The sequence below is a fragment of the Massilia mucilaginosa genome, from assembly GCF_011682145.1.
Taxonomy (GTDB): Bacteria; Pseudomonadota; Gammaproteobacteria; order Burkholderiales; family Burkholderiaceae_D; genus Telluria_A; species Telluria_A mucilaginosa.
In genome coordinates this window covers 171,698-542,973 of the sequence record NZ_WHJH01000001.1, presented here as the reverse complement: position 1 = coordinate 542,973, position 371,276 = coordinate 171,698, and the positions used below count along the sequence as shown (strand labels likewise).

Below are 371,276 nucleotides of genomic sequence, written 5' to 3'. Positions count from 1 at the left end.
TTGAAATCGCCAAGGCCGCTCTCGAAGCGAAGTGCCAGCCTACCGACATCAGCTTTGTGCTGGCACTGCGCACGATCCAATATGAGTTGTTCATCGCGGCAGCAACTCAGGCCCAAGGAAAACTCCCAGCCACCTTAAGCCGACTACGGGAAAGGCTGGTACTCGATCTGAAGACTTACCGACCTGATCGGACGTTCGACCGGGTCGTAAAAGCGAAAGCGCAGAGATATCCGGTAACCAGATTGAAGTCAAGCGCTTAACTTAACGGCATTAGGGTCTGACCTCGGTTAAGAAAAAATTGCTTAGTTTGCAATTTAATCGATGGGGGAATTAACAATGTTTCGAGTCAGAGCTCTGACCCCGGTTGTAAGAGCTTTGACCCCGGTTGTAGGAGGTTTTACCGGAAAGCTAGCCGGGGAGGGGGGCGGGGAAACAGGCGCTACAGTTCGTCGCGGCGCGTGCCTTTGTAGATCAGGGTGCGGATCGCGATTTCGGAGGGGACGTTCATGGCGGCCAGGAATTCCGCCGCTTGCTGCACACCCACGCTCGGGATCGCGGCGATCGCCTGGTTGACCACGTCGCGCGTGCGGAAATCGGTGCGCGGGCTGGGCGCTTCGCTGCCTTGCGGATCGGTCCGCTGGCGCTGAAAGTCTTCACTCATGGGTGTCGCTTGGCTAAAAATGGCTGTCAGTCGACGATGATAGTCTATTTTTGAACAAAGATGTCGATCTGACTACTAAACCACACCACTTTACGCTTCCACCCGCTCCGCGTGCGCCGCCGTCACCGACAGCGGCAGGCTTTTGCGCTGGCGTAGCAGTTCTTCGAAGGCGGGCGCGGCCAGCGGCCGGCTGAAGTAGTAGCCCTGCATTTCGTCGCAGCCGTGGCGGCGCAGGTAGTCGAGCTGCTCGGCCGTCTCTACCCCTTCGGCAATCACCGACAGCTTCAGGTTGTGCGCCAGTGCGATGATCGAGGCGACGATCGCGGCGTCGTTTGCGTCGCGCGTGATGTCGGAGACGAACGAGCGGTCGATCTTGAGCACGTCGATCGGAAAGCGCGACAGGTACGACAGGCTCGAATAGCCGGTGCCGAAGTCGTCGATCGACAGATTCACGCCGAGCGACTTCATGCTGTGCAGCAGTTCAACCGCCAGGGTGACGTCGCTCATGAACAGGCTTTCGGTCAGTTCGATCTCGAGCAGCGAGGGCGCCAGCCCGGTCTGGGCCAGCACGTCGCTGATGTCGGCCAGCAGGTTGGTGGCGCCGAACTGGCGCGCCGACAGGTTCACCGCCACCCGCAGCATGCCCAGCCCGGCGTCCTGCCAGGCTTTGTTCTGGGCGCAGGCGGTACGCATGACCCAGGCGCCGATCGGGACGATCAGGCCGGTCTCTTCGGCCACCGAAATGAAGCGGTCGGGCGCGACCACGCCCAGTTCGGGATGCTGCCAGCGGATCAGCGCTTCCATGCCGACCACCTGGCCGCTCGCCAGATTGACCTGCGGCTGGTAGTGCAGCACGAATTCGTCGCGTTCGAGCGCGCTGCGCAGGGCGCTTTCGATGCGCACCCGTTCCTGCGCTTCGTCGTTCATGGCCGGCGTGTAGAACTGGAAGTTGTTGCGGCCCAGTTTCTTGGCGCGGTACATGGCGATGTCGGCATGCTCGATCAGGCTGTCGGCCGGGGTGTTGTCGGTCGGGTAGACGGCCACGCCGATGCTGCAAGTGACGAAGAATTCTTTGGTTCCGAGCGGCACCGGCTGCGCCACCGCGTCCATCAGGCGCTGCACCACGTCGGCCTGCAGCCGTTCTTCGGCGTGCTCGGTGAGGATGACGACGAATTCGTCGCCCGACAGGCGTGCCACGGTGTCAGTTTCGCGCAGGGCCGCGCGCAGGCGCGCCGCCACCGTCATCAGCACCACGTCGCCGGCCTTGTGGCCCATGCTGTCGTTGACGAACTTGAAGCGATCGAGGTCGATCAGCAGCACCCACACCGGCCGCGCGCAGCGCTGCGAGTAGGCCACGGCCTGGCCCAGGCGGTCCTGCAGCAGGCTGCGGTTGGGCAGGCCGGTGAGCACGTCGTGCTGGGCGATGTGGTGGATGCGCTGCTCGGTGTGTTTGCGGGCGGTGATGTCGGTGCCGGTGCCGCGGTAGCCGCGGAAGACGCCGTCGGCGTCGAACACCGGTTCGCCGTTGACGCTGAACCAGCGCGCCTCGCCCTGATCGTCCACGGTTTCGTATTCGAGGTCGGCGAACGGCGCGCGCGCGGCCAGTTGCGCCATGTGGGCCTTGCCCCAGTCGGTCTCCTGCATGCCGGCCACGGTTTCCCAGCGCGTGCGCCCGATCAGGCGCCCCGCCGCCGCCCCGCCTTTTTCTCCCACGCCGCCGGTGATGTCGACAAAGCGCAGGTCGGCGTCCTGTTCCCAGTACCAGTCGGACGACATGGTCACCAGTTGGCGGAAGCGCTGCTCGCTTTCCTGCAGGGCCGCTTCGGTGCGGCGCCGCGCCAGCACGTCGTCGAGCAGGCGCTGGTTGGACAGTTTCAGGTCGGCCGTGCGCTCGTTGACCAGCAACTGCACCCGGCGCGAGCGCTGCACCAGGGTTTGCACGAAGGCGGTGATCAGGAGCGTAAACAGAAAGCCACCGGCCAGGGTCGAGACCGAGCCGGGATGGTTGTGCAGGAACGGGCGCGGCGCGCTGCTGACCACCACTTGCCAGCGTTGCCCGGCCACATCGAGCGCGGCGCCGAGGCGTTCGCGGTGGCCCGACGTGGTCCATTGGCGCAGCGGGCCGAGCGCCGCGCGCTGGCGGGCGGCCGCTTCCAGCCCGGCGCTGGCGTAGACCAGTTGCGCCGGCTCCGCGCTGGCGCTGGCGTACACCGCCAGCAGCACGCCGTGGTCGAGGTGCAGGTCGGAGCCGCGCAGGATTTTTTCGACCAGTTCGCGCGCGCGGATGATGGCGGCGGTGTCGCCGATCAGGGCGGCGCGCCGCTGCTCGGCGCTACCCAGCGCGGCGCCGGGGCGGTACACCGGCATGATGACTTCGAAGCCGCCTTGCGGACGCTGGTCCTGCGCCAGGCTGAGTAAGCCGGTGGCGGCGGCGCGCCCGCTCACGGTGGCCTGTTCGAGCGCGTTCATGACCTGGGTGTTGATGCCGACGCTCAGGCCGAAGGCGGCTTCGTTGCCCTTCATCGGTTCGAGGTAGTCGACCACGCTGTACTGCGCGCGCGGCGGCGCCAGGTGGCGGCCCTGCGGGCCCATTTCGGTGATGCGCGTGCCCGGCACGACTTGCTGCAGTTCGGCTTCCATCGCCGCGCGCTCGTCGCCGCCGACCACCCGGTGGTAGTTGAAGGCCTGGATGAAGGGGTAGCGCCGCAGCAGCGGTTGGGTGAAGTCATGGAACTGGCGGCGCGTGACCGGGTGCACGGTGGCGAACAGCTGGTTGGTGACGGTCAGTACTTCGACCGCTTCTTCGAGCCCCTGGCGGATGGCGGCCACGCGCACGGTGGCGCGCTGCTGGAAGGCGAGCGCGAGTTTGTCGTCTTCGAGCCGGGCCACAGCTACGGCGAGCAGGACGGTGGCGGCCAGGCCAGCCCCGAGAGTGAGCGCCGCCGCGACGGTGAGCGAGAACGGCAAGCGACGACGCAACATTTCCTGATTCCTAGAGTAGAGCGCGAGAAATATGAGGGCGAAAAGTGGGCGACAACAGGGCGGCGCGCCTGTGCGCAGCGCCCGATGCGTCGTAAGTTTGTCACAAAATGATGAATATTGGTAAAATGATTGATGTGCAGCAACTAAAAAACCACGCAGGCGTTGTCATTTGGAACGTTTGAAGCGGTGTTGCAGCCAGGCCACGACGGCGCGCGCCAGCAGGCGGTTGAGCGCGATGCTGCCCAGGCCGCGCCGTCGCGCCACCCAGCGCTGCACCCGCAAGGCGCGCGCCAGCGGCCGCGCCGGATCGAGCCGGGCCGGGGCCTTGACCGCGAACAGGATGTGGTTGTTGCCGGCCATGCGCTCGAACCAGCACACGCGGTCGTTGAACATCAGGCGCAGGCGCGCCAGCATGCCGGCATAGCGCGGGTCGTAGCTGAAGATGTTCGCCACCAGCACCCCGCCGTCGCGCAGGGCGGCGCGGCAGTCGCCGTAGAAGCGCGCCGTGCCCAGCGCCGGCGGCAGGCCGGCGCTGTCGAAGCCGTCGACCACGAGCACGTCGGCGCAGGCCGGGGCCCCGGCCAGCCAGTCGGCCGCGTCGGCATGGACCACCGTAAAGCGCTCGTCGTCGGGCGGCACGCAGAACTGCTCGCGCAGGGCGATCACGTCGGCGCGCAGTTCGATCACGGTGATGCGCGCCTGCGGAAAATGGCGGTAGCAGAATTTGGCCAGCGAGCCGCCGCCCAGCCCCACCATGACGATGGCGCGCGGGCGCGGCACGAACAGGGCGAAGCACATGATGGCGCGGCAGTAGGCCAGCACCAGCGCTTGCGGGCGCGAGAGGCGCATTTCGGACTGCACGTCGCCGGGCATGAATTCGAGCGTGCGGCGGTCGCCCCGGGTCTGCACCAGCGGCGCGGCGGGGGAGGGCGTGGGCGGGCGCGAAGGCTCGGTCGGTGGCGGCATGGCGGTGGTGGACGGTGACGGGCGAGGTAGGCGCCAGTATAACGGCTGGCGCCCCACGCGCCCCTGTTGCGCCCCTGCGGTTTCTGATAAGCTGATCGTTGCCCCGGCTGTGTGTGGCCGGCTTCAAGCGGTGCGCCAGCGGCGCGGCCAACCCGGAGAGAATATGTTTTTAGACCACCCCACCATCACCGCCACCAACAGTTTCACCGAGCCCGATCGGATCGAGCGCCTGACCCGGGTCTATGGTTATGTGGTGGCGCTGGCCGACCTTGCCGGCGTCGAGGGCTTCATCGAAAAGTTCACCCAGATCCACGACCACAAGGGCACCCTGATCGTGTTCTGGAACGACGCCCCCAGCGAGCTGGAAAAGCAGTTCTTCGCGCAAGCCTGGGCCAGCAAGATCGGTGACGGCAGCAGCAACGTCGAACACGAAGTCTGAGCTCCCATAGCGCGGCCATGGACATCACGACGATGTTGTTCGCGCTCGCGCTGGGCAACCTGAGCCTGGCCGCGGCGCTGTTCTTTTATGAGTACGAGCGCGGCAAGTCGCTGAGCTGGTCGACCTGGGCCATCGCCAAGCAATGCCAGGCGGTGGCCTGGCTGCTGTTGTATTTTAACGGCAGCGGCGTGGTGCCCGACGCGGTCTCGATCCCGCTTGGCTATGCCGTGCTGTTCGTCGGCGTGGGCCTGGAGGCGGGCGCGCTGTGGGAGTCGGTCGGACGCCTGGCCTGGCGCCGCATCGCCTATCCGGTCATGGGCGTGTCGGTGGCGCTGTTCCTGGCCTGCTACGCGATCGACGAAGCCGGCATGCGGGTGGTGGCCGGCGCGCTCATTCTCGGCGGCCTGCACCTGGCCAGCGCGGCGGCCCTGGCGCGCGGCTGGCGCGGCGGCAGCATGCTGCACCGCTTCCTGGTCATCTCGATCACCCTGCTGGCCCTGCTGGTGGCCGCGCGCGGCATCCTGGTGCTGACCATGCCCGAAGGCTGGGGGTGGCTGAGCAAGGGCTTGCTGCAGGTCCTGGCCTCGGCCGCGCTGTACCTGCTGATGCTGCTCAACGGCTTCGGCTACCTGCTGCTGGCGCGCGAACACCAGCGCGTGGAACTCGATCGCCTGGCGCTGGTCGATCCGCTGACCGACCTGCCCAACCGGCGCAGCTTTTTCGCGGCGCTGGCGCCCTGGATGGCGCTGGCGCGCCGGCCCGGCCAGCCCAGTTCACTGGTGATGCTCGACTTCGACCAGTTCAAGCGCGTCAACGACAGTTACGGCCATCCGGCCGGCGACACGGTCTTGCGCTGCGTGGCTGAGGTGTGCAAGCGCCAGTTGCGCGACAGCGACCAGCTGGGGCGCCTGGTGGGCGTGGAGTTCGCGCTGCTGCTGCCGCGCACCGGCATCGATGAAGCCATGCTGGTGGCCGAGCGGATCCGGGCCGCGGTCGAGGCCAGCCCGGTCAAGACCGAGCGCGCCATGATTTCGATGACGGCCAGTTTCGGCGTGACCGTGATCCGCCCGGACGACAGCACGGTGAGCCTGTTCAAGCGCGCCGACGAAGCCCTGCGCGCGGCCAAGCAGGGCGGGCGCAACAAGGTGGTGGCGGCGCCGGGCGGCACCGCGCCGCCGCTGTAACTCGCACAACTGCCAGGGCGCCGGTCATGACGGCGTCATATTACTTTGCTACTGTGATTGGTTTTGCAGCAGGAGAGCCTTGATGACAACAATACAGAAAGAGGCTTCGATGTACGCTGCCGTAGATTTAGGTTCCAACAGTTTTCGCCTGCATATCGGCAAGCACGACGGCGATGCGATCCGGGTATTGAAAAGCGTGCGCGAGCCGATCCGGCTGGCCGCCGGCCTCGATGCCAAGGGCAACCTGACCGAGGCGGCCATGCAGTCGGCGCTGGCCTGCCTGCGCAATTTCCAGGCGGTGCTGTCAAGCTACCGGCTCGACGCCGTGCGCGTGGTGGCCACCTCCACCCTGCGCGTGGCGCGCAACGGCGCGGCCTTCCTGCCGGCCGCCGAACAGGCCATCGGCCATCCGATCGAGATCATCTCGGGCGAGGAAGAAGGGCGCCTGATCTACATGGGCGTGGCCAGCGCGCTGGCCGAGCCGTCCGAGCGGCGCCTGGTGATCGACATCGGCGGCGGCTCCACCGAAATCATTCTCGGGCGCGGCGCCGACATCGAGCGGGTCGAGTCGTTCAGCATCGGCACGGTCAAGCAAAGCCTGTCGTTTTTTGTCGGCGGACGGGTCGACGCGGTCTCGTTCGAGGCGGCCATCCTGTCGGCGCGCAGCCATTTCGAAGATGCCGCGCCGCCCTACCATCCGCAGTTCTGGAAGCAGGCCTACGGTTCCTCGGGCACGATCCGGGCGATCGCCGACATCATCGCCAAGAACAACCTGGGCGACGGCAAGCTCAGTGCGGCCGGACTCGATGCGCTCAAGCTGCGCTTCATCGACTTCGGCCAGGTGGCGCTGATCGACATGCCGGGCCTGCGCCCGGACCGGGCCGGCACCATCATCGGCGGGCTGGCGATCCTGATCGCGCTGGTGCGCGAGCTCGATATCGAGGTCATGCAGCCGGTCGAAGCGGGCCTGCGCCTGGGCGTGATGTGGGACCTGTACCTGCGCTCGATGCAGCGCGACCGGCGCGAGGAGTCGGTGGCGGCGCTGGCGCTCAAATTCCACGTCGACGGCGAACGCGCGGCCCGCGTGGCGCAGCTGGCCGGCGAGATGTACGCGCAGCTGAAACCGGCCGGCGACGGCTGCGCCAAGCTGCTGCGCTGGAGCGCGCTGCTGCACGAGATGGGCATGGTGGTGTCGCAGACCGGCTACCATAAACATGCGGCCTACATGATCGAGAACGCCGACATGCCCGGCTTCACCACGCGCGAGCAGCGCATCATGAGCAAGTTGATCCTGGCGCAGAAGGGCAACCTGCGCAAGGTGGCCGAGGCGCTGGCCGATACCGACTTCGCCAAGGCGGTGCTGGCGCTGCGCGTGGCGATCCTGCTGATGCACGCGCGCATCGACGCCGACGCCGGGGAACTCAAGCTGCGCATGAAGAACCGGATCGACCTCGAGATCCGGCGCGAGTGGGTGGGCAGCCATCCGACCGTGTCGTACTGGATCGAAAAAGAGCAGGAATGGTGGGATGAAGTCGGGGTCGATTTCAGCGTGCGCAGCGTGGCGTAGTCCCCACGAAGGCACTAGCTAGCCGGGATTTTTGTATGAAACGCCCATCGGTGGTGGCATAATCGTCAACGCCTGATCGGAGAACGGCGTTTGTACGACAAAAACAAGAGGTGACCTTGACCCAGGCCCCGCACGGATACACCGTGATCGACACCTTGCGCGCGGATCCGCAATCGGTCCTGCTGCGCGCGCTGCGCGACGCCGACCGCCTGCCGGTACTGCTGGCGGTGCGCGCCGCAGCGCACCCTGATGCACCCTGCATGGAACACGAATACGCCCTGCGCGAAGTGCTCGACAGCGCCTGGGCCGCAACCCCGCTGGCGCTGCTGCACCGGGCCGATGGCGCCAGCGTCACCCTGGTGCTGGCCGACAGCGGCGGCGCGCCGCTCGCTCTGCCTTCCAGTCCGCTCGACCTGCCCGATTTCCTGGCGCTGGCGGCCGCCATCACGCTGGCGGTGTCGCATGCGCACCACAGCCGCCTGGTCCACCACGACCTGGACGCCTCCCGCATCCTGTTCGATCCGGCCACGGCGAGCGTGCGCCTGACCGGCTTCGGCCGCGCCACGCAGCTCGACGGCCCGGGCGATCCGCAGGCCGACCTGGTGCGGCTCGGCCAGGTGCTGTATCACTTGCTGAGCGGCGAGCCGGCACCCGCCGCCGGCGCCGGCGAGGCCGAGGCGGGCGCGCGGGAGCAGGAGCAGCCCCGGCGCCGTCCGGGCGTCGACCGCATCTGTTCCTCGATCGTGGCGCGCCTGCTCGCTCCCGATCCCGGACAGCGCTACCAGAGCGCGGCCGGGCTGTACGCCGACCTGCAGCACTGCCGCTCGATGCTCGAAGCGCAGGGCCGGGTCGAACCGTTCGTGCTGGGCTGCCACGACGGCGCGCTGCGCGTGCGCATTCCGGCGGTGCTGGTCGGGCGCGCCCAACAACTGGCGCTGCTGGACGAGGCGCACCGGCGCGCGGCGGCCGGGGCCGCGCCGCAACTGGTGCTGGTATCGGGCCGCGCCGGCACCGGCAAGTCGGCGCTGGTGGCGGCCCTGCGCCATTCCGATGCGGCGCTCGAGGCCACCGTCATTGCCGGCAAATTCGACCAGCGCCAGCGCGACATTCCGTACGCCACCCTGGCCCAGGCCTTCCAGTCGCTGGTGCGCAAGCGCCTGGACGAGGGCGAGGCCGCGCTGGCGCCGTGGCGCAGCGCGCTGGCGGCGGCGCTCGGCCCCAACGCGCGCCTGATGCTCGACCTGATTCCCGAGCTGGCGCTGGTGATCGGCACCCATCCGGGCCCGCCGCCGCTGGCGCCGCCGGAAGCGCAGAGCCGCTTCGACAGCGTGTTCCGGCGCTTCCTGCAAGCCTGCCGGCGCCCCGGCACGGCACTGCTGCTGTGCCTCGACGACGTGCAGTGGATCGATCAGGCCAGCCTGAAGCTGCTCTCGCACCTGCTCACCCATCCCGGCATGGACCATGTGCTGGTCATCTGCGCCTGGCGCACGCGCGAGGAGGGTGGCGGGCACCCGATGGCGCTGGCGCACGACGCCATGCTGGCCGCGGGCGCCGGGGTGCGCGCCGACGTCAACGAGATCGTGCTCGAAGCGCTGGACCGCGCGCAGGCCTGCGAACTGGTGGCCGCGGCGCTCGATTGCGATGTCGCGGAGGCCGCTCCGCTGGCGGCGCTGGTGTTCCCCAAGACGGCCGGCAATCCGTTCTTCACCCTGCAGTTCCTGACCCGCCTGGGCGAAAACCGCCTGCTGCGGTTTAACGACGAGGACGAGCGCTGGGAGTGGGATGCGCAGGCGATTGCCGCGCGCTCCTTCTCCGACAACGTGATCGACCTGATGGTGGCGCGCCTGGGCCAGCTGCCCGCCTGCACGCTCGACCTGGTCAAGCTGCTGGCCTGCCTCGGCCCCGACGCGGGCCTCGACACCATCGCGCTGGTGTCGGGCATGTCGCTGCTCGAGACCGACGAAACCCTGTGGCCGGCGGCGCGCCTGGGATTGATCGTGCGCGAGCCGGGCAATTACCGCTTCGCCCACGACCGCGTGCGGGAGGGAGCGTACTCGATGATCGCGCCGTCGTCGCTGCCCGAGCGGCACTTGCATATCGGGCGCCTGCTGCGCGAGAACGTGGCGCTTGACGCACTCGATCAGCACGTGTTCGACATCGTGCATCACCTGAACCGGGCGCGCGCCGCAATGAGCGCGCCGCGCGAGCTGCGCGAACTGGCGCACCTGAACGCGCTGGCCGGAGCCAAGGCACGCAACGCCATCGCCTACGATTCGGCGCGCAATTACTTCAGCCTGGCGGCCGGCCTGACGCCCTCGCGCGCCTGGAAAGATGACCTGGACGGCACCTATGCCATGTACGCCGCGCTGGCCGAATGCGAATACCTGTGCGGCCACCTGGAGCGCGCCGGGCGCCTGTTCGAGCTGCTGGTGGAGCAGGCGCGCTCGCGCATCGACCTGGCCCGGGTGGCGCTGCTGCGCCTGGCCGTGTACCAGTTGCGCGGGCGCTTCGACCAGGCGGTAGCGGTGGCGCTCGACGCGCTGGCGCTGTTCGGCGTGCGCTTTCCGTCGGCGCGCGCCGAAATCGACTGGGCCCTGCGCGAAGAACGCGCCGCGATTGCGCAGCGCATGGACGGGCGCGGCATCGCCAGCCTGGGCGCGCTGCCGGCCAGCACCGATCCGGAAGTGGCGATCGTGGCCGAGCTGTTGTCCGATGTCGGCTCGCCCGTGTTTTCGGCGCGTCCGGAGCTGTACTTCCTGCTGGCGGCCAAGGCGCTCAACTACACGCTCACGCACGGGCGCACCGAATCGTCCTGCATGATCTATTCGCGCTACGCGATCCTGCTGGTGTCGCTGGGCGCGATCGAGGAGGCCTTCGCGTTTTCGGCGCTGGCCATCGAACAGGTGCAGTTCAACGCGCCGCCGTCCAAGCGCAGCGGGCGCCTGCGCTTCGTGCATGCGGCCTACATCCACTCCTGGCGCGACCCGATCGCCACCAGCGTCGAGCCGCTGCGCGATGCCTTTGCCAGCTGCGAGCGCGCGGGCGACCTGCCGCACGCCGGCTACGCGGCCCACGTGGCGACCTGGAATGCGTTCGAGGCCGGCCTGCCGCTGGCGGCCGTGCGCCAGATGGCGGCGCATTATCAGGGCTTTGCGCGGCGCCACGGCAACCACGCGCTGCTGCGCCTTTTGCGCGGCTACGAACAGCTGGCCGCGACCTTCATCGGCGAGGACGGCGCCGTCGATGCCGGCGGTGCCATCGCCGACTTCGGCCAGGGCAGTTTCGGCGCGGCGCGCGCGCGCTACCTGCTGATGCAGCAGGTGGTGGCCTATGCCTTCGGCCGCTACGAGGAAGCGCTGGCGGCGGCCGAAGCGGCGGCGGCCAACCTGCATTTCTTCCTGGCCTCGCTCAACGAAACCACCCATCACTTTTATCATGCACTGGCGATGACGGCGCTGTACCGGGCGGCTTCGCCTGCGCGCCGGCGCCGCCTGTTTGACGCGGTGTGCGACAAGCACGCGCTGCTGGCCGGGTGGGCGGCTTCGTGCCCCGTCAATTTCGCCAACCGCTATCTGCTGGTGGGCGCCGAACTGGCGCGCATCGACGGCAATCCGGCCGCCGCGATGGAAGGCTACGAGGCGGCGATCGCATCGGCCACGGCGGGCGGCTTCGTGCAGAACGCGGCGCTGGCCTGCGAGCTGGCGGCGGCCTGCTGCCGCGAACGCGGCGACGATGACGGCGCCATCGGGTACGGCCGGCGCGCGCTGCGGGCCTGGGGTGCCTGGGGTGCGCTGGCCAAGGCGAGCGATTTGCTGCGCCGCTATCCGGAGTTGGCGGAATCGCACAAGCAGTGACGCAATCCTGCAAATATTTCTTTGTGGAATGTGATCCAGGTCAATATTCGGGGCAGCGAGGGTTGCACCGTGCGGCATTTTGCGGCGAGTTGCCGTAATGTTGCATGAACTCAAAAAAAGTGCTGCGCGTCGGCAATTGAGTAAATGATATATACTGTTTAAATCGATATCGAACGGAGTCGCTCAATGACCAAGACAGCAAGCGCCAAGACCAATGGACACACCATCCCCGACCTGAAAGAGGTCGCACCGGCGGCACGCGCCGCCAGGACCACGCCGAAAAAAGCCGGCGCCACGCCAGCTGCCTCGAAAGCGGTGGCCAAGCCGGCCGCGAAAGCCGCGGCCAAGGCGCCGGCCAGGGCCAGCACCAAAGCAGCGCTCAAAGCTGACGTAAAGACGCCGCTCGCCAAAGCGGCCCAGGTCAAGCCGGCGGCGGACAAGAAGATGGCGGCCAAGCCGGCAGCGGCCAAGCCGATCGCAGCGAAGTCTATTGCAGCCAAGCCGGTTGCAGCCAGGACGGCGCCAGTCAAGCCGGCAGCGGCCAAGCCGGCAAGCAAGCCGGCGGCAGTCAAGTCCGAGGCGGCCAAGCCAGCCCCGAAACGCAGCGCGGCCACGCCGGCGAAGGCTGCGCCAAAGCAGGCCGCACCGGCGGCCGAGGGCGACGTCGGCGCGCGCGACAAGGCGCGCAAGGCCAAGCTGGTACGCGACAGCTTCACCATGCCGGAGCAGGAGTACGCGGTGCTCGGCCAGGTCAAGAAAGCCTGCCTGAAGGCCGGCTTCGAGATCAAAAAGAGCGAACTGCTGCGCATCGGCGTGGCCCTGATCAGCGACCTCGATATCGCGACCCTGCAAAAAGTGCTGTCGAGCCTTCCGCAGCTCAAGACCGGCCGCCCGAAAAGCGAGTAAGCCTGCGCTGCGCCGCGTGTCATCAAGGTGACACGCGGCTGTCACTGTCATGACAAATTAGCCGGTTAGTCTGTGCTTCGTTGCTACTCAAAAGGACGAAGCATGCAAAACCTCCATCCCGCCCCAGAGACAAAGTCGCACGCCCCACGGCTGATCCTGAGCCTGGCATCGACGCCCGCCGAAGTGCGCGAGGTACAGCGCCTGCGCTACAAGGTTTTCATCGAGACGATGGGGCTGGCCGCGCTGGTCAACCCCGAGCGGCTCGACCGCGATGAATTCGACGAGCACTGCGACCACCTGATCGTGCGCGACGCCTCCACCCTGAAGGTGGTGGGCACCTACCGCGTGCTCAGTCCCGCCAAGGCACGCCTGGTCGGCCGCCTGTACGCCGAAAACGAATTCGACCTCGGGCGCCTGAACCACCTGCGCAACCGCATCATCGAAGCGGGACGCGCCTGCATCCATCCCAAATACCGGGGCGGCAGCGTGATCATGCTGCTGTGGGCGGGCCTGGCCGACTACATGCGGCGCGAGCGCTGCGATTTCCTGGCCGGTTGCGCCAGCATGAGCGTGGCAGACGGCGGCCACAATGCGGTGGCGGTATACCAGTCGCTGATCTACAAGCACGCCGCGCCGGCCGAATACCGGGTCACGCCGCACTTGCCGTTTCCGATCCGCGCGCTGGAAGCCGCAGCCCGGGCGCAGGTGCCGGCGCTGATCAAGGGCTATGTGCGATCGGGCGCGTGGCTGTGCGGCGAGCCGGCCTGGGATCCTGATTTCGAGAGTGCGGATGTGTTCTTGCTGCTGCCGCTGGCGAACCTGGACAGCCGCTACGCGAGGCATTACGGAGTGGAGTAGCTGGCGTCCGCACGGGGGTTCGGTGTGGATGCAGCAGGGACTGCGAAGAGATGAAGCCTTGCTATGTGCCGCTACAACGGGCGCCGGACAATGCGCTGCCGGCGCCAGGCAGCATGCTTTGCCGCCTAGTGCATTGACGCGTTGGACAAGTCCTTCAAGTCGCGGATGCTCATATCCGACTTTTCGTGCATGCGCAGTAAAATCGTCGCACCCACGGCCAGTTTTCGGTGACGGATCTTGCTGATGATTGGCGGCTGCACTTCCAGCACGCGGCACAACTCCGCATCGTTCTTGAGGTTCATCTTTTCGATCAAGGTGTCGAGCAGCTTGTTCGGCACAAAGCTCGATGGTTCGAGCGCTCGAGCGCGGTTCATCGCCTCGATCATTTCCAGTTTCTTTTGCCGTACGTTCATCGTACTCCTCCAAAGATTATTTTTTCATTGATGGGGGACTGATCGACTGTTGGTCAACTTCAACCCGTTTGTTACATTCGGATATATTTCATGCATCGCGGGTTTGGTTCGATAATACTACCGAAAGAATATACTCGCAGCAAAGTTGATAAATTAAACGATGGAAATGCGGCTTTTAACGCACATCTTGCACAATTTGCAATCCTGAGCGGGTCAAAATGAGGGTTTTGTCGGCTTGCGCGGCGGCGGCGTGAGAATGTGTGACCATGATGGCGGAAGCGCCGCTGGCTTTGACTTCGTCGCGAAGCAGCGCCAGAATGCTGTCGGCGGTCTCGGGATCGAGGTTTCCGGTTGGTTCGTCGGCCAGCACCAAAGCGGGCCGGTGCACCAGCGCGCGCGCGATGGCCACGCGCTGCATTTCGCCGCCCGACAGCTGGCGCGGAAAATCGCCGCCGCGTCCTTTCAACCCGACCGCGGCCAGCATGGCGGCGGCGCGTTCCTGGCTTTGGCCGTTGAGCAGCAGCGGCAGGGCCACATTCTGTTCCAGGGTCAGGTGCGGCAGCACGTGGAAGGCCTGGAAGATGAAACCCATGCGGGTGCGGCGCAAGCTTGTCGCGGCATTGTCGTCGAGGGCCGACATGGACTGGCCGTCGATCACGATGTCGCCGCTGTCGGGCGCGTCGAGCCCGGCGATGAGGTTCAGCAGGGTCGACTTGCCGACCCCGGACTCGCCCATGATGGCGACGAATTCGCCGGCCTTGAAGTGATGCGAGAGGCGGTTCAGGACAGGGCGGCCGTTGTAGGTCTTGGCGAGATCGCGCAGTTCGAGCATGGGTGGGTAGCCTGGTGGATGCGGTGAGCGGTTAGCGGGTTATGGCGCGGCGCAGTGCGAAGCTGGCCGCGTCGACCAGCGCCACCAGCAGCAGCATGGCGATGATGACGGTGGCCGCGCTTTGCATCTGGAACAGCGACAGGTGAAATTTGAGCATCTGGCCAAGGCCGCCGGCGCCGACCACGCCCAGCACGGCGGCGGCGCGGATATTGTTCTCCCAGCGGTACAAGGTATACGACAGCATCTGGGGCAGCGTTTGCGGCAGGGTGGCGTAGCAGAACGCGGCGCCCGGCGAGGCGCCGTTGGCGACCAGCGAGCGTTGCGGGTGCGGGTCGGTGTTTTCGAGCGCGTCGGCGAACAGGCGTCCGAGCACGCCGCTGGTATGCGCGGCCAGCGCCAGGGTGCCGGCGAACGGACCCAGGCCGGCGGCCACCAGCAGCAGCGAGGCCCACACCAGTTCCGGGATCGAGCGCAGCACGTTAAGCACGGCGCGCGCAACGATGCGCTGCACGCGCTTGACGCGCCCGGAGGCCGGCAGCGACAGCGCCAGGCCGCCGCCCACCGCCAGCAGGGTGCCGATGGCCGACATCGACAGCGTCTCCAGCGCGGCCAGCGCAGTCTTGCGCAAAAAGGCCGGCGCGGTCTCGGGCGGGGCGAAGCCGGCCAGGAATTCCATCGTCACCGTGGCCGCGTCGGGCGAGAAAAAGGCCGACCATTGCAGCGGCAGCGAGGCGAAGCTGGCCACCACCAGCGCCACCAGGCCCGCGCCCAGCAGCCAGGTCGAGAACTGGCGCGGCGGCGCGGCGGGCAGGCGGCGCGTCATCCGAGCCTCCGGCGCAGCATCCTGGAGACCGCATCGGCCACCGCCACCAGCAGCACGAACATGATCAGCATGGTGCACACTTCGCCGCCGGCCATCATGCGGGTCGATTCATCCATGCGCTGACCGAGTCCGCCGGCGCCCACAAAACCGATCACCGCCGAACCGCGGATGGCGCACTCCCAGCGGTAGACCGTGTACGAGACCAGTTCGGCGCTGGAATCGGGCAGCGCGCCGTACAGCAGCGCGGACAGGCGCGAGGCGCCGTTGGCCAGCAGCGTTTCGGTGGCGTGGGCGTCGGACGATTCGAGGATTTCGGCGTACACCTTGCCCAGCATGCCGCAATAGGTCAGGGCGATTGCCAGCACGCCGGCGGTCGGGCCCAGGCCCACCACGCGCACGAACAGGATCGCCCAGACCAGTTCGGGCACGCTGCGCAGCAGCACCAGCACCCAGCGCACTACCTGGCGCAGCAGGCCGGCGGCCCAGTGCATGCGCCCGCTGCCCAGGCGCGATACCGACAGGCGCTCGGTGACGATCAGGGTGGCGGGGATGGCGCCGAGCAGCGCCAGGGTCAGGCCGGCGGTGGCGATGGCCACCGTTTGCCAGGTTTCGCGCAGCACCATCCACAAGAACTCAGGCGAATGCGCCGGCGTGAGGAAGCCAACCAGGAACTCGCCGGCTGCCTTCAGGCTTTGCAGGTCGAACAGGATCCAGGGCTTGAATTCGCTGAACACCATGGCGGGCCACAGCAGCGCGGCGCCGATGGCGAGCATGGCCACGCGCGCGCGCCATGCCGGGTCCGGATGCCGTTGGAGGGACACGGGCATGCGCTTAGAAGCAGGCGCCGATGGCCAGGCGCTCCGGTGTCTCGTGCGCTTGCGCCGGATGCGGCGCGACCGCTTCGTTCTGGTACAGGGCGGCGATCATGGCGTCGCTGACGTCGTCGCGCGCGCAATCGAAGACGATGCGGCCGTCGCGCAGGCCGACGATGCGGTCAAAATTGGCGCGCGCCATCTCCACCTGGTGCAGGCTGCAGATCAGGGTGGCGTTGCGGCTGGCCGCTTCCCGCTGCAGGGCCGACAGGGTCAGTTGCGACAGGGCCGGGTCTAGCGCGGAGAGCGGCTCGTCGACCAGGAACACCTTGGCCGACGACAGCAGCAGGCGCGCCAGGCCGCAGCGCTGGCGCTCGCCGCCCGACAGGCGGTCGACCCGCGCATACAGTTTGTCGCCAAGGCCGAAGCGGGCCAGCGCATCGTAGGCGGCATCCGGATCGACTGGCTTGAACAGGGAGGACAGGGCCTGGGACAGGCTCCAGTGCGGCAGGCGCGCCGCCAGCACCGCGCTGACCACGCGCTGGCGCGGCGGCAGGGGCGGCGTTTGCGGCGCCAGGAACAGCTTGGCGCGCAAGGCGTGGCGCGCCTTGCCGCTCAAGGCCCACGGCTCCCGGCCGAAGGCCTGGAACAAACCGCCGGCCGGCGCGTGGGCGCAGGCCAGGGTGTGCAGCAAGGTGGTCTTGCCGGCACCCGAAGGGCCGATCACGGCCAGCTGCTCGCCCTGCGCCACCACCAGGTCGATCTCGCGCAGGGCCGGCGCGCGCGCGCCGGCCTGGTGATGCACGGTGAGTTGTTCGAGCCGGTAGGTGGTCATGCGCGCGCCGCTTTCGCTTGCCAGGTCGCTTACTTGAGCAGCTTGGCGCTGCGCGCGGCCGCTTCGATCGACTTGTAATTGTCGGGCGTGGTCGGCACGAACTTGGTCGCTTTTTGCAGTTCCAGGATTTCCTTGCCTTCCGGGGTGGACTTGTCGAGCGCGAGGAAGGCGTCGGTCAGCTTCTTCTTCATCGCGGCCGGCATGTCGGAACGCACGGTCCAGTTGTAGTCGAAGTAGCCCGGGGTGGTGTAGAACACGCGCACGGCGGCCGCATCGACCTTCTTCTCGGCGACCAGTTTTTCCCAGACCGAGATATTGAGTGCGCCCGCATCGACCTTGCCGCCGGCGACAGCGGCCACGGTGGCGTCGTGCGCGCCGGAGTAGGCCACGCGTTTGAGGTCGGCGTCCGGATCGATCCTGGCGGCCAGCAGGTAAGAACGCGGCATCAGGTGGCCCGAGGTGGACGACTCGGAACCGAAGCTCAAGGTCTTGCCCTTGAGGTCTTCGAGCTTGTTGATGTCGGCCTTGGTGGTGACGAACACCGAGCGGAAGGCGGTATCTTCCTGGCGCTGCACCAGCGGCGTGACCTGGCCCTTGCTGCGCACATTGGCCTGCACGAAGGTAAAGCCGCCGAACCAGACCAGGTCGAGGCGCTTGTTGACCAGGCCTTCGACGGCGGCCGGATAATCGGTAACCGGGGTGAATTCGACTTTCAGGCCGGTGGCCTTGGCCAGGTAGTCGCCCAGCGGCTTGAACTTGCGCTGCAATTCGGTCGGCGCTTCGTCGGGAATGGCCGACACGCGCAGCACGCCCGGGGTGACCTGGGCGATCGCGCTGGCGCCGGCCAGCAGCAGGGTGGCGCCGATTGATGCAGCCAGCATGGTGTTGAGGGTGCGCCGGGTGGAGAAAATGGTCATGGTTGCCTGTCCTGGGAAGGTCGATGGGGGAGCCGGCAAGCGAGCACGCTTGAACGCCGGGCAGACCGTGAAATACGGGATATTCAGCTATGATAACAAAAACACCCATGCAGCGATTTCGATTGACCAATAAAACTATGCCGACCTCCAGCCAGCCCGACGCGCGCGACGAGCGCCCCAGCGCCGCCATCGCTTCCGAACTGCGTGCCGGCCTGCTCGGCCGCGAGGCGGCGATTTCGCCCAAATTCCTCTACGACGCGCTCGGCTCGCGCCTGTTCGAGGCCATTTGCGAGCTGCCCGAATACTATCCGACCCGCACCGAAGCGGCCATCGCGGTGCGCCACGGTGCCGAAATCGCGCGCGCGGCCGGTCCCGGCGCCACCCTGATCGACCTGGGAGCGGGCAGTTGCGTGAAGGCGGCGCGCCTGTTCCCGCTGCTGCATCCGGCCCAGTATGTGGCTATCGACATCTCGTACGATTTCCTGCGCGAGTCGATCGAACGGCTGCAGCAGCGTTTTCCGCATATCGAGATGACCGGGCTGGGGCTCGATTTTTCGGAGCGGCTCGAATTGCCGGGGGTGGTGCGCACCGAAAAGCGGCTGTTCCTGTATCCCGGTTCGTCGATCGGCAACTACACGCCGGAGCAGGCGCGCGCTTTCCTGGGCCGTCTGCGCGGCCAGTGCGACGACGACGGCGCGCTGCTGATCGGGATCGACCTGGTGAAGGACTCCGCCACGCTGGACGCCGCCTACGACGACGCCATCGGCGTCACGGCGGCCTTCAACCTGAACATCCTGCGCCATGTGAACCAGCTGATGGGCGCCGATTTCAACGTGGCGCAGTGGCGCCACCGCGGCTTTTTCAATCGCGACGAGAGCCGGGTCGAGATGCACCTGGAAGCGCGCGAAGCGCTCACCGTGCGCTGGCCGGGCGGCGAGCGCTTGTTTGCGGCGGGCGAGCGGATTCATACCGAGAACAGCTACAAGTACCGTCAGAGCGCGGCGGTCGGCTTGCTCGAGCAGGGTGGATTTCGCAGCGTGCATGTGTGGACCGATCCCGATCAGTGGTTCGCCGTCATTTACGCGCGTGCCATACCGCGATGAGCATGCGCGACCTTTACGACGGCGTGCGCAAACGCTCGCTGATGCTGGCCGAGCCGCTCTCGGACGAAGACTGCGGCGCGCAGTCGATGCCGGACGCCAGCCCGGTCAAATGGCACCTGGCGCATACCACCTGGTTTTTCGAGACGTTTGTACTGGAGCGCTTCGAAGAAGGCTTCGCGCCGTTTCATCCGGCCTTCCGGGTGCTGTTCAACTCCTATTACAACGGCATCGGCGAACGCCATCCGCGCGCCCAGCGCTCCTTGCTGACGCGCCCCGCCATGCGCGAGGTGCGCGCCTACCGCGCCAATGTGGATGCGCGCGTGGCGCGCTTGCTGGCGGCGCAGCCGGGCGACGACCTGCTGCACCTCCTGGCACTCGGTTTGCAGCACGAGCAGCAGCACCAGGAACTGATCCTCACCGATGTGAAGCACATGCTGGCGCAGAACGCCATGTGGCCGGCCTACATGGATAGCGCGCTGCCAAGGGCGCCGTCGGCCGCGCCGCTGGCGTGGATCGCTTTTGACGGCGGCCTGGCCGATATCGGGCATGCGGCTACCGGCTTTTGCTTCGATAACGAACTTCCGCGCCACCGCCAGTATGTGGCGCCGTTCGCGCTGGCGTCGCGCCTGGTCACCAATGGCGAGTACCTGGCCTTCATCGAGGCCGGCGGCTACCGCGAGCCGGCGCTGTGGTTGTCCGAGGGCTGGGACCGTGTGTGCGAGCTGAAACTGGCGCACCCGCTGTACTGGCAGCGCGACGCGCACGGGCAGTGGCACGAATTTACCCTGCATGGCTTGCAGCCGCTCGATGCGGCGCGGCCGGCCACGCACTTGTCGCTGTATGAAGCCGACGCCTTTGCGCACTGGATGGACGCGCGCCTGCCGACCGAGGCGGAGTGGGAAGTCGCTTGCGCCGGCAGCGGCACGGCCACGGGCGGCCTGCATCCGGCTTGCGCGCCGCAGGGCGAGGGCTTGCAGCAGATGTTCGGCGAGTGCTGGCAGTGGACCAGCAGCAGCTACGCGCCGTATCCGGGCTACGCCTGCGCGCCCGGCGCGCTGGGCGAATACAACGGCAAATTCATGCTCAACCAGTATGTGCTGCGCGGCTCCTCGTGCGCCACGCCGCCGGGCCACGCGCGCGCCAGCTACCGCAATTTCTTCCCGGCCGGGGCGCGCTGGCAGTTCACCGGCGTCAGGCTGGCCCGATGAAGGTGTCGAAAGGGCTGCGCCTGCGTATTCTGAACCGCCGCGCGAACGCCTACGTGCTGGCCCATCCGCTCGAATTCACGTGGCAGACGCTCAAGGGCTTCAAGGCCAACCAGGGCTTGCTGCTGGCCGGCGCGGTGGCCTATTACGCGCTGCTGTCGATCGTGCCGTTCCTGATGCTGGTGGTGGTGGCGCTGTCGCACTTCATCGACCAGGCCGAGTTGCTGTCCACCCTGGGGCGTTATCTGGAGTGGCTGGTGCCGGGGCAGTCGAAAGCCATCGTGGGCGAACTGGCGCATTTCATGGAAGACCGCGACCTGGTGACCTGGGTGCTGTTTGCCAGCATGCTGTTTTTCAGCTCGCTGGCGTTCACCGCGCTGGAAAACGCGATGAGCGTGATCTTCCATCACCGGGTGGCGATCCGGCGCAGGCGCTTCCTGATCTCGGCGATCCTGCCTTACTGTTATATCCTGGCGCTTGGCGCCGGCATCATGATCGTCACCCTGGTGGCGGGCACCTTGCAGGTGATGGGCGAGGAGAGCGTGCACTTCCTCGGCTACGAATGGTCGCTCGGCGGCGTGTCGGGCGTGCTGCTGTACTGCCTGGGGCTGAGCGGGGAAATCCTGGTGCTCAGTTCCATCTACCTGGTGATGCCGGTCGGGCGGTTGTCGCTGTCGCACGCGCTCATTGGCGGGGTGACGGCGGCGCTGCTGTGGGAAATCGCGCGCCATGTGCTGGTCTGGTACTTTTCGACCTTGTCGCAGGTGAACATGGTGTATGGGTCGATGACGACCGCGATCGTGGTCATGTTCAGCCTGGAGATCGGGGCAACTTTACTGCTGTTCGGCGCGCAGGTGATTTCGGAATACGAGCGGGCGGGGCGCAACGAGCAGCACAAGGAACCGATACCGATGACGACCCGGCCGGCGAAATGATGCGAAATGATGCGAAATGATGCGAAATGATGCGATAGAGTTTGCTGCATCGCACAATCCTGTGCTACACTGCGTTCAGTGGTGAGGTTCAAACGAACCGAAACCCTATCCGGAGCCTGCACCGCCGCGCAATATGTGTAATGTCGCAAAGGTAGAAGGTCGCAACCGCCTGGATTTGTAATTCCGAATACGGTAGTCGATTTACACGTCAGGGCACCACGCAGATAGCATGGGCGCCTGGGACACGATTAAAGCATTGGTAATACATTGGATTAGAGCTCGCTTCGGCGGGCTTTTTTTTCGTCCGGGTTTTCGGTTCTTCTTCAGGGATCGCGGCAACCGTCACTGTGCCTCGATGCGCTATGCGGGCGATCTGTGAAATTGATCGTTGGTGCTGGCATAGCGGAGCAAGCCGGGTGCTCCAGGCTGAGGACACGTGCTCGACCAGGAGCGCTTCCCCGCGTGCCCCGGCTTTTCCCGGGTTCAGGCGGAGTAGGTCGCCCGTCCCTGCGTCAAGCCGAACAGCGGGTTGGCATTCTGGATCGGCAGGTCGAACTGTTCGAACGGAATGTCGCTCATGAAGGTCCACCAGGCCGCCTGCACCGCCCGGGTGTCGCTGACGGGATCGTCAACGGGCACGCGCTCCATTTCAAACGCGCAGTCGATACTGCAGTCGCAATTGGCGGCCGCCGTCAGGCCGCTCCAGTCGGCCGGCGGCGTCATCTTGTTCAGATGCGCCGATACGCCGACCATGCGGGCACGCAGCCCGGTGGCGGCGGTCCAGTCGATGTCGCAGGTGCTCAGCCAGGCGTGATACACCTGCGCCGTTCCCAGTTCCTTGCGCAGCGACGCCATCTCCTGTTCGCTCAGGAAACCGTCTTGCTTGAGTGCCCAGAAGGTGCCGGTTTCTTTCCAGTAAGCGATGGCTTTGAGGGTCTCGCTGCCGCTGCGCCGGCCCAGTGCGCGGGTGACTGCGGCTTGCAGTTCGGACTTGCTGGAATAGTCTGGCATTACTTCCTCCGTATCGACGTTATCTTGCTCGGTTACTGCTGTCGTCAGGGCGATCGGGACGGCGCCGATCGGCGAATGCCGAACGCAACGTCACCAGAGTCAAACGCATGCAGGTAGATGATCCATATCAAGTTTCGTGCCAGGGCCGCCGCGCCAGGATTGGGTGATTATCCGGGGCGAAGAGGGTCAATACGGCGCGGCGACTGTGTCAAAAACAGCGTTTTACACGCAACCATTTACATGTCAGTGTAAATATGCGGCTTGGCAAAGGGCGTTGTCAATTGAAGCGGGGTAGCCCATGATGTTGGTTTTTTGTCTCCGCAAGAACGCCAATGAACGGGATAGCCGGTGTACCCATGACGACAGAACCCTGCGCCGATAACGATCTGGTGCGGGAGGTCGCATGCCGCCGATGCTCCCGAACGGCCTCGCTACGGCTTGGCTATGGGGGGCGCACTGGCATCTTGCGCAGTGATGAAGCGTTCCGTTGCCTCCATTGCGGTTTGATCCGGGAGTCGGACGACACCGGATTTCTTCAGCCGGAACCGCGCGCCCGCATGCTGGCGGCATTCGGCACGTGGACGGTCCGGATGGGCCGTGCGCAATCGGCATTCAATGCCGTCAAGGTCCTGCGCAGCGCCCTCGACCTTGAGCTGATCGCCGCCTATGCCTTGCTCAAGCATGAAGCGGGGATTGTTTTCACCGGAACAAAACAAGAATGCGAGTGGCTCAAGGGATTGCTGGAAAAGGCCGGTGAAAGCCCGGCGATGAGCGCGATGACGCTGGCGTGAAAGGGGAGGCAAGCAACAATATGCAGATGAAATTCGAAAAAACCACGTACGATTTTCTGAGAAAAATGCGATGGACCGACCATCGCGCGGTCGATCCGGCGCCTTTCCTCGCCTGTCTTGTCGCGGACGGCTACACACTGTTCCCGCAGACAAAGCGATTTTCCCAGCGTTTCGGCGGACTTGGCGGCGACATGCCGGCGTATCGGGTCGCGGGCGTGTGCGACCGCATCGACTTCGATCCGGCGCAGGCGATCTACTACACCAGCCGCGCGACGGTCATCGACTATGAAAGCGCGCGTGCACGAAAAACTGATCGTTATCGGCATGGCGTACAACCGCTACATGACGCTGATGTTGTCCGAATCGGGCCGCATGCTGGGCGGCTACGACGATTTTTTGTGCCTCATCGGGACCGATGTACAGGACGGCATGAGCAATCTGTTCGACCGGCGCCAGATGCCGGAACTGCCATAGCCTCCAAATCCGCTCGCGCCCAGGCCCGCCAATACAACAGCGCGCGCCCCGCAGACAGGAAGTTCTCCTCGAAAATGGTACATTGGCTGTAACGACAGAGGAGGGCGCCCATGCAAAAAATCCACGCGATTATCTTCGACCTGTACGGCACCCTGTACGATGTGCACTCGGTGTCCCAAGCCTGCGAGCAAGCCTACCCCGGCCACGGCGAGGCCATCGCCCGCCTGTGGCGCCAGACCCAGATGGAGTACACCTGGCTGCGCAGCCTGATGGAGCGCTACGCCGACTTCGAGACCGTCACCGAAGACGCGCTGCGCTTTACCTGCGCCAAGCTGGGCCTGCCGCTACTGGAGGGCACCGTGCGCCAGCTCAGCGACCAGTACCTGCGCCTCGATCCCCATTCCGACATGCCCTCGACCCTGCGCCGCCTGCGCGACGCCGGCGTGCCGATGCTGATCGCCTCGAACGGTTCGCGCAACACCATCAGCCAGGTGGTGGCGAACTCGGGCATGAAATGGGCCTTCGACCAGTTCGTCAGCGTCGACGAGGCCGAGGTATTCAAGCCGCACCGCAAGATTTACCTGCTGGCCGAGCAGCGCGCCGGCTATCCGCGCGAGAACATCCTGTATGTCTCCGCCAATGGCTGGGATGCGAGTGCGGCCAGTTTGTTCGGCTTTCCGGTATGCTGGGTCAATCGCGATGGCGGCCCGCTCGAAGAGCTCGGCGCCACGCCCGCCATCGTCGTGCCCGAACTGGCCGCCATGGCCGACTGGTTGCTCGCCCTGCGCTGACGCCCGCATCGGCCAACTAACTGGAAGGCGGCGCGAAACTTGCGTATGATGCGGATTCGGTTTCGCGCCACCATGTCGCGTCATCATTTTTTATTTACTTCATACAACACGCCATGCGCGAAAGCCTGCTTACTCCGTCGCTCTCGCCCTCCGCGGCGCCCGCCGCCAACCTGTATTCGGTGCAATCGTCCTTTGTGCTCGCGTTTTTCGGCGGGCCGTTTGCGATCATCCTGTATTCGGCGCTCAATTCCTGGAAACTCCGGCGGCCGCTCGACGCGCTGCTGTATGTGGCCGGGCTGGCGCTGGCTGTGTCCTACCTGGTCGCCTTCATGACCGGCTATGCGCCGCTGGCGCGGCTGATCGATCTCATCGGCGGGAGCGCGGCGGACGCCTTGTGGCGCGCACTGGCGCTGGCGCTGATGGGAATCGTATATCTCATGCACCGCAAGCAACACCGTTCCGCCGCCTTGTTCGCCAGCACCACGCCGTCGCCCTGGATTCCGGCGATCGCCTGCGCACTGCTGGCGTACGGCATGAAGAAGGCGCTGGAGTTTTACATCCTGGCAGGCCTCTCATGAACGATCATGGTGTGTTTTCGGCGCACGACTACAGCCGGCGCGTGCGCGGCCTGATCGAGCGCAACCGCCATGTGCAAGCCCGCGACGAGCTGGCCGAGGCGCTGGGCCAGTATCCCGACGACAGCGACCTGCTGTACCACGCGGCGCTGCTCGATTACCTGACCGGCCAGCCGGACGCCGCGCGCAGCGCCTTGCTGCGCGTGCTCAGCCGCGAGCCCGACCACTACGCGGGCCGCTCGCTGCTCGCCACCCTGTACCAGGAAAGCGGCGAACTGCCGGCCGCCGAAACGGTGCTGATCGACTTGCTCAGGGACTATCCCGAGTCCGGCCATCATTACGCGCGCTACGCCATGCTGATGTACCGCACCAGGCATCTCGACAAGGCCAAGGCGCTGGCGCACGAAGCGCTGCGCCTCGATCCGGACGATGAACTGGCCCTGATCGCCTGCATGATGGGCGACCTGATCGACGGCCGCAAAGGCGCCGAGCAGGAACGCCTGGCGGCCTTGATGAGCCGCCATCCCGAAAGCGCCGGCACGGCGCACATGCTGATCACCCATCTGGTGCATCGTGGCAAATACCGGGCAGCCAAGCGGATTGCCATCGAACTGCTGAAACTCAATCCGGGCTCGCGCGAGATCCTCGGGCTGGTGGTCGAACTCGATGCCCTGAGCCACTGGAGCATGCTGCCGCTGTGGCCATTCAACCGCTGGGGCTGGGCGGCATCGGTGGTCCTGTGGGTGACGATGGTGGCCGTGTTCAGTGGCGCCGGCAAGATTGCCCCGCACATCCTCGGGCCGCTCAATATCTTCCTGATCGGGTATTGTGCGTACTCCTGGATTTTCCCCTCTTTGCTCAAGCGCTGGCTGAAACGCCGCGCAGGAATTTGATGACCATGACTATGTCGCGTGAACAATATGAAGCGTCGCTGGTAAGCGATCCGTTCAACACTGCCAACCGGCTCGCCTACGCCCGCCTGCTGCTCGACGAACACGATGCCGGCGCCGCGCTGGTGCAGTTCGAGCTGGCCGAACGGCAGTCGCCGGGGGCGGCCGCCTCGAGCGGCAAGGCGCAGGCGCTGCTGGCGCTTGGCAGCAACAGCGATGCGCTGGCCGCCTACGGCCGCGCGCGCCAGCAGGATGGCTTCGTGCCGGTGCCGGCGCTGGAACAGTTGCAGCAGAGTGCGCGTCCGGCCTCGGGTCCGGCGCTGTCGCTGGTGGGGCAGGCCGCCAATGTGGTGCCGCTCAAGCCGCAAGCGCCGGACGCGGTGCGCTTTGCCGACGTGGGCGGGATGGAAGACTTGAAGAAGATGCTGCGCCTGCACATCATCGAGCCGTTTTTGCGTCCCTCGCTGTTTGCCAAGTTCAAGAAGCAGGGCGGCGGCGGGATTTTGCTGTACGGCCCGCCGGGCTGCGGCAAGACCATGATCGCGCGCGCCATTGCGAACGAGTGCAATGCCTCGTTCGTGTCGGTCGGCATCAGCGAAGTGTTGAATATGTGGATGGGCGAGAGCGAGCGCAACCTGGCGCAACTGTTCGAAAAGGCGCGCGCGCAAAAGCCGTGCGTGCTGTTTTTCGACGAGCTCGATGCGCTGGCGTTTTCGCGTTCCAAGGCGCAGAGCGAGCACAGCCGCACTATCGTGAATGAGTTCCTGTCGCAGCTCGACGGTTTCGAGCGCGACAACCGCGACGTGCTGTTCCTGGCGGCGACCAATATGCCGTGGGATGTGGACCAGGCGATGAAACGCACCGGGCGCTTTGCGCGCCAGCTGTTCGTGCCGCCGCCGGACGCCGAAGCGCGCAAGCACATCATCAACATCAAGCTGCGCGAAGTGCCGGTGGAAGGCGTGGATGTCGATGCGCTGGTGGCGGCGACACCGCATTTTTCAGGCGCGGATATCGATGGCGTGATCGACCTGGCCAAGGAGAGCGCGATTCACGATATTTTGGCGGGCAATCCGGAGCGGCCGATCGGGCCGGGCGATATTGCGTACGCGCTCGATGCAATGCAGCCGTCCACCGTGGAGTGGCTGAAAACGGCGCGCAATCTGGTGCGCTACGCGGGCAGCGATGACAGTTATCGCGATGTGGAAAAGTACTTGAAGAAGACCAAGTTCATTTGATCTTGCGCCGTCCCCGCGCCGATGGGCGGGGACGGCGACCGGTTTAGCCCGCTACCGCCAGCTCTTTCTCCGCCCGCAGCAACTGGCGGTTCACCGCACTGAGCACCGCCTTGAACGAGGCCGTCACGATATTGCTGTCGATCCCCGCGCCGAACATGGTCGGACCATTCTCCAGGCGCAATTCCACATAACACGCCGCCTTGGCATTCGCACCCGAGCCGATCGCGTGCTCGTGGTAATCCATCAGCTTGATATCGAGCCCCAGCGCGTTGACGAAGGCGTCGATCGGCCCGTTGCCGCCACCCTGCAAACTCAGGCTGGCCTGGCGGTGCGCCAGGGTGATATCGATCTGCACCGGCTCGTCGCTGCTGCTGTCTTCCACCATCTTGTGCGCGCTGTAGGCGTACGGGCTGGCCTGGTCAAAATACTCGCTGCAGAAGATGGCATGAATTTCCTTGGCCGCAATCTCGCGTCCGCTGGCGTCGGCCACCGCCTGTACCGCCCGGCTGAACTCGATCTGCAAGCGGCGCGGCAGGCTCAAGCCGAATTCCTGTTCCAGCAGATACGCCATCCCGCCCTTGCCGGACTGGCTGTTGACGCGAATCACCGCGTCGTAATTGCGCCCCATATCGGCCGGATCGATCGGCAAATATGGCACTTCCCACAAGGTATTCGGCTTTTGCTGGGCAAAGCCTTTCTTGATCGCATCCTGATGCGAACCGGAGAATGCGGTGAACACCAGATCGCCCGCATACGGATGACGCGGATGCACCGGCAACTGGTTGCATTCTTCCACCACCTGGCGCACGGCATCGATATCGGAGAAATCGAGTCCCGGATGCACGCCCTGGGTGTACAGATTCATCGCCAGGGTGACCAGGTCGACATTGCCGGTGCGCTCGCCGTTGCCGAACAGGCAGCCTTCGACCCGGTCGGCGCCCGCCATGATGGCCAGCTCGGCCGATGCCACCGCCGTGCCGCGGTCGTTGTGCGGATGGACGCTGATGATCAGCGAATCGCGCCGCGCCAGCTTGCGCGACATCCACTCGATCTGGTCCGCGTACACGTTCGGCGTGCTGCATTCCACGGTGGAAGGCAGGTTGACGATCATCTTGTTGTGCGGAGTCGGCTGCCAGATATCGCTGACGGCGTCGCAGATGTGCTTGGAGAAATCGAGTTCCGTGGTCGAAAACGATTCCGGCGTGTATTCGAAGCCCCAGTCGGTCTGCGGATGCTGCTTGACCAGTTCCTTGACCAGCTTGGTGCCGCTGACGGCGATCCCGGTGATCTGCTCGCGCGTCATGCCGAACACGACCTTGCGGAACACCGGCGCCACCGAGTTATACAAGTGCACGATGGCACGGCGCGCGCCCACGGCGGAGTCGACCGTGCGGCGGATCAGTTCTTCGCGCGACTGGGTCAGCACGATGATGGTCACGTCCTCGGGAATGCGGTCTTCATCGATCAGCTTGCGCACGAAATCGAAGTCGGTCTGGGAGGCGGACGGAAAACCGACTTCGATTTCCTTGAGGCCGATCTTGACCAGCATCTCGAAGAAACGCAGTTTTTTCTCCGGGCTCATCGGCTCGATCAGAGCCTGGTTGCCGTCGCGCAGGTCGGTGCTCATCCAGATCGGCGGACGGGTGATGGCCTTATCCGGCCACTGGCGGGCGGACAAATTGACTGGAGGGAAGGCGCGGTATTTGGACGACGGATTCTGCAACATCATGGGGTACTCCTGTTTGGCGAAAGCGGATAAGGGCCGGGCGGCGGTGTGGCGACAGGCTGCCGGGCGGCCACGGATTCGCTAGGCCAGGCAACCGATCGGTAGCTTTAGCAGTAGGAACTGCGTGATGGAGACGGATGCGAACATGGGTCGAGCTTTCCTGGGGTTTTACAACATCGCCGGCGGGGAGCCGGGCGGCGCACTGCGGAGTAATTACGCGCGTGCAGCTAGTAGCGTCGCTAGCGATAGCGCGCCAGCGAGCAGGGGGAAAGACGACAGATGCAGGGAGGAAGACATAAGTTCACTGTACGTCAGGCCGCGCCGGCTTGTCAAGCGCTGATGTGCAACGCGTGCAAACCGCCGCCGCCAGGCCGCCGATGCTACAGGTCGAGAAACATGTCGAAGCCGCCGTAGATCATGCGCTTGCCGTCGAAGGGCATGTCGGTGCCTTTCATGAAGTCGGCCATGCGCGGGTCTTTCATGACCTTGTCGTTGACTTCGTCGCGGTGGGCGCGCGATGCGTACACGATCCAGGAAAACACCACGGTTTCGCCCGGCTGCAGGTTGACGCTTTGGGGAAAGGAGGTCAGTTTGCCGGGCTTGACGTCATCGGCGATGCATTCGCGGTACTGCAGCGCGCCGTGTTCGCGCCAGATCGCGCCGCAGGTGGTCGCCATGGCGCGGTAGCTTTCGAGATTGCTGGTGGGGAGGGGAAGGACGAAACCATCGACATAAGCCATCATGTTCTCCTGTCGCTGCACAAGGTGGGTACGTACAAACGATCATACCCGTCCCGCATCCACGGCTGCGCACCATACCCAAATTAAATTGCCAATGTTGCATTTCGCCCTCCATAGCGCGCGCCTGGCGAATTGCATTGCCTTTTTGTTGCTAGCGGTGCAGTAAATAGCTTGTCGATTGAATAAATTCGTGTGGAAATATTGTAATATTGCACTATATTTACCGGCGTCCCTCCATGTGCCGCAGGGGGGGCGAGGGCTGGCACGGCGGCGCTTCAACCAATTCAAGGGATTTTCATGCGTTTTGTAAAAGCAGCAATGGCCTTATCGATGGCGGGCATGTTCGCCTGCGCCGCAGCGGCGAATGCCGCCCCGGCCGTGTCCGGTCAAAACCTGATCGTCAACGGCAATGCCGAAGCCGGCGCAGGGTCGAACGATGGCGGCACGGTCACGGTGCCGGGCTGGACTGTCAGCGGTGGCCTGACGTCGGTCAACTACGGCGCAAGCGGCGGTTTCCCGGGGCCTGCCGACGCCGGTCCGCAAAACCGCGGCAAGAACTTTTTCGCTGGCGGCGTCAACACGCCGGCATCGCGTGCGGTCCAGGTGATCGACCTGGGCGGCTACAGCGACGCCATCAAGGGCGGACAGTCGCAGTTCGACCTGTCCGGCTGGCTGGGCGGCTACGCTACGCAAAGCGATAGCGCCACCCTGACCGCCGTGTTCCGCGACAAGAGCGGCAATACCTTGTTCAGCAAGAGCCTGGCGCCGGTCAGCGTCAGCGATCGTGGCGGACTGAACAACCTGGTATATCGCGAGAGCCATGGCTTCATTCCCGTCGGCAGCGCGCTGGTCGACATCGTGCTCGACATGAACCGGGCCGAGGGCAGCTACAACGATGGCTACGCCGACAACCTGTCGTTCTCGGTCACGGCCGTGCCCGAGCCAAGCAGCTGGGCCATGCTCGGCGCCGGCCTGGCCATGCTGGGCTTCGCAGCGCGCAAGCGTCGCCAGTCCGTCTGACGCGCCCCGCCGCTGCCCGGGCCGCGCCCGGGCAGCCTTACGCCGCGACCTGGACGCGCGGCGCGCCCTGCGTCATCTCGCCGATCACGGCGGCGCTCTCGAAGCCTTCGCGCGCGAACAGCGCCAGTACCTCGTCGACGCTGCCAGGATCGCACGACACCAGCAGTCCGCCCGAGGTTTGCGGGTCGGTCAGCAGGTTATGCTGCGCCGCGCTGATGCTCGGCGAGAGCGTCACGTCCTTGCCGTAGGCCTCCCAGTTGCGCCCCGACGCGCCGGTAAAGTAGCCATCGTGCGCCAGTTGCTCCACGCCCGGCAGTAGCGGAATCTGCGACATGCTCAGTTGCGCCGTCAGTTGCGCCCCGCGCGCCAGTTCCAGCAGGTGGCCCAAGAGGCCAAAGCCGGTGACGTCGGTCAGCGCATGCACCCCTTCCATCTCCGAGAGCGCCTTGCCCGGTTTATTGAGCTTGGTGGTATTGGCGATCATGGCGGCGTAGCCTTCCGGTCCCAGCACGTCTTTCTTGAGCGCCGCCGAGAGCACGCCCACGCCCAGCGGTTTGCCGAGAATGAGCACGTCGCCGGCGCGCGCGTCGGCGTTGCGCTTGACCTTGGACGGATGCACCAGGCCCAGCACCACCAGGCCGTAGATCGGTTCGACCGAGTCGATGGTGTGGCCGCCGGCGATCGGAATGCCCGCTTCGGCGCACATGACCTGGCCGCCGCGAATGATCTCGCCGATGGTCTCGAGCGGCAGTTTATTGATCGGCATGCCGACCAGCGCCAGCGCCATGATCGGCGTCCCGCCCATCGCGTACACGTCGGAGATGGCGTTGGTGGCGGCGATGCGGCCGAAATCGAACGGGTCGTCGACGATCGGCATGAAGAAATCGGTGGTGGCGATCAGCGCCTGTTCGTCATTGAGCTTGTAGACGGCGGCGTCGTCGGCCGTCTCGATACCGACCATCAGTTCTTTCGGCAGCGGGAAGCCGCCCGAGTTTTTCAGGATTTCGGACAGCACGCCGGGCGCGATTTTGCAGCCGCAGCCGCCGCCATGCGAAAACGCGGTGAGTTTGATGGGGGTGTCTGGGGCAGTGCTCATGATCGGTGTCCATTTCGGTAAAAGGCGGGTCAGACCAGATTATCCACCAAGTCGAGCACACTGGCGCGCTCATGGCTTGGGGCGAACAAGGCGGCGCGCGCGTCGCACTGGCGCCGCAGCAGTGCGTGGAAGGCGTCGTCGCCGATGCAGCGCTCGATCAGGCGCGCCAGCGCGGGGGCGTCGCCCGGCGCGAAATAGCCCGCGTAGTCCTCGCCCAGCATGCCGCGGTTGCCGCTGATATCGCTGGCCAGCACCGGCACCGCGCTGGTGACGGCTTCGATGATGACGTTGGCGCCGCCTTCCATGTGCGAGGCGATCACCATCGCGTGGCAGCGCTTGAGGCGCTGGCGCGCCTCGGCGTGCGCCAGGTTGCCGAGCCACCGGTAGCGCGGATTGGCCGCCGCCGTGGCGCGCGCCGCCTCGCCCAGCGCGGCATCGAGCGCGCCGCCGATGTGCAGCAGGCGCGCGCGCGGGCTGGTGACCAGGGCGCTGGCGCGCATGAAGGTCAGCGGATCTTTTTCGGCGCGCAGGTGGCCGATCATGCAGATGTCGGCATGGCGCCGTGCGGGCGCGTGGCGGTGCGGCGCCAGCGCCGGCGCCGACTGGTAAATCACGCGCGTCTTCGCATGCAGGGCGGGCGGCAGCAGGGCCAGGCCGGCGCTTTGCAGCAGCACCAGGGCGCTGGCGTGCTGCAGCGAAGCCCGGGCCTCGGCGCAGGTGGCAATGTCGCGATACAGGTCGGTCCCGGTCAGCACCAGCACCGAGGGCCGCTGCGGGCAGGCCAGCGCATACGCGGCCAGCGCCCCGGCCGAGCGGCGCGCGTGCAGGGCGATGAGCAGGTCGGGCGCGCCGTCCGACGGCTGCCATCCGGGGGCGATGGCGACCCGGTAGCGCGCGCGCAGGAAGTGCGCCCAGCGGCGGGCGGTCTGCCAGTTGCCGTTGTTTTCCTTCGCCGAGGCGGGACTGACAATGAGTAGCTGTTTCTTCACGCAGCGCTGCCTTTGAAAAAGTCGTTACAATCGACGCCATGAACTCAACCACCGCATCGATCCCGGCATCCTTCCGGCACGCCAGGGGGCAGCAACTGGCCGAGGCGCTCCAGGGTGCCCGAAATTATACGCTTGGCCTGTTCGACTGCTTCGCCGCCACCGGCTACGACAGCCTGGCGCGCGTGCCGCACATCGCCACCATCAATCCGCCGCTGTGGGAACTGGGGCACACGGCGTGGTTTGCCGAGTGGTTCATCCTGCGCGAGGCGGCATCGAGCCACCCGGCCGACGCCCAGCGCCATTCGCTGCTCACGCGCGGCGACGACTGGTTCGATTCGAACACCGTGCCGCACCGCTCGCGCTGGACGCTCGACCTGCCCAGCCCCGGCGCGCTCAAGACCTACTGCCATGAAGTGCTCGACCGCACGCTCGACAAGCTCTCGCGCGAGGCCGGCGTCGATCAGGCATTGTATCCGTACCGGCTGGCGCTGGCGCACGAAGACATGCACGGCGAGGCCTATCTGTACACCTTGCAGACCCTGGGCGTGCAGGTGCCGGACCAGCTGCTGCGCGCGTCCTTGCTGGCCGCGCCCTCGTCCGAGATCGCCTATCCGGGCGGGACCTTGCTGCTGGGCGGCGTGCAGGAGGGTGGCTTCGCGTTCGATAACGAGCGCCAGGCGCACCCGGTGTACGTGGCGCCGTTTCGCATCGATGCGGGCCTGGTGACGAATGCCCAGTTCGCCGATTTTGTCGCCGATGGCGGCTACCAGAACCGCCAGTACTGGAGCGCGGCCGGCAGCGCGTGGCTGATGGGACAGGAGCGTTCCTCGCCGCGCTACTGGCAGCGCGACGGCGACCAGTGGCGCAGCATGCGCTTCGGGCGCATGTCAACCCTGGCGCCGGCCGAGCCGGTGCGCCATGTGTGCCTGTTCGAGGCGCAGGCGTATTGCGCGTGGGCAGGGCGCCGTTTGCCGGGTGAGGCGGAGTGGGAGTATGCGGCGATGTCGGGGCAGGCCGGGTTCCGCTGGGGCCAGCTGTGGGAGTGGACCAGCAGCGCGTTCGAACCGTATCCGGGCTTCGTGGCGGACCGCTACCGCGAGTATTCGGCGCCATGGTTCATGACGCACCAGGTGCTGCGGGGAGCGTCCTTCGCCACGCCCTCGCGCTTTGCGTCGGCGCGCTTCCGCAATTTTTTCAAGCCGGAGCGCGACGATATCTTTTGCGGCTTCCGCACCTGCGCACTCTGATCAGAACGATCCCGCCAGGGTGCCGAGCGTGACCACGACGGCCAGTGCGGCGAGGGGGCCGGCGACGGCCACCATGAAAATGTCGCCGTAGGCGCGGCGGTGATCGAGCTTGCAGATCGACAGCAAGGTGATGACGGCGCCATTGTGGGGGAGCGAATCGAGCCCGCCCGTGGCGATGGTGGTGACCCGGTGCAGCAGCTCGGGCGCGATGCCGGCGCTGCGTGCCAGCGCCAGATAGTCCGGGCCGAGCGTCTCGAGGGCGATACTCATCCCGCCCGAGGCCGAACCGGTGATCCCGGCCAGCAGGTTGACGGCAATGGCCAGTGAAATGAGCGGCTGCCCGGGAGCGATGCCGAGCACCGCGTCGCGCAGCATGGCAAAGGCGGCGAGCGACGCGATGACCGCCCCAAAACCGACCAGCGACGCCGTATTAAAGATCGGCAGCAGGGCGGCATTGGCGCCCTCGTCGAGGATCCGGCGCAGGCCATCGAGGCGCCGGTAGTTGAACGCCACCAGCGCCAGGATCGAGAGCGCCAGCGCGCACAGGATGGACCAGATGCCGATCACCTGCGCCAGGGTGGCCGGCGCGTAGGGCGCCAGGGCAAGGTAAGACGTATCGAGCGCAACGAAGACATGGGCGGAGAACACATAGTTGAGCGCCACCACCAGCACGATCGGCAGCAGCGCCGCCCAGGCTGGGGGTGTGCCGGCGGCGCTGGCGCCGCACGGGCCGCCATCGCCCTGGCCCGGCGGGCGCGGTGCCGGAGCCTGGACCGGGCCAGCGGCGGCGTGCGCACAGGGATCGGCCCGGCCGCGCAGGCGGCGCGCGCGCCAGTTCAGCCAGGCCATGCCCAGTCCCAGCATGACAAGGCCGGCCAGGATGCCCAGGCCGGGGGCGGCGAACGGGGTGGTCTGGAAGTAGGGCATCGGGATCGCATTCTGGATCGCCGGCGTGCCGGGCAGCGCGGTCATGGTGAAGGTGAAGGCGCCCAGCGCGATGGTCGCCGGTATCAGGCGTGCCGGCAGGCGCGCGCGCTCGAACAGGGCGGCGGCGATCGGATGCACCGCGAATGCGACCACGAACAGCGACACGCCGCCATAGGTGAGAATGGCGCAGGCAAGCACAATGGACAAGATGGCGCGCTGCGCACCGAGGCACGCGCCGATCCAGTCGGCCACGGCGGCGGCGGCGCCGCAGGCCTGCATCAGCTTGCCGAAGATGGCGCCCAGCAGGAATAACGGAAAATACAGGGCGATGAAGCCGCCCAGGGCCTTCATGAAAACCTGCGTATAGCTGGCCAGCAGCGGGGCGTCGGCGCTCAACAGCGCGGCCAGCATGGCCAGCAGCGGCGCCAGCAGCAGCACGCTGACGCCGCGGTAAGCGAGCCACACCAGCAGCACCAGGGCCAGCGCGATGCCGGCGATGCCGCTCATGCGGGCCGGCCGGCGTCGGCGCGCGCCCTCATTTGACCAGCGTTACCGGCACATCGACAGTTTGCAGCACGCGCGTGGCGACCGAGCCGATCAGGATGGCGGCAAGTGGCCCCATGCCGCGCGTGCCCATGACGACCGCATCGCATCCGGCTTCGTGGATATACTGCGCGATCTCGGAGGCGGAGGCGCCGGCGCGGCAGTGCAGTTCGACGCTCACGCCGGCGCTCTCGAATACCTGGACGGCGGGCGCCATCAAGGCGGCGGCTGCGGCGCCGTAGCGGCTTTCGACCTCGTGCCGCACCAGGGCGCCGTGCGGGGCCAGGGTGACCGGATCGAACACGTGCAGCAGGCTGACGCGCAGGCCGGGGATCAGGGCCGCCAGCTCGGCGGCGTGGCGGGCGGCGCGGGTGGCGCTGGGGGAGCCGTCGAACGGCAGCAAAAGATGTTTCATCGGATTTCCTGGAGAGCGCAGTTTGGCGGTAAAGCAGAGGCTACCGATTGCCCCCGACATTTCCCTTGACCTGCATCAAAAACATGCGCTTCGCCGATGCTATGCGCGTAGCGCCCGCGGATGCCATCGCCGCGTATTTTCGATGCGTGAAAACGCGCCAGGCGAAAAAAACGGCCGCCGAAGCAGCCGTTCTTTAGTCGGTCGTTACAGCGAACGATTAACGGTCGCCGTACGAGGTACGGGTGCGCTCGGAGGCCGGACGCGGGTTCGAACCCTTGTAGCCGCCGCCCGCCGCGCCTTCCTTGCGCGGAGCGCCCGGTTTGCTGAACGTACGCTGGCCTGGCTTGGCGCCGCCGCGGTTGTCGCCTGGTTTCCAGGTGCCTGGACGGGCAGCCGAGCGTGGCGCCGACGCGGTTTTCTTCGGCTCGAAGCCTTCGATCACGTTGACCGGAATGAGCTGCTTGGTGAAGCGCTCGATGCGCTTGACGTTCATGCCTTCGGCATGGTTCACCAGCGAGATCGCCAGGCCATTGCGGCCGGCACGGCCGGTACGGCCGATACGGTGCACATAGTCTTCAGGGAACTTCGGCAGGTCATAGTTGAACACGTGGGTGATGTTCGGGACATCGATACCACGGGCTGCAACGTCGGTCGCCACCAGCACGCGAACCTGGCCGCGGCGCAGGCCGTCGAGCGTACGGTTACGCGCGCCCTGGTGCATGTCGCCATGCAGTGCGGCAGCCGAGAAACCGGCGATGTTCAGGCGGTCGGCGATGGTGTCGGCGTCACGCTTGGTGGCGGTGAAGACCACGGCCTGGTCCAGCGTTTCGTCGCGCAGCAGATGGTCGAGCAGGCGGTTCTTGTGCGACAGGTCGTCGACGAAGTGAACGCGCTGCACGATGTTTTCGTGCTTCGATGCCGAACCGGTGATCTGGATGGTCATCGGGTCGGTCGTGATGCGGCGCGCCATGTTGCCAACCATGCCGTCGAGCGTTGCCGAGAACAGCATCGTCTGGCGGTTGGCAGGCGTCGCGGCGATGATTTTTTCGATGTCGTCGATGAAGCCCATGTCGAGCATGCGGTCAGCTTCGTCCAGCACCAGGATTTCGAGTTCCGAGAAATCGATCTTGCCCGATTCCATATGGTCGATCAGACGGCCAGGGGTGGCGACCAGGATTTCCGGGTTGCGCGCCAGCAGTTGCATCTGTTTAGGATAAGGCATGCCGCCCAGGATCGACACGGCCTTGATACGGCGGATCTGGGTGCCGTATTTTTCGGTGGCGCTGGTCACTTGCAGGGCCAGTTCGCGGGTCGGGGTCAGCACCAGCATTTTAGGCTGTGCAGCTTTGAAACGTGGACGCTCGCCGCGGGCACGCGCATTTTGCGCTTCCTGGGCTGCGTTCTTGGACGCCTGCGATTGCTCGGCAACGGCGAATTTGTGGAGTGCTGGCAGCATGAATGCTGCGGTCTTGCCGGAACCGGTCTGCGACGATACCAGCAGGTCGCGGCCGCTGATGGCGGCAGGAACAGCTTGCTCCTGGACTGGGGTCGGCACGGTGTAACCGGCATCGGTTACTGCTTTTACGATAGACGCGTGGAGGCCTAATGCTTCAAAACTCATTATGTTTTTTTCTTTCGGTATAGATCAGCGCCCGAGCACATGCTCCGAGCGCAAAATAGCAACGCCAACCAACACAACGAAATGACTCAGGATGAAAGAAATTTCGGCACAAAAGCTTTGCGCCGGGACGGTGTCAGGTGCGACACACAAGGCGGGAGGGCTTTATTGAGGGTATCCGTGGGATACGCCTAGGCTTGCGAAGCTGCTAGTTTTACTTCTTTGTTACTGCTAAGGGCCATCGCTTCAGTCTGATTGCGAGAAACGTATTGCAGCGCACAAACAACACTATACAGTAGTTTCACTGTACTTGTACAGGTAAATCCGAATAGTGTGTATGCAAGGACTGGATTTACTGAAGAAGTCTTGGTAGATAAACGGGGATGCGACGGGTGCGGCCGACGCACCCGCCACCGGGCATCAGCCGCCGCGCCGCTTGTAGCGCGGGGACTCGCTGGCTGCCGTCTTGGCGCCGCGTGCGGACACGCGGGTTTTGAGCGCGGCGACCTTGCCTTTGATGCGTTCGGCATTGGTCTGCTTTTCGGCCCGGCCGCCGCGACGGCCGGCGCGTTCGGCTTCGAAGGCCATCACCGCGTTGTCGACGACGTGCTCGGCGATATCGGAATGGACCGAACTGGAGATTTTCGGCACCAGGATGGTGGAGCCGGCCTTCAGGCGCGTTGCTGCCGGAATATTGTTAGCCTGGCGAATCACTTCCGGGGTGGTGCCGAAGCGCGACGCCAGCGACGCAATGCTGTCTTTCGCGCCGGTAATCTTGTGCGTGGTCCAGGTCGACAGGGAACGGCCCCATTGCGCCAGGTTCAGGTGGAACTTTTCGGCATTTTCCTGGGGCAGCAAAATCTTGGTCTGTTCGCCGCCGGTGATGACCGGGCGGTTGAACTGCGGATTGAGCGCCTTGAACTCTTCGACCGATAATTCGGCCAGCTGGGCCGCGATGGTCAGGTCGATGTCGCTGGTCTTGTCGATCGCGGTGAAATACGGCGAATTGTCGATCACCGGCAGCGAGACGTGGTACTGGGCCGGGTTGGCGATGATGTTCTTGACCGCTTGCAGCTTCGGCACGTACTCGCGCGTTTCGGCCGGCATGTGCTCGTACAGGCTTTCGTAGTCGGTCGGCTTGCCGAGCGCCTGGTTCTTCTTGATGGCGCGCTGGACATTGCCTTCGCCCCAGTTGTAGGCGGCCAGGGCCAGCGGCCAGTCGCCGAACATGCCGTACAGGCGCTGCAGGTAGGTCAGCGCGGCATCGGTCGAGGCCAGCACGCCGCGGCGCTCGTCCTTGAACATGTTTTGCTTGAGATTGAAATCCTTGCCGGTGCCGGGCACGAACTGCCACATGCCGGCGGCGTTGGCCTTGGAATAGGCTTGCGGATTGAAGGCCGATTCGATAATCGGCAGCAAAGCCAGCTCGGTCGGCATGTTGCGCTTTTCGAGTTCCTGGACCACGTGGAACAGGTAACGCGAGGCCCGCGCCGAGGTGCGGGCAATATAGTCGGGACGGGTGCTGTACCACTTGACGTGCTTGGCAACAAGCTCGTTCTCGATATCGGGAATCGCGTAACCGGTGCGGATACGGCCCCAGACATCGGCTTCCTTGTATTCATCGGCCTTGACGGCGGGGAAGGCCTGGAGCGGGGCTGGTGCTGGCTTGACAGTCGGGGCGAGCGGCGCGACGTTGGTCGAGACGGAGTCGACCGCGTGGCTGAGCGCTGGCGCGAGCATCAGAACGAGGACTGCAAGTGAAGTGGTATTGCGTGTCGTTTTTTGCATAGCGTTCCATTGTTGGGTCCGAAAACTGCCGGACAGACGAATAGATAAGCTCGGAGTGTACGTACCACTTCCGCTTTGAGTCAAGTCAAATAAGTGTGTGCGAAGCAAATATTTTGACAACACTTCCGACCAATATTGTTGCATCGGAAAAGACCAATTGCCGGGAGTATGCCTTAAAAATGCCAGGATGCCATCAGTGTATGGACGGGAACGCTTCAGATACTCCCGGGGGGTATGCATGATTTTCTCCTATGGCAAAGATGAGCCGGAGAGCGCTGCGCGGGGCTGTCGGGGCCGGGCACGGTACGCCGGGGAATAATACCAAAACCGCCGCGCCGCCGGGGTGGGGCGGATCGGTCGACGGGTCCTAAAGTACCCCGAAACGCGGGGGTGCCTATGAGGTGGCGCAAAGAGTGCGTACAATTTGGGTTTGCGGCCTCCGCTTGCGGCGCCCGCTTGCGGCGTGCGCTTGCGCCGCGCGTACTTCTTCTTATATCAGTGAAAGCATCACCATGAGCACCCCCAATCTGAACGCCGACGATGAGCAGATCATTGCCGCTACCCAACAATGGCTGGAAAAAGCCGTCATCGGACTCAATTTGTGTCCGTTCGCCAAAGCCGTTCATGTGAAAAAGCAGGTGCGGTACGTCGTGTCCAGCGCCACCACGCCGGAAGTCTTGCTCGAAACCCTGATGAATGAGCTGCAACTGCTGTCCGATACCGATCCGGAAAAGATCGACACCACCTTGCTGATCCATCCCTTCGTCCTGACCGACTTCCTGGACTACAACGAATTCCTCGACGTGGCCGATGCGGCGCTGGAAGACATGCAGCTCGACGGCGAACTGCAGGTGGCCAGTTTCCACCCGCAATACCAGTTCGCGGACACCGCTATCAACGATATCAGCAACTTCACCAACCGCGCCCCGTACCCGATCCTGCACCTGCTGCGCGAAGACAGCATCGAACGCGCGGTCGAGGCCTTCCCGGAAGCGTCCGAGATTTTCGACAAGAATATTGAAACGATGGAAAAGCTCGGCCATGACGGCTGGGACGCGCTCGATGTCGGCCCCGCCAAGTGAGGGCGGCGTGAAGCCGCCTGAGCGGCCGGACACGCCCTGTGTCGCAGTCTGCTCGACCACGTTCGACGAAATCTGCCGCGGCTGCGGGCGCAGCGTGGTGGAAGTGGCGCACTGGGTCTCGATGAGCGAGGCCGAAAAGGAAGTGGTCTGGGTGCGCATCCTCGCGCAAGGCTACCCGCGCCGCAATACCTGAATGCTTGCTCGGGAGGCGCACCGGGCTCGTTCGGTCTTCACTGCGTCTCCACCTCGCGGGGCGAGCCGGGATGGACCCGCTGCCCGATGTCCGTGAGCCGCGCCAGCTGGTCGAGCATGGCGGGCGCCTCGTCGAGGCTGCACACGAAGGTCCACAGGTAGGTCATGACGGCATAAATATGGCCGGCCGAGGCCGCATCGCGCATCGCCAGGCGGATGATGGCAAGCGCAAACAGGGTTGCCGCCAGCATGCCGATGCACAGAAAAGCGATCGCCTCCCGATCGGACAAACCGATGCGCAGCCTTGAGAGGAAGCGGTAGTGACGCGTGAGCGTGTGCGCTCCCACGTCTTGTACCAGCCCGATTTCCTTTTCCAGCTGGTCGTTCAGGCGCTGGTGCAGCATCTGGTTGCGCCGGGCGAAACGCGGCATCAGGCCCGCGCACAGCAGCAGCGCCGTCAGGCAGGCGAGGCCAATCCAGCGCTCGATCAGCACCAGCATCACCGACGCGCCGACGATCGACACCAGCGCGGTCGCGATGGCCGGCACATGCTTCTCGAAGAAATCGACAAACTCGCGCGCCAGCACCACGCGTGCGGCCGCCGTGGAGGTGCTTTGCTTGTGCAAGCGCTGGTTCAGGATGACCGGGACAGCCAGGTCGGCATAAATCCGGGTGAAAATGCGCGTGTCGAGCGCACGGCGCACGGCGCGCGGCGCCGATCAGCCAGAACGCCAGCACCACGGCCGCGTACAACATGGCACTGGCGGCGTCTTTGCGCAAGATGGCGTCGACGGCAAACCCGGCGAACAAAGGATATGCCAGCAGCAAGGCGTTTTCCAGGGCCACCAGCAGCATGGTCAGGGAGAGTTTGCCAGCATAGGTGCGCGCCAGCACCCTGAGGGTGGCGTTGGCCGATGGCTGGGCTGGCGCGGTAGCGGCCGGGAGGGAAGTGGGGCGTGTCATGACTGGCGTGAAACCTGAGATAGCGCTAGAATTGAGCGAGTGCTCAAGTCTACTTGAGCACTCGCTCAAACGCAACCGTTCACTGGAATCCCCCCATGCCCGCCATCGACCGTAAAAGCCAGATCCTCGCCAGCGCGCTGGAAATGTTTCTTCAAAAAGGCTTCGCGAATGTCTCAACGCGCGATGTAACCCGGCATGCCGGCTTGTCGAACAGTCATCTTTATCACTATTTCGGGGACTGGGAATGCCTGCGCCGCGAGGCTTTCCTGCGCTTTGCCAATTTACAGCTTGAGCAGATTATCGCGCTGACGCGCTCGGGAAGTCCCGCTGACGCGCTGCGCAGCTTCCTGCGCGAGTGCCTGCCGGCGACCGCCGATCCGGTCTGGAGGCTGTGGTTCGACGTGTGGGACGAGGCGATGCACGACGCCGCCCTGGCCGCCACCTATCGGGAGATCAATACCAATTGGCATGAAGCGCTGGGGCGGCTCATCGAACGCGGGCTTGCCGGTGGTGATTTTCGCTGTCGCTCGACCGAGCGCGCGGGACGGCAGATCTTTGCGTTGACAATGGGGTATGCGGACGAGTTGCTTTTGTCGCCGTCGGATGCGGCGGCGCAGCGCGCGTTCAGCGAAGTATGGGAGCTTGTTTCCATGGTGCTCGGTATGCCGGTCGCGCCATGCGATGCGTAAATGAGCCGCCGCGCCCCGATGCGCGATCGGGGCGGGCAGGGGAGCCGGGCAGCTCCCCTCACTATATAGTGTGTGTGGGCCGCTTAAAACGAGCCGATGAAGTCTTTCTTGCCCACTTCAACGCCGTTATGGCGCAGGATCGCGTACGCGGTGGTGGCGTGGAAATAGAAGTGCGGCAGCGCGTAATGCGCCAGATACACCTGGCCCTTGAACTGCTTGGCGTTGGCGCCGCTGCTGGTGCTGATGTCGCGCTGGGCACTCGCTTCGATGCCATCCTGCGGCAAGCCGTTGATGAAATCGAGCGTCTTGGCGATGCGGTCTTTCAGTTCGGCGAAAGTCTGCTCGGTATCGTCATAGCGCGGCACGTCCACGCCAGCCAGGCGGGCGCAGCAGCCCTTGGCGAAGTCGGCCGCTACCTGGACCTGGCGCAGGAAAGGGAACATGTCCGGATACAGACGCGCCTGCAGCAGGGCCGCCGGTTCGATCTTCTTGTCGGTGGCGTGGGCTTCGGCCTTGTCGATGACGGCCGACAGGCTGGTCAGGATTTGCTTGAAAACGGGCACCGAAGCGTCGTACATGGAAAAAGTCATGGGGAGTCCCTGTTAGAAAAGTGCTGCGATGATAGCAAGTCGGCGCGATTCGCGCTGAGGCGCCTGCCGTTTGCCACTCGTCGCCACCCATCGCCGGGTTCAGGGGCGCCATCTCCCTGTGCTTGCTGCGCGAACCACCCTGAGGTCCTCAGGCGCTGGTATCGATCCCGATCGTCCTGCCCTGGTTTTGCCGCAGGATGTCCATGGCCGATTCGAGCATCTTGCGCGTTAGCTGATCGTTGCGCGCGATGGCGCCGTCTATGCCGCTGCGCAACTTCTGGCTAGAGTCGATGCGTTCGCCATCGCCCTCGGCGGGCACCTCCGCGCCCCCGCCGGCCGGGATCTTCATGGTCATGGCCATGAACGGGCGGCCGTCGTCGAGCGACATTTGCCCGCTGCGGATCTGGCCGTTGGCCCAGTCGCGCATGTCCTGGCGCGTCATGCTGGTAAAGTCGGCTTGCCTGACGCCGGCGGCTTCCCGCGTGGCGTTGCCGGACGCCGCCGTCGATCGTGCGGCCTGGAACGGCGCCGGGGCTGTTGTCCGGGCTGAAAACAGCGGGGTGGTAGCGGGATCGATTTTCATGGAGGACCTCTGGTTTCGTCGTCAGGCATGGCTGGATGCTGGATTTTGAACGGAGTGGATCAATCTACCATCGATTGTTGCCGCTGCAAGCCTCGAAAAGAATGATTCTCATCCACGGTGGGATTGTGACCTGGATAGCGCACCCCGGTGCAAGCAATACGTCAACTGTTTTCCCCTCCGTCAGTAAAACGCCTCATCCTTCCGTGCTGTTGATGACTTGGCGGGTGCTTCCGTGCATAATTCCGCATAGAAAACTTTTATTGTCCAAATTATCATTCCGACATCCTCGCGTATGCTTTCCGACTCGCTGCATGCTTAGCACGGCCTACCAACGTTTCCGTACCAAGCTGGGCAAGCTGTACGGGCTGTCGATCTACGGCGCGCTGATGCTGGTCGTCTTCGGCGGACTGGTCATTCCCGCCATGATCGGCAGCTATGTGCTGATCGGCGTGCAGGAGCAGACGGCGGCCAAGGCGGTGCTGGGCGAGTCGCTGCGCCGCAACGTCGACATCCTCGCCCTCGGCATGCAGGAGTCGCTCTGGAACATGAACGCCGAATCGGCCCAGTCGCTGGTCGAATCGGTGATGCGCGATCCGTCGGTGCTGCATATCCAGGTGATCGGCCAGGCCGACGCCCAGTTCATCAACATCCATTCGGCCCAGCGCCCGGTCGGGAGAATCTACCGCGCCGAACGCGACATCCTGGTGCGCGGCGAGCGCATCGGCGTGGTCGTGGTCGAGATGGACGACGCCCGCAGCCAGCAGGAATTGCGCGGCAAGCAGTCCAACTACGCCTTCGTGCTGGCGTTCCAGCTGACCGTGTCGCTGGTGCTGATCGTGCTGTTCCTGAACAAGCGCTTGCTGGTGCCGCTGCGCCAGCTGATGAAGTTTTCCGACCGCCTCTCGCACGGCGACTTCGAAACGCGCCTCGAACTCGAAGGCAGCGATGAACTGGGCCGCCTGGCCAAGCAGATGGAGCAGATGCGGGTCGCCATCAAGCACCTGTTCGAAGACATCGGCCGGCGCGAGGAGCGCTTCCGCACCATCGTCACCCAGGTGCCGGGCGCGGTGTTCCGCGTGCGTCCGGGCGGCTCCATCGATTTTGTCAGCGACGCCATCGAAGACATTTCCGGCTACGCCGCCGCGCTGTTCATGCGCAGCACCACCGACGCCTGGTCGGACCTGATCTGCCCCGAAGACCGGCGCATGCAAAGCCGCACCGTGCGCGAGGCGATGAGCAGCGGGCGTCCGTACCAGATCGAGTACCGCATCATCGATTCGACCGGCACCGAGCGCTGGGTCTCCGAGAACGGCCAGCCGCAGGCCGCCGACAAGCTTGAGAATTCGTGGGTCGACGGGATCATCGCCGACATCAGCGAACGCAAACACAACGAAATGCGCATCGAGGCGCTGCTGACCGAGCAAAGCGCGATTCTCGACAATGTCATGTTCGGCGTGATGTTCGTGCGCGAACGGCGCATCGTGTCGGTCAACCGGCGCTGCGAAGACCTGTTCGGCTACGCCAGCGGCGAGATGACCGGCAAGCTGGCCGACATCATGTATCCGAGCCACGACGAATTCCTGCGCGCGGGCGAGCGCCAGTACGCGGCCCTGGCCGACGGCAAGGACTACAACGAGGAGCGCCAGTACATGAAGGAAGACGGCACCGTGTTCTGGTGCCGCGTGAGCGGCTGCGCGCTCGACCCGGAACGCCCCAACGGCGGCAGCATCTGGGTCTATGCCGACGTCACCGAGCGGCGCGAGGCCGAGGAAAAGCTGCGCCTGTCGGCCACGGTGCTCGAACATATCGCCGATGCCGTGATGGTGATCGACGTCGATCTCGTGATCGTGGCGGTCAACCCGGCGTTCACCCAGATCACCGGCTTCACCGACATCGAAGCGGTCGGCAAGGATGTGCGCCTGACCCGTTCTTCCACCGAAAGTCCGGCCATGTACCAGCAGATGTGGGCCGAACTGGAAGAAAACGGCTTCTGGCGCGGCGAGCGCTGGGACACGCGCAAGAACGGCGAAACCTATCTGCAGTGGCTGACCGTCTCCGCGGTGCGCGACGACCACGGCGCGACCACGCACTATGTGGCGGTGTTCAGCGATATCACCAAGGTCAAGGAATCGCAGGAGCAGCTCGACCACATGGCGCACCACGATTCGCTCACCGCGCTGCCCAACCGCCTGCTGTTCCACGACCGCCTGCAACACGCGCTGGCGCGCGCCTCGCGCGACGGCCAGCAGCTGGCGGTGATGTTCATCGACCTCGATCGCTTCAAGAACGTCAACGACACGCTCGGCCACCATGTGGGCGACGAATTGCTCAAACAGGTAGCGGCGGCCCTGCAGGGCAAGCTGCGCGAAGGCGACACGCTGGCGCGCCTGGGCGGCGACGAATTCATCGTCCTGCTCGAAAATGTGGGCGGCCAGGTCGGCGCCGGCCTGGTGGCCGAAAAACTGATGGCCATGTTCGAACAGCCTTTCATCATTTCCGATTACGAGCTGTTCGTCACCGGCAGTGTCGGCATCAGCGTGTTCCCGGACGATGCGGCCGACCTGACCATGCTGATCCGCAATGCCGACGTGGCCATGTACCAGGCCAAGGCGCGCGGGCGCAACGGCTATCGGTTCTATGCGCCGTCGATGACCGGCGAAGGCGTCGAGCGCCTGCGCCTGGAAGCGATGCTGCGCCGCTCGATCGACAAGAACGAGATTTTCCTGAACTACCAGCCGCAGGTCGAAATCGACACGGGCCGCCTGATCGGGGTCGAGGCGCTGGTGCGCTGGCACAATCCGGAGCTGGGCAATGTGACGCCGGTGCGCTTCATCCCGCTGGCCGAAGATACGGGCTTCATCAACCAGCTCGGCAAGTGGGTGCTGGAAGAGGCCTGCCGCCAGATGATCCGCTGGGAAGCGGCCGGCCTGCATGTGCCGAAGATCGCGGTCAACCTGTCGGTCAAGCAGTTCGAACGCGGCAGCATCGTCAACATGGTGGCCGACATCCTCCAGGAAACCGGCCTGGCGCCGCAGCGCCTGCAGCTGGAAGTGACCGAGTCGGTGATCATGAATACCGGCGACGCGCTGGTCTTCATCAACGACCTGCATTCGATCGGCGTGGGCCTGGCGATCGACGATTTCGGCACCGGCTACTCGTCGCTGGCCTACCTCAAGCAACTGCCGGTGCAGACCTTGAAAATCGACCGCAGCTTCATCAAGGATATCTCGACCGACGTCAACGACGAGGCGATCGCGATCGCCATCATCCAGCTTGGCAAGAGCATGAACCTGTCGGTCATCGCGGAAGGGGTCGAGACCGACGAGCAGGCCGCCTTCTTGCTGCGCCACGGCTGCAACCAGGCGCAGGGCTACCTGTACAGCCGCCCGGAGCTGCCGGACGCGATCCTGGCGCGCTGGAACCGGCTCGCGCCCCTGTAACTCGCGCCCCTGTAACTCGCGCCCCCCCCTTAGGTCGTACTGTCGCCGCGCGGCGCGCATGCTACAGTGCCACTCCCCACGCACGCCATGAGACTGCAATGAGCCAGAACGCACCGAAGAACAAGACCCGCCGCCGTTTCCTGCTGGGCGGCCTGGCCGCCGGCGGCGCGCTGGTGGTGGGCTGGGGCGTGCAGCCGCCGCGCCAGCGCCTGCACAGCGCGCAGCCGCTGGTGCTGGGCGGCGGCGCGGTGGCCCTGAACGGCTGGGTGGCGATCGCGCCCGACGGCACCGTGTCGGTGGTGGTGCCGCGCTGTGAGATGGGGCAGGGCGTCAACACCGCGCTGCCGATGCTGCTGGCCGAGGAGCTCGACGTGCCGCTGGCGCAGGTGCGCATCAGCCAGGCGCCGATCGACAAGATCTTCAGCAACCTGGAAGTGCTGCGCGAGACGCTGCCCTTCCATCCCGACGACCGCGGCAGCGTCAAGGAAGGCGCGCAGTGGATGCTCGCCAAAGTGGCGCGCGAGATGGGCATCATGATGACGGGCGGATCGAGCAGCGTCAAGGATGCCTGGCTGCCGATGCGCGAAGCCGGCGCCGTGGCGCGCGCCATGCTCATTGCCGCCGCCGCGCAGGAGTGGGGCGTGCCGGCCGCGCAGTGCAAGGGCAGCGCCGGCTTCGTGGTGCACCCGGGCGGCAAGCGCGCCTCGTACGGCAGCCTGGCGGCGAAAGCGGCGGCGGCGGGGCTCGACATCGGACCTGGCGACGTGCGCCTCAAGGAGCCGGCCGAGTTCACCCTGATCGGCACCCCGCAGGCGCGCCGCGATTCGCCGGCCAAGGTCAATGGCAGCGCCCTGTTCGGGATCGACGCGCGCCCGCCCGGCATGCTGTATGCGGCGCTGACGATGTCGCCGGTGGTGGGCGGCAAAGTCGCGTCGTTCGACGCCGCCGCCGCCAAAGCCATGCCGGGCGTGGTGGCGGTGGTCGGGCTGGCGCCTCCGGCGAGCCACCGGACCGGCGCCGGCGCCGGGGTGGCGGTGATTGCCGATTCTTACTGGCGCGCGCGCCAGGCGCTCGGCGCGCTGGCCGTCAAGTGGGACGAGGGCGCCAACGCCGGCCTGTCGAGCGCCGCTATTTTCAAGCAGTTCGCCAGCGCGCTCGATAACGAATCGGGCTTCACCTACTACGAGACGGGCGACGTGGCCGCGGCCACCGGGGCGGTGAAGGCAGGGGGCAAGACCATCCGCGCCGAATACCGCGCGCCGTTCCTCGCGCATGCCACCATGGAGCCGGTCAACTGCACCGCGCAGGTCGCGCACGGCAAGGTCAGGCTGTGGGCCTCGACCCAGGTGCCGAGCATGTGCGTCGACATGGCGGCCAAGGTGGCGGGCGTGGCGCGCGCCGACGTGTCGGTCGAGGTGATGCTGCTCGGCGGCGGCTTCGGGCGCCGGCTGGAAGTGGACATGGTGGGGCAGGCGGTGGCGCTGGCCATGGCGGCCGGCGGCAAGCCGGTGCAGCTGGTCTGGTCGCGCGAGGACGATATGACGCACGATGTGTACCGGCCGGCCGCGCTGGCGCGCTTTAGCGGCAGCGTGGACGCGCAGGGCCGTATCGTCGCCTACGACAACAAGTCGGCCAGCGGCTCGATCGGGCACCAGTATTTTCCGCGCAACCTGGGCCTGCCCGGCGTCGGCCCGGACAAGACCACGGCCGAAGGCGAATACGACATGCAGTACGAGATCGACAACCAGCGCGTGGTGCACGTGATCGTCGACAGCGCCGTGCCGCTCGGTTACTGGCGCTCGGTCGGGCACTCGCACAATGCCTTTTTCAAGGAAAGCTTCATCGACGAACTGGCGCATGCGGCCGGGCAGGATGGGGCGCCGTTCCGGCGCGCGCTGCTGGCGCGCCATCCGCGCCACCTGGCGGTGCTCGACGCGGCGCTGGCCAAAGCCGGCACGGCGCCGGCCGGACGCGCGCATGGCGTGGCCCTGCACCAGTCGTTCGGCAGCATCGTGGCGCAAGTGGCCGAGGTGTCGGTGACGGGCAAGCAAATCCGCGTGCACCGCGTGGTGTGCGCCATCGATTGCGGGCTGGCGGTCAACCCGAACATCATCGCGCAGCAGATGGAGTCGGCGGTGGTGTTCGGCCTGTCGGCCGCGCTGGGAGGCGAGATCACCGTGAAAAACGGGCGCATCGAGCAGGGCAATTTTGGCGATTACCCGGTGCTGCGGATCGACAGCGCGCCCGAGGTCGAGACGGTGATCATCAAGAGCGCCGAGCCGCCCGAGGGAGTCGGGGAGCCCGGCACGCCGCCGATCGCGCCGGCGCTGGCCAACGCGCTGTTCAAACTGACCGGGCAGCGCTTGCGCAGCTTGCCGCTGCGCCTGGCCTGACGGCCTATTTTTTGTCCATCGCTTTCATCAGTTCCGGCACCATCACCGGGAAGACGGTCTCCTGCAGATAGGTGTTCATACGCTCCTGCATCGCGGCCTCGGCCTTTTTGGCCTTGATCAGCTGGGCGCGGCGGGCCGGCTTCTTGTTGTCTTCGATAACGGCGCTGAGGTCGGCTTCGCTCAGGTCGTTGCCGATCGCGCGCGCTTTCAGGGCGACGATTTCTTCGAACGTCACCTGTTCCTTGAACAGGGTGGCGAGGCGCCTGGTCTCGGCTTCCATGCCCGTGGCGCTGTCCTCACCGACGAGGACGGCCACGCTTTCCATCATGCGCTCGCTCATCGTCGCCATCATCGCCGTGAATTCTTCGCGCGCGCCGGGCATCTCGAGCATCAGGGTGCGCGCCAGCGCTTCCTTCCGGTTCGCTGGCGGCGCGGGCGGCAGCGGCGCCGGTGCCGGGGCGCCGGGCTTTTGCGCACTGAGCGCCTCGACGCGTTCCTCCAGATACTTGCCCACCTCCGGCAACTGCTTGATGATGGCAGGCGTCATCTTGTTGGTGATGATCTGGCCGACCGGGCTTTGCGCATGGACGATCATCTCCTGCACATCGGCTTCTTCCAGCTCCTTCTGGTAAGTCTCGATGGCGATCGGTTCGAGCGCGGACCATTTGACGTATTTGCGGATAATCTTGTTGGTCTGGTCGTACATGGCCTTCTTTTTGGCCTTTTCCTTCGGCTTGGTTTCTTCCTTCCATTCCTTGGCCTTGACCGCCGACATGGTGTCGACGACATTGTCGGTCAGGCTGGAGATCTTGGAAACCTCGAAATAGCGGTGCAGGGTTTCCTTGGTAGCAGGGGCGGCGTGGGCTTGCGCCATGGCCAGGGTGAAGACGAATGCGGTGGCGGCGTAGCGCCCGGCGCTGATGAGGGATGCGTGCATGGTGGCTTTCGGCAGGGTGGTAAAAAATCAGTGCGCTGGCGGCGCTGCGCTTACATGGTGTTGATCATGCGCCGCTGGAATTGCTGCTCGGCTTTGCGCAGCTTGCGCAGTTGCTCGCGGCGCTGCGGGCGCCGGTTGTCGTCGATCAGCAGGGCCAGTTCAGCGTCGCTCAGGACGCCGCTCAGCAGGCGCGCCTTGAGCAGGGTGACCTGGTCGAACGAGAGCTGCGCTTTCAGCTCGGCCAGGGTGCGCGCGAGCAGTGTCTCGCCGGCGGCGTCGCCGCCGGCGTCGATCGACAAGCCCATCAGGTCTTCCATCGCCGCCATGTTTTCCTCGAAATCTTCTTTCTCGCCCGGAATGGTGCGCAGATAGGTGAGCAACAGGGCCTGGTCCGGTCCCGCCGGCGCCAGCGCGGCTGCGGGCGCCGCCGGCGCTGGCTTGGCGGCGACCTGGGAAAGCACGCTCAGCAAGTATTTCTGGACGGCCGGCAACTGCTTGAGCATGGCCGGGTTTAGTTTGTGGTAACGCAATTGTCCGGCAGGCGTACGGGCATGCGCGAGCAGGGCCTTGACATCGCTTTCGCTCAGATGCGCCTGGTAGCTGGCCAGCGCGAGCGGCTCGACCTTGCTCCAGACCATGCGGGTGCGCATGCGCGCATTGAAGTCGTCCAGCACGCCTTTTTGCGCGGCCTTTCTCACGGGGTCGCTTTCGGCCTGCCATTCGTCTTGCTGGGCTTGTGCGATCGCTTGCATGGAGGTGCTCATCTGGCGCGCCATGCCGGTGGCCTCGAAGTACGCGCGCAGGCTGGCCTTGGTGGCCGGGGCCGCCTGCGCGGCCTGGGTCAGCGCCAGGAGTGCGAGGCTGGCCTGGGCCAGCAGGCGCCACAGGAAGGCTGAACGGGTTTGCATGGCCTGGTTCCGTTGCACGGTCGGGAGCTGATTACTTGTTGCGCGCCAGCGTTACCGCGCGTATCCACGCGCTGGACGCGGGCACGAACAGCAGGATCGTCCCGGCCAGCGAGAGCAGCTGGCTGAGCGAGAGCAGCGCGCCGTAGGTGGGCGAGATGACAAACGCCATTTTCAGGGCCGCGTAGGCGTTCAGAAAGCCGAGCACGGCCATCGCGGTCCAGATCCAGCGCGCCACATTCGAGCCGCGCGCGATGTAGTAGAGCATGATCACCATCAGGATGATGCCGAATGCAATGCCGCCGTAGGCCAGGTTTTTCATCATCCCTTCGCCCAGCACGGCGTTCTGGGTGGCGAACACGTCGGGCAGGTACAGCACGGTCAGGACCATGCCGAGCAGCGCGTTGAGCACGAACAGCGCAAGGGCCAGCGAGATGGTGCGCGGGCGCGGCGGGATCGCCACCGGCGCTGCGGGGCCGGCCGGCATGCCGCCCGGCGGCGCGTAGGGATGGTAGGGTTGGCCGTCGGCCGGGGTGGCAAGCTGGCCGGGAGCCGGGCTGGCGCCGCCCGCCGCCGGACGCAGGCGCGGGTTGTTGCGGATCTCCTTGATCTGGCGGAACCACGCATTGCTCGACGGCGAGAATAGCATGCACGAGAGCACGAACAGGACCAGGTACACGGCGCACTTGAACATGGCCGCTTCCGGTGCGTAGCCGAACATCAGCACGACCGTGCCGAGCGCGACCAGCAAACCGACCAGCATGCACAGGCTCAGCCAGACCCAGCGCGCCCAATTGTGCCCGAAGGCGATCAGGGCCAGCACGCCGGCCATGAAGGCCGCGATGAACAGCGAGCTGTTGAGCTGGCTGCTGCGCAGGGCGTCGACCGGGAGCTTCGTGCCATCCAGCGAACTGGTCAGGGAGGCAATCCGCGCCGACATGGTCGCCAGGTCGATTGCGGTCAGCACCACGATGCAGGCGGCGATGAGCAGCAGCACGACCAGCAGCAGGCCGGGGCGCGGCGCGGCGACGCCGTACGCGGCGGCGCTCTGGACGAAGCCGCCGGAAGAGTGGGCGTCTGGGGAGGACTGTGGCGTCATGGGTTTCTTTTCAAGAGTGGTGGTTGAGCGGCGTCGACGCCGGTGGCCCGCATGCCCGGGATGCCGGGCGACGTCGGGCCGGTCGCCCGGATTACTTCAGGAACGTCGCCAGCGGCAGCCTGGTGTCGCAGGCCAGCTTGGCCGCCTTGGCCTTGTCCAGCCACGCGGCCGACTCGTCGGCATTGGCGCTGACGCCTTCGCCGTGGCGCAGCACCCGGGCGTAGCGGCACTGGCCGGGGGCGTGCGCCGCCTCGGCCGCCTGCTTGTAGAGCGCCACCGCCTTTTCGCGCTCGGCCGGGGCGGCGCGTGTCATGAACAGCATGTCGCCCAGGTTCACGGTGGCGTCGAAGTTGCCGGCAGCATGGGCGCGTTCGAAATACTCGCGCGCCTTCTTGACGTCTTTCGGCAGGTTCTTGCCGTTCTTGTAGAAGGTGGCCAGGTTGTTGAGCGAGGCCGGATTGCCCTGGCGCGCGGCGCGTTCGTACCACGCGACGGCGCGCCGCATGTCGGCCGGGCCGCCGCGGCCGAACTGATGCATCACGCCCAGGTGGTGCTGGGCCTGGCTGTCTTCGCCGGCCGCGGCCAGCGCCAGCCACTGGCGCGCCTTGGCGTAGTCGCGCGCCACGCCATCTTCGCCGGTCAGGTAAATCATGCCGAGGATCGACTGGGCGCGCACGCTCGGCGTATCGGCCTGGGCCGCCTGGAGCAGCAGTTTCAGGCCGCCGGGGCCGTCGCGCGGCACGTCCAGCCCGAAGAACAGGGCCTGGCCGGCATAGAAGGCGCTGTCGGCGTCGCCCAGGCCGGCGCCGTGGCGCCACAGGCGCAGCGCCTCAAGCGGGTCTTTGGCCACGCCGCTGCCATTGGCGTAGCGCACGCCCAGCGCCAGGTAGGCGTCGGGATAACTGGCGGCGGCCGCCTTGCGCGTCCAGTCGAGCGATCTGGCGGCGTCGGCCGTGACGCCGAGGCCGTCGCGCAGCATCAGGCCGATGTTGAATTGCGATTCGGCGTGGCCTTGCTCGGCCAGCGGCAGCCACTGGGTGTAGGCGGCGGCATGGCGCCCGGCGGTCGAATGCTCGAGTCCGAGGTCGCGCCGCAGTTCGCCTTCTTCGGTCAGCTTGCCGTTCGATACCAGGATGCCGTGCTGGGCCGATGCCTTGGCGGCGGGATCCGTGGCCGGCAGGGCGCCGCAGCCGGACAGGATGAGGGCGGCAGCCACGCTGGCGAAAAGGGGGCGGAGGGCGATGGTCATGGGATGGATGCTTGGCTGTAAGGGTAAATGATTTATTTGCTGAGGCTATCGGCGGCGACGCGGTCGAGCTTGCGCAGGCGGAGCAGGGCCTTGCGCCGCGCCGGCTGGTCCTGGCGCAGGCTGTGCAGCACGACCAGGCTGGTCCAGGCGTTGGCCGACTTGGGATCGAGCGCGACGGCCTTGTTCAGGGCGATCAGCGCCTTGGCGAAATTGCGCTTTTGCAGGTAGCGCACGCCCAGTCCGTGCCAGGCGGCGGCGTAGGCCGGATCGAGCCGGATCGCGCGCCGGCTGGCGTTGACGGCGTCGTCGATGCGCCCGATCGAGGCCATCGAATTGCTCATGCCGTGCCAGACGGCCGGATCGTCGGCGCGCTGCCGCACGGCGTTGCGGTAGACCTGCAGCGCGTAGGCGTACTTGCCTTGCGCGTGGAGCAGGGTGGCCAGTGCGACGGCGGTGTTTTCGCGGGCCGGGGCCAGTTCCAGCGCCTTGCGGTAATCTTGTTCCGCTTCGCTCATCTGTCCCAGTTTTTCGTGCACCGTGCCCAGGGTGTGCCAGGCGAAGCTGCTGGACGGATCGAGTTCGATGGCGTTCAGCAGGGCGCTGCGGGCCGGCTGGTACTTGCCGGACGCGGCCAGCACCGCGCCGAGGTTTTCGGACACGGCCGGCAGGCTCGGGTCGGCCTTGTAGGCGCGCTCGTAGTAGCCGATGGCGGCCTCGCGCTTGTCGCGGCTGCTGGCGATGTTGCCCAGCTCATTCAAGGTCTGGGCATCGTCCGGCGCCAGGCCCAGCGAACGCTTGAGCGAGACTTCGGCCTCGGCCGTTTTGTCGAGGTGGTGCTGGGCCTTGCCGAGGTAATACCAGGCGCGCGCCGAGCCGGGATTGCTGCGCGTCCAGGCGCGTGCCAGCGGCAGTACGTCGGTCCAGCGCTGCTCGACCACGAGGGCGGCGATGGTGCTGTCGCCCAGGCTGTCGATCTGGGCGCGTACGGTCCCGTCTGCGGGCGGCTTGGGCTCGGCGCCGTGGGCGCCGAGCGACAAGGCCAGGCAGGCGGCGGCGATCGAGGTTTTCAACAGGGCGGTGCGGGCGGAAAGATGCATGGTGTCAGCGGGCGTCGGATGAGTGGAAAGACAGGTTGATGCCTGGCCTGGTGTTTTTCTTGGGAAGCTTGAAGTCTTTCCTGAAACTCAGGTAAGCCGGCGTTTTCATGATCTTGGCAAACTCGGGATCCTCGTCCAGCGCCAGTTTGCGCAGGTCGGCGCGGGCCAGGGTGTCGAACAATTGCGGCTGGTATTTGTTTTTGGTGGCGGCGTTGGCCTTCAGGTAGACCGTGGCGCGCGTTTCGTAGAAATTGTCGAGCACCGAGTCGTCTTCGATCGGCGAGACGGTGTCGAAGCACTGCTCGATCTGGGAGATGGCTTCTTCGTGCTGGGGCACGGTGGTGGCGACCGCGCTCTGTTCGTAGGCCAGCATGTTGTGGCAGGCGCGGCGCGCGGCGCGCACCACGTTGAATTCGGCCAGGTAAGGCCAGTCGTTGGAGGCGAGCACCTTGACGGTGCGGCGGCAACTCTCGACGGCCGCTTCCTGCTCGCCCATTTCGTACAGGGAGAAGCGCTTGAAGTCGAGCACGTAGGCCCATTGCGATTTTTCGCCGTAGTCGGGGTCGGCGCGGGTCAGCGCCTTTTCCAGCTCCAGCACCTTTTCCTTGACGCTGGCGTAGCGCTTCTCGCTCATGGCCTTCTGGGCCGCCTTCATCTGGGTGTCGAAATAGTCGTCGAATTTGTCGTCGCCAGCGGCCAGCACGGGGCCGGTCAGGGTGGCGGTCAGGATCAGGCTCAAGAGTCGGTTAGCGTTCATTCGGGCGCGGAAGTGATCCAATCCGGCAGCGGTTGTGCGCGCCAGCAGGCTGTTGCCGGCGTCGCTCCCGATGTCGTTTTAGAAGAGTTTCAATAATTACACGGAGGGTCGACAGAATACCAGTAAATGGTGCTCTAAGGACAATCTTCGTGCAAGTGCAAGGTTGCGGCGGGTGCTGCAAGGGGCAGGATCAGGCGTTCGGGCGTAAGAAATCCCCGGCTGGCGGGGATCGCTCAGGCTGGTGCGGCGGCAACTGCCTAGGCGATCAATTTCGCGGCGGCGAAGGACAGTCCGGACAGCGTGACGGCAGTGCCGATAAACCACTTGATGATGGTGGTCTCGAATGTGGCAAGCGAGGCTTGCAGCGCCAACAGGTCGGCTTTGGTGGCGTAGTTGGCGCTTGCCGCTTCCAGCTTCGCTTGCAGCGCCAGCAGGTCCGTTTTGCTGGCGGCGTTGGCACTTGCCGCTTCCAGCTTCGCTTCCAGCGCCAGCAGGTCCGTTTTGCTGGCGGCGTTGGCGCTTGCCGCTTCCAGCTTCGCTTCCAGCGCCAGTAGATCCGCTTTGCTGGCGGCGTTGGCGCTTGCCGCTTCCAGTTTCGCTTCAAGCTTCGCTTCCAGCTTCGCTTGCAGTCCCAGCAGGTCCGCTTTGGTGGCGTAGTTGGAGCGGATGACGGCGACGTCACGTTCCAGGGACGTCAGACGTTCGAGAATCTTTTCTATCACCATCTCAAGTTTAACGATGCGGGCTTCCATGATATCCATTATCTGCGCTTCCCCAAAAGTGTTCAACCACGATATCCCATCGTCGGCTATCCGTTTTCGGGTGCTGTTGACTTGGCTCAAACGCATTCATGGTCGGCCAGTGTCAGGCGCGCCGCAGCAGCGTGCGCAGGTTGCATTGCTCCTGCCACAGGCGGCGCTCCTCGCTGCTGCGTGCCTGGAGCGCCAGTTCCTGGTCCGATTGCGCGACCTGGGCCTGGATCAACCGTTCGGCCAGCGCCGGGTCGGGCAGCATGGTGCCGAAGAAGGTCACCATCTCATGGCGCTGGATCAGCAGGGTGGGAAAATTGTCGACATCGAGGTCGCCCACCACCTCGGCCTGGTCTTCGATATCGATCCAGATGAAGTGCTTGTCGGGATGGCGCGCGGCCAGGCCGTCGAAGGCGGCGCGGTAGGAGGCGCAGGTGCCGCACCAGGCCGCGCACAGGCAAGCGACGATCCAGCGGTCGTCGCCCAGCGCTTGCGCAATGCTGTCGCGGTTGTCGGAGTCGAGTGTGTGGCTGTGCATGAGCGGCATTCTACATCGGGCGACGAAGCCCTGCTTGCCAAAGCGCCAAGGCGACGCTTGGCCGGGTTAAAATACGGGATGTCTATTATTCTCGCTATTGAAACCTCGTCCGAGATGGCGTCCTGCGCCTTGCTGCGCGGCGACACCGTCTTCGCCCGTGAATCGTCCGGGGTCCGCACCCACTCGCAATCGATCCTGCCGATGGTGCAGGAACTGCTGGCCGAGGCCGGCATCGCCCTGAAGGAGTGCGGCGCCATCGCCTTCGGCGCCGGTCCCGGATCGTTTACCGGCGTGCGCACCGCCTGCGGCATCGCCCAGGGCCTGGCCTACGGCGCCGGCTTGCCGGTGCTGCCCCTGATCACGCTCGAAGCAATGGCCGTGGCCTGCCGCCAGCAGCATGGCGCCACCAATGTGGTGGCCGTGCTCGACGCGCGCATGGGCGAGGTCTACTGGGCCCAGTACCGCTACGACAGCGCCGCCGGCCTGTGGCGCGAACTGCTTGCGCCGGTCCTGTGCGCGCCCGGCGCCGTGGCGCCCGTGCCGGTGGATGGCCCTCTGGCCGCCTGCGGCAACGGCCTGGCCGCCTATCCCGACGCTTTCCCTGGGCAGGCGTTCGCGGCCACCTATCCGGAAATCATGCCGCACGCCGCCCAGCTGGCGCCGCTCGGGCGCGCGGCGCTGGCGGCGGGCAAGGCGGTCGGCGCGGCGGCCGCCCAGCCGCTGTACCTGCGCAACAAGATCGCCTACACCAGCGCGGAACGCAGCGTCATCAACGCCGCCAAGGCTGCCGCATGAGCGCGCTGCGCGACGATGACCACCTGGTGTATGCACCGATGGTGGCGGCCGATGTCGACGACGTGTTCGCGCTGGAACAGCAGGTCTACCCGCATCCCTGGACTCGCGGCAACTTCACCGATTCGCTCGGCAGCGGCTACAACGCCTGGGTGCTGCGCGAGCGCGGCGGGGCGCTGCTCGGCTATTTTTTGCTGATGCCGATCGTCGACGAAGCGCACCTGCTCAATGTGGCCGTGGCCGCCGAACGCCAGGGAGAGGGTCTGGGCCGCTACCTGCTCGACAAGGTCGCCGCCTGCGCGCGCGGGCTGTCGATGGACTCGATCCTGCTCGAAGTGCGCCCGTCCAACGTGCGCGCGCTGGCCGTCTACCAGCAGTACGGCTATACCGAAATCGGCCGCCGCCGCGGCTACTATCCCGCCCATGACGGCAAGCGCGAGGATGCCATCGTGATGAGGTTCGTCTTATGAGTATTAGCGCGCGCGACAGCGCCTTTTTGCAGGAGATGGGCATCGGTCCGCTGTGGACCTTGCGCGATGCCGCCGCTGGCGCGGCCGACGAGGCCGATCCCGGCGAGCTTGCGCAGAGCGCCCAGGAAGCCGCGCCTGCGCCTGCCGCCATGTCCGCGCCCGCACCCGCGCCTGCGCCTGTCGCCGCGCCGGTCGTCATGCCGGCGTCGCCGGCAGTGGTGGCCAGGGCCGCGCCGCCGGCTGTCAGCCCAGCTCCCGGCCCCGCCGCCGATTCGGCCTGGGGCGAGGAGCCGCCCGCGCCGCCGCCCACCGACGATGACATCGCCGCCATGGACTGGGTCCAGCTCAGGAGCGCCATCGGCAGTTGCACCCGCTGTGGCCTGTGCAAGGGCGGACGCAAGCCGGTCTACGGCAACGGCGCGCAGCAGGCAATCTGGTTCGTGGCGGCCGGGGCCTCCACCGCGTCCGACGAAAAAGAGCGCCAGCCGCTGTCGGGCGAACCGGGCAAGCTGCTGGTCAACATGCTGGCAGCGGTCGATCTCGCGCGCGAGAGCAATGTCTACGTCACCAACCTGATCAAATGCCGCCCCACCAGTGCCAACGGCGGCGACCGCGCCCCGAGCGCCGAGGAAGCGCTGGCCTGCCGGCCCTACCTCGACCGCGAACTGGCGCTCTCCGGCGCGTCGATGGTGCTCACGCTCGGCCAGATCGCCGCCAATGCCCTGCAGGGCAAGCCCTTGCAGGAAGCGCTGGCCGGTTCGCGCGGCCAGGTGCACGAGATCGCCGGGGTCAAGCTGGTGGCCACCCTGCATCCGGGCGAGCTGCTGCGGCGCGGCGCCGACAAGGCGCTGGCCTGGGCCGACCTGTGCCTTGCGCGCGAGCACGATGACCGGCGCGCCTGACAACTACCAGGCCGCCTTCGCGCGCCGCTGGGGACAGCTGGCGCAGCCGCACGTGCGCGCGCTGGCCTGGCTGCTGCACGCGCCCGACCTGCTCGATCCGGCCGACCCGCACTGGGAAGGCCGCATCGCCAGCCTGGGCGTGCTGCCGGCGGCGGTGGGCGACTGGCTGATGCGCCTCGACGCCGATCCCGCGCCCCTGCTCGATGTACTCGGCACGCGCAACTATACGCGCCTGGGCCTGTACGCCGAAAAGCTGATGGCTTTCTATTTCCAGGAACACGGCCAGCTGGTGGCGCACGGTTTGCAGGTGCGCGCCAGCCGCAACGATACGGTCGGCGAGTTCGATTTCCTGCTCGATCACGGCGACGGCGGTTTGGAGCACATCGAGTTCGCCACCAAGTTTTATCTGCTGGAAGGCGCGGCCGCATCGCGCTTCGACACCTTTGTCGGCCCCAACCTGGCCGACAGCCTGGGCGCCAAGATGCGCAAGATCTTCGACCGGCAACTGGCGCTGGGCGCGCATCCGGCTGCCCAGGCTGTGCTGCCGCGCCCCGTCACGCGGGCGCGGGCGCTGGTCAAGGGCTGGCTGTTCTATCCGGGTGGGGCGGGGCAGGCGATGGACGGCATCTCCGGCCAGCACTGCCGCGGCTTCTGGTGCGCCCTCGACGAGGTGGCGGCACTGGCGCCGGATGCCTGGGTGATCTTGCCGCGCCTGCAATGGCTGGCGCCGTTCCGCGCGCCGGACCAGGCCGGATTGCTCACTCGGGAACAGTTGCAGGCCACCCTGGCGGAGAAATTCGGCACGGTGCCGATGCCGGTGCTGGTGGCCGCCGTGCGCGTGGAGCAAGGCGGCCTGCTTGAAACCCAGCGCGGTTTCATCGTGCCCAACGACTGGCGCGTGCGCGCCGCCTTCCGCCAGAAAATGATCGGCTCGGAAACAGGCGGCCAGCCCGCCTGATCAGTGCTTGTGCTCGCCGATCAGGGCGAGCGAATCGTGCTCGGCCTGGTTCATCTTGTGCTTGCGCATGATCAGGAACATGATGCCGGCCACCGACATGCCGAAGCCGATGATCACGATGTTCAAGTCCACTTTCAAGGTGATCAGGATGGCGTAGATGGCCAGCATGGTCAGGATCGACAGGTTCTCATTGAAATTCTGCACGGCGATCGAGTGGCCGGCGCTCATCAGGACGTGGCCGCGGTGCTGCAGCAGCGCATTCATCGGCACCACGAAGAAGCCCGACAGCACGCCGATCAGCAGCAGCAGCGGATAGGCGATCAGGACCGAATGGACCATGGTCATGCAGACCACGACCACGCCCATGGCAATGCCAAGCGGAATCACGGTCAGCGATTTCTTGAGAGGAATCATCTTGGCCGAGGTGGCGGCGCCCACGGCCACGCCGAGCGCGACGATGCCGATCAGGGTGGTGGCTTTGTCGAGCGGCATGTGCAGCGATTTCTCGGCCCACTTGAGCACGATGAACTGCAAGGTCGCGCCGGCGCCCCAGAACAGGGTGGTCACGGCCAGCGAAATCTGGCCCAGTTTGTCTTTCCACAGCAGCGAGGAGCAATTGGCGAAGTCGGCGATCAGCTTGGCCGGATTGCGTTCCTGGTGGGCATATTTGGCCAGGGTATCGGGAATGCGCAGGTTGAACAGGGTCGCCAGGATATACACGGCCACCACCACGCACAGGGCCGCTTCGGTGGTGGTGTTGATGCCGGTGTCGATGAAAGGCACGTCGAAGCCGAGCATGAAGGCCGAGGCCTTGGCGCTGACCAGCGCGCCGCCCATCACGGTGCCGAGAATGATCGACATCACGGTCAGGCCCTCGATCCAGCCGTTGGCGGCGACCAGTTTCTCTGGTGGTAACAATTCAGTGAGGATGCCGTACTTGGCCGGCGAATACACCGCCGCGCCGAAACCGACCACCGCGTACGCAAGCAGCGGGTGCACCTGGAAGAAGATGAGCGCGCAACCGAAGACCTTGACCAGGTTGGCGATGAACATCACTTTGCCCTTGGGCATGGAATCGGCGAAAGCGCCGACAAAGGGCGCAAGGAGCACGTAGAAGAGGACAAAGGAAAGCTTCAGCAAAGGCGTCAGCGACGCCGGCGCATGCATGGAGATCAGCAGGTCGATCGCCACGAACAGCAAGGCGTTGTCTGCCAGCGACGAAAAAAACTGCGCCGCCATGATGGTGTAAAAACCACGATTCATTCGAGAAGTCTAAAAGCTAGTGTGGGTTGCTTTATACCATGAATGGCTGGGAAGCCAAAGAAATCGGCACGCCGGAACGGGCTGCGTCCGGTAAAATACAGGCTTGCCAATTTCCTCATTTCGCACTATGCCGCGTCCGCTGATCGCCACGATTCATCTTGATTCCATGAAGCATAACCTGATGCGGGTGCGGGACTGCGCACCGCACGCGAAGGTGTGGGGGGTGGTCAAGGCCAACGCCTACGGCCATGGGCTGGAACGCGGCATGCGCGGCTTTGCCGACGCCGATGGGCTGGCCCTGATCGAAACCGAGAACGCGCTCCGCCTGCGCGAGCTGGGCTGGACGCGCCCGATCCTGCTGCTGGAAGGGATTTTCGACGCCGCCGATGTCGATTTGCTGGTGCGCCATGAGCTCAACAGCACTGTGCATACGACCGAGCAGATCGTGCTGCTGGAGCAGGCCACGCTGGCCGGCCCGATCGACGTGCACCTGAAGATGAATACCGGCATGAACCGGCTCGGCTTCCGCCCGGAAGCGTTCGCGGCCGCGCATGCGCGCCTGCGCGCCATCCCGGCGGTGCGCGAGATCACCCTGATGACCCACTTCGCCAACGCCGACGAGCTGGAACACCCGCGCCTGACCGTGCTCGAACAGGTGCGCCGCTTCTGCCTGGGGGCGGACGGCTTGGCGGGCCAGCGCAGCCTGTCGAACTCGGGCGGTGTGCTGCACCAGGCGGCGCTGTCGGACGAACTCTCGAACGACTGGGTGCGTCCCGGCATCATGTTGTACGGCGGCACTCCGGGCGGGCGCAGCGCGGCCGAATTCGACCTGCGTCCGACCATGACCCTGGCCAGCGAAATCATCGGCGTGCAAGACCTGGTGGCCGGCGACTCGGTCGGCTACGGCAGCGGCTTCCAGGCCGAGTGGCCGATGACGGTCGGTGTGGTCGCCTGCGGCTACGCCGACGGCTATCCGCGCCACGCCCCGCACGGCACACCGGTTCTGGTCGACGGCATCCTGACCAAGCTGGTGGGACGGGTCTCGATGGACATGATGGCGGTCGACCTGACCCATGTGGCGCGCGCCGGGGTCGGCAGCAAGGTGATCCTGTGGGGCGCCGGCTTGCCGATCGACACCGTGGCCAACGCCGCCGGCACCATCGGTTACGAATTAATGTGCGCGCTGGCTCCCCGCGTGCGCGTCGTGGAAGGCAATCTGGATCTCAATGGCTAAAGCTAAAACGCAATACACCTGCAGCGACTGCGGCGGGATCAGCAACAAATGGACCGGGCAGTGCGCGGCCTGCCATCAGTGGAATACCATGGTCGAGACCGTGGTCGACACGCCCGGCGTCAACCGCCTGTCGCAGACCCAGCACAAGAGCCTGGCGCAGACCGCGCCGGTGCTGTCGCTGGCCGACATCGAGGCGGTCGACGTGCCGCGCTTCGGCACCGGGATCGAAGAATTCGACCGCGTGCTGGGCGGCGGGCTGGTGTCGGGCGGGGTGGTGCTGATCGGCGGCGACCCCGGGATCGGCAAGTCGACCCTGCTGCTGCAGGCGCTGGCCAATATTTCGCATATCAAGAGTACTTTATATGTGAGCGGCGAGGAATCGGGCGCCCAGATCGCCCTGCGCGCACGCCGGCTCGGCGTCGATGGCAAGGAACTTAAACTGCAGGCCGAGATCCAACTCGAGAAGATCTTGGGCACCCTGGCCGACCTCAAGCCCGAAGTGGCGGTGATCGACTCGATCCAGACTGTGTATTCCGACGCGCTCACGTCGGCGCCCGGTTCGGTGGCGCAGGTGCGCGAGTGCGCCGCGCAACTGACCCGGGTGGCCAAGCAGACCGGCGTGACCATTATCCTGGTCGGCCACGTGACCAAAGAAGGGGCGCTGGCCGGGCCGCGCGTGCTGGAACACATCGTCGACACGGTACTGTATTTCGAGGGCGACACCCAGTCCAGTTTCCGGCTGGTGCGGGCGATCAAGAACCGTTTCGGCGCGGTCAACGAGCTGGGCGTGTTCGCGATGACCGAAAAAGGGTTGAAAGGGGTGTCCAACCCATCGGCGCTGTTTCTTTCGCAACACGACAACCAGGTGCCGGGCTCGTGCGTGATGGTGACGCAGGAAGGCACGCGTCCCTTGCTGGTCGAAATCCAGGCGCTGGTCGATACCAGCCACCTGCCCAACGCGCGCCGCCTGTCGGTGGGGCTGGAGCAAAACCGGCTGGCGATGCTGCTGGCGGTGCTGCACCGGCACGCCGGCATCGCCGCGTTCGACCAGGATGTGTTCATCAATGCGGTCGGCGGGGTCAAGATCACCGAGCCGGCGGCCGATCTGGCGGTGCTGCTGGCGATTAACTCCTCGATGCGCAGCAAACCGCTGCCGCGCGGACTGGTGGTGTTCGGCGAAGTGGGGCTGGCGGGCGAAATCCGGCCGGCGCCGCGCGGACAGGAACGCCTGCGCGAAGCGGCCAAGCTGGGTTTCTCGATTGCGATGATTCCCAAAGCCAACGTGCCGAAGCAGAAAATCGAGGGCATGACGATCGTGGCGGTCGAACGGATCGACGAGGCATTTAACAAACTGCGCGAACTTGATTAGCCAACGCATATTGCAAATTAGAACTATAATGTACATCTCTGCAATACCAACGGGCGAAAAGTGTTTAACGAACAAAGACAAACGCAGCGAAAATTGTTAAAAGTAAAAGCTGTCGTGGTGGTGGACGGCTTTTCGCCGGTGACGGTCAAGACGGTTGACGTGGGTGCGAACGGTATGTGCATCTTGTCGCCCGACCCGATCCAGGTGGGGGCCAATGCGCAGTTGCGCTTCGACCTGTTCGTCGACGGCGGCATGACCACGATCGATGTACGCAGCAAGGCCTCGTATTGCATTTTGAGCCATGGCGCCTTCAAGATTGGCTTCAGCTTCCTCAATCTGAACTTGTCGGGCATGACGCAACTGGCCAAGTTCCTCAAGTAAGACGCAAGCACGGCGCGTCAGCGATGCATGCCGCCGCCCGCGACTGGCGCAAGCTGGTTCCCCGCCGCCCTTGATCTGCCTCAGATCTGGAGCGGGAAGTTGAACGTGGCAGGGCCGGCGAATGTGTTACCTTTACGTTAAACGTGAATCAAAGGTAAAACATCATGGCCGTGCCGATCAATTCCAACAGTGTCCTGGGTGGCCTCAAGTCGGGCAACGCCGCCTCCGCCGAGATGTACGGCCGGGTCAACAAGAGCCTGTTTGCGCAAAACGCCGGGGTCCAGAAACTCAGCGCCCAGCTGACCCGCGACCAGACCCGCCTGTCCGGCCTCGGTCAGTTGCAAAGCGCGCTGGCCAACTTCCAGTCCCTGACCCAGTCGTTGTCCGGCGCCGGCCTGCAAACCGGCGCCACCTCGTCGAGCCCCAACGTGCTGACCGCCGTGACCATGACCGGCGCCAAGTCGGGCACCTATGCCATCGACGTGCAGCAACTCGCGCAGTCGCAAATCCTGCTGGCGCGCCCGCAAAAAGACAAGGACACGCCCATCGGCAGCGGTTTGCCGACTGCTATCAAGGTCGAATTCGGCACCGAGTCGGGCAGCGGCTTCACGCCTAACGGCAGCGTGCGTTCAATCAGCATCGACAGCGGCAACAATACCCTGCAGGGCATGGCTGATGCCTTCAAGGCGGCCGGCATCGACGCCTCCATCGTCAAGAGCAGCGCCGGCTTCGCATTGCAAATCAAGGGGCCGGAAGGCGCGGCCGGCAGCATGCGCATCAGCGCCGGCGGTGATGCGGCGGTCGAGAAACTGCTGGCTTACAATCCGGCCGGCCTCAAGAACCTGACGGCGGGCAGCGCCGCCCAGGACGCGATGCTCAATATCGACGGCAAGCGGGTCACCAGTTCCAGCAATGTCATCACCGGCCAGATCGGCGGCACGGCGCTGGCGCTGACGGGCAAAGGGGCCAGCAAAGTCGTCGTCGCGCAGGAAACCGGCGCGATCGCCAAGAATATCGGCAATTTTGTCGATGGCTTCAACAAGCTCTCGTCCACCTTGCAAGGCTTGCAGCAGGGCGGGCTGAAATCCGATCCGGCGCTGCGCCAGGCGCAGGATCAGTTGACGAATATGGTCCGGAGCAACAGCGAAGCACTGGAAAAAGCCGGCGTCACGCTCGACAAGAACGGCACGCTCAAGATCGACGCCAAGGTCCTGGCCTCGGCGGTGCAGGCCGATCCTGGCGCGGTCGGCAAGTTGTTCACCGATGGCGGCAAAGGCATTGCCGACAAACTGGACATGCAGCTGGGCCAGCTGCTCGGCGCCGGCAGCAGCATCGGCAAGGAAAAAGCGACTGCCGAGCGCAGCGTGACCACCCTGGCCGGGCAGAAGAGCGCGCTCACCAACGCGCTCAACGCCCAGGCGAGCAACCTGGTCGCGCGCTACACCGAGATCAGCCAGGGCGGCGGCGCCAACAGTGCCTTGCCCGGCCTGCCCGGAGGAGGGGCCCGCTCGCTGTTCGATTTCATGGCTTGAGGAGATGTGGAATGGCGGTTCGCAAGAACTTTACTTTCAGCGATATGGACCTGTGGCTCAACCAGCGCCAGGTCACCGAAATTGAGTGCCTGGTACCGGACCTGACCGGCGTCGCGCGCGGCAAAATCCTGCCGCGCACCAAGTTCACCAACGAACGCGGCATGCGCATGCCGGAAGCCGTGCTCGGCATGACCGTGACCGGCAATTATCCGGCCAACGACGTCGCCTACTTCCGCGCCATTTCCCAGACCGACCGCGACATGGTGCTGCGGCCCGATCCGTCCACCATCACCATGGTGCCGTGGGCGCTCGACCCGACCGCGCAGGTCATCCACGATTGCTATTTTTCCGACGGCAGCCTGGTCGATTTTGCCCCGCGCAGCGTGCTGCGGCGCGTGCTCAAGCTGTATGCGGACAAGGGCTGGGCACCGAGCGTGGGCCCGGAACTGGAGTTTTACCTGACCGCGCGCAACAACGACCCCGACCTGCCGCTGCGTTCGCCCATCGGCCGTAGCGGCCGCGCCGAAACCAGCCGCCAGATCTACAGCATCGACGCCGTCAACGAATTCGATCCCCTGTTCGAGGATATCTACGATTTTTGCGAGCTCATGCAACTCGACGTCGACACCCTGATCCACGAAATCGGCGCCGGCCAGTTCGGCATCGACCTGCTCTCGTGCGAGCCCCTGGCCATGGCCGACAATGTGTTCTTCTTCAAGCGTACCTTGCGCGAAGCGGCGCTCAAGCACAATATGTACGCCACCTTCATGGCCAAGCCGCTCGCCAACGAGCCGGGCTCGGCGATGCACGTGCACCAAGGCGTCACCGACAGCGGCACCGGCCTGAACCTGTTCAGTACGCCGCAAGGGGCGCCGTCGCCCGCGTTTTACCACTACATCGGTGGCTTGCAGCGCTACATGCCGGCCGCGATGGCGCTGGCCGCGCCGTATGTCAATTCCTATCGGCGCATCGTGCGCCACACCACGGCGCCCATCAATGTGCAGTGGGGGCTGGATAACCGCACGGTCGGCTTCCGGGTGCCGGAGTCGACAGCGCAGGAGCGCAAGGTGGAAAACCGCGTCATCGGCGCCGACGCCAATCCCTACCTGGCATTCGCGGTCACCTTGGCGTGCGGTTATCTGGGCATGACCGAAGAGATTGCGCCGAGTGCGATGACGGTCGGCAGCGCGCACGCGCTCGACTTCGAGCTGCCGCGGGGCTTGCCGCAAGCGCTGGGCCTGCTGCGCGCCGAGGACAAGCTGCGCGACGTGCTGGGCGAGCGCTTCGTCGACGTGTATGCCGCCATCAAGGACCAGGAGCATCTGGAATTCATGACCGTCATCAGCCCCTGGGAGCGCGAGCATTTGTTGCTGCACGTGTAGGGAGGTGCTGGTTCCCTTCGACGCCTTGTTGTCCTGATAGTCGCAACGGGCATGACAGATTGAGCCGGCCTCAGTCAGGCACGTCCCGGACGGGCATGTCCCGGACGGGCATGTCATCATCGCCAAACACGCCCTCCAGGCTCCACGCGGCGAGGGCGCGTTCGAACCACTGTTCAAGCTCAGGCTGGGTGGCCTCGCCGATACGCTGAACAGCCGGCGCAGGCAGGTCGCCGAAGCGGCGGCGCAACAGGCTTTGCAGCATTGCACGCAGGGCGATCAGTTTGCCTTCGGCCTTTCCTTCGGCCCTTCCTTCAGCCTTGCCTTCCGCGCGTCCCTTCTTGAAACCGATATACTCGAATTCTTCGGCCCAGGTTGCAAATTTGCGTCCCATGTCAGTAGACTCCTCCATATTCTCCAATGAAAACGGTCCCGGTCTTCCGGACCTGCGCTCCGCCACGCGGTTCGCCCAAGCCGCAACCGATCGGCGCAGGCCGCGCGGCGGCGTTGCGCATAGCCAAGTGACCAGCGCCGGCGCTATCTCCTGTAAGACCTCGGGAGCGGATGAAAGTTCGAGCCGGAACAGCAGTGACAACACATTGGCATTCGCTTTCAGGGCTGTCTGGTCAAGACGTTTCTGGTCGATCAACACATACCGTTGGGATGGCTGGAACGGCGCCAGCTCGGCGGGCACTTCCATCAGGAGCTCGGCCAGCTCCGTGCTGGCGCTCCAGCGCCGCTTGCCGTTGTAAAAGACCAGCGGCAGCACCGGGGGCAACAGCGCGCCGCGCGGCAATTCGTGGCGCTTGACCAGGTCCTGGTGCAGCAAGCCGATGTAGGTCTGCATGCGCAGGGCCATCCAGCGGTCCACGCTGGACTGGAATTCGAGAAGCAGGTAGACGTACAGGCAACGATCACCGACCTGTACGCGCCACACCATGTCGGCCTCGCGCGCCGATGCGCGTTCGCTCACATAGGTCGCATTGACCCGCTTGAAGGACGACAGCGCGATGCTATCGAGCAGCTTGAAGGGGGTAAAGTCGGCGATCAGTTCGCGCACCAGTTCCGGGTGGGCGAACAGCGAACGGTATCCGAGGTCGTGGTGGGCGGTCATGGCGCATTGTAGCGAGCGGCAGTGGCTGTCCGTTGCGCTGGCTCAGGCGTGCGCGGGGCACGAAACTGGCGCTTCAAGGTCGCATCCTCGCGCGGACATCGCCGCAGGCTTGTCACGGCAGGCAAGCGCGACATTGCCGAAATCATTCCGCCGAGTTATGCAAATAAGAAATGACTTGGGAATACGCCGCCGTCATGAACTTTTTTGCAATGAATAGTTGTGAAAGCCGTGTCTTTAAAGTCACATATCCAAATGACATCAACAGTAGTAGAATGCGAATTGGTCAGGCCGATGCTTAAGTGGTCGGACCGATGATGTTGAGGTGGGCGTGCACTTTTCTATAGTGGCAAACCACGATGCGTTCGACCAGGATGTTTATGAAAGCAGGGGCAGCATGAATCCATTTCCACGCCGGCAGTTGCGCGGCCTTGTCGCCGGCGTCGCCCGCTGATCCGCCCGTGCGCTTCGCGATTCGTGCTGTGGGGCCCGACAATCGGGTCCAGATGCTGGAACTGGACGCCAGCGATGCCACCGCCGCATCGCGCGCCGCTGTCGAACGCCGCCTGACCGTGCTGGAGGTGCGGCCGGTCGCGGTAACCGCCCAGCGCCGCGGCAAAACCTTTTCCCTCGTGCTGTTCACCCAGGAGCTGCTGGCCCTGCTCGAAGCGGGCCTTGGCCTGGTCGAAAGCCTGGAGGCGCTCAGCGAAAAAGAATCCCACACCGACACCGGCGCGCTGCTGGCCCGCCTGCTGGCGCGCATGCGCGACGGCTTGCGCTTTTCGGTGGCGATTGCGGCTGAGCCGGAATCGTTTCCGCCCCTGTTCGGCGGCATCGTCAAGGCCGCCGAGCGCACCAGCGACCTGCCGCAGGCGCTCACGCGCTACATCGAATACCAGGTGCGCGTCGATGGCGTGCGCAATCGCCTGGTCAGCGCGTCCATCTACCCGGTGATCCTGCTCACGGTCGGCAGCGCGGTCAGCATGTTCCTGCTCGGGTACGTGGTGCCCAAATTCTCGGCTGTCTACCAGGGCAGCGGACGCGAACTGCCGATGCTGTCGCAATGGCTGATCAAATGGGGCGGCGCGGTCGCCGGCCATGGCATGGCGATCATGCTCACGCTCGCCGCCATCGGTACGGCGCTGTTCTTCTGGCTGCGCCGCATGCACCGCTCGGGCCAGCTGATGCAGCTGTTTACGCGTCTGCCGGGCGTGCGCGAACGCATGCACATCCTGGAACTGGCGCGCCTGTACCTCACCCTCGGCATGCTGCTCGAAGGCGGCATCGCCGTGGTGTCGGCGCTCGACATGGTCAGCGGCGCCATTTCGCCGGCGCGGCGCGGCGCATTGGCGGCGGCGCGCCACGCCATCGCGCAGGGCGGCAGCTTTTCCGAGTCGCTCGAACGGAACGGCTTGACCACGCCGATCGCGCTGCGCATGCTGCGCGTGGGCGAGCGCTCCGGCCAGCTTGGGCTGATGCTCACCCGCGCCGCGCTGTTCTACGACGCCGAAACCACGCTGTGGATCGAAAAATTCAGCAAAACCTTCGAGCCGGTGCTGATGGCGGCCATCGGCGTCGTCATCGGCGCCATCGTGGTGCTGCTGTACATGCCGATCTTCGACCTTGCCGGGACCCTGCAATGAACCCGATGGAGATGGCGCCCATGATGGAATCCCTGCGCGCGGCGCAGCGCAACGCGCGCCAGTCGGGGCGCGCCTTTTTTGCCGAACTCGAAGCGCTGACCCAGTCCGAACCGCGCCTGCTGCTGGCGCAGGCGGCCGATGTGTTCCGCCTGCCCGCCATTGACATGGCGGCCATGCTGGCCTGCACCCCGGCCTTCGAGCGCTTGCCGCTGGCGCGCGCCCAGCAGCGCCAGTGCGTGCTGCTGCGCGCCCCCGACGGCTTGTGGGCGGTGCTGTGCGACCCCTACGCGCAAGACCTGCAAGTGTGGGTCGAAACCCTGGCCGGCGCCCCGGTGCGCTGGCGCCTGGCGCTGCCGGCCGACCTGCATGCCTATTTGTCCAAGCAGGAGGAATCGGTGCGCTCGGTCGATTCGCTCGTTACCGGCGAGGCGGACGAGGGCGATTCTGCGCGCCTGATGGAAAGCCTTTCGTACGCCTCGCTGGGCGACGCCGGCAGTCCGGCCGTCAAGCTGGTCAACTCCACCTTGTACGACGCACTCAAATCCGGCGTCTCGGACATCCACTTCGAAAGCACGCCCGGCGGCATGCTCACCAAATACCGCATCGACGGCGTGCTCGATCAGGCCGCGCAGGTGGCCGGCGGCGCGCTGGCGGAGCAGGCCATCTCGCGCATCAAGGTGCTGGCCGAACTCGATATCGCCGAGCGCCGCGTGCCGCAGGACGGCAGCTTCCGGGTCGAGGCGCAGGGTCGCGAAATCGACCTGCGCGTGTCGATCATGCCGAGCGTGCACGGCGAAGACGCCGTCATCCGCATTCTCGACAAGCAGTCGATGATCAGCGCGCACGGCACGCTCACGCTCGATTCGTCCGGCTTCGCGTCCGACCACCTGGCCACCATGCGGCGCCTGGTGTCGGAACCGTACGGCATGGTGCTGGTGACCGGGCCGACCGGTTCGGGCAAGACCACCACCCTGTACGGCGCGATCACCGAAATCAACAGCGGCCACGAAAAAATTATCACCATCGAAGATCCGGTCGAATACCAGCTGCCCGGCATCCTGCAAATTCCGGTGAACGACAAGAAAGGCCTGTCGTTCGCGCGCGGCCTGCGCTCGATCCTGCGGCACGACCCGGACATCATCATGGTCGGCGAGATCCGTGACAAGGAAACCGGTGAAATCGCGGTGCAGTCGGCGCTCACCGGCCACCTGGTGCTCTCCACCGTCCACGCCAACAATGTGTTCGACGTGTTCGGGCGCTTTGCCCACATGGGCATCGACCCGTACTCGTTCGTGTCGGCCCTGAACGGCGTGATCGCGCAGCGCCTGGTGCGCCTGTCGTGCCGCCAGTGCAGTGCCCCCTACACGCCGGACAACGAGGAACTGGTGCGCAGCGGCCTGGCGCGCGCCGCCGTTTCGCACTACAACTTCCGGCGCGGCGTGGGCTGCGGCGAGTGCCGCGGCACCGGCTACAAGGGGCGGCGCGCCGTGGCCGAAATCCTGATTCTCGACGACGCGCTGGCCGAACTGGTGATCGAACGCCGTCCGCTGCGCCAGATCAAGGAGCTGGCCCGGGCCGCCGGCATGCGCAGCCTGTTCGACGATGCGCTGGCGCTGGTGGCCACCGGAGAAACCACGCTGGAGGAGGTCAAACGTGTCACGCTGGCAGGCTGAAAACATTGGCGTCGACATCGGCGCCCACACCATCGTGCTGCGGCGCGGCGCGCAGCGCACCACGCTCAAGACGGCGGGCGGCGACTGGGCCGCGCTGGGCAGCGAACTGGCGCAGGCCTTGCCGGCGCGTGCGCGCCTGTCGGTGCGCGTGGCCGATTGCTGGAGCCGCACCTTTTTGCTGGAACCGCCGGCCGGGATTGGCGGCCTGCGCGACTGCCGCCTGCTGCTCGACGCCCGCTTCGAGACCCTGTACGGACAGGCGCCGGCCGACTGGCTGCTGCAAGCGGACTGGCAGGCCGGCGCGCCGATGCTCGCTTGCGCGATTCCGCGCAGCCTGCGCCAGGCGCTGGCCGGCGTGTCGCTGGCGCGCCTGCTGCCGGCACTGCTGCACGACTGGAACCGCCACTGCGCCGCGTTGCCGCCCGATGGCGTCTGGTGCGCGGCGGCCAACGGCGTGATCAACCTGCTGGTCTGGCACCAGGCGCGCCTGCAACTGGTGCGCCAGCAGCCCGGCACCGACGTCGACGGTTTGCTGGCGCTGGAACTGGCGCGTCTGGGTGTGGCCCTGCCGGCGGCGCGCTACTGGTCCGGCCCCGCCGCACCGGCTGGCTGGACACACCTGGAGACGGCCGCATGAAGCCGATGATGATCGATTTCGCCGACCAGCGCAGCGTATGGCGCTGGGACTGGCGCATGCGCGGCACGCAGCTGGGCGTGGCGTTCACCTTGCTCGCCATGATGCTGGGCGGCCTGGCTTTCGGGCGCGGCTTGCGCGTGCAGCATGAGCTGCAAGAGGCGAGGGCGGCGCAGGCCGCGCGCGCGGCCGCGGGCGAGCAGCGCGAGCGCGCCGAGCGTAGCCGCGCGCAACCGCTGGCCGAAGAGGCGCAACTGCTGCGCCAGGCCATGCTGCAGCGCGCGCAGCCCTGGGAAGAGATTTTCGGCGCTTTCGAGCGCGTGCCGCAGGCGCGCCTGCAATCGTTCGAACCCGATCTGGCGCGCGGGGTGGTCAAGGTCCAGGCCAACATGGACGACGTGGCTGCGCTGCAGGAGTACCTGCGGTCCTTGAAAGGCAGCCCTGTGTTCGCGCGTCTGAGCCTGATGCGCCACGAAGCCGCGGCCGAAGGCGGCATCAACTTCCATTACGAAGCGCAGCTCGCGGCCCCGTACCGCCTGCCCGACAGCGACACCCGGAGCGCGCCATGATGCAATGGAACGCGCTGCGCTGGCGCCTTGAAGTGCTGGCCGTGCGCCACGGCTTGTGGATGCTGCCCGGCGCGGCCTTGCTGCTGTGCGCACTGCTGGCATGGGGCTGGTGGTTGCCATCGCAGGAAGCCGCCTTGCGCGACGCCCTTGCCATGCAGGTGAGCGAAGCACCGGGTGCCGGCATGCCGGTGAGCGCGTCGCAGAGCGCGTCGGGCAGCGCACTGCCGCCGGCGGCGCGCGCCGATGCGGCCGTGCAGCGCCTGTTCGCGCTGGCGGCGGAGCACGGGCTGACAATCGCGCAGGCCGACTACCGGCGCCAGGAAACGGGGCGCGTCGGCCGCTGGCAAGTGCAGATGCCGGCCACCGGCACTTATCCGCAGGTGCGCCGCTTCCTGCGCGCGGCGCAGGCCATCCCCGGCCTGTCGCTCGACGAAGTTGGCATGCACCGGGCGGCGGTCGGCGCCGGCGTGGAAGCCCGGCTGCTGTTTTCGGTCTGGTTTACACCGGACGCGCCCTGATGCCGACCCGTCTGAAAATCATGCTGGCGGTGCTGCTGGGCGTCGGCCTGCTGATGCTGTTCGACAGTCCGCCGGAACCGGAGGTGGTCGGCGTGGGCGAACGTCCGCGCCGCCCGCAAGCGGTGCAAGCGCCTGCGGCGCCGCTGCGCGCGCCGTCGGTGGCGGTCGATCCGGACGCCCCGGTGCCCGACCTGTTCGCCGGCGGCCCGGCGCAAGCGGTGCGGCAGGATGCGGCGGTAACGAGCGGCGGTCCGGACGCCGGCGACAAGCCGCAAACGCCGTTCGTGCTGCTCGGGTTCAAGGTGGAAGACGGCGTGCGCGAAGCCTATTTGCTGCGCAACGACGCCGTGCTGCTGGCGCGCGCCGGCAGCGTGTTCGAAAAGCGTTATCGCGTGCTGGCCCTGCGCCAGGAATCGGTGCGCATTCAGGATCAACAAACCGGCGAGGAACACCGGATCAGTTTCGGGACAGAAGAATGAGAAAAATAGCAGGCAACCTGGCACTGGCATGCAGCCTGGCCGTGCTGGCCGCATGCGCTGCCGGACCGCAGCCCACCCCGCCCGACATCCGTGTCTTGCTCGACGCGGGCAAGCTGGAAGAGGGCATGGCGCGCCTGGGGCAAGTGCTGGCCGCGACGCCGGGCCATATCGAAGCGCGCGTCCTGCTGGCCAACACGCGCATCGCACTGATCAACCAGGTGCTGGCGCAGGCCGCGCAGGACGTGGCGCGCGGCGCGTGGGATGCGGCGCAGGAGGGGTATCGCCGCGCCGCCGCGCTCGGCGCCGTCGACCAGGCCATGATCGGCATGCGCAACCTGGCCGCGGCGCAGTCGCAGTCGCACGCGCTTGCCGGCGTCGAGCAGTTGCTCAACGCCGGCAAGCGCGTTGAAGCGCGCGAGACCTTGCGCGCGCTGCTGGCGAAGCACCCCAAGAACGGGCGCGCGGCGAAAATGCTGCAAGCCCTGGAAGATCACAGCGCCGACGCGCCAAGCGGCACGGCACTGGGCAAGGCGTTCCAGAAGCGATTGAGCCTGCGCTTCCAGGACGCGCCGCTGCGCGCCGTGCTCGAATCGATGTCGCGCACCTCGGGCATCAGCTTCACGCTCGACAAGGATGTGCCGGCCGACCTGCGCGTCACGCTCAACCTGCAGGACACGACCATCGAACAGGCGCTGCGCAATCTGCTCATGAGCGTGCAGATGGAACAGCGCATCGTCGACGAGCGCACCGTGCTGCTGTATCCGAACGACGCCGCCAAGCAGCGCGACTACCAGAAGCTGACGATCCGCAGCTTCCGCATCGCCAACGCCGAAGCGAAGACCGTGGCCAGCAGCCTGCGCACCCTGCTCAAGACGCGCGACCTCGTCGTCGACGAAAAACTCAACATGCTGGTGCTGCGCGATACGCCCGAAACCATTCTCATGGCGGCCAAGCTGGTGGCGCTGCACGACGTGGCCGAACCGGAGGTGATGCTGGAAGTGGAGATCCTGGAAGTGCAGCGCAGCGACCTCGAATCGCTGGGCGTGAAGTGGCCGGGCAACGTCAGCCTGACGCCGCTCGGCGCGTCCACCGTGCTGTACGACGGCACCCTGGCGACCAGCCCGTTTACGCTCAATGACCTGAAGAACCTCAATTCCAGGGGCCTGCTGGCCAGCGTCGACCCGATGCGCCTGTCGGCGTCGGTCAACCGCGATAATGTCAGCGTGCTGGCCAATCCGCGCATCCGCATCAAGAGCCGCGAAAAGGCCCTGATCCGGGTCGGCGAGCGGGTGCCGAGCGTGTCGGCCAATGTCACCTCGACCGGGGTGACCTCGCAATCGGTCAATTACCTCGATGTCGGCCTCAAGCTCGAAGCCGAGCCGGTGGTGTACATGGACGATGAAGTGTCGATCAAACTCAGTCTGGAAGTGAGCAGCATCCTCGGCACCATCTTCGACGCCAACGACCAGCCGTACGGCTACCGCATCGGCACCCGCAACGCCAGCACCGTGCTGCGCCTGCGCGATGGCGAGAACCAGGTGCTGGCGGGGCTGATCAGCGAAAACGACAAGCGTTCCTCGAACGCCATTCCGGGCCTGGGCGAACTGCCGATGCTCGACCGCCTGTTCGGCAGCAAGGGTAGCGAGCGCACCAAGACCGAGATTGTGCTGTCGATCACGCCGCGCGTGCTGCGCAACCAGGCGCGCGGCGCCGGCGGCGAGGTGGAGTTCGACGCGGGGACCGATGCGAGCCTGCGTGGCCAGGCCGGCCAGCCGCAGCATGCCGCGCCACAGGAACCGCCGGCGCCGGTACCCGCGCCGCAGCCGGCCAGCGCGCCGCTGATCGAGCGGAGCGGGGGCTGACGTGCGGCGCCTGCGCGGATTCACGCTCATCGAGCTGATGGTGACCCTGGCGATCGTGGCGCTGCTGTCGACCATCGCCTTGCCGCTGGCGCAGGTGGCGGTGCAGCGCCAGAAGGAGCAGGAGCTGCGCGTGGCCCTGCGCGACATTCGCAGCGCGCTCGACGAATACAAGCGCGCGGCGGGCGAGGGCCGCATCGCCAGCCTGCTCGATGGCAGCGGCTATCCGCCCAAGCTGCTGGCGCTGGTGAACGGCGTGCCGGACCAGCGCAGCGCCAAGGCGCGCAAGGTATTCTTCCTGCGCGCAGTCCCGCGCGATCCGTTCAACACCGATCCGGACCTGCCGCCCGAGCAGACCTGGCAGCTGCGTTCCTACCAGAGCGACCCGGCCGACCCGAAACCGGGCGAGGATGTCTACGACGTGCACTCCAATTCTGAACAGGTGGGCCTCAATGGCATTGCGTACCGGCGCTGGTAAGCGCGGCTTCACGCTGATCGAACTGCTGGTGGTGCTGGCGATCCTGGCGCTGCTGCTGACGATCGCCGCACCGCGTTTCTTCCGCAGTGTCGAGCAGTCGAAGGAGACGGTCCTCAAGGAGAACCTGCACATCACGCGCAGTGTGATCGACAAATTCTATGGCGACAACGGGCGCTATCCGCAGACGCTGGGCGAACTGGTCGAACGCAAATACCTGCGCTCCCTGCCGCTTGATCCGATAACCGAAAGTACTTCTACCTGGATTCTGGTCGCACCGGACAACGGTGCTGGTGTTTACAACCTCTACAGTGGTGCCGCCGGCAACACGCGCGCCGGCATGCCCTTCAGCCGGCTCTGATCCACTTTCGCTATCCCTCCCCCGTTCGCGGTCCGGCCAAATTGGGCATCCATACACGCGATTTTGCCATCTATTCTTTTTTGGACTGACCACATTAGTTTTTGACTTGACCAATACTAGACTTCGGTCAGTCCAAATGTTGTTTTTTGAGCTTGCATTTTACATTTTTAATTGGCATGAGGTCTTATCGGTCTTGAAATATCCACGTTCTTGCCCGGATTGCATGGAAAACGATGTCAAAGCGACGTTGATATGAATTAGATGCATATACTAAGACGTTAGATGAAAAATAATGATCGTGGCTGTGCCAATCTCACACCGCACACCGTGGTCGCATTCCTGTCGAATGAAAATTGGTATCTTAGCAATGCTTTTGGTCATTTAACATGATGTTGACACGACAATATGAGAGCGTGCATCCTCGCAGCAGACCTGGCGAACGTTGATCTATTTGCATGATGGCCGACTCGCGGAGCGCAATGATCCATGGATTCTGCGTATGCAATACGGCAAACAGTGCGGCGCTCCGTTTGGTCCACATCGCCAGCGAGGGATTTCCCCCGCAAAAGCTGGCGGCTCGAAAAAATACCAATATTTACGGAGTAACCCGCATGAAAGTATCGATTTTGAAACTGACACTGGCTGCCGCAGCCGTTCTGGCGAGCACCCAGGCCATGGCCGGACCGGTCGGCTACGGCGCCGCCACCACCGGCGGCGGCACCAAGGCCGCTGTGAACGTGAGCACGCTGGCCGACATGGCGGCGAAGATCAAGGCGTATTCGGGCAGCGGCGGCCTGGTACTGAACTACACCGGCAGGTTCGACTTCGCCAGCGTCAAGGACGTGTGCGCGCAGTGGAAAAAACCGGCGCAAACCCTGGAAATCAAGAACAAGAGCGACATCACGATTCGCGGCTCGGCCGATTCGTCGGCCAACTTCGGCATCCGAATCGTGGGCGACTCGAGCAACGTGATCGTGCAGAACATGACCATCGGCCTGCTCCAGGGCGGGGAAGACGCCGATTCGATTTCGATCGAAGGCACGTCGAGCGGCAAGCCAAGCAAGATCTGGGTCGACCACAACACCATCTTCGCCTCGATCAAATCGTGCCCCGGCGCGGGTGACGCCTCGTTCGATGGCGGCATCGACATGAAGAAGGGCGCCAACCACATCACGGTGTCGTACAACTACGTGTACAACTACCAGAAGGTGGCATTGAACGGATTTTCCGACAAGGACACGCTCAACGCCGGCTCGCTGACCACCTACCACAACAACCGCTTCGAGAACGTGAAGTCGCGCCTGCCGCTGCTGCGTTACGGTAAAGCCCACCTCTTCAACAACTACTTCGGCAACGTCGATACCTCGGGCATCAACGTGCGCATGGGCGCGATGGCGCTGGTCGAATCGAACTACTTCGAGAACGTCAGGAATCCGGTGACCTCGCGCGACAGCACCAAGCTCGGTTACTGGGACCTGCGCAACAACTTCGTCGGCAGCGGCATTACCTGGGGCGCCCCGGACAGCGGCACCTACGCCAACGCCACCGACTGGAAGACCAGCAAGGCCTACGGCCCGACCGGCTACGCCTATACCGCCAGCGCGGCTGCCGGCGTGAAGGCGAAAGCCATCGCCACGGCCGGCGCGCGCACCAACCTGGCCCAGTAATTCGTTCGCATTTCGCTGTCGTTCCCGCCATCCCCAAGAGGGGATGGTCACTCAATTCACCCATCAGGAGTCTCCATGAAACGCTTCAATGCCCTTCTTTTCGCAGTCATCGGACTGTGTATCGCCACCAGCGCATCTGCCGCCCCAGGCAAGCGCGCGGTCCCGTCGTGCACCAAGGTGCTGGTCACGGCAACGACCGATGTACCGGCCAACACCACCTTCGATGGCCTGGTCAAATACGGCAAGATGGTTTGCCTGGTCGGTAACAACAAGAAGATGGACGGCAGCCAGTCCGAGAGCCAGATCCCGCACTTCAACCTGGGCGTGGGCGCCACCCTCAAGAACGTGGTGCTGGGCGATCCGGCCAAGGGCACCGGCCGCAACCTGGCAGCCGGCGGCGCCGATGGCGTGCATTGCGCCGGCAACTGCAAGATCGAGAACGTGTACTGGGGCGATGTGGGCGAAGATGCCGCCACCCTCAAAGGCGCCGGCACCATGACCGTCAGCGGAGGCGCAGCGTACAAAGCGGCCGACAAAATGTTCCAGAATAACGGCGCAAACAGCAAAATCGTCATCACCAACTTCTACGCGGAAGAAGGCGGCAAGCTGTATCGCTCGTGCGGCAATTGCTCGAGCCAGTCGGCACGCACCGTCACCATCAGCGGCGTGACGATCTATAACGTCAGTGCCGGCGTGGGCGTGAACAGCAGCTTCGATGGCTCGAAACTGCCGGCGCTGGCCAAGGCCTACGACGTGGCGACCATGAGCGACTTCGTGTCGAACAAGGCGTCGGCGCGCTGCGCCACCTTTATCGGTACCTCGAAAGGCAATGAGCCTAACAAGGACACCAACGCCGGCAACATCGCGCGTGCCTGCGTTTTCAAATAATGCGCTAAACAGGTTTCAGGTGAGAAGACGGCCTATGTAGCCGGTTTGACCACGCGAACAGGTGATCCCTTGTCGCGTGGTTTTTTTTCGTTCGAAGGGTCAGTCCTCGGGGCGCAAGGTGTCCTTGCAGTTGCCCCCGCACGCCATCACATACGCGAACTGCCAGTCGCAGTAGCGCTTTTGCCCATCCAGATACATGAAATCGCCGTCGGTGAAGCTGCGCCGGATGGTCTGCGCGCACGAGGCGCTGCGCACGCCCATCACGCCGCCGCCCGGCGCGCGCACCAGCTGCCAGTCGGCCTTGCCGGTGATCGGGTCGGGATAAAGCTGGCGCAGGTAACGCTTCATGCCCGGCTGGCGCGGGTCCCGCAGCAGGTCTTCCAGGCGCGCCGGGGCATGGCTGGCATGGCCTTCCGGCGTATTGAGTTCGTATTCGAGAAACGCGCGGATGTACTGCTTGCCGACGAACAGAAGCTCGGTTTCGGCGTCGCGCCGGCGCGCCAGATCGCCCACCGAGACGGTGGCCGCCGTCGCCACCCCGATCACGGCGATCATCGCCATCAGCCCGACGTAGGTGAAGCCGCCCGCGCGCGGCGCCATGGCTTGCTTACGCACGCGAGAAGGTGCGCGTCACGCGTTCGAGATGCGCGCGCATGGCCTGGCGCGCGCCGGCCACGTCGTGCGCGGCGATCGCCGCCAGGATATTGCGGTGATCGATCAAGGTCTGCTTGCGCAGTTCCTCGGTCTGGAAGTGCTCCTTGAGTTTGTGCCACAAGGTGCCGCGCTGGTTCCACAGGTAGTCGATGGCGCCGACCAGCGCCGTGTTGCCGGTCGCGCGCGCCAGCGCCAGATGGAAATTGCGGTCGGCCTGCTCGTTGCTGGCGCGGTCTTCGTGGTCGCGCTCCATTTCCAGCACGGCGGTGAGGATGGCGTCGATGGCCGAATCGGTGGCATTCCTGGCGGCCAGGCCGGCCACCTCGGTTTCGATCATGCGGCGCGCGGCCAGCACCTCGAACGGACCGGGGCCGACTTCGGGGGCCGGGCTGGCGCCGGGCGCCTGCGCGCTGACGTACACGCCCGAGCCGCTGCGCACCTCGACCACGCCGCCCAGTTCCAAGGCGATCAGCGCTTCGCGCAGCGAGGCGCGGCTCACGCCCAAGCGCGCCGACAGCTCGCGCTCGGCCGGCAGGCGCTGGCCGGGCTGCATGCGCTCAGTGGCGATCAATTGCACGATGCTGTCGGCCACGACCCGGTACATGCGTGGTTCCGGCGTGCTCGCGTCTGGCGCCGCGGGGGTTGTTTTCATCGTCTGGAGCCGTCAAGGAAGGGGTAAAGTGGAAAGGATACCGCAAGAGGACCAATTGTAGATAGCTATGCGCTCCCGTGCAAGGCGGCAGCGCGGCGGCGCTTGCCAACCGGGCCGCAATGCCGGATCATTCCGGGACGCCCCCCGCGCGGGGCTTAATCTTGTATATATCTATATTCGGAGGCATCAATGGTGGCAGTCAATCGGCACATGCACGCGAAACGGCGGCTCGGCCTGGGCCTGGCCGCGCTGGCGGCGGTTCTCTGGTCGGGCGTTCCGGCCCAGGCCCAGCAGCCCGAGGAAAAAATCCTCAACATCTATAACTGGTCCGACTACATCGCCGACGACACGATCAAGAACTTCACCAAAGAGACCGGCATCACGGTGCGTTACGATGTCTTCGACAGTAACGAAGTCCTGAACGCCAAGCTGGTGGCCGGTAAATCGGGCTACGACATCGTGGTGCCGACCGCGCCGTGGGCACGCCAGCAGATCGACGCCAAACTGCTGCGCAAACTCGATAAATCCAAGCTGCCCAACCTGGCCAACCTCGATCCGGCCATCCAGGCCAAGCTGGCCACGCTGGACCCGAACAACGACCATCTGGTGGACTGGATGTGGGGTTACACCACGGTCGGCATCAATGTCGACAAGGTCAAGGCCGCGCTGGGCGCGACGCCCCTGCCGGCCAATGTGTGGGAACTGATTTTCAATCCCGTGTACACGTCCAAGCTCAAGTCGTGCGGCGTGTCGTTCCTCGATTCGCCGTCCGAGGTGTTCCCGGCGGCGCTGCATTACATGGGCAAGCCGGCGTATTCGAAGAACGCGGCCGATTACGCCGAGGCGGGCAAGATGCTGCAGGCGGTGCGCCCGAGCGTGACCCTGTTCAGTTCTTCCGGGTATATCAACGACATGGCCAATGGCGCCATTTGCGTGGTGTTCGGCTGGGCCGGGGATATCAATATCGCGCGCCAGCGCGCGATCGATGCCAAGAAGGGCGTCAAGATCGAGGCCCTGGTGCCGAAAAACGGCGCGCCGCTGGTATTCGATACCATGGCCATTCCGGCCGACGCGCCGCATCCGAACAATGCGCATTTGTGGATTAACTATATTTTGCGTCCGGAAGTGCAGGCCAGCCTGACCAACAAGGTGTTCTTTGCCAATCCGAACAAGGCCGGCATGAAGTTCGTGCGCAAGGATGTGGCGGAGAACAAGAGCGTGTTCCTGCCGGAAGAGGATTTGAAGAAGATGATCCCGCCGGAAGCGGTGCCGCAGGATATTCGCCGGGTGATGACGCGCACCTTCACCAAGTTCAAGACCGGACGGTAATACCCACACTACCACCGTCTCCCCCGCCGAGGGCCGCCTTGGCGCGGGGGAGACGGTTGGAAGGCGAGCGCCGAGGGGCAAGGCGAACGAAAAACACAAAAGCGGCAAGCGCCCATTGGGCCTTGCCGCTTTTTATCGGCCTGTATCAGGCCCGGTGCTATTCGTGATAGCGATCTTGCAGGTCGAGCTTGCTGCCGTGAACCTCTTCCACCAGTTCATACAGCACCAACCCAACCATGCCTCCAAACATGGCAATGACGAGCATGCTGAACATGATCATGAACCGCCGTTGAGCGATGCCTCCCTTAGTTGATACACCTAAACTTTAGCAGGTGGATGCAACAATTCAAGGCCGGCGAGCGACTTATTTAACAATCAGATCGGGCGCCATCACGCCTTTCAAATACAGGCTGTAAGGATCGAGCGCCTCGCGCTGCACCAGCCACCAGGCGTTGGCCTTCTTGATCTGCCAGTCCTGCGGATGCCCCGACAGCAGCAGCGCCGCCACCTGGCCCAGGGTCGGCTGGTGCCCGACCACCAGCACTGGCTCGCGTCCGTTCGGCCAGTTGGCCGCCATCAGGATATCTTCCGGATCGGCGCCCGGCGCCAGTTCGTGCACGATCTTGAACTTGCGCTTGAGCGGTTCCACCGTCTGCAAAGTGCGCAGCGCCGGGCTGACCAGGACGCGGGTGCTGTCGGGCAGCTGCGAAGTGAGCCAGTCGGCCATGCGGCGCGCCTGCTTCTGGCCTTTGGGCGTGAGCGCGCGCTCCATGTCGTCCTGGCCCGGGTCGGCGTCGTGCGCCTCGGCGTGCCGCCATAAAATCAGATCCATGCTGTTCTCCTGTCACTCTCCAGTATCGACCGGGTGCGTGCCTAATAACTCCATCAAATGACGCTGCGCCGAAAACTCCAGCTGCTTGCCGCGCACCTTGCGGCGCTGGTAATGCCCGCTCGGGTCGAGCTCCCATGCGTTCGAGTTATCTTTCAGGTAGGGGTTCAATCCTTCCGTGATCACGCGCCGTTTCAGCGCCTTGTCCAGGATCGGGAAGGCCACTTCGATGCGGCGGAACAGGTTGCGGCTCATCCAGTCGGCGCTGGCCAGGTACACATCGTGCGCCAGGTCGTTGCGGAAATAGTAAATCCGGCTGTGTTCCAGGAAGCGCCCGATGATCGAACGCACCTTGATATTTTCCGACAGCCCCGGCACGCCAGGTTTCAGGGTGCAGGCGCCGCGCACGATCAGGTCGATCTTCACGCCGTCGTGCGAGGCCGCGTACAGCGCGCGGATCACCGATTCGTCCACCAGCGCGTTGATCTTGACGATGATCCGTCCCGGCCGGCCGGCACGGGCGATCTTCGCTTCGTTGCGGATCGCCTTGATGATTTCGCTCTGCAGCGCGAACGGCGCCAGCCACAAATGGGTCAGCTTGTGCGGCTTGGTCAGGCTGGTCAGGTGGATGAACACTTCGTTCACTTCCTGCGCCATCTCGGGGTGCGCGGTCAAGAGGCCGAAGTCGGTGTACAGGCGGGTGGTGGTGAGGTGGTAGTTGCCGGTGCCGAGGTGGGCGTAGAAACGCAGGCCGCCCGGGTTGCCCTCGGCGTCCGCATCCTCGCGCCGGATCACCAGCGCCACCTTGGCGTGGGTTTTCAGGCCGACCACGCCGTACACCACCTGGGCGCCGGCTTGTTCGAGCTTGTCGGCCCAGTTGATGTTGGCTTCCTCGTCGAAGCGCGCCATCAGCTCCAGGATGACGGTGACTTCCTTGCCGGCCCGGGCGGCGGCCATCAGCGCTTCCATCAGGTCCGAGTGCATGCCGGTGCGGTAGATGGTCTGCTTGATCGCCACCACCGACGGATCGTGCGCGGCCACCTGGATGAAGTCGACCACGGTCTGGAACGACTGGAACGGGTGGTGCAGCAAAATGTCGTGCTTTTTCAGCTGCTCGAAAATATCGTGGTGCGCGGTCTTTTGCGGCATGCCCGGCACAAACGGCTCGAAGCGCAGGCTGGGCTGCTTGACGTGGTCGATCAGCTCGGCCAGGCGCACCAGGTTGACGGGGCCGTCGACCGCGTACAGGCGGCTCTTGTCGAGCCCGAACTGTTCGAGCAGGAATTCGGATAATTCCGGCGCGCAATTCTTGGCCACTTCCAGCCGCACCGAGGTGCCGAACTGGCGGCCCTGCAACTCGCCCTTGAGCGCCTGGCGCAGGTTCTTGACTTCTTCCTCGTCGACCCACAGGTCGCTGTCGCGGGTCACCCGGAACTGGGAATAGGCAATCACTTCGCGCCCGGTGAACAAGTCTTCTATATGCGAGTGGATGATCGAAGACAGCAGGCAGAAGGAAATGCCGCCGTTGGTCGACAGTTCGTCGGGCAGGCGGATCACGCGCGGCAGCACGCGCGGCGCCTTGACGATGGCGATGCCGGTGCCGCGCCCGAAGGCGTCCTTGCCGGTCAGCGAGATGATGAAATTGAGACTCTTGTTGACGACCTGCGGAAACGGATGGGCCGGATCGAGCCCGATCGGGGTGAGCAGGGGGCGCACTTCGCGCTCGAAATACTCCTTGACCCAGGCGCGCTGCGCCTCGTTGCGGTCGGTGTGGCGCACCAGGTGCACGCCTTTCTTTTTCAGTTCCGGCAGCACTTCGGTATTGAGTACCGCGTACTGGTCCTTCACCAGATTGTGACATTCATTACTGATGCGGGCCAGATTGGCCGCCAGCGCGGGATTTTCCGCCAGGTTGCCCTGGGCCAGCAGGCTGGCCACGCGCACTTCGAAGAATTCGTCCAGGTTGTTACTGACAATACACAGGTAGCGCAGCCGTTCCAGCAGGGGCAGGGAAGTATCTTCCGCCTGGGCCAGCACACGGCGGTTAAACGTCAATTGCGACAACTCCCGGTCCAGGAAGATGTTGGCGCGCGTCGGATCCGTGCTCGATGCAGTTTTCATTAGGGCTTTAACTAGTCAGATAGATAATATTAAACGCCGCCAGTGTAATAAATAAATATGACAAGTCGGTGACACACGCTGTCGTTGTGTGACACGGACTGCCGCCATGCAGGCGAAATACAAGCGTATCATGCAGGGAGAAAACGGATTCTTACAAGGATTTCCGTCATGTCATAAACGTGTCATATTCGCGCGGTAGACTGCGCAGCATTCCACGTTGTATAACCCACAAGGACTTGATATGCGAATGAAACAGTTGTTGGCTTCCATCATTGTTGGCGTTGGCGCCCTGGCGGCGGCAAACTCCATGGCTGCGGACATGACCGGCGCGGGTGCGACCTTTCCTTACCCTGTGTATGCTAAATGGGCGGAGTCGTACAAGAAGGCAACCGGCAATGGCATGAACTATCAATCGGTCGGCTCCGGTGCCGGCATCAAACAGATCAAAGCAAAAACCGTCGACTTCGGCGCGTCCGACAAACCGCTGCCAGTCGAAGAACTCGACGCGGCAGGCCTGATGCAGTTCCCGGCCATCATGGGCGGCGTGGTCACCATCGTCAACCTGGACGGTATCGCTCCCGGCGCGATGAAACTGACCGGTCCGGTCATCGCCGACATCTACCTGGGCAAGATCACCAAGTGGAATGCACCTGAAATCGCCGCCCTGAACCCGGGCGTCAAGCTGCCGGCCGACGACATCACCGTCGTGCACCGCGCCGACGGCTCGGGTACCACCTTCCTGTTCACCGACTACCTGTCGAAAGTCTCGCCTGAATTCAAGACCAAAGTCGGTGCCGATGCATCGGTGAAATGGGCGGTTGGCGTGGGCGGCAAGGGCAACGACGGCGTCGCCTCGACCGTGCAGCGCGTCAAAGGTGCGGTTGGCTACGTCGAGTGGGCGTTCGCCAAGAAAAACAAGATCGCACACACCCAGCTCAAGAACAAGGACGGCGTGTTCCTGCAGCCTGACGACGACAACTTCAAGGCAGCCGCCGCCTCGGCCGACTGGGTCAAGGCGCCAGGTTTCGGCGTGGTCCTGACCGACCAGCCAGGCAAGAACAGCTGGCCGATCACCGGCGTGTCGTACATCCTGATGCACAAGAGCCAGGCGGATGCCGCCAAGGGCAAGGAAGTCATCAAGTTCTTCGACTGGTCGTTCAAGAATGGCGACGCCGCCGCTGTCGAACTGGACTACGTGCCGCTGCCGGACAGCGTCACCAAGCTGGTCAGCGATTCCTGGAAAGCCAATCTGAAAGATGCTGCCGGCAAGGGCATCTGGTAATAACAACGGGCGGGCAGGGCCGCGTGTGCGGCCCGCCTGCTTTTTTGCAGCTATGAACATCATGTGGACACCTGGCGAAGTCAATCAATGAGCGCAAACCCAACTATCGCAATGGCCGGACGCAAGAGCGCAGCGCTTGACCTCGAGCATGCCGCACTGCTTTCCACGATGCGCAAGCAGCGCATGCAGGATTTTTTCTTTCACAAAGTGACCTTGCTGTTCGCGGCATCGGTCCTGCTGGTCCTGGTCGGCATCATCGTGTCGCTGATCATCGGCGCGGCGCCGGCATTCAAGGAATTCGGGCTCGGCTTCGTCGCCAGCGCCGAGTGGGATCCGGGCAACCAGAAATTCGGCGCGCTGATCCCCATCGTGGGCACCCTGGCCACCTCGATTATCGCCTTGCTGATCGCGTTTCCGGTCAGCTTCGGCATTGCACTGTTCCTTACCGAAATTTGCCCGGTCTGGCTGCGCCGCCCACTGGGCACCGCCGTCGAACTGCTGGCTGGCATTCCTTCGATCATTTACGGCATGTGGGGCGCGTTCGTGCTGGTGCCGCTGTTTTCGGAGTATGTCCAACCTTTCCTGAAAGCCACGCTCGGCCAGCTGCCGATCATCGGCAAGCTGTTCAGCGGCCCGATGATGGGCTTTTCGATCCTGGCCGCCGGCCTGGTGCTGGCAATCATGATCATCCCGTTCATCGCCTCGGTCATCCGCGACGTCTTTGAAATCGTCCCGGCCGTGCTGAAAGAGTCGGCTTACGGCCTCGGCTGCACCAAATGGGAAGTCGTGCGCAAGATCGTGCTGCCTTACACCAAGACCGGCGTGGTCGGCGGCGTCATGCTGGGCCTCGGCCGCGCCCTCGGCGAGACCATGGCGGTGACCTTTGTGATCGGTAACGCCAACAACCTGTCCTGGTCGATCTTCTCGGCTGGTAACAGTATCGCCTCGATCCTGGCCAACCAGTTCGCCGAAGCCGAGCAGCCGCTGCACACCTCGTCCCTGCTGGCGCTGGCGCTGATCTTGTTTATCATTACTTTTATCGTATTGTCCGCAGCCAAGCTGATGCTGGCCGGAATGTCGCGCAAGGAAGGCGTTAAATGAGCCAGACGATTGTTAACCCGGTCTACCGCAAGCGCCTCTGGAAGCACAGGATCGGCATCGCGCTGTCGGTGCTGGCCATGTCGGTCGGCCTGATCTTCCTGATGTGGATCCTGTCGACCCTGCTGATCAAGGGCTTCGCCGGCGTCTCGCTCGACCTGTTCCTGAACGACACGCCCGGTCCCGATAGCGAAGGCGGCGGTTTGCGCAACGCCATCCTCGGCAGTCTCATGATCGTGGGCCTGGCGACCTTCATCAGTACCCCGGTGGGCATCCTGGCGGGCGTCTACCTGGCCGAATACGGCGAAGAAAACCGCTTCGCCCAGATCACCCGCTTTGTCACCGACATCATGCTGTCGGCACCGTCGATCGTGCTCGGCATTTTTGTGTGGACACTGTATGTGAACGTGGCCGGGCACTACTCCGGCTACGCCGGCTCGATTGCGCTGTCGCTGATCGCCATCCCGGTCGTGGTGCGCACCACCGACAATATGCTGCGCCTGGTGCCGCAGAACCTGCTCGAAGCGGCGTTCGCCCTCGGCGCCCCGCGCTGGAAAGTAGCGACCACCGTGCGCCTGCGTGCCGTGAAATCGGGCGTGGTCACCGGCGTGCTGCTGGCGGTAGCGCGCATCACCGGCGAAACCGCGCCGCTGCTGTACACGGCGCTGAACAACCAGTTCTTCAGCTCCAACATGAATGCACCGATTGCCAACTTGCCGGTCGTCATTAATACCTTTGCGCAGAGCACGGCGGACAACTGGGTCAACCTGGCCTGGGCCGCGTCCTTGCTGCTGACCTTCAGCGTGTTGTTGTTGAACATCCTGTCGCGTACCATGTTCAGCCAGAAAACCACGAAATAATCGACCGAATTCTCTCATGAGCCCTATGCCTACACCGATGCCTACTGTAACGCCGAAGAACAAGACGATCGAGATTTCCGGCCTGAACTTCTTTTATGGCAAGACGCAGAGTTTGACCAACGTCAACCTCAACATTTACGAAAAGCAAGTCACGGCCTTCATCGGCCCGTCCGGCTGCGGCAAGTCGACCCTGCTGCGCACCCTGAACCGCATGTACGACCTGTATCCGGGCCAGCGCGCCGAAGGGCAGGTCATTTACCGCGGCAAGAACATTCTCGATCCGGACCAGGACGTGAACATGCTGCGCGCCAAGGTCGGCATGGTGTTCCAGAAACCGACGCCGTTTCCGATGTCGATCTACGACAACATCGCCTTCGGCGTGCGCCTGTACGAAGACCTGTCCAAGGGCGAGATGGACGAGCGCGTCGAATGGGCGCTGAAAAAAGCGGCGCTGTGGGGCGAGGTCAAGGACAAGCTGACCAAGAGCGGCCTGTCGCTCTCCGGCGGCCAGCAGCAGCGCCTGTGCATCGCGCGCGGCGTGGCGGTGAAACCGGACGTCTTGCTGTTAGATGAGCCGACCTCGGCGCTGGACCCGATTTCGACCGCGAAAGTGGAAGAACTGATCAGCGAACTGAAACAAGACTACACGATCACCATCGTGACCCACAACATGCAGCAAGCCGCGCGTTGCTCTGACTACACCGCCTATATGTACCTGGGCGAACTGGTCGAGTTCGGCGAAACCGACCAGATTTTCATGAATCCCGCGCGCAAAGAGACGCAGGATTACATCACCGGACGCTTTGGCTGAGCCACGACAATACTAATTACGGAGAGCAGCAATGATAGGCGAGCATTCATCCAAGCAGTACGATCACGAACTGGAAACCATCCGCTCCAAGGTGTTGTTGATGGGCGGCATCGTCGAGACCCAATTCCTCGACGCCATGACCTGTTTTCGGATCGGTAACCTCGAACGCGCCGACCGCGTGATCGCGGAAGACGACGAAGTCAACCAGCTGGAAGTGGCGCTCGACGACGCCTGCAGCCACCTGATCGTGCGGCGCCAGCCGACCGCCAACGACCTGCGCACGGTCATGGCGACGATCAAGGTGATTACCGATCTCGAGCGCATTGGCGACGAAGCGGCCAAGATCGCGCGTACATCGAAGAACTTGCACGGCCGCGGCGCGGTCGGCGTGAACCATTACGAAATGGTGCGCACGATTGCCACCGCCACCTCCGACATGCTGCACGATGCGCTCGACGCCTTCGCGCGCCTGGACGGCAAGCAGGCTTTGCAGCTGATCGCCCAGGATGCCGTGATCGACCATGAGTTCCGCTCGATCATGCGTAACCTGATTACCTTCATGATGGAAGACCCGCGCACGATTTCGTCGGCGCTGGACACGCTGTGGGTCGCCAAGGCAATCGAACGCATCGGCGATCATGCCAAGAACATCGCGGAATATGTCATCTACGTCGTCGAAGGCAAGGATATCCGGCATAGCAAGCCGGCCCTTTTGATTCCCGATCAACCGGTACCGTAAGAGCAATGGCAGCTGACAAAACCACTGTATTAATCGTAGAAGACGAACCGGCCATTGTTGAACTGGTGACTTTTTCCCTCCGCGAAGCCGGCTGGAATGTGTGTTCGGTGCAGAATGTGGCCGACGCCTGGGAATTCATGCAGCAACGCACGCCGCATCTGATGTTGCTGGACTGGATGTTGCCCGATCAGACGGGTTTGCGCCTGCTGTCGCGCATGCGTTCGGACCGCAATTTCCAGGACATTCCGGTGATCATGCTGACCGCCAAGAGCATGGAAGAGGACAAGATCGCGGGGCTCAACAATGGCGCCGACGATTACGTGACCAAGCCGTTTTCGCCGCGCGAATTGCTGGCGCGCGCCAAGGCGCTGTTGCGCCGCAAGAGCCCGGAGCATGACCAGGCGGTCATGAGTGCCGGACCGGTGACCCTGGACCCGGTCAGCTGCACGGTGTCGATCGACAGCCAGAAGATCGACATGGGGCATGCCGAGTTCAAGCTGCTGAAGTTCTTGCTGGCGCATCCGGAACGGGTGTTTTCGCGCAGTCAGTTGCTCGACAAGGTGTGGGGCGACCATGTGGTGATCGAGGAACGCACGGTCGACGTGCATGTGCTCAGGCTGCGCAAGGCGCTCAAGGAATCGGAAAAGCTGATCAAGACCGTGCGCAGCGTGGGGTATATGCTGTCGGAGAAGTGAAGTTGTTGATTTTAGCAGTGGCGTGACCGTATCGGAATCGCCACTGCTAACCTTAAAACCGTCTTTCCCGCCAAGGGGGCCGCCCAGGCCGGGAACGACGGGCTGTACCCTGGATTTACAAGGACACCTCCCGCAACATGAACCCCAAACTGCTGTTCTGGATCCCCGCGCTGCTGCGCATGAGCTTCATCCTGCTTGGCGCGGGCGTGTTCTGGTGGCTGTTCGGGCTGGTCTACGGCCTGGCCGTCGCCTTTTTGTCCGTCTTCATCCTGCTGTTCATCCAGCTGTCCTACCTGCACCAGCTCGGCGACTGGCTGGACGACCCGCACTCCGGCAAGCTGCCCGACGGCTGGGGTTCCTGGACCAATATCTTCTCGCGCCTGTACCGCCTGCGCCGCGACGACGAGCGCAACCAGGCCGAACTGACCGAATGGCTGGCCCGCTTCCGCCAGGCCATGCACCTGCTGCCCGACGGCGTGGCCATCATGGACGACGTGCTGTTTCTCGAATGGTGCAACCCGGCCGCCGAACGCCACCTGGGCCTGACCCTGGAGCGCGACAAGGGCATGCGCGTCACCAACCTGATCCGCCATCCGGATTTCATCGATTACATCATCCTCGGGCGCTACGAAAACCCGCTGACCCTGAGTTTCCGCGACCGCAAGCTGATCTGCCAGATCATCCCGTTCGAAAACCGGCGCCAGATCCTGGTCACGCACGACGCCACCGAAACCCAGCGCATCGAGGAAATGCGGCGCGACTTCATCGCCAACGCCTCGCACGAGCTGCGCACGCCGCTGACGGTGATCGTCGGCTTCCTCGAGATCGCGTCGAGCGAAATGAACCTCGACCCCGACACGCGCATGTCGCACCTGAAGCTGATGACCGAGCAGGGCCACCGCATGCAGCGCCTGATCGAAGACATGCTGACCCTGTCGCGCCTGGAATCGATGGATTACCCGCTGCGCAGCGAATCGGTCGATATTGCCGCGCTGATGGAGCAGGTGGTGCAGGAGGCGAGGGCGCTGTCGGGCGGCAAGCATCAGATCACGTCGAGCGTGAATGGCCCCAACATCATGGGTAACTCGGAAGAGTTGCGCAGCGCCTTCGGCAACCTGGCCTCGAACGCGGTGCGCTACACGCCGCCGGGCGGGACCGTGCACCTGGCCTGGCAGATGGGTCCGAACGGACCGCAATTCGTGGCCACCGATACCGGTATCGGGATCGACCAGAAGCACATCGCGCGCCTGACCGAACGTTTCTACCGGGTCGACAAGAGCCGCTCGCGCGAGACCCAGGGCACTGGCCTCGGCCTGGCGATCGTCAAGCACGTGCTGCTGCGCCACGGCGGCAATCTGACCATCAAGTCGGAAGCGGGCAAGGGCAGCAGTTTTATCGCGTCGCTGCCGGGGGCGTGAACAATGTGCTGAAACAAGCTTGCCTCCCGGCGGCTCCAGGTTCCCGGGAGCAGGTACAATCGTGGTCTTCGCTTCTTTGACCACCACTATGTTCACCAAACGCCGTTCCCTGATCGCCCTCGCCGTGTTGCTCGCCGGCTGCGGCACGACCACGCCTCCCGCCACCAAACCGGCCGCCGTGCCGCAACCGGCGGCCGTTGCCGTACCGAAGAAGATTCGCATCGGCCTGGCCCTTGGCGGCGGCGCCGCGCGTGGCTTCGCCCACATCGGCGTGATCAAGGCGCTCGAAGCGCAGGGCATTTACGCCGATGTCGTGGTCGGCACCAGCGCCGGCAGCGTGGTCGGTGCCATGTATGCAGCCGGCAACGATGGCTTTGCCCTGCAAAAGACCGCCATGGAAATGGATGAGGCCGAAATCTCCGACTGGGCCATGCCGCTGTTCGGCAAGTCCTCGGGCGTGCTCAAGGGTGACGCCTTGCAGAACTACGTGAACAAGGCCGTCAAGAACTTGCCGATCGAAAAACTCAAGATTCCGTTCGGCGCCGTCGCGACCGACCTCAACAATGGTCAGCCGATCCTGTTCAGGCGCGGCAATACGGGGCAGGCGGTGCGCGCGTCCTCGTCGGTGCCGAGCGTGTTCCAGCCGGTGCGTATCGGCGAGCGCTCGTATGTCGATGGCGGCCTGGTGGCGCCGGTGCCGGTGCGCTTCGCGCGTGAAATGGGGGCCGATTTCATTATCGCCGTCAATATTTCGAGCCAGACCGACGCGCAAGCGGCCGTCAGCTCGCTGGAAGTACTGATGCAGACCTTCGCCATCATGGGCCAGCGCCTCAATCATTACGAGCTCAAGGATGCCGACATCGTCATCTCGCCATCCCTGCCCAAGATGGGCAGCAACGATTTTGCCAGCCGCAACCGCGCCATCCTGGCCGGCGAGCAGGCGGCGGCGGCGGTGATGCCGCAGATCAAAGCCAAGCTCAAGGCGCGCCAGCAGTCATAAAGGCTATAGCCATTCCGATATCGGCAGGCTGCGCGCTTGCCGTAAAATTGCCCGTATTTATCACTTGGGATATCAACATGCCATCGAAACCGTACCTGAACTTTGCCGACGTCCAGAAAATCGCCGCCGCCGCACACGCCGAAGCCGTTGCCAACAACTGGGCGGTGACCATTGCCATCTGCGACGATGGCGGCCATTTGCTGTCGCTGCAGCGTCTCGACGGCGCCGCGCCATTGTCGTCGCACATCGCGCCATCGAAAGCCAAGACGGCGGCCCTGGGCCGGCGCGAGAGCAAGGTCTATGAAGACATCATCAACAACGGCCGCACCGCCTTCCTGACGGTGCCCTTCGTCGAGGGCATGCTCGAAGGCGGCGTGCCGGTGATCGTGGACGGTCACGTGATCGGCGCCGTCGGCGTGTCGGGCGTGAAATCGGACCAGGATGCGCAGATCGCCAAGGCCGGCATCGCCGCGCTGGCGCAGTAAAACGAGGCTTTAGCCGATCTGATCCGGTTTTCGCGGCCGCTCTGCTTGCAACAGAGGCGGCCGCATTCGCGTACGCTGTCATTCCCCATTCTGGAGAGCCAACATGACCGAATCAGAGAACCGTCCGCTTTTGCCTCCCTTTACCCACGATTCCGCCACGCTCAAGGTGCGCCTGGCCGAAGATGGCTGGAATTCGCGCGACCCGGCCCGCGTGGCGCTGGCCTACACCGCCGCCAGCCGCTGGCGCAACCGCGCCGAATTCGTCACCGGGCGCGAGGCCATCGCCGGCCTGCTGACGCGTAAATGGGTGCGCGAACTCGATTATCGGCTGATCAAGGAGTTGTGGGCCTTCGGCGGCAACCGGATCGCTGTGCGCTTCGCCTACGAGTGGCGCGACGACGCCGGCAACTGGTTCCGTTCCTACGGCAACGAGAACTGGGAGTTCGACGAGCATGGGCTGATGGCGCTGCGCCACGCCAGCATCAACGACCTGCCGATCCGGGAGCAGGAGCGCAAGTTCCATTGGCCCCTCGGGCGCCGCCCGGACGACCATCCGGGGCTGAGCGAGCTGGGTTTGTAAGCAGGTCCCGCCTCAGGCCCCACCCCGGCCTGACTATTCCAAGGAGCGCGATGAGCACGATGTCCAAGGCGTCGCTGGCCTCGTTTGCCATGTGTTGCATTCTCGGCAGTGCCAGCGGCGCGGCCACCGGAAGCGCCGGCCTCGACCGGGTGGCGCCGACCCGCGTGAGCAAGCTCGGGGCCGCCGACCAGGCCGGCGCGCTGGTGCGGGGACGCCAGGTGTACGACGAATCGTGCATGGTCTGCCATGCGACCGGTGTGGCCAACGCACCGCGTCCAAGCGACCGGCCGGCGTGGGACGCGCGCAACAAGCAAGGTTTCGATGTGCTGGTACGGCACGCGATCGACGGCTTCCGCTCGCATCCGCCCAAAGGGGGCATGCCGGCCCTGTCGGGCGACCAGGTGCGCGATGCGGTGTTCTACATGAGCTCGGGCCGAGCGAAGTGAGGGCGGGCGCAGTGCCGCCCACCCGTCATTCCTGCCCGAGGGCAGTCCTCAGGCGTGAATCAGCGGCCCCTGGGGCGCCGAATCGACCGCGTTGGTGCGTTCCAGCCACGCCATCAGCAGGTTCATGTCGCGCACCTCGATTTCTGGTCCCTGTACGAATCCCACCTGCGCCAGGTTGCTGGCATCGCACACCAGCTTGTTTACAGTGGGCGAGAGTTCGACCATTCTGCCGTACGCCTTCCACACCTTGCTTTCCCATTTGTGCAGGCTTGAATCGTTGAAACGGTTGTTTTCGAAGTAAACGGTGACCGAGCCGTCGCTGTTGCCGAAGCCGACCATGCCCGAGCCGTTCTTGAGCATGTCCTTGACGGCGTCTTCCGCGTTAATCTTGGGCACAAAGACCGCTGCCCGCCCGCCCGGGTTGGGGCGCTCCATCGGCGTATCTCTTCCAAACGTAGACATAATCACATTTCCTGGTAAAGGGTTTGCCCGAGGATGCTGTCTTAAATGTATAGAGGACGGTTGGCGATGTCCAGTAAAAGCGCGAAAAGCGATGCAAATGCGCCCGCCGGCGATTGCCGGAAAGCGCGCGTTGCGCTATAATTTGGAGGTTTAGCCATTCATACACCTACCGTAGCGACTACCCACTATCCCTCATTCAAAATGACACCATCCCCCAGCGCTAAGCGCGCCGGGAAACCATGGTCGTCGGTCTGACGTGGCGCAGCTACGGTAACTTTATCAGGAGTTGCCCTTGCCGCCATTTTTTTCTGGCCCCGCCGTTCCAGCCATTCTGGCTCTCGCCGATGGAACGATATTTAAAGGTTTTTCCATTGGCGCCGCCGGCCATACCACCGGGGAAGTCGTGTTCAACACGGCCATGACCGGTTACCAGGAAATCCTGACCGATCCAAGCTATTCGCGCCAACTGGTCACGCTGACCTATCCGCATATCGGCAATACGGGCGTCAATCCGGAAGACGTCGAGGCAAGCAAGGTCCACGCCGCAGGGCTGATCATCCGTGACCTGCCGCTGCTGGCATCGAACTTCCGTTCGACCCAGTCGCTGTCCGATTACCTCAAGGCCGAAAACATCGTCGCCATCTCCGGCATCGATACCCGCAAGCTGACCCGCCTGTTGCGCGAAAAGGGCGCGCAGGGCGGCGCCATCCTGGTCGGCACGCAGGGTAACGAGCCTTCGCAGGTGCAGGCGCTGGAACTGGCGCGTTCGTTCCCGGGCCTGGCCGGCATGGACCTGGCCAAGGTGGTCTCGACCACCGCCGCCTACGAGTTCCTTGAGACCGAATGGAAGCTCGGCGCTGGCTACGGCAAGCTGACCGATCCGAAGTTCCACGTTGTCGCCTTCGACTACGGCGTCAAGCGCAACATCCTGCGCATGCTGACCGAACGTGGCTGCAAAGTGACCGTGCTGCCGGCCCAGTCCAGCGCCGCCGACGCACTGGCGCTGAACCCGGACGGGATTTTTCTCGCCAACGGCCCGGGCGACCCGGAACCGTGCGACTACGCGATCGCGGCCAGCCGCGAGCTGATCGAGCGCGGCATCCCGACCTTCGGCATCTGCCTCGGTCACCAGATCATGGCGCTCGCTTCCGGCGCGCGCACGCTCAAGATGAAGTTCGGCCACCACGGCGCCAACCACCCGGTGCAGGATCTCGATTCGCGCAAGGTGATGATCACCTCGCAGAACCATGGTTTCGCGGTCGACGCGCAAACCCTGCCGGCCAACTGCCGCGTGACCCACGTATCGCTGTTCGACGGCTCGCTGCAGGGCTTCGCCCGCACCGACAAGCCGGCTTTCTGCTTCCAGGGCCACCCTGAAGCGTCGCCGGGCCCGAACGATGTAGCTTACCTGTTTGACCGCTTCATCAGCCTGATGCAAGCCGCGGAGATTAAATAATATGCCAAAGCGTAGTGACATTAAAAGTATTCTGATTATTGGCGCAGGCCCGATCATCATCGGCCAGGCTTGCGAGTTCGATTATTCCGGCGCCCAGGCGTGCAAGGCGCTGCGCGAGGAGGGCTATAAGGTCATCCTCGTCAACAGCAACCCGGCGACCATCATGACCGACCCGGAAATGGCGGACGTGACCTACATCGAGCCGATCACCTGGAAGGTCGTCGAGCGCATCATCGCCAAAGAACGTCCGGACGCGATCCTGCCGACCATGGGCGGCCAGACTGCGCTCAACTGCGCGCTCGACCTGCACAACAACGGCGTGCTCAAACAGTACAACGTGGAGCTGATCGGCGCCTCGCCCGAAGCCATCGACAAGGCCGAAGACCGCTCCAAGTTCAAGGAAGCGATGACCAAGATCGGTCTCGGTTCGGCGCGTTCCGGCGTGGCCCACTCGATGGAAGAATCGTGGGCCGTGCAGCGCGAGATGGGTTTCCCGACCATCATCCGTCCATCGTTCACCATGGGCGGCACCGGCGGCGGCATCGCCTACAACGAAGAAGAATTCGAGACCATCTGCAAGCGCGGCCTGGAAGCGTCGCCGACCAAGGAACTGCTGATCGAAGAGTCCCTGATCGGCTGGAAAGAGTACGAGATGGAAGTGGTGCGCGACAAGGCGGACAACTGCATCATCATCTGCTCGATCGAAAACCTGGACGCCATGGGCGTGCACACCGGCGACTCGATCACCGTGGCGCCGGCCCAGACCCTGACCGACAAGGAATACCAGATCATGCGTAACGCCTCCCTGGCGGTGCTGCGCGAGATCGGCGTCGACACGGGCGGCTCGAACGTGCAGTTCGCGATCAACCCGCTTGACGGCCGCATGATCGTCATCGAAATGAATCCGCGCGTCTCGCGTTCGTCCGCGCTGGCCTCGAAAGCGACCGGTTTCCCGATCGCCAAGATCGCCGCCAAGCTGGCGGTGGGCTTCACGCTCGACGAACTGCGCAACGAAATCACCGGCGGCGCAACCCCGGCCTCGTTCGAACCGTCGATCGACTACGTCGTGGTCAAGATCCCGCGCTTCACGTTCGAAAAATTTCCGGCCGCCGACCATCACCTGACCACCCAGATGAAGTCCGTCGGTGAAGTCATGGCGATTGGCCGCACCTTCCAGGAATCGTTCCAGAAGGCCCTGCGCGGCCTCGAAGTGGGCGTCGATGGCCTGAACGAGAAAACACGCGACCGCGAAAAGATCGAAGAAGAACTGGGCGAACCGGGCCCTGACCGCATCTGGTACGTGGGCGACGCCTTCGCCCAGGGCTTCACCCTGGAAGAAGTGCATCAGCTGACCCACATCGATCCGTGGTTCCTGGTGCAGATCAAGGAAATCGTCGACATCGAACTCTGGCTCGACAACCAGACGCTCGAAGCGCTCGACAAGCCGACCCTGTACAAGTTGAAGCAAAAAGGCTTTTCGGACCGCCGCCTGGCCTTCCTGCTGCACACCAGCGACAAAGTCGTGCGCGAGACGCGCCATGCGATGGGCATCCGTCCGGTGTACAAGCGGGTCGATACCTGCGCGGCCGAATTTTCGACCGATACCGCGTACATGTACTCGACCTATGACGAAGAGTGCGAGTCCAACCCGAGCGACAAGAAAAAGATCATGGTGCTGGGCGGTGGCCCGAACCGCATCGGCCAGGGTATCGAATTCGATTACTGCTGCGTGCACGCGGCGCTGGCGATGCGCGAAGACGGCTATGAGACCATCATGGTCAACTGCAACCCCGAGACCGTGTCGACCGACTACGATACCTCGGACCGCCTGTATTTCGAGTCGCTGACGCTGGAAGACGTGCTGGAGATCGTCGCCATCGAAAAGCCGGTCGGCGTGATCGTGCAGTACGGCGGCCAGACGCCCTTGAAGCTTGCGCTCGACCTGGAAGCGAACGGCGTGCCGATCATCGGCACCTCGCCCGACATGATCGACGCGGCCGAAGACCGCGAACGCTTCCAGCAAATGCTGCAAAAAATGGGCCTGCGCCAGCCGCCTAACCGCACCGCGCGCACCGAGCCTGAAGCACTGGCGCTGGCGCAGGAAATCGGTTATCCGCTGGTGGTGCGTCCATCGTATGTGCTGGGCGGGCGGGCGATGGAAATCGTCCACGAACAGCGCGACCTGGAACGCTACATGCGCGAAGCGGTCAAGGTATCGCACGATTCGCCGGTGCTGCTGGACCGCTTCCTGAACGACGCCATCGAAGTCGATGTCGACTGCATCTCCGACGGCGAAACCACCTTCATCGGCGGCGTGATGGAGCACATCGAGCAGGCTGGCGTACACTCGGGCGACTCGGCCTGTTCGCTGCCGCCGTACTCGCTCTCGCAAGAGACCATCGATGAACTCAAGCGCCAGACCTCGCTGATGGCCAAGGGCCTGAACGTGATCGGCCTGATGAACGTGCAGTTCGCGATCCAGAAGACCGAAGTCGATGGCGCCATGACCGACACGGTATTCGTACTGGAAGTGAATCCGCGCGCCTCGCGCACGGTGCCGTTCGTCTCCAAAGCGACCGGCCTGCAGCTGGCCAAGATCGCGGCGCGCTGCATGGTCGGCCAGACCCTCGAATCGCAGGGCATCACGACCGAAGTCGTGCCGCCGTTCTACAGCGTGAAGGAAGCCGTGTTCCCGTTCGTGAAATTCCCTGGCGTGGACACCATTCTCGGACCCGAGATGAAGTCCACCGGTGAAGTCATGGGCGTTGGCATGACCTTCGGCGAAGCGTTCGTCAAGTCGCAGATGGGCGCCGGCGTCAAGCTGCCCGAATCGGGCAAGGTGTTCCTGTCGGTGAAGGGTTCGGACAAGCCGCGCGCGGTCAAGGTGGCGCGCGACTTGCAGTCGATGGGCTTCCAGGTCGTGGCGACCAAGGGCACGGCGGCGGTGATCACCGCGGCGGGCATTCCGTGCCAGGCCGTGAACAAGATGATCGAAGGCCGTCCGCACGTGGTCGACATGATCAAGAACCACGAGATCGCGCTGGTGATCAACACGGTTGAAGAAAAACGCAGTGCGATCGTCGACTCGCGCCAGATCCGGATTTCAGCTTTGGCCGCGCGCGTGACGACATACACTACAATAGCGGGTGCGGAGGCTGCGGTCGAAGGCATGCGTCATCTCGACGAGTTGCGGGTCTACGATTTACAAGGCCTTCATAAAACCTTAAACTAAGGGAACTTCGAAAAACCTACTGCGCGGCGTCATTTTCGCCCTGCGATGCTCACCGTACCTTCGTACGGCTGCGCTTCTCGGACGAAACTGACGCCGCTCGCTACGGTCTTTCGAGGCCCCCTTAAGCGGCACGCAGTACCCCTGACCACAGGGCGCGCGAAGGACATCCTCCATCGCGCGCCCTGTGGTTTTCACTTTTCAGTAGAAACGCGAATACGACATGAACACATCTGTTCCACTTACCAAATACGGCGCCGAACTGCTCAAGGAAGAGCTGCATCAGCTCAAGACCAAGGAGCGCCGCAGTGTGATCGACGCGATCGCCGAGGCGCGCTCGCATGGCGATTTGTCCGAGAACGCCGAATACGACGCCGCCAAGGAGCGCCAGGCATTCGTCGAAGGCCGCATCGCGGAGCTGGAAGGCAAATTGGGCGCCGCGCAGATCATCGATCCGACCACCCTGGACGCCGAAGGGCGCGTGGTGTTCGCCTCCACCGTCGACCTGGAAGACCTGGACAATGGCGCCAAGGTGACCTACCAGATCGTCGGCCTGGACGAAGCGGACCTGAAACTCAATAAAGTCTCGGTCACCTCGCCGATCGCGCGCGCCTTGATCGGCAAGTATGCCGGCGACGTGGTCGAAGTGCAGGCGCCATCCGGCCCGCGCGAATACGAAATCCTCGAAGTCAAGTACATCTGATGCTGCTTGTGCGGGCGCTTGGATCAGCGCGTCTGCTGCTGGTGACCGCATGGGCGGGCAGTTTGTGGACGGTGGGCTATCTGGTGGCCCCGACCCTGTTCCGCACCCTGTCCGACAGCGTGCTGGCCGGGACCATTGCGGGCAGCATGTTCAGGGCCGAAGCGATCGTGTCGCTGGTGTGCGGCGTGGGTTTGCTGGCCTTGCTGGCGCTCGACAAGGGTGTCGACGCCAAACGGCGCCGCTTGCTGATGCTGGTGGTGGCGGGGATGCTCGCGTTGCAGGCGGTCGGCAGCCTGGGGCTGGGACCGATGATGGCGGCGCTCAAAGAGGCGGCGCCCGGCGGCGTGCTGGAAGCGGCCGCGCGCAAGCAATTCGGCATGCTGCACGGGGTGTCGATGGTGTTGTATTTGATGCAGAGCGTGCTGGCGGCGGTGCTGGTGTTCAAGAACCCGAGACCGTAGCGCTGGGCGCCACTGTCGTATCTGCCATTGTCGTCGTTCTCACCACTGCCCCGTCGTTCCCGCGCAGGCGGGAACGACGGTGGATGCCGGGAATGACGGTAGAGCAACGCGGGGATTATTTCCCCAGCGCGCCTTTCTTCGGGCTGGTCTGGCGCGGCTTGGCGCGCTTGATGGTGCCGCCTTCCGTCACACGCTCATTGCCCTTGATCATGACCTTGGTCACGGACGGGCGCTTGGTACCGCTTGCGCTCGCTTTAACAATGGTAACTTCGCGCATTCCTTTACCCGACTTGCCGCTGCGTTCTTTGACCACTTCCACTTTGGGACGGTAAATAACCAGCAGTTTGCCGATGTGTTGCACCGGAGCCGCATCGAGCTCGGTACAAATGTTCTCGTAGATTTCAGCGCGCATGGCGCGGTCGTCGCCGAACACGCGGACCTTGATCAGGCCGTGCGAGTCGAGGCTGGCCGAGATCTCTTTGATCACGGCAGGCGTCAGACCCGCTTCGCCGATGATGACGACTGGCTTGAGCGCATGCGCTTCAGCGCGCAGTGCGCTGCGCTCGACGGGGGTAAGTTTTTGCATAATATTTTTAGATAATCCTTTAAAAGCAGTATTCTACGCGAATGGCAAAGAACAAATTAAACAAAAACTGGTTGCACGACCACATAAACGACCCCTACGTGAAGTTAGCGCAGAAAGAGGGTTACCGTGCACGCGCCGCCTACAAGCTCAAGGAAATCGACGAGAGCGAAAAGCTGATCAAATCCGGCCAGGTCATCGTCGACCTCGGCTGCACCCCGGGCAGCTGGGGCCAGTATGTGCGGCGCAAACTCGCCGGCAAGGATGGCGGCGGCATCAACGGCACCATCATCGGCCTCGACATGCTGCCGATGGAGCCGATCGCCGACATGCATTTTATCCTGGGCGACTTCCGCGAGGCGCGCATCCTGCGCCAGCTCGACACCATCCTGGCCGGCCGCAAGTGCGACCTGGTGCTGTCGGACATGGCGCCCAATCTGTCGGGCATCCCCACGGCCGATTCGGCCCGCATGGAGCACCTGATCGACCTGGCGATCGAGTTTTCGCAATTCCACATGAAACCGAGCGGTGCTTTGGTGGTCAAATGTTTCAAGGACATGGGCTTCAGCCAGATTGTGGAAAAGTTCCGCGCCGAGTTCAAGGTTGTCAAACAGATCAAGCCGAAGGCCAGCCGCGATAAATCGTCCGAAATTTTCCTTGTCGGTAAGGGACTGAAAAATCCTACCGACAAGAATACCGCGCTGGAAGAAGAATCTCCCCTTGATATTTGATGGGTTTAGCCGCACATCAGCCAAGGAAAGCCGCAAAAGGCATGGAAATTGGGTAAGAGTTGCCTGATTTTCATGGCTTTTCAGTAGTTTTTCGGCCCGGCAGCGGGGCGTGCGTGGCACCGCCTGCTTATTGCGAGTAAAATCGGCGTTCTAAAATCGGTAAAAAGATGCGCCTGCATCGAAGGAGTTTTCGTGAATAATATGTTTTCAAAATCCGCTATCTGGGTAGTCGTTGCCCTGTTGTTGTTCATGCTGTTCCGGCAGTTCGACAACCACAACGTTGCCGGCGGCAGCAAGTCCATCGCTTATTCCGAACTGCTCGATGACGTCAAGGCCCGGCGCATCAAGGATGTGGTGATCGAAGGGCAGAACATCACCGCCACCCGCACGGACGATACCAAGGTGCGCTCCACCGCCACCTTGCTCGACCGCGGCCTGGTGGGCGACCTGCGCGACGCAGGCATTCGTTTCGACATCAAACCGCCGGAAGAAACCTCGTTCCTGCAGACCGTGATCATTTCCTGGTTCCCGTTCCTGTTGCTGATCGGCGTCTGGATTTTCTTCATGCGCCAGATGCAGGGCGGCGGCAAGGGCGGCGCGTTTTCCTTCGGCAAGTCGAAGGCCCGCATGATGGATGAAACCAACAACACCGTCACCTTCGCCGACGTCGCCGGTTGCGACGAAGCGAAAGAAGAAGTCAACGAAATCGTCGACTTTCTCAAGGACCCGACCAAATTCCAGAAGCTGGGCGGCCGTATCCCGCGCGGCGTGCTGATGGTCGGCCCTCCGGGCACGGGTAAAACCCTGCTGGCACGTGCCATTGCCGGCGAAGCCAAAGTGCCGTTCTTCTCGATTTCCGGTTCGGACTTCGTTGAAATGTTCGTCGGCGTCGGTGCGAGCCGCGTGCGCGACATGTTCGAGAACGCGAAAAAACACTCGCCTTGCATCATTTTCATCGACGAGATCGACGCGGTCGGCCGTCACCGTGGCGCCGGCATGGGCGGCGGTAACGACGAGCGCGAACAAACGCTGAATCAACTGCTGGTCGAGATGGACGGTTTTGAAGCAAGCTCCGGCGTGATCGTGGTTGCCGCAACCAACCGCGCCGACGTACTCGACAAGGCGCTGCTGCGTCCGGGCCGTTTCGACCGCCAGGTCATGGTGGGCTTGCCGGACATCCGCGGCCGCGAACAGATTCTCAATGTGCACATGCGCAAGGTGCCTATCGGCGCCGACGTCAAGGCCGACATCCTGGCACGCGGTACGCCTGGCTTCTCGGGCGCCGACCTGGCCAACCTGGTCAATGAAGCAGCCCTGTTCGCCGCGCGCCGCAGCAAGCGCCTGGTGGAAATGAGCGACTTCGAAGACGCGAAAGACAAGATCTACATGGGTCCCGAGCGTAAATCGATGGTCATGCGTGAAGAAGAGCGCCGCAACACCGCGTACCACGAGTCCGGCCACGCCGTCATCGCCAAGCTGCTGCCGAAGGCCGACCCGGTTCACAAGGTCACCATCATGCCGCGTGGTTATGCCCTGGGCCTGACCTGGCAGCTGCCTGAACACGATGTGCTGTCCGGCTACAAGGACAAGATGCTGGAAGAAATCTCGATCCTGTTCGGTGGCCGTATCGCCGAAGAACTGTTCGTCGGTCAGATGTCGACCGGTGCGTCCAACGACTTCTCGCGTGCCACCAAGCTGGCGCGCTCGATGGTGACGCGTTTCGGCATGAGCGACAGCATGGGCGTGATGGTCTACGAAGACAGCGAAAACGAAGGTTTCTTCGGCGGCGCCACCAAGACCATTTCCGAGGCGACCCAGCAAAAGGTCGATGCCGAGATCCGTTCGATCCTCGACACGCAGTACGCGCTCTCGCGCCGCCTGCTGGAAGAGAACCGCGACAAGGTCGAAAAAATGACCCAGGCGCTGCTCGACTGGGAAACCATCGACGCCGACCAGATCAACGACATCATGGCCGGCAACGAGCCACGCGAGCCGAAGTCGGGCGTCCTGACCAAGCGCACGCCGCCTCCGGGCGACAGCGGTCCGGGCGGAGTTTCACCGAACGCGACAGCACCGGCGTAAATCTCTCCGATTCTTGCAAGGTTGTATATAATGCCGTTCAGACAAGACTGAACGGCATTTTTTATGGTCGATCGATTAACATCATGATGTAGACGCAATGCGACAATATTTTCAATGCGGCCGTTTCGGCTTCGATCTGGCGGCCAAGCCGCTGGTCATGGGCATCCTGAACGTCACGCCCGATTCGTTTTCGGACGGCGGGCGCTTCGGTTCGCTCGAATTCGCGCTCTCGCGCGCCGAGGAAATGGTGAGCGAGGGCGTCGATCTGATCGACATCGGCGGCGAATCGAGCCGTCCGGGTGCGCCGCCACTGGCGCTGGACGAGGAACTGCGGCGCGTGATGCCGGTGCTGTATGCGCTGCGCGAGCTCGGCAAGCCCTTGTCGATCGACACCTACAAGCCGGAAGTGATGCGCGAAGCAATCCTGGCCGGGGTCGACATGATCAACGACATCAACGCGTTTCGGGCGCCCGGCGCCCTGGACGCGGTGGCGGGCAGCGACTGCGCGCTGTGCGTGATGCACATGCAGAGCGCGCCGCAGACCATGCAGCAGGCCCCAAGCTACGATGACGTGGTGCGCGAGGTGAGGGATTTTTTGCGCGAGCGCATCGAAGCCATGCTGGCCATCGGCATCGAGCGCCAGCGCATCTGCATCGACCCCGGCTTTGGATTTGGCAAGACGGTGGAACACAACTACGCCTTGTTGCGCAATATCGGGAACCTGCAGCGCGAACTTGGGTTGCCGGTGCTGGCCGGTGTGTCGCGCAAGTCGATGATCGGGGCCGTGACCGGCAAGCCGGTCGAGCAGCGCCTGGCCGGCAGCTTGGCCGGCGCACTGGCTGCGGTGGCGCAGGGCGCGCGCGTCGTGCGCGTGCATGATGTTGTTGAAACGGTCGATGCACTCACGGTGTGGCAAGCTGCCACGACGCATTCATTCATTAATTCATTCACTGAGTAAAAGAGAAAACATGGCACGTAAATATTTCGGTACGGACGGTGTGCGTGGGCTGGTGGGCGTGGCGCCAATCACCCCTGATTTCGTGATGCGCCTCGGCTACGCCGCCGGTAAAGTCCTGGCCAAAACCAACGCCGCCTCCGGCCGTCCGACGGTCCTGATCGGCAAGGACACGCGTATCTCGGGATACATGCTCGAATCCGCGCTGGAAGCGGGCTTCAACGCCGCCGGCGTGGACGTGATGCTGGCCGGCCCGATGCCGACCCCGGCCGTGGCCTACCTGACGCGCGCGCTGCGCCTGTCCGCCGGTGTCGTGATTTCCGCGTCGCACAACCCATTCCAGGATAACGGCATCAAGTTCTTCTCCGAGCACGGCACCAAGCTGCCGGACGCGGTCGAACAAGAAATCGAAGCCATGATCGACCTGCCGATGGAATGCGTGCCGGCCGAAAAGCTGGGCCGCGCCAAGCGCCTGGAAGATGCCAAGGGCCGCTACATCGAATTTTGCAAAAGCACCTTCCCGAACGAGCTCGACCTGCGCGGCCTGCGCATCGTGCTCGACTGCGCGCACGGCGCCGCGTACCACATCGCACCGCACGTGTTCCACGAGCTGGGCGCGGAAGTCATTGCCATCGGCAACAAGCCGAACGGCTTTAACATCAACGACGGCTTCGGCGCGACCGCGCCGAAAGCCATGGCGCAAGCCGTGCTCGAACACCGCGCCGATCTGGGCATTGCGCTCGACGGGGATGCCGACCGCCTGGTCATGTGCGACAGCGCCGGCCGCATCTACAACGGCGACGAGCTGCTGTACGTCATGGTGCGCGACCGCATGACGACCGGCCCGGTGGCCGGCGCCGTCGGCACCCTGATGACCAATATGGCGCTGGAAGTGGCGTTCAAGGAACTCGGCGTCGGCTTCGCGCGCGCCAAGGTGGGCGACCGCTACGTGCTGGAAGTGATGAAAGAGAACGGCTGGCTGTTTGGCGGCGAAGGCTCCGGCCACTTGCTGGCGCTCGACAAGCACACCACCGGTGACGGTATCGTATCCGCGCTGCAGGTGCTGTCCGCGCTCAAGCGCAGCGGCAAGGGCCTGGACAAGTGCTGCAAGGAGCTGGTCCTGTATCCGCAGACCTTGATCAACGTCAAAGTGCCGTCCGGCTTCGACTGGACCAAGCATCCCGACATGGTGGCCGAGAAGGAAGCCGTGGAAGCGGAGCTGGGCGATACGGGTCGTGTGCTGATCCGCGCATCGGGCACCGAGCCGCTGATCCGCGTGATGGTGGAAGCAAAGAATGCGCAGGTCGCCGAATCGACCGCGCGCCGGATCGCCAGCAAGGTGCCGGCGTAAGCGGACAGTAGCGGCGGGGGAGGGCGCGTCTTTGCATGGGCGCGCCGGTAAAAGGTTTCGTGGTACTTCAGCTCAGTTTTCCTGGTTTCAACATTTCACAGAAAACTTCACGATGTGCCGTTGACGTTTGCAATTCCCCCGACGTATAATAACGTCTTCGGAGTGTGGCGCAGTCCGGTAGCGCACCTGGTTTGGGACCAGGGGGTCCAAGGTTCGAATCCTTGTACTCCGACCAAGTTAAAGACGGGCTGTCATTCATTTGACGGCCCGTTTTCATTTCCGCGAGGGTTCTTACTTGCGGCAAATTGCCCTCAGCTCGGGTAACATATCGACATCATCAACACCGCCTGTCGTTCAACGGATAGGACCTCGCTCTTCTAAAGCGATCATGGGGGTTCGATTCCCTCCAGGCGGACCATCTTCCTTCTCTTCCCGGTTTTCCACTGGTACGCAAGCGGCTGCACGCCCGCTTCCTGTCGACTACGCAATTGGATTGCACGGCGAGTTGCATCGTGCCACAGCGGCGCGTTTACACGTCGCATCGACGCATGCTTGTGCAGCCGGCCTGCGATAACGGATTGGCGTTTTCATCCCCTCTGTATGTTCAGGCTCTCTCTGTAGGGATAGATTTCGGACCTACTGAGCGAAACTTTAAGAGTTCCCTTGGAGGAAGCAAGAAAGAATGTTAGCCTTGCAACTTTCCGAAATACAATTTTCAAAGCTTGCAAGCAATCGAATCCTCTCGCTCTTTTCTGTTCCGCTGCCATGGTATGGCGCGACCGTCAGGCGGGCGGAGTCAGTTTCGCGACGTTCGACTGTACTGACATGCTTGACATCGCCAGGAGATTCCATTGACCCATACCCTCACCGCCAAAGAACAGTCGCTAGCCAAGATCTTCAGTGACGACTACGTATTCACCATCCCCGGCTACCAACGCCCCTACGCTTGGGGTATTGAGCAAGCGCAGGAATTGCTGGACGACTTGCTGGGGGCGCTGCGAGCCGCCCCCGAACAACTTAACGAGGGCGCACCCTATTTTTTGGGGAGCATCGTTCTTATCAAAAGCGATGTACAGCCCGAGGCTACGGTGGTCGATGGCCAACAGCGCCTTACTACGCTGACTTTGCTACTGTCGGCTGTCCGCGCTACGGTCGAGGACGCTGCTGTGCAGGCTGGCATTACCAAGCGCATATACGAGCACGGGGACGTGGTCTCGGCTACACAGGCGCGCTATCGATTGCTGTTGCGCGACCGGGACCGCGAGTTTTTCCGCCAATACGTCCAGCACGAAGGTGGAATGCAATCGCTCGCTTTGCTCAACACCAAGCTCCCGGATGCGCAAGTCCGGCTGCGTGCCAACGCGATTGTATTCATGACTGCTCTGTCCAAGCTGAGCCAGTCGGAACTTGTGCGGCTGGTACAGTTCATCATCACCCGCTGCTATCTTGTGACCGTCGCTACGCCAGACCTTGATTCGGCCTATCGCATATTCGGGGTATTGAACAGCCGGGGCTTGGACCTGAGTGCGACGGATATTCTCAAGGCTGAAATCATTGGCGGCATTGCACCCGAACTGCGCGATCTTTACACGAAGAAATGGGAAGATGAGGAAGAGGACTTGGGGCGCGACGAGTTTGGTGACTTGTTCGGACATATTCGCATGGTCTACCGCAAGGCAAAACCACACGGAACCTTGCTGAAAGAGTTCAAGGAACATGTGACGCCTGCTCAGATGCCACGTGCGTTTGTCGACGACGTGCTTCTTCCGATGGCACAGGCTTTCAGTGAGCTCCGCAGCGCTGATTATTCCAGCCACAAGCACGCGGAGCAGGTGAACGAACACTTAAGCTGGCTTAATCGGCTCGAGTTCAAGGATTGGTTACCGCCTGCCTTGTCGTTCTTTGTTCGACACCGTAACGAACCTGAAGTCGTGCTAAGTTTCTTCCGTGACCTGGAGCGTCTCGGCTATTCAATGATGGTACGCAAGAGCGGCGTCAACGAACGCGTTGAGCGCTTCTCGGCTTTGACAGGCGCTGTCGAAAAAGCGCAAGATCTGAGTGGGACAGGTTCGCCTCTGCAACTTACCCAGCAGGAGCAGCACGATACCTATACGGCGCTCGATGGTTCGCTGTACGAGACACATTCACCGCGAGCTCTGGCGATTCTGCTTCTTCGCCTGGACCGTCTGATGTCCGATAAAACTGCGACCTACCAGCACAACGTCGTCTCGGTCGAACATGTCATGCCACAACAACCAGCGCCTAACAGTCAGTGGTTGAACTGGGTGAGTGAAGCTGCAGTACATCAACGATGGGTGCATCGCTTGGGCAATCTGACGCTTCTTAGCCGAAGCAAGAACAGTGCGGCAAGCAACTTTGAATTCGAAAAAAAGAAGACCGCCTATTTCACCAAGGGAGGCGTGTCTTCCTTCGCTCTCACGACCCAACTGTTGCAACAATCCAAGTGGACAGAGTCTGTCATGCAAGGACGACAGGAAGCGATGCTCAAGACCTTGGAATTGCATTGGCGTCTCCACGACCGCAAGAGTAGGGCTGACTTGGGCGAGGCGCTGCTGGCGGAACTGGCCGCCGCAGGCAATGAGGCAGTTTTTGAGCTGGAAAGTGCCAAGCATGGCATTAGCGCTACGGCCCGGGAGAGTGGCAAGACCTTTACCGTGCTGGCAGGCTCGCGCGCGAAGCTCGAATGGATGGGCCAGCCGCATTCATACCAACAACTGCGCGAAAGTTTGCTCAGCGCCGGTACGCTCAAGATCGCTGACGACGGCAATAGTCTGGTGTTTACCAAGGACGAGAATTTTAAAAGTCCCAGTGCTGCCTCTGCAACCGTATTGGCGCGCACAGATAATGGTCGACACAGCTGGCGATTGAAAGGCACATCGGTGAACTATGCCGCTTGGCAAGAAAACCTGCCATTGAATCAGCCCGCCACTGGCCGCGCGGAAGAATAGCATTGTGATCTCCATTGATGTGCGACCAACTATAATGGACTATGCCAATTAAATCCGCCGCTTCCCTCGTGGCCCTGTGCCTGCTGCTGTTCTCCGCAGCGCCGCTGCCTGCGCGCGCTGCCGTCGAGCACGCGCCGGTCACGGCCGCATTCCTGAAAACCGAGCGCATCGCGGTGCCGGGCAAGCTGGTCAAGGCGGCGCGCATCCTGGACGCCGGCGGCGAGCATATCCTGGTGGTCAGCATGCATACCGGTCCATCGGGCGCGGAGAACGCCACGCCCGGCGACGACGAGGAGCGCTATGAATTGTTCGCCTCGCTGTACACGCGTAAGGCAAACCGCTGGGCGCGCGAATGGCTGATCGAGGATGTGAACGATTGTCCGATAATCGATTCCTCAGCTAACTTTTTCCCGAAATACATCACCATCACCGACCTCGACCAAAACGGCATCGCCGAAGTCACCGTTCCCTACAAGTATTTTTGCAACGGCGGCGTCGATTCCAGTACCTTGAAAGTAATCATGCGCCAGGGCGCGCAAAAATTCGCCGTGCGCGGACAGACGCGTGTTGTTCACGGCGATTCTGACTTCGGTGGCGAACTGGTGTTCGATCCGTCGCTGTCGTTGAAAGACAACGCTGTCTTCAAAGCGCACCTGAAATACATCCGCGACAAGGTCTACATCGAACGTTGAGGCCCTGACCCAGACTGCACTCATCGGCGGAAGTTGACCGGCTTCTACCTGGCTCGCCTGTTATGCTTGATTTACGATGAGGCGTATGATCGACCGAAGAGTGAACCTTTCTTCATGCAGTTATCGAACAAGCATAGCTCTTGGTGAAAAAGGCCGCCAGGGCGTCTATGTTTGCCAGGACCACGTCACGCCGCATCAGTTTCTTTACTGCACCCGTTCCGCGTGACTATAGACAGCATGTTGTCCATGTCGCACAAACCCCGCCAGGGTCAAGCCAGCCTGCTGCGCCACCCGCACGGCCAGCGCGCTGGGGGCTGACACGGCGGCCAGCAGCCCGATTCCAGTCCGCGCCGCCTTCTGCACCATCTCGTAACTGGCGCGGCTGGTGAGTACGCAAAACCCTTGCGCTGGCGACAGCCCGCTTCGTACCATCGCGCCAATCAGTTTGTCCAGCGCGTTGTGGCGGCCGATGTCTTCGCGGACCAGCAGGAGCTTGCCGTCCGCGTCGGCCCAGCCGGCCGCATGCGCGGCGCCGGTCAGCCGATGCAAGTGCTGATGATCCGGCAGCGATGCCATTGCCCGATGCAAAGCCGCAGCCGTCACGCGCGTGCGATGACCAAGCACAGGGCTGGGCGTGGAAAACTGCGCCAGGCTCTCCACCCCGCACAGGCCGCATCCGGTACGCCCTGTGCGCATTTGCCGAGCCTGCTTGAGGCGATCCAGAGCGCTTCCGGTGATGCGCATGGCCACTTCCACACCGTCCGCGCGGGTCGCCACGTCGATATCGAACACCTCGCGCCCCTGCCGCACAATGTCCTCACTGAGGCTGAAGCCCAGCGCAAAATCCTCCAGATCCTGTGGCGTCGCCAGCATCACCGCGTGCGTGATGCCGTTGTAGACGAGCGCAACCGGGGTTTCCTCCAGTACCCACTGGTCGGCGGTGGCGGCGCTGCGGCTGTCGAAGACCGGCAAGGCCAGCGCAGTGTCCGGCAACATATCCTCCCCGCAATCGGCTTGCCCCAGCTCCAGCATGGTGCAGGCGTTCATGCCGCCACCGTCGCTGCGGCAACATCGCGCACCAGGCATACATCGATCGCCTTGGCGGCGGGCACCATGCTTTCCTTCGCATGGTGCCAGAGCGGTATCAACGGATTGCATTCCGGGAAGTAGCCCGCGATGCAGCCGGCCGGCACCGAATACTCGGTGATGCGCAAACCGCTGACGCGACGCACCACACCATCGTCGGAAGGCGTGCGCGCGGTCACCAGGTCGCCCTCGCCGAAGCCGAGTCGGTCCATGTCGCTGCGGCACATGAACAGCACCATGCGAGTACCGTACACCCCACGGAAGCGGTCGTCGTTACTGTAAATCGTGGTGTTGAACTGGCCGTCCGAGCGAACCGTGAACAACCGCAAGGTATGCTCGCCCGAGAGCGTCAGATCCGGGTTCGCATCCAGGCCCTCGGGCGCGATGAAATTCGCCTTGCCGTTCGGCGTTGCCCAAACCCGCTCGGAGGCCGGCACTGGTTTGCGAAAGCCGCCGGGCGTCCACAGGCGCGCGTTGAATTGCCCAAAGATATCCGGATAGGTCGCTTCGATCGCATCGCGGATGAGCGCATAGTCGGCCACCCAGGCGTCCCAGTCGAGCTTGGGCGAGGCCGGCAACAGCGCCTTGGCGATGCCCGCGATGATGGCCGGTTCGGACAACAGGCTGCTTGAGGCCGGCTCGGCCCGCCCACGGGAGCCGTGCATGCAGCCGGTGCTGTCTTCCACCGAGACGGCTTGCTCGACGCCACCCTGGCGGTCGATTTCAATCCGCCCAAGGCAGGGGAGCAAGTACGCGGCCTTGCCATGCACCAGGTGGCTGCGATTGAGCTTGGTCGCGATCTGCACGCTGAGCGGCACCCGCCGCCAGGCCGGTTCCATCAGCCCGGTTTCCGGCACCGCGCGCAGGAAATTGCCACCCAGTCCGATAAAGGCGCTGACCGTGCCGGCCAGCATGCCTTGGCAAGCCTCGACCGTATTCATGCCTTTCTCGCGCGGCGGTGCAAAGTCGTATTGCGCGGCAAGTTTGTCGAGCGGCGCCAGTTCCGGCTTTTCGGTGATGCCGACGGTGCGCTGGCCCTGCACGTTGGAATGGCCCCGGACCGGACAGATGCCCGCGCCAGGCTTGCCGATATTGCCGCGCAGGAGCAACAGATTGCTGACCATCTCGACGTTCTGCACGCCGTTACGGTGCTGGGTCAAGCCCATGCCATACACGCCGATGACCGCCTTGGCCCCGGCATACACCGCCGCCGCAGTTTCGATCTCGGCCCGCGTCAGTCCGCACTCGCGTTCGATCTCGGGCCACCCGCAAGCGCGCACGGCGTCGGCAAAGGTGTCGAAGCCGGCGCAGTGCTGCGCCAGGAAGGCGTGGTCGAGCACGCTCGCCAGGCCGCTGGCGAGCGCCGCGTCGTCGGCCGCCAGCAAGGCCTTGCACAAGCCCATGATGGCCGCCGTATCGCCGCCGGCCTTGAGCTGGTAATACTGGGTGCTGATGCAGGTTTCGGCGCCGCTCAGCATCTCGACCGGCGACTGCGGATTCGTGAAACTGACCAGCCCGCGCTCGCGCAGGGGATTGAAGGTGATGATCGGCACGCCGCGCTTGCGGGCTTCCTGCAACTGGTGCAGCATGCGCGGGCTGTTGACGCCGACATTCTGACCGAAGAAAAAGATGCAGTCGGTCTTCTCGAAATCGTCCAGTACCACCGTGCCGCACGGAACGCCAATCGTCTTCGGCAAGGCCACCGAGGTGCTTTCGTGGCACATATTGGAACTGTCGGGCAGGTTGTTGCAGCCGTACAGGCGTGCCAGCAACTGATACATATACGACGCTTCCAGCGAGGCGCGGCCGGAGCTGTAAAACACCACGCTCCTGGCATCCATGCCGCGCAACTGCGCGCCAATGCCGGCAAACGCCTCGCTCCAGCCGACCGGTACGTATCTGTCGGTGGCGGCGTCCCAGCGCAGCGGTTCGGTCAGGCGCCCGGCTTCCTCAAGCGCATGATCGCTCCAGCTTTCCAGTTCGCTGACCGTGTGCGTGGCGAAAAAATCCCGCGTCGCGGTCTTGCTGGTCAGTTCCCACGCCGTTGCCTTGGCGCCGCTTTCGCAAAATTCGAAGGGATGCGGATTGGCTGGCTTGGCCCAGGCACAGCCAACGCAGGCAAAGCCATCCGTTTTGTTCTGATGCAACAGGACCTTGCCGGCCGCGGCAATCGCTTCTTCCTGCCTGAGGATCTGCGCCACTTCCTTGAGCGATCCCCAGCCGCCCGCAGGCGCATTGTCGTGCTTGATTTCAATTTTGTCGCTCATGGCCGCCCCTTGCAATGGAGCGTCGAGTGTGACTGCGGCGCGCTCTTCGGTCTGTTCAATCGCGCACTTTGGACTGAAGACCGCGCCCGCCGGAGTCGCTACAGGGCCACGAGCGGCGCCAGCATGGCCAGGTCGCGCGGCTCCGCAATCGGCATGTCGTTGCGTTGTGCGCGGAACTGTTTCGACATCGCATACGCGGCCTTGCGCACCCGCATGATCGACCCGATGGGGCGATGGGCGGCCAGCGCGTGCCACGGGTTGAACTGCAGGTGCAAAGGCAATCGCCCTGGTACGCCGATATAATCCATCAACGCGCATGTGCGCTCCTGTCACGCGGCTATGAAAAACACACTGGCGAAACGAACGATCAACTTCCCGATTGATGCGACTGTCATGCTCATCGGCGGCAAATGGAAATGTGCCATCCTGTGCCATCTGATGGAAGGCACGACGCGCTCGGGCGAGCTACGCCGGATGATGTTCGGCATCACGCAGAAAGTGCTGACCGAGCAACTCAGGGACCTGGAAGCCGATGGCCTGATCGCGAAACGATCCACCCCCGGCAAGGTCCCCATGGTGGAGTATGCGGTGACGCCCCTCGGTGCCACGCTTGCGCCGATTATTGAAGCGATGTGCAATTGGGGCCAGGATTACCTGGCAACCCGTGGCCTGCATCCGCCGATGCCGGCTCCGCAGCCATAGTGCTCGGGTGGCGTCGGCCCGTGCCGCGCCACCTGCCTCCACGTCCCGGTCAGACGCTGCGCAAATACGCCAGATAGCCCTGCGCGCTGTGTTCAAGCGCCGGCCTGATATCGGGAATGTCCGGATTGGTCGGGTCGTATTCGGCTCCGTAGAATACGAACGGCGCCACGCTGCTCGCGTGAATATACGAAAACGTCGCCGTCAGCGGTGCGATCAATTCCTCCACCGTATGGCGATAACGCCCCTCGCGCCGATAATCTTCCTGCCGTATGCCGGCCGAAATCGCAAATCCGATGCGCTTGCCTTCCAGCTTGCGGTGTTCCGCTTCGCGCCCGTAGGCAAATCCGGGCAGCAGCACCTCATCGAGCCATTGTTTCAACAGGGGAGGGGTGCTGAACCAGTACAGGGGAAACTGGAAGATCACGGCCTCGTGTTCCAGCAATAGCGCCTGTTCCACGGCGATGTCGAGCGCCGCGCCCGCGCCATAGCGCTGATACAACTGGTGCACGGTGAATTCATTGTCCCTTTGCTGCGCTTCTTGCAGCCAGCGCTTGTTGACGGTGGATGCAGCCAGGTTTGGATGGGTCGCGATAATGAGTTTTTTCATGGATGCCGATGCAGGGGTGTCGAAGTGCGCCCATCGTATGCGCGATGCCGGCTGCTGTGAAGTAGGTACAAAAATGTGCCTGCCCGCGCCCATGCCGCCGCAAGCGACGGCACTGGCCCGCAGGCCTGAAATGTTATAGTGTGGCCCGGTGCCTGCCGCCGCCTGCGATGCGGTTCAACTCCCACGATGTACCATCAGCCCGCCATGAGAAAAACCAGCACGACACCGGGCACGCCCGCCACCTTGTCCGATACCCAGGCAGCCCTGTCAAGCGGCACGCCGCGCGCCATCGTCGGCATCGGCGCCTCGGCCGGCGGACTCGAAGCGCTCGAACTGTTCCTCTCCGGCGTGCCGGCCGGCAGCGGCCTGGCATATGTGGTCGTGCAGCACCTCGATCCCGTGCACAAGAGCATCATGGTCGAGCTGCTACAGCGCAGCACCGCCATGCCCGTGGTCGAAGTGACCGACCGCCTGCGGGTCGAGCCGGACCACCTCTACATCATCGCCCCCGACCGCGACCTGTCGATCCTGCACGGTGTCCTGCACCTGCTCGAACCGGCCGCGCCGCGCGGGCTGCGCTTGCCGATCGACTTTTTCCTGCGCTCGCTGGCCGCCGACCAGCAAGCCAACAGCATCGCCGTGATTCTCTCGGGCATGGGCGCGGATGGTTCGCTGGGCTTGCGGGCGATCAAGGAAAACGCGGGCGCGGTGTTCGTCCAGGACCCGGACTCGGCCAAGTTCGACGGCATGCCGCGCAGCGCCATCGACGGCGGCCTGGCCGACGTGGTGGCGCCCGCCGAAGAGCTGGCCTCCCGCATCCTCGACTACCGCCGCCACGCGCCCTTGCAGGTGGCCCCGCCCGAACTGAGCTTTTCCGACCCCGACGGCAGCGCGCTCGAGAAGATCGTGCTGACCCTGCGCGCCCAGAGCGGGCATGATTTTTCGTTCTACAAGAAAAGCACCATCTACCGCCGCATCGAACGCCGCATGAGCCTGCACCAGCTGGCCAGCATCGCCGACTACGTGCGCTATGTGCGCTACAATGCGCACGAAGCCCAGCTGCTGTTCAAGGAGTTGCTGATCGGCGTGACCAGTTTCTTCCGCGATCCGGCGGTGTGGGAGCAGATCGAGAGCGAGGCCATTCCCGCGCTGCTCGCCGCCCATCCGCAAGGCGCCACCCTGCGCGCCTGGACCCCGGCCTGTTCCACCGGCGAAGAAGCGTATTCGCTGGCCATGGCGTTCCGCGATACGATCGAGCGCATCAAGCCGGAAGCGCGTTTCACCCTGCAAATTTTCGCTACCGACCTCGACAGCGATGCGATCGACCGCGCGCGCGCCGGGGAGTTCCCCGACAGCATCGCCGCCGACGTCAGCCAGGCGCGCCTGCGCCGCTACTTCGTCGAGCGCGATGGCGGCTACCGCGTCTGCAAGGAAATCCGCGAGATGGTCACCTTCGCACCGCAGAACCTGGTGATGGACCCGCCGTTCACCAAGCTCGACCTGCTGACCTGCCGCAACCTGCTGATCTACCTGGAAGCGGACCTGCAGAAAAAGCTGCTGCCCCTGTTTCACTACAGCCTGCGCCCGGGCGGCATCCTGGTGCTGGGCAGCGCCGAAACGGTGGGCGCGGCCAGCGACCTGTTTACCGCCTGGCCGGGCAAGACCCGCATTTACCAGCGCCGCGAAAGCAGTCCGCGCACCGAGCCGGTCGATTTCCCGGCGACGATTTACGGCCGCGCCCGCAAAGGCCTGGCCGAGCCGGCCGCGCCCGCCAGCCTGGCCCAGCCGGGCGGTTCCAGCGTGCAAACCCTGATCGATTCGCTCCTGCAGCAACGGTTTTCGCCGGCCGCGGTGCTGACCACCGACAAGGGCGACCTCATCTACATCAGCGGCAAGACCGGCAAATACCTGGAGCCGGCTGCCGGCAAGGCCAACCTGAACGTCTTCGCCATGGCGCGCGAAGGGCTGGCCGGCGCCTTGAACGAAGTCTTCGCCCGCGTCGTGCGCGAGCAGGGCAGCCAGGTGCTCAGGGGCTTGCGCGTGGGCAGCAACGACGGCGCGCTGCTGGTCAATGTGGAGGTGCACAGCCTGCAAGAGCCGGCGCCGCTGCGCGGCATGGTGCTGATCGTGTTCTCGGACCAGCCGGCCGCGCGCGCAAAAACGCCGCGCAAGGGCCAATTGGCCGGCGCCGAAGCCGAACGCATGGATGCGATGACGCAAGAAATCGCCCAGTCGCGCGAGGAGCTGCAACGCGCGCGCGAAGAAATGCAGACCTCGCAGGAAGAGTTGAAGTCGACCAATGAAGAGTTGCAAAGCACCAATGAGGAATTGCAAAGCACCAACGAGGAACTGACCACCTCCAAGGAAGAGATGCAGTCGATGAATGAGGAGTTGCAGACGGTCAATCATGAATTGTCGGCCACGGTCGACGAATTGTCGCAGGCCAGCGACGACATGAAAAACCTGCTCAACAGCACCGATATCGCCACCTTGTTTCTCGATGACGACATGCGCATCCGGCGCTTTACCAATCGCATCACCGGCATCATCAAGCTCATTCCCAGCGATGCCGGGCGTCCGGTCACCGACCTGGTCAGCACGCTCGACTACCCTTCGCTGGCCGAGGATGCCCGTGAAGTGCTGCGTTCGCTGGTGTTCCGCGAAGTCCAGGTCAGCGCGCTCGACGGACGCTGGTTCACCGTGCGCATCATGCCCTACCGCACCCAGGACAACCGCATCGATGGCGTGGTGATCACCTTCATCGACATCAGCGTCTCAAAAAAACGCTGGAACGCGCCTTGCGGCTCAGCGACGAGCGCTTTCGCATCGCCATCGAACACGCGCCGCTGACGGTGTTCAGCCAGGACCGCGAGCTGCGCTACACCTGGGTCCACAATTTGCGGCCGCAACTGCGCTCCGGGGACGCCATCGGCAAGACCGACGCCGATCTGTTGCCGCCGGAAGACGCCGCCCGCCTGACCGCGCTCAAACGCCAGGCGCTCGAGCAAGGCGTCAGCGTGCATAGCGAAACCAGCGCGCACCTGCATGGCGCCACCCATTACTACGACTTTTTTGCCGAGCCGACGCGCGACCATGCCGGTGCGATTATCGGCGTCTCCGGCATCACCTGGGAAATCACCGAGCAAAAGCGCGCTGAATCGCGTTTCCGGCAACTGCTGGAACATTCGCTGAACGCGGTCGCCTGCCACCAGCTGATCCTGGACGACGGTGTGGCGCGCGATTTTCTGGTTCTTGAAGTGAACCCGAAGTTCACCGAACTGACAGGGCTGCAAGATGCAGTCGGCAAACGCCAGTCGGCGCTGGCGAAGTCGATCTATCCCTTCAGTGCGGACCTGTTCGCCGCCTGCGCGTGCGTGGCCATCACCGGCAAGCCGGAGCGCCTGGATGTGTCCTGCAACAACGGTGCGCAATGGATCAGCTGCGCGCTGTATTCACCCGAGCCGGGCTATGTCATCTCTGTCATGGAAGATGTCACCGAGCGCAGGCAACTGGCCGACACCTTGAGCCAGGCGCTGGCGGTATTAAAGCGAGGCAGCGCGCCCGGCGCGGCCTTGCAGCAGATCGTGCAAGAGGCGCAGGTTTTGCTCGTGCGCCGCACTCATCAGGAAAGCTAACATGAGCCATCAACACACATTGCCAGGTGGGGCGCCAGTCGATGCCGAACTACGCCTGCGCGCCCAGGAACGCCTGCGCGAACAGGGGCGCGCGCTGGCGGCCAGCGCGCGCCACATCGACAATCCGCAGCGCTTGCTGCACGAATTGCAGGTGCACCAGGTCGAACTTGAAATGCAAAACGAGCAGCTGGAAGCGGCGCGCGCCTGGATCGAGGCGGCTCTGGCCAGCTACACCGAACTGTTCGATTTCGCGCCGGTGCCTTACTTCACGCTCAACCGCAGCGGGACCATTGCCGAGCTCAACCTGGCCGGCGCGCGCCTGCTCGGTACCGAGCGCGCCCGCGTGATCGACAAGCGCTTCGGCGTGTTTGTGGCCGAACCCGACCGCGCGCGCCTGGCGGCCTGCCTCAAATCGCTGTTTTCGACCCAGTCCGACGCGCGCTGCGAGGTGGTGCTGGTCGCCCGCGATGGCACCCGGCGCTCGGTCGACGTGCGCACCACGCTGTCGAACAATGGCGAAACCTGCCGCGCGGTCGTGATCGACGTGAGCGAACGCAGCGCCACGCAGCGCCAGGCCCAGCGGCAGGCGCAGGTATTCACCCTGGCGCCGGAGGCGATGTTCCTCAGCGACCAGCATGGCATTATTTCGGACGTGAATAATGCATTGACCGCGCTGAGCGGCTATGCGCCCGCCCAGCTGGTCGGCCAGCATCAGCGCCTGCTGCGCTGCGAGACCCGCTCGCCCGGGCTGGACGAGGCGATCATGCGATCGCTCGCCCTGCATGGAAGCTGGCGCGGCGAGGTGTGGCAGCGCCACCGCGACGGTTCGGTGATGCAAGTGACGCAGCAGATCGACAGCGTGGCCGACGGCAGCGGCGCGACAAGCTGGGTGGCGCGTTTTTCGCGCCCCGACTAATGGACGGGCAGGGCAGATGAGATTCGAGCGATTCGCGGCAAACGCCGCCATGTACGCGCTGCTGGCGCTGGGTGGTGCTGCGCCTTTGCTTGCCTGTGCGGAAGCCGCGTCGGCAGCCGACGCGCCGAAAACCAGCCGGGTCGATGCCGCTTTGCTGGTATCCGAGCGGATCGAGGTCAAAGGCGCGCTGGTCGTGGGGCGGCGCATCGTCGACCGTGCCGGCGAGCACCTGCTGGTCGTCTCGCTGCTTGCCGGGCCCTCAAGCGCTCCCCGGGCGACGCCGGGCGCCACCGAGCGCGTCGATCTGTTTGCCGCGCTCTACACGCGCAAGGACGCGTCCTGGCCGCAGGCATGGATCATCCAGGATAAAGTGGATTGCCCGGGCCTCGATTCGAGCGCCCAATTTTTCTCCGAGCACATCACCGTGACCGACCTGGACAAGAACGGCATCGCCGAAGTCACCGTGCCTTACAAAATGTCGTGCGGCGGCGGGATCGATGCCAATACCTTGAAAGTGATCCTGCGCCAGGGCGCGCAAAAGCTGGCGCTGCGCGGCACGACCTTGCGCAACGCCAAAATGGATGCGCATTACGGCGGCGAGATGAGCTTCGACCCCACCCTGCTGCTGAAAGAAAACGCCGTCTTCAAAACCCATCTGAAGTTCATCCGCGACAAGGTCTACGTGGAAGACTGACCGGGGTCGCGCGTCGCCTGGCGCGTCGCATTAGCGCAATTAAATTGCCCGCTCACCCAGCAAGCATTACAATTGAGAATAATTCTCATTCTTAAGTGACCGCTTGCATGTCCAGTTCCCCATCTCCACTCGCGCTTGAAACGCTGTACACCGACCATCACGGCTGGTTGCGCGGCTGGCTGCGCAAACGGCTGGGCAACGCGTGCGACGCCGCCGACCTGGCGCACGACACCTATCTGCGCATCCTCACCAGCGGCCGCGTGCCGCCGCCCGAGCAGTCGCGCCGCCACCTGACCCAGATCGCCAACGGCCTCGTGGTCGACCTGTACCGGCGCCGCCAGATCGAACTGGCCTACCTGGAGGCCATTGCGCTGTTGCCGCCGGCCCACGTTCCATCCGAAGAAGCGCGGGCCATCACGCTCGAAGCGCTGGTCGAGATCGATGCGCTGCTGCACTGCGTGTCGGCCAAGGCCCGCACGGCGCTTCTGCTGTGCCGGCTGGAAGGCATGAGTTACCGCGACATCGCCGAGCGCCTGGAAGTATCGGTCTCGTCGGTGGAAAAGTATATCGCCACGGCCTTGCAGGTGTGCGCCGGGGCACTGCACGCCCCGGCGCCCTAAGGCGCGCCCAGCATGTCCGCCCGCATGCCAGCCCCGCTCGATCCCGCCACCGTCGGCCAGGCCGCCGCCTGGATGGCCCGGCTGTGGTCGGGCGAGGCCAGCGCGGCCGACCAGGCGGCGTGCAGCGCGTGGCGCGCCGCCCATCCGGACCATGAACGCGCCTGGAGCCGCCTGCAAGCCCTCGACAACAAGCTGATGAGCGTTCCGCGCGAGATTGCCCAGCACGCCCTGCGCGAGCCCGCGGCCGCCGCCTGGGTCACGCGCCGGCGCGCCTTGCAAGTACTTAGCCTGAGCGTGACGGCAGGGGCCGTCTGGTCGATGCGCGCCACCCAGGCCTGGGACACCGTCGCGTCCGATCACAGCAGCGCTACCGGCGAAACCCGGACAGTCACCTTGCCCGACGGAACCCATGTCGTTCTGGCAAGCGCCTCGGCAATCGACCTGCGCTTTACCAGCCGCGAGCGCCTTGTGATCGTGCGCGCCGGCGAAATCCTGGTCGCCACCGCGCCCGATCCCATGCCCGCGCAGCGCCCGTTCCGGGTGCAGACGCGCGACGGCATGGTCCAGGCCCTCGGAACCCGCTTTCTGGTGCGCCAGCATGACGATGTCACGCACGTCGGCGTGCTGGAGGGCGCTGTCGAGCTGCGCGCGCGCAACCGTCTGCACGATGCCGTCCGCATCGGCGCCGGCAAGGGCGCGGCGTTCTCGCAGGAACGAATCGAGCCGTCAGGGCCGGTCCAGGCCAGCGCCGCCGCCTGGGCCGACGGCTTGCTGGTGGCCGAAGACATGCGCGTGGCCGACTTTGTCGCCGAACTGGCGCGTTACCGCACGGGCCTGCTGCGCTGCGATCCCGGCATTGCCGGACTGCGCGTCACCGGCGTGTTTTCGCTGCGCGACACCGACCGCGCGCTGCGCAACCTCGCGCTGGCCCTGCCGGTTTCGGTGGCGTACCGCACCCGCTACTGGGTCACCGTGCGCGCCCGCTGACCACGCCATGTAAGTTTTTTGCGGAAATCGTCGCATCCGCTTGAGGGTTTCCGGTTCTCGTTCGGGATACAAGTAAGCACTCCCGCAATCTTCCGAACTCCAGGACCAGACCATGACTCATCAGCACCACTATTCCTCCCTCACGCCATCGGCGCGTCAACCGGATTTTGCGCTCAGCTGCGGCGCGGCCGCCGTGCGCGCGGTCTTGCTGGCCTCGCTGGCGCTGGGTGCGGCCACGTTGGCCCAGGCGCAGGGCGCCGCGGCGCGCAGCTACGCCATCGCCCCCGGCCCGCTGGACCGCACCCTGACCAGCTTCGCCAGCGCCGCCGGGATCGAGCTTTCCGCCGATGCAAGTCTGCTGAATGGCAAGACCAGCGCCGGCCTGAACGCCACCACGACCGTGCAGGCCGGCTTTGACGAAGTCCTGCGCGGACACGGCCTGCAAGCGCTGCGCCAGGCCAATGGTAGCTACACCCTGGCCCGCCTGGCCGAGCGCCCGGCCGCCGGTGGGGACGCCCGTCGGGACGCCCTTCGGGACGCCCGTCCCGCCGCCGCCGTGCTGCCGATGGTCACCGTGCTTGACAACGCCGAGCCCGACACTGCAAGCGGCCCCATCCGCGGCTACGTGGCGCGGCGCAGCGCCACGGCCACCAAAACCGACACGCCCATTCTGGAGACGCCGCAGTCCCTGAGCGTGGTCGGCGCGGAAGAGATCGACACCCTCAAGTCGCAAAGCCTGCAAGACGTGCTCGCCTACGTGGCCGGCGTGGCCCGCAACGAAGCGGCCGACCGCACCACCGACCAGTTTTTCCTGCGCGGCTTCCAGGCCACCTCGGATCTTGGCAACCACTACCGCGACGGCACCCGCTACGGCGTCACCCGCTACGACGGCCGCCAGGAACTGTATGGCCTGGAGCGGGTCGAAGTAGTCAAGGGTGCCGCCTCGGTGCTGTTCGGCGCTGGCGGTCCCGGCGGCATCATCAATACGGTCAGCAAGCGTCCCACGGCAGAGCCGGTGCACGAAATCAATGTCGAAGGAGGGTCATTCAAGCGCAAACAGGTATCGGCCGATCTGGGTGGCCCGCTGACGGACGACGGTGTCTGGTCGTACCGCCTCACCGCGCTCTGGCGCGACAGCGACACTTTCATCGACCACGTACCCGACAACCGCCGTTTCGTGGCGCCCGCGCTGACGTGGAAACCGAACGCGGCCACGTCACTCACGCTATTGGGAGACTATCAAAAAGACCGCACAGTCAACGTCTACGGCTTGCCCGCCCAAGGGACGGTGCTGCCCAATGCCAATGGCCCGATTGCGCGCCAGCGCTTCGTGGGCGAGCCGGGCTTCGATCGGTTCGCGCTGGAACGGTATTCCGCCGGATACCTGTTCGAGCACGCGTTCAGCGACCGGCTCAAGCTCAAGAACAGCCTGCGCTATGCGCACGCGAGCAATGCCTTCGACTATGTCGAGATATGGGGCGGCGTCGATGCCACCGAGCGCGTCACGGCCTTGCGCTGGGCCACCGAGCGCGCCGACCGTTCCTCGTCGCTGGTGTCCGACACCTCGCTGCAATACCAGGTGGGCGTGGGCGGCGTCAGGCATACCATCCTGGCGGGCCTGGATTACTCGCGCGGGCGCGAAGAAACCGAACGCTACACGCGCTCGCTGGCCAATCTCGACCTGTTCGCACCGGTCTACGGCAGCGTCGTCGGTGCCGAACGGGCGCCGAATACCTTCGCCTACAAGGCCGACGGCAAGCGCATCGGCGTCTACGCGCAGGACCAGGTCAAGGTGGGCGACAAATGGGTGGCTTCGCTGGGCGGCCGCTACGACATGCTGCGCTACAACGAAACCGGATTTTTCGGCGGCGTGCGGGCCGACAATGAGAGAAGCCATGCCTTCACCGGCAGGGCGGGGCTGGTGTACCTGGCCGACAACGGCCTGGCGCCGTTTGTGAGCTACAGCGAATCGTTCGAGCCGACCACCGGCATCGACCGCACCGGCGCGCGCTTCAAGCCGTCCGAGGGCAAACAGTTCGAAGCCGGGCTGCGCTACCAGCCCAAGGGCGCCGACATGCTGCTGTCCGCCGCGCTCTACCAGCTGACCCGCCAGAACGTGCAGGTGGAAGACCCGCAGGATGCCAACTTTGCCATGCAGGCAGGCGAAGTGCGTTCGCGCGGCCTGGAACTCGAAGCGCGCACCCGGATCGGCAAAAGCGCCAACCTGATCGCCGCCTACGCCTACACCGACGCCCGCACCAGCAAAGCGAGCCCTCTGTATCCCGAACGCGAAGGCCAGCGCCTCGACAGCGTGCCGTACAACCAGTTCTCGATCTGGGGCGACGAAGGCTTCGGCGCCGCCGGCTTGCCCGGTTTGCGGATCGGCACCGGCGCGCGCTACGTGGGCAGCACACGCGGCGCGGCGCACGGCACTCCCGTGATCGTGCCGTCCGTCACGCTGATCGATGCCATGGCCAGCTACAGCACCGGGCCGTGGAAACTCGCGCTCAACGTCACCAACCTGGCGGACAAGACCTATATCGGCAGTTGCACCTACGGCTGCTTCTATGGCGAAGCGCGCAAGATCATCGTCACGGCAAGCTATCGCTGGTAAGGCGCCGTGCCGGCGGCCGCTGTCAATCGCGCCAGATACAGCAGTCCCTTGATGCTCGGGAAAAAGCAGTATACCCCGCCGCGCGTGGTCACCAGCCGCGCAAAGCCTCCCAGGGTCCGGTTGGCGCTGCCTTTCGGACCCTTGCCGGCCAGGGTGAACGAACTGGTCGCCGGATCGTTCACGCCGCCGAGAACATCCTCGCCGCTGATGTTGTAGACGGCATTGCCGGCGGCCGCGCCCTCGGGGCCGGTGGCCGATTTCACGAAATCATCCCTCCGGTTCCATTCGCTGCTCAGGAATTCGAACTGGTTGCGGATGCTGGCATTGATAAAGAAGCCGATCAGCCCGCGTGCCTGCGTGTCAACGCCTGCGGGATCATACTGCGGACCGTACGGCATCGATCGTCGCACCAGGCGGTGATGGGTGCTGCCGGTGCCGATCACGGCGGCGTCGCGTGGATTGTTGCGCCGGATGTGGGCGCCGACCGGGCACTTCAGGCCCAGCGTATCGTCCTTGGCCGCGTCGCTGCTAACGAAGTCGAACTTATTGAGCTCCGCGTCAGGCAAAGGCGTTCCTTGCGCCGTTGGCGCCAGCGTCAGCGGATTGCCATTGCGCCAGCGCCCCATGAGCTTCGCCGCAAGCATCTCGGGATCGATACCCGTCTCGGCCGCATAACGCGCCAGCATCGCCTCGAACCCGGCCACATCCTGTTCCAGGATACGAAACACACCGTAGCTGCTGTTGCTCGACAGTTCCTGCGGCAAGACGCGATAGGTGCCGCCCGCCGCATTCAAGTGGCCAAGCAGGAATTCACCTGCGGGCACGGGCGGCTGCGCATCGGGCGCATCCCGTTTGCGCGGCGGCATGCCGATGATCGTGGGCTGCGCGATGCCATGGCGATAGCCGAAATGGACGGCGTTGTCCGGGAATTCGCTGCCATCCTGCACGTACAGCTCGCTCACGCCGCCCACAAAAGCGCTGCGCAGCTGCGCCGACACCGTTTCCATCACTGCGGCGGAACTGGCTACCCACAAGCTCAGCACGATATGCACCCGGGCCGCATTGTCCAGGCCGCCAATCCAGCGCTCCGGCGCGCTCGGGCCGACGTCACCCACCGTGGCGGCCGTGACAGGATCGGCCGCGCCGCGCTGGAATGCCGGGTCGAAGCTGGCAAGTTGCGCGGCAGTGAGCCCGAGCGCCGCCAGGCCGGCGGCACTGAAACTGATATTGACGAACGAGGCGGGTTTCGGCGCGATGAGCCTGGCGCTCGTGATCGTGGGAAAACCAGCGCGGCCCCGCACCAGCGCCTCGATCAGCTTGCTGGCCGCGGCCGCATCCGTGATCGTGAGCACGAAATGCCGCACCAGCTTGACGCGGTAGCCGCGCACGATGACGCCCTGCACGTCGTCCAGGTCAATCGCAGAATCGTTCATCGGGTTCTCCCGTCGCACACGCGGTTGAAAAGCGCACCGGGATGGGAACCTGGTGCGCGCGGCAGATCAGATCGCAGCGAGAATGTCCTGCACGGTGTGCTGATAGGCGGCGTAGAAATAGGTGTTCGGAATATGTTCCGAGACATTGTTTCGCTCGATAAACGCTTCGAACTCCGCCACATGATCGACCACCGGCGTCAAGGCTGCGCCGCCGACCGCCAGCGACAGCAGCGCATCGAACTCGTCGCTTAACTGGGCGACGAAGTCATGGATATAAGTCTTGAAGTCGCCATCGAAGGACGTGATAATTCCAATTGCCAAGTTGTTTGATGGCAGTATCGACAGCAGGTCTGGCTGCAGATTCGCTTTCGACCGATCGAGCAAGATGAGGCGGGCAAAGTGGACAGTGCCGATCAATTCCAGTGCCGCATTGATTTTCGGTAGCAGGACGGCCAGCCTGGCAACGACAGTGGCGGCACTCGTGCCGGGAAGGACTGGCGACAGTAAAGTAAGGGGACGGGTCATGATATGCCTCTTTCTTGAAACACAGCATGCACGGCCGACAGGTTGACGGCCGCGTTCTGTGTCAACAAATGATAAGCACATCCCCGTGCTGGCAAACCCGTCCGGACGGGGCGTCCGCTTGATTCAGCGTAAAGGCTTTATGAACTGCTCCAAATAGATTGGTTGACCTAATGCAGCATGACACAGATAAACGCAACCATCTGCATGCCAACAAGGTGGCAAAGTTGCGTCCTCCGCAGGACGCACACTGGGAAGCTCGAATGCGTCGGCACGTCAGCGCCGTGATGCTGTAGTTGGCGGGCGAGATGTCGGCGAGCATCAAGAAGCAGACTGAGATCGGAGCGAAGCAGGCCTATCGGCTTATCCGTGAACGGTGTCTGCAATCCCACCCCGGCGGCCGCGAATACGGCTGGCGTGGGCTTGTCCCATACCTCCAAATTTCGCCTTATCGCCGCAAGACCAAGATTCGCGTGGACTATTTGGCCAGGGGCTGTTGGTGCGATGCGGGCTTTGCTGGAAGCAGTACCGCCAGCGCCTTCAAACCGCGCCGTCGATGACCACGGTCGCCCCGCTCATGTAGCTGTTCTTGTCCGACACGAAAAACGCCGCCGCTTCCGCCACCTCGTCGACCGTTCCCAGGCGCCCCAGCGCGCAATGGCGCACGTATTCCGTCATCTTCGCCGCCGGCACATTGCCGCTCACGCCCTCATCGAGCACGCCCGGCGCCAGGCAGTTGACGGTAATGCCGTAGCGGCCCACTTCCTTCGCCAGTGCCTCCGTCATGCCCTTGAGCGCCGCCTTGGCCGCGCTGTAGTGCACCGGCGCCTGCATCATCTTCACGCCCGCCAGCGAGCTGATATTCAAGATGCGTCCGCGCTTCTGGTGGATCATCCCGCGCAGCACCGCCTGCGTGGTCAGGAAGGCGCCCTTGACGTTGGTGTTCATCATGCGGTCCCAGTCTTCTTCCTCCATCAGCGCGAGCGGCACCACCTGGCCGATGCCGGCGTTATTGATCAGGATATCGATCGCCCCCGCATCCTGCTCGATGGCCCGCACCATGCCCTGCAGGCCCGCCTTGTCCAGCACCGACACCTGGAACGCCCACGCCTTCACGCCCAGTTCCTTGAGCGCGGCCAGCACCGCCTCGGCTTCCGCCACCGAACGCGAATAATTGAAAGCGACGTTCGCGCCTTCGCGCGCCAGTGCCATGCACAGGGCGCGCCCCAGGCCGCGCGAGCCGCCGGTGACCAATGCGGTCCGTCCGTCGAGCATCCCCATTATTTGAGCACCACTGGTTTGCCGCCGCCAAGGCCGATCGAATGCGGCGCGCGCGCCGGGGTTTCGTCGACACCGATCCCGGTCAGCGCCTGGCGCGTGTCGGTGCGGTGGAACTGCACGATCTGCACCGGCGCGTCCGTGGTCCAGGGCTTCTTGCCCCATGCGGCCAGTTCGGTTTCCGGCCCCTTGGCCGCGCCCCGGTGGAACATATTGAAGCCGCAGGCCGGCATGATGCGCCCGTCCACCTGCGGATAATGGTGGCAGCACTTGCGCAGCCGTTCCAGGTCGAAGTCGTGGCGGTCCATGTAGTGGTGCAAGAAGATCGACTTGGCCTGCTGCTCGCCCAGGTGAATCGCTTCCTTGGCGCTGACCGGACGGTTAGGGAACATCACGTCGATGGTGCGGCGCAGGGCGGCCAGGATATCGGCCGAGCGCTCGATCTCGTCCTGGCGCGCGAACACATCGTGCACCACGTCGCTCATCGCATCGTGAATCTCGGGCGAGGCGCCCAGGGTGGCCGACGAGCGCAGCAAGGTGCCGTGGGTGCGGAAGTCGACAAAGCGGCCGAACGGAATGTGGCTGCCGTCGTTCATGCGCAGCAGGTAGCTGAGCGAGACGCACTGCGGATGGGAGCAGGGCAGCGGTGCGAAGTCGCTCACTTTGAGCTTGCCGTTGGTCTGCTCCTCGATCGCCTTGATCACGCCCGGAATCGTCAGCCGGTCCATCGGGTCGTGCGCGAACTGCCCGCCGCCCGCGCCGGTAAACGCCACCGGCTGGAAGTTCAGCGACAGGAAGTGGTCTTCGGAGAGGAACATCTCCACCACCTGGCCAATCTGGTGCTCGTTGACGCCGCGCGCGGCCACGAAAATGAGCTGCGTCGGGATGTTGAGGTCCTTGAGCATCCTGAGCGCCGCGCTTTTCTCGTCGCACAGGTCGCGCCCGCGGATTTTTTCGTGCGTGTCGGCCGTAAAACCGTCGAACTGCAATGCGATGTAGGCGCCGCTGGCCTTGATTTTCTCGGCAAAGGCGCGGTCGCGGCCAAGGCGCAAGCCGTTGGTGATGATGACGATGCGGCCGATTTCCTCGCGCGTGGCGATCGCGATCAGTTCCATCAGGCGCGGGTGGCTGGTCGGCTCGCCGCCCGACAGCGCAATCGACTCGACCTGGCCCTCGTTGCGCACCAGCGTGTCGATCATGCGCGTGAACGCCTCGTTCGAGAGGTGATACGCGTTGGTGTTGTTGACGATGCAGACCGGGCATTCGAGATTGCAGTAATCGGTGATCTCGATGATCGGCAGGCAGGTGTGCTGTTCATGGTCGCCGCAGGTGCCGCAGTCGGTCGGACAGCCTTTTTCCACTTCGGTGGCGAATACCAGCGGCTCGGTGCCGGCGCGCGCGTACGAGTAGGCGTCCACGTAGTAGGCCGCGTCTTCCGACACCAGCGCCTCGGACGGCCCGCACTTCTCGCAGTTCTTCACGAAGTAGACTTTGCCGTCGCGGATCACCACGTCGGCCGGCAGCAGCGCCAGGCATCCCGGACAGGTCGATGTCGTGTGCTTGAAATAGTGGTCGCCTTCTTTGCCCGGATCGACCTGGCCGCGCGCCAGGAAGAGCGCCATCCAGCCCTTGGCGTCATCGGACACCATCTGTTCGGAAGGTCCGCACTGGTTGCAGTGGATCAGGCGCACCACGCCATCGTCGCGCAGTACCACGCGCGCTTCGATCGGCGCGGTGCAGCCGCCGCAAATGGCCATCTCGTGCATGAAGAAGGTGTGCTCGCGATCCTTGCGCACGGTGCTCGTGTCGCAGCTGGTACATTCCATGTGAACCTTTCAACGATGATCTACTAGTCTCGGGTGTTAACTTTAGGATATGCTAACCTGAATTGCATGTGTTGAGTGGCCGTTGAGCGCTGCCTGCGGCAATCGATATGTGTAAAGGGCAGTGCGGATGCGATACATACTTCTCGATAAAATCACGGCGCTTGTGCCGCCGCAACTGGCGTCGGGAGTCAAATGCGTGTCGCTGTCGGACGATATTTTTGCCGACCATTTTCCGGGCCATCCCATCATGCCCGGCGCGATGATCATCGAATCGATGGCGCAGCTGGGCGGCGTGCTGGTCGAAGCGAGCATGCGCGAACAAGGCCGCCACGACCTGCATGCGCTGCTGGTCACGGTGGACCGCGCCAAATTCCGGCACCAGGTGCGCGCCGGCGACAAGATGGAACTCGAATGCCACGGCATCGTGGTGCACGAAGATGGCGGCCAGGTGCGTGCCATGGCGCGGGTGGACGGCAAACTGGTCGCCGAGGCCGAACTGGCTTTCGCCTTTGCCCGCGTGACCAATCCCAAGCTGCTGGCGCGGCGCCGCGAGGTGCTCAATATCTGGCTCACCGGTTCGGCCGAGGAACCATGACGCAGCCAAGGGTGTTCGTGCGTGGCGTCGGCGCCATCACGGCATTGGGTGCCAACTGGCCCGCCTCGCTGGAGGCGCTGGCCGCCGGGCGCAGCGCCATCGGGCAGGTGGCCGGCTTCGACGTCACCGGTTTTCCGTCCACGGCCGGCGCCGAAATCGACGGCTTTACCCACACCGGCGACCGCCGCTTGGCGCTGGCCAGGGTCGCCGCGCGCGAAGCGTGGCAGGGCGCGGGCGTCGATGTCGCGCCTGAACGCCTCGGCATCTTCCTCGGCGCGGAATCGGGCCGCGCGCCATTCGCCACCTTGCATGGACTGACCCGTGGCGCCGGCGGCGGGGCGCGCTTCGACCATGCGCAGTTCGGCGTCAAGGCGGCGGCGCTGGTGGCCGAATTCGACGCTTCCATCATTTCGCCGGCCGCCGTCGCCTCGGCGCTCGCGCTCGACTACGGCGCCCACGGCCCGGCGGTGACGATCTCGCTGGCCTGCGCCTCGGGCGCGAGCGCGATTGCCGAAGCGGCGCGGGCGATCCGCCTCGGCGTATGCGATGTTGCCTTGTGCGGTGGCGTGGGCGCCGACGTCGATCCGATGATGCTGGCCGGCTTTGGCCGCGTCGGCGCATTGAGCGCGCGCGGCGTGTCGTGCCCGTTCGACGTGCGGCGCGACGGGTTCGTGGTCGGCGAAGGCGCGGCCATGGTGGTGCTGTCGCGCGAACGCGGGACTGCCACGGTCGAACTGGCCGGCGAAGGCCGCAGCCTCGATGCCCACCACCTGACCGCACCCGACCCGCAGGGGGGCGGCGCCATGCGCGCCATGCACACCGCGCTTGCCGCCGCAGGACTCGATGCGGTCGATTACGTCCAGGCGCACGGCACCTCGACGCCGCTTAACGACGCGGTGGAAGCGCTGGCGCTGCGGCGCGTGCTGGGTGCAAGCCTGGACGCCGCCCACGTCAGTTCGGTCAAAGGTGCGCTCGGCCACTGGATCGCCGGGGCGGGCGCGCTGGGTTTTCTGTGCGCGCATGCGGCGCTGGAGCAGGGCATCGTGCTGCCGACCGCGAACCTGGCCCAACCCGATCCGGCCTGCGCAATCCCGCATGTGCTGGGCAGTGCAATCCGCTCGAACATCAATGCGGCCCTGGTCAACGCGTTTGCCTTCGGCGGCGCCAATTGCAGCCTGGTGGCGAGGCGCTGCGCGTGAGGCAGGTATATATATCCGGCGCGGCGGCCGTCAGCGCATCCGGCTTCGACTGGCGCGGACTGGCCGGCTTCGAGGGGTTTGCCCCCAGCCGCCAGCTTCAGGCGACCCATGGCAGCGTGCTGGCGGCCGAAGTGCCTGCAATTGCGGCTGATATCGATGTCGATGCGCGCGCCCGCAAACTGATGGCGCATCCGGCGCGGCTGGCAGCGGTCGCCCTGCGCCTGGCGCTGAACGACGCGCGCTGGACGGCGCAGCAGCGCGAGCAAGCCGCCCTGTACCTGGGCGTGGGCGCGTCCGGCTGCGCCATGGATGAACTGACGCGCATGCTGGCGGCCAGCATCGTCGATCATGAATTTTCGCTGGAGCGCTTCGGCGGCGCCGGTCTGGCAGCGTGCAATCCGCTGTTCGCATTCCAGCTGATGAACAACTTCACGCTCTGCCACGGTGCGATCCTGAACGGCACTGGTGGCCCCAATGGCGCCTTTTACTCGCGCGGCACGGGCACGGTGGCCGCATTGAGCGAAGCGCACTGGCTGGTCGCCTCGGGCGAATGCGATACGGCGCTGGCCGGCGGCGCTGACTCGGCCCTGCATCCGGTCAGCTGGACCCAACTCGACGCCGCTGGCTACCCCGCACGCGGCTTCGTTCCGGCCGAAGGCGCGGGCCTGCTCGCCTTGTCCGCATCCGCCGATGGCGCGCTGGCGACGCTGGACGCCGTCAGCTTCCACAGCGCGCGCGCCTGGCAGCGCAATCCGGACTTGTCGCTGACCGAAGCGCGCGACGACACCATTGTCCTTATTGCGCCGTGGGGCGCCGAGGTGCGCAATCGGCTTGGACATGGCGAAGCGCTCGACGTCAGCCTGTGCCTCGGCGATGCCCTGGCGGCGGCGCCCGCGCTGGCCTGGTGCGTGGCGCTCGACCTGATACGCCAGTGCCGCTGCCGGCGCGTTATCGTCTTGAACGCCGGTATCGACGGCGGCCTGGGTGTCGCTCATTTCGGGAGCCTGGCATGACGCGCGCGGTGATCACGGGCTTTGGCGCGGTCAGCGCATTCGGGGTCGGTGTGCCCGCCTTGCTCGACGGCCTGGCCGCCGGACGCAGTTGCATCGCCCCGGTCCGTTCCTTCGACGCGTCCGCCTTCGATACCCGCGTAGCCTGCGAAGTGGCCGGGGGTGGCATCGGGCGTGACTGGCTGCGCGCTCATCTCGGCGACCTTGGCCTTGCCGAATCGGTGCTCGACGAGTACGAACGCGCCGGCGCATGGCGCGACCGTAAATGCATGTTCGCCCTGCTGGCCGCCGTCGAAGCGTGGCGCATGGCCGGCTGCGGTAAGGCTGAGGAGGAAGCGGGACTGGTGATGGCGCTTGGACTGGAGCAGGCGTTCCTCGATGATTTTGGCCCGATGTTCAACGGCCAGGCAATCGACTGGGCGGCCGGCGGGCATGACGGCATTCGCTTCCGCTCCGACGTCGACCTCGGCGCGCGCCTGGTCGGCGACGTGTTCGGCCTTCACGGCCAGGTTGTCGTCAACGCCTCCGCCTGCGCCGCCGGTGGCCTGGCGATTGCCCACGCGGCATCGCTGATCGAGCGAGGGGCCGCATCCATCCTGTTGTGCGGCGGCGCCGATTCGATGGTCAATCCGTTCGGCCTTGGCGGCATGTCGCGCCTCGGCGCGCCGTCGCCGCGCAACGACAGCGACGCCTGCCGCCCGTTCGACCTGCGCCGCGACGGCCTGGTCATCGGCGAGGGCGGCGCCATGTTCGTGATCGAATCGGAGCAGCGGGCCGCCCGCCGTGGCGCCCGCGTGCTGGCCCGGGTGCTCGGATATGGCAGCACGCAGGACGCTTACCGCGTCACCGCGCCGCGGCCGGACGGCGCCGCCGCGCAACGGGCAATGGAACTGGCGCTGGCGCGCGCGCGGCTGGCGCCCGCCGGCATCGGCTACATCAACGCGCACGGCACCGGCACGCCGCTCAACGACGTGGCCGAAGCGCGCGCCATCGCCGCCGTTTTCGGCGCCGCAGCGGTGCCTGTGAGCTCGATCAAGGGCGCCATCGGACATTTGATGGCGGCGTCGGGAGCGATCGAAGCGGCCGCCTGCCTGCTCGTATTCGAACGCAATCTGCTGCCGGGAACGGCCAACCACCGCGACCCGGACCCCCAATGCGAGGTTGACGTCATCAAAGCGCCGCGTGCGGCGAAGGTCGACGCGGTACTGAGCAATTCGTTCGGCTTCGGCGGCCAGAACGTGTCCCTGATTCTCGGAAGGCCCGCATGAAGGCGGCACTGACAGGTCGCGCATGGCGCACGCCGCTCGGTTCAGGCATCGACGAGGTCATCGAGCGCCTGCTGGCCGGCGAACGCGCGGCGCAGCCCAACGCGCGCTTCGATGCGCGCAGCTACGCCTGCACGCTGGCCGCCACCATTGGTGCGCCGCCGGCGCCATCGCGCCATGCGCGCTTCCTGCGCCGTATGGGCTTGTACGCGGTGGAAGTGGCGGCCGAGGCGATGGTTGATGCCGGCGTGGCCGGTGGCGACAGGGTAGGGCTGTTCTTCGGCTACGGCGGCCTGCGCGCGCACTGGGACGACCTGATGCCCGCTTTCGAGCATCAGCGGGCCGATGGCGCGGCGGCATGGGAGCGGGGCCTGGCGCTGCTGCATCCGTTCTGGATCTTGCAGCATCTGTCGAACAATGCGCACGCGATCGCCGCGCAGGAACTGGGCGCGCGCGGCGAAGGCGCGACCTACGGCGGCGCCAATGCGGGCGCGCAGGCGCTGGCCGGTGCCATCCGCGCGCTGGCCGCCGGCGCCGTCGATGTGGCGCTGGTGGTGGGCTACGATAGCCTGGTCGAGCCGGAAACGCTGGTCGAACTGGCCGCGCGCGGCTCTTGCGTATCGACCGTGCTGGCGGCGCCGTACGACATCGCCGCGCAGGGCTTCGTACCCGGCGAAGCCGCCGCCGCCCTGGTGTTGCAGCGAAGCGGCCCCGCGCATGCTTTCATCGAAGCGCTTGACGGCGCCGATGGCGAAAAAGGCGAGCCCCAACCGGCGCTGCTGGCGCGCCTTGTGCGCATGCTCGCGCGCCCCGGCGACGCCGTCGATGGCTGCGGCCTGGCGCTGCCGGGATTCGACGCGGCCGAGCGCGAGGTTGTGGCCCGGATCACCGGCGCCCGCGCGCCCCTGTGTTGTATCATGAGCGCCATGGGACAAATCGGCGCCGCCACTTCAGTTGTTCAAGCCATCGCGCTGGCAGAGCTGCTGCAACGCCAGCACTTGCCGCCGGTGGCGCGCTTGCGCGCCGCCGCGCCCGGTCCCTTGCGCCCGATCCTGCGGGCCGAAGCATCCGATCACCGTTCGGCCATCGGCCTCGCCGCCAGCGCGCCGGGCCTTGCCGGGATTGTCCGCGTGGAGCTGCCATGAAAACCGCACTCGTTACCGGCGGCTCGCGCGGCATCGGCGCCGCCATTGTGCTCGCACTGGCGGGCAAGGGCTTTACCGTCATTCTCAATTACCGTAGCGACGATGTCGCCGCCGCCAAGGTGGCCGAACAGGTCGCGGCGCTCGGCGGCGAATGTCATCTCGCGCGAGCCGACGTGTCGGACCCGGCGCAGGTGGGCGCGCTGTTTGCCGACATCGACAGCCGCTTTGGGCAGCTCGATGTCCTTGTCTGCAACGCCGGCGTGCTGCGCGACACGCTGCTTGGCGCCAGCGAGCCGGCCGATTTCGACGATGTCTTTTCGGTGAACATTTCAGGCGTGGTCAATTGCTGCCGCCAGGCCTCGCGCCGCATGGTGTCACGCCGGCGCGGGGTGATCGTCAACATGTCGTCGGTGGCGGCCACCCGTCCGGGCCGTGGCCAGAGCAACTACGCCGCCTCCAAAGGCGCCGTCGAAGCGTTCACCAGGGCGCTTGCGGTCGAACTGGCACCGCGCGGGATTCGCGTCAACGCGGTAGCGCCAGGCGTGATCGAGACCGACATGACGCGCGATATCCGCGCGCTGGCTCAAGAAGAACTGAACAAGCGCATCCTGCTCAAGCGCGTCGGCAGCGCGCAGGAAGTCGCCGCCGTCGTCGCCTTCCTGTGCAGCGACGACGCCAGCTACGTCACGGCGCAGGTATGGAATGTGGATGGAGGATTCAAGGCAGAATGAACGAACAGACCACCCTGGACTGGTTTCTCTCGCGCCGCAGCACGCGCGAATTTACCGATCGCCCGGTCGAGCGCGAAACGATCGAACGCCTGCTGCTGGCCGCCACCAGCGCGCCCTCGGCCAGCAACCGCCAGCCCTGGCAGTTCGCCGTGGTGCGCTCGCGAAGCCTGCGCGCGGCCATCGTTGACGCGGTGCGCGAGCGCGCCGACGAAATGAAGGCGCTGATCGCGCGCGGCCACCACGCCGAGGATTTCGGCAGCTACGGCGACTTTTTCCACGAGCCCTTGATGAGCGCCGCCGTGATCATTATCCCGCAGTACCGCGAATTTCCCGACCTGATCGCCAACCTGCTCGCCTCGGGCGGCGCCGATCCGTCGGCGTACCACACGGCCGGCGCCATGCAGGCCGAACTCTGTTCCACCAGCGCCGCCGTCATGAACCTGCTGCTGCAAGCGCACGCCAGCGGCCTTGGCGGATGCTGGATGGCCGGCCCGATGATTGCGCGCGACCGCATCTGCGCGCTGCTCGGTATCGCCCCGCCGTGGCAGATGGTCGGCGCAATCGCGCTGGGCTACCCGCTTGGCCCCGCACCCGAACAAAAAACCCGCAAACCGCTGGGCCGCGTGGCCCGCTGGTTTGAAGATGAACATACCGACGAGGACGCTAAATGACTACCACCACTCCCCAGGAAATCGAAGACACCGTGCGCGCCATCGTGGCCGAATCGCTGGCCATTCCCGCCAGCGACGTGCCGCCGACGGTCAGCCTGATCGGGGAACTGGGCGCCGAGTCGCTCGACTTTCTCGATATCGTCTTCAAGCTCGAACGCACCTATGGCATCCAGGTCACGCGCGGCGAGCTGGAACGCGCCGCGCGCGGCGACATGTCCGACGACGAATTCGCACCAGGCGGCGTGATTTCGGACGCGGGCCTGGCGCGCCTGCGCGAGCTGATGCCCGAAGTAGCCGACCAGATCAAGCCAGGCCTGCATCCGGGCCAGATTCTCAGCCTGTTCACGGTGCAGACCTTTGTGCACCTGGTCGTCGGCAAACTCGCACAGCGCACCAGCAACGTCGCCTGACGCCATGACACGCTGGATCGGCGGCCCGGTGTTCGACGCCTGCTTCTTTTTCGGAAGCGGCGTCGTCGCGCTGGCGGCGGGCCTGCTGATGCTGGCCGCACCAGCGACCGTGCTGCCCCTGTGGTTCGCCTGGATCTGGCTGGTGGAAGGCCCGCACCTGTGCGCCACCTGGCAGCGCACCTACCTCGACGCCGGTTTTCGGCGCGAGCGTGGCCGCCTGCTGTGGACCAGCCTTGCCTGGCTGCTGCCCGGTCCCATCCTCCTGGGTGCGACCTGGATCAGCGGCCGCCCCGAACCGTTCCTGCTGTTCCTGGGCTTTGTCGCGCTGTGGTCCTTTCACCATGCGGTGCGCCAGCATCACGGCATTTTGTCGGTGTACCAGCGCCTGGGCGAGGCCGACGCCCAGGCGCGCAAGGCCGATACGCGCCTCCTGCACGGCATCTTGTGGGTCGCCTTCGGCCTGCTCGCGCTGGCCCATCCCGCCAACCTGGACCTGGCGGGGCGCGCAGCATGGGGCGCGTATGCCATCGCTGCGGTGGGCGCGCTGCTGGCAGCGGCCATGCTGTTGTGGGCCGCGCTGCTGGTGCGGCGCTGGCATCGCGGCAGCGCGGTGAAGCCCGGCGTGTTCGGCCTTGTGGTCGCGGTGGGCACGACCCTGTTCTCGCTGTTCGCGGTCGGCATGCGCGAACCGCTGCTGGCCAACCCGCTCACCACCGAGCAGGTGTTCATGGCGGCGACCATTGTCGGCGGCACGCTGCACGGCTTGCAGTACATCGGCATCGTGATCGCCACCGAGCGCCGCCGCGTCAAACCTGCGCGGGCGGCGGGGCCGCTGCTGGCGTATGTCCTCATGCTGGCGGCGTCGCTGCTGTACGTGGCCCTGAACGTGGCGCGCGGCGGGGCGCCATTCGGTGCGGCGCCCGGATCGGCATCCGCCCAGGTATTCCTGGCGCTGTACTGGGGCCTGTTCTGCCACCACTTCTGGCTCGACCAGAAAATCTGGCGGCCATCGTCGGATGCGCGCCTGCGCGCCGAACTCGGACTGGGAACCGCATGAAGCAAAGCGAACATCCAGTCTCGCAAACCTACGCGAAGTACATCAATCCCTCCTTCATCCAGTTGCTTGGGGTGCTCGGCTACGGACGCGTGTTCGTGCGCGCCAGCGGCGTCTGGCTGTGGGACAGCGAGGGGCGGCGCTACCTCGATTGCCTGGCCGGTTTCGGCTCTGTCAACCTGGGCCACAACCATCCGGCACTGATCGCCCGCCTGCACCAGCTGCTTGACGAACAGGTACTGCACTTTTGCCACACCGGGCCGGCCGCCGGTGCGGCGGCGCTGGCCGAGGCGCTGGCCAAGCGTCTGGCGGCACCGCTGGAAATCAGCCTGTTCGCCAGCAGCGGGGCGGAAGCGGTGGAGGCGGGCCTCAAGCTGGCGCGCGCCGCCACCGGCCGCAGCGACTTTGTTTCGTGCGACGGCGGCTTTCACGGCACCACGCTCGGCACTTTGTCGGTGATGGGCGCCGAACGCCTGCGCCAGCCTTTCGAGCCGCTGCTGGCCGGCTGCCATCGCGTTCCGTTCGGCGACCTCGATGCGCTCGACCGCGCTCTCAAGGCCCACAAGCCGGCCGCCTTCCTGGTCGAGCCGCTGCAGGCGGAAGGCGGCGTGATCCTGCCGCCGCCCGGCTACCTGCGCGCGGCGCAAGAGCTATGCCGCGCGCGCGGCACGCTGCTCGTGCTCGACGAGATCCAGACCGGCCTTGGCCGCACCGGCACGCTGTTCGCGCACGAGGCGGAAGACTGTGTGCCCGATGTGCTGTGCCTGGCCAAGGCATTGTCGGGCGGCTTGGCCGCCATTTCGGTGGCGGTGACCTCGCGCGCACTGTTCGACAAGGCCTACGGCGGCGCCGGGCGCTTCGATCTGCACAGCTCCACCTACCAGGGTAACGCGTTCGCTTGCGCCGCCGCTCTCAGGACCCTGGAGCTGATCGACGAAGAAGATCTGGTCGCGCGCAGTGCGCAGCAAGGCGCGCGCCTGCTGGACGGCTTGCGCGCACGCCTGCGCGGGCACCCACTGGTGAAGGAAGTGCGCGGGCGCGGGCTGCTGGTCGGGATCGAGTTCGGCCCCACCGGCAGTTCCTGGCTCGACAAGCTGGCGCCGTCGCTGGTGGACAAGGTTTCGGAAGGCATGTTCGGCCAGTGGGTCGCGGTCCGGCTGCTGGAAGCGGGCATCCTGGCGCAACCCGCGTCGTCGCGCTGGAACGTGCTGCGGCTCGAACCGCCTTTGAGCATCGCCGACGAGGACATCGATGCGGTGGTGGACGCGGTCGGCGCGATTCTTGACGACTATCGCTCAATCGCGCCCATCGTGGCGGATGTGACGCGCCGCGCAGGCGCGCAATGGAGGAGTGGATGGCAATTCTGAAAGGCCCGGGCCTGCTCGCCCGCACCAGCCGCGACCTGCGCTTCATGGGCGGCATTTTGCGCCGCCATCCGTTCCAGGTGCTGGTGCAGGTGACCAACCGCTGCAACATGCGCTGCTCGTTCTGCGGCTTCTGGCCCAACGGCGTCGCTCCGCGCCTTGAATTGACCGTGGCCGACTACCAGCGCGTGGCGGCCGAACTGGCGCGGATCGGCACCTTCCTGGTGTCGGTCGAAGGGGGCGAACCGCTGCTGCGGCCCGACATCATCGAGATCGTGCGCGCCTTCGGCAAGCGCCATGCTCCGGTCCTCTATACCAACGGCTGGTTTGTCGACGACGCCAAGGCGCAGGGGCTGTTCGCGGCCGGGGTGGCGCAGGTCGGCGTGTCGATCGACTTTGCCGATGCGGCGCGCCACGACCGGAAACGCCGGCTTGACGGCGCCTTCGATCAGGCCTGGCGCTCCGTGGACACCTTGCTGGCGCACGCGCCCCACGGCGGCGCCCAGGTGCATGTGATGACGATCCTGATGAAGGAAAACCAGGACGACATCGAAAAACTGCTGCAAATGAGCGCGGCGCGCGGCGTCGGCCACTGCGTCACCTTGCTCTCGACCGACGGTTTCAGGCGCGGCAAGAGCGGCGAAGACGAGCTGCCGGACGTCTCGCTCAGCGCCAGGATGCTCGACCTGTGGCAGCGCTACCCGCACTTGCGCACCTTCCGTGACTACCTCGAACGCATGGACGCCTTTGTCGAACGCGGCCCCATGCCGGCCTGCCATGCGGGCGAGCAGTCATTCAATATCGACCATCTCGGTAACGTCTCGCCCTGCATCGAGCGCATCGATTCGGTGGTCGGCAACGTGCGCGACGAAGCGCTGGCGCCGATCGTCGGCCGCATGCGGGGCCTCGATTCGGTGGCGCGCTGCCAGGACTGCTGGACCCTGTGCCGCGGCTTTACCCAGGCGCTGGGGCAGGGCTCGACCCTGCGTTCGCTGTCGGACCTCTCCACGCGCATGCGCTCCCAATGAACCATGAAACGGATTACCCTGTGACTGACTCCGACACCTCCGCGCCGCCATTGCGGCTGGCGGGAAAACGCTGCCTGGTGACCGGCGGCTCGCGCAACCTGGGCCGCGCCATCTGCCTGGCCTTCGCCGCCGCCGGCGCGCGCGTGGCATTCACCTACGTCAAGGACGATGAGCAGGTCGAAGTCACCCGCGGCCTGCTGCGCGAGCTGGGCGCCGAGCCGCTGGTGTTCAAGGGATCGGTTACCGACGCGGCCCACGCCCGCAGCACCGTCAACGCCATCGTCGCCGAATGGGAGGGGCTCGACATCCTCGTCAACAACGCCGGCGTCATGCAGGTGCTGCCGATCGCCTTGCTGGAAGAAGACGACTGGGACCTGGTGCTCGATACCTGCCTGAAAGGCGCGTACATCTTTTCGCGCGCCGCCCTGCGGCCCATGCTGCGGGCCAAGAAAGGGAGCATCCTCAATATCGGCTCGATTGCCGGGGAGCGGATCGTCGAGGCGCCCGTGCATTACGCGGCGGCCAAGGCCGGCCTGCAGGGCTTCACCCGCGCGCTGGCCAAGGAGGTGGGGCGCTACGGGATCGCCGTCAATGACCTGTCGGCCGGCCTGCTGGAAGCGGGCATGGGCCAGCAGGCGCCCCAGTACCGGCTGGACGACTACACCACGCACTGCCCGCTGGGGCGCACCGCCACGCTCGAAGAAACCGCCGCTTTCGTCACCTGGCTGGTATCGGACGAGAACAGCTTCATGAGCGGCGCGCGCCTGACCTTCGACGGAGGCCTGTGATGGACCCGCTCCTGCACGAGGGCTACGACGGTTTTCGCGCTTTCGTCAATCCGCTGGTGTCGATGCGCGCGCGCCTGAGCAGCGAACCTTATCTGCTCGAGCGGGTGGAGCACGGCCACCTGATCGACAGCGACGGCAAACCGTACATCGACCTGCTGGCCGGCTGGGGCACGCAGGCGTTCGGCCATCGTCCGGCGGCCATCGAGGCGGCGCTGATGAACTTCCTCAATAGCCGCGCGCCGTCGTTCTATCCGTCCGGCATCAGCCCCTACGCTGGTTTACTGGCCAGCCGGTTGTATCAACGGACCGGCTACGACGCGGCGTTTTTCGCCAGCGGCGGCACCGAGGCTGTGGAGGCGGCGCTCAAGCTGGTGCGCGGCGCCACCGGCAGGCCGCGCATCGCCTGCGTCCAGGGCGCCTACCACGGCTGCACCTTCGGCAGCGTGGCGATGATGCAGGCCGGCCCGTACCGCGACATTTTCGGTCCGCACTTGCCGATGGTCGACGCGCTGCCGTTCGGCGACATGGAGGCGCTCGACAACGCACTGGCCGATCCGTCGCTCGCCGCCATCGTGCTCGAACCGATCCAGGTCGAAGCCGGCGTGCGCCTGCCTGACGCGGCGTATCTGGCGCGCCTGTGCCACGGCACGGGTGAGCGGGGCGTGCTGCTGGTGGCCGACGAAATCCAGACCGGCCTCGGACGCACCGGACGCTTTTTGTCGAGCGAGGACTGGCCGCGCCGGCCCGACGTCATCACCCTCGGCAAAGCGCTGGGCGGCGGCTTGATGCCGCTGTCGGTGATGCTCACGCGGCGCCCGATTTTTGACGGCGTGTACGGCAAGTTCGCGCTGGCCGAGGCGCATGCGTCCACCTTCAGCGGCAACGCGCTCGCTTGCGTGGCCGGACTGGCGGCGCTCGACCTGCTCGATGATGCCATGCTGGCCGATGTGGAACGCAAGGGCCGCCTGCTGCGCGAGGCCCTGGAAGAATTCGTCCTGCCCTCGCCACTGGTCAAGGCGATCCGCGGCGACGGCCTGATGCTGGGCATCGAGCTGGAAGCCCCGGATCATCCCTGCTACCAGTTCGACTACCTCGGCGTGCCCGAACTGGCGGCGCAGCCGGCCATCGGCATGCTGCTGGTGCACCGGCTGTACAAGGCCGGCTACATCTCGCAGATTTGCGGCCACGCGTGGCAGGTGCTGCGCGTGCAGCCATCGTTGACGATTTCCGACGACGAACTGCTGGCCTGCGCGCACGCGCTGCGCGAGGCGCTCGACTTCCTGTGGGACCTTCAATGAAACGCGTACTTGTACTGGGCGGCAGCGGCGCCCTCGGCTCGGCCCTGCTGCGCGAACTGAAACGCAGCGGCGCCGACGTGGCCTTCACCTACTGCCGCCGCACGGAGCTTGCCGCCGCCCTCGGCGACGAACTCGGATTCCCGGCCTACGCGGCCGATTTCGGGCAGGCCGACGCGGTGGACGTGCTGTTCGATGCGCTCGCGCGCGACGACCGCCTGCCGGACGTGGTGATTCACTGCGCCGGCGTGGCGCCGATCGCCTCGGTCGGCGCGCTGACGGCGGCGTCGTGGGACGCGGTGCATGCGGTGCACGGCCGCGCCGCGCTTCTGTGCGCGCAGCAGATGGAGCGGCGCGGCCTGCGCGGTGCGCTGGTGCTGGTCGCCGCCCTCGATGGCTTGCAGCCGGTGCCCGCGCCCGCGCACTACGCAGCCAGCCAGGCCGCCATGTGGGGCCTGACCATGGCGCTGGCCAAGGAGCTCGGCCCCAAGGGCATCCTGGTCAACCTGGCGGTGGTGGGCGTGCTCGATGGCGGCATTGCGCAAGCGCTCGACCCGAAGCTGCGCGAATCGTACCGGCGCTACTCCGCGCTCGGCCGCACCGGCACCTGCCTGGAGGCCGCGCGCGGCCTGCGCTGGCTCGCGCTCGAAAACACTTACCTGAACGGCGCCCAGTTCCCGCTTACGGGCGGGCTGGGATGAAGCGTGCCGGCGGCGTCTGCATGATGCTGTTGCTGGCCATCCTTGCGGTGCAAAAGACGCAGGATGGGCTGGCGCCGGAGCTTTTATGGATGTGCCACGTCACCAGCGCCATGCTGGCACTGGGACTGATCGCCAATGCCGCGCCGCTGATTGTCACCGGTTTCCTGTGCCAGGGCGCCATCGCCTTGCCGGCCTACGTGCTGCATGTGGCGGCCGGTGGGCATACCTCGGCCGCCTCGTTCCTGCTGCATGCATCGGCGCCGGTGCTGGGGGCGCTGGCCTGGCGCGGCAAGCGCATGCCGGCGGCCATTCCATGGGTAGCGCTGGCGATCTACCAGCTGCTCATTGCACTCAGCCAGGCGTTCACACCCGAGAGTATGAACGTCAACCTGGCGTTTCGCCCGTGGGACCCGCTGGCGGGCTTACTTCCATCAGGCTGGCCGGTACGGGTGCTGAATATGGCGCTGATGCTGGCGCAATTGCAGGCGGCGCGCTGGCTCTGGAATCGCACCGTGCGAAGCACCGCTAGCTGAAGACCTTGGGCAGCTTCCACGCGCCCGCGCGCCGGAACTCGCGCGCCAGCACCACCGCCCCGGGAACGGCCACCAAGTACCAGCACAGGACGCGCAAGGTCACCGCGACGGCCATGCCCTGCGGCGTGAGCGCGGGATCGAGCATGTAGCTGGTCGCCACCTCGGCCACGCCGATCGCGCCCGGCACCGGCGCCAGGTAGGCGATCATCAGGCTGGTCGAGAAGATGGTCAGCGCTTGCAGCCAGGTCAGCGCAAAGCCGAAGTGGGTCGCCAGCAGCGACCCGATCGCCACGTAGGTCAGCAAAAAAATCACCGACGCCAGGTGGCACACCAGGTGCTGCACGTCGGTCGACTTGCCGATGGCCGATATGGCATGCGCGCTCTGGCCGACGCCGAGCAGGGCCTTTTGCCACAGGCCGCCATCCTTCATGCTGCCGGCGCGCCGTTCGGTCCAGCGCATCACCGGTCCCGGAAAGAACGCCATCAGCGCAAGCAGCAGCGCAATGCCCAAGAGCGGCGCGGTGAGCAGCGGCAGGCCGACCTGCAAGGGCGCCGGCAGCGCAATCGCGTGGCCGAAGGTAAGGGTGACGCACGACACCAGGCAAATCCACAAGGTCATGTAGATGCTCTTGCTGACCGAGGCCGCCAGCGCATGCGGCATTGGCACGCCCTGGCGTCCGAGCACGAACATCATGGCGGGTGTGTGCAGTTCGGCGCTGGGCGTGATGCTGGTGACGAAGTAGCTGACGCAAGTCAGGCGCAGGCCTTGCGCAAAGCGTAGCGGATGGCCGAGCACCGCGAGCATGCTGCGCAGGCGGATCCAGTCCAGCATATAGAACAGGCAGGACAGGGCGGCAAGGCCCAGCCACAGGGGCAGTGGAATGGTGCCGATCAGAGCCAGCACGCCGCCCAGGCTGGCGCCGCTGGCATGCGAGAAAAAGCGCGCGGTCAGGTAGACGGTCAGCGCGAACAGCACGGCGAACAGGATTTTTTTCAAGAGGGTCGGGTCGCGTCGATGAAGGTAAGGTAGACAGCTGCCAAGTGGCCGGCGGCAGTTGGGATGATCTGTTCGGCCTGGGCGGCGAATTCGCTGCGCGTGAGCGAGCGGCGCAGGCCAAGGCGCTTGAGCAGGCGCCCCCAGTGGTGGTTGGTGCGGTCCGGCGCGAAGCGTTGCGTGAAGGCGGCCAGGCCGGCGGCGGCGACATGCGCGCTGGCATAATGGCGCGGCACGTCGAAGGGCAGGGCCGCGAGCGTCGCGCCATTGGCTTCGACATACCATTCGTAGCCGTCGGTCAGGTGCGCCACGCGGCTGGCGTGGACCGGGCAGGCCATGTCGATCACCAGGTGCGAGGCCATCCCCAGCTGCACGAAGGCGCGCGCGTGCTGGCCGGCGCGCCATGCGGCCACTGCGCGGTCGACATATTCCTGCGCCCTGGCCGGAGCGCTGGCCGTCAGGAAGGGAATGAAGCCGCCAGCGAGTTGGCGGCCGGCGAAGTGGCTGAGCGACCAGTGCTCCCAGATCTGTTTGCGGCGCGGCAGCCAGCTGACGTCTTCGCGGATCGCACCCAGCACCAGCGCGTCGTGGAAGCGGTTGAACCACGCGTCATCGAGCTTGCGCACGGCCAGGCCGATCACCAGCTGCAAGCCGTTGTATCTCACTGGTCGACTGCCGCCTGGTAGCGCGCCAGCAGGGCAAGCAGCTCGTCATACCGGCGCTGGCCGCCGTGGTCCTGGCAAAACTGTGCGATGTGTGCGAGGAACAGCGGAATGGCTTCCTCGGGCAGGTCGAGCGCGCGCAGGATGTCGTGCCGGTCGTTCATGCGACGGTCAGCCTGCCGCTGCCCAGGGTGGCTACCGGTGCGCCCGGCGCCACCGAAAAGCGCGTGTCGCGGTCGCGGTACAGGATGTTGTAGGCGCAGGAAGGCACGTTGCGTCCGTCCGGCTCGCGGATGCCCACGCAGCACTGGCGTATGCGGTCTGTGTCGAAGGTTTCTTCATCCATGTGCGAGTGCACGTAGATCGCTTTCGAACTTTGCTCGCCGATGCGCATGCGCTGTTCGGTCGACAGGCCGGGTGCGAACATGCGCGCCAGCAGGCCCTTGAGGGTGGCCAGGATCATGTCGCTGTCGGGGCTCTCCATCTCGCCGGCCCACAGGCGCGTGATCACGTCCTGCAGGCGCAGCTCCACCTGCGGCGTTGGCTCCAGGTACAGGGTGCCGGTCAGCAGGGCGCGCAGGTCGGCGCGTTCCATGAAGCGGGTGAACGGCAGCCAGCGGCCGTCGTCCAGGCGCAGCATGTAGGTGATCAGGTAGCACATCGGATGGCTCGACGGCGACGGCACGAAGTCGCTGATGCGCAGCGCGCCGGCGGTCTGCTGTTCCAGGTCGGCCAGCACGTCGTAGGTGGTATAGCGGCCGCGCCGGTCGAAGCGCGAGCCGCCCTGGCCGGTGAAGGTCATCGTGTGCAGTTCGACGCTGCGGATGAAGTCCTTTTCGAGCGCCAGCCTCACGAACGCGCCCACTTCATGGTCGTTGCTGCCGCGCGCCAGCACCGGCAGCAGGGTGGTGTCGACCTTGTACTTTTCGAGCAGGGCCAGTACCCGCATTTTCGCCTGGTAGAAATTCCCGCCCAACATGTCGATATTCGTCCCCGGCGTGAACGAGTCGAACGACAGCACGATGCGCGCGTCCAGCGCCGCAAGCCGTTCGAGCAGCCATTCATCCTTGAGAAAGCGCAGGCCGTGGGTCGAGATGGTGATGCGGTTGATGCCTTCGGCGTGGCACAGCTCCACCAGCCGCTCGAAATCGGGATGCTGGGTCGGCTCGCCGCCGGTCAGGTTGATCATGCGGTTGCTCGGGTCGGCCCGCCGCATGTGCCCGAGGATGGCGCGCAGCTGGTCCTGCGACATGTGGAACGCGCCTTCGTTGCGGTTATGCGTGTAGCAGATCGGGCAATCGAGATTGCAGGCCGAGGTGATCGGCACGATCGGCAGCAGGACCTGTTGTTCGTGGCTGGTGCAGGGGCCGCAGTCGAACGGGCAGCCCTGGCTGGCCGGCGCCGCGCCGGAGGGCGGCGTGAGGATCGGGGCCTCGTTCATCGTGGCGTCGTACCACGCGGCGTTGGACGAGACGATGACTTCTTCGGAGCCGTGCTGCGGGCAGCGCTTGCGCATGACCACGCGGCCCTCGCTGCGCCAGATGGTAGCGTCGACGCTGCGTTTGCAGGTCGAACACAGGCTTGTCGTTGCACGTACCAGTTCGTCGCTCATTGAGATCCACTTGGCAAATACCGGACCAAGCCGGCGGTGTGCTGTGATTGTAATGGCAACGCTGTCAATCGCAAAGCGGCGATCGCGGAAGGTTTACTCCTTGGGCGCCTTCTTGCGCGCCAGTGCGCGGCTTTCCTGCTTGAGCTCTTGCGATACCGGGCACACCGCCTGCATGAACGAGGCCAGCGTATTGGCCAGGTTGTCGCCCTGAAGGCGGTAAAACACGAACTGCCCGCGCTTGTCGCTGGCGATCAGGCCTGCCGATTCGAGAATGCGCAGATGCTTCGACAGCGACGGCTTGGTCATCTCGAAGCGCGCCGCGATGTCGCCCGCCGACAGCTCGGTTTCGGACAGATACGCCAGGATTTTGCGGCGCGGCGCCGAGGCCAGGGCGGCGAAGATTTGATCCATGATGTGCGGTGCGCCTGCTGGACGATAAAGCGTCATGATACACCATGCTTTCCTAATTAGATAATTAGCTAGTTAGCTAAATGTGGTGCGCAATGGCCGCACCGACCCACTTTGCGATTGCGAGAACGCCATGCAAACTCCCGAGCCGGCGGCCCCCGAGGCTGTCGTCTACTACAACAGCGCCTGCCCCGTGTGCGACGCCGGCGTGCGCGGCCAGCGCGAACGCATGCAGGGCTGCGCCATCGAGTGGCGCGATGTGCACGCCGAACCGGAGCTGGCGGCGCAACTGGGCATCGCTCTCGAAGCGCTGCGCGAACGCCTGCATGTACGCCACGCCAGCGGGCGCATGCTGGTGGGCGACCAGGCTTTTGCCGCGCTGTGGGCACTCACGCCAGGGCAGCGTTGGCTGGCGCGCCTGGTGCGCTCGCTGCACTGGCTGGCGGGGCCGCTGTACAAGGTTGTCGCGCGCCTGCTGTATCGGTGGAACCGCTGGCGCGGCAACTGGTAATCCCTTTTACACATCACTTCACGGACCACGACCATGCACACTCCGACTTCCGAGCTTCACCCGAACGCCGACCCGGCCGAACTGGCCCGCTTCAACAGCCTCGCCACGCGCTGGTGGGACGAGCAGTCCGAGTTCAAGCCACTGCACCGCATCAACCCGCACCGGCTGGACTGGATCGATTCGCTGTGCTCCCTGGCGGGCAAGCAGGTGCTCGATGTCGGCTGCGGCGGCGGCATCCTGGCCGAATCGATGGCGCGCCGCGGCGCCGGCGTCACCGGCATCGACCTGGCCGACAAGCCCTTGCAGATCGCACGCTGGCACGCACAGGGCCAGGAGGTCGATGTGAACTACGCCTACAGCAGCGCCGAAGCATGGGCGGACGGGCACGCGGCGCAGTACGATGTGGTCACCTGCATGGAGATGCTGGAGCACGTGCCGCAGCCGGCGGCGGTGATCGCCGCTTGCGCCGCCATGGTCAAGCCGGGCGGCTGGGTGTTCTTTTCGACGATCAACCGCAACGCGCTCAGTTATCTGCTGGCGATCGTCGGCGTGGAATATGTACTGCGCATCCTGCCGGTCGGCACGCATCAATACAGCCGCCTGATCAAACCGGCGGAACTGGCCGGCATGGCACGCAGCGCCGGCCTGGCATTGGCCGATCAGCGTGGCCTCGGCTACAACCCGCTGACGCAGCGCTTTCGCCTGCACCGGTTCATGGGCGTGGGTTATCTGCTTGCCATGCAAAAGGCCGCATGAGCTTTCATTGCGCCAGAAGCGGGTGTTCTTCCAGGGCCGCTAAAAAATCCAGGTTCCTGTTGCGTGCTATCCGTTTGTTGCGGGCGTACGGCGCCAGGGCGGCTTCGACATCCTCGCAGCCATTCCGGATCAGGCAGATGGCGATGATCGGCAGCGGGTACGCGTAATGATCCGGATAGGCGACAACGTCCTCGATCAAACCTTCGCTCACGGCCAGCAGGCGCTCCATCTTCGGAATATGCCATGTGGCCAGGCGACCGACGATCTCGCCGCAGGTCCGGTCGATATCCATGCCGTCGTGCACCCGCACCACGCCGCCGATATCCGGGCTGAATTCCTTGCGTTCTTCCGACAGAGAATTGAAGCTCATGGTGGCGCGAGTGAGCAGATTGCTGTCGTGGGCCAGCGCCAGGCCGGCCAGTACCTCGTGCACGACGCCGCCGGCGACCTCGCACGCCACATACACGCCGCCGGCGTTGCGCAGATAGTCGAAGGTCAGATCGCCGAGATGCTGTTTCGTGGCCTTGTCCAGTAACTTGATACCGTTTTTGAGTGGCTTGAGCAGCACGATGTCGGAACTCGCTTCGCCGAGCCGCGCAGCCAGCGCCGCCTTGAATTGCAGTTTGGTGTTATTCAATGAAGTGCCATTCCTTGAAGTAAGAAGAGTTCATCGTCATGCTACCGCACGCGTGCCAGTAGTATGGCGTGACCGGCCGGTATGTACATCGGCGCTGTTTGCCCGCATACTCGGTAGTTGGACAAGACTATTCTAGCGAGCGACGATGGTACATTCGGAAAATCTTCACGCGCCCCCTGAGCCGGTTGTACCGGGCCGGGTCAGTGCGCGCCTGCGCAGCTTGTCGACCGCGCTTGCGGCCCTCTTCGCGCTCCACTTTCTGCTGTTGCTCGTGGCTGTGGCGCTCAATCCAGTCTACTATTTTACGCTGGCCAGCAAGAGCCTTGTTTCGTGCCTCTTTTTGGCGACCACTGTAATTGCATGCATCCAGATGTATAGCGGCGCAATCATGCTCGGCATGGGGCGCGTGCGCGGGCGCTTGCAAATGGTCTTCATCGCCGGATTTAGTGGCCTGTTGATATCGGCTGCAACCTGGTTGCTCGACTACGGTCCGGCCATGCTGGGCATCAGCGGCCTTGCGCTGACGGCGGCGGGCGCATGGCTGGCGCGCGTGTCGCAGCGGGAGCTGGCCGAGAGTGGCCTCCTTTAGACGTAAGCATCAAGGCGTTACGCCGAACAGCGCGCGCAGGTCTTCCGATGCGTCGTGGCGGCACTCGGCTGCGATGTGCGCGGGCAGGCAGTCCCATTCCAGCAGCAGCTCGACAGCCTGGCGGCGGCAAATGCTGCATGGGTTGGTACGATAGACCCATTGCGCCACCCCGGCCAGCGCGGGCGACCTGACGCTGGTGCAGACGTCGATTGCGCTGCTTGCGAGGGCGTGCGCATCGTCGCCATCGACCGGCTGGCGTTCCAGGGCGGCCAGGATCAGCGTTTCGTCGCCTGGCTGGAAGCTGTTTTTGAATAGCTCGATTTCCTCGGAAAATTCGCTCGAAAAGCCCGGATCGCCAAGACGTGCACGTCCCAGTTCGCGCACGCGCGCATCGCTCAGGTTCGATAGCGCCCTCACTGCCGCATTGCGCACGTCGATCGCACTGTGGCTGGCTAGTTCCCATACGTGTTCGTCGAGGTACGGCAGTGTCGCCCGTCTGAATATCCAAAGCAGCTTCTCTGCTACTTTGGGATCGGGTTCAACGCGCAGATGGTCGAGGATGCGGGTCAAGTCCTCCTCGCCTGCCCAGCGGCCAAACTGCAGAAAAAGCCCACGTCCGGTCGACTTGCGTGCGGCGGCAGCGAGGATTGTGTCGCACAGGTTCTGGCTCATGAACTCCTCGCCGCGCCGCTTGGTGCGCGCAGCCTCGCTTTCGGGCGACCGGTCGTGCGCGGCGTCCCTCGCGATCCGTGCTTCCTCCCTGGCGACGTAGGCGGCGACTGCCTCATCGCCGGCGGCCACGCGTTTCAGTTCGGCGAACACGTCGTCGAAGGGGAGTGCGTCGTCGGTCAAGCGATCCACGGTATCGACCCAGGCATCGGGGTCTTGCTGGACGACTTTCCCCAGGCGCCGGGCCATCTCGACCACGGCTGGAATGCCATCGAGCGCGCAAAGAGCGGCGGCGCCGAGAACGCTGTCGGCTGAAAAAGTCTGCGCCCAGACGAAGCTGCGCAGCGCGGATGCGGCCTCAAGGTCGCCGTCGCGGCCCATCAGGCTGGCCAGTTCGCGCAGCTGATCGGCATCGCGGTCATCCGTGCTGTTGGCCAGCGCCGCCAGGATCGGCCCGACGAACCGGTGGTAGGCGGGCGTCCCCTTGAACAGGCTGTACATCCAGCCGGCGCGGCTGCCCTCGCACTGGCGGTCGAAGCAGCGGTCTTCGATACATGCGGCCAGCACCAGATCCTCGACATCGTCCATGCCGTGCTCGCGCACGTGCATCACGACGGCGCCGCGTCCATGTTTGAGCGCAGCGGCGAACGCCTCGCGGGAGAGTTTGGTCGGTTGAATGGGTGACTCCAAAATGATCAACAGGCGAGCGTGCATTGTAAGCGACACTGCGCGGTCGGTAACGCGCGTGTCAGGGTATCTTGTGCATCAGCGCTCGTAGCTGATCCGAGGCGTCGTAGCGGCATTCGGCCGCAATGTGCGCGGGCAGGCAGTCCCATTCCAGCAGCATCTCGACGGCATGGAGACGGCAAATGGTACACGGACAGGTACGGTAAACCCATAGCGCCACCCCGGCCAGCACTGGCGACCTGGCTTCGGTGCATAGCTGGACGGCGGAGTAGCCAAGGTCGTAGGCTTCGGCGTCGTCGTCGACCGGCTGGCGTTCCAGCGCGGCCAGGATCAGGGTTTCGTCACCCGGGCCGTAATTGCGGTCGAACAGCGCAAGTTCCCCTGCAGATTCGCTCGAGAAGGCAGGGTCGCAAACGCGCTGGCGCGCCAGTTCGCGCAGACGCGGATCGCTGAGACGGGAGATCACCACTTCCGCCGCGTCGCGGACCCCGCGCTCGCTGTGGCTTGCCAGTTCCCAGATACGGTCGTCCAGGTGCGTCAGCTCCGCCCTGTAAAACACGTTCAGTAATTTTTCGCACGCATCCGGGTCGCGTTCCACCCGCAGACGTTCGAGCACACGGTCCAGGTCATCCTGGCACGCCAAGGCCCCGAACTTCCGAAACTGGTACTGTTGGCTGGACTTGCAGGAGGCTGCCGCCAGGATGGCCTCAATCGGGTTGTTGCGCATGAATCTCCGGGCGCGTATCTGCGCACCCGCAGCACGCGCCGCATGCGCGTTGTCGTACCGGGCGAATCGCGCATAGTCGCGCTCCTGCTCGGCGACGTAGGCCGCGATTGCCTCGTCGCCGGCCGCAAGCCCGCTTAGTTGGCTCATCACGGTGTCGAAGACGAGGGCTTTGTCGATCAGCAATCCCAGCATTTCGACACACGCATCGGCGTCTTGCCGGATGACCGTTCCGAGGCGCCGCGCCATCTCGACCACGGCAGGCATGCCATCGATTGCTGTGAGCTCCGAGGCGCCGATAATGTACAGACCGGAGAAGTCTTGCGACCACACGAAGCTGCGCAGTGCGTCCGCAGCCTGCGCGTCGCCATCGCGGGCCATCAGTCCTGCCAGTGCGCGCAGGTGGTCGCCATCAGTATCACGCAGGCTGTGGGGGATCGCCGCCACGATCGCGTCCGCGAAGCGAGGGTAGGCCGGCGCGCCTTTGAACAGGCTGTACATCCAGGGGGCGCGGCTGCCCTCGCACTGGCTGTCCAGGCACTGTTCCGCGAGACAGGCGGCCAGCACCAGATCCTCGACATCGTCCATGCCGTGATCGCGCAGGTGCATCACGACCGAGCCGCGTCCATGCCTGAGGGCGGTGGCGAACGCCTCGCGCGCGAGTCTGGTCGATTGAATAGGTCACTCCACAAAGTTCAACATGCGTGCGCTCATTGTAAGCCACGCTCGCGCGGCGCGACCTTTGGTAGCGCCAGGCGGCACCTGAGCGGAACCGGTTGGCCGCCGTCCCCGGTGCAGCAATAATCGTCAGGTCGCCTTCCTTGAGAGCCTGCCATGAACCATTCCAACGACTTCCCGTTAGTGAACGATGTTCACTCCGGCCTGAACGCCACCCGCGTGGCCGATATCATCGCTCCGCGCAATGTGGCCGGCATCGGCGCGGCGATCGCCCACGCCGCCGAGCACAATCTGGCGGTCGCCATCTGCGGCGCGCGCCATGCGATGGGCGGCCAGCAGTTCGGCGAAGCGGCCCTGCTGCTCGACATGCGGCACATGAACCGCGTGCTCGCTTTCGACGATGTCAATGGCCTGATCGAAGTCGAGGGCGGCATGCAGTGGCCGGCGCTGATCGACTATCTGCACGCCGCGCCGCGCTCGACCGCCCGGCGCTGGAGCATTCGCCAGAAGCAGACCGGCGCCGACGCGCTCACCCTGGGCGGCTGCCTGTCGGCCAACGTGCATGGACGCGGCCTGCGCATGGCGCCCTTCATCGCCGACGTCGAGGCGTTCAAACTGGTCGACGCCCAGGGCACGCTGCACAGTTGCAGCCGCCAGCGCAATCCGCTGTTGTTCAACCTGGCCATCGGCGGCTATGGCCTGTTCGGCGTGATCGCCAGCGTCACCCTGCGCCTGGCCCCACTGCGCAAGATGCGGCGCGACGTCAGCGTGATCGGGCTCGATGACTTGCCTGCCGCCTTTCAGGAGCGCATCGATGCCGGCTATGTCTACGGCGACTTTCAGTTCGCCATCGACCCGGCCAGCAGCGACTTCCTGCAGCGCGGCGTGTTCTCGTGCTATCTGCCGGTGGACGATGCGGCACCGATCGACGCGAGCGGCAAGGAATTGTCGGAACAGGACTGGCGTGGCCTGCTGGAACTGGCCCACACCCACAAGACGGACGCCTTTGCGCAATACGCCGCGCACTACCTGTCTACCGATGGCCAGGTGGCCTGGAGCGACCGGCTCCAGCAAAGCATCTACCCGGACGGCTACCACCGCGCCATCGACCACAAGCTGGGACACTGCGGTTCGGAGATGATCGGTGAACTGTACGTGCCGCGCGAGCGCCTGTGCGACTTCATGCGCGCGGCGGCGGCGGACTTTCGCCAGCATGGCGTGGACCTGATCTACGGCACCATCCGCCTGATCGAAGCGGACCGCGAAAGCTTCCTGCCATGGGCGCGCCAGAACTACGCCTGCGTCATCTTCAACCTGCACACGGCGCATACCGCGCACGGCATTGAAGCGACCAACGAGGCCTTCCGGCGTCTGATCGACCTGGCCATTGCGCGCGGCGGCAGCTACTACCTGACCTACGCGGCAGCGGCCAGCCTGCACCAGGTGCAGGCCTGCCATCCGGCCTTCGGCGAATTCTTGGAATGGAAAAGGCGTCTCGACCCGCAGCAGCGATTCCAGAGTAACTGGTACCGCCACTACCGCGACCTGTGGGCCGCGGCGGGTGAGACGCCGCAAGCCCTTGCTTAATAACGAGGGGTAGGAGCAGGAGCAGGGCAGGCGCCGTAGTTGACCGACTGCTTCGACGGATAAGCGGCGACCGGACCGACCTTATTGGTCGTGTCGGTAATGCTCAGGTCCTTCCAGCTCACGCTTTGCAGCAACAGTTTCATCGGACCCGGGCAGGGGTTCTGCTTTGCTTTTGGCACTTTGAGCGTAATGCAGGCCGACACGGTACCGTACTTGTCGGGCGAATAGCTGGCCTTGGCGGTCACGTTTTCCTTGATCGACGTATATTGGCCTTTCGGGCAATTGCCACCAGGGTTAAGGCAGGCGTACGAGGCCGTCGCCGTGCCTTTGGCGAGATAATCGACCTGCTTGTCCTTCTTCAGTCCAGTTTCTTTGAAGCAAATTTTCACGTCGCCGGTTTTTGGATCGATCGCCGACGTGACTTTTCCGGAGAATTGCGGCCCGGAGGGCTGGTGTCCGTATGAGGCCTGGGCCGTTCCGGCTGCGCAGAAAAGCGCTGCGCATGCTGCCAGCGTGCCGGCGTACTGTTTGAGTGATAAATTCATGATAATGCCCCTTAAAAGTCCTGCTGTGATTACTGCTTGCTGCTACCTCGCGCAGACGTTTCTGCCGACCAATCGGTCGGTCAGGGCGTTGATGCGCACTCTCAGGGTAGGCCGCTGGGACAGGGGAACTTTGTGCGGACGCAGATATTCCGGTTGATTCAGGCGAGCGAAAGCGCAGTAGTCGGGCTGCCTATTTCATATAGACACCGCCACAGACGACCACATCGTCGTGCGGCTGGCAATACATGGCTTTTGGTTCGGTTTTCTTGCTGACGGGATTGGTGAATTTGTATTCCTGCCAGAACGGTGCTTTCCTGCGCGCCAGTTCGAGCCGTTCGCGCACGAATTCCTTGCCGTCCACATCCTTGATGTCCATGAGGTTACGGTTGACCATCTTCAGATTGGCGCCGTGCGCGCGCACCACGCCGTCGGTTCCGTACACCGTGATGTAGAGGTCGCGGTCGGTGAACGGGCCATCCTTGCGGTTGACTTCGGCGTAGCTCTTTTCCTTGCCGTTGGCCTTGATGTAGGCAACGGTCTTGTTCACCATTGCCTCGGCCTCGGCTTTGGTAACGAACGCGTCGGCGGCCGCGCCAGCGGGCAAGGTCAAGGCACAGAGTAGGGTCAGCGGCAATAGCGTGCGTGCACGCAAGGCTTGAACGATGTACATTGAAGCTCCTTGGAAAGAGCGCCCGGGTGGCGCAAGGTCCACGCTAGCACCCGTGGGGGTGCGGCGCTACACTGCTTTATGATAGTTGCCAAGCGTGCCATCGCACCGAAAGAGCCGATGAAAACTTGCTTACGCCTCTCGCTACCCGTGCTGCTTGCCTGCCTGGCCCTCCCTTCCGCGCGCGCGGCCGATGACGAGGCCTTCTGGGCCTTGTTGAAAGAGGGCGGGAAAGTGGTGCTGATGCGCCATGCGCAGACCGATGCCGGCATCGGCGATCCGCCCGGCTTTCTGCTGGACGATTGCAGCACCCAGCGCAATCTGTCGGCGCAGGGCCGCACCGAAGCGGTTCGTACCGGAGCGCGCTTGCGCAATCACGGCGTGCCTCTGGCCGAGGTGCTCTCGAGCCGCTGGTGCCGCTGCCTCGATACCGCGCGCTTTGCGTTCGGCCGCGCCGCACCGGCGCCGATGCTCGATTCGGTTTTCGACCGCTACTCCCCGAGCGAGGCGGCCAAGACGCGCGAGGTGCTGGCCTGGCTGGCCGGCCGCGTCAGGGCGGGCAGCCGCGACAACGTGGTGCTGGTTACCCACGCGGTCAATATCGACGCCCTGGCCGGCGTGTCGCTGGCCTCGGGCGAGATGGCCGTCGCCACGCTCGACGGCCCGCGCAAGCTGAAAGTGCTGGCGCGGGCGACGCCGGGACGCTAGTTAAAGCTCAAGCCGCCCGGGTTGGCGTTGGTGACCGTCTTCGCCTTCAAGTCCACCGTAAAATGGTCGCTCGGCTTGGCCGACCCGAGTCCCTTGAAGATCGAAAACACCTGCTTGAACTGGTCCTGGAACAGCACGTGGACCGGGTTCTGGTCCGACGGCTGGGACCCCACCCTGAGCGGCGCCGCCGGCTTGGCCGGAAACGCCGCCATCAGCACCTTGTACATGCGCACCCGCTCCGCGCCCATGTCGCGCAGGGCCAGTTCGCCCGCGTACACGGTACGATGGAAGTCGCCATGGAAGTCGTAGGCGCTGACGTTGGCAAAGTCGTCCAGTTTCAAGCCCGCCGCTGCCGCCAGCTTGGCGGCGCGAGCGGTGGCGTCGGCCCAGTCGGCGGCCAGCTGCGTGGCCGGCGCCGGCGTGCCTGCCACCGTTCCCTTGACCGCGCATGACGCGCTCAAAGGCACCACCCCCGGCGCGTCCTTCAACTGCGCCAGCGTGACCTTGGTCTCCAACTGCGACAGGATCAGCATCTGCTTCGCGTTCAGGCTTGTTGCGGCTTCCTTCATCTCGCACGGCCAGTATTCATCCATGAAGCGCAGGCGCGACAACTCGCCGAAATAGTAGCGCGTGAATTCGCCGTACGACCTGGTATCGAGGATGGCGTGGTTCCAGCGCTTTTTGATATCCGTCTCGGCGGTGCTGCCTTGCAGGTAGGCGTACTCGCTCTCGTACAGCGCAAACAGCTCGTTAAAGCGCGGCACGTTGGCCAGGGCCACTGTGCTCACATCGACCGTATCGGCGTCCTTGTAGGTGACGACCTTGTACGAAGCCCCGTACACGGCCAGCGACGGCGACTGCACGTTGACCAGGAAGTTACCCGCCGCATCCTGATAGTCGTTGGTGCCGTTGAAGTGCATGTGACCGCCCACGTGCAGGCGCAGGCCCGCCGCCGCCAGTGCCGCCGTGGTGGCCGCCGCCGGCACGCGCGCCGTCTGGAACGCGCCCGGCTTGAACACGGCTTTCATGGCGTCGGTCTGGTTGGCGTAAAAGTCCATGGTCGGGTAATGCGAGAAGGCCATCAGCTGCTTGCCTTCGGCCTTTGCGCGCGCGGTGACCGACTTGATCCACTCCATCTGGTGCCGCTTGTGCGTGAGGACCTTGTTCCAGCCCGCGTTGCCGGCGCCATCGAAACCCTTGAACGCCTTTGGGTTGGCCGGATTGAACGACGCGTTCGGGATAAATACATTGGCGTCGATCGACAGCAGCCACAAGCCCTTGACCGGTTCCACGAGATAGCTCGAATCGATGATGTCGCTGCACTTCGTGTAAGGCTTGCCGAGGGCTTTTTCGCCGTCGGCCCGGTAGATGCCGCCTTCGCCTTCGGCGCACATTTCGAACTGGCGGTTGCGCACGTCGCCGCTGACCATCGCGTCGGCGTAGCTGTATTTACCGCCCGGGTATTTGCTGAACGGGGTTTCCCAATGCAGGTCGGCCTTGTTAGGCATGTAGCCGAAGTCGGACAGCTGGGTAATCAGCTTTTCATAGCCCATCTCCAGCAGTTCATTAGTGCAGATCACGGTTGGATCCTTGGCCTTGCAGCCCGCGTTCCCGGTGGCGAACACCTTCTGCTCCTTGCCGTCACGGGTCAAAAAGTCGCTCTTCCCGGCTTCGTCATCGTCGTACGGTTCGTTGGGGTCGTGATTGCCCGGTGCGATAAAGAAGCGCATGCCCTTGGCCTGGTACTCGTGCAGGATGGCGCTGATGCCGTTGATGTTGATCGGCTGCGCATCGTCCGAATAGTCGCCCGGCAGCGCGACCAGGCGGATGCCCTTGGCGAAAGCGTCGTCGAGCGCGGCGCGGAAGGCGAAGTAGTTTTCGTTGAACAGGCGCGTCGAGGTGAGCTGCGCGTACATGGTGCGGATGGTGGCGTTCTTGCCGTCCTTGGTGGGAATGCCGCTGAACTGCGCGTTCTTGAAGTCGCCGTACACGTCTTCGAAGTGCACGTCCGTCATGAAGGCGACGCTGGGCGACGCGACCGGCGCGGGCGTGACGGCCGGTGGCACGACAGGGGCGGGCGCCGGCGCGGCGGCATGGTCGTCGTCGCTGCTGCAAGCTGCCAGCAGCAAGAGCGAGGCGGCGGCCAGGCCAAGGGACGGGCGAACGGAAGGTGTGATTCTCATGCATCGACTCCAGGAGTCCGGCGCGTGGCCGGGCGGGGTGGGGAAGCGCGCATTCTTGCATCGCAAAATGACCCGCTCATGACAGTCGCCTTGCGCAAGCGCGCGCGATGCGCAAGAATGGTCTTCTTTCAACGACACTGCCGGCACCCTGCGCTCCCGGCACGGCCTCCATGTTGCGTCCATCTCTTGCTGTATTTATCCGGCCGGCCCGCGCGATCGCGTTGCTGGCGCTTGGCGTGGCCGCCATGAGCGCGCACGCGACGCCGGCCAGCCAGTGCTTCGGCAGCGTGAGCAAGGGACGGCTCGACGGCGGCGTCAGACTGCCGGTGTCGGGGGCGAATTTTTCCGCCTACAGCGCGCAGGCGATTGCCGCCGGCCGCACCCATGTGCATGCAACGGTGGCGCGCATCTTGGCCGATGCGTACATGCGCGCGCAGGTGTCGGCGCCGTCCGCCAGGTACGTGTACGGCGAGACCGGCATGGCCGGCGGCGGGCCGTTCGCACCGCACAAGACTCACCAGAACGGGCTGTCGGTCGACTTCTTCGTTCCGGTGCGCGATGCGCGTGGCGTGGCGGCGTCGCTGCCCAGCAGCGCGCAAAACCGCTACGGCTACGATATCGAATTCGACGCCGATGGCCGCTACCAGGACTACCGCATCGACTTCGCCGCCTACGCCGAGCACCTGTACCAGCTCGACGCGGCCGCCAGGGCGCACGGCGCCGCGCTGGGGCTGGTGATTGTCGACCCGCGCTTCATGCCGGCGCTGCTGGCCACCGCGCGCGGGCCGTGGCTGCGAACGCACATCCCGTTCATGAAGGGCAAACCGTGGGTGCGCCACGACGAGCATTTTCATGTCGACTTCAAGCTCGCCTGCGCGCCGCTTGGCGCCGCACCCGCAAGCCGCCGGCCATGACGAGCGCCACGCCGCGAGCCCAACTGCCAACCCCGGTGTCAGGTCTGACATTCGGACACGAGCCCAACCGCCAACCCCGGTGTCAGGTCTGACATTCGGACACGAGCCGAACTGTAATGTGATGTGAAATTGATCAGAAGCGGCGCGGCGTGGGAGTGTGACCGTTGCAATCCAATTGCTCAGGTCGTGTCTGAATGTCAGACCTGACACCGGCGGTATTGCTCAGGTCGTGTCCGAATGTCAGACCTGACACCGGTGGTGGACACCGGTGGTGGATACCGGCGGCGAATGATTGCCGCAACGGCAAAGACGCCGCCGACAGGAAGATACGCTCACAAGTTGTGGCCGAAAACTCACGAGGCAGGCACTTACGCATCGCCTGTCGGAATGTTTACTTTCTTCTATGACACGGAAATGATACCCTGCGCTATTATGCGAAAAACATCATTGCCTCCGCCGCCAGTCATCATCGACACATTATGAACAAGAAAAAGTTGGGAATCATCGCTGCGGGCGTCGCCCTGTGCGCCGCCGCCGTGGCCGGCTATGCCGTGTTCGGCTGGAAGAAGACGCAACACGGCAAGGGCCTCAACCTCGATCTGTCGCAGCCCGACGCGCTGATCGTCACCAAAAGCCTGTCGTCGCTGCCGCGCGACCTGCTCGCCATTCCGCTGGCGCGCGACGTGCTGCGCGAGGATTTCGTGTTTTACTATGAGCAGAACGGCGACAAACTGGGCTTGCAGGGCGCCTTGCGCCGCATCGCCTACGAACATGAACTGGGCTGGGGCGACCAGTTGATCCGCACGGTGCTCGACGAGCCGGCCGACGTGGCCCTGTGGCGCGAGGAAGATGGCTCGCTCAAGCACTTCGCCATCGCCGTCTCGCGCAACAGCATGACGCGCTTGCTCGAACAAGCCGGCAAGGTCGCGCTCAAGGACACGCAGATGAAACTGGCCGGCGACATCCGCGTCGATGGCGACAAGGTCGCGATGTACTCGCTCAATTACGCTCACAAGCGCACCTTGCTGATCGGTGCGCGCGGCACGCGCATGGTCATCCTGTCCGATCCGGGCATGCTGTTCGACGACAAGGGCAAGGCCGACGGCAAAGCCGAAACCACGGTGGCCAACCTGCTCGCCGCCGATCCCAAAAAACAGCAGGCGCTCCGTCAGCAGTTCCAGCTCGACGCCCAGCCGGTCGATGGCCATAGCGTGGCGGTCAAGGCCGACGTGCTGGCCTTCGGCTATCAGCCGTTCTTCGGCGCGCTTGACGCCTTGCGTTTCGATTTTGCCAAAGGCCAGTGGCAGACGCGCGCACTGGTCGACGCCGGCAAGCTGGCCGCCGGCGGTTACGACAACCGCGCCCTGTGGCCGGTGCTGCCGCATAACCCGGCCGCCTGCTTCGCGCTGCCGGCCGATTGGGCCGCCATGGCGTCGGTGCTGGGCGATGTCGACGCGTCGTCGAATGTGACGCCGCTGTCGGAACAGTTGACCGGCCCTGCCGCCGTCTGCTGGTACGGCACCTCGCGCCTGTACACGCCGCTGGTGGTGGCGACCCGCAAGGCGGGCGGCAACGACGAGCTGTATGGGGCGCTGTTCGCAGCCGCCATCGGCAACAAGAAAAGCGGCGCGGTGCAAAAGTCGGCCGGCCCGAATGGCGCTGTTCTTTGGCAGCGCGAAGTCGCCACCGGCATCGGTGCCCAGCATCCGACCCTGGCGCTGAGCGGCCTGACCGTGCTGTTTTCGCCGGACCGCAAGCTGGTCGAACAGGCGCTGGCCGTGAGCCGCAAGCAGGCCCCGGCGATTGCCGACCGCCTTAACGATCCGTCGCGCACAGTGGGCCTGATCGCGCCGGCCGCGCTGGCCGAATTGATCCGCAAGGAAGCCTTCGACGCGCTGCCGTCCGCGCGCGAACCGGTGCTGCGCGCCGCCGCCGACGCGCACCTGGTGCCGCGTTTGAACGCGCTCAAAAAATATCCGCCATACCGCCTCGTGCTCAAGTCGCTGCCCGCCAGTGGCGTGAGCTGGCAGCCGGTCGAGTGGCAGGCACTGGATAAATGATGGCTGTCACCCGCCGTCACCTGCTGGGACTTGCCGCCGGCTGCGCCATGCTGCCGTGGGCGAACGCGCTCACGGGCGCGCCGGCGGCCGCCATGCCGGCTTACCTGTCCAAGGCGCAAAGCCGCGCCTTCCAGGCGTGGATGCTGCGCATCGTGAACGCGCAGATGGAGCAGGGCCCGTCGCCGCGCTGGCAGCACCGCGACTGCGCGGGCCTGGTGCGCTTTGCCGTGAACGAGGCGCTCACCGTGCACGACGCCAAATGGATGCGCGCCAACGGCATCGGCAGCGACCGGCAACTGCCGCCCGAACTCGATCTCACGCCCGCGCAGAAAGCCCTGCGCAACCGCTGGGTGCAGACCGGCGGCACGGTTGGCCACTACGTCTCGGCCATCGGCCTGGTACAGAACAACAGCCGCTTCATCGGGCGCGACCTGAATCAGGCGCAGCCCGGAGACCTGCTGTTTTTCGACCAGGGCGACGAACACCATCTGATGGTCTGGATGGGCGCGCGCATCGCTTACCACACCGGCACCGTCACCCCGAACGACAACGGACTGCGTACCGTTGATGTCCCACAACTCAAAACCTGGAAGGACACGCGGTGGCAACCAGCGGTCGACAATCCCAATTTCGCCGGCATGTTCCGGCTGGCGTTTTTAACATGAACAATCCAATCACGCGCGCCCTGGCGCTGCTGGTGCTGCTGTGCGGCTTGCTGCCCGCACTTGCGCCGGCCCAGGAAACCGACGCACCGGTAGCCGCGCCGGCCGAAGCGGGCACCGCGCCGTCGGGCACCAATTACGCGAGCTTCAAGGGCGAACCGTTTTTCCTGCTGTCCGACGCGGCCTATGGCAGCGGCGAGGTGGCCAAGGTACGCCTGGAAGTGCCGGGACGCGATTTTGCGCGCTCGAATCTGGAGCAGTACGGCGGCGTCGACGTGCTGGTGTACCGGGTTCCCGAGCCGCTCGAGTTCCTGAAAAAGCAGCGCAATCTGCACCGTGTTCAGGTCAGCGGCAATTACAAGGGCGAGGGCTTGCTCAATACCCTGACCATGCTGTGGGACCGCTGGTGGAAGCAGTCGCGCATGGCCTGGCGCAAGCTGTTTTCGAGCGAGGCGCGCGAGGCGGTCACCAGCGCCCAGCCCAAGCTGGCCACCAGCGAGGCGATCACGCGTCCGGTGCCGTTCCGCCAGCAGCCGCAGTACGAACCGCTCAAGGGCTACGACCTGGTCGACCGTTTCCGCTATCCGGTCTGGGAGGCGAAGATGATCACGCCGCCGACCGGCATCAAGATGGAAGGTTCGAGCAGCGAATTCATGACCAGCAGCGCCGGCAACGTGATGATCCCGATCGGCCAGCGCAAGCCGGGCCTGTACCTGGTCGAGGCGATCATCGGCGAACACCGCGCCACCACCCTGGTGTTCGTGTCGGACACGATGGCCATTACCAAGGTGTCGGCCAACCAGATGCTGGTGTGGGCCGCGCGGCGCGACAACGGCGCGGCGGTGCCGGACGTCGATGTCACCTGGACCGACGGCAGCGGCGTGCTGCAATCGGGTCGCACCGGCGCCAACGGCGTCGTCTCGCTTGACCGCGGCAGCCCGGAACATACCTATGTGATGGGTGAAGACCGCAGCGGCGGCGTGTTCGTGTCCGAGAATTTTTACTACGACAGCGAAATCTACAACACCAAGGTGTACGCCGTCACCGACCGGCCGCTGTACCGCCCGGGCGATGAAGTCAACGTCAAGTTCATCGGCCGCGAATTCACCGGCGCACGCGCCTCGCAGGCGGCTGTAACGGCGCCGCTGGCGCTCACGGTGTTCGACCCGAACGGCACGCCGCTGCTGACGCAGTCGCTGCAACTGACGGGCGACACCGGCAGCGACACGCGCTTCCGTCTGCCCGACAACGCCGGCGCCGGCGGCTACGAGCTGCGTTTCACCTACCGCGACACCCAGTACGGCGCCGCTTTCCGCGTGGCCGACTACGTCAAGCCGCACTTCGAGATCAACCTGGTGCCGTCCAAGGCCGACTTCAAGACCGGCGAGGACGTCAAGGGCCGCATCGAACTGCGCTATCCGGACGGCACGCCGGTCGCCAAAGCCAGCCTGTCGCTGTCCCTGCGCGCCCAGAAGAATGCCATGGTCGAAGGCGAATTGCGCTACAGCGGCGCATTCCCGGTCGAACTGAAAACCCAGGAACTGGTCAGCGACGGCAAGGGCAACGTCGATTTCGTCCTGCCGCAGGCCAAGGACCCGTCGCGCTACATTCTCACCGTGCTGGCCTCGGACGGCGCGGCCTATCGCGTCCGCAGCACGCGCGAACTGATGATCGAGCGTTCGGCCAGCCAGTACACGCTCAAGGCGCAGCGGCGCTTTTCCGCGCCCGGTGAAACGGTACGCTTCGACGTCGCGGCCGAGGCCACGGCAGGCGCCAAACCGGTGCGCTGGGAGATGATCCAGTTAGAGAAGCAGACCAGGACCGAGGGCGTGTTCGACGCATCGAAGCCGACCTGGGATGTGAACTTCCCGGCATCGGGTTCGTATCAACTGAGCCTGCGCGACGCCCAGAACAACCTGGTCGGCGGCACCAGCCACTGGGTCAGCGGCCAGGGCCTGGCGGCCACGCCGGGCAGCATCGAGATTGTGCTTGACCATGAACGCTACCGCGCCGGCGACACCGCCGAGGCGCTGATCACCTTCGCCGACCCGGTCGACCAGGCCTTGCTGACGCTCGAGCGCGACAAGGTCGAACAGGTTGGCCTGCTGACCGCCGGCGCCGACTGGATCAAGCCGGTGCGCGTTGCGCCCAACCAGTGGCGCGTGAAAATCCCCGTCAAGGACGACTACGGCCCGAACATCACGTTTTCGGTGGCGTACACGCGCAAGGGCGACTTCGTGTTCCAGAACGCCGGTATCCAGATCGTGGAACCGCGCATCGCGCTGCAGTTCAAGACCGACAAGGAAGTCTATCAACCGGGCGAGAAGGTCACCATCGACGTCACCGCGCAGATGGATGGCAAGCCGGTGTCGACCCTGGTCACGCTGGGCGTGGTCGACGAAATGATCTACGTGCTGCAGCCGGAGATCGCGCCCGACATCGGCGACTTCTTCTACCACCCGCGCCGCAACAACGTCCGTACCACGGCCAGCCTGTCGTTCATCAGCTACGACATGGCCGCCGGGCGCAGCGCCGGCGCTCCCGCGCGCCACAACTACAACGAGCGTGGCGTCAAAGTGCTGGAACGTCCGCGCCGTGACAACGTCGATACGGCCCTGTGGGCACCCGCGCTCAAGACCGATGCCGACGGCCGCGCGCGCGTCACCTTCACCATGCCCGACGCGCTGACGCGCTGGCGCATCACCGGCCGCGCCATGGATGCGCAGGGGCGGGTAGGCCAGCGCAGCGGCTATCTGCGCTCGGACAAGAACTTCTTCGCCAAGTGGACCGCGCCGGACTGGATGCGCGTGGGCGACGCTCCGCAGGCGTCGGTAGCGGTATTCAACCAGACCGCCAGCGACCAGGCCATTGAAGTCACGCTCACCGCCGGCAGCGTCGTCAAGACCGAGAAGATCACCGCCCGCCGTGGCGTGAACTACGTGCAGTTCCCGCTGCCGGCCTATAGTGGTCCGATGCGCCTGGAAGTCAAACAGGACGGCAAACTGGTCGACGCGCTCGACACCGATGTGCAGGCATTGCCCGCCGCCTGGAACAGCCCGCGCACCCTGAGCGTTCCGCTGACCGGCGCCACCGTGCCGGTCACCTTGCCGGCGGACGCGCGCAATATCCGCGTCTCGTTCGCCAGCGGCGCGGCCAGCCACTTCGCGCGCATCGCCGACGACCTGATCGAGTATCCGTACGGCTGCGTGGAGCAGACATCGAGCCGCCTGATTCCGCTGGCGCTCGGATTGCAGAATCTCGGCCCCGAAGCCGGCCCGGTTCAACTGCGCCTTCTGAACACCTTGCAGGCGCAGCGCCTGCGGCTGGTGTCGATGGCCGGTCCGGAAGCGCAGTTCGGCTGGTGGGGCAATGCCACCGCCGGCAATTCGCTGATGACGGCTTACGCTTACTACGCCGACTGGTACGCTGCGCGCGCGCTGCGCATCGAGATGCCGCCCGAGCACTGGCAAGGTTTGCTGGCCATGTACGGCAAGGAAGGCCTGAAGGAGCCGGTGCTGCATCGCGCACTGACCCTGTGGCTGGCGCAGGAAATGGGCTTGCCGGTCAAGACGCTGGCCTCCGGCCTGGCCGACGAACTGGCCAAGACAAAACTCGACGCCAGGCCGGCCGCGCTGGCGCCGACCAGCAGCATGCTGCTCACCGCCGAAAGCGGCAACTCGCAGGCGCTGACCTTGGCGCTGCTGTCGGTGATCGCCGCCAGCGATGGCGTGACGCTCGCTCCCGAACTGGAAGAGCAGGTCGGCGCCGCGTGGACCACCTTGCGCGCAAACCCGGCGCCGCTGGCGCAAGCCTTGCTGATGCTGGGCGGGCAGCTGCCCGCCAGCCAGGCGGACGCCGTGCTTGGCGCCGTGCGCGCCGACATGCCGACCCTGGACCGCGCGCTGACCCTGGTGTGGGTGCAGAAGAAGCTGGGCGGCCCGCCGGGGCCGAAAGATGCGGGCGTTGCGCTCTCCGGCACCTGGCAGAAGACCGCCAGCCCGCTCGGCCAGGCCTTGTTCCGCTGGCAGCCGGCCAAGGGCGTGCCAACGCAGTTGCAGCTGCTTGAGGCGCCGCCGGCCAACACGGTCGCCATCATCCAGTACGACAGCCGGGAAGCGGAAACGCACGCGCTGCCGGTCAGGATCGAACGGCGCCTGATGCGCATGGAGCAGAAGGACAACACCTTCAACCCGGTGCCGGTCAAGAACGGCGAGGCGCTGCGCACCGACGCGCTGTACATGGATGAAATCACGCTCACGCCGGCGGCCGGTGCGAAGTACCGCTATGGCTTGCTGGAAGTGGCGCTTCCGCCGGGCGCCTCGGTCGAGGCGACCACCTGGGGCATGACGCTCGCCGGCGAGAAAAAGGAAGCGCTGGAAGCCGCGCGCCATGAATCGCGCCGCGAAGGCTATGTGGTGCCGGTCGAGCCGCTGGCCGAACCGGTGCGCCTGCGCCACCTGCTGCGCTTTGCGCAAAAAGGCAGTTACGTGCTGCCGCCGGCCCGCTACTACCGCATGTACCAGCCCGAAAACAAGGCGCTGGAAGGCGAGGGCAAGACCATGCACACGCTGAAGGTCGAGTAATGCCGGCATGGCTGTCACGCGGATGCGCCATGGCGCTGGTGCTGTACGCACCGCTGGCGCCGGCGGCCACGCTCGATGTGGCGTGGTGGCGCGACGGCCAGCTCACCGCGCTGCAGCTGGACGACAAGGGCGGCAGCCGCCGCGCCCAGTTCGACGGTGCGCGCCAGGTGCCGCTGGGCAGCCTGTGGAAGCTGTTCGTGTATGTCTACGCGATCGACAAGAAAGTACCGACGCCGGACTACGCCTGCGGCGGGCAAAAGAACGAGGAAGTGTATTGCTGCACCTCGGGTAAAAGTGTCGGGCGCGACCTGGCGCTGGCGCAGTCGTGCGGCCTGTTTTTTTCGCCCTCCCGGCTGATGCTCACACGCGGCCCGTGGCAGCAATACTGGAGCGAGCGGCTCGGGCGCGCCGCGAGCGGCGAATACGACTGGCTGGCCGACCCGTCGAACCTGGCGCCGGAACGCCTGGTCAGCCTGCGCAGCTTGATGGTGGCGCTGGCGAGCATTCCGGCCCACAGCCGCAAGGACGCAGAGTCGGCGCTGCTGCACGTGGTACTGGGCGCGCGCGGCGTGAACACCGCCAGCTGGTTCGGCAGCCGGCTGCGCGTGAAAACCTACTCGTGGCATCACCCGCAGCGCACGAGCGAACGGCTGGGCGGCGCAGCGGGATGGCTGGCCGACGGCACGCCGCTCTGGTTCGGCGGTGCCGACACCAGCAGCCGCATCCTGGAAAAATGGGCGCCGCGCCTTGCCAGCACCTTGCCTGCGGCGCAGACACCGTTTGATGCAGGCTGCGTTGTCGTTGATTACTTCGCGCGCTACCCGATCAAGAGCGTGACGGCAGGGCGCAGCGCCGCCGTGCCGGGACTGTTGAACGGGCCGTACCAGGTGCGCTTCGAGAATGGCCGCAGCCTGGCGTTTTTCAGCCAGAACGACATGGTGCTGGCGCGCGATGCGCAGGGCCGCACGCGCCTGACAGGCCGCTTCGGCGTCAACGAATACGTGGCGCGCGTGATCGACCGCGAAGGCGGCACCAGCGCGCCGGAGGCAGCCAAGGCGCTGGCGGTGGCGGCGCGCACCTACCTGCAGCAGAATGCGCAGTGGGCCGAGGGTTGCCAGCGCATCGCCGACAGCAGCGCCACGCAGCGCGTCGCTCCGCAGCCGGCCAGTGTGGCGGCGCGCGCCATCGCCAACTGGACCGACCAGCTGGTGCTGTCGGGCGTGAACGTGCGCTATCACGCCGATACGGCCTCGAAAGACACGATGGCGTGGAGCGAGGCCGTGGTGCAGGCGGGGCGGGGGATGCGTTTCGACGCCATCCTGACGGCGGCCTATCCGGGCGCAGACCTGAGCACGCTCTCGGGCGGCGACTCGCAGCAGTGCGTGCGTCTGCCCGGCGCGCAGGCGTGGCTGGCACGCGAGCTGCCGCAGTGGGAACGCGTGCTGCGCAAGCAGGCGGGTTACGAAACGCCGCTTGACCTGCCTGCGGTGTGCCACCTGGCGCGCGGCACGCCGTATTCTGAGCAGTCGCGCAACCGGATTTATGTTCGCGGCCTGGCCAGCCGCGAGGACCGCATCACGCTGGCGCACGAATTCCTGCACCTCGGCCTGCGCAATCACCCGAGCGGGCAGGATGAAATCCTGGTCGAACAACTGGCGCGGCGCCTGGTCGATGCGCGCCTGGAAGCGCATCAATAATCCAACCAAACCTGATCATGAAAATACTGCTGATACCCGCACTGCTGCTGTCCACCGCCGCCCTGGCCCAGGTGAAGATCGACTCGCCCAACAGCGGCTGGCGCAATTCCAAGGGCGCCAAGGAGGCCTACACGCAGGACGTGAACTATCCGGCGGCGTCGGTCAGCGTGCAGGATGGGCAAAGTCCGACGGCCGAAATTCGCGGGCGCATCGCCGGCAAGGGCAAGAGCAAGCCGGCCACCCTGGTGGTCAACGGCGTGGCGATGCCGATGGCGGTGCAGGAAGACGGCAGCTTTGCGCGCCCGTATGCCTTCGGACGCGGATCGAACAGCGTCGAAGTGCGCTCGCCCGACGGCAAGGCGCGCAGCCGCAGCCAGTTCCTCGATTCGTACGCCGGCAAGACCGCCTCGCGCCTGCGCGTGGTGCTGTCGTGGGACAGCGACGGCACCGACGTCGACCTGCACGTGGTCGCGCCCGACGGCGGTCACTCGTGGTACGGCAGCCGCGTCATGCCCAACGGCGGCGCGCTCGATGTCGACGTCACCACCGGGTACGGGCCGGAGATCTTTTCGAGCGCCGCGCCACCGAAGGGGAACTATCACGTGTACGTGAACTACTATGGGGCCGGGCAGGACACCGGCATCCTGACGGTGGCGCAGGTGGCGATCATCACCAACGAAAATTCTCCGAACGAGCGGCAGGAAGTCGTCCGCGTGCCATTGCGCGCGCCGGGTGAGCTGACATTGGTGAAGTCGTTCGTTTATCCCTGACCGGAGCACTCGCATGGACCTGATGGAAAACGACCAATACGACGCGCTGGAAGACGCCATCATCGCGATGACGCCGGAGGAGGCGCTCGCCTGTTTGCTGCCGCTGGCCGAATCGGGCAATGCGGCGGCGCAGTGCCTGCTGGCCGATTCGTACGATCTGGGCGATGTCGGTCCACGCGATCCCGGCAAGGCGATCCACTGGTACCGGAAGGCGGCGGCGCAAGGATTCATGCGGGCTGAATATTTTTTGGGTAGCATGCTCGCATCGGGTATCGGCGCCGAACGCGACGTGGCCGAGGCCAGCTACTGGCTGCGGATCGTCGCGGACAAAGGCGACAGCGCCGCGCAATTTAGCTTGGCCGAACTGCTGCTCGCCGACGGCAGCGATGATCCCTCGCGCTTGGCGCAGGCGACTGCGTGGTTAACGTTGTCCGCCGCACAAGGCAACGAGCAAGCCGCCGCGCGTCTCGCCACGCTCCGAAAACAACGCCCTTCATCGGCGCTTTGACAGTTTTTGAACGGCATGTAAAACTGTCGTCAGGAAATACGATCCTGGCTGCGCACCGACCGCGCCAGTCTTCTGACGAATTGGAGTGCAAGTGAGTACTGCAGCATGGATCTACGATGCCAGCATCGTTATCAGGAACGCCCGGCAACCGGCGGCGTTCAACGCGATTCGCACGTCGTTCGAAGGTTGCGATTCCTTTTTCGCCGAACGCGCACGCGCCGAACGCGACTTCCCGGCCTTCCTTGAATCGATCGGCTTCACCAGCCAGCGCCAGGAAGGCGCGCTGCTGATCGACGGCGGCGATATCGACATCATCACCAACTGGCTGATTCGCCTGTTCGATACGCTCGGCCCCTTCGTCGAACCAGGCGGTGTGCTGGAGATTCGCGACGAAGAAGGCGAGCAGATGACGTTCTGCTACGACGGCAAGCAGATGGATATCGAATTCAGCGAGTAATGCAAGGTGGCTCCGCGCCGCTTTATGCTACATTGGCACCCCCTGAATTTTGAAGGAGTGCCACGCCATGCCACCGAACCCCGACATCGCCTCGATCCGCGCCGACCTGCTCGACGAGATGGCTGCCTATATGGAACGCTGCGCCGAAGACCCTGACCACGAGCCCCCGTACGGCAAGGCCGAAATCGACCAGTGCGCGAGCATTCTCGACGCGTACACCGCTGCCATCGACAAGCTCCCCAAGCCTGCCGAGCGCGCAGCGATCATGAAAGAAGTTGAACGCGTCGTCGTGGCGCTCAATGAGTTCGACGAACGCTGCGGCGGCATCATCGAGACCGAGGAGCGCGAAAAACTGTGCGACATCATCTACCTGCTTGCCAAGGACGCCGGCCTGGAAGCCGACGAAGACATCACCGAACAATGGCGCGACTGGTAAATACGCCGGCGCTGACGCGCCCGACGCGCGCAACCTTGCAATTTATATAGTCCAGTTCTATACTTCGCCGGTAGTCAAGCTTCTGGTTCTGGCAAACGATCGTTTGCCGGATTAAATGGGAAGCCGGTGCGCTCCTTCATGGAGCAAAGCCGGTGCTGCCCCCGCAACGGTAAGCGAGTCAAGGATGTGCATCACGCCACTGTGCAAAGCATGGGAAGGCGCATATCCGGGAAGTGGGCTTTTGCCCCGCCACTCGCCAGCCCGGAAACCAGCCGAAGCGGTAAGTCGTTTGTATCGCGGAGGGCGATCCAGGTGGATCGCTGCGTACCGCACCCATCTCACGTTCCTTCTCCCAGTACAAGCCCCCGGTTGCCGGCCATGGCAAGACGCGCGCGTCTGCATTGGCCTGGCTCTATGCGCAGTGCTTTAGGAAGGAATGCCATGTCGTCGATCCACAGCGTCACCCCCACCTTTGACGAACAAGTCCCGTTTGCCGCCATCAAGGAACGCATCGTGCAAGCCATGTGCGCCGCCAGCCTTGGCGCCGTGCTGCTGTTCGGCGCCGGCTTCGCCTCCATGGAAACGCTGCACAACGCGGCGCACGACAGCCGTCACTCGGCCGGCTTTCCATGTCACTGATTCGCACCGCGCCCGCAGCGGGCCTGGGCACCTTTAACCGCATCATCGCCAGCGCGGCGGCGGCCGGCATCCTCGCCGGCCTGCTGCTGACCGGCGTGCAGCAGGTGCAGGTGGCGCCCATCATCCTCCAGGCCGAGGTGTTCGAGAGCGCCGCGCCGAAGGCACTGGAAGTGGCCCCAACGCACAGCCACGCCGACGCCACGCCGCACGAGCATGCGGACGATGGTGCCCACGAAGGCGCGCATGAACACGGCGGCTGGCAGCCGGACGACGGTCTTGAGCGCACCTTCTATACGGCGCTGGCCAATATCAGCGCCGGCGTCGGTTATGCGCTGCTGCTGGCGGCGGCCATCAGCCTGTATGGCCGCACCAGCAACTGGCGCGCGGGCCTGCTGTGGGGCGCCGCCGGCTACACGGCGTTTTTTGTGGCGCCCTCGATCGGTTTGCCGCCCGAGCTGCCCGGCACCGTCGCCGCGCCGCTGCTGGCGCGCCAGCTGTGGTGGACCGCCACCGTCGCCGCCAGTGCCGGCGGGCTGGCGCTGCTGGTCTTCGCCAGGAGCTGGCCGCTCAAGATCGGCGGCGCCTTGATGCTGCTGGTGCCGCACCTGGTCGGGTCGCCCCAGCCGGCGGCCCATTCGAGCACTGCGCCGGCCGAGCTGGCACGCAGCTTCCTGTACGCGACCTTGTTGGCCAATGCCGCCTTCTGGCTGGCCATGGGCGCGCTGGCGGCTTACTTCTACAAGAAGTTCGGCTGACCGATGCGCACCCACGACCGGCACGTGTTCATGTGCGTCGGCCCGCGCTGCACAGAGAACGGCGTGCAGGCGCAGGCCGTTTTCGAACACATGGGCCGCGAAATCGACGCGCACCCGGAGCTGTGCGTCAAGCGCACCCGCACCCATTGCATGGTCGCGTGCCGCAATGAAGGGCCAATCGTGGTCGTGTACCCGGAAGGCGTGTGGTACCGGCGCGTCGACGAAGCGGCGGCCGGGCGCATCGTCGCCGAACACCTGATTGGCGGCAGGGAAGTGACCGACCTGATTTTCCATCGCATCGGCGAAGGCGACACACTCGTGGCGGACAATGACACCTGATTTTCCTCAAGGCCCGGCGCCCATCGCGCTGCTTACCCACGCATCGAACGACCTGACGGTATTGCACCACGCAGTCAGCCAGCTCCCGCCGGAGTTCGGCGCGGTGGCGGGCGTGAACCTGCAAGGACTCGACGCCGACGGCGGCGCCACGGCCCTGCTCGCGCGCGAGGTGCAGGGCGCGCGCATCATCATCCTGCGTGTGTTGGGACGACTCGGCAGCGTACCCGGTTTTGCGGATCTGGTCAGCCACGCGCGCCGCACCGGCCAGCACCTGATCGCGATCAGCGGCACCGGCGAGCCCGATCCCGAGCTGGCCGCGGTATCGACCGTCGCCCCCGATGTGCTGCAACAGACCCTCAATTACTTCCATTGCGGCGGTAGCGGTAACCTGGCGCAGTTGCTGCGCTATTTGTCCGACCACCTGCTGCTGACCGGCTTTGGCTACGAGAGCGCGCTGCCGTTGCCGGAACACGGCATTTACCATCCCGACCTGGCGCAGGGCGCCGGCATCGACGACTGGCTGGCGCTGCGCAAAGCCGGCGCGCCGAGTGCAGGCATCGTGTTCTACCGCGCGCACTGGATGAGCGGGAACACGCGCTTCATCGACGCGCTGCTCGATGCGCTGGAAAAGCGCGGCATGAACGTGCTGCCGGTGTTCACATCCTCCCTGCGCAGCGGCGCGGGCGGGGGCGCTTTGTCCGATTCCTTGCCTGATGCGCTGCGCTACTTCAGCGACGCGCGCGGCGTGCATATCGACGTATTGATCAACACGACCTCGTTTGCGATGGGTGAGATCACGCCGGGCGGCCCCACGCCGGCCGGCTGGTCGGTCGGCGTGCTGGAAACGCTGAACGTGCCGGTGCTGCAAGCGATCACCAGCGGCATGACCCTGCCGCAGTGGGAGCAGTCCGCGCGCGGCCTCAATCCGCTCGATACGGCCATGAACGTGGTGCTGCCCGAGTTCGACGGGCGCATCATCACCGCGCCGGTGTCGTTCAAGGCGCGCGCCGCCGGCCTGCAGGGCGACGCCGTCGAATACGAACCGGTGCCGGACCGGGTGGCGCGCGTGGCTGGCATCGCCGCGCGCTTTGCACGCCTCAAGCATGTGCCCAACGCCGAGAAGCGCGTTGCCTTCATGTTCACCAATTCGAGCAGCAAGGCTTCGCAGATCGGCAATGCGGTCGGGCTGGACGCCCCGGCCTCGCTGATGCGCATCCTGGACGCCATGCGCGCCGCCGGCTACGACGTCGGCCAGCCGCCTGCGGACGGCACCACCCTGATCCACGATCTGGTGGCGCGCTGTTCGTACGACCAGATTTACGTGACCACCGAGCAGTTGCGCAACGCCGCCGGCCGCGTGCCGGCCGCGCTGTACGCGCAGTGGTTCGCCGAGCTCACGCCCGACATGCAGGAAAAGATGAGCACCCAGTGGGGCGCCGCGCCGGGCGAAGCCTATGTGTGCGACGGCCATCTGGCGCTGGCGGGCATCGAATTGGGCAATACCTTCGTCGCGCTGCAACCGCCGCGCGGCTACGGCATGGACCCGGACGCGATCTATCACCAGAGCGACCTGCCGCCGACCCACCATTACTATGCCTTGTACCGTTGGCTGCGCGACGTGTGGCGCGCCGACGCCATCGTCCACGTCGGCAAGCACGGCACGATGGAATGGCTGCCCGGTAAAGGCGTGGGCCTGTCGCAGAACTGCTTCCCGGACGCCTTGCTGGGCGACCTGCCGCTGTTTTACCCGTTCATCATCAACGATCCGGGCGAAGGTTCGCAGGCCAAGCGGCGCGCGCACGCGGTCGTGCTCGACCACCTGACGCCGCCGATGACCACCGCCGATACCTACGGTGCGCTGGCGCAGCTCACGCAACTGGTCGACGAGTACTATCAGGTCGAAGTGCTGGACCCGGCCAAGCTTCCGCTCTTGCAGCAGCAGATCTGGGAACTGGTCAAGCAGACCAACCTGAATGCCGACCTGCAGGCGCGCCTGCTGCACCATAATCACGACCACGACCACGACCACGACCACGACCACGACCACGACCACGACCACGATCATGGGCACGGCCATCACCACCATCATGGCCACGATCACGATCATGAGCACGGCCACGATCATCACCATGAAGAAGACGGCGAACTGCCGGCCGCGCTGGCGTCGATGGGTGGCTCCGACGTGGCCCACCTGATCGAAGATCTGGACGGCTATCTGTGCGAACTGGGTTCTGCCCAGATCCGCGATGGCCTGCATATCCTCGGCGGTGGACCTGACGCCGAACAGATGCCGGCCATGCTGGTATCGCTCACGCGCCTGCCGAACCTGGATATTCCGGGCCTGCAAGCCGAGGTGTCGAAGCTGTTCGGCCTGACCATGGACCTGCTGCTCGATCAAAAGGGCCGCCGCATCAACGTGGCGCCCGCGCTGGCAAGGCTGGCGCAGTGCGCCGTGGTTACGCGCTCCGACGCGCTCGACGCCATCGACGCCCTGTGCCTGCGTTTGTTCACAGAACTGGCCGCGCGTGATTACCGGCCGGCCGGCATCGATGACGTGCTCAATCTGGTTTTCGCCGACATCGACGGCGATGCGGTCGCCGCGCCGCTGCTGCAACCGGCCGTGCGCGCCAAATCGAGCATGCTGTCGCAAATGGGCAAAGCGCGGCCGGTGCCCGCGCGCGCTGCTGTTTCACCCATCGCTCCGGTCGCACCGGTATTGAATCGCTTCGACGCGCTGCGCAAGGTGCTCGGTTTCGCGTGCGGCCAGCTGGTGCCGAACCTGGCACGCGCCACCGACGAAATCGACAACCTGATTAACGGCCTGTCGGGCGCATACGTGCCGGCCGGCCCGAGCGGCTCGCCCACGCGCGGCATGGCGCACATCCTGCCGACCGGCCGCAATTTCTATTCGGTCGACCCGCGCAGCGTGCCGTCGCAGTCGGCCTGGCGCGTCGGCCTGCAACTGGCGCACGAGGTACTGACGCGCCACGAGCGCGAAACCGGTGAATATCCCGAGAGCGTGGCCATCAGCATCTGGGGCACCAGCGCAATGCGCACCCACGGCGACGACGTGGCCCAGATCCTGGCGCTGCTCGGCGTGCGTCCGGTATGGCGCGCCGAAAGCCGCCAGGTAAGCGGGGTGGAAGTGATCCCGCTCGACGAACTGAAACGACCGCGCATCGACGTCACGACGCGCATCAGCGGCTTTTTCCGCGACGCGTTCCCGCAGCTGATCGACCTGATCGACGACGCCGTGAACACCGTCATCGCCCTCGACGAACCGCTCACGCACAACTTCGTGCGCAAGCACTACCTGGCCGAACTCGGAGGCTGGATCGAGCAGGGCCTGAGCCCGGAAGAGGGCGCGCGGCGCGCATCGTACCGTGTGTTCGGCGCCAAGCCGGGCAGCTACGGCGCCGGCATCCTGCCGCTGATCCAGCACAAGAACTGGGAAGCCGACGCCGATTTCGCCGAAGCCTACGTCAACTGGGGCGGCTACGCCTACGCGCGCGGCGAGCAGGGAGCCGACCAGCGCGACGCCTTCAAGGTGCGCCTGGCGGGCGTGCAGGTCGCCCTGCACAACCAGGACAACCGCGAACACGACATTTTCGACAGCGACGACTACCTGCAGTTCCACGGCGGGATGATCGCCACCATCCGTGCCCTGACCGGCCAGCAGCCGCGCCACTACTTCGGCGACAGCAGCGACCCGGCACGCGCGCAAGTGCGCGACCTGAAGGAAGAAACCCTGCGCGTGTTCCGCTCGCGCGTAGTCAATCCCAAATGGCTGGCCAGTATCCAGCGTCACGGCTACAAGGGTGGACTGGAACTGACGGCCACCGTCGACTACCTGTTCGGCTACGACGCCACGGCGCAGGTGATGGACGACTGGATGTATGAAGACGTGGCCCAGGCCTACGGCTTCGACGAAGACATGCAGCGCTTCCTGGAAGAAGCCAATCCATGGGCGCAGAACGCGATCGCCGAGCGCCTGCTGGAAGCGGCCAGCCGTGGCATGTGGGCCGAGCCGCGCCCGGAAACGCTGGCAAAGCTGCGCGAACTGTATCTCGATAGCGAAACCCTGCTTGAAGCACGCGGCGAAACGGCGCGCAATGGATAAGATCATGAACTTCCCATTTTCCGCCATTGTCGGCCAGCCGCAGTTGCAGCGCGCGCTGATGCTGTGCGCCGTCGATCCGAGCATGGGCGGTGTGCTGATCCGGGGCGACAAGGGCACCGCCAAGAGCACGGCGGCGCGCGCGCTGGCCGACGTGCTGCCGCACATCGACACCGTGGCCGGCTGCGCCTACAACTGCGGCGCCGGCGCGGTGTCCGAGCATTGCGACGCCTGCGCCAGCGGCACGCCGCGCCTGGCCCCGGTGCCGTTCGTGACCCTGCCGCTGGGCGCGACCGAAGACCGCGTCATCGGCAGCGTGGACCTGGCGCGTGCCCTGCAAGGCGGCCAGCGCGTGTTCCAGCCCGGCCTGTTGGCGGCGGCGCACCGTGGCGTACTCTATATAGATGAAGTCAACCTGCTGGCCGACCATCTGGTCGACGTGCTGCTCGACGTGGCCGCGATGGGCGTCAATTCGGTGCAGCGCGAAGGGCTGTCGATCCGCCACCCGGCGCGTTTTACGCTGGTCGGCACCATGAACCTGGAAGAGGGCGACCTGCGCCCGCAACTGCTGGACCGCTTCGCGCTCATGGTCGAAGTGGCGGCCCCGCGCGACAAGAAGGTACGCTCGGACGTGGTGCGCCGCCGGATCGCTTTCGAAGCCGATCCCGCCGTCTTCTGCGCAGCGTGGGACGAGCAGCAGCAGGCATTGCACCGCCAGCTGGTGGAAGCCCAGCGCCTGCTGCCGCTGGTAGTGCTGGACGACGCCATGCTGGACCTGATCAGCCACCTGTGCTGCGAATTTGAGGTGGCCAGCCTTCGCGCGGACATCGTCATGCACAAAGCATCGCGTGCGCTGGCCGCGCTGGATGGCCGTTTGCAGGTCACACCGGCCGACCTGCGCAGCGCCGCCGAACTGGTGCTGCCGCACCGGCGCCGCCGCAAACCATTCGAACAACCCGGCCTCGATCACGACCGCCTGGATGAACTGATGCGAGATGCCTCCCCGCCGCCACCGGCGCAGGACGACGCCAGCGAATCGGACGATGGCGAGCAAACGCCATCCGACGAACAGGGCGAGGAACAGGTATTCGCAGCCGCCCCCAGCGCCGCCGCCCCGCGCATCGTAGTCGAATCGACCTCGGGCCACAGCAGCGCGGGCCGCCGCAGCGAAGCGACGGGCGCGCCGCGTGGCCGCGTGGTGCGGGCCGTGCCGGACGAACAGCCGACCAGCATCGCCATCGGCGCGACTTTACTGAGCGCCGCCATGCGCGAGCCGGGCCACGTGCAGGTCACGCGGGCCGACCTGCACCAGCAAATCCGGGTCGGCAAGAGCGCTAACCTGATCCTGTTCGTGGTCGACGCCTCCGGTTCGATGGCGGCGCAGCGCCGCATGGAAGCGGTCAAGGGCGCCGTGCTGGCGCTGCTGACAGACGCCTACCAGCGGCGCGACACGGTGGCCGTGATCTCGTTCCGGGGCCAGTCGGCGCACCTGCTGCTGGCGCCGACGGGTAGCGTGGACCGCGCGGAGCAGGGCTTGTCGGACCTGCCGACCGGCGGGCGCACGCCCCTGCCGCACGCGCTGCACCTGGCGCTCGAAACGCTGGAAAAATCGGCCCACCGCGCCCCGGCGCTGATGGTGCTGCTCACCGACGGCAAGGCCAACGTGCCGCTGGCGGCCGATGGCGACGCCTGGCGCGAGTCGCTCGACCTGGCCGGCAAGCTGGCCGAACGCGGCGTGCCCGCGCTGGTGCTCGATACCGAGAGCGGCTATTTGCGCCTTGGACGTGCCGCGCAACTGGCGCAAACCCTGGGCGCCGAATGCCTGACGCTCGAACAGCTGTCGGCCGACAATCTGGCGCTGACCATCCGCGCGCGCCTGGCACCCACCTGACACGACAAAATTTAGGAGCACTTCAAGATGATCATTTGCATAGGCGCGGGACCCGGCGATGTCGGCTACCTGACGCAGCGCGGCGCGCAGCTCATTCGCGAGGCCGACGTTGTTGCCGGTTTCGACGCGGTACTGAACGTGGTCCAGAGCCTGATCCCGGCCGAGGCCCACGTCATCGGCATGGCCTACCGCGACCAGGTCGCGCAGCTCGACGAAGTGGCGCGCCTGCACCATGCGGGCAAGCGCTGCGTGGTCGTCTTCATGGGCGACATCCATTTCAGCGGCTTCCAGTACCTGGAGCGGGTCGAACGCGCCTGCGGCCACCCGGTCGAATCGCTACCCGGCATTTCGTCGGCCCAGATCCTGGCCTCGCGCGCCAAGGTGTGCTTCGACGAGACCACCTTCATTACCTTCCACCGCCGTGGCGACCTCGATCCGTTCAAGCGCCATCTGGTGCACGTGCTGCAGGACCAGCGCAACGCGATCGTGATTCCGTGTCCGTGGGACGCGGCGCGCTCGTTCATGCCCTGGCATATTGCGGCCTACCTGCTGGAAAATGGCATCTCGCCCGACCATCCGACCGAAGTGTGGGAAAACCTGACACGCGGCGAAGCCGAATGGCATGGCAGCCTGCTCGAATGCGCCAGCCATACCTGTTCCGACATGAGCATCATGCTGATTCGTACGCTCGCGCCGATGGCCAGCCAGATCGAGGCGGCGCCGGCACCATGACCCAACAAGAAAAACTCGGCATCGTCGTCGCGGGCCACGGCAGCCGCGATCCGGACGCTGTGCGCGAATTCGAAGCGCTGGTCGAGCTGGTGCGCGCGCGCGCGCCGAATGACGTCGTCACGCATGGCTACCTGGAGTTTTCCAGTCCCACCATCGCCGAAGCGGTGCAGGCCAACCTGGCCGCCGGTACGCGCCAGGTGGCGGTGGTGCCCGGCGTGCTGCTGGCCGCCCGCCACGCCAAGAACGACATGCCGGCCGAAGTGCAGGCCATGGCGCGCGATTATCCGGACATCGATTTTCATTTCGGCGCGCCGATGAATCTGCACCCGCAACTGCTGCAACTGGCGCAGGAAAGGGTGATCGAAGCCGAGGCCACCTCGCCGCTGACGGTGCGCCGCTCCGACAGCTGCCTGGTGCTGGTCGGACGCGGCACCACCGACCCTGACGCCAATGGCGAAGTGGCCAAGCTGGCGCGCATGCTGGAAGAGGGCATGGGCTTCGGCGGCGTCTATGTATGCTATTCGGGTACGGCCACGCCGCTGGTGGCCGATGGCCTGCGCGCCGCCGCCCGCATGGGCTTCGAACGCCTTGTCGTGCTGCCGTTCTTTCTGTTCGACGGTGTGCTGGTCAAGCGCATCTACGCCGCCGCCGACGACTTGCGCGAGCGCGAACCGGGGCTGGAAGTGCTCAAGGCCGGCTACTTTGGCGTGCACTCGCACGTAGCCGACGTGATGATCGAACGCGCGCGCGAGGCGGTGGCAGGACGCGCCGCCATGAACTGCTCGCTGTGCAAGTACCGCGTGCAGATCGTCGGCTTCGAACAGCAGGTGGGCGAGCCGCAGCAGGCGCACCACCTGGCCGTGCGCGGCTTGCTGGCGCAGGCGCCCGAAACGGCGGCAGCGGCGGCCGCGCCAACGTATGCGCCGTACGAGCCGCATCCGATCGAAGCGGAGAGCTTCCAGATCATCGCCGCGGGACGCGACTGGTCGGGCTTCCCGCCCTCGCACATGACGATTCTGCAACGGCTGGTGCATACCAGCGGCGACTTCGGCGCCGTCGATGACATGTATTTTTCGCCGGGCGCGGTCGAAAGTGGCATCCTGGCGCTGCTGCGCTGCAAGCGCGTGCTGACCGATGTGACCATGGTGCAGACGGGCCTCAAGCGGCAACTGCTCGAAACCCTCGGCATCGACACCTGGTGCGGCGTGCATGACCGCGAAACCCACCTGATGTCGGCGGCCGAAGGCATTACGCGTTCGGCGGCGGGCATCCGGCGCGGCTGGCAAAAATTCGGCAACGACGTGGTGCTGTCGATCGGCGATGCGCCGACCGCGATTGCTGAAGCGGTGCGCCTGATCCGCGACCATGGCTGGCGCCCGCAGCTGGTCATCGGCCTGCCGGTCGGCTTTGTCGGCACGCGCGAAACCAAGGACGAATTGCGGCGTTGCCTGCAAGTGCCACGGATTACCAACAGCGGCACGCGCGGCGGCTCGCCGTGGGCGGCGAGCGTGGTCAATGGCCTGATGATTGACGCGCTCAATCAGCTTGCAGGGTATGAAGCACCTTGAACGGGTCCGGTTCGACCTCGCCATCCCGGCGTTAAACGGGCTGCGGCGCGGCCGTACGACAGGCAGTTGCGCCACGGCGGCGGTGAAGGCGGCACTTGGCTTGCTGCTGCACGGAGCGCGCTGCGAGGCCGTCCGGGTCAGCCTGCCCGACGGCGTGCATTTTCTGGAAGTGCCCATCCAGATGGTGGATTGGACCGATTCAGGCGCAGCGCGGGCAGAGGTATTGAAAGACGGCGGCGACGATCCGGACAACACGCACGGCGCCACCATCTTTGCCGAAGTTCGGCGCAACGATGCGCGCGCGGTACGCTTTTTTGCCGGGCGTGGCGTGGGCACGGCGACGCGCCCCGGCCTGCGCGTGGCGGTGGGCGAGCCGGCGATTAACCCGGTGCCGCGCCAGATGATGCGGCGCGCGGTGGAAGAAATGCTGGACGACGCCATGGCGGAATCGCCTGACAGCGGCTTCGACCTGAGCATCGGCTGCGAAAACGGCGATGTCATCGCGCGCAAGACCTTCAATCCGCGCCTCGGCATCGTGGGCGGCATTTCGATTCTCGGTACGTCGGGGATCGTGGAGCCGATGTCTCTGTCGACCTGGATCGCGTCGGTCGAGGTGTATGTGCGGGTGGCGCTGGCGGCGAGCACCGCCAGCGTGGCTTACCTGCCCGGGAAAATCGGACGCGAGTTCGCCAGCGGGGTGTTGGGCTTGCCGGATGAACGCTCGGTGCAGATCGCGAATTTTCTCGGCGACGCGCTGGACTTCACCGAAAAGGCGCTGCGGGAAGCCGACCGCAGCCTCGATGTGCTGTGGCTCGCAGGGCATCCGGGCAAGCTGGCCAAGGTGCTGGACGGGTTTTGGGATACGCATTCGAGCAAGAGCAACATGGCAATGGCCGGCGTCGCGCGCGTGGTCGCAGAGATGGGCGGCGACGCGCAATTGGTGCACGATATGGAAAATGCAAACACAGTGGAAGCAGCAATGGAACGTTTAAAGAGTGAGTCCTTCGCCAAAGCGGTGTGGATCGAGATCGAGCATCGCATCGGGGCGCTCGCGCACGCGCGCGTGCCGTCGGTCAAGCGCCTCGAAGTGCGCCTGTTCGATTTGGCCGGCAATGCGCTCGGGGTGGACGCATGAGCGTCGGCATCCGCACCGGTACCTTGTGGGGCATCGGCGTCGGCCCCGGTCCGGCCGGCTATCTGCCGCTGGCTGCGCTGGACGCACTGCGCCGCGCCGACCTGATTTACGCACCGCGCGCGCGCGGGACCGAGCTGTCGGTCGCGCTCCAGTGCCTGGCCGGGATCGACATCGACCCGGCCAAACTGCGCGAGATCGAATTCAACATGGACCCGGACCGCTCGGTCCTGAGCGAGCATTACGCGCAACTGGCCGACAGCATCGCGCTTGAACTGCGCGCCGGGCGCGACGTGGCGTACCTGACCATCGGCGATTCGCTGACCTATTCGACCTACGGCTACGTGCTGGCGGCCCTGCGCGCGCGCATTCCGGATCTGCCGCAGCGCACCTTCCCGGGCATTACCAGCTACGCCGCCGCCGCTTCGGCGCTGGCGTGGCCGCTGGGGGAGGGCAAGGAGAGGGTGTTGATCCTGCCATGTCCCGAAACGGCGGAAGAACTGCGCAGCGACATTTTGACCCACGATATCGTGGTGCTGATGAAGGTCGGCGCGCGCCTCGGCTGGGTGCTCGACCTGCTGCGCGAGATGGGCATTGCCGACCACTGCGCCTTTGCGCGCCGTATCGGCCTGCCCGGCGAATTGCTGGCCTCAGGCGTCGGCGACCTTGTCGCTAACGACGCGATGGGCTACCTGGCCACCTTGCTGGTGCGCCGTCAACCACGGCAGGAGAGATAAGATGAAAGTGTACTTCGTTGGAGCGGGCCCCGGCGCCGCAGATTTGATCACCCTGCGCGGCGCGCGCCTGTTGGGTAGCGTCGAGATGGTGTTGTACGCCGGTTCGCTGGTGCCGACCGAGATGCTCACGCACTGCCGCGCCGGTGCCGAAATCATCGACACCGCCAAGCTCGATCTGGAGCAGCAGCAGGCGTGCTACGTGCGCGCACAGGAAATGGATATCGACGTGGTGCGCCTGCACTCGGGCGACCCTGCCATTTACGGCGCCACCGCCGAACAGATGCGCCGTCTCGACGCGCTGGGCATCGCGTATGAAGTGGTGCCGGGCGTGTCGTCGTTTACCGCCGCCGCAGCGGCGATTGGCGCCGAATTGACCAAGCCGGAAGTGTCGCAGAGCGTGATCCTCACGCGCGTCTCGGGCCGCGCATCGGCCGTGCCGGAGCTCGAATCAATTGCGCGCCTGGCCGAACACCGCGCCACCATGTGCATCTTCCTGTCCGGGCCACACCTGAAGAAGATCGTCGGCGACCTGTCGCTGCACTATCCGCAGGACACGCCGGTGCGCCTGGTGTACCGCGCCACCTGGCCGGAACAGAAAATCTACCAGGGCACGCTCGGCACGGTGCTGGAAGATACCAAGCGCGGCGAATGGAACCTGACCACGATGATGCTGGTCGGCGCGGCGCTCGACAAGGATGTCGCGGTCGAATCGAGCCTGTACTCCAAGGACTTCACGCACCTGTTCAGGGTCGTCAAGAAGAACAAGGCGGAGGCGGCGTCGTGAATGCAGCGCCGGCCATCTGGCTGGTGCGCGCGCATGGCGAGGGATTGGCGGCGGTGCTGCAAGCCGGGTTGGAAGGCGCGGTATATCGCCCGTGGTTGCAGGAAGGCGTCAGCCACAAGGCGCAGTTTGCGCAAATCTACCGCCGCCACGCGCAGTGGATCGTGATTGGCGCAACCGGGATTGCGGTGCGCTTTCTGGACGGCCTGGCGACCGATAAACGTACCGACCCTGCGGTCGTGGTGCTGGACGAGGCGGGGCGCTTCGCCATTGCGCTGCTGGCCGGCCACGAAGGCGGCGCCAATGCGCTGGCCTACAAGGTTGCGCGGATGGTTGGCGCAACCCCGGTGGTGACTACCGCCACCGAGGCCTTGAAGCCGCTGGTGGTCGGCATCGGCTGCCGCAAGGGCGTGCCGGCGGAGCGGATCGAGGCGGCGGTGCGCCACGCGCTCGGCCAGCGCGGCATTGAAGAAGTGCGCGAGATGGCGACCGTGGACCTGAAGGCGAATGAACCGGGCCTGCTGGAATTTTGCAGCCGGCACGACCTGCCGCTGCGCGTGTTCGCGCGCGCCACCCTGGCGGCGCGTCCGTGGGTCAGCGTGCCGTCGGACTGGGTGCGCAGCAATGTGGGATTGGATGGGGTGTGCGAGCCGTGCGCGCTGGTCGCCAGTCCGCGCGGCGCGCTGCTGGTGCCAAAAACGTGCCTGGACGGCGTGGCCGTCGCGGTAGTTGAAGATAAATGGATGGAGATCTGATGAGTGGTGTATTGAATCTGGTGTCGGTCGGTCCCGGTTACGAGGACCTGATCGCACCGCGCGCGATTGCGGCATTGAAGGAGAGCGATGTGATCGTGGCGTACGAACTGTATTTGCGCTGGATCATGCCGCACGTCGAGGGCAAGGAAATCCACACGCCGCCGCTGACGCAGGAACGCGAACGCGCCTTGCTGGCGATCGAAAAAGCCCGTGGCGGCGCGCGCGTGTCGCTCATTTCGAGCGGCGACATCGGCATTTACGCGATGGCCGCGCTGGCGTACGAGGAAATGAGCGAGGACGACACCTACCAGGTCAACCTGATTCCGGGGATTACCTCGGCCAACGCCTGCGCCTCGCTGCTTGGCTCCCCGCTGTCGCACGACTTTGCCACACTGAGTTTGTCGGACCTGCTGTGCCCCTGGGAGTGGATCGAACACCGCGCGCGCCACATCGCCAAGGCCGACCTGGCGTGCGTGATGTACAACGTGCAAAGCGCCAGCCGCCAGCAGGGCGTGTACCGCGTGCTGCAATTGATGCTCGAATCGAAGGCGCCGCATACCTTGTGCGGCGTGGTCAAGAACGCCTACCGCCCGGGCCAGGAAGTGAGCATCCACCGGCTCGACGAGCTGCCGTCGCTGCAGTTCGACATGCTCACCACCATCGTGGTCGGTAACCGTTTCACCCAGCGCAAGCGCGGACAAATCTTTACGCCACGCGGCTACAACGACTGGGACGCCAAGGCCGACAGCACGCTGCCGCAGCGCCAGGAGCTGCCCGATGGCGGCGTGTGGGTGTTCTCCGGCACCAGCGACGGCAATGCGCTGGCGGCGCGGCTGGCGGCCGGCCAGGATCGTCCGGTGGTGGTGTCGGCGGCCACCGACCATGGCGGTGACGTGGCGATCAAGGCCTGCCCCGGTGCTACCGTCTGGGCCGGGCGCCAGGGCATAGAGGCGCGGCGCCAGGCACTGGCGGCCAGCGGCGCGAAGGTGCTGGTGGACGCCACCCATCCTTACGCGACCAGCATGTCGGAGCAGTTGATCGGGCTGTCGCGCGAACTGGGCATCCCTTATCTGCGCTACGAGCGGCCAAGCAGCTTCAACGCGGACGGCGGCACCCTGTGCGCGTCGCCGCAAGACGCCGCCGAACGCGCCATCGCGACGGGCCAGCGCATTTTCCTGTCCACCGGCTCGAAAGACCTGGCCACGTTTTTGCATGCCGATGGCGCCGCAGACAGGCAGTGGTTCGCGCGCCTGACGGCCGAGCCGGAATTCATCGAGCGCGCCGTTGCGCTGGGTGTGCCGCGCGAACGCATTTGCGCCATGCAGGGGCCGTTCTCGAAGGACTTTAACATCGCCTTGTGGCGCGACTGGAAGATCGACTGCGTGGTGACCAAGGATTCCGGCGACGCCGGCGGCTACGCGGCCAAGGTGGAGGCGGCAAAGGCACTCGGCATCCCCCTGCTGGTAGTGCAACGGCCGCAGGTCGACTACCCGGCCATGTGCAACAGCGCTGACGATCTGATCGCGCAACTGGCAAAACTGGACCTGGCATGAAACAGCCGATCCCCGTCACCATCGTGACCGGCTTCCTGGGGTCCGGTAAAACGACCCTGTTGCGCAGCCTGATCGAAAAGCGCCAGAGCCGCCGCCTGGCGCTGTTGATCAACGAGTTCGGCGAGATTTCGATTGACGGTGCGCTGGTGCGCGGCGAAGCTGGCGCGGACGACCAGGTGCGGGTGCACGATTTTCCGTATGGGCTGATCGCGTACGGCGACGACGAGCTGTTTTTGCCGACCATGCAGGCGATTGCCGCGCGCCGCGCGAATGTGGATCACGTGCTGATCGAAACGTCCGGCCTGGCGCTGCCGACGGCCATCATGGAGATGCTGCAAAGCCCCGGGCTGGCCGAGGACTTCGTTCTCGACGCCACCCTGGCGGTGGTCGATACGCCGCTGCTGCTGTCGGACCAGTTCGAGCATGGCGGCGGCAGCGATGCGGCGGCCACGGTGTTCGGCCAGCAGCTCGAATTTGCCGATGTGGTGGTGCTCAACAAAATCGACGAGCTGGACGACGACGCGCTGCTGCTGGCCGAAACGCGGGTGCGCGAGCGCGCGCCCAACGTGCGTTTTCTGGAACTGGCGCACAAGGCGCAACTCGACATCCGCCTCGCGCTCGGCCTGCGCCTGCACCAGCCGACCCGCACCGAGCATACGCACAGCTACACGCCGCTGGCGACCATGCCCGGTCCGAATGCCGGCGTGCTGGCCGAGCAGGGGCGCCTGAACGGGCATGCGCATTCGGGTCTGGCCGCGCATTCGCACGGGCTGGCAACGCACAAGCATTTTCACGAGCAGGATCCGGGCTGGCTGTCGTTCGTGCTGCGCAGCGATGCGCCGCAAAGCGCCGACAAGGTGCGCCACGCCTTGCAGGAAGCGGTGCGGCTGGAACCGGTCTTGCGCAGCAAAGGGTTCATTCGCACCAGCGAGACCGATCAGGCGGTGCTGGTGCAGGGCGTGCGCTCGCGCGTGATGATCAGCGTCGATGCGGTGCGGCCGGCGGCGCGCCGCTCCGAACTGGTCATCATCGGTTATCACGCCAGCCGCACGCGCGTGGCGGCGGTGCTGTCGGAACTGACCGGAACCAGTTGGCGATAAACGCCCGGACCATTGATTCATTCGTCTATTCATCATTTCTATCTTGGAGCTTCACATGCAATCTAAATTCATCCGTACCCTGGCGCTGGCGCCCCTGTTCTATTGCGGCGCGGCGCTGGCCCATCCCGGCCATGAAGGCGGCTTGCTGGCCGGCCTGGCGCATCCGTTTTCGGGCCTGGATCACATGCTGGCCGCCGTCGCCGTCGGCATCTGGGCCGCGCAGCTGGGCGGGCGCGCCCGCTGGCTGCTGCCACTGAGCTTCATCGCCTTGCTCGCCGCCGGCGGCATGATGGGCATGGCGGGCGTCGGCATCGCCGCGCTGGAAAGCGCGATTATCGCGTCGGTGCTGGTGCTGGGCCTGTCCATCGCCTTCAAGGTCAAGCTGATGCCGGCGCTGGGCGCGCTGATGGTCGGCGCGTTCGCGGTCGTCCACGGCCTGGCGCATGGCGCGGAAATGCCGCACGTGGGCAGCGCCGGCATGTACTTCTCGGGCATCCTGGCGTCGAGCGCCGTGCTGCTGGCCGGTGGCATGGCCGCTGGCGCGGTGCTGCGCCAGCAGCAGGCGTGGCTGCGCGGCGTGGGTGCGGTGATCGCGCTGGGCGGCGTCTGGATCGGCGCCGCTTTCTAAAGCGGCTGGGCGTGGGCTGCGCTCATGCCCATGGCCAGCGGGCCGCGTTCGCACAGGGCGATGTCCCAGTGCTGCTTCTCTATTGAAGGGAACAGCGCGGCGCCGGCCAGCACCAGGCGGCTGGTCGCTCTCCACAGCGGGAGCGGAATGTCGGCGTCGGCGCCGGCCAGCTTCCAGCTGGCGCGCACGATGTGCGGGCTGCGCGCGCGCGTTGCCACAGTCACGCGCAGGCCGCCAAGGCGGTGCGGCGAGGGCAGTTCTTGCAGCAGGTAGCCGCGCGCGCACGGCAGATCGAGCAACTGCACCAGGTCGGCCAGCGCGATCAGCGCGCCGTTGCCGAGTACCGCGGCATCGCTGCTTTTCTCATAACTGATCGCCGAAAAAGTCTCCGCACCCCCATCATCGGACACCGGCACGAACTGCAGCGGATAGACCGCCGCGTCGCGCAGGTAGCGGCGCGCTTCGGCCGCGCTGTGCAGCGGGCGCACGCCATCGATTACGCAAGCGGCGCACTTGAACAGGGCGGCCACGCGCGGGGAGGGCAGGGCGTTGGCCAGCATGGCGGCGTGAAACGCGATCCGGTCGGGCGCAAAGGCCGCTTGCGGTACGTGCGCGCGCGGCGCGGGCAGGGCGTGGAAAATCCGCTGGATCATGTCGTGCGCCTGTGTAACCCCGCTTTTATGCGTCGCGATTGCCTGGCTGAAGTAGGACATTCATTTCCCCTGCTGATTGTTTGACCGCAACATTCCCGTCAATGACGTTACCGTGAAGAATCAGACGCGAGCATGAGCCAGGCCAAGCTTGTGGCTTGCCGTGTGTAAACACGACAGTGGATCTTCTTCGTTGCCGCTGCCATGAGCAGGCTGGAGGCGCTAAAATGCCGGCTGCACGTGAACGATTGCTAACTTAATGATCGGGAATATTGACGGAAACTGCTGAACGGCTGGAAACGGTGTCCTACGTACTCAACAACTTCAGCCATCTTCTGACGGAGGATGAGCGCGCTGGTGTCGAGTGCGTGACGTTTGGGATCGGCGGGAGCAAGACCAGCACATACGCAGTCATGCGCGGCGGCGGTGAGGCTCCCGCGCACGTCCTGGCGCTGCTCGTCAATGGCCAGCAGGCCCTGAGGTTCGCCTGTGCCGACAAGCTCCTCGGACTGCACAAGGCGCTGATATTCGCCAACGCATGCCCGTCGTGCGGCAAGCTGCTAAGAACCCCGCGCGCCAGGCAATGCCTGAAGTGCGGTCACTCGTGGCATCAGTCGCCAGCGGCATAAGCAGTTATTGATATGCTAGTATCCCGGCTTGCCGCCACCAGACAAGCGTATGAACAACGATAAACTGCAGGGAAGCTTCCAGCTGGACCGTTCCAGGAACGCGACCGTGCAGGTCTTCGAACATTTGCGCGAGATGATCGTGACGCTGGTCCTGGAGCCGGGCGCCATCCTCGCGCGCGATGAGCTGGCGCGCTACTTCAAGCTGTCCGCCACGCCGATCCGCGATGCGCTGACCCGTCTTGGCGAAGAGGGCCTGGTCGACATCTTTCCGCAGCACGTCACGCGCGTGCGCAGCGTCGATATCGCTTCCGCGCGCGAGGCCCATTTCCTGCGCCTGTCGGTCGAGCTGGAAATGGTGCGCATGCTCTCGCTCGCACCCAATCCGGCGTTGTCGAAAGTGCTACTGGGGCTGGTTGCCCAGCAGCGCGCCTGTCTCGATGCCGACGACCTGAAGAACTTCACCCGGCTCGACCTGGCATTCCATCAAACCCTGTACCAGGCGGCGCAGCTGGGCGCGCGCGACGATGCGCTGGCCATGCAGTACCTGGTGCCGGGCTGGCGCTTCGACAACAAGCGGCCGTGCCTGGTGCGCTAAGCGGGCGTGGTAAGCTTTGCTAAACAGGCACTGTTTCAGGAGGAATGACATGGCGGGCCCGACTGGCTTGGACAACCCGGACTCCGCGGCGGTGGCGCCGTTCGTGGCCGAATTGAATGCCTATTTCGCGTCGCCGCGCGATCCTGCCAACGTGGGGCGCCACGACATCGAATTGCACCTGCTCGACCGGGCCGGGTCCGACCAACTGATGTCGCACTTCCAGCGCAAGCGGCTGGTGCGGGTGTATGGCGGCGTGGTGCTCGACGATGGCGGTAGCGACCATCATTTCTACCTGACTCGTGGGCCGTTCGCCGGCGGCATCCTGTTCCTGTCCCATGAAGGCGAGAATTCGCGCGTGGTGTTCGGCTCGCTCGACGATTTTCTTGCGGCCGTCGCGATCGCGCGGGAAACCGGGACCTGGCTGACCAACAATCATCCCAAGCCGACACCCTTGCATCGGGACCAGGCGGCGCTCGCCGGGTTCCTGCACGCCTTGCTCGACACCGGCGAGGAAAAGAACGAGGGCCTGGTCTACTCGGCCATACGCTCGCTGGCGCCGGTCGATATGGACTTGCTCATGCGCCTGGTCAAGCATCCGGATTTCTTCTTTGCCGAGGCGGTGGCCGGCCAGATCGCAGCGTATCCGGCAGCGGCCCTGCGCCCGCTTGCGCAGCTATGCTGCGAGCATGGGATGCCGCAGGTCCAGTGGGCTGGCGAACGCGCGTTGAAAGCGATCGGCCAACTCGGATAATGGCGAGCGCGTTACGCTCAATTTTGACAAGCACCTCACCCCGGGAGAGACCACATGACAGGCATCACTGATCCGGCCGACGCCGAGGCCGTACCGTTCATCGGTGAACTTGCTGCGTATTTCGACGGGCCGATGAACCCCGACTATGTCGGCCGCTTCGACATCGAACTCAATTTGCTGGACCGGGCCGAATCCGACGAGCTGACAACCATCCTCCAGGATGTGAGCCTGGTGAAAGTCCATGGCGGCGTTGTCCTCGACGATGGCAACACCAGCGACCATCACCTGTACCTGACGCGCGGGCCATTCGCTGGCGCGATCTTGTTCCTTCCGCACGACAGCGACTTCTGGAACGTGGTATTTGCTTCGCTCGGCGAGTTCCTTTACGCCGCCGAACAAGCCAGGAAGACCAACACCTGGCTGACCGATCACCATCCGGCGACAACGCCACTGCACCGCGACCCGGCCGTCCTTGGCAAGTTCATTCATGGCTTGCTCGACCGCGACGACGAGAGCGAGGAATCGGTCATTCAATCGGCCATCTACTCGCTCGCGCCGGTCGACCAGGACTTGCTCATGCGCCTGGCGGTCCATCCGAATTTTTTGTATGCCGAGGCAGTGGCTGGGCAAATCGCCGCGTATCGAGCGCTTGCGCTGCGGCCGGTCGCCCAGTTTTGCAGCGAGCATAAGGTCCATCAGGTTGCAGGGGCGGGACAGCGTGCCCTGGCGGCGATTGATGACCATCGTTTCCTTGGCAGTTAAGGCAATGTCGCCAGCATTTTATCTGCCACATACGCGAATCTGTCATAGGCGTCATCGTATGACGGGCTAGCGTTGCTATACAGAAGCGGCCGAAGCTTTTCATCATAATTTTTAGTAATGTCTGGGTCCGTCTTCAATTGGACCAGCGCCTTGCTCAGGATTTCATTTTCGTTCCCGGCGAATTCTGGATACTGGCGGCCGAATTCTTCCGCATCCTTGGCGACAAGCCTGGGGAATATGTCACTTGCCCCAGGCAGCACATCAGGTCTCTGCATAAAAATTTGCCCAACGTCATAGATGTGCCTGACCAGTGCAGGGTCCAAGTCACCTTTTTGACCGCCATACCACTTCCAGGCTGTCCGGCGCAGCATTGACAGAACTTTTTCTGCAAGCGTTTCTTGAATCGAAATACAATCGATAAGGACTTGAGGCGCGGGCTGGATCGCTAATAGTTTATCAACAAGATATCCAAACGTTTTTTGCTCGGAGGGCAGCACGGTATGACGATGAATGAGCTCGACTTTGATCTTCGGGCGTAGCGCACCAATCGTTCCGGCAAAAACGCTCTCATAATCTAGCGTCAGGTGAAAAAAACGTCGTCCATCACGCACGTGGGGGTTCTTTGCTGCCTGTTTCGACGTTGCGGTGTCCGCTGGCTCATCGGCCAGTTCTTTGACTTGCTCTTCCACAGCAGCAATCGTGAAGCCGAGAGCGGACAAGTCTTTGATCACCGCTTTATGTAGCACACCCAAGCGCGTGTTTAGCGATAAGGGGCGATATCCCTCAGGTTCCGGTTCCAAAAAAACCTTGACATCAATGTCTTCGGACATCCGTTCGATCAAACCATGGGCCTTGCTCAAACAGGTACCCCCGGCAAATACCAATTTGCCAGCAAGCTTCAATTCTTTACCGCGTTGATTGACGCCAGGTTGATGTGTGGGAATGGCAATTGAATGCCACTCGACCTTTGAAATAGCATGCAATGCGTCAGTCACATGCACATCCTTTTCAAGAATTTGCGCTGGTAAGTGAATCATCCCCTCCAGCAGCGCGTCCTTTATCTTGTTTTCAATCTCACCTGGAATTCTTTTCATATTCTAAAGTTCTTCCCGCAACGGTAAGCTTTCTCGATATCTTCCGCTTTGGCGTACGGATGATGAGGCTGGTTGGAAGCTGAGTGGTCTTGCCGCTGTTGTAATCCTGAGTCGCTTTACTCGGAAGAACATTCACTTTCAGCTTTTTGAACGTTTCTGTTGCGACTGTTTCGAGCGTTGCAGCGGGAATGATATTGCCCGTGATGGAGCTGACTTTTGTTTTTACAAATACGCCTTTCCCAGCGCGGATTAGTTTCCCCGATCCGACCATGGAGTTAATGACCCGGCTCACTTGGGATTCGCTTCCAAACTTGTTCAGGTCGGAGCGCAATATCACGTTGCCACGTCTGTTAGCGATCGACCTGACTACTTTTTCCTGAACGTTCATAATTCGACTCCTTGAGCTGACGATACAAGTATAGTCACCTCACTCCGGAAATTCAAGAAATCCTTTTAAAAACAAAGGATTACCGTGGGGAATATCATCCGCGAATGAGCGCTTTCGATTGATTTTGTGCAAGCGTTGGAACGCTGCGACGGCGATGCAGCGCTCAACTCCTCAAACAAGGATTTGGCGCGGGACCAAGCTTTACTTCAAGGAATAGTCGGATATCCGGAAACGACTCTCTCGCCGGTTCAGGCAACGCCCGCGTCTTCCGCCGTAGCGAACGCCGCCACCTCGGCCGCACGCACATCCGCCGCCGGCAGCTCGATGGTAAACCGGCTTCCTTTGCCCACGCCCTCGCTGTAGGCCATGACGCTGCCGCCGTGCAGCTCCACCAGTTTGCGCACCAGCGCCAGCCCCAGCCCGAGTCCGCCGGTGGCCCGGTCCGGCGTTCGCCGTCCCTGCGAAAACAGCTCGAACACGCGCGGCAGCAGTTCCGGCTCGATGCCGTTGCCGTTGTCGCTCACGTCGATGCTGACCCGTTCGCCCGCGTGTGCCAGGGTCACCCGGATCGACGACTGCGGCGGCGAATACTTGGCGGCGTTGACCAGCAGGTTGGTCAGCACCTGGATCAGGCGCGTGGCGTCGCCGCGCACCCAGTATTCTTCCTCGCCGCAAACGGTGTCGAAGTGGTGAGCGCCCTTGTGCATGGCGCCCATGGTCTGTTCGACGGCGGCGGCCAGGATGGCGCGCATCGACACCGGTTTTTTCTCCAGCGTGATCAGGCCGCGCGTCACCCGCGACACATCGAGCAGGTCGTTGACCAGGTGATTCATGTGATCGACCTGGCGCGAAATGATGTCGCCCGCCTGGCGCATCTGCTCGGGCGAGATATTCGGCATCTTGAGCAGGTGCGCGGCGGTGCTGATCGGCGCCATCGGGTTGCGCAGCTCGTGCCCGAGCATGGCCAAAAACTCATCCTTGGAGCGGTTCTGGCCCTCGGCGATTTCGCGCGCCTGCTGCGCTTCCGCCAACAAGCGTTCGCGCTCGGCCGAGGCGCTGGCCAGCAGATGGGCGCCGAGGTACACATTCTGGTCGAGCCGGTCGACTTCCGTGATGCCCGAATACAGCGGCAGCCGGGTCGGCCCGCGCACCATCGAGCGCGCCGCCTCGCCGGTGCGGGCAATCGCGCGCGTCACGCGGGCGCTGAACAGCAGCGCGGCGGCGCCGGCCAGCAGCAGGGCGATCAGCAGGCCCGACACCGAATACAGCACCGTGCGCCGCGCCGTGCCGTCGATGGCCGCGCGCGGGGACGACATGGCGACCCACCAGCCCGACACCGTGGACACGGTCAGCATCGCGTAGCGTCCGTCCGGCGTGCTCACCAGGCCGTTCTCGCGCAGGCGGATGGCGACCAGCACCGGCGGCGGCGCCAGGCTGCCCACGGCGGCGTGCTTGCCGTTGCTAGCCAGCAGGCGGCCCTGGCGGTCGTACACGGTGAAGGTGGTGCCCTCGGCATCCGGCGCGGGCAGGGCGCGCAGCAGGTCGTCGACGTCGAAGCCATAGCCGAGCACGTAGCGCACGCCGTTGTCGAGGAATACCGGAAAGTCGACTTCGACCACCCAGGTGTCGGGCAGTTTGCCGGGCAGAAGGTCGGAGATGGCATACGCCGCGCTCGAGAGCATGCGGTCGATGCGGGCGCGTTCCCTGGCGCGGGTGTCGGGCAGGGCGGCCTCGGGCGGGCGGGTGGTGTCGACCAGCAATTGTCCGCTGTCGTCGAGCAGCTCGATGTAGGCGCCGTCGTCGCCGGCCATGGTGCGCGCCTTGATGCCGAATTGGGCGATTTGCCCGGATTCGAGTTTGTTGGAACTGCTCAGGCCGCGGATCAGGCCGATCGCCTGGTGCCATTGGCCATCGACGGCGATCGAGGTGGCGCGCGCCGCCAGTTTCATGGACAGCACGGCGGCGTCGCGCTCGGCCTGGATCAGGCGGCTCAGCGGCACGGTGGAAAACAGAATCACCGGCGCCAGCGCCGCCACGATCATCAAGGCAAGGAAGGACCGAATCTTCATGATAACTCTTCCGGGAGAACACGCCAGCGCGAGCGGATTCGCTCATGCATTGCATCCCATCAAGCTTAGCATGTCTTTACGTTCAAGATTCCCATTAGTATTTCTCTACTGTTGGATTGGGGTAACGCCACTTGACGCGGCGTTCCCCATGCGTTCTAAGGATTCCAGCCGAGGCCGTTGTTCCACGCGGAAAAGACTTTGGCGCGTGTGGCAAACCCGGCCGCTACTTCGTCCTCGCTCAGCAGGTAGCCGCCGACCCGTGCCGACAGGTTCAACGGCGCGCCTTGCAAATCGGTGGTGCCGAACTCGCGCCAGCCCGACAGCGCCGTCGGCTGCACCGGATTGGGCGCCGGCTGGCCGTTCACGCCAAGTCCGGCCCAGCCGGCCGCAGCGACGTGCGCATCCATCTTGCAGTTGATGAAGGCGATGTTGTCCCAGCTGGCGCTGCCGCCGGGACTGCGCGCGAGCCAGGTGGCGCCGTTGGGCACGTCGCCCTGTGCGGGACCCGGGCCGGGGCCGTGGGTCAGGCTGCTGCCCAGGAACACGAAGCCCTTGTCGCCCGCATTCGGCACGCGCGCCTGCAACACGTAGCCGCCACCGCTGGCGCTGGTGCTGTCGCCGACGCTGCGGATGTCGCTTTCTTCGAACAGGGCGGCGCGCGCACCGCCCCAGATGAAGTCGACGTTGCCGGCCACCAGCGAGCGGTAGAACCAGGCGTAGCCCTTCAGGTTCAAGGTGTCCTGTTCGCTGTGGAAGGCGGCGTTGGTGGCGACCAGGCGGCCGTCGCTGTTGAAGTACACCGTTTCGGCCTGGGCCGAGATGGCGGGCGAGCGCAGCGTGGTGTTTTTCAGGGTCAGCTTGTCGAGCGTGACCATGTCGGCCGCTTCCACCAGCAAGACTGAACGTCCGCCCAAGGGCGCGCCGCTGCCGCCCGGCGCTTCGCTTGCGCCCGTGCCTGGGTTGAGGGTGTCGTGGTTGGTATAGTGGATCACCACGCCGTCGCGGCTTTCGCCCCGGATGGTCACGTTGTCCTTGCCGCGCAGGTACAGCAATTCTTCGTAGCTGCCGTTGCGCACGCTGATGGTCACCGGATCGGCTTTGGCGACGGCGCCCGTGGCATGGTTGAGCGCGCCCTGCACGGTGCGGAAGTCGGCCGGGCCGTCGTCATCCACGCTCAGGCTGGCGCTGCCTGGTGCGCCAGCCTTGGTCGTGAAGCCCCAGCCGCCCGCCTTGCCGATCCCGCGAAACGGCGTGCCGCCCAGGGTGGCGCCGTTGAACACGCCATCGGCAATCGCCACATAGTAAGCGCTGCCGTAGGCGAGGCGGTTGTTGTGCGGCTTGATGCTCACCGTGTTGCCCTTGATGCGCACCGGCGCGTAGCGCACGCGGCGCAGGCGGTCCTGGCCGGCGTGGCCGATGGCGTCGATGTCGTCGGCAGGGCGGATCACGTCGACCAGCGCATCGTCGCTCTTGCGGAAGATGCGGATGGTGCCGCCGTTGCCCAGGGTCGGCGGATTGTCGAAGGTCAGGCTGAGCGGGCTGTCGATGGCTTCGTCCACCGCCCCGGCGGGCGGAAAGCTGGCGCCGTCGAGGCGGTAGGTCTGGCTCGGCTGCACGAAGGCGGGCGCGATGGTGGCGCCGATGCTGCGCGTCAGGGTCGGATCGGCGCCGCTGGTAAACACGATGTTGGCGCTGCCGGCCGCCAGCGGGGTCAGGGTGACGCTGGCGCCGTCGGTGCTCACGCCCACCACGCCCGGCATGCTCGACTCGACCGTGAAGGTGTCGGCGCTGCCGTCGCCCTTTTTCGCGCCCACGTTGACGACCAGCGGTGCGTCTCCCGCCTCGGCCGTGTACGCCAGCGGATGCGGGTTGAGGGTCAGCTGCACCGGTTTGAGGGCCGGATCGCCGACCCGCACATCGTCGATCTGGAACGACTTGTTGGTCGTGTACAGGCCGATCAGACCGCGCGCGGCAAAGCTGCTGTCGGTCACCGCGCCGAGGTTCTCGCCATCGAGATACAGGGTCAAGGTGCTGCCGATCATCTCGAAACGCACGGTGTAGAACTGCGCGTCCATGGCGATGGCGCGCTTGCTTTGCTTGATCTTGCTCAAGCTGTTGCCGAGCATGCGGGCGATCTCGACCTGGGTGCTGGTGCTCGCATTCTGCACGTTCAGGCCGGCGCCGTACCAGTTGGCTGGATCGACGTAGCGCGTGATCAGGTACAGCTGCTTGTTGCCGGTGGTGCTGTTGGTCAGCGGCCGGATGCGCGCCTCGACGACATAGTCGCCCGACGGCACGCCCTTGAACGCATCCGGCTTGACCAGCGCCAGGATGCCGCCGGTGCTGGCCGCCGTGTATTGCAGCACCTTGTTGCTGCCGCCGGAGGCATCCGCCTGGACCGTGAAAGCGCCGTTCGCGCCAGGCAGCGGCAGCAGGCTCCAGCGCGCGCTCGAGCCATCCTGGAAGTCGTCGCAAAAGTACAGCCCGGTCAACGGACAGAACAGGGTCGGCAAGGTGTCGGTGCTGGTGTCGCCGCTGCCCGCGATGCTGGTGCTCAGTTTGCCGCCACCGGCTTGCGCCAGCGCGTTGGCCTTGACCAGCGCCACCGGACGCGGCGCGAAGGCGTACGGCACGCTCCAGCTGACCGTGGCCGGGACCGAACAGCCTTGCAGTGCGCCGCCGTTCAGCTGCGAGCCCTGGTCCTTGTAGGCGCCGCCGTCGCCGCCGGGCGCGTTGATCACATCGTCGCAGCCGGTCGCGCCGGCGATGGCGAACACGTTGTTGTTCGACAGGATCTTGGCGTTCTTGCCCACGCCCACGCTGTACTGGTGGTGGTAGACCGGCGCCGTCTTGCTGCCGGAGTGATAGTTGTTGAAAAGGTGGACCTGGCCGAAGCGCACCCGGGGCGCGCGTTGCGAAATATCGGCGAACACGTTGTTGCTGTAGGTGACGCGCAACTTGCCTTCGTCGCCGGTGGCGCCGTCGCCGCCGCCGATCAGGTTGTTCTTGTTGTGCTGCCCGAAATGGTTGTACGACACCGTCACGAAATCGGACGCGCTGGTGATGTCGAGCGCGCCATCGTGGCATTGCTTCTGCTTGCCGTTTTCGATGGGGAGCTGGTCGTCGGTTTTTGGCGCGTCGGTAAAGCTGTTGTGATCGATCCAGACGTGGTGCGAGTTCGACACGCCGATGCCGTCGTAGGCCGAGTTCCAGTTGCCGCTGGCGCCGTCGAGCGGGTCCCAGACCGGGCCGACGTCGCACGGGTTCATGATGTTCAGGTTGCGGATGATGACCTGTTCCACATTCTGCACGGAGATGTGGCCGTTGATGATGCCGGCATTGGCCCCGGCCCCGATCAGGGTGGTGTTGCTGCCGAGGCGGATGGCCCCGCGCGCGGCCTGGTCGCCGGTGCTGGCGTAGGGCACGCCGCCGCTCATGTCGATGAGCGCGGTCAGCTTGATGATCTTGCTCGTGTTGCCGCCGTTGCGCAGGGCGGCCAGCAGCTGGGCGCGGTCGGCCACGCTGTAGATTTGCTCGGGCACGGCGTTGGCGCCGCCCACGGTGCCGCCAGACTGGCTGGCCCAGCCGTCAAGCGGCGCGGCCTGGCGTGCGGGGTCGACGGCGGCGTGGGCCTGGCTACAGGCGAACGCCGTCAGCAGGGCGGCGCCGAGCGCGGCCCTGATAGGTGCTTGTTTCATTGGATTCTCCGGTGACTAGACTGTGGGCGGGCGGCGGCGCGTCAGGGCGAAGGCGGCCAGGCCGGCCAGCATCAAGGTGACGCTGGCCGGTTCGGGCACCGGCGAGGGCGCCGCTTCCAGGCGCGCGCTGAAGCTGGTGAAGCCGCTGCCCCAGTCGAGCGCGGACAGGTCCAGGCCGATGGTGTGGCCGTCGATCAGGTTGAGGATCGGCAGGCCGTCCACGGCGGCGCTGTCGAGCAAGCTGAAGCGCGTCAGCGGCGCGCCCAGGCTGGCGCCGAAATCGAAGCGCATGCTGTACGCGCCCGCCGCTACCTGCCCATTGTTGTAGACCGTCATGACGCCGTCTTCGGCAAAATCGATGCCGAACAGGAAGTCGGCGCTGAGGAACTCGACGCCGCCGGTAGCGCTGGCGTCGATGGCGGTGATGTTGGACCCCGGAACCGGGGCGAACTGCTGGTCCAGCCCCAGCATGCCATCAGCCGACCCGTTATAGGTCGCGCTGATGGTGGTGTGTTGCAGCGGCAAAACCGCCGCGCTTGCGTGTCCCGCGGTCAATGCCACGACCGCGAGTGTCTCCAACATTCTTCTTGTTTTCATTTTTTTGTCGTCCCTTAAGTGAAACAGCAGGCTACATCGTCAGTACCTCATCAAAAACTTGTTGAATCATGCCGTCACGGTCGTGTTGACAACCTTGCCGGCGATGGTCACGTTTGTCAGTTTTGCCGACTTCACGTTGTAGGCGAACCAGGGGGTCTCGGCATTGGCCGGGATGCCGAAGTCGCAGTCGGTGATGGTGACATCGGTGATCGGCACGATCCTGGACGGGTCGTCGCCGTTGTAATCGAAAGCGACAGGGCCAAGCAGCATGATGGCCTGGAAGCACGAGAAGGTGCCCGCCTTGGTCTTCACATTGCCGACCCTGACGTTCGAGATGTGCACGTTGGACACCACCGGCGGGCGCGTGCGCACGTTGTCGGCGGTCGGCGCGTAGTCGCAATCGATGGTAATCACCGCGCCGGCCGAGGACGACACGCTTTTCGGTGCGATTGGCGAACCCGGCAGCGGGTTGTAGTACTGCGGCGTGGTCTGCACCCCATTCGGAATGGTCACGTTGCGCACGTAAAAATGCTTCAGGAAGCCGCCGCGGTTCATATTGGTCTTCATGCGGATCGCCGTGCTCAGCGGACTGGTGGCCCAGTTCACGTTGCGGAACTCGACATCCTGCGCATACACATGCTCGATGCCGCCCGACATTTCGCTGCCCAGGGTCACGCCGCCGTGGCCGCTGTTCATGATGCATTTCTGGATCAGCACGTTCTGGGTCGGCCCGAACTGGGTGTCGAGATTCTTGCCGGCCTTGATCGCGATGCAATCGTCGCCGGTGTTGAAGGTGCAGTCTTCCACCAGCACGTAGTTGCACGCTTCGGGGTCGAAACCGTCGCTGTTCGGTCCCATGCTGTCCATGTGGACCTTGCGGATTTCCAGGTCGCGGCAGGCCACCGGATGGTGCAGCCAGAATGGCGCCTGGTTGACCTGGTAGCCCTTGAGCAGCACCTTGTCGCAGCCGATGAATTCCACCATGCACGGACGCAGGTAATGGCCGCGCCCGAACACGCGCTTGCCGACCGGCACGCCGGCTTCCGACAGCGAGGGCAGGTAGGATTCATCGTTGCGCCAGCGGCTTGATTCCCCTTCGATCAGCTTGACCTGGCTTGGGGTCAGGTTCGGCGCCACCGTCAGGATGCTGGGCGGATTGGCCGGATTGACCGCCACCTGCGACAGCAGTTCCCTGGCGCCGGTGCGCTTGACCTTCCAGTCCCACCAGCAATCGCCGCCGCCCAGCGGTACGCCGCCCTGGCCGTCCAGGATGCTGGTCCAGTCCTCGCCGGTCAGGGCGATATTGTTCTGCTTGTGCGCATACACCAGCGGCGAATAGTTCAGGCAATCGTTACTCTGCCAGCGCGACAGGGTCAGCTTGCCGTTCGGGCCGCAGTCGACCTCGCCGTATTTGGCGAAATCGTCCGGGTCGTTGCTGAAGAACACATGCGCACCGGATTTCAGGTGCACATGCACGTTCGAGCGCAGCACGATCGGGCCCTTGCACAGCCAGGCGCCGGCGGGAATCACCACGCGCCCGCCGCCCGCCTTGGCGCAGACGGCGATCGCGGCCGCAATGGCCGGATAGCAGTCGTGCGCGCCGGCGGCCGGCGTGCTGACCATGCCCGGCTCGTGATGGCCGATAAACCCTTTGACCCTGGTCACCTTGCACGGCTTGGCGCCATGCGCGGTGATGACAAAGTCCTGCTTGCGAAATACCAGCGGCTGCTTGAAGCGCGCGGCAATGGCCTGCGCCTGCCGCCACGGGTCGGACGATTTGTTATCGGCCTTGGCCTCGGCCTCGGCGGCGGCTGCGGCCGGCAGGGAAATGGCGCCGCCGCCCAGGGCCAGGCTGGCGGCCCCGGCGCCGCGCAGGAGGGCGCGGCGCCGGGAGTCGATCGGATGCTTGTTCATGGTTAGTCTCAAGGGATCAGAAGTTGTACGTCATGCGCAGGTTGTACGAGCGGCCGATCGGGTTGGCCGCGCTGCTCAGGTAGCCGAAAGTGTAGCCGCTGTGGTTGGTGACTGGCGGATTCTCGTCGAACATATTGGTGACGCCGGCCACGATGCTGATGTTCTTGAAGCCGGTGTAAGTGCCGGTCAGGTTCCACACCGAGTACGGCTTGATTTCGCGATGGAATTCGGCCGCCACCAGGTTCTGGTCGTCGTAGTGCGAGTTGTAGTTCTGGGTCAGCTGGGCACTGTAATCGCCGCGCTTCCAGCTGGTCGACAGGGTGTGCTTCCAGCGGTAGGTGATGATCGGGAAGCTGCTGGTGGTGCCGTTGCTGGCCAGGCCGAAGCGGCCGACGTTGGAGACGAAGGGGCTGTCTTTTTCCAGCTGGTTCTCGAACTGGGTCAGGTAGGTGCCGTCGAGCTGGAACTTGAACTCGCCGATGTCCATGCGCGGCAGCGCGTAGCTGGCGGCGAGGTCGATGCCGGCCGTTTTCTGGCCGCCCAGGTTCATCGTCACGTTCTTGATGTAGGCCAGGGTGCCGTCGGGATTGCGCACGAACAGGTCTTTGTACTTGGCCGGATCCTGGAAGTAGACTTGCTCGGGCAGGTTGGCCAGCATGTCCTTCATGCGGATGTTCCAGTAGTCGAGCGAGACGGTCAGGTTCTTGACCGGCTCGACCACCATGCCGAGGGTCCAGCCGCGCGAGGTTTCCGGGGTCAGCTGGTCGTTGCTGCCGGTCTGCTTGGGCAGGGCCACGTTGCACACTTCCGAGGTGACGGCGCCGGGGACGGCGGTGCCGCTGCCGGCCACGCCTGGTTTGCCGCCCGGGCACAGGGTCGGATCGTCCCATTTGCCGGAGGTGTTGCCGTTGGCGCCAGGCAGACGGTAGCCGTAGCGGTCGAACAGGGTTGGCGCGCGGAAGCCCGTATTGGCCGAACCGCGGAACATCAGGGATTTCGACGGCTCGTAGCGGAAGCTGGCCTTCGGATTGAAGGTGTTGCCGAAGTCGCTGAAATAGTCGTCGCGCGCGGCCAGGTTGACGGTCAGTTGCTTGCTGATCGGAATATCGAGCTCGGCGTACAGGGCCGACACGTTGCGCGCGCCCTGGCCGCGCGAGGACGAGGCGTTGGCGTAGCTCACTTCATTGCTGATGCCGAGGCGTTCGTCTTTGGTGGTGTCGCGGTGGATGTCGATACCGACCGCCATCGCCAGCGCTCCGCCCGGCAGCTGCATCAGGGTGCGGCTGGCGGTGGCGTCGATACCGGCGAAGGTGCTGGTCGAATTGCGGTTCATCTGGCCGTCGACCGAGATGTCGCGCAGGTAGTTCTTGCCGGTTTCGTCCTGCAGGCCGAAGGGATTGAGCGCGCCGCTGGCAAGGCCCGCGTTCAGGCCCGGACCGCTGACGTAGCCGGTGTGGTAGTAGTTCTTGCGGTTGCTGTGACCGTACACCAGCCCGGCTTTGTAGTCCCACTCGCCGATCTTGCCTTCGTCCACCAGCGCCAGGCGCTGGTTCAGTTGCACATCCTTGTTGCTGGCCATGCCGAGGTCGGCCACGCTCCAGGTCACGATCAGCGGCTCGCCTTTCAGGCCGGCCACCGCCGGTACGCCGCCGGCGCCGCCCGGATACCATTTGCTGGTCGACGGCACGCGCGCGGTCACGCCCTTGGCGGTGACGCTATTGGTCGGATTGCGGGCGGCATAGATGGTCGACTGGCCGCGCATGTAGTCCAGGCTGACGGTATGGTCGTCCGAGAGCTGCCTGGTGCCGCGCGCGTAAAAGGTCAGCTGTTCGGTTTCGTGCAGCGCGGTGCCGTACTCGTTGTTGTCGATGACGCAGGTGTTCTTGGCGCCCTGGATCGAGTAGGGCGCGGCGCAGCCGGACTTGTAGTACGGGTTGGCGGCGGTCTTGTTGGTGGCGGTGGTGAAGTTGGCCGGGCTGGCGTAGCCGCCGGTGCCCAGGGTCGGGGCGCGGCCGATGCCCGCCAGCAGTTCCGGCGAGCTCAGTTCGGCGCGGTCGCGCGCGGCCAGGCGGCTGCGCTGGCGGCCGTCGATGGTGCCGTACAGGTTCCAGCCGTCGGTGGCCAGATTGCCCTTGCCGAAGGTGGCCGAGAGGCGCTGCTCGTCGCCGCCGCCCGATTTTTCCGGCTGCACGTACTGGGCGGTGATGGAGCCGCCTTCGACGCTGTTCCTGGTGATGAAGTTGACCACGCCGCCGATGGCGTCGGAGCCGTAGATCGAGGAGGCGCCGTCGCGCAGGATTTCGACGCGCAGCAGGGAGCTCATCGGGATGACGTCGAGGTTGGCGTAGCCGTCGGCGATCGCCTCGTTGGCCAGGCGGCGGCCGTTGAGCAGCACCAGGGTGCGGTTCACGCCCAGGCCGCGCAGGTTGATGTTGGTGCCGGAACCGGCGTTGGACGGGGCCAGCGAGTTCGATTGCGGCAGCGCCATCATCACATCGGCCAGGCTGGTCATGCCGCGCTTGGTGAATTCCTCGGCCTTGATGGTCGAGACCGGCAGGGCCATCTCGGTGGCAAGGCGCTTGATGCTCGACCCGGTCACTTCGATACGCTGCATGCCGGCTTCGGCCTGTTGGGCCGCGGCCTGGTTCATCACCGTCAGCACCGCAAGGGTGATGGACGACAATACGAGTTTCGAGTGGATCGAGCTGGTGTGCTTGTTCATGTGCGACGGTCTCCTGCGGATTATTGTTTGACATTAAGAGCTTCCGGCAACGGCGCGGAAGCTGGTCAGGACACCTCGCGTATCCTGTGCCGCGGCGACGAAGGCGTGAGCCGGGGTCGACGTGGTCAATAATGGGGTGCTCTTGCGGTGCGGCGTCTTTGCGCCTGCTGTCCACTGGTCTATATAGGTGGGTCCGGTGCTTATCCTCGCGAAAACGTGCGCGTGACTCGTTCGAGATGGGCGCGCATGGCGGCGTGGGCGGCGGCCGGATCGCGCGCCACGATGGCGTCGAGGATGCGGCGGTGGTCGAGCAGGGTGGCCTGGCGCAGTTCCTCGGTCTGGAAATGCTCCTTGAGCTTGTGCCAGAGGCGGCCGCGCTGTTTCCACAGATGATCGACCGCGCCGACCATGGCGCTGTTGCCGGTGGCGCGCGCGAGCGACAGGTGGAAGTCGCGGTCGAGCTGTTCGTTGCTGCTGTAATTGTCGTGCTGGCGTTCCATTTCGACGACGGCGCTGCGGATCGCTTCGATGGCGCTGTCGCTGGCCATGCGGGCGGCGCTGGCGCACACCTCGGCTTCGACCAGGCGGCGCGCGGCCAGCACTTCGAAGGGGCCGGGGCCGGCTTCTTCGGGCTCGGAGCGGGGCGGCTGGACGCGCGTGACGTAGACGCCGGAGCCGCCGCGCACGTCGACCACGCCGCGCAGTTCGAGGGCGATCAGGGCTTCGCGCAGGGAAGCGCGGCTGACCGCCAGCCGGCTTGCCATCTCGCGTTCGGGCGGCAAGCGCTGGCCGGCGCCGATTCTCTCGTCGCGGATCAGTTCCTCGATGCGGCCGGCCACGATGCGGTACAGCCGCGGTTCGTGCGCGAGGGCGTTATCGGGAGCGAGTGTGACTTTCTTGAGCATGGCGGCCTGCACATCTTTTGGTCAGGCCATTCTAAAGTGGTCTGACCAATCGCGCAAGGTGCTCGGGCCAAAATAGTGCGAAGGTGTCCCGTTTCGGTGCTTATTTGGCCAGCCGCCGTTGCATGGCGGCCAGGCGCCGCCCCAGCCGGGCCATCAGGCTGCCCAGCAGATAGCGCACGGTAGCCAGCGGGTGCTGCACGCCGTAGCCCTGGCGGCCCAGGTTCTGCGGCATGAAAAAGCGGCTGAAACGCTGTAGCGCGCCGCTGTCGCCGACCCGGAAGCGGGCGTTGACGTGGGTGGTGTTGAAGCCATATTCGTTGGCGAACAGAAACACCTCGCTGGGCGAGGTCATCGAGATATCGGCCAGTTGGTCGTCGTGCAGCTGGGTGCAGCCGCGCAGGTAAGAGACGCGGATGGTCAGGGCGATGTCGGGAATGCGGATCGTCAGCGGCTGGATCAATCCGACCAGTTCGAGCAGGCAAGGTAGTCCCAGCAGGTTGGCATTGGCGGCCTTGCGGTATTTCTCGGCGGCGGCGCGCACCTGCGCCGGGGTGGCGGGTGGCTCGGACGGCAGCAGCGCGCACGGCACGCTGAGCAAGCGTTCCCAGTGCTCGACGGCCGCGTCGCTGGCCCAGGCCAGGCTTTCGGCGGTGTCCACCCCCAAGGCGATGGTGTCGCGCGGCTGCATGAACCGCAGCGAATCGGTCGCGCGCGACAGGCGCGCCCACTGCGCCAGGCGCTGCGGCGTGTTCTGGTGGTCGTTCATATAGCAGTTGTCGATGTGCGAAAAGGACACGAACGAGGCGAACGGCACCGTGATCCTGGGCGCGAAAGCGGCGATCTGCAGCTTGATGCGGTGCAGCTTTTCGGCCGCGGCGGCGCAGCGCAGTTCTGCCTGGAACGGATTGCCGACCCAGTTGGCGTAACCGAACTGGGTCATCAATACGTCGACCCGCTCGCACAGCAGGGCGATGCTGGCCTTGACCAGCTCGCACTGGGCGGCGCTGGTCAAGGCGCAGTCGTTGATGTTGAGCACGTGGCACCCGCCGGAACTGATCAGGCAATACGCATCGCCATCGGCATGGGGAAACACGGTGATGCGCATCTCGCCGTCGAGCGCGACCGGAATGCCGGGCTGGCATTCGATGACATCGAAGCCATTCCCGCGCAAAAAGTTGACCACGCGCTTGTCCTTGGTCTGCTGGAACAGCATGGTGACCTTGCCGGGAAAGCCGCGCTTGAGCCGCTTGATAAAGGGCACCGAAAAATGGTCGGGATGCTCGTGCGAAAACCAGATGAAGGTGTTGCGCTTGAGCGCGGCCAGTTCGGCGATCAGGGCCGCGTTCGAGGTGCCGGAGTCGAGCAGGCTCCAGCCGTTGTTGAAAACCGCGCCTTCGACCCAGGGATCGGCCAGCAGCACGGTGTGCTCGTTGGCGATGTGGAAGCAGGCGTGGTTGACGAAGGTGAGCAGGTTGTGGGACATGGGGTTCATGGCGGCACCGGGTCAGCTGAGGGCGATAAACCGGCCGCGGTGAAAGCCGAGCGACCGGTGCGGATAGAACTGGCAGCGCTCGACCGCGCCGACGAAAATCACATGGTCGCCTTCCACATAGCGGCTGCGCGGACGGCATTCGAAGCAGGCCACGCTGCCGTCCAGCACTGGCTGGCCCTGCGCCGAGCGGGTAAAGCCGACCTGCTCGAAGCGGTCCTGGCCCGGACGCGCGAAGCGTTGCGCCAGCGCGGCCTGGTTGTCGGCCAGCACGTTGATGACATAGCCCTCGGCTTGCTCGAAGGCGGCCATGCTGCTGGCCGTTTGCGCCAGGCTCCACAGCACCAGCGGCGGATCGAGTGAGACCGAGTTGAAGGAATTGATGGTCACGCCGGCCAGGCGGCCGTCGGGCAGGGCGGCGGTGACGATGGTCACGCCGGTGGCGAACTGCGACAGCGCCTGCCGGAAATAGTTGCTGTCGAAATCGGCGGACGGGACGCACGGAGGAGGGGCTTGCATGGCTGGCCTGCGCGTGGTGGAGGTTTACCCATACTAAATGCGGTCGGGTGCGCGGTTTTGATCCTGCACAAGCGGCCTGAACGGCTCAGCGGGCGGGCTGGTAGCTCTCCAGGATGGCCTGCATCCTGCCATTTTTACGCAGCGCAAGCAGCGCGCGGTTCACTTGCGCGACCGTGATCCTGGCCCCGGGCGCCAGCGCGCAGTACGTATCGAACGGTTCGACGGCCAGCACGGCGCGGCTCAGGCGCGCGCGTTCGGCGTGGGCGCGCCGCTGGTAATCGTAATACAGGGAATTGGTGAGCATGTAATCGAAGCGGCGGCGCAGCAGCTTGCGCAGGTTCAGGTCGTCGCTGACGGCATCGTCGCGCACGAATTGCGGGCCGAGTTCATGATCGAGCACAGGGTAGCGGTAGCCGGTGATGGTGCCGGTGCGGGCGCCGGCCAGCTCGCGCAAGTTGCCCAGCGGCGCGGTGCCGATGCGTCCGACGATGATCATGTTGTTGGAAAAGACCGTGTCCGACCATTGCCAGCGCTTGCTGTCGAGCCATTCGGGACGCAGGTCGCACAGCAGGTCGACCGTGCCGTCCGCCAGTGCTGCCTCGACCCGCTTGCGCGGCAAGGTCAGGTAGCGCGGGCGCGCCTTCAGTTCGCGCGCCAGGGCGTCGCCCACGTCCTTGAGCAGGCCGCCGGTCAGGTCGTCGCCCTGGAAACGGGTCATCGGCATGGCGCTGCCGGTGGAGACGCCAAAGACGAGTTCGGCGCCGCCCGCGGGCAGCGCCAGTGCAATGGAACAGAGGGACGACAGCAGCAACAAGCCAATCTTCATGCCGCCATCATACCTTGCCGTCGCCGGCAAGGGCTATCGGCTTACTGGATCTTGGCGATCGACACCTCCGTCGACTTGACCAGGGCGATCACCTCGCTGCCGACCTTCAGGTCCAGGTCCTGGATCGAGCGGCTGGTGATGACCGAGGTGACGATGCCATGCGCGGTTTCGACATCGACTTCCGACACCACCGGGCCGGCGATGATTTCCTTGATCTTGCCCCTGAACTGATTGCGTACATTGATTTCCGAGATAGCCATGCTGTTCCTTTACGTGGGTGGGGAGGGGGTGTTTCAGTAACTCATTAACAGGCGCAGCGGTTTACTGCCGCTGTCGCTGCCGGGACCGGGGTGGATCGCTTGCGGCGCGCCGCCGGCGAACAGTTTCAGTTCGCCCGGCGCGAAAGGGTGCCATTCCTCCCCGGTGGTCAGGGGCAGGGTGGCGATCACGACGATCTGGTCGTCCAGATGGTTATGCTGGCGAAAATCGATCTGCAGGTCGCAATCGACCAGGCTGGCGCTGGCGAACGGATAGGCGCGCACCACGTAATGCAGTTGTGTCGAGCAATGCGCCAGCAAAAAGTCGCCATTCGACAAGATAAAATTGAAGGTGCCGTGGCGCGCGATCAGCGCCGCCATGGTCCGCACCGCTGTAAACAAGGCCGCGCGCGACGGCGGCTGGACCGGAAAACGGCGCCGCAGCCCGGCCAGCAGATAGCAAAAGGCGCGCTCGCTGTCGGTTTCGCCGGCCGGGGCGAAGTGCGGATCGGGGGCCGGCTTGAAGGTGCTCAGGTCGCCGTTATGCGCGAACGACCAGGTCGTGCCCCACAGCACGCGGGTGAACGGGTGGCTGTTCTGCGGCGCCACCTCGCCCTGGGTGGCCTTGCGGATATGCGCCACCACGTTTTTGGCCTTGACCGGATTGTCCTTGAGCGCATGCGCCAGCGGCGAATCGATGGACGGGCGATGGTCGATGATCAGGCGGCAGCCGGACGGCTCGTGAAAGGCGATGCCCCAGCCGTCGCGATGTACGCCGGTCCGCCCGCCGCGCTCGCTGAAACCGGCGAAGCTGAAGTTCAGCGCCGCTGGCTTGCTGCTGTTCATTCCGAGTAATTCACACATGGGCGTCGCATCCTCTGTTGCATCTGTCGCCCCCAGCGTAGCCCCGCCTGGCGCGTCTGCAAACGAATGATTTCGCGTTTCGATAGACGCATTTTGCGCATAAGCACTGGGGGATCGATATGCGCCGGCCGCATATCCATCGGCGAAACCATTCCTTCGCCGCCGCCACCGGCGCGACTAGACTTTCCGCTTTACCTACAGCGAGAGATGCAATGCCTTTCCCTACCTTGAACGCCTACCTGGCCCATTTGTCCGACCCGGACCGTCCGGCCAGCAGCGTGTGGCTGGACTCGGCGGGCCGCGCCCAGGGCAAGTATTTCAACTGCACCATCACGAGCGCCTTCCAGCCGATCCGCGCGCTCGGCAGCAGCCGCATCGTCGCCTACGAAGGGCTGGCGCGCAGTGCTTCGGCGGGCGATGCCGGCCTGTCGCTGTGGAAACTGCTCGACCACGCCGCCAGCGACGACGAATCGATCGAACTCGACCGGCTGTGCCGCATGCTGCACGCGATCAACTTCTTTCGTCAGGACGAGGCTGGGCAGAGCGATCTGTACCTGAGCGTGCACGACCGGCTGCTCAGTGCGGTGAGCAGCAATCACGGGCATGCGTTCAAGCGCATTCTGGACGCGCTGGACTTGCCGGTGGGACGCATCGTGCTGCAACTGCCGGCCACCACGCCGCAGCAGGGATGGCTGCTCAACTACGTGGCCGACAACTACCGGCGCAACGGCTTCCGGCTGGCGCTGAATGCGGCCTCGGTGGCGCAGGCGCAGGCGATGGTGGCCGAGCAGCGGCCGCACGCGATCAAGCTCGACGCGCGCTATCTGTCGGGCGGCGTCGCGCTCGAAGCGCTGCTGGACGCGGCCCGTACGGCTGGGGTGCGGCTGATTTTCAAGCGCGTCGAAAGCGCGCCGGCGCTTGCCTTGCCGGAAGTCGTCGCCGACCTGCCGCTGTATGCACAAGGCTTCTTCCTCGACCAGCCGCAAGCCTCGCTGGTGACCGATGCCGCCCTGGCCGCCTGACCCCCACCCCCGGTGTCAGGTCTGACATTCGGACACGGCCTCAGCTTTCGCGCCGCAACAACCGCCGGTGTCAGGTCTGACATTCAGACACGAGTTCATCCGCAACGCTGCACAGGCCGTGTCCGAATGTCAGACCTGACACCGGGGTGGGGTGTGCACGGGACGCAAGTTTATTCCTCAGCGGAAGGGCCTTTTCGCTTAGAATTCGGGGGCTATTAACGAATTTCGGGCAGGGGCAGGTATGGCATCAGCGGCGGGTTGGCGTAACGATATGGTCGCATGCGTCCTGGCGCGGTAGGGCTGCGCCGTTCGCCGCAGGCCCAGGGCAACCGCCGCCTGGTTGGCGCCGTGCTCGTTTCGCTGCTGGTGCACGGTTTGATTCTGTCGCTTCAGTTCGGCATTCCCGCGCTCGGTTTGCCCGGCTCGGCCACGCCGGTCGAGGTGCGCCTGGCCGATGTCGTTAATGAGCCAATCCCAACGCCGCCGCTTGATACGCCTGTCCCCGTTCCGCCGTTGCCTTCGCCGTCATCGCTTCCCGAGCCCGACAAGCCGGCAGCGCCGACCGGCGGCATGCGCCTGATCGATCCGGTGCCGGCCCCGGCGCCCGTTCCCACCCCCGTCACGCCGCGCCTGGCTGTCAAGAAAGACAAACCGCGCAAGGCCAAACGCATCAGCCCGCCGCTGCCGGCCACGGATGCGCTGGCGATGGATTCGCGCGTCATGGTCCAGGATTCGGTGGTGAACGATTTCGCGGTGCCAATGCCGCGCCCGGAAGAGGCCGAACAGAAAACCATCGATCTCAAGGAAGCCCAACACGGCACCGACGATGGCACCGAAGCGACCAGCGCCGCCGAGGTTGCGGAAGCGGCGCGCGCGGCCCAGCAGGCCGACACCCGGCGTCTGGAGGAGGAAGCCGAGCGGCTGGCGGCGCAGCGCAAGCTGGAGAAGGAAGAAGACGAGGCGCGCAAGCTGGCCGAGTTGCAGGCACGCCAGCAGCAGGAAAAGGCCGCGGCCGCCGAGACGGCGCAGGAATTGGAAAAGCAGGCCCGCGTGGCGCAGCAGGCGCAGATGGAGGCCGACGCCGCACGCGAGCGCGCCAGTGTGCTCAGGGCCGAGCAGCAGAAAACCGAGCAGTTGGCGGTTCAGCGCAAGCTTGAGCAGCAGAAGTCCGACCAACAGAAGGCCGACCAGCTGCGCGTCGAGCAGCAACGAGTGGACCAACAGAAGGCCGACCAGCTGCGCGTCGAGCAGCAACGAGTGGACCAGCAGAAGGCCGACTCGCGGAAGGCCGAGCAGTTACGCGCCGATCAGCAGAAAGCGGATCAACAGAAGGCCGATCAGCTGCGCGCGGAGCAGGCGAGGGCTGAGCGTCAACGCGCCGAACAGCTCGCGGCCCAGCAGCAAGCGGCGCAGAAACTGGCCGAGCAACAGGCTGCGCAGAAACTGGCGGAGCAGCAGGCCGCGCAAAAGGTGGCCGAACAACAGGCCGCGCAAAAACTGGCCGAGCAAGCCGCCCAGAAGAAGGCCGAACAGGCCGCGCAAGCCGCCGACGCCGCCCGCCAGGCGGCGCTGCAAGGCGGGCGCGAAGGCAGCGGCACCCAGGCCGCCAACACGCCCGCCGGCGGCAGCGCAGCCGGTGCCGGCAGCGGCGCCGGTGGCAAGGCGGTCATCCCCAAGAACCTGCTGGGCAGCGAGCTGTCGAACCGTGCGCGCGAGATGGTCAAGGGCCTCGATATCCTCTCCGGCACGCCGCCACCACCAATGCGCGACGAGCGCCGCGTGGCCGTGGGCGCAGCCGAACGCGATCTGCCGCTGCGCATGTACGTGGAAAGCTGGCGCCAGAAGATCGAACGCAATGGCAGCGCGAACTATCCGCGCGGCTGGGCCGATGTGGAGCACACGCACGCGCTGGTCAACGTGGCGGTGCGCAGCGACGGCACCGTGCAGGACGTGACGATCCTGCGTTCGAGCGGCCGCGCCGATATGGATGAAGCGGTGCTGCGCATCGTGCGCGTCAATGCGCGCTACGCACCGTTCCCGCCGAATATCGCCTCGCGCTACGACGTGATCGATATCCGCCGCGTATGGCAGTTTGGCGACAATCTCAAGCTGATGGAAGAAATCCGCTAGCCTTTGCGCTGCTCGACCAGTGCTGTCAGCAGCCGTTCGACCGCTTCCAGGTTGGCCGGTTTGATGAGGTGATGGTCGAACCCGGCCTCCTTGCTGCGCGCGCGGTCCTTGTCGTCGCCCCAGCCGGTCAGCGCCACCAGCACCAGCGGTTCCAGGTGCGTCATGCCGCGCAGCGTGCGCGCCACCTCATACCCGTTCATGCCGGGCATGCCGATGTCCAGGAACGCCACTTCTGGCCGGAACTGCTCGGCCAGCGCCAGTGCGCGCGGCCCGTCGTTGGCGACGCGGCTGGTGTGGCCGATGATGTCCATCAGTTCCGACAGCATGTCGGCGGCGTCCTGATTGTCGTCCACCACCAGCACGCGCAGGCCGCTGCCCGCGCTGGCGGCTGGCGTGTCGGCGCCGGGCGCCAGCGCCGCCACCTCGGCCGCGAGCGGCAGGCGGATGTCGAAGCGGCTGCCGCTCACGGTCGCGTCGCGCACCAGGTCAATGCTGCCGTGATGGAGTTCGACCAGCCGGCGCGCCAGCGACAAGCCGATGCCAAGCCCGCCCTGGGCGCGGTCGATGGAGGCACCCACCTGCGAAAACATCTCGAACACCGTCAGCGCCGATTCGGGTGGAATGCCAATGCCGGTGTCGCGGATCGACAGCACCGCCTGCGCGCCGTCGCGCCACGCCAGCACGTTGATGCGGCCACCGGCCGGGGTGTACTTGGCGGCGTTATTGAGCACATTGCCGATCACCTGGGCGATGCGGGTCGGGTCGGCGTCGAGCAGCAGCGATTCGGCTGCCACGTCGAGCGAGAGCGTGTGGCGGTTGGCGTCGATCAGCGGCATGCTCGTTTCGACCGCGCTGGCGATCAGTTCGCGCAGTTCGACCCGCACCGGCTTGAGTTCCAGGTTACCGCGCGTGATGCGGGCGATGTCGAGCAGGTCGTTGACCAAGGTGACCATCTGGGTCACCTGGCGTTCCATCATGTCGCGCACGCGCGCCACCGTGGCCTGGTCATGTTCGGCCATGCGCATTACCTGCAAGCCATTGCGGATGGGCGCCAGCGGGTTGCGCAGTTCGTGCGCAAGAATGGCCAGGAATTCGGTCTTGCGCCGGTCCGCCTCGCGCAGCGCTTCGGTGGCGCGCACCCGTTCGATGTGGGCCCAGGAGCGCTCCACGGCTTGTTCGACCAGCGCCACTTCGGGATCGGTCCACTGGCGCGGGCGGTCCTGGTGCACCGCCATCATGGCCACCAGTTTGCCTTCCTTGACCAGCGGGCAGCAGATGATGGCACGGCAAGCGATGGCGTTGAACATGGCGGCGCCGTCGGCTTCGTCGAGCTCGCGGTCGACGTCGCAGATGCGCAGGGTGCGGCCTTCGCGCATGTCGCTGGCGGCGCGCGCGCCGAACAGGTCGAGCGAGTAAACGCCGACCGTGCTGGTGGCGCCCGGTGCGGTCCAGTCGTGGCGGATGGTGAAACGGTCGTTGTCGCTTTCGACGTCGGCGTACGGACAGCGCGTGGCGCCCAGATGCTCGCCCAGCATGCGCGTGGTGACGTCCATGATGGTCTTGGGATCGTCGGCGTTGCGGGTGGCCTGGCTCATGGCGTCGAGCAGGCGCAGGCGCTCTTCGACGCGCTTGCGTTCATCGACGTCGATATGGATGCCGACCCATTCGGTAATCGCCCCGGCGCCATCGAAAATCGGCACCGCGCGCACATTCATATAGCGGTGCTGGCCGTCGGCGCGGCGCAGCCGGTGTTCGATCTGGTACATGCTGCTGGTGGCCAGCGCGCCGGTCCAGGCGGCGGCGGTGCGCTCACGGTCGTCGGGATGGATCGCCTCGAGCCAGCCCCAGCCATTCAACTGTTCCTTCGACTGCCCCGTAAACGCGGTCCAGCTCGATTGTTCCCCTTCAAGACGCCCGGCGGCCGACGCCAGCCACAGGATGGCGCTGCTCGCCTGCACCAGTGAACGGTAGCGCGCTTCGCTGGCGCGCAGCGCGTCGGCGGCGTGGCGGATCGCCGCCAGGTCGGTGGTATCGGTCGTGCTGGCAGGGATCGGCGGAAAGACTTGGGGCATGGTTCTTTTGTACAGAAAGTTAGTCGCTCGCATTTAACCACGAGCTTGCCAGAAAAGGGTTTTTCCTGTCGCCACTGCTGTAAAAAAATGCGTGCAGACGGGGTTTGATGTGGAGCAAGACCGGGCCGGTGGGGCTCACTTACTCTGGTCTGGACAATGTTTATTTTGATAAGCACGATGAAAACGCCAACCTACCTTTCCAAGACCTTGCCGGTGCTGCTGTTGCTGGCTACGCTGGCCGGCTGCACCGGCTACCGCATCGGCGGCGCCAGGCTGTCCGGCGTGGACAGCGGCCCGGTGCCGCCGACCGAGTTGATCACAGAGCAATTGATCGACGCCGAAAAAGCCGTGCGCGCCAAGCGCAGCAGCCAGAGCCTGGCGCACCTGGTGGTGCGCAAGCCGCCGCCGTACGCGATCGGTCCCGGCGACATTCTGTCGATCGTGGTGTGGGACCACCCGGAACTGGCGGGGCAGGGCGTGGCCGCCTCGTCCACCGCGGTGGACCCGCAGAGCCCGGGCGCCCCGCCGCCGGCCGGCTTCGTGGTCGACCACGAGGGACGGGTGCAGTTTCCGTTCGCCGGCACGCTGATGCTGGCCGGCCTGACCGAGGAACAGGCGCGCGCGCTGCTCACCAAGCGCCTGGCGCACTACATCACCCGGCCGCTGGTCACGCTGCGCGTACAGGCCTACCGCAGCAAGCGCGTGTATATCGATGGCGAAGTGCGCTTGCCGGGCTTGCAGTCGATTAACGATATTCCGATGACCCTGGTCGAGGCGCTCAACCGTTCCGGCGGCATGCTGCCCAGCGCCGACCAGAGCCGCATCGTGCTCGAGCGGGGCGATGCGCGCTACCAGGTCGGCCTGCGCGCTCTGGTGGCGCGCGGCATCAATCCGGGCAGCATCCTGCTGGCCCATGGCGACGTGGTGCGGGTCCATTCGCGCGACGAGAGCAAGGTGTTCGTGTCGGGCGAAGTGGTCACGCCCAAGGCGCTGACCATGCACGACGGGCGCCTGACCTTGAACGAGGCGCTGGGCGAGTCGGGCGGCATCAGCCCGCTCAGCGGCGACGCGCGCCAGGTGTACGTGGTGCGCCGCGCGCCCGAGGGTACCCGCATCTACCAGCTCGACGCGCGCCGCGCCGGGGCGCTGGCGATGGCCGAGGCGTTCGAGCTCGAACCGCGCGACCTGATCTACGTGGCAGCCTCGCCGCTGGCCAACTGGTACCGCAGCGTGAGCATGCTGTTCCCCGGCGCGCTGACGCAAGTGGTCACGATCAGCCGCCCCTGAAATTGCATTGAGGACATTCTTATGAACTATGCCGACGACCTGCGTCCCATGCCCGCCCCCAAGTCCTTGCCGGTGCCCAGCCTGCCGCCACCGGCGCCGCCGCCCGGGCGCGAACCCGAGGCGCACGAGATCGATGTGCAGGGCTACGTGAATATCCTGTACGACAGCCGCTGGCTGATCGGCGCCGTCACCGCCGTGGTGACCATGCTGGCGATCATCTACGCGCTCGTTGCCAGCCCGGTGTACGAGGCGAACCTGATGATCCACGTCGAGGAAGAAAGCCCGAACGCGTCGAAAAATATTCTCAGTGAAGTCTCTTCCTTGTTCGAAACCAAGAAGGCTGCGATTGCCGAGATGGAACTACTGCGCTCGCGCCTGGTCATTTCGCACGCGGTCGACAACCTGCAATTGTTCGTCGATGTGCGGCCCAAGTATTTTCCGGTGGTCGGCTTCTGGTTTGCCAACCGCAAGTCGAACGAGCTGACCGAGCCCGGCATTTTTGGACGGGGCGGCTACGTGTGGGGGCCGGAAAAGGCGGAGGTGTCGCTGTTCGAGGTGCCCGAAGCCTGGTACAACCGCACTTTCACGCTCACCGCGCAAGGCAAGGGGCGCTACCACTTGTCCGGCGGCGGCTTGCCGTCCGTCTACGAAGGTGTGGTCGGCACCACCTTGCGCGCAACCGTCGCCGGGGCCGGGGCCGGGTTCGAGCTGCGCGTGGACCGCCTGCGCGCGCTGCCGGGAGCGCAGTTCCGCCTGACGCGCAGCTCGCGCCTGGCCGCGATCGAGCGGATCCAGACGGCGCTGGTGATCACCGAGCAGGGCAAGCAGTCGGGCATCATCGAAGTGCGCCTGCAGGGACCGGACGCGCAGCGCATCAATAGCCTGCTGGGCGAAATCGGGCGCGAGTACATGCGCCAGAACCTGGCGCGCAAGACCGAGGAAGCCGAAAAATCGCTGGCTTTCCTCAACCTGCAGTTGCCCACGCTCAAGCAGCAGCTTGAAGAGTCCGAGGAAAAATACAATGGTTTCCGCAACAGCAAGGGCAGCATCGACATGCGCGAAGAGGCGCGCATCAACCTGCAACAGGCGGCCGCGGCGCAGACCCGGCGCCTGGAGCTGGAGCAGAAGAAGACCGAGTTGCTGCAGCGCTTTACGGAAAATCATCCGATCGTGCAGGGGATTAACCAGCAGCGCCGTGAAGTCGCGGCCGAGATCGCCGACGTGGCCAGGCGCATCCGCACCTTGCCCGTGCTGGAGCAGGACGAATCGCGCCTGTTACGGGAGATTAAGGTCAATACCGACCTGTACACGGCGCTCTCGAATACCGCCCAGCAACTGCGGCTGATTTCGGTGGGCCGGGTCAGCAATGTACGCCTGATCGACGCGCCGATGGCGCCCGAACGCGCGCTCAAACCCAACCGTCCGCTGATCGTGGCGCTGGCGGTGGTCACCGGCCTGTTTCTGGGCGTGCTGCTGGCGTTTGCGCGCAAGGCGTTCTTGGGCGGCATCGACAATCCGCAGCGTATCGAAACCATCCTCGGGGCGCGCAACGTATACGCCAGCATTCCTCACAGCACCCATCAGGAGAAGCTGGAACGCAAGGCGCGCGGCGCCAGCGTGCTGCCGATCCTGGCGCAGGTGGCGCCGGAAGACATCGCCATCGAAAGCCTGCGCAGTTTCCGCGCGGCATTGATGTACACCATGCCGTCGCTGAAGAACAACATCGTGATGCTGGCCGGACCGGGCCGGGCGATGGGCAAGTCGTTTCTGTCGGTCAATTTTGCCGCCGTGCTGGCGGCCAGCGGCAAGCGCGTGCTGCTGATCGATGCCGACTTGCGCAATGGCCATTTGCACCGCTATTTCGGCATCAGCCGCGAGCTCGGGCTGACCCAGGCGATTGGCGGTGCGCAAACGATCGACGAGGTGATTCATCGCGGCGTGCTGGACAATCTCGATTTCATCCCGACCGGCGCGCTCCCGCCGAACCGCTCGGAATTCTTGCAGCATCCAAATTTTTCGACCCTGCTCGAGGTGGTCGGCAGCCGCTACGACATCGTGCTGATCGATCCGCCGCCGATCCTGGCGGTGTCCGATGCGCTGATGATTGGCGCGCATGCAGGGGCGGTGTTCATTCTGGCGCGGGCCGGGGTGACGACCGCGGTAGAAATCACCGAGTCGATCAAGCGCCTGAACCACGCCGGCATCGTGCCGCAGGGCGTGTTGTTCAATGACATGGCCTTGCGTGTGGGCAGCTACGCGTATCAGTTCAAGTACACGCAGGTGCCGCAACTGGAGCCGTGAGCGGTCTGCATGGTGTTGCGCGCGGTTCAGCGGCGCTTTCATCCATCAATCAATTTCATCTTGGAAACGCGGCAGGCCGGTAGTGGCCTGCCGCGTTTTTGTCGTTTGACGTTCCTTAGAAGAAAATGATTTTAATCATTTGATTACACCGGTAAATTTACTTCAGTAAACAATGAACCTAATCATTTGATATGGATCAAACCTTGCTCATTTACTTGACTGAGCGAGGAACTTTTGATGAACAAGCTATCCAGTTTTGCGTCGGATTTCCGCTTTAACGCGAGCATCTGCGGCGGCGTTGCCGTATTGCTGTCCGCTTGCGGCGGCAGTACCAGCAGCAATGGCAGCAATCCGACCCCGGCGCCGCAGTTCGCAGCCCTGATGTACAACGGCGCGCTGGCGCCGCTCGACTTGTATGTCTCCCCCTCGGGCGCGGATACCAATGCCGGCACGCAGGCGGCGCCCTTCAAGACCATCGCCCGCGCGGCCCAGGCCGCGACGCCCGGCACCACCATCCGTGTGCTGCCGGGCACTTACCCCGGCGGCTTTCGCACCAATGCCAGCGGTACCGCCGAAGCGCGGATCCGCTATGTGTCGGAAGTGAAGTGGGGCGCGAAGATCGTGCCGCCCGCCAATTCCGCCACCACCGCAGCCTGGGATAATCGCGGCAGCCACGTCGAGATCGACGGCTTCGAGGTCGACGGCAGCACCGCCCAGGCCGGCACAAAATGGCTGACGGGCCTGTACACCGGCGGCTCCTACAGCACAGTGCGCAACAACCACGTGCATCACATCGCCCGCACCGTGCCATGCGCTGCCAGCGGCGGCGGCATCGGCTCGGACAGTTACTACAAGGGCAGCGCCAACGATGTCAGCGCGAACGTCGTGCACGATGTCGGGCCGGCCGGCTGCGCCAACTATCTCGGCATCTATATCAATACGGCGGGCAGCCGGGTCGACAACAACCTGGTGTATGCGGTCAGCGATGCCGGCATTCGCCTGTGGCATGACGCGACCAACGTCGTGGTGGTCAACAACACGGTCTTCAACGCCGCCAGCGGGATCGTGGTCAGCGGCGACGGCGGCTACAACGGCAGCGTGCCGAATGACCACACGCGGGTCAGCAACAACATTGTTTACGATAACGCCCGCTATGGCGTGCTGGAAGTTGGTTCCACCGGCCTTAACAACCGCTACAGCAACAATCTGATCTTCGGCAACGGTATTCCCTTCATGTTGAACAACGGCCTGCAGCCGGTCGGCACGGTGGCGGCCGATCCGCAGTTCGTCAACTACGTGCGCAGCGGCGGCGGCGACTACCGCCCGGCGAGTACCTCGCCCGCCAACGCCGCGGCACTGCCGGTGGATGCGCCCGCGACAGACCTCGACGGCAAACCGCGGACCGCCGAAACCGGCTTCGACATCGGCGCGTATCAGCACGCGGGCAGCACGCCGACGCCGACGCCAACGCCGACGCCGACGCCAACGCCAACGCCAACGCCAACGCCAACGCCAACACCAACACCAACGCCGACCCCAGTCCCCGAGCCGACCATTCCGCCCACGACCTACAATTTCTTCGTGGCCCCCAATGGCTCCGATACGGCCGCCGGCACCAAGTTGGCACCATTCAAGACGATTGCACGGGCCTCGCGCGCCGCCTTGCCGAGCACCACCATCCACGTGGCGGAAGGAACGTATCCGGGCGGCTTCAAGACAACGGTCAGCGGCACCGCCGCGAGCCGCATCTATTATGTGTCCAGCACCAAATGGGGCGCAAAAATCGTCCCGCCAGCCAGTTCATCGAACGACACCGCATGGGACAACCGTGGAAACTATACCGACATCATCGGCTTCCATATCGACGGCACCACCTCGCAGGCCGGTACCAAATGGACGCACGGCATCTACAACGGCGGCTCCTATGACATGATTCGCGGCAACTGGGTGCACCATATCGCCAAGAACGTCCCGTGTACCAGCGCAGGCGGTTCGGCCATCGGCGTGGACAGTTACTATCGCGGCATCAAGTCCGACGTGGTCGGCAATCTCGTTCATGATATTGGACCGGTGGGCTGCCGATTCGTTCAGGGTATTTACGTCAGCACCTCGGGCACGGTGAAAAACAACGTGGTGTACCGGGTTGCCGAAGGCGGGATCCATCTCTGGCACGATGCCAACAATGTGATCATCACCAACAATACGGTCACGGCATCGCACACCGGCATCATTGTCGGCGGCGGCGACTACTATCACACCACCGGCCCGAACAACGACACCATCGTCGCCAACAACATCGTGTACGACAACGCGATGGGGATTTCCGAGCAGGGCCAGACCGGCACGCGCAACCGCTATACCAACAACCTGGTGTTCCAGAACCCGACCTATAATTTCAGCCTGAAGAACGGCCTGACGCACAGCGGGACAGTGAGTGCCGATCCGCAATTCGTTTCCTACACGCGCACCGGAACGCCAGATTTGCACCTGCGCCCGACCTCGCCGGCGATCGGAAAAGGGACGCCAACCAATGCCGCGCCGGTCGATTTCGACAACAAACCGCGCAATGCAACGACGGGCTATGACCTGGGCGCATACCAGCATTGAGTGCTTGTGGGTAGTGTCAAGGAAGGCCCATGCCATGCTTGTTAGGATGATGGCATGGGCCTACTTGACGAACATGCCATCGAACAGGAACGCATCCGTTCCGTTTACCGCGCCTGGCTGGCGCAAGAGCGTATCGCCGCGTACGCGTGGCACCGTCCGGAGGTCATGGAGCAGGACGCGGCGCGCTGCCGGGTTACCGGCAGCCTGCTGGCGCGAACGCTCGGCGCCGAACTTGGCAAGCTGCGCGTGCTTGACGTGGGCTGCGGTTCGGGCGGCTTTCTGCGCCAGCTGGTCGACTGGGGCGCCGATCCCTGCCGGCTGGTGGGTACCGAATACCAGGAGCAGCGGCTGGTGCTGGCGCGCATGCGCAGTGCGCCTGGCATCCGCTGGCACTTGGGCGATCTCGACTTTGCCGCACCGGGCAGCTTCGACCTGGTGGTGGCCAACACCGTGTTTTCATCGATCCTGGGAACGGACGCGCGGGCGGCGCTGGCGCGCGACATGTGGCGCAGCGTGGCGCCGGGCGGCTGGTGCATGCTGTTCGACTTCCGCTACAACAACCCGCGCAACCCGAACGTGCGCCGCGTCGCGCGTGGCGAGTTGCGGCGGATGTGGCCGGCGGCGGAGAGCCGCTACCGCACGCTGCTGCTGGCGCCGCCCATCGCAAGGCGGCTCGGTGGCGCACCGCGCATCCTGTCCGAGCTGCTCGTGACGTTCGCGCCGCCGCTGCGCTCGCACTTTATCTACATGGCGCGCAAGCCTGGCTGAGCAGTGTCGTAAGCGCCCAGCGCTGTTCGACCTGCGCGTCACCGTCAGCCCGCGCACCACCGCCGCAAGGTCCCACCACCGTATGACCGCCGTCGCACCCGCCTGCGTGGGTGCGACGAGGTGGCGCTCTTGCTCAGCGCTTCGCGGGCGCCGAGCGTGGTGCCATGTCTGCCCTGGCCATCAACAACTCCTTGACCCAGCGCCGCACTGCGTAAGTCCGTGCTTCGAACAGCAGATAGAAACCGTACGCACACACAATCACCATCGCCAGCATGCCCAGGTAGATTCCCAGATCTGCCAAACTACCGGCGGAAAACTGCCGGCGCCCGAACAAGGTCATGCCAAGGTAGCCCATGATGCCCAGCACCGGAACATGCACCACGTACAGCGTGAACGAAAAATTCGAAAAGAATACCGCCACGCGCCGCAATGGCGCAACAAAGCGCTGATCCGCCGGCAAGGGGTTCACCGTACTCGACAAAAACAGCAGGAACAGCACGCTCAGCAGCAAGTCCTGCGGGAACGACGCGAGCACCATGTCATCATTGCTACCCTTCAATCTGAACACCACCGACGCAATCGCCAGCACCTCCAGCAGCAGCGCCCGCAAGGGCATGCCGCATTCCACGCGCACGCGCGAGAATGCCGCACCAAGCAGCCAGATCGTGAAGTACAGCACCATATCGAACGGCAACAGCATGCCAATTAACAGCAACACGAGCGCCGCCAGCACCCGTCGCGTGCCCCTCCCCGCCGCCACGCACATGACCAGCAATGGAAACATCACGTAGTACCACGTTTCATTGGACAGGCTCCAGAGCGGGAAGTTCGCGCCAAATTCCGGTACGACGATGGTTTGCAGTCCGAACAGGTTGCCGATCAGCGCAGTCAACGAATAATCGTTGGTGCGTGAAAAATCGGGCGTGTGCGGATCGATCACGCCGCTGACGATGCCGCTCGCCAGGATCAGCACAAACGTCGGAAGCAGCACCGTCCACAGGCGCGTCACGCGGTCGATCGCATATGCCTTGATGGCATGCGGCTGGCCCAGCTTGTTGAGCAGGCTGCCGCCCACCAGCCAGCCGCTGATCAGGAAAAACACTACAACGGCCTGGTGCGCGAAGCCGGTCAGGAATGCCAGGGCCTGATACCACAAGGCGGGATCTTCCAGTGTGCGCAGGCCGGGAAAGAACCCGGCGCGCAAGTGCGCGGCGGCCACCTCGATGGCCGCCAGGCCGCGCAACAAGGAAATGAGCAGGGAGTGCATGGAGTCTTCCCCCAGCTGGCTTTCTTTCAGAAAGCGGATGCTGGGCATCGGATGTGGGTTCATGATGGGTTTTCCCATGAGTGTTTGGTTTGTCGATCTACAAAGGGTAGACGTAGGTGTTGCCGGTAAGCAGGCGCGCGGCGCGGATCATCCAGTAGCCGAGGTGGGCCCACTTCATCAGCCATGCCGCCGTGAACAGCGCCAGCATGGCCAGCAGCAGCCCCTTCAATGGCAACGCGGGCATGCCGGCAGCCCCCAGCCGGATGCTGCCGAGGCAGACCGCCGCGCCCAGCAGGCAGCCGGCCAGCGCCTCCGCCACGCTGTGCTGATCGCCCACCACCAGCAGCGCACCGATCAGTGCGCCCAAGCCGAGGCCGATACGGAGTGCGCGGCCCTGCCAGCCATCGGCGCGTCCATGCGCGAGCATCCAGAACAGCATCGGAAACACCGCGCTGACGCCGGCCGCATGGCCACTGAGCGCCTTGTAGCCGAGCCACGGCACGCCGCCGCCCCAGCCGAGAAAGACGATCTTGCTGACGCCCACCAGGCCCAGTCCGGCGCCCAACAGCACGCCCCACCAGAGCGCCATGCGCCATGCGCGCGCCGCCAGCATCCATGCCAGCAGGGCAAGGCCGAGCGGCATCGTCACGCGCGGGTCGCCCAGGTGCAGGAGGAAGGTCGGCGCGCTCATGGTCGGCTCGTCAGCGCAGCAGCGCCGCAAGGGTGCTGAAAATGATGCGCAGGTCGGTCCAGAACCCGCGCTCGCGCACATAGCGCACGTTGTAGGCGAGCTTGGCGGGCAATATCGTGTCCAGATAGGCCCGTTCGGGGTCTGGGCTGCGTCCCAGGATGGCGTTCTCGTCCTTGTAGCAGATCGAGGCCCAGTCGGTAATGCCGGGTGCGACCGACAGCACGATGCTGCGCATCTCGGGTGGATAGCAGGCAACGTAGCGCGGCACTTCCGGGCGCGGTCCAACCAGACTCATGCTGCCCTCGACCACGTTGATCAGCTGCGGCAATTCATCGATCTTGTAGTGCCGCAGGAACTTGCCGACCCGCGTGATGCGCGCATCCGCACCCACGGTGAGCTGGGCGCCGTCGCCGGCGTCCACGCGCATGGTGCGGAACTTGATGATGTCGAATGGCACGCCGTGACGCCCGATGCGCTGTTGACGGAACCAGGCCGGCCCTGGCGAGTCCAATCGAATGCAGACGGCGATGACGGCGAACAGCGGAGCGAGCACCAGCAGCCCGGCCAGCGCCGCCACCAGATCGAAAAGGCGCTTGGTCATGTCAGCAGCTCGCGCAGGTTGTCGATGATGCGCTGCTGGTCGGCATCGCTCATGCGCGTGTAAAGAGGCAGCGACAGCATGCAGGCAAAGCTGGCCTCGGCCACCGGGAACTGTTCCGGACTGAGGCGGTAATAGTCGCGCCAGAACGGATGGCGGTGCAGGGGAATGAAGTGCACGCTGGTACCGATGCCGCGTTCGGAGAGACGCGCGATCAGTTCGTCACGGCCCAGCCTGGCGCCGGCTTGCAGCCGCACCACGTACAGGTGCCAGGCATGGCTGCTGCCGGGCTCGGGTGCGGGAGGAAGGCGCAGCGGCAAGCCTCGCAGGCCGCTGTTGTAGGCTTGCGCCAACTGCTCGCGGCGCACAAGAAAACGGTCGATCTTGCGCAATTGTTCGATGCCCATGGCGGAGGCCAGGTCGGTCAGATTGTATTTGTAGCCGGCCGCAACCACGTCATAGAACCACGCCGGGGTGCGCGACGTATAGCGCTCGAAGGCGTCCTGGCTGATGCCATGGATGCGCATCAGGCGCACGCGGCGCGCCACGCTGGCGTCGCGCGTGACGACCATGCCGCCTTCGCCGGTGGTCATGGTTTTGTTGGCGTAGAAGCTGAACACGGTGGCGTCGCTTGCCAGCGTGCCGACCAGCTGGCCCTTGTACAGGGTGGGAAAGGCGTGCGCGGCGTCTTCGACGACGTTCAGGCCGTAGGCGGCGGCCAGGGCCAGGATGCCGTCCATGTCGCAAGCCAGGCCGGCGTAGTGCACGGGAATGATGGCGCGCGTGCGCGGCCCGATGGCGGCCTCGATGGCTGTCAGCGACAGATTGAGGGTGTCCGGGTCGGCGTCGACCAGGATCGGGTGCGCGCCGAGGTAACGCACCACTTCGGCTGTGGCGGTGAAGGTCAGGGTCGGTACGATGACTTCGTCGCCGGGGCCGATGCCGAGCGCTTCGAGCGCCAGGTGCAGGCCGGCGGTGGCGGAGTTGACGGAGATGGCGTCCACGTTGCCGCCCAGATAGGCGGCGAAGGCGTGTTCGAACTGGCGCGTGCGCGGGCCGGTGGTGACCCAGCCCGAGCGCAGGCAGTCGACCACGGCGGCGATTTCTTCATCGCCGATGTCGGGCAGGGCAAAGGGCAGGAAAGGAGGTGAATCGAGCGCGGCCGCATCCGGTGTGGGTGTCAGGTCTTCAGGCATGATCAAGGCTCCATGAGTTTGGTGGCACGGTGTGGCTGCGCCGCACGCGGATCTGTTGTTCGGTCGACATCGCCGCGTTGCGCGCCAATGCGTTGTGCGGTCGCGCTCGCCGCGCCGAAGGCCGACGCGTTGGTGTGTTGCGCTGGCTGCGCCGCAAGACAGTGCGTGGCAGGGCCAGGCTTGCCGCGCCCGCGGACGGCTTTGCCGCTTGCCGTAGCGGCGTCGACGCGGCCCCCGTGGTTGCGGTCGTTGCGGTCGGCGCCGGCATGTGGCGGCTGTTGGGAACGGACGGTGTTCATCACGCGCACGCCTGCAAGAAGCGCCGGCCCAGCACCGGATAGCTCAGGTTGGCCATGGCGTAGGCGCGTCCGCGTTCGCCGGCGGCGTCGCGCTCCTGCCGGTCGAGCGTGAACAGGGCCAGCAAGCCGTGCGCCACCGCGATCGGGTCCTGCGGCGCCACGGTCAGGCCGCAACCGGCGTCGGCGACCGGGTCGTTGCCGGCCTCGACCGAATGCAGGATGGGGCGGCCGGCCATCATGTAGTCGATCAGTTTGTTGGGGGCGATGCCGTAGCGGTACAGGCGCTGGCGCTGCCAGCCGATGTAGGCCACGTCGAAATACGCCAGCAGGGCCGGCACTTCCCGCTTGGGCACCGGGTCGAGAAAATGCACGTTGTGCAGGCCGCGCTCCCTGGCCAGTCGCACCAGGCGCGGCTTTTCGGGCCCGCCGCCGGCCAGCACGAAGGCGATGCGCGGGTCGGCCATGAGGCGCGCGGCGTCGAGCAGGGTGTCGAGCGCGTTGGCCAGACCGTGGGTGCCGGCGTAGCCGACGATGAACTTGCCGTCGCTGCGCAGCGCGGCCAGGCGGGCGCCGGCCATGCCGCCGAGCGCGGGCGGCTCGGCCAGCCATTCGGCCGGGTCGGCGCCGTTGGGCACGATGTGCAGTTTGTGCGGCGCCATGCCGTGCGCTTCGAGGTGGTCGCGCACCTTGGGCAGGATCGAGACGATGGCGCAGGCGTTGCGGCAGGCGTAGTCTTCGGCCGCCTGCAGCAGCATGATGAACGGATGCCAGCGCGAATAGCCGCCCAGTTCGATTGGCGAGAGCGGCCACAGGTCGTGCAGTTCGAACAGCAGGCGCGCGCCGGCGAAGCGGGCGATGCGGTGCGCAGGCCAGATGTCGAGCGGGTAGGTGCTCGACGCGATGACGGCATCGGGTGCGAACTCGGCGGCGAGTCGGCGCGCGTGCAGGTGCAGGTGCGTCACGAACGCGAGCATGTTGGCCACCCGTGCCGCGCCATTGCCCCGGTAAGCCGGCGTGGCGACCCAGCGGTACTCGACGCCGTCGATGGTTTCGTCGAGTTGGTCGCGGCCGTGCAGTTGCGGCGCCTGGGCGCGGATGTGCGATTGCGACGAGGCGACGATGCGCACCCGGTGCCCGAGCCGCACCCATTCGCGCGCCAGGTAGAAGGGGCGGTATTCCATGCCGTGCTTGAGCGAGCCGGCGTAGTGATTGATGAGGAGAATGTTCATCGTCCAGGCTCCCGCAGGCGTGGTGCGCTTACCATGTCAGCCCCTCGACCAGGCGGCGCAGGTTGCAGCGCGTGTTTTCGCACCAGTTGGTTTCCCACTGCACCGGGTGGGTAAGCAGGCAGATGCTGCGGTAGTGCCCCAGCGCCGCGTGCGGACTGAGCGGGTGATACAGCAGCGGCGGCGGGCGGTCGCTGATATACAGGTCGAACTGTTCGAGCAGGGCGCTGTCATACGTTTCACAGGCGATGCCGCAACGCGCGCGCAGGGCGCTGTCGGCCAGCAGTTCGTTGTTGATCAGCTTGAGCTTGCGGTTGGCAAAGTCGCCGTGACTGGCCACCGTGCTGATCTTGCTGCCGAGGCCGTCTTCGATGCGGCGCAGGTTGGCGGCGAACTCGTCACGGATGGCGGGGAAGTGCCGCCGCACTTCCCCCGCATCGTGCAAGTGGTGGCGCTTGGCGAAACTGGCGATTTCCTCGAAGTGGTAGCTCGCTTCGCTGCCATAGTCTTCGATGTCGCGCATGAGGCCGAAGTCGAGCGTCGACAGGCGGAAGTAAAAGCTCGAACGCACCCCGCGCCGCACTTCGCGCGCGAACATCCTGGCCGTGGTGCGCAGGTCGCTGTCGATGTCGTGCCGGTGCACGATGGTGGGCGGGCGCCCGCCCGGCGGCGGCGGACGCAGGAATTCGCGCACCGATACCTGGGCGTAGCCGCGCTCGGTCGCGTCGCGCAGCAGGGCCTCGTACTCGGGCAGGCGCGAGGGCATCAGGTAATCGCTGTAGAGGCGTCGGAGCAGCGTGTTCATCGGAGGTGGTAGCGCGCGCGATAGGGGGTGAAGCCGAGCATGGTCTTGAACTGGCGCAGCCCGGGCAAGGCGCCGAAGTAGGTGTCGTACATCAGGTAGCGCGTCAGGCCCTGCTCGATCAGGCCGGCGGCAATGTCGCCGACAAGCAAGTGCATGATGCCGTCGTTGTTGCGGTAGCCCATCAGTTGCTCGAAGGCGTGGAAGTTGCCGAAATGGCCGACATTGGCGTAGGCGACCAGTTGGTCGTCCGGGCACAGCACGCCGTAGTAGGTGAAGTTGACGAGCTTGTCGAAGCATTGCCTCTTTTCCAGGTATTTCTGGTCCATGGGGCGTCCCTGGCGCGCCTCGACCGAGGTATTGATGTCGAAGATGGCGTCGACGTAGTCGTTGCGCTCGATTTCGACGATCCGGTAGCCGCGCGTGCGGGCGCGTTTGATGTGGTGCGCGCCCCAGTTGCGGCCCTTGATGCTGTCGAGGTAGTCGCTGCGGTTGCGAAAGCGTTGCAGGTCGATCAGGGCGGCGCCCCAGCTTTTGTGCTGGATGATTTTGTATTGCGGGTGGCGCTTGGTGTAATAGCGGTAGGTCGAACGCACATTGACGGGCGCGATCGATTCGTCGAAAAACAAATGGGCCACCGGCAGCCGCAGCAATTGCTTGACGGTGCCAAGGTGGTCCGACAGAGTGGTGAGCAGGGTAGTCATCGCAGTTCATCGCGGCTGTAACCGCCTTTTCTTGTTGGTCGGGAGTTGGCTGTCCGGACGTGTTAATCGGCTTGACGGCGGCGTGCATGGGTGCTCGCACGCTGCGGGCCCGAAACCGTTCAGGCTTTTCTTACTGTAGCCAGACGAGGCGGTGCCGAGTTTGAAGTGGCGTAAATCGAACCGGCCTAAGCACGCTTGTTTGTGATCGCTCAGCGCATCGGCAGTTATTCATGTCGGTGAAGATACGAATACGTGAATTTATGTGGCGGCGCGGCGTATCGTGCCAAGCGATGCGTGCAATGCGCGATACAGTCCGATGAGTTTTCCGGCCTCGTTCGACCAGTTGTAGTGCGCGATCACGGCGCGCCGGCCATTGCGTCCCATGCGCTGGGCGATCTGCGGATTGCGCACAAAATAGTCGATGGCGGCGGCGATCGCGGCCGGGTCGCGCGGATCGACGCACACGCCGCACTGGTGGTCTTGAATAATCCCGCGCCACAGGGGAATATCGGAGGCGATGACCGCAATGCCGGCCGCCATGTATTCGAACATTTTGACCGGGAGGGCGTCGAGATAATGCGGTTCCGGATGCAGCGTGACCAGGCCGGCCAGCGCCTGCGCCATGACGGCGCGCACGCCGTCGCGGTCCAGGTGGCCGCGGCGGTTCAGGCGTTGCCAGCCGGGCTGCGCGCTCAGGGCGTTTTCGAGCTTGACCTCCGAAAAGCGGCCGGCCACGGTGATGCGCGCGGGCGACTGCAGCAGCTGCGCCGCCGCGACCAGTTCGCCGATGCCGCGCATGGCCGACAGGCTGCCGACGTAGCACACTTCCTGCCGCTTCTCGCTCCAGGGCGCCTCGGCGTCGAATTCGCCGGGTACCGGATAGTTGTTGACGTCGATGCTGTTCGGATTGATCTGCAAGAATTTGTCGCGGATAAAGGGCGTCGCGGCAACGATGGCGTCGAACTGGCGGCAGGCATGGCGCTCGTAGGCGGCGCTGGCGCGTGACAGCAGGCTGCGCAGGCCAGGCGTCAGATAGGGCTTGCCCAACAACTGCAGCGGCAAGTCTTCGTGGGCGTCGAAAATCACGGTTTTGCCGAGGCGCTTGAGGGCCAGGCCGGCGGGCATGAGTTCTGGATCGTGCAGATGGTAAATGTCTGCATCGATCTGGCGCGCGCGCCGCAGCACGCGCCGGGTGCTGCCCAGCATGCGCGCCAGCCGGCCCGGGGTGTAGCCGACGTCGGTGATGTGGACGCCGCTGTCGCGCTCGTCCCCCAGGCCATCGGCCACGACCAGCGTGACCTCATATCCTTGCCGTACCAGCGCCCGGCATTGCTTGACGAAGATGCGGGTGTCGTGGCGCGGATGGGCCGATGTCAGATGTGCGATGGTGAGCATGTGTCATTCCATACCGGTAGGATGAAAAGGCCGCCATGGTGGCGCCGATGAGCATGTCGGTGAAGTAGTGCGAGGTAAGCAGCAGCAGCACCGTGATGCAGCACAGCGAAAACGCCAGGATGAATTCACCCGAGCGATAATGCGCGAAGTAGCCTTTGAAAAACAGCGGAATCGCCGGCACGATCAGGATGCCGAGCACGAACAGGAATCCGAAGATGCCGGTATCGACCCAGGCCGAGAGCACATTGTGCGAATACAGGCCGGGCGAATAGCTGGCGTAATCGCCAAAAACGGGGAACTGCGCAATCGAATTGAGCGCATAGGTGCTCAGCTGATGGCGGGTATTGGCCGACGTCGAATGGGACAGATCCAGCAATTCGAGCACCCGGTTGCTGGGTAGCATGGATAACAGTTGCGCCAGATTCGCATAGATCATCTGTACCAGAAACAGGAACACGGTCGCCATGAGAACTTTTTGGCGCGTGTAATACAGCTCGATAATGGGAATCATGAACAGCATGGCGGCAAATTCGCTGCGCGCGGTATTGATGAACAGGGTGGACGCGGCCAGGCCATACAGCAGCAGGCGCAGCGATAGCGCGCGGGTGTAGGCAATGGCCACCGCGAAGGTGAACAGATAGGAACGCGAAAAACCCTGGTACGAAGCCAGGCTTTCGGGATTCTTGGCCGTGCCCAGCGGCGCCAGATAGAAGGCGCCGTCGACCGCGTAGGCGAACACGATGGCCGACATGCCCAGCAGGCTGCCCAGCGCCATCAGGCGGAAGCGCCGCTCGCCGGGAGCGCCCATGCGGAATGCAAAGAACACATTCAGCATGAAAATGATCCCCAGCAGGTGATTCGTGACAATGGCCATCTTCGCGCCAGCCAGGGCGTTGACGACGACGATCAGCGCAAAGTAGGCCAAGTACAGGAAAAACGCCACGTCGGTTTTGCCCAGGTAATTGCGGTCTTGCCGGACCTTGCCGGCATAGAAGAAAAACAGCAGCGGCAGGAGCAGCAGCGATACCGGCGCGAAATAGCCGCCCAGCACGGCCGGAATCTTTCCCAGTCCCAGCGCCGTGTGATAGAAGAAGAACCCGGGAAACAAGGCAAAAAAGCCGAGCATGCCGATCCATTGCTCGCGGCCGGTGGAGCGTGCGATCGGGCTCATGCGGCCACCATGCGGTTTTGCGAGCACCGGTACGACATGCGCAGGTAAACAAGGTAGAGCAGGGAATAGCCGATCGCGTACCACAGCACGCTTTGGCGCAGGCTGCCGGGCGCGAGGAACACCGACACGGTCATCACGAACAGCGCCACTTGCCACAGCAGGTCGACCTTCTGCTTGCCGGCGACAAAGAACACATAGCTGAGCGGGCTGGCGATGAAATTGAGGAAGTACAGGGGCGCGAGGATTTGCGCCAGCTCGCCGGCCTCGCGCCAGTTGTCGCCGAAGGCAAAGGCGAACAGTTCCGGCGAAAACAGGAGCAGCACCAGCGAGGGGCCGATGCCGAGCAGGACCAGCGCCTTGAAGGTGTAGCGATAGGCGTCGCGGCAATTGCCCTGAGTCTGGAAATCGTGCACCGACTGGCGCTTGAACACTTCCAGCACCGATGAGGCGAGCAGGGCGATGGGTGCGCCCAGCACGCGCTGGGTCAGCGCGAACAGGCCGGCGGCCATGGCGCCATGGCGCGCGCCGATCATCAGTAGCGGCAACTGGCTGACGATGACGTTGAGCAGGTTCGAGGGCAGCGAGAAGCGCCAGAACTTGTCGTGGCGGCGCAGGTAGGCGCGCTGGCCGGGGTCCGGCAGCCAGCCGGGCCATGCCTGCGGCGGCGCCAGCAGCAGCATGGCGGCCAGCAGCCCGACCGCCAGTCCGACCAACTGACCCGCGACCAGGGCGACGCCGCCCATGCCCAGCGCCAGCAGTCCCACTTGCGCGGCGGCGATGCCGCCGGCGCTCCACACCCGCGCGCGGGCCGCCTTGCCGAAGGCGTTGTGCGAGGTGGCGTAGGCCAGGGTGGTCTGCATGTAGGCGGTCATGAAGGTGGCGACGCCGAGCGTCAGCAGCGCCGGCCACGACAGTTGCGCGGCGAACGGCAGCCCGAGCAGGCGCGCCAGCGCAGCCCCCAAGGTTGTCAAGACGGCGGTGATGCCGGCGCTGTAGGCCACCACCGAAAAACAGGTGCGCTGCGATGCGCGGTCGTGGTCGAGGATCATCGCCGCTTCCAGCCGCAAGGTGGCGCCGATGGCGGCGACCGCCACCATGCCCAGCCAGACGCTGAACGCGCCCACGTCGGCCGGCGTGCACAGGCGCGTGATGAGCGGCGCGGCCAGCAGCGGCAGGGCCTGCGCCCCGAGCGCGCCGCCGAGCACGGTCATCACGTTGCGCCAGTAGGCCGGTAGCCGCCCTGCTGTCATGGCGCGCCTCCCCTCAATCCTGGCGGCATGATGCCGGCGCTTCGCATGGCGCCTCGCATGGCGCGTCGCGTAGCGCGTCACGCTGCGCATCGAGCAGCACCGCGCACACCCGGGCGATGCTGGCATCGTCCAGATACGGCCCCATCGGCAGGCTGAGCACTTTGGCGGCCATGGCGGTCGCCACCGGCGCGCTGTGCGGGGCGCTCCAGCGCGCATAGGCCGGCTGCATGTGCATCGGCACCGGATAGTGCACGGCGGTCGGAATGCCCTCCGCCTGCAAGGCGGCGCGCACCTGGTCGCGCTGCTCCACCACGACCGTGTATTGCGCGAATACACTGCTGCGGTCGCGTGGACGCGCCACCATGCCGATTTTGCCGGACAGCAGGGCGTCGTAGCTGGCGGCGGCGCGCGCGCGCTCTTTCAGTTCCCACTCGAAATAGTCGAGCTTGGCCAGCACGATGGCGCATTGCAAGGTGTCCATCCGGCCACCGACGCCGATGCGGGTGTGCACATAGCGGCGCGACTGGCCATGCACGCGGATGTCGCGCATGGCGCTGGCCAGCTGATCGTCGCTGGTGAAGATGGCGCCGCCGTCGCCGTAGCAGCCGAGCGGCTTGCTCGGGAAGAAACTGGTGCAGCCGATGGCCGACAGATTGCAGCTGCGCTTGCCGCCGTAGGTGGCGCCGAAGCTCTGGGCGGCATCTTCGATCACGGTCAGTTTATGGCGCCAGGCAATCGCATTGATGGCTTCCATGTCGGCCGGCTGGCCGTACAGCGACACCGGCATGATTGCCCTGGTGCGCTCGGTAATCTTTGCTTCGATCAGGGTGGGATCGATATTGCAGGTGGCCGGGTCGATATCGGCGAACACCGGCGTCGCGCCCAGCAGCACGATGGCTTCGGCCGTGGCGATGAAGGAAAACGGCGTGGTGATGACTTCGTCGCCCGGTCCGATGCCGAGCGCCATCAGCGAAATCAGCAGCGCTTCGGTGCCGGACGAGACCGTAATGCAGTGGCGCGCCCCGCTGAACGCGGCCAGGCGCGCTTCCAGTTCTTCCACTTCCGGTCCCATGATGTACTGGCCGTGGTCGAGCACGGCCTGGATGCGGGCGTTGATGTTTTCGCGGCCAACCCGGTATTGCGCTTTGAGGTCGATGAATTCCATGATGAGAGGTCCGATCGCTGACAGGTCAAGGGGTAAATGGCTCAGAGGGGCGCGTCCAGCAGGCGGCAGACACCGCCGCGCACCTGGTAGCGTTCGCCCGTATGGGGGCAGGTGGCGTCGCCGTCCGCGCCTTTGGGCAGCGCCAGACGTTCACCATGGCGGCCGATCCAGCCGGTCTGGCGCGCCGGCACGCCCGCCATCAGCGCAAAGTCGGGCACATCGCGCGTGACCACGGCCCCGGCCGCGATGAAGGCGTAGCGGCCGATGGTCACGCCGCACACGATGGTGGCGTTGGCGCCGATCGAGGCGCCGCGCTTTACCAGGGTGGGCCGGTAGGCATCCTTGCGCTCGATGGCCGCGCGCGGGTTCCAGACATTGGTAAATACCATGCTGGGGCCGCAGAACACCTCGTCCTCGATCGTCACGGCGTCGTACACCGAGACATTGTTCTGGATCTTGCAGCGGTCGCCAATCCGCACGTCGTTGCCGACGAAAACGTTCTGCCCCAGCGAACAGGCGGCGCCGATGCGCGCGCCGCCGCACACATGGGCGAAATGCCAGACCCGCGTTCCCGCCCCCAGCATGGCGCCGGGGTCGACAATGGCGCTCGCTTCGATGATGGCCTGATCCATGGTCAATACTCCAGAGGCAAGGCCACGCGCTTGCCGTCGCGAGCCGATTTATAGGCGGCAATCAGCACTTCGAGCGACTTGAGTCCCTCGCGGCCATCGGTTTCGGGCTCGGCCTCGCCGCGCAGCACCTTGATCACGTTGTCGTAATACAGCGGATGGCCGAAACCGTAGACCGAGGTGGTCTGGTAGCTGGCGTCGACCACCCGCGCATCGTCCTCGTCCGGCTCGGCAAACTCCCAGCGCTGCACTTCATTGACGGCCACGCCGCCGATGCGCACCGTGCCGCGTTCGCCCAGGATGGTGATCGAGCCTTCCAGGTTGCACGGATAGGTCAGCATGGTCACGTTCATCGACCCCAGGGCGCCGTTGCGCCAGCGCAGGCTGATCACGCCGGTATCTTCCACCTCGATATCGCGCGCCAGGGTGGCCGTGTACGCTTGCAGGCTCTCGACCGGGCCGATGATCCAGTCGATCAGGTCGACATAGTGGCTGGCCTGGTTCATGAAGGCGCCGCCGTCGTATTCCCAGGTGCCGCGCCACTTGGCGCTGTTGTAATAGTCGTCCGGGCGGGTCCAGAACACGTTCAGGTTGACCATGTAAATGCGCCCGAAGCGCTTCTTATCGACCGCGCTTTTGAGCAGCTGCAAGGTGGCATTGCGCCGGTTCTGCTTGACCACGAACATGCGCACCCCGGCCGTATCGCACGCCGCCACCATGCGCTTGCCGTCTTCCCAGCGCGTGGCCATGGGTTTTTCGGTGATCACATGGCGCCCGCTTCCGGCGATCTGGACCGCCTGTTCCGGATGCAGCCCGGACGGCGTGCAGATGATGAAGGCGTCGGCGTTGCACTTGGCCAGCATCTCGGCCAGGGTACGGTAGGGGCGGGCGCCGGTGCGGGCGGCGGCGGCGGCCAGCGCCACCGGGTCGATATCGCACACGCCGGCCAGTTCGCAGCGGTCTTCGTGCTGGGCGATGGCGTTGAAATGGTTGTTGGCAATGCGGCCGCAGCCGACCAGCGCGAAGCGGATGCGCCGGTCGGTGACGGGTGGTGGGTAGGTACGCATGAGGTTCTCCATTCGCTGTTTTTGCGGCCCGGCCAGGCCCGGCCGGGTCAGGCCCGGCCGGGTCAGGCCTTGACCACGTTCGGCAGCCGGTCCAGGTAGACGCCCCGGGTATCGACGATCAGGGCGGCGTGCTGGGCGATCAGCGCGTAGTCGAAGGCGCTGTGGCTGGTGGCGAGCAGCAGCACGTCGTAGGACGCGATGGACGCCGCCGTCAGCGGCACGCTGGCCAGGTCGAAACGGTGTTCCCGCATCTTCGGAAAGACCGGCACGTGCGGGTCGGAATAGTCGACCAGGGCGCCCTTGGCGCGCAGGATTTCCATCAGCTCGACCGAGGGCGACTCGCGCATGTCCTCGACATTTTTCTTGTAGGCGATGCCGAGCACCAGCACGCGGCTGCCCCGGATCGCGCGCGAACGTTCGTTGAGGGCGTCCGCCAGCTTGCCGATGACCCAGTGCGGCATGTCGCTGTTGATCTCGCCGGCCAGCTCGATGAAGCGCGTGTGCAGGCCGTACTGGCGCGCCTTCCAGGTCAGGTAGAACGGGTCGATCGGAATGCAGTGCCCGCCCAGGCCCGGCCCCGGATAGTAGGGCGTGAAGCCGAACGGCTTGGTGGCGGCGGCGCGGATCACCTCGTGGATATCGATATCCATCTTGTCGGCGATGATTTTCATTTCATTGACCAGGCCGATATTCACGGCGCGGTGGATGTTTTCGAGCAGCTTGGTCAGCTCGGCGGCGCGGGTGGAGCTGACCGGCACCACCTGGTCGATGGCCGGGCTGTACAGGGCGATGCCGGCGCGCAGGCAGGCCGGCGTGTCGCCGCCGCACACCTTGGGAATGGTGCGTGTCTCAAAGTCGGGGTTGCCGGGGTCTTCGCGCTCGGGCGAAAACACCAAAAAGATGTCTTCGCCGACGCTCAAGCCGCGCGATGCCAGGCGCGGGCGCAGTTCCTCGTCCGTGGTGCCGGGGTAGGTGGTGCTTTCGAGCGAGACCACCTGGCCGGCGCGCACATACGGCAGCAGGGCGTCGGCGGTGGCCAGCACGAACGACAGGTCCGGCTCGCGGTAGGCATTGAGCGGGGTCGGCACGCAGATGATCAGGGCGTCGGCCTCGGCGGCGCGGGCAAAATCGCTGGTCGCTTCGAAACCGGCCGCCAGCGCGGCCCCGATGGCGCTGCTGGAAATATGTTCGATATAGCTGGCGCCGGCATTCAGGCGCGTGACCTTGGACGGATCGATATCGATGCCGAGCACGCGGAAACCGGCTTCCGCATAACGCAGGCTGAGCGGCAAACCCACATAACCGAGTCCGATAATGCCGATCACCGCTGTTCGCTGATCGAGTCTGGCGATCAGCTGCGCCAAATGGCTGCTTGAATGTTGGTCGCGCATGGATAATATCTCCGTACAGAATAGTGAATTGGGCATGGATAAAGGCGCGGCCGTGCTTTTTAGAATGGCCGGTATTTATTGAATGCGGTGCGGCGAGAAATTGCGCAATAAGGCGGGCCGGTTTTTATCGGGCGGCGCCACCATCGGCGGCGGATCAAGCGGCCCGCTGCCATTCGCCTGCGGGGTATAGTCGGAGACGATGGCCTTGACCATCGATTCGATCATGCCGCGGTCGTGGGTATTGCATGCGAGCATCAGGCAAGTGATATAGGTGTCGAGCACGCCGGGATCGAGCGCGTGTTCTTTCATGCGCATGATGCGCGGATGGTCGCTCGGAAAAACTGTGCCGTCGGTCAGCAATTCCTCGTACAGCTTTTCACCAGGAAACAATCCGACAAACTTGAGGCCGATATCGCCGGCCGGATTCTGCGCCGTCTTTTCGGTCAGGCCCGACATCATGATCATGGTGCGCGCCAGGTCGACGATGCGGACCGGCTCGCCCATGTCGAGCACGAACACATCGCCGCCCTTGGCCATGGCGCCGGCCTGGATCACCAGCTGCGCCGCCTCGGCGATCAGCATGAAATAGCGCGACACGTCCGGATGGGTGATGGTCAGCGGTCCGCCATCGGCCAGCTGGCGCTGGAACAGGGGAATCACCGAGCCGGACGAGCCCAGCACATTACCGAAGCGCACCATGCAAAAGGTCGTGTCCGGCCCGTGCACGGCGGCCGCCGCCTGGAAGATCAGCTCGGCGATGCGCTTGCTCGCACCCATCATATTGGTCGGGCGTACCGCCTTGTCGCTCGAAATGAGCACGCAGGTGGGCACCTTGAACTTGCCGGCGGCGGCCGCGATCACTTGCGAACCGAGCACGTTGTTGCGCAGCCCCGCGACGATATTGCTCTCGACCAGCGGCACGTGTTTGTAGGCGGCCGCGTGGTAAATCGTGTCGATCGGGTTTTCCTGGAAGAGGCGATCGACCAGGCGCGCGCTGCATACCGAGCCCAGATGCGCGCAGATGCGCATCTCCGGGTAGCGGCCGAGCAATTCCTGGCGGATCGTGTACAGCGCGAACTCGGAATGGTCGACCAGGTGCAGTTCGGCCGGCGCCAGGGTGGCGATCTGGCGGCACAGCTCGCTTCCGATGGAGCCGCCGGCGCCGGTGACCAGCACCCGCTTGCCGCGCACGCAGCGGTCGAACAGCTCGGTGCGCGGCGGCACCGGCTGGCGCCCCAGCAAGTCTTCGAACTTGAGGTCGCGTACCGCGTGCACCGGCGTCGCGCCATCGGCCAGGTCGAGCAGGCGGCACAGGATGCGGGTGTTGACGCCCACCATCGACAAGCGTTCCATGATGTCGCGCAAGCGCTGCGGCGACACCGACGGCAGCGCAATGATCACCGAGCGCACCCCCAGGCTGCGCACCGTCTCGGCCAGATGCTCGGTGTGAAACACGCGCAAGCCGGCGATGGTGCGCTGGTGCAGGGCGCGCTTGTCGTCGAAAAAGCAAACGGGACGGTACTCATTGCTGGTGCGCATGGTCAGCGCCAGTTGCGCGCCGGGCTCGCCGGCGCCGTAGATGGCCACCGCATGGTCCGGCCGGGGCGCGTCGTTCATCTGCCTGCGCAAGAGGTTGCGCACCGTCATGCGCGACGTGACCACGTACGAAAACGCGATAAACCAGTAAATGATCAGCGCGCTGCGCGGGAATTTGTCGTCGTTAATACCGATCATGATCAGATACAGCGACAGGGTCGCCAATGCCAGGGTGCAGCCGGTCACCGCCAGCATGCGCTGGTCGATGAAACGGATCACCGCGCGGTACAGGTCCGACAGCGAAAACGCGCCCACCGTCAGCAGCGGCACCAGGACATACGCAGCGAGCGGGTATTGCATGGCCGACGCGGCGTCGCCCACGCGCAGCAGCATCGCCGCCAGAAAACACAGCGGCAGCGCCAGCAGATCGACCACGACCATCAGCGCGATTTTGGCGGTGCGGTGCATGGTGACCAATTCGGTACAGAATTGGCTGAGCGGTTTGCGAATAAGCGTGTGCATGGCGGCCAGCGAAAATGGATTAACTCGGGTTGATGAGGTGAATATGAATGCATGCCGCTTTGCGGCATCCATGTATTTAGGTTTCTATATTGACTGTCATGCGGCGGCTTGCAGCACTTATCCACGTGTAAGTTTATTATCCTGCCGGCCTGATCGTATCGATTTGATCATCATCAACGGCTGACTTAGCGTAAAAATTGCCCGTTGGTTTTGATTGAAATTTAGAATGAATTGCAAATGGAAATATTATGTGCGCTGGCGCAGAGGGGGAATTGGCGGATTATCCGAACGGCGGTGGGAAAATGCGCAGCAAACGGCGGCGTAATGCCATCGGACTCGGCCGATGTCCGCATCGTGAAAACCGCTAAGTTTGATATAGATCGACTCTGCCCATCTTTGCGGGAGCGTTTTGGCGCGCGCGCGGTCTATCCAGGCATGACCGCGCCGCGCACTTAGGGTGTGCCGGCTGGCAAACTATTTCAAGGAGGAGGATATGAGCAAGATCATCGGTATCGATCTCGGTACCACCAATTCCTGCGTCGCCGTGATGGAAGGCGGCCAGGCCCGGGTGATCGAGAATGCGGAGGGCGCACGCACCACGCCCTCGGTGGTGGCCTACCAGGACAATGGCGACATCCTGGTCGGCGCGCCGGCCAAGCGCCAGGCGGTGACCAACCCGCAAAACACGCTGTTCGCCGTCAAGCGCCTGATCGGGCGCAAGTTCGACGAAGCCGAAGTGCAGAAAGACATCCACCTGATGCCTTTCAAGATCGTGCGCGCCGACAATGGCGATGCCTGGGTGGAAGTGCGCGGCAAGCGCCTGGCGCCCCAGCAAGTGTCGGCCGAAGTGCTGCGCAAGATGAAAAAGACGGCCGAGGATTACCTGGGCGGGCCGGTCAGCGACGCCGTCATCACGGTGCCCGCCTATTTTAACGACGCCCAGCGCCAGGCCACCAAAGACGCCGGCCGCATCGCCGGACTGGAAGTGCGCCGCATCATCAACGAGCCGACCGCCGCCGCGCTGGCGTTCGGGCTCGACAAAGCCGCGCGCGGCGAGCGCAAGGTGGCCGTGTACGACCTGGGCGGCGGCACCTTCGATATTTCCATCATCGAGATCGCCGAGCTCGAAGGCGACAAGCAGTTCGAGGTGCTCTCCACCAATGGCGACACCTTTCTCGGCGGCGAAGATTTCGACCAGCGCGTGATCGACCACATCATCGCCGAATTCAAGAAGCAGAGCGGGATCGACCTGGGGCGCGACCCGATCGCCTTGCAGCGCATCAAGAGCTCGGCCGAACGCGCCAAGATCGAGTTGTCCACGACCCAGCAGACCGACATCAACGAGCCCTACATTGCCATGGCCAACGGCGCGCCGGCCCACCTCAACCTGCGCCTGTCGCGCGCCACCCTGGAAGCGCTGGTCGACGAGTTGATCGACCGCACCATCGCGCCATGCCAGCTGGCGCTCAAGGATGCCGGTCTTGCCAAGGAGCAGATCGGCGACGTGATCCTGGTCGGCGGCATGACGCGCATGCCCAAGGTGCAGGAAAAGGTGCGCGAATTCTTCGGGCGCGATGCGCGCAAGGATGTCAATCCCGATGAAGCGGTGGCGGTCGGGGCGGCCATCCAGGGGGCGGTGCTGTCCGGCGAGCGCTCCGATGTACTGCTGATGGATGTCACCCCGCTGTCGCTCGGCATCGAAACCCTGGGCGGGGTGATGACCAAAATGATCCCGCGCAACACCACCATTCCGACCAAATTCAGCCAGGTGTTTTCGACCGCCGAGGATAACCAGCCGGCCGTCACCGTCAAGGTCTACCAGGGCGAGCGCGAGGTCGTGGCCGGCAACAAGTTGCTGGGCGAATTCAACCTGGTCGGGATTGCGCCGGCGCCGCGCGGCATGCCGCAGATCGAGGTCAGTTTCGATATCGACGCCAACGGCATCCTGCATGTCAGCGCGCTCGACAAGGCCACCGGCAAGGCCAACCAGGTGACGATCAAGGCCAATTCCGGCCTGAGCGAAACGGAGATCCAGAAAATGGTGCAGGACGCGCTGGCCCATGCCGACGAAGACCGGCGCGCGCGCGAACTGGCGGACGCGCGCAACCGGGGCGATGCGCTGCTGCATGCCACACGCAAACAGCTGGACGAACATGGCGCCGGCCTGGACGCCGGCGTGCGCGAGCGCATCCAGGCCGCCATGGACAGCCTCGACAATGCCTTGCGCAGCGGCGGCAAGGAAGATATCGAGACGCGCATCGCGGCCTTGTCCGGCGCGGCACAGGCGATTGGCGAAAAACTGTACCAGCAGCAAGCGGGCGCAGCGGAGCAGGGCGGCGCGGCGCAGGCTGGCGCGGGGCAAGCCAGACCGGGGCAGGACGATGATGTGGTGGACGCGGACTTCCGGGAGGTGCGCGGCGGCTGAATTTCCATGCGGATGGACTGGAACCGCTAAAAGCGGCATCGTTTGATGCGCTTGGTGTCCTTTATTGGCAGAGTCAATACGATGGGAGCTACCGCACAGCGAAGGAGCCGCCATGGCCCGGCCTGTCGTCATCACGCTCGGCCAGATCGACCAGCTTGCTCCACGCGCACTCCCGGTCTACCGCACGGCCTTTGGCCAAGAACAGCATTTCCTTGAACATTTCGGCATCGCCGCGTCGGCATTGCGCGTGAGCCATTTCATGGCGCAGGTACTGCACGAATCGGCGGCGTTGACGCGCACCGTTGAAAGCTTGCGTTACAGCGCGCAGCGCTTGGCGAAGGTGTGGCCACTGCGTTTTCGTCCGCGCGGTCCGCTCGATCCCGACGACTACGCCGGCGATGAAGCCAGGCTTGCCAACGCAGTGTATGGCGGCCGTCTGGGCAACCACCGGCCCGGCGACGGCTATCTTTACCGTGGCCGCGGATTGTTGCAGCTGACTGGAAAGGACAGCTACGCACAGGCGACTGCAACACGCCAGAGCGCCTATCCGTCGGCGCCGGATTTTGTCGCCGATCCGGAGGCGGTGCTGTCGGCTCGGTGGTGTCTGGGAGCGGCGGCGGCGATCTGGGCTGCGAAGGATTGCAACGAAGCGGCCGATGACGACAACGTCGTGCTGGTGACGACCCGCATCAACGGCGGCACGGTCGGCCTGGCCGAGCGCCGCCGCTGGCTGGCACGCACGCGGGGAGTGTGGCGTTAGTAGAGTGTGGCTTGGATACAGCGTGGGGTGGATATAGTGTGGGTGCAGAAAGTGTGGCGTGGAGAAAGTGTGGCGTGACTTGCTTGCGTTAGCGTATCCGCGTCGCCCCCGCGCAGGCGTGGGTCCAAGTTCGCTGCGCAGCCAGTGACTGACAAAGGACGCTTGCGCGCCGGCTGCGCGCGGCGCCGGCACCCAGGGCAGCGCCATCGGCGACCGCCTGCCATGCAACAATCAACGGGTCACCGACCCCGCCGGCCCTTTCACAGCCGCCGTGGCCGTCGGCTTCCCCACAAGCGCCACCGGCGGTCCCGGACGCGGCTGCGGCGCGGCCGGCGGCACCACGATATTGTCATTGAGCCGCAAGAACTTGAACCCGGCCAGCTTCATGCCATTCTTGCCGTTGCGTTCCTCGCGCGCCGCCGTGCGTGCAAAAAACGCCTCGAAGCTTTCCTCGCGCACCTGCGGCTCGGCCGAATTCAAAAAGTTACGCTGCCCATTCGCATCGACAACGATCAAGCCGACGTGCGACGCCCACAACTTGCCGCCACGCGTGGAAATCACGTTGACCAGATCGCCATCCTGCAATTGCCCGACAACGCTGGCAACCTTGTCCTTGGCCACGTACATTTCCTGGCTCAGTTGCACCGGAATGCTGCTGGCCGTGTTGTGGCGCATCTTCAGGAACGCCGCGCGGTCGATCTTCATGTCGTACGCCGTGGCGTCCGCGCCGGCCAGCAGCGCGCTGACATCCGATACCAGCCAGGCATTATTGATATTCCAATCCACCTCGGTGTAATGATTGCGCGTTGCCACGCCGACCACGCCATCTTTGTAGCGGATGCGCTGCAGCATCCAGAAGAATTCTTCCCACGACTGGCTCAGTGCCATCGCATAGGTGTGCTCGGCGAACACGACGCAGTCGCTTGCCTGCAGGCTGAACATCGGCAGGTTGTCGTGCAGTTCGTAGGGATACTCGCCCAGCAGGTTCAGCACATAGGGCTGGCCGATATTCTTGCGGCCGATCGCGGCGATGCGCTTGCGCAGGTCCGGTTCGGCGGTATGCATATACGCGATGTAACGCCCGACTTCGGCCGGCGCCATCTGGTAAATTTGCTTGCGCTGCAAGGTGGCAAGGTCGAACGGCGGTGCGGCGGGAGCCACTGGCGCGGCGATCACCGGCGCCGGCGCCGGCGGCGCAAGCGGTTCAGGTGCGGCAGATGGCGGCACGACGGCAGGCGCTGCCGCGACAGGCGGCGCCGGTGGCGCGCTGGCGCAACCGGCCAGGATGGCACTAAGTACAACAAGGGGAGCGAGACGCATCGGGAATCAATATTGAACGCTAAAGCGACAAGCTAACCGCTGTCATCGCGTTTGACAATGGAAATGTGTTGCGCGCGCGCAAGGAAGTTGCAGTTTGCCGTTCCGGCATTGCTTGTCGTGATAGATGAAATGGCATGCGCGAGCCCTCATGCCGCAGCGCGCCCGCGCCGGGCCGTCGCTGCGCGGCAACGCGCCGCGTCGCATAGCGCCCGCAGGTACAGGCTCTCTGCGATGGCGCCGGAATATCGCGGGTGCGATGTTGGCGCAAATGTGCGGCAACGAACGGTTGGGTTAGCGCTCAGCCCTTATGATGAAGCTGTGTGAGTGAGGGGGCCAGCGGCGAAGTCCGACGGTAGCACCTCCTCAGCAGGTTAGCCGGTCGCCTCGAGGATCGGCACCAATTCTTGACGCCAGCGCATGCCGTGCGCTGGCTTTGACAAACAAACGGAAGCGGAGGTCGTCATGCCTGCCATCAGCCAGCCACCCAAGCATCTTGTGCGCGAATATCTCCAGCGCCGTTCGCGTGATCCGAAGCCGCCACCATCGCCCGAAGAAATCCGGCGCGAACTCGGATGGGGTTTGCTGCTTCCGGGCTTGAAGTTGGCGCCTGTCCGCCGCTGACCGCCTCCTGTCCTACAAGAACCTTGCACTTTGTCCTATTTTTTCTGTAGCATCGTTCTACCATAATCCTAAAAACATCAACACAGGAGTATCAAATGACAAATCGAATCGGTAACAAAGACATCGCCCAGCATCGTGGCAAAGCCGAGAAAAAAGACATCAAACGCACCAACATCGCGCGCGAAGCCATCAAGAAGGCCATTGCCGCTTCCAAATACCGCAACCAGGTCCGCAATCAGCCTGCGCCAGAGGCATTCCTGCCACCGGCCTGATGCCCGCCTGAAGGCACGACAAAAAACCCGCGGCGGCGACGCTGCGGGTTTTTTGTCGTGCGGATTGCGCCATAAGGACCGCAGCGGGATCGTGTGCGCCAGGCAGCGCTGACACATGCGAGCGCCGGCATGCCGGCATCGGCAACGCTGTGCGCACCGGCCGGCGCATTCACGGCGATTGCCGCAAGGCCGCCCGCGTCACCTCGATCAGGCGCGCACTGAGGCGCTCCAGCTTGGGCGACTGCACCCGCCATGCATGCCAGTACAGCATCACATCGGTCGGCCTGTCGGGCGTCAGGTCGACCAGCGCGCCCTGCGCGATATCGTCCCTGAACTGCTGCTCCGGCACCATGCCGTAACCCAGCCCCAGCCGCACCGCATGGGTAAAGGCGTCGCTCGACGGAATGTAATGACAGGGATAACTGCCCGCCGGCAGCCCCAGCTCGCGCAACAAAAACGCCGCCTGCAAGGCATCCTTGCGGTCGAACACCATCACGGGCGCGCGCTGCGCCGCGCCGCGCTGCAAGCCGTCCGGAAACCAGCGCGCGGCGAACGCCGGCGTGGCGAGCAGGCGGTAGCGCATCGCGCCCAGCCGCTCCACCGTGCAGCCGCGCATCGGCTGCGCTTCGCTCGACACACCGGCCAGCGCCGCTCCCTGCGACAGCAAGGTGTAGGTATGGTCCTGGTCGTCGAGCGCGATGTCGAGCAGGATCTGTTCCTCGATCAGGAACGACGCCAGCCCCGGCAGCAGCCAGGTGGCCAGGGTATCGTTGTTGACGGCCAGGGCAATGCTTAAAGGATGCGCGTCGCTGTCAGCCGATTCCGCCAGAAACTCCGCTTCCAGCAGCCGGCTGCGGCGCAGGTATTGCACCAGGCGCTGGCCCGCGTGCGTGGCGCGGCAGGGTTTGCCGCGCACCAGCAGCGGCATGCCCAGCTCGCTTTCGAGCGCGCTGACCCGTTGCGACACCGCCGACGGCGTCAGGTGGAGCAGGGCGGCCGCCTGCTCGAAACTGCCGCTGTCGATCACGGCCAGCAATGCTTCGCCCTTGCGCGTATCGAGCATGTCCGCACTCCACATTAGAAAAATTTAATTATACGTAAAGAAGTTAATTTTTCTTCACTAGCTATCATCGATATTGCAAACTTGCATCTTCTAATGAGCGACCGGAGTTTGCATGCCCTACCTTTCCACGTTTTTCAATGGCCTGGCCCTGTGTTTCGGGCTGATCGTCGCCATCGGCTCGCAAAATGCCCACGTCCTGCGCATGGGCCTCAAGCGCGAGCACGTGGGCTTGACGGTGCTCGCCTGCATTCTCATCGACGCCGCGTTGATCGGGCTTGGCGTGGCAGGGGTGGGCACCCTGGTGCAATCGTCGCCCCTGCTGCTGGGTGCGGCGCGCTGGGGCGGGGCGGCCTTCCTGCTGTGGTACGGCCTGCGCAGCTGGCGCGCCGTGTTCGCCGACGCCGCGCTCACGGTCGGGCCGGCCACAGTGCGCAGCAGTGCGCGCCAGGCGCTGGCCAGCGTGGTCGCGCTGTCGCTGCTCAACCCGCACGTCTACCTCGATACCGTGGTCCTGCTCGGCGCCATCGGCGGCAACTTTGCGCCGCCGGAACGCCCGGCCTTCGCGCTGGGCGCCATGAGCGCCTCGGCCCTGTGGTTCTGCGCGCTCGGTTACGGCGCCACCCGCCTGTCCGGCCTGTTTGCCCGTCCCGCCGCCTGGAAATGGATCGACGGCATCACCGGCACCATGATGCTGGCGCTGTCGGCCTCGGTGGCGTTCGGCTCGTAGGCGCTGGCGCCGCCATTCACCGGGCGCCAGCCGCCGTTCGCCGAAATCCGCTGGGCAGCGCCGCCGCGCCGTTGTATCGTTGCGCCTGAACTGACTACAGGAGCGAACGTGTCCAATAAATCTTCTTACGAGTGGCGCAAGCAAATGATGTGGGGCCTGCTGCTGATCGGCTTCGGCACCATTGTGCTGCTCGACCGGCTCGGCATCTACCACGTCGATGGTATATGGCATTACGCGCCGCTGGTGCTGACCGTCATGGGCGTGAACAAAATGATCGGTTTCCCGACCGCCAAGGACTTCACCATGGGCTTGTGGATGGTGTTCGTCAGCCTGTGGCTGTTTGCCGTCTTCGAGAACCTGTTCGGCCTGACTTTCAGCAACGGCTGGCCGGTCCCGGTGATTTTCTGCGGCGTGACGATGATCCTGGAACCGTTCATCGAACGCCGCCTCGCGCCCGGCACGGAGCCTGCCAATGAAAAATAGAGCCCGCATCTCCGGCGTGCCCAACCAGGTCTGGCTCGGCCTGGCGGTGATCGCCTTCGGCATGCTGTACCTGCTCGATAATTTGTACATCATCGACCGCCGCCAGGTCACGCATTACTGGCCGGTGCTGGTCGTCATTTTCGGCCTGGTCAAGGTGGCCGACGCCGGCTCGCGCCACGAGCGCTTGGTGTTCGGCCTGATCGCCGCCGCCGGCGCCGTCCTCACGCTCAACCGCCTCGGCTACGGCTACCTGTTCAACGCCCGCACCCTGTGGCCGGTGCTGGTGATCCTGCTCGGCATCGGCGTGGTCCACCAGGCCCTGCGCAAACGCGATACGCCGCACGGCGTGCCGCTCAAGGACGACGCCGGTGCCGGCCCCGCAGCCAGCGACGGCGTGGTCGATATCACGGCCATCCTCGGGGGTTTCCAGCGCCGCATCAGCACGCCGGACTTTCGTGGTGGCGACATCAGTGCCTTCATGGGCGAATGCGTGCTCGATTTGCGCGAGTCGTCCATGGCCGGCGACGCCGAACTGAATGTGTTCGCCGTCATGGGCGGCATTACCATCAAGTGCCCGCCCGACTGGACCATCATCCTCAAGGGCGTGCCGGTGCTCGGCGGCTTCGAAGAAAAGACCGCGCCCGCGCCGGACGCCGGCAAGCGCCTGACCATCCGCGGCTACGCCATCATGGGCGGCGTGGAAGTGCGCAACTGATGCAGGGACCGTTCTCCACGCGGCGCGGCGCGGGGCTGTACCTGCTCGCGTGGCTGCTGCTGGCGATCGTGTTCGCGGGCCTGATCGTGGCCGCAAGCGGCGCCGCCTGGACCGACGGCCTGCTGTTTACCGTGCCGGTGACGCTGCTGTATGCCTGCGCCGCCGGGTTTTCGAGCTATTACCTGTGCCGCGCCTATCGGCTCGGTGAGCGCAGCGCCGTCTCGGTACTGGCGGTGTTCGCGGTCGCCGCCGTCGTCGCCAGTCTTGCGTGGACGGCGCTGTGCATCGGCTGGAACCACGCCTGCGCCGCCATTGCCATGACCGCTCCCTTGCAGGCGGCGATCTTCGGCCTGGGCGTGATCCTGTACGCGCTGTGCGCCGTGGCGCATTACCTGGCGCTCGAACTGGAGCGCGCGCGCGCCGCCGAACGGCGCGAACTCGAAGCGGCGCTCATGGCGCAGGACACCGAACTGCGCATGCTGCGCACCCAGATCGATCCGCATTTTCTGTTCAACAGCCTCAATTCGATCAGCGCGCTCACTTCCATCGACCCGGCCCGCGCGCGCGACATGACCTTGCGCCTGGCCGATTTTTTCCGCCACAGCCTTGGCCTGGCGGCGGGCCGCAAGGTCACCCTGGAAGCGGAAGCGACGCTGGCGATGCACTTCATCGCCATCGAAAAAGTGCGTTTCGGCGCGCGCCTGAACATCGAGCAGGCGATCGACGCCGGCGCGCTCGACTGCCTGCTGCCGCCGATGATCCTGCAACCGCTGGTCGAAAACGCCGTCAAGCACGGCATCGCCCACCTGACCGGCGGCGGCACCATCCGCATCGCGGCGCAGCGTGCCGGTTCGGTCCTGAAGATCGTCGTCGAAAACGACATCGACGACGATGCGCCGGCCGTCGGCGGCCATGGCATCGGCCTTGCCAACGTGCGCCAGCGCCTCACGGCCACCTACGGCCACGAGGCCGGCATCCACTGGACGCGCGAAGCGCACCAGTTCCGGGTGGCGCTGTCGCTGCCCTTTCACACGACGGAGAGTCCAGCATGCGCGTCATAATCGTCGACGATGAAGACCTGGCCCGCGGCCTGGTGCGCGAATTTTTGGCGCGGCATGCCGACATCGAGATCGTGGCCGAATGCGCCAACGGCTTCGACGCCGTCAAGGCCATCACCGACTTGGCGCCGGACCTGGTGTTCCTCGACATCCAGATGCCCAAGCTGAATGGCTTCGACGTGGTGGAACTGGTCGGCGCCAGGGCGCGCTATATCTTCGTGACCGCTTACGACCAGTATGCGCTCAAGGCCTTCGACATCCACGCCGTCGATTACCTGCTCAAGCCATTCAGCCAGCAGCGGCTGGACGCGGCGCTGGCGCATGCGCGCACCGGCATCGGGCAGACCGGCGTCGACGCCGTGCTGCGCGAGTCCGCGCTGCGCGGCAAGCCGCTGGAGCGGGTCTTGATTCGCGACGGCGCGCGCGTGCACATCATCGCCGCCGGCCGGATCGACTATGTCGAAGCGCAGGACGATTACGTGCGCATCAGCGCCGGCGGCAAGCACTATCTGAAGAACCAGCGGCTGGCGGAACTCGAAAGCCAGCTCGATCCGGCAGTGTTCGTGCGCGTTCACCGCTCCTGGATGCTCAATCTGGGCGCCATCGACCGCATCGAGCAGGGCAGGGACAGCCACAGCGCGATCCTCAAGGACGCCACCCGCATCCCGGTCAGCCGCAGCGGCTACCAGAAGCTCAAGGCCCTGATTGGCTGATGCGCGTCTGGTCCACATGCCACCAGCGCGGCAGCAGTTCGCGCACCTCCGGCTGCGCAAAGCGGTCGTCGATCAGATACACCACCCCGCGGTCGCCCTCGGTGCGGATCACGCGCCCGGCCGCCTGCACCACCTTCTGCATCCCCGGATACAGATACGTATAGTCGTAGCCCGCCCCGAACGTGGCCTGCATGCGCTGGCGGATCTGCTCATTGACCGGGTTCATTTGCGGCAGCCCGAGCGTGGCGATGAAGGCCCCGATCAGGCGCGCTCCCGGCAGGTCGATCCCTTCGCCGAACGAGCCGCCCAGCACCGCAAACCCGACCCCGCGGCTATCGAGCGTGAAGCGCCCCAGGAAAGCATCGCGCTCCGTCTCCGCCATGCGGCGCGGCTGGCGGAACACGGGGATATCGGGATAGTCGCGCTCTACCCGCTCGGCCACCTGGTCGAGGTAATCGAAGCTGCTGAAAAACGCCAGGTAATTACCCGGCGCCTGCGCATACTGGCGCGCGATCAGCGCCGCAATCGGCGCCACCGATCCGGCCCGGTGCGTGAACCGCGTCGAGATATCGCGCACCACATGCACGCTTAACTGCTCCGCGACAAATGGCGAGTCGATGTCGACCCACGCCGTGTCGTCCGGCAGTCCGAGCGCGTCGCTGTAGTAGTTCCAGGGGCTGAGCGTGGCCGAAAACAGCGCGCTCGCATGGGCCAGCGCAAAGCGCGGCTTGAGGAACGGCGCCGGCACGATATTGCGGATCGCCAGCGTGGACGCATGCGCGCCGTCGCGCGTGCAATCAACCATCGAATGCTCGGCAAAGGTCTCGGCCAGGCGCGCGAAGTGCAGGGCGTTGAAGTAAAAGCGCTGCAGGTCCGGTTCCATCGGCCCCGGATTGTCGGCCAGGTAGTCGGTGATCGCGCTGGACGCGCCCTGCAGCGCATCGAGCAGTTTTTCGGGCGGCGCGTCGAGTACTTCGTAAGCCGCGCCATCCTTGGACGGCCAGCTGCGGCCCACCTTGTCGAGCGCCTTTCTCAGGTGCGCCGGGGCCACCGCGCGCGCCGCCCGCAACGCGCCGCGTTCCAGGTCGGCCGAATACATCTTGCGCGCGCGCGAGACCATATTGTGCGCCTCGTCCACCAGCACGCTGACCCTCCACTGGTTCGCCAGCGCCAGCCCGTACAGCATTGCGCCCATGTCGAAGTAGTAGTTGTAATCGCCCACCACCACGTCGCTCCAGCGCGCCATTTCGCTGCCCAGGTAGTACGGACAGACCTGGTGCGCCAGCGCGACCTCGCGCAAGCCCTCGCGGTCGAGCAGCGCCACCTCGCGCGCCGCACTGCGCGCCGCCGGCAGGCGGTCGTAGAAGCCCTTCGCCAGCGGGCACGAATCGCCGTGGCAGGCCTTGTCGGGATGCTCGCAGGCCTTGTCCCGCGCGACCAGTTCCAGCACGCGCAGCGGCATGCCGGGCGCGCTGCGCTTGATCGCTGCGGCCGCGTCGAGCGCCAGCTTGCGTCCCGGCGTCTTGGCGGCCAGGTAGAACACCTTGTCCAGCCGGTGCAGCGGCGCCGCTTTGAGCACCGGGAACAGAGTGCCGACGGTCTTGCCGATGCCGGTCGGCGCCTGCGCCAGCACGCAGCGCGCGCCGCTGTTGGCGCGGAAGATGGTTTCGGCCAGGTCGCGCTGGCCCGGGCGAAACGCCGGATGCGGAAAACGCAGCGCGCCCAGCGCCGCGTCGCGCGCCTGGCGGTGCGCCAGTTCTTGCGCGGCCCACGCCACGAAGCGCTCGCACAGGCCGTCGAACATGGCGTGCAAATCAAACGCGCTGCGGGTCTCGCGCAGCACCGTTTCGGTCTGCTTGCCGATGTCGAAGTAGACCAGCGCCAGCGATACCTGCTCTAGCCCGAGCTGTGCGCACAGCAGATGCCCGTAGACGCGCACCTGGGCCCAGTGCAGATGGCGGTGGTTGGCCGGCATGCGTTCCAGGTCGCCGCGGAAGGTCTTGATTTCCTCGATCAGGTTCCGGGCCGGGTCGTAGCCGTCGGCCCGGCCGCGCACCAGCAGCGGTCCGTACTCGCCCGACAGGCTCACTTCTTTCTGGTAGCCGGGGCCGCGCCGCTCGGCCACCACGGCATGGCCGGCAATGCCTTCCTGCGCGGTGGGCGAGGGCGTGAAGCGCAGATCGAGGTCGCCCTGCTTGGCGCAAAATTCGCACAGGGCGCGCACGGCGACGACGTAGCTCACGCGCCCCTCATGAACACGGCTGCGCCCACTGCAGATAGCAGACCGAAATCGGCATCTGGTGCGCGGCGCAGTATTCGATCCAGCGCAGCTGGTTGTCCTGCAGGCGGTCGCCCGGGCCTTTGACTTCGATCATGTTGTAGCGCCGCTCGACCGGCCAGAACTGGATCAGATCGGGAAAGCCGTTGCGGTTGGCCTTGATGTCGAGCAGGATGCGTTCGCACCATTTTTTCAGGTGCTCGGCGGGGATGCAGGCCAGCGCCATCTCCAGCAGCTCGGCGCCCAGCGCTTCCCAGGCCACGAACGGCGACTGGACGCCGCGCTTGCCGGCGTAGTTGGCGCGGATGGTGTCCTGGTAGCTGCCGTCGTCCAGCTGGTCGAGGCAGGCGCGGAACTCGCGCTCGCGCCGGCGGTAAAAATCGGCGCTGTGCAGGTCGGCCGGGCCACGGTGGAAGGGGTGGAAAAATGCGCCGGGAATGGCGCTGAAAACCGGGCGCCAGCAGAGCAGCCCGAACAGCGAGTTGATCAGCGCGTTCTCGACGTAGAACACGGGCGCGTCGGCGCTGGCCAGGTGGTCGCGCACGATGCCTTCGACCCACCAGTTCGCTTCAAGCGGCATCGGCAGGATCAGGTCGAGCCGGCGCAGCGCCGGATTGCGCCGCGACGGCAGCGGCTGGTGCCCGAGTTTGCGGCGCAGGCGCGGCGCGATGCGCAGCAGTTGCTGGCGCTCGGCGTCGCTCTCGGGCGCGGCCTGGGCCCGTTCCAGCAGCGCGTGCGCCTCGGCATGGCGCTCGTGTTTTTCCAGCACGCGGATGGCGCGCGCCCGCGCACCCGGGGCATTGCAGCAGGCGTACAGCGCGAAGGCCTGGTCCCAGTCCTTCTGCTTTTCCACGTGTTGCGCGATCTGGAACATCAGCCGTTCGCGCCGGCTGTCGATCCATTCATTCTCGAAACGCTCGCGCGGCAGGGTGGCCAGCACCTCGTCGACCGCTTCGCCGGCGCGAAAGCGCTCCTTGCACTGGTGCAGGGCCAGGTAATCGTCGACATCGCGGCGCGTGCGAAAGCCGCGCGAGGACGCCGAAAACTCCACTTTTTCGTACTGGAACAAGCCCAGGTCGGACAGTACGAATTCGGTCCAGTCCTGGCGCAGGTTGCCGAAGAAGATCAGGCGCAGGCGGTCGCACAGGTCCTTGATGGTGATGCTGTAGGCGGTGTCGGGCGAGTCGCGGTACCAGGCCGAAAACGCGCGCGCGTCGCCAAAGGCCTCGCGCAGGGCGGCCAGCTGCTCGCCCTTGCGCGCGCTCTTTTCGTGCAGCGACAGGCTGAAAATGGCGCCGATCTCGGCCTTGAGCAGCAGGTCGAACACCTCGTCGAGCGAGAGCACCGGGTCGGCATGGACCCAGCCGGTCGGCAGCAGATGGCGCGCGGCCTCGACCGCGCAGCCGATTTCGGCGTAATTGAGCTTGCTGGCGCGGAAAACCGTGCCCTTGCGCATGACCATGCGCACCAGCAGCGCGCGCGAGGCTTGCGGCAGCGACGGGAACGTGGCGATGAACGCCCGCTCCTCTTCGGTCAGCAAGTCGTTGTAACGCCCTGCAATCCATTCTAGTACCTGATGGAAATTATCCAGATAATAGAACTCATTCTCAAGAACTTTGCGCATCGTGCTGCGGACCATCGACCGAACCCTGTAATTATATACAGTATATCGTCAGTGGCCGGCAAACCCCAGCAAATTCGCCTCGGCGTGGTTTTCAGGGCTCGGAGAGGTGGCGCCGGCGCGGCGCGTGGCGCGCCGCCAGCATCGGCAGCGGCGCTGCCAGGTAGCGCCGCTGCACGCTGGCGTACGAGAGCAGGGTGCCCAGCGCGCCGCCGTTGGCCCCCTGCCGCGCCGGGGCCGCCATGGAGAGCAGCGACGTTTTGCGTTTCACGGGGGAGGGCGCGGCTTTGCGTAATTCGCCGCGTGCCTCCTTGCGTGCGCCCGCGCGCATCGGTTTGCCCGCTTTCAAGGCGGTCTGCCTGCCCGCCCCCGCGGCCGGCCTGGCGTGCTCGCGCAGCTTGAGCGGCGTCTTGATTGCCGTCGCCAGCCTGGCCGGGGCCGGCGGCGCCGATGGCTTCAGCTCCGCCGGCGACAATAGCACCAGCGGTGGAACCGGCGCCGCCGCCACCACCGGCCGCGTCGGGGCTTCCTCTTTTTCATCGATGATCACGACCGGCCTGGCGCTTGCCGCCAAAGCCGGGCCGGCCGCGCGCGGCTCGGCTTTGGCGGGCGCGGCAACCTTGAGCGCATGCGGCGAATTGATGTTGTCGTAACTCAGCAGCGCCACCAGCGTGACCAGCATGACCACCGTGATGGACGCCGCCGCGCCCAGCACAACGCGCACGTAGCGGACCCTACTGCTACTGCTACTGCTACTGCTGCTGCCGCTGCCGCCGGCGGCGAACCTGCGCCCGACGGCGGCGTAGGCTTGCTGTTCGATATCGGATGAACGCCGGTTGCGCTGGCGCAGGTCGGGCTTGATGCTGGAGTATGAATTCTGGGCGGAAATGGACACGGACGACTCCCTGAAGGTGAGGATACATTCCGATTAGAAACAATTCCACGCAGCACCTTCATGATATTTGTCGTGCTTCCACGCCAGCGCGCGCCGTTGTTTGATCCAGCGCAATCGTGCCCGCATTTCGCAACAGGTCAGCCGAACTGAGCTGAGCTTGATCAGGCGCAATCGCCCCCCGCTTTGGCGCTCCAATAATGGCGTTTGTGTTCAATATCTCGCGTCCCATTCCTTACTCACGGAGTACACCATGGCAATCGACGTTTACTTGCAAATCGACGGCATCAAGGGCGAATCGACCGACAACCTGCACAAGGACTGGATCGAGTGCCAGTCGGTGTCGTGGGGTGTGTCGCAGCCCAAATCGGCCACCGCGTCGACCGGCGGCGGGCATACCGCCGAGCGCTGCGAACACAGCGAGCTGTTCATCGTCAAGCTGGCCGACCTGGCCACGCCGCTGCTGCTGCAGAACTGCTCGTCCGGCAAGACGCTGCCGAAAGCCAAGCTGGAATTCATGCGCGCCGACGGCCAGGGCGAACGCGTCAAGTATTTTGAGATGGAACTGGAAAACGTCTTGATCAGTACCGTCAGCCCGTCCGTCACCGAGGGCGACATCCTGACCGAGCACCTGGGCTTGAAGTATTCCAAGGTGAAGTGGAAGTACACGCAGCAAAAGGTCGGCGGCGGGACCGGCGGCAATACCTCGGGCGGATGGGACCTGGCCACCAACAAGGTGGTCTGATCCCCATCGCCATCGGCAAGCATAACCGCCGTGGCCCAGGCCGCGGCCCCTCAGGGAGAACAGAGTGAGACAATTTGCACACCGGGCCGTCGACCGCCTCGCCACGCGCAAGCGCATTACCTTGCTGGTACTGGTCATTATCGTTTGCAGCGGGGCTGTCACCTGACGCGGCGCGTTCGGAATGTAAAAAAACCGCCGTCCCGGATTGCCGGGAACGGCGGTTTTTTCATGGACGGAGCTTAAGTTATCAGTATTCCATCAAGCGGCGTTCTTCTCGGCCGGCGCGACCTGCGCGGTCGCCTTGGCAATCTGGTCTTCCACCACTTGCACGGCCTGGCGCGTGGCCTTGGTCACCTGTTCGTAGCCCTGGAAGGCGTTGTCGATCGCGGTCTTGATGATTTCGACGGCGTTTTCCGAGCCCGGCTTGACGTTCTGCGTCACGTCGTAGATCAGCGCCGTGAGGGTGCTCTTGGCTTCGGCGATATGGGCGTCGGCCGCCTGCGTGAATTCGCTGTGGATATCGTCGATGATCACCTTGAGCTGCTCGCCATACTGCACCGCGCCGGCCATCGGCTTGGCGTGGGCGGCGGCAACATCCATCGCCGCTTTCGGGTCCTTGGCCTGGCTCATTTCTTTGCCCATGGCCATCGATCCTTGCACCGAATTTTTTGCAGTCGTCATGTTCAGCGAGACAACCTGTTCCACGCCTTGCACCGCCTTGCTGGTGAGGGCGTTAAAAGTCATCATCTGGAGTTCAAAAAGCGTCTTGGTGGCGGATGCAAATTGTTCGGGATTCGTAAACATGGACTTCTCCTCAGTGTGAATGGATGTACTGGCAACCCTCAACCTTCAAGCTTCTCCTCTATGTTTTTTAGCTATTATTTAGCAATAAGCAACTTCATGCAATGGCTATCTCGATAGGGGCCGTTGACTTTTTCCCAACCCGGCCCGAGCGGCGTCTGGTGGCACACCTGCTTGCCATCGTTCTTGCTGCGCCATGTGAACCAGGGCGCGGGCGCGGCCAGCAGCGCGGCGCTTGCGCAGGCGAGCAGGACGGCCACAGCGGATTTGCGGAAAGTTGTCATATGCCAGAGCGAGCATAGCCTGTTCGCGCCGCAAGTCAAGTGTGCAGCGTGCGCGCGGCGCTTCAGGGGCCCGGTTCGCTGGCCATGCCGGGTGCGATCGCGGGCAGGCGCAGGCGGAAGGTCGAGCCCTTGCCCAGTTCGCTTTCGAGCTCGATGCTTCCGCCCAGCACAGCGTTGACGATGTTGTGCACCACATGCAGTCCCAGGCCCGATCCGCCCGAGCCCATTCTGGTCGTGACGAACGGGTCGTACACGCGCGGCGCCAGCGGTGGGGCGATCCCGGCGCCGTTGTCGCTGACCGACATGAGCACGCTCGCATCCGGCCCCGGCACCGCGCCGATGACGATGGCCCCGTGCGCCGTGTCGGCAAAGGCATGCACCAGGCAATTGTCGACCAGGTGGGTCAGCACTTCGGCCAGCGGGCCCGGATAGCTGTCCATCGCCAGGCCCGGGGCGACGTCGGCGTGAATGTCGACCGCGCACTGGCGCGCCAGGATGCGCAGCGGCGGCAGCAGTTCGGCCACCAGTTCGCACAGCATGAAGGCGCGCCGCTCCGAGTTGTCGGGGTCGACCGCCACCCGCTTGAAGCTGGCCACCATACGGGCCGCCCGTTGCAGGTTGCGCGCCAGGATCTGGCCGGCTTCCTCGGCCTGGGTGAGAAACTGCGCCAGCTGCGAGCGGCGCAGGCCGCCTTCCACGCTGGCGGCCAGTGCCCGCGTTTTCTCGGCCAGGCAGGTGGCGGCCATCAGGCTGTTGCCGATCGGCGTATTGAGTTCGTGCGCCACGCCGGCCACCAGCGCGCCGAGCGCGGCCAGCTTGTCGCGCCGCACCAGATCTTCCTGCGCGCGCGACAAGGCCGCCGTGCGCGCCACCACCAGTTCCTGCAAGTGCTCGCGGTGCTGGGCCAGTTCGGCTTCGCGGCGCGCCCGTTCGATGGCGATCGCGGCCAGGTGGGTGGCCACGCCGAGCAGGCGCAGGTCGGCCTGGCCGGGCGGCTTCGGCTCGCGGTAGTACATGGCGAACGAGCCGAGGATTTGCTGGCGGTCGCCGTGGATCGGGGTCGACCAGCAGGCCCGCAAGCCGTGCGGCGCGATCAGCGCGCGGTAGTCGGCCCAGAGCGGGTCGGTCATCACGTCGGTGACGATCACCGTTTCGCCACGGTACATGGCGGTGCCGCACGAGCCCGCGCAGGGGCCGATGGCCGCGCCGTCCATCGCGGCCAGGAACGCGGGCGGCAGGCTGGGGCCGGATGCCGGGTGCATGGTGCGGCCGTCCTCGTCGAGCAGCATGAGCGAGCACAGTAGGTCGTCGGACTGGAATTCGATGAGGTGCATCAGGCCGTCGAGGATGTCTTGCAGCGCGGCGCCGCGCGCAATCATTTCCAGCAGGCGGTTCTGGCCGTTGCGCAACGCGGCGCTGTCGCGCGCATCGGGCTGCGCGATGGCGGCGCTGCTGCACTCGGTCTCGGACGGCGGCTTCACAACGATACTGATTGGAGCGGAAGATAAGAATAGTGTAGTACAGGCGCCGCGGGTGGGCAAACCGTGCGCGCCACGCCGCCGTCAGAAGCGCGGCGCGCGCAGGTAGTGGTCCGCGACCAGTTCCAGCAGATGGGCGATGTCGGTCTCGGAACGGTTGGTGAGCACCACGACCGCCAGTTTGTCGTCGACAAAGCGCGTGCCTTGCGTGGTGAATCCCTGCCACGCGCCGTCGTGCCAGACCGAGGCCCGCCCGAGCGTGGGCGAGGTCTCCCAGCCGAAACCGTAGGCTTTGGTGCTGCCATCCTTGAGCGTGGTCGGCGTCCACATGGCTTGCTTGATCGCGGCGCCCGGCACTTTGTCGCCATCGAGCGCGATGTGCCACCTGGCCAGGTCGCGCACAGTCAGGTACAGGCTGCCGTCGGCGGTGGTGTTGAGCGTGGGCGACACCCATTCCTGGTTCTTGAATGCGCCATCGACCAGGTCATAGCCGGCGGCCCGGTGCGGCACGATGTCGCGCTCGCTGATGATGCGCGCCTGCATGCCCGCAGGGGCAAAGATGCGCTCGCGCAGCTGCTCGCCGTAGTGTTTTCTTCCCACGCGGCTGCACAGGATGCCCAGCAGCTGGTAGCCAAAATTGCTGTACGCCCATTTCGTCCCCGGCGCCCACTGCAGCGGCAGCTTGCTGCCTGCGCGTTGCAATTGCGCATCGGTGTAATCCTGGTTCAGCTTGATGAGTTCGTCCGGATCGCGCAAACCCGCCGTGTGATTGAGCAAATGGCGCACCGTGATCGTTTTCCAGGCCGGCGGGGTGGCGGGAAGGTGGCGCGAAATCGGGTCGTCGAGCCCGAGTTTGCCGTCGGATGCCAGCAACAGTACCAGCGCGGCGGTAAATTGCTTGCCAAGCGAGCCGGACTGGAACACGGTATCGGGCGTGACGGCGACCCGATGCTCCAGGTTGGCCATGCCGTACCCGGCTTCCTTGATGATTTTTCCATCCTTGACGATGGCGATGGCGGCGCCGGGAATGCGCTGGCGCGCCATTTCGGCGTTGACGATATCGTCGACCGGGTCGGCGCAGGCGGCTTTGGCGACGCTGAAAACGAGAATGGCCAGCATGCGGCCGAGCAAACGATCAATCATGGCGACTTCCTGAATGGGAAACATGGGGCATGCATAAAACCGGCCGCGCAACGCAAAACGCCGCAGCCTTTATGCAAGGACTGCGGCGCTTCTGGAATTCTGCGGGAATATACTAACCCGGTAGAGTGGTGCCCACGGAGGGACTCGAACCCCCACACCTCGCGGCACATGGACCTGAACCATGCGCGTCTACCAATTCCGCCACGTGGGCACTGATACAGCTACTACAACAACTACTACTTCACTACTTGGTACTCTCGGAAAACTTCTTCCATGGAGTGGTGCCCACGGAGGGACTCGAACCCCCACACCTCGCGGCACATGGACCTGAACCATGCGCGTCTACCAATTCCGCCACGTGGGCATTGATGCTGCTTTGCTACTATTACTGCACTTCTTTTGCTGCTTGCCGGCGTTGCCGCCGAGTTCTGCTATCATACTCGCTTTCGGAGTTTTGCGCCAGACTAACTTTCGTTACTCTTTTCGCTCAACACCATGCGAATATCCTGCTTTTTTCTTCCGCTTAAACGTTGTGTTTCCGCGAAAGACCGAAATTATAGCCGAAGATTTGGAAATGTCACAGCCCTTGCCGAAGAATCTTTCAAAGCACGCTTCGTTAGGCGAATCGGACCGACCTCCGTTACACTACGCCTATCACCGTGTCAATAATCACTGTGTCAGTCACGCGGCCAGACGTTTCCCGCGCTAACTGCCAAAAACAAATATAGAAAAACATTTGAACCAAATTACTCATACCATTCCCAGCCGCGAGGACATTCTCGGCATTTTCCGCAACGCGGGCACGACGCTTGATCTTGAAAGCATCGCCCGCACGCTCAAGGTCAAGCCAGCCGCGCTGGAGGTGTTAACCAGGCGTTTGAATGCCATGCAGCGCGACGGCCAGATCCACGCCGACGCTGATGGCAACTACGCCCTGGCCGACCATTCCGGCTTCATCGCCGGCAAGGTCAGCGCGCATCGCGACGGTTTCGGCTTCGTCATCCCCGACGAACCGGGCGAAGACCTGTTCCTGTCAGACAAAGAGATGCAGAAAGTCCTGCATGGCGACCGTGTACTCGCCAAAGTCACAGGGACCGATCGCCGCGGGCGCCAGGAAGGCACCATCGTCGAAGTCGTCACGCGTGCCAACAGCCATGTGATCGGCCGCCTTCTTCATGAGAACGGCGTCTGGATCGTCGCTCCCGAAGACAAGCGCATTGGCCAGGACATCCTGGTTGCCGGTTCGCCCGGCAAAGCCAAGGCGGGGCAGATCGTCAGCGTCGAGCTGAGCGAGCAGCCGTCGCGCTTCAAGCAGCCGGCCGGCCGCGTGGTCGAAGTGCTCGGCGACCTGGACGATCCCGGCATGGAAATCGAAATCGCCGTGCGCAAGTTCGGCGTGCCGCATATCTTCTCCGCCGCGGCGCTCAAATCGGCCGCCAAGCTGCCCGGCGAAGTGCGCGAAGCCGACCTGCAAGACCGGGTCGACCTGCGCGACGTGCCGCTGGTGACCATCGACGGCGAAGACGCGCGCGACTTCGACGATGCGGTGTACTGCGAGCCGGTCAAGGTCGGCAAGGCCAACTGCTTCCGCCTGATCGTGGCGATCGCCGACGTGTCGCATTACGTCAAGCCGAACGATGCGCTCGACGTCGACGCCATCGAACGCAGCACCTCGGTGTACTTCCCGCGCCGCGTCATTCCGATGCTGCCCGAGAAGCTCTCGAACGGCCTGTGTTCGCTGAACCCGGCCGTCGACCGCCTGACCCTGGTGTGCGACGCGGTCATTTCGGACAAGGGCGAGATCAAGGCTTACCAGTTCTATCCGGCCGTGATCCACTCGGCTGCGCGCCTGACCTACAACGAAGTGGCCGATATCCTCGGCAACACCGCCGGTCCGGAAGCGGCGCGCCGTCCGGCCATCGTGCCGCACCTGCTCAATCTGTACGATGTGTACCACGCGCTGCACAAGGCGCGCCAGGTACGCGGCGCGATCGACTTCGAAACCACCGAAACCTATATCGTCTGCAATGCGCTCGGCAAGATCGAAAAGATCATCCCGCGCACCCGCAACGATGCGCACAAGGTCATCGAGGAATGCATGCTGGCGGCCAACGTCTGCGCGGCCGACCTGCTGATCCGCCACAAGCATCCGGGCACGTACCGCATCCACGCCTCGCCGACCAAGGAAAAGCTCACGCAAGTGCGCACCTTCCTCAAGCAGGTTGGCCTCAATCTGAACGGTGGCGACAAGCCGGCCGCCAACGATTACGCTGAGCTGATGAAGCAGATCAAGGACCGTCCGGACGCCTCGCTGCTGCAAACCATGCTGCTGCGTTCGATGCAGCAAGCGGTCTACAGCCCGGACAATATCGGCCACTTCGGCCTGGCGTACGAGGCGTATGCCCACTTCACCAGCCCGATCCGCCGCTATCCCGACTTGCTGACGCACCGCGCCATCAAGGCCATTTTGCTCGGCAAAAAATACGAGCCGAAGGGCATCGACCTGGCCGGTCTGAATACCACCGTGTCGAACGCCACGCGCAAGCAGCAGGCGAAGGACAAGGCCGACGGCAAGCAAAAGAACGAAAAAGACCTGACCATCTGGGACGCCCTGGGCGTGCACTGCTCGGCCAACGAGCGCCGCGCCGACGAAGCCTCGCGCGACGTCGAAGCCTGGCTCAAGTGCTACTTCATCAAGGACAAGCTGGGTGAAGAATTCACCGGCGTGGTCTCGGGCGTGACCACGTTCGGCATCTTCGTGCAGCTCGACGCGCTGTTCGTCGAAGGCCTGGTCCACATCACCGAACTCGGTACCGATTACTTCCAGTACGACGAAGCACGCCACGAACTGCGCGGCGAACGCACCGGCAAGCGCTACCAGCTGACCGACCGCGTGACGGTGCAGGTGTCGCGCGTCGATCTGGAAGCGCGCAAGATCGACCTGGTACTGGCAGGCGGCAGCGTGCAGGCCGATACCGGCGCGGGCAAGCCGAAAAGCGCGGCGCACAAGGCGCTCGACGCCAAGCCGGCCAAGTCGGGCAAGCAAGGACGCTCGTCCGGCGGCGGGGCTGCCAACACGCCGTCGCGTTATGAACTCGACGAGAGCGTCGGCGCGGAAGCCTCGGGCGCCAAACCGAAACGCAGCAAGTCCGGTTCGACCGCCGGCAAGGCGACCGGCCGTTCCGCAAAATCAGCAGCTGGTACGAGCAATACGAGCAGTAAATCAACAAGCAAAACGAATAAGAGCAAGCGATAACACATGAAGAATAAAATGATTTTCGGGTTCCACGCGGTGACCTCGCGTCTGCGTCACGAGGCCTCGTCGGTGGAAGAAATTTTTGTCGATGCGACCCGTCAGGATCGCCGCATGCACGATCTGGTCGCCAATGCCAAGGCCCTGGGCGTGCGCGTCATGCCGGTCGATTCGGCCCGTCTCGACAAGATCGTCGGAACCCGGCGCCACCAGGGCGTGATTGCCTTCGCCAGCCAGCTGGCGCTGGCGCGCAACCTGGATGAACTGCTCGATGCGATCGAAGGTCCGCCGCTGCTGCTGATCCTCGACGGCATCACCGATCCGCACAACCTGGGCGCCTGCCTGCGCGTGGCCGACGGTGTCGGCGCGCACGCGGTCATCGTGCCGAAGGACCGCGCGGTTGGCCTGAACGCCACGGCGGCCAAGGTCGCCAGCGGTGCCGCAGAAACCGTGCCGTACATCACGGTCACGAACCTGGCGCGCACCATGCGCGAGCTGAAAGAGCGCGACATCCTGCTGATCGGCACCACCGACGATGCGGACAAGGGCTTGTACGAAGCGGACTTCTCCGGTCCGGCCGCGCTCGTCATGGGCTCGGAAGGCGAGGGCATGCGCCGCCTCACCCGCGAAACCTGCGACGTGCTGGTGGGTATTCCCATGTTCGGCTCGGTCGAGAGCCTGAACGTATCGGTGGCGTCGGGCGTCTGCCTGTACGAAGCACGCCGCCAGCGCATCGCGCGCGAAGGCTAAAAGAGCTGCTGCGCCGCCCGTCTCCCGGGCGGCGCCTCCTGGGTCGACAACAGTCCGGAGATGAAGGGGTAGCCCCAGGCCTTGTCGAACAGCTCGTCCGGCGTGCGCCGCGCCGAGATCGTCAGGACGCTGTCCTTGATGGAAAACGGGCTGACCCCGATCGCATTGAATGCCGGATCGACGTAGACCTGCTGCTCGTGGCTCTCGTTCTGGCGGCGCTTGGTCGGCCAGTTGTATCCCATGTGCAGTTTCGGATTGTCCTTGTGCACGCCGCCATCGAGGTGCGGCGCCCACTTTCCCGGTACGCCCGACGCGTCGGCCAGCGCCGGCATGGTGGCAAAGGTCTCGAAAAACCGTTTGGTGAGCGGGAAGTACGCCATCTCGTCGGCGGCCGCCACGCGGCTGATGGTGGTGCCGGCCGGCGCCGTGGGCACGTGCAGGAAGGCCATATCGCCCGGCGTACGGGGCGGCGCGACCGGGACCGGTGCGGGTATGGCCGCCGCCAGCGCGTGAGCGCACAGCAGCGAGAGAACAAGAGCGGCGTATTTCATGGGTTTTCCTGATGGGAGGGGTGGACTGGCATGGAAGCGCGTCGTCGCCTGACCGGGCGGCGGTAATGTTGAAAATTAATCATAGTTGCACAATTTGCTTTCCTGCAATCAGCTTTATGCGAGGCGGGCAAATTGACCGCACATAAGCGGGAGGCGGGCGGATACGCTACCATGCCTGTATCGCAACTGTTCCCACGTCCCTGTTTATGTTTTTACACCTGCGCGAAGATATCAAGAGCATCATTGAACGCGACCCTGCCGCCCGTAATGGATGGGAAGTGTTCACTTGTTATCCTGGCTTTCAGGCCATCATGATGCATCGCTGGGCGCAGGCTTGCTGGAGCCGCAACCTGAAATGGATCGGGCGCTTCATTTCCTACCTGGCGCGCATCCTGACCGGCATCGAGATCCATCCCGGCGCCACCATCGGGCGGCGCGTGTTCATCGATCACGGCTTCGGCGTGGTCATCGGCGAGACCGCCGTGGTCGGCGACGACTGCACCATCTACCAGGGCGTGACCCTGGGCGGCACCTCGCTCAACAGCGGCAGCAAGCGCCATCCGACCCTGGAGCGCGGCGTCATCATCGGTGCCGGCGCCAAGGTGCTTGGATCGTTCACCGTGGGCGAGTATGCCAAGGTCGGCTCGAACGCGGTGGTGATCAAGCCGGTGCCGGCCGGCGCGACGGCGGTCGGCAATCCGGCCCACATCGTGCAGAAAGAGGTCGATACGCGCGCCAGCGCGCATCTGTTCTCGGCCTACGGCGTCACCCCGAACGGCGACGATCCGCTGTCGAAAGCCTTGCACGGGCTGATCAATCACGCGGCGCGCCAGGACGAACAGCTCGACCGCCTGATGGCGCTGATGAAGTCGGCGGGAATCGCCTGCCCGAGCACGCCCGAGTGTGATAAATTGGATTCGGTAAAGCTCAATAAACTGGTCGAGTAAGGACACACGCATGACACTAGAAGGTATGACACAAGAAGCAAAGGGCGGCGCCGACGGCGCTGCCTTGCTGGACCCGTTCGAAATCCGCGTGCTGGCGGTGCTGGCCGAGAAGGAAGGCCTCACGCCCGACAACTATCCGATGTCGCTCAATGCGATCACCAATGGCTGCAACCAGCTCTCGAGCCGCGACCCGGTGATGCAGCTGTCCGACGAAACGGTGCAGGACGTGCTGCAGCGGCTGATGCAGCGCAAGTTCGTCAACGGCATCACCCAGGCCGGCGCGCGCGTGACCAAGTACGAGCACCGCATGCGCATCAAATGGTCGCTGGAGCAGGACAAGCTGGCCGTGCTGACGATCCTGATGCTGCGCGGCTTGCAGACCGCCGGCGAAATTCGCACCCGCAGCGGACGGCTGCACGAATTCAAGTCGGTGGCCGATGTCGAGGCCTGCCTGCAGTTTTTGATCGACAAGTATCCGCCGATCGTGGCGCGCCTGGCGCTGGCGCCGGGGACCAAGGAACCGCGTTACGGGCAACTGCTCGGTGGCGACGCGGCGCTGGCGCAGCAGGAATCGTCGTTCGGCGTGGTGAGCGCGCCGGCCCAGGGCAGCAGGGTGGCGCAGCTGGAACAGGAAGTGGCGGCGCTGCGGGCCGAGGTCGATGACCTCAAACTGCAGTTCCTGGCGTTCAAGACGCAGTTCGAGTAAGCATGTAGCCGGTTGCGCCAGTGGCGCAACCGGCCCTCGCCATCAGCCCTCGTCCTTGAAGCGGCGCAGGCGCATCGCTCCGTAGATCATCAGCACGCCCGCCGCCGCCCCGATCCACACGCCCGGCGTGGCCAGGGTCGGCCAGGCTTGCGCCAGCAAGTCGATGCCCGGCTCGCGCAGCACGGCGCCAGCCCGGTTGTGATCGAACAGCCAGCTGCCCGGAACCAGTCCCAGCAGCATGCGTCCGGCCACGTTGCTCATCAGCCAGGATGCCGCCGAGCTCATGCCCAGCAGGTAGCCGACCCATTTCACCAGGATCAGCGCGATTAGCGGCACCCCGACCGCCCACAGGAAGGGTTTCGACCTGGCCCAGCTGGACACCAGCAGCAGCCAGCCGACGGTGGGCAAGGCGCACAGCAGGTACACCGGCAGTACGCCGATCACCTGCAACGGCAGCATGTAAACCCCGCGGTTGCCGAGGATCCCGCCGAACACGTTCAAGCCATGAAACATCGCCACCGTGCCGATGATCAGCATCAGCGCCAGCGAGGTGGCCAGGCTGACGGCGAGCGCAATCAGCGGCGCGGCCACGGTCACCATCGCCACTTTCGACAGCACCGTCTGCGTGTCCGACAGCGGCAGCGATTTCCAGAACAGGATGCTGCGGTCGCGCCGTTCGTCATGCAGCGCGCCCAGGCAGTAGAAAAACGTGGTCACAGCCAGCATCATCATGAGCGGCAGCCCGGCGCCGAGGCAGATGTTCGACAGCACGCCCATGGTTTGGCGGTGGTCTTCCGGCGACATGGCAGCGAACATGGCCTTCATGTTCTGCATTTCTCCGTTGAGATTGAGCTTGAAGACGCTATGGCCGCTACTCATGCCGTACACGACCGTGATGCCGGTCACCGCCACCATCACCATGCCGAGAATCACGGGCGCCCAGAAAAACGATCCCTTGTGCTCCCAGAACTCGCGCTTGAGCAACCATTTCATTGTGTTCATGCGTAGCTTCCTTTCATGGTGGCGACAAACAAATCGGCGACGCTGGGGTTGCGCGTCTCGCCGAGGACGTCCAGTTGCTCACGGGCCACGCCGTCGAACAGCATCACCGACTTGCCGAACACGCTGCGCTGGTCGATCGGCTGCAGCGCATTGGCGGCGCCCAGCTTGTCGGGCGCGACCATCACTTCGATGAAGCGCTCGCCGACCTCGTCCATCGACGCCGACAGCACGATCCTGCCGTCGCGGATGAACAGCAGGTCGGTGAGGATGTGTTCGACTTCCTCGACCTGGTGGGTGGTGATGATGATGGTCTTGTCCGCGTCAAAATAGTCTTCCAGCAGGTTCTGATAGAACTGCTTGCGGTAGAGGATGTCCAGGCCCAGGGTCGGTTCGTCGAGCACCAGCAGCTTGGCGTCGATGGCCATCACCAGCGCCAGGTGCAGTTGCACGATCATGCCCTTGGACATGGTCTTGACCTTCATGTCCGGTGTCAGCTTGGTCGCGGCCAGGTAGCGCTCGGCCTTGGCGCGGTTGAAGCGCGGATGCACGCCTTCGACGAAATCGATCGCTTCCGACACGCGCAGCCAGCGCGGCAAGATCGCCACGTCGGCGATAAAGCAGACCTGCTGCATCAGCGCGTCGCGCTGCGTGCGCGGGTCGAAGCCGAGCACCGACAGTTCGCCGGCGACATCGGTCAGGCCGAGCACGGCTTTGAGGGTGGTGGTCTTGCCCGATCCGTTGGGGCCGATCAGGCCGACGATGCGGCCGGCGGGAATGTCGAAGCTGATATTGTCGAGCGCCACCGACTTGCCGTAACGCTTGCTCAGATTGCGGGCGCTGAGGACGGTGCTCATGACTGGCCTCCGTCTTGCGGGCGCAGCAACTGGCCGAGGTCCAGGCCGAGCCGGCGGATGCGTTCGAGCATGGCCGGCCATTCTTCGCGCATGAAGCGCTCGCGTTCGCTGGCGAGCAGTTTTTCGCTCGCGCCTTCGGTTACATACATGCCTATTCCCCTTCGTTTTTCGACGAGTTCCTCGTCCACCAGTTCCTGGTAGGCGCGCGAAACGGTAATCGGATTGAGCTGGTACTCGGCCGCGACCTGGCGCACCGAGGGCAGGGCGTCGCCCGCTTTCAGGACGCCGTCGAGCATCATGCCGATGACCTTTTCCTTGAGCTGGCGATAGATGGGCGTGTTGTCGTTCCAGCCGTTAGTCATGGACAAGCCTCCCGCTGATGTGGTGCTGCATGGTGAGACATGAATCCTCCCTGTTGGTGAGGTGGTGATGTAGTTCACTATAACACTAAATAGCCGAATATCCAGCGTATGCATGCGAGAAAAACAACGCCCGACCGCGCCATTCAAAATAGTTCCCCGGGTCAATCACTGCTGCCTCTCAAAAATCGTTATATTTGCCGCCCATTAATCAAAAGAACAATCCAATGCGGCAAATTCGACATCAGTCATCCTTTCCACGGCGGGGCGGGCGGCGCACCGTCGCTCTGTTGCTGGCTGCGACATTGAGCGCATGCGGCGGCGGCTCCGGTGGTCCCGCCGGCACCCCTGCGCCGACGCCAGCACCGCCCGAGGCGCCGATGGTGACGCCGCCGGTCAACGTGTTGCCGACCGTACTGGCCGGCGCACCATCGCTGTTGCAGACGCCCGGTGGCATGGCGGTCGATCGGGCCGGCAATACCTTCGTCCTCGACGCAGGACGCCAACTGATCCTCAAGATCACGCCGGATGGCACGGTCTCGACCCTCGCCGGTGCCGAGCTGGTATTCGGGAGCCAGGATGGGGTCGGGGCTGGCGCGAGTTTTCGCTTCAATCATGAGTCGCGCATGCTGATCGACGCGGCCGGCAATCTGCTGGTGACCGACACCTGCAACAATACGATCCGGCGCATCACGCCGGCAGGCGCGGTCAGCACCGTCGCCGGCCAGACCGGCTATTCGTGCGGATTGCGCGAGCACCCGCTCCGGCCCGACCGTCAGCCGGTGCGCCGCATCTTCCATCGTCCAGGCGCGATCGCGCTCGATACCAATGGCGACTACCTGGTGTTGTCCGGCGAGCGGGTGCTTCAGCGGGTCACTCCGGCTGGCAAGGTCACTACCGTCAACTGGTCCAGCGAGGGCGTCAGCGCGCGGCCGACCAGCCTGGCGGTCGGCAAGGACGGCGTCATGTATGGCGCCGATAGCGGGCGCGTCTACCGTGTCGGGAGCAACGCGATACTGCGCATCGTGGCTGGCCAGCCTGTCAATGGGATGGAGGACGGGCAGGGTGAGGCGGCAGGCTTCAATCAGATCGGTGGACTGGCGGTGACCGAGTCCGGCGATGTCCTGATCGCCGATGCCTCGCGCTTGCGCAAGATGAGCGCTGGCGGGATGGTTACGACCCTGGTGGGCGCGGACGGCATCGGCGGCACGCGCGACGGCGGCGCCGACAGCGCCCGTTTCTCGTTGCTCGGCGCGCTGGCCTTCGATCCCGCGGGACAACTGATCGGACTCGATGTCGGTGCGCGCAGCCTGCGCAGGATTTCCTCCTCCGGCGACGTGACGACCTTGACTGCCACGCCGTCCACCAGTGGTACGGTTGACGGTGCCGCTAACGGCGCGCGCTTCGGTAACTTGACCCACGTGGCCAGCGATTCGAAAGGCAATCTGTATATGGCCGACCGTCAGCGCCATGTGATCCGGCGCGTCAGCCCCGGCGGGGATACCACCGTGTTTGCCGGTGTGGCCGGCGTCAGGAACGATCCCTTGACAGGCGCTTTCCGGGCTGACGCGTTCGGATATCCGGACAACGTCGCGATCGATGGCAAGGACGTGATGTATGTGTCCGACGTTCAACGAATCGTCAAGATCAAGGACGGTGTGATGACTACCTTGATTCCCCTGGGAGGAAAGAATGAGATTGGCTCGGTCTACGGTATGGCTGTCGATCTGGATGGCAATCTCGCGGTGGCCGGCATCTACACGGCGTATATCTTCTCGCCCGCCGGCAAGATAATTCGGCGCATCGATAAGAGCGATCTCTCGCCCGAGCTCAGTGCCAACCGCGCTGGATATGGACTGACCCCGCGCGCCGTCGCCTTCGACCGCGCCGGCAACCTGTACCTGGCCGACCTTTACGGCCATGTCGTGTTCAAGGTCGCGAAAGACGGGCCGGTGGCGGTATTCGCCGGCACCAGCGGTGTCGCCGGCGACCAGGACGGTGCGCGCGGCAGCGCCAGCCTGGGCTTCTATTCCCAGGTGCAGATGACATTTGCGCCGAATGGCGATCTGTACATGACCGGGCAAGGAAAACTGCGCAAGATTAGTCCCGATGGCACGGTAACAACACCGGCACTTGCCTGGGGCAATCCCAGCCTGCTCAGCATCACGTTCAGCAACGGTCTGTTGAAAGGGATGACGCGCTACGCGGCCGTCCAGACCCCGCTGCCCCAGTAGCGGCACGGCACCGGCCGGCGTGACGGAGGCGTCATGCCGGCCGGGCGGGGGCCGCCAGCGGCGCCTATTTGCCGACCTTGCCCGGCAGGCTCAGCGTGCCCGAGGCCACCTTGAACACGAAGTCGGGATGCGAAGTCACCGCGAACGCGAGGATGCCGGCGCCCTTGTCGAAGCCGACCGCCGATGGGTCGAGCGTGGTCGGCCAGACGTACGAAAACACGCTGCTGCCGGCCAGTTTGCCGGTGGCGGAAGGCCTCGCCCGGCCCGCCTCGCCCGACACGGCAATGTGGAACACCGCCGTGTTGCCTTCCCTGGCGATCTTGGTATGGATGATGTCGAACGGCGCATTGACGGCCTTCGCCGGCGCGCTGTGGATGCCGCCGGTGTGGCCCTGGTGGGCGTGAACCGGGAGTGCCGCCCACAGGATGCTGGCGGCAAATGCTGGTATGACAGATTTCATTTTCTTTTCCAATGCAAGATGGTTGTTCAACGTCGGCAGGCGCCGTCGTCGCAGTGCGGCGGTGCGCCCGTTTCCGCCACCAGCCGGGCGATCAGCGCGCCGGCCCGCATGTCGTGCACGACGCCGAGCAGCGCATGCCGCAGTACCCCCTGGCGGTCGAACAGCAGCAAGGTCGGCGTGCCGCGCAGCTGGTAGCGCTCCATCGTCAGGGGCACCGGCCCCCGCTCCGAGGGCTGGTCGATCCCGACCGGGAAATCGATCCGGTATTCGTGGATGAACGCTTGCAGCGCCGTGCGGCCCATGGCGGCGTGGTGCTCGAACACGGTGTGCAGTCCGAGCACTTCCACCTCGTTGCGGGCGAACGTCTTCTGGATCTGCTTCGCCTGCGGAATGCCGTGCGACACGCAGCTCGGGCACAGCATCTGGAACGCGTACAGCGCCACGACCTTGCCGCGCAAACCGGCAAGGCTGACCGGGCCGGATGCGTTGAGCCAGGCCGTTACCTGGAACTCGGGTGCGGTCGCGCCCGTCATTTGGCGCGCAGTGCCACGTGCGGGAAGTCGAGCGGCACCGCGAAGGTCACATTCACGTAGTTGGTGAACAGGTTCAGGGCGATGTGCGCCATGATTTCCATGATCTCGCCATCGCCAAATCCCGCCAAACGCAGAGCATCGACCTCGGCGGCGTCGACCTGGCCGCGCTGCCCGACCATGGCCAGTGCGAAGCGCAGGGCGGCGGCGCTCTTCGGATCGTCCGACTGGCCGGCCTGGGCGGCGCGCCTGTCCGCGCCGCTGGCGCCGGCCTTGCGCCCGAGTGCCGTATGCGCGGCCAGGCAGTATTCGCAGTTGTTGAGGTCGGCGATGGCGACCGCGACCTGTTCGCCGAGCCTGGCGCCGAGCGTGCCGCCGCCCAGCGCGCCGAACGCCGCCCACATGCTGGCCAGCGCCGCCGGCGAATTGGCGACGGCGCGGAACATGTTCGGCGTGGCGCCGAAGGCCGCCTGGACCTGGTCGAGCAAGGGGGCCGATGCGGCGGGTGCGTGCTCGCGGGTGAGAAGTGCAAGACGGGACATGATGTTTCCTTCATAAACAGGCCGGTTGGGAACATGAAAAGCGCGGCCTTGAACGCTTTTCAATAGGAGTCCTAACTATTTGGTGCAAAAAAAACTCAGGCGAACGCGGCCCAGTTGCGGCGTTCGGTCGCCGGATCGGTCGGCTGATGCTCGGCGCAATCGATGCGCAGAAACGAAATCGGCAAGGCCGCCTTGACCAGCGCGCAGTGATGCGGCGCCGGACTGCCGGGATTGACGTTCGGCTCGAAGTAGCGGCACGACAGGCAGGCGCGCAAGGCCGGAAAGCGCTCGCTTTTCTGCAATTGCGCGATCAGCTTGAACAGGCCGACCAGCAACTGGTCCTTGACCTGGGCATCGAGCGCGGCGGCGGCGTGATCGGCAAAACCGAGGGCCGACATCATTTTCTCGACCATCGCCTTGCCCTGCTCGGTCAGCCACAGCGCGCTGGCGCGGCCGTCATCCTCGGCGCGGGCTTTGCGCACCAATCCCTTGCCGACCAGGGCCGTCACCGAATCGCTGGCGCTGGCGGGGGACACCGACAACTGCGCGGCCAGCCACGACAGGCGCACGCCCGTGCTGCGGTCTTTCAGCAGCTGCAAAATCTCGGCCTGGGTCGGATTCAGGTTTTCCGCCGTGGCGAACTCCCACATGCCGGCGCGCAGCACGCTCGAGACCCGGCTGATCGCAACCACGATGCGCGCCGAAATATCCGGTGTGCCGTCCCACGGCGTTTCAGGTTTGATGTCCATGCGACGCATCATACCACGCCCGGCAATTAAATCAAGAGTCCTAACTAAATAGTAGAAATGAGAATGATTCTTCTTTTACCTAGTGCTGCCGGTCCAAAGTCGGTATATTCGCTGTCCGAGACCCACTGACCAAAGAATCAATGCGACACGACCACCTGCCATCCCCCCTGACCACGGCGATGCGCCGCGGCGCCGCGCTGCTTGCCTGCGCGCTGTTCAGCGCCTGCGGGGGAGGGGGATCGGGCGCGTCGTCCGGCGCGCCGGCAACCCCGCTTGCGGCCACGCCGGACCTCAAGCCCGTTGCCGCCAAATGCGGCCCGGGCGTGACCGACTACGTGGCGGCCGGCGACGATGACATGGCCGCGCTCGGCATCAGCTGCATGCAGTCCGTGCGCGCCGGCAAGGAAACCGTGCTGCAAATACCCAACGGCATGGCGATCGACAAGGCCGGCAACACCTACGTGCTCGACCGCGCCAAGCAGGTCATCTTCAAACTCACGCCGTCGGGCGCGATGTCGGTGCTGGCCGGTTCCATCGCCCGCTACGGCAGCCAGGATGGGATCGGCAGCGCGGCCAGCTTCAATTTCAATCACCTGTCGCGCCTGATCGTCGATCAGGCCGGCAACCTGATCGTGACCGACACCTGCAACAATACGCTGCGCAAGATCACGCCGGCCGGCGTGGTCAGCACCCTGGCCGGGACGGTCGAGGCGGTCTGCATGTCCGGCACCGGGCGCGTTGGCAGTGGCGACGGCAGCGGCGCGCAAGCGTTTTTCGACCGTCCGGCCGAGATCGCGCTCGACGTCAATGGCGACTACCTCGTGCTGGAATACGCCGGCATCCGCCGCGTCACGCCAGCCGGCGTGGTCAGCCGCGTGAGCTGGACCCGCAACCCGGCCGAACAATGGGAAATGCGGCGCCCGAGCCGGATCGCCGTCACCAGCGACGGGACGATCTATGTGTCCGAATTCACCCGGATTTACCGCATCGCCGGCGGCGTCGCCACCTTTGTTGCCGGTGGCAATTACGGAGCGGCGCGCGACGGGGTCGGCGCGGCGGCCGTGCTGGTCGCGCCGCGTGCCATGGTGGCCGATGCGGCCGGCGACATCTATGTCAGCGATGTCGACCTGTTGCGCAAAGTCAGCGCTGGCGGCGTGGTCACCACCGTGGCCGGCAACAGCGCCGGCGGCGCGGTGCGCGACGGCAGCGGCGCCGATGCCCGTTTCTCCTACCTCGGCCCGCTGCTCATGACGGCATCGGGCAATATCGTCGCGCTCGACAGCGGCGCCCCGTCGATCCGCACCGTGACCCCGGCAGGCGTGGTGAGCACCTCGGCCGCGACGGCCGTGGCCAGCGGCAGCGTGGACGGCAAGGGCGGCGCCGCGCGTTTCAACCGGCCGGACGGTACGGCGGCCGATGCGGCCGGCAATCTGTACATTGCCGACCACGCGACCAACCTGGTGCGCATGGTCAGCCCCGATGGCACGGTCAGCCTGTTTGCCGGCAACGGCATGAAGGGCGCCACGTTCAGGGAGCCGTACAGCATTGCGATCAGCCCGAACGGCGCCGTGTATGTGGCCGATGCGTACCAGATCGTCAGGATCGAGCGCGGCGCGACCACGATCGTGCAGTCGTACACGCCGCAAAACAGCGATGTCCTCGATATCGCCGTCGATGCCGAAGAGAACCTGGCCATCGCCGGTTCCATCGCGGTGCGCCAGGTGTCGCCATCGGGCAAGGTGACCGAGCTGATCGCCGATGTCGGCTACGGTCGCGACGGCCTGAACGACAGTTCCCTGCGGCCGGCGAGCATCGCCTACGACCGCCCGGGCAATCTGTACGTGGCCGACGCGGCCAGCCTGACCATCTACAAATTGAGCAAGGCCGGCAAGCTGGCCCGCTTCGCCGGCTCGCCGTTCTGGATGGGCGACCTCGATGGTCCGGCCGGCAACGCCATGCTGGGTTTCCACGGCAATACCGAGATGGCGTTCGCGCCGAATGGCGACATGTACCTGAGCGGGCAGGGCTTGCTGCGCAAGGTCGCGCCGGACGGCACCGTGTCGACCCCGGCGCTGGCCTGGGGCAGGCCGGTGCTTGGCGGTATCGCGGTGGGGAATGGGATGCTGATCGGCGTGACCTCGTACGCGGTGGTGCACACGCCGCTGCCGGCCGACTGAGGCAGGTCTAGCCGATGACTTTGCCGTCCAGGTCGTGGCGCGTGATGGCGCCGCCGTCGCCGATGGCGATCCAGCCGCCGCGCGGCGGTTCGGCATCCGGCTCCCAGTCGGGCAGCACGTAGCGGCGCTTGCCGCCGTGCTCGTGCAGGGCCGGGCGGTGCGTGTGGCCGTGGATCAGGACACTGGTACCGGTGGCGGCGAACAGTTCATCGATCGCTTGCGGCGTGACATCCATGATTTCCATGGTCTTGGTGCTGTGCGCTTCCTTGCTGCCTTCGCGCAGGTTGGCGATGATCGCCTTGCGCTGCGCCAGCGGCATGGCCAGGAACTGCGCCTGCCAGGCCGGTTGGCGCACCTGCTGGCGAAACGCCATGTACTTGACGTCGTCGGTGCATTGGGCGTCGCCATGCACGACAACAATTTTCTGCCCGCCAATCTCGGCAATGTGCGGCTCGTCCAGCAATTGCATGCCGGCGGCGTCGGCAAAGGCCTGGCCCACTAAAAAGTCGCGGTTGCCGGCGATCCAGTAGACCGGGATGCCGGCATCGCTGACGGCGCGGATGCCCGAGGCGATGCGGCGGTGCAGGGGCGCGTCGAGATCGTCGTCGCCGGCCCAGTATTCGAACAGGTCGCCGAGGATGTACAGCGCGCGCGCCGCCATTGCGCGTTCTTCCAGGAAAGCGAAGAAGGCGTCCAGGGTGCGCGCATGCGCTTCCTGCAGATGCAGGTCTGAAATAAACAGCGCGAGCGTTCGCGCAGGCAGGGTCATTCGGCCACTGCCGGTGGGGTTGGCTCGCGCATCATGCTTTTGCTTTGCTTAGATAACTTCGATTTTTTCGATGATCACTGGCTCGAGTGGCACGTCGCCGCTCTTGGTCTTGACCTTGCGGATCGCGTCGACCACTTCCTTGCCTTCGGTGACTTTGCCGAACACCGCGTAGCCGAAGCCGTCCTGGCCTGGATAGTCGAGGAAGCTGTTGTTCTTGACGTTGATGAAGAACTGGGCCGAGGCCGAATGCGGGGCCGAGGTGCGGGCCATCGCCAGGGTGTAGGTATCGTTCTTGAGGCCGTTGCTGGCTTCGTTTTCGACGGTCTGGTCGGCTGGCTTCTGGCGCATGTTCGGCTCCATGCCGCCGCCCTGGATCATGAAGTCGGCGATGACGCGGTGGAAAATGGTGTTGGTGTAATGGCCTTTGGCCACATAGTCGAGGAAGTTGGCGACCGTTTTAGGCGCTTTTTCGGCGTCCAGTTCGGCGGTGATGTTGCCCATGTTGGTGGTGATGAGAATGGCCATGTGTGATTCCTCTTGGTTGGGTGATTGGTTGACGGCGCCGCTATTTTACGGCAACAGTGAAAATTCAGGGCTTGACGATGGTGGCGGACTTGATGACGATCGGCGTGACCGGCACGTTCTGGTTGCCGCGCACGTCGTCGACCATGACGCCCTTGATCTTGTCGACCACTTCCTGGCCGGAAATGACCTTGCCGAATACGGTGTAGCCGAAGCCGTCGCGGCCCGGATAGTCGAGATTGGTGTTTTCGGCGACGTTGATGAAAAATTGCGAGGTGGCCGAATTCGGATCCTGCGTGCGCGCCATGGCGATTGAGTAGGGCACGTTCAGCAAGCCGTTCTTGGCTTCGTTCTGGACCGGCTTGTTGGTGCGGCGCGGCAGCATTTTTTCATCCATGCCGCCGCCCTGGATCATGAAGTCGTTAATCACGCGGTGGAAAATCAAGCCCTTGTAATGGCCGCTTTTGACGTACTGCAGAAAATTGGCGACCGTATTCGGCGCTTTGGCCTGGTCGAGTTCGAGCACGATCTCGCCCATGCTCGTTTTCAGCGAGACTTGCGGCGTGTCGCTCGCGAGCACGGCGGTGCTGAGGGTCAGGCCGGCGAAGAGTGCGAGAAAGCGTGCCAGCAGAGGGCGGGAAGCAAAGGGCATGCGGAACAATAACGAATCTTGCATTTAGAATCCTTGACGTGAAGTGTTTGTTGTTATAGGGCGGAGGGGCTGTCAAGCCTTTACCGCAAAAATAAACCTGATCCATATGCGGCCAGCCGGGATTTTAACAATGCTATACTTTGTACAGAACGTCCCATTCTATCAAAGAAGAACAAGACAGAGGGCTCCGACGATCTCGATGCAAACCACGCCTGACCGGCGCGCGCCCACCGCGGCGATCGCGCCCGGTTGTCGTTTTGCCCGAGCGCGGCGCGCGCTGTAACGAGTAAGAATCTGATGAGCCAATTAAAGATCTACAACACGCTTGCGCGTGAAAAGCAGGTATTCACCCCCATCGAGCCAGGTAAAGCCGGCATGTACGTGTGCGGGATGACCATTTACGACTACTGCCATATCGGCCATGCGCGCATGATGATGGCGTTCGACGTCATTTACCGCTGGCTCAAGGTGTCGGGCTATCAGGTCACGTACGTGCGCAACATCACCGACATCGAAGACAAGATCATCAAGCGCGCCGTCGAGAACGGCGAGTCGATTTTCTCGCTGACCTCGCGCTTCGAAAAGTACATGGACGAAGACACCGCCGCGCTCGGCATCCTGGCGCCCGACGTGGTGCCGCATGCCACCCAGTATGTGCCGCAGATGCTGTCGATCATCGCCCAGCTGGAACAGAAGGGCCTGGCCTACAAGTCGGAAGATGGCGACGTCAATTTTGCGGTGCGCAATTTCCCCGGCTACGGCAAGCTGTCCGGCAAGTCGCTCGACGACCTGCGCGCGGGCGAACGGGTCGACGTCAATACCGGCAAGCGCGATCCGCTCGACTTCGTGCTCTGGAAGGCCTCCAAGGAGTCCGAGCCGGACGAAGTCAAATGGGACTCGACCTGGGGCAGCGGCCGTCCGGGCTGGCATATCGAGTGCTCGGCCATGTCGTGCGCGACGCTCGGCCGGCATTTCGACATCCACGGCGGCGGCGCCGACCTGCAGTTCCCGCACCACGAGAACGAGATCGCCCAGTCCGAAGGCGCGTTCGGCCATCCGATGGCCAATTACTGGGTCCACAACGGCTTCGTGCGCGTGGTCGACGAAGCGACCAAGGTCGCCGAGAAGATGTCCAAGTCGCTCAACAACTTCTTCACGATCCGCGACGTGCTCAAGCTGTACGATGCCGAGGTGATCCGCTTCTTCATCCTGCGCGGCCACTACCGCAGTCCGCTCAACTACGGCACCGATAACCTGGACGACGCCAAGGCTGCGCTGACGCGCCTGTACACGGCCTTGTCCGGTGTCGAGCTCGGTGCTGAAGCAGTCGAGGTCGACTGGAACGAAGCCCACGCCATCCGCTTCCGCGAAGCGATGGACGACGACTTCAACACGCCGATCGCGATTGCCGTGCTGTTCGATCTGGTCACGGAACTGAACAAAAGCAAGTCGGTCGCCCACGCGCGCCAGTTCAAGGCGCTGGCCGCCGTGCTGGGCCTGCTCGAACGCCATCCGCAGGCATTCCTGCAAGGCGGCGTGGAAGAGGGTGCCATGATTGAAGCCGCCATCGTGGACGCGATCGCGCGCCGCGCCGAGGCCAAGAAGGCGCGCAACTTCGCCGAATCCGACAGCATTCGCACCGGCTTGCTGGCGGCCGGCATCGTCCTCGAAGACAAGCCGGACGGCACGACCAACTGGCGCCGTGCATGATGGCGCCAACCAAGGAAACGGCGGGGACCACCCCGCCGCCGCTGGATGTGCCCGCGTACTGGGAACAGGCCAAGATCGAACTCATGAAGCGCGACCGCATCATGAAAAAGCTGATCCCGCAGTTCGGCGACCTGCACCTGGTCGGCCACGGCGACCCGTTTACGACCCTGGCGCGCTCGGTGGTGGGCCAGCAGGTCACCACCAAGGCCGCTGACGCCGCCTGGAACAAGCTCTTGCTGGCGTGTCCCCGGATCACGCCGGCCCAGGTCATCAAGGCCGGCGCCGAGCAACTGTCGGCCTGCGGCCTGTCCAAGCGCAAGACCGAATACATCCTCGACCTGGCCGACCATTTCAAGGCCAAGCGCGTGCACGCCAACCAGTGGGCCGACATGGATGACGAAGCCGTCATCGCCGAGCTGGTGCAGATTCGCGGCATCGGACGCTGGACAGCCGAGATGTTCCTGATATTTAATCTGCTGCGGCCGAATGTCTTGCCGCTGGACGATCCTGGTTTGATCCAGGGCATCAGCCAGAACTACTTTTCCGGCGAACCTGTATCCCGTAGCGATGCGCGCGAGGTCTCGGCCAATTGGGAACCGTGGAGAACGGTCGCTACGTGGTATTTGTGGCGTAGCCTCGATCCGGTTCCGGTAGAATAGCGCCTGTAGCGGCCGTGCGGTGGGGTATGTTGCGGCCAGAATTTACCCGGAGGTACAATGATTAAAACAACTTTCCTCAATTTTGAGCAGCCAATTGCAGAGCTCGATTCCAAAATTGAAGAGCTGCGCTTCGTCCAGGACGATTCGGCTGTCGACATCTCCGAAGAAATCGACCGCCTGGCCAAGAAGAGCCAGCAACTGACCAAAGATATTTACGCCAAGCTCACGCCATGGCAGGTGTCGCAGATTGCGCGCCATCCACAACGTCCGTACACCATGGACTACGTGAACGAAATCTTTACCGACTTCCACGAACTGCACGGCGACCGCTCCTACGCGGACGACCTGTCGATCGTTGGCGGCCTGGCCCGTTTCAACGGCCAGTCGTGCATGGTCATCGGCCACCAGAAGGGGCGCGACACCAAAGAACGCGCCCTGCGCAACTTCGGCATGCCGAAACCCGAAGGCTACCGCAAGGCCATGCGCCTGATGAAACTGGCCGAAAAATTCGGCCTGCCGATCTTCACCTTCGTCGACACGCCCGGTGCGTTTCCCGGCATCGACGCCGAAGAGCGCGGCCAGTCCGAAGCCATCGGCCACAACCTGTACGTCATGGCCGAACTGAAGGTGCCGCTGATCGCCACCATCATCGGCGAAGGCGGCTCCGGCGGCGCGCTGGCGATTGCCGTGGGCGACGCCGTGCTGATGCTGCAATACGCCACCTACTCGGTGATTTCGCCCGAAGGTTGCGCCTCGATCCTCTGGAAAACCTCCGAACGCGCTTCCGACGCCGCCGATGCCCTGGGCCTGACCGCGCACCGTCTCAAAGCGATGGGCCTGATCGACAAGATCATCAACGAACCGCTGGGCGGCGCCCACCGCGATCCGAAGAACATGGCCGTCATGCTCAAGCGCGCGCTGGCCGACACCCTGCGCCAGTTCCAGGGCATGAAAACCAAGGACCTGCTCGAAGCGCGTCACAACAAGTTGATGAGCTACGGCAAATTCAAAGAAACGACCCCGGCCGAAGAGTGAACCAGACCACCAACGCAGCGCTTGCAGCGCAGTTTGCGCAGGCGCTTGACGCGTTGCGTGCACAAGGCGAGCGCCCCTCCGTGGCGATCGCCTACAGCGGCGGGCTCGATTCCTCGGCCCTGCTGCACCTCGCGGCGCAGTACGCGTGCGCCAACGATGTTCCCCTGTTCGCTTTCCACGTCCACCACGGCATCAGCCCCAACGCCGATGCCTGGCTGGCGCATTGCGAAGCGGCCTGCGCGGCGCTTGGCGTGCGCTTCGCCGCGCGCCGCGTGGTACTGCAAAAATCCAAATCCGGCGTCGAAGCGGCCGCCCGCAAGCTGCGCTACGCGGCCCTGGGCGAGCTGTGCCGCGAACACGGCGTGCGCCTGATGCTGACCGCCCACCACCTCGACGACCAGGCCGAAACCGTGCTGCTGCAACTGCTGCGCGGCTCCGGCACGGCCGGCTTGTCGGGCATGGACGCGGCCAACGCCGCGCCCGAACTGCTGGGTAACCCGGACCTGGTGATGGCGCGGCCCTTGCTGGCGGTCTCGCGCCAGCAGCTCGAAACTTACGTGGCCGCGTTCGGCGTGGCCTGGGTCGAAGACGAATCGAACACCCACCCGCGCTACGCCCGCAACGCCTTGCGCCACCAGGTGATGCCGGCGCTGGCCACGGCCTTTCCCGGCTACCAGGAACGCTTCGCGCGCAGCGCCGCGCACGCGCAGTCGGCCCAGCGCCTCTTGACCGAGCTGGCCGTGCAGGATCTGGCAGGCTGCCTGGTCGACGACTGCGTCGACGTCGCCAAACTGCGCGCGATGAGCCTGGACCGCGCCTACAACATGCTGCGCTACTGGTTCGGCCTGCGCTCGCTGCGCATGCCCTCGACCGCCTGGCTGACCGAAATGGTGACCCAGCTGGTCGAAGCGCGGCATGACGCGCAACTGCTGGTGACGCACCCCGACTGCCACATCCGGCGCCACCGCGACCGGTTGTACATCACCCCCAGGCTGGCCGACCTGGCCGGCCAGCGCGATCCCGACGACGAAGGGATTTTCGTCAAGGAAGGCGAGCGCTTCACCTGGAGCGGCGAGGCGAGCATCGCGTTTCCGGCCTACGGCGGGGTGCTGCATTTCGAGCAGGCGGAGCAGGGCTTCGACGCCGCCTGGCTGCGCGCGCAAGCCTTGCAGATCGACTTCCGCAAGGGCGGCGAGCGCCTGAAACCTGCGCCCAATCGCCCCACGCGCCCGCTCAAGTATCACTACCAGGCCTGCAACGTGCCGGCATGGGAGCGCGAGCGCCTGCCGGTGGTCAGCAGCGGCAAGGATTTGCTGTTCGCGGCCGGCATCGGCATGGATTGCCACCATGTCGGAACCGATTCCGGCCCGTTCATCGGCCTGCGATGGGAAGCGCGCATCGTCTGATAACTATGCGAAAACGTTATTTCGATATAGCAATAACGTATAAATTTGTCCACAGCCTGCCTTGTTTTTTTGCACCGCAGCATGTAGAGTAAAGCCCTCCTTTTTCATTTAACCGAGCGGAAACTTCACTCTTATGGCTTTAATCGTCCACAAATATGGCGGAACGTCGATGGGCTCGACCGACCGCATCAAGAACGTCGCGGCACGCGTCGCCAAGTGGCATGACGCGGGGCACCAGATCATTGTTGTGCCTTCGGCGATGTCCGGCGAAACCAATCGCCTGATCGGCCTGGCCAAACAGCTGATGGAACAGCCTGATCCGCGCGAGCTGGACATGATTGCCGCCACCGGTGAGCAGGTTTCCGTGGGCTTGCTGGCGATGGCGTTGCTGGCGATCGGCAAGCCGGCTGTCTCGTACGCCGGCTGGCAAGTCGCGATCAAGACCGACTCGGCCTTTACCAAGGCGCGCATCGAATCGATCGACGACACCAAGGTCAAGGCCGACCTGGCTGCCGGCAAGATCGTGATCATCACCGGTTTCCAGGGCGTGGACGCGCACGGCAACATCGCCACGCTCGGGCGCGGCGGTTCGGATACCTCGGCCGTGGCGATTGCGGCGGCGATGAAGGCCGAAGAATGCCTGATCTACACCGACGTTGACGGCGTGTACACGACCGATCCGCGCGTGGTGTCGGAAGCGCGCCGCCTCAACACGATCACGTTTGAAGAAATGCTGGAGCTGGCCTCGCTCGGCTCGAAAGTGCTGCAGAGCCGCTCCGTCGAATTTGCGGGCAATTACCGCGTGCCAACCCGCGTACTGTCGTCGCTGACCGATCCCCTGATGCCGCTCGAAGAAGAAGCCAACTCGGGCACCCTGATTTCCTTTGAGGAAGATACAAATATGGAACAAGCCGTCATCTCCGGCATCGCGTTCAACCGCGATGAGGCCAAAATCACCGTCCTGGGCGTGCCGGACAAGCCGGGTGTGGCGTATCACATCCTGGGACCGGTGGCCGATGCCAACATCGAAGTCGACATGATCATCCAGAACCAGTCGGTCGAAGGCAAGACCGACTTCACGTTCACGGTCACGCGCGGCGAGTACGCGAAGGCGATGGGCGTGCTCGAAGGCGTCAAGAACGACATCGGCGCGGCCAGCATTTCGGGCGACGCCAAGGTGTCGAAAGTGTCGGTCGTCGGTGTCGGCATGCGCAGCCATGTGGGCGTGGCTTCGCAGATGTTCCGTACCTTGTCGGAAGAGGGCATCAACATCCTGATGATCTCGACCTCGGAGATCAAGATTTCGGTACTGATCGACGAAAAGTACATGGAACTGGCCGTGCGCGCGCTGCACAAGGCCTTCGATTTGGAAAAAGAATAATATTTCCAAAAAGGCGAGGCGTGGCATTGCCAAACCAAATTCCAGCCGGTATGATCTTGGTCTTCTGATCTGGTGAAGCCTACCGGGTGAGATTGGAGATTGGAGATGTGGCCGAGTGGTCGAAGGCACTTCCCTGCTAAGGAAGCATATGGGCTTAAACCTGTATCGTGAGTTCGAATCTCACCATCTCCGCCAGAATTCGCCCGGGTCGCTCCGGGCTGCAAAAACCCGCAGCGCTCTCACCAGGCTGCGGGTTTTTGCATTGTGGCAGCCTTCTGGCGCGGAAAAGTCGAAATTTTTTGGGAAGAGGTGCTCGCAAGCCCTGTTCAGCGCCCGGAGAATCCGGTATGATCTTGGTCTTCTGGCTTAGCAATACTGTGTAGGCCAGAATGGAGATGTGGCCGAGTGGCCGAAGGCACGTCCCTGCTAAGGACGCATATGGGGTAACCTGTATCGTGAGTTCGAATCTCACCATCTCCGCCAGAACAAGAAAAGAGCTCCCGAGAGGGAGCTTTTTTCGTTGGGCTGTTCAAACGTGCTCATTCATTTAGTGCGGCCGCGCCAGGCCTGGAGAACGGGGCTCGTTCATGGTCCTTGTTGATCAGGCTTTATTTTCACCGTATAAAAAGCATTTCTTATATGTGTACGGTGAAGGCTGCAATATGGACTACATTCCTCTTTCTGATAACGCATCGCGGCAGTACATCGACTCCGTCACCGTGTTTGAGGAAACAGCGCGAGCTGCCGCGCATGCGCAACAGTACAGGGGTGGGATGTATCGGAAGATGGAAGGTTCCTACGAATACCTTGTGAAGACGCAAGCTGATCATCGTCAGACCCGGTTGGGCAGGCGTTCACCGACGCGCAAGCTGGCAAGTGAAGACAGAGCATGCTTCGAGGCGCGATGCGGTAAAACGCCGCCGCGATAAACGCCAGGCAGAGATCGTACAAAGACTGATTTCCGATGGCTTGTTGGTGCGTACAGCGTAGCTGGTCTTAGCAAGCCGTCTCCTCGATATCGCACCCTGTCAGGAGCACAGCTTTACCATATCCCGTATCCATTCGCTGATGGCGATGGCGTCCAAATTGTCCAGCCTGGCCGCCACCGGCACTTCGCCATGCCGGTCGGTCGCCCCCACAACCAGCTTGCCAAGCGTCTGCTCCGCAAATTCCGCCGGATTGTTCGCCATCAGCCCCGGATCCAGATCCAGCTGCGCCGCCCGTCCACCCCCGAGCGGCTTGTTGACATTCCAGATCGCGCCGCCATCCCACGCGCGCCCGCGCCGCCAGCCCTGGTTCTCCAGCGCGAGAACGCCCCCGCTCGGCACCACCACGCCAACCCAGCGCTCGAAGCTGCCGGCCGCCAGTTCGGCCGCGCTGGCCGTGTACACGTCGCGCCCGATCTGGGCGAACGGCTGCAGCAGTTCATAATCGGCGAACAGCTGGCCGAAGGCCGCCGCATCGGCCGCCGCCAGGTCCAGCGCATGCGGAATGCCGATGCGAATATCATCACCCTCGGGCAGCGCGAACGGCGCATCGGCGGCATCGGTCCAGCCGCCATCGGCGGCGACCCGGAAGCACGCCAGCAGCTTGGCCTCGCCCCCGTACACGCCCCACACCAGCCGCTGCACCAGATGGCGCACCAGCGGATGCCCGGCCAGGCACTGGCGGAACACCTGCGCGCTCCAGCGCCGCTGCGCGCACATGGCCGCTTCCAGCCGGCGCACCTGCTGCGCGGCGATGGTGCGCGCATCCTTCTTGAGCGCCTTGAAGCGCTCCAGCGCCGCCGCCGACAGCTCCTTGTCGTCGGCCTTGTTCGGTTTGGGCAGGTCCGCCAGGCGCAGCTTGGCGCTGTCGCGCACGAACGGCTTGAGCGTCTCGTCGAAGCCGACACGGAACTGGCGCGGACCGAAGTCGAGCGGCAGCGTGCCGTCGTCGTCCAGTCCCAGGTCGGGCGCGAGGCGGTCTTCCAGTTCCTCCACGCCGAGGCCGCGCGCGTCGGCGATCTGCGCGATTTTTTCGCGCGCGCGATCCTGCAAGGCCTTGAACTTGACCTTCTGCGCGATGCCGTTCAGGAGCATCAGCGCGGTGTCGCTGCCGATATCGGCCAGCACATCCAGCCCGGCCACGGCGCGCTGGTGCAGGCTCTCCCCGGGCCAGCTGCGCAGGTAGGGAGTGAGCTTGCGCGCACTGTCGTCGTTGCCGATCAGGCCGAGCGCGCCCATGCCCCAGCCCTCGTTGGACGGGCCGCCGGCGCCCACCCACGCCAGGAAAATCTCCCACGCGAAGTCGGCCAGCGACTGCGCCGTGCAGGCGCGCTTGACGTCGGCGATACCGGCGTACACCCCGGCATCAAGCGGAAAGCGCAGCATGCAGCCGAGTTGTTCGATGGCGCTGTCGGGCAGTGCCTTGCCATTGTGCGCCAGCAGTGGCCGGCTCCATCCACCCGGCTGCCAGAAGCCGGGGAAGGCGCTTTGTTTGGCCGGGAACAGCTGGTACGGGTCGAGCAGGTCGGCCAGTGCCGCCGCCACTTCCGCTTGCGGGTAGCGCGCGGCGACATCGAGCAGCAGTGCGCGCTGGCCCTCGTGCGCGAGCATGCGCAGCGCGACAATCGCGTGTGCGCGTGCCGGGCAGGTTTTGCCGACCGCCACGCAGATCAAGCCGCAGGCGGCGTGTTCAGGGTGCGCCAGCAGCCATGCGCGGGCGTCGTCGCGCGCGAATTTTTTGGTGGCGAAGCTGCGCGCCATCGGCTGCGCCAGCGCCACCGCGCCGAAGGGCAGTGCCAGCCACTGGCCGCCGTCCGGCGAAGCGCGGCACAGCGTCACCACCGAGGGCAGGGCGTCCAGGCCGAAGCGCGCCACGGCGTAGCCCGGATTGCTCACGTCGTCGCACCCGAGCACGTTCCACAGGGCCAGGCCGAGCGGCGCCGGCAGGTTGGCGATGCCGCGCCCGTCGAGCATGTAGCGGGTCGGGATGCTGCGGTGCTCGCGCGCCAGCGCGATCAGGCGATCGCTATCGGCGCCGCCCAGCAAGGCGGCAATCTGCTCACGTTGCGGACTGTCGCGAAACCCCGCCAGCCACGCCAGCGCCAGCGGGTCGCTGCGGGCCGCGTCCAGCTGTTTGGCGAAGTCGTCGTCGAGTTCGAGCCACGCTTCGCGGCTGCCCGGCTCCCATTGTTCGCGTTCGGGCAGCGCCAGCGGTTTGAGCGTCAGCACCGCATGGGCCGGCCTGGCCGAGGCCAGCCACGGTGGATTGACCAGCACCGGCGGCAGGTCGGCGGCCTGCGCCAGGTCGTCCGGCACGCTCAACTGCCGGTGCAGTCCGGCCAGCAGGCTGGCGCCCTCCGGTGCGATGGCGGCAACGATCGCCGGCACCGCCGCCGCATGCGCGCGCACCAGGTTGTTCAGGGCGAAACCGAAGGTGCCCGCCGCGCCGCGCTCAGCGGCCAGCAGTTCGGACAGGGCGGCGATGGCGGCCAGCGGCCAGCGCCGCGTCAGGCCGAAGAAGCGCGCCAGCCTGGCCTTGTCGTCCCTGGCGTCGCGCGCCAGCACGATCAGCGCGGCCGGCGTGCCGATATGCGTGAGCACCTCGCCGACGATCTGGTACTCCAGGCCCGCTTCCAGCGCCGCGACCGCGTCCGCCCCGCGTTCCTGGACCAGGGTGGCGATCATGGCGCGTTTCCTGAACAGCCGCGGCGTGCCGTGGCGCGCGCTGTCGAGGCGCAGCGCGGCGATGGCGGCCGGCGACGTGGCCGCCAGCAGCAGCCAGTTGAGCGAGTCCGGAGCGTGCGCATGATCGAGCGTGAGCGCCAGGTGGTTGGCGATGTCGGGCAGGTCCGGCAGCATGATGGCGTACCAGGGCTGGCGATGCGGGGCGATACGCGGCAGGGCGGCGCGAATGCTGGCGACGCACTGCTCCCAGACCTGCGGCGTGGCGGCGGCAAGATGGGCGCGCAGCGCCAGTTCGGGCGCGCTGTCGATGACTTCTTCGCTGGTGGCGAATTCCCTGCTTTTGCCGCGCGCGAACATCACAGGCCATTTGGGCGCGTCCCATCCGGCCGCATGGTCGCAACTGCTGCCTTCGGCCTGGAGGAACACGTCCACGGCATGGGGCAAGCCTTTGCGCGCGACAAGGAAATCGAGGAATTGCCCGTTCGCCTGGTCGCGCTGCTGGTGCCGGTGCAGATAGGCGTCGAGCGCCATCAGGACCACATCGGATGCGAACGAGCCGTCGCCGATGGCGCCGCCCAGGCGCGCGGCCGCTTCGGTGGCCGCTTCCCGGTCGTCCGGATGCGAGGCATCCGGGGCGATCACGAAGCGCTTGTTGGCAATGGCGAGGAAGGTGCGCCAGCTGGCGTCGGCGTCCACCGGCCGGGGGGGCGGAAAGCGGCGCGAGGGCAGGGCGGGGCCGAGCAGCTCGGGCGGCAGGTCGACGACGGCACCTGCCGCCAGCCAGGGCGCGCTGCCGTTCGCCGTCACGGGCGCCGCGCTGGCCGGTCCCGGCGCGATGCTGGCCGGCACCGGCACCGGCACCGGCACCGGCACCGGCACCGGCATCTGCGCGGAGGCGACAGGCGTTCCCGCACCGGCCTCGGCGTACCCTTTGCCGGTCTTTTCGCGGACCAGCTTCTCCATCGCGGCGCCAGCCTTGGCGGCATCCGCGTGGGACTTCGTTTGGGCCTGCCCGGCGGTGCCGATTTTGCCGTAACGGACGTGCACGTCGCAGCCATCCTGTTCGATTTCCCAAAACTTGCTGGAACTGCCGTCGTTAAACTCGAAACGCTTCATTGCCTGCCTTGATAGATAGGGTTGCCGTGCGGACGCCTGCACCATTTTACACACGCGTTTGCCAAAAAACATCGCGCATGACCGGAACCGCCCGACGCCGTCGCGGTCCAACCTGATTCAGGGACGGCCAAGCGCCGGTCCGCCCACTATGCCGTATCGGGAGAACAGTATGAACTCGCACAACCGTACTGCCTTGCGCGCTTCAACGCTGGTCGCGGGGCTGTTAATTCCTTTCTATATCCATGCCGCCAACCAGGCGCCGCCGCCAAAAAGGCCCGAACCGCAGCCGCCGGCAAGCCAGTCGGTGCAGCCGCAGGTCGACAAGCGCACCGCCGACGCGGCCCGGCAAAAGCAGCGCGAGCTCATGGCCGAAGCCCAGGCGGCCATCGCCGAAACCGAAAGGGCGCTCAAGGCGCTCGACGACAAGCGCACCCGCGATGCGCTCTCGGCGCTGGCATCGGCCACCGGCACGCTCGAGCTGATCCTGGCGCGCAGTCCCAGGCTGGCGCTCGCGCCGGTGCGCACCGATGTGCTCACGCACGACTTGCTGGCCAGGGACGACACCATCAAGGCCGCCGTGAAAGCAGTGCGCGACCGCTTGCGCGACGGCGACGTGCAAAAGGCGCGCCAGCTGATGCAGAGCCTGGCGAGCGAAGTCGAGTTTCGCACGCTCAATATTCCGCTCGAAACCTATCTGGACGCGATCAAGGCGATCACCCCGCTCATCGACGCCGGCAAGACCGAGGAAGCAAAGACGGCGCTGCGCACCATGCTCGGTACGCTGGTGGTGACCACCGAGATCGCGCCCTTGCCCAAGCTGCGCGCGGAAGAGCAGATCAAGGCGGCCCAGGCGCTGTCCGAGAAGGCCAACCGCAGCAAGGAAGACAACCTCAAGCTGGCGCAGAGCATCGCGGCCGCGCGCGATCCGCTGAGGATCGCCGAACTGCTTGGTTATGGCGACAAAAAGGATTACAAGCCGATGTACCAGCAGCTCGACGAGCTCGAAAAGAAAACGGCGGGCGGCAAATCGGGCATCGGCTGGTTCGACAAGATCAGGCAACAGCTCGGCGCCTGGCTGAACGTTGCTGCGTAATCTACGTGCTTGAACAAACCAGAAACAAAGGTGCCCCGGTGCGCGATCACGATCCGGCCAATCTGCTGCGCCGGAAATGGCTGCTCCGGGCGACCGGCGCGAGCGGTGGCGTGGTGCTCGCGGCCGCCGCCATTCCATTCCTGCACAGCCTGGCGCCGAGCGAGGCGGCCAGGGCCGCCGGTGCGCCGGCCGAGGTCGACATCGCCCACATCGCGCCCGGGGCGCTGCTCACCACCGAGTGGCGCGGCCGGCCGGTGTGGATACTGCACCGGACCGAGCGCATGATCGCCCAGCTGCGCGAGGACGATGCGCGCCTGGCCGATCCGCGCTCGCGGCAGGACCAGCAGCCGCCCTACGCGCGCAACGCCACCCGCTCGATCCGACCGGCGTTCCTGGTCGCGACCGGCATCTGCACCCATCTCGGCTGCGTACCCGTGTACCGCCCCGATGTGGCGAGCGCCGATCTGGGCGGCGACTGGGACGGCGGTTTTTACTGCCCCTACCACGGTTCGCGTTTCGATCTGGCGGGACGCGTGTTCAAGAACGTCCCCGCGCCCAGCAACCTGGAGATTCCGCCGTACGAGTACCTGGCGCAGACGCGCCTGCGCATCGGCGCCGACCGCGACAATCCTGCCTGAGCGAGCGCTGCCGTGCTTGATAAAACAGTGATGGAAGGAGCATTCCTACAGCCGTTTTTCCATCCCGCCTATTTATACCCATGCGGGACGGGGCTACCATAAAAGGTCATGGCGAGACCGGGGTGCGCAAGGCGCGCCGGTTGCGCCGATTCATCTCAATCGACAATCAAGGAGGAAACCATGTTGAACCGTATTCTCGGCTTGGTGGCGGTCGCGGTCGGCGGCACCTTGCTGGCCAAGCAAATGCAAAAGCCGGGCGGCAAGCGCAGTCAATCCAGTGTCAGTATCGAGGTCGATCTTCCCGTGCGCACGGTGTACGACCAGTTCACCCAGTTCGAGCAGTTTCCGCAGTTTATGGAAAGTGTGCACGAGGTGCGCCAGCTCGACGACAAGCGCCTGCACTGGAAGGCGGACGTGTTCGGCAAGGTCATCGAGTGGGATGCCGACATCACGGAGCAGATTCCGGACAAAAAAATCGCCTGGCACAGCATCTCGGGCACGCCGAACGGCGGCAAGGTGACCTTCGAGGAGCTGTCCGATTCGCGCACCAAAGTCACGCTGGAGCTCAACTACGAACCGCAGGATGCGGTGGAAACGATGGGCGACATGGCCGGCGCCGTGCGCATGCAGGCGCGCTCCAACCTGCAGCGCTTCAAGAACTTGCTGGAGAAGCGCGGCAGCGAAACCGGCGCCTGGCGCGGCACCATCCCGAAAGAGGGTGGGGCGGCGCCGATGCATTGAGGGTTGCGTGCCTGCCCGGCATGGTGCTTTGCCTGCTGACGGCCGGCGCCCTTGCAACTGGCTGGCCCCGGCACGCGCTACGAGTGACGCTGCGCCGCGCTGGCGGGCCAGCAGCAGCACCCGCGCCGTTAGCGGGCTGCTATCGCCAGGACGCTGCCTACCCGGTCGCGAACGACGCGTACACGTCCCACTCCGGATCGCGATAGGCCATGCACTGGATCTGGTGCGAGCTCACTTCGGCGCGCAGCTGTTCGTGAACCGGCCCGATGCATTCGCCGTTCTTGAGGTAGAACACGAATTCCTTGAACGTGCCGGTGGTGATCGCCAGCGCGTGCACCACCGGCCCGCCGGCCTTGAGCAGCTCGCGGATGCGGTCTTCGAGCTCGCCCACGACCCGGTTTTCTTCCGCGTCCGGCAAGCCGCCCGGGTTCGGATGGTTCAGCGGGATCGCGAATCCGACGCGGATGCCCAGTTCCGGGTGCCCGGCCCAGCGCTTGGCCGAGGTGTTGATCCTTACCAGCATCGGACCATCGCCGTGGGTGCCCTCGGCAATGGTCCAGCTGTCATCGAGGTCGTTCAAATCTTCTATGCGCAGTGCGTCGTCGTTGGGCGGCATTGATCGTTCCTTTCGTCGTAATGCAAGCAGATCGCGATGGGCAGGCAGGGTTGCTGCGGTACTCGATCCGGGTCGTTCATTGATGCGGGCGGCGAATAGTAGCGCCAATCCACACCGGCGTTGATCAGTCCCTTCATCGTCGCCACATCACCGATAAACCAATGATTATTGTCGATCAGGGCTGGCAGGGAATCATCAAGATGCTCGATAAACCCGGTCGCGAAATTGGTCTTGCGATCGCGGCTCTCTACCAGGTAGAAAGCGGGGGTGTCCAGTTGATCGCTGATCGCGCGCAGTTCCTCATCGTCGAAATCGGCGCGAATGGCATCTTGACGGGTGATTGCCATCCAGCCATCTTCGGCTCCGCGCTCGCCGACGATACAAAAACGTCCGTCATGCTCCGCGATGGGATGGCGCGTGAGGGGGCGCAGAAAGCACCCGGCATCGTCAGGCCTGGCCCGATCTTCCACGATGAGTATGAAGGTATACATGGACGGCTTTCGGAACAGGTGACAGGTGACAGGTGATCGGTGATGCGGGATCGCGCCGCGATTGGCGGCGCGCCGGCCCGTGGACCGGCGCGTCGCCTGGCGCGTCGCGTAGCGCTTACGGGTGCGCCGCGATCACCTGCGCCACGGCCGCCGTCAGGCGCTTACCGTACGGCACATGCAGGAATTCGTTCGGACCGTGCGCATTGCTTTTAGGACCGAGTACGCCGCACACCATCATCTGCGCTTTCGGGAAGCTCTTTTGCAGCAAACCCATCAGCGGAATGGTGCCGCCTTCACCCAGATAGCCGACCGGCGTGCCGAAGTGGCTTTCGCTGGCGGCGTTGACCGCGTTCGACAGCCAAGGGCTCAGTTCCGGCGTGTTCCAGCCGCTGGCGCCGTACGAACCCGGCGTGCCATCGGGCACGAAGGTCACGCGCGCATTGTAGGGCGCGTTATCTTCGAGCAAGGTCTTGAGTTGCAGCGCGGCCGCGTTACCGTCGAGCAGGGGCGGAAGGCGCAGCGACAGCTTGAACGCGGAGTAGGGCCGCAGCACGTTGCCGGCATTGGCGAATTGCGGAAAACCTTCCGCGCCGACCACCGACAGGGTCGGGCGCCAGGTGCGGTTGAGGATCGCTTCGAGCGGGTCGGTCGTCACCGGCAGCACCGCGCCGCCGTCGGCGCCGCAGGCCCACGGCATGCGTTTGTAAACTTCTTCTTTCAGGATGGCGGCGGTCGCCTTGGCTTCCTCGATGCGCACGTGCGGAATTTCGCAATGGAAGGTTTCCGGCAGCAGGCGCCCGGTCTTGGCATCTTCCAGTCGGTCGAGCAGGTGGCGCAGGATGCGGAAACTCGACGGCACCACGCCGGAATGGGCGCCCGAGTGGATGCCTTCGGTCAGCACTTCGACCTTGAGCGTGCCCGAGACCATGCCGCGCAGCGAGGTGGTCAGCCACAGCTGGTCGTAGTTGCCCGCGCCCGAATCCAGACACACCACCAGCGACACCTGGCCCAGGCGCTCGCCCAGCATGTCGAGGTAGGGCGGCAGGTCGTAGGAGCCGCTTTCTTCGCAGGTTTCGATCAGGCCCACGCAGCGCGGGCGCGCAATGTTCTGGCGGTCGAGCGCCATGACGGCTGTCAGCGAGGCATACACCGCGTAGCCGTCGTCGGCCCCGCCGCGTCCGTACAGCTTGCCGTTTTCGTATTTGGGCGTCCATGGACCCAGGTCGCCGCGCCAGCCGTCGAATTCAGGCTGCTTGTCGAGGTGGCCGTAGATCAGGATGGTGTCGTTCGAGTCCGCCTTGGTGGCGGGGACTTCGAAGAAAATGACAGGCGAGCGGCCTGGCGCGCGCAGCACTTCGAGTTTCAGGCCGGGGATTTTCTTGCTCTTGATCCACTCCTCGGCATCGCGCACGACCCGGTCGAGATAGCCGTTGGCTTCCCAGTTGGCATCGAAAGCGGGACTTTTGGCCGGCACGGCGATGTAATTCACCAGGGCCGGAACGATTTCTTCATCCCATACGCGGTCGGCGTACGCCGCGAGTTCGCTTGGGGAGAGCTTGTCGCCGGTAGGCGACGTCACTGGATGGGTCATGGGATTCTCGCTTTGACTGAATATTGTATTTTACTGTAGCAGTTTGCTTCATGTTGCGCCGCTTGCCGCCGCCGGGTCCGCGCGGGTTTGCGTTCCTCATGTTGATTGACGCGTATGATCGCGCCAGCAGGCATGGATTGATAAACAGATCGCAATGGAGAACCAACATGACCGACGATGCGCACCATGACGCGAGCCGCTTGCGCGCCCTCGACCTGATTGCAGTATTCAAGGTAGGTGATTATCATGCCAGCCAAGCGCAGTTGCAAAAGTTCCTGCGCGATGCCTCAGCCGGGGACCTCGACGCGCTCGCCGACGACACGCTGCTGAGCTTGCCACGCGCCGCCGGAAACATCATCGATGAGGTGCTGTGCGTGATACCGGCGGCGGCCTTTGCCCGCCTGGCCGCACGCGCCCTGGACGCCCTCGAACAGCAACCGTCGCCTGCCATGCGCGAGATGTGCGACGAGGTATTGCAGGAGGCCAGCCTGCAGATCGGCCCGGCGCTGCAAACCCAGCTTGGCCGCCTGTTCGGCCTGGCGCCGAACCGCGGCTGGACGGCGGAGAACAGGCCCTGGCGTGCCGCGCAGGACGAGGACGTCGCGTTCCTGAATGAAAAACTGGTAGCGGGCGACCAGGAACAGCGCCGCAAGGCCTTCGAGTGTCTGTTCGAAACGCGCCGCCCCGGCGCCATGGCGATCGCGGCGGTCGCCCATCCCGCGTTGGCGCTGCCGTACCCGCTCCATCTCTACCTGCGCGGGGTCGACCACGATGGACCCGGGCTGCCGCTGTATGGCGCGCCCTGCGCACATCTGATTTTTCCTGAAAACTACATGTACGGTGGCAGCGCCGATCCCGCACCGGGCGCGCAGCACCCCAGCTGGACCTTGCCCGGCGACGGACCGCTGCATCGCTTCGGCGGTGCCGGCAGCGCCGCCTGCGGGCTGTGCACCGGCCAGTTGCATCATCTGGTAACGCTGCCGGAGCGCACGATGTTTGGCGCCACGGCGTCAGGCGCGGCCACGCTGTCGCTGGAAGTGTGCTTGTCGTGCCTTGGCTGGGAGCGCGACAAGCTGTTCTACCGCCACGGCGACGACGGCCTGCCGAGCCCGCTCGACCATGGCGCGGTGACGCCGCAATTCCCCGCCAATGCACTGGCCCCGACCGAGGTGCGGCTGGTGCCCACGCCGGCGCGCTGGACCTGGCAGCAGTGGGGGCGCGGAAACCTGCACCGGGTCGGCGGCGCTCCGGTCTGGATCCAGTCGCCCGATTATCCCGATTGCCCCACGTGCGCCCGGACCATGCATTTTGCCATGCAGCTCGACTCGGAGTTGCCGACGACGGACGAGGACGAATGCTGGTTGTGGGGCAGCGGCGGGATTGGCTATGTCTTCCAGTGCCAGCCTTGCCGGACCATCGGCTACCTGTGGCAGTGCACCTGAAGCGCAGCGCCGATGGCCGATTCCGGCGTATTATCCAACTGGCAAGCAAGGTAGTACTTCACACCCCACCAAGGAGAAAAGCATGGCTGGAAAGAAGATTTTGTTTCTGACGGGCGATTTTGCGGAAGATTACGAAACCATGGTGCCGTTCCAGGCGCTGCAGATGGTGGGGCACACGGTGCACGCCGTCTGTCCCGGCAAGCAGGCCGGCGACAAGATCAAGACCGCCATCCACGATTTCGAAGGCGACCAGACCTACACCGAAAAGCCGGGCCATCTGTTCGCGCTCAACGCCAGCTTCGATGACGCCGACGTGGGCAATTACGACGCCCTGATGATCGCCGGCGGGCGCGCCCCCGAATACCTGCGCCTGAACGAGCGGGTGATCGAACTGGTGCGCCAGTTCGCGCAGGCCAGCAAGCCGATCGCCGCCGTGTGCCATGGGGCGCAATTGCTGGCCGCCGCCGACGTGATTCGAGGCAAGCGCATTTCGGCCTATCCCGCCTGCTCGCCGGAAGTGCGCATGGCCGGCGGCGAGTATGCGCAGATCGAGGTCGATCAGGCTGTAACCGACGGCAATTTCGTCACGGCGCCCGCGTGGCCCGCGCATCCGCAGTGGCTGGCCCAGTTCCTGGTATTGCTGGGCACGGAAATCAAGCTGTAAGCGCTGGCGCTGGCGCCGGCGGCGATCGGGTGGGATCGATCCACCCGCGCCGCTGCAGATGGCAGACGCTGCTGCACAGCAGCGCCGGCATCAGCAGGTTGATGAACGGAATGAGCATCAGCACGCACAGGATCAGGCCCAGCATGGTGATGGCGGGGCGCTGGGCGTGCATCAGCGCGCGCCGCTGCTCCTGGTCCAGCACGCCCTCGGCGGCCAGAAAGTACATCAGCCCCACGTTAAATTCGAGCACAAAGCGCACCACCACGTACAGCGACCACACGGGAACGAGCAGGGACAGCAGGAGCTTGAGCATCGTGCGCGCCGATTGCCATGCGCCGCGGCGCGCCAGCGCGGGCAAGGGCCTCGGCTGCCAGCCGGTATAGCGGGTGTGGGCCAGCCGCTGGGCGCGCCGCAGGAACAGCCAGCGCAGGGGCAGGCAGACCGTGGTCAGGTTGGCGAATGCGAACAGCAGCACGTAAAAGAAGCCCGCCAGCACCAGTGCGACAAGGAGCAACTGCAGGACCGGTCCGAGTTCCATGACCGACTTCGCGATGTCGGCCAGCAGACGCACCAGGTCGGCCACGATATCCGCGTAGCCCTTGCCGGGCGGGCCGCCAGCGCCACCCATGCCAAGCCCGCCGTCCATCAGGCTCAGCCCGCCGGACATCGCGAACAGACTGGCGCGGCCTGCCAGCTTGAGGACAAGGTCGTTGTAGTGGTAAAACAGCCAGAGCCACGCAAATGTCGGCACCGGGCACCACAGCGCCGCGCGCCACCACAGGCCGGCGTGGCGCGCATCGCGCAGGGCCATTCCCAGGCAGGCAATCGCTTCGCGGAACGCAGCCGTCCAGCGTTGATACGCCTGTTTCCACATAAATGATTGGCTTAAGTAAAGAAACAGCGAGTATAGGTCATGCGCGCCGAGGCCTGGCCTGGCCCGGCCCGGCCAGCTCAGGCTTTAGAAGGTGAACGATTTGACCAGCGTCAGTTCGCCGATACTGCGCATCGGCAGCACGAACTCTTCGCGTTTTTCGCGCGGGGTGTTTTCGTTGTACACCAGGGTCACGCGCGCGGTGATCATTTCCATCTGGCGCTTCGATTCGTCGAAGTGATAGCCGTTCGCGCCCAGCTTGCCCCAGTAATTGATGTACACATGATAGTTGCCGCGCAACGGCGCGGTCATGGTGTACATCTCGGGACCGGGGCCGTCCACGCTGTCGACGTCCAGGCCGCCGCCGTTGGTCAGCACCGGGTGGCCGAAGTACGCATGCTGGCCGTCGGGCGTGACGATGTGCAGGTCGATCTCGGCTTCGGTGTCGTCCCAGGCGCAGATCACGCGCAGGCCGGGCAGGGGGCGGCCCGCGTTGGTTTCGTAGAACTGCACGCGCCGCAGCGACTTGCCCTGCGGCGATTTGACTTCGACGCTGTTCGAGCCGGCGCCGAACAGGTAGGGGCGCGCGTAGTGGCCCTGCTCGTCGGTCATCAGGCGCAGCGGATTGCCGTTGACCACCAGCTGGTGCGGCGCGCGCTTGCCGCCGGCCGCCGCGATGCGTCCCTTGATCATGCCGCGCTTGCTCTGGGCGCCGCGGTCGATCGGCGAATTCGGGTAGGCCACGGTGGCTTGCTCGCTCTTGTCGACCAGGCCCGAGCGGTTCCATCCGCCGGCCGGCGAGGCAATCTCGGTGGCCAGTGCGGGCGCTGCGGCCAGGGCCAGCACCGGCAAAAACCAGGTAATGTTCATATTGTTCTCCACAGTGCGGGTGATTGTAACTGCTCGCCGCCAAAACGTCAGGAAGTGCTGCGCACGCTCGACAGGGCCAGGTACGCGGAGACCAACTACACGATCACACAGGGAACCTTGATCAGCATCGATGGGCATAGCGGCTCGGTGCCGCTGCGCAGCGCGAACGATAACAAGGATCACACGGTGTGGATCGACCGCATTCAGCGTATCGACGAGAGCCGATCCGGTTCCGGCGCACTCGGACCGGCGAATACGGACGGCTTGCGCAAGGTCGGCGCCGACTGGTATCGCGGTAACACCAGGCTGCAAGCGGCGAGAGGCCATCGCCAGGCGATGGCCTCGGCCCGGTTTAGCGCGGGGCCCCGGCCGGAATCGCGGCAGTGCCGAATTCATCCGCGCCCAGATCGATCACGCCTTCGCTGCGCGCCTGGCCGTTGATATCGGCCACGCCGTTGACCGCAATCGCGCCGGACGGAAAGTAGCGCGCCCACAGCGGCGAGCTCCAGTTCGTCAATGCCGCCGCCACGGCGCCGGCATTGACTGCGGGCGAGGCCGCCTGCAGCCTGAGGTTGCCGGTCGCCGGCGCCACGAACTTCGGATCGGCAATCACCTTCGTGCCGGGCAGCGATGAAGCTTCCGTGCTGGTTCCCCACCAGATATTCTTGCCCCACACGTTGTTGCTGTGGCCGCTGCCGGAGATTTCATACGCTTCTTCCGCGCTGTTTTCGCCGAAGAAGATGTTATTGCTGAAGCGGCTGTCGGTCACCTTGTACTGGAACAGCAGTTCGGTGCCCCAGCCCTGGTTCTTGTAGAAGGAATTATTGTGCACCTGAATGCGGCGCGAGGCGCCCGCCGAGGTGGAATAACCGCCCAGCGACAAGCCCGCTTCGCGGTTGTTGAAGACGACGTTATTCATCATCAGGATATCTTCGGTGGCCTTGCCCTTGTGCTCGCTGGCGAACTCGAAGCCGATATCATTGCCCGTCGAAATATTGCGGTCGAAAATGATGTTCCGGCCGCCATCGACATAAAACCCGCCCGCCGAACCGACCTTGGCGTACCAGGGGTTGCTCTTGCTCGAATTGTTCCTGGCCGTGTTGCCGCGCACGATGCCGTTGCGGACCCGGTCGTTTTCGCCGCAGCCGCCGCATTCGCCTTCGTAACCGATGAAGTCGAAGCCGATGTTGTTATTGTCGTGCACATTGTTCGACAACACTTCGAAACGGTCCACGTTGCCGTTGATCACCAGCGCTTCGCTGGCCTGCAGCACATTCTGGTACACCTCGTTACCCTGCACCAGCAGATCGGTGATGCCGCTCGCGTGCGTGCCGAACACGGCCAGCCCGTGCGCGCCGACCGCGCACGGCTCCCTGCAGGTGCTGGTGTGCTTGATGTTGTGAATCTTGTTGTTGACGATCTGAATGTTCGAGCCCTTGCCTTCGACCAGGATGCCGACCGGCGTACTCGCGCCGCCGGTGATGAAGTTGGCGACGTCGAAGCCTTCCACGCGCACGTAGTTCGAATTGGTAATCGTGATCAAGCCTTCGCGGTCGCTCGGCACCAGCCCGGTTCCGCTGAGGATCGCGCCGGCGTCGCCCTTGACGGTGATGAAGTTGCCCGCGCTGCCGTTCTTGTCGGCCAGCTTCACTTTTTGCGTGTAGGTACCGGCCAGCACGCGCACGGTGTCGCCGGCGATCGCCGTGTTCACCGCGTTCTGGATCGACTGGCCGGGACCGACGGTAATGGTGGCGGCGCTGGCCGCGCCGGTGTGGCCGATCATCGCCAGGCAACTCAGTTGTAGTACAACGCGATGTGTACGCTTCATCAGGCATTCTCCAGGTTGGAACCGTTAAGTGGGGGGCGATCGCAGCCGGACTTGCCGGTTCGTCATGCAATCTGCGCTCATCATATTCCCGCCGATTCGAATGAACAGAGACGTTTCGTTTTCTTACGTTTATGATTTCAGGAATTTCTTTTTCTTCCGGGAATGGATGGAATGGCGTGGGAAACGCCCGGCGCCGGGCCAGCAGAAAGAGTGCCGTCTGAATGCCGCCGCCACGACCCCGCCGCCTGTTACGCCGGTGCGTGTTCGGCTATGACCTCGGCCACCCGCTGCGCGATCGCCTGCGCCAGCAGATGCACATGGAAGCCGTCGACGAAGCCGTGATGCGCCTGCACTGAAAACGGCAGCGTCATCGTCGCCCCCGCCGGCGCGCTGAATCTGCCCCAGGCGAGCGAGGGAATGTCGCTGTCGCGGTGGCGGAAAATTGGGTGCTCGATCGCGCGCATGTCGAACCACGGCATGCAGGTGATGAACACATTCTCCCTCATCTGGCGCGGCGTCAGGTCGGCGTGGGTATTGATCAGGACGCGGCTCGCTGTCGCTTCCTGGGCGGCGCGCACGCTGCGGGCGGTGAATTCGCGCAGGTCCGCGCTGCGTGCGAAACGTGCGAAGTTCAGATTGTTATCGCCGTTAATCACGGTGAACGAGCCGATAAAATCGTCGATCTTGATCACTTCATCTTCATGGATGCGATACATGAAATTGTCGATCGTTTCAATCGCCGACAGCACGCAATACAGGAAGAAATGAAATGGCGAAAGCTGGCGCTGCTTGCAGAACGGCCGGAACTCGGGCAGTTCCAGCGTCAGGCTGATATTGACGAGGGGGTTGTCGAATTGGCGGAAGGCGTCATAGCGGTCGCGCCGCAGTTCAAAATTTTTCATGCGCGCAGTTTAACCGATGGCGGCCAGCGCCACCGGTCCACGGCCCGCTTTGCCGCAGCCCGGTATCGACGCTCCATCCCGCCAAATGCACGGCCTGTCGCATGATTGCCGCGCCGTTGCGGGCGCCGGCGTACTCTGCGTACTCATCCTGCGTTGCAGGCAGTCTCAATCACCGTATCCCCGATCCCGGAGTTTCCCATGCTGTTTCGACGCATTGCAGTTATCGCCGCATTGACCCTTGCCAGCGCGGCCAGCGCCCTGGCCGCCCCGGACCAGCTCGACGCCATCGTCAAGGCAGCCATGGCCGGCAGCAAGGTGCCTGCGGTCGGCGCCGTGATCATGCGCGACGGCGCCATCGCCGCGCAAACGGTGCGGGGCAGGCGGCGCAACGACCAGCCGCAGCGCGCCGGGGCCGACGATGTCTGGCTGATCGGCTCGACCGGCAAGGTCATGACCGTGGCCATGATCGCGCGCCTGGCCGAGCGCGGTGTGCTGGCCTGGGACGCGCCGCTCGACAAGCTGCTGCCCGAGCTGGCCGCCGGCATGCTGCCCGAGTACCGCCAGGTCACGCTGCTGCAACTGCTGTCGCACCGCTCCGGCCTGCCGCGCGACCTGCTCGATCTCAAGGGCGCCGAACACTTCTTCAGCGACACCGGTCCGACCGGACCGCAGCGCCTGGCCTACATTGCCGCGGCGCTCAAGGACAAGCCCGAGGTCGCGCCCGGCACCGCTTTCGCCTACAGCAATACCGGCTTCCTGATCGCCGCCGCGATCGCCGAAAAAGCCACCGGCGAGAGCTACGAAGCGCTGATGCGCAAGGAAGTGTTCGCGCCGCTGGCGATGCGGCGCGTCGGTTTCGGCAACACGGGCGACGGCCAGAACCGCGGCCACCAGCGCGGCAAGCCGATGCTTGACATGGTCAAGTTCGACGACGGCGCCCCGGCCATGTTCGCGCCGGCGGGATTTCTGCACATGAGCCTGGCCGACTGGGCACGCTTCAATCTCGACCAGCTGGCCGGCAGCCAGGGCAAGGGCAAGCTGCTGACGCCCGCATCCTACAAGCTGATGCAGACCGCGCAACCGGGCAGTCCGGCCGGCCTGGACTGGGGCGTGCAAGCCTCGGTTGCGGGGCGTGCGGGGCCGGCGCTGGTGCACCAGGGTTCGGACGGCAACTGGCTCGCCATCGCGGTGCTGTTTCCGGAGCAGGGCAGCGGCGCGCTGGTGGTCGCCAACGCCGCGGAAGACATGGGGGCTGACAAGGTCCTGAACGGCATCTTCGGCAAGCTGTTCCCGCAGCTCAGCCCGGCCAAGAAGACGCCCTGATTGCCCCCACCACCGCCGGTGTCAGGTCTGACATTCAGACACGGCCTCGACAGTTCCCACCGCCGGTGTCAGGTCTGACATTCAGACACGGCCTCGACAGTTCCGATGGTACATTGATGGCGTCGGATCTGATACGGGGTGGTTTACAGCAGAGCCCGTGTCCGAATGTCAGACCTGACACCAGAGGGGGACAGCAGAGCTTGTGTCCGAATGTCAGACCTGACACCGGGGTGGGTGGTAACGGGGGTGATGCCGGGGACTGGCGCCGGGCGCTGCGCCGTCAGGGCACGCGACTGGCGCTGTCGGCGCGCAGGTCGACGGTGTCGGTGTGGCCGAATCCCTGGGTGTAGTCGAGCAGGGATACGGTCAGCGGCGTGATCCGCACGAACAGCATGCCCGGCCACGGCAGCGCACTGGTATCGGCCACCACCTGCGCAAACGCGGGAAACTTCCGCAGCAGGGCCGCCGCCGCCCGCTGCGCTTCGACCGGCTCGTGGATCAGCTCGGCCACCGCGTCGACCGACATGCCGCGGATCTCGTTCCAGGTGCGGTACGGCGCGTTGATCGTCAGCGCCACGCGCGGATGGGTGCGCAGCTCGTGCGCCTTGTGGCTGTCGAGCGCAATGGCGACATACAGCACCAGGCCGTCCGCGGCGAAGCTGACCGTGGAGGCGTGCGGGGTGCCGTCGGCGCGGATCGATGCCAGGGTCAGGTCGGCCGCGCTGGAAAGGATGTGGCTGGCAAGCGCTTGCTGTGCAGGGGGGAGGCGGTTCATGAGGATTCCTTTCAGTCAATCGTGAAGGCAATCCCGTCGCGCCGCTGGCATGCCAACACATGCCTAAACCGCACACATTGCCGCCGGGCGGGCGTCCGGGTGCCCGTCCGAGCCTAGCACATCGCATCCCAACGACGTGTACCATACGCCTGCGCAATAAAGTGTTGCATTCCCGATCTTATCGAGGGTAACTTAATTTTTCCTGCGCCAAAACCAATAAGCGTCCATACTGCGTTACGCCCAGTTGTAAAGGTGCACATACCCACTACTTACTTGGCCCTTTGATGGAAACCAGCGACGCGATGCGGCAAAAACTGATCGACGAGGTGCTTGCCGCGCCGCCGGACGGCGATGGCGCCGCCAACCAGGCGGCCTTGCACGCCTGGGAGCGCCTGTCCAGGCACCTCAGTCCCCTGATCGGGGAAGCCGCGCTGTGCGCCATGGTCGCGCGCGCACGCCACGTGACCGTTCCCGGCATGCCCCCCAACCCGGCCAGCCGCGATCTGCGTTCGAGCGCGCAGTTGCTCGAACGCCTTGCCGGCGAACTGGCCGCGATGGATGCGCAGGCGGCCGACACCTTCAACCGGGCACTGCTCCAGAGTTTTACCAGACTGCTGTCGGGCCTGATAGGCGAGGCCCTCACGGTCCGCCTGATGAATACAGCATGGGCCCAGCGGTCCGGCGGAAAGAGTACATGAACCTGAAAGTGCAGCTGGGCCTCCAGCCGACCGGCGTGCCCGGGCTCGATACCTTGCTCGGCGGCGGCCTGAGCGAGTTTTCCTTTAACGTCATCGCCGGCGCGCCGGGGAGCGGCAAAACCACGCTGGCGCACCAGATCATGTTCGCGCTGGCCGGCCCGCACAAAAAAGCCCTGTTCTTCACCGTGCTCGGCGAGCCGCCCCTGAAAATGCTGCGCTACCAGCAACAGTACCAGTTTTTCGATATCGACAAGGTCGACGACAGCATCCGCTATGTCAACCTGGCCGACGATTTGCGCGCCGGCGACTTCAGCGGCGTGCTCGAACGCATCACGCGCGAAGTCGAAGCGTTTTCGCCCGGCCTGGTGTTCGTCGATTCCTTCCGCTCGGTGGTGCAGATGGCGAAGAACGGCAACGAGGGCGTGAGCGACCTCCAGTATTTCATCCAGGAACTCGGCACCCGCATGACCAGCTGGCAAGCGACCACCTTCCTGATCGGCGAATACGCCAACGCCGAAATCGAGGCCAATCCGATCATGACGGTGGCCGACGGCATGCTGTCATTGACGAACGATGTGGTCGGCAATTCCTCGGTGCGCAAGATGCGCGTGGTCAAGATGCGCGGCCAGGCCCATTTGCTCGGTGCGCACACCTTCCGCATCGACGCGCAAGGCTTGACGATCTATCCGCGCATGCTGCCGCCGCTGGCCGTGCCCCCGATCCGCGCCAGCGTGCTGGCCCGGATCGCCATGGGCAGCGCCGAACTCGACGCCATGCTCGGCGGCGGCCTGCCGCGCGGGCACGCGGCGATGGTGGTCGGCCCCTCCGGCTCGGGCAAGACCATCCTCGGCACGGCGTTCCTGGCCGAGGGCGCGCGCCAGGGCGAACGCGGCGTGATCGCCTGCTTCCAGAAAGACGCGGCGCACTTGCGCAACGCCGAACTCGATACCCTGATCCGCAACAACGACGTGATCCTGGTCCAGAGCCGCTCGCTCGACCTGTCGGTCGAGGAAGTGCTCGACGACCTGATCGTCGCCGTCGAGCGCAGCGGCGCCACGCGCGTCGTGATCGATTCGCTGTCCGAGGTCAGCCTGTACCTGGCGCCCGAGTTCCAGAGTGACTACCGGTCCTCAGTGTTCCGCCTCCTGGCCGGACTGGCGCGCCTCGGCGTGACGGTGGTGGTGACCATGGGCCTGGACGACCGCTTCACCGAGCTGCGTTTCAGCCAGGCCGACACCGGCTTCCTGGCCGACGCCATCGTCGCCATGCGCTACGTGGAGCTGGACGGCACCCTGGCCAAGGTGATCACGGTGGTCAAGGTGCGCGGCAGCGCGCACAGCACCGACCTGCGCCGCTACACGATCGACGCCGGCGGCCTGCGCATCGAACCGCGCGCCTTGCCCTACACCGGGCTGTTGTCCGGGTGCGCGGCTGCCATCCTGCCGCCCGCTTAGGGAGACGCCATGGCGATTGACGACAGTAGCGCAGGATCGCCGGCCTTGACGCCAACCGTTGAGGCGGCGCCGCGGGACGACTGCGCCGACCCCGCCACCTTGCGCGCCATGCTGGCGCAACTGTCCGGCGAGGTGGCCGCCCTGCGCGCCGCCGCCGCAGTGCAGGCGACCCAGGGTGATGAGCTGCGCGAAGCGAACGGCAACCTGGTGCTGGCCACGCTCGAGGCGCGCGCCCTGCGCGACGCGGCCGAGGACGCGCACCGGCGCCAGAACGAATTTCTGGCCATGCTGGCGCACGAGCTGCGCAATCCGCTCGCGCCCATCAGCCTGGCCAACGCCATGCTGGTGCGCCTGCCCGAGCCGTCCATCGAGCTGCTGAACCTGCACGCGATCATCCACCGCCAGGTCTTGCACCTGACCCGCCTGCTGGACGACCTGCTGGACGCGGCGCGCATCAGCAGCGGCAAGATTTCGCTGCTGCGCAATCCGACCCCGCTGGTCGAGTTGCTGCGCCGTTCGGTGCAGACGGTCCAGGTGCGCCTGCTCGAGCGCGACCAGCAGGTGCAGCTCGACCTGCCGGAAGAATTGATCGTCGATGGCGACGCGGTGCGCCTGGCGCAGGTGTTCGCCAACCTGCTGGTCAACGCCTCCAAGTACACCGGCGACCATGGCCTGATCCGCGTGGCCGCGCGCGCCCACGACGGCTTCGCCCTGGTCACCGTGAGCGACAACGGCGCCGGCATGGATGCGAGCGTGCTGGCCAGCGTGTTCGACCTGTTCACCCAGGGACCGCGCGCGCTGGCGCGGGCCGAAGGCGGGCTCGGGGTCGGCCTGAATGTGGTACGCAACATCGTCGAGCTGCATGGCGGCAAGGTGACCGGCAGCAGCGATGGCCTGGGCCTGGGCAGCGTCTTCACCGTCACCCTGCCGCTGGCGGCCGGCGCCTCGGTGGTGGACGTGTTGCCGGCCCCGACTGCGGTGGCCGCCAGCCGCCGCATCCTGCTGGTCGAAGACAATCTGGACGCCAACGAAACGCTCACCCGCCTGCTGCTGGGCGAGGGCCACCTGATGACCTCGGTCTACGACGGGGTGTCCGGACTGGCGCAGGCGCGCGCCCGCGCCTACGACGTGCTGATCTGCGATATCGGCTTGCCCGGGCTGGACGGCTACCAGCTGATCACGCAATTGCGCAAGACCTCGGGCGCGCATATTCCGTTCGCCATCGCCATTTCCGGCTACGGACAGGTGGAAGACCGCACGCGCGCCATCGCGGCCGGCTTCGGCCAGTACCTGGTCAAGCCGCTCGACGCCGACGCCTTGCTGGCGCTGGTGGCGTCGAGCGCCGTCACCCGTTTCATCGCCGCCGCTGCGCGCCCGGGCTAGGGCGGCGCGCCATCACACGTCTGCGCGGCTTCGCCGCAACCTTGCTGAGCCGGGTTTTGCGCTCATCGTTGTCACTCAAGGTTTTCATCATGTTTACTTCCCACTCCGCCTGGCCGCGCCATTTGCCGCTCGTCGGCTTCGCCCTGGCCCTGCTGTCCCTGTATGCGGCAGGCGCGCTGGCGCTGGCCAGTCCCACCGGCGCGGTCGCGCCGGGCCTGATCTTCGGCGCCGCCGTGCCACTGACCCTGCTGTGCGCATGGCTGTGCAGCCGGCCCACGCGCGTGATCCAGCGCGTGCTCAAGCGTCCTCCCGACAGCGGGCGCGCGCTGGTGCAGCGCCTGATCAAGTCGGAAGCGCTGCAGGACGCGATTTTCAACAGCGCCAATTTTTCCAGCATCGCCACCGACGCCCAGGGCGTGATTCAGATCTTCAACGTCGGCGCCGAGCGCATGCTGGGCTATGCGGCGGCCGATGTGGTCGATCTGATCACCCCGGCCGCGTTTTCCGATCCGCAGGAAGTGATCGCGCGCGCCGCCGCCCTGAGCACCGAGCTCGATACGCCGATCGCGCCCGGCTTCGAAGCGCTGGTGTTCAAGGCCTCGCGCGGCATCGAAGATATTTATGAGCTGACCTACATCTGCAAGAACGGCAACCGCCAGCCGGCGGTGGTGTCGGTCACGGCCCTGCGCGACGCCGGCGGCACCATCATCGGCTACTTGCTGATCGGCACCGACAATACGGCGCGCAAGAATGCCGAGCAAGCGCTGGTGCGGGCCGGGGCCTTGCAGGCCGCCATTTTCAACAGCGCCAATTTTTCCAGCATCGCCACCGATGCGCGCGGCGTGATCCAGATTTTCAACGTCGGCGCCGAAAAGATGCTCGGTTATGCCGCCGCCGACGTGGTCGACCGCATCACCCCGGCCGACATTTCCGAGCCGGATGAAGTGGTGGCGCGCGCCGCAAGCCTCAGCGACGAGCTCGACACCCCGATCGCTCCCGGTTTCGAAGCGCTGGTGTTCAAGGCCTCGCGCGGGATCGAAGACATCTACGAGCTGACCTATATCCGCAAGGACGGCAGCCGCTTCCCGGCGGTGGTGTCGGTGACGGCCCTGCGCGACGCCGACGGCGCCATCATCGGCTACCTGCTGATCGGCACCGACAACACCGCGCGCAAGCGGGTCGAGGCGGAACAGGCCGTGCTCGACCAGAGCCTGCGCGACCAGCAGTTCTACACGCGCTCGCTGATCGAATCGAATATCGACGCCCTGATGACGACCGATCCGCACGGCATCATCAGCGATGTGAACCACCAGATGGAAGCACTGACCGGCTGCACCCGCGATGAACTGATCGGTGCGCCGTTCAAGAATTACTTTACCGATTCGGCGCGCGCCGAGGCCGGCATCAAGCGGGTGCTGGCGGCCGGCAAGGTCACCAATTACGAGCTGACCGCGCGCGCCCGCGACGGCAAGCAAACCGTGGTCTCGTACAACGCCACCACCTTCTACGACCGCGACCGCAAGCTGCGCGGCGTGTTCGCCGCCGCGCGCGACGTCACCGAGCGCCAGCAGTTCGAGCAAACCCTGCAAGCGAACAATGTCGAGCTGGTAGCGGCCCGCGCCGTCGCCGAAAAGGCCAACCTGGCCAAGTCGGAATTCCTGTCGAGCATGAGCCACGAACTGCGCACGCCGCTCAACGGCGTGCTCGGCTTTGCCCAGCTGATGGCCTCGGACGACCCGCCGCCCACCCTCAAGCAGCAGCGCTCGATCAACCAGATCCTCAAGGGCGGCTGGTATTTGCTGCGCCTGATCAATGAAATCCTCGACCTGGCCCAGATCGAGTCGGGCAAGGTATCGATTTCGACCGAGCCGATGTCGCTGACCGAAGTGCTCGACGATTGCAACGAGCTGGTCGGGCCGCAGGCGAACGCGCGCGGCATCTTCCTGCTGTTTCCCACGCCCGGCACGCCGTTCTATATCCACGCCGACCGGGTGCGCGTCAAGCAGGTGCTGATCAACCTGCTGTCGAACGCGATCAAGTACAACAGTGCCGAAGGTTCCGTGCATGTGGCCTGCTCCTCGCGCCCGGGCGGCATGGTGCGGGTGGCCGTGACCGATACCGGTGCCGGACTGGGGCGCGAGCAAGTGGCGCAATTGTTCCAGCCGTTCAACCGGCTGGGCCAGGAAAACGGGGTGGAGGAGGGCACCGGCATCGGCCTGGTGGTGACCAAGCAACTGGTCGAATTGATGGGCGGCACGATCGGGGTCGAGAGCGAGCCCGGACGCGGATCGCGCTTCTGGGTCGAGTTCGCGTCCTGCGCGGCGCCGCTCCAGCCGGCGCCGCTGTCGGCGGCCGACGCGGCCGCACTGGCGCGCGCGCGCCCGGCGCCCGGCGCGGCCCAGCACACCTTGCTGTACGTGGAAGACAATCCCGCCAACCTGCTGCTGGTCGAGCAACTGATGGACCGGCGCCCGGAGTTCAAGCTGCTCACCGCCATCGACGCCCATCTGGGCATCGCCCTGGCGCGCGCCTACCGGCCCTCGGTGATCCTGATGGACATCAATCTGCCCACCCTGAGCGGTTTCGGCGCCCTGCGCATGCTGCGCGGCTACGAAGAAACGGCGCACATACCGGTGCTGGCGCTGTCGGCCAACGCCATGCCGCGCGATATCGCACGCGGCCTGGAGGCGGGATTTTTCCGCTACCTGACCAAGCCGATCCAGATCACCGAGTTCTTGGAGGCGCTCGACCTGGCCTTGCTGCAGGCGCAGGAGCGCGGGCACGATCCGCTGCCGAGCGCCATTCCCTGAGCTGCCCGGCTGATCGACTTTCGCAGCGATCGCCGCTGCGCATGAGGGCGATCCGTTGAATAAAGTCAACACGCATGGCGTTTTGGCGGCATACTTCGGGGAGCCAGCTTCGGCCCGACGAAAGGACGCCATGGCGAACCAGGACAGCATCACAGGATCGCACCCACCAAGCAACGACGATCTCGCCGCCGAGGTGGCCGCCCTGCGCCTGCTGCTGGCCGAGCGCGACGCCGAACTGGCGCGCCTGCGCGCCGAGGCCGGACAGGCCAGGGAGCGCCGCAGCGACTTCCTGGGCATGCTGGCGCACGAACTGCGCAATCCGCTGGCGCCGATCAGCCTGGCCAATACCATGCTGGCCAAGCTGCCCGAGCCCTCGTCCGGACTGCTCAACCTGCACGCCGTGATCCATCGCCAGCTTCAGAACCTGACCCGCCTGCTTGACGAACTGCTCGACGCGGCCAGCATCGACAGCGGCCAGCTGGTGCTGGCGCGCGTGCCGGTGGAGCTGGGCGCGGTGCTGCGGCGCGCCCTGCACACGGTGCAGGTGCGCATCCTGGAACGCCACCAGCACTTGCACATGGACTTGCCCGAAGACTTGTCGGTGCATGGCGACCCGGCGCGCCTGGCGCAGGTGTTCGCCAACCTGCTGGCCAACGCTTCCAGGTACACCGCCGACGGCGGCACCATCCGGGTGGCGGCGCACGCCCACGAGGGGCGGGCGCTGCTCACGGTGGCCGACAACGGCGCCGGCATGAACCAGGATGAACTGGCCGGCATGTTCGACCTGTTTACCCGCGGCACCCGCGCCACGGTCCGGGCTGAAGGCGGGCTGGGCGTCGGCCTGAACGTGGTGCGCAATATCGTCGAGCTGCATGACGGCAAGGTGATCGGCGCCAGCGACGGCCCCGGCCGCGGCAGCGTGTTCACCGTCTCGCTGCCGCTGCTGGTCAGCGACGGCGCCCAGGCCGCGCTGGCGCCGGGAGCCTTGCCGCCAAGCCGGCGCATCTTGCTGGTCGAAGACAACCTGGATGCCAACGATACCCTCGGCCAGCTGCTGCTGGACGAGGGCCACAAGGTCACGGCCGCCTATGACGGCATCGCCGGGCTGGCGCTGGCGCGCACCCAGGTATTCGACGTGCTGATCTGCGACATCAACCTGCCGGGCCTCAACGGTTATGAGCTGATCACCCAGCTGCGGCGCACGGCCGGCGCGCATATTCCGTTCGCCATCGCCATTTCGGGTTACGGCCAGATGGAAGACCGCACACGCGCCATCGGCGCCGGCTTCGGCCAGTACGTGCTCAAGCCGATCGACATCGACGCCTTGCTGGCGCTGGTGGCATCGAGCGCGGTGACGCGCTTCATCGCCGCCGCCGCTGTCGGCAGTGGCCGTTAGTTCTTCGCTTGTTCTTCGCTAGTTTTTAGCCGCGGGCCCCGGCGCGCAGCAGCTGCGCGAAGCTTTCTTCGCTGGTCGCCTGCGAAAACAGGAAGCCCTGGGCGTAATCGCAGCCGGCCTGGCGCAGCCAGTCGCGCTGCGCGCTGGTTTCGACGCCCTCGGCGATCACCTTCAGCCCCAGCTTGTGCGCCATTGCAATGATGGTTTCGGCAAAGATCTGGCTGTTCGGGTTGGTGGTGAGCATGTCTTTCACGAAGGACTGGTCGATTTTCAGGAAATCGACCTTGAACTTGTTCAGGTAGGCCATCGACGAGTAGCCGATGCCGAAGTCGTCGATGGTCAGCTGCACGCCCGCCTGTTGCAGCCGGGCCAGCTTGTCGCGCACGCCGGGTGAATCGTCGAGCAGCACGCCTTCGGTGATTTCGACGGCGATGCGCGGCCCGGCGCGGCCCAGCAGGACCAGGTCTTCATCCCAGGTGTTTTTCACCAGCCGGCTCATGAACTCGACCGGCGACTTGTTCACGCTGATCTGGAACGGGGTGCCGGTCAGCTCGCCCAGGCGCACCGCGCACGGCACCGCCTGCGACAGCACCCAGGCATCGATTTCGCCGATCAGGCCGGCCTCTTCGGCGATGCCGATGAAGCGCTCGGGAAGCACCAGCGAACCGTCCGGGTGGCGCCAGCGCACCAGCGCCTCGGCCTTGACGATCGCCTCGGTGGCCAGCTCGACGATGGGCTGGTAGTACACCAGCAGTTCGCTGCGCGCCAGCGCCTGGCGCAATTCGTCGATCACTTTCAGCCTGGCCCAGGCCGAATCGCGGATGGCGGGCGTGAAGTAGGCGAAGCGGTTGCGGCCCGCATGCTTGGCCACGAACATGGCCTGGTCGGCATTGCGCAGCAGCTCGTCCGGGTGGCGCCCGTCCTGCGGGCACAGGCTGATGCCGATGCTGCCCGACACCGTCACCGTCTTGCCGAGGATGCAGAAGGGGCGCGCCAGCTCGGCCAGGATTTCGCACACCAGCACCTCGACAAAGGCGACCTTGTTGACCTCGTTGAGGATCACCGTGAATTCGTCGCCGCCGATGCGCGCCACAGTGTCGGTGGCGCGCACGCAGGCCTGCAGGCGGCGCGCGCATTGCTGCAGCAGCAGATCGCCCGCATCGTGGCCGAGGCGGTCGTTGACTTCCTTGAAACCGTCGAGGTCGATGAACAGCAGCGCCAGCGCGAACTCGGTGCGCGCCGCGTGGCGCACGTCGTGTTCGAGGCGCTCGCGGAACAGGGTGCGGTTCGGCAGGCCGGTCAGGCTGTCGTAGTAGGCATTGCGCAAGATCATCGCTTCCGACTCTTTTAGTTCCGAAATATTGCGCGCCGTGCCGGTCAGCGAATCGACGCTGCCGTCGGCGGCGATCACGGGCATGATGGCGTAGCGGTAGGTGTGCGCCGTGCCGTCGGCGGCGACGCAGCGCAGTTCGCCCCGGCCGACGGCGCGCGTCTCGGCCACGGCGCGCAGGTCGCGCCTGAGCTGGGCGGCGTGCGCGGGGCAGAAGTCGGCCAGGCGATGCTCGCAGACCGACTCGGACGGGGTGCCGAGCAGGCGCGCCAGCGCTTCGTTGCCGTACAGAATATCGCCGTTTGCATTGACAATGAAATGCAGGTCGGGGGTGGCCGAGAGCAGGGTGTCGAAGCGGTGCGTGATGTGTTCCTTTTCGATGAAATAGGCTTGCAGCGACTCGCTCAGGGCCTGGTCGACGGCTTCGTTGAAGCGCACCAGGTCTTCGCTGGCGAGGACGGCCCCGTCGTCGCCGCGGTCGGCCCACAGGCGCATCACGCTGGCGCGCAAGGCGCGAAATTCGGCCACGGTGTCGTTGGCGGTGAAACCGGCGCCGAGGCGCTCGGTGCCGTGCAGCTCGGCCTCGGTGTCGGCCGCGGTCGGCGGCGCCCGCCCGCGCGCCTTGTCGGCCTGTTCGGACGGCGACTGCGGCTGGTCGAGGTCGTCCGCGATGGCGTTCAGGATGCCGGCCGCATGGTCGCGCAGGCGTTCGGGCTGCATGTGGCGCGCGGCGGGAATGCTGCGCGCAAACGCATCCCAGTGGTGCAGGATGGCTGGCAGGTTGGAGCGGATAAAATGCGCGATGCGCGCGTGGTGGTTGTCGGCTGGCATGTTCGATGGGAAATCGCAGTGGATCCAGAAGGCTTTGACAAATGTGCCGCAAAAAAGTTCCGAAATAGGGCATTATTTTTTGCGGTGCCGGCGGCCTCGTCTGCTTGAGCGGATCGTGCGACGAGCGCCGCCGGCGGCGCTATCGTCGGAATCGTCGCGCTGTCCCCGGCGTCCAACTTTTCCGAGGAGAAAACCATGAAACCGCTGCGCAAGACGGCCCGGCTGGCTTTGCTCGTCACCATGCTCGGCTGCCAATTCCTTCCCGCACAGGCGCAGGGCGGCATGGCGCCCGCCGCCGCTACCGGGCAGCGCATCGCGCCCACCCCGGCCAGCCTGATGCTGGCGGTGCGCTACTGGAGCGAAGCGGCGCTGCGCGCCAATGCGCTCGACCATACCCCGCCGCCGCCCGGGTCGGCGCGCCCCTATCACGAGCAGTACGGCCCGGCGCGCTCCAGCCGCGCGCTGGCGATCTACCACCTGGCCCTGTTCGAAGCGCTCAACGCCGTGCTGCGCAGCTATCCCAGCTACACCGGCATGGCCGAGGCGCCCTTGGACAGTTCGGCCGACGCCGCGCTGGCCACGGCGGCGCGCGATACGCTGCAGGCGCTGTACCCCGGCCAGGCGCGCGCCGCCGAGCAAACCTACCAGCGCGACATGCTGCGGGTCGGCCCCGGCCGCGCGCGCGACAACGGGGTCGAGACCGGCCGCCGCGCCGCCGCCGCCGTGCTGGTCATGCACGCCCCGCGCAGCGGCCCGGAGGACCTGGTCGTCGGCGTCAGCTTTTTCCCGAGCAATGAGCCGGGGAAATGGCGTCCCGATCCGGTGAGCCGCGATTCGCGCGCGCTGGGCGCCGCCTGGCACCCGGCGATGCCGTTCGTGCTGCCCTCGCACGAGTTGTTCCGCCCGCCGCCACCGCCGCCCCTGGCCAGCGCGGCCTACGCCGCCGCCTTCGAGGACGTGCGCCGGCTCGGCGGCGACGGCGTGCGCACGCCGACCCAGCGCACGGCCGCGCAAACCGTGTCCGGCATTTACTGGTCGTACGAGGGCACGCCGCTGATCGGCGCCGCGCCGCGCCTGTACAACCAGATCGCGCTGCACATCGGTTCGCGCCGCGGCCTGTCCGGCATGCAGATGGCGCGCATGCTGGCGCTGGTCAACGTGGCGATGGCCGATACCTGCCTGGTGGTGTGGAAGGCCAAATACGCCGAACAGTTCTGGCGCCCGGTGACGGGCATACGCGACGCCTCGCCCGGCACCAGCCCGAGCGGCCTGGGCGACGGCAACCCCGCCACCCGCGCCGATCCGCACTGGACCCCGCTGGGCGCGCAGGCCAGCAACACCAGCGAGCCGGATTTCACGCCGCCGTTTCCTTCCTATCCGTCCGGCCACGCCAGCTTCGGCAGCGCGCTGTTCCAGACCCTGCGGCGCTTCTACGGGACCGATGCGATCGCGTTTTCCTTCGTCTCCGACGAGTTCAACGGTTTTACGCGCGACAACAACGGCAGCGTGCGTCCGCGCCTGGTGCGTGGCTACGCCTCGCTCTCGCAGGCCGAATACGACAACGGCCGCAGCCGCATTTACCTCGGCGTGCACTGGGACTTCGACCGCAGCGCCGGCCACCAGGTCGGGCGCCGGGTGGCCGACTACGTGTTCCAGCGCGGCCTGCTCAGGCCGGCCCCGTGACGCGCGCTTCGGAAAGGATGGCCAGCATGACGACCTTGGACTGGTTCGACAGCATCGACCGCCTGCGCCAGCGCGCGGGCAACGCGCTCGACCTGGCAGGCTTCGGCCCGCTGCCGACGCCCTCGCGCGTGGTGTTCGGCGCGCCCGGCCTGCGGCTGCGCTGCTACGGTGCCGGAACGGGGCGCCGTCCGCCGCTGCTGATCGTGCCGGCGCCGATCAAGCGCTGGTACATCTGGGACCTGGCGCCCGAGCGCAGCGTGGTGCGCCAGGCGCTGGCGCGCGGCTTCGGCGTGTATCTGATCGAATGGACCGATCCGCCCGGCGGCGCCGCCATGCCCGGGCTGGCCGACTACGCGGGACCGATGATCGACGCCTGCGTCAGGGTGATCCAGCATCTGAGCGCCTGCGTGCAGGTGTCCCTGTTCGGCCATTCGCTGGGCGGGATCCTGGCCGCGCTGCACGGCGCCTGGCGGCCCGAACATGTGGCGGCGCTGGCCCTGTTCGACGCGCCCATCAACTTCGACGGCATGGCGCCCGTATTGCGGCGCGTGCTTGCCAACATTCTGCTGGCCGCCTTGCCATCCGAGCCCGGCCGGCCGCTGGCCGGCTCGCTCCTGAGCGCCATCTTCGCCAACGCCGCACCGGGCGCTTTCTACCTTGCGCCGGCGGTCGACGCGGCCGCCAGCGCGCCGTTTCCCGGGCTGCTCGCGACCCATCTGCGGGTGCAGCGCTGGACCCTCGACGAATTGCCGATGGCGCGTGCGCTGTTCGACGAATCGGTCGGGCTGCTGTTCGCGCAAAACAGCTTCATGCGCGGCGACCTGGTATTGAACGGCAAGCGCCTCGATCCGGGCCAGGTGCGCGCGCCGCTGCTGAGCTTGTACCGGCCGCTGAGCGCGCTGGCGCCGCCCGATACCGTGCTCGGCTTTCACGACGCCGCCGGCAGCGCCCACAAGGTGCTGCTGCCCTACCTGGGCGATGTGGGCGTGGCGATCGGGCATGTCGGCCCGCTGGTGGGCAGCAGCGCCCATGTGCTGGTGTGGCCGCGCGTGTTCGGCTGGCTCGACCAGCTTGCCGGGACGGCGCCGGCGCGCCCGCGCGGCAGGATGCCGGGGCACCCGCTCGCGGGCCTGTCGATCATCGTGTAGCGCGTGGTTCATGGCGGGCATGGCGGCGTGTAGCTCAGCAGGGCTTCGAGACGCAGGTCGTCGCGCAAGAACAAAGCCTGGTCGGGATGGCCGCCGACCAGGGCGCGCCAGCCGATATACACACCGTAGGCGCGCTCGCGCCGGTAACATGCTTCGGCGCCACTCTTGCGGCGCGACTCGGCCATGAATTGCGCGATCTGGGCGGCGCAGTGAGCGGTGATCGCCGCATACGAATAGGGCGGCGGCAAAGCGGTAGGTACGGGTGTCATGGTAGCCCGGCGGCTCCTTGAAAAGGTGCGTGGACCGCGGCGGAAGCGCACGCTGGATCAGGTGGAGAAGATGACGCGGTTATCGTTTTGGACAGCGTATCGCGGGCCGGGTTCCCGCAATGCGCGCTGGCGCTGGACGACGCGTGCGCGCCCTTGCGCCAGTTTCTGCTACGATATTGCATGTACTCCAAGATTGCCGATGACGAACGCGTCAATTTCAGCGACCGGCTCAAGTCCGCGCTGCTGGCCTCTAAGCTGCCGATCCAGGCGGGGCCGTTCGCGCGCGCCTTTAACCTGCGCGCCGCTGGCTCGGCCGTGACGCCCCATGCGGCGCGCAAATGGCTGGCCGGCGAGGCCATTCCAACCCATGAAAAAATCCTGATCCTGGCCAGCTGGCTCGGCGTGCACGCGGCCTGGCTGCGCTACGGCGACGCCGAAAACGCCGAGCTGCCGGTGCCGACGATTCCGGAAGCGCTGCTCGCGACCGCCGACCTGGCCCTGCTCAAGGACATCCTGTCGCTGCCCGCGTCCACGCAGCAGCTGGTGCGCGAGATCGTCGACGCCTTCCTGCGCGATCAGCGCGGCGCCACCCTGCGCTCCGACAAACGGGGTGCGCGGCAGTAGCCGGGCCGCCTCAGCTTTCGCGCCAGTTTTCCCAGTGGCGCGCCAGCGCGGCATTGCGCCCGGCGACGAATTCACCCTTGCCGACCTGGACCAGGGCGGTGGTAAAGCCGCCATCGGCGCTCACCACCTGCACGAACGGCGCCATTTCGGCTGCGTGCGAGGTGGCGTTGTCGACGACGAGCACGCCGTGCGGGCGCAGGATGCGCTTGAGGTCGGCCCACCAGCCCGGATAGGCGGGCCGCTCCGAATCGAGGAACACCAGGTCGCAGGCGCCGTCGGGTGTGTCCGCCAGCACCTGGCCGGCGTCGCCTTCGCGCTGGGTGATGACGTGGCTCAGGCCCGCCGCCGCAAAATTCTGGCGCGCCATCGCCACCTTGTCGGGCGCCATCTCGATGGTGGTGACCTTGCCGCCGCTGGCGGCCACGGCATCGGCCAGCCACAGCGTCGAATAGCCGTTCGAGGTGCCCACTTCCAGGATGTCGCGGGCGTCCAGCGAGGCGATCACATGGGCCAGGAATTCGCCGGTGCCGCGCGTGATGTTGAGCATGCGGCGCGCGCGCGCCTCATGGGCGGCGTCGTTCGCCAGTCCGAATTGTTCGATCTCGCTTAACAGTGCTTGCAGTGCCGTGTTCATCTTGACAATCCTGACTGGTTGATAACCCGGAAATTATCCCATTCTTGCCCGCCGCCGCGTTGGCCGGGGTGCGCTTGAGCGTGGCCTTGCGGCGGCAAGCGAAGTTTGCCGGCACCCGCATCGTGGCCTTCACCGCCTGGGGCGACCCCTGGATGCGCGAGCGTACCCGGCAAGCCGGTTTCGATACCCATATCGTCAAACCGGCCGCGCTGGAACGATCATCCTGGCCCTCGCCGGCGGCACTGACATGCCGGAATGACGGCACATGGGCGTCCCGACCTGATCGTGCGCCATGGGCAAGGTTTGCCGCAGGACGACGACGTGCGCGCCGTGACCTTGCCGGTGCTGGAAGACATCCGCAAGGACGTCGCGCAGAGCCGCTGAGGCATTCGCCCGCCGCTTACCCGCTTGCCCGCTGACACGCCGCGGTCATATTCCGGATATATGATCGACAACTTTCCAGCGCATCCCGGGAGCACCGATGTCCACCAGCAGACGCACCTTTCTCAGCCTGGCTTCGGCCGGCGCCGCCAGTACCCTGTTCCCCGACCTGATCCGCGATGCGCTGGCCGTGCCGGCCAATAACGTCACCGGCACCATCGCCGACGTCGAGCACGTGGTCATCTTCATGCAGGAAAACCGCTCCTTCGATCACTACTTCGGCAGCTTTCCGGGCGTGCGCGGCTTCGACGATCCGCGCGCCATCACGCTACCGAGCGGCAAACCGGTGTGGTACCAGCCGGACGCCGCCGGCAGCCACGTGCTGCCGTTCCACTTCGACGCCAAAAACACCAGCGCGCTCTCGCTCGGCACCGACCATTCATGGAAGGGCTCGCAGGCCACGTGGCAAGGCTGGGATGCCTGGGTCAAGAAAAAGTCGCCGCAGAGCATGGGTTACTTCGACCGCGGCGACCTGCCGTTCTACTACGCGCTGGCGGACGCCTTCAGCATCTGCGACGCTTACCACTGCTCGATTTTCGGCCCCACCGATCCGAACCGTTTCTATTCGCTGTCGGGCACCAGCCGCAAGCGCATGAGCTCGCTCGGCAGCCTGTACAACATCAGCACGGCGGGCTACTACAACAACGACCCCGCCTACGACAACCTGTCGGCGGCCACCACCGCCAGCGCGCCGACCTGGCGCACCTATGCCGAGGTGCTGGAGGCGAACGACGTCAGCTGGAAGGTCTACCAGGAATGGGACAACTACGGCGACAACTACCTGGCGTACTTCAAGCAGTTCCGCGTGAACCCGGACGGCAGCCGCCTCTCGCCCGACAGTCCCCTCTACAAGAAGGGCCGCACCCTGGCGCCCGGCTCGACCGAAGCCAATTCGCGCGGCACCAAAGGCGAGTCGCTGGTGGCCGACTTTGCCGACGACGTGCGCACCAACCGCCTGCCCAAGGTATCGTGGATCGTCGCGCCCAACGACTACACCGAGCATTCGCCGAATTCGCCCAACGCCGGCGAAAACCTCACCGCGCGCCTGCTGGCGGCGCTGGTGGCCAATCCGGTGGTGTGGTCCAAGACCGTGTTCCTGCTCACGTACGACGAGAACGACGGCTTCTTCGACCATGTGCCGCCGAACATTCCGCCGCTCGACACGAGCATGGGCCGCACCACGCTGCTTGATGTCGGTGCCGACGAAAACCTGGCCGGCGTGCCGGTCGGACTCGGCCCGCGCGTGCCGATGCTGGTCATCTCGCCATGGAGCCGTGGCGGGCGCGTGTGCTCGCAGGTGTTCGACCACACCTCCAAGCTGCGCTTCCTGGAAGAGTGGCTCACGCTCGGACTGAAAAAGAACCGTGCCAGTGTGACGCTGGAAAACATCTCGCCATGGCGGCGCGTGGTGTGCGGCGACCTGACATCGGCCTTCGATTTCCAGACCCCCAACAGCGCCTGGCCGGCCAGCGTGCCCAAGTCGACCGCGTATGCGCTGGTGTCGGGCAAGCCCTATCCCACGCCGCCGGCGCAGCAAACCCTGCCGCTGCAGGAGCCGTGCAAGACCGTCACGCGCACGCGCTACGCCTGCGCGCTGCCGTATGTGCTGGGTGCGCACGCGACGGCGGGCGCCGGCAGGCAGGTCGAACTGTCGTTCGTCAACAGCGGCAAGGCCGGTGCGGCCTTCATCGTGTATTCCAGCGTGCGCACCGACGGACCGTGGTACTACACGGTCGAAGCGGGCAAGCGCATCGACAGGGAACGGTGGAACTGGAGCGGGGCGCGCTATCATCTGAGCGTGACCGGCCCCAACGGCTTCCTGCGCGAACTGGCCGGCGCCACGGCGCCGATCGCCGCCAGGCCGGAAGTGCAGGCCAGCTACGACCTGGCCGGCGGCAATCTGCAACTGGTGCTGTCGAACGTGGGCGGCACCGCCGCCTGCACGTTTACCATGATCGACAACGCCTACGGCGCCGCCGTATCGACCTATGTGGTGGCGGCAGGGCAGCAGCAAGGAGTGCAGTGCCTGCTGGCCGGCAGCTTCGGCTGGTACGACTACAGCATTGGCTGCGATGCCGATCCGGAGTATCTGCGCCGCGTGGCCGGCCACGTCGACAATGGCACGCCGGGCCGCACCGATCCGGCCATCGGCGCCAACCGCCGCCGCGTGGTGCTGAGCGCCAGCGCGTCGGTGGTGGCGCGCGGGGCGAACCTGAGCGTGACTTACGCGGCGCCGGCCGGCAAGCTCGATCCGAAAAACTGGATCGGCCTGTATCCGGCCAGCGTGACGCCAGCGTCCGACCGGACCGCGCTGCAATGGGCGACTGTGGCGGCCGCCAACGGCACGCTGTCGTTCAGCACGGCCAATCTGGCCGTGGGCGACTATGCGCTCTGGTATCTCTACCAGGGCGGCTACACGGCCCTGGGCGAGGCGGTATTGGTGAGCGTGACGCAGTTTGCCACCAGCACGCCGGCCATCAAACGCGGCGCGCCGCTTGTGTTCACGTTCGCCATTCCGGCCAGCCGCGTCGCCGCCAAGAACTGGATCGGGATCTACCGCGCCGGCACCTCGCCGGGAGCGGGCGGCTCGGCCATCTGGCAGTACGCGGCGCAGGCCGGCGCTACCGTCACTTTCGAGAGCAGCAGCCTCACCCCCGGCACCTACAGCGCCTGGCTGCTGTACAACGACGGCTACGGCGCGCTGGGCGGGCCGCTGACGATCAATGTCGCCTGATTTTTTACTTCACCGGAAAACCGACCATGTTCAAGCGCTTCAAACAGACGGCCCTGGCCATCACCTTGCTGGCCGCCTGCGCCGCCGGCGCCACCGCGGGCGTGCTGCGTTTTGAGCAGCGCGGCGCATTCACGCAGGCGGGCCGGATTCTCCAGACCAGCGATTTCGACGACTTCGGGGCTGGCTATCATTTTCCCGGCAGCGGCTTCGCGCGCGGCGGGGTGCAGTACAACTCGGCTGAAAACCTGATCGTGGGCGCAAGCACCGGGTTTTCCATCGGGCAGTCGCGGCCGGTGATGTCGAACGAGTACTGGTCGCCGATCGAAGGCAGCATCGACAGCGCCGTGCCGTACACCCTGTTCGGCTTCGACGCGGCGGTCACCGGCGGCAGCGTCGACGTCATCGTGGCGACCAACCTGGGCAGCTACCTTTTCGACGGCCTCAGCGTGCGCGATGGACTGGCGGGCCTTGACTTCCTCGGCTTCCAGGCCACCGGCGGCGAGTATTTCACGGGTTTCGCGCTGCGCAGCATGGGCGAGGGCTACCTGGCCGGCATCACCAACGTGGCGCTGGGCAGCGAGCGCGCGGCGGTGCCGGAACCGGGTGCCTTGGCCTTGCTGCTGATCGGGCTGGGCCTGCTGGCGGCGCGCGTGCGCATTCGCCTGCCACGCAATATCACCGTCGGCATCGATCAACGCTTTCGGCGTACCGATGTGATCCAGCACTACGGCGTCCGTTTTGCTTGTTTCCTTGCACTTGCGCCGTATCGTTCCGGTCTTTGCGAGCGGCCTGAAACTGTCTGAGCGGGTGCACATTCCTTAACTTGCGAGGATTGCCGCCCCCGGGGCGGCGCAGGCGCTGAAAGCAGCGCTGCAAGCGTAGCGGGGAGGGCTGGCAGGTGGGCGCACTGGACCGACGCCGGCAGGGAGGGGCGTCAACAAAAACACGGGTGCCGCGTTCGTGGTTATGATGGCGTCGGAGCGTGACGCTCCGACTTCGCATCAACCCTTGACAAGACCAACGAATGAAAAACCTCACCACCCGTCTGGCGACGCTGGACGACATCGACCAGCTCGCCGCCATGTTCGACGCCTACCGCCAGTTCTACGAACTCGATCCTGACCTGCCCCTGTCGCGCCAGTACATTCTCGACCGCATGCTGGGCAACGAATCGGTGCTGATCCTGGCCGAAGATGAAACCGGCGCGCCGGCCGGCTTTTGCCAGATGTACCCGACCTTCTGTTCGCTGGCCGCCGCGCCCGTTTACGCGCTGTACGACCTGTTCGTGCTGCCCGAGGCGCGCCATCTCGGCGCCGGCCGCGCCCTGATGCTGGCCGCCGAAGCGCACGCCCTGCGCAACGGCGCCGTGCGGCTCGACCTGACCACCGCCAAGACCAACCTGCCGGCCCAGTGCCTGTACTCCGGACTCGGCTGGAAGCGCGACGATATCTTCTACGCATACAGCAAAACCCTGGCTGCATAGTGATCTTGCGCAAACTCAGGCGATAAGCTTTTCACCCATTGCGGAGCAAGGTCAAACAGGCGTACATTAGCGTCTTCATAAGCTTGATCAGGAGATCAGCAATGGGTTCCAGTAAATTGTTACGCTTGAGTTTGCTTGCCGCTGTCGCCCTGGGCGTGGGCGGGGTTCCCGTGGCGGCGCGCGCCGACGAAACGTGCAATTCGCCGTATATGTCGGGCCTGATCAAGGGGCAGGAAGATTACCTGTACGTCTGGACCCTGGGCGTGAAGGGCGTGGGCGACGGCTTCGACAAGATGGTCACGCTGGACGTCAATCCGGCCTCGAAAAAATTCGGCCAGGTGATCGCCCAGGTCTCGGTCGGCAAGCGCGGCGAGGCCCATCACATGGGCTTCACCGACGATCGCCGCTTCCTCTGGGCCGGCGGGCTGGACGACAGCAAGATCTACGTGTTCGACGTGCACACCGACCCGGCCAAGCCGAAGCTGGTGAAAACGATCGGCGACTTCGCCAAGCGCTCGGGCTACGTCGGCCCGCACACCTTCTACGCGCTGCCGGGACGCATGCTGATCGGCGCGCTGTCGAACGACAAGGACCGGGGCGGCGTGACCGGCATGGCGGTCTACAACAGCAAGGGCGACTTCATCGCCAAGCACGACATGCCGACCACCCAGGGCGGCGACGGCTACGGCTACGATGTCGCCATCAGTCCGGGCAAGAATGCGATGCTGACGTCGAGCTTTACTGGCGCGGTCAACTACATGACCGATCTCGGCAAGCTGATCAAGGATCCGGCGGCCATGAAGCAGTTCGGCAACACCATGGTCATGTGGAACCTGAAATCGATGCAGCCCGAAAAAGTGCTGAACGTGCCCGGCGCGCCGCTCGAAATCCGCTGGTCGCTGAAAGAAGGCGACGACTGGGCCATCACCGCCACCGCGCTGACCTCGAAAATCTGGCTGGTCAAGAAAGATGCGGCCGGCGCCTGGCAGGCCAAGGATGTGGCCACGATCGGCGACCCGGCCAAGGTGCCGCTGCCGGTCGACCTGTCGATCACGGCCGACGGCAAGGGCTTGTGGGTGAACACCTTCATGGATGGCACCACGCGCTATTTCGACATCAGCAATCCGGAAGCGCCGAAAGAAACCTATTCCAAGCGCACCGGTTCGCAGGTGAACATGGTCTCGCAAAGCTGGGACGGCAAGCGCGTGTACCTCAGCAGCTCGCTGCTGGCCAACTGGGACAAGAAGGGCGCCGACGACGAGCAGTTCGTCAAGCTGTTCGCGTGGGATGGCAAGGAGCTGAAAGAAACCTTCAAGGTCGATTTCACCAAGCTCAAACTGGGCCGCGCGCACCACATGAAGTTCGGTGCCGCTCCCGGCCGCTACAGCGCCGATGCGGGGCAGGGCGCGTCGCAGTCCGCCATGCGGGTCGCGGGCCGCTGACTTGGCCCGCTTGCCCGCGTGCGCGCTGGCGCTGATCGTACTCGGGCCGCTGGCGCAGCCGGCCACGGCGGCGCCGGCGCAGTTCGCGCTGCCCGCGCCCGGCGCCTACAAGCTTGAGCGCATCCTCAAGGCGCCCGACGGCATCGTTCTCGACAGCGATGGCAGCCGCCACCGGCTGTCGGAATTTACCACCGGTAAAGTCACGCTGTTTTCCCTGATCTACACCTACTGCACCGACGCCAAGGGCTGCCCGCTGGCGTACGAGACCTTGCACAGCCTGAAGAAAACCCTGGGCAAGGACCCGCGCACGCGCGACCGGGTGCGCTTTGTGAGCATGAGTTTCGATCCCACCTACGACACGCCGCCGGCCATGCGCAGCTATGGCGGGCTTGACGCGCGCGAGCGCGGCGGGGTGGAGTGGCGCTTCCTCACCAGCCGCTCCAACGCCGAGCTGGCGCCGATCCTGGACGGCTTCGGCCAGGATGTGTCGGTGGCCGCCGAGCGCGCGCCGGGGCAGCGGGTGCCGACCCTGTCGCACCTGCTCAAGGTGTATCTGATCGATGCCGGCGGCACGGTGCGCGAGATCTACTCCACTTCCTTTCTTCAGCCCGGCGTGGTGCTGAACGACATCCGTACGCTTCTGCTCGAACAAAAAAGCAAGTCTTGATGGGACCGCGTCGCTGCGCTGATCGGCCGCTCATTCCGCAGATGTGCGGTCGCAGCAGGCGGCGACTTACCTTGGCGGCATCGAAAATGCGTAGCGAGCCCTGTGAGTGTTGTCCGGGTAGCAAAGGCGTACGAGGATGCGGCGCGCATCGCGAAGCGAAAATGACGTCGTGCGGCAGGTTTTTTCGAGGTCCCTGTCTGATTGCAGCGCATTGATCGATGGACGATGCGGGGCAGGCCGGGACATCCGGTGACGGCAATGTCGCGCCTGCTCAAGGAGAATCCGGCGGACTCCCGCAGCACCGTGCGCGAGAGCTATTCCACTTCCTCTCTTTAGCCCGGCATGGTGCTGAACGAGATTCGTGCGCTTCTGTGCGAAAGCAAACGCAAGCGTTCCCAGAAGCTTTCCTAAAGGCAAGTCCTGTCTGCGGTGTCGTACTTACATATTGCAATCAGATCACTTTGTCAATTTCTAAAAATATACAAAAAATCATCAAAAGCATCGAATTCGGAATGTCATATAGTTTTCATTAAGAAATCTCAATGCGCTGCGCTGTCGTGTTGCCGGTGCAATGGACTCGCTGAAAAAGCGGTCTGTCATAGGGGAAATCGATTTTCGCGCCATGCGGGCAGGGTAGGCCGGTAAGGTATTGATCCTCCTATGAGGATGCAAAATCCCGTCAAAAATTTCCATGTAGAAATATCTAGAATGTTGATTCTATGCGCACAAAGTTATCGGTGTTGCATTTATGGATAATTTTCATTAAGAACTTTGTAAGATGTTGTTTGTATGAATATAATGACGTCGCGCAAGAAAAGTGTTGTCGATGCATCCATGCCGTAGCTCCGCAGTCCGCCTTTCCACCGCACCGTTCCCGTTCAATATCCCAATCGCATTAAGCGATGCCGTGTGCATTGCGGGCGATTTGTTGCCCGCATTCTCAATTGATGAAGCCAATCATGTTTAAACGTGCCTTACCCGTGTTGAAGTCCCGATCATCGAAGGTCTTTGCCTGCCTGCTGCGGGTGGCCGCGGTCGCCTTGCTCGGCCTGCCTTTGCAGGCTGCCGCGGTCGATATGCTGGTATCGCGCCTGACCGACACGCCGGACCCGGCCGTGCGCGGCGGCACGATCAAGTATTCGGCCTCGGTGACCAACAACACCAGCGACATCGCCAACGACGTCAAGATCGTGTTCACGCTCGATCCGCAGACCAGCTTCGTGTCGGTCACCGATGCGGCCTGCGTGCACGATGCGGGGGCCGGCAAGGTCACGTGCAGCTACCCCACGGTGGCCGGTGACGGCGCCGGCGCGGGAACCGCCGACATCAAGGATATCGACCTGACGGTGCGCACCCTGGCCGGCGCCGGCCAGACCGTCAGCATGCTGACCGTCGTGAGCACGAGCGATCCCGACAGCAACGCCGGCAACAACTCGCTGTCGCAGCTGACCACCATCGACAACGGCGCCGACCTGGCGCTGTTGCTGAGCGGCTCGCCGGGCAGCCTGATGGCCAGCGGCTCGCTGGTGTACACCGCCAACCTGACCAACAATGGTCCGGATACGGCAGGCGCGACCAAGGCCACGTTCACCCTGAGCCCGAACCTCACCTACCAGGCCGCGACCGGTTCCGGCTGGTCGTGCGGCGCGGCAGGGCAGGTGGTGACGTGTACCCGCCCGAGCGCGGTCAAGGGCGACTTGCCGGCCATTACCATCAACACCAAGGCCACCGGCAGCAACACCGGCACCATCACCACCACCGGTGTGGTCACCATCAGCGGCAGCGCGACCGACTTCAACAACACCAACGACGCCGCCTCGGTCAACACCATCATCACCGTCGGTACCGACCTGGCCGTCACCAAGACCGTGTCCAAGGCCCTGGTCGGCAGCGGCCAGGCGCTCAGCTTCACCCTGGCGCCGCGCAACCTCGGCCCGATGACGGCCACCAGCGTGGTAGTCAACGACAGCATGCCCGCCGGCTTTGTGATCGGTACCGCCACCGGCACCGGCTGGACCTGCCTGATCAACGGCCAGAACATCAGCTGCACCCGCCCGAGCTATGCGGTCGGCGAGGCGTTCGATATCGTCATCACGGCCACCGCGCCGAACGTCGTGGCACAAACCAACGCCACCAACATCACCAGCATCGACAGCGCCACCCCGGACGGCGACACCGCCAATAACAACGGTTCGGTCAACGTGAGCATCGTGCCCGACGGCGTCGACCTGTTCCTGACCAAGGGCAAGTCGCCGAATCCGGTGGCGCAGGGCAGCAACATGATCAGCACCATCCGCGTGCGCAACCTCGGTCCGCGCGCGGCGCTGGCCGGCGAAGTCAAGGTGGTCGAAACGCTGCAAGCGGGCGAGACCTGGGTCGGCGGCGCCGGCAGCAACTGGAGTTGCGCGGCCAAGGTCGGCAACGACGTCACCTGTACCTACAACGCGGCGCTGGCCCTGAACGCGACCGCGCCGGACCTGCTGCTGACCACCACGGCGACCGACGCCGGCGACCTCACCAACACCGCCTGTGCGGTCTACACCGACACCAACGGCGTCGTCACCGATCCGGTCGAACCGAACAACTGCGCCAGCGCCACCGCGACCGCGACGCTCACGCCATCGGCGGTCGACCTGCGACTGGCCAAGGGCGCCAGCCCGTCCAGCCTGGACTGGAACGCCGACGTCATCACCTACACCCTGACCGTGACCAACGCCGGTCCCGGCGCCGCCACCGGCGTGGTGCTGGCCGATCCGATTCCCGGCTTCATCGCCGGCAAGACCGGCGTCGCCGCCGCCAAGAGCGGCGGCACCAGCCCCGCCACCTTCAGCTGCACCACCGGCGCCACTGTCACCTGTACCCAGAACGGCGGCAGCATGGACGCCGGCAGCACCGCCGTGTTCACCGTGACGGTGACCCGTCCGCTCAAGGACAGCAGCACCGAGGCCAATAATCGCTGGGTCAACACCGCCACCGTGCGTTCGACCGAACAGGGCGATCCAGTCCCTGCCAACAATACCGCCAGCGCCGACGTGCAGGTCGATCCGATCGCTGACGTGAGCGTGAGCAACACGGTCACCCCGGGCTCGGTTCCCGCCGGCACCAACGCCACCTACGTCCTGACCATCAACAACAACGGTCCGTCGATCGCCAGGGACGTGGCGGTCAGCCAGGTATTCAATATTCCGCAAGGCTCGATGACCTTCATCAAGGCGCTCGCCAGCGATGGCGCTGTGTGCACCTGGGTCGAAGCGACCAAGACGCTCAGCTGCAGCAAGGCCGACATGGCGCCGGGCGCGACCCGTACCGTCACCATCACCGTGCGTCCCGACTATATGGAAAACGCGCCGAATCCGCGCAACATCGGCAGCACGGCCACCGTTGTCACCACCTCCAACGAGAGCAGCACGGCCAATAACAGCGAAGCGAATGTCCTGGCGGTCACCCCGGCCTCGCTCGACCTGCTGGTCAACAATATCGACAACGTCGATCCGATGGGCTTCGTGCCCGCCACGGCCGGTCCGGTATTCCCGGACAACGTCGTGACCTACACCAACACCATCACCAACCGCGGTCCGTCGGTCGCCACCCACCTCAAGCTGACCTATGTCATGAAGCCGCCGGCAGGCAAGAGCATGACCTTCCTCGGCGGCAAAGTGCCGGAAATCGCCAATGGCTATGTCAACTTCTGCGACCAGGTGGGCAACCAGGTTACCGGCCCGGCGCAGATGACCGTCACCTGTAACTTCCCGACCAGCGAAATTCTTGAAGGTAACAACGCGCAGCGCGTGCTGAATCTCGACTTCCGCGTCGAGACCCAGCCGACCGGCTCGGGCGACACCTACCAGTCCACGGTGACGGTGTCCTCGCGCGAGCCGGAAGCGCTCACGCCGAACAACACGGCCGACCAGAGCACCACCATCAAGATGCGGGTCGACCTGAAGATGACCAAGGCCGCCTTCGCCTGGAACGGCGCCGCCAACGCCAGCGCTGCGGCAGTGCAGTTGCGCCAGCCATTCTTCTGGGTCCTGACCCTGAACAACACCGGTCCGGGCAACAGTAGCGGCACCGTGATCAACGACACCCTGCCGGCCGGCCTGACGGTCTACACCGGCGGCGCGGCCGCGCCATACAACACGTCGCCATACAACGCCGGCATCACCTGGAGCGCCGCCAACGCGGCCCCGACCAGCGGCACCTGCGCCGCCGCCGGCCCGTCGATCAGCTGCAGCGTCGGCTTGCTCGAAGCCAACAAGGCGGCCACCGTGCGCATTCCGGTGATTGCCACCGTCGCCAATCCGGCGCTGGAAAACTGCGGTACCGCCACCACCAATGACGTCGAGCGCAGCGCCGCCGACAACCGGGGTTGCGCCACCATCGCCGTGCAGCCTTCCTCGATCGCCGGCTTCGTGTATGAAGACAGCAACAACGACGCCGCCAAGGCAGCGGGCGAAACCGGCATCACCGGCGTCACCCTGCGCCTGGACGGCACCGATATCTACGGCAATACCGTGAGCAACGTCACCACCGTCACCATCGCGGGCGGCGCTTACGCATTCAATAACCTCTCGCCGGGCACCTACAAGGTCACCGAAGTCCAGCCAGCCACTCACCTGGACGGCAAGGATGCCGCCGGCAGCGTTGGCGGCAGCGCCAGCGACGCCACGGCCGACGAGATCGGCAACATCGTGCTGCCTGCCAGCACGAATGCCACCGGCTACCTGTTCGGCGAACTGAAACCGGCCGTGCTGTCGGGCTTCGTCTTCGTCGACCTCGACAAGGACGCCGTGCGCGACGTGACCGGCGTGCCTGCCACCGACGAGAGCGCCGGTGTGACCAGCGTGACCATGACCCTGTCGGGCACCGACGACCTCGGCCCGGTGAACGCCACCGTGCCGACCGGCGCCAACGGTTCCTACAGTTTCGCCAACCTGCGTCCCGGTACCTACCAGGTGGTGCAGCAGACCCTGTCGGGCGTGACCCACACCGGCATGACCATCGGCAGCAAGGGCGGCAATGACGGCGCCGCCGTGCTGGCCCCGAATACCCCGGTACTCGGCTTAGCCAAGCGCACCATCGGCAACGTCGTGCTCGCTTCCGGCGACAATGCGATCAACAACAACTTCGGCGAAACCGGCCAGGGCCTGGGCGGCGCCGTGTATGCCGACCTGAACAACAATGGCCTCAAGGATGCGGGCGAACCCGGCATTCCGGGCGTGTCGGTCACCCTGTCGGGCAATACCGCGACCGGCGTGAGCGTGTGCGTCGAAATCTCGCCGAACCCGTGCACCATCGTCACCGACGCCAACGGCAGCTACAGCTTCACCGGCCTGCCATCGAGCGACGCCACCGGCTACATCCTCACCGAGCAGAGCCAGGCAAGCGCGCCGCTGTCGAACTACGCCGACGGCATCGACGCGGTCGGCACCGTCAATGGCGTCGTGCGCGGCAGCATGAGCAACGACAAGTTCAGCGGCATCACGATCGGTACCGGCCAGTTTGGCAGCAACTACAACTTCGGCGAATCGACGGCCAGCCTGTCGGGCAAGGTCTATCTGGACGCCGACCGCAGCGACACCTTCAACGGCGCCGATACCCCATTGCCGAACGTGACCGTGACCCTGTCGGGCACCACCGCGACCGGCGCCAACGTCTGCACCATCATCAGCACCTGCGTCGGCAAGACCGATGCCAACGGTAACTACAGCTTCACTGGTCTGCCAGCCAGCAACGGCACCGGCTACACCGTCACCGAAACCCAGCCGGTCGACTTCGTCGACGCCACCAACACGCTCGGTACCGGCGCGACCGTGCCCGGCAGCCTGGGCGTGATCGGCGACAGCGCCTTCAATGGCGTGGTGCTGAGCGCGGGCCAGAAGGGCATCAACTACCTGTTCGGCGAAGCCACCGGCAAACTGAGCGGCTTTGTGTATGCCGACAAGAACAACAATGGCGTCATGGATGCGGGCGAGACCGGCATCGGCGGCGTGTCCCTGGCCCTGACCGGCACGGCGGCCAGCGGCGGCAACGCTTGCGGCGCGCCGACCTGCACGGCCACCACCAATCCGGACGGCTCGTACAGCTTCAGCTTCCTGCGCAACGCCAACGGCGCCGGCTACACCGTCACCGAAACCCAGCCGGCCGCTTACCTCGACGGCATCACCCGCAAGGGTAATGTCGGCGGCGTAGCGTGCGCTGCCTGCGTCGACAATGTGGCCAACGTGATCGGCACCATCGCTTACGCAGTGGAAAAGACCCACACGGACTTCAACTTCGGCGAACTGCTGCCGGCCAGCGTCAGCGGTGTAGTGTATGCGGACAGCAACCAGAATGCGTCGCTCGACAAGGACGAACAGATTGCCGGCGTCAGCGTCACCCTGACCGGTACGGACGACCGCGGTACGGCTGTGAACCTGAGCACGACCACCGCCGCCGATGGCAGCTACCGCTTCGACAAGCTGCGTCCGAGCAGCGGTGCCGGTTACAGCGTGACCGAAACCCATCCGGCCGGCTTTAACGATTTTCCGGGCGCGACCGGCTCGCTGCCGGGCACCATTGGTGCGGTCGCGGCCGGCGTGGCTGCGCCGAACAGCATCGGCGGGCTGCAACTGGTGCAGGGCGACGCTGCCGTCAACTACAACTTCCGCGAAATCGGCGCCAGCATCCGTGGCGCGGTGTATTTCGATGCCAACAGCAACGGCCTGCGCGACAGCGGCGAGCCGCCATTCCCCGGCGTCACCGTGCGCCTGGTCGGCCCGACCCCGCGCAGCGTGGTCACCGGCGCCGACGGCACTTTTGTCTTCACCGGCCTGATGGCGGGTAACTACAGCATCGTCGAAACCCAGCCGGGCGGCGTCAACGACGGTTCGGACACCGCCGGTTCGCTGGGCGGCACCATTAATGCACCGAAAAACACCATCGGCAACATCAACCTGGCGCCAGGCGCGGCGGGTGTGAACTACCTGTTCGGCGAACGCGGTACGACGACGGCCGCCGGTTCGATCGCCGGCACCGTATATGTCGACGCCAACAAGGACGGCAAGCGCGACAGCGGCGAGCAATTGCTCTCCGGCGTGACCCTGACCCTGAAAGGCATCGACGGCAACGGCGTGCCATTTACCCGCACCACCCAGACCGACAGCAAAGGCAACTACCTGTTCGCGCTGCTGCCGCCTGGCACCTACCACCTGGAAGAAACCCAGCCAGCCAAGCTGTCCGACTTCGATGCCGCGACCGGCACCAAGATCGGCACCCTGGGCGGCGGCGCGGCCGGCCTGAACACGGTCACCTCGATCGTGATTCCGGCCGCTGGCGGCGACGCCACCGGCTACGATTTCCGTGAATTCAATCCAAACGCGCAAGTGGTCGGTCTGGCAAAACTGGGCGGCTACGTGTATGTCGATGGAAACAAGAATGGCAAACGCGAGCCCGGCGAAGCGCTGGCCGGCGTGACCGTCACCCTGAGCGGCATCGACCGCAATGGCGTGGCGATTGTTCCGCGTACCACCCAGACCGGCGCCGACGGCAGCTATCTGTTCGAGAACCTGGTTCCGGGCAGCTACACCGTGGTGGAAACCCAGCCGCCAGGCTACGGCGACTTCCCGGCCAACAGCGGCAGCGCGGTCGGCAGCGTGGGCGGCGTGCTCGACGCTGGTCCGAACAAGATCGCCAGCATCGTGCTGGACCTGGGCAACGATGCGCGCGATTACGATTTCCGCGAACTGGGCGGCAGCCTGGCGGGCCTGGTGTATCGCGACGACAACCATAACGGCGTACAAGACGCCGGCGAGCCAGGCATTGCCGGCGTGCCGGTCAGCGCCGTCGGCGGCAAGGGCGAAGCGGGACGCGCCACCACCGGCGACGACGGCCGCTTCCTGATCGTTGGCTTGCCGGCGGATACCTACAGCCTGGTGGAAACCCATCCGACCGCCTATATCGACGGCAAGGAAACCGCCGGCAAGATCGACGGCGCCGTTGTCGGCACGGTCGACAACAGCGGCTTCGACGCGACCGCACCGAAGAACACCATCGGCGCGATCAAGCTGGGCGTGGCGCAAAACGGCGTGGACTACCTGTTCGGCGAACGCCGCGCACGCCTGGAAGGCTATGTGTATGTGGACGCCAACAACAATGGCCAGATGGATGCGGGCGAAACCCCGTTGCCAGGCGTACACGTGACCATGACGGGCGGCGACAGCTGCGCGCAGGGCTGCGTGGCAGTCACCGGCGCCGACGGCAAGTATGTGTTCGAGAACCTGGTTCCCGGCCGCTACACCCTGGTCGAGTCGCAAACCGACCTGCCGACCTCGAAGTACATGGATGGCAAGGAAACCGCCGGCGTCGCAGGCGGCATTGTGGACAACAGCAGCTTCGGCACCGCGCCGTCGCAAAACACGATCGCCCAGATCGACGTCACCAGCGAGAAGCTGGCGGCCAATAACGGCGTGATCGGCGGCAATCTGTTCGGCGAGCGCGTGCGTCCGGGTCCTGAAGTCAAGGCCCCGATCATCAGCGGCTACGTCTGGATGGACCGCGGCCACACCCGCACCCGTCCGAACGACCATGAAGGCGTGAAGGACTGGACCGTGACCCTGACACAGAACGGTAAACCAATCTGCACCGTGAAGAGCGATGCGACGGGCTTCTACCAGTTCGACAACCTGCGCTGCCCTGGCTACCAAGGCACCGGCCTGCCGACCGGTCCCGGCTTCGACATCAGCTTCACCAAGGATGGCAATGGCATGCCGAACGTTCCGACCTCGGCCGGTAACGCAGGCAAGCCAAGCGCTGGCGTGATCCGCGACATCACCCTGACCGACAACAGCGACATCACCGAGCAGAACCTGCCGCTCAACCCATCGGGCGTGGTGTACGACAGCGTGACCCGTCAACCGGTGCGCGGCGCGGTCGTGACCGTCAGCGGTCCGGCCGGTTTCGACCCGGCGCGTCATTTGCTGGGCGGCCTGGCGGCGCTCAACCAGACCACCGGCAGCGACGGCGTGTACCAGTTCTTCCTGCAAAACGGCGCGCCGTCCGGTACCTACAAGCTGGCGATCAGCACCTATCCGGTGGGCTACGTGCCGGCCGAATCGGCGAAGATTCCATCGTGCCAGGGTGCCTTGCCGGTCGCGGCCAGCGCCAATGTGGCGCTGGTGCAGAAGTCCAACGGTGCTCCGGCAAGCGGGGTCAACCTGCACAAGCCGAACGCTTGCGTCGGCCTGGTGCCGGGCGGGGCCGACACGACCCAGTACTACACCACCTTCACGGTGGGCCCGAACGGCGCACCGGTGGTGAACAACCACCTGCCGATCGACAAGGTCGAAGCGGCTGGCCTGGCGCTGACCAAAACCGGCGACAAGCAGCAGCTCGAATTTGGCGAAAGCCTGCTGTACACGCTGACCGTGCGCCAGACCAGCGGCACCGCGGTGGCACAGGCAACGGTGCGCGACAGCCTGCCGGCCGGCTTCTCGCTGGTGCCGGGGACCGTCAAGGTCGACGGCAAGACGGTGGCCGATCCGGCCGTGGTGGTCGGCCCGGTACTGGCCTTCAACCTCGGTCCGCTGGCCAGCAACAAGCAAGCGGTACTGACCTACCGCCTGCGTGCCGGTGTCGGCAGCCTGCAGGGCGACGGCATCAACCGCGCGATTGCCTATGCGTGCAACGTGGCCGGCGGCTGCGTCACGCCGGGTTCGTACCAGCCGGTGCCGGACGCGTATCCGTCCAACCGCGCCGAGTACAAGGTGCGCCTGACGGGCGGCGTGTTCGCAAACCAAGCCTGCGTGGCCGGCAAGGTATTCGTCGACTGCAACGGTAACTCGGTGCAGGACAACGAAGAGCTGGGCATTCCTGGTGTGCGCCTGTACATGGAAGACGGCACCTCGTTCACCACCGATGTGGAAGGCAAGTACAGCTTCTGCGGCTTGAGCCCGAAATCGCACGTGATCAAGGCCGACAGCCTGACCCTGCCACGCGGCAGCCGCCTGACGACGACCAGCAACCGCAACCTGGGCGATGCCAACAGCATCTGGCTGGACGCGAAGAATGGCGAGCTGCTGCGCGCCGACTTTGCCGAAGGTTCGTGCTCGGCGCCGGTCATCGAGCAGTTGAAAGCCCGCCGCAGCCAGGGTGGTACGCGTGCCCCGGAAACGGAAGCTGTGCGCCTGCCTGGCCTGAAGTTCGACAGCAAAGCACCTGCCGCGCCGCGGCAGGCGACCGACAGCGCCAACCAGGAACTGGTCAAGCCACGCCAGGGAGCAATCCCTGCCGGCGCGGGAGAAGCCCGTGCGCAATAAGCAACCATCCCGCCTGGCCCAGATGAACATCATGACGAACAAAAAACTTCTTCTTATTCAACGCCGCGGCACCGGTCGCCTGCTGGCGGGCGCGCTGGCAGTCGCCTGCGCTTTCCCGAACGCCGGTGCGCAGGTGCTGCCGTCGGCTCCGGCCGATGCCGGTTTGCGCGCCCAGATGGCCGCGCCGCAACTCTGGAGCGGGCGCTTAGATGCCAGCGCCAGGGTGGCGCGCATCCTGGTCGAAACCGACCGCGACGGCGTGCCGGCCGACGGCCAGTCGCCGGTAGCAGTGAGCGTGCAGGTACTGGGCGAAGACGGCCAGCCGCTCAAGGACGACGTGCTGCTGACCTTGGAAGCATCGGCCGGCCGCATTCTGCTCGACGGCGCCGCCACCGATGCCCTCGGCCCGCAAAACGGCGACGCCAACAAAGTCACACCCGGCATGCAGCTGCGTGTTCGCAACGGCAAGGCGCAGTTCCGCCTGCTGGCCCCGGCCGCCGCGCAAGAAGTCTTGCTGCGCGTCGACGGCGGCAAGATCAGCACGCAAGGCGTGATCACCTTCGTTCCGGAACTGCGCCAGATGCTGGCCGTGGGCCTGATCGAAGGCGTCATTTCCAAGCGCAGCCTGAACGCCGGCGACCTTGCTCCCGCACGCTTTAACGATGGCTTCGAACAAGACATCACGCGCTGGAGCCGCCAGTTCAACAGCGGCAAGGCCAACGCCAGCGCGCGTTCCGCATTCTTCGTCAAAGGCACCATCCTCGGCAGCAAGCTGTTGACGGCGGCCTACGATTCGGACCAGCAGACCAAGGAAAAGCTGCAGCGCGACATCAACCCGAACGAGTTCTACCCGGTCTACGGCGACAGCGCCACGACCGCGTTCGACGCCCGCTCGGCCGGCCGCCTGTACGTGCGCGTCGACGACCAGAAAAGTTATCTGCTGTACGGCGACTTTTCGACCAGCGAAGGCACCATGTCCTCGGTGCCGGGTCCGAACGTGGGCCTGGAAGCGCGCAAGCTCGGCCAGTACCAGCGCACCGCCACCGGCCTGCGCGGCAACTGGGACGGCAAGCGTGGCAAGCTGGGCGGCTTTGCCTTCCACGACAACGCCAAGCAGGTGATTGAAGAATACCGCGCCAACGGCAGCTCCGGTCCTTTCGCCGTGCGCAACAATGGCGCGCTGACCAATTCCGAGCGCGTCGAACTGATCGTGCGCGACAAGAACCAGACCGACCTGGTCAAGCAAGTGACGCCGATGCGCCGCCTGGAAGACTACAGCTTCGAGCCGTTTTCGGGCCGCATCCTGTTCAAGCAGGCCGTGCCATCGCTCACGCCCGAAGGCGACCCGCAATCGATCCGCGTGACCTACGAGGTGGAGCAGGGCGGCGACGACTTCTGGGTCATGGGCATCGACGGCGAATACCGCCTGAACGACAGCATCAGCGTCGGCATGGCCTCGGTGGACGACAAGAATCCGCAGTCGCCGTACCGCCTGCACAGCGTGAATGCGACCGTGAAACTGGCGCCCGCCACCAGTTTCGTGGCCGAGTTCGCGCAGAGCGAATCGACCACCTACAGCGCCAACGGCCAGGTGTTTACGACGCCGAGCGGGCAGGCTGGCGAGTTGTCGAGTTCGGCAACCGGACAGGCTGCGCGCGTGGCACTGTCGCACAAGGGCGAGACGGTCGAGGCGCGTGCTTACTGGCAGCGTGCGGACGATGAGTTCAACAATACCGCGGCCGGCATCAGCCCCGGTCACAGCGACGCCGGCGTGAATGTCAGCGCCAAATTCACGTCGACCACCACGGCGTACGCCAGCGCGCTGCAAAGCCGCGATCAGCAAGTCGTTGCCCAGCGCGACGCCGTGCGCGTCGGCATGCTGTGGAAAGCCGATCCGCGCCTGACCCTCGACTTCTCCCTGCAACACATGAAGGAAGAAGGCGAACTGCGCAACCAGGTCGGCATGGCCAGCAACACCGGCGTGGTGTCGAACGCCAACGGCCTCAATCCGAGCGGCGGTTTCTTTGGCTTTGGCAACACCAACAGCGCGATCAGCCCGGTCAACGGCGGCGCCATCACCACCTTCGCACCGGTGGGCGCGACCACCGTGCCTGGCACGCGCGGCACCCTGGACGCCAACACGGTCGCCATCGGCGCCCAGTACAAGGCGACCGATCTGCTGAGCCTGACCGCCGTGGTCGAACATGGCGTATCGGATAGCAAGCAGAAACGGTACGAACTCGGCGCGCAGTATCAATTGTCCGAGCGCAGCCGTGCCTATGCGCGTTACGAAAACCAGACCGGCCTGGCCTCGCGCTATGCCCTGAACCCGGCCGAGAAGAGCAATGCCTTCGTGGCGGGTGTCGAATCGACCTACCTGCCGGGCGCCAGCATCTTCTCGGAATACCGCCTGCGCGACGCGCTCGACAGCGAACTGGCTGACGGGCGCGACCTGCAACTGGCCAGCGGCGCGCGCAACACCTGGAACCTGTCCGAAGGCCTGGCGCTCAGCACCAACGCCGAATACCTGCACGTGTTCGACGGCCGCCAGCAAAAAGGCGTGGCCCTGGCCACGGCGCTCGACTACACCGCCAATCCGCTGTGGAAAGCCTCGGCCAAGCTCGAATGGCGCCGCCTGTTCGACAGCCCCGGCGACATCGGCAACCAGTCGCAGGACCAGTGGTTGAATACCTTGTCCTTCGTGCGCAAGCTCGACCGCGACTGGACCGTGCTGGCCCGCAACTACGCCCTGCTGTCGCGCAACAACGACGACATCAGCGGCAAGCCGCTGGCCAACAGCCTGCAGGAACGCGCACAGCTCGGCTTTGCCTGGCGTCCGGTCGACCACAACCAGTTCAACGGCCTGGCGCGCTACGAGTACAAGAACGTGCGCGACGGCGCCCGTGCCGATGGCGACAACTACGCCGCCCACATCGTCTCGACGCACCTGGACTACCATCCGAGCCGTCCATGGTGGAGCACCGGCCGCCTGGCCGCCAAGACCAGCCGCGAACGCAACCTGCCGGTCGGGCAGCAGAAGTACAGCGCGTGGATGGCGTCGGGCCGCGTGGTGTACGACATCACCGAAAACTGGGACATCGGCGTGCTCGCCGCTTACCTGCACAGCCCGCAGAACAAGGGCAGCAGCCAGTATGCGCGCGGGGTCGAAGTCGGCTACCTGGTCAAGCAGAACCTGTGGCTGTCGGCCGGTTACAACGTCAGCGGCTTCCGCGAACGCGACCTGAGCGCGGCGGACTACACCTCCAAGGGATGGTTCGTGCGCCTGCGCTTCAAGTTTGACGAGAATGTATTCAAAGGCAAGGACCCAGAAGCGAATCGCACGCTGGCCCGCTAATTTCCTGAAATGAGAATGACGATGAAACCAACCATTATTTCCCGCCCGCGCACCGTGCTGTTTGCCGCGCTGGCCCTGGCCGTGCAAGGCGCCTTTGCGCAGACGCTCAATGCCCCGGCGCAGCGCATCTCCGACCAGGCGATCGTGGCCGACCAGGCCGGGTACAAGGCCTTGCAGCAGCGCGTCAAGGCGCTCAACGACAAGGGCGTTCCGGTCAATAATTACTATCTGTCGAAGGCGCAATGCTGGCTCGACGTGTCGCTGCACGAATACACGCGCAACGACCGCTCCGCTTTCCCGCAGCAGGCACTGGAGCAGGGCGCCGCCATCGTCGGCGCGCTGGAGACGGGCGCCACGCCCAATCCGGGCGACCAGACCCCGCTGGTGAACGACGCGGCCAAGCTGCGCGACGACTTGTGGGCGCGCTTCGGCGGCATCAAGGGCGGCGCCGGATTTGCGTGCGCGGCGCAGAAGGTCGCTTGCGGCGAAGTCGAGCTGGTGCATGCCGGGAATGAATTCAACCAGCAGGGCTGGCGCCATGCCAATCCGTACATCCAGATCGCCGAAGACCATTTGCAGGCGGCGCAGGCCTCGGCTGCGGCGTGCGGCGGCGCGCCGGTGAAGGTGGCGGTGGCGCCGCTGCCGGGTGCGGCGCCGGTGGTATCGGTCGAGAAATTGACCCTGGCGGCCGATGCCTTGTTCCGCTTCGACAAATCGGGCGTGGCGGACCTGCTGCCTGCGGGCCGTGCGCGCATCGACAGCATGATGATCAAGCTCGACGGCGTGTATGCGCAGGTTTCCAGCATCAAGCTGACCGGCTACACCGACCGGATGGGTACGGAAGCGTACAACCAGCCGCTGTCGGAAAAGCGCGCGGCGACGGTGCGCGCTTACCTGGTGAGCAAAGGTTTTGCGGGCCAGATCGTCAGCGAAGGCAAGGGCGAAGCGGACCAGGTCGAAGCCTGCACCGGCGTTGCGCCGCGTGCCGCGCTGATCGGCTGCCTGCAACCGAACCGCCGCGTCGAAGTCGAAGTGACGGGCATCAAGCGGTAAGAGCAAGATGCTCCGGCCGAGGCCGGAGCATACAAAAAGCCGCACCGGGGTTGACCCCTGGTGCGGCTTTTTGCGTTGCGCCGACGTTTTAAGCGCGCTTGCGGCGGGCGCTGACGCCCAGGATGGTCAGGCCGGCCAGCAGCATGGCCCAGGTGCCTGGTTCAGGAACAGGGGTCACGGTGATGTCGGTCAGCGACGTGACCACGCCACTGAGCATGATGCGGTTACCGTCCGCACGGTTGAAGTAGTGGTAGACGCTCGCATTCGTCAGATCGGCAAGAGAAAGCTGTTGCGGCAGAGTTCCCTTAGAGATCCATGTCGATGTTGTGTTACTGAAACCGATTCCAAAGGACACGTCATATCCCTCACTGTCGATCCTCAAATAATCTGGCGAGTTTGGTGTGCCAACCTTGCCGTCGGCAAGCGTCACGCGGCGCGCCGGTGCGCCCGGATCGCCGGCACTGACTGTTTGCCCACTTGGCAAGATTGTGAAGGTGAAGAACTCGGTCGGCGAGGCGTAGGCACCATAGTAAAAATAGTCGGTGGAGGCGGCGTCGTAGGGCGGATTATCCAGACTGCCACGTTCCAGCTTGGCACTGCTGTCGTAGGAAAAACGTCCGACTATGCGGTCGTTCACGGAAATCAGACTTCCAGCCTGCACGCCCGCAGTGCTTTGTTCAAATGCCAGCTTGCTAGCGTTTCCGATCTGACTGACGGCGGCCGTAAACTCATAGGTGTGCATCTCCGCTTTTGCCGGGATGGTCAACGCCAGGGCTGCCAGGGCTGTTGCGATATATTTCATGCTATTCCAAGAATCAATTAATATTGCATTATAGTACATTGCATTTATGTAATCAATACAAGATCGGACGGTGTGTTTTCTTGCCACATGGTTCGATTGCGATGCCCTTGGGGGAGAAGGTCAGCCGCGCTGGCGGCGGGTGCTCAAGCCGAGGATGCCCAAACCAGCCAGCATCAGGGCCCAGGTGCCGGGCTCGGGAACGGCCGTCACGGTGATCTCTGTCAGGGACGTCAACCTGGCATCGAGCATGATGCGATGGCCGTCGTCGCGGATGAAGTTATGGTAAACCGACGTTCTGCCAAAATCCGAGAACGACAGTGCTTCCGGAAGCTTTCCATTTGTTATCCAGTCAGCCGACGTGCTGGCGAGGGAAATGCCAAAGGACCCGAAGGCATTGCCGCCCTGGTTGGCAATCCACAGAACGTCAGTGCCATTGAGGCCGCCCGCGTTGCTATCGCCGACCTGCATCACCCGCTTCGTTTCTGTTCCGCCAGTACCGATGGTTTGCCCACTTGGCAGGATCGTAAAGTTTAAAAAGTTGGTGGCGGACGCGGTCTCAGGGTAGTAGTAAATGGTCGTCGGTGAGGTCGGATCGTGCTGGCCTGAATTGGAGGTGGACGCAATGCTGGTGTCGTATGAAAAACGTCCGACGATGCTGTCGCCGAGCGAGATGACGCTGCCTTCGCGAATACCGCCGACACGCTGTGCATATTCAAACGCTTCCAGGTGGGCCAACTGCGATACCGAGGCGGTGAATTCGTAAATATGCAGTTTCGCCTGTGCGGGAATACTCAAAGCCAATGCTGCCAGTGCTGCTGCGATGTATTTCATGCTATTCCAATGGTCAATTAATATTGCATTGTATAACATTGTATTTATGCAATCAATACAGGCCTGCTGCATATCCATGCCACAGGCAACCGGGCCGGGCCTCGGCCGCAGCAGGGCGTATCGCTATTATCAGCGGGGTGCGCGCTTGCGCCGCGCCATTGCGCCAAGCATCAGCAAGCCCACGCCGAACATGGCGTAGGTCGCCGGCTCCGGCACCGGGTTCGCGCCCGACAGGATGGCGCTCGTGTTAAACCACAGTTCCTTGTCGGCGCCGCCGGTGTTCGATGTGCTCAGCGAAAACTGGTCGTCGATGTCGACCAACTCGGGTCCAACAACCCCTGAACTGAAAGTTTTCTCGTACTTCCCAAGGGTGTGCGAGTAACTCCTGAGGGTCAGCCTCAGCAGGTTAAACGCTTTGTGCCCTTTGTACGCATTGTCGGGTAACGGCCCGGAGACGTCGTTCTTGATCTGCGCGCTGCCTGTCACGATCACTTTGGTGTTGGGCGCCAGCACGAAACCGTAGGAAGTGGAGCCTTTCGCACCCACGCTGGTCTTGTCGGCCGAGTCGTGGCGTTCCACGTCCAGGTGCAGGCCGCCTGCCTGGCTGATGGCGGACGTGCCGCGGTCGCGCCCGAGCGCAGTCGTGCTGGTGATTAAATCGCCCTTTGTATATTGCTGGTCGGAGGGGAAGGTCCAGGTGCTGTGATTCGAGGCCAGGCTCGTCGCGTGGCCAGTGAAGCCGGTAAAGCTGATGCCGGCGCTGATGCCGTCGTCCGGGGTCAGGTCGATGATCTGGAACTGCACATTGGTAACGCTGATGCTGCCCGTGGTGGCGGCAACGGCGCCGCCGCAGGCAGCCATCGCGGCGGTGGCGATCAGGGCGCGGGAAAAGGTGAAAAAGGCGTGCATGGGACCTTGGTCGTGGAGTGGCAGGGAGCCGGTTAGGGGAGAGGTATGGCACTTTTATTGTACTTGACAAATAGTTAATTGCGCCATGTATTTACTATATTTCAACGTCCGAACGCGCCGCTTTTAGCTGCTCCGGGCAGGCGAACTTGGTATGATGCCGGGGCCATTTCGTATCGTCTGGCACTTTTATGACTCTTGGGGACATTGCAATGATGGGACGTTTGTTCATATTGGGAGCGGCCACGCTGGCCGTAGGTAGCGCGCTGGCCGCGCCGCGTGGTTTCACCATCGAAGACCTGGTGAAAATGGAACGGGTCGGCGCGCCGGCCCTCTCGCCGGACGCCTCGCGCGTGGTCTACACGGTGCGCAGCACCAATATGGAGAAGAATCGCGGCAACACCCAGCTGTGGATGATCGACCTGCGCAGCGCCAAGCCGACCCCGGTCCGGCTGACCGAGGGCGAATCGAACAGCACCGATCCCGAATGGTCTCCCAAGGGCGACGCCATCTACTTCCTCTCGGCCCGCTCGGGCTCGTCGCAGGTGTGGCGCCAGCCGGTTTCAAGCACCGGCAGCGGCGGCGAAGCCGTCAAGGTCACCGACCTGCCGCTCGATGTCGATAACTTCCGCCTCTCGCCGGCCGGCGACCGCCTGGCCATGAGCCTGGCCGTGTTCCGCGATTGCACCGACCTGGCCTGCACCAAGACGCGCCTGGACGAGAAAACGAAAAACAAAGCGAGCGGCAAGGTCTACGACCGCCTGTTCGTGCGCCACTGGGATACCTGGTCGGACGGCCGCAACAACGTGCTGTACTCGGCCCCGCTCGACGCCGCCGGCAAGGTCACTGCCGCGCCGGTCAGCCTGTCGGGCGGCATCGACGGCGACGTGCCCTCGAAACCGTTCGGCGACCGCGAGGAATACCGCTTCAGCCCGGACGGCAAGAGCGTCGTCTTCAACGTGAGGGTGGCCGGCAAGACCGAAGCCTGGTCGACCAATTTCGATATCTATCAAACCGCTGCCGCCGGCGGCGCCGCACCGCGCAACCTGACCGCCGACAATCCGGCCTGGGACAGCAAACCGGCGTTTTCGCCCGACGGCAAGACGCTCGCCTGGCTGGCCATGAGCCGCCCCGGCTTCGAGGCCGACCGCTTCCGCCTGGTGCTGATGGATGTCGCCAGCGGCAAGAAGCGCGTCGTCGCCGAGAGCTGGGATCGCTCGATCGGCGACTACAAATGGCGCGATGATGGCAAAGCGCTGCTCGCCACCGCCGACGACCTGGGCCAGCACCGCCTGTTCTCGATCGACGCCGCCAGCGGCAAGGTCGCGCCATTGAGCGACAAGGGCTACGTCAGCGCCTTCGACGCGCGCGGCAAGACGGTGGTCATGGCCCAGGCCAACCTGCAATCGGGCGCGCAGCTGTTCAAGAGCATCAACGGCGGCGCCCCGGTCCAGCTGACGCAGTTGAACAGCGAACTGCTGGCCGACGTCCGCTTCGGCGAATCGGAACAGTTTTCCTTCACCGGCGCCAAGGGCGAAACCGTCTACGGCCACGTGATGAAGCCGTGGGATGCCAAACCGGGCGTGAAGTATCCGGTGGCCTTCCTGGTCCACGGCGGACCGCAGGGCAGCTTCGGCAATTCGTGGAGCTACCGCTGGAATCCGCAGACCTATGCCGGCGCCGGTTACGCAACCGTGTTCATCGACTTCCACGGCTCGACCGGCTACGGCCAGGCGTTCACCGATTCGATCAGCGGCGACTGGGGCGGCGCACCGCTGGAAGACCTGAAAAAGGGCCTGGACGCAGCCGTCAAAAAATATTCCTGGCTCGACCGCGAGCGCAGCTGCGCGCTGGGTGCCTCGTACGGCGGCTACATGATGAACTGGATCGCCGGTAACTGGCCGGAGGGCTTTCGCTGCCTGGTCAACCACGACGGCGTGTTCGACACGCGCGGGATGGCCTACGCCACCGAGGAACTCTGGTTCACCGAATGGGAAAACAAGGGCACCTACGTGGACAACGCGGCGCTGTACGAAAAATTCAACCCGGTCCATTTCGTCAAGAACTGGAAAACGCCGATGCTGGTGGTGCAGGGCGACCTGGACTTCCGCATTCCGACCTCGCAGGCGCTCGGCACCTTCACCGCGCTGCAGCGCCAGGGCGTGGAAAGCAAGCTGCTGGTATTCCCGGACGAGAACCACTGGGTCCTGAAACCAGCCAACTCGGTGCTGTGGCATCACACGGTCAAGGATTGGCTCGACCGTCACCTGGCGCGCTGACTTGAAAGCCCGGCATGGTTTGATCGTGATGGCCGTGCTGGGCGCCATGCTTGCGCCATGCGCGGCAGCGCCGGCGCAGGACATCGCGCCGGCGGCCTTCATCGGCGCCTTCTACCGCGACTATTTTGCCGATCCGGCAGCGGCCAGGAAGCGCCATGTGGACAGCGGCTTGTTCTATTCGAGCGGCCTGCGCAGGCTGATGGATGCCAACCGCGCCGCCTGCGCAAAGACCGGGCGCCAGGACAGCAAATGCGGCTGGAACGTCGATGGTGACGAGTTCCTGCACGCGCAGGAGTTCGACCCGGCGCTGACCCTGGCCTCGTCCGGCTTTACGGCCAGCGCGGCCGGCGCGAATGCGGTGGACGTGCGCTTTCGCCTGTTTCCGAACGAGCCCGATACGCAGCGCGCCATGCGATATGTACTGGTGCGTGAAAACGGTCAGTGGCGGGTCGACGATGTGCGCGACGGAGAGAACGGCAAGAACAGCCTGCGCCAGTTGATCGCCGCCGAAAGCAGCTACGCCGATGCCAGCGCGCGCGACGTGGCTGAGGCGGCGCGCTGGGTCAACATCTACATCCAAAGCGAGTCGGTCGAGCCGTTTGCGCGCTTTGCGGCGTTTCCGCTGACCGTGTGCGACACCAGGGCCGGGTGCGTGCCGTACCAGGAGAGGGACGCGCGCCTGCCGCTGCTGGTGCGCACGCTCTACCTGAGCTACTTCGACAAGGGGGTCTTGCCACTCCCGGTCCCGCGCGGCGCGGCCAGGGAAGGCAAGGTGGCGCGCAGCGGCCCGTTCGACTACACGTTCCGGCAAGGCCAGTGGTGGCTGTCGCGGGTCGACATGCGGCGAGCGCCGGTCCGGCAAAAATAAGCGCTGCCGGTCCCTCGAACGGGACCGGCAGCCTTGCCTGTTACGGGTTAATCAGCGGCGCCACGCTGTTGGCGAACGGCCAGCCCTGTTCTTCATCGGTGTGAATCTGCCAGTTGAAGCCACCGCGGATATCCGGATGGTTGGTTTTGACCTGGTTCCATGCGCTCATCGCCTGCTCGCGGCTCATGTAGTTGGCCGCGTTGCCGATCCCGAATCCCACCACCACCCGGTTCGCGCCCAGCAGAGTGACCCACTGCCTGACATTGTCCGCCACATAGGCCGGATCGTTCAGCCCCGGCCCGTCGTAGTACTGCGGCGCGGCGTAATCCATCGCCCCGGCGGCCACCATGGCGCGGCAGAACTCCTTGTCGATGGCATTCCAGGGCGCCGGCGGCGCCGAGATGATAAAGCCGGGGTAGCGTTTCTTGAGTTCCAGGCTGATCCAGATCATTTCGGCGGTATCGGGCCGCTGGTCCGCTTCGAAGGTATTCCAGTCCATGCCGTCGATCCCGCCCAATTGCGCGTGGATGGCGGCGATGCTGTTCACAAAAGTCTGCGATTTGGTCCGGTTCGGAAAGCTCATGCCATTGCCGGCGCCGCCCACCGACAGGATGATCTTGCGGCCCTGCGTGGTGCGCGCGTACTGGATGTCGGCTTTCAGGTTGGTCGCCGCGCCGCGCCCGTTGCCCGGCGCGCTGAAGGTGACCGCGCCGGTGGTGCCGGGCGAACCGCCCACGGGCACGGCGTGGAACAGGTAAATCAGGTTGTAGCGCGCATTCACGTCGCGGATGCGGATCGGGGAGGGCGTCCAGTTCGGGTAGTAGCCGCCGACGATTTTCTGCGCGCCTGGCTGGGCGCAGGTGGTCTGCGCCCAGTACCAGGTGCTGATGGTCGGGGTGGTGCCGTCGCTGCCGTTGCCGGCCACCTGCACCACCTTGTAATACAGCCCGTTCGGCGCATACAGCACCACGGTGCCGAGCGTGTAATTGACGCCCGCGCGCCAGGTCACGGCGTTGCACGGCGCCAGTGCGGCCGACGATCCAGCGTCGGTGCCGGTACCTTCGATGGCGCCGGCCTGCGTCACCGGCGCGCTGGAGGCGGCAACTGGCGCCAGTGCGGCGCCGGGCGCGTCGCCTGGCGGCGATCCGCCGCCGCAGCCGCTCAGGAGGGCGCCGCCGATGGCGGCCATGCCCAGGTATTTCAGTAGTTTTTTCATCTCGACTCCTGTTGAACAAATGAGTAGGGACCGCCGCCGGCGGCCCGGATGGCGTTACCAGCCGATCGTCACGGTGGCGGTGGTTGGCGCGGTGGAGTGCACCGAGGAGCTGTAATTCCACACGTCGTCGTAGGCGAAGCCGTAGGCCAGCTTGTTGATGCTGTGGTCATGCCAGAACTTGGCGTACCAGTTGGCCGGCTGGCCCGCCGGGTAGAAGTACGCCGAGTCGCTCCAGCGCGCCGGGTCTTCGACCACATGGCGGTTGAGGGCCGCGCACAGCTGCGCCTGGATCTGCAACTGCTTGTGGTAGGCGGGCGTGCCGCCCACGGTGCCGCTCGGATCGTCCAGCGCGCCATTGCCGAGCAGTGCCATGGCGGTGGTGGGTTTGCGCACCTTGTAGGTGCCGGCGCCGTCGGTGAACTGGAACACGCCGCCCACCACCTGGCCGCTGAAAGTCCCCTGCTGGTTGGTGAACACCAGTTTCTGGCTGGTGTACTTGTTCCAGATATGGTTGATGTAGCCGTCCAGGTAAGTGGCATTGGCGCCGCCGTTGTGGAAGCTGGCGTGGGCCGGGGCGATGATGCGGTAGGGCGCATACGGCGCCTGCGCCAGGCCTTTGAACTGGGCCGGGACGCTGGCGACGAACTGCGCCATGATGGACGCGCGCGTTTCGGTTTCGCCCACGGTCTGGTCGTAGCCGCCCAGTCCCTGCAGGCGCAGGGTCAAGGGGAAGCCGAAATGGTCGACCCGGGTCGTGTTACCGAAGAAGCCGTCCTTGGCGCCGATCGACATTTCGATGAAGTCGAAGTAGACGTCGATATTCGGATCGGACGGATTCTCGATATTCGCGCCGGCGTAACCGAGGTTGCCGTTGGCGTCGGCATTGACCTGCAGGTACATCGGACTGCCGACGCTCAGGAACAGGCGCGCCGAATTGAGCGGCGCGATGGTGATCGACTTGAGCTGGGCCAGGGTGTGGAAGTAGTTGGTGTACGGCTTGCCGTTCTTGTTGAGCGCACCGTTGTCGCCCAGCGCCATCGGAACGAAGCGCCCGCCCGCATCGACGTGGACGTATTTGCCGCTGGCCCAGTCCTTGCCGATGATGGCCCAGTAGACCTGGCTGTCCGCGTACTGCCCGCGCGTGCCGTTGACCATCTTGAAGGTGGTCAGCTGGTTCCAGGTGCCCGGGTCGGTCGGCGGCGGGGTGGAGGCGGACGGCATCGGCACGCCCGGCAGGTAGCAGCGCTTGGGCACGCCGGCGATCGGGTCGCCGAACACGCCGCTGTTGCAGTCGGCGCCGCCGGTGAGGGTCTTGGTGAAGAAGCTGCCGTTGGCGCCGTACAGCAGCACCTGCGTACCGCTGAAGTTGCAGCGCCCGTTTTCGGCGGCGCAGCGGGTCCAGGTGGTGGGCGCGCGGTCGCAGTGCTTGGCGCTGCCGGGCAGCGGGTCGCCGAACACGCCGTTGGTGCAGGCCGCGCCGCCGGTCACGGTTTGCGTGACATAGGTGCTGCCGGCGCCGAAGCGCACGGTCTGCGTGTCGCCGAAGCCGCACTGGCCGTTTTCGTTGGCGCAGAAGGCGAAGCTGCTGGTGATTTCGCAGTGCTTGGCCACGCCCGGCGCCGGATCGCCGCCGAAGGTCGCCGTGTTGCAGCTGGCCGCCCAGTCGAACTTCTTGCTGGTGAAGCTGGAACCGGCGCCGTAGCGCACGGTCTGGTTGCCGGTGAAGATGCACTCGCCATTGTCGGCGGCGCAGAAGGTCCATTCCGTGGTCGACGGCGCCGCGCTGCTGGCTGCGGCCGTGGCCGCCGCCAGCATGGAATCCGGCGTGCCGATGTTGCCTGAGTGGACCGTCGTGGTGGCGGACATGGCCGGCGCCGGTGCGGACTCGCCGCCGGACGACGCGCCGCCGCAGCCGCTCAGCAAACCGATGCCGAGCACGCCGAGGGAGAGGAAATGCAGCAGTTTTTTCATGGGACGCTCACCTTGTCGAACGTGGCCGTTGTCTGCGCGTTGCTGGTGCATGATGGCGGCCTTTGTGGTTGGATGCGCATGGGTCGGCTGCCTGGCGGATGCTGACAATCCCGCGCTATGGTAGCGCTTCCAAAATGCGCTTCGTTTCGGCCATCGGATCAGCTCCGCGGGCTCGAATCTCGTCCGGCGCTACGATGCGGTGAAGTCGCCGTTCAAGTGGTCGCAGTATCACCGCCTATCAAAGCGAGGTCAACAGAGGCGAAACGTAATCTAAATTGGGTAAAAGAAAGGAGGAATGGTGTGCCGGTATCGCTTGTTGGCGCCGTCGCGAGCGCCCACGGGCCGCTGCGAAATTGCTCTGGCGACATGCGCCGACAAGACCACTTGGCCACGCGGCATTGTGCGGCCACAGCGCTGCCTGGCCTGGCCGGACGGGCTTGCTCGCATACCACTTGGGTGGCGAAGATCCAGGCCGATGATCGCCAATGCCCCGATGTTGGCGGCAAATTCGCGTGCGTTCAATGCGCTTTGACTCGAGGTCCATGCTGCCCGCACCTGTCTGAAACGCTGAAACTATTTCATCCCGCCGCCACAAACGTGGCATTCTGTCAGCGCGCCCACCCCGGCAGTGCCGACAACTTGAACGCATGGGAACCCGATTGCCACCCTCCGACTTGAACGATTCGCTTCTCCGGCCGTGCCATGCGCGCTTGCTGCTGGTCGCGGCCCTGCTGCTCGCGGCCTGCTCGCCGGAGAAACCGGCGCCAGCCAAGGGCGCGCCAGCGCAACAGAAACTGCCGCCGGTCGTCCACGGCCAGTTGCCGCCGGAGCTGGCGCGCTACGCCGAGGCAATCCATCGCTCCCGGCTGCCGTATATCCACGTCGCGTTGCACAAACCGGACAAGCTGGCGCCCTGGAACAGCAGCCTGGGCGGCGCTGCCTATTTGCCCAAGGGACAGCAATATCCCGCCGGCCCCGATGGCGTGCCCTTGACCTTGCTGGCGCAGTTCAATTTTGCCGAGATGCCGGCGCTGGAGGGATATCCCACGCGCGGCATGTTGCAGTTTTACATTTCCGGCAGCGAGTCGAAAGGGCATTTTTACGGCGCGTCGAGCGAAAGCACCAAGCCCTACAATGCCGAACGTGAATTCCTGTCGCTCGCCAGGCAGCGCTGGTTCCGCGTGGTGTACCACCCCACGGTCGTGCAGGACCGCAAGAAACTACAGCCCACGACGGTTATCGCGAGCGACAATCTGCCGATGGAGGGCAGCTCCGCGCTCAGTTTCGACGTTCGAACCGAGCCGGTGTCGGTGCAAGACTATCGCTTCGCGCGCATCCTGGGACAGCCGCCCTGGGAGCTGTTCAAGCAGTTCGGCGCGAAGCAGGATGCCGTGTCCGACAACTACGAGACGTTTTCGCAGAAGTACACCATCGCCAAGCTGGGCGGGTACAGCAACCCCACCCAGACCGATGTGCGCACCGCGCAGCCCGACGGCGACTGGATCGTGCTGTTCGAGCTGCAAGGCGGCGGCGTCAAGGGCGGCTTCTACAGCGAATGGGGCGATAGCGGGATGGCCGTGTTCTACATTCGCCGCAAGGACCTGGCGCGGCGCGATTTTTCGAACGTGGTCTACTCGTGGGACAACCTCTGATCGCCTCGCTGGCCGCGCCCTTGACGATCCTGTATCCTTCGCCCTACAGACACGAATTGAAAGCGCACTACCATGATTCCAGGCAAAAAACCCGACGCCGCCCGCCTCGATAAAATCGTGGCCGAGGCGCGCAAGGCGGCCGAAACGCGCGAAAGCGGTTATCGCGCGCGCTCGCTCAAAATGTATCCGTGGATTTGCGGGCGCTGCATGCGCGAATTCACCAACGCCAACGTGTCGCAGCTGACCGTGCACCACCGCGACCACAACCACGACAACAATCCGCCCGACGGCAGCAACTGGGAGCTGTTGTGCCTGTACTGCCACGACAACGAGCACTCGCGCTATCTGGAAGCCGATCGTGGCGCCGGGCTGCTGTCGGCCGAGGTGGCGCCCGCCACCCACAACCCGTTCGCGGCGCTGGCCGGGCTGATGAAGAAAAAAGACTGAATACGCCACCGCCAGGCCGCTCCCGCGCAGGCGGCCCCGGCCGCCGTGCGCGCGCCTGCGTTCGCCCTCACACAATCGCAAGGATCGCATGACGCCGACATTTGCCCGCCTGTCCGCATGGACCAGCTACCCGCGCCTCTCCATGCGGGCCTTCCGCGCGCAGTTCCCGTGCGCCGGGTCGGATGACTGGCGTGGCGAGGATGGCGAGGATTACAGCGAGTGCGAGGTCATCCTCGTCACCGGCAACCTGAGCTTGACGCAGAACGAGTACCTCAAGATCCTGCGCCATCCGACGCGCCGGCTTGCCGTCGACGGCGACCTGCGCGTCGAGGGCAGGGTGAGTGGGGTGTTTTTCGTCAGCGGCGACCTGCATTGCCATTCGCTGCTGATGTCCTGGAAATGGCGCGACGACGCCGTGCGCGGGCGCATCCTGGCCAGCGATTGCGTCTGCATCAGCTCGGACGACCGGGGCGCCCGCCGCATCGCCCCGGCATGCCGCATCGAGACGCGCTTCCTGTTCTGCTGGTTCTACGACATCGGCCAGGTCGACCTGAACCCCGCCGCGGTGGTGTTCATCCTGGCCGACTGGGACGAGTCGCACAATCTGGACCTGCCCAACCCGGTGGTGGTGTGGCACCATACCGTGCACGTGCTGGCCATGGAATATCGCGACGAAGTGACCATGGCCGATTCGGACCAGCCGAGCTGGGACTTCGAGGCCATCGAAGCGGCGTTGCGTGAAGACCGGTCCATCTACGCACCCGGCTTCGACATCGCCTGCTATCCGGTTCGGATCGCCGCCGATGACGCGCTCAGCGTGGGCGACCGGCCCCTGGCCTATGCGTTGTACCGGCAAGCGGCCGCCATCTCCCCCGCATATTACCCGGCCTGGTACGGCATGGCCGACACCTTGAGACGCGCCGGCGCGTTCGAGCAGGCGCTCGACGCCTTTATCGCGGCAAGCAAGAAATTCCCGGAAGATGAATGCGGCCTGCTGAACAACGCCGCCGTGCAGGCCGCCCGCTGCGCGCTGCTGCTGGGGCGCCTGGCGCTGGCCAGGGAGATGGCCGGCGTGGCGCTCGATCACGCGGCCCTGCATTGGGTCAAGGTGCGCGGCACCGCGCCAGCTTACCGTATGCGCGCCGAAGCGCATCTGCGCGATGGCGAGCTCGATGCCGCCCAGGCCGACCTGGAACTGGCGCTGGAAGACGAGCCCCGGCACGAGGTGTCCTTGTGGCTGATGGGACTGGTGTACTTTCTGCGCGGCGAGCACGAACGCGCGCAGCACTTCCATGCCAGCGCGGTGCACTTCAGTTCCGGCCTCGATGTCGCCTACGAGGACGAAACGACTACCGATTTTCTCTGCGGCGAAGCGTGCCGCGTCGACTGGGACCGGCAGGACGCCGGCGTGGCAGTGGCGCCGCCGAAGGACGAGGCGTACTGGCGCAATTTCATCGCAAACAACGAGACCGTCAAGATCATCCGCGTCCCGCAGCAGTTCCGCAGCACGGCCATGCTGCAGGACATGCTCGACGCCCGCAGCGAGGACGACGATACCGCATGGCAGGGCGACGTGCTCGACTTCCTCGACGCTTTCCCCGCGCAGGCGTTCACCCCCGCGCTGGCGCGGGCGGCGGTGGCGCTCTCGCCGTACAACCTCGAATGGGTGCCGCGCGCGCTGATCGACAAAGAAGTGTGCCTGCAGGCGCGGCGCGGCACCGGCGGCTTCGCGCTGGCGCACGTTCCGGTGCAATGCATCGACTACGACGTGGCCCTGCGCGCAGTAGAGTGCGGCGAGCGCATCGCCAACATGCCGCCGCAGCTGGTCGACAAGGCGCTGTGCCTGGCCGCCGTCATGCACGCGCCGTCCGCGCTCGACGACGTGCCGGCCGCGCTCATCGACAACGACCTGATCGCGGCCGCCATCGCCTTCGGCACGCCGTGGCATCTGGAGACCGGAATGCCGGCCATGTACACCAGCGTGGCGCTGCTCGAACGCGCCATCGATCAGCACAAGCGCGCCCTGGACGCGATTTCCGGCACCCGCTTCGACGCGCATCTGTACCGGCATGCCCTGCGCCGCTATGGCCAGGACAGCGACTGGGACGAGATCGTGGCGCGCCATTCGCCGGCGGTGTGCGATGCCCGACCCGGTACCAGCTGCGCCGAAGTGTGCTGGAGCGTGTTCTGGGACGAGGCGTTCATCCTGCGCCAGGTGGCCGGGAAATCGACCCGCCTGTCGCCCTGGCAGATCCCGGACGCCTGCTTCACCCAGGCCATTGCCGACGCCTGCGCAAAGCGCGACCGCATCCATCTCGACATGATCCCGCTGCGCTTCGTGCACCAGGCCATGTGCGACGCCTTCAGCAAAGAATACCCGGATATGCTCGGCCATGTGCCGGTGGCCTGCCGCAGCGCGGCCATCTGCGCCGCCGCGGTCGACAAAGACCCCGCCAACCTGGCGCTGGTGCCGCTGGCGCTGCGCAGCGTCGGCCTGTGCATCGCTGCGCTGCTGGCCAGCGCCAAGGTCGAGCGTTACGTGCCTTCGTCCGTGCACCGCGCCGTCTTCGACCGCTTGATCGCGCGGCACGCGGACCAGTTCGAAGCCGGCTTCCTGTACCTGTCGCGCGCCGAGCGCGCCGTCAGCCGCGGCGTGCCCGAGATCGACGCGGCAATGGCCGATTGCGCCACCGTGCGCGCGGTCAAAGCAGGCAGTGGCTTCACCCGCGACGACAAGGCGCAAGCACGCTTCGTGCAAGGCTACTGCCACTACTTGCGCGGCCAGCCGGCCAAGGCGGCCAGGCTGCATCCGGGTGACGACTGGCCGGCGTATGAGGATGTCCACTTCACCGAGCCGGCCGAACCGGTCGACTTCAACAAGGGCAAGTTCGACACGATCATGCGCGACCTGGACCGCCTGACGCAGGCGGGCGACTACCGGCGCGCGCTGGCCGCCGTCGAGGCGGGCGAGCGCATGCTGGACGAAACCGGTTCGCGCGACGTTTACTTTTGGGCGCAGGTGCTCGACAAGAAGCGTTTCCTGGCCTACGAGCTCGGTGAATGGGACCTGAACGAAACGGCCTGCCACCAGGCGGTCGAGCGTTTGCAGCACGAAGACCTGTGGCTGTTCAGCGCGTTCATGGAACCGTTGCGCGCCGCCCTGCGGTCGGCCTGGTTCCGCCTGGGGACCATGCACGCTGGCGCCGCGCGTTCGGCCGACCAGCTCAAGGCCGACCTGAAGCTGATCGACAAGGCGCTCACCCTGTTCTATTCGGACGAAGACGACGACGTGATCGCCCCGTTCAAGGAAGGGCGCGCGAGCGTGCGCGCGCTGCTCGACGCCGCGAGTACATAAGGGGTTTATTGCTTAAAATCAATTAGCGCCTGCCGCTCGCCTGCGCTGCCGTCATAAAGTTTCCATTGGTAAAGATAGAGTGGATGAATGCCCTACAGGCACCCACCGCAGCTTCCACAGGAGACTTTATGACGATCGATACCGAAGTGCACCCGAATGATGCCCTGTTGGCGACGGACCCGGACGCGATGATCGTCTGGCCGGACCAGGATGAGATCGACGCCCTGGCGGCCCTCATCGCGGCCTGGACGCCCGCATTCCCGTTCCAGGACATCGAAGCGATGATCCTCAGCGGCGACGATGGCGGCACGCCGTACTGGTTCGCGCCGCCAGCCGACAGTGCGCGCGAGGCCGTGCTGACCGGCAGCGAAGACGCCGACATCCTGCACGGGCGCGAAGGCGCGGACCTGCTGTTCGGCCTCGAAGGCGACGATATTCTGCAGGATGTGCGCGGCAATAACCTGTTCGACGGCGGCGCCGGCGACGACATCATCGAAGGCGCGGGCCTGAGCCTGTACATCGGCGGCACCGGCAACGACACCATTACCGCCTGGGGCGCCGATTTCACGCTTGCCTTCAACGCCGGCGACGGCTTCGACACGGTCGTTTTGTGCGCGCGCGGCCCGGCGACCATCTCGCTCGGCCTGGGCATCGGCGCATCCGACCTGTTGTTCACCCGGGCCGGCAGCGACCTGATCGTGACGACCGGCGCCGCCGAAGGCATGGCGCTGAGCGGCTGGTACGACAATCCCGCGCCCGAGGCGCTCGCCTTGCAATTGATCGGGGCGGGCGGTGTCGAGCACTACGACCTGATGGCCTTGAGCGCCGCTTTCAGCGACCGGCAGGGCGCGCGGCTCGGGCAGGACGGCGTGGAAGATTCGGCCCCGGCCGGCGGCGAACTGGCGGCGATCTATGCCACCAGCGCCGCCGGGATCGAAATCACAGGCGCCAGCGCCGCCCTCTGGACCGATGCATTCGGCTTTATGGCGGGCCTGGGCGTGATGCTGTAACGCCTGGCGTGGTCCACGGCGTGGCGGGCGCGCGCCAGTATTCGCGCGCCATGAAGCGCCATGGCAGCACCAGCGGCACCAGCACGATCCCGATCGCGCAGGCGAACAGGGTCTCGGCGGCATACTCGTCGAGGCCCGGTCCCATCCACATCGGCAGGGCGAAGGCGGCCACCCAGATGATCTTCCACACCAGTTCGAAGACCAGCAGCGGCAGCATTTGCAGCGGATAGCGCAATCCCAGCACCGACAGCAGGCACAAGGCGCCGAGCAGCGAGCGCACCACGGTGCCGGCATTGGCTGTCACGCCGGGCGGCGCGATAATCGCCGGCCACATGGTCAGGCCCAGCCCCACCACCAGCAGCAGGTACATGGCGCGTAACAGGGTCAATCTGAGAGTGCTGATCTGGTTCATGCCGAGACTCCTTTAAAGTTCAGTTGTTCCCATGCCGGGATGTCGACGCCCTTGAACAGCAGGTACAGGCAGAATGCGCTCTCGCCGATGAACGACGGCACCAGGATTGCCGGGAATAGCGCGCCATGCAGGGCGGGGGAGAGCACCATGATGAAGGTGTTGAGCAGGTAGCACAGGCCGGCGACCTGCATCAGCACCCCGACCGGGGCCGGAAAATAGCCGGACTTGCGCACCAGGTGGCCGACGATGATGCACTCGGCCCCGAAGAACATCAGCGCCACCGCGAACGCCTGCGAATGGCCGACGATGGCCAGGTAGGCGCCGGCCTGCGCCTGGCGCGGGTCGATGCCCATCTGCGCGGCGGCCAGCAGCGGCGCGAGCGCGCCTTGCAGTTGCAGGGCGCTGACGCTTTCGACCGCCAGCGACACCAGCGCGAAGAACATGGCCAGCAGGGTCAGGTTCTTGTTCACGGGCCGCAGCAGCACGTACCACGCCAGCGACAGGCCGACGGCGCACAGCAGCAGCACCAGTTGTCCCGCCACGCCGAGGCGCCACAGCCCCTCCGAGGCGAGGATGCGCTGGGCGGTCTCGGCGGCGTTGCCGGCCACGACCAGGCTATTGCGGATCACCGTCTCGCCCAGGATCCCGATGACGATGATGACGAGGTACAGGGCGCCGGCGATGCGCGCATGACGCTGCGCCTCTTTGCCGCCGGGTTCAATTTGCTGATGCTGGTAAGGCATGGTGTTCTCCTGGTGGGGTGCAAAAGCGGTGCAAAAAATCGGTCGGCGCGGCAGGCGCTGCTGGATTACTCGACGTCGCGCAGCATTTTCTCGACGGCGGCCTCGCGCGTTTTCACTTCCGTCATATGGGCGTTGATGGCGCCCAGCGCGGCCGAGGTTTCGGCCTGGGCCGCCGCCGCCTGCGCCGCCAGCTGGCGGTAGGCTTCGTCGCTGGCCTGGCGCGCCCTGGCCTCTACGATGGCGGCCAGATACTTCATGCCGAAAATGAGCAGGAGGGTCGCGAGCGGCAAGCCGATGGTGATCAAAAAGACGTGTTCGGACATGATGTGGCTCTACTTTTCAGGGTTGATGGTCAGCGACTGCGCTGCCTCGGCAATCGTCTCGGGCGTGAGCGCCACCGCGAAGCCGGACGCTTCGAAGTAGTTGAGCGCTTTGCCGTCGTGCGACAGTTCGAGGCGGCTGGTCACGAGGCCGGCTTGTTCGAGTTTTTGAAGATGCAGGTGCAGCAAGGGCCGGCTGATGCCAATGTCGCGTGCCAGCTGGCTGACGTAATTGCGTCCGCCCGCTGACAGGGCCGCAATGATGCGCAGCCGGTGCGGATTGGCGAGGGCCGACAGGATCGCCAGCAACTGGTCTCCGTCGATTGATGGTTTCTTTTCTTTCACCTGTAAAGAATATCTGACACATGACAGCCGGTCAAGCGAATTATTCGGGCGGGGTGGAAATGACCCTGCCGCCAGTAGGGCGAGTCTGCTAAACTCGCGGCGATTGTGGTGTTTGTATCGAACCAGCCCGCCGTAACGCCGCTACCAGCTCCCATGGCACGCTGGAGCGGGTCCGACGGCCCGCGTGTGGCTGCTGCGATGAACTGACGCTGCAAAAGTACCGTTTCCAAGCGCTGCCGCCAGGCAGGTCGAGCAGAACTTGTCGAGGTGCGCCGCTGTCGGCCGATTCCCCCGCGGAGTCGCCGCGCCTTGTCTTTGTCTGCGCCCCTGCCGGTGGCATCTATCCGCCATATTTACAAGGATGCCATGACTTACCTTCAAACTCTCGACACCATCGTCAGCACCATCGTGCTGCCGGCCGCCCCCGACACCGACCGCGAGGCCCGCTTTCCGCGCGCCGCCATCGAGGCGCTGGGCCAGGCCGGCCTGCTGGGCCTTGTCAGCAGCAAGGACGTGGGCGGCCTGGGCCTGGGCCTGCCCGACGCGGCGCAGCTGATCGAGCGCCTGGCCAAGGCTTGCCCGTCGACCGCGATGATCGTCTGCATGCACCTGTGCGCGGCCACCGTGCTGGAAAAATTCGCCACCGAGAACGTGCGCCGCGACGTCGCCGCCGGTCGCCACCTGAGCACCCTGGCCTGGTCCGACAATGGCTCGCGCAGCCACTTCTGGGCGCCGGTCGGCACCGCGCGCCAGGAGGGCGATAGCATCGTCATCGACGGCAGCAAGTCGATGGTCACCGCCGCCGGCGAAGCCGATTCGTACGTCTGGTCGACCGCGCCGGTGGCCAAAGAAGGCGCCAGCACCCTGTGGCTGGTCGACAGCAAGAGCGCCGGCCTGTCCGAACCGAAAGCGTTCGACGGCATGGGCTTGCGCGGCAATCGTTCCTCGCCGATCAGTGCCAGCGGCGTGCGCGTCGCCCAGGCGGCCATGCTCGGCGTGGACGGCGGCGGTTTCGACATCATGATCGGCGCGGTGCTGCCGGTGTTCTCGACCCTGATCGCCTCGTCCTCGCTGGGCCAGATGGAGGCCGTGCTGGAAGCGGCATGCGCGCATGCGGCCGGCAGCAAGCTCGAACACCTGGGCAGCTCGCTGTCCGAACTGCCGACCATCCGCGCCTACCTGGCGCGTGCCTGCATTCAGGCCGACATGGTGCGCACCCTGCGCGACGACACCCTCGCCGCGCTGGCCGCCAACCGGCCGGACGCCATGCTGCGCGTGATGCAGGTCAAGGCGGCAGCGGCCGAAGCGGCCCTGGAAGTGACCGACACCGCCATGCGGGTGTGCGGCGGCGCGGCCTTCCGCAAGGATGTCGGGATCGAACGCTACTTCCGCGACGCGCGCGCCGCCTCGGTCATGGCGCCGACCTCCGACGTGCTGTTCGACTTCATCGGCAAGGCCGTTTGCGGCATGCCGGTGTTCGGTTAAGGAGAACGCGATGAACACGCCATTGATGATGGGCGCAGTCGCCTACGCGCCGAAAGTCGTGACGATCTGGGAAGGCTTCAAGGAATACTTCCGCCGCCATGACTTTGAATTCGACTACATTTTGTACTCCAACTATGAGCGCCAGGTCGAGGCGCAGTTCGACGGCAGCATTGCGCTGGCGTGGAATTCGCCGCTGGCCTGGGTGCGCGCCGAGCGTATGGCGCGCGCACGCGCTCTTGAAGTGAGCGCGCTGGCCATGCGCGACAGCGATTGCGACCTGACCTCGGTGCTGGTCACGCGCACCGGCCCGGTGCTCACGCTGGAGCAACTCAAGGGCAAGACGATCGGTTTCGGCGCCATCGACTCGCCGCAGGCGCACCTGATCCCGCTCGACCTGATGCGCCAGCACGGCATGCTGGCCGGGCGCGATTACACGGCGCGCCGCTTCGACGTTTTGGGCGGCAAGCACGGCGACCATATCGGCGGCGAACGCGATGCCGCGCTGGCGCTGATGGCCGGCCAGATCGACGCCGCCTGGATGATCGACAGTAACCACATGGCTTTCTCGCGCGAAGGCGTGCTGCCGGCCGGCGCCACCGCGATCCTGGCGCGCACGGCGCCCTTCGACCACTGCAACTTCACGGTCAGCCCCGGCGCGCCGGCGGCGCGGATTGCGCGCTTCGGCGAACTGCTGCTGGCCATGAGCTGGGACGACCCGGAAGTGCGCCCGCTGCTCGAACTCGAAGGCCTGAAAACCTGGCTGCCCGGGCGCGTGAGCGGCTATGACGCGCTGGTGCGGGCGGTGGACGACGAGCGTTTCTATGATGCGGAAGGGAAGATCCTTGCGGCCGACTATCGATATTGAGGCCTTGGGCTTCGACGCCGGCGCCCATCTGCTGGTCAAGCACGGCTTGCAGCAGATCGCGCCGGGCCAGGAGCTCGATGTGACGGGTTCCGGCGCGGGCTGGGACGGGCAACTGGGCGCCTGGTGCCGCAGCCAGGGCCACCCGTGCGAGCTGCTTGCCGTGGACGGGCGCAAGGTGGTGCGCGTGACGCGCGGTGGCGCATCTGGCGGGCGCTGGCGCGCCGCGCTGCACAGCGGCCATGCCGACCCGCGTGTGGACGGCGCGGTCGCCACCCAGGCCAAGCCCGAGTGGGGCCTGGCGGCGCGCGGCGCCACCGTGGAAGCCGGGTCGCCCGCCATGCACTTCCGCCTGGACCAGAAGGAGGAAGTGTGGGCCGAACGCGCGGCCGACCTGTACGCGCAGGCCGCGGCCGCCCAGTGGGATCCGGAGACGGCAATCGACTGGAAGGCCGACTTCACCTTGCCCGACATGGTCGAAGACGCGGTGGTGCAGGTGCTGACCTACATGATCGAAAACGAAGTGGCGGCGCTGGTGGTGCCGGCGCGCTTTCTGGGACAGGTGCATCCGCACTATCGCGAAGTGCAGGCGGTGCTGGCGATCCAGGTGGCCGACGAAGCGCGCCACATCGAGGTGTTCACGCGGCGCGTGCGGCTCAAGGGCAGGGAGCCGGGCCTGTCGACGGCGGGCGGGCAAAGTTCGCTCAAGACGCTGCTCGACGAGCAGGATTTTTCGGTGGCCGAATTTTTGCTGTCGGTGCTGGGGGAGGGCACGTTCGTGAGCCTGCTGCACTTCTTGCATGCGTACGCGCCGGACCCGGTCACGCGCCAGATCGCGCGCCTGGCCGCGCGCGACGAGGCGCGCCATGTCGCTTTCGGCATGACGCACCTGGCGGCGCGGCTCGAACGCGAGCCGGCCTTTCGCACGCGCCTTGCCAACGCGGTCCAGTCGCGCAACGATGCCCTGGCGGCCAGTTCGGGGCTGAACGAGGAAGTGTTCGACTCCCTGATCCTGCTGGCGGCGGGCGCACTGACCCCGGGCGCGATTGCGGCGGGCTACCTGCGCGTGCAGCAGTTGATGGTCGATATGGCCGAAGGGCGCCAGTCGCGCCTGGAGCGGCTGGGGTTTTCGAAGGCCGAGGCGCAGCAGTTGTCGGCGCTGCATACGCGTAATTTCATGTGAGGCCGGGACGATGAGTTGGGCGCTGGCCGTGGCGGTGTTGCGCCTTGTGCCTTGCGGCTGGCGTTGCCGGCGCCCGGATCGGCAATCGATTTACTAAAGGATACTGAATGCGAATCAAGATGATGTTTGCCGGACTGATGTTGCTGGCATGCGCGCCACTGGCGTCGGCACAGACCGGCGAGCGGTCAAGGTCGCAGGACAAATCCCCGGCTCCGGTGGGCAGCAAGGTCAAAGCGCAAGCGGACGGGTTCGGCACGGTGCTTCCCGCCGGCCTGACGGCGAATCAGCTGATCGCCCTGGTCGCGCCCGGCCGCGACGCCGCGTTCGCCATGCTCGTCGGCGCCAAAGCCTGGCCGTATCGCGCCAACAGCTACGTCGTGATCGCCTGTTTCAGCCGCGACAAGAAGGACGCCGAACGCTCGCGCAGATCGAGCACGGGACCGTCCTGCGACAGCGCTAATCCGTCCCACGATACGCCCGCAGCCATCGATCCGGCGGTCTATCTCGGCGTTGTGGAATATCGGGCCGGCAGTGGCGCGCCGGCCCTGGTCGCCAGCTACGGCAAGCCCTACGATATCAAAACCAGCTGGGCATTTCGTCACGTCGAAGGGCCTCAAGAGGACGACGATACGCCCGCGGGCCAGGACAGCGGCCTGATGCCCGAACAGTATCGCCGTTTCGACTTCGCCCCCTACAAAATCGCAGCAACGGAAACGGCCATCGGGCTGCGTCTCGGCTGGAACGAGGGCTATGCCGGCGGAGGCGCCGATTTCGAAGCATTGTCGCTGTTCAGGATCGACGGCAACAAGCTGGTCAATATCTTGTCGGAGCCGGTCTCCTTCCACAAACTGATCGCCGGCGACTGGAACAAGGACGGCACCAGGGACCACGATGAATACGAGGGCACGAATGTGCTGTCGGTTCTTCCGAGCACGACCAACGGCTATGCGGATCTCCAGTTGCGCTTGCTGAAAAGTAAATCGAAGCTCGTCTTCACCTGGGACGGCAAGCGGGCCGGCTATGTGCTCGTCAAGCCGGCCCCGGCAGCGAAAAGCCGCTGACGGGTCGGCCTGGCATCAGGCGGCCTTGGCCGGCTTCTTGAACGGACTGCGCTCGGGCGCGTCGTCGTGTTCGATCCCGAGCAACAGGTGCTTGATCATCTTGTTGAGCACCGGCTGGCGGTGCCGCACCAGGATGCCGAAAGTTTGCGGCTTCGCGCCCAGCGCCGCCTTCGGTTCGAGCGCGGTGCGGCCGAACGAGACTTGCTTGCAGCCCATCGACAGGGCGTCGGCGATGCCGGCGTGCAGCAGGCGCAGGTAGATCGGCAGATCGGCCGCCGCCGCGCGGTTGAAGCCGATGTGGTAGGCGATGGAGGTATCGCCGTCGGCCACCGAGATCAAAAAGCCCAGCATCGCCCCATCGCGCTTGAGCACGCTGCAGCGGAAGCGCTCGCCTGCCGCCTGTTGCAGCGCCGGAAAATACTCCGGGCGCAGCTCGAACGGGCGGAAACCCGCGTTGACCTGGACTTCCTTGTAGAGACCGTGAATCTGGTCGCGCACCGCGTCCAGGTCGCTTAACTGTTCGACCGTGCAGGCCGCTTCGTCGAGCGTCTTGAAGACCGCGTTGCGCACGCCGCTGCGGTATTTGGAGGCCAGGCTGGCCAGGTAGTCGTCGTAATGCTTCCAGTCGTCCTGCAGGGCCAGCACCATGTTCGGCTCGGTTTCCACGTAGCGGTAGCTCAGGTGTTCCAGGTGCGCCGCGTGGTCGATGTGGGGCGCGTGCAAGTCCTTGATCATGATGAAGTGGGTCTTGCCGACCAGCTTGTCGGCCTGGCGCACCCGGTACAGCACTTCGGCCACGCCGTGCCAGGCCAGCTTGGGATCGGCGTCGGGCGCCATGGCGATGCCGTGCTGGCCGAAAGTGAGCAGGTTGCCGCAGGTAAGGATGCGCTGGGTGGTCTTCTTGGCCAGCTCGTCGAGCGGGGCGGGGCGCGCCGAGGCCGATCGGGATTTGTCGGGGCGGGCCTGGGCCAGGCTGATGTCGGCGATCTGCATGTACACGGCCGCGACCGGCATGCGTTCGGCGCCGGCGCCGCTGTAGATCAGGGCGTAGCGCGGCGACAGGTTGTGCGGCAGCACCTGTTCGAGCGCCTTGAGGTAGGCGAAGGACATGAAGAAGCCGGCGTGCTGCGCCAGCGCCTGCCAGGCGGCGGCGTCGAGCAGTTCGATGGCATCGGCGATGGCGTAGTTCAGGTCGGCCGGACCGCGCAGGCGCTTGCGTTCGCGGCTGCGTTCGGAGAGCGAGGCTTTGATCGAGCGGAGTTTTTCTGGGATGTTCATGGACGCACTTTTTTAGTTGTTAGAATCTTCTGTGCGCGATTCTACAGAAGTTCAAGCGTCGGTCGAACCCTTGCTGGCAGGCGGCGTAAAGATGGCCAAAGCGCTCCTCTGCACATTATTCAGTTTTGCGCAGCGTCGTCGACCGATGATGGCGGCTTATGCTGGGTCACGCCTGTCCGCAAACTCAAACGGTCCAGGCCATCGTCGAGTAGCCTGTATCCAAACACAAGCGCGGCAATCAGCAGGATGGTCAGCACGTTCACACCGAGGTTCGCCCCCACGTCCCGAAGCAGGCCCAGTGGCCCTCTACGGGCACGTAGCTCCGCCTGGATTGCCGCCAATTGTCGACCAATCGCCGTGTTCGTGAATTCCGCTTGTATCTTCGCTCTTTTCGCATCAAGTGTCGCGTCCAGAAAGGCTGTCATGAAGCTGTCGGCCTGTTTTTGGTACATGGCCAGGCAGACCGGTGTCGTTGCCGCACGCTCGAAGTTTTCGACGTCGTCCGGCGTAGGCGGACGCCCTGTTTGCGCGACGATCGCCGCATAGGTCTCAATTTCGTGTTGTTTGTACAAGGCATAGGCCAGCGCGGCCAGCGTATCGTCGGGATGGGGAACGAGCAGGGCGAAGACGCTCGGGTTTGTCATCACTGCCCCACGTCGTTGGAGGTGGGGGCCTCGGTGTTTGGCGTTGCCGCATCGTCGCTTGCGCCATTCCTCTTTTTGGCAATCATCATTGCTGCGCGAATTTCTTCGCGGGTGAACTCGATCCGTGGCTCAGGCCATTCGCCTGAGTCGGAAGCAAGGGCATTTGGATCCTGACCGCGCAGGATTGCGGTGGCGCGGCGGTTGATCGCGTGCAGCATGTTTCTGTCTATAATGAACGGCATCATGCACCTCCTCGTAGCAAGTCCACACCATTTTAGCGTGGACCGCGACCCACACGAGGAGTGCACGGACGTTGAAGTGCCTGGGTTTGTGCCGCCGCAAATGCATTTGGCGTACGCTGTGGCTTGTTGTCATGCCATTGATAAATTGATGGCCAGGCTGTCAGGTCCCATCCCACCCATTCTGCTTGTCATCTTCGGCCAGTTCCGCGTCCAGCGCGAACATGGCTTCGAGCTCCTCGCGCGCCTGCTTGGCCACCGACAGGAACTGTTCCTTGTCCTTGTAATACGGATAGATCTGGTCGAGGCTGCGCAGGTTGAACATGCGGAACTTGCTGGCCGCCTGGCGCGCGCGGTAGGCGCCGAAGCCGAGCTCGTGCAGCACGTCGCGCCCCAGCATCAACGCCGCTTCGAACGTTTCGCGCTGGATGATGGTCACGCCGCGGTCGCGCAAATCGAAGTAATGGGTCACATTGCGCGCCCGCGCCATGATTTTCAGATCCGGAAAGGTGCGCCGCACCGCGTCCACCAGTTTCAGGCTGTCGTCGATATCGTCGACCGCCACCACCAGCGCGCGCGCCCGCGCAGCACCGGCCGCGTGCAGCAGGTCGATGCGCGTCACGTCGCCGTAAAACACTTCCATGCCGAAGCGGCGCACCAGGTCGATCTGGTCCGGATCGTGATCGAGCACGGTCAGCTTGACCCCGTTGGCCGCCAGCAGGCGCCCGAGGATCTGGCCGAAACGCCCGAAGCCGGCGATGATCACATGCTCGTCGTTGGGCGCGATCTTGTCGTCCTGGCGCTTCTTGTCGGCGCGGTAGCGCGGCGCGATCAGGCGGTCGTGCGCGATCAGGAGCAGCGGCGTGACCACCATCGACAGCGCCACCACCACCACCAGGATCGAGGCCACCTCGGCGCTGAACACTTTGGCGGCCTCGGCCGCGCCGAACACCACGAACGCAAATTCGCCGCCCTGCGAGAGGATGAAGGCGAACAGCGCCTGCTGGCTGCGCGGAATTTCGGCGATCTTGCTGATTCCGTACAGGACGGCGATCTTGATGCACAAGAACGCCGCCACCAGCCCCAGGATCAGCCACGGCTGCGCCATGAACACGCCGAAGTCGACCGACATGCCGACCGCGATGAAAAACAGCCCGAGCAGCAAGCCCTTGAACGGCTCCAGGTCGGTCTCGAGCGCGTGGCGGTATTCGGAGTCGGCCAGCAGCATGCCGGCCATGAAGGCGCCCAGCGCCATCGACATCCCGACCCACTGCATCAGCAGCGAAATGGCAATCACCAGCAGCAGCGAAAAAGCGGTAAAGATTTCGCGCATGCCGGTCTTGACGATGATGCGCAGCAGCGGACGCACCAGGTAGCGTCCGGCGAAGATCAGCGCGCCGATCACGCCGACCACTTTCAGCACGCCCAGCCAGCCCTGCTCGCTGCCCTCGGCCGCCGCCACGCCCAGCAGCGGCACGATGGCGATCATGGGAATGGCGGCCATGTCCTGGAACAGCAAAATGGCAAAGCTGGCCGAGCCGGTCGGGGTGGTCATCAGCTTGCGCTCGTCGAGCGTGGCCAGGGCGATCGCGGTCGACGACAGCGACAGGCCCAGCGCGGCGATCAGCGCCACCTTCCAGTCGATCCCGGCCAGCATGGCGCAAGCGCACAGGGCGCCGGTCACGCCCAGCACCTGGGCCGCGCCGCGCCCGAAGATGGCGCGCCGCATCGACCACAGGCGCTTCGGTTCGAGTTCGAGGCCGATCACGAACAGCAGCAGCACCACTCCGAATTCGGAAATGTGCAGGATGTCTTCGACTTCGCCGATCAGGCCCAGTCCCCAGGGACCGATGGCGATGCCGGCCAGCAGGTAGCCGAGCACGGCGCCGAGGCCGAGTTTTTTGGCGATCGGCACGGCAATCACCGCCGCCGCCAGGTAGATCAGTGCGTTAAACAGTAAACCGTGTTCCATCGTGACAAAGCTTTCCAGGGGTCATGCGTTCGCGAGCGCGCGCAGGCGGGCGGCAAAGGTCGCGACGTGGGCGTCGAGCGTTTCTTGCGGGGATTGGTGGGCGCCGTGCAGGATGTGGGGTTCGAGCCATTCCATGCCGCACAGGGCGGCAATCTGGCGGTATGGCGGCAGGAAGGCGTCGAACGGATGGCCGTGCGCCGCGTCCGCGGCGTAGGCATCAAGCGGACTGCCGGTCGACGCCACCAGCCAGTAGCGCTTGCCGCGCAGGGCGGTGGCGCCGGCGCCGTAGGCCCAGCCGGGCACCAGCACCGCGTCGACCCATTCCTTGAGCAGGGACGGCATGCCGTACCACTGGACCGGATGGACGAACACCAGCGCGGCGGCGTCGGCCAGGTTTTCCTGTTCGGCCGCCACGTCGATGTAAAAATCGGGATAGGTTTCGTACAGGTCGACCAGTTCGACCCCGGGCACGCTGCGCGCGGCCTCCAGCAGGCGGCGGTTCACGCGCGAGCGCTGCGGCGCCGCGTGCGCGAAGATCACCAGTACCTTGCGCAGCGGCGCCCCGGCCTGCGCCGTCACTTGGTTTCGAGCATGGCTTTGGACAGCGCGAAGCCGGCGTCGTCCTGGTCGAGCGCCCACGACATCATGCCGCCCAGGCGGTGGTCGCGCACGTAAGCGGCTTTTTCCTTGATCACGAGCGGATCGTCGTAGGTCCAGAAGGTGCCGTTTTCGTAGGTCCACAACTGCTTGCTGACCGGATGGTAGAACTTGGGCGCCTTGCGCGCCGAGATGGTCGCGTAGCGCTCGGTGCCTTCCTCGAAGCCCTTGGCCGGACCCGTCGCGCTCTGGTACAGGCCGTAACGTGCCGCCGGCACGCCGGTCCAGCCGCGCGCATAGAACGGCACGCCGATGACCAGTTTTTTGGCCGGCACGCCGGCTTTCAGGAAGCGCTCGACCCCGGTGTGCACGCTCTGCTTGTCGCTGTCGGGGCTGCCCGGATCGGGGTACAGGTTCGAGTGAAAGCCGGTCGGGCCCTGCCTGGTCCAGCTGCCGTGGAAGTCGTAGGTCATCAGGTTGATCCAGTCGAGCGACTTGCTGTACTTGGCCGGCTCGGTGGCGTCGGTAGTCTTGGCGCCGCTGTTGACGGCCGCCGTCAGGTAGTATTTCTTGCGCTGCTTCTTGCCCAGCGCGTTGAGCTGGCTGCGGAACTCCGCCAGCAGCAAGGTGAAGTTTTCCTTGTCGGCCGGGCTGATGGTGTTGTACGCCATCAGCGGCACGCCCGGATACTCCCAGTCGATATCGAAGCCGTCGAACAGCCCGGCCGCGGCGCCCTTGCCGCCATGCCCGTTGAGCATCGGCAGGTCGCCCTTGATGTACAGGTCGATGCAGGACGAGACCAGTGCGCGCCGCAGCGGCGCGGTGGCGGCGCCGGCCGAGAACCAGCGCGACCATTCGGCCCCGCCGATGGCCAGCAGCACCTTCAGCTTCGGATGCCTGGCCTTGAGCTGGCGCAGCTGGTTGAAGTTGCCCGCCAGCGGCTGGGACGCGGTGTCGGCGCTGCCGTCGACCGATTCGGCCGCCGTGAACTGGCGCCCGTAGTCGAGGGTGGCGCGCATGCCGCCGCCGTCGGCCGCATCCTTGATGTCGCGCCCGCTATCGCAGCGGTAGGTGTTGTCCGGCATCTTGTACAGATTGGCGAAGGCGTAGTTCAGGAACGTGAAGCGTCCCGCCACGCCGGCCTGGTCGAGCTGTTTCAGGCGAAAGCCGCTCTCGGTGCTCCACGCGGTGTAGTACGAGCCGATTTCGAGCGGCGCGCCGGAGCGTGCCGGAGCCGCCATGGCGGCCGTTGCCGCGCCGGCCAGGGCGAGGGCGCAGGTGAATCTGGTCATGCGGGTCTTGTTCAACATCTGTTCTCCTTGCTTATATCTTGAGCTTGCAATTATGTAGGTTCAGGCGTGCAACCACCAGCACGATCGTGGCCGTAAACACGGCCCCGGCCAGCAGCGCGGCGTTGCCCTCGACCAGCGCCGGGCGGAACTGCGCGCCGGCCAGGCTGATCACGGCGCCGATGGCGAACGGCAGCAGGTAAGTGATCAGCGGACTGGTCGCGGCCGGTTCGACCAGCACGGTCCAGCGGCGCGCGGCCTGCACCTCGACCAGCCAGTAGAGCAGCGCGAACACGGCCACGCACAGCGCCCCGCAGTATAAGGCCCAGGGCGGGGTGGCGCCGATCTTCGAGACCGGGTACCAGTGGTGCAGCACCCAGCCGGCCAGCGCCAGCAGCGCCGCCAGGCCGCCCGCCTGGCGCAAACGGCGTGCCACGCCGTGCTTGCCGTCGAAAAACAGCAGCGCGCACACCAGCCCGGCCAGCACGATCACGCTGTGGATGGCGTGCCCGGACAGCGCGCTGCCGGTCCCGGTGTTGGCGGCCGCCATAAACAGCGCCACCCCGGCGCCCATGGCCCCCAGCAGCGGCGCCAGGCGTCCGCGCGCCAGCTGGTACAGCAGGGCGGCGGCCAGGTAAGCCCAGCCGATCAGGCCGAGAATGCCCCACCACTGCGGCGTCATCATGGCGCCATCCTGGCCGCGCCAGAGCAGCGCCAGGCCGGCCAGCAGCAGCACGCCGGCGCCGCGCAGGCAGCCGTTGAGCAGGGCGCTGTCGAAGCGGTACACGCCCCACACCAGCAGCACCGCCGCGTAGAAGGCCAGCGACCAGGCCGCGATCGGCATGCGCATGGCTTGCTCGCTGTAGCCCGACTCGGCATTGACCATGAACACGCCCATCACGATCAGGGCCAGCGCGCGCCAGGCGCTGTGCCCGAACACGCGGCCCGGGCCGTCGCCGCGCGCGATGCGGCTGTGCACGCCGAAAGGAATCGACATGCCGACCGCGAACAGGAAGCCGGGGAACACGATATCGGCCAGGCCCATGCCGTCAAACGCGCCATCGGCGTGCAGCAGCCAGGCCGGCACGCCGCGCGCCCCCGCCAAAAAATTTACGTACAGCATGAGCACGAAGGTCAGGCCGCGAAAGGCGTCGACCGACAGGATGCGTTGCCGGGGCAGGTCGTTGAAGGGGACGGACATGGGCGGTGGCGGTATCGGGGGCGGTAATGGAAAGTCGGCGAGATCGGAGACAGTAACATTTCCCGCTGGCGACGCCAAGAGCCTTGGCCGGAAGTTGAGATTATAACATTGTTCCTGTCGAGTTTCTTTACAGTCCAGTTTGTCAAACCGGTACCGGCTGCGCTAAGTGGCTGAATTGATGGCGTTGTTGTTTCGGGTATGAAAATTGCTCGGGCATTGCCAAGGGCGTCATTGTTTGCGCAAAATCAAAATGGAGAGACTATGCTTGGGAAAATGAAGATGCTGGTGTGCCTGGCAGCCGCAATCGCCGGCACGGCGCAGGCCGGCGTGATCGGCGCGGGTGGCTTCAGCGCCCCGACCGTGATCGACTTCGAGAATGCGCTGGCGGGTCCGATCGGCAGCCAGTATGCGGCGCTCGGGCTGAGCTTCACCAATTTCAACCTGGATATTTACGCGACCTCGCCGGCGCCGCCGAGCCGGGTGGCGCTCAAATACGTCGACGGCTCGCCCGACCTCGACGGCATCATCACGTTTTCGTCGGTGATCACCCGCTTCGGCGCGGACGCCAGCACCAATCCGGAAGACGACACCTTCATCGATGCCTATCTCGGCAATACCCTGGTCGGCAGCCATTTCTTCGATACCGCCGGCGATGGCACCACCGGTTCCTTCATCGGCATCGAATTCTTGTCCGGCTTCGACCGCGTGGTGTTTCGCACCATTCCGGTCGTCAACGGCGCGCTGGCGCTCGACAGGCTGCGCTTCGAAAATGTGGTACCGCCGAGCCCGGTGCCCGAACCCGGCAGCCTGAGCCTGATGCTGACCGGCGCCGCCTTGCTGTGCCTGTCAGTAGCGCGGCGCCGCACGCGCTGAGACGGCGCGCCCGCTTGCGCCGCTATTTACCGCGCCGGCTGGTCCGAGGCCACCACCGTCTCTTCCAGCGGCAGCGCGAAGCGGGTGCCGAGAAACGCCGCGATGCGCTCCTGGGTCGCTTCCAGGTAGGGAATATTCATGTGGTCCGAATCGGGCACGGTTTCATCCAGGTGCAGCTTGCCCAGCTGTGCGACCAGCAGGTCGGTGTGCGAATGCGGCACGATATCGTCGAAGGCGGCGCGCAGCACGTAGGTGGGCGCGGTCAGCGCCGAGGCGTACTTGACCGACTCGAAGCGGTGGCGCAGCACATATTCGACCGGCACCGCGCGGAACTTGCGCTTGGCGATGGCCAGGATCGAATCGTAGGGCGTGATCAGGATCAGCGAATGGACCGGGCGCTCCAGCGCCACCTGCACCGCCACCCCGGAGCCGAGGCTGCGCCCGACCACCGCCACCCGCTGCGGATCGACGTGCGGGCGCTCGGACAGCCAGTCGAACAGCAGGCGGCCGTCTTCGACCATGTGGGCTTCGGCCGGTTCGCCATGCGAGTTGCCGTAGCCGCGATAATTCACGGCCAGCACCGCCATGCCCGGAAACAGCTTGCCGGCGTCGCGCACCACCCAGGACACTTCTTCCGAGCGCCCGCCGAAATACACCACGGCCGGATGCGGCCCCGGGATTTGCGGCGTCATCAGCCATCCCGACAGCTTGGTGCCGTCGCGCGCGCGCAGCACGATGGCGCGGGTGCGGTGGCCGCTTGAGCGCGGATTGTCGACTTCGCGCTTGATGGTCGGGTTGAATACCAGGCGGCGCTGGTTGGCGGCGATGGCCGCGGTCACCCCGACCCACACCATGCTGACCAGGCCGGCCACGCCGGCGACTTTTCGAGAATTGTTCATAGGCATCAGTTTAACCGGTTCAGGCGGCGCCGTGCGGCGCCGCGGGGATGCGCAAGCGCATCAGTACGATCTCATCAATAGTCGTGGCTGGAATACAACGATCTTGTGGGATGCGTGTGCGCATTTGCATGTGGTAATCTTTATCCGGTCCGAACCCTGGCTATTCCATGAAAAAATCCGCCTTCTCGGCCGAACAAAGCGCCGGCCTGTTCATCGGCCTGCTCGGCCTGCTGGTCGCCGTGCGCTGGATTTTCAACAGCAAGACGATCGCCACCCTGATCCCCGGTTCGGCCCAGATGGGGATCAACAGCCCGCTGCTGTTCATCGCCGCCGGCGTGTGCTGCTGCCTGGTCTTGCCGCGCGCGCGCCGCCGGCCCTGGCATACGCCGCTGTGGCAGGTCTGCTCGCTGCTGCTGCTGGTGCTGCCGGCGCTGGTGCTGGTCCAGCACATCACCGGCCTGAACCTCGGCCTCGATTTCGTGCGCGTTCCCACCGCGCCCACCCCCAGCACCCCGCATCCGGGGCGCATGGCGCCGAATACCTGCATCGGCTTCCTGCTGGCCGGGATCGCCCTGCGCCTGATCCGCCTGCCGCGGCGCGGGCCGCGCCTGGCGGGCCTGCTGACCTTGTGCGTGGCCGGCGTGACCGGGATCGGCCTGGCGGCCCTGGTCGGCTACTTCCTCAAGCTCGAAGTGCTGTACCGGCTGGCCGCCTACAACGTCATGGTCACCCCGACCGCGATCGGCATGAGCGTGCTGGGCCTGGCCTTGTGGTCCCTGCGCAATAATGTCGCCCTGCGCGGGGTCGCCGCGGACAACGAAAAGCGCATCACCGCGCGCGCCATCGCGGTGGTGGCGCTGGTGGCGGTCTGCGCCGGCGCGGCCGGCTTTGCCGCCATGCGCGACAGCTACGAAGACTCGATCGCCGACAATATGCGCCTGTCCGCCGTGAGCAGCGCGGCCGCCGTCGGCAACACGCTGGAAACGAGTTTGTGGTTGCCGCGCACCATCGCCAAGGGGCCATCGATCAGGGGCCCGGTGGCGCTGCTGGCGGCCGGAAAGGGCGACGCCGCCACCCGCGCCGTCTTGCTGCAGGCGGCCGAAAATTTCATGACGGCCGGCATCGGCGCCCTGCGTTTCGAGAGCCCGGACGGCGCCGTGCTGGTGTCGAGCGGCACGTTTTCCGATGCGGCGGCAGGCACCGTGCAGCCGCTCGCCGCCAGCGGCCAGCGCGCGCGCCTGCTGTGGCGCGGGCGCTACCTGCTGGTCACCGACAACGAAATCCGCGACGGCGGGCGCCTGATCGGGCGCATGTTCGCGGAACAGCCACTGCCGATCATCGACCGCCTGCTGGCCGACATTCGCGCCAACAGTCCCTCGTCGGACGTGCTGCTGTGCAGCCTGGACGGCAAGGATGCCCTGTGCGCGCCGACCCGCTTCTATCCGCGCGCCTTCCGCATTCCCATGTTCAAAACGGACGGCCAGGTCAACCTGCCGATCAACCAGGCGCTGCTGGGACACAGCGGGGTGACCGTCACGCGCGACCTGCGCGGGGTGGCCGTGTTCGCCGCCTACGCGCCGATCCGCGCCTTCGGCCTCGGCGTGGTGGTCAAGAGCAATCTCGACACCGTGTACCAGCCGCTGCGCGACAAGGCCAACACCTTGCTGATCATGCTGGTGGCGCTGGTGGGACTGGGCGCCTCGCTGCTGCTGCTCCAGGTGCGCCCGCTGCTGGCCCAACTGGTGCGCGAACAGCGCCGCATCGGCGTGATCCTGGAAAACTCGAACGACGCCTTCATCGCGCTCGGCGTGGACGGCTGCATCACCGACTGGAACACCGAAGCCGAACGCACCTTCGGCTGGAGCGCGGCCGAAGCGCTGGGCCGGCGCCTGTCGGAGCTGATCATCCCGCACGCCCAGCGCGCCACCCACGAAGAAGGCTTCGCGCGCTTCACCGCCAGCGGCGCCGGCCCGGTGATCAACAACCGGCTGGAGGTGACCGCCCTGCACCGCGACGGACGCGAAATTCCGATCGAAATGTCGGTGGCCGCCTTCCAGACCAGCGACGGCTTCGTCGCCAACGCCTTCGTGCGCGACATCAGCGAGCGGCGCCGCCTGGCCGGCGAGATCGCCGCGCGCGCCGGCGAACTCGAACGCGAACGCGACCGCGCCCAGGCGGCCAACCGCGCCAAGGGCGAATTCGTGGCCAACATGAGCCATGAACTGCGCACCCCGATGAACGCGGTGCTCGGCATGACCTACCTGCTGGCGCACACCGACCTGAAGCCCGAGCAGCGCAAATACCTCGACATGATCCGCAGTTCGGGCCAGTCGCTGATGGGGATCATGAACGACATCCTCGATTTTTCCAAGATCGAAGGCGGGCGCATGGAACTGGCCGAGGCGCGCTTCGACCTCGGCCACGTGCTGGCCGCGGTGGCCGACATCATGAGCGTATCGGCCGGCGACAAGGACCTCGACCTGGCCATCGGGGTCGAGCCGGACGTGCCGCGCGCGCTGGTGGGCGACGCCCTGCGCCTGCAGCAGGTGCTGGTCAACCTGGCCGGCAATGCCATCAAGTTCACCGAGCAGGGCGAAGTGAGCGTGCTGGTCGACCTGGCCGCGCGCGAAGGCGAATGCCTGACCCTGCGCATCCGCGTGCGCGACACCGGCATCGGCATGGATGAAGCGCAGCAGGCGCGCCTGTTCTCGCCGTTTACCCAGGGCGACTCGTCGACCACGCGCCGCTTCGGCGGCACCGGGCTGGGACTGACCATCTCCAAGCACCTGGTCGAGATGATGAAAGGGACCATTGAACTCGACAGCGCGCCCGGACGCGGCAGCGAATTCGTGGTCTGCCTGCCGCTGCTGGTGGCCGGGGACGCCGACGGCGACACTGTTCCCGACGGCGCGCTCGGCACCCTGCGCCTGCTGGTGGTGGACGACAACGCCACCAGCCGCGAGTACCTGTCCAAGACCATCGCCGGCTGGCGCTGGGAAGCCGAGGTGGCCGCCTCGGGCGCCGAAGCGCTGGCGATGGTGGCGCGCGCCGCCAGCGCGCAGCGCCACTACGACGTGGTGCTGCTGGACTGGCAGATGCCCGGCATGGACGGCGCCGCCACCATGCGCGCGCTGCGCGAACGCATGCCGGCCGCGCGCCTGCCGATCGCCCTGATGGTCAACGCCTACGGGCGCGGCAAGCTGATGGAAAGCAGCGCCGCCAGCCAAGCCGACGCCATCCTCAGCAAACCGGTGACCGGTTCGAGCCTGTTCGACACCGTGCACGAAGTGCTGGTGCAGCGCGCCCAGGCGGTGCCGCATCCCGCCGGCGGCCTGCCGGCCCTGCACGGCGCCGGCACCGACAGCGTGCGCCTCGACGGCGTGCGCCTGCTTCTGGCCGAAGACAATGACCTGAACCAGGTGGTCGCGCGCGGCATCCTGGAAGGCGTCGGCGCGCGCCTCGACATCGTCGGCAACGGCCAGCTGGCGCTGGCGCGGCTGGCGGCCAACCCGGGCGCCTACGATCTGGTGCTGATGGACATCCAGATGCCGGTGATGGATGGCTACGCGGCGGCGCGCCGCATCCGCGCCGGCCTGCGCCTGACCCTGCCGGTGCTGGCGCTGACGGCCGGCGTGACCGAGTCAGAACGGCGCGCCTGCGCCGACGCCGGCATGAACGACGTCATCGCCAAGCCGATCGACGTCGACCAGATGCTGTCGACGATCGCGCGCCACTTGCCGGGCCTGGGGCGGGTACGGGCGCCGGCCGCGCCGCTGTCCGCGCCGGCGCCGGCGCACACGCCGGCGGCGCTGCCGGTATTGCGGCTCGGCCCCCTGATCGACATCGCCAGGGGCAATCCGGAGCACCTGGCGGCGGTGGCCAACCTGGTGCGGCGGGTGGTCGGCGAAGGCCACCAGCAGTTCGACCAGGCGCGCGTGCACTGGGAGGCGGGGCGCGACGGCGAGGCCGCCACGGTGCTGCACACGCTGCGCGGCGGGATCGGCAGCGTCGGCGCCAAGCGCTTCGCCGCCGCTTCGCTGGAGCTGGAGCAGTCGCTCAAAGGCGAGCCGGCCGGCGACACCGCGGCCCTGTTCCTGCAGGCCGCGCGCGAACTCGATGCAGCGGTGGAGGCGGGGCGCGCGTGGCTGGCCCAGCAGGAGGGCGCCAGGACCGGCGCTAGTGCGACATCAGCACCGGCGCCGTCATCGACTTGAGGATGGTGGCCGTCACTCCGCCCAGCAGCACTTCGCGCAGGCGCGCATGGCCGTAGCAGCCCATCACGATCAGGTTGGCGTCGACGTCGGCCGCCAGCGACAGCAGCGCTTCGCCGATGTCGATGCTGGTGCGCTGCGCCATGACCTCGGCGTTGACGCCGTGGCGCGCCAGGTACAGGGCGATGTCGGCGCCCGGCTGCTGGCCGTGCGCCTCGTCGGGGTTGAATACGGCCACCGTCACGCGGCGCGCGCGCTTGAGCAGCGGCAGGGCGTTGGCCAGCGCGCGCGTGGCGGCGCTGCTGGCGTCCCACGCCACCAGCACTTCGCTGCCGATCACGGGAAAATGGCCGGCGTAGGGCATCACCAGCACCGGACGGGCGCTGGCCAGCATGACGTATTCGGGCAGGCCGGGGGTCATGCGCGCGACCGGGTCGTCCGGGTCGGACTGGCTCAGCACCACCAGGTCGGCATAGCGCGCCTGCAGCGCCAGCGCGGCGCCGGGTTCGTCGTCCACCAGGCGCCGTTCGACCGAGCGCACGGCGGCGCCGGCGGCGATGCGCTCGAAAGCGTCGAGCGCGGCGTTGGCGCGCCGGTACAATTCTTCCATGTGGGTCGCCAGCACCGTTTGCAGCAGGTCGGCGGCGCCGTCCTGGTAGACGTAGCGCGACACCCCGCTCATGGCCGCGCCGATCAGGTGGGCGTTGCAGTCGGCCGCCACGCTGGCGGCCGCCAGCAGGCGCGCTTCGGCGTGGCGCGCATGATCGACGTGGACGAGGATGGTCTTGTACGGCATGGCGGCTCCTGTGGGTTGGGGACACCCAAGCGTAGGCCTTGTCACGATTCGCGTCCAGCAGTGTTCGGGGTGCGCAAAGCTTTGTTTTGTCTAATTTGATGCACATCAAGCGAGTGGGGGAGCAGGCCGTCTACGCTGGGCGCCCGGCATCAGGACCAAGCCCGCGATGTAACATCAGGCTCACTCACAAGGGATCATCATGAGCGTCAGGAATCTGCAGCACTTGTTCGCGCCGGCCTCGGTCGCCATCATCGGCGCCTCGGCGCGCCCGAACAGCGTGGGGGCAACCGTGCTGCGCAACGTCGTCGAAGGCGGCTTCACCGGCGCGCTCTACCCGGTCAACCCCAAATACGACACGCTGGCCGGGCTGCGCGCGTACGCGCGCGTATCAAGCCTGCCGGCGGCGCCCGACCTGGCCATCATCTGCACCCCGCCGGCCACGGTGCCGGGCATCGTGCGCCAGCTCGGCGAAGCGGGCACGCGCGCGGCCATCATCCTGACGGCGGGCCTGTCCGGCATGCATGACAGCGGCGGGCGCAGCTTGCGCCAGGCCGCGCTCGACGCCGCCAAACCCTACGTGTTGCGCCTGCTGGGACCGAACAGCGTCGGCCTGCTGGTGCCCGGCATCGGCCTCAATGCCAGCTTCGCGCACACCGGCGCGCTGCCGGGGAAAATCGCCTTTGTGTCGCAGTCCGGCGCGCTGGTGACCGGGGTGCTCGACTGGGCCAGGTCGCGCGGGATCGGCTTTTCCAAGTTCATTTCGCTGGGCGAGGGCGCCGACATCGACTTCGGCGACCTGCTCGACTACCTGGCCAGCGACCCCGCTACCGGCGCCATTTTGCTGTACATGGAAGACGTGCGCCATGCGCGCAAGTTCATGTCGGCCGCGCGCGCCGCCGCGCGCAGTAAACCCACCCTGGTGCTCAAGGCGGGCAGGGTGGCCGAAGGAGCGAAGGCGGCCGCCTCGCACACCGGCGCGCTGGCCGGATCGGACGACGTCTACGACGCCGCCATCCGCCGCGCCGGCATGCTGCGCGTGCTCGCGACCGAAGACCTGTTCGCCGCCGTGGCCACCCTGGCGCACGCGCGCCCGCTGTTCGGCGAGCGCCTGGTGATCGTCACCAACGGCGGCGGCCCGGGCGTGATGGCGACCGACGCCGTGGTGTGCGGCAAAGGCAGCATGGCGCAGCTGGCGCCCGACACCGTCAGCCGCCTGGACGCGCTGCTTCCCGCCGCCTGGTCGCGCGCCAATCCGGTCGACATCATCGGCGACGCCCCGGTGCAGCGCTATGTCGACGCGCTGGACATCCTGCTCAAGGACCCGCAGGCCGACGCCATCCTGTTCATCCACGCGCCCACGGCCATGGTGCCGAGCGCGGACATCGCGCGCGCGCTCGCGCCGCTCGCCAAAGCCTCCTCGCGCAATATCCTGGCCTGCTGGCTGGGGGGCGACGCGGTGGCCGAGGCGCGCGCGATCTTCACCGAGGCCGGCATTCCCAGCTTCGGCACGCCCGAAGAAGCGGTCAGCGCCTACCTGCAGATCGTGCAGTACCGGCGCAACCAGAACCTGCTGATGCAGGTGCCGCCGGCCGCCAGCGACGATGGCGCGACCGACCCGCAGGCGGCGCGCGCGCTGGTGCGCAAGGCGCTGGCCGAGGGCCGCCCCTTGCTCAGCGAGCCAGAAACCAAGGCGGTGCTGGCCGCCTACGGCGTGGCCGTGGTCGAGACGCGCAGCGCGCAATCGGTGGAGGACGCGGTGGCGGCGGCCGAGGCGATCGGCTTTCCGGTCGCGCTCAAGATCGTCTCGCCCGACATCACCCACAAGAGCGACTCGGGCGGGGTGGCGCTCGACCTCGATAACGCCGCGGAGGTGCGCGCGGTGGCCCTGCGCATGAACAAGCGTCTGGGCGAACAGCGGCCCGACGCGCGCCTCGAAGGCTTTTCGGTGCAGCGCATGGCGCGCCGTCCCGAGGCGCATGAACTGATCATCGGGGTGGCCACCGATCCGGTGTTCGGCCCGGTGATCCTGTTCGGCCAGGGCGGCATCGCGGTCGAAGTGACGGCCGACCACGCGGTGGCGCTGCCGCCGCTGAACGTGGTGCTGGCGGGCGATTTGATCTCGCGCACGCGCGTGTCCAAACTGCTGGCCGGTTACCGCAACCGGCCGCCCGCCAACATGGACGCCATCATCGCCACCCTGATGCGCATCTCGCACATGGTGGCCGACCTGCCCGAGCTGGTGGAGCTCGACATCAATCCGCTGCTGGTCGACAGCGAGGGCGCGCTGGCGCTCGATGCGCGCATGCGGGTGGCATTCGCCGACCATTCGGCCAGCACCCTGGACCGGCTGGCGATCCGCCCCTATCCGCGCGAGCTGGAAGAGCGCATCGACTGGAACGGCGAAGCGCTGCTGCTGCGCCCCATCCAGCCCGAGGACGGTCCGGCCCACGTGGCCATGTTCAACGCGCTCACCGACGACGATGTGCGCTACCGCATGTTCGTGCGCGTGCGCGAACTCAATGCTTCGCAGCTGGCGCGCTTCACCCAGATCGACTATGACCGCGAGATGGCCTTCATCGCCACCCGTCCGGGTCCCGATGGCGTGAACGAAACCCTGGGCGTGGCGCGGGTGGTGTGCGACCCCGATAACATCGCCGCCGAATTCGCGGTGACGGTGCGCTCCGACCTGAAAGGGCATGGGCTGGGGCAGGTGCTGATGGAAAAGCTGATCGCCTACTGCCGCAGCCGCGGCACGCGCGAGATCGTGGGCGAGGCGCTGCCGCAGAACACCCGCATCACCAGGCTGGCGCGCAAGCTCGGTTTCGAGATCGGCAAGGCGTCCGAAGACGGCTCGGTGCATATGCGCTTGCCTTTGTAGGCACGCTGGTGTGGCACAATGCCCGCCGTTGACATATATATACTGTGGACTATCCAATGAAACCAGCCATCCTGCTCGCACTGACACTGGGCGCCATGGGCGCCGCCCGCGCCGACATCCTGATCACGCCCTCGTTCATCATCAATATTGAA

322 protein-coding genes, 6 tRNA genes, 2 pseudogenes and 1 riboswitch (1 of these 331 cut by a window edge) are annotated in these 371,276 nt (G+C 65.1%); of the genes and pseudogenes, 189 read left to right on the top strand and 141 right to left on the bottom strand.

Annotated elements, in window-relative coordinates; all coding sequences use genetic code 11:
- A pseudogene (locus tag F2P45_RS35535) lies at positions 1 to 260 on the top strand (IS4 family transposase); the annotation flags it as partial.
- 179 nt (positions 261 to 439) lie between these two features.
- Here the strand turns inward: F2P45_RS35535 and F2P45_RS02415 are convergent.
- From F2P45_RS02415 to F2P45_RS02405, 3 genes are all read right to left on the bottom strand, one after another.
- A complete protein-coding gene (locus F2P45_RS02415) occupies positions 440 to 661 on the bottom strand; it encodes a hypothetical protein (protein WP_166870172.1) in 222 nt (73 codons plus the stop codon).
- A gap of 90 nt (positions 662 to 751) precedes the next feature.
- On the bottom strand, positions 752 to 3,643 hold the full coding sequence (locus F2P45_RS02410) for a bifunctional diguanylate cyclase/phosphodiesterase (protein ID WP_166870170.1): 2,892 nt from the start codon (positions 3,641 to 3,643) through the stop codon (positions 752 to 754).
- 165 nt (positions 3,644 to 3,808) lie between these two features.
- Positions 3,809 to 4,609 carry a fused MFS/spermidine synthase gene (locus F2P45_RS02405; protein ID WP_166870168.1) on the bottom strand — a complete coding sequence of 267 codons (801 nt, stop codon included), beginning with the start codon at positions 4,607 to 4,609 and terminating at the stop codon, positions 3,809 to 3,811.
- A gap of 163 nt (positions 4,610 to 4,772) precedes the next feature.
- Here F2P45_RS02405 and F2P45_RS02400 point away from each other — a divergent pair, with 163 nt between their 5' ends.
- The 6 genes from F2P45_RS02400 to F2P45_RS02375 all read left to right on the top strand — a co-directional run bounded on the left by F2P45_RS02400 (position 4,773) and on the right by F2P45_RS02375 (position 13,417).
- Positions 4,773 to 5,048 carry a hypothetical protein gene (locus F2P45_RS02400; RefSeq protein ID WP_166870166.1) on the top strand — a complete coding sequence of 92 codons (276 nt, stop codon included), beginning with the start codon at positions 4,773 to 4,775 and terminating at the stop codon, positions 5,046 to 5,048.
- 17 nt (positions 5,049 to 5,065) lie between these two features.
- On the top strand, positions 5,066 to 6,232 hold the full coding sequence (locus tag F2P45_RS02395; protein WP_166870164.1) for a GGDEF domain-containing protein: 1,167 nt from the start codon (positions 5,066 to 5,068) through the stop codon (positions 6,230 to 6,232).
- Between the two features lie 109 nt (positions 6,233 to 6,341).
- Entirely contained in the window at positions 6,342 to 7,799 is a 1,458-nt protein-coding gene (locus tag F2P45_RS02390) for a Ppx/GppA phosphatase family protein (protein WP_166870163.1), read from the top strand.
- 116 nt (positions 7,800 to 7,915) lie between these two features.
- A complete protein-coding gene (locus F2P45_RS02385; RefSeq protein ID WP_166870161.1) occupies positions 7,916 to 11,653 on the top strand; it encodes an ATP-binding protein in 3,738 nt (1,245 codons plus the stop codon).
- Between the two features lie 186 nt (positions 11,654 to 11,839).
- On the top strand, positions 11,840 to 12,559 hold the full coding sequence (locus F2P45_RS36705; RefSeq protein ID WP_267877328.1) for a hypothetical protein: 720 nt from the start codon (positions 11,840 to 11,842) through the stop codon (positions 12,557 to 12,559).
- A 102-nt stretch (positions 12,560 to 12,661) separates the two neighbouring features.
- Positions 12,662 to 13,417 (top strand): GNAT family N-acetyltransferase, encoded by a 756-nt coding sequence (locus F2P45_RS02375; RefSeq protein ID WP_166870160.1) that lies wholly within the window; start codon positions 12,662 to 12,664, stop codon positions 13,415 to 13,417.
- Between the two features lie 125 nt (positions 13,418 to 13,542).
- On the opposite strand, the gene F2P45_RS02370 is transcribed toward F2P45_RS02375, so the two are convergent.
- From F2P45_RS02370 to F2P45_RS02345, 6 genes are all read right to left on the bottom strand, one after another.
- The gene (locus F2P45_RS02370) at positions 13,543 to 13,830 is read right to left on the bottom strand and encodes a hypothetical protein (protein ID WP_054263205.1); all 288 of its coding nucleotides are present in this window, start codon (positions 13,828 to 13,830) and stop codon (positions 13,543 to 13,545) included.
- A 175-nt stretch (positions 13,831 to 14,005) separates the two neighbouring features.
- Positions 14,006 to 14,662, bottom strand: coding sequence for an ABC transporter ATP-binding protein (locus tag F2P45_RS02365; RefSeq protein WP_166870158.1), 657 nt, complete (start codon positions 14,660 to 14,662; stop codon positions 14,006 to 14,008).
- Positions 14,663 to 14,693: 31 nt separating this feature from the next.
- Positions 14,694 to 15,485: a phosphonate ABC transporter, permease protein PhnE gene (gene phnE, locus F2P45_RS02360; protein ID WP_166870157.1), complete on the bottom strand. Its 792-nt coding sequence runs from the start codon at positions 15,483 to 15,485 to the stop codon at positions 14,694 to 14,696.
- Positions 15,482 to 16,312, bottom strand: a complete 831-nt coding sequence (locus F2P45_RS02355; protein ID WP_166870156.1) for a PhnE/PtxC family ABC transporter permease — start codon at positions 16,310 to 16,312, stop codon at positions 15,482 to 15,484. Before F2P45_RS02355 ends, phnE begins: the two co-directional genes overlap by 4 nt.
- 4 nt (positions 16,313 to 16,316) lie before the next feature.
- Positions 16,317 to 17,132 carry a phosphonate ABC transporter ATP-binding protein gene (locus tag F2P45_RS02350; RefSeq protein WP_166870155.1) on the bottom strand — a complete coding sequence of 272 codons (816 nt, stop codon included), beginning with the start codon at positions 17,130 to 17,132 and terminating at the stop codon, positions 16,317 to 16,319.
- 29 nt (positions 17,133 to 17,161) lie between these two features.
- Complete coding sequence (locus F2P45_RS02345; RefSeq protein WP_166870154.1) at positions 17,162 to 18,049, bottom strand: putative selenate ABC transporter substrate-binding protein; 888 nt, start codon at positions 18,047 to 18,049, stop codon at positions 17,162 to 17,164.
- Between the two features lie 137 nt (positions 18,050 to 18,186).
- On the opposite strand from F2P45_RS02345, the gene egtD reads away from it, so the two are divergent.
- The 3 genes from egtD to F2P45_RS02330 are packed head-to-tail and all read left to right on the top strand — an operon-like array spanning position 18,187 to position 21,292.
- Positions 18,187 to 19,152, top strand: a complete 966-nt coding sequence (egtD, locus tag F2P45_RS02340) for an L-histidine N(alpha)-methyltransferase (RefSeq protein WP_166870201.1) — start codon at positions 18,187 to 18,189, stop codon at positions 19,150 to 19,152.
- Between the two features lie 2 nt (positions 19,153 to 19,154).
- On the top strand, positions 19,155 to 20,360 hold the full coding sequence (gene egtB / locus F2P45_RS02335; protein ID WP_370663198.1) for an ergothioneine biosynthesis protein EgtB: 1,206 nt from the start codon (positions 19,155 to 19,157) through the stop codon (positions 20,358 to 20,360).
- Positions 20,357 to 21,292, top strand: a complete 936-nt coding sequence (locus F2P45_RS02330; RefSeq protein ID WP_166870152.1) for a YihY/virulence factor BrkB family protein — start codon at positions 20,357 to 20,359, stop codon at positions 21,290 to 21,292. Before egtB ends, F2P45_RS02330 begins: the two co-directional genes overlap by 4 nt.
- Before the next feature lie 483 nt (positions 21,293 to 21,775).
- Here the strand turns inward: F2P45_RS02330 and F2P45_RS02325 are convergent, their stop codons facing one another.
- The gene (locus tag F2P45_RS02325) at positions 21,776 to 22,303 is read right to left on the bottom strand and encodes a hypothetical protein (protein ID WP_166870151.1); all 528 of its coding nucleotides are present in this window, start codon (positions 22,301 to 22,303) and stop codon (positions 21,776 to 21,778) included.
- Positions 22,304 to 22,659: 356 nt separating this feature from the next.
- On the opposite strand from F2P45_RS02325, the gene F2P45_RS02320 reads away from it, so the two are divergent.
- The 6 genes from F2P45_RS02320 to F2P45_RS02295 all read left to right on the top strand — a co-directional run bounded on the left by F2P45_RS02320 (position 22,660) and on the right by F2P45_RS02295 (position 27,059).
- Positions 22,660 to 23,094 (top strand): hypothetical protein, encoded by a 435-nt coding sequence (locus F2P45_RS02320; protein WP_166870150.1) that lies wholly within the window; start codon positions 22,660 to 22,662, stop codon positions 23,092 to 23,094.
- A 117-nt stretch (positions 23,095 to 23,211) separates the two neighbouring features.
- Positions 23,212 to 23,568 carry an SUKH-3 domain-containing protein gene (locus tag F2P45_RS37435; protein WP_308613263.1) on the top strand — a complete coding sequence of 119 codons (357 nt, stop codon included), beginning with the start codon at positions 23,212 to 23,214 and terminating at the stop codon, positions 23,566 to 23,568.
- A 110-nt stretch (positions 23,569 to 23,678) separates the two neighbouring features.
- Entirely contained in the window at positions 23,679 to 24,359 is a 681-nt protein-coding gene (locus tag F2P45_RS02310; protein ID WP_166870148.1) for a haloacid dehalogenase type II, read from the top strand.
- Positions 24,360 to 24,472: 113 nt separating this feature from the next.
- Positions 24,473 to 24,937 (top strand): hypothetical protein, encoded by a 465-nt coding sequence (locus F2P45_RS02305; protein ID WP_166870147.1) that lies wholly within the window; start codon positions 24,473 to 24,475, stop codon positions 24,935 to 24,937.
- A complete protein-coding gene (locus tag F2P45_RS02300; RefSeq protein ID WP_166870146.1) occupies positions 24,934 to 25,827 on the top strand; it encodes a tetratricopeptide repeat protein in 894 nt (297 codons plus the stop codon). The genes F2P45_RS02305 and F2P45_RS02300 overlap by 4 nt, the downstream gene beginning before the upstream one ends.
- Positions 25,827 to 27,059, top strand: a complete 1,233-nt coding sequence (locus tag F2P45_RS02295) for an ATP-binding protein (RefSeq protein ID WP_166870145.1) — start codon at positions 25,827 to 25,829, stop codon at positions 27,057 to 27,059. The genes F2P45_RS02300 and F2P45_RS02295 overlap by 1 nt, the downstream gene beginning before the upstream one ends.
- A 43-nt stretch (positions 27,060 to 27,102) precedes the next feature.
- Here F2P45_RS02295 and leuA read toward each other — a convergent pair whose 3' ends face one another.
- Both leuA and F2P45_RS02285 read right to left on the bottom strand, forming a co-directional pair.
- The gene (gene leuA, locus F2P45_RS02290) at positions 27,103 to 28,788 is read right to left on the bottom strand and encodes a 2-isopropylmalate synthase (protein WP_166870144.1); all 1,686 of its coding nucleotides are present in this window, start codon (positions 28,786 to 28,788) and stop codon (positions 27,103 to 27,105) included.
- Positions 28,789 to 29,165: 377 nt separating this feature from the next.
- A complete protein-coding gene (locus F2P45_RS02285) occupies positions 29,166 to 29,525 on the bottom strand; it encodes a DUF1428 domain-containing protein (RefSeq protein WP_166870199.1) in 360 nt (119 codons plus the stop codon).
- Positions 29,526 to 29,822: 297 nt separating this feature from the next.
- Between F2P45_RS02285 and F2P45_RS02280 the strand changes: the two genes are divergently transcribed.
- Positions 29,823 to 30,545 (top strand): PEP-CTERM sorting domain-containing protein, encoded by a 723-nt coding sequence (locus F2P45_RS02280; RefSeq protein ID WP_166870143.1) that lies wholly within the window; start codon positions 29,823 to 29,825, stop codon positions 30,543 to 30,545.
- A 37-nt stretch (positions 30,546 to 30,582) separates the two neighbouring features.
- On the opposite strand, the gene selD is transcribed toward F2P45_RS02280, so the two are convergent.
- Both selD and senB read right to left on the bottom strand, forming a co-directional pair.
- Complete coding sequence (gene selD, locus F2P45_RS02275; protein ID WP_166870142.1) at positions 30,583 to 31,641, bottom strand: selenide, water dikinase SelD; 1,059 nt, start codon at positions 31,639 to 31,641, stop codon at positions 30,583 to 30,585.
- Between the two features lie 29 nt (positions 31,642 to 31,670).
- Positions 31,671 to 32,630, bottom strand: coding sequence for a selenoneine biosynthesis selenosugar synthase SenB (gene senB, locus F2P45_RS02270; protein WP_166870141.1), 960 nt, complete (start codon positions 32,628 to 32,630; stop codon positions 31,671 to 31,673).
- A 38-nt stretch (positions 32,631 to 32,668) separates the two neighbouring features.
- Between senB and senA the strand changes: the two genes are divergently transcribed.
- Positions 32,669 to 33,877 carry a selenoneine synthase SenA gene (gene senA / locus F2P45_RS02265; protein ID WP_229504878.1) on the top strand — a complete coding sequence of 403 codons (1,209 nt, stop codon included), beginning with the start codon at positions 32,669 to 32,671 and terminating at the stop codon, positions 33,875 to 33,877.
- Here the strand turns inward: senA and F2P45_RS02260 are convergent, their stop codons facing one another.
- From F2P45_RS02260 to F2P45_RS02245, 4 genes are all read right to left on the bottom strand, one after another.
- Complete coding sequence (locus F2P45_RS02260; RefSeq protein ID WP_166870140.1) at positions 33,878 to 35,311, bottom strand: GntP family permease; 1,434 nt, start codon at positions 35,309 to 35,311, stop codon at positions 33,878 to 33,880.
- A gap of 28 nt (positions 35,312 to 35,339) precedes the next feature.
- Positions 35,340 to 35,762 carry a universal stress protein gene (locus F2P45_RS02255; protein WP_166870139.1) on the bottom strand — a complete coding sequence of 141 codons (423 nt, stop codon included), beginning with the start codon at positions 35,760 to 35,762 and terminating at the stop codon, positions 35,340 to 35,342.
- A gap of 217 nt (positions 35,763 to 35,979) precedes the next feature.
- Positions 35,980 to 37,383 (bottom strand): DEAD/DEAH box helicase, encoded by a 1,404-nt coding sequence (locus tag F2P45_RS02250; RefSeq protein ID WP_166870138.1) that lies wholly within the window; start codon positions 37,381 to 37,383, stop codon positions 35,980 to 35,982.
- Positions 37,384 to 37,800: 417 nt separating this feature from the next.
- Complete coding sequence (locus tag F2P45_RS02245; protein WP_166870137.1) at positions 37,801 to 39,168, bottom strand: transglycosylase SLT domain-containing protein; 1,368 nt, start codon at positions 39,166 to 39,168, stop codon at positions 37,801 to 37,803.
- Positions 39,169 to 39,680: 512 nt separating this feature from the next.
- Here F2P45_RS02245 and F2P45_RS02240 point away from each other — a divergent pair.
- Complete coding sequence (locus F2P45_RS02240) at positions 39,681 to 40,250, top strand: DUF1415 domain-containing protein (RefSeq protein ID WP_166870136.1); 570 nt, start codon at positions 39,681 to 39,683, stop codon at positions 40,248 to 40,250.
- Positions 40,231 to 40,443 carry a DUF1289 domain-containing protein gene (locus tag F2P45_RS02235; protein WP_166870135.1) on the top strand — a complete coding sequence of 71 codons (213 nt, stop codon included), beginning with the start codon at positions 40,231 to 40,233 and terminating at the stop codon, positions 40,441 to 40,443. Before F2P45_RS02240 ends, F2P45_RS02235 begins: the two co-directional genes overlap by 20 nt.
- Positions 40,444 to 40,480: 37 nt before the next feature.
- Here the strand turns inward: F2P45_RS02235 and F2P45_RS02230 are convergent, their stop codons facing one another.
- A complete protein-coding gene (locus F2P45_RS02230; protein WP_370663196.1) occupies positions 40,481 to 41,146 on the bottom strand; it encodes an ABC transporter six-transmembrane domain-containing protein in 666 nt (221 codons plus the stop codon).
- 22 nt (positions 41,147 to 41,168) lie between these two features.
- A pseudogene (locus F2P45_RS37175) lies at positions 41,169 to 41,405 on the bottom strand (ABC transporter six-transmembrane domain-containing protein); the annotation flags it as partial.
- A 95-nt stretch (positions 41,406 to 41,500) separates the two neighbouring features.
- Between F2P45_RS37175 and F2P45_RS02225 the strand changes: the two are divergent.
- Positions 41,501 to 42,094: a TetR/AcrR family transcriptional regulator gene (locus F2P45_RS02225; RefSeq protein ID WP_166870134.1), complete on the top strand. Its 594-nt coding sequence runs from the start codon at positions 41,501 to 41,503 to the stop codon at positions 42,092 to 42,094.
- Positions 42,095 to 42,177: 83 nt separating this feature from the next.
- Here F2P45_RS02225 and F2P45_RS02220 read toward each other — a convergent pair whose 3' ends face one another.
- Both F2P45_RS02220 and F2P45_RS02215 read right to left on the bottom strand, forming a co-directional pair.
- Positions 42,178 to 42,684, bottom strand: coding sequence for a DUF1993 domain-containing protein (locus F2P45_RS02220; protein ID WP_166870133.1), 507 nt, complete (start codon positions 42,682 to 42,684; stop codon positions 42,178 to 42,180).
- Positions 42,685 to 42,832: 148 nt separating this feature from the next.
- On the bottom strand, positions 42,833 to 43,267 hold the full coding sequence (locus tag F2P45_RS02215) for a hypothetical protein (RefSeq protein ID WP_166870132.1): 435 nt from the start codon (positions 43,265 to 43,267) through the stop codon (positions 42,833 to 42,835).
- Between the two features lie 311 nt (positions 43,268 to 43,578).
- Here F2P45_RS02215 and F2P45_RS02210 point away from each other — a divergent pair, with 311 nt between their 5' ends.
- Both F2P45_RS02210 and F2P45_RS02205 read left to right on the top strand, forming a co-directional pair.
- Positions 43,579 to 46,707 carry a bifunctional diguanylate cyclase/phosphodiesterase gene (locus tag F2P45_RS02210; protein WP_166870131.1) on the top strand — a complete coding sequence of 1,043 codons (3,129 nt, stop codon included), beginning with the start codon at positions 43,579 to 43,581 and terminating at the stop codon, positions 46,705 to 46,707.
- A gap of 98 nt (positions 46,708 to 46,805) precedes the next feature.
- A complete protein-coding gene (locus F2P45_RS02205; protein ID WP_166870130.1) occupies positions 46,806 to 49,100 on the top strand; it encodes a xanthine dehydrogenase family protein molybdopterin-binding subunit in 2,295 nt (764 codons plus the stop codon).
- A 4-nt stretch (positions 49,101 to 49,104) separates the two neighbouring features.
- Here F2P45_RS02205 and F2P45_RS02200 read toward each other — a convergent pair whose 3' ends face one another.
- From F2P45_RS02200 to F2P45_RS02165, 8 genes are all read right to left on the bottom strand, one after another.
- Positions 49,105 to 50,037: a DUF2059 domain-containing protein gene (locus tag F2P45_RS02200; protein ID WP_166870129.1), complete on the bottom strand. Its 933-nt coding sequence runs from the start codon at positions 50,035 to 50,037 to the stop codon at positions 49,105 to 49,107.
- Positions 50,038 to 50,087: 50 nt separating this feature from the next.
- Positions 50,088 to 50,945: a DUF2059 domain-containing protein gene (locus F2P45_RS02195; protein WP_166870128.1), complete on the bottom strand. Its 858-nt coding sequence runs from the start codon at positions 50,943 to 50,945 to the stop codon at positions 50,088 to 50,090.
- Between the two features lie 31 nt (positions 50,946 to 50,976).
- Positions 50,977 to 52,041 (bottom strand): hypothetical protein, encoded by a 1,065-nt coding sequence (locus F2P45_RS02190; protein WP_166870127.1) that lies wholly within the window; start codon positions 52,039 to 52,041, stop codon positions 50,977 to 50,979.
- Between the two features lie 91 nt (positions 52,042 to 52,132).
- Positions 52,133 to 53,290 carry a tetratricopeptide repeat protein gene (locus tag F2P45_RS02185; RefSeq protein WP_166870126.1) on the bottom strand — a complete coding sequence of 386 codons (1,158 nt, stop codon included), beginning with the start codon at positions 53,288 to 53,290 and terminating at the stop codon, positions 52,133 to 52,135.
- Between the two features lie 32 nt (positions 53,291 to 53,322).
- A complete protein-coding gene (locus F2P45_RS02180; protein WP_166870125.1) occupies positions 53,323 to 54,387 on the bottom strand; it encodes a tetratricopeptide repeat protein in 1,065 nt (354 codons plus the stop codon).
- A gap of 4 nt (positions 54,388 to 54,391) precedes the next feature.
- Positions 54,392 to 55,144, bottom strand: a complete 753-nt coding sequence (locus F2P45_RS02175; protein ID WP_166870124.1) for a hypothetical protein — start codon at positions 55,142 to 55,144, stop codon at positions 54,392 to 54,394.
- A 257-nt stretch (positions 55,145 to 55,401) separates the two neighbouring features.
- Positions 55,402 to 55,986 (bottom strand): hypothetical protein, encoded by a 585-nt coding sequence (locus F2P45_RS35965; protein WP_229504877.1) that lies wholly within the window; start codon positions 55,984 to 55,986, stop codon positions 55,402 to 55,404.
- Positions 55,987 to 56,008: 22 nt separating this feature from the next.
- Entirely contained in the window at positions 56,009 to 56,431 is a 423-nt protein-coding gene (locus F2P45_RS02165) for a thioredoxin family protein (protein WP_166870123.1), read from the bottom strand.
- Between the two features lie 78 nt (positions 56,432 to 56,509).
- On the opposite strand from F2P45_RS02165, the gene tsaB reads away from it, so the two are divergent.
- Genes tsaB through F2P45_RS02145 form a run of 4 tightly spaced genes read left to right on the top strand, consistent with a single transcriptional unit; the run spans position 56,510 to position 59,553 of the window.
- Positions 56,510 to 57,226 (top strand): tRNA (adenosine(37)-N6)-threonylcarbamoyltransferase complex dimerization subunit type 1 TsaB, encoded by a 717-nt coding sequence (tsaB, locus tag F2P45_RS02160; RefSeq protein WP_166870122.1) that lies wholly within the window; start codon positions 56,510 to 56,512, stop codon positions 57,224 to 57,226.
- On the top strand, positions 57,223 to 57,693 hold the full coding sequence (gene rimI / locus F2P45_RS02155; RefSeq protein WP_166870121.1) for a ribosomal protein S18-alanine N-acetyltransferase: 471 nt from the start codon (positions 57,223 to 57,225) through the stop codon (positions 57,691 to 57,693). The genes tsaB and rimI overlap by 4 nt, the downstream gene beginning before the upstream one ends.
- The gene (locus F2P45_RS02150; RefSeq protein ID WP_166870120.1) at positions 57,690 to 58,595 is read left to right on the top strand and encodes a uracil-DNA glycosylase; all 906 of its coding nucleotides are present in this window, start codon (positions 57,690 to 57,692) and stop codon (positions 58,593 to 58,595) included. The genes rimI and F2P45_RS02150 overlap by 4 nt, the downstream gene beginning before the upstream one ends.
- Positions 58,579 to 59,553 (top strand): DUF1853 family protein, encoded by a 975-nt coding sequence (locus F2P45_RS02145; protein ID WP_166870119.1) that lies wholly within the window; start codon positions 58,579 to 58,581, stop codon positions 59,551 to 59,553. The genes F2P45_RS02150 and F2P45_RS02145 overlap by 17 nt, the downstream gene beginning before the upstream one ends.
- Here the strand turns inward: F2P45_RS02145 and lplT are convergent, their stop codons facing one another.
- The gene (lplT, locus tag F2P45_RS02140) at positions 59,554 to 60,816 is read right to left on the bottom strand and encodes a lysophospholipid transporter LplT (RefSeq protein ID WP_166870118.1); all 1,263 of its coding nucleotides are present in this window, start codon (positions 60,814 to 60,816) and stop codon (positions 59,554 to 59,556) included. It abuts the gene before it with no gap.
- A gap of 127 nt (positions 60,817 to 60,943) precedes the next feature.
- On the opposite strand from lplT, the gene alr reads away from it, so the two are divergent.
- The 5 genes from alr to F2P45_RS02115 all read left to right on the top strand — a co-directional run bounded on the left by alr (position 60,944) and on the right by F2P45_RS02115 (position 66,714).
- Complete coding sequence (gene alr, locus F2P45_RS02135; RefSeq protein WP_166870117.1) at positions 60,944 to 62,050, top strand: alanine racemase; 1,107 nt, start codon at positions 60,944 to 60,946, stop codon at positions 62,048 to 62,050.
- Positions 62,043 to 63,419, top strand: coding sequence for a DNA repair protein RadA (gene radA / locus F2P45_RS02130; protein WP_166870116.1), 1,377 nt, complete (start codon positions 62,043 to 62,045; stop codon positions 63,417 to 63,419). Before alr ends, radA begins: the two co-directional genes overlap by 8 nt.
- A 60-nt stretch (positions 63,420 to 63,479) precedes the next feature.
- On the top strand, positions 63,480 to 63,800 hold the full coding sequence (locus F2P45_RS02125) for a PilZ domain-containing protein (RefSeq protein WP_166870115.1): 321 nt from the start codon (positions 63,480 to 63,482) through the stop codon (positions 63,798 to 63,800).
- A 164-nt stretch (positions 63,801 to 63,964) separates the two neighbouring features.
- Positions 63,965 to 65,332, top strand: a complete 1,368-nt coding sequence (gene fliD / locus F2P45_RS02120) for a flagellar filament capping protein FliD (RefSeq protein ID WP_166870114.1) — start codon at positions 63,965 to 63,967, stop codon at positions 65,330 to 65,332.
- An 11-nt stretch (positions 65,333 to 65,343) separates the two neighbouring features.
- Entirely contained in the window at positions 65,344 to 66,714 is a 1,371-nt protein-coding gene (locus F2P45_RS02115; protein ID WP_166870113.1) for a glutamine synthetase family protein, read from the top strand.
- A 70-nt stretch (positions 66,715 to 66,784) separates the two neighbouring features.
- Here F2P45_RS02115 and F2P45_RS02110 read toward each other — a convergent pair whose 3' ends face one another.
- A complete protein-coding gene (locus F2P45_RS02110; protein ID WP_166870112.1) occupies positions 66,785 to 67,825 on the bottom strand; it encodes an Rpn family recombination-promoting nuclease/putative transposase in 1,041 nt (346 codons plus the stop codon).
- Between the two features lie 458 nt (positions 67,826 to 68,283).
- On the opposite strand from F2P45_RS02110, the gene F2P45_RS02105 reads away from it, so the two are divergent.
- The 11 genes from F2P45_RS02105 to F2P45_RS02055 all read left to right on the top strand — a co-directional run bounded on the left by F2P45_RS02105 (position 68,284) and on the right by F2P45_RS02055 (position 78,588).
- A complete protein-coding gene (locus tag F2P45_RS02105; protein WP_166870111.1) occupies positions 68,284 to 69,465 on the top strand; it encodes a type II secretion system F family protein in 1,182 nt (393 codons plus the stop codon).
- Positions 69,466 to 69,485: 20 nt separating this feature from the next.
- A complete protein-coding gene (locus F2P45_RS02100) occupies positions 69,486 to 71,138 on the top strand; it encodes a GspE/PulE family protein (protein WP_370663195.1) in 1,653 nt (550 codons plus the stop codon).
- Positions 71,119 to 71,775 (top strand): hypothetical protein, encoded by a 657-nt coding sequence (locus tag F2P45_RS02095; protein ID WP_166870109.1) that lies wholly within the window; start codon positions 71,119 to 71,121, stop codon positions 71,773 to 71,775. The genes F2P45_RS02100 and F2P45_RS02095 overlap by 20 nt, the downstream gene beginning before the upstream one ends.
- Positions 71,772 to 72,341, top strand: a complete 570-nt coding sequence (locus F2P45_RS02090; RefSeq protein WP_166870108.1) for a hypothetical protein — start codon at positions 71,772 to 71,774, stop codon at positions 72,339 to 72,341. Before F2P45_RS02095 ends, F2P45_RS02090 begins: the two co-directional genes overlap by 4 nt.
- Positions 72,338 to 72,859 (top strand): GspMb/PilO family protein, encoded by a 522-nt coding sequence (locus F2P45_RS02085; RefSeq protein WP_166870107.1) that lies wholly within the window; start codon positions 72,338 to 72,340, stop codon positions 72,857 to 72,859. Before F2P45_RS02090 ends, F2P45_RS02085 begins: the two co-directional genes overlap by 4 nt.
- Entirely contained in the window at positions 72,859 to 73,338 is a 480-nt protein-coding gene (locus tag F2P45_RS02080; protein WP_166870106.1) for a hypothetical protein, read from the top strand. The genes F2P45_RS02085 and F2P45_RS02080 overlap by 1 nt, the downstream gene beginning before the upstream one ends.
- The gene (locus F2P45_RS02075; RefSeq protein WP_166870105.1) at positions 73,335 to 75,200 is read left to right on the top strand and encodes a secretin GspD/PilQ domain-containing protein; all 1,866 of its coding nucleotides are present in this window, start codon (positions 73,335 to 73,337) and stop codon (positions 75,198 to 75,200) included. The genes F2P45_RS02080 and F2P45_RS02075 overlap by 4 nt, the downstream gene beginning before the upstream one ends.
- A 10-nt stretch (positions 75,201 to 75,210) precedes the next feature.
- On the top strand, positions 75,211 to 75,675 hold the full coding sequence (locus F2P45_RS02070) for a type II secretion system protein (protein WP_166870195.1): 465 nt from the start codon (positions 75,211 to 75,213) through the stop codon (positions 75,673 to 75,675).
- Entirely contained in the window at positions 75,650 to 76,033 is a 384-nt protein-coding gene (locus F2P45_RS02065) for a prepilin-type N-terminal cleavage/methylation domain-containing protein (RefSeq protein WP_166870104.1), read from the top strand. Before F2P45_RS02070 ends, F2P45_RS02065 begins: the two co-directional genes overlap by 26 nt.
- Positions 76,034 to 76,644: 611 nt before the next feature.
- Complete coding sequence (locus F2P45_RS02060) at positions 76,645 to 77,700, top strand: pectate lyase family protein (protein WP_166870103.1); 1,056 nt, start codon at positions 76,645 to 76,647, stop codon at positions 77,698 to 77,700.
- A gap of 75 nt (positions 77,701 to 77,775) precedes the next feature.
- The gene (locus tag F2P45_RS02055) at positions 77,776 to 78,588 is read left to right on the top strand and encodes a pectate lyase (RefSeq protein WP_166870102.1); all 813 of its coding nucleotides are present in this window, start codon (positions 77,776 to 77,778) and stop codon (positions 78,586 to 78,588) included.
- A gap of 99 nt (positions 78,589 to 78,687) precedes the next feature.
- Here F2P45_RS02055 and F2P45_RS02050 read toward each other — a convergent pair whose 3' ends face one another.
- Together F2P45_RS02050 and F2P45_RS02045 are read right to left on the bottom strand one after the other, a co-directional pair.
- A complete protein-coding gene (locus F2P45_RS02050; protein ID WP_166870101.1) occupies positions 78,688 to 79,203 on the bottom strand; it encodes a type II secretion system protein in 516 nt (171 codons plus the stop codon).
- Positions 79,196 to 79,894, bottom strand: a complete 699-nt coding sequence (locus F2P45_RS02045) for a FadR/GntR family transcriptional regulator (RefSeq protein WP_166870100.1) — start codon at positions 79,892 to 79,894, stop codon at positions 79,196 to 79,198. Before F2P45_RS02045 ends, F2P45_RS02050 begins: the two co-directional genes overlap by 8 nt.
- A gap of 189 nt (positions 79,895 to 80,083) precedes the next feature.
- On the opposite strand from F2P45_RS02045, the gene F2P45_RS02040 reads away from it, so the two are divergent.
- Positions 80,084 to 81,223, top strand: coding sequence for a polyamine ABC transporter substrate-binding protein (locus F2P45_RS02040; protein WP_166870099.1), 1,140 nt, complete (start codon positions 80,084 to 80,086; stop codon positions 81,221 to 81,223).
- A 157-nt stretch (positions 81,224 to 81,380) separates the two neighbouring features.
- On the opposite strand, the gene F2P45_RS36700 is transcribed toward F2P45_RS02040, so the two are convergent.
- From F2P45_RS36700 to ppk1, 3 genes are all read right to left on the bottom strand, one after another.
- On the bottom strand, positions 81,381 to 81,503 hold the full coding sequence (locus F2P45_RS36700) for a hypothetical protein (RefSeq protein WP_267876767.1): 123 nt from the start codon (positions 81,501 to 81,503) through the stop codon (positions 81,381 to 81,383).
- 84 nt (positions 81,504 to 81,587) lie between these two features.
- The gene (sixA, locus tag F2P45_RS02035) at positions 81,588 to 82,055 is read right to left on the bottom strand and encodes a phosphohistidine phosphatase SixA (RefSeq protein ID WP_166870098.1); all 468 of its coding nucleotides are present in this window, start codon (positions 82,053 to 82,055) and stop codon (positions 81,588 to 81,590) included.
- A gap of 12 nt (positions 82,056 to 82,067) precedes the next feature.
- On the bottom strand, positions 82,068 to 84,173 hold the full coding sequence (gene ppk1, locus F2P45_RS02030) for a polyphosphate kinase 1 (RefSeq protein WP_166870097.1): 2,106 nt from the start codon (positions 84,171 to 84,173) through the stop codon (positions 82,068 to 82,070).
- A gap of 241 nt (positions 84,174 to 84,414) precedes the next feature.
- On the opposite strand from ppk1, the gene pstS reads away from it, so the two are divergent.
- From pstS to F2P45_RS01975, 11 genes are all read left to right on the top strand, one after another.
- The gene (gene pstS, locus F2P45_RS02025; protein ID WP_166870096.1) at positions 84,415 to 85,455 is read left to right on the top strand and encodes a phosphate ABC transporter substrate-binding protein PstS; all 1,041 of its coding nucleotides are present in this window, start codon (positions 84,415 to 84,417) and stop codon (positions 85,453 to 85,455) included.
- 111 nt (positions 85,456 to 85,566) lie between these two features.
- Positions 85,567 to 86,556, top strand: coding sequence for a phosphate ABC transporter permease subunit PstC (pstC, locus tag F2P45_RS02020; protein WP_229504890.1), 990 nt, complete (start codon positions 85,567 to 85,569; stop codon positions 86,554 to 86,556).
- Positions 86,553 to 87,413, top strand: coding sequence for a phosphate ABC transporter permease PstA (gene pstA, locus F2P45_RS02015; RefSeq protein WP_166870094.1), 861 nt, complete (start codon positions 86,553 to 86,555; stop codon positions 87,411 to 87,413). The genes pstC and pstA overlap by 4 nt, the downstream gene beginning before the upstream one ends.
- 25 nt (positions 87,414 to 87,438) lie before the next feature.
- Positions 87,439 to 88,224 (top strand): phosphate ABC transporter ATP-binding protein PstB, encoded by a 786-nt coding sequence (pstB, locus tag F2P45_RS02010; RefSeq protein ID WP_187367125.1) that lies wholly within the window; start codon positions 87,439 to 87,441, stop codon positions 88,222 to 88,224.
- 31 nt (positions 88,225 to 88,255) lie between these two features.
- Positions 88,256 to 88,963 (top strand): phosphate signaling complex protein PhoU, encoded by a 708-nt coding sequence (gene phoU, locus F2P45_RS02005; RefSeq protein WP_166870092.1) that lies wholly within the window; start codon positions 88,256 to 88,258, stop codon positions 88,961 to 88,963.
- A gap of 5 nt (positions 88,964 to 88,968) precedes the next feature.
- Positions 88,969 to 89,658, top strand: coding sequence for a response regulator (locus F2P45_RS02000; protein ID WP_166870091.1), 690 nt, complete (start codon positions 88,969 to 88,971; stop codon positions 89,656 to 89,658).
- A gap of 137 nt (positions 89,659 to 89,795) precedes the next feature.
- Positions 89,796 to 91,076 carry a phosphate regulon sensor histidine kinase PhoR gene (gene phoR, locus F2P45_RS01995; RefSeq protein WP_166870090.1) on the top strand — a complete coding sequence of 427 codons (1,281 nt, stop codon included), beginning with the start codon at positions 89,796 to 89,798 and terminating at the stop codon, positions 91,074 to 91,076.
- Positions 91,077 to 91,164: 88 nt separating this feature from the next.
- Positions 91,165 to 92,076, top strand: coding sequence for a patatin-like phospholipase family protein (locus F2P45_RS01990; RefSeq protein ID WP_166870089.1), 912 nt, complete (start codon positions 91,165 to 91,167; stop codon positions 92,074 to 92,076).
- 77 nt (positions 92,077 to 92,153) lie between these two features.
- A complete protein-coding gene (locus tag F2P45_RS01985) occupies positions 92,154 to 92,561 on the top strand; it encodes a GlcG/HbpS family heme-binding protein (protein ID WP_166870088.1) in 408 nt (135 codons plus the stop codon).
- Between the two features lie 103 nt (positions 92,562 to 92,664).
- Positions 92,665 to 93,141 (top strand): nuclear transport factor 2 family protein, encoded by a 477-nt coding sequence (locus tag F2P45_RS01980; RefSeq protein WP_166870087.1) that lies wholly within the window; start codon positions 92,665 to 92,667, stop codon positions 93,139 to 93,141.
- A 50-nt stretch (positions 93,142 to 93,191) separates the two neighbouring features.
- Positions 93,192 to 93,587 (top strand): c-type cytochrome, encoded by a 396-nt coding sequence (locus F2P45_RS01975; RefSeq protein WP_166870086.1) that lies wholly within the window; start codon positions 93,192 to 93,194, stop codon positions 93,585 to 93,587.
- Positions 93,588 to 93,635: 48 nt separating this feature from the next.
- On the opposite strand, the gene F2P45_RS01970 is transcribed toward F2P45_RS01975, so the two are convergent.
- Positions 93,636 to 94,049, bottom strand: coding sequence for a hypothetical protein (locus F2P45_RS01970; RefSeq protein ID WP_166870085.1), 414 nt, complete (start codon positions 94,047 to 94,049; stop codon positions 93,636 to 93,638).
- A gap of 292 nt (positions 94,050 to 94,341) precedes the next feature.
- On the opposite strand from F2P45_RS01970, the gene carA reads away from it, so the two are divergent.
- From carA to F2P45_RS01950, 4 genes are all read left to right on the top strand, one after another.
- Positions 94,342 to 95,505, top strand: coding sequence for a glutamine-hydrolyzing carbamoyl-phosphate synthase small subunit (carA, locus tag F2P45_RS01965; RefSeq protein ID WP_166870084.1), 1,164 nt, complete (start codon positions 94,342 to 94,344; stop codon positions 95,503 to 95,505).
- Position 95,506: 1 nt separating this feature from the next.
- Entirely contained in the window at positions 95,507 to 98,737 is a 3,231-nt protein-coding gene (gene carB / locus F2P45_RS01960; RefSeq protein WP_166870083.1) for a carbamoyl-phosphate synthase large subunit, read from the top strand.
- Positions 98,738 to 98,957: 220 nt separating this feature from the next.
- Positions 98,958 to 99,437: a transcription elongation factor GreA gene (gene greA, locus F2P45_RS01955; RefSeq protein ID WP_166870082.1), complete on the top strand. Its 480-nt coding sequence runs from the start codon at positions 98,958 to 98,960 to the stop codon at positions 99,435 to 99,437.
- The gene (locus tag F2P45_RS01950) at positions 99,437 to 99,898 is read left to right on the top strand and encodes a DUF4149 domain-containing protein (protein WP_166870081.1); all 462 of its coding nucleotides are present in this window, start codon (positions 99,437 to 99,439) and stop codon (positions 99,896 to 99,898) included. The genes greA and F2P45_RS01950 overlap by 1 nt, the downstream gene beginning before the upstream one ends.
- A gap of 115 nt (positions 99,899 to 100,013) precedes the next feature.
- Here F2P45_RS01950 and F2P45_RS01945 read toward each other — a convergent pair whose 3' ends face one another.
- Positions 100,014 to 100,484 (bottom strand): YhbY family RNA-binding protein, encoded by a 471-nt coding sequence (locus tag F2P45_RS01945; RefSeq protein ID WP_166870080.1) that lies wholly within the window; start codon positions 100,482 to 100,484, stop codon positions 100,014 to 100,016.
- 41 nt (positions 100,485 to 100,525) lie between these two features.
- Here F2P45_RS01945 and F2P45_RS01940 point away from each other — a divergent pair, with 41 nt between their 5' ends.
- The 8 genes from F2P45_RS01940 to F2P45_RS01905 all read left to right on the top strand — a co-directional run bounded on the left by F2P45_RS01940 (position 100,526) and on the right by F2P45_RS01905 (position 109,261).
- Positions 100,526 to 101,212 (top strand): RlmE family RNA methyltransferase, encoded by a 687-nt coding sequence (locus F2P45_RS01940; protein WP_099880503.1) that lies wholly within the window; start codon positions 100,526 to 100,528, stop codon positions 101,210 to 101,212.
- Positions 101,213 to 101,404: 192 nt separating this feature from the next.
- Positions 101,405 to 103,294: an ATP-dependent zinc metalloprotease FtsH gene (gene ftsH, locus F2P45_RS01935; RefSeq protein ID WP_166870079.1), complete on the top strand. Its 1,890-nt coding sequence runs from the start codon at positions 101,405 to 101,407 to the stop codon at positions 103,292 to 103,294.
- Between the two features lie 97 nt (positions 103,295 to 103,391).
- The gene (folP, locus tag F2P45_RS01930; RefSeq protein WP_166870078.1) at positions 103,392 to 104,252 is read left to right on the top strand and encodes a dihydropteroate synthase; all 861 of its coding nucleotides are present in this window, start codon (positions 103,392 to 103,394) and stop codon (positions 104,250 to 104,252) included.
- Positions 104,253 to 104,262: 10 nt separating this feature from the next.
- Positions 104,263 to 105,600, top strand: a complete 1,338-nt coding sequence (gene glmM, locus F2P45_RS01925; protein WP_166870077.1) for a phosphoglucosamine mutase — start codon at positions 104,263 to 104,265, stop codon at positions 105,598 to 105,600.
- 158 nt (positions 105,601 to 105,758) lie between these two features.
- Positions 105,759 to 105,835 (top strand) — tRNA-Pro (locus F2P45_RS01920).
- Between the two features lie 108 nt (positions 105,836 to 105,943).
- Positions 105,944 to 106,018 (top strand) — tRNA-Arg (locus tag F2P45_RS01915).
- Positions 106,019 to 106,451: 433 nt separating this feature from the next.
- Positions 106,452 to 108,569 (top strand): DUF4357 domain-containing protein, encoded by a 2,118-nt coding sequence (locus F2P45_RS01910; RefSeq protein ID WP_166870076.1) that lies wholly within the window; start codon positions 106,452 to 106,454, stop codon positions 108,567 to 108,569.
- A gap of 41 nt (positions 108,570 to 108,610) precedes the next feature.
- Positions 108,611 to 109,261 (top strand): M949_RS01915 family surface polysaccharide biosynthesis protein, encoded by a 651-nt coding sequence (locus F2P45_RS01905; protein ID WP_166870075.1) that lies wholly within the window; start codon positions 108,611 to 108,613, stop codon positions 109,259 to 109,261.
- Positions 109,262 to 109,465: 204 nt separating this feature from the next.
- Here the strand turns inward: F2P45_RS01905 and fdhD are convergent, their stop codons facing one another.
- From fdhD to F2P45_RS01890, 3 genes are all read right to left on the bottom strand, one after another.
- Positions 109,466 to 110,308, bottom strand: coding sequence for a formate dehydrogenase accessory sulfurtransferase FdhD (gene fdhD, locus F2P45_RS01900; protein WP_223164658.1), 843 nt, complete (start codon positions 110,306 to 110,308; stop codon positions 109,466 to 109,468).
- On the bottom strand, positions 110,305 to 112,614 hold the full coding sequence (locus F2P45_RS01895; protein WP_166870074.1) for an FdhF/YdeP family oxidoreductase: 2,310 nt from the start codon (positions 112,612 to 112,614) through the stop codon (positions 110,305 to 110,307). The genes fdhD and F2P45_RS01895 overlap by 4 nt, the downstream gene beginning before the upstream one ends.
- Positions 112,615 to 112,712: 98 nt before the next feature.
- Positions 112,713 to 112,895, bottom strand: coding sequence for a hypothetical protein (locus F2P45_RS01890; protein WP_187367124.1), 183 nt, complete (start codon positions 112,893 to 112,895; stop codon positions 112,713 to 112,715).
- Between the two features lie 58 nt (positions 112,896 to 112,953).
- On the opposite strand from F2P45_RS01890, the gene F2P45_RS01885 reads away from it, so the two are divergent.
- Positions 112,954 to 113,316: a winged helix-turn-helix transcriptional regulator gene (locus F2P45_RS01885; RefSeq protein WP_166870073.1), complete on the top strand. Its 363-nt coding sequence runs from the start codon at positions 112,954 to 112,956 to the stop codon at positions 113,314 to 113,316.
- A gap of 49 nt (positions 113,317 to 113,365) precedes the next feature.
- On the opposite strand, the gene F2P45_RS01880 is transcribed toward F2P45_RS01885, so the two are convergent.
- Positions 113,366 to 113,923, bottom strand: a complete 558-nt coding sequence (locus F2P45_RS01880; RefSeq protein WP_229504876.1) for an NAD(P)H-dependent oxidoreductase — start codon at positions 113,921 to 113,923, stop codon at positions 113,366 to 113,368.
- A 204-nt stretch (positions 113,924 to 114,127) separates the two neighbouring features.
- Here F2P45_RS01880 and F2P45_RS01875 point away from each other — a divergent pair, with 204 nt between their 5' ends.
- The 7 genes from F2P45_RS01875 to F2P45_RS01845 all read left to right on the top strand — a co-directional run bounded on the left by F2P45_RS01875 (position 114,128) and on the right by F2P45_RS01845 (position 123,389).
- The gene (locus F2P45_RS01875) at positions 114,128 to 116,773 is read left to right on the top strand and encodes a chemotaxis protein CheB (RefSeq protein ID WP_223164657.1); all 2,646 of its coding nucleotides are present in this window, start codon (positions 114,128 to 114,130) and stop codon (positions 116,771 to 116,773) included.
- Complete coding sequence (locus F2P45_RS01870; protein WP_166870070.1) at positions 116,722 to 117,558, top strand: PAS domain-containing protein; 837 nt, start codon at positions 116,722 to 116,724, stop codon at positions 117,556 to 117,558. Before F2P45_RS01875 ends, F2P45_RS01870 begins: the two co-directional genes overlap by 52 nt.
- Before the next feature lies 1 nt (position 117,559).
- Positions 117,560 to 118,474 (top strand): PAS domain-containing protein, encoded by a 915-nt coding sequence (locus tag F2P45_RS01865; protein ID WP_166870069.1) that lies wholly within the window; start codon positions 117,560 to 117,562, stop codon positions 118,472 to 118,474.
- A gap of 16 nt (positions 118,475 to 118,490) precedes the next feature.
- The gene (locus F2P45_RS01860) at positions 118,491 to 119,168 is read left to right on the top strand and encodes a M949_RS01915 family surface polysaccharide biosynthesis protein (protein ID WP_166870068.1); all 678 of its coding nucleotides are present in this window, start codon (positions 118,491 to 118,493) and stop codon (positions 119,166 to 119,168) included.
- 107 nt (positions 119,169 to 119,275) lie between these two features.
- The gene (locus F2P45_RS01855) at positions 119,276 to 119,788 is read left to right on the top strand and encodes a sigma-70 family RNA polymerase sigma factor (protein WP_166870067.1); all 513 of its coding nucleotides are present in this window, start codon (positions 119,276 to 119,278) and stop codon (positions 119,786 to 119,788) included.
- Positions 119,789 to 119,800: 12 nt separating this feature from the next.
- Positions 119,801 to 120,775 carry a FecR domain-containing protein gene (locus F2P45_RS01850; RefSeq protein ID WP_229504875.1) on the top strand — a complete coding sequence of 325 codons (975 nt, stop codon included), beginning with the start codon at positions 119,801 to 119,803 and terminating at the stop codon, positions 120,773 to 120,775.
- 112 nt (positions 120,776 to 120,887) lie between these two features.
- Entirely contained in the window at positions 120,888 to 123,389 is a 2,502-nt protein-coding gene (locus F2P45_RS01845; protein WP_166870066.1) for a TonB-dependent siderophore receptor, read from the top strand.
- On the opposite strand, the gene F2P45_RS01840 is transcribed toward F2P45_RS01845, so the two are convergent.
- The 4 genes from F2P45_RS01840 to F2P45_RS01825 all read right to left on the bottom strand — a co-directional run bounded on the left by F2P45_RS01840 (position 123,377) and on the right by F2P45_RS01825 (position 128,448).
- Entirely contained in the window at positions 123,377 to 124,822 is a 1,446-nt protein-coding gene (locus F2P45_RS01840; RefSeq protein ID WP_166870065.1) for a Dyp-type peroxidase, read from the bottom strand. The genes F2P45_RS01845 and F2P45_RS01840 overlap by 13 nt on opposite strands.
- Positions 124,823 to 124,888: 66 nt before the next feature.
- Positions 124,889 to 125,347: a hypothetical protein gene (locus F2P45_RS01835; RefSeq protein ID WP_166870064.1), complete on the bottom strand. Its 459-nt coding sequence runs from the start codon at positions 125,345 to 125,347 to the stop codon at positions 124,889 to 124,891.
- A 537-nt stretch (positions 125,348 to 125,884) separates the two neighbouring features.
- Positions 125,885 to 126,619 carry an SDR family NAD(P)-dependent oxidoreductase gene (locus F2P45_RS01830; protein ID WP_166870063.1) on the bottom strand — a complete coding sequence of 245 codons (735 nt, stop codon included), beginning with the start codon at positions 126,617 to 126,619 and terminating at the stop codon, positions 125,885 to 125,887.
- A gap of 5 nt (positions 126,620 to 126,624) precedes the next feature.
- A complete protein-coding gene (locus tag F2P45_RS01825; RefSeq protein WP_166870062.1) occupies positions 126,625 to 128,448 on the bottom strand; it encodes a radical SAM protein in 1,824 nt (607 codons plus the stop codon).
- A 127-nt stretch (positions 128,449 to 128,575) separates the two neighbouring features.
- Here F2P45_RS01825 and F2P45_RS01820 point away from each other — a divergent pair, with 127 nt between their 5' ends.
- The 15 genes from F2P45_RS01820 to F2P45_RS01750 are packed head-to-tail and all read left to right on the top strand — an operon-like array spanning position 128,576 to position 142,237.
- Positions 128,576 to 129,043, top strand: coding sequence for a 3-hydroxyacyl-ACP dehydratase FabZ family protein (locus F2P45_RS01820; protein WP_166870061.1), 468 nt, complete (start codon positions 128,576 to 128,578; stop codon positions 129,041 to 129,043).
- Positions 129,040 to 130,242 carry a beta-ketoacyl-[acyl-carrier-protein] synthase family protein gene (locus tag F2P45_RS01815; RefSeq protein ID WP_166870060.1) on the top strand — a complete coding sequence of 401 codons (1,203 nt, stop codon included), beginning with the start codon at positions 129,040 to 129,042 and terminating at the stop codon, positions 130,240 to 130,242. Before F2P45_RS01820 ends, F2P45_RS01815 begins: the two co-directional genes overlap by 4 nt.
- On the top strand, positions 130,239 to 131,255 hold the full coding sequence (locus tag F2P45_RS01810; RefSeq protein WP_166870059.1) for a beta-ketoacyl synthase N-terminal-like domain-containing protein: 1,017 nt from the start codon (positions 130,239 to 130,241) through the stop codon (positions 131,253 to 131,255). The genes F2P45_RS01815 and F2P45_RS01810 overlap by 4 nt, the downstream gene beginning before the upstream one ends.
- Complete coding sequence (locus F2P45_RS01805) at positions 131,252 to 132,520, top strand: beta-ketoacyl-[acyl-carrier-protein] synthase family protein (protein ID WP_166870058.1); 1,269 nt, start codon at positions 131,252 to 131,254, stop codon at positions 132,518 to 132,520. The genes F2P45_RS01810 and F2P45_RS01805 overlap by 4 nt, the downstream gene beginning before the upstream one ends.
- Positions 132,517 to 133,662 (top strand): beta-ketoacyl synthase N-terminal-like domain-containing protein, encoded by a 1,146-nt coding sequence (locus F2P45_RS01800; protein WP_166870057.1) that lies wholly within the window; start codon positions 132,517 to 132,519, stop codon positions 133,660 to 133,662. The genes F2P45_RS01805 and F2P45_RS01800 overlap by 4 nt, the downstream gene beginning before the upstream one ends.
- Positions 133,659 to 134,393, top strand: coding sequence for an SDR family NAD(P)-dependent oxidoreductase (locus F2P45_RS01795; protein WP_166870056.1), 735 nt, complete (start codon positions 133,659 to 133,661; stop codon positions 134,391 to 134,393). Before F2P45_RS01800 ends, F2P45_RS01795 begins: the two co-directional genes overlap by 4 nt.
- Positions 134,390 to 135,064 carry a nitroreductase family protein gene (locus F2P45_RS01790; protein ID WP_166870055.1) on the top strand — a complete coding sequence of 225 codons (675 nt, stop codon included), beginning with the start codon at positions 134,390 to 134,392 and terminating at the stop codon, positions 135,062 to 135,064. The genes F2P45_RS01795 and F2P45_RS01790 overlap by 4 nt, the downstream gene beginning before the upstream one ends.
- A complete protein-coding gene (locus F2P45_RS01785) occupies positions 135,061 to 135,474 on the top strand; it encodes an acyl carrier protein (RefSeq protein ID WP_166870054.1) in 414 nt (137 codons plus the stop codon). The genes F2P45_RS01790 and F2P45_RS01785 overlap by 4 nt, the downstream gene beginning before the upstream one ends.
- A 4-nt stretch (positions 135,475 to 135,478) precedes the next feature.
- On the top strand, positions 135,479 to 136,531 hold the full coding sequence (locus F2P45_RS01780) for a hypothetical protein (protein ID WP_166870053.1): 1,053 nt from the start codon (positions 135,479 to 135,481) through the stop codon (positions 136,529 to 136,531).
- Positions 136,528 to 137,895 (top strand): aspartate aminotransferase family protein, encoded by a 1,368-nt coding sequence (locus tag F2P45_RS01775; protein ID WP_166870052.1) that lies wholly within the window; start codon positions 136,528 to 136,530, stop codon positions 137,893 to 137,895. The genes F2P45_RS01780 and F2P45_RS01775 overlap by 4 nt, the downstream gene beginning before the upstream one ends.
- Positions 137,883 to 138,920, top strand: coding sequence for a radical SAM/SPASM domain-containing protein (locus F2P45_RS01770; RefSeq protein WP_166870051.1), 1,038 nt, complete (start codon positions 137,883 to 137,885; stop codon positions 138,918 to 138,920). The genes F2P45_RS01775 and F2P45_RS01770 overlap by 13 nt, the downstream gene beginning before the upstream one ends.
- A 20-nt stretch (positions 138,921 to 138,940) precedes the next feature.
- On the top strand, positions 138,941 to 139,708 hold the full coding sequence (locus tag F2P45_RS01765; protein WP_166870050.1) for an SDR family NAD(P)-dependent oxidoreductase: 768 nt from the start codon (positions 138,941 to 138,943) through the stop codon (positions 139,706 to 139,708).
- Positions 139,708 to 141,006 (top strand): aspartate aminotransferase family protein, encoded by a 1,299-nt coding sequence (locus F2P45_RS01760; RefSeq protein WP_166870049.1) that lies wholly within the window; start codon positions 139,708 to 139,710, stop codon positions 141,004 to 141,006. The genes F2P45_RS01765 and F2P45_RS01760 overlap by 1 nt, the downstream gene beginning before the upstream one ends.
- Positions 141,003 to 141,704 (top strand): SDR family NAD(P)-dependent oxidoreductase, encoded by a 702-nt coding sequence (locus F2P45_RS01755; protein ID WP_166870048.1) that lies wholly within the window; start codon positions 141,003 to 141,005, stop codon positions 141,702 to 141,704. The genes F2P45_RS01760 and F2P45_RS01755 overlap by 4 nt, the downstream gene beginning before the upstream one ends.
- Complete coding sequence (locus F2P45_RS01750) at positions 141,701 to 142,237, top strand: hypothetical protein (protein ID WP_223164656.1); 537 nt, start codon at positions 141,701 to 141,703, stop codon at positions 142,235 to 142,237. Before F2P45_RS01755 ends, F2P45_RS01750 begins: the two co-directional genes overlap by 4 nt.
- On the opposite strand, the gene F2P45_RS01745 is transcribed toward F2P45_RS01750, so the two are convergent.
- From F2P45_RS01745 to F2P45_RS01725, 5 genes are all read right to left on the bottom strand, one after another.
- On the bottom strand, positions 142,230 to 143,234 hold the full coding sequence (locus tag F2P45_RS01745; RefSeq protein ID WP_166870046.1) for a lysylphosphatidylglycerol synthase transmembrane domain-containing protein: 1,005 nt from the start codon (positions 143,232 to 143,234) through the stop codon (positions 142,230 to 142,232). The genes F2P45_RS01750 and F2P45_RS01745 overlap by 8 nt on opposite strands.
- The gene (locus tag F2P45_RS01740) at positions 143,231 to 143,896 is read right to left on the bottom strand and encodes a zinc dependent phospholipase C family protein (RefSeq protein WP_166870045.1); all 666 of its coding nucleotides are present in this window, start codon (positions 143,894 to 143,896) and stop codon (positions 143,231 to 143,233) included. Before F2P45_RS01740 ends, F2P45_RS01745 begins: the two co-directional genes overlap by 4 nt.
- Complete coding sequence (locus F2P45_RS01735; protein WP_166870044.1) at positions 143,893 to 144,057, bottom strand: hypothetical protein; 165 nt, start codon at positions 144,055 to 144,057, stop codon at positions 143,893 to 143,895. Before F2P45_RS01735 ends, F2P45_RS01740 begins: the two co-directional genes overlap by 4 nt.
- A complete protein-coding gene (locus F2P45_RS01730; protein ID WP_166870043.1) occupies positions 144,054 to 145,505 on the bottom strand; it encodes a radical SAM protein in 1,452 nt (483 codons plus the stop codon). The genes F2P45_RS01735 and F2P45_RS01730 overlap by 4 nt, the downstream gene beginning before the upstream one ends.
- A 93-nt stretch (positions 145,506 to 145,598) precedes the next feature.
- Positions 145,599 to 145,916, bottom strand: a complete 318-nt coding sequence (locus tag F2P45_RS01725) for a metalloregulator ArsR/SmtB family transcription factor (RefSeq protein WP_166870042.1) — start codon at positions 145,914 to 145,916, stop codon at positions 145,599 to 145,601.
- Between the two features lie 130 nt (positions 145,917 to 146,046).
- Here F2P45_RS01725 and F2P45_RS01720 point away from each other — a divergent pair, with 130 nt between their 5' ends.
- Together F2P45_RS01720 and ubiG are read left to right on the top strand one after the other, a co-directional pair.
- On the top strand, positions 146,047 to 146,424 hold the full coding sequence (locus F2P45_RS01720; protein ID WP_166870041.1) for a thiol-disulfide oxidoreductase DCC family protein: 378 nt from the start codon (positions 146,047 to 146,049) through the stop codon (positions 146,422 to 146,424).
- 33 nt (positions 146,425 to 146,457) lie between these two features.
- A complete protein-coding gene (gene ubiG, locus F2P45_RS01715) occupies positions 146,458 to 147,180 on the top strand; it encodes a bifunctional 2-polyprenyl-6-hydroxyphenol methylase/3-demethylubiquinol 3-O-methyltransferase UbiG (RefSeq protein WP_166870040.1) in 723 nt (240 codons plus the stop codon).
- Between the two features lie 4 nt (positions 147,181 to 147,184).
- Here the strand turns inward: ubiG and F2P45_RS01710 are convergent, their stop codons facing one another.
- Entirely contained in the window at positions 147,185 to 147,817 is a 633-nt protein-coding gene (locus tag F2P45_RS01710) for a hypothetical protein (RefSeq protein WP_166870039.1), read from the bottom strand.
- Between the two features lie 145 nt (positions 147,818 to 147,962).
- Here F2P45_RS01710 and F2P45_RS01705 point away from each other — a divergent pair, with 145 nt between their 5' ends.
- Entirely contained in the window at positions 147,963 to 148,406 is a 444-nt protein-coding gene (locus F2P45_RS01705; RefSeq protein ID WP_166870038.1) for a hypothetical protein, read from the top strand.
- Positions 148,407 to 148,415: 9 nt separating this feature from the next.
- Here F2P45_RS01705 and F2P45_RS01700 read toward each other — a convergent pair whose 3' ends face one another.
- Both F2P45_RS01700 and F2P45_RS01695 read right to left on the bottom strand, forming a co-directional pair.
- Positions 148,416 to 149,774 (bottom strand): hypothetical protein, encoded by a 1,359-nt coding sequence (locus F2P45_RS01700; protein WP_166870037.1) that lies wholly within the window; start codon positions 149,772 to 149,774, stop codon positions 148,416 to 148,418.
- Positions 149,775 to 149,823: 49 nt separating this feature from the next.
- Positions 149,824 to 151,098 (bottom strand): hypothetical protein, encoded by a 1,275-nt coding sequence (locus F2P45_RS01695; protein ID WP_166870036.1) that lies wholly within the window; start codon positions 151,096 to 151,098, stop codon positions 149,824 to 149,826.
- A gap of 222 nt (positions 151,099 to 151,320) precedes the next feature.
- Between F2P45_RS01695 and F2P45_RS01690 the strand changes: the two genes are divergently transcribed.
- On the top strand, positions 151,321 to 152,751 hold the full coding sequence (locus F2P45_RS01690) for an FAD-binding oxidoreductase (RefSeq protein WP_166870035.1): 1,431 nt from the start codon (positions 151,321 to 151,323) through the stop codon (positions 152,749 to 152,751).
- Here the strand turns inward: F2P45_RS01690 and F2P45_RS01685 are convergent.
- Entirely contained in the window at positions 152,748 to 153,296 is a 549-nt protein-coding gene (locus F2P45_RS01685; RefSeq protein ID WP_166870034.1) for a hypothetical protein, read from the bottom strand. The two genes, F2P45_RS01690 and F2P45_RS01685, sit on opposite strands and share 4 nt — an antisense overlap.
- A gap of 190 nt (positions 153,297 to 153,486) precedes the next feature.
- On the bottom strand, positions 153,487 to 153,966 hold the full coding sequence (locus F2P45_RS01680; RefSeq protein ID WP_166870033.1) for a cache domain-containing protein: 480 nt from the start codon (positions 153,964 to 153,966) through the stop codon (positions 153,487 to 153,489).
- Positions 153,967 to 154,083: 117 nt separating this feature from the next.
- Here F2P45_RS01680 and F2P45_RS01675 point away from each other — a divergent pair, with 117 nt between their 5' ends.
- Positions 154,084 to 154,671 (top strand): histidine phosphatase family protein, encoded by a 588-nt coding sequence (locus tag F2P45_RS01675; protein ID WP_166870032.1) that lies wholly within the window; start codon positions 154,084 to 154,086, stop codon positions 154,669 to 154,671.
- On the opposite strand, the gene F2P45_RS01670 is transcribed toward F2P45_RS01675, so the two are convergent.
- Positions 154,668 to 156,854, bottom strand: a complete 2,187-nt coding sequence (locus F2P45_RS01670; protein ID WP_223164655.1) for a metallophosphoesterase family protein — start codon at positions 156,852 to 156,854, stop codon at positions 154,668 to 154,670. The genes F2P45_RS01675 and F2P45_RS01670 overlap by 4 nt on opposite strands.
- 170 nt (positions 156,855 to 157,024) lie before the next feature.
- On the opposite strand from F2P45_RS01670, the gene F2P45_RS01665 reads away from it, so the two are divergent.
- From F2P45_RS01665 to F2P45_RS01555, 23 genes are all read left to right on the top strand, one after another.
- Positions 157,025 to 157,768 carry a penicillin-insensitive murein endopeptidase gene (locus F2P45_RS01665; protein ID WP_166870031.1) on the top strand — a complete coding sequence of 248 codons (744 nt, stop codon included), beginning with the start codon at positions 157,025 to 157,027 and terminating at the stop codon, positions 157,766 to 157,768.
- A 479-nt stretch (positions 157,769 to 158,247) separates the two neighbouring features.
- Complete coding sequence (locus F2P45_RS01660; RefSeq protein WP_166870030.1) at positions 158,248 to 159,828, top strand: DUF2138 family protein; 1,581 nt, start codon at positions 158,248 to 158,250, stop codon at positions 159,826 to 159,828.
- Positions 159,828 to 160,493 carry a DUF1175 domain-containing protein gene (locus tag F2P45_RS01655; RefSeq protein WP_187367129.1) on the top strand — a complete coding sequence of 222 codons (666 nt, stop codon included), beginning with the start codon at positions 159,828 to 159,830 and terminating at the stop codon, positions 160,491 to 160,493. The genes F2P45_RS01660 and F2P45_RS01655 overlap by 1 nt, the downstream gene beginning before the upstream one ends.
- Positions 160,490 to 165,073 (top strand): alpha-2-macroglobulin family protein, encoded by a 4,584-nt coding sequence (locus F2P45_RS01650; protein ID WP_166870028.1) that lies wholly within the window; start codon positions 160,490 to 160,492, stop codon positions 165,071 to 165,073. Before F2P45_RS01655 ends, F2P45_RS01650 begins: the two co-directional genes overlap by 4 nt.
- 29 nt (positions 165,074 to 165,102) lie before the next feature.
- The gene (locus tag F2P45_RS01645) at positions 165,103 to 166,770 is read left to right on the top strand and encodes a DUF2300 domain-containing protein (RefSeq protein ID WP_166870027.1); all 1,668 of its coding nucleotides are present in this window, start codon (positions 165,103 to 165,105) and stop codon (positions 166,768 to 166,770) included.
- Between the two features lie 17 nt (positions 166,771 to 166,787).
- The gene (locus F2P45_RS01640) at positions 166,788 to 167,540 is read left to right on the top strand and encodes a YfaP family protein (RefSeq protein ID WP_166870026.1); all 753 of its coding nucleotides are present in this window, start codon (positions 166,788 to 166,790) and stop codon (positions 167,538 to 167,540) included.
- Positions 167,541 to 167,553: 13 nt separating this feature from the next.
- Entirely contained in the window at positions 167,554 to 168,048 is a 495-nt protein-coding gene (locus F2P45_RS01635; RefSeq protein WP_166870025.1) for a tetratricopeptide repeat protein, read from the top strand.
- 91 nt (positions 168,049 to 168,139) lie between these two features.
- Positions 168,140 to 168,505, top strand: coding sequence for a hypothetical protein (locus tag F2P45_RS01630; RefSeq protein ID WP_166870024.1), 366 nt, complete (start codon positions 168,140 to 168,142; stop codon positions 168,503 to 168,505).
- A 67-nt stretch (positions 168,506 to 168,572) separates the two neighbouring features.
- A complete protein-coding gene (locus tag F2P45_RS01625; RefSeq protein WP_166870023.1) occupies positions 168,573 to 168,941 on the top strand; it encodes a hypothetical protein in 369 nt (122 codons plus the stop codon).
- Positions 168,942 to 169,007: 66 nt separating this feature from the next.
- A riboswitch (cobalamin riboswitch) is annotated at positions 169,008 to 169,232 on the top strand.
- Between the two features lie 150 nt (positions 169,233 to 169,382).
- Positions 169,383 to 169,580, top strand: coding sequence for a CbtB domain-containing protein (locus tag F2P45_RS01620; protein ID WP_166870022.1), 198 nt, complete (start codon positions 169,383 to 169,385; stop codon positions 169,578 to 169,580).
- The gene (locus tag F2P45_RS01615; protein ID WP_166870021.1) at positions 169,571 to 170,335 is read left to right on the top strand and encodes a CbtA family protein; all 765 of its coding nucleotides are present in this window, start codon (positions 169,571 to 169,573) and stop codon (positions 170,333 to 170,335) included. Before F2P45_RS01620 ends, F2P45_RS01615 begins: the two co-directional genes overlap by 10 nt.
- A gap of 3 nt (positions 170,336 to 170,338) precedes the next feature.
- On the top strand, positions 170,339 to 170,674 hold the full coding sequence (locus tag F2P45_RS01610) for a (2Fe-2S) ferredoxin domain-containing protein (protein WP_166870020.1): 336 nt from the start codon (positions 170,339 to 170,341) through the stop codon (positions 170,672 to 170,674).
- Positions 170,664 to 174,794 (top strand): cobaltochelatase subunit CobN, encoded by a 4,131-nt coding sequence (locus F2P45_RS01605; protein WP_187367123.1) that lies wholly within the window; start codon positions 170,664 to 170,666, stop codon positions 174,792 to 174,794. Before F2P45_RS01610 ends, F2P45_RS01605 begins: the two co-directional genes overlap by 11 nt.
- Positions 174,795 to 174,798: 4 nt before the next feature.
- Complete coding sequence (locus F2P45_RS01600) at positions 174,799 to 176,682, top strand: magnesium chelatase subunit D family protein (RefSeq protein ID WP_166870019.1); 1,884 nt, start codon at positions 174,799 to 174,801, stop codon at positions 176,680 to 176,682.
- Positions 176,683 to 176,709: 27 nt separating this feature from the next.
- Positions 176,710 to 177,414: a cobalt-precorrin-7 (C(5))-methyltransferase gene (locus F2P45_RS01595; protein WP_166870018.1), complete on the top strand. Its 705-nt coding sequence runs from the start codon at positions 176,710 to 176,712 to the stop codon at positions 177,412 to 177,414.
- Entirely contained in the window at positions 177,411 to 178,982 is a 1,572-nt protein-coding gene (locus F2P45_RS01590) for a precorrin-8X methylmutase (RefSeq protein WP_166870017.1), read from the top strand. Before F2P45_RS01595 ends, F2P45_RS01590 begins: the two co-directional genes overlap by 4 nt.
- Positions 178,969 to 180,117: a cobalt-precorrin-5B (C(1))-methyltransferase CbiD gene (cbiD, locus tag F2P45_RS01585; RefSeq protein WP_166870016.1), complete on the top strand. Its 1,149-nt coding sequence runs from the start codon at positions 178,969 to 178,971 to the stop codon at positions 180,115 to 180,117. Before F2P45_RS01590 ends, cbiD begins: the two co-directional genes overlap by 14 nt.
- A complete protein-coding gene (cobI, locus tag F2P45_RS01580; RefSeq protein WP_166870015.1) occupies positions 180,114 to 180,851 on the top strand; it encodes a precorrin-2 C(20)-methyltransferase in 738 nt (245 codons plus the stop codon). Before cbiD ends, cobI begins: the two co-directional genes overlap by 4 nt.
- A 1-nt stretch (position 180,852) precedes the next feature.
- Positions 180,853 to 181,635 (top strand): precorrin-4 C(11)-methyltransferase, encoded by a 783-nt coding sequence (gene cobM, locus F2P45_RS01575; protein ID WP_166870014.1) that lies wholly within the window; start codon positions 180,853 to 180,855, stop codon positions 181,633 to 181,635.
- Positions 181,632 to 182,387 (top strand): cobalamin biosynthesis protein, encoded by a 756-nt coding sequence (locus F2P45_RS01570; protein WP_166870013.1) that lies wholly within the window; start codon positions 181,632 to 181,634, stop codon positions 182,385 to 182,387. The genes cobM and F2P45_RS01570 overlap by 4 nt, the downstream gene beginning before the upstream one ends.
- The gene (gene cobJ, locus F2P45_RS01565) at positions 182,387 to 183,940 is read left to right on the top strand and encodes a precorrin-3B C(17)-methyltransferase (protein WP_166870012.1); all 1,554 of its coding nucleotides are present in this window, start codon (positions 182,387 to 182,389) and stop codon (positions 183,938 to 183,940) included. Before F2P45_RS01570 ends, cobJ begins: the two co-directional genes overlap by 1 nt.
- A complete protein-coding gene (locus F2P45_RS01560; protein ID WP_166870011.1) occupies positions 183,937 to 185,040 on the top strand; it encodes a CobW family GTP-binding protein in 1,104 nt (367 codons plus the stop codon). Before cobJ ends, F2P45_RS01560 begins: the two co-directional genes overlap by 4 nt.
- A gap of 55 nt (positions 185,041 to 185,095) precedes the next feature.
- The gene (locus F2P45_RS01555; RefSeq protein WP_166870010.1) at positions 185,096 to 185,668 is read left to right on the top strand and encodes a HupE/UreJ family protein; all 573 of its coding nucleotides are present in this window, start codon (positions 185,096 to 185,098) and stop codon (positions 185,666 to 185,668) included.
- Here F2P45_RS01555 and F2P45_RS01550 read toward each other — a convergent pair.
- A complete protein-coding gene (locus F2P45_RS01550) occupies positions 185,665 to 186,321 on the bottom strand; it encodes a hypothetical protein (RefSeq protein WP_166870009.1) in 657 nt (218 codons plus the stop codon). The two genes, F2P45_RS01555 and F2P45_RS01550, sit on opposite strands and share 4 nt — an antisense overlap.
- Before the next feature lie 299 nt (positions 186,322 to 186,620).
- Here F2P45_RS01550 and F2P45_RS01545 point away from each other — a divergent pair, with 299 nt between their 5' ends.
- From F2P45_RS01545 to F2P45_RS01530, 4 genes are read left to right on the top strand one after another with little or no spacing between them, the layout of a single operon-like run.
- Positions 186,621 to 186,947: a hypothetical protein gene (locus F2P45_RS01545; RefSeq protein WP_166870008.1), complete on the top strand. Its 327-nt coding sequence runs from the start codon at positions 186,621 to 186,623 to the stop codon at positions 186,945 to 186,947.
- A 49-nt stretch (positions 186,948 to 186,996) separates the two neighbouring features.
- The gene (locus tag F2P45_RS01540) at positions 186,997 to 187,542 is read left to right on the top strand and encodes a GntR family transcriptional regulator (RefSeq protein WP_166869731.1); all 546 of its coding nucleotides are present in this window, start codon (positions 186,997 to 186,999) and stop codon (positions 187,540 to 187,542) included.
- 49 nt (positions 187,543 to 187,591) lie between these two features.
- Positions 187,592 to 188,293, top strand: a complete 702-nt coding sequence (locus tag F2P45_RS01535; protein WP_166870007.1) for a hypothetical protein — start codon at positions 187,592 to 187,594, stop codon at positions 188,291 to 188,293.
- A gap of 54 nt (positions 188,294 to 188,347) precedes the next feature.
- The gene (locus F2P45_RS01530; protein WP_166870006.1) at positions 188,348 to 189,055 is read left to right on the top strand and encodes a hypothetical protein; all 708 of its coding nucleotides are present in this window, start codon (positions 188,348 to 188,350) and stop codon (positions 189,053 to 189,055) included.
- On the opposite strand, the gene F2P45_RS01525 is transcribed toward F2P45_RS01530, so the two are convergent.
- The 13 genes from F2P45_RS01525 to F2P45_RS01465 all read right to left on the bottom strand — a co-directional run bounded on the left by F2P45_RS01525 (position 189,052) and on the right by F2P45_RS01465 (position 206,397).
- On the bottom strand, positions 189,052 to 190,149 hold the full coding sequence (locus tag F2P45_RS01525; protein ID WP_166870005.1) for a nucleotidyl transferase AbiEii/AbiGii toxin family protein: 1,098 nt from the start codon (positions 190,147 to 190,149) through the stop codon (positions 189,052 to 189,054). The genes F2P45_RS01530 and F2P45_RS01525 overlap by 4 nt on opposite strands.
- On the bottom strand, positions 190,130 to 190,537 hold the full coding sequence (locus tag F2P45_RS01520; protein WP_166870004.1) for a DUF6088 family protein: 408 nt from the start codon (positions 190,535 to 190,537) through the stop codon (positions 190,130 to 190,132). Before F2P45_RS01520 ends, F2P45_RS01525 begins: the two co-directional genes overlap by 20 nt.
- A gap of 248 nt (positions 190,538 to 190,785) precedes the next feature.
- On the bottom strand, positions 190,786 to 192,606 hold the full coding sequence (locus tag F2P45_RS01515; RefSeq protein WP_166870003.1) for a sensor histidine kinase: 1,821 nt from the start codon (positions 192,604 to 192,606) through the stop codon (positions 190,786 to 190,788).
- A gap of 155 nt (positions 192,607 to 192,761) precedes the next feature.
- Positions 192,762 to 196,304: a pectinesterase family protein gene (locus tag F2P45_RS01510; RefSeq protein ID WP_166870002.1), complete on the bottom strand. Its 3,543-nt coding sequence runs from the start codon at positions 196,302 to 196,304 to the stop codon at positions 192,762 to 192,764.
- 15 nt (positions 196,305 to 196,319) lie between these two features.
- Positions 196,320 to 196,886 (bottom strand): VPLPA-CTERM sorting domain-containing protein, encoded by a 567-nt coding sequence (locus F2P45_RS01505; protein ID WP_166870001.1) that lies wholly within the window; start codon positions 196,884 to 196,886, stop codon positions 196,320 to 196,322.
- An 81-nt stretch (positions 196,887 to 196,967) separates the two neighbouring features.
- On the bottom strand, positions 196,968 to 198,815 hold the full coding sequence (locus F2P45_RS01500; RefSeq protein WP_166870000.1) for a glycoside hydrolase family 28 protein: 1,848 nt from the start codon (positions 198,813 to 198,815) through the stop codon (positions 196,968 to 196,970).
- Between the two features lie 16 nt (positions 198,816 to 198,831).
- A complete protein-coding gene (locus F2P45_RS01495; RefSeq protein WP_166869999.1) occupies positions 198,832 to 201,537 on the bottom strand; it encodes a TonB-dependent receptor in 2,706 nt (901 codons plus the stop codon).
- A gap of 200 nt (positions 201,538 to 201,737) precedes the next feature.
- Complete coding sequence (locus F2P45_RS01490) at positions 201,738 to 202,442, bottom strand: FadR/GntR family transcriptional regulator (RefSeq protein WP_166869998.1); 705 nt, start codon at positions 202,440 to 202,442, stop codon at positions 201,738 to 201,740.
- A gap of 100 nt (positions 202,443 to 202,542) precedes the next feature.
- Entirely contained in the window at positions 202,543 to 203,934 is a 1,392-nt protein-coding gene (locus F2P45_RS01485) for an MBL fold metallo-hydrolase (RefSeq protein ID WP_166869997.1), read from the bottom strand.
- 12 nt (positions 203,935 to 203,946) lie between these two features.
- Entirely contained in the window at positions 203,947 to 204,450 is a 504-nt protein-coding gene (locus tag F2P45_RS01480) for a flavin reductase family protein (protein ID WP_166869996.1), read from the bottom strand.
- Positions 204,451 to 204,535: 85 nt separating this feature from the next.
- Complete coding sequence (locus tag F2P45_RS01475) at positions 204,536 to 205,276, bottom strand: substrate-binding periplasmic protein (protein WP_166869995.1); 741 nt, start codon at positions 205,274 to 205,276, stop codon at positions 204,536 to 204,538.
- Between the two features lie 41 nt (positions 205,277 to 205,317).
- The gene (locus F2P45_RS01470) at positions 205,318 to 205,536 is read right to left on the bottom strand and encodes a TOBE domain-containing protein (RefSeq protein WP_054267531.1); all 219 of its coding nucleotides are present in this window, start codon (positions 205,534 to 205,536) and stop codon (positions 205,318 to 205,320) included.
- A gap of 33 nt (positions 205,537 to 205,569) precedes the next feature.
- Positions 205,570 to 206,397 carry a class II glutamine amidotransferase gene (locus tag F2P45_RS01465; protein ID WP_166869994.1) on the bottom strand — a complete coding sequence of 276 codons (828 nt, stop codon included), beginning with the start codon at positions 206,395 to 206,397 and terminating at the stop codon, positions 205,570 to 205,572.
- Between the two features lie 212 nt (positions 206,398 to 206,609).
- On the opposite strand from F2P45_RS01465, the gene F2P45_RS01460 reads away from it, so the two are divergent.
- Together F2P45_RS01460 and F2P45_RS01455 are read left to right on the top strand one after the other, a co-directional pair.
- Positions 206,610 to 207,419, top strand: coding sequence for an EAL domain-containing protein (locus F2P45_RS01460; RefSeq protein ID WP_166869993.1), 810 nt, complete (start codon positions 206,610 to 206,612; stop codon positions 207,417 to 207,419).
- A gap of 279 nt (positions 207,420 to 207,698) precedes the next feature.
- Positions 207,699 to 209,549, top strand: a complete 1,851-nt coding sequence (locus tag F2P45_RS01455; RefSeq protein ID WP_166869992.1) for a TonB family protein — start codon at positions 207,699 to 207,701, stop codon at positions 209,547 to 209,549.
- On the opposite strand, the gene F2P45_RS01450 is transcribed toward F2P45_RS01455, so the two are convergent.
- Positions 209,546 to 211,621, bottom strand: coding sequence for a hybrid sensor histidine kinase/response regulator (locus F2P45_RS01450; protein ID WP_166869991.1), 2,076 nt, complete (start codon positions 211,619 to 211,621; stop codon positions 209,546 to 209,548). The two genes, F2P45_RS01455 and F2P45_RS01450, sit on opposite strands and share 4 nt — an antisense overlap.
- Positions 211,622 to 211,798: 177 nt before the next feature.
- Between F2P45_RS01450 and F2P45_RS01445 the strand changes: the two genes are divergently transcribed.
- The 4 genes from F2P45_RS01445 to F2P45_RS01430 all read left to right on the top strand — a co-directional run bounded on the left by F2P45_RS01445 (position 211,799) and on the right by F2P45_RS01430 (position 218,584).
- Complete coding sequence (locus F2P45_RS01445; RefSeq protein ID WP_166869990.1) at positions 211,799 to 212,908, top strand: polysaccharide biosynthesis/export family protein; 1,110 nt, start codon at positions 211,799 to 211,801, stop codon at positions 212,906 to 212,908.
- 21 nt (positions 212,909 to 212,929) lie between these two features.
- The gene (locus F2P45_RS01440; RefSeq protein ID WP_166869989.1) at positions 212,930 to 215,209 is read left to right on the top strand and encodes a polysaccharide biosynthesis tyrosine autokinase; all 2,280 of its coding nucleotides are present in this window, start codon (positions 212,930 to 212,932) and stop codon (positions 215,207 to 215,209) included.
- 237 nt (positions 215,210 to 215,446) lie between these two features.
- The gene (locus F2P45_RS01435) at positions 215,447 to 217,816 is read left to right on the top strand and encodes a right-handed parallel beta-helix repeat-containing protein (protein WP_166869988.1); all 2,370 of its coding nucleotides are present in this window, start codon (positions 215,447 to 215,449) and stop codon (positions 217,814 to 217,816) included.
- A 54-nt stretch (positions 217,817 to 217,870) separates the two neighbouring features.
- Positions 217,871 to 218,584 (top strand): class I SAM-dependent methyltransferase, encoded by a 714-nt coding sequence (locus tag F2P45_RS01430; RefSeq protein WP_166869987.1) that lies wholly within the window; start codon positions 217,871 to 217,873, stop codon positions 218,582 to 218,584.
- 133 nt (positions 218,585 to 218,717) lie between these two features.
- Here the strand turns inward: F2P45_RS01430 and F2P45_RS01425 are convergent, their stop codons facing one another.
- The 15 genes from F2P45_RS01425 to F2P45_RS01355 form a co-directional block, all read right to left on the bottom strand.
- A complete protein-coding gene (locus F2P45_RS01425; RefSeq protein WP_166869986.1) occupies positions 218,718 to 219,914 on the bottom strand; it encodes an acyltransferase family protein in 1,197 nt (398 codons plus the stop codon).
- 34 nt (positions 219,915 to 219,948) lie between these two features.
- Positions 219,949 to 220,542 (bottom strand): hypothetical protein, encoded by a 594-nt coding sequence (locus F2P45_RS01420; protein ID WP_166869985.1) that lies wholly within the window; start codon positions 220,540 to 220,542, stop codon positions 219,949 to 219,951.
- A gap of 10 nt (positions 220,543 to 220,552) precedes the next feature.
- Entirely contained in the window at positions 220,553 to 221,143 is a 591-nt protein-coding gene (locus F2P45_RS01415) for a sugar transferase (RefSeq protein ID WP_166869984.1), read from the bottom strand.
- Positions 221,140 to 222,336: a DegT/DnrJ/EryC1/StrS family aminotransferase gene (locus F2P45_RS01410; protein WP_166869983.1), complete on the bottom strand. Its 1,197-nt coding sequence runs from the start codon at positions 222,334 to 222,336 to the stop codon at positions 221,140 to 221,142. Before F2P45_RS01410 ends, F2P45_RS01415 begins: the two co-directional genes overlap by 4 nt.
- A 298-nt stretch (positions 222,337 to 222,634) precedes the next feature.
- The gene (locus F2P45_RS01405; RefSeq protein ID WP_166869982.1) at positions 222,635 to 223,864 is read right to left on the bottom strand and encodes a glycosyltransferase family 4 protein; all 1,230 of its coding nucleotides are present in this window, start codon (positions 223,862 to 223,864) and stop codon (positions 222,635 to 222,637) included.
- Positions 223,865 to 223,892: 28 nt separating this feature from the next.
- The gene (locus tag F2P45_RS01400) at positions 223,893 to 224,666 is read right to left on the bottom strand and encodes a polysaccharide deacetylase family protein (RefSeq protein WP_166869981.1); all 774 of its coding nucleotides are present in this window, start codon (positions 224,664 to 224,666) and stop codon (positions 223,893 to 223,895) included.
- A complete protein-coding gene (locus F2P45_RS01395; RefSeq protein WP_166869980.1) occupies positions 224,663 to 225,367 on the bottom strand; it encodes a hypothetical protein in 705 nt (234 codons plus the stop codon). Before F2P45_RS01395 ends, F2P45_RS01400 begins: the two co-directional genes overlap by 4 nt.
- 258 nt (positions 225,368 to 225,625) lie before the next feature.
- On the bottom strand, positions 225,626 to 226,762 hold the full coding sequence (locus F2P45_RS01390) for a glycosyltransferase family 4 protein (protein WP_166869979.1): 1,137 nt from the start codon (positions 226,760 to 226,762) through the stop codon (positions 225,626 to 225,628).
- Positions 226,668 to 227,933, bottom strand: coding sequence for a hypothetical protein (locus F2P45_RS01385; protein ID WP_166869978.1), 1,266 nt, complete (start codon positions 227,931 to 227,933; stop codon positions 226,668 to 226,670). Before F2P45_RS01385 ends, F2P45_RS01390 begins: the two co-directional genes overlap by 95 nt.
- The gene (locus F2P45_RS01380) at positions 227,930 to 229,183 is read right to left on the bottom strand and encodes a lipopolysaccharide biosynthesis protein (RefSeq protein WP_166869977.1); all 1,254 of its coding nucleotides are present in this window, start codon (positions 229,181 to 229,183) and stop codon (positions 227,930 to 227,932) included. Before F2P45_RS01380 ends, F2P45_RS01385 begins: the two co-directional genes overlap by 4 nt.
- A 13-nt stretch (positions 229,184 to 229,196) precedes the next feature.
- Entirely contained in the window at positions 229,197 to 230,348 is a 1,152-nt protein-coding gene (locus F2P45_RS01375; protein ID WP_166869976.1) for a DegT/DnrJ/EryC1/StrS family aminotransferase, read from the bottom strand.
- A 41-nt stretch (positions 230,349 to 230,389) separates the two neighbouring features.
- The gene (locus tag F2P45_RS01370) at positions 230,390 to 230,980 is read right to left on the bottom strand and encodes an acyltransferase (RefSeq protein ID WP_166869975.1); all 591 of its coding nucleotides are present in this window, start codon (positions 230,978 to 230,980) and stop codon (positions 230,390 to 230,392) included.
- Between the two features lie 2 nt (positions 230,981 to 230,982).
- Positions 230,983 to 232,044, bottom strand: coding sequence for a Gfo/Idh/MocA family protein (locus F2P45_RS01365; RefSeq protein ID WP_166869974.1), 1,062 nt, complete (start codon positions 232,042 to 232,044; stop codon positions 230,983 to 230,985).
- A gap of 62 nt (positions 232,045 to 232,106) precedes the next feature.
- Positions 232,107 to 233,435: a nucleotide sugar dehydrogenase gene (locus F2P45_RS01360; protein WP_166869973.1), complete on the bottom strand. Its 1,329-nt coding sequence runs from the start codon at positions 233,433 to 233,435 to the stop codon at positions 232,107 to 232,109.
- A 75-nt stretch (positions 233,436 to 233,510) separates the two neighbouring features.
- Positions 233,511 to 235,439, bottom strand: coding sequence for a polysaccharide biosynthesis protein (locus F2P45_RS01355; protein WP_166869972.1), 1,929 nt, complete (start codon positions 235,437 to 235,439; stop codon positions 233,511 to 233,513).
- Here F2P45_RS01355 and F2P45_RS01350 point away from each other — a divergent pair.
- From F2P45_RS01350 to F2P45_RS01340, 3 genes are all read left to right on the top strand, one after another.
- Complete coding sequence (locus F2P45_RS01350; RefSeq protein WP_166869971.1) at positions 235,438 to 235,677, top strand: hypothetical protein; 240 nt, start codon at positions 235,438 to 235,440, stop codon at positions 235,675 to 235,677. The genes F2P45_RS01355 and F2P45_RS01350 overlap by 2 nt on opposite strands.
- 309 nt (positions 235,678 to 235,986) lie before the next feature.
- Positions 235,987 to 237,918 carry a molecular chaperone DnaK gene (gene dnaK, locus F2P45_RS01345; protein WP_166869970.1) on the top strand — a complete coding sequence of 644 codons (1,932 nt, stop codon included), beginning with the start codon at positions 235,987 to 235,989 and terminating at the stop codon, positions 237,916 to 237,918.
- 112 nt (positions 237,919 to 238,030) lie between these two features.
- A complete protein-coding gene (locus tag F2P45_RS01340; protein ID WP_166869969.1) occupies positions 238,031 to 238,678 on the top strand; it encodes a glycoside hydrolase family 19 protein in 648 nt (215 codons plus the stop codon).
- Positions 238,679 to 238,909: 231 nt separating this feature from the next.
- Here the strand turns inward: F2P45_RS01340 and F2P45_RS01335 are convergent, their stop codons facing one another.
- Positions 238,910 to 239,998 carry an N-acetylmuramoyl-L-alanine amidase-like domain-containing protein gene (locus F2P45_RS01335; RefSeq protein ID WP_166869968.1) on the bottom strand — a complete coding sequence of 363 codons (1,089 nt, stop codon included), beginning with the start codon at positions 239,996 to 239,998 and terminating at the stop codon, positions 238,910 to 238,912.
- Between the two features lie 716 nt (positions 239,999 to 240,714).
- Between F2P45_RS01335 and F2P45_RS01325 the strand changes: the two genes are divergently transcribed.
- On the top strand, positions 240,715 to 240,891 hold the full coding sequence (locus tag F2P45_RS01325; protein ID WP_164557843.1) for a hypothetical protein: 177 nt from the start codon (positions 240,715 to 240,717) through the stop codon (positions 240,889 to 240,891).
- A gap of 169 nt (positions 240,892 to 241,060) precedes the next feature.
- Here F2P45_RS01325 and F2P45_RS01320 read toward each other — a convergent pair whose 3' ends face one another.
- Positions 241,061 to 241,954 (bottom strand): LysR family transcriptional regulator ArgP, encoded by an 894-nt coding sequence (locus F2P45_RS01320; protein ID WP_223164654.1) that lies wholly within the window; start codon positions 241,952 to 241,954, stop codon positions 241,061 to 241,063.
- Positions 241,955 to 242,066: 112 nt separating this feature from the next.
- On the opposite strand from F2P45_RS01320, the gene F2P45_RS01315 reads away from it, so the two are divergent.
- The 5 genes from F2P45_RS01315 to F2P45_RS01295 all read left to right on the top strand — a co-directional run bounded on the left by F2P45_RS01315 (position 242,067) and on the right by F2P45_RS01295 (position 245,650).
- Complete coding sequence (locus F2P45_RS01315; protein WP_166869965.1) at positions 242,067 to 242,681, top strand: LysE/ArgO family amino acid transporter; 615 nt, start codon at positions 242,067 to 242,069, stop codon at positions 242,679 to 242,681.
- Positions 242,682 to 242,789: 108 nt separating this feature from the next.
- A complete protein-coding gene (locus F2P45_RS01310) occupies positions 242,790 to 243,164 on the top strand; it encodes a LiaF transmembrane domain-containing protein (protein ID WP_166869964.1) in 375 nt (124 codons plus the stop codon).
- Entirely contained in the window at positions 243,154 to 243,879 is a 726-nt protein-coding gene (locus tag F2P45_RS01305; RefSeq protein WP_166869963.1) for a LiaI-LiaF-like domain-containing protein, read from the top strand. The genes F2P45_RS01310 and F2P45_RS01305 overlap by 11 nt, the downstream gene beginning before the upstream one ends.
- A complete protein-coding gene (locus tag F2P45_RS01300; RefSeq protein ID WP_166869962.1) occupies positions 243,879 to 244,940 on the top strand; it encodes a sensor histidine kinase in 1,062 nt (353 codons plus the stop codon). Before F2P45_RS01305 ends, F2P45_RS01300 begins: the two co-directional genes overlap by 1 nt.
- Positions 244,928 to 245,650, top strand: a complete 723-nt coding sequence (locus tag F2P45_RS01295; RefSeq protein WP_166869961.1) for a LytR/AlgR family response regulator transcription factor — start codon at positions 244,928 to 244,930, stop codon at positions 245,648 to 245,650. Before F2P45_RS01300 ends, F2P45_RS01295 begins: the two co-directional genes overlap by 13 nt.
- On the opposite strand, the gene F2P45_RS01290 is transcribed toward F2P45_RS01295, so the two are convergent.
- The 3 genes from F2P45_RS01290 to F2P45_RS01280 form a co-directional block, all read right to left on the bottom strand.
- Positions 245,631 to 247,892 carry an ATP-dependent DNA helicase gene (locus F2P45_RS01290; RefSeq protein WP_166869960.1) on the bottom strand — a complete coding sequence of 754 codons (2,262 nt, stop codon included), beginning with the start codon at positions 247,890 to 247,892 and terminating at the stop codon, positions 245,631 to 245,633. The genes F2P45_RS01295 and F2P45_RS01290 overlap by 20 nt on opposite strands.
- 7 nt (positions 247,893 to 247,899) lie before the next feature.
- Positions 247,900 to 249,552, bottom strand: coding sequence for a VRR-NUC domain-containing protein (locus F2P45_RS01285; protein WP_166869959.1), 1,653 nt, complete (start codon positions 249,550 to 249,552; stop codon positions 247,900 to 247,902).
- A 91-nt stretch (positions 249,553 to 249,643) separates the two neighbouring features.
- Positions 249,644 to 250,444, bottom strand: a complete 801-nt coding sequence (locus tag F2P45_RS01280) for a hypothetical protein (protein ID WP_166869958.1) — start codon at positions 250,442 to 250,444, stop codon at positions 249,644 to 249,646.
- A gap of 250 nt (positions 250,445 to 250,694) precedes the next feature.
- On the opposite strand from F2P45_RS01280, the gene F2P45_RS01275 reads away from it, so the two are divergent.
- Positions 250,695 to 251,186: an Hcp family type VI secretion system effector gene (locus F2P45_RS01275; RefSeq protein ID WP_166869957.1), complete on the top strand. Its 492-nt coding sequence runs from the start codon at positions 250,695 to 250,697 to the stop codon at positions 251,184 to 251,186.
- Positions 251,187 to 251,444: 258 nt separating this feature from the next.
- Here F2P45_RS01275 and phaP read toward each other — a convergent pair whose 3' ends face one another.
- From phaP to F2P45_RS01245, 6 genes are all read right to left on the bottom strand, one after another.
- Positions 251,445 to 251,990 (bottom strand): TIGR01841 family phasin, encoded by a 546-nt coding sequence (gene phaP / locus F2P45_RS01270; protein WP_166869956.1) that lies wholly within the window; start codon positions 251,988 to 251,990, stop codon positions 251,445 to 251,447.
- Between the two features lie 74 nt (positions 251,991 to 252,064).
- Positions 252,065 to 252,271, bottom strand: a complete 207-nt coding sequence (locus F2P45_RS01265) for a hypothetical protein (RefSeq protein WP_166869955.1) — start codon at positions 252,269 to 252,271, stop codon at positions 252,065 to 252,067.
- Positions 252,272 to 252,333: 62 nt separating this feature from the next.
- Positions 252,334 to 253,752: a sensor histidine kinase gene (locus tag F2P45_RS01260; protein WP_370663194.1), complete on the bottom strand. Its 1,419-nt coding sequence runs from the start codon at positions 253,750 to 253,752 to the stop codon at positions 252,334 to 252,336.
- A gap of 81 nt (positions 253,753 to 253,833) precedes the next feature.
- Positions 253,834 to 254,892 carry a serine hydrolase domain-containing protein gene (locus F2P45_RS01255; protein ID WP_229504873.1) on the bottom strand — a complete coding sequence of 353 codons (1,059 nt, stop codon included), beginning with the start codon at positions 254,890 to 254,892 and terminating at the stop codon, positions 253,834 to 253,836.
- A 126-nt stretch (positions 254,893 to 255,018) separates the two neighbouring features.
- Positions 255,019 to 255,103: transfer RNA gene (locus tag F2P45_RS01250), tRNA-Leu, on the bottom strand.
- A 68-nt stretch (positions 255,104 to 255,171) separates the two neighbouring features.
- Positions 255,172 to 255,256 (bottom strand) — tRNA-Leu (locus F2P45_RS01245).
- Between the two features lie 372 nt (positions 255,257 to 255,628).
- Between F2P45_RS01245 and rnr the strand changes: the two genes are divergently transcribed.
- Together rnr and rlmB are read left to right on the top strand one after the other, a co-directional pair.
- Entirely contained in the window at positions 255,629 to 258,148 is a 2,520-nt protein-coding gene (gene rnr, locus F2P45_RS01240; RefSeq protein ID WP_166869954.1) for a ribonuclease R, read from the top strand.
- Positions 258,149 to 258,151: 3 nt separating this feature from the next.
- Positions 258,152 to 258,895 (top strand): 23S rRNA (guanosine(2251)-2'-O)-methyltransferase RlmB, encoded by a 744-nt coding sequence (rlmB, locus tag F2P45_RS01235; RefSeq protein ID WP_099880211.1) that lies wholly within the window; start codon positions 258,152 to 258,154, stop codon positions 258,893 to 258,895.
- On the opposite strand, the gene F2P45_RS01230 is transcribed toward rlmB, so the two are convergent.
- Complete coding sequence (locus F2P45_RS01230; RefSeq protein ID WP_166869953.1) at positions 258,892 to 259,446, bottom strand: LamG domain-containing protein; 555 nt, start codon at positions 259,444 to 259,446, stop codon at positions 258,892 to 258,894. The genes rlmB and F2P45_RS01230 overlap by 4 nt on opposite strands.
- A 206-nt stretch (positions 259,447 to 259,652) precedes the next feature.
- Here F2P45_RS01230 and cysE point away from each other — a divergent pair, with 206 nt between their 5' ends.
- Together cysE and F2P45_RS01220 are read left to right on the top strand one after the other, a co-directional pair.
- A complete protein-coding gene (gene cysE / locus F2P45_RS01225; RefSeq protein WP_166869952.1) occupies positions 259,653 to 260,393 on the top strand; it encodes a serine O-acetyltransferase in 741 nt (246 codons plus the stop codon).
- A 25-nt stretch (positions 260,394 to 260,418) separates the two neighbouring features.
- Positions 260,419 to 261,099 carry a YceH family protein gene (locus F2P45_RS01220; protein WP_166869951.1) on the top strand — a complete coding sequence of 227 codons (681 nt, stop codon included), beginning with the start codon at positions 260,419 to 260,421 and terminating at the stop codon, positions 261,097 to 261,099.
- A gap of 42 nt (positions 261,100 to 261,141) precedes the next feature.
- Here F2P45_RS01220 and F2P45_RS01215 read toward each other — a convergent pair whose 3' ends face one another.
- From F2P45_RS01215 to F2P45_RS01205, 3 genes are read right to left on the bottom strand one after another with little or no spacing between them, the layout of a single operon-like run.
- Complete coding sequence (locus F2P45_RS01215) at positions 261,142 to 262,101, bottom strand: hypothetical protein (protein WP_166869950.1); 960 nt, start codon at positions 262,099 to 262,101, stop codon at positions 261,142 to 261,144.
- Complete coding sequence (locus tag F2P45_RS01210; protein ID WP_166869949.1) at positions 262,098 to 262,955, bottom strand: ABC transporter ATP-binding protein; 858 nt, start codon at positions 262,953 to 262,955, stop codon at positions 262,098 to 262,100. Before F2P45_RS01210 ends, F2P45_RS01215 begins: the two co-directional genes overlap by 4 nt.
- Positions 262,952 to 263,317, bottom strand: coding sequence for a GntR family transcriptional regulator (locus tag F2P45_RS01205; RefSeq protein WP_166869948.1), 366 nt, complete (start codon positions 263,315 to 263,317; stop codon positions 262,952 to 262,954). Before F2P45_RS01205 ends, F2P45_RS01210 begins: the two co-directional genes overlap by 4 nt.
- A 302-nt stretch (positions 263,318 to 263,619) precedes the next feature.
- On the opposite strand from F2P45_RS01205, the gene F2P45_RS01200 reads away from it, so the two are divergent.
- Positions 263,620 to 265,548 (top strand): NHL repeat-containing protein, encoded by a 1,929-nt coding sequence (locus F2P45_RS01200; RefSeq protein WP_166869947.1) that lies wholly within the window; start codon positions 263,620 to 263,622, stop codon positions 265,546 to 265,548.
- A gap of 64 nt (positions 265,549 to 265,612) precedes the next feature.
- On the opposite strand, the gene F2P45_RS01195 is transcribed toward F2P45_RS01200, so the two are convergent.
- The 4 genes from F2P45_RS01195 to F2P45_RS01180 all read right to left on the bottom strand — a co-directional run bounded on the left by F2P45_RS01195 (position 265,613) and on the right by F2P45_RS01180 (position 267,829).
- Positions 265,613 to 266,008, bottom strand: a complete 396-nt coding sequence (locus F2P45_RS01195) for a hypothetical protein (RefSeq protein ID WP_223164653.1) — start codon at positions 266,006 to 266,008, stop codon at positions 265,613 to 265,615.
- A 26-nt stretch (positions 266,009 to 266,034) separates the two neighbouring features.
- Positions 266,035 to 266,541 carry a peroxiredoxin family protein gene (locus F2P45_RS01190; protein WP_166869946.1) on the bottom strand — a complete coding sequence of 169 codons (507 nt, stop codon included), beginning with the start codon at positions 266,539 to 266,541 and terminating at the stop codon, positions 266,035 to 266,037.
- The gene (locus tag F2P45_RS01185; RefSeq protein ID WP_166869945.1) at positions 266,538 to 267,080 is read right to left on the bottom strand and encodes a carboxymuconolactone decarboxylase family protein; all 543 of its coding nucleotides are present in this window, start codon (positions 267,078 to 267,080) and stop codon (positions 266,538 to 266,540) included. Before F2P45_RS01185 ends, F2P45_RS01190 begins: the two co-directional genes overlap by 4 nt.
- Before the next feature lie 95 nt (positions 267,081 to 267,175).
- On the bottom strand, positions 267,176 to 267,829 hold the full coding sequence (locus F2P45_RS01180) for a MarR family winged helix-turn-helix transcriptional regulator (RefSeq protein ID WP_166869944.1): 654 nt from the start codon (positions 267,827 to 267,829) through the stop codon (positions 267,176 to 267,178).
- Positions 267,830 to 267,969: 140 nt separating this feature from the next.
- On the opposite strand from F2P45_RS01180, the gene F2P45_RS01175 reads away from it, so the two are divergent.
- A complete protein-coding gene (locus F2P45_RS01175) occupies positions 267,970 to 270,006 on the top strand; it encodes an NHL repeat-containing protein (protein WP_166869943.1) in 2,037 nt (678 codons plus the stop codon).
- A 7-nt stretch (positions 270,007 to 270,013) separates the two neighbouring features.
- Here F2P45_RS01175 and F2P45_RS01170 read toward each other — a convergent pair whose 3' ends face one another.
- The 3 genes from F2P45_RS01170 to F2P45_RS01160 all read right to left on the bottom strand — a co-directional run bounded on the left by F2P45_RS01170 (position 270,014) and on the right by F2P45_RS01160 (position 271,973).
- Complete coding sequence (locus tag F2P45_RS01170; protein WP_166869942.1) at positions 270,014 to 270,775, bottom strand: UDP-2,3-diacylglucosamine diphosphatase; 762 nt, start codon at positions 270,773 to 270,775, stop codon at positions 270,014 to 270,016.
- Positions 270,776 to 270,823: 48 nt separating this feature from the next.
- A complete protein-coding gene (locus tag F2P45_RS01165; protein WP_166869941.1) occupies positions 270,824 to 271,300 on the bottom strand; it encodes a peptidylprolyl isomerase in 477 nt (158 codons plus the stop codon).
- Between the two features lie 64 nt (positions 271,301 to 271,364).
- Positions 271,365 to 271,973 (bottom strand): peptidylprolyl isomerase, encoded by a 609-nt coding sequence (locus tag F2P45_RS01160; RefSeq protein ID WP_166869940.1) that lies wholly within the window; start codon positions 271,971 to 271,973, stop codon positions 271,365 to 271,367.
- A 273-nt stretch (positions 271,974 to 272,246) separates the two neighbouring features.
- On the opposite strand from F2P45_RS01160, the gene cysS reads away from it, so the two are divergent.
- From cysS to F2P45_RS01120, 8 genes are all read left to right on the top strand, one after another.
- On the top strand, positions 272,247 to 273,659 hold the full coding sequence (gene cysS, locus F2P45_RS01155) for a cysteine--tRNA ligase (RefSeq protein WP_166869939.1): 1,413 nt from the start codon (positions 272,247 to 272,249) through the stop codon (positions 273,657 to 273,659).
- Positions 273,659 to 274,318, top strand: coding sequence for a DNA-3-methyladenine glycosylase family protein (locus F2P45_RS01150; RefSeq protein WP_166870187.1), 660 nt, complete (start codon positions 273,659 to 273,661; stop codon positions 274,316 to 274,318). Before cysS ends, F2P45_RS01150 begins: the two co-directional genes overlap by 1 nt.
- 57 nt (positions 274,319 to 274,375) lie before the next feature.
- A complete protein-coding gene (locus tag F2P45_RS01145) occupies positions 274,376 to 275,353 on the top strand; it encodes an acetyl-CoA carboxylase carboxyltransferase subunit alpha (protein WP_126073185.1) in 978 nt (325 codons plus the stop codon).
- The gene (tilS, locus tag F2P45_RS01140) at positions 275,350 to 276,759 is read left to right on the top strand and encodes a tRNA lysidine(34) synthetase TilS (RefSeq protein ID WP_166869938.1); all 1,410 of its coding nucleotides are present in this window, start codon (positions 275,350 to 275,352) and stop codon (positions 276,757 to 276,759) included. Before F2P45_RS01145 ends, tilS begins: the two co-directional genes overlap by 4 nt.
- A gap of 133 nt (positions 276,760 to 276,892) precedes the next feature.
- On the top strand, positions 276,893 to 278,140 hold the full coding sequence (locus tag F2P45_RS01135; protein WP_166869937.1) for an aspartate kinase: 1,248 nt from the start codon (positions 276,893 to 276,895) through the stop codon (positions 278,138 to 278,140).
- Positions 278,141 to 278,241: 101 nt separating this feature from the next.
- Positions 278,242 to 278,335: transfer RNA gene (locus F2P45_RS01130), tRNA-Ser, on the top strand.
- 196 nt (positions 278,336 to 278,531) lie between these two features.
- Positions 278,532 to 278,623 (top strand) — tRNA-Ser (locus tag F2P45_RS01125).
- A 104-nt stretch (positions 278,624 to 278,727) separates the two neighbouring features.
- Entirely contained in the window at positions 278,728 to 279,069 is a 342-nt protein-coding gene (locus F2P45_RS01120; protein WP_166869936.1) for a hypothetical protein, read from the top strand.
- A gap of 99 nt (positions 279,070 to 279,168) precedes the next feature.
- Here F2P45_RS01120 and F2P45_RS01115 read toward each other — a convergent pair whose 3' ends face one another.
- Positions 279,169 to 282,927, bottom strand: a complete 3,759-nt coding sequence (locus tag F2P45_RS01115; RefSeq protein ID WP_166869935.1) for a DUF4132 domain-containing protein — start codon at positions 282,925 to 282,927, stop codon at positions 279,169 to 279,171.
- A 169-nt stretch (positions 282,928 to 283,096) separates the two neighbouring features.
- Between F2P45_RS01115 and F2P45_RS01110 the strand changes: the two genes are divergently transcribed.
- The 3 genes from F2P45_RS01110 to F2P45_RS01100 all read left to right on the top strand — a co-directional run bounded on the left by F2P45_RS01110 (position 283,097) and on the right by F2P45_RS01100 (position 285,399).
- Positions 283,097 to 284,020 carry a YfdX family protein gene (locus tag F2P45_RS01110; protein WP_166869934.1) on the top strand — a complete coding sequence of 308 codons (924 nt, stop codon included), beginning with the start codon at positions 283,097 to 283,099 and terminating at the stop codon, positions 284,018 to 284,020.
- Positions 284,021 to 284,058: 38 nt separating this feature from the next.
- Entirely contained in the window at positions 284,059 to 284,658 is a 600-nt protein-coding gene (gene petA / locus F2P45_RS01105; protein ID WP_166869933.1) for a ubiquinol-cytochrome c reductase iron-sulfur subunit, read from the top strand.
- A 180-nt stretch (positions 284,659 to 284,838) separates the two neighbouring features.
- Entirely contained in the window at positions 284,839 to 285,399 is a 561-nt protein-coding gene (locus F2P45_RS01100; RefSeq protein ID WP_166869932.1) for an SRPBCC family protein, read from the top strand.
- Positions 285,400 to 285,556: 157 nt separating this feature from the next.
- Here F2P45_RS01100 and F2P45_RS01095 read toward each other — a convergent pair whose 3' ends face one another.
- The 3 genes from F2P45_RS01095 to F2P45_RS01085 all read right to left on the bottom strand — a co-directional run bounded on the left by F2P45_RS01095 (position 285,557) and on the right by F2P45_RS01085 (position 288,097).
- A complete protein-coding gene (locus tag F2P45_RS01095) occupies positions 285,557 to 286,015 on the bottom strand; it encodes a DUF695 domain-containing protein (protein ID WP_166869931.1) in 459 nt (152 codons plus the stop codon).
- Positions 285,985 to 286,506, bottom strand: coding sequence for a hypothetical protein (locus tag F2P45_RS01090; protein WP_166869930.1), 522 nt, complete (start codon positions 286,504 to 286,506; stop codon positions 285,985 to 285,987). The genes F2P45_RS01095 and F2P45_RS01090 overlap by 31 nt, the downstream gene beginning before the upstream one ends.
- Positions 286,507 to 286,621: 115 nt before the next feature.
- Positions 286,622 to 288,097: a M20 family metallopeptidase gene (locus F2P45_RS01085; RefSeq protein ID WP_166869929.1), complete on the bottom strand. Its 1,476-nt coding sequence runs from the start codon at positions 288,095 to 288,097 to the stop codon at positions 286,622 to 286,624.
- Between the two features lie 167 nt (positions 288,098 to 288,264).
- Here F2P45_RS01085 and F2P45_RS01080 point away from each other — a divergent pair, with 167 nt between their 5' ends.
- On the top strand, positions 288,265 to 289,539 hold the full coding sequence (locus F2P45_RS01080) for a hypothetical protein (RefSeq protein WP_166869928.1): 1,275 nt from the start codon (positions 288,265 to 288,267) through the stop codon (positions 289,537 to 289,539).
- 82 nt (positions 289,540 to 289,621) lie between these two features.
- Complete coding sequence (locus F2P45_RS01075; protein ID WP_166869927.1) at positions 289,622 to 290,203, top strand: DJ-1/PfpI family protein; 582 nt, start codon at positions 289,622 to 289,624, stop codon at positions 290,201 to 290,203.
- On the opposite strand, the gene F2P45_RS01070 is transcribed toward F2P45_RS01075, so the two are convergent.
- The 4 genes from F2P45_RS01070 to F2P45_RS01055 form a co-directional block, all read right to left on the bottom strand.
- Positions 290,193 to 291,077, bottom strand: a complete 885-nt coding sequence (locus F2P45_RS01070; RefSeq protein ID WP_166869926.1) for a hypothetical protein — start codon at positions 291,075 to 291,077, stop codon at positions 290,193 to 290,195. The genes F2P45_RS01075 and F2P45_RS01070 overlap by 11 nt on opposite strands.
- A gap of 84 nt (positions 291,078 to 291,161) precedes the next feature.
- On the bottom strand, positions 291,162 to 291,944 hold the full coding sequence (locus F2P45_RS01065; RefSeq protein ID WP_166869925.1) for a YfaP family protein: 783 nt from the start codon (positions 291,942 to 291,944) through the stop codon (positions 291,162 to 291,164).
- A 352-nt stretch (positions 291,945 to 292,296) separates the two neighbouring features.
- Entirely contained in the window at positions 292,297 to 293,772 is a 1,476-nt protein-coding gene (locus F2P45_RS01060; protein WP_166869924.1) for a right-handed parallel beta-helix repeat-containing protein, read from the bottom strand.
- 248 nt (positions 293,773 to 294,020) lie between these two features.
- Entirely contained in the window at positions 294,021 to 294,674 is a 654-nt protein-coding gene (locus tag F2P45_RS01055) for a CatA-like O-acetyltransferase (protein WP_166869923.1), read from the bottom strand.
- A 198-nt stretch (positions 294,675 to 294,872) separates the two neighbouring features.
- On the opposite strand from F2P45_RS01055, the gene F2P45_RS01050 reads away from it, so the two are divergent.
- Positions 294,873 to 295,997 (top strand): serine hydrolase domain-containing protein, encoded by a 1,125-nt coding sequence (locus tag F2P45_RS01050; RefSeq protein WP_166869922.1) that lies wholly within the window; start codon positions 294,873 to 294,875, stop codon positions 295,995 to 295,997.
- A gap of 280 nt (positions 295,998 to 296,277) precedes the next feature.
- On the opposite strand, the gene F2P45_RS01045 is transcribed toward F2P45_RS01050, so the two are convergent.
- A complete protein-coding gene (locus F2P45_RS01045; protein WP_166869921.1) occupies positions 296,278 to 296,772 on the bottom strand; it encodes a pyridoxamine 5'-phosphate oxidase family protein in 495 nt (164 codons plus the stop codon).
- 284 nt (positions 296,773 to 297,056) lie between these two features.
- On the opposite strand from F2P45_RS01045, the gene F2P45_RS01040 reads away from it, so the two are divergent.
- The 5 genes from F2P45_RS01040 (at position 297,057) to F2P45_RS01020 (ending at position 304,513) form a co-directional block, all read left to right on the top strand.
- Positions 297,057 to 297,470, top strand: a complete 414-nt coding sequence (locus F2P45_RS01040) for a hypothetical protein (protein WP_166869920.1) — start codon at positions 297,057 to 297,059, stop codon at positions 297,468 to 297,470.
- Complete coding sequence (locus tag F2P45_RS01035) at positions 297,467 to 298,924, top strand: ATPase domain-containing protein (RefSeq protein ID WP_166869919.1); 1,458 nt, start codon at positions 297,467 to 297,469, stop codon at positions 298,922 to 298,924. Before F2P45_RS01040 ends, F2P45_RS01035 begins: the two co-directional genes overlap by 4 nt.
- A gap of 45 nt (positions 298,925 to 298,969) precedes the next feature.
- A complete protein-coding gene (locus F2P45_RS01030) occupies positions 298,970 to 300,307 on the top strand; it encodes a hybrid sensor histidine kinase/response regulator (protein WP_166869918.1) in 1,338 nt (445 codons plus the stop codon).
- Positions 300,308 to 300,396: 89 nt separating this feature from the next.
- Positions 300,397 to 303,117 (top strand): PAS domain-containing hybrid sensor histidine kinase/response regulator, encoded by a 2,721-nt coding sequence (locus F2P45_RS01025; protein ID WP_166869917.1) that lies wholly within the window; start codon positions 300,397 to 300,399, stop codon positions 303,115 to 303,117.
- A gap of 130 nt (positions 303,118 to 303,247) precedes the next feature.
- Positions 303,248 to 304,513 carry a hybrid sensor histidine kinase/response regulator gene (locus tag F2P45_RS01020; RefSeq protein ID WP_166869916.1) on the top strand — a complete coding sequence of 422 codons (1,266 nt, stop codon included), beginning with the start codon at positions 303,248 to 303,250 and terminating at the stop codon, positions 304,511 to 304,513.
- 25 nt (positions 304,514 to 304,538) lie between these two features.
- Here F2P45_RS01020 and F2P45_RS01015 read toward each other — a convergent pair whose 3' ends face one another.
- The gene (locus tag F2P45_RS01015) at positions 304,539 to 306,674 is read right to left on the bottom strand and encodes a putative bifunctional diguanylate cyclase/phosphodiesterase (protein WP_166869915.1); all 2,136 of its coding nucleotides are present in this window, start codon (positions 306,672 to 306,674) and stop codon (positions 304,539 to 304,541) included.
- Positions 306,675 to 306,869: 195 nt separating this feature from the next.
- Here F2P45_RS01015 and F2P45_RS01010 point away from each other — a divergent pair, with 195 nt between their 5' ends.
- Together F2P45_RS01010 and F2P45_RS01005 are read left to right on the top strand one after the other, a co-directional pair.
- Positions 306,870 to 308,357, top strand: a complete 1,488-nt coding sequence (locus F2P45_RS01010) for a vanadium-dependent haloperoxidase (protein WP_166869914.1) — start codon at positions 306,870 to 306,872, stop codon at positions 308,355 to 308,357.
- A 26-nt stretch (positions 308,358 to 308,383) separates the two neighbouring features.
- Complete coding sequence (locus F2P45_RS01005; RefSeq protein WP_166869913.1) at positions 308,384 to 309,505, top strand: polyhydroxyalkanoate synthase family protein; 1,122 nt, start codon at positions 308,384 to 308,386, stop codon at positions 309,503 to 309,505.
- 8 nt (positions 309,506 to 309,513) lie between these two features.
- On the opposite strand, the gene F2P45_RS01000 is transcribed toward F2P45_RS01005, so the two are convergent.
- Positions 309,514 to 309,774, bottom strand: a complete 261-nt coding sequence (locus F2P45_RS01000) for a hypothetical protein (RefSeq protein ID WP_166869912.1) — start codon at positions 309,772 to 309,774, stop codon at positions 309,514 to 309,516.
- 180 nt (positions 309,775 to 309,954) lie between these two features.
- Between F2P45_RS01000 and F2P45_RS00995 the strand changes: the two genes are divergently transcribed.
- Positions 309,955 to 310,398, top strand: coding sequence for a hypothetical protein (locus F2P45_RS00995; protein WP_166869911.1), 444 nt, complete (start codon positions 309,955 to 309,957; stop codon positions 310,396 to 310,398).
- A 10-nt stretch (positions 310,399 to 310,408) separates the two neighbouring features.
- On the opposite strand, the gene F2P45_RS00990 is transcribed toward F2P45_RS00995, so the two are convergent.
- The gene (locus F2P45_RS00990; RefSeq protein ID WP_166869910.1) at positions 310,409 to 311,032 is read right to left on the bottom strand and encodes an O-methyltransferase; all 624 of its coding nucleotides are present in this window, start codon (positions 311,030 to 311,032) and stop codon (positions 310,409 to 310,411) included.
- Positions 311,033 to 311,287: 255 nt separating this feature from the next.
- Between F2P45_RS00990 and F2P45_RS36695 the strand changes: the two genes are divergently transcribed.
- Positions 311,288 to 311,416 (top strand): hypothetical protein, encoded by a 129-nt coding sequence (locus F2P45_RS36695; RefSeq protein WP_267877326.1) that lies wholly within the window; start codon positions 311,288 to 311,290, stop codon positions 311,414 to 311,416.
- Between the two features lie 97 nt (positions 311,417 to 311,513).
- Positions 311,514 to 314,207, top strand: a complete 2,694-nt coding sequence (locus F2P45_RS00985) for a phosphocholine-specific phospholipase C (RefSeq protein ID WP_166869909.1) — start codon at positions 311,514 to 311,516, stop codon at positions 314,205 to 314,207.
- Here the strand turns inward: F2P45_RS00985 and F2P45_RS37170 are convergent.
- Positions 314,165 to 314,899, bottom strand: a complete 735-nt coding sequence (locus F2P45_RS37170; protein WP_370663200.1) for a hypothetical protein — start codon at positions 314,897 to 314,899, stop codon at positions 314,165 to 314,167. The two genes, F2P45_RS00985 and F2P45_RS37170, sit on opposite strands and share 43 nt — an antisense overlap.
- Here F2P45_RS37170 and F2P45_RS37165 point away from each other — a divergent pair.
- The 7 genes from F2P45_RS37165 (at position 314,798) to F2P45_RS00950 (ending at position 332,499) form a co-directional block, all read left to right on the top strand.
- Entirely contained in the window at positions 314,798 to 315,010 is a 213-nt protein-coding gene (locus F2P45_RS37165; protein ID WP_370663199.1) for a PEP-CTERM sorting domain-containing protein, read from the top strand. The genes F2P45_RS37170 and F2P45_RS37165 overlap by 102 nt on opposite strands.
- A gap of 221 nt (positions 315,011 to 315,231) precedes the next feature.
- Entirely contained in the window at positions 315,232 to 315,690 is a 459-nt protein-coding gene (locus F2P45_RS00975) for a GNAT family N-acetyltransferase (protein WP_166869907.1), read from the top strand.
- A 101-nt stretch (positions 315,691 to 315,791) separates the two neighbouring features.
- Entirely contained in the window at positions 315,792 to 317,132 is a 1,341-nt protein-coding gene (gene mtoX / locus F2P45_RS00970) for a methanethiol oxidase (protein WP_166869906.1), read from the top strand.
- A 1-nt stretch (position 317,133) separates the two neighbouring features.
- Positions 317,134 to 317,799, top strand: a complete 666-nt coding sequence (locus tag F2P45_RS00965) for an SCO family protein (protein ID WP_166869905.1) — start codon at positions 317,134 to 317,136, stop codon at positions 317,797 to 317,799.
- 959 nt (positions 317,800 to 318,758) lie between these two features.
- A complete protein-coding gene (locus F2P45_RS00960) occupies positions 318,759 to 328,091 on the top strand; it encodes an SdrD B-like domain-containing protein (protein WP_166869904.1) in 9,333 nt (3,110 codons plus the stop codon).
- Positions 328,092 to 328,122: 31 nt separating this feature from the next.
- The gene (locus tag F2P45_RS00955) at positions 328,123 to 331,446 is read left to right on the top strand and encodes a porin family protein (protein ID WP_166869903.1); all 3,324 of its coding nucleotides are present in this window, start codon (positions 328,123 to 328,125) and stop codon (positions 331,444 to 331,446) included.
- Positions 331,447 to 331,467: 21 nt separating this feature from the next.
- Complete coding sequence (locus F2P45_RS00950) at positions 331,468 to 332,499, top strand: OmpA family protein (RefSeq protein ID WP_166869902.1); 1,032 nt, start codon at positions 331,468 to 331,470, stop codon at positions 332,497 to 332,499.
- Between the two features lie 88 nt (positions 332,500 to 332,587).
- Here the strand turns inward: F2P45_RS00950 and F2P45_RS00945 are convergent, their stop codons facing one another.
- The 3 genes from F2P45_RS00945 to F2P45_RS00935 form a co-directional block, all read right to left on the bottom strand.
- On the bottom strand, positions 332,588 to 333,301 hold the full coding sequence (locus F2P45_RS00945; RefSeq protein WP_166869901.1) for a PEP-CTERM sorting domain-containing protein: 714 nt from the start codon (positions 333,299 to 333,301) through the stop codon (positions 332,588 to 332,590).
- A 120-nt stretch (positions 333,302 to 333,421) separates the two neighbouring features.
- Positions 333,422 to 334,132 (bottom strand): PEPxxWA-CTERM sorting domain-containing protein, encoded by a 711-nt coding sequence (locus F2P45_RS35530; RefSeq protein WP_223164651.1) that lies wholly within the window; start codon positions 334,130 to 334,132, stop codon positions 333,422 to 333,424.
- Positions 334,133 to 334,261: 129 nt separating this feature from the next.
- Positions 334,262 to 335,041 (bottom strand): PEP-CTERM sorting domain-containing protein, encoded by a 780-nt coding sequence (locus F2P45_RS00935; protein WP_166869900.1) that lies wholly within the window; start codon positions 335,039 to 335,041, stop codon positions 334,262 to 334,264.
- Positions 335,042 to 335,250: 209 nt separating this feature from the next.
- Here F2P45_RS00935 and F2P45_RS00930 point away from each other — a divergent pair, with 209 nt between their 5' ends.
- A complete protein-coding gene (locus F2P45_RS00930; RefSeq protein ID WP_229504872.1) occupies positions 335,251 to 337,317 on the top strand; it encodes a S9 family peptidase in 2,067 nt (688 codons plus the stop codon).
- Position 337,318: 1 nt separating this feature from the next.
- Positions 337,319 to 338,185: a DUF3828 domain-containing protein gene (locus F2P45_RS00925; RefSeq protein WP_166869899.1), complete on the top strand. Its 867-nt coding sequence runs from the start codon at positions 337,319 to 337,321 to the stop codon at positions 338,183 to 338,185.
- A gap of 40 nt (positions 338,186 to 338,225) precedes the next feature.
- On the opposite strand, the gene F2P45_RS00920 is transcribed toward F2P45_RS00925, so the two are convergent.
- Complete coding sequence (locus F2P45_RS00920) at positions 338,226 to 339,401, bottom strand: glycoside hydrolase family 18 protein (RefSeq protein ID WP_229504871.1); 1,176 nt, start codon at positions 339,399 to 339,401, stop codon at positions 338,226 to 338,228.
- Between the two features lie 54 nt (positions 339,402 to 339,455).
- On the bottom strand, positions 339,456 to 341,372 hold the full coding sequence (locus F2P45_RS35960; RefSeq protein ID WP_229504870.1) for a glycoside hydrolase family 64 protein: 1,917 nt from the start codon (positions 341,370 to 341,372) through the stop codon (positions 339,456 to 339,458).
- 659 nt (positions 341,373 to 342,031) lie between these two features.
- On the opposite strand from F2P45_RS35960, the gene F2P45_RS00910 reads away from it, so the two are divergent.
- From F2P45_RS00910 to F2P45_RS00895, 4 genes are all read left to right on the top strand, one after another.
- Entirely contained in the window at positions 342,032 to 343,024 is a 993-nt protein-coding gene (locus tag F2P45_RS00910; RefSeq protein ID WP_166869898.1) for a YwqG family protein, read from the top strand.
- Positions 343,025 to 343,096: 72 nt separating this feature from the next.
- On the top strand, positions 343,097 to 343,471 hold the full coding sequence (locus tag F2P45_RS00905) for a YajD family HNH nuclease (protein ID WP_166869897.1): 375 nt from the start codon (positions 343,097 to 343,099) through the stop codon (positions 343,469 to 343,471).
- 88 nt (positions 343,472 to 343,559) lie between these two features.
- Positions 343,560 to 346,826, top strand: a complete 3,267-nt coding sequence (locus F2P45_RS00900; protein WP_166869896.1) for a tetratricopeptide repeat protein — start codon at positions 343,560 to 343,562, stop codon at positions 346,824 to 346,826.
- A 128-nt stretch (positions 346,827 to 346,954) separates the two neighbouring features.
- Complete coding sequence (locus tag F2P45_RS00895; RefSeq protein ID WP_166869895.1) at positions 346,955 to 347,836, top strand: calcium-binding protein; 882 nt, start codon at positions 346,955 to 346,957, stop codon at positions 347,834 to 347,836.
- On the opposite strand, the gene F2P45_RS00890 is transcribed toward F2P45_RS00895, so the two are convergent.
- The 4 genes from F2P45_RS00890 to F2P45_RS00875 form a co-directional block, all read right to left on the bottom strand.
- On the bottom strand, positions 347,808 to 348,248 hold the full coding sequence (locus F2P45_RS00890; protein ID WP_166869894.1) for a hypothetical protein: 441 nt from the start codon (positions 348,246 to 348,248) through the stop codon (positions 347,808 to 347,810). The genes F2P45_RS00895 and F2P45_RS00890 overlap by 29 nt on opposite strands.
- The gene (locus F2P45_RS00885) at positions 348,245 to 348,991 is read right to left on the bottom strand and encodes a DUF4386 domain-containing protein (protein ID WP_166869893.1); all 747 of its coding nucleotides are present in this window, start codon (positions 348,989 to 348,991) and stop codon (positions 348,245 to 348,247) included. Before F2P45_RS00885 ends, F2P45_RS00890 begins: the two co-directional genes overlap by 4 nt.
- 65 nt (positions 348,992 to 349,056) lie before the next feature.
- Positions 349,057 to 349,314: a hypothetical protein gene (locus F2P45_RS00880; protein ID WP_166869892.1), complete on the bottom strand. Its 258-nt coding sequence runs from the start codon at positions 349,312 to 349,314 to the stop codon at positions 349,057 to 349,059.
- A 9-nt stretch (positions 349,315 to 349,323) separates the two neighbouring features.
- On the bottom strand, positions 349,324 to 349,620 hold the full coding sequence (locus F2P45_RS00875) for an ArsR/SmtB family transcription factor (RefSeq protein ID WP_229504869.1): 297 nt from the start codon (positions 349,618 to 349,620) through the stop codon (positions 349,324 to 349,326).
- Between the two features lie 402 nt (positions 349,621 to 350,022).
- Between F2P45_RS00875 and F2P45_RS00870 the strand changes: the two genes are divergently transcribed.
- From F2P45_RS00870 to F2P45_RS00855, 4 genes are all read left to right on the top strand, one after another.
- The gene (locus F2P45_RS00870) at positions 350,023 to 351,141 is read left to right on the top strand and encodes an acyl-CoA dehydrogenase family protein (protein ID WP_166869890.1); all 1,119 of its coding nucleotides are present in this window, start codon (positions 350,023 to 350,025) and stop codon (positions 351,139 to 351,141) included.
- 10 nt (positions 351,142 to 351,151) lie between these two features.
- Complete coding sequence (locus F2P45_RS00865) at positions 351,152 to 352,006, top strand: phosphate/phosphite/phosphonate ABC transporter substrate-binding protein (RefSeq protein ID WP_166869889.1); 855 nt, start codon at positions 351,152 to 351,154, stop codon at positions 352,004 to 352,006.
- A complete protein-coding gene (locus tag F2P45_RS00860; RefSeq protein ID WP_223164650.1) occupies positions 351,984 to 353,186 on the top strand; it encodes a ferritin-like domain-containing protein in 1,203 nt (400 codons plus the stop codon). The genes F2P45_RS00865 and F2P45_RS00860 overlap by 23 nt, the downstream gene beginning before the upstream one ends.
- Before the next feature lie 122 nt (positions 353,187 to 353,308).
- Positions 353,309 to 354,247 (top strand): hypothetical protein, encoded by a 939-nt coding sequence (locus F2P45_RS00855; RefSeq protein ID WP_166869888.1) that lies wholly within the window; start codon positions 353,309 to 353,311, stop codon positions 354,245 to 354,247.
- Positions 354,248 to 354,262: 15 nt separating this feature from the next.
- Here F2P45_RS00855 and F2P45_RS00850 read toward each other — a convergent pair whose 3' ends face one another.
- The 7 genes from F2P45_RS00850 to F2P45_RS00820 form a co-directional block, all read right to left on the bottom strand.
- Positions 354,263 to 355,525: a GNAT family N-acetyltransferase gene (locus F2P45_RS00850; protein ID WP_166869887.1), complete on the bottom strand. Its 1,263-nt coding sequence runs from the start codon at positions 355,523 to 355,525 to the stop codon at positions 354,263 to 354,265.
- Between the two features lie 119 nt (positions 355,526 to 355,644).
- Positions 355,645 to 356,169 carry a hypothetical protein gene (locus F2P45_RS00845; protein WP_166869886.1) on the bottom strand — a complete coding sequence of 175 codons (525 nt, stop codon included), beginning with the start codon at positions 356,167 to 356,169 and terminating at the stop codon, positions 355,645 to 355,647.
- Entirely contained in the window at positions 356,169 to 356,414 is a 246-nt protein-coding gene (locus F2P45_RS00840) for a hypothetical protein (protein WP_166869885.1), read from the bottom strand. Before F2P45_RS00840 ends, F2P45_RS00845 begins: the two co-directional genes overlap by 1 nt.
- A 157-nt stretch (positions 356,415 to 356,571) precedes the next feature.
- Complete coding sequence (gene kefC, locus F2P45_RS00835) at positions 356,572 to 358,380, bottom strand: glutathione-regulated potassium-efflux system protein KefC (protein WP_166869884.1); 1,809 nt, start codon at positions 358,378 to 358,380, stop codon at positions 356,572 to 356,574.
- Between the two features lie 21 nt (positions 358,381 to 358,401).
- Positions 358,402 to 358,959, bottom strand: coding sequence for a glutathione-regulated potassium-efflux system oxidoreductase KefF (gene kefF, locus F2P45_RS00830; protein WP_370663193.1), 558 nt, complete (start codon positions 358,957 to 358,959; stop codon positions 358,402 to 358,404).
- Positions 358,956 to 360,287, bottom strand: coding sequence for a glycoside hydrolase family 18 protein (locus F2P45_RS00825; protein WP_166869883.1), 1,332 nt, complete (start codon positions 360,285 to 360,287; stop codon positions 358,956 to 358,958). The genes kefF and F2P45_RS00825 overlap by 4 nt, the downstream gene beginning before the upstream one ends.
- Positions 360,288 to 360,300: 13 nt before the next feature.
- A complete protein-coding gene (locus tag F2P45_RS00820) occupies positions 360,301 to 361,467 on the bottom strand; it encodes a DUF5009 domain-containing protein (RefSeq protein ID WP_166869882.1) in 1,167 nt (388 codons plus the stop codon).
- A 261-nt stretch (positions 361,468 to 361,728) separates the two neighbouring features.
- Here F2P45_RS00820 and F2P45_RS00815 point away from each other — a divergent pair, with 261 nt between their 5' ends.
- A complete protein-coding gene (locus tag F2P45_RS00815) occupies positions 361,729 to 362,340 on the top strand; it encodes a PEP-CTERM sorting domain-containing protein (RefSeq protein ID WP_166869881.1) in 612 nt (203 codons plus the stop codon).
- 26 nt (positions 362,341 to 362,366) lie between these two features.
- Here F2P45_RS00815 and F2P45_RS00810 read toward each other — a convergent pair whose 3' ends face one another.
- Entirely contained in the window at positions 362,367 to 363,239 is an 873-nt protein-coding gene (locus F2P45_RS00810) for an alpha/beta hydrolase (protein WP_166869880.1), read from the bottom strand.
- A gap of 167 nt (positions 363,240 to 363,406) precedes the next feature.
- Between F2P45_RS00810 and F2P45_RS36690 the strand changes: the two genes are divergently transcribed.
- Positions 363,407 to 367,453 (top strand): response regulator, encoded by a 4,047-nt coding sequence (locus tag F2P45_RS36690; RefSeq protein WP_166869879.1) that lies wholly within the window; start codon positions 363,407 to 363,409, stop codon positions 367,451 to 367,453.
- On the opposite strand, the gene F2P45_RS00800 is transcribed toward F2P45_RS36690, so the two are convergent.
- Positions 367,416 to 368,246 (bottom strand): universal stress protein, encoded by an 831-nt coding sequence (locus F2P45_RS00800; RefSeq protein WP_166869878.1) that lies wholly within the window; start codon positions 368,244 to 368,246, stop codon positions 367,416 to 367,418. The two genes, F2P45_RS36690 and F2P45_RS00800, sit on opposite strands and share 38 nt — an antisense overlap.
- Before the next feature lie 199 nt (positions 368,247 to 368,445).
- Here F2P45_RS00800 and F2P45_RS00795 point away from each other — a divergent pair, with 199 nt between their 5' ends.
- Positions 368,446 to 371,124, top strand: coding sequence for a bifunctional acetate--CoA ligase family protein/GNAT family N-acetyltransferase (locus F2P45_RS00795; protein WP_166869877.1), 2,679 nt, complete (start codon positions 368,446 to 368,448; stop codon positions 371,122 to 371,124).
- A 56-nt stretch (positions 371,125 to 371,180) separates the two neighbouring features.
- Positions 371,181 to 371,276, top strand: partial view of a hypothetical protein gene (locus tag F2P45_RS00790; protein ID WP_166869876.1) — the 5' portion only. 249 nt of this gene lie beyond the right edge of the window; 96 of the gene's 345 nt are visible here — the first part of the coding sequence; its start codon is at positions 371,181 to 371,183; its stop codon lies beyond the right edge, outside the window.

What these genes read in the sequence shown, in the direction of transcription:
- F2P45_RS01420 (WP_166869985.1), bottom strand. Translation starts at nt 220,542, where the DNA reads ATGAGCGCGCCGACCTTCCTCCTGCACCTGGGCGACCCGCGCGTGACG.
- F2P45_RS01190 (WP_166869946.1), bottom strand. Translation starts at nt 266,541, where the DNA reads ATGACGGGCGCGACCGCACCCGAGTTCCAGGTAACGGCCTGGCTCAAC.
- F2P45_RS01335 (WP_166869968.1), bottom strand. Translation starts at nt 239,998, where the DNA reads ATGCGTCTCGCTCCCCTTGTTGTACTTAGTGCCATCCTGGCCGGTTGC.
- fliD (WP_166870114.1), top strand. Translation starts at nt 63,965, where the DNA reads ATGGCCGTGCCGATCAATTCCAACAGTGTCCTGGGTGGCCTCAAGTCG.
- F2P45_RS02115 (WP_166870113.1), top strand. Translation starts at nt 65,344, where the DNA reads ATGGCGGTTCGCAAGAACTTTACTTTCAGCGATATGGACCTGTGGCTC.
- F2P45_RS36695 (WP_267877326.1), top strand. Translation starts at nt 311,288, where the DNA reads ATGACGGCACATGGGCGTCCCGACCTGATCGTGCGCCATGGGCAAGGT.
- fdhD (WP_223164658.1), bottom strand. Translation starts at nt 110,308, where the DNA reads ATGAACGCCTGCACCATGCTGGAGCTGGGGCAAGCCGATTGCGGGGAG.
- F2P45_RS01070 (WP_166869926.1), bottom strand. Translation starts at nt 291,077, where the DNA reads ATGTGGAAACAGGCGTATCAACGCTGGACGGCTGCGTTCCGCGAAGCG.
- F2P45_RS01730 (WP_166870043.1), bottom strand. Translation starts at nt 145,505, where the DNA reads ATGAGCGACGAACTGGTACGTGCAACGACAAGCCTGTGTTCGACCTGC.
- F2P45_RS01055 (WP_166869923.1), bottom strand. Translation starts at nt 294,674, where the DNA reads ATGAAAAATTTTGAACTGCGGCGCGACCGCTATGACGCCTTCCGCCAA.
- F2P45_RS01460 (WP_166869993.1), top strand. Translation starts at nt 206,610, where the DNA reads ATGCCTTTCCCTACCTTGAACGCCTACCTGGCCCATTTGTCCGACCCG.
- F2P45_RS01875 (WP_223164657.1), top strand. Translation starts at nt 114,128, where the DNA reads ATGAGAAAAACCAGCACGACACCGGGCACGCCCGCCACCTTGTCCGAT.
- F2P45_RS01050 (WP_166869922.1), top strand. Translation starts at nt 294,873, where the DNA reads ATGCTGTTTCGACGCATTGCAGTTATCGCCGCATTGACCCTTGCCAGC.
- F2P45_RS01210 (WP_166869949.1), bottom strand. Translation starts at nt 262,955, where the DNA reads ATGAGCACCGTCCTCAGCGCCCGCAATCTGAGCAAGCGTTACGGCAAG.
- lplT (WP_166870118.1), bottom strand. Translation starts at nt 60,816, where the DNA reads ATGAATCGTGGTTTTTACACCATCATGGCGGCGCAGTTTTTTTCGTCG.
- F2P45_RS01595 (WP_166870018.1), top strand. Translation starts at nt 176,710, where the DNA reads ATGATCATTTGCATAGGCGCGGGACCCGGCGATGTCGGCTACCTGACG.
- F2P45_RS01650 (WP_166870028.1), top strand. Translation starts at nt 160,490, where the DNA reads ATGAACAATCCAATCACGCGCGCCCTGGCGCTGCTGGTGCTGCTGTGC.
- F2P45_RS01760 (WP_166870049.1), top strand. Translation starts at nt 139,708, where the DNA reads ATGGACCCGCTCCTGCACGAGGGCTACGACGGTTTTCGCGCTTTCGTC.
- F2P45_RS01645 (WP_166870027.1), top strand. Translation starts at nt 165,103, where the DNA reads ATGGCGCTGGTGCTGTACGCACCGCTGGCGCCGGCGGCCACGCTCGAT.
- F2P45_RS01470 (WP_054267531.1), bottom strand. Translation starts at nt 205,536, where the DNA reads ATGGCTATCTCGGAAATCAATGTACGCAATCAGTTCAGGGGCAAGATC.
- F2P45_RS01550 (WP_166870009.1), bottom strand. Translation starts at nt 186,321, where the DNA reads ATGATCCAGCGGATTTTCCACGCCCTGCCCGCGCCGCGCGCGCACGTA.
- cobI (WP_166870015.1), top strand. Translation starts at nt 180,114, where the DNA reads ATGAGCGTCGGCATCCGCACCGGTACCTTGTGGGGCATCGGCGTCGGC.
- F2P45_RS00810 (WP_166869880.1), bottom strand. Translation starts at nt 363,239, where the DNA reads ATGAACAATTCTCGAAAAGTCGCCGGCGTGGCCGGCCTGGTCAGCATG.
- F2P45_RS01725 (WP_166870042.1), bottom strand. Translation starts at nt 145,916, where the DNA reads ATGGATCAAATCTTCGCCGCCCTGGCCTCGGCGCCGCGCCGCAAAATC.
- F2P45_RS01825 (WP_166870062.1), bottom strand. Translation starts at nt 128,448, where the DNA reads ATGGAATGTACCAGCTGCGACACGAGCACCGTGCGCAAGGATCGCGAG.
- F2P45_RS01625 (WP_166870023.1), top strand. Translation starts at nt 168,573, where the DNA reads ATGCCACCGAACCCCGACATCGCCTCGATCCGCGCCGACCTGCTCGAC.
- F2P45_RS01220 (WP_166869951.1), top strand. Translation starts at nt 260,419, where the DNA reads ATGACACAAGAAGCAAAGGGCGGCGCCGACGGCGCTGCCTTGCTGGAC.
- F2P45_RS01350 (WP_166869971.1), top strand. Translation starts at nt 235,438, where the DNA reads ATGGTGACCAATTCGGTACAGAATTGGCTGAGCGGTTTGCGAATAAGC.
- cysE (WP_166869952.1), top strand. Translation starts at nt 259,653, where the DNA reads ATGTTTTTACACCTGCGCGAAGATATCAAGAGCATCATTGAACGCGAC.
- F2P45_RS02210 (WP_166870131.1), top strand. Translation starts at nt 43,579, where the DNA reads ATGCTTAGCACGGCCTACCAACGTTTCCGTACCAAGCTGGGCAAGCTG.
- selD (WP_166870142.1), bottom strand. Translation starts at nt 31,641, where the DNA reads ATGAGCACTGCCCCAGACACCCCCATCAAACTCACCGCGTTTTCGCAT.
- F2P45_RS01215 (WP_166869950.1), bottom strand. Translation starts at nt 262,101, where the DNA reads ATGAACACAATGAAATGGTTGCTCAAGCGCGAGTTCTGGGAGCACAAG.
- F2P45_RS02405 (WP_166870168.1), bottom strand. Translation starts at nt 4,609, where the DNA reads ATGCCGCCACCGACCGAGCCTTCGCGCCCGCCCACGCCCTCCCCCGCC.
- F2P45_RS01110 (WP_166869934.1), top strand. Translation starts at nt 283,097, where the DNA reads ATGAACTCGCACAACCGTACTGCCTTGCGCGCTTCAACGCTGGTCGCG.
- kefC (WP_166869884.1), bottom strand. Translation starts at nt 358,380, where the DNA reads ATGGAACACGGTTTACTGTTTAACGCACTGATCTACCTGGCGGCGGCG.
- alr (WP_166870117.1), top strand. Translation starts at nt 60,944, where the DNA reads ATGCCGCGTCCGCTGATCGCCACGATTCATCTTGATTCCATGAAGCAT.
- F2P45_RS01035 (WP_166869919.1), top strand. Translation starts at nt 297,467, where the DNA reads ATGAACCTGAAAGTGCAGCTGGGCCTCCAGCCGACCGGCGTGCCCGGG.
- F2P45_RS02415 (WP_166870172.1), bottom strand. Translation starts at nt 661, where the DNA reads ATGAGTGAAGACTTTCAGCGCCAGCGGACCGATCCGCAAGGCAGCGAA.
- F2P45_RS01265 (WP_166869955.1), bottom strand. Translation starts at nt 252,271, where the DNA reads ATGACAACTTTCCGCAAATCCGCTGTGGCCGTCCTGCTCGCCTGCGCA.
- F2P45_RS01800 (WP_166870057.1), top strand. Translation starts at nt 132,517, where the DNA reads ATGAAGGCGGCACTGACAGGTCGCGCATGGCGCACGCCGCTCGGTTCA.
- F2P45_RS00820 (WP_166869882.1), bottom strand. Translation starts at nt 361,467, where the DNA reads ATGTCCGTCCCCTTCAACGACCTGCCCCGGCAACGCATCCTGTCGGTC.
- F2P45_RS01380 (WP_166869977.1), bottom strand. Translation starts at nt 229,183, where the DNA reads ATGACAGCAGGGCGGCTACCGGCCTACTGGCGCAACGTGATGACCGTG.
- F2P45_RS01795 (WP_166870056.1), top strand. Translation starts at nt 133,659, where the DNA reads ATGAAAACCGCACTCGTTACCGGCGGCTCGCGCGGCATCGGCGCCGCC.
- F2P45_RS01425 (WP_166869986.1), bottom strand. Translation starts at nt 219,914, where the DNA reads ATGAACCCACATCCGATGCCCAGCATCCGCTTTCTGAAAGAAAGCCAG.
- F2P45_RS01095 (WP_166869931.1), bottom strand. Translation starts at nt 286,015, where the DNA reads ATGCCGCCCAACGACGACGCACTGCGCATAGAAGATTTGAACGACCTC.
- F2P45_RS02295 (WP_166870145.1), top strand. Translation starts at nt 25,827, where the DNA reads ATGACCATGACTATGTCGCGTGAACAATATGAAGCGTCGCTGGTAAGC.
- F2P45_RS01305 (WP_166869963.1), top strand. Translation starts at nt 243,154, where the DNA reads ATGAAAAATAGAGCCCGCATCTCCGGCGTGCCCAACCAGGTCTGGCTC.
- F2P45_RS02180 (WP_166870125.1), bottom strand. Translation starts at nt 54,387, where the DNA reads ATGCATCTTTCCGCCCGCACCGCCCTGTTGAAAACCTCGATCGCCGCC.
- F2P45_RS01445 (WP_166869990.1), top strand. Translation starts at nt 211,799, where the DNA reads ATGAAAACGCCAACCTACCTTTCCAAGACCTTGCCGGTGCTGCTGTTG.
- F2P45_RS01540 (WP_166869731.1), top strand. Translation starts at nt 186,997, where the DNA reads ATGAACAACGATAAACTGCAGGGAAGCTTCCAGCTGGACCGTTCCAGG.
- F2P45_RS01615 (WP_166870021.1), top strand. Translation starts at nt 169,571, where the DNA reads ATGTCACTGATTCGCACCGCGCCCGCAGCGGGCCTGGGCACCTTTAAC.
- F2P45_RS01735 (WP_166870044.1), bottom strand. Translation starts at nt 144,057, where the DNA reads ATGAACGACCGGCACGACATCCTGCGCGCGCTCGACCTGCCCGAGGAA.
- F2P45_RS02190 (WP_166870127.1), bottom strand. Translation starts at nt 52,041, where the DNA reads ATGACGCCACAGTCCTCCCCAGACGCCCACTCTTCCGGCGGCTTCGTC.
- F2P45_RS01410 (WP_166869983.1), bottom strand. Translation starts at nt 222,336, where the DNA reads ATGCCTGAAGACCTGACACCCACACCGGATGCGGCCGCGCTCGATTCA.
- F2P45_RS00990 (WP_166869910.1), bottom strand. Translation starts at nt 311,032, where the DNA reads ATGAACACGGCACTGCAAGCACTGTTAAGCGAGATCGAACAATTCGGA.
- F2P45_RS00870 (WP_166869890.1), top strand. Translation starts at nt 350,023, where the DNA reads ATGACTTACCTTCAAACTCTCGACACCATCGTCAGCACCATCGTGCTG.
- cysS (WP_166869939.1), top strand. Translation starts at nt 272,247, where the DNA reads ATGAGCCAATTAAAGATCTACAACACGCTTGCGCGTGAAAAGCAGGTA.
- F2P45_RS01610 (WP_166870020.1), top strand. Translation starts at nt 170,339, where the DNA reads ATGCGCACCCACGACCGGCACGTGTTCATGTGCGTCGGCCCGCGCTGC.
- F2P45_RS01375 (WP_166869976.1), bottom strand. Translation starts at nt 230,348, where the DNA reads ATGGAATTCATCGACCTCAAAGCGCAATACCGGGTTGGCCGCGAAAAC.
- F2P45_RS01950 (WP_166870081.1), top strand. Translation starts at nt 99,437, where the DNA reads ATGCTGCTTGTGCGGGCGCTTGGATCAGCGCGTCTGCTGCTGGTGACC.
- F2P45_RS00995 (WP_166869911.1), top strand. Translation starts at nt 309,955, where the DNA reads ATGTACTCCAAGATTGCCGATGACGAACGCGTCAATTTCAGCGACCGG.
- F2P45_RS01750 (WP_223164656.1), top strand. Translation starts at nt 141,701, where the DNA reads ATGAAGCGTGCCGGCGGCGTCTGCATGATGCTGTTGCTGGCCATCCTT.
- phaP (WP_166869956.1), bottom strand. Translation starts at nt 251,990, where the DNA reads ATGTTTACGAATCCCGAACAATTTGCATCCGCCACCAAGACGCTTTTT.
- phoU (WP_166870092.1), top strand. Translation starts at nt 88,256, where the DNA reads ATGATAGGCGAGCATTCATCCAAGCAGTACGATCACGAACTGGAAACC.
- F2P45_RS02245 (WP_166870137.1), bottom strand. Translation starts at nt 39,168, where the DNA reads ATGCAAAAAACGACACGCAATACCACTTCACTTGCAGTCCTCGTTCTG.
- F2P45_RS02055 (WP_166870102.1), top strand. Translation starts at nt 77,776, where the DNA reads ATGAAACGCTTCAATGCCCTTCTTTTCGCAGTCATCGGACTGTGTATC.
- F2P45_RS01165 (WP_166869941.1), bottom strand. Translation starts at nt 271,300, where the DNA reads ATGGCCATTCTCATCACCACCAACATGGGCAACATCACCGCCGAACTG.
- F2P45_RS35530 (WP_223164651.1), bottom strand. Translation starts at nt 334,132, where the DNA reads ATGAAATACATCGCAGCAGCACTGGCAGCATTGGCTTTGAGTATTCCC.
- F2P45_RS01500 (WP_166870000.1), bottom strand. Translation starts at nt 198,815, where the DNA reads ATGAACAAGCATCCGATCGACTCCCGGCGCCGCGCCCTCCTGCGCGGC.
- F2P45_RS01970 (WP_166870085.1), bottom strand. Translation starts at nt 94,049, where the DNA reads ATGTCTACGTTTGGAAGAGATACGCCGATGGAGCGCCCCAACCCGGGC.
- F2P45_RS01320 (WP_223164654.1), bottom strand. Translation starts at nt 241,954, where the DNA reads ATGCTCGATACGCGCAAGGGCGAAGCATTGCTGGCCGTGATCGACAGC.
- mtoX (WP_166869906.1), top strand. Translation starts at nt 315,792, where the DNA reads ATGGGTTCCAGTAAATTGTTACGCTTGAGTTTGCTTGCCGCTGTCGCC.
- F2P45_RS01475 (WP_166869995.1), bottom strand. Translation starts at nt 205,276, where the DNA reads ATGAAGATTGGCTTGTTGCTGCTGTCGTCCCTCTGTTCCATTGCACTG.
- F2P45_RS02090 (WP_166870108.1), top strand. Translation starts at nt 71,772, where the DNA reads ATGAAGCCGATGATGATCGATTTCGCCGACCAGCGCAGCGTATGGCGC.
- F2P45_RS01885 (WP_166870073.1), top strand. Translation starts at nt 112,954, where the DNA reads ATGAAAAACACACTGGCGAAACGAACGATCAACTTCCCGATTGATGCG.
- F2P45_RS01505 (WP_166870001.1), bottom strand. Translation starts at nt 196,886, where the DNA reads ATGTTGGAGACACTCGCGGTCGTGGCATTGACCGCGGGACACGCAAGC.
- rimI (WP_166870121.1), top strand. Translation starts at nt 57,223, where the DNA reads ATGAGCGCGCTGCGCGACGATGACCACCTGGTGTATGCACCGATGGTG.
- F2P45_RS01120 (WP_166869936.1), top strand. Translation starts at nt 278,728, where the DNA reads ATGGTCCTTGTTGATCAGGCTTTATTTTCACCGTATAAAAAGCATTTC.
- F2P45_RS02185 (WP_166870126.1), bottom strand. Translation starts at nt 53,290, where the DNA reads ATGACCATCGCCCTCCGCCCCCTTTTCGCCAGCGTGGCTGCCGCCCTC.
- F2P45_RS01865 (WP_166870069.1), top strand. Translation starts at nt 117,560, where the DNA reads ATGAGCCATCAACACACATTGCCAGGTGGGGCGCCAGTCGATGCCGAA.
- F2P45_RS00930 (WP_229504872.1), top strand. Translation starts at nt 335,251, where the DNA reads ATGATGGGACGTTTGTTCATATTGGGAGCGGCCACGCTGGCCGTAGGT.
- F2P45_RS01895 (WP_166870074.1), bottom strand. Translation starts at nt 112,614, where the DNA reads ATGAGCGACAAAATTGAAATCAAGCACGACAATGCGCCTGCGGGCGGC.
- F2P45_RS02110 (WP_166870112.1), bottom strand. Translation starts at nt 67,825, where the DNA reads ATGACCGCCCACCACGACCTCGGATACCGTTCGCTGTTCGCCCACCCG.
- F2P45_RS35960 (WP_229504870.1), bottom strand. Translation starts at nt 341,372, where the DNA reads ATGAAAAAACTGCTGCATTTCCTCTCCCTCGGCGTGCTCGGCATCGGT.
- F2P45_RS01485 (WP_166869997.1), bottom strand. Translation starts at nt 203,934, where the DNA reads ATGAACCCCATGTCCCACAACCTGCTCACCTTCGTCAACCACGCCTGC.
- cbiD (WP_166870016.1), top strand. Translation starts at nt 178,969, where the DNA reads ATGAAGCACCTTGAACGGGTCCGGTTCGACCTCGCCATCCCGGCGTTA.
- folP (WP_166870078.1), top strand. Translation starts at nt 103,392, where the DNA reads ATGCGACAATATTTTCAATGCGGCCGTTTCGGCTTCGATCTGGCGGCC.
- F2P45_RS01115 (WP_166869935.1), bottom strand. Translation starts at nt 282,927, where the DNA reads ATGAAGCGTTTCGAGTTTAACGACGGCAGTTCCAGCAAGTTTTGGGAA.
- F2P45_RS01665 (WP_166870031.1), top strand. Translation starts at nt 157,025, where the DNA reads ATGTTGCGTCCATCTCTTGCTGTATTTATCCGGCCGGCCCGCGCGATC.
- F2P45_RS02240 (WP_166870136.1), top strand. Translation starts at nt 39,681, where the DNA reads ATGAGCACCCCCAATCTGAACGCCGACGATGAGCAGATCATTGCCGCT.
- F2P45_RS01185 (WP_166869945.1), bottom strand. Translation starts at nt 267,080, where the DNA reads ATGTCCCGTCTTGCACTTCTCACCCGCGAGCACGCACCCGCCGCATCG.
- F2P45_RS01285 (WP_166869959.1), bottom strand. Translation starts at nt 249,552, where the DNA reads ATGCGCAAAGTTCTTGAGAATGAGTTCTATTATCTGGATAATTTCCAT.
- F2P45_RS01465 (WP_166869994.1), bottom strand. Translation starts at nt 206,397, where the DNA reads ATGTGTGAATTACTCGGAATGAACAGCAGCAAGCCAGCGGCGCTGAAC.
- F2P45_RS02320 (WP_166870150.1), top strand. Translation starts at nt 22,660, where the DNA reads ATGACGACAGAACCCTGCGCCGATAACGATCTGGTGCGGGAGGTCGCA.
- F2P45_RS01620 (WP_166870022.1), top strand. Translation starts at nt 169,383, where the DNA reads ATGTCGTCGATCCACAGCGTCACCCCCACCTTTGACGAACAAGTCCCG.
- F2P45_RS02150 (WP_166870120.1), top strand. Translation starts at nt 57,690, where the DNA reads ATGAGTATTAGCGCGCGCGACAGCGCCTTTTTGCAGGAGATGGGCATC.
- F2P45_RS02045 (WP_166870100.1), bottom strand. Translation starts at nt 79,894, where the DNA reads ATGAAAACAACCCCCGCGGCGCCAGACGCGAGCACGCCGGAACCACGC.
- F2P45_RS00985 (WP_166869909.1), top strand. Translation starts at nt 311,514, where the DNA reads ATGTCCACCAGCAGACGCACCTTTCTCAGCCTGGCTTCGGCCGGCGCC.
- F2P45_RS01855 (WP_166870067.1), top strand. Translation starts at nt 119,276, where the DNA reads ATGTCCAGTTCCCCATCTCCACTCGCGCTTGAAACGCTGTACACCGAC.
- pstA (WP_166870094.1), top strand. Translation starts at nt 86,553, where the DNA reads ATGAGCCAGACGATTGTTAACCCGGTCTACCGCAAGCGCCTCTGGAAG.
- F2P45_RS02400 (WP_166870166.1), top strand. Translation starts at nt 4,773, where the DNA reads ATGTTTTTAGACCACCCCACCATCACCGCCACCAACAGTTTCACCGAG.
- F2P45_RS01755 (WP_166870048.1), top strand. Translation starts at nt 141,003, where the DNA reads ATGAAACGCGTACTTGTACTGGGCGGCAGCGGCGCCCTCGGCTCGGCC.
- F2P45_RS00815 (WP_166869881.1), top strand. Translation starts at nt 361,729, where the DNA reads ATGCTTGGGAAAATGAAGATGCTGGTGTGCCTGGCAGCCGCAATCGCC.
- carB (WP_166870083.1), top strand. Translation starts at nt 95,507, where the DNA reads ATGCCAAAGCGTAGTGACATTAAAAGTATTCTGATTATTGGCGCAGGC.
- cobM (WP_166870014.1), top strand. Translation starts at nt 180,853, where the DNA reads ATGAAAGTGTACTTCGTTGGAGCGGGCCCCGGCGCCGCAGATTTGATC.
- F2P45_RS01150 (WP_166870187.1), top strand. Translation starts at nt 273,659, where the DNA reads ATGGCGCCAACCAAGGAAACGGCGGGGACCACCCCGCCGCCGCTGGAT.
- F2P45_RS01535 (WP_166870007.1), top strand. Translation starts at nt 187,592, where the DNA reads ATGGCGGGCCCGACTGGCTTGGACAACCCGGACTCCGCGGCGGTGGCG.
- F2P45_RS00880 (WP_166869892.1), bottom strand. Translation starts at nt 349,314, where the DNA reads ATGTCCGAACACGTCTTTTTGATCACCATCGGCTTGCCGCTCGCGACC.
- F2P45_RS01515 (WP_166870003.1), bottom strand. Translation starts at nt 192,606, where the DNA reads ATGAAGATTCGGTCCTTCCTTGCCTTGATGATCGTGGCGGCGCTGGCG.
- F2P45_RS02350 (WP_166870155.1), bottom strand. Translation starts at nt 17,132, where the DNA reads ATGACCACCTACCGGCTCGAACAACTCACCGTGCATCACCAGGCCGGC.
- F2P45_RS02325 (WP_166870151.1), bottom strand. Translation starts at nt 22,303, where the DNA reads ATGCCAGACTATTCCAGCAAGTCCGAACTGCAAGCCGCAGTCACCCGC.
- F2P45_RS01775 (WP_166870052.1), top strand. Translation starts at nt 136,528, where the DNA reads ATGAAGCAAAGCGAACATCCAGTCTCGCAAACCTACGCGAAGTACATC.
- F2P45_RS01230 (WP_166869953.1), bottom strand. Translation starts at nt 259,446, where the DNA reads ATGAAATACGCCGCTCTTGTTCTCTCGCTGCTGTGCGCTCACGCGCTG.
- F2P45_RS02080 (WP_166870106.1), top strand. Translation starts at nt 72,859, where the DNA reads ATGCCGACCCGTCTGAAAATCATGCTGGCGGTGCTGCTGGGCGTCGGC.
- F2P45_RS01850 (WP_229504875.1), top strand. Translation starts at nt 119,801, where the DNA reads ATGTCCGCCCGCATGCCAGCCCCGCTCGATCCCGCCACCGTCGGCCAG.
- F2P45_RS01365 (WP_166869974.1), bottom strand. Translation starts at nt 232,044, where the DNA reads ATGCGTACCTACCCACCACCCGTCACCGACCGGCGCATCCGCTTCGCG.
- F2P45_RS01160 (WP_166869940.1), bottom strand. Translation starts at nt 271,973, where the DNA reads ATGCAAGATTCGTTATTGTTCCGCATGCCCTTTGCTTCCCGCCCTCTG.
- tsaB (WP_166870122.1), top strand. Translation starts at nt 56,510, where the DNA reads ATGTCTATTATTCTCGCTATTGAAACCTCGTCCGAGATGGCGTCCTGC.
- F2P45_RS01080 (WP_166869928.1), top strand. Translation starts at nt 288,265, where the DNA reads ATGACCGACGATGCGCACCATGACGCGAGCCGCTTGCGCGCCCTCGAC.
- F2P45_RS00935 (WP_166869900.1), bottom strand. Translation starts at nt 335,041, where the DNA reads ATGCACGCCTTTTTCACCTTTTCCCGCGCCCTGATCGCCACCGCCGCG.
- egtB (WP_370663198.1), top strand. Translation starts at nt 19,155, where the DNA reads ATGCGCGACCTTTACGACGGCGTGCGCAAACGCTCGCTGATGCTGGCC.
- F2P45_RS01175 (WP_166869943.1), top strand. Translation starts at nt 267,970, where the DNA reads ATGCGACACGACCACCTGCCATCCCCCCTGACCACGGCGATGCGCCGC.
- F2P45_RS01660 (WP_166870030.1), top strand. Translation starts at nt 158,248, where the DNA reads ATGAACAAGAAAAAGTTGGGAATCATCGCTGCGGGCGTCGCCCTGTGC.
- F2P45_RS01440 (WP_166869989.1), top strand. Translation starts at nt 212,930, where the DNA reads ATGAACTATGCCGACGACCTGCGTCCCATGCCCGCCCCCAAGTCCTTG.
- F2P45_RS01705 (WP_166870038.1), top strand. Translation starts at nt 147,963, where the DNA reads ATGGTACATTCGGAAAATCTTCACGCGCCCCCTGAGCCGGTTGTACCG.
- F2P45_RS36705 (WP_267877328.1), top strand. Translation starts at nt 11,840, where the DNA reads ATGACCAAGACAGCAAGCGCCAAGACCAATGGACACACCATCCCCGAC.
- F2P45_RS02255 (WP_166870139.1), bottom strand. Translation starts at nt 35,762, where the DNA reads ATGAAACATCTTTTGCTGCCGTTCGACGGCTCCCCCAGCGCCACCCGC.
- F2P45_RS00850 (WP_166869887.1), bottom strand. Translation starts at nt 355,525, where the DNA reads ATGAACATCCCAGAAAAACTCCGCTCGATCAAAGCCTCGCTCTCCGAA.
- F2P45_RS01300 (WP_166869962.1), top strand. Translation starts at nt 243,879, where the DNA reads ATGCAGGGACCGTTCTCCACGCGGCGCGGCGCGGGGCTGTACCTGCTC.
- F2P45_RS01555 (WP_166870010.1), top strand. Translation starts at nt 185,096, where the DNA reads ATGCAATCTAAATTCATCCGTACCCTGGCGCTGGCGCCCCTGTTCTAT.
- egtD (WP_166870201.1), top strand. Translation starts at nt 18,187, where the DNA reads ATGCCGACCTCCAGCCAGCCCGACGCGCGCGACGAGCGCCCCAGCGCC.
- cobJ (WP_166870012.1), top strand. Translation starts at nt 182,387, where the DNA reads ATGAGTGGTGTATTGAATCTGGTGTCGGTCGGTCCCGGTTACGAGGAC.
- F2P45_RS01690 (WP_166870035.1), top strand. Translation starts at nt 151,321, where the DNA reads ATGAACCATTCCAACGACTTCCCGTTAGTGAACGATGTTCACTCCGGC.
- F2P45_RS02260 (WP_166870140.1), bottom strand. Translation starts at nt 35,311, where the DNA reads ATGAGCGGCATCGCCGGCATCGCGCTGGCCCTGGTGCTGCTGGTGTGG.
- F2P45_RS01685 (WP_166870034.1), bottom strand. Translation starts at nt 153,296, where the DNA reads ATGAATTTATCACTCAAACAGTACGCCGGCACGCTGGCAGCATGCGCA.
- F2P45_RS02365 (WP_166870158.1), bottom strand. Translation starts at nt 14,662, where the DNA reads ATGCTCGAACTGCGCGATCTCGCCAAGACCTACAACGGCCGCCCTGTC.
- F2P45_RS00920 (WP_229504871.1), bottom strand. Translation starts at nt 339,401, where the DNA reads ATGAAAAAACTACTGAAATACCTGGGCATGGCCGCCATCGGCGGCGCC.
- F2P45_RS02390 (WP_166870163.1), top strand. Translation starts at nt 6,342, where the DNA reads ATGTACGCTGCCGTAGATTTAGGTTCCAACAGTTTTCGCCTGCATATC.
- F2P45_RS01780 (WP_166870053.1), top strand. Translation starts at nt 135,479, where the DNA reads ATGACACGCTGGATCGGCGGCCCGGTGTTCGACGCCTGCTTCTTTTTC.
- senA (WP_229504878.1), top strand. Translation starts at nt 32,669, where the DNA reads ATGAACTCAACCACCGCATCGATCCCGGCATCCTTCCGGCACGCCAGG.
- F2P45_RS00795 (WP_166869877.1), top strand. Translation starts at nt 368,446, where the DNA reads ATGAGCGTCAGGAATCTGCAGCACTTGTTCGCGCCGGCCTCGGTCGCC.
- F2P45_RS02145 (WP_166870119.1), top strand. Translation starts at nt 58,579, where the DNA reads ATGACCGGCGCGCCTGACAACTACCAGGCCGCCTTCGCGCGCCGCTGG.
- F2P45_RS00865 (WP_166869889.1), top strand. Translation starts at nt 351,152, where the DNA reads ATGAACACGCCATTGATGATGGGCGCAGTCGCCTACGCGCCGAAAGTC.
- F2P45_RS02000 (WP_166870091.1), top strand. Translation starts at nt 88,969, where the DNA reads ATGGCAGCTGACAAAACCACTGTATTAATCGTAGAAGACGAACCGGCC.
- ubiG (WP_166870040.1), top strand. Translation starts at nt 146,458, where the DNA reads ATGCACACTCCGACTTCCGAGCTTCACCCGAACGCCGACCCGGCCGAA.
- F2P45_RS00905 (WP_166869897.1), top strand. Translation starts at nt 343,097, where the DNA reads ATGATTCCAGGCAAAAAACCCGACGCCGCCCGCCTCGATAAAATCGTG.
- F2P45_RS02410 (WP_166870170.1), bottom strand. Translation starts at nt 3,643, where the DNA reads ATGTTGCGTCGTCGCTTGCCGTTCTCGCTCACCGTCGCGGCGGCGCTC.
- F2P45_RS01815 (WP_166870060.1), top strand. Translation starts at nt 129,040, where the DNA reads ATGACGCAGCCAAGGGTGTTCGTGCGTGGCGTCGGCGCCATCACGGCA.
- F2P45_RS01510 (WP_166870002.1), bottom strand. Translation starts at nt 196,304, where the DNA reads ATGAAACAAGCACCTATCAGGGCCGCGCTCGGCGCCGCCCTGCTGACG.
- F2P45_RS01840 (WP_166870065.1), bottom strand. Translation starts at nt 124,822, where the DNA reads ATGAACGATTCTGCGATTGACCTGGACGACGTGCAGGGCGTCATCGTG.
- F2P45_RS01880 (WP_229504876.1), bottom strand. Translation starts at nt 113,923, where the DNA reads ATGAAAAAACTCATTATCGCGACCCATCCAAACCTGGCTGCATCCACC.
- F2P45_RS01085 (WP_166869929.1), bottom strand. Translation starts at nt 288,097, where the DNA reads ATGACCCATCCAGTGACGTCGCCTACCGGCGACAAGCTCTCCCCAAGC.
- F2P45_RS02375 (WP_166870160.1), top strand. Translation starts at nt 12,662, where the DNA reads ATGCAAAACCTCCATCCCGCCCCAGAGACAAAGTCGCACGCCCCACGG.
- F2P45_RS02175 (WP_166870124.1), bottom strand. Translation starts at nt 55,144, where the DNA reads ATGAACGCTAACCGACTCTTGAGCCTGATCCTGACCGCCACCCTGACC.
- F2P45_RS01020 (WP_166869916.1), top strand. Translation starts at nt 303,248, where the DNA reads ATGGCGAACCAGGACAGCATCACAGGATCGCACCCACCAAGCAACGAC.
- F2P45_RS01180 (WP_166869944.1), bottom strand. Translation starts at nt 267,829, where the DNA reads ATGGACATCAAACCTGAAACGCCGTGGGACGGCACACCGGATATTTCG.
- F2P45_RS02200 (WP_166870129.1), bottom strand. Translation starts at nt 50,037, where the DNA reads ATGCACGCATCCCTCATCAGCGCCGGGCGCTACGCCGCCACCGCATTC.
- F2P45_RS01655 (WP_187367129.1), top strand. Translation starts at nt 159,828, where the DNA reads ATGGCTGTCACCCGCCGTCACCTGCTGGGACTTGCCGCCGGCTGCGCC.
- pstB (WP_187367125.1), top strand. Translation starts at nt 87,439, where the DNA reads ATGCCTACACCGATGCCTACTGTAACGCCGAAGAACAAGACGATCGAG.
- F2P45_RS01530 (WP_166870006.1), top strand. Translation starts at nt 188,348, where the DNA reads ATGACAGGCATCACTGATCCGGCCGACGCCGAGGCCGTACCGTTCATC.
- F2P45_RS01015 (WP_166869915.1), bottom strand. Translation starts at nt 306,674, where the DNA reads ATGCCAGCCGACAACCACCACGCGCGCATCGCGCATTTTATCCGCTCC.
- F2P45_RS01405 (WP_166869982.1), bottom strand. Translation starts at nt 223,864, where the DNA reads ATGAACATTCTCCTCATCAATCACTACGCCGGCTCGCTCAAGCACGGC.
- F2P45_RS02040 (WP_166870099.1), top strand. Translation starts at nt 80,084, where the DNA reads ATGGTGGCAGTCAATCGGCACATGCACGCGAAACGGCGGCTCGGCCTG.
- F2P45_RS01000 (WP_166869912.1), bottom strand. Translation starts at nt 309,774, where the DNA reads ATGACACCCGTACCTACCGCTTTGCCGCCGCCCTATTCGTATGCGGCG.
- F2P45_RS01195 (WP_223164653.1), bottom strand. Translation starts at nt 266,008, where the DNA reads ATGAAATCTGTCATACCAGCATTTGCCGCCAGCATCCTGTGGGCGGCA.
- F2P45_RS01355 (WP_166869972.1), bottom strand. Translation starts at nt 235,439, where the DNA reads ATGCACCGCACCGCCAAAATCGCGCTGATGGTCGTGGTCGATCTGCTG.
- F2P45_RS00895 (WP_166869895.1), top strand. Translation starts at nt 346,955, where the DNA reads ATGACGATCGATACCGAAGTGCACCCGAATGATGCCCTGTTGGCGACG.
- F2P45_RS01675 (WP_166870032.1), top strand. Translation starts at nt 154,084, where the DNA reads ATGAAAACTTGCTTACGCCTCTCGCTACCCGTGCTGCTTGCCTGCCTG.
- F2P45_RS01205 (WP_166869948.1), bottom strand. Translation starts at nt 263,317, where the DNA reads ATGACTAACGGCTGGAACGACAACACGCCCATCTATCGCCAGCTCAAG.
- F2P45_RS02165 (WP_166870123.1), bottom strand. Translation starts at nt 56,431, where the DNA reads ATGCACAGCCACACACTCGACTCCGACAACCGCGACAGCATTGCGCAA.
- F2P45_RS01590 (WP_166870017.1), top strand. Translation starts at nt 177,411, where the DNA reads ATGACCCAACAAGAAAAACTCGGCATCGTCGTCGCGGGCCACGGCAGC.
- F2P45_RS02220 (WP_166870133.1), bottom strand. Translation starts at nt 42,684, where the DNA reads ATGACTTTTTCCATGTACGACGCTTCGGTGCCCGTTTTCAAGCAAATC.
- F2P45_RS02250 (WP_166870138.1), bottom strand. Translation starts at nt 37,383, where the DNA reads ATGAGTTTTGAAGCATTAGGCCTCCACGCGTCTATCGTAAAAGCAGTA.
- F2P45_RS02310 (WP_166870148.1), top strand. Translation starts at nt 23,679, where the DNA reads ATGCAAAAAATCCACGCGATTATCTTCGACCTGTACGGCACCCTGTAC.
- F2P45_RS02300 (WP_166870146.1), top strand. Translation starts at nt 24,934, where the DNA reads ATGAACGATCATGGTGTGTTTTCGGCGCACGACTACAGCCGGCGCGTG.
- F2P45_RS01820 (WP_166870061.1), top strand. Translation starts at nt 128,576, where the DNA reads ATGCGATACATACTTCTCGATAAAATCACGGCGCTTGTGCCGCCGCAA.
- F2P45_RS01600 (WP_166870019.1), top strand. Translation starts at nt 174,799, where the DNA reads ATGAACTTCCCATTTTCCGCCATTGTCGGCCAGCCGCAGTTGCAGCGC.
- F2P45_RS01145 (WP_126073185.1), top strand. Translation starts at nt 274,376, where the DNA reads ATGATTAAAACAACTTTCCTCAATTTTGAGCAGCCAATTGCAGAGCTC.
- F2P45_RS01525 (WP_166870005.1), bottom strand. Translation starts at nt 190,149, where the DNA reads ATGAAAAGAATTCCAGGTGAGATTGAAAACAAGATAAAGGACGCGCTG.
- F2P45_RS01945 (WP_166870080.1), bottom strand. Translation starts at nt 100,484, where the DNA reads ATGCAAAAACTTACCCCCGTCGAGCGCAGCGCACTGCGCGCTGAAGCG.
- F2P45_RS01370 (WP_166869975.1), bottom strand. Translation starts at nt 230,980, where the DNA reads ATGGATCAGGCCATCATCGAAGCGAGCGCCATTGTCGACCCCGGCGCC.
- F2P45_RS02345 (WP_166870154.1), bottom strand. Translation starts at nt 18,049, where the DNA reads ATGACCATTTTCTCCACCCGGCGCACCCTCAACACCATGCTGGCTGCA.
- F2P45_RS02060 (WP_166870103.1), top strand. Translation starts at nt 76,645, where the DNA reads ATGAAAGTATCGATTTTGAAACTGACACTGGCTGCCGCAGCCGTTCTG.
- F2P45_RS00975 (WP_166869907.1), top strand. Translation starts at nt 315,232, where the DNA reads ATGAAAAACCTCACCACCCGTCTGGCGACGCTGGACGACATCGACCAG.
- F2P45_RS01065 (WP_166869925.1), bottom strand. Translation starts at nt 291,944, where the DNA reads ATGAACATTACCTGGTTTTTGCCGGTGCTGGCCCTGGCCGCAGCGCCC.
- F2P45_RS01520 (WP_166870004.1), bottom strand. Translation starts at nt 190,537, where the DNA reads ATGAACGTTCAGGAAAAAGTAGTCAGGTCGATCGCTAACAGACGTGGC.
- F2P45_RS01450 (WP_166869991.1), bottom strand. Translation starts at nt 211,621, where the DNA reads ATGCCCCAAGTCTTTCCGCCGATCCCTGCCAGCACGACCGATACCACC.
- F2P45_RS02215 (WP_166870132.1), bottom strand. Translation starts at nt 43,267, where the DNA reads ATGAAAATCGATCCCGCTACCACCCCGCTGTTTTCAGCCCGGACAACA.
- F2P45_RS01075 (WP_166869927.1), top strand. Translation starts at nt 289,622, where the DNA reads ATGGCTGGAAAGAAGATTTTGTTTCTGACGGGCGATTTTGCGGAAGAT.
- dnaK (WP_166869970.1), top strand. Translation starts at nt 235,987, where the DNA reads ATGAGCAAGATCATCGGTATCGATCTCGGTACCACCAATTCCTGCGTC.
- F2P45_RS01385 (WP_166869978.1), bottom strand. Translation starts at nt 227,933, where the DNA reads ATGAGCCCGATCGCACGCTCCACCGGCCGCGAGCAATGGATCGGCATG.
- F2P45_RS01905 (WP_166870075.1), top strand. Translation starts at nt 108,611, where the DNA reads ATGCCAATTAAATCCGCCGCTTCCCTCGTGGCCCTGTGCCTGCTGCTG.
- F2P45_RS01680 (WP_166870033.1), bottom strand. Translation starts at nt 153,966, where the DNA reads ATGTACATCGTTCAAGCCTTGCGTGCACGCACGCTATTGCCGCTGACC.
- F2P45_RS02225 (WP_166870134.1), top strand. Translation starts at nt 41,501, where the DNA reads ATGCCCGCCATCGACCGTAAAAGCCAGATCCTCGCCAGCGCGCTGGAA.
- F2P45_RS01395 (WP_166869980.1), bottom strand. Translation starts at nt 225,367, where the DNA reads ATGACTACCCTGCTCACCACTCTGTCGGACCACCTTGGCACCGTCAAG.
- F2P45_RS02195 (WP_166870128.1), bottom strand. Translation starts at nt 50,945, where the DNA reads ATGCAAACCCGTTCAGCCTTCCTGTGGCGCCTGCTGGCCCAGGCCAGC.
- F2P45_RS01025 (WP_166869917.1), top strand. Translation starts at nt 300,397, where the DNA reads ATGTTTACTTCCCACTCCGCCTGGCCGCGCCATTTGCCGCTCGTCGGC.
- F2P45_RS01135 (WP_166869937.1), top strand. Translation starts at nt 276,893, where the DNA reads ATGGCTTTAATCGTCCACAAATATGGCGGAACGTCGATGGGCTCGACC.
- F2P45_RS02235 (WP_166870135.1), top strand. Translation starts at nt 40,231, where the DNA reads ATGTCGGCCCCGCCAAGTGAGGGCGGCGTGAAGCCGCCTGAGCGGCCG.
- F2P45_RS01060 (WP_166869924.1), bottom strand. Translation starts at nt 293,772, where the DNA reads ATGAAGCGTACACATCGCGTTGTACTACAACTGAGTTGCCTGGCGATG.
- phoR (WP_166870090.1), top strand. Translation starts at nt 89,796, where the DNA reads ATGAACCCCAAACTGCTGTTCTGGATCCCCGCGCTGCTGCGCATGAGC.
- F2P45_RS01720 (WP_166870041.1), top strand. Translation starts at nt 146,047, where the DNA reads ATGCAAACTCCCGAGCCGGCGGCCCCCGAGGCTGTCGTCTACTACAAC.
- F2P45_RS02280 (WP_166870143.1), top strand. Translation starts at nt 29,823, where the DNA reads ATGCGTTTTGTAAAAGCAGCAATGGCCTTATCGATGGCGGGCATGTTC.
- F2P45_RS01040 (WP_166869920.1), top strand. Translation starts at nt 297,057, where the DNA reads ATGGAAACCAGCGACGCGATGCGGCAAAAACTGATCGACGAGGTGCTT.
- F2P45_RS01805 (WP_166870058.1), top strand. Translation starts at nt 131,252, where the DNA reads ATGACGCGCGCGGTGATCACGGGCTTTGGCGCGGTCAGCGCATTCGGG.
- F2P45_RS01415 (WP_166869984.1), bottom strand. Translation starts at nt 221,143, where the DNA reads ATGACCAAGCGCCTTTTCGATCTGGTGGCGGCGCTGGCCGGGCTGCTG.
- F2P45_RS02330 (WP_166870152.1), top strand. Translation starts at nt 20,357, where the DNA reads ATGAAGGTGTCGAAAGGGCTGCGCCTGCGTATTCTGAACCGCCGCGCG.
- F2P45_RS01830 (WP_166870063.1), bottom strand. Translation starts at nt 126,619, where the DNA reads ATGCTCGACGGACGGACCGCATTGGTCACCGGCGGCTCGCGCGGCCTG.
- F2P45_RS01170 (WP_166869942.1), bottom strand. Translation starts at nt 270,775, where the DNA reads ATGACCCTGCCTGCGCGAACGCTCGCGCTGTTTATTTCAGACCTGCAT.
- F2P45_RS01100 (WP_166869932.1), top strand. Translation starts at nt 284,839, where the DNA reads ATGTTGAACCGTATTCTCGGCTTGGTGGCGGTCGCGGTCGGCGGCACC.
- F2P45_RS36690 (WP_166869879.1), top strand. Translation starts at nt 363,407, where the DNA reads ATGAAAAAATCCGCCTTCTCGGCCGAACAAAGCGCCGGCCTGTTCATC.
- F2P45_RS00845 (WP_166869886.1), bottom strand. Translation starts at nt 356,169, where the DNA reads ATGACAAACCCGAGCGTCTTCGCCCTGCTCGTTCCCCATCCCGACGAT.
- F2P45_RS00960 (WP_166869904.1), top strand. Translation starts at nt 318,759, where the DNA reads ATGTTTAAACGTGCCTTACCCGTGTTGAAGTCCCGATCATCGAAGGTC.
- F2P45_RS01845 (WP_166870066.1), top strand. Translation starts at nt 120,888, where the DNA reads ATGACTCATCAGCACCACTATTCCTCCCTCACGCCATCGGCGCGTCAA.
- F2P45_RS00950 (WP_166869902.1), top strand. Translation starts at nt 331,468, where the DNA reads ATGAAACCAACCATTATTTCCCGCCCGCGCACCGTGCTGTTTGCCGCG.
- F2P45_RS02355 (WP_166870156.1), bottom strand. Translation starts at nt 16,312, where the DNA reads ATGCCCGTGTCCCTCCAACGGCATCCGGACCCGGCATGGCGCGCGCGC.
- F2P45_RS02205 (WP_166870130.1), top strand. Translation starts at nt 46,806, where the DNA reads ATGAGCCAGAACGCACCGAAGAACAAGACCCGCCGCCGTTTCCTGCTG.
- F2P45_RS00800 (WP_166869878.1), bottom strand. Translation starts at nt 368,246, where the DNA reads ATGCCGTACAAGACCATCCTCGTCCACGTCGATCATGCGCGCCACGCC.
- F2P45_RS01360 (WP_166869973.1), bottom strand. Translation starts at nt 233,435, where the DNA reads ATGCGCGACCAACATTCAAGCAGCCATTTGGCGCAGCTGATCGCCAGA.
- F2P45_RS02085 (WP_166870107.1), top strand. Translation starts at nt 72,338, where the DNA reads ATGATGCAATGGAACGCGCTGCGCTGGCGCCTTGAAGTGCTGGCCGTG.
- F2P45_RS01770 (WP_166870051.1), top strand. Translation starts at nt 137,883, where the DNA reads ATGGCAATTCTGAAAGGCCCGGGCCTGCTCGCCCGCACCAGCCGCGAC.
- F2P45_RS01295 (WP_166869961.1), top strand. Translation starts at nt 244,928, where the DNA reads ATGCGCGTCATAATCGTCGACGATGAAGACCTGGCCCGCGGCCTGGTG.
- phnE (WP_166870157.1), bottom strand. Translation starts at nt 15,485, where the DNA reads ATGACGCGCCGCCTGCCCGCCGCGCCGCCGCGCCAGTTCTCGACCTGG.
- F2P45_RS01255 (WP_229504873.1), bottom strand. Translation starts at nt 254,892, where the DNA reads ATGATTGATCGTTTGCTCGGCCGCATGCTGGCCATTCTCGTTTTCAGC.
- F2P45_RS00840 (WP_166869885.1), bottom strand. Translation starts at nt 356,414, where the DNA reads ATGATGCCGTTCATTATAGACAGAAACATGCTGCACGCGATCAACCGC.
- F2P45_RS01605 (WP_187367123.1), top strand. Translation starts at nt 170,664, where the DNA reads ATGACACCTGATTTTCCTCAAGGCCCGGCGCCCATCGCGCTGCTTACC.
- ppk1 (WP_166870097.1), bottom strand. Translation starts at nt 84,173, where the DNA reads ATGAAAACTGCATCGAGCACGGATCCGACGCGCGCCAACATCTTCCTG.
- F2P45_RS02305 (WP_166870147.1), top strand. Translation starts at nt 24,473, where the DNA reads ATGCGCGAAAGCCTGCTTACTCCGTCGCTCTCGCCCTCCGCGGCGCCC.
- F2P45_RS01670 (WP_223164655.1), bottom strand. Translation starts at nt 156,854, where the DNA reads ATGAGAATCACACCTTCCGTTCGCCCGTCCCTTGGCCTGGCCGCCGCC.
- F2P45_RS01490 (WP_166869998.1), bottom strand. Translation starts at nt 202,442, where the DNA reads ATGCTCAAGAAAGTCACACTCGCTCCCGATAACGCCCTCGCGCACGAA.
- F2P45_RS01480 (WP_166869996.1), bottom strand. Translation starts at nt 204,450, where the DNA reads ATGCAAGCCCCTCCTCCGTGCGTCCCGTCCGCCGATTTCGACAGCAAC.
- pstC (WP_229504890.1), top strand. Translation starts at nt 85,567, where the DNA reads ATGGCCGGACGCAAGAGCGCAGCGCTTGACCTCGAGCATGCCGCACTG.
- F2P45_RS01785 (WP_166870054.1), top strand. Translation starts at nt 135,061, where the DNA reads ATGACTACCACCACTCCCCAGGAAATCGAAGACACCGTGCGCGCCATC.
- F2P45_RS01640 (WP_166870026.1), top strand. Translation starts at nt 166,788, where the DNA reads ATGAAAATACTGCTGATACCCGCACTGCTGCTGTCCACCGCCGCCCTG.
- F2P45_RS00955 (WP_166869903.1), top strand. Translation starts at nt 328,123, where the DNA reads ATGACGAACAAAAAACTTCTTCTTATTCAACGCCGCGGCACCGGTCGC.
- F2P45_RS02100 (WP_370663195.1), top strand. Translation starts at nt 69,486, where the DNA reads ATGATGGAATCCCTGCGCGCGGCGCAGCGCAACGCGCGCCAGTCGGGG.
- F2P45_RS01985 (WP_166870088.1), top strand. Translation starts at nt 92,154, where the DNA reads ATGCCATCGAAACCGTACCTGAACTTTGCCGACGTCCAGAAAATCGCC.
- F2P45_RS01045 (WP_166869921.1), bottom strand. Translation starts at nt 296,772, where the DNA reads ATGAACCGCCTCCCCCCTGCACAGCAAGCGCTTGCCAGCCACATCCTT.
- F2P45_RS01940 (WP_099880503.1), top strand. Translation starts at nt 100,526, where the DNA reads ATGGCAAAGAACAAATTAAACAAAAACTGGTTGCACGACCACATAAAC.
- rlmB (WP_099880211.1), top strand. Translation starts at nt 258,152, where the DNA reads ATGAAGAATAAAATGATTTTCGGGTTCCACGCGGTGACCTCGCGTCTG.
- F2P45_RS02065 (WP_166870104.1), top strand. Translation starts at nt 75,650, where the DNA reads ATGGCATTGCGTACCGGCGCTGGTAAGCGCGGCTTCACGCTGATCGAA.
- F2P45_RS00825 (WP_166869883.1), bottom strand. Translation starts at nt 360,287, where the DNA reads ATGTTGAACAAGACCCGCATGACCAGATTCACCTGCGCCCTCGCCCTG.
- F2P45_RS02075 (WP_166870105.1), top strand. Translation starts at nt 73,335, where the DNA reads ATGAGAAAAATAGCAGGCAACCTGGCACTGGCATGCAGCCTGGCCGTG.
- F2P45_RS01005 (WP_166869913.1), top strand. Translation starts at nt 308,384, where the DNA reads ATGACGACCTTGGACTGGTTCGACAGCATCGACCGCCTGCGCCAGCGC.
- F2P45_RS01435 (WP_166869988.1), top strand. Translation starts at nt 215,447, where the DNA reads ATGAACAAGCTATCCAGTTTTGCGTCGGATTTCCGCTTTAACGCGAGC.
- F2P45_RS00890 (WP_166869894.1), bottom strand. Translation starts at nt 348,248, where the DNA reads ATGAACCAGATCAGCACTCTCAGATTGACCCTGTTACGCGCCATGTAC.
- F2P45_RS01010 (WP_166869914.1), top strand. Translation starts at nt 306,870, where the DNA reads ATGAAACCGCTGCGCAAGACGGCCCGGCTGGCTTTGCTCGTCACCATG.
- F2P45_RS01275 (WP_166869957.1), top strand. Translation starts at nt 250,695, where the DNA reads ATGGCAATCGACGTTTACTTGCAAATCGACGGCATCAAGGGCGAATCG.
- pstS (WP_166870096.1), top strand. Translation starts at nt 84,415, where the DNA reads ATGCGAATGAAACAGTTGTTGGCTTCCATCATTGTTGGCGTTGGCGCC.
- glmM (WP_166870077.1), top strand. Translation starts at nt 104,263, where the DNA reads ATGGCACGTAAATATTTCGGTACGGACGGTGTGCGTGGGCTGGTGGGC.
- F2P45_RS01835 (WP_166870064.1), bottom strand. Translation starts at nt 125,347, where the DNA reads ATGACCCGTCCCCTTACTTTACTGTCGCCAGTCCTTCCCGGCACGAGT.
- greA (WP_166870082.1), top strand. Translation starts at nt 98,958, where the DNA reads ATGAACACATCTGTTCCACTTACCAAATACGGCGCCGAACTGCTCAAG.
- F2P45_RS01090 (WP_166869930.1), bottom strand. Translation starts at nt 286,506, where the DNA reads ATGTATACCTTCATACTCATCGTGGAAGATCGGGCCAGGCCTGACGAT.
- F2P45_RS01315 (WP_166869965.1), top strand. Translation starts at nt 242,067, where the DNA reads ATGCCCTACCTTTCCACGTTTTTCAATGGCCTGGCCCTGTGTTTCGGG.
- F2P45_RS01560 (WP_166870011.1), top strand. Translation starts at nt 183,937, where the DNA reads ATGAAACAGCCGATCCCCGTCACCATCGTGACCGGCTTCCTGGGGTCC.
- F2P45_RS01400 (WP_166869981.1), bottom strand. Translation starts at nt 224,666, where the DNA reads ATGAACACGCTGCTCCGACGCCTCTACAGCGATTACCTGATGCCCTCG.
- F2P45_RS01325 (WP_164557843.1), top strand. Translation starts at nt 240,715, where the DNA reads ATGACAAATCGAATCGGTAACAAAGACATCGCCCAGCATCGTGGCAAA.
- F2P45_RS01390 (WP_166869979.1), bottom strand. Translation starts at nt 226,762, where the DNA reads ATGCTCACCATCGCACATCTGACATCGGCCCATCCGCGCCACGACACC.
- F2P45_RS36700 (WP_267876767.1), bottom strand. Translation starts at nt 81,503, where the DNA reads ATGATCATGTTCAGCATGCTCGTCATTGCCATGTTTGGAGGCATGGTT.
- sixA (WP_166870098.1), bottom strand. Translation starts at nt 82,055, where the DNA reads ATGGATCTGATTTTATGGCGGCACGCCGAGGCGCACGACGCCGACCCG.
- F2P45_RS01975 (WP_166870086.1), top strand. Translation starts at nt 93,192, where the DNA reads ATGAGCACGATGTCCAAGGCGTCGCTGGCCTCGTTTGCCATGTGTTGC.
- F2P45_RS00855 (WP_166869888.1), top strand. Translation starts at nt 353,309, where the DNA reads ATGTTTGCCGGACTGATGTTGCTGGCATGCGCGCCACTGGCGTCGGCA.
- F2P45_RS01980 (WP_166870087.1), top strand. Translation starts at nt 92,665, where the DNA reads ATGACCGAATCAGAGAACCGTCCGCTTTTGCCTCCCTTTACCCACGAT.
- F2P45_RS01990 (WP_166870089.1), top strand. Translation starts at nt 91,165, where the DNA reads ATGTTCACCAAACGCCGTTCCCTGATCGCCCTCGCCGTGTTGCTCGCC.
- F2P45_RS01635 (WP_166870025.1), top strand. Translation starts at nt 167,554, where the DNA reads ATGGACCTGATGGAAAACGACCAATACGACGCGCTGGAAGACGCCATC.
- F2P45_RS01790 (WP_166870055.1), top strand. Translation starts at nt 134,390, where the DNA reads ATGAACGAACAGACCACCCTGGACTGGTTTCTCTCGCGCCGCAGCACG.
- F2P45_RS01860 (WP_166870068.1), top strand. Translation starts at nt 118,491, where the DNA reads ATGAGATTCGAGCGATTCGCGGCAAACGCCGCCATGTACGCGCTGCTG.
- F2P45_RS01455 (WP_166869992.1), top strand. Translation starts at nt 207,699, where the DNA reads ATGCGTCCTGGCGCGGTAGGGCTGCGCCGTTCGCCGCAGGCCCAGGGC.
- F2P45_RS01495 (WP_166869999.1), bottom strand. Translation starts at nt 201,537, where the DNA reads ATGAACAAGCACACCAGCTCGATCCACTCGAAACTCGTATTGTCGTCC.
- F2P45_RS00945 (WP_166869901.1), bottom strand. Translation starts at nt 333,301, where the DNA reads ATGAAATATATCGCAACAGCCCTGGCAGCCCTGGCGTTGACCATCCCG.
- F2P45_RS02370 (WP_054263205.1), bottom strand. Translation starts at nt 13,830, where the DNA reads ATGAACGTACGGCAAAAGAAACTGGAAATGATCGAGGCGATGAACCGC.
- F2P45_RS01430 (WP_166869987.1), top strand. Translation starts at nt 217,871, where the DNA reads ATGGGCCTACTTGACGAACATGCCATCGAACAGGAACGCATCCGTTCC.
- F2P45_RS02395 (WP_166870164.1), top strand. Translation starts at nt 5,066, where the DNA reads ATGGACATCACGACGATGTTGTTCGCGCTCGCGCTGGGCAACCTGAGC.
- F2P45_RS02285 (WP_166870199.1), bottom strand. Translation starts at nt 29,525, where the DNA reads ATGGCTTATGTCGATGGTTTCGTCCTTCCCCTCCCCACCAGCAATCTC.
- F2P45_RS01340 (WP_166869969.1), top strand. Translation starts at nt 238,031, where the DNA reads ATGGCCCGGCCTGTCGTCATCACGCTCGGCCAGATCGACCAGCTTGCT.
- F2P45_RS00885 (WP_166869893.1), bottom strand. Translation starts at nt 348,991, where the DNA reads ATGCCTTACCAGCATCAGCAAATTGAACCCGGCGGCAAAGAGGCGCAG.
- leuA (WP_166870144.1), bottom strand. Translation starts at nt 28,788, where the DNA reads ATGATGTTGCAGAATCCGTCGTCCAAATACCGCGCCTTCCCTCCAGTC.
- F2P45_RS00900 (WP_166869896.1), top strand. Translation starts at nt 343,560, where the DNA reads ATGACGCCGACATTTGCCCGCCTGTCCGCATGGACCAGCTACCCGCGC.
- radA (WP_166870116.1), top strand. Translation starts at nt 62,043, where the DNA reads ATGGCTAAAGCTAAAACGCAATACACCTGCAGCGACTGCGGCGGGATC.